We start from the raw sequence: 446,853 nt of genomic DNA on the forward strand, positions 1-446,853 counted from the left end.
GGCCATACCGAGTTTCTGGCCGAGTTGTGCGCCAATGGCGGCACGGTGCCACTGCCGGTGATGATGCTGGCGCATGGTGGGCTGCGGGCGGTGCCGGTGACCATCCATGTGCCGATCCGCGACGTGCCGGATCTGCTGACCAAGGAATTGATTGTGAATACCATTCGGGTTGTGGCCCATGACCTGCGGAACCGGTTTGGCATAGCCAATCCGCGTATCGGGGTGGCCGGTCTGAACCCGCATGCGGGCGAAGGCGGTGCTATCGGCCGAGAGGAACTGGAGATCGTCGGACCGGCCGTGGCGCAGTTGCAGTTCGAGGGGATCGGGGTCGAAGGCCCCCTGCCCGCGGATACTCTGTTTTATCCCTCACACTGGGCGCGCTACGACGCAGTGGTTGCGATGTATCACGATCAGGCGCTGATCCCGATCAAGACCGTGGCCTTCGAGGACGCGGTCAACGTGACGCTGGGCCTTCCCATCGTGCGGACGTCGCCCGACCATGGCACGGCTTTTGACCTGGCGGGAACGGGGCGCGCTTCACCCGCCAGCTTTTTGGCCGCGATCAGGATGGCGGATGCCATGACGGCCGCACAATGAGCCAGATCGATAATCTGCCACCGCTGCGCGAAGTCATCGCGGAACATGGGCTACGCGCCAAAAAGGAGCTCGGGCAAAACTTCCTGCTCGACCTTAACCTGACGTCGCGCATTGCGCGGGTTGCGGGGCCGCTGGAGGGCTATCGCGTCATTGAGGTTGGTCCTGGCCCCGGCGGGCTGACACGGGCGCTCCTGGCTGAGGGCGCACGTGAAGTGATCGCCATCGAACGCGATGCGCGTGCCCTGCCGGCGCTGGCGCAGATCGCCGAGGCCTATCCGGGTCGTCTGACGGTGATCAGCGGCGATGCGATGGAAATGGACTATCGCCTGCTGGCGGATGGTCCGACGCGCATCATTGCCAATCTGCCCTACAATATTGCGACGCCGTTGCTGACGGGCTGGCTGACCATGGACCCGTGGCCATCGTTCTTTGAGAGCCTGACGCTGATGTTCCAGCGCGAGGTTGCCGAGCGTATCTGTGCGCATGCCCATGACGATGCCTATGGACGGCTGGGCGTGCTGGCGGGCTGGCGCACCGATGCGCGGATTGCCTTCAATGTGGGTCGGCAGGCGTTTGTCCCACCACCGAACGTGACTTCGGCCGTGGTGCATCTCAAGCCAAAGGCGATCGGCGACGATGTGACGGTCAAGGATCTCGAACACATTACACGTGCGGCCTTTGGGCAGCGGCGCAAGATGGTTCGGCAGAGCCTCAAGGCGGCCGGTGTGCCGGTTGAGGGACTGCTGGCGGCTGCGGGGCTCAAGGGCGATGAGCGGGCTGAGGAACTGGATGTGGCGACGTTCCTCGCCATGGCGCGAGCTTTGCCGGCATTGAGGCGGGGGTAGAGCGTTCTTGCCGGTTTCTGTCGGGTGCGAGACGTCCCATTGCATCTCGCCCGGTAAAGGCCCCCTCACCCGGCGCTGCGCGCCGACCTCTCCCCCGAGGGGCGAGGTGAAGAAGGGTTAGACGCCGGCTGGCGGTACGGGTGTGCGCTCGGGGACTGGTAGAGGCGGCAAGAACATCAGGCGGATGGAGACGGCAAGTGCCAGTAGAACCGAGCCGCCGCTGACCAGCATGACGCCGGTCCAGCCCCAGACGACCCAGGCATAGCCACCGAGCGTGCCCAAGACCGACGCCCCCAGATAATAGGCGAAGAGATAGATGGCCGAGGCTTGCGCCCGGCCGACGAGTGCGCGGCGGGCGACCCAGGCGCTGGCAATGCCGTGGGCGGCGAAATAGCCGATAGTGGCGATGGCGAGGCCCGCGATGATAACCGGGGTGGACGGGATCAGGGTCAGGAAAACGCCCAACGTCATGATCGTGACCAGCACCCAATAGACTTTGCGACGGCCCAGGCGCTGGGCGAGATCGCCGGCCCAGATCGAACTGAAACGCCCCAGGAGATAGACCACGGAGATCGCGGCGATGGCGGCGTGGCTGAGGGCAAAGGGCGGGAGTGCCAGACGGAAACCGGCATAGTTGTAGAGGGTGACAAAGCTGCCCATGAGCAGGAATGCCGAAGCGAAGAGCCAGGGCAAGCCGCGATCGTTGAACTGCACGCGGACCAGTCGAACGAGATCGCCCATGCTGAGGCGGGTGCGGGCCGAATTGTGCGGGGTGGGCAGCAATAGGACCACGACCAGCGAGGCGATCGCGATGGCGACGCCGAGCACCAGCAGCGCTTCGCGCCAGCCGATGAAGTCCGCGAGCACACCCGAAACCAGACGCCCGGCCATGCCGCCAATAGCGGTGCCGCCGATATAGAGGCCCATCGAGAAACCGAGTGCGTCGGGGTCCATTTCTTCGGCGAGATAGACCATGGCGACGGCGGGCAGACCGGAAAGGGTCAGGCCCATCAGCGTGCGGATGGCAACCAGCGACCACCAGTTTGGCGCGAAGGGCAGCAACAGGCCGAGCGTTGCCGTCAGCAGGATGGCCCAGACCATCAGGGTTTTGCGGCCGATACGGTCGAAGACCCAACTGGCCAGCAGCAGGGCGACGGCGAGCGTGGCACTGGTGGAAGAAAGGGCCAGAGACGCTGTGCCTGCATCGAGATCGAACTCGGCGGCAAGGATCGGCAGCAGCGGTTGAACCGAATAGAGCGAGGCAAAGATCGCGAAAGCGGAGAGGAAGAAAGCCACGTTGGCGCGGCGATAGGCTGGCGTGCCGCGGCGGATGACCTGGGTGCCGGTCATAGAGGTCGCGCTTGACGGCGCAGGGGAAACTGGGGCGCCACGACCTCGTGGTTCGACGGGCTCACCATAAGGTCTTGTTCTGAAATGAGCTCATCCTCTCAAAGAGAGTCGATCTGACTCTGCAAGTCTTTGACGAAGCTGCTCAAATTGAGCTGGCGATCGCGTTCGAGGCGGGCGGAAACGAGGATCGAGCGGACGCGTTGGGTCGAGGCTTCGAGGTCTTCGTTGACGATGACGTAGTCGTATTCGTTGAAGTGCTCCATCTCACGGCGGGCGTTCTGGAGACGCTTTTCGATGGTGCCGACGCTGTCCTGAGCGCGGCGCTCGAGGCGGGCGCGGAGCTCCTTGATGGACGGTGGCAGGATGAACACCGTCACCATGTCCTTGCGGCTGTTGCGGTAGAGCTGCAGCGTGCCCTGATAGTCGATGTCGAACAGGATATCGTTGCCGGCAGCGAGCTGCTCTTCGACCTTGGCGCGCGGGGTGCCGTAGAAATTGCCGTGCACTTCGGCGGATTCCAGCAGTTCGCCATCGGCCTGCATGCGCTTGTAGGTGGCCACGTCGATGAAATGGTAATGCTTGCCATCGACCTCATCGGTGCGGCGCGCGCGCGTCGTGACCGAAACGGACAGCTTGATGTTGGGATCGGCACCAAACAGCGCACGGGAGATCGACGACTTGCCAGCGCCCGAGGGCGAAGCGATGACCAGCATGACGCCGCGGCGCTGAAATTCCATCAGCCAGATCCTATTCGATGTTCTGTACCTGCTCGCGTAGTTGATCTATCGCCGCCTTGAGGTCAAGGCCAATGGCGGTCAGCTCCACTGCATTGGATTTACTGCACAAGGTATTGGCTTCGCGGTTGAATTCCTGAGCCAGGAAATCAAGCCGACGACCGACAGCGCCGCCGCCACGGATGAGTTGGCGCGCGGAAGCGATGTGGGCGGTGAGGCGATCGAGCTCTTCGCGGATGTCGGCCTTGGTCGCCAGCAGCAGGGCTTCCTGCGCCAGACGGTCTTGCGGCACGCTGGCATCGGTCGACAGATCAGCAACCTGCTGCTGCAGGCGCGCCAGAATGGTGTCGCGGCTGCGGGAAGGATGGACTTCGGCGCGGGCGACCAGTGCTTCGATCTCGTCGAGACGGTCGAGCAGGACAGTGGCGATCTGGCCGCCTTCCTGGCGGCGCGACAGAACCAGATCGACCAGAGCCTGCGAGGCGCCATCGAGGATGGCAGCGCTCAAGCCATCTTCGGCGGTTGCCGACATCGGACGGTCGCGCTGTTCCAGCACGCCCTTGAGGCCGAGGATACCGTCCAGCGTTGGCGAGGCGGCGTCGATGCGGGTCTTGAGGATTTCGATGGCGGCGAGGACGGTGTCCAGTGCCTGCTGATTGATCAGCAGTTCGCCCCCTGCTCCGTCGCGCTCGATATTGAGGTTGAAGGTGACCGAGCCGCGCGACAGCGTCTTGGCGATCAGTTGGCGGATGTCGCTTTCGAGCGCATCCATGCCCGACGCCAGGCGCAGGCGCACGTCAAGGCCGCGCCCGTTGACCGATTTGACTTCACAGACGAAGGACGCGCCCGCGACCGCGCCGGAGGCGCGCGCGTAACCGGTCATGCTGGCGAGAGGCTGGCTCACGGTTGAGCAGGCTGTTCGGCGGCCTGTTCTGCCTCCAGCGCCTGACGCGCGGCTTCCGCTTCCGATTCAGCGGCGGCTGCGGCCTCGGCGGCTATGCGTCGGTATTGCGCCACGTTCTGCTGATGCTCGGCATAGGTCTCGGCGAAGACGTGGCCCTCGCGTGGCGTTGCGCCCTTGGCCACGAAGTAGATGTAGTCGTGGGTGTCCGGGTTGGCGACGGCCTTGAGCGCGTCAATGCCGGGATTGGCAATCGGCGTCGGTGGCAGGCCATTGATCTGATAGGTGTTGTAGGGCGTCTTGGCCTCGATTTCGGAGCGACGGATGCCGCGGCCGAGTGTCGTCTGACCCTTGGTGATGCCATAGATGATGGTCGGATCGGACTGCAGGCGCATGCCTACGCGGAGGCGATTGACGAACACTGCCGCGACCTGCGGACGCTCGGTGGCAACGCCGGTTTCCTTCTCGACGATGGAGGCCAGCACGACCAGCTCTTCTGGCGTCTTGATCGGCAGGTCAGCCTCGCGGCCAGCCCAGACGGCGGCCAGTTCGGTCGACATGGCGGTCTGCATCTTGTCGAGAACCGACTGACGCGTATCGCCCGGAATGTAGTCGTAGCTGCCCGGCAGGATCGAGCCTTCGGCGGGAAGCGCCGTGATTTCACCGACGAGATTGTTGTCGCCGTTGAGGCGCTGAATGGCTTCCCAGGAGGTCCAGCCTTCAGGGATCGTCACCGCATAGCGGATCGGATTGCCTTCAGTCAGTTCCTGCAGGATGTCGGACATACTGGCGCCGGCGGGGATGTTGAAATCGCCAGCCTTGATGATGGTGTTGCGCTCGACGCGGCTGCCGAACTGGCTGAAAATCAGCGCATTGCTGATCAGGCCCTGCTCCTCAAGCCGATTGGCCGTGGTGCTGAGCGAGCTGCCCGATTCGACGCGGAACGTCTTGGGTTCGGCGAACGGACCGTCGCCGTAATATTGCGAGGCGATGAAGAAGAAGCCACCGCCGACGACCACGAGACCGATGACCAAAAGGGTCAGGAACCCGTTCAGAATATCGACGAATCCGTTGCTTGAACGGCGGCGGCGCCGGGCTTTGCGATCATTCATCGTTCAGGATTACCCTCGAGCCCAATGGCATAAATGCGATGGGTCTTGTCATCGGTTTGAGTCAGCCTCATGGCAGCGCATTGTTCCCATGCAAGGCCATAAAAACAAGGGGCACATCGCGTGGTTGCGCGATGTGCCCCTTCACAATCGTGGAAAAGTCAGCTGACCTTGCGCATCACCAGGGTCGCATTGGTACCGCCAAAGCCGAAGCTGTTGGACAGTGCCACGTTGATTTCCTTCTTGAACGCCGTCTTGGGCACAAGATTGATCACCGTTTCGACCGATGGATTGTCGAGATTGAGCGTTGGCGGAGCCACGCTGTCCCGCATCGCCAGCAGACAGAAGATTGCTTCGACCGAACCGGCAGCACCCAGAAGGTGGCCGATGGCCGATTTTGTTGAGCTCATCACGGACTTTGAAGCCGATTCGCCCAGCACGCGGGTCACGGCGCCCAGCTCGATCTCATCACCCAGTGGCGTCGATGTGCCATGGGCGTTGATGTAATCGATGTCGGACGCGCTGATGCCAGCGCGCTTTACTGCCGCGCTCATGGCGCGGAAGCCACCATCGCCATCGGGCGACGGTGCGGTGATGTGATAGGCATCGCCGGAGAGGCCATAACCGATCACTTCGCCATAAATCTTGGCGCCACGGGCCTTGGCACGCTCGTAGTCCTCAAGAACCACGATGCCGGCGCCCTCACCCATCACGAAACCATCACGGTCCTTGTCGTAAGGACGCGAGGCCGCTTCTGGATTGTCGTTGAAGCCGGTGGATAGCGCGCGAGCAGCGGCAAACCCGGCCAGAGCCAGGCGGTTGACGCAGCTTTCCGCACCACCGGCGACCATGACATCAGCATCGCCAAAGGCAATCAGACGGGCCGCGTCGCCAATGGCGTGCGCACCTGTCGAACATGCGGTCACGACCGAATGGTTCGGGCCTTTAAGGCCAAAACGAATCGATACGTAACCCGAGGCGAGGTTGATCAGGCGGCCCGGAATGAAGAACGGGCTGATACGGCGCGGACCCTTTTCGTGCAGCGTAATGGAGGCATCGTAGATGCCGCCAATGCCGCCGATACCAGAGCCGATCAGAACGCCTGTGCGTTCCTGCTCTTCCTGGGTCTTGGGCTCAACACCCGCGTCCTGGATAGCTTGGGTTGCGGCTGCCATCGCGTAAACGATGAAGTCGTCAACCTTGCGCTGTTCCTTGGTGTCCATCCACTCATCGGGATTGTATTTGCCGTCGGCATAGTCGCCGAGCGGCAAGCGATGAGCAATTTGGCACGCAATATCATCGACCTGGAATTCGTTGATACGTCTAGCGCCACTCTTGCCGGCCAAAATATTGGCCCAAGTGGCTTCAACTCCGCAGCCGAGAGGGGTTACGAGGCCCAGCCCGGTGACGACAACGCGGCGTAATTCCATGGTCAATGATCTCTATCGGCGGTTAGCCGACAGCCTTGGTGAGGAAAGAAACGGCATCACCAAAAGTCTGGATCTGCTCGGCAGCGTCGTCAGGAATCTCAACCGAGAATTCTTCTTCGAATGCCATCACCAGCTCAACCTGGTCGAGGGAGTCTGCACCCAGATCGTCGATGAAGGATGCCTTTTCGACAACTTTCTCGGCGTCCACATTGAGGTGTTCCACAACGATTTTGCGGACCCGATCAGCGACATCGCTCATATTTGACTTCCCTTTTCGAAATCGAGGTTTCGTTTCGTTTCTTTATTGGCGCAGTGCCAAATCTTCAAGCACCCTGTTAGCTGACGGCGACCAATGTATGCGCGCTTCATAGCGGCTGCAAGGCGGTCCGCCCAAGGTGTCCGGCGGGGCGAGTAGCACACTTGCAACGCGACCGCCAGAAGCCAGTTCCCAGGTTTTCAACGGCTTTTGGCCGTATTAGATCATTGCCATGCCGCCATTGACGTTAATCGTCTGGCCCGTGATGTAGGCTGCGCCCTCGCTCGAAAGAAAAACGGCGCAGGCAGCAACTTCCTGTGCAGTACCAAGTCTATTGGCTGGAATCGACGACAAGATCGACTCGCGCTGCTTGTCATTGAGCTCATCGGTCATGGCCGAAGCAATGAAGCCGGGGGCGATGGAATTGACCGTAATATTGCGGCTGGCGACTTCGTGGGCCAGTGCCTTGTTCATGCCGATCAGGCCGGCCTTGGAGGCGGCGTAGTTGCCCTGCCCCGGATTGCCGGTGACGCCAACGACCGAGGAAATGCCGATGATGCGGCCATAGCGCTGCTTCATCATTCCACGCAGCACGGCGCGGTTGAGGTGGAAAGCGGCGGTCAGGTTGACCGCAATGACCTCGTCCCACTCTTCATCCTTCATGCGCATGAAGAGATTGTCGCGCGTCATGCCGGCATTGTTGACCAGAATGTCGAGGCCGCCGAGGGCGGCTTCTGCGGCAGGCACCAGCTTGTCGACGTCGTCGAGCTTAGAGAGGTTGCAGGGCAGAATCGGGCTGTCCTTGCCGATTTCCCTGGCGGTGTCTTCGAGCGCACCAACGCGGGTGCCGCTGAGTGCGACGGTGGCGCCGGCAGCTGCCAGTGCCTTGGCGATTTCGCGACCGATGCCGCCGCTGGCGCCAGTCACAAGCGCGCGTTTGCCAGTAAGATCAAACATTTAGTGTTCCCCCGTGGAGAGATTGATTCAAGCCGTTAACAGGCAGATTCAAGAGATTAAGCCGAGAGTTCCGCGGCGAAAGCGTCGATGTCGGCAGGCGAGGAAACGGCGGTTGCCACAGCTTCGCCGTTGATGCGCTTGGCAAGGCCAGTCAGGACCTTGCCGGTGCCGAGTTCGGCCAGATGGGTCACGCCACCTTCGCCGGTGAGCCAGGTGACGGTCTCGGTCCAGCGGACCACGCCAGTCACCTGTTCGACGAGGCGACGACGAATCTCGTCCGGGTCGGAAATTGGGGTCGCGAGCACGTTGGCCACCAGTGGCACGACGGGCGCGTTGACGGTGACTTCGGCCAGAGCAGCAGCCATGGCATCGGCAGCGGGCTGCATCAGCGAGCAATGGAAGGGTGCGCTGACGGGCAGCAGCAGAGCGCGCTTGGCGCCCTTGGTCTTGGCGATTTCAACAGCGCGTTCGATGGCAGCAATGGCGCCGGACACAACGACCTGACCGGGCGCGTTATCGTTGGCGACGTCGCAGACTTCGCCCTGTGCGGCTTCGGCAGCGACTTCGCGGGCGGTTTCGAGGTCGAGACCGAGCAGAGCTGCCATGGCGCCGTGACCAACCGGAACGGCCTTCTGCATGGCCTGACCACGCGTCTTGAGCAGACGGGCGGTATCGGCGAGCGAAAATGTACCAGCGGCGCAGAGGGCGGAATATTCGCCAAGCGAGTGGCCAGCCACATAGGCGGCGTGATCGGCAAGGCGAACGCCCTTTGATTCGAGCACGCGGATAACGGCGAGGCTGACGGCCATCAGTGCTGGCTGTGCGTTTTCAGTGAGGCGCAGGATATCGTCCGGGCCTTCGAACATGATTGCGGACAGGCGCTGTCCCAGGGCTTCATCGACTTCCTGGAAGACTGCGCGGGCTTCTGGATAGGTCGCGGCCAAATCCTTGCCCATGCCGACAGCCTGGCTGCCCTGCCCCGGAAACGTGAATGCGCGCTTGGTCATAACACTCTCTTGATTTATGCCACCGGTGAAAGTGGCCGGAAATTGGCCTTTGCCGAATGGATGGGGCCAAGTCAAGGCAAGCCTGTTTAGCATTCGGCAATCAGTTGCGCTGACCAGATGTTAATAAAAGCCTGAGACCTTTTATGAAAGCGAGGGATTTTCCATTGGGGGCGATACCAGCGTCATCAAGCAGGCACAGCCTGCAGCTCGTGCTATGGCACGCCGCCCTGGTCTTTGTACTGGTGCTGGTTTTGAGCGTCCTGTCGGTCGTGACCCGGCAGATTTTTTCGCTGTCCAGCCTGTGGCTGCCCAATGCCGCGCTACTGGCGCTGTTTGTGTTGCGCCCCGATTTCCGCACCATATTGAGCTGGCTGGCGGCAACTGCCGGCTATCTGCTGGGTGACCAGTTCGGCGGCACGCCATTCCTTGAAAGCCTGTTGCTGACCAGTGCGAACCTGCTCGGCGTTGCCATGGGTGGCACGGCGATCGTGCGGCTTGGTCTGGATAAGCGTGGGCTCAATCGCCCGATGGATGCGATGGCGTTGCTGGCGGCGCTGGTTGCCGCGGCAGCCGGGTCGGCCGCGGTTGGCACGATTGCGGGACCATTCCTATTTGACATGCATCCGCTGGCGGCGGCGTTCTTCTGGTTCAGCAGCGAACTGAGCTTTTATATCGCCATTGTCCCCACAATAATGACGCTGGTGCCCAATACCGAGTGGCGCCTGACCTCTGAGGCGCCGCATATCGGCAGCAATTCGGGTAAGATTTCGGCCTTTGTGGTGCTGTTTGCCTCGTTGGTGAGCATCCATCTGTGGGGTCACATGGGCGCCATGGTGTTCCCGGTGCCGGCGTTGATGTTGATTGCGGTACAGTTTGCGCCGCCGGTTGCGCTGTCCGTTTCCTCACTGGTCTGCGTCTGGATGCTGCTGGCCGTACCGATGGGCTTTATTCCATTGTCCGCACCGATCAGTGGCACCGATGCCACTGCGTCGTTCCGGCTGGGCATTGCCATGGTGGCCACGACGACCATTGTGGTGGCAGCGGTCAACGCCGCATGGGCGCGGGCGAATGCCCGGCTTGAGGTGCTGGCGACGCGCGACATGTTGAGCGGGCTGCTCAATCGTCGCACCTTCTTTGAACAGGCGCGCCAGCTCGTGCAGCGTGCTCGCAAGGAGCAGGACCTTGCGGTGCTGATGATCGACATCGATCACTTCAAGCGAGTCAACGACCTCAATGGCCACGCTGCCGGTGACAAGGTGATCGCCGAAACCGGCCGCATGCTGATATCCGCCCTACCCGCTAATGCGATTCTGGGGCGACTGGGCGGCGAGGAGTTTGCCGCGATCTTCCCGGTGCGTAGCAAGGACCAGAAATCGGCCCTGCATTTTGCCGACCATGTCTGCCAGCAGGCTCGACTTATGACCATCGCGACGGTGGACGGCAGGGTTATTCATGTGGCGGTGAGCGTTGGAGCTACGGTGCAGCCATTGGCGACAGCCATTGATGACGCACTGGCGACGGCCGATACCGCGCTTTATGCTGCAAAGCAGTCTGGCCGAGACCGCGTGGCCTTTGCCTAATTTGACCCACTGGGCCATTGCGATTCTGTGGTCCTGGTCACGAAGGCACGCACATAAACCTTGTGTTTGGACGACAATCCGCCTATTGCACCGCCAGCAATTCGTTTGGCCGGGGGCTGAACGGAGGGTTCGTCGTTTGAAAGAACGATGAATAGGGCTTCAGTCCGGCCTCCCGTGTTCCCGCTCTTTGCAAGACTGCTTTGATGCCCTTTCCGGCTTCAAGGAGGCTCCGCGCCAGATATTGCTGTGTGTTAAACCACGAAGGAAGGCGCATCTATGGCCCTCTACGAACATATCTACCTGGCTCGCCAGGACGTTTCCCAGCAGCAGGTTGAAGAACTCACCGCTGCGCTGACCGAAGTCCTCGCCCAGGGCGGCGGCAAGGTCACCAAGAACGAATACTGGGGCCTCAAGGGTCTCTCCTACCGCATCCGTAAGAACCGCAAGGCTCACTACACCCTGCTGAACCTTGAAGCATCGCCAGCGGCGGTTGCTGAAATGGAACGCCAGATGCGCATCAATGAAGACATCCTGCGCTTCATGACCGTGCGCGTTGACGAGCTCGAAGAAGGCCCGTCGGCAATGATGCAGAAGCGCGATCGTGACGATCGTGATGGCGGCGACCGCGGTGGCCGTCCTGGTGGTGGCTTCGGCGGCGAACGCCGTCCGCGCCGTTTCTAATTTAAGGACCGAAAAGCTATGGCAATCAAAGACCTTACAACCGCCCAGGCCCGTCGTCCCTTCCAGCGCCGTCGCAAGACCTGCCCGTTCTCGGGTGAAGGCGCGCCAAAGATCGACTACAAGGACGTCCGTCTGCTGTCCCGCTACGTTTCCGAGCGCGGCAAGATCGTCCCAAGCCGCATCACGGCCGTTTCGGCCAAGAAGCAGCGTGAACTGGCTCAGGCCATCAAGCGCGCCCGCTTCATCGGCATCATGCCCTACGCCGTTCAGTAAGATCGCTGGGCTGGCGCTTTCGTCAGCCCGCCGACTTTCTGCTTAGCCTCCCCTGCCCCAAAGGAATGCGGGAGGCAATCGCTGGGGCTCCGGATGGTCCGGGACTCCTAACCGTCGCATCGACGGGACAGCCATAAGGAATACCCCAATGAAAGTTATTCTGCTCGAGCGCGTTGGTCGCACCGGCTCCATCGGCGAAGAAGTCACCGTAAAGGACGGCTTTGCCCGTAACTTCCTGCTGCCACAGGGCAAGGCGCTCCGCGCTACTGCCGCTAACCGCCTGAAGTTCGAAGGCGAACGCGCCAACATCGAAAAGCGCAATGAAGACCGTCGCAACGCCGCTGCCGGCATTGCTGAAGGCCTCAATGGCAAGACCGTCGTCATCATCCGTCAGGCTGGTGAAACCGGTCAGCTGTACGGCTCGGTTGCATCGCGCGACATCGTGGAAGCCCTCGCCGCTGACGGTTTCACCGTCCAGCGCTCGCAGGTCGACCTTGCCGACCCAATCAAGTCGGTTGGCGTGCACACCGTGCCGCTGAACCTGCATGCTGAAGTCGCTGTCACCATCTCGGTCAACGTTGCCCGTTCGGAAGACGAAGCCACCCGCCAGTCGGCTGGTGAAGACGTCACCGTCACTGTTTACGAAGACGACGAAGAAGGCGATTTCGCTGCCGGCCAGAAGGACGCGCAGCAGGACGACCGTTTCGACGACGAGCTCTAAGAGCTTTTCACAAGCTTTCGGAAAGGCCGGGCCATGTGCCCGGCCTTTTTGTTTGTGGGTGGGTTGGTGCCTTGGGGACCCGACTCATGCCATTCTACTGCCTTGCTGGCATGCAACATCGGATCGTCACATTCCCCGTTGTCCACAGTGTTCACAGGAGCGGTGAACTCGCATTAACCTTCGCGGCGCTAGGTCGAGACTCTTGGCTGCGTCGCGTGGTTAAGAAAGGTTAACGGCTCCCCCTCAGAGGCACCATGGCAGAAGTAGCTCGGCTCCACCCGACTGAAGACAAGTCGTTTCGTCTGGCGCCCCACAACGTGGAGGCCGAACAGGCGCTGCTGGGCGCATTGCTGCTGAACAATGACGCGTTCTATCGCGTGTCGGACTTCCTTGAGCCGATCCACTTCTACGAGCCTATTCACCGCGATATCTACGAACTCGCTGGCAAGATCATCCGCGCCGGCAAGTCGGCTGATCCGACCACGATCAAGACCCACCTGCCCGACCAGCTGCTGCCTGACGTGACGATGGCGCAGTATCTGGCCAAGCTCGCTGCTGAAGCGACCACCGTGATCAACGCGGCCGACTATGGTCAGGCGATCTATGACACCGCGATTCGGCGGAACCTGATTCTCGTCGGCGAGGAGATGGTTTCGGTTGCCTATGACGGCGACGTCGAGATGACGCCGAACAAGCAGATCGAAAAGGTCGAAGGCGAGCTGTTCCAGCTGGCCGAAAAGGGGCGCTACGACGGCGGCTTCCAGAACTTTTCGAGCGCGCTGAGCGCCTCGATACAGATGGCCGGCGAAGCCTATCAGCGTGACGGTGGCCTTTCGGGCATTTCGACCGGGTTGGACGACATGGACCGCCAGATGGGCGGTTTGCAGCGTTCGGACTTGATCGTGCTGGCCGGACGCCCCGCCATGGGCAAGACCTCGCTGGTGACCAATATAGCCTTCAACATCGCCAAGGCCTATGCCAGCGAAGTGCAGGCCGACGGCAATCAGAAGACCACCAATGGCGGCATTGTCGGCTTTTTCAGCCTTGAAATGAGTTCGGAGCAGCTGGCCACGCGTATTCTGGCTGAACAAGCCGAAGTGTCATCGTCGGACATTCGCCGTGGCCGTATCCACGACACCCAGTTTTCCAAGCTCGTCGACGTTTCCAACATGATGAGCAAGTTGCCGCTCTATATCGACGATACCGGCGGCATCTCGGTGGCCCAGCTTGCTGCGCGCGCCCGCCGCCTCAAGCGCCAGAAGGGGCTCGACTGCGTTATCGTCGACTATTTGCAGCTGCTGACCGGCTCGTCGAAGGGGTCGAGCCAGAACCGCGTGCAGGAACTGACCGAAATTACGACGACGCTAAAGGCCCTCGCCAAGGAGCTGGAAGTTCCGGTTATCGCGCTCAGCCAGCTGTCGCGTCAGGTGGAATCGCGCGACGACAAGCATCCGCAACTGGCGGATTTGCGCGAATCGGGTTCTATCGAGCAAGACGCCGACGTGGTGCTGTTCGTTTATCGCGAAGAGTACTACCTCAAAAACAAAGAGCCCAAAGAGGGCACGCCAGAACACATGACCTGGCAAGGGGAAATGGAACAGGTGCACGGCAAAGCCGAAGTCATCATCGCCAAGCAGCGTCACGGCCCAACCGGCACCGTGCAGCTGAGCTTTGAGGCGCAGTTCACGCGCTTTGGCAACCTGGCGCGTGCCGATTACCTGCCCGAGCGCATGGAATAAGCATGGCGTTGACGTCTGGTCTCGGGGGGCAACTCAGCATCGATCTAGGGGCATTGGCCCGCAACTGGCGCGCACTGGACAAGGTGAGCGCCGGAGCGTTGACGGCTGCCGTGGTGAAAGCCGACGCCTATGGCACCGGCATCACGACCGCCAGCAAGGCCCTGCATGCCGCTGGCGCGCGCTTCTTTTTCGTGGCGACGCCCGATGAAGGCATCGCGGTGCGCGCGGCGGTACCCGATGCGCATATCTTTGTGCTGAACGGGCTCTATCCGGGCGCGGCCAATCTCTACATTCGGCAGAACCTGATGCCCGTTCTGGCGTCGATGCCGATGCTGGAAGAATGGCTGGCCAAATGCGTCGAGCGCAACGAGGCCTATCCGTCCGCCTTCCATTTCGACACCGGCATTAACCGGCTGGGCTTTCGGCTCAATGAAGCCAGCGTTGTGCGTGAGCGTATCCAGGCGCTGGGCTATGCGCCGCAGATGGTAATGAGCCATCTGGCCTGTGCCGACCAGCCGAACCACGAAAAGAACCGCACCCAGCTGGCGCTGTTTGGCTCGGTGATGAACCAGTTCCCCGGCATTCCGGCGTCGCTGTCGAACTCGGCGGGCCTGATGACCGGTCGCGACTATCATTTCCAGATGGTGCGCCCCGGCATTGCGCTCTATGGCGGTCGGGCGGTGAACGGCCGCAAGAACCCGATGGCACCCGTGGTGACGCTGCATGTGCCGATCCTGCAGGTGACCGAAGCGCGCACCGGCGAGACCGTGGGCTATGGCGGCACCTATTCGCTGTCGCGCAACAGCCGGCTGGCGATCATCAGCCACGGTTATGCCGATGGCTTTTTCCGCTCGCTGTCGGCCAGCAATGCGCGGCCGGGCGGCAAGGTGGCGATCCGCAACAAGATCTGCCCGGTGATCGGGCGCATTTCTATGGACCAGTCGGTGGTCGATATCACCGAACTCGGCTCCGACATTCCGAGCCCGGGCGAAGGCGCCGAAGTGCTGGGCGACATGATCGGGATCGACGATCAGGCCGATGCCGCCGGCACCATCGGCTATGAGGTACTGACCTCACTCAAAGGCCGCTACAGCCGCAACTATATCGGCGACGGCAACCTGCCCCAGGAATGATTGCCATCGCCGAAAAGCCTCAGCCCCAAAAGGCGTCTTCGGCGGCCTGATCTTCCGAGAAGAGCCAGACTTCAGCGATCTGACCATCGGCGACGCGCAGCAGATCGACGCCATTCATGGCCATGAATTTTGCGCCGCTTTCGGCTGCAAAGTGAATGCTGGCCGAAACCAGATCGCCATTGGCCATCAGCGTGCCGACGTGATCAATGCGGAAGGTGCCGGCGCTGCGTTCCATGAAGCTGCCAAGCAGGGCGAATACCGCCTGCTTGCCTGTATGCGTGCCCGACAGCGTGCCATTGCCTGGCTGATGCCAGACAAGATCGTCGGCCAAGAGACGCCCGACCGTTTCCAGATCGCCCTTGGCGACCGCATCGAAGTAACTGCCGATGATTGCGATGTTTTCTGTGCTCATACCCATTCTCCAGACTGTGTGCTGGCAAGCCTTTGCTTGCTTGGGGGCGAGCTAAGGCCTTATACAATGGTTGGCAAGTAAGCACCCAAAGCTTCTATAAGTACCCGAACGTGACTATTGAAATGAACCAACTGCCCCCATGGGACGTCTACAAGGTGACCTGCCCGACGCGACAGGTGCTGGCCTGCATCTCGGACAAATGGGCGGTGCTGGTGATCGGCCTGCTCAATGGTGGCACAATGCGCTTTGGCGAGATGCGCAAGACCATCGAGGGAGTGTCGCAAAAGATGCTGACGCAGACGCTGCGCTCGCTGGAGCGGGACGGTATTGTCAGCCGCAAGGTCTATGCCAGCGTGCCACCCAAGGTGGAGTATTCGCTGACGCCGCTAGGGGTGTCGCTGGCGGGGATCGTCGAGAATCTGCGGGTGTGGTCGGAGAGCAATATCGACATCGTGCTGGCCAGCCAGCAGGCCTATGACACGGCGCCAAAGGACGAATAGCGGCCATGGCAGTGTTCGTGGTGCTGCTGCGCGCAATCGGTCCGGTGACGCATAAGCTGATGTCGATGGCACAGTGGCGCGCTGCGGCGGAAGCTGATGGTTTTGGCAATCCGCAGACCTATGTCGCGACGGGCAATATGATCGTCGCGGCGGATGCCACAGCGGCCCAAGTGACCGCGCGGATGGATGCCATTGTGAGCAAGCTCGGCCTCGGACCGGGCAACAAGGCCGTAGTGCGCACCGCGACGCAATTGCAGGCGCTGGTGCGCGCCGCGCCGTTTCCCGAGGCGATTGGGCAGCGCCCGAGTGAGATCGGCGTCTATTTCTTCGTGGGTGAGCGGCCGGACTTTGGCTGGATCACGGGCTATGTCGGGCTAGAACGCATCCATATCGAGGGCGAGCATCTGATCGTCGACTATGCCGGACGCGGTTCGGCCTCGCGCCTGCCCGGCATTATCGAGAAAAAGTCGGGCGTGGTGACGGCGCGCAACTGGAACACGCTGCGCGGATTGGCGGAACGCGCGGGCGCACGTTAGTTCCGCATTTGTTCTTGCTTCGCTGAAATGGCTCGGCTACACAAACCGCTAGTCCCGAGCTGAGAGTGTGGCGTGGCAAAATCCCGATCTTCCTTCGTCTGTCAGGCCTGTGGCGCCGTTACGACCCAGTGGCAGGGGCGCTGTGACGCCTGCGGCGAATGGAACACTATCGTCGAAGAACTCAATGATTCTGGCGTTGGCGCCGGCCCCAAGTCGGCTAAGGCCGGCGGCCGTCCGACCAATCTGGTGCCGCTATCGGGCGAGACGGAAAGCGCCGCGCGCGTCGTCACCGGCATGGCAGAACTCGATCGCGTCACCGGCGGCGGCTTCGTCAAGGGCTCGGCGCTGCTGGTTGGTGGCGATCCGGGTATCGGCAAATCGACGCTGCTGCTGCAATCGGCAGCGGCTTTGGCCAATTTGGGCAAACGCGTTGTCTATGTATCGGGCGAAGAAGCGGTGGCGCAGGTGCGGTTGCGGGCGCAGCGGCTGGGGCTTGGCGAGGCCGAAGTGCTACTGGCGGCCGAGACCAATGTGGAGATCATTCTCGCCACGCTCGAAAACGGCCCTGCCCCGGATCTGGTAATCATCGATTCTATCCAGACGCTATGGACGGACCGCGTGGACAGCGCGCCCGGAACGGTGACGCAGGTGCGCACCTCGGCGCAGGCACTGACGCGTTTTGCCAAGAAGAGCGGCGCCGCGGTGGTGCTGGTCGGGCACGTGACCAAGGATGGCCAGATCGCCGGTCCGCGGGTGGTCGAGCACATGGTCGATGCCGTGCTCTATTTCGAAGGCGACAGCAGCCACACGTTCCGCATCCTGCGCGGCGTCAAGAATCGCTATGGCGCGACCGACGAGATCGGCGTTTTCGCAATGACCGAGCTGGGTCTGGAGCAGGTTGCCAACCCGTCGGCGCTGTTTCTGGATCAGCGCGACGAGGGCGCGGCTGGCTCGGCGGTGTTTGCGGGTATGGAAGGCACGCGACCGATTCTCATTGAAATCCAGGCGCTGGTGGCCCCCTCGCCGCTGGGCACGCCACGCCGCGCGGTTATCGGCTGGGACACGTCGCGGCTGTCGATGGTGCTGGCTGTACTCGAAACGCGCTGCGGGGTGCGGATCGGCGCAAACGACATTTATCTCAACGTCGCGGGTGGATTGAAGATTAATGAACCTGCGGCTGATCTCGCCGTTGCGGCGGCGCTGATCTCGTCACTGACAAGTTCGCCGCTACCGACGGATTCGGTCTATTTCGGCGAAATATCGCTGGCGGGCGGGGTGCGCCCGGTGGTGCATGGGGCGCTGCGGCTACGCGAGGCGCAAAAGCTTGGCTTCAAATCGGTGTCGACCGGCCGCCTTGGAACAGCCGACAAGAATTCGGGGATGATCGTATCCGAGTTCACGGCATTGTCGGAACTGGTGGGGCGTATCGCAGCCAATGGCAAGCCGCGCGAGCCGGCGCGAGACGAGTGGTAATGGTGCAAAGCTGATCGCTTTTCGGGGAGATCGTGCCTGCGGTGGCGTGCCACCCTTGGCATGGCGGCCCAAAGCGGCTAAACGAAGCCCAACAAGCCGGGGCGGCAACTGGAGCTTAGCGAAGACATATGCTGACAGCGTTTGACGTTGGTGTTGGTGTGCTGGTGCTGATTTCGGCAATTCTGGCGACTGCGCGCGGTTTGACTCGTGAAGTCCTGTCGCTTGCCACCTGGGCGGGCTCGGCAGCGATTGCCGTCTATATGTGGCAGTACCACCCCGAAATCGCCCGGCAGTATTTCGCGCCGGAAAACGGCCTGGTTGCCGACATTGCGACCGTCGTGGTCAGCTTCATTGTCGCGCTGATCGTCCTGCATCTGTTGACCATGCGCATCGCCGATTTCGTCGTGGATAGCCGCATTGGCCCGATCGATCGTACGCTGGGCTTCGTGTTCGGCGTGCTGCGCGGCCTGCTGATTGCCATCGTCATCACCATTTTCGGTACCTGGCTGCTACCAAACAACCTGCCAAGCTGGGCCGCTCAGGCGCAGACCCTGCCGCCACTGCGCGATATGGGCCAGACGCTGATCTCCATGCTGCCAGAAGGTCTGGAACAGGCGATCAACGACAAGCTGCGCGCCGGCACCGGCATTAGCGATGAAGATCCGGGCGCACCGACTGTTGCGCCAGAAGATGGCACCGACGCGAACGAAGACAGCACGCTGCCTCCGGCTGCAGTGCCATCCGTTTGAGCCTGATCACACTCTGGTGAGCGCGCCGCGCTCTCCACAACCCTGACAGCCGAAGCGGGCATTGGTCGGGAACAGCAAAATGGGTTATTGCGTGGGAAACCAGCATTTACCCGAACGCCGTTGGCGGCACGCAGTCCCTGCGTTAAAGGCAGCATTGGCATGGAGAGCACGGTGAACCATCCCAGCGATGACAATTTCAGTCTTGAAGGTGACACGCTGCATGAAGAGTGCGGCGTGTTTGGCATTTTGGGCCATACCGATGCCTCGACGCTGACAGCCCTTGGGTTGCACGCGTTGCAGCACCGCGGTCAGGAAGCCGCCGGCATCGTCAGTTTTGACGGGCGCCAGTTCTTCACCGAAAAGCGCATGGGACTGGTGGGCGACCACTATACGGACCCCGCGCTTCTGGCCAAGCTGCCGGGCTCGATGGCGATGGGCCACACGCGGTATTCAACGACCGGCGAAGTGGCGCTGCGCAATGTTCAGCCGCTTTTTGCGGAGCTGGAATCGGGTGGCATTGCCATCGCGCATAATGGCAACTTCACCAATGGCCTGACGCTGCGCCGCCAGATCATCGCGACCGGTGCCATCTGTCAGTCGACGTCTGATACCGAGGTGGTGCTGCACCTGATCGCGCGTTCGCGCCATTCATCGAGCACCGACCGCTTCATCGACGCCATCCGCCAGATGGAAGGCGGCTATGCCATGCTGGCAATGACGCGCACCAAGCTGATCGCCGCGCGCGACCCAATCGGTATTCGCCCGCTGGTGATGGGCGAACTCGACGGCAAGCCAATCTTCTGTTCGGAAACCTGCGCGCTCGACATCATCGGCGCCAAGTACATCCGCGACGTCGAGAACGGCGAAGTGGTGATCTGCGAATTGCAGGCGGATGGCTCGGTTACCATAGAAGCCCGCAAGGCAGCGCGCCCTGCCCCAGAGCGTCCATGCCTGTTTGAATATGTGTATTTCGCGCGTCCCGACTCGATCGTGGCCGGCCGCAGCGTCTATTCCGCGCGCAAGCGGATGGGCATGAACCTGGCCAAGGAAGCGCCGGTCGAGGCCGATGTGGTTGTGCCCGTTCCAGATGGCGGCACGCCGGCGGCAATCGGCTATGCGCAGCAGAGCGGGATTCCGTTCGAACTCGGCATCATCCGCAACCACTATGTGGGCCGCACCTTCATTGAGCCGACGCAGTCGATCCGTGCCTTTGGCGTCAAGCTCAAGCACTCGGCCAACCGGGCCGAGATTGCCGGCAAGCGCGTCGTGCTTATCGATGATTCCATCGTGCGCGGTACCACGTCGGTCAAAATCGTGCAGATGATGCGCGATGCGGGCGCGACGGAGGTTCATATCCGCGTTGCCAGCCCAATGATCTTTTATTCGGACTATTACGGCATCGACACGCCGGACCCGGAAAAGCTGCTGGCCAACCAGCACCCGGATCTCGAATCGATGTGCAAGTTCATCGGTGCGGACTCACTGGAATTCCTGTCGATCGACGGCCTCTATGAGGCGGTAGGCGGCGAGAAGCGCAATGCGGCAGCTCCGCAGTTTACCGACCACTATTTCACTGGCGACTATCCGACGCAGTTGACCGACCTGAACGGCCGCGCGAAGAACGAGCCGAAACAAATCTCCCTGCTCAAAGAGGCCGGTTAATGGCTGAAACTACTGATCAAGCCGGACAGGATCTGGCTGGCAAGGTCGTGCTCGTTACCGGCGCATCGCGCGGTATCGGCTATGCGGCAGCTATCGAAGCCGCGCGTCGCGGCGCCCATGTCGTGGCGGTTGCCCGCACCGTCGGCGGGCTCGAAGAACTCGATGACGAGATCCAGGATCTGGGTTCGTCGACGACGCTGGTGCCGCTCGATCTGCGCGATGGCGATGCCATCGACCGACTTGGCGCGGCGATCTTTGAGCGCTGGGGTGCGCTGGATGGCCTCGTGGCCAATGCCGGCCAGCTCGGCGTGCTCAGCCCCCTGCCCCATGTGAAGCCGGAAGACTTCGACAAGGTGATGGCCGTCAACGTGACCGCCAATTATCGCCTGCTGCGCTCGACCGACCTGTTGCTGCGCCAGTCGACCGCTGGCCGCGCTGTGTTTGTGTCGTCTTCTTCGGCGCGCTCGGCTAAACCGTTCTGGGGCCTCTATGCCGCCAGTAAGGCAGCCGTCGATGCGATGGCCAAGTCCTATGCGGGCGAAATCTCCCAGACCAAGGTCAAGGTCAATGTGTTCTATCCCGGCGCCGTGCGCACCGCGATGCGCGCCAAGGCCATGCCCGGGGAAGATCCGGATACGCTGCCAAAGCCATCCGACATCGCGCCCAAGCTGATCGACATGCTCAGCCCATCGCTGAAAGAAAACGGCCGCCTGTTCAACTTCGAAACCGGCACGTTCGAGGACATCTGAGCCATGGTTGAGATTCGCCCGTATCGCGCGGACGATCTCGATGCGCTCTATCAGATCTGCCTGCTGAGCGGCGACGCTGGCCGAGACGCCACGCCGCTCTACAATGATCCAAATTTACTGGGCGCGATCTATTCCGCGCCCTATGGCGTATTGGAGCCGCAACAGGTCTTCGTTGCGGACGACGAGCTTGGCGTCGCGGGCTATATCGTCGGCACCTTCGACAGCGACGCCTTTTCGACGAAGCTGGAACGCGATTGGTGGCCGCATTTGCGCGAGCAGTATGCGGCGTCAGATGATGCCGACCTCACCGCTGCCGATCAGCAGCGGCTGACGCAGATCCGCCAGCCGTCGAGCAATCCATCGGCGCTGGTCGCTGACTTCCCCGCCCATATCCATATGAACCTGCATGAGCGGCTGCGCGGACAGGGCGTGGGTACGCAATTGCTAAAGCGCTGGATCGCGGACGCCAAGGCCGCCAACGTGGCTGGCATTCACCTTGGCGCCAATTCTGGCAATACCGGCGGCGTGGCGTTCTGGACGCGGAGTGGCTTTGTGCCGCAAGTGACGATTGGCCGGACTGTGTGGTTCGGGATGACGCTTTAGGCGCCCTATTTCACGCCGAGCTTGCGCAGCCACCAGCGCTTCCAGCGGTGTCGGGCGAAGCGATAGAACAGTTCATTGGTCATGACGTGGCGGTAGATGCGCCCGAAGGCGACTGATTGCAGAATGCCCGACATGATGCCCCAGGGCTTGGTCTTGCCGGTATAGTGCAGGATGGCGGGGTTGAGGCCCTCGTGTGAGTGGCGCGCGTCGATGACGTTCCAGCGCGGATCGAGCGCCAGCCAGTTGTCCTTGAAGACAAGATTGAGCAGGTCCTGATCGTAGTAGATCCGGGCCATGACGCCGTCTTTGAAATACTGTTCCATGCGCCCGATGATGTCGGCGTCGCGCCATTTGGCGACATCGATCAGCACCATGCCTGCATTGAAATAGGGCGTGGCGATATCGAAGATGTCGCGATTGCCGACCAGATCGCGGCCACCGACGATGTAGGGCGCGAAGGTGTCGCGCACCGCAGCAATGGCAAAGCCTTCCATATCGATGCGGTAGAGCTTGTTGATATCTTCGCGGACCAGCATGTCGCAATCGAGATAGAGGATGCGCTCGACGGAGGGACCAACCAGACGGTCGATCATCAGGCGCGCATAGACGATATTGGACAGGCGTTTGTTGACCGGCATGCGGGTCGCGATGTCGACGAAGAGTTCGGACTTGTCGAGATCGTACCAGACCAGCTTGGCGCCAAACTCGGTTTCGATCTTGGCGAGGTCGGCGCGGTGCTCGTCGGTCAGCGTGCGATGGCAGAGGTGAAAGACCAGATCGGCCCGATGCGTGGTGAACAGGCAGACCGACCGCATGACGGCATAGGCCGGAGCCCAGAAATTGTCGTCGAAGGTCAGCGCGATATGAATGGGCATGGGGCTCTCGTCGGCAGCGGGTTCCGCGAACGCATCTAGACCAGTCGGCAGGTCAATGCCAGTCAAACGGGCCGGCATTGACGTTTATTCGTTGCGGGAGGTCTGCGGCTTAGACGGTGGCGGCCTTGCCATCGGCTGCCTGCTGCAGCCGTTCAGCGATACGCGGCAATATCCATTTGGCGCTGAGCGGGCTGAAATTGTCGGCGAAGGCGGAGGCGGTCAGCGTCTCGAGCGGCACATAGGCGTGACCGGCGACGGCCGGCAGGCGGCGGAACGGCTCGAAGCCTTCAAGGCGTGCTGTGCCCTCGGCATCGGTGGCGAAGGACACCAGAATGTCGGCCTGGGAGAGGATATCGACGTTCTCGATGGAGTATTCGCCCAGTCCGCCGACTGCGTCTGGCGCTGGAATGAAGGTGAGGCCCATTTCGGCCAGTTGCTGGGCGATGGCACCGTCGCCGATGACATAGAGCGTTTCGCCATACATCGAACCTATCATGATCTTCTTGCCCTCCAGACCGCCGAGGGTGTTGGCGGTATCGGCCAGCAGCGCTTCTGTTTCAAGGATGGCGGCTTCGGCGCGCTCGTTTTCAAACAGGGCGTTGCCGACGATGCGCAGGCCATCGCGCCATGGCATGCTCCAGTCGAGCGCGATGACCGGGGCCAGCCCCTGCAACTGCGACAGGATGGGCTCGATATACGTCTTCATGCCAATGATGAGGTCGGGCTCGAAATTGGCCACGACTTCGGGCGAGGCCTGCGTTTCGATCAGTGGCAATTGCGCCACCTGCGCGGCCGCCGTCTGCCACGGCAGACCACCGCGATCCCAAGAGCCGGTAAAGCCATAGGCGACGGGCGTGATGCCGAGGGCCAGGGTATATTCGAGATCGGTGAAATCGGAGAGGACCAGAACGCGCTGTGGCTTGGCGGGAATGGTCGCGGTGCCCAAAACATGTTCGACGGTGCGCGGCGCCTGCGCGCGGGCAGATTTGGGGGCAGCAAGAATTGCGGCTGTAGCGCCCAGCCCGAGCAGGACGTGGCGGCGGGTCAGCATAAGCTGACGGTGGGAAACTGTTGCTGACGGCATGGGACGCTCCAAAGCTGACTTTAGTAGTCATGTTATGGAGCGTCTTAGCCAGGGTGATGTGGAGCGTCAATCCAGCTTGGTCATCAAGACCTTATCGATACGGCGGCCATCAAGGTCGACGACCTCGAACTTCCAGCCATTGTATTCAAAGGTCTCGCCCACCGCTGGCAGGCGATTGATGATCGAAAGGACATAGCCGGCAACGGTCTCGAACTTGGCATCGCGCGGGATGGACAGCTTGAGCTTTTCGCCGAACTCGTCGACGGGCATCCAGCCGGCAACGAGGTAGGAACCGTCTTCGCGCTTGACCAAAGCCGGATCGTCGCCGGTTTCTTCCTGAAAGACGCCGGTGATGACTTCCAGAATATCGCCGGAGGTCACGATGCCCTCAAAGTGGCCGTATTCGTCGACGACCAGCGCCATATGAACGGTGGAATTGCGGATGGCACGAACAACGTCGAGCGCATCGGCATGATCCATCACCACGGGCACGGGCTGCACGAACTTGCGGATTTCGAGCGGTTGACCATTGGCGAAAACGCCGATGATATCCTTGATGGCCACCACGCCGATGATCGAATCGGCGTCGCCGTCCTGCACCAGCAGGCGCGAGCGGTGGGTGCCGAGGATGGTGCGACGGATTTCGTCGCCATCATCGGACAAGTCGACCACGTCCACATCGAGCCGCGGCGTCATCAGGCCACGGGCCGAGCGATCGGCCAGGCGCATGACACCCGAGATCATCGAGTGCTCATCGCTCTCGATAACACCGGCCGTGGTCGCTTCGGCAATGATGGTCTTGACCTCTTCTTCCGTCACCCGCTCGTCGGACTCGCCGCCCTGCCCCAGAAGGCGCAGTACCAGCTTGCCGGAAATATCGAGGAACCAGACAATCGGCGAGCCGATCAGCGCCACCATCTTCATCGGCCCGGCAACGCGGGCTGCGACGCCCTCGGCATCGCGCAAGGCGATCTGCTTGGGCACCAGTTCGCCCAGAATCAGCGAGATATAGGTGATGATGACAACGACACCGCCGACGCCAAGCACATTGGCGAGGCTCGCGCCGAGGCCGACTTCCATCAGCCATTCAGTCAGGCGCGTACCAAGGGTCGCGCCGGAGAAAGCACCCGAAAGGATGCCGACAAGAGTGATACCGATCTGGACAGAGGAGAGGAACTTACCGGGGTCCTCGGCAAGGGCGATGGCCGTGGCGGCGCCCTTGTTACCCTGATCTGCCATGCCCCGCAGACGAGCGGGACGAGCAGAGACGACTGCCAGTTCTGACATTGCCAACAAGCCGTTGACGATGGTCAGGACGACGACGATCAAAATTTCTACGAACAAGATATTTTCATGGGAATGCGGCCCCGCTCTCAGCATCGGGTCGCTTGTGCCGTTACAATATAGAGGCAAACCCGTTGGTTCCGCTATGGGGTTCGTTATTTTGTCACAGTCGGCGAGCGGAAGACTAAGTTGGAGGCTGTTTGCAACCAGTCGGGGCCTGATGCACTACAGTTGGTGACTGCCTCAGGAGCGCGCCATGCCACTCGTCGAAAAACTGCTGATCCTTGCCACGGCCGCACAGGTGCTGCTGACCATGGGCATTCTGGTTTGGATGGGCATGGAGCGTGTGCCAAGGGTAGCGCGCGGCGAGATCGCGGTCGCCGATATTGCCGTTAATCGCGACGCCTACCCGTTGCGCGCGCGGCTACTATCGAACAATTTTGACAACCAGTTTCAATTGCCGACGCTGTTCTATGTGGCCGTGCTTTTGGCGCTGTGGTTTGGCGGTGTTGGCTGGGTTGATGTCATCCTGGCCTGGGCGTTTGTGCTGCTGCGCTACATCCATGCGGGGGTGCATGTGACGAGCAATCAGATCTTCCAGCGCTTCGCGGCGTATTGCTCGGGCCTTGTAGTGCTGGCGCTTCTGTGGGTATGGCTCGTGCTTCGAATTGTTCTAGCCCCGAGTATCTAAATGCGCCTTCCCGGTCGTCTGTCTGCTGCCATCGCCGTGCTGACCGATGTGGAGACGCGCAAACGTCCCGTGTCGGAAGCGCTGAAGGCCTGGGGTCTGAACAATCGCTTTGCCGGTGCGGGCGACCGCGCTGCCATCGGCAATCTGGTCTATGACGCGCTGCGCCGCCGCTCATCCTATGCCGCGTTGATGGGTAGCGATGCGCCACGCGCGCTGATTTTGGCCGTGGCGGTGCGCGGCTGGGGCGAAGACCCGGCAGCGCTGAGTGACAGCTTTGCAGGCGACAGCCATGCGCCGGAGCCGTTCACGGAGGATGAGCTGGCTCGCGCAGTCGGGCAACTGCCCGACACGACCGACGGCTGGGTGCTGGCCGATGTTCCCGAATGGCTGGCGCCTTCGCTGGAACGAGCTTTTGACGACAACTGGATCGCCGAAGGTCAGGACATGGCTGGACGGCCATCGCTCGACCTGCGCGTCAACACGCTCAAATCCAGCCGCGAACGCGTGCTGAAGTCGCTGACACGCTTTGAGCCCTCTGAGACGGCCACCTCGCCAGTCGGGGTGACCATGCCGGCGGGTCCGCGCGATTCCCGGACGCCGAACGTCACGACGGACGAAGGCTATCTCAAGGGCTGGTTTGAGGTGCAGGATCAGGGCAGCCAGATCGTGGCGGCGCTGGCGGGCGCGCGTCCGGGCGAACAGGTCCTCGATCTCTGTGCAGGTGCAGGCGGCAAGACTTTGGCGCTGGCGGCGGCCATGAGCAACAAGGGCCAGATCTTTGCCTATGACAGCGACCGCAGCCGCCTTGCCCCGATTTATGATCGGCTGAAGCGCAATGGGGCGCGCAATGTGCAGGTGCGTGCGCCTGAACCGGGCGTGCTGGACGACCTCGAGGGCAAGATCGACCGCGTGGTGATCGACGCCCCCTGCACCGGCACGGGCACATGGCGGCGTCGCCCGGACACCAAGTGGAAGCTGAGCCCGGAGCTGCTCGCCCAGCGCGTGGCTGAGCAGGCAGCGATTCTGGCCGAGGCGCGGCGCTTCCTCAAGCCGAATGGCACGCTGATCTACATCACCTGCTCGATTCTTCCGGAAGAAAACGACGATCAGGTCGCGGCGTTTATCGCCGAAAACACCGACTTCGCATCGGTGCCGCCGCAGGAGCTTTGGCAGAGCGCATTTGGCGCGGAATTGCCCGAAAATCTCGAAACAAAACAGGCAGGCATCGCACTGACGCCACGTTTGACGGGTACGGATGGATTCTACATAAACGCTCTGAGACGGAACGCAAAATAAGTGATGCTTGAGGGTGAACCTTAAGCCGATCTTTGGCGTTTAACCTCGGATATTCTTCAGACCGAGCGCGACGCCATGACGATCCCATCCCTTGCCGATTACAAAACGCCCCGCCCGTGGCTGGTGCTTGGGATTTTTCTCGTTGTGGTGCTTGCCGTTGGCGCCATTCTCGGCACGCAGTCGGTGCCCGGCGTGTGGTATGAAAACCTGGCTAAGCCGCCGTTCAATCCACCCAATTGGGTATTTGGACCGGTTTGGTTCACGCTCTATGCGATGATTGCGGTTGCGGGCTGGCGCATCTGGATGATCGACGCGAATTCCGCTGCCATGAAAATCTGGTTTGCCCAGATGGGATTGAACTGGGTTTGGTCGCCGGTGTGGTTCATCGGGCAGATGCTGTGGCCTGCCTTTGGCATCATTATTGCGATCCTCGCGCTGATCGTGGCCTTCATCTTTACAGCGCGCCGGCTTGATCCGCCTGCTGCATGGCTGTTCGTGCCGTATCTGGCCTGGGTTGGCTTTGCGACGCTGCTGAACCTGTCGATTGCGCTGCTGAACTAGCCTCAAAGTCGCGGCGTGGACACAAATGTGCCGCGCCGCAAAGCTGTTCTGCAACCGATGTGCTTGCGGAATCCGCGCTACGGCGATAATGGCTCGCCATGCAAAGCCAAGACACCTCCGCTCGCCCGCAATCGATCCTCATCGTCGACTTCGGTTCGCAAGTCACTCAGTTGATTGCGCGCCGCATTCGCGAGACTGGGGTGTATTGCGAAATTCACCCCTTCCAGAACGCGGCAGTCGCCATGGTTGCCATGCAGCCAAGCGGCGTGGTGCTGTCGGGTGGCCCAGCGTCGACGCTGGATGAAAACGCCCCCACCATCGATCCAGCGATCTTTGCGGCCAATGTGCCGATCCTGGGCATCTGCTATGGCCAACAGGCCCTGTGCATGGCGCTCGGCGGCAAGGTCGAGGCCGGCCATCACCGCGAATTCGGCCGCGCCGAAGTGAAGGTCGAAAAGGCCTCAGCGCTTTATGATGGCGTCTGGGACCTCGGCACCGAGCATCAGGTGTGGATGAGCCACGGCGACCGTGTCGTTGCCCTGCCCGAAGGCTTTGAGGTTGTCGGCACCTCGGCCAACGCACCGTTCGCGATGATCGCCAACGAAGCGCGCCGCATCTGGGCCGTGCAGTTCCACCCCGAAGTGGTGCACACGCCAGATGGCGCCAAGCTCTATGCAAACTTCGTGCACAATATCTGTGGCATCCAGTCGACCTGGACCATGGCCGCCTACCGCCAGAAGATGATCGAAAAGATCCGTGCGCAGGTCGGCACCGAGAAGGTGATCTGCGGCCTGTCCGGCGGCGTCGATTCGTCGGTTGCGGCGGTGTTGATCCACGAAGCGATCGGCGATCAGCTGACCTGCATCTATGTCGATCACGGCCTGATGCGGCTCAATGAGAGCGAGCAGGTCGTCACCATGTTCCGCGACCAGTACAATATTCCGCTAGTGCATGTGGACGCGTCCAAGGTGTTCCTGCGTGAACTCGAGGGTCAGTCGGACCCCGAGACCAAGCGCAAGATTATTGGCCGACTGTTCATCGAAACATTCGAGGCGGAAGCAAAGAAGCTTGGCGGCGCACGGTTCCTGGCGCAGGGCACTCTTTACCCTGACGTCATCGAATCCGTGTCGTTCACTGGCGGCCCATCGGTCACCATCAAGAGCCACCACAATGTGGGCGGCCTGCCAGAGCGCATGAACATGCAGCTGGTCGAACCACTGCGTGAGCTGTTCAAGGACGAAGTGCGCGTGCTGGGCCGTGAACTTGGCCTGCCCGATAGCTTTATCGGTCGCCACCCCTTCCCCGGTCCAGGTCTCGCCATCCGTTGCCCGGGCGGCATTACGCCCGAAAAGCTGGATATCCTGCGAAAGGCCGACGCGATCTATCTCGACGAAATCCGCAAGTCGGGCCAGTACGACAAGATCTGGCAGGCTTTTGCCGTGCTACTCCCAGTCCAGACCGTTGGCGTCATGGGCGACGGTCGCACCTATGAGTTCGTCTGCGCCCTGCGCGCCGTTACCTCGGTCGATGGCATGACCGCGGACTTCTACCAGTTCGACATGAACTTCCTCGGCAAGACCGCAACGCGCATCATCAACGAAGTGCGCGGCATCAACCGCGTCGTTTATGACGTGACCAGCAAGCCACCGGGCACGATCGAGTGGGAATAAGTCTCGTCCAGGCGGAAACGCCAGACGACCAGATCAAACCGCCACGCAGCTTCGGCTCGTGGCGGTTTTTCTTTGCGGCTCGCCATGTTGTGGCTTGAACTGACGAAGCCGCTGCGGCTTGCTGGGAAGACTGCTTTCTCAGGATGCCGCCAATGCGCCCTCACATAGTCGCAGCTCTCGTCGCTACAAGCTGCGCCATCCCTGCCCTGGCGGAGGGCACTGCCGCTCTGCCCGGAGAGGTTCGGGCGTTCATCGAAAAGCGCGACATCTGCGATCACTTCCGCGGAGAGGAGGCCTATGACGCGGAGCGAGCCAAGCAGATCGACGAGGCTTTGGCGCTCAACTGCACCGGGACGGATGCCGAACTGGCGCGGTTGCGAAGCGAATTTGCGGGTGATGCGGCGATCATAGGCGCGTTGGCCGATTACGAGACGCGGATCGAATAGGCAGATGGCGAAATAATCTGCCGCGGGCTGTCTGAACCTTGCCGCCCGGCTCGTCGTTGAAGGGAAACCACAGGAGGATACTGTGAGAGACCTGATCTTGAAGATGAGCATTTCGCTCGATGGCTTTGTGAGCGACCTCGAAGGCTCGAACCGCTGGATGATCGGCACCGACCAGGAGGCCAAGGCCTGGAGCGTCGAGACGATCGGAACGGCGGGCCTCCACATCATGGGCAGCAAGAGCTTCAGCACCATGGCGAATTACTGGCAGACCAGCACCGACCAGTTCGCGCCGCCGATGAATCAGATTCCCAAGGCGGTGTTTTCACGACAGGGATCGGCAATCCTTGATGGTGTGAGCACAGACATCGCTCTGGAGGCGGCACGTTCCCGATTGGGAGCTGACGCAAAACTGCAGGTCGGCGCTGACAGCTGGGCCAATGCCTATGTTGCCGGCGGCGCTCTGGCCGATGAAATCGGGAAACTGAAGGCGCAAGACAGCAAGCCGATCATGGCGCATGGCGGCGCAAGCTTTGCACGCAGTCTGGTGGCGCAGGGGCTGGTCGATCAGTTCGTGCTGCTGGTCGCGCCAGTGGCGCTGGGCAAGGGCCAACCTCTGTTTTCCGAACTCGCCGCGCCGATGCGACTGAAGCTTGTGGACTCCAAGGCATTTCCAGGCGGCGCGGTGGCGCAGACATACCGGGCGGATTGAGCGCTTTGGCCGAGTGCCCGACCGAATTGGGCCGGGGATTCGCTGATCGGCAGAGCGCAGAACCGGAAAGGTCCCATTGTTCTTAGGGAACGCGGCCTTTCCAGCGTTCCCGCGCATTTGCTTTCCCGGGGAGCCATGCTAAACGTGCGCGCAATTCACGTTCCGACCTTTAGGCAGGCCATGTCCCAGGACAATATTTTCCGCGAAGTCGATGAAGAGCTGCGCAGCGACCGTATGCGCGCTTTTTGGCGGCGTTTTGCGCCTTATGTCATCGGCGCCGCTGTGGCTGTCGTGGCGCTCGTTGCGGTCAATGAGGGCTGGACGTGGTATCATTCTAATAACGCCGCTTCGTCCTCTGACGAGCTCTATGCGGCGTTCGATCTGATTGAGGGCGGCGATCTCGCCGCCGCTCAGACCCAGCTCGACAAGGTGATTGCCGACGGTTCGGGCAGCTATCCAGTGCTGGCGGAATTCCGCAAGGCGGGCGTGCTGGCCAAGGAAGGCCAGACCACCGAAGCCGTTGCCGCCTATGACGCATTGGCCAACAACCAGTCCAACGCGCATCTGCGTGAACTGGCTCTGGTGCTTGCCGGCAACCTGCTGATCGACAATGGCACCCTGTCTGACGTCGAATCGCGCGTTGGAAGCATTGCCGCCGAAGGCAGCCCGATGCGCAATGCAGCGCGCGAAGCGCTGGGCCTGGCACAATACAAGGCCGGCAATTTCGACGCGGCGCAGGCCAGCTTTGAAGCCGTGCTCAATGATGGCATGAGCCAGAGCACCGTGCGCAACCGCATGGGCTATTATCTGGCCCAACTGCTGTCGCAGGGCGCGATTGCCGAGAACACCACCGATGCCGAAGCTGCCGCTACGGCAATCGACGCCATCGTCAATGACAACATCCCGGCGCTCGACGACGTGGTCGCGCCAGTGATCAACGCACCTGCCGTGGAGGCCCCTGCCCCACAGGCTCCTGCTACCGAGACCCCTGCCGCGGCAACTCCTGCCGAAGTCGTCCCTGAAGCGGCTGCACCTGCGCCCGCTACGGACGCCCCTGCTGCACCAACTGAAGCTGAGCCGGCCGCGCAATAGCGGCCGCTTTCGCCTGACCCTGATCGGAACACCAAAAGAATGACCGTCACCGTTGCTATCGTCGGTCGTCCTAACGTCGGCAAATCCACACTGTTCAATCGCCTTGTCGGCCGCAAAATCGCCCTTGTCGATGACACGCCCGGCGTGACACGCGACCGCCGCGAAGCCGAAGGACGCATTGCCGACCTCAAATTCCGTATTCTCGATACGGCTGGTTATGAAGACGTGACCGACGGCAGCCTTGAAGACCGCATGCGCCAGCAGACCGAGCTGGCGATCAAGGAAGCCGACGTCATCCTGTTCATGATCGACGCCCGTGCCGGCGTCGTTCCGCTCGACCAGCGCTTTGCGCAGGTGCTGCGCAAGGCTGGCAAGGACGTGCATCTGGTTGGCAACAAGGCTGAAAGCGGCGCGGCGGAAGCCGGGCTGGTGGAAGCCTTCAAACTCGGCTTTGGCGAAGCGATCGCGCTGTCCGCCGAACACGGCCTGGGCCTCTCCGAGCTTTATTCGATCGTTTCGGCGACTATCGACCGCAAGGCAGCCGAATCCGCAGGCAGCGAGATCGCCGATCTCGACGTGATGCCCGAAGTCGACGTCGACATCACCGAGGACATGCTCGAGGGTGAAGGCGACGAGGCGACCCTGCGCTGGAACCCCAAGCGCTACCTCAACGTGGCCATTGTCGGCCGCCCAAACGCTGGCAAGTCGACGCTGATCAACCGCATGGTTGGTGAAGAGCGCGTGCTGGTTGGTCCCGAGGCCGGCATTACCCGCGACAGCATTCTGGTGCCGTGGGAATGGGAAGGCCGGGTGATCAACCTGGTCGATACCGCCGGTATCCGTCGCCGCGCCCGCGTTACCGAGAAGCTGGAAAAGCTGGCCGTGGGCGACAGCCTGCGCTCGATCCAGTATGCCGAAGTCGTCGTGCTGATGCTCGACGCAACGATCCCTTTTGAAAAGCAGGATCTGGCGCTGGCCGATCTGGTCGAACGCGAGGGCCGTGCCCTGGTGATCGCACTCAACAAGTGGGACCTGATCGAGAACAAGAACGAAGCACTCAAGGTGCTGCGTGAAGAATGCGAGCGCCTGCTGCCACAGCTGCGCGGCGTTCCGCTGGTGACCCTGTCGGGCCTTAACGGCAAGAATATCGACAAGCTGATGGACGCCATCTTCGCCATCGAGCGCAGCTGGAATTCGCACGTGTCGACCGCCAAGCTCAATCGCTGGCTGTCCGGCATGGTCGAGAGCCATCCGCCCCCGGCAGTGTCCGGCCGCCGTCTCAAGTTGCGCTACATGACGCAGGCCAAGACAAGGCCACCAAGCTTCATTCTCTTTGCATCGCGCCCCGAAGTTTTGCCGATGGCCTATCAGCGCTATCTGGTGAATGGGCTGCGTGAAGCCTTCGATATCAGGGGCACGCCGATCCGGCTCTGGGTGCGCGGGGGCAGCGAGAACCCCTATAATGACAAGGCCAAGCGCCGCTTGGGCTAAGCCTCAGAAATAGAAAAACCCGCGGAGCGATCCGCGGGTTTTTTGTTGGGTGGGGTTGAGGCTTGAAGAGTTCTTGTTTGGGATACCCCCACCTAGCCTCCCCTTGATAGGGGCAGGGACTTGGCCGGTGATTGGTCAAATATAGCGGCAAACCCGATGGAATTCCTTCCCCTATCAGGGGGAGGTTAGGTGGGGGCATCCCCTCAAAAACCCTACCTTGCGCTACGGTAATTCGGCGCTTCACGCGTGATGGTCACGTCGTGAACGTGGCTTTCGCTCAGGGCGGCGCCGGAGATCTTTACGAAGACTGAGTTGTCGCGGAAGTCCTGCAGGTTGTGGGCGCCGGTATAGCCCATGGAGGCGCGAAGGCCACCGGCGAGCTGGTGCAGCACGGCGCCGGCTGCGCCCTTGTAAGGCACCTGACCTTCGATGCCTTCGGGAACCAGCTTCATCTGGTCGCGGACGTCCTGCTGGAAGTAGCGGTCGGCGGAGCCGGAGCCCATGGCGCCGACGGAACCCATGCCGCGGTAGGATTTGTAGGAGCGGCCCTGGTAGAGATAAACCTCGCCGGGGCTTTCGTCGGTACCGGCCAAGAGCGAACCGACCATGACGCAAGAAGCGCCACCGGCCAATGCCTTAGCCATATCGCCTGAGAACTTGATTCCGCCGTCAGCGATGACAGGAACGCCGTGCTTGGCCCCCTCCTCGGCGCAGGCCATGACGGCTGCGAGCTGAGGAACGCCGACACCGGCGACGATGCGGGTGGTGCAGATCGAGCCTGGACCGATACCGACCTTGACCGAATCCGCGCCAGCTTCGATGAGCGCGCGGGTGGCTTCGGCGGTGGCGACGTTGCCGGCGACGATGCGTACGCCGTTGCTCTCGCGCTTGACGCGTTCGACGGCTTCAGCGACGCGCACGGAGTGGCCGTGCGCGGTGTCGATGACCAGAAGGTCGACGCCGGCGTCGATCAGCTGCAGCGAGCGCTCAAAGCCTGCATCGCCAACGGTAGAGGCGGCAGCAACGCGCAGGCGGCCCTGCGCGTCCTTGACAGCATTCGGATTGAGCTGGGCCTTTTCGATGTCCTTGACGGTGATGAGGCCGGTGCAGCGATAGTCGGCATCGACCACCAGCAGCTTTTCGATGCGGTGCTTGTGCAGCAGCACCTTGGCTTCATCCTTGGAGACGCCATCGCGCACGGTGATGAGCTTTTCATAGGTCATCAGTTCGCGGATCGGCTGGGCCGGATGGGACGCGAAGCGCACGTCGCGGTTGGTGAGAATGCCGACCAGCTTGCCGGTGGCGCGGCCACCCTTGCCGCCGTTCTCGACCACTGGAATGCCCGAGATGCGATTGGACTGCATCAGCGACAGGGCGTCGGCCAGCGTGGCGTCAGGACCGATGGTGATCGGATTGACCACCATGCCGGATTCGAAGCTCTTGACCTGGCGGACCTGCTCGGCCTGCTCTTCGGCAGTGAGGTTCTTGTGGATGACGCCGAGGCCACCAGCCTGGGCCATGGCAATCGCCATCGCGCTTTCGGTAACGGTATCCATGGCCGAGGAGATGATCGGCAGGTTGAGTGCTATGTCCTTGGTGACATAGGTGGAAATGTCAGTTTCCGTTGGAAGGATGTCGGAGCGCGCGGGCTGCAACAGCACGTCATCAAAGGTGAGCGCCGAGTCGCCGGTGATCGTGGTAATAATCTTTGCCAAGGCCAGACCTTTCCTGCCTTCTGATCAGATCAGAAATGTTGGAGTTTGAACCGGGCAGCTTCACGCTGGGTTCAGGTTGGCGAGGGTAAATAGCACCGGCATCAGGCGTTGCATAGGGGGCGAGGGCTCCCTTGGCGCATAGCAAGGATGACTCAGATGAATAGACGGATAATCGTGGCAGCCGCGCTCTGTCTGGCGCTGGCTCAGGGCGCAACAGCCGGTGAGCTCGACAGCTTCATCGCGCCGGTCGATGGTGCCAGCATTACCTGGTCGCGTAACTATGACGCAGCCCATCTTGCAGCGCACCCCGACCAGCTGGTGACGGCGATGCAGTTGGCGGTCAGCTACGAGATCTTCGACCCGGCCCTTGAGGGTCAGGTCAATTTCGAGCTGCAGGCGGCGCTGCGTGGCGGCAAACAGGGCGTCACCACCGGAACCTGCATGCCCTATGGCCAGAACATGTGGTGTGGCGTTGAATGCGACGGCGGCGGCATTCTGGTCAGCAAACGGCCGGGCGGCAGCGTGCTCGTCAATCTTGCCAATGTTGGCTACATCCGCATGTCGGAAGTGGGCTGTGGGGAAGACGAGAACAGCGAAGGTGGCAGTTTCGACCTGACATCGGGCAAGGACGACAAACTGTTTCTGCTCAACCGGCAGTAACGGACGCACAGTCTGGGTTTCGACTTTCCACGGCCAGCGTCGAGGTTCATAGAATAGTCAGCGCGTTTTCTGTCGCAGTCGATTCCCGGTCCAATGTCTTTCATTCGAGTCACTCCGCTCATATTGGCGGTCGCCCTGTTCATGGAGCAGATGGATTCGACCGTTATTGCCACCTCACTACCGGCAATTGCGGCCGCCATCGGCTCCGATCCCATCGCGCTGAAACTGGCGCTGACCGCCTATTTCGTGGCGTTGGCCATCTTCATTCCGATCAGCGGCTGGATGGCCGACCGCTTCGGCGCCAAGAATATTTTTCGGCTGGCGATCTTTGTGTTCATGCTCGGCTCGCTCGCGTGTTCGTTCTCGTTCTCGCTCGAATCGTTTGTGGCCTCACGCTTTTTCCAGGGCATCGGCAGCTCGATGATGACGCCGGTCGGCCGCCTGCTGCTGGTGCGGTCGACCCCGCGCAACGAACTGGTGTCGGCCATGGCGTGGCTGACAGTGCCTGCCCTGCTTGGCCCCGTCACCGGCCCGCTGATCGGCGGTTTTCTGACCACCTATCTGAGTTGGCACTGGATTTTCTGGATCAACATTCCCATCGGCATCGCTGGCATCATTCTGGCGGGCATCTACCTGCAGGTGCCAGATGAGCGGAACCCCCGCCCCATCGACGTCGTAGGCTTCATCCTTGCCGGCATAGCGTTTGCCGGCTGCGTGTTCGGCCTGTCGGTGGTCAGTCTGCCGGCGTTGCCGATTCTCTATGGCTATCTGACCATCGCCATCGGCGTAACCTCGGGCATTCTCTATCTGCTGCACGCCAAGCGCACCAAATATCCGCTGCTCGATCCTGCCCTGCTCCGTCATCGATTGTTCCGCGCCTCGATCATTGGCGGCTCGGTGTTCCGCATTGGGGTGGGTGCAGTGCCATTCCTGTTACCGTTGATGCTGCAGCTTGGCTTTGGGCTCAATCCGTTTCAGTCGGGCGCCATCACCTTCGTGTCGGCCATTGGCGCGATCATGAGCAAGTTCATTGCCGAGCGCGTCTATGCCCGCTTCGGCTTTCCGCGCATGCTGGGCTTCGCCTCGACCTTTGGTGGCCTGTTGATCTGCGTGAACGGCTTTTTCGACGCCGATACGTCCGTGCCAGTGATGATGACCGTACTGCTGATCGGCGGCATTTTGCGTTCGATCATGTTCACCGGCTCCAATGCACTTGGGTATGCCGACGTGAATGACGAAGAGGCCAGCCAGGCAACGGCAATCGTCGCCGTATGCCAGCAGTTGAGCATCGCATTTGGCGTAGGCATTGCTGGTGCGGTGCTGGAGCTGAGCACCCATCTGCGCGGCGGGGAACTGGCGCTGGTCGATTTCCAGGTCGCGTTCTTCGTGGTCGGCGGGCTGAGCGCGTTGGCCGGGCTGGTCTATCTCAGACTGCCCGCAAATGCCGGCTCCAATGTCTCGGGGCACGTGGCCTTCGTCAACAACAAGGAATGACCGGGGCAGAACCCCGGCCAAAAGCACTCGTTGGACCCCTCACGCGTCAGCGCGGCGGGCATATTCTTTGTTGAGGCGGGCAATGGCCGAGGTCAGCGCTGCTGCCTTCTGGCGGTTGCCACTATCGTTTGGTCCGGTATCGGACTGAGCGCCGCGCTGCGAACGGCGCTGACGCCGATCCAGTCCTTGAGCGCGATCACGACGCTCGCGCAAGCGGCGTGCTAGCGAGCGAAGGCCTTCAGAGTCCAATTCGGACAGATTGGGGTGACGGGTCTCGGCGACGAGTTCGCGCTCGTCCTTGTCGAGAATGCGGTCGTCGTTCTTACGGCTGCTGGCCATGTACACTCCTTTCGTTACAAACTTCGAATGCCTCAAGCGGCAAACCGTTCCGCGGCCTATTGGCGCGCTTACTCTTCGTCGTCGTCGTGTCTGGGCTCGCGTGCCACATCGCCTTTGAAGCCCTTGGCGATGAGGTAGGCCTCCGCCGAATCCTGACGGCTGGACGGAGGTTTAGCGTGAAAGGTGGTCTTGAAGTGGCGCTTGAGCATATGCAGCAATTCATGCTCGGTGCCGCCCTGGAACACCTTGGCGACGAACGTGCCGCCCGGCGCCAGCACGTCGATGGCAAAATCAGCGGCGATCTCGATGAGTTGCACGATGCGCAGGTGATCGGTCGGCCGGTGGCCCGTGGTCGGCCAGGCCATGTCGCTCATCACGATATCGGCCTTCTTGCCGCCCATGGCCGCAATCAGCTGGGCTGGCGCGTCATCTTCGGTGAAATCCTTTTGCAGCAGGATGACGCCGGCAATGGGGTCCATTTCGAGATAGTCGATGCCCACGATCAACGGATTTGCTTCGGTCGACCCGGTGGCCTTGGCGGCCACCTGGGCCCAGCCACCGGGCGCAGCGCCCAGATCGACAACGCGCATGCCCTTGCGGAACAGCTTGTGCTTTTCGTCCATTTCGCGAATCTTGAACGCCGCACGCGAGCGATAGCCCTCGGCGCGCGCCCGGGCGACATAGGGGTCGTTGAGCTGGCGTTCGAGCCATTTGGTCGAGGAGACCTTGCGCCCCTTCGCAGATTTGACGCGAATCTTGAGGTCCTTGTCGGACTTGCGCCCACCGGTGCCGAGAGCTTTATCCACCATTGCCATTCCTCCGCGGATAGCGCGACGCCCTGCTGTGGGCCCGGTCGGCGTCCATCAGGGAAATCAAAATACCTTCGCGCAGGCCGCGATCGGCCACACGCACTCGTTCCGTTGGCCATTCGCGGCGGATCGCCTCGAAAATGGCACAGCCGGGTAAAACCAGATCGGCGCGGTCGCGCCCGATGCAGGGATGGGCCACGCGGCGCTCAAAGGGCATGCCCAGCAGCACCTTCATGGTCTCATCGACCTCGTCGCGCTTCATCCACAATCCGTCGACCTTTTGCCGCTCATAGCGTTCAAGGCCGAGATGCAGCCCGGCCAGCGTCGTCACCGTGCCGGACGTGCCGATCAGATGCACCGGGTGGGTCGCGATCATCTGGCGCAGCTTTTCGCGGCCACGGAACTGTCGAAGATGTTCCGACACATGGGACACCATGGCTTCGAACACGTCATGCGTCACATCAATGCCGCCGAACTTTTCGGCAATCGACACCACGCCCACCGGCAGCGACTGCCAGGAGCGGATCGAGGCCGACATGCGGCCTTGCGACTTTGGCCGTCCGCCGCGGAAGTCGAGCCAGGCGAGTTCGGACGAGCCGCCGCCAATGTCAAACATCAGCGCGCCTTGCGCCGTTGCCTCGATCAGGTCGGCGCAGCCGGTAACGGCCAGTTCGGCCTCGGTGCGGCGATCAACGATCTCGAGTTCGATTCCCAGCTCCGCCTTCACGCGTTCCAGAAACTCTGCGCCATTCTCGGCGGCGCGGCAGGCTTCGGTGGCGATCAGCCGCATGCGTGCCGGCTGATGCTCGCGCAGCTTGTTGCGGCACTGGCGCAGCGCCTCCATGGTGCGCTCCATCGCCGCATCACCGAGACGCCCCTTTACGGAAACACCCTCGCCCAGCCGCACGATGCGGGTAAAGCCGTCGATGACGCGGAAGCCGTGGTCATGCGGCCGCGCAATCAGCAATCGACAATTGTTGGTACCGAGATCGAGAGCGGCATAGAGCGGACCGCGATGCCGTCGCGGATTTGTGGCGGCTGGTGTCCGCTTGTCCGCGGGAGGCCTGGGCGCGCCTGCCCCTGCCCTCCCCGCCAGCCCTGGACTGGACGGGGCACGGATCGCCGGCTCCTCGGTAAGCGAAGATACGGCGGCGGACCGATCGGAATCGGTCACAATAGTCTCCTGTCGTGCTCGGTCGACAATACCGGCCTTACCGGTCGCGCCCGAACGCACTGTTCATTACGTGTCATTTTGGACGGTAGTGCATGGGGGCGACGAGCGCAATGCCAGCGTCACCCACAACAGAGTCATCACAGGCGCTTGCAATCTCAATCGGCATTGTCTATGCAGACCCCGCGCCGCCGAACAACAGCCGCGCCACCGGCCTCCGGGCTCCCTTGCTGGGGAATAGTTCAACGGTAGAACAGCGGACTCTGACTCCGTCAATCTTGGTTCGAATCCAGGTTCCCCAGCCAAAAATTTCCCGATAAAAATCAAAACCTTAGCGCACATTCTCAGCGCAAGACGTCGCCTCTTATGTGCCATCTGTGTGCCGACGATTTCCTTGCATTTCCGGGGTTTTCCCGAGAGGTACGGCAGGTCCATGGCACATGAAACGGCACACGGCACATGCAAAAGCCCCGGCGATTCCACCGGGGCTTTCTATTGTGTCAGCTGATTATCAGGCCGCAGGCCGTACCGATTGTCCCAGCGCCATCTGGATGATTTCTGCTAATGGGCTTGAGGCGCAGCCGAAACTCGTCTCGTAGTGGATCAGCAGAAGGATGCGCCGCTCGTCGTGCTCTGCGTCATCGAAGCGGATCGCCCGGAGGCTATCCACGATGTCGCTGATGATGTTGCCGCACCAGTCTTCGCCAATCTGCACAATGAAGTCAGCTCCAGGCAGGTATTGCAGTTTGGCCTCGCTGTAAGCCCGAGGCTGGTTCTGCAGCCAGAGCGACGCCTCACTGACTTGCCTGATGCCGGCGAAGGCAAGTTCGTAATCGTCGATGGTCCACCCGACCATATTGAGGATTGGGAGGTTCATGCCGGGCCCTGCCCCTCTATCGGAATTTCCAGCGCATAAGCCTCGCGCCACACGTCGGCGTGGTATGCCTTCACTGTCCCATAGTTGGCATCGAAAATGTCGATGGACGGCACCCCCATTTCAACGGATGCCTGCTTGAGCAGGCGCCAGTTGAATGGCTGATCGTGATAGAGCGCCGACATACGCTTGACGGTTGCGTAGGACTGGGCGCGGTCAAGTTCAAGCTTTAGTGCATTGGCCTTTTTAGTCGCTTGGCTGGCGGTGTTCATGGCAGTTGCTTCGCGGCGACTGCCGATCTCCGCCTTGGTTCGATCTGCAATCTGGCGCGCTTCACGCTCATTTGCCCACGCACGAGCTGCCTGCACTGGGTCAGCAAAGTCAGGCAGAGCCAGGCCGGACGAAATTGAACGCTCCAACTCACGCATACGAGCCAGCACCTTCCTCCGCAACGGGGCGCTATAACCCAGCAGGAGGTTTTCGGTTAGGTCGCGATCCAGAATGTACTCGGTCTGCTCGCGGTTCATACTGTCGAGATAGATGCCCCCAAATTTGGGGATATCCTCGCCCAGGTCGGTAAGCATCTTTTCGATGTCGCGCTTTACGTGGTCGTGGCGCTTGCCCGTGAGTTCAGCAATCTCGCGGCTGGACATTGTGACAGGCGCGTTCGCGATATGTGCAGGTAGACGAGAGGGCTCCGAGGGAATATAGTTTTTCTCGTTCATATTCGTTTCCTTATCGGGGATCGTTGGAACCATGGCTCGGAGAGGTTGCCGCCTCTGCCGGGCTTTTTTCATTTTCGTGATTGGCTGCAAGCCCTCGCTCGATGAGCGTTCTTGCTGCGCCAGCCTTCGTTCCGATGCGATTGGCGAAGCGAAAATTCTGGATTGCCTGATCTTCGCTTTCAGTAAGCATCATCACGAAGCGACTTTGTCGCATCGCTTCCATTCCATTTACCCTTTTCCAAGTTTACCATGTTTACCAACATTGACATTCTTGCGCTGCATCGAACGCCATGTCAATTCGTGTTGGCAAAGTTGTGCAAGTTTTCCCACGAGGTCAACCGATGGCTGAAGAACTCAAGGACCACAGGGTAGTCACCATGATGACCCCGAGCGAACTGGAGGAGATCGACGATTGGATGTTTAAAAACCGCATCCGATCGCGAGGAGAGGCCATCCGCCGCCTGTGCCAGATGGGGATCATCTATGACCGCGAGGTGCGCCCGGTCGTTGAGCAAATTACAGAGCATATTCGCGCCAGCGTGGCCGGCGAGAAACCGAAATTGACCCAGGCCGAACACCAGAATCTTTTCGAGAATATGGCCATCTCGCTTTTCAATGCCGGCACTGTGTCCGCGAAACTGAAAGCGGAATCGACCGACGAAGCCATTAAGGCCCTTACGGACCTGTACGCCTACTATAAGAAAATGGGCGCTTAGTTGGACGCAAGGCGGCCAAGCGCGACACGAGATGAAATCGACGCGGATTCCGCTACGGGCCGGCTTCGATTGTATCTCGCCTATCTCATCCAAGAGCGAGATGCCGGTAGAGGCGAAGATGCGCGCAAGGCGCCAATAACGATGGACCTAGAACGGAAACCGGACGGTACCATTGGCCCAATCGATGACGACGAAAGTCGGGAATGAATTGAGATCGGCCTCACTCCTCACCCCATCTTTGCCGCTACGTGCACTAACTGGTCACGCAGCTCTCCAACGACACGCACCAGATCATCAGTAGCTTCGACCTGCTTTCGGTCCTCAAGCCTGTGGAAGTTACACTTTTACCGTTCCATTTATCGTGCCCTTTATCGCCGTGAGGTTGGTAGTCCACGGGGGCCTAGGAGCGATAAATATTATGACGAACTATACCCAAGTCAGGTTCGATCTTGAGGCAGCCCGTGAGGGCATCGGGACTGAAAATGCCGTTGACCAATGTCTCGGCCAGCTTCTTGATCACGTAATAGAAACCGTGCTGCGCATCGAGCATCTCACCGAAAACAAACGCAGTAATGTTCTGCAGTTCCCTGCCAAGTTTGGCAATTCGACAACCACCTCATGAAATGCTCAACTCCACCAATGGCAAGGATGAGTTCACTTGCCCAGGCGAGCGGGAGGTTATGATTTCTAAGCAAGTTTCTAAACTGCAGCGTTCACTCCGATGGGGCGCCACCTGCAACGGCTCAACCAACAATGACGGTGACGAGGTTTCCCGCGCCACAAGACCCTCTCCCGTTTGTGGCTGGTGAGCCGAGAAAGCGCACGTCTCTGCCGTCAGGCCTTTCTGTTGGAGCGATCCCGGCCAACAGTCGAATAGCAGTGTCTGGAAGTCTGCAAGCGCCAAGCAAATCCTACCGTGAGACATGGAACCAAGTTCCCCCCGGCGCGTTTCTTGTGGTTGATGCCCTCTGAAGGGTAATCCGGGGGGATAAATGATCAGTTCGGGCAACTTCGAGGCCTCCGGCAGTGCCGAGGGGCGCTACCAGCTGTTGGTCGAATCCATCAGCGATTACGCGGTATATATGCTCGATCCTCTGGGCACGGTGGTGAACTGGAACCTCGGCGCTGAGCGATTCAAAGGGTATAAAGCTCAGGAAATCATTGGTCAGAACTTTTCAACGTTTTACTCCGAAGAAGAAAGGCGGTCTGGGGCACCCAGCCGCAATCTGGCTAAAGCAGCCGCTGAGGGCCGCTTCGAAGAAGAAGGCTGGCGATACCGCAAGGATGGCACGCGCTTCTGGGCAAATGTTGTCATAGATCGCATCGTAGACCCTCTGGGCAGGATCGTTGGCTTTGCAAAGATCACGCGCGATCTCACAGAGCGCCGCGCCCGGGAAGAAGCCCTCCGTCAGAGCGAAGAACAGTTCCGCCTCCTTGTCAAAGGTGTGACGGACTATGCCCTCTACATGCTCGATCCAACAGGCAAAGTTGCTAGTTGGAACGCCGGTGCAGAACGCATCAAGGGATACGCTGAGGCGGAGATAGTGGGGCAACACTTCTCCCGTTTCTATACCGATTACGACCGCGACCAAGGCGAGCCCGAACGAAACCTAGAAATCGCGAAAACTGTGGGGAGCGTCGAGAGAGAGGGAACTCGCGTGCGCAGGGACGGCTCGACGTTCTACGCCCATGTGGTGATCGACGCGCTGTACAATGATCTCGGCGACCTCATAGGGTTCGCAAAAGTAACTCGCGATATCACGCAGCAACGGGAGACCCAAAAGGAACTGGAGCAGGCTCGTGAGGCATTGTTCCAGGCGCAGAAGATGGAGGCCATCGGTCAGTTGACCGGTGGTATTGCCCATGACTTTAACAATCTGCTCATGGCTATCTTGGGAAGTCTGGAAATTGCCCAGCGAAGGATGAAAGCTGACCCACGCATCTCACCCTTCCTAGACAACGCCGTAAAGGGTGCTCAACGTGGGGCGGCACTTACCCAGAGAATGTTGGCCTTCGCGCGACGCCAGGAGCTGGCCCTGGGTCCAGTGGACGTCATCGATAGCGTCCGGGGGATGAATGACATCCTTGAGCGGGCTCTCGGGCCGTCTATATTCGTAACCACCAACTTCCCGCTGTCGCTGCCACCCGTCCAAACGGATCGAACGCAGCTCGAGTCCGCGTTGCTCAACTTGGCGGTCAACGCGCGTGATGCAATGCCTTCCGGAGGTCCTATCGCAATTGCCGCGCAGCGCCGGACAGCGCGGGATGGTGGAAAACTGCGACCTGGCGAGTATGTCGTCCTTTCGGTCACCGATAGCGGGGAAGGGATGGATGAAGAAACTCTGGCCAAGGCGACCGAGCCATTCTTTACGACCAAAGGAGTTGGCAAGGGCACTGGACTGGGCCTCTCGATGGTTCATGGCCTTGCCGAACAATCTGGAGGCGCTTTTGTCCTAACGAGTCGGAGAGATCATGGCACTACTGCGGAGCTATGGCTCCCGTTGGCGTCGGGCTTAACACCAGAATTGTCGATTTCCGCAGCGATGACTACCTCTGCCGCGAGTACACCCAAACGAATTCTGGTGGTCGATGATGACTTCCTCGTCCTTTTGAACACGGTCACTATGGCCGAGGATCTTGGCCACGTGGTCTTCGAGGCATCGTCGGCCGAAGAAGCCTTGGCGCTGCTTAAGCGAGAAGACGTCGATCTTCTCATTACGGACTATGCCATGCCCAAAATGTCAGGCGGCCAGTTGGCCATGAGGGCGCGAGAGCGCAACCCCGACCTTAAGGTTCTAGTAGCCACGGGGTACGCTGAGATGCCCGGGGAATATAGGGGTAAGTTCGAGCGCCTCGGCAAACCATTCTCGGATAGCGAACTGCGCAGCGCTATCGAGAGAGCACTACTGGCAACTTCGTAGTGCTGTGGTTTACGCAGTCTGCTTCTAGCAGAGAGCTGTCGGGGACCGGTATAGTTTTGAGAACTGAAGAAGCGTTGGATGCAAGGATAGCTGCGCTACGGCCCGTGTCATGGTTGGGCGATCACCCATGCCTCATGCTTACAGCTGTCGTTAACTGGCACGTGCGCCCCGCCCGCACTCACCACGCCGCATCGCCTGCATGCCACAAGGTCGCTGCCGTGCTCGCGTGGATTAATCGCTGTAGGCGCCTCGATTTCCCAAGGGGGCACGATTGCCAATCCGGCTCTAGGGTCTTCCGATTTGAAGACCGTCAACACGCCGTCCGTCTCGATGTACGCATGCTCCACTTGCCCCAGTTGCTCAACTCCATGCTGTCGAAGTTGCTGAAACAGTTCGCGCTGGGTCAGCGCCGTGCCCGCCAAAACTGCCGGACAGATCACCCCGTGTTGGATTGCCTCCTGCGGCTTGCCGTCAATGGCATGTTCAACATGCCTGTTGCGGGCCAATAATAGGTCGAGCCCCTTGTTGGCTAGAACCACAAGCGTCACCACTACGAGTGCGTGCAGCAAGGGGACTTCTGGGTAGAACATTGCGTCGCCGACTGCCGACCCCAAGGCGATTACGAGCAAAAACTCGACCGTAGAAAGCTGGCCTATTGCGCGGCTTCCGAGCCAGCGCAGCAATAACAGTGTGTAGACATATACAACCGCCGTTCTGAAGATGATCTCCAACATAAACAGCGGCGGTGCATCGCCGATCAACATGCGCTGTACGTCAAATGCCGAAATGTACGGGTCCATGCCAGCTCTCCCAACGAAACAGGGAAACCAGCGGCGGCACACATTGTTCCGCTCAGCGCATATCGTAGGCGCAGGGCATCGCGGAGTTTAGGGCGCGGACTCCTATCGAACCATCGCAACCGATGCGCGGCCGAAACATTAAAGGTGATGCACTGAACCTGAGGAGAGACAAAATGCCTAACTCCAAACCAGATCGTTCGAAGGTCGCCGGCGGTCAGGAGCACGAAGTGCGCTACGAAGCACAGAAGACCGGCGCTACCAAGTCGGAGGTCAAGGCCGCGGTAAAGGAAGTTGGAAACAGCCGTGACAAGGTTGAAAACAGGCTGGCCAAGAAATGAGCCGCAACAAGGTAATAGTCGGTGAGAACAGCGCCGGGAAGTCCAAGGTTGCTGATCCTCATCCCGCGACGGAAGAGCACTACGACCGTATCCCGCATCCAGGCGGCGCTAACCCACCCAAGGCGCCAGACACCGGGCCCAACAGCTACGCGCATGATGGCGGTCCGCCACCCCGTCCGCACAACAAAGGGGCAGGATCAGCATGACTTCAGTAAGGTTGGATGAAGACCTATTAAACGGCATTGAGAACTTTATAGCCGACCGCAATGATCCACCCCTCGGCAAAATGTCGCTCGAGGATGCAGTCAATGTCATTCTCGGCGATTGGCTGATGGGGCAAGGATACGTACCGCTCCCAGACGACCCCGACGAAACGATCACTCCAGCGCTAGAAGCAGCCAGAATTCCGAAATAGTCATTCCTGATCGTTGTAACGCCCCTTGGTCTCTCCCACCATCTTAGCCAGTTCGGCGAACGGCGGAACATCCCGATCTCCCGCCATATTGTTTGCAATGCGCAGCAGGCGAACTGGAAAAAGGACCGCGTCCCGGTTTGCGGGTGCCATGTCTTCGGTCATTCTGTCATCGCCCATTGCCGTTTGCTCTGTCACAGCAAGCGTGTGATCAAGCTCTTCGGTCGTCAGCACTCCCTTCACCACTAACGCTTGATTGACGGCAGCGACGGCCATGAGCAGCCCTTCGAGTTGTAGGTTGGCGGTGTTCATCAGGGTCTCCTTTTCGATAGTAACGCGGTTCGACAAGAAGCGATGCGATCACTGGAAGCGATTGGCCGACACAGGCGCAACGCGCATTGACGGCAAACAAAGTGTTGGAACCCCCGCACCTACCTCGCGTTAGCGCCCCAACCAGTTGGTGGAGCGAGATCATGGACTTGGAGTTAGACCGCTTTCACTGCATCGGCGACGATGGGCAGTACTATGTTGTGGTAGTCACCATCGACCAAACGCAGAAGTCTACTGGCATCAAGAACGTCACTGTATTGGCTAGCGATCCCCGATTTCATCTAGTCGGCGGGGAGACTGTGACCTTGGCCAGCGAGAACGTTTACCGCATCGTCAACACTGGAGTCGTTCTTCGACAAATCTGACGGAAGACACCTGCTTGCTGCCGTAGCGTTCACCGCTATATTCCTCTGAACACGGTTCTGAATGCCGTTTGTCTCGCCGCAGGAGCGACCAATGTCTACAGCTTCGAGGTGGCTAAAATGATGACCCCCACGCGGTTCCGAGAGTGCCTAGTCATTCTTCGTTGGCCGACCAACGTGCTAGCTGAAATCGTAGGACTGCAACAAAAGCAGGTCCTCACTTGGTTCGTTGGAGATAAGCCGGTCCCGCCATCCGTGGCGGAGTGGCTGGAGCAACTTGTTGCATTTGTAACCGAGCTGCCGGTACCAAAGATCGATCCGGAGCAATAAGCGCCCATGACACCTGCCCTCAAACCCAAACCAGCCAGAGAACTCGCAGCACGAGCCCTATGCAGGTTTGACGGTCATCCAGAGGATATCAAGTTCGAGGGAAAGTTTATGTGGCAGAGCTATCTCCCGCAGGCGGATGCGGTGCTGGACGCGTTAGACGAACCATCCGTTTCAAGGCGAGCGCCATAATGTCACGGAACTTTGCTGTCAACTATTCATTGACTGTTCAGACTCACCTATCATATTGATAGGCGCATGAGTGAACAGGACCCGGCCAAGATTGTGCCGCTCGTGCCCCGCGCTTCAGATGTCCAGGCGATGGTCAACCGACTTGCGCAGGACTCCAAAAACGTGAGTTGGCGCGCGCAGACACACGAGACGCATGCTGAAGGCAGAATGGAACTTAGGGACATCACCGACAGGATGATGTTCGACGTTCTACGCTTGGGTTACGTGAAAGGACAGATCGAGCTCGGGAAGAACCCCGGTGAGATTAAAGTGAAAATGTGTAAGAAAATGAAAGGACTTCGCGACGTTGGGGTTGTGACGATTGTCATGAACTCAGAACGTTTGTTCATCAAGACCGTGGAGTGGGAAGACCCCAAATGACCAAACCCGATTTCTTTTTTCATGGCGACAGTGAGCCGGCCGAAAAGCCTTATCACTACAAGGAGTGCGGGCTTCCAAACATCTACTTGGCTAACGGCTATCAACTTGAGACAGTGGATGGCGACGAATACGTGACCATTCACAACGTGGATGGTCTTTGGCGCGCAATTGCGATGAACTTAGTGTCCTCGCAGAAGCTCCTTCCGCCAAGCGCTATTAGGTTTCTGCGCGGACAAATGGATTACACTCAAGCCGAAATTGCGGACCTGTTGGGTGTGGACGATCAAACGGTCGCGCGCTGGGAGAAAGCTCAAGCACGCCTTCCCGGCCCGGCAGATAGGGCTATTAGGGTGTTCTACCTTGCGTCGGAGGCATCCGGCGACGAGGGCAAAGAGATGTTAAAAAAGCTCGTCGAGATGGTGACAGATCTCGTGGAGAGGGACGCTCCGCTAGAAGATAGCGTCGTTTTCTCAACGCACAATTCTCATTGGGAACCCGAGCTGGCGACTTGCTAAAGCCAATGCTAGCTTAGTCACTGAAAGCCCGCCCTAACCGGCGGGCTTTTTGTTGGAACCGTCATGGCCATTGTGCATTAAAATCCTGACGCGGCCTATTCGCGTCCCATCATGCTTTGATCCACTGCCCCGCTCCGGCGGGGTTTTTTTGTTGAACCCGCCCCTGCCACATATAAAGTACGTGATTGCGAGAGTTGGATGACGTCCGCACTTTCGCCTGCAAGAAACTGCCCCGCCAGAGTGCGGGGCCTTTTTGTTAGGGCGCCTACTCAATTAGACGAATGCCGAATATCGTTTCGGCGGCCCACGACATTTTATCAGGCTGCGGCTCTTGCAGCTCGCAAAAGGGGCTTGAGCAGGTGTCCCAAGCCACCAGCTCGCCTCACCGATATGCGAACAGAAAAGCCGCCTGTCACGTGCTCTGTTGGCAGCATGAGGCGGCTTTGGGCGAGACCCAGCGCGGCTAAGATGATTGCGTCGACACCAAAATCGGCCGGGTCTCGCGCTAAGAATGCGGCCGCTCACCTTTGGTTCCGACAGCGCCTAAAGACTGATGGCGGATATTCCGCCAGCTTGAATTACATCCTAATGCCCATGGGCGGTCTCCCGCCGCTCACTTCACTTTTGCGGCCGCCCGAACGACCTCCGTGGTCAGATCATCGACCTTGCGCGCTAGCCCCTCGACCTTCTCGGTCAACCGGTCTGTCGCCACGGTATGAGCACGAGCCGTCACACTGGCCCCCGTTACCGCCACGGTAAGCCCGTCCACTGATCCTGCAGCCGAAAGCAACGCGGTTGGGTCGACGATGACAGCAGCCACCTGCGCGCCGCCGGATGCCGCCGGCGCGGTGTTTTGCCCCTGCCAAAGGCCAAGGTAGCGAACACCTATGATCAGCGCCAGCACCACGCCCAGGGTCACCAGCGCCAGCGGCTGGTCCGCAACCAAATCAAGCAGCTTTTCCATGCCGCGTTTCCCCTTGGTCGTGTGCAGCACGATGGATATTGACCAGCTCGCCTATGCCGAACAGTGGATAGATGGCGAGCCAGGTGCTGGCGACACCGGAGGACGCGAAACCATAAACGATGCCGAACCAGATTAGACAACCGACGCCGGCAGAGACTTGCCGGATCATCGGGGTGACGTGCCGTCGCGCGCCGTTGACGATGAGGCCGCCGATACGGGCAATCCCCAGTGCCATCATGATCCAGCCCAGCGCCGCGCCAGATGGAAACACGGCACGGAAGCCAGCCCAGGCGGGTTGGTCGAAAAGGTCGGGGCTGGCCAGCAGGACCAGCCCGAACATCAGCGTGTGGAAGGCCATGAACCATTCCATCATCCGAGGGCCGAACCTGTGCTGGATTTGTATCCAGAGGCCCGGCCCCGCGTGCGGGATCTTGTTCATTTGCCGGTGATCCGATCCCAGAGCGTGCGTGGCACCGGTGCGGCTTCTGCCAGTGCCTCGACCTTGCGGGTGGTGGAAACGCCCGTCCCTGACTTTGGCAGCGCGATCTTGGTGCCATCGGTGGTGACGACCTGCGGCTGGATTGTCGCCCGCAGCGATTTGACCTGGCTGTAGAGATAGACCGCCAAACCGAAGGCCGCTGTGATCGAAAGCCCGCCGCCACGACCCTGCAAGATTTCCTGCACTGCCGCCTGATTGGCCGGCGACATGTTGAGGTAGATGGGAACGAGCACGCCGCCAACGCCGGCAAGTTCCTGGCACCGGCGCCAGAGCCAGCCCGCGAGAGCACTTTGAAGAATGGATGCGAACATGAGGTCCTCCTAGAACCGGACAAAGAAAAGGCCCGCAACTGCGAGCCCGAGGGTGATGATGGTGATGATGCCCCAAGGCGGGGCCTTGCCCTTGGAGGGCTTGGGTAGCGGCGTGACGGGGATCGGCTTGGGCTTGGGCGCAGGCTCACCAGCGAGCCCGGCCTTGAGTGCCGCCTGATACAGCTCCGCATAGCCAGCGATCAGGTCGGCCTTGTCGGTGCCATTGATGACGCGACGGGCATTCTTCCAGTCGACCGCCGTGCTGGTGATATAGTCGCCCAGTTTCTTGCCGGTGAAGGTGCCGAGCATCGAGCCCTCAACGAGGATGCGGGAAGCTACTGGCAACTGCTCGGCCAGTTCAGGCTTGCCGACAATGTCGACTCCGAGGCGCTTGGCCCAATCGGTGTAGTTACGCCGGCCGGTGATATGCGCCAGCCCGCGCCCCATGAACCGCTTGCCGTCACCGGCCTGCGTGTTGCCGAGGCGGAAGGCGAGACTGTTATGGGGATCGTCCTTCGTCCACGGCTTACCAAAGTCGCGCTCATATCGGCGCTGTGCGTTAGTCAGGCCCCAGATCTCCTTGAGCCATTGGAACCTGCCGGTTTCGTGATGCGCCGTCGCCATGAGATAGGCCAGCTTATGGGTCTGGCCATCGCCGTAGCGATCCCAGGCAGATGCGATGGCGCTGAGCCCTTCGACCTGCGCCTGATTGAGCTTTCCGTCGAACAGCGATGCGCGCACCGCGTCGAAGAACGCAGCGTTTAGGACCATGATGGCCTCCTTTGATACTGAGAAAAATGCACGTGCGGTCGGCGGTTCTGGCTGCAACCGCCCGCCCCTCGCCTCTAGGACAAATGTCCTCTAGAGTTAGTTTTGTTAAATGCCCAACGCAGTGCGGTGTGCTATCGCGGTTTTGAAAGAGAGCTCCAATGTCTCTAAAATATCGAGTTATAGATCTCCGCTCGGGCCTCATCGATCCAAACGAAATCATTGTCGAGGGCTCACGATCACCGGAAGATGCCGCGCGGCACGTACTGGGATGCGATCTTGTGAGAAGCGGCCAAAAGCGGGATTTGGCTGCCCGCGTCTACTTCAACCTACCAGAGCAGCCAGTCAGTATGGTCCGGCTCTACACCAAGGTTGAGGACAGATGACCGCGGCTCCGACGAATGGGGACGCTGCCCCAAGCGTTATGATGGACGAACAAAACACCATCCATGAGGTCGAAATCACTTCGGATGGGAAGACGCACCTCGCCACGTATTACGTCGAGTCCGGTGTAGTCCACGCCATGATTGAGGGGCAGAAGTTTATTGCGCCTGTCCTTCACCACTCAGTGGACGAAATCGTCACAATGATGATGAAGGGGCACTATCGGAACAAGGCCGCTCAGGAGAGCAAGGAAGAGGCTTGGCAGCAGTGGACCAACCCGCAAGACACATCAAAGTAGGTCCCGACCCTGCGTTCCCCAGTCGGGTGCAAACTATTGTGGTCAAAAGATTTCTGATCGGAACCTATTCCGGCTCCGTTCATTCTTCATCGAGGTCGCAAGATTTCATTGGCCGAGGCGGGTCGACGCTACCGCTTCGGCCTTTTTTTGCGTCTGGCTCCACCTATCCAGATATAGCCATTCTGCTATCGTCCCCCAGCAGCCTGACGCCCCTGATCCCAAGTTTTAGCCCGCTTGGAGAGCCATAAGACAAAGCGTCGGGCTGCACCGGCTTTGTCAGTGCCAAAGAAGCGCGCATGAATTTCAAGGTCCGCTGGTATCGCTATTGTCCGAGACGAAAGCGTCTGGAATTCACTGCTAGCGGTGAGCGTAACGGCATATCGTTTACTGCGGTCACTGACGTCCATTGCTCAAAGGCGCCGGCCACGCCGGAGAACGTTCACTTGGTGGCGCTGCTGCGTTTGACGGAAATATTCAGAGGACCGAGCGCTTCGGGACGTTGAGGCGCGAGTCCCTGCCGTCGAGGCTATGATGGCCTCCTTTGATGTGGACAAAGAAAAACCCGCCGAAGCGGGAGCCAGAAGAATGCCGTGGGTGATCGACGCTCGATACGCCCGAGATCGCCAAAAGCCGCACCCTGTCTTTACTTGCACGCTGACTTATGGCTTAGGAGGAGGCCAATTGAGCGGGGGCATTCGTGAGTACGAAGTCTGAATATCGCGCAGATATCGACGGGCTGCGCGCTGTTGCGGTCATTGTAGTCATAATGAACCATGTTGGTCTCAGCATCTTTTCTGGTGGCTTTGTTGGGGTAGACGTATTTTTCGTCATATCGGGGTTCTTCATCACCCGGATCATCGTCAACGAAATCGAGGCGACTGGAGCTTTCAGCTTCGCGCGCTTCTACAGCCGCAGAGCAAGACGTCTATTTCCAGCAGCTCTCTCAACAATTCTGCTTTCGTTTGCCTTTGCGTATCTGCTGTTTCCGGCTGCACTGTTTAGTGATTTTCTCGGCTCATCGATCTACGCGCTGACAAGCATTTCAAATTTTTTCTTCTGGTGGACATCAGGTTATTTTGACGCAGAATCGGTCACCAAGCCGCTACTGCACACATGGTCGCTAGCGGTCGAAGAGCAATTCTATCTAATATGGCCAGTACTAGCGGTAGTGCTGCTTACGAAAGCACCACGCTTCTCCGCTGTTGCCTTTTTGGGCCTAATTGCGCTGGCCAGCCTTGCCATCGGCCAATACTGGCTAAGCAACGATATGGCCATGGCCGCCTATTATCTACTGCCTGGGCGCGCAATGGAGCTGGGCATCGGAGGTCTTATGGTGTGGATCGTTCGCCGCCAGCCTCCGGCGGCGCTTTCATTTATGAAAGAACCATTGCTTTTGGTTGGGCTGGCGCTGATTGCTTACACTGCGCTCACCTATGACGAAACCACACCATTTCCTGGAATCGCTGCCCTTTTGCCCTGCCTCGGTGCCGCGATCGTGATCTACGCTGGCGATACGCGTTGGCTTGGTATGCTTTTGCGCAATCCGATTGCAGTCTGGATCGGCAAAGCCAGCTATTCGATCTATCTGCTACATTGGCCGTTGATCGTTTTTACGACCTATTTTGTATATCAGCCTCTGTCCGCTGAGCAAAAATGGACGCTCGTTGCAGTTGCGATTGGTCTAGGCTTTGCACAATATTTTCTGATTGAAGAGCGATTTCGTCATGAGCAAAAAGCGCGAGTATCGCGTGCAGCATTTGGACTGATATGTGCATTTTTGACCTGCTTGGCCCTGGTTCCCACCGCATCGCTTTGGCAAGAGGGCGGGGCGACTTGGCGCGTCCCAGCAGACCGAGCGTTTCGGTCTGCTGCGCAGTGGTATACGCTGGGCAAAGAGCAGTACTGTAGCACACCCAACCCCGCATTTCCCGCCAACATCGTCACCTGCCAAAACTATGTTGGGTCAGAAAAGAGCCTTTTCGTCTGGGGTGACAGTCATGCTGAACATTTGGCTGCCGGCCTAGCCAACGCTTACCCGCACATCAACATCTACATTTTGTTTGGCGGCGATTGTCAGCCGCAAGTCGGGTTTCTCGGCTATATGCGCGCGGCTAGCGCATCATTTAATGAGCGATGCAGCCAGCGAAACGAAAAAGCACTTGAGTTTCTGAAGGTTCAGAATCCATCGAACATCATCCTCGCGTCTGCGAAGCGGTCAACCCCCAACCTCGTCGCCCCTCCGACGATTTGGCTGACAGAACAGTTGCAGGCAGAGGGCCACAACGTTCTCGTTCTTGGTGACTTTATTCGACCCGGTGTTGACTTGGCCGCTTGCTTTTCCGCTCCGGCGTATCTCCTGACCGACGACATTAACCGTCAGCGGTGTGCTGGTGTCGCTTCGATTCAGAACGCAGAACTAGAGTTTAACGACAAAATGGAAGCGCTAGTTCCTGGATTTCTCAACCCAAACTCTGCCCAATGTCCTGATGCAAAATGCGTCGTCGCGCGCGGCAATACACCTTTATTCAGAGACAGCCATCACCTGACAACTCAGGGTTCTCGCGCTTTCATAGCGCTGATCAAGAGTAGGTTGACCAAATTTATTAAGCAGATGGATGATCCGGCCTAGTCAGGCCGAACTTTTGTCTCCAGCGTGGACAGTCTTTGGTCGAGGTCCTTCCATGCCGCAACAAGGTGCGGAACTAGCTTTGAATAGTCCACCGACCAAGGTGCGAAGTCACTGTCACCGGGCTCACCATACCCGTTTGCCACTGCGGCCGGAAAGACCTCATAAAGCTCTTGCGCAATAGAGGCTCCTGTCGGTGCGCTATGACGTCACAACGTTCCGATGACCTCGGGCGATCCGCAGCAGTGCCGCGCGCTCATCGGCATTGAGCGCGCGACCAAAACCGAACGAGGAGAGGCCCCAATCATTGTAAGTGGCGGCATTTCTGCCCAGCCAGATTTGGTCGCTAATGGCGGTGGACGGGTTGGCGTCGGACGAGGCAATCAAGTCGTCGTTGTGATACAGCTCGACCCGAGTCGCAGAGACCCGCTGCAGGAGCCAGAACCCGGTACGCGCCAGCCCCGACCGGCTGCCGACAACCTGCGAGGTGCCGTTGATTCTGCCGATCGCATTGGAGCCGGAGCTACCGCCAAACCATGGAGCGAGTCGGAGGTTGGTCCCGCCAGAGTTTCCGAACAGGAAGGTGTCGGAATGAGTGTTTGCGGCTCCTGCATCCTCAAGCCACGCCCAAACGCAAGCACTGTTGAGGCTGTACTGACTTCGGATCGGCTGCGACCCGCCGTAGAGCGTCAGGAAGCTCGAATTTGCCGCGACTGTCTTTATACCATGATCATAGATCACGCCCCCGCCCGAAACCACGGCCGCAGCGGCGCCGCCAGGGACGAAGTCGATCAGCGAACCCGCCGTCGCCCCGGTTCGGAAGCACGCTAAATCGAGGGCACTGAAAAGACCAGCAGCACGAAGCTCCGCCCAGGTCCGGCTTATGCGAGTTGTTCGAAACGGCGCATCGGCGAAGCCAGAAAATGGGTAGCCGAGAGCGTTCAACAGTTGCCTGTGGTCGCCTTGTTCGGGTGGCGGGATCATCGGTCTGATGTTGGTCAGCGGATTGCCGATATTACCTGGTGCCGAGAATTTGCCGGGCAGGTCCTGAAATTTGTAAAGCACGGGAATCCCCTAGTTAAAACGTTGGCACTGCGAGTTGCTGGATGACACCCCAGTTGTAGAGCGGGAAATCATCGACCAGGCTGAGATCGGGCCGGCTATCGCGGACGTTGCCACGCTGGTCGGCTGCCGTAGTCTTGGGGCTGGTCTGAGGTGAGGCTGCATACTCTACGAACTCGCTGGTGCCGGAAGGTGTTGTGGCCAATTCCAGCACTATAGTGCCAACTCCTGTTCCCGTTCCGGTGTTGGTGATTGACGCAGACGTGATGCCGATCGCCCCGGTGCTGTCGCGATAGGTGAAGCCCTTAACGTCGCGTTCCGGGATAATCGTGGTGTCGAACACTAGCGGAGGCACAGGGACATCATAGGTCAGTGTCACTGTCGTCCCAGACCGGACGGCACCTTTCATCTGGACGACCTTCCGCGTCGGGCCGCGCCAGAACGCATCTCGCCACGCCAGTGCCATGTACTCGCCGAAGCGCTCCGAGCCAGGCCCACGGAAATGCTCATAGTCTGAGGAGACGTAGTGGTCGCGTGCCACATATGCAGCCGTCGCGATATGGAAGTATGGAAGGTTGTTTGCAGCGTCCAGCATCGGCTGCACCGAACTCGTGAGGGGCTGACTGGACGAGCGGCTGGCGCGCTGGACCATGAAAAAGTTGACCGGCATGTCCTGACCGGTGATGGCCTTGATGTCCTCGTCAACGTTGGCCTGCCATTCGAGCAAGATTGTGTAATAGGCAGGATCATCTAGCGCGCCATGGATATGCAAGCACCCATCGACAACCACCGTCCAGCCTTCAAGGGCAGCCAGATCGCGCAGCCTCTCAAGTGCCGTCAGCATATTGGTCCAGATGTACGTCCCCCGCTTCAGGGCTGCATAGGCCTGCCCGCCGCGCGCGGCGATGAAACCGCACATGCGGTGCTGGATGCCAAGCTGTCGCGCCTCATGGGCCAGACGCGTGGTGAAGCCTTCTAGCGGCGTTTCCCCGACAACCATGCTGCCAGGGAAGGACTTGGCGATCATGGGGGTGAAGCCGACAATAGCGTCCGGGTCGATCAACACACCATCGCCGGCCCCGGTTGGACTGACGCCAACCCAGACATTGGAGTTAGCCCCGATATCGGCCATCAGGGCATCTTCGGGATAGGGTTGCGTGGTAGTAACCAGCGTCGTTGCGGAACCATGACCCGACATCAACGACTGGCCGAGGCCGATGATGACGTGCAGGACATTTTTGGAGTCCGGCACCATGAGGCCGCTGCCAATTTCCCCGCGAACCGTGCGCGTGTCGTTAATCATTGGCCGATTGATGATGGCCCGCACAGCGTCGGCACCGAAGCTTTCAGCATGCAGGACCGTCAGGCCGCCAAGATCGGCAACCTTATCCTCGGGCGCCCCCAGGCCATGCAGTTCGTTGCCGGTCACGAAATACTCGGCAGCACTGCCCGACACTGCCGACGATGCGTCCGACTCCGGAATAACCAAATTGTTTTCGGTTACGCGCGAGGGTGCGCTGTCCGGATCGCTGCCTTCCCCAACATACCATCCGAGGCTGACCAGGTACTGATCCTCCGCCGCAGTGGTCAACGCCTGCACTTTGTCGGCATATGGCACAGCAGTAGCAGACTTCACAAAAGAGAGCGCCGTGGTGCCAACGGTGATGGTGCCGGTGTTGGTAAGCGCCCACGTCTCTCCAGCATGCGTGCCGGCGTCCACCGTAAAGTAAGCGCCCACCAGCTCGTCCCCCGTATCCATATCAGTAGCGCGGATAGCCGACCCTGCCGCCTGCACGATATGGACACCGTTTTGCGACGCCACAGTCTGTCCGGTCAGTGCCACCCGGTCTCCGACCACCAGGACGATGCCGTCGACCGTATCGCCAGCTTCTAGTGCATTGGCGATATTGACATTGACGGTGACCAGCAACCGGACTGAGGCCTTGGGTGACCTGACACCCGTCGCCGCCAAAGCTTCGACATCGTTAATGCGGATGCCGATCGCCGTTTCGGCCGCACGGGCGCGGTCGCTCTCGGCGGTCACGGCAACCGCAACGGAATCAGTGCCGCCCTGAATCCCTTTCAGCAGCGTGCGAATTTCGGACTTTTTTGGATTATGATTGCCGGAGGCAGGGACGCCAGCCACATCGTAATCTCGCCATACCTGATCGATCGTTTGGGGCACGACAGAACCCTTCCATAAAAGAAAAAGGCCGCCCGATGGGCAGCCGTTGAGTGTTGATTTTTAGGGTGCGGCTTCGCTATGTGACGGTGATCGCGCCTGTCGGCACGGGAGCTGCGGCAGTACCCGAGCCATTGATAGCGACGACAAAGCCGTAGAGAGTGCCGGCGCCTGCAGACACAGTGCGGTCGTCCACCACATTGGGCGGGCCGTACTCGACCGCCACCAGAGTTGCGCCGGTCATACTGTTGGTAGAATTCAGGTATAGGCGGGCGCCGACATAATTGGCGCTATTCGGCGCGGTCCAGTGGAACGTCACCTGCCCCGCTGCGCCAATCGCAGATACGCCGGTTACGACACCGGGCGGCACGGGATCAGCGGTAGCGGTCCGAATGATGTCTGGGGTTCTTTCCGAGGCGGTGCCGCTTGACCATGTGCGTGCGCTAAACCGATAGGCCACGCCATCGGCCAGATACATGCTTCGGACGGTGAGTTCCCCACCAACGCCGAGACGTGTTTGCACCTCACCGCCCGATACCTTCTGCCACTCCAGTTCGTACTGGAAGGTTTCATCCTGAAAGGCGAACGACGCCTCGGCAAAGGCCGCCGTTGATCCGCCGCCGACATCCTCTTGGCGAATGGTGACATCAAACCCATCTGGCGCCGGAACGTCTTCACGTTCCACCGGCAGCACGTTGGCACCAGGTGCGCCTTCTTCGGTCGCCGCATTGAACGCGTAGAGGTTCGCAGGCACGACGATACCTTCGAACTCGTAAGTCAGATTACGCAAGGAAAGCGTCGGCCGACCAATGATCTCGATGACGGTCTCCGTCAGCCGAGGTGGACAGTGGATACGCACAAACCGGCGATACGGGACATTTCGGGCTGGTTCATAGTGGGCAAGGATTCTAACCCTTGGCGCATTGGCTCGGATGTAGGCGAGCTTCTGCATGCGGGAGATGTGGTTGTGCCGCTGCACGGCCTGATTTTCGACGGTCTTGGTACGCTCATCATCGGTGGGATATGGCACACCGTAGATTGCTGCATCGGCGGTGTTAAAGCCCTTCTCAGGATCGGTGTAACGCCCACGCATAGCGAGCACGTTTGAAGCGCGCCGCTTGTTCGGATCGAAGCCTACCGAGATGAGATCGTTCGCAGTCAGGCGGATATCGGGCTCGACATATTCGCCAGCATGCACGCCGACTTTGCCATCGGCCCGCTCGTAGACCACCAGTTCGGCCGCCTGGTCCATCAGTCGGCCAACCTGCACCGGATCGTTATTCGCCCGGAACCAGAACCCCCCATGATAGCGGGGTTCGGGCTTGTCTTCGCGATTGAGCACGATCTGATCGGCGACTGCGGCTGCGCGAGCCCAGTCGGGATCATGCATGTCGCTGCGCTTGAGCTTCGCGCCAACCGGGTGCGTCATATGCCAGTATCGAAACACCGCGAGGTTTTCGCTATAGCCTGCTGCGCCGGTGCGCGGGTCAATCAGCCGGTCATGCCCCTCGCCAATCGCGGAATGCAGCGGCATGTGATTGGGAAACACCTTCTGAAGGTCTTCAGCCTTGACGCTTGCAACGCGCAGATAAACAGACGCCAGGCCATCCCCTCTGTGGTTCGCGGTCCAGATCGAAGGAAAGGCTGAAACGAGTGCCGCATAGGCTGTGCTGGCATTGTTGCCGAGGCGCGTATCAATGCGGACCTTGCTATTTTCGTTCAGCACAAAGTGCTTGGGGGTGGTCACAGAGGTCCCGGTTAGCGTCACCTTCTCATCGTGCAGATAGTGAGTGTTGAAGCCACGAATGTGGTGCGCCGCCCAGACGATAACGTGGTGAGCAGTTCCTTTTTTCTCCTCTAGAAAGGCGTAGTCGCCCGCCTTCTTGTTCCTGCCCAGAACGTAGGCCAGTGACGGCACCGACTGCTTGAGGTTGTATTTTCCATCCTCGGGCTTTGGCGCGGACGTGCTTGGAGCGAAGGCGGCCGACAGCAGGTACGCGCCACCAGCCAGCAGCAGGTAAGACGCGCCGAGCGCGATCGCCCCCACTGTAGCGCCGAACGCCAGCCCCGACAGTCCGAGACCGATCAGCGCGTTGGAAATCCACGGCACCAAGGCCGTCGCAAGAAGTTGTGGCATGTCGGTTTCCTAGATGCGCTAGACTCGCCACATCGCGATTGGCTTGGCCGCAAAGGGCACCCAGCCGTCGCCGCCACCCCACTTCACCAGCCAACGGAAGCCGTTCCAAATGGCGGACCATTGCCGCTTCTGGTCGTGCTGCGAGCCAATGACTGCGATACAGCCAAGCTCGGGCTCGTGGATCGGCTGGAGACCAGCATTGGCAGCACAGGCAGCGATATGGTTCGCAAGGCCACCACGGCGCTCTAGAAGGGCTGCGCAGCTATTCTCATCGTCATAGGTGCCGCGCCATTCAGCGCCCGGATCAGGATGGCCGTTGAGTGCCACCCAATCGGCAATCGACATGGAGCAGTCCGACTGCCCCCAAACATATGGTCGGCGCGTCAGAATGAAATCTTCCAGCCGGGAAAGACGTTCAATCAACCCGTCTTCGCCATGGTGGCTGCGGATCGCCCGAACCGACCACATCGACATGATGGGGCGTTCTTCCGCCGCCTCGATCAGGGCGCGGGTGTCGTGTCTTGTCCAGTTCATGGGTTACCCGCGACGCTCGATGCGGTCGGCAACGGAAACCAGCATCATGCAAACCACGACGTGCAAGGCCGTCATCCATATCGGATCGGCCGGCATGCGCAAAAACAGGGGCGCGAGGACCGCGACGAAAACGGCCCAGTTCAGAGTTTCGCGGTTCATCATTGCCTCAGGAGTATCGGGGCCAGACGATGGTCTTGTCGGCCAGGCCAGGGATGCGTTCGGCAAAGCGGTCCGATGGCGCGCCGGGGTTTAGCACGGCTGAGCGCGCCCGCTGATCGACATCGGACAACACCGCGCCGCTGGTCAGCGTGCGGAGGTCGAAGCGATTGCGGACTTCCAGCATGACAGTCGAGACGATCTGATCGCCAGACACGGTGTCGTCCATCGGCATGTTGTCGATCGCGCCGGTAAAGCGCACCTCTGCGGGGCCAACGGGCTGGTCCCACTGATCACACGGCTGGATCAAGATTTGCACCGGGCTGTCGATGACATTGCCCGCCTGCAGGTCGAAGTAAGCGAGGTCGGCAATCTCAGGCGCGATGCCCGACAGAGACAGTGTGAGCGTCGATGCCTCCGCGTTCAACGCGCTCTCGATCTGGTCCAGCCCGTCATTGAGCGTGGCGCCGGACCATATCTCACCATCAGCATCCATATACGGGCCAGAGCCGTCCCAAATCCTCATGGTCTTGGTCGGGAAGTCGAAGCGCACCAGCACGCGGATGGACTTGATGGTCATGCCACAAGCCCCAATGCCAGATCATTCCAGTAGTCGACGGCTTCGATGAAGGCGACGGAGGGGCGCGGCATACCAGCACCGGGGAACTCGATATCCATCTCCGTATCGCTCGCTAGGTGGCAAAGAATGGTCGGTCGGTCGGCCTCAAGCTGTGCGCTTGCGGGGATCGGCGCGCGAATGGCTGTCGAGATTTCCACCTGGAACACATCCCCCGCCGACTGCCCCAGTATCCGCCCGGTTTCATACATTGCGTGCTGGTAGCTGAAGCGAATACCCGATGCTGTTGGCGCATGATTAAGCCGCAGATGGATCACCGTGGAGCCCAGCGGCGCGAAGCTCGCCATCTCGATATCGATGTTGCCTTGCGAGTAGTGCGTACCATCTTCGAACGGCGTTCCGTCGTCGTGGAGCGTCAGCCTTGGAGCGAAGTCCTTAAATCCATCGGCAGCCCACACCCGCGATGCGCAGACCGGCACAGCAACCAGCCCGCTTGTTCCAGCCAGAGCGGTTCGGATCGCATTCCACGTCCTTGCTTGATCGAACTGCGTGGCCCTGCGGAACACAATGTTCTTCAGAGAGCCCTGCCAAAATCCGCGATCGCTGCGCGCTGATCGGCTGATTCCACCAAGAGAACGCCCGCCGGAGCGCGAGAACGGCCGAGGATCAAAGGGCGACGATTGCGGAGTCAGGAGACCAGCCGGCCAGTGGATAATGTCCGGCATTGTCACGTCCTGTAATCCCCACCACCACGCTGCTGCTGGTACTTGGCCAGAGCACTGGGGGCGGATTTGTTTGCCTGGTTCACCGAAGCTCCAACAATCGTTGGGGCTGCCGTCGCAACAACGCGGCCAGCCTCATCCCGCACAACAGCGGTGAGGAGTTCGTTGTCGAGCACGATATGAACGGCCATCTTCTGCTCTCCACCGCGCGCTTGCGGGATGGCGGGCATACGCAGATCAACTGGGATGCGCCGACCATCCGGCAACGGCACTGCTGCCTCTGGCCCTGCCTCACCAAAGATTGCCGCAGTGCGGGACACGCCGCCCTTGGCGAACTGCCGCAGCGGCTGCGGGCGGCCATTCGCGGCGATGCCGCCCTTGGAAAAACCGAACAGCTTCATGAAATTGAAGCCGCCAGTCTGCATGCCGCCACCGATCAAGTTCAACCCGATGTTGAGAAGGTTCTTTCCCAGATCCTTCAGCATCGAGTTGAAGATCTCGCCGGCGTCTTTTCCTTCGAGGAACCCGTCAATGATTGTATCCAGCATCTGCCTGCCAGCCTGTGCCAGTTCATCAGCCGACTTCTTGAGTAGACCTTGCGTTTCCGCCAGCCGCGCTGCTTCCGCAGTTGCGGTCGCATACCCGGCGGCCAGCTCAGCGATTTTCTCTCGCTGTTGCGGGCCAAGCTCTATGCCTGCCTTGGTGGCGGCGTTTTCCAGTTCCTGCTGGGCTGTAAGCTGTGCCTTAGCGAACCCGTAGTCGTTGAGCAGCGGGTTCAAAGCCGCCGTCAGCGCTGTTTCCTGCTTCAGCATTTCGATCTTGCGGGCGTAGCCATCGAGATCGTCTTGGAATCGTTGCGTGGGCGACCTGCTTGAGCTGCCGCTGCCGCTGCCGGTCGGCTTAATCGGGACAACAGGACGCCCGTCATCCGAAAGATCCACGCGTTTCCTGTTCGCAAGTTGCTCCGCGCGCTGATCGGCAATGTTAGTGGCCGAACTCCGACCTGCGACTGCGGCCAGAGATGCTGCAGACGCCGCTTCTTTCGCCGCGTCGCGGAGCTGTAGAAACCAGCTTACAAGGCCTTGCACTTCTCCTACTACAATATCGAATTTTGGGTCTGCATCACCCATGGCCTGGATTGCTTCGCGTGCGAGTATTGCGTTGCCATGGCTGTCCAGCAGTTGTGCGATCAGGTCCTGGAATGCGGCCTCGACCTCAGGAGAAAAGACCCCCTTGGAGCCCTCTGCAAATTCCCTGAGCCTTTGAGCGGCCGCGTCTAGCGAGCCATCAGTCTCGATTGCAGCAGCATTGACGCTCTTTAATGCTGGGACCAAATCCCCCAATGTGGTGTCAGTCTTCTTGTTCGAAATGTAGTCGATGATCTTGGCGATGTATTCGAGTTCGCGCGCCCCATCCTTGATGGTGCGTGCCAGCTCGTCACCGAGCCCCTTGAATACCTTTTCGAACCAGGCCTCGTCAGGAGCGTTCTTGATGGCGTCAGAGATCGATATCAGCGCTTCGGCAAGTGCCTGGCTTGATCCGACTGCCTTATCTGCCTTGCCGACAAAGGCGGTCACAGCGTCCTTTAGAAGTCCAAAACCGTCAGTGGCTGTAGCGGGCATTCTGCCCGCCTCATCCCGTAGAATTTCCATCTGGCTGGTGACGCCGAACATCACGTCGGTGGTGATCTTGCCCTGCTCACCTAGCTTACGAAGTTCATTGACCGACACACCCATGCTATCAGCTAGGGCCTTGGAAAGCCTGCCGCCAGACTGGATTACCGTGTTCAGGTTCTCGCCACGCAGCGAGCCCGAGGCCATGGCCTTGGACCAAGCATCCTGAACGGACTGTGCACGTTGCCCACGCACAGCGCCGACGACCAAGGCGTTGTTTAGCGTCTCTACGAGGTCCAACTGCTGCTGCGTGCTGTAGCCGAGCGCCGACAGAGCTTGCTGGTTTTGCAGGTATCCCTCTGCCGTCTGGGTCAGGCTGGAATAGGTACGGCGCGCCATCTCTGACAGGCGACCCATCACCGCGTTGCCGCGCTCTATTCCGCCAGCAGCGTTGCTGACGCGGCTATTAAGGTCGGTCCACGCTGAGGTCATTGCAATGATGGAAGTGGTAGTGAGCGCAATGCCCAGAACGCCGAATGCGCGCCCCACCGTTCCGAAAGAGCCGACCATACGGCTTTCCATGCCCTTCGCAGAAGCGCTCAGGCTGTTGAACTTGCCCTGCATGGCGCGAACGCGCTTGTCGGTCTCGCCATTGGCCTTGGCCAGAGCGCGCTCATACTTCGTCGTGCTCGCCTCGAGAGAGACGATCAGCCGCTCAATATCGGTTGCTATGATCGCCTCCTACGGGATCGTCACCAAGCCCTGTGGTACGAACCAGCCGTCCCAGAGATAGGTCTGCGTGCTGAGTGGACCGGAAGGCAACTCAAGCTCCTGCATTCGCGCCCAGATGGCGTCTTTCTCGCTATCGGAGAGTTTGCCGGGTTCTTTCGGCGTGTTGGCCTTCACGTAGCCGTTCCAAGACGCCCAGAACTTCCACATCGAGGTTCGGTCGACCTGCTCTGCGGTCCAACCCATGGCGGCGCCAGCGGCATAGATGCGCGACATGCGGAACTTGCCATTTGGCAGGTCGTCTAGTCGTTCACCGTCCCCTGCGCCGCTGGATGCTCCCCCGGCGGCGATCCCGGCTGTTCTTCAGGTGCGCCCATGATCGCGACCTCAAGAATGCCGCGCGCAAATGAGGCGTTTAGCATGAGGTCCTGCGGGCGCCCCTGAACGTAGGTCTTGACCAGGGTCTGTGCTTTGGTCGGCTCAACGCCAGCGCCGATTAGTCCGAGGCGGATCGTGCCCGCCACATCCTCTAGGCGCCCTTGGTTTGTGGCGAGACGCGCGAGGATGACAAATGGACCAGCATTGCAAAGGTCCTGCAGTTCCGTGAGTTCACCCCAGCGGAGGGCGAACTCGTATGTTCCATCCGCCCAGTCTAGTGGCGGGGTCTTGCCTGACCTCGACATCAGGGCGTCTTAATGACTGAACTGCGAACCATTTCGCCATCAGACTGAAGCGAAAAATTGCCCGTGACGCGACCGGTGTTGCTTGGAGCGCCGAGTTCGGCACTTTCAACGTGCATGAAGCCGAGCCAGATGATCGTTCGGAGTGTGAACTCCAATTCGACACGAACCGGCGTGGCGTCGGGGCTCTCTTGCGCGTCAAGCCAGGTATCGATGCTGGCCTCCGCGACGACGCCTTCACCGCCGATAGCCATACTCAGAGATGTAGCATCCCGGCCTACCCAGTCGACGGCCAATGGGTCATCGCAGTCCGGGATCATTATTTCCTCAAGCGCCTTGCTCAGCGTCAGCGTCTTAGAGCTGAGGCCGCACGGAGCGCCATAGACGATAGGATCGGAAGGGTTACTCGGGCGCTTGCCCAGCATGACGCGCAGCAGCCCGCCTTTGGTTGTTTCCGGCTTGGCCATGTGGGCCTCCATAAAAAAGACCGCCCAAGGCGGTCGGGTTAAACTCAGGGTGTTTCGACTACGGCTGAGAACTGGATCACGCCGTGAGTAATGGCGGGATTGGGGTCGCGGAGGACACGCGTGATCTCGTGCCGGAAAACAACCAGTGCATTGACCGGCAATGTCAGGTCGACATCGTGCAGGGCGCGCTTCATCGCGCCGGTTATCTTGCGGCACTCGACCGAACCGAAGGCCTCGCCCGCGCCGCTCGACCAGACGTCGAACTGGATGGTGATTTCCTCGCCGTCCATGCAATCGAAGTCATCGGGGATCGATGTGCTCGGCCCCATGGAAATGTAGGGGAACGCCACGTTCGGCGTGCCGTCTGTCTTCTCCGGCACCCGGTCGTAAATTCGCGTGCCCACCAAGCTCGTGACAGCCGGTGTCGCCCGCAGCCGGTTGATGGCCGCGAGGATCAGTTCATAGCTGGCGTCCATTTTCAGCCCCCGGCCGCTGCGCGCTTTGCAGATTTGGTGATGGCGCGCGTCACGCGGCCCTTTGCCCGCTTTCGGGTGGCTCGATACGAGGGATAAAAGAACGGCTGCGCGGAAGTGCCTGGATGGCTTGATCCGGCGAACTGGCCGCCGTTCACTCGGGGCGAAGTGCCAAATTCCACAAAGCGTGCATAGAACGCGTCCCCGCCGCCGGCATAGACTGTGATCTGAAGATAGCCCGCGCCGCGACCGCTCGATTTCACCTTGCCGAGAACCATGGCGCCCTTTGGCGCGCCACCCCATGTCCATCCGATCGAATTAATCAGATCACCACTGTCCTGCGGTGCCAGAGACTTCGCCATCGCGACGATCTCCTCGGCGCTCTGGATCATCGCCTTGGAGATTTCTTCTTCGGCCAACTTGGGTAGTGCGGCCAGCTTGCGCTTGAGGCGGTCGAGCCCGATCACTTTCGCCACTACGACACCTTGCCTTCAACCGCGATGAATTCGAGCCACTGGTTCTTCCCATCAGGGTCTGCCGGTGGCGAGGTGATAGCGAACACGCGATCGGCGTTTCGAGCATCGACCAATTGCCAGCCAGTCGTGATCTGGCGCGTCTGCGAAGTATTCCGCACAGTGACGATATAAGGCTGCTGACCGCTCAATCGGGCTGCAGTTACCTCCTCCCCACCAGTCCGAGGACGCATTCCAGCCGAAACCGGGAAAACGGTTTCGAAGTCGCCGTGCCCCGGCAGAGGATTGCCCCAGCCGTCGTCACCGGCAGATCTCTGCTGGCAGTGCAGGCGCTCGCGCAAAGCCCCTGCCCGGCGGAAGTTCTCGGCCATATCCTATAGCACTCCGAGCAGACGAAGCACGATCACCACCACGACCGTCCGAACAGCTGTGCGGGCCAGAATTCCGAACGTCTTGCCCACGAAGATCACCAAGTCGGGGCCACCGGCGCTTCGGTAAGCCGCATTAAAGCCTCCCGTCGGGCTCTCACGCGGCATTTGTGTCGGCCTTTTTCTGCGCGGTCACAAGTTCAGCAGCGCCTGCCTTTACGGCAGCATCGGCGCAGGCCTGAGTAACAGGACCCTCCCAGCCGGCCTTATAGGCAACGGTCGACTGGCTGGACGGCTTGAAATCGAAGTCCTTCTTGAACTTCAGGCGGGGAACGGTGCGTTCGGTCATGGTTGGGCTCCTATGCAAGGCTTGGATCACGCAGGCGCCAGAGGAGCGCCGCAATCGGGTTTTTCGGATCGACAGGGCTTGTGCCGGAAAGGCCGCTCAACATCGCCAGCCGCTCATCGGTATCGTCCAAGAGGCAGTTCACAGCGATGATAATGGCTGCCGATACCCGGCCCGGCACGTTATCGGGCGTCCATGCCGGATCGGGTTTGGGCTGAACGAAGTCGAGAACGATGTCCTCGGCCTGCTTAATCTTGAGGCTGATAGAAGCGCTCCGCTCGTCGTCGGTAAAACCCGGGGCGGAACCCTGCAGATCCAGATTGAGGGAACCGTTCACCTGTTCCAGTGTGACTAGCGCCATATCAGCCCACCTTGACCGGCTTGGGCGTCAGATCGCGCACCACACCGTCCTTGCCATCACGGCCGCGCTTGACCGACAACCGCCAGCCGTCGCCGCCATCAGGCTTGTCGCCGTTGCTATCCTTCTGCGAAATCCAGACCGACCCCGCCCAGGTGACGGCATCGCCCTTTGCATAGCCGCCGTCCCTGCCCTCGGTCCAAACGCCGCGGTCGATAACCACCGGCATCGAGAAGGCGAACTCTTTGACCTGCTCGCCGCGTGAGAAGCGCAGCACGATTCCGCGCTCGCCGTCGTATTCAGCGACCATATCCTCGAAGCCGAGGCCATCGGTGCCGTCTCTGCCATCAGCACCGTCGGAACCGTCAGCACCAATCACCCGGCCGATCTCCTTGACCGAGCCATTGGACATCGTGAACAGCAGAACGCCATCCTTGATGATTGGCTCGACAGCATCGAGGCCGTTGCGACCATCAACACCGTCTTTGCCGTCCAGCCCGTCGGCGCCATCCTTACCGTTTTCAGGCACGGGAATGGCAGCCACAGCCTTGGCGACCGCACCATCGATAAGCGGCGCGATGTCCTCGAGCGTCACCGACGCGCCGTCTGCCCCGTCTTTGGGCGCAGGTAGTGACTTCACAGCGACAGAAATGGCCGCAGAGACGAGTTCCTCGATCAGCGGGCGGACGTCTTCGATGGTGACGCTCTTGCCGTCCTGCGCCACCGGGAGTGCGCCGACGGCCTTAGCGACTTCTTCATTGACAAGTTGGGCCGTGACAGCAGGATCAGCGTCTTTGCCGTCAACGCCATCCTTACCATCAGAGCCGTCCAGCCCCTTGACCGGCTCACGCTTTTCAAGCGCATCGAGACGATCGAGCAGCGGCTTCACGGCGCGCTCGACATAGCCTTTGACGATGCCAACCATTTCCTTGCCGAAGGCGACCCCATCGAACATCAGGCAAGCCCCTTCATCATTTCAATGATCGCCTTGCTCGCCTCGGCATCGGCGTTGTCGTTTGCTGGAGGCACTGCCGGTGACGTTCCCGATGATGGCACTTTTTCAAAGGGATCGGCCAGAGCGTCACGCTTCGCCAAGGCTTCCAGCGAGAAATTCTGCTGCTGAAGCATGGGGCTATTTCCGCCCGCCACTGGCTTCAGACCGATCTTCTTGCGCTGCTCGTTCGGGGTCATCTTGCCACTGGACTTATCGAGCACCTCCATCATGGTGGCGCTGTCCATTTTAAGCAGTTGGTCGAGATCAAACTCGGTGCCGAGGGTTTCGCCAGTGCCCAGCCCCTCATCGAGGCAGAGCTCGATGCTTTCCATCAGGATCTGAAGGCACTGAGTGTAATACTGAGCGTTCAGCGCCTCGATATTGTTATAGGCCGGAGCCTGTCCTACCCCAGCCATGTAGCCAGGCACGTGATAGGTCGAGCACACAACCTCAGCGCTCCACTTAAGCTGTTCGATCATCTGGGATTCGGTGGCCTTGGCAGCCATGGCCTCGAACTTGAGGCCATCGCCCAAAACGGCGACCTTGCCACGGTTCTTGCCGGTGTAGTTGCTGTCCCAGTGGGCCTTGAGGCGGTCGGCGGTCGCTTGGTCAATGGCTCCGGGCGCGGTCAGAATGCCCCCCGGCTGCGAGCCGTTGGCAAAGAAACTGGCGGAATTGTTCTGGATCGACAGCCCCTGCATGGCGCTGAGGCCGTTCGCAAAGATCGGCGACAGACCGACCAATGGATGGAAGAAGCAGTTGAAGCGGTCGTGGATGATCTCGCGCGCAGGCACGATCACCCGCTCGGACAGACCGACGAGCCGGTCATCCAACAGCTCATAATAAACAGCGCCATCTTCGGCGACGAGCGGCTCGACCCGAGTTGGGTCGAGCACATAGAGACGGACAACAACGCCGCGCCCGTCGCGCTCCTTGAGGATATAGGCATTGCCGCGCTGCAACTTGGACAGCACCCAATTTTCAAAGAACTGAATGCGGGTCTGGAAGCGGTTCGGCTTGCGAAGAACCGGCGAATACGCTGGGTTCTTGGTTTCGGTCCAGATGCCGTTGGCATCCACCTCGACCAGCTTAACGCGGAGCTTGGCGATGTCAGACGCGATCAGGGTCTGACAGGCAAACGCAGCATGGAAGGACAGCACGCTCTCGTGCTTCACTTCCACATCCCGTTGCCAAGCCCCGATATAGCTCTCTTTGATGATTGGCCACCAACCGCCGCGATCATCGGGGCGCGCGAGATTGCCGGCCGCCTTTGTGCGGGTGATGTTGAGGCCAAGGATCTGCATTAGGCGGTCGCCTTCCGGCGTTCGATCTCAAGCTCGACAGCGGCGATGGCGTCATCCTTGGTCCGGATAGTCTCGGTACTCACGGAGGCGGCAAGTGACTTCAGCGCTGGCCATGCCAATGCGCGCCAGTCGTCAGGAATGGCCACTGGCGCCACTTCTACCTCGGCGTCTGCCGTTGCCGCGCGCGCCTTGCCTATAGCGACCAGAGCGCGGGCATCGCCAACCGAGCGTGCGGTAAAATAGTCGCCAGCCTGGAGGCGACGGTTCGCATAAGTAAACGAGCGGGTTGCAGTCAGTTCACGCATGACGTTCTCCTAGTCAGAAACGATGGGCAGCATCGCCGCCCATCGAGATTTTGTTGGGGAACGTTATTCGGTAATGGCGCCGTAATCGGCGTCGCCGATGTAAGCCACGGCCGAGGCGCGGCGCTTGGCGAAGTTCAGCGGGCGCACGACCTTGATGGCCACCGATTCCGTCTGGAACATCGAAACGACGCCGGTGTGGGACGTGGGGGTGTCCGATGCGCCATTGGGAGCATCGTCCATTTGGATCGCAGCCTCGGTCGAGAGCGAGACTTCAACACCACGATCGCCGATCTTGTAGATGTCCGAAGGCTTCAGCAGGATCAGGTCGCCAGTCCCGACATTGCCGCCAGCGACGAGCGTGTCGCCAAGTAGGTTGCCGCCCTTTGCGCCGAGCCCTGGGAATGCCCAGTTGCCCATCACGTTCTGGATCAGCCCAAGGGACTTGGACAGCGAGGTCGTGGTGATGAACTGAAGGCCATCTGCGTTGTGCGCGGCGATGAACGGAGCATAGAGCGCTTTGACGTCGGCAATGACGCCTGCAACGTCTGGGCCAGCGCTCGCCCCGGCGGTGAGGCCGTTCAGGATACCAGCTGGAGAAACACCGGCCACACCAGCCGAAGTGCTCAGGAACGTCTGGTCGACACGCTGGGCGGAGGCATTCACAAGGGCATCGCGCACCAGCTTTTCAGCCGACGGCGAGGAATCCCGCAGCAGCTCTTTCGAGACAACCGCCAATGCGCCCACTTTGAGCGGCTTCAGGTTCACATCAAAGAAGTCGGCAGTGGTGATCGGAATGGATTTCGATTCACCCACCCAGTAGCCAGTCGCAGCGCCGTCCTGGCCAGCAATATTGATGTTTGCAGGAACCTCGCGCAGCGGCAGGCGATCGAACACGGTCTGCGCATAGAGATAGTCGATGAAGTCGGCGGTATAGCGCTCGGTGTGAACCAGTTCGGCGCCCCACTCGCCTGCGCCAGTGCCGCCGCCAGCCACAGCCGCCTTGATCGATTCTACGAGCTGCGGATTATGCGCACCCCAGCGCTTTGCCGCGATGCCGATAGCCGAAACGTCATCAAGACGAGCCAGCGTTTTGGCGATCACCATCCGGGTGAAGCTCTGGCCTTCAAAGGCCTCGTCTTTTTCGCCCTTGATGACGATCGGCGCGGCGAGAGTACCACGCGCTTCCGAAGCGCCCTTGGCGGTCTGGCCGTCCACAGGGCGTGCCGTCGAGGCCTGGCTCTTTTCCATGGTGCGCAGGCGCTTGAGGTGATCATCGATTTCGACGATGTCAGCGTCGTTGCCGTCGAAGGTCTGCTTCTGGCTGGCGTCCAAGGTGGTGCCTTCTTCGGCTGCCTTGGTCATGATGGTTTCGTTGGCGGCGATGAGAGAAGCGCGCTTCTGCTCAAATGCCGTCATCTGTTCTGCAATCTTGCTCATGCTCAGGTCCTTTTGATCGAGCGAATAACGAAGGGTTTCACCCGGTCGCGGGCTGGTGCATCCAACTTGACAACACGCCCAGACTTGCCAATCGCGGCAGGGGCTTCGTTGGCTGGAATGACGATTGCGCCCGTCGCTGCTTGCAGCGCCTCGGCGTCATATTGTTTGATGGTCTGAATGGAAGCGTCGGCATTGGCCGGAATGGTCACGGCTGACAGTTCCAGCCATTCCCACTTCTCGAAAATCACGCCCCAAGAATTTGGGATGGGTTCGACTTCGATACCCTTGAAGCCGATCGACAGCCCGCGAACCAAGCCAGCCTTGATGTATTTCCAGGCTTTCTCGATGTCCTCGTGAACGTCCTTGGCGATCTCGGCGACGATCTCGATGCCCTTCTTTGTAACCTTGGCTTGGGTCACGAAGCCGATTGGCTGCCTACTGTCGTGCTGGTAGAGGAGCGGGATCGGCAAAGTGAATACGGCGCCTTCAGACATCACGATGTCCCCTGCCCGATCAGTCTTGGGCGTGGTAGCGATGCCCGTAATTCGGCGTGCGTCGTCATCCACCTCCTTGATCTCAAGGAGGCTGTAGGCTCGGTTCATGGTCATGGTGGTGTCCCGTCTGGGTTAGACGATAATCATTTGGTATTCGGCTGCCCGCTTCACGACGGGGTTCCGGCTCATCAGGGTCACCGCATTGAACATCGCCATTGCCGGGTCGATCTTCGCGTCGCCGGCCGTTTGCTTAGTGGCTCGAATGCCAGTTGCGGTTGGCTCGATCTTCAGATTTGGCACACACCAGTTCATCAGCGGGCCGCCGGAGTGTTTCAGCAGACCGGAGGCTAGCCGACGCTCGGCGCCCTTGATGCTGCTCATCATCCAGCCACCTTGCGGCGCCGCGACGAGCAGGCCGGCCTCCTGCGTCACCCCGATTTCATCAAGGGCATCTTCCATTTCGCCGAGACCGGAGGCGTCAACCGCCACGCCGCCCAACAAGCCCATGTTCTGGATGCGGCTGATGTGCTCGATGATCGTGGCGACGTCGCCGAGTGGATCATCCAAGATGGTCAGTTCTCCCGCCACCTGGATGCGCTGCAGGGTCGTCGCGATCTTCGCTCGACGTGTCAGCACACCCTTGTGGCACCATGCATGGGACCACGAGAGCCAGCGCTTCATCTTTCGAGTAACGGGCACGCCGTCGATCTCGACCCGAACCTCGATTTCGCCCGGCTCACGGCCGAGAATGTTGAGGCCGAACAAATCGTCCAAGCCGCCGCCGTCGATACCCACCACCACCACTTCACTGCGCTCAATCAGTCGATCAAGGGCCTCGTAGTGAGACAGGCTGGCAAGCTCAGCATCTTCGGCGTCTGTCCAGTGATCAGCGCCCGCCCAGCGGTTGGACCGCAGGTTCATGCCGATCTCGACATTTAGATGTTTAGCCAGGAAGGTTGCGAGCGTTGTCTTGTCGCCCGACAACTCCTTAATCATTTCGTCCTCTAGCCACTCCTGGCTGACCGAGCGCCCGAGGTTGGGGTTGGTCACATAGAAGTTGGCAGGGTCCTCATAGGCCTTGCTCTCGATCATCTTGTCCGGGAACTCATAGAGCACCGGCAGGAATTTCTTGTTCGACACCTGACCGTCGCGGATCTGGCGCGCATAATCCAGCCGCGCCTTGAACACGCCCGCCGGCGGCTCGTCGCTCTGCGTCGAAAGGTAGATCACGAACCCTTCCGGCCGCGACACCAGCCCGCCCGTCGCCTCACGCAACATGGCATCGGCATTGGGCCGCTTGCCGAACACCCAAAGCTCATCAATCAGGATACGACCGGCCTTTTTGCCGGACACCGTGTCAGTATCGGCGGCTACCACCTTGAGCACGGCATCGGTGCGGAGGTGCTTGATGGTTCGAATATGGTCTTGGACCATGAGGAAGCCGCCCTCACCCGCACTTGCGTCCAGTTCGGGATCGGCCCTAACCATCGCAGCAGCAGGCTTGTAGCTGTTCTGAGCCACCTCAATGGTTGGCGCCAATATCAGTAGTTCTTCGTTGTGTCGCCAATTGATGATCAACGCCGTGAGCATGATCGCTGCGGCGATTGTGGACTTGGTGTTCTTCTTGCTGATGAGCAAAAAGAACTCGCGGATCAGCTGAATGCCGGTCTCAGCGTCATAGGCGCCGAAGATGGCAGACACGAAATCGAACACCCATTGGTCGCTGACCTCACCGAATGTCGGCTGGCCGGGAAGGTCGACAACTTTGAGCGCCTTGAAGACGCTAAGGGCATAGTCGGCCTCGCTCTGGAACAACGGCTTGAACGGGATCAGCGAGCGCTGCGCAACAATTCGCCTCTCCCAATCTGGGCACGCGGTCGACCACTCGGGCGTCACTTATTGCTCACAACCGATAGATGCGGCGGGCCGGGTCGCGGCGCGAACTTGCCGCCCGGTGCAGTCGATGCCTCGGCCGCACTCTTGCGCTGCGCCTTCTTGCCTTCCGGCGCCGCCGTCTCGCTCATCGTCTTGAGCGCCAGCGCCAGCGTCTGGAGCGTCTTGGCCCTCACCGGCAGCGAGACCGCCTGGCGCAACGCCTGCAGTCGAGCAGGGTCGGTTTCACTCTCCTGGATGATGACTTCCATTTCGCCCCGGTGGAGCGTTTCGGCGTCCAGCTCATCCATGAGCCGATCAATCAGATTGCGGCCACGGCCAATGACTTCATCGAGCTTGGGCGGCTCCTTCGGGCCTTCGATGACCGGCAGGTTCGCAGGGGGCGGCAAGTGCGAACCTTGCGAACCTTTGGTGCGAACCCAGCCCTCGGCTTTGGCACGCTTGCGAATGGCCGTGTCCGAAATCTGAAACCAGCCCGCAATCTCCCGGATACTGCGGGTTGTAGAGGTATAGTCGCGCTCAATTCCGGCCCAGTCGACGGGCTGCTTTTCGTCGGTCATGGGTTGAATTCAGCCTTGGTTCGCACTCCCAAATTCTCAGGGAGGAAAAAATCTCTGCGTGGGGGCGTCGTGGGTCCGGGAGGCGAGGCCATTCCAGACTTTCAGATACCCCCCCGGTGGGGCTGATGATGAGGTGGGCGAGACGACCCTTCGGTGAGATTCGAACCCACGGACACCGGCGTATCAATGCAGACTATGCGCCAATGCTCTTGCTCTGCTTCACCCTTGGTCCTGTAGGCGCCGCCTAACCCTTGCGGGTATCTAGCGCTTGTCTCAGGCACGAAGGATCGTCTCGTTCTCGTTGTACGATGGATGACCAGGCCTGTCACCGGTTGCGGCGCCTAGGCTTGGTGCTGCATCTCCATCTTGCGCTTGTCGCTGTCGTGGTAGGCCTTGCTCACTGCCTGAAGGTTGGACACATCCCAGAACAGCTGCTCGCTACCCTTATGTGGCACCACGTGGTCCACGACCGGGCTGTTGGGCGCCGGGTGCTTGCCGATCAGCAGCACGCCTGTCTGCTGGCATGTGTAGAGATCGCGGGCCAACACCTCTAAGCGGAGCGCCTGCCACCTTGCCGACTTGTACCAGCTGCGCACCTGGGCATCTGGACTGTAGCGTGTGTCGCGTATCGCTCTCGCTGTAGAGAGGCGCGGCGCCAGCTTGCTCAACCTGGGCTTGAGGGTGGTAAGCTTGGCCATCACGCAAATCCATTTCTTCCAGCCGGTGAAGGCTTGGCACTTGGCGATATGTTTGTTCTAACTTTCCCGCATCATCGTTCGGGAGCAAAAGTCCATGCGGTTTACAATTGCGGTTGCACTAACACTGATATCTGCGCTGCTGTTCTACACGGTCTATTCGCAACCCCAGTGGAACCCGATTTCCACGATGATCTTGGGGCTGCTTGGAGGTTTCGCAGGTTGGGGCGCTATCGAGTTCTACAAGCCCAAGGCCAATACCCCAACAAATGAGGAAAGTTAGTCTCTCCCCTGGCTGTTATGCCAAGGGCTGGGGAATGGGGTTAGGAGCGGCTGCGCTTGGCGTCTCGGCGGCGCGCATGGCGGTTGCCGCGCTCCTCTGCCGGGTTCTGCATACTGGGCACTTCGGGCATCACGCCCTGATGGGGCTGGGCGGCGAGGCAGCAAACCAACCCGAAGATCAAGAGCATACTGTCTCTCCAATGCAAAAGCCCCACCGGTTAGGGAGGGGCTGAAAGGGGGGGGGCGAAAAGCTGACTCAGCCGAATTTTCCGCTGTGTAATCAACACCTTGAGGTGGTGCTCAAACGGCTTTTCAGCCTCTCGACTCAGGAAGTTTCGAGCGAGCGATCATTGGCTACGGGACCGGGAATGGCCGACCACGTCTGGCGGTCGGCCCGGTGCTTAGTCGCGACACAAGGGGCGCATTTCCTCGATCAGTCTTTCGAGACCACGCTTGAGTTCCGCAACTTCCTTGATTGACGCCAGCGTCCGCTGATCCGTCCTATTGGAGGAACGCAGCGCAGACAGATCAGCATCGATCAAGTCTAAACTACATTCCATTTCAGCCAAGGTGAGGGCATCGCCGCTGCCCGAGGACTGAGCGTCCTCCACCTCGCGGCGGAACCGGGCTATGTCTGGCTTCCAAGTCTCGGTCACGTAGACCAGGGATGGGGGTAAAAGTTCCTGTGTTTCCATTTGCAATTTCCACCAAATCACAGCGCGCCGAAGCGCTAGGGTTTCAGTGTCGATTACGTCGACGGGAATGACATAGGAGCGACAAAAACGACTTCAAGGGGCCAAACAAGTCTGACTCTTCGAGCACGATCCTTAAGGAAACGACAGGCTAGGCGGGCTTCGATCCCGCGACCTCGTGGTTATGAGCCACGCGAGCTACCTGACTGCTCTACGCTGCGAAAATGGATTGCATGGCCATCATGGCCATACCTTGGAACCTACCTCCAAGGTTTGGATGATAGGTTCCAAGGTTGCCACAACTGAATTAGGCCGCCCAAGGCTATGATCGGCCAAGGGCAGCTCAGGGCGTCACCGTCTCCCGCTCTGGGTTCCGGGCGTCCTAGCCTTGAATGGAGGTGCGCCGCCGGCCGGTCGACGACTTCGCGGAAAGGCAGTTGTGACCGCCGCTAGCCGCGCGCTAGGCCAGTCGCATAGCAACCGGCAACTCTCCCGAAACCAGAATTCCCGTTTCGCTTTGTTTGCGAGCGAGGGGATCATTGGTTACGGCAAACCCGCTGCACGATCACATTTATTCCTAGTGACGCAACTTTTTCGAATGAGGTTCCGTTATCAGGCATCCCCTAAAACAGGGGATTTCACATGGAGATATGCAATGAAAGTCAGATCATTTCTGTCCGCAGCTGCCATTGTTTCCGCATTGGCGGTGCCGGGTCTCGTATACGCTCAAGATAGCCACATGATCGGTGGTAAAGCAGTTCCCACAGATCAGGTCGAAGCCGTCCAAGCAAAGTGTGACGCACTCCGTAAAGCCGAGTCCGACGCTGCTGCGGCAACCACGCCGGCTCCTGCAGCTGGTGCAGCCACAACTCCAACTCCTTCAGCTACCCCTGGATGGACAGCTGACGGTGGCATGATCGATGTCGAAAGCCTCACTGTCGCCCTTTGTGACGAAGGGCAGTTTGCCGCTCCGGCGATGTAACAACTGCGCCCTGTCCTACCAGACAGGGCGTATCTAGAGACCGGATATGATTTAGGAGCATGGCAATTTTATTGACTACGAGTTCGACCGAAAAGCTCGTGAGACGGCCTATTTCCTTTGGGAGCAAGCGGGGTGCCCTTGGGGCCGCGAGAAGGAGTTTTGGTTCATCTCCCTCGATCGATGCCTCCGCGAACGAGAAGCCGATGCCCTGTTGAGGGAGTCACTAGCCCTGCGAGCACAGTAGTGCCAATCGGCAAGATTTCCGCAAGAACGAAATAGCACTCCATCCGGTTAGCTTGGCCACAAGAGATTGCCCGCGCTAATCACTCGAGTGGATCGTAGTCCCTGTTACGTCAAAGCTGCTGGCTTGGGGTGCAGGTTGCTGGGGGCGTCAGCGGAGGGTCATTTTGACCCTAACTTTGAGCAACCTGCACTGCTGAATTGTATCAACCGGGCAATACATCTCAACGCCATCATAGGATGTAGTCGGGTCGGCACCGGGCAAGCACCGCGGCCTGTAGCGGGCGTCGCGCCTCTTTCCACAGGGCCATGCAACGTACCAAAAATTGTACCAATTAAGGTCACGCATGATTAGGCGCGTCGACCTATCTCAATACGAATGAAATCCTACATCGAACGCCGCAGCGACAAGCGCGAAAGAATATCGGTAAAAGCCACTGTCGTCGCCGAGGGTGGTGTCGTCAGACATGATGTCTTGATCATGAACATTTCGCGTTCGGGCGTTATGATCGAGATGTGTGAAACAGCAGAACTACCTGCCAAGTTTATCCTGCTTTACAGCAATAAGATCCAGCCTTGCACAACCGTGTGGAGAGACGGAAAGTTTGCCGGGGTGAGCTTTTTTGATCGTGTCCAAGTGTAAGAAACTGGAGGCCTCGCTTTGGACTTGAACCAAGGGTGTGTGGGGTTGCAAACCACCGCGTAACGCTCCGCCACGAGGCCATCTCGCCATCGTAGACCACTGGGGCATTAATGCCTCGTTTCGAAAACGAGCGATAATCCGTGAAGCTTTTGGGTGAAACTCTCTCGTGTCATTCACGTTTGCTCCTATGAGAGGAGCGACATATGCAGACGATCTCATACAAGCGACGCCGGGCCCATATGCTCAAATGGGCTGTCGCCTTGCTGCTTTTCGCAGTTGTGTTCACACCAAAGCTGGATGATCTCGTGTTTCCGGACGTCGGCTTTTCACTGATCACTCAAGCGATGGCAGCGGAATAGGCAACCCACGATCCTAATCGGCTGGCAATGCATCGATATGGTCGGCACATCGTTGTGGCACAAACAGGAGGTCACGATATGCCAGACCAAAAGTTCTTCAACGCTGCCGAAATAATCTCGGACTTTATAAACGTGCCAGCATCACTCTCGATAAACGGGCTGTCCCAACGGTTCCCAACTATAACGGACGCTTTGGCGCACCTACGTGAGCAGGGGATGGCAGGTGCCACGCTGATAGTTCATTCGCCTGAGGGTGAGCGAGCATTTTCAGAGACACAGTTGACGGCCATGGTCGACGCGTTGCCAAATCCTATGGATCGCGGAAACTAAAAAGGCCCGCCGAAGCGAGCCTTAACGTTGGCGCAACTGCGCCGAATAACCAGAATCTAGATTATTTACGCCACTTGGTCAAGCGCCGAGGGCGTTCGGGCTGTGGTTCCGTCGGACCACGCGGCCGACTCCCGACGACCATCAACAGTGGCGGCCATTTTCCAATGGTGGGCCAGGCGCAGCACGATAATCCGCAGTTCGTGTTTGTGCTTGGCGACTAGTCTGGCGTTGGGCTTTGCATTGCCAGTGCGCCATGCCGCATACTGCGTCGGCCCTTTTTCACCGATGGCCACCATCTCAAGGCGCTTCGTGTCATCTTTGCCGAGCAACGTGCTGACCGCCGAATACGCCTGGCGCGCGTCTGCACCGAATATCTGGCTTCCATCTTGCCGAACTCCGCCGCCGTCCACCGGCTCGACGGATGGATCACAGGCGCGAGCACCGCCGATCTGGGCGCCTTCAAAAATAGTCTTGAACCGTCGAACCGTCTCGTTCTGCAGCTCAGTACCAGCGAACTTGGCGAATCCGCCGAGTTGCGTCCGAAGATTGACGGGAACAATGATCTTTCCCGGCCGCTCAACGCCAGACTGCTCATCGTGCAGAGTTTGGGCGTAGCTGGCGTGAGGATTGTCGACTTCGGCAAAGCCAAGATCGACGCGTTTTGTAAGTGGCTTAGACATAGAACGACCTCTCGTGTGGGAGAGGTCGGGCAGGCTGGTGTGACGATTTACGTTGCAAGATTATCGAGAAGAAATCAAGCAGTAGAGCGTCGCTCCCCTACAAATCTACCTTCGCGTTGTCGCCCATTTCAGGCGCGCCGCCGGTGACCACCGCCATCAGCATCTTTGCGCCGGCGACAACTGCATTTGGGCTGTCCCATAGCTCACCATCTTCGGGCGTAACGGTCAGCAAGCGGATACTTGGGTCATTTGCATCTTCCCACCAAGCCTTGTCCCAATTGGACCAGAGGTCAGATATCTTGCCGCGATCATTGCTAACAGCAGCTTTTCCAGCAATGACCACATACTTGTGACCGCTGTTGTCGGCCCAGGCCAGCGAGACAGTCGGAAACTTATCGACCTGCTCGTTCTTATGGCCTTCCTCATCTACCAAAAAGTAGATTGCGTGCTCTTGGCGGCTGACACGTGCTGAAAGTGGCCGGCTGCGCTGTTGGTCACCGTCCCATGTTGTGAACATGCAAATATCGATCTTTTCAGCAAGCTCCCAAATGCGCTCTGTCACCTGCTCTGGTGTGCTTGGATTGTCGTCCGATCGCTCTTTCATCGCAGGATACCTTCTAGGTGACGGGCCCGAATAACGGGACCGCATCTCGAAAGGTTCCCGGCCGCTCAAACGACCTTCCGCTTCTTCCTGCACTTCTTGAACCACACACTGGCAAACGCCTTCACCTTCGGCAAGCGGTGCGTGGCAGCAAATGCGCCTGCCTCGGTATCGAGCCCCAGCGCATTGCCTCGAATGGCGTCGGTGATAGCCTCGGGCTCGACGTCGTTGCAGAACTCGGGGTCGAGCATCAGCAGTTCGGCCGCCTTGATCTGGAGGGCGGTTACCGGGCGCAGATCAGCTTTGGCAACAACTTCGAGAACTTGCCGGGCCCGCATGGCACCGCGCTTGTCGATCAGTGACCGTAACGCCGCAATGGCGACGGTCTCGCTGCCCGAGTATTTCCCGTTGCTGCCGGGATAGCGCATCAGCTTCAGGCCTGCCCGCTCGCAGACCTGCTTGACGGTTTCCGCCTCGGGATCACCAGACGCCAGTTGCGCCCAGTACATTTCGAGCGGCGAAACATTTTTGCGAGCACCGTTCACATTGACGAAGGTTTCAGCCTCTGCGGCCGTGCCCGTCGCGGTGATGATGATGGCCGGCACGACCGAGACTTTCGGATGGCGCTTCGCCGCCTCAAGCCGGTGCTGACCGTCAATTGCGTGGAAGCGCCCATCGGCGGCCGGCGCAACGACAATGGCGCCGAAGCTGTCCCATGCGAACCAATCGACTATCTTCTGCACCCTGCCCTCATCAAGGCCGCGCTGATAGGTGCTATCGATGTCGATCAGCGTCTTGTCCAGCCAGTCGAGGGCCGGGACTTCGCCGGGATCGCGGAATGTGATTTCGGTCATGCTTGGCCCCTTAGCTTTGCCTGCAGCGTGTCGTTCCAGTCGGTGTTTGGTTCGGGCGCGATCATCACCTGGGCGATGAACTTCTGGTTGAGCCGCTTGCCCAGCGCGAACGCAGCCGCCTGCCCCACGTTGTTCAGATCGTTGTCGCCAAAAATCACAATTTCGGTGACGCCCTCCGGCGGTTCCCAAGTCTCTAGCCGCCCTGCGTTTAACGCCGACCAACATGGGATGCCAAACAGGGCCGTGGCGGCCAGTGCAGTTTCGACGCCCTCGGCGATGCCCAAGGCTTTTTCGTGCCTCGCTAGACGAACCGCGCCACCCGCCGGCAGAAGCCCCATCGTGAGCCGCGGCGCGCTTCCGGGCACCTTGTCCCCATATTGGGTGAGATAGGTCCGCTGCAGGCCCGCCAAGTCCCCGTGGATGTCCACAAAGGCTGAGATGAGGGCGGCACAAGGCTCGCCATTGCGGTTCAGTGCCGGGTGAAAGCGCAGAGCTCGGCTTGGCGCATAGGACCCCAGTCGTTTCGAGAGGTATCGATCCGCTAAGTCACCCGCTACGATCTTTTTGCCCGACTTCCAAACCGCGCGAACGGCTGCATAGGTTTCGGCCTGATCATGGCGAGGATCGATTTGCGGCGTGCTGTCGATTGGCGCGCTGTCGACCCCAATGACACTTTCGACGAGACGTGCCGCGTCGGCAAAATCGCTACCCTTCATGTCCATGATCAGACGGAAGCCATTGCCGGCGCTACCACTGGCGTTGTCGGATTCCGTGCCGTGTTGCTGAGCGCAAAACCACGTTCCCTTGCCGCCCTTGTCGTCGAACCGAAAGCGGTCTTTGCCGCCGCAAACTGGACAGGCGCCGTGCTTTCCGGTGAGCATCGCACCGGCGACGCCCAGCGATGGCAAAATCTCTTTCCAACGCCCCTGCGCACGGTCTCCAATCTTACGCTGCATTTGGTGCGCCTCCCGACTTCTGGGCCTTGTCCTTGGCCTTCGCGTATCTGATTTGCGAAGACCTCACGTAGTTTCGGCAGTGGATATCTGGCTGCGCCGCCTGTCCTTGCAGCCCCCGCGGCCAGACCCCAAAGCGTTCCTTGAACTTGTGGCTAGCCCATCCCTCGGAGTAGCCGCGCTGATCGCAGTACCAGAGTAGGCCCGACCAAAAGCGCTGCTTGGTCTGCAGGTCGTCCTTCCCCTTCCCGCCCTTGACCTGGAACAGTTCACCGTCCGCCGTGGCGATATCTTCACGGCGCTCGGGCGCGAAGCCGCACTCGGGGCACGTGTGAACGCCCGCGGGCTTGAGGAAGTGGCACGAGGTGCATTCTTTCGGCACCTTGATCGGCTGCGGCTTTCGATCAGCCTTGGCAGCAGTTGCCATCCGGCCCGCGTCCAATTTCTCGTGCTTGATGTCCGTCACGTAGCCCAGCGTTTGGGTCGTGTCGGAATGGTCGAGAATGATGCAATCGGACTTACCCTCGGCCGTCCGCAATCCTCGCCCGATGATCTGGGTGTAGAGAATTTCGCTTTTGGTCGGCCGCGCCAGGACAATGCACCGGACGTCCCAGTCAATGCCGGTGGTCAGAACCCCAACATTGACCACGACCTTTGCCAAGCCAGCCGCGAATGCTTCGCCGATCTTGGTTCGGTCGTCCCGCTCAGTGTTCGCGTCGATGTAGGCGGTCGACACGCCAGCCGCGCGAAACTCATCCTCGAGCTTTCGGGCATGGGCGCGGTTGACGGCGAAGCACAGCGTTGGCCGGTTCTCGCCGGACTTGAGCCAGGTGCTGACGATATCCGCGGTGAGCTGCGGCTTGTCCATCGCTTCAGCCAGTTGGCCTTCGTCGAAGTCGCCTGCAACGGTGCGCACACCGCTCAGATCAGGATGCGATGGCGCGAATGCCCGGAACGGCGCGAGGAACCTACGCTCGATCAGATCGCTGGTGGTGGCTGCAATGATTAGGTCATCGTAGTGCTTGCCCAGCCCCTTCGTCCAAGGCGTCGCCGACAGCCCGACAAATGGGAGTTTCGTTTTGTCGGCCATCCAGCGGAAGATAATCTTGAATGCCTGGTGCGCTTCGTCGACCAGGACCAGATCCGTATCTGGCAAAGCCCTGCGCGACAGGGTTTGAACGCTGGCCACCTGAACCCGCGCCATCCAGTCTGTCCAAGGATGATCGGCTTGTATGACGCCGATGTCGTTGATGCCCTCAGCACGAAATTCCTCGTAGGTCTGGTCGATCAGCGAGATAGCCGGGACGGTGAAGCAAACCCGCTTGCCCTTATCCAAGGCCATCTGGACGATTGCAGCGGCCGTCAGCGTCTTTCCGAAGCCGGTGGGCGCCTGCAGCATCGGGCGCTTGTGACCGGACGCCAATGACTGGCGCAGCATACGAACCGCTTCGGTCTGGTGATCGTAAAGGGCTCGCATCAGCGTGTTCCCCCTACTGTGTTTACTGATAGATCCTGCCTCTCATGGCTGAGTACTTTCTTAGGCTCCGGTTCCTGCTCCTGCTCCGGTTCCTGATTAGCGATAGGAAGGCGTCTTACTTCCGGCAAGGCTTCATCAAAGGCTTTCAGGAAGCCTTTCGACATGCCTTTTGCAGTCGCCAGAGCCCCTTGCAAAACAAGGGTTTTCAGCGTGCACTCGGGCAGCAAATCCACTGCGTTACGCCATGCCCGAACCACGTTCGGGGACTCTGGCTTGTTGTAGCCGAGGAAGTTCGGCAACCACACGAAACAGGCCGTTGTGTCATGCTCGGCCATACCCTGCTCACATACTTCGCCGAAGGCTTTCCGAAAGGCTTCGGCGTTCCAACCGAGCTCAGCAGCAAGGCCGGGCATGGTGGCGCGCATAGCCCCCAACGCCGTCATCGTGGGGTGGGTGAGGAGCATGAAGAACACCAGCTTGCCCTCATCGCTGAGGGCGTTGAATTTGGCGTCGTTCCAGATGCGTGGATCTATCTTGCGATATCGGCTCATACTTGGCCGATCCCCATGACCGCGGCGAATTTGTTCCAGGCACCCACCAGCGCCGCCGCATGTTTAAGATTGGGGTCGGCTGCGTTGGCATGAAAAGCCACGCGGTAAGCATTGAAGGCAGCGCGCTGCGGCTCTTGCTGGAGATCGATAACCATTGACGTGCCAACCAAATGCGTAACGTCATTGCCCTCGACTTCGGACATGGCTTCGCTATCCACGATCAAGTCGTGCTTCATTTCCAGTTCCTTGGATTGGTGTCGGTGGCGAGCGTCACACCAGCCTGCCCGACCGAGATTATTGGGGAGTTAGCCGCGGAGAGACGCCGGGCCCTCACGTGCATGCGTGTGAGGGTTCATTCGCTCGCCACTTCCGGCATCGCGAAGAAATACCGATCATCCCACTCGATTTCTCGTTTAAAGGCCTCCTCTCGGATGAGCCTCATATCGTCGAGACTGGGCGAGCATTCGCCGTTTTCCCAACGAGAGACTGAAGCCTGACCTACGCGCGCTATGGCAGCGAACTCGGTCTGCTTGACCTTGAAGACAGCTTTGCGGATATGAAGCAGTGGGTTCATTTGCATACTATCCGCGAACGGATAGTCATTGTCAATTAACGTTATCCGCAAACGGAACTACTAAATTATCCGGTTGCGGATATAATGGGCGCATGAACATTTTTGACAAACTGGATCGACTGCTCGCCGAACCGAACTTCAACCAGCTTGCGCTGTCGGCAAAGCTGCGCGTTGCTCAATCGTCGATCAACCGATGGAGCCAGCGCCAATCGGAGCCGCGTGGTCAGAACCGTGACGCGATCGATGCGCTGTATCGGGAGCATTTCCTTGGCGGCGCCACCGCGCCAGAGGCCATTGTTGTGCCCGTGTTAACATGGGTTTCGGCCGGCGCGATGACACGGGACGATCTGAGCCAAGAAGCGATAGGAACCATTACAGTTGCCGATTTGCCAGGCGGTGATTGGTTTGCGCTTCAGGTGGTCGGCGACTCGATGGACCGCATTTCGCCGCCCGAGAGCACCATCTTTGTAAACCGAGCCGACAAGCAGCTCATATCCCATGCGTGCTATGTCATTGACGACGGCGAGGGCAACGCCACCTACAAGCGATACCGCACGAACCCGCCCAGGTTTGAGCCGTTCTCGACAAATCCGAGCCATGAACCACTCTACCCTGATAACGACCCGACTGTGGTTGGAAGGGTTGGAATGTCACAAATCAGGATGTAGCGCGCTACGCATGAAGCGCGCGTGCCATATCCGTATGTGGGCGTCAATATTAGATAATTATCCAAACACGGATAGTTAACGCTTTTCTTCATTCCGCAAACGGATAATCTGCTTTCAACGAAACACGTTGGAGGCCGATATGCCGTCACCCACCCTCACCCGCCGCGCATTGATTGCTGGAGCCGGTACCGCCGTCGTTAGCGCTGCGCTTGCCGCGCCCTATGTGAACGCTGTTCGCGGCGATGAAGTGTGCAGCATAGGGGCCGATCCCCGCGAGCGCATGATTGTCGCGGTGGCTGAACTGCGTGCAGCCATGACGGAATACTATGGCCGCCCGGTTCAGGTCCGCACTGACCTTATGACTAAGGGAGGCGTGGCAGTGTTCGGCTGCCTGCTGGACCCCCGAGACTACATCAATTGGTATGTAGACGAGCACGATACGCCGGCAGATCACCCGCTGCGGTTGAGCCACCGCGCAGCGAAGCGGGCGAGCTACGGCGTCCCGGCCGCGCCCTTTGCGCATCGAAACAGCCCGTTACTGACCGCATAAAAAACGGCTCGGGCAGCGCTTGCAACACTCCCCGAGCCTCCCATGAAATCACTTGGAGGTTCAATCAATGGATATCCCTAGCACTACACCGGATTTCTCGCCGGATAAATATGCCGCCATGAACGTTTACGACCTCTATCAGGTCATGACGACAACCATTGCTGTGATGCAATTCTACAACCTCTCATGCTGCGCGCAGAAGTCAGGCGATACAGCTGTCTTCGAGTGGGCCGAAGCGCGCGAAGAAGCCGTCAGCGCCGAGCTGTCGGCCATGGCCAAGAACCTGGCCGCACGCTTGGGGCTTGGTGCTGACGACGAAGATGTTCGCGACATGGCCTTCGCTCGGATCGATGGATACGTGCCTTCTGGGATGTGGAGCGACGGTAGATTGCTACGCATGAAGTCGGCCGCCGAACTTTGCAAGGCTGGTGCGTGATGAGCAACACAAAGCGCGATACCCCGGTTGAAGCGATCGACCAGTTCGACATTGCCTATAGCATCCTGCACGTCGTTCTCATGGCGCTTGAGGCAGATGATGTGGGCCACGAGCTGGCACTGCTTCAGATGCGAGAAACCCTCAGCGCTGCAATCGAAATGTTGGTGCCAGTCCGCACGGCGATCAACACGGCCGGCTCAATGCCAATACAGGCGGTGGCGTAATGGCGAAGCGCACACCCTCCCCCGCCGACATTACCCAGGTAGAAAGCGACTTGTGGAACACGATCAGAGCCCTCGAAGCAATCGGCCGCTCAGCGGCAGATATCGCGACGGCCACGAACGGCAATATCAATGCGCATGCCGAGGGCATTGCGGGCATCGCCGCAGTCACCGTGGCTCAAATTCGCAGCATCCAGATCGTTCTCGGTGGCGAAGAATGATGACAATCTTTCATCCAACCGTGCCAGGCCTTCATGACGCGATCATGGAACTGGTAGAGGCCATTCGCGCCGAAACCCACGCCTTCCGAACAACACCCGACGACGAAGCCGGTGAGGCGGTGACGGGCGCAGCAGTTGACCGCAAACTGGCCGCTGAACAGGCGCTACTGACCTACGACAAATCGGCGATCCTTGCGGACATGGACCAGACCGGGGACATGGCATTGGTTCACGCCCTTGCTCTCTCCCGTCGCCACTACCTTGTTATGGAAGCGGGCTACCAAAGCGAAGGCTCCAGCGACGAATGTCTGCTCGTTGACCTGCTCCTGCATGGCGCCGAGCCCTTCGACAGCGTTCCATTGCTTTGGCATATCTCTGGGAAATCCCGCGACGAGCGGCCCTCGGACGCTGAACTGCAGGCTGGGTGGAACAAATGAAGCACTCCGACCTCCGCCAGCGCGCCGCCGCTATGATCGAAGAACTTATCGACTTGCTCGATGCCCTCGACGGCGATCCAGACTTCGAGATCGGTCATGACGCCGAACTCGAAACCGACCTGAACATTTCCCCGATCAGCTTGCAGTCCGTGAACCTCGTCGCGGCCAAGCGCATCAGCGTGCGGAGGGTAGCATGAAGGGCCAAGACAATCACGAGCCCCTGGACCTCGTCTGGGGCGCCGAGGGAATTGCCAAGGTGATCGGGCAAACGACACGCGCGACCTATCATATGCTTGAGGCTGGCGAGTTACCCGCTCGGCAGGTTGGGCGGCGCTGGGTGGTAAGTCGCGAGGCCCTGCAAGCCTTCTTCCTCGAGCAGGCCAGTTAATCTATCAGGAAACACCCAATTGCTGCGGATTCGAGCTAGGTGCTACGGTGCAGAAAACTGGGGTGAGTTTGATCAATGAGCGTCCGAAAACGCAAGTGGACTACCGCCAAAAGTGAGGTCAAGGAGGCGTGGCAGGCCGACTATGTCGACGGTCAGGGTAACCGCCAGCGACAATCATTCGCCAAAAAGAAAGACGCCGACGCGTTCCTGCTCAAGGCTATGGGCGAGGTTCGCGACGGTGTTCACGTCCCTGATAGCGAGACCATCACGGTTTCCGCGGCAGGTGCGCTCTGGCTCAAGAGTGGCGCCGCCGATGGATTGGAACGCACCACGCTCGACCAGCGCCGCCAGCATCGTGATCTTCACATCGTGCCGTTTATCGGGAACACGAAGCTCAACAAGCTCACGGTGCCCAGCATCAGGGCATTTCAGGATACCCTGCGCGAGAACGGCCGCAGCGCGGCGATGATCAAGCGGGTAACCGTCTCGCTGGGATCGATCCTTGCCGATGCTCAGTTGCGCGGTCACGCGATACGGAACCCCGTCCACGAAATGTCACGAGCAAAGTCGAGCCGCACGAAGTTGGAGAAGCGCCAGCAAAGGCGCCTTGAGGTCGGAATCGACATTCCGACCACCGCGGAGGTAAAGGCGCTGATCGGTGCAGCCACTGGCCGATGGCGCCCACTGATCATCACTGCTGTGTTCACCGGCTTGCGCGCGTCCGAGTTGCGCGGCCTGCGCTGGGCAGACGTGGACTTCAGTGGAGCCATGCTGCATGTCCGACAGCGCGCCGATCGCTACCACGCCATTGGCATGCCTAAGACAGACGCCGGCCAGCGTAAGGTGCCTCTGACGCCGATGACGGTGAACGTCCTGAAGGAATGGAAACTGGCCTGCCCAAAGGGCGAGATGGATTTGGTATTCCCCACCGGCGCCGGCAAGGTCGAGGGGCACAGCAACTTGGTCAACCGGGGGCTAATCCCCACAATGATATCGGCGGGCGTGACCACCGTCACCGGCCGCGACGAAGGGGGGCATCCGATCACCGTGGCGAAGTATTCCGGCCTGCATGCCTTACGCCACTGGTTTGCGTCATGGTGTATCAACCGCCGCGCCGACGGCGGCCTGGAGTTGACGCCGAAGGCTGTGCAGGAACGCATGGGCCATTCCAATATCGCCGTGACGCTCGACACCTATTCGCACCTGTTTCCGGTGCAAGACGAGCAAGCCGCCCTTGCTGCCGCCGAGCGCAGCATTTTCAGTCTTTGACCGCCATTGTAAAGACAGCCTTCAGCGTATGCCTAAGCCGAGAGCGATATGGCTCGAAAAAACTCGCATCATTCAGTTAAATTACAAGAATATTTTGAAGCGAACACGCAAGCTGACTCCCTTCTTTGCACAGGATGCAATTGATCTTGCAGCCCAACGCCAGTTGCACGCCTATGTGCAATATCGGGCCAGGTTTTCCAGTGTGGATGCGAGACCCGCCAGGTGATCTGCCTCGCCGATGCCTGACGGCACGTTGGTGCATGCGATGGTGACTTCCGTTCCGCCCGTTCCTAATGAAAGAGAGGTCGTCACCGTCATGATGCCGGCGAAGGCGGGATTCCTGGAGTCGAACGCCACCTCCTCGACCACACTTTCGTTCGGAATCAGTTTGACGAAGCGGCTTTCGAAAATGTCCCTGTTGTCACCAGATTTCCCGTGCTGGGCCGGATCGTCATAGTCCAACGCCATGCGCAGGCGACCGCCGGGGGTGGGATCGAAATCGAGAACCTTTCCGGTCATACCCGCAGGTGGCCGCCAAATCGCCATGGCATCGGGATCGACCAGTGCCGCATAGATAGTTTCGGGCGTGGCCTCGATGGTGTAGGTGACGCTATCGGTTCTGCTCATCGGTCAAGCCCGTAGCGCAAGATGACGCCGCCGGTCTTTAATGGCCGGGCCTGAAGTAGTTTCATCGTCCTATTCTTGCTGCCGGGTTTGAACAGGAACCTGCCCGAACCGCGCAGCACGGGCGCAAGACAGATCCGGTATTCGTCGACGAGGTCGTTCGCAAGCAGGGTTTCGAGCAGATCGGCGCTGCCGAAGACATAGATGTTCCTGCCTTCCTGCTGTTTGAACGCCCGAACTGCCTCGATCACATCCCCTTCAATCAAGCGGCTATTCTTCCAATCGAGTTTGGCCAGCGTCCGTGAGGCGACGCGTTTGTCCACCGCGTTCATGAAATCAGCGATCTCGCCCGTCTGGCCGGACCAATGCGCCGCCATGCCTTCGTAGGTTCGGCGGCCAAACAGCAGGATGTCCATGTCGTCGCCCTGATCGAGGGAAAAGCGTTCAAGCTCCTCCCCCCAGACCGTCTCGTGGAAATCGAGCTGCCATGGAGCATCACCATCGAAATACCCATCAAGGGTCATCACATTCCAGGCGATCAGCTTGCGCATGATCCATCTCCGTAACTTGAATTCTAGCTCATTCAACCATCGAGCAATTGGTTCATCCGAGAAAGCCTCGCCTCCCCCTCGCATAGATGGGGGGCCCAATTCGCCGCGTTCAATCGTTGATGTGACTGTGGTAGCAGTCGGCGCAACGCAATAACCACACCTATTTTGCAACCAGTTTTGGACAAGCCTATGAGAGCAAGACGCTCCGGATGCCCAATAAATCTGACGCTTGAAACCTTCGGTGATCGGTGGAGCCTGATCGTCCTGCGTGACACCATGTTTGGTGGGCGCCGCCGGAGCTTCCGATCATTGCTCACTGAAAGCATGGAAGGCATAGCCTCCAACATTCTGTCCGACCGCTTGAAGCGTTTGACCGCAAATGGGCTGCTTACACGCTCCGCCGATCCTGGTCACAAACAGAGAATTGTTTACAGCCTGACCGAAAGAGCTATCGAGCTGGTTCCCCTGATGGCCTTCATGGGAAGCTGGGGGATGCGACACGCACTCCCCTCTATCGAGCTGTCAGCACGCGCGCAGGTTCTCGAACATGGCGGCCCGCAACTATGGGCTGAATTCATGAATGAGCTGCGGCATATCCACTTAGATTCACCCGCCCCTTCGGTCTCCGCGTTGGCAAAAATGCAACTGGCCTACGAAGCGTCATTTTCCGCCTAGTCTACGGCTGCCCCTACCATGCGAACGTCCGGTTGGGAGTGTTAATTGGGGTCGTCAGAGTGTCCAATACGGGGTCGAAAGCTGCCGCGCGCTTCTCTGCCAGCAAAGTCCAACTGGCACACAGTTGGCACACAGCCCGCATAACATGAGGATTTCCGGGCACCAACAGCGGACTCTGACTCCGTCAATCTTGGTTCGAATCCAGGTTCCCCAGCCAATCCTCCCTAAGTCATTGATATCGCAATAACTCCTTGGTTTCCGGGGGTCTTAGAGCTTGTCACTGGCACACTTTGGTGATCCACCGCCCGGCCAAATATGCGTCGGCGGATCGGCTCTCGCTATAAAGAAGGGGAAGGAGATTGACCGCATGCCGACTGGCTCCAACCTCAAGATTCGTGGCTCCGTTTATTACGTTCGGCTCAAGGTTCCGCTTGAGCTAAAACACCTGATGGGGACGGTTGAACTTTCTCGTTCGCTTGAGACAAAAGACCGGCGCACGGCAAACGTTCGCAAGCTGTCTGTGCTGTCCGAGTGGCATCAGAAGTTCGATGAGCTTCGCCGTCGCCGTGACATTACGGAAGCCGATTTCGCAAACGCGACTTGGGAACACTACGCAGATGAGCTGCGCACCGATGAGCTGGCCCGCACCCTCCCCGATCTGGCTAACGCCACCCGGCACCTTGGCAGTCGCGAGCATCACCTGCGCGCCCTGCGTGAACATTTGGGGCGCGGCGAGACTGCATTGATCGAATGGGCGGCTGAGGGGTTCATAGAGAAACACAAACTGCTGACCGTGCGCGGCAGTGCGCGGTATCGCGAACTTTGCTTTCGCCTGATGCGCGCGCAGATCGAAGTCCTTATGCGTGCCGGTGAGCGCGATCTGGGCAACTATGCGGGCGTGCCTGCCGATCCGGTCGTCACGCGGCCAGCAGCTACCGCAGAGGTTGCTAAGCCCGGCGAGCGGCTGATGGACTTGTTTGAGCGCTATGTGAAGGAAAACCCCAAGCGGATCAAAGACGCTGCCTTGATGCAGGCACGGCGCGACATTGGCACTTTCATCGAACTGGTCGGCGCAGACTTCCCTGTCACGCAGCTCGACAAGAAGGCCGCGCGCGAGTGGAAAGCGCTGCTCATGGAATATCCGGTGAAGGCCGCTGAGACTGGTATCTTCAAGGGTATGGGCATCAAGGAAATTGTCGCGGCCAATGGAATGGCAAAGGCTCCCAAACCGGTGATCTCGCCCAAAACCGTCAATCGCTACATCGCTGCCTTTAGCGCTTACTGCAATTGGCTGGTGGCGCACGACTACCTCACGGCCAATCCATTCCTCGACATGTATCTGTCAGTGGACAAGACCAAAACCAACGTCCGGCCCTTCACCGACGAAGAGCGCAAGGTGCTGTTTGCATCTCCCCTCTTCCACGGCTGCAAGAGCGATGCGAAATGGCATGAGGTCGGCGGGCACAAGATCAGGGATCACCGCTATTGGCTCCCGCACGTAATGATGTATTCGGGTGCGCGGCCCGGTGAGATTGCCCAGCTCTTGGTTGCTGACGTGCGGCAGATGCACGGCGTTTGGGTGATGCACTTCACCGACGAAGGCGATGAGGAAAAGAGCCTCAAGACCAAGGGATCGTTCCGGGTCGTGCCGGTGCATTCCAAGCTGATCGAAATGGGTTTTATCGAGCATGTCGAACGCCAGCGGGCGGCGGGAGAACGTCGCGTGTTCCCAGAAGCCGAACGCAATGCGCGAGGCCATATCGCCAACAAGTTTGAAAAGAAGTTCGGCACCTATCTGATCAAGCTGGGGTTGAAAGAAGGGCGTGGTTTGACCCTCTATAGCTTCCGGCACGGCTTCTCAGATGCGATGCGCACTGCTGGCTTCATGGATGAGGAATTTGGCTTCCTCATGGGCCACAGCAAATTCAGCATGACCGCGCGTTATGGCGCGATGCCGCAAGGCACGTTGCAGAAGCGTGTCGATCTGATCGAAGCGGCCGAATACGGCACTGACACCGCACTGTAGAATGATTTTTCCACTTTTGTAATGGCGGAGACGATCAAAGCCGATCGCCCTTACAAGAGTCCAGCGCTTTTAACGGTCTCGCTGTATAGGTCGAAAGAGGCTTGTGAGAACTCACTAAGTTTTTTGGATATGTCGCCCATACTGGAGGAATCATTTGCAATAAGGCTCTGCAACTCTGCTAAACTCTTTTGAACGGATATACCGGAATCGAGATTACTAGGTAGCGATATATTTAGTTGAACTAACCTATAGTGCAGATTCAGAATAGACTGAACGGAACCTTCAACGTCTGTTATCTTTCCACCGCGAATTTGCGCGTTAATCTGACTAATTAGTGCGATGGTGTCCGTGCTTAGAGCATCCAGACTACTCACTAGAAAATCTCGTCTAAGATTTTCCCGTTGTATATTCGCGTTTATGATCGGAGCCAGCCAGTAAGTTCCGCCTACCGTCAGCATCAGTGTCACCCATAGAGGCACACTGGATTGAGTGAGCAAACCTAATAGCCAGCGAAATGGCTTAGTCACCCATCTCCAAATCTCTTTACCTACATGGCTCATTCATCGACCATCTGGACGCGACTTTTGAAACCGATTTCTTCAGCAGCTTTCTCAGCGTCCCCTTTGATTTCTTCTAGTTCCGCCACGGTGAGTGACCGCAAGAAAATGTTCATCGAGTCCTCGATTTTCTGAGGCTCTTCTTGTGAGGCGGACGCGCTGTTTGTCACTGTAACACCGGCCTGTAGCGCACCAACAGGGACATTGCTTGTGAGGATAGCCACTCCAAGTGCAACAAACGCGCCGAGCGTTACAGTTCCACCGATTATTCGCCAATGTCCCGGCGAAGAAAAGTCCACGACGATATTCTCAACGCCCGACGCTGCAAAATACTGCTGTCTAAAGGCCTTTATATCGTCAATTCGATGGATGTCAGGTTGATTGGCATACGCATACGCGGCAGCGAGAATTTCAATAAGTCTGCTTGAATCATTTAGTAGACCAAATTTCTCACCGGTATATCTTGATGCCTCAATCAGGCTGGATGAGCCGTTTTCGTAGATGTAGTTCGAATAAGTGAAGTCCAGAAGCTGCTCGGTTTCTTCCGTTATTTCTATTTGGCGCACCGCAGGAGGGCGGCCAATTCTCAACTCTAACTGTGGCGGTAGCTCCCGCCTAGGGATCTTGTTTAGCCACTTCACCTTGCGGAATGGAACTCTGTCTGATGAAGCGGTAGGGCCATTGAACACATCGGCAGTAGAAAACGCGGATGCAATCTCACCAAAATTTACAATTGGTCGTCGGTATTTCCCGACTTGCTCAAAACCCGGCGTGATTACGATGTCGCCAGGCTTCATTCGAGAATAGAGCCCATGGATGCTGGCAACAGTTCTGGTCAGGCTCCCATCTTCCAACACGTCGCCGGAATATGCATTAAGCTCGCTGGTTGGCCTTTGCCCTACAGGATTGATCCCATACGCCTCACGCGCCATCTGCCTGCGCATTGCACGTCGCAGCAACGGTCGAGACCGAGCTATTTCAGGCGTCAGATCAAAATTCGGTATTTCGAGAAAAGCGATAGATTCTTCGATGAAGTGGCCGTGATTTCGGCGTTCCCGCCCTGCATGAACAACAAACGCACGCTGAGTGCTTGAAACGATTTTGGTCGCAATATCGAATGTAGTCATCGCCCCCTCGACGGAATCTTGTAGCGACAACCTGTATTCGTTGTCGCAAAGAGTCCACCGTTCGATGCTGATTTGTTGCAGTTAAGTTAAGTGCGACAAATATTGCCCTTTGAGTGCCGTGAAACCATATGGGTCGACAGCTCGGGTTTAGGACCGCTGACAACTGCGGCGAGAGATCGGGACAATTCGAAATCACTGCGCCCGCCGTGCTGAGCAAGGCATCTAAATCGCGCTAACGGCACGTTCTGCGTCAAGAAGTGAACGCCACTTCGCGGGCCAGATATTCAGGTCGCCGCCAAGCCGATCCACCACCATATATTCCTCCACCTTCCCGGTGAATGGGCAGAGCTTCACGCCTAGCTTGAGGCGCAACGCGTCATCATTCGCGACCTGCCAAAGAAGCTCAGCCCACGTCATGGTTCGCAGGAAGGCCGGTGTGTCGTCGTGCATAATGTCTCCCCAAAGTGATGGGCGAAGACTCGCACAATCGCCGAATCTCGGTCAAGCACAAAATTCAGCTAAGTCATTGAATTTAAACGACAAAAGTAAGTAAACATCTACTTACCCAATAATGGGGCCCGCACGATTTGGAGAACGTGCGGGCCTGTCGGCTTTCCCAGGCAGGGTGAAGCGCCCCACCTAATCCCTTTATAGCGGGAATTTTACGGGGTGCAGACGAAAGTCAAAGAGTGTCACCATCGCCGCTGCTTAATGCCGTTTCATCCAGTGCAGCACGCACCTTAGCCCTCCGCCTCGTTTCCTTTTTGTGAGCGGCCTCGGCGTCTTTTGTGGTCTGCGATTTGCCAGCGGTGCGGTTGCGCTCACGCTGATTTTTGGCCTGCCGTTTTTCCTCAGGCGTTGTGACTTCCCGCAGGTATTCTTTGGCCTCTAGCTCAGCAATGTCTACGCCGCGCCTAAGGCGAGCATATTCCCTGCCGTAGCGGCGCTTGTATTCAGCCTCGGTTTCGTAACCATGGTGGTGCCGTGGAGCTATCCCGGTGAAATTGTAGTCGCGAGGTTCACCCCGACCTTCAGCGACTTTGACGATGCGATAGCGCGTCCGCTCCTCGATGGCCGAGGGCGTCACAGATTTGGCGCGAGCCTTGTCAGCTCTCCGCTTCTTCAAGCCAGCCACAACGGCGCGCAGTGCCGGGCTGGTCCCGATCAATCCCGCTTTTAAACCATCATCGTCATCGGACAGATCAAGGTCTTCGAGCATGTCCATCGCCAGTGCCTCATCGGCGGGCTCTACTAGATTGTTCTCTTTATCTGGACAATCGTCTGAGTTTGTCATATTAATTAGGTGTCACTCCGTCGATCTCAAGCCCTTGCCGGTCACTACCCGGCGAGGGCTTTTACTTTGCAGCACCGTCGATGAGCCAAGCCAGTTCGCGTGCAACGGACGGCGCCAGTGTGCGCTTAACGCCATTGTCGCCAACTACCTTGATCGAAGTGCCCTGACGCGACAGGCCAACCACATCGGCCCCACTCAGGGCCTCAAGGATATGGGAGAAGGCGGTGTCTTTCGGGCGGGCGAAATAGCGCAACGCGGTGGAAAAGGCCTTCGCCAGCTCCACTGTGAAGGTGCGCTTGAACGCCCCAAAATCGATTTCGACCGCATCACCATCGCGCCGGATTTCGATGCCGGGGATACCGGCCTTTACCTTGCCCTGCTCTACGGCCCAGCCGATGAGCAACCCCACGGCTTCGGACACAGAGACGTTGTGCGCGTCGGCAATCTGCTTCAGCTTGGCTTCGCGCTCATCAGGAATAACCACGTGCTTCGACATTGAGTTTCCATACTTGTTAATTCGATGAACATTAACGTATTAACAAGTATTTGGCAAGGTAGTTCCATGCCGGATCGCATGGTTTCGACGCGCATTTTGTCCGTGCCGGAATGTCGAAAGTCTGTCTATGTATCTAAGTAGTTTAAGAAAGAAAGATATAGAGACAGACTTTCGACATTCCGGCACGGACACTCTCATCTCGGCGCGGAAAGCTCAAACCCGTTTAGAGACTCATAGGCGAGAAAACCGCTTCCGGTGCAGCAACGCCCTATCCGGCACGCCTTCCCGCCGCCCAGAGTCACCGCTACGCGTTTGCGGCGCTATCTGCTGCGGGTATTGAGCGTGTTTCCGACCTTCATCTGCCGTCCCAGCTCAGAGGCAACCACGCCGCGCATCGTCGCCTCAAGCTGCTTGCTCATCTGCTTTGCCAAGTCCGCGTTCTGCTCGGGCGTCCCTGACGAACCGTTGACGGTGATCGGCGCGCTAATCGTAAAGACCGGTGCGGCGTTGTCATTGGCAGCATGACGATTGTCGTTTGCCGCCCGAACGGCAGGCCCACCACCCACAAGTCCACCGCTAGCGAACGCGGCGACGGTGCCGGAATTGATGGCGCGCAACAGGTCCATGTTCCGGCTCGTCGCTGCCGCGTTGACGACAAACTCTCCATCGCTCAGCCGGGCCGGAATACTATCGCTGGTGCCGGTGCCTGGGCCACGAATAAGCCCGCCCGTTGCCGCCTCGACCACGCCGCCCTTTGAGAAGCCAAGGAAGCTCAGGAAACCGCCGCCTGCTCCACCCACGATGTTCTTGAAGAATGCATCAATCGCCGCATCAAGAGCCATATCCAGCAGCCTATCGCCCAGCCGCCCGAACGCATTGGCAAGCGCAGTTGCACCATCGACACCGTTGCGCAGGTCGCCCAGAAGTCCGCCAAGGAAGTCTTTCGCCATACCCTTGGCGCTTTCCATGGCGGCTTCCAGCTGGTCGAGCGCACCGCGTTCGGTTTCGATAGCGGTCACCAGATCGCGGATACTCGCCTTCTGCGCATCGGTCGCGCTCGCACCGGCCCGACGCAGCTCGGCATCGATCCGTTTTTCGGTTTCGCCCAGCCCCAACAGGCGAAGCTCATTTTCCAGTTCGACAATCAGTTCCTTGGCCGCATCAACCTCGGCACGCTTCGAGCCTGCCGACCCACCGCTACCCGATGAGCTTCCCGGCTTGATTGGATAGTCAGCCAACGTCACCGGCTTGACTGGCGTGGGCGGCACGAAAGCCGTCGAGAACTCGCCCCAAGTGGGCGCAGCACCAACACCGTCGCTGTTTGCAGCGGCAGCATGGGCAGCGCGCGCAGCGTCACGCAGAGCGATAAAGTTGCCGATGACCTCGGCAATTTTGCTCTGCAAGCTGCTGAAATTGGGGTTTGCCTGACCAAGCTCTGTGATGGCGTCGGCTGCCGTCTCGGCCGTGCCCCTACCCTCAAGCAGCTGCTGCACCAAGTCCTGAAACGCGGCATCAACCTCACCAAACTGGCCCTTTGTGTTCTGGGCAAGGTTGGCGACGGCCTGCTCTGCCTGCGCAAGCTCAAGCTCGGCATCGCTGACAGACGCGCCGAAGCGGTCGAACTTCCCGGCCAAGGTCTCGACCAGCTCGATAATCTTCTGGATATCGCGCAAGTCGTTGGCGAAGGTCTTTGAGATAACGTCGCCAAGATCATTCAGGGCGCTATCGAAGCTCGGTGAATTGACCAGATCGGTAATTTTAGTGCCCAGCGTATCGAGGAAGCTGGCGAAGCGCTGCCCGGCGCTAGAGGTCTCGTTGAACTTGCCAGCGGCGTCGGTGAGCACGTTCTGCAACCGGACGAACGAACTTGAGACAGTGACTTCCGCCCCGGCAACCTTATCCCTGAGCGTGACTGAACCGGCCTGAAACGCGTCAAAGAACGCCTGCGACGAAATCTTGCCGTCCACCACCAACTGGCGAAGTTTCGAGACAGAACCGCCCGCCTCATCAAGCCCAGCAGCAGCCGCCTGCGCAATTGGCCGGGCCCCTTCAAGAATGCTGTTGAACTCTTCGGCCCGAACGATTCCAGAGCCCATCGCCTGACTGAGCTGGAGCAGCGCGCCACTCGACGACTGCGCATCAGTTCCAGCAACCCGCAAAGCAGTGGCGACGTTATCGGTGAAGCTCAGCATGTCTTCGGTTGACGCGCCAAGCTCGTTTTGCGCCAGCGAAACGCGTGAGTAGAGCTGCGCAAGGGATTCTAGCGGTGCGGCATTGCGCTGCGCAGACGAAAACAGGCTTTTATAGACCTTCTGCAAATCCTCACCGGCCAGCCCCGCGACCTTGAGTGCGTTGCCAATGCGGATGCTGCTATCGATAAGCTGCTGCGATGCGCGCAGCGAGACAGCGCTTGCGAGGCCAGCAGCAATTCCCCGACCAACACCGGAGAAGTGCCGTTCGATGGCAGATGACGCCTGTTTGCTGCGCTTCTCGATGCGACCAAAATTGCGCTCAGCAATAAGCCCCGCGTTCTTCATCTGGCGTTCGAAAGTGTTCAGGCGCGCCTCGATTAAGACGGCCAAATCTGGGGTGGTCATGCGGCAATTCCATAGAGCTTGAGAAATTCGGGGTCGCTGTAGGGCGAAGCGGTGTTGTCGTTGGCGCAGGCGCGCGCGACTGCCATCCATGTCGCAACAGCGCCGTCGATGCGCTTGACGCTCTTGCCCTTGTGCATGGTGCGGTTGCCCGCGCTATCAGTGTGGATGGCGACATTGGCGAAACACCAGCGCAGTAGCGGGTGCCCACCATGGCGAAACTGTCCACCGATAATGACGCGTTCCAGCTCATTGAGGGCTGGCGACTGTGTCACCCACCCCTGCCGCATGGTCAGCACCGGCAAGCCATCGTCCATCAGCGGCGCCATGACGGGCTGGGCATATGCAGGATCGAAGTTGATTTCTTGCACGTCGAAGCGGGCGCAAAGTTCGCGGATATATTCGGTGACAGCGCGGTAATCGATCACGTTGCCGGGCGTTGCGGTGAGATAGCCCAGCTCTGCCCACTCGGGATAAGGCACGCCATCCCGGTCGGCATGATCGCTCAGGTTGTCGGCTGGCAGAAAGAAGTGCGGCAGCACTGACACTGTGCCGTCCTCATCGCGGAAGGCGGCGACAACGGCGGTCAGGTCGGTCGTGGTCGACATGTCCACGCCGATCCAGCACGGCGCATTGTCCATCGGCTCAACGTCGCCAGCACCTGCGTCATAGACTTCCATGTCAACGAACGGGTCGCTCGACGCGTCCAGCCAGATATTGAGCTTAAGCTGCTTGAAGCTCTGCCGCTCACCCATGCTGCGCTCAGCGCGCGCCGCTGCCCGGTGGAAACGGTCAAGGCTAGGGTAGCCATGTGCAAGGCCGGGATTAGTCGCGTGCCAGACGGCGGGGTCACGCCAGTCCGCGTTCCGGTCAGCCTCGAACAGGATCGGCAGTATGGAAGCGTCAACGGCGTCACCGCGCGCGATCTTGCGGGCATCCTCGATCACTTCCCAAGCCACACTGTCCTGCCCACGCCCCGCAGTCGTGGCGATCACCAGCAGCGGATTGTCGGATTTATCCAAGCCGGTCGTGAGGGCTTCCCAGAGATACCGGTTCGGCCAGATGTGCAGTTCATCAGCCAGGACAAAATTGGGCGTCCTGCCGTGCTGGGTGCCAGCATCACCAGAGATGACCTCAAGAGTGACGCGGTGCTTGGCATAGAAGATTTTCTTGGCGCTGTTGTGAGCGTCATAGACCTTCACGGCACCAGCAATGCGGGCATCAGCCTGCACCATGCCCAACGCTTCCTTGAAAGCGATGCTGGCCTGCTTGCGGTCGGCGGCGGCAAAGATCGCCTCGCCATGTGCAACGCGCTCGGGTCCAACGGTGTGCAACAGGGCCAGTGCAGCGGCGATAGTCGTCTTGCGATTGCCACGCGGCAGCAACAGCACAACCGTCTGCACGATGCGCGAACCATCAGCAGTGCGCGGCCCATAGATGCGCCGAATGATACGCTCCAACCAAAGGTCGAGCTGAAACGCCTTGCCGGGCAGCTTGCTTTTGGGATGCTTGAGCGAGCGCAGAAACGCAACGGCACGCTCGCCATCCCCGAACGTATCTTCGATGGGCGAACCGTCATAAATCCATGCGGTGCTGCTAGATATCGAAAGGGTTGTCATTACCCTCATCGTCATTGCGCACGGCGGGCCGGGAGCGGCTGACAGGTGTCAGGCCAAGCTCAGCGGCAAGCTGGCGGGCAACCTGCATGCTCTGCAACTGCATGCGGTGCTTCTTGGGATCCACCTCACCGGCAGCGGCAATCTCCTGCTCGATGAGCCGAATGCGCCCGATGGCGAGGCAGTAGTTTTCGACGCTGCCCATGTCGGCTTCGGTAAGAATACGGCGCTCGACCAAAGGCGGCATGATGCGCCGCCATTCCAGCTTGGCGAACGCACCGAACCATTTGGGTGCCATGGGCGTCTTAGTGATCGGTGACGGGTCAGGAACGATGGTCGGCTTGACGCCACGCAGATGGGTCACGACACGGCCTCGCAATGGATTTCGAGGCCACGGCGCTGCTCGATCTCGATAACCTTGGTGATGTTGAACGGCTTGCCACCATAGGTGAGGCGGTCGGCAGTGGTCATGCCGGGCCGGAAGTGGGTGCGGAACACCAGCGCGAGAATTTCGCGCTTGCCGTTATCGGCGCTGGCCTCAGTCATTTCGCTGCTGATCAACGCTGCCCGAAACCGGAAAATGTCGGACCAGTCAGTCATGACCTTGCCACCCGCGCCGGTCGTTTCGGCGGGGTGCTGGACGATGATGGAATGCCGGAAGCTACCAGTGAGCATTACAACGTCTCCGTCATCATGGCTTCAACCGACACAATGACGTGCCCGAAGTCTTTCGGGTCGCGAACAGCGCGGGAACCCGTAACCCAAAAGTTACCCCAAAGGTCATAGCCGGGCGCGTCCAGCGGTTCGGTGAGCGCCCGACGCACCTCATCGGCAACGGCGCGGGCGTCCATCATGCCGGCCTTTTCCGTCCAGCAGTGCAGGTCGATAAAAACCCGCACAGAACGGCTGCGCGCAGTCGTGCCGACAAGCACGGTCTGGGCATCGGCAAGGCGAATGCAGGGGAAGCCATCAGGCCGTGTGCCGCCATCCTTGATGCTTGCGGCAGGCACCAGCGCAGTAAGCGCCGGACTACCAATCAGCCGGTCATGGATAGCGATCTGTATGGCGATGTCGGGTGCCATCACTTGCTCCCCATCGCGCGGATTGCCTTGCGGATATCGCGCCCGGTGCGGCGCTTGATCTTGTCGCGCAACATGCGAAAGGCAGGCCAAAAGAAAGGCTTGGCATCGTTTTCATCGGTGCCGTGCTCGACAAGGTGCGGGTAACGCACGGCATGATTGCCTGCTGTCACCATGACAGCATTCTCGGGCACAACGGTGCTGCCGCCCGGCTGACTGAACGGCGGGGTGTTCATGTTGCCGGGCGTCACTTCGATGCTATCGATCAGCGCGCCGGTATCGCGGCTGGTCTCTGCGAGGCTGCGCATCAGGTCGGCCAGCTCATCGCCAGACTTGCGCAAGGAAGCCTGCGCAGCCTCGCGGGCAGCAATCGGAACCGCATTAAAACGGGCCTTTAAGCGTGCAATCTGCGCGTTTCCGGCCATTTAGCAGACCTGCCGAACGTAGGGCGCGATCATGTCGTCGTAGCCCATGGCGAGCGTGACCATGCTGTGATCCACCAGCACCGGGTTGCGGTTCCAGAAGAGATGAGCGGCTTTCATGAGAAACGCTTGCTGCAACGCGGGCGGCAAATCTTCATATTCTGCGGGCGCCTGCGCGCCGATATCATTAGCGAGGATGGCGAGCGCGTTGACGGCCAGCCGGGAAAGCTGCGCGTCGTCGGCATCGTCCAAAATCTCAAGATGCTGTTTCAGGTCGGAAAGTGCGGTCACTGTAAAAACTCTATTTCGGAAATATCTTGCGCGAGGCTCCCCCCGCCGGTCCCCTCAAGAGGCGGTAAGTTCTCAACCACCCCCGGTGCCTTGCCGGTGAGTGCGTTCGCTATCGGCCATCCGCGTTTCAACCGGCAATTGATGGTGGTGACGGACGAGCGGCACACGATGCTCCACTCACGCACCGTGAGTGCACGGCCATCGTGTTCGAACCTTCTAGCGTTTGATCCTGCCCTCACGCGTCTTGGAGCTATCGTAAGTCCCCGCATGTGCTGGGCATCCAGACGCTGGCGTGGTGCCGCAACCATGGGTGCGGTGATGGCGCGGGAGGCGGTCCAGCCACGCGCCAGCCGGTCGGTGATGACAGCGGGATAGATGCCATAGTCCAAGGCCCATTCGGTGATCGGCTGGGTGATACCGTCATGGGTGAGCATGGTGTCGGTCATGCCTGCACCTGCCGCTCAAGGCGCTGCTTGGTGCTGTTGTGACAATGGCTGCAAAGTGCCTGCCAGTTGTGCTGGTCCCAAAACAGGCGGTCATCGCCACGGTGCGGAATGATGTGATCGACCACGGTCGCGGGTGCGCCGCACTGGCAAACCGGATGGGTGATGAGAAAGATGGCGCGAGCCTTGCGCCAATCATGGTTGTAGCCACGTGCTGCCGCTGTTGGGCGGTTGCGGTCATGGCGAGCCTTGCGGGCGCGGTCGACCTTTATCTGGCAAGCGCAGCGCTGGCCTGATGGGACTATGTTTCCGCAACTACAAAGGCGGGGTGGAGCGCTGGGCATCAGAGCTTTGCTTTCAATGCAGCCAGCCCATCGCGATCAAAAGCCGGGTCAAGGCCACCCTCTTCGATCTCTTTGAGCTGCTCGGCGGTGTAAATGTCGGGTTCCTTCGCGCCCTCGACGGGCACCAGAACGCCGGTCATCTTCAGATAAGCGACGTGCCCATTCTGGGCGGCGATGATCTCGGCGGGTGTTGCGTTCCATGCTTCCGCTGCCGTCCAGCCAAGCCAGCCGGTTGCGATCTCGAAAAGCTGGGTGTGGTATTCGGTCGGGGTGATTGGCTTCCCGGCTACTGGCTTGATCGGCGTGGTGTCGTCGGGATCGATGCCCGCGATTGCCAGGGCGAACTCTGCCAGCGGTCCGGTGAGCCGATTGCGGACTTTGCCAAGGCCAACCGTGGCTATCTCTGCCAGCAACAGCGCTGGCTTGATCCCGGCTTCTCTCAGCATGTCCATGATGATGGTGATGTTGAACCCCTCAACGGCGGCAATCAGTCCGAAGAGCTGGTGCCGCCGAAGAAGGCGCATGGTGGCGCGGAGGGACGGGCGAAGCTCATAAGCCTCGCCTGCCAACTCGACAAAGATGCCGTCCGCGCCAAGCATGGTTAGACAGCGACCTTGAGCTTCACGAAGCGGTCGGGGTGGGTGATGTCGGCACCTACGCGCTTCCAAGCATGGAAACGGGTCTGTCCCTTGAGCTTGATGGTGTAGGGATCGCGCAGGGTTTCGAGGCCAGCACGGTCAACGATGCGATAACCGGAAAGATCACCGAACAGAATCGGGAACTTACCAGCGCCAATATCGTCCATATCCGGGACTTCCACGATGGGACGGCCCAGCAGCGTCGAAGCGCCACCCACGGTAATCGGGTCCAGCACCAGATAGCGCCCGGTGCCATCCTTCCACTGCCGGATTGTGCCCAGCGTCTTGCGGTTCATGATCCAGACGCCGCTATGCGCATGGGTCGTGGCAATGGCGTGATACATGCCAATGATAACGTCTGCCGGGTTCGCAGCGGGGAAGTCGGCGGCAACGCCGGTTTTCACTTCCTTGATGCCGCTGGCGACAAGCAGACCCTTGGGCTGGCCCACGCCGGTGCCCTTCACGAAAGCAGCGCCTTCGGTGATCCCGAACGACTCGGCATAGTCAGACAGCAGCTCGCCTTCGAGGCCATAGGCGTTGTCCGCCAAGAGCTGGTTAGAAATGTCGGTGAACGTCGCCAGCTCAAACGGGGTGAGCGTGACCTGCTCAAAAGTCATGCCGCTTTCGGTGCGGTCGGCAATTTCCGAAACCCACGTCGCAGCAGTGCCGGTGAGGCGGCGCGGATACTTGATCTCGGGGGCCGAAATGTTGACCACGCGGGCATACTGCCGGATGGGCGAATATTCGTTCAGCAGCTTGATAAGTTCATTGCCGAACTCTTCCGGTGCCAGATAACCGCCATTGGCGTCAGTGCTGACGGTGAGCGCCTTCACCTCTTCGGCGCTGGCGCGCTCGACACCATGGCGCAAATAGGCCGCGAATGCCTTGCGCTCATGGCTAGGCTCATCAGCATTGTCATTGGCAGCGATAGGGCGATTGGCCTTAGCTTCAACCTTGTCGAGGCGGGCGGTGAGTTTGGCGATATTATCGTTTGCGGCTTTCACAAACTCACCATTGGTAAGGGCAGCATTTTCGTCGGTAGCGGGGTCCATACGGGGTTCCTGATTGATGGATTTAACAGAGGTGATCCGCGCGCCGGGATGGACCGGGCGGCGACAAAGGGAGATTTCGGTAATGGTAAGGGCGTTGAACTTGCGCCCGCCGGTAGGCAGAGAGTCGAAGCCATCGGCTTTGAAGCCAATGGACAATCCGGTAATCCTGCCGTTACGCATAAGCTGACGGGCGTCACGCGCAGGGCCGATGCCTTCCACGAACAAACGGCCTTTTACCTCAAGGCCGGTCTCCGTTTCGGAGTAGCTTTCCCAAACCCCGACAACCTGTTTCTGGTCATGTTCCATGACGATGGGCAGCGCGGGCGGCAGGGAAAAAGCGCCCTTCTCGATTACGTCGCCAACCTGATCGGGCGAGCCGAAAGGCCATGCCAAACCGGTGATAGTGCCAGCGTCATCGATGCTGACTTCTGCCTTGATTTCGAGCCTAGAAGTCATCGTCATCATCCTGCGCGAGGTTGATGGCAGCGGACATTTCGCCAGTCGCGGTAGCCTCATTAACGTGCTGCTGTTCCGGTCCAACCCAAAGGTCTGTCAGGATATCGATGGCGAGGATATTGGCCTCGCCAAGCGGGCGGGCCGGAACGTAAGTCGATACCAGCGCGGCAGCTTCCTCGGGCTGGGCACCAGCACCGACAAGGCCAAGCCGAATGGTTTCGGTAATCTCGGCATAGGAGAGGCGGCGCAGGCCGTCGATGATCGCGCCGATGCCCTTGCCGGTCGTGCGTTCAAGCTCATTCAGAATCGTTTTGGACGTGAGCGAAAATTCGCGCTCACGGTCGCCAAAAAAGGCGGTGTGCATTAGGCGGCGTCTTTCTCGGGGATGGGCGGGGTGTCGTCGTTCGCCGCGTCGGGTGCGGCGCTGGTCGTGGTGTAGGGGTTCTGCAAAACGTCACCGCCCGGCATGGCTGGCATATTCAGGCCAGCCCGAACATCATTTGGAGTCATGGCACGCATAGCGACCAGCTTGCCGTAAATGTCGGTGCGGACGGTCGGGTTGACGGTCAACAGGTCATCGGTGATGAAGCCGATGAAACGGCTGGTGCGCTCTTCAGGGGTGAGCAGAACGCGAGCATAGGCCCAAGCCCAAGCGTCCAACCAAGGGCGCAAGGTCTGCTCAAGAAAGCCCTGCCGCATCTCTTCGGTGTTGGACCAAGTGCCGCGCGTGAGGTCGAAAAGCATGGTGGGCGGCACGCGGAACGTGCGGGCAATCTCTTCGACCTGATAGCGGCGGTTTTCCAAAAACTGCGCATCGGTGGACGTGAGCGCGGTCTGCTCCCACTTCACCCCATTAGTGAGCAACGCGGGCTTTCCGCTGTTAGCAGAACCGCTGTGCGTAGCTTCCCACATAGCGATGAGATTTGCGGCCTCGTCCGGCTTCATGGCCTTTTCGGTAGCCAGCGCCCCACTAGGATGCGCACCGCTGCTGAACAGCCGCGAAGCGTGTTCCTCAAGCGTCATGGCAAGGGCGATGGCGTTGCGCGCGCGGGTGATGGGTGCCTTGCCCCCGAACGCCTGAATATGGAGCATGTCCCGATATTCATAGCGGACATTCTTCCGCCCTTCCCGGACGAGGTAGAACGGCTCGCGGGTCGCAGGATCGGTTTTGATTTCGACGGCGAGCGGGTCCAACTGGTGGAACTCGACTACGTTGCCACTGCCGCCGCGCACGGCGACTGCAAAGCCGCCCTTGTCGTGCAACAGCGCATCATGGGTGAGCTGGGTGCGAAGCTCGGCGGCGCTGGTCCAGTCATTGGCCTCATCATGCACAAGGCGAAAGGCAGGGTGTGCCGGGTCGGCTTCCTTGCCTTCTGCATTACGCACGAACAGTTTGGCAGGCAGCGTGCCCACGGCTTCCGCGATCAGCTCCACTGCCGACGATACGGCTGGCACCTGCATGGCCGACTTCGGCGTCACCGCTACATTGGAATGGGTCGGCATTGCACCGAACAGCCATGAGGCCAGCGGGTCGGTGAGCGTCACCGGCTCGGGTGCTGGCTCAGGATCGGCCTTGCGAAAGAGGCCGGGAAGGAAGTCGGTCAATGCCAAGAGGTCTGCTCACGGCGGATCGTGACCAGACAATATTCCTAAATAGGAATATTTTCAAGGCAATTCAATTTCCTGGAGCGCTGCCGCGAGCGCGTCTGGCCACAATTGATCTTTCTCGCCGATATACTCGACTAGGATGTTGAGATTTGAGCTGTATCCGCCCCAGCCGAAATAAGTGAGTTTGTCTTGCATTTGGGCAGTAGCGCTATCGGCTAGACTATCGATTTTCGACGCCAGATTAATCAAGTCGGCTATAAGCGTTGGCGAGATTTCCACATTTTGCGGGAGATCACCATAGTATTCTTGATATCTGTGTATCTCTGGCTGAATTGCGGCGGACATAGACTGAGCAATTTGGAACGGGTCTGACCCAGGGGCTTCAAAGCGCATACTTTGCTTCCCGGAACTAAATTGAGACTTTACAGCTTCTTTGGTTGACATGATTCTGGCATTTGCGATCTGGCCTATCTTTTGAACCAGCATCTTCGCCAAGCCTTCAATTCGGTCGTCCGTGGCCTCAGCACTTTCTTGCGCGCGGTTCGCCATCAAGATGGCGGTCTGCTGCTCGACAAAAAGAACCTGCTGTTCCATCGCTAGCCTTTGAGCCTCAACCTCGGATCGCGTCAGCGAGTATTCCTTCCGAGTTAGCTGAAGTTCCTCTCGCTGCGCTCGCAGTTCGCCACTTTGCATCAGAACGGCAGCCACCAGCCACACGAACGCCACAGGCGAGAACAATCCGGCCAAAAGATCGCCGATTTCGTTCGAAGTTCGACACTCAAGAAATCCGGCAAGTTGGCCTTCGACCTTACAAGGGCTGGACGCCTGAAGCATGAGATACGCGCCCATCGCCCAAGCAGCGGTCAATAGCAGAGCTAGGCAAATTACCCAGTTACGCTGAATCCAATTAGGACCAGTTAATGCGTTCGTGTCGGCCATTGTATTGAATCCCCGACAAGGACAATCTCTTCCCACAGGGTTCTCGTCAATGGATACTGAGCCAAGTTGAAAAAGGGCCCAAAGGGGTGATCCACTTTGGCCCACTTTTTTGACCGACGATCTTGCTAAACCATTGAAATCGCTATACGTATCGTTCCAATGGGAGGGTCCAGGTTCCCCAGCCAAAATCTTCCAAAAAAAGATCGATTCTTTGCGCCACGGTCGTGAGTCCGTGGTGACTCGACGCGTGGATGATCTGCGGGCCTGCTATTCTGGATGCGCGGGCACCGGGCCAGTACTTTCCCTCATGATGATTCTTGCAGGCAATTCTAAATGAATAACCTCGTGCGCCATAACGCTGAGGTGGCAATTGCGGCTTAGCCAGTCGCCAACAAAGCTGACCTTGCCGTCGTGACTACGGCATTTGTCAGGTCCGGGAACTGACTGGCCGCCAAGCGGCTGACTTGCCAGTAGAGGGGGATGTCGAGGGTGGCACCGGGCACGAGTTCGATCAGGCGACCGGAGGCCAGATGATCGGCCACCAGCTGCGATGGGTTGAGGCTCCAGCCCATCCCCAAGAGCGATGCATCGACGAAGGCGTGCGTGGACGGCAGCCAGTGGGTGGGGACCGTGTCCGTGATACCGAAGTTGGCGTGGAGCCAGTCCTGTTGCAGCCGGTCTTTCTGGTTGAAGGTCAGGGCCGGAGCCTGCGCCAATGCGGCAGCGCTGATGCCATTGGGCAGGTAGCGTTTGACGAAATCAGGGCTGGCCGTAGCGTGGTAGCGCAGCTTTCCCAATGGGGTGACACGGCATCCTGCCACGGGCTTGGCGAGAGAGGTGACGGCGGCGAGCACTCGACCGCGACGCAGCCAATCGGCCGTGTGGTCCTGATCGTCAACGGCGATATTGAGAAGGATGTTCGATGAGCGGGTGACGGCTGCGGCGGCGGGCAGGAACCATGTGCCCAGACTGTCGGCGTTGACTGCGATGTCGAGTGTGACAGGGCCGCTGGGGTGGTCACCCAATGCCGGTAGTTGCTGCATCAGATTGTTCTCGAGAGCACCAACCAGCTCCACGTGTCGGCAGATCCACGCGCCCTTCTCGGTCGCGGTACATGGCGTACCGCGTTCGATTAGCGCTACGCCGAGCCGTTCCTCCAACTGTTTGACACGCTGAGACACTGCCGATGCCGTGATGTGCAGAGCCTTTGCAGCCTTTTCGAAACTACCGGTGCGCACAATGGTGGCGACTGCGAGGGCGGCAGGATAGTCGATCATGCATTAGCTCCACTAATCCATCATCAGTAGGATTAACTGGTCTAAACCTCATTCGACCATTAGCGCAATGGCACAACAGGGTGCGCAGACCGATGAGTTTTTCCGTTTTCTTTACTGGGCTTGGGATGGGGCTGAGCCTCATTGTGGCCATCGGCGCGCAAAACGCCTTCGTACTCCGGCAGGGCCTCAAGGGTGAGCATGTCTTTGCCGTCAGCCTCGCCTGCGCGCTGTCGGATGCCATTCTGATCGTTGTTGGCGTCACCAGTTTTGCGCGAGTGGCGACCTGGTTGCCATGGATCGACCCCGTCATGCGGTATGGCGGCGCAGCGTTTCTGATCTGGTATGGGGCCAGGAGCATGCTCGCGGCCATGCGCGCAGATGAGGCTCTATCCGTCAGCGAGACCGGGGCCGCCAGAACGCTTTCAGCGACTTTGCTGACGTGCCTTGCGTTCACGTGGCTCAACCCGCACGTCTATCTCGACACCGTTGTGCTACTCGGCACCATATCGACACAGTTTCCCGGACAGCAGGCTTCATTCATTGCCGGTGCGGTGACCGCGTCCTTCGCGTTCTTTTTTGCTTTGGGCTACGGCGCCGCGCTGTTGCGCCCAGTCTTTGCCAAGCCTGTCGCCTGGCGCATTCTTGAGGTGGTCATCGCGTTGGTGATGTGGGGCATCGCGCTGAAGCTTATCCTGGCTGCATGATACCCTCCATCGGCGCCTAGAGATCAGCGGTGCTGCTCGCCCCAAGGTCGGCCAGACCTGTGTGATCGACAAAGCCGAGATTTGGCAAACCACCATTGGCGAGCCGGGCGATCAACGCGGCTGCATAGCGGGATGAGAGTTTCGCCAAAGCATTCCCCTCCCCCTTGGCGGGGCTCGCCTTCACGCATCTATAAAGCGATTTCTCGACCGCTCGCCCGTCGGGCGCCGTCCCTTTGGCGGTTATGTAGATGATCACCACATCATCACTGATGCGCGTGAGGCTGGTGCCGAGCATTGATCGCAACAGGTCACGCCGATTGCGCAGGTTCAGGTCGTGCAGCAGGAACTGCATGTAGTCGAGGTGGCCCGGATAGCGCAGCGTTTTGAACGTAAAGTTCTTGATGCCCTGCCGCTGAAATGCGGTCAGGTCGCCAACCCCGCCCGAGGTCGTGAAGGCCTCGAGCGACATACCATCCAGCGTCAACGTCTCGTGCTGTTCCATAGGCGCGATCTGGACCACATTCCCGTCGCGGATTGCGGCCGCGGGATAGGCGTATTCATCGATCGCACTATCAAGATTCCAGCTGACACCATAGCCGAGGCGATCGACGCGAAAGCGCGGCAGGACGCCGACGCGAATGGTGAGGTCGGAGGCCATTCGCGTTTCGGCCAGCAGGCTTAGCGCCAGATTTTCGACCAAACCGGGGGAAAGGCCACAGCCGAGCATGACGCATCGCTCGGCTGCCAGCGCTTCGAGATTGCGACGGATATCTTCGTTGGGCTTGGAGAAGTCCAGAAAATGCACCTTTGCCCGGGTGGCCGCGTCGGCAACGCGCCCAGTCGAGCGATTTGGGACCGCCGAGACGCAAAGGTCCTGCCCATCGAGCAAGGCGAACAGTTCCTCGGCGTGCGAATAGCTGGCGAGCTGTATGCCTGTGCCTTCGGAATGAGCCTTTTCGAGCGCCTCTTCTGAAAGGTCGACCAAGGTGACCCGATAGGCAGGTGACGCGGCAAGTTCGCGAGCGAGCATGCTCCCGATCAGGCCAGCGCCGACAATGGTCACCTTAAAGACGGTCATGTGGTCTAGTTCCTGATCCGGGAGACAAAGTTGCGCAGACGTTCGTCCGACGGATTGTGGATGATGTCGGACGGGCTGCCCTCAGCCGCGATGCGTCCCTTGTCGAGGAACAGCACTCGGCTTGCCACATCGGCGGCAAAGGCCATTTCGTGGGTGACGATGGCCATGGTTATCCCCTCATCGGCCAGGGTCCGAATGACGTCGAGAACTTCGCCCACCAGTTCGGGATCGAGGGCGCTGGTGACCTCATCGAGAAGCAGCACGCCCGGCTGCATGGCGAGCGCCCGAGCGATTGCGACGCGCTGTTTTTGACCGCCAGATAGCTTGCTTGGGTAGCTGACATGTTTTTCAGCCAGCCCGACTAGGCCCAGAAAGTGCATGGCCAGATCCTTGGCTTCCGCCTTGGGCACGCGTTTTACGCTGACCGGGCCCTCGCACACATTCTGGAGGACGGTCATGTGCGGGAACAGATTGAAGTGCTGAAACACCATGCCGACATTGCGGCGCAGCGTGCCGATGCCGATCTGGTCGCCCCGATCGCGGAAGTTCGGCGTGACGGCGGCGCCCTGATACAGCACCTGGCCGCTGGTGGGTGTTTCCATCATGTTGAGGCAGCGCAGGAAGGTCGATTTTCCCGAACCCGAAGGCCCGATCATGGCGACGACCTCGCCGCGCTGAAGGTCGAGACTGAGGTTCTCGAAGACCTGCAGTTTGTGGAAATTCTTCGACAGCTTGACCGCCTGCAGCACAGGCACCGAGGAGGACTTTTCTGTGGCAATGGAGAGATCAGTCACTGTTGCGCATCCTCTTTTCGAGCAGGTCGGCCAGCTGAGTAACAGGCACCAGGATCGCCAGATAAAGCAGCGCCATGACAGTGTAGGACTCGAGCGGACGATAGGTCTGGCCGTTCACAACCGCCGCCATATAGGCAAGATCGGCGACTGACAGGACCGAGATAAGGGAGGTGTTCTTGAACTGGATAACCGACTGGTTGATGAACGACGGCAGCATGCGCTTGATGGCTTGAGGCGCAATTATGCGCCAGGTGGCCTGCATCGGGCTCATGCCAATGGCCGCCGCAGCTTCATGCTGTCCCTTGTCGATCGAGACGATGCCACCGCGGAAAATCTCAGCGTAGAATGCGCCGACGTAAAGCGACAGCGTCAGCATTGCCGCGAAGTGGTTATCGACATTGACGCCGATCAGCAGCGGAAACGCGTAGTAAAACCACAGCAACTGCACCAGCAAAGGCGTGCAGCGGAACAGTTCCTGATAGAGACGGGCGAAATAGCCAAGAAACCGCCACCGCGACAGGCGCGCGGCGCATGTGGCTATGCCAATGAGTACACCGAAGACAATCGAGCCGACTGTGTAGAGGACGGTGACCTGAAGGCCGAACCAAAAGAGGTCGATATTTTGCCAGATTGAGTGGAAATCCCAATTGTATGTCACTGCTTGGGTCCCTCCTTTTCTTGTTCTGCGCCAGTGGCTCGCATTGTGCCGCGAAGATCGCCCCGACTCCGCCCGAACGCCACAAAACCGCGGTCGGTGCTAGTGATTGTCAGGCAGACGATCAATGGGAACAATGCAAACCAACAGGCGCCGCTTAGCGAATTTCTTGAAAGCTGGCTTGGAAGCGACCGAGGGTCTGCACCAGTGCGGAACGGTTGGCATCGGACATCGCCACCATGGGAAGACGCATGTCAGGCGACGAAAAACCGGCATGGGCCAGCGCGGCTTTGACCGGACCTGGGTTCGCCTCAATGAACATTGCCGCAGTCAGCTCGGACAGCTGTTCGTGCAGCACCAGGGCGCGCGCGGTGTCGCCAGCTTGCCAGGCACGAACCAGATCGACCATGGCCTGGGGAGCATAGTTGGCAACGACGCTGGTCACTCCGACCGCGCCTGCAGACAGGAACGGCACCGTCAGAGCATCGTCGCCGGAGTGAATGACGAGCCGGTCGCCGCAGGCCAGACGCAGCTTGGTCACGCGATCCACCGAACCGCCCGCTTCCTTGATCGCCACAACGTTGGGACAGGTATCGAGAATTGCCTTGCAGGTCTCAGGAGCAATTTCGACGCCGCAACGACCGGGCACCGAGTAAAGCACAATCGGCAAGGACGTCGCCGCTGCAATAGCCTGGTAGTGAGCGATCAGGCCCGCTTGGCTGGGCTTGTTATAGTAGGGCGTGACCACGAGCAGCATATCGGCGCCAGCAGCCTCGGCCCGGATGGCTTTGGCAACGGCGGTGCGGGTGTCGTTGGCGCCGGCGCCGGCCATCACGACGCAACGCCCGGCGGCGAGCTTTACAGTCCGAGCGATAACTTCAGCGGCTTCGTCATCGCTCAATGTGGCTGCCTCGCCAGTGGTGCCGACGGGAACCAGACCGGCAATTCCGGCCGCCAACTGGCGTTCTACCAGAGCGTCAAAAGCCTCGTAGTCAACGGCGTCGCCTTTAAAGGGCGTCACGAGGGCGGTGAATACGCCCGTGAGTTGGGCTCTGTAATCGGTCATGATTTTACTCCTGTTTGAGTGAGTGTATCGGCAAGGTCGAACCGCCCATGAGTAGCGCCGGATTCGACAAGCCAGCGGGCAGCGGCAAGCGCACCCTCGGCGTAGGCAGCAAGTGTCTGAACCGAGCAGCGGAAGCTGATTTCGCCAGCGCTCATATCGAACCGGACGACTGTGTCGCCGACGACATTTGCCTCGCGTTGAACGACGATCTGCGGCAGGTCGACGGTAACGGTCGAAGCGGCCTGGCGGACGTCCTGCAGCAGCGTCGCCAATTGCTGGGAGGTGCCGGACGGCTCGGCCTTTTTGTTGATGTGATAGGTTTCGATGATGGTCGGATCGGCACTGGGTGTCTGGCGGGCGAATTGCAGAACGGCCAGCTTGAACGCCTCAAAACCGAAGGCGAAGTTCGGGCTCAGCAACAGCGCTCGGTGACGGGCATAGCTGGTGAACTTTGCGTGCTGGGTTGGCGGGAAGCCGGTGGTGCCGATCACCATTGGCAGCGCCTTACGGGCGGAGATTTCCTGGAGCCACAAGCTTGCTGCGGGAGTAGAAAAATCAACGATCACGTCGCAATAGCTGCGAAAATCCGCATCGGGTGTGCGGTACTCGATGCTGCCATTGGCGACCGGCGTGCCCAGCAAGCGTGACCCGGGGGAAACGAACGCTGCTGCCAGTTCCAAGCCCGGATCAGCCAAGACGGCCTCTACCAGTTTGAAGCCGACGCGCCCCGAGGCGCCCATAATTCCAACTCTCACTGTGTATCCCCCGATTGGTGCGTGGTGACGCCGACGGCTCAGTCGATGACCACTTTGGTTTCGGACATCTCGCGGATGGTGATGCGCACGCCCTCGCGGCCCAGGCCACTGCCCTTGGGGCCGCCAAATGGAACATGCTCGGCACGGAAATCTGGCCCTTCATTGATCATCACGCCGCCGACGATGAGATCGCGCGAGAAGGTCTTGATCAGTTCATGATCGTTGGTGAAAACCCCGGCCTGCAGGCCATAGACACCAGCATTGACCTCGGCGATGGCGGTTGCAGCATCGGTAAAGCTGCGCGCGGCAATAATGGGGCCGAAAGTCTCCTCTGCTATAACGGGCGCGTCGATGGCGACGTCGGCGAGGATCGTCGGCTGAAACAGAGTGTCATCATGCTGCCCGCCCACCAGAAGGCGCGCGCCAAGCGTGATCGATGCATCGACGCGGGCTTGCACCTGCTGCGCGGCAGCGAGGTCGATAACGGTGCCCATGTCCGTCGTGTCGGACGCTGGATCGCCGTAGGTCACGGCATTGACGGCAGCGACAAGCTTGTCGAGGAAAACCGCCTCGATGCTGTCGTGTAGATAGAGCTTCTTAGCTGCAGCGCAGCTCTGGCCGGCAATCTCGAAGCGATGGCCGATGACGGTCTGAACAGCCTTGTCCAGATCGGCATCGGGGAAGACGAATAGCGGATCGTTACCGCCCAACTCCATCAGGCACCGCACCAGACCTGTGGCATTCTTCAGCGCCAGACCAGCTGCCGTACCGCCAGTAAACGACAACAGATTGATTGGCGACCGGGCCAAAGCGAGGGCAATGTCCGCGCCGCCATGCACCATCTGGAACAGGCCTTCGGGGAACCCCGCCTTGGCCGCGAGTTCGACGAGCCGGGCCGCGGCCAATGGAGCCTTGGGCGACGGCTTGGCGACCACCGCATTGCCGGCGGCGATAGCGGGACCAAGCTTGTGGCAGAGAAGGTTCAGCGGATAGTTGAACGGGGTGATCGCACCGATAACGCCAACAGGCTCGTAGGTAATCGTTGCGATCTTGTCCGCGCCGCCTTCGACGATGGCGCATTGAACGGCCTGCCCCTCAAGAAAGGTCGCCGCATCGCCCGACAGTTTGAGCGTGTTCTGGGCGCGCCGCACTTCGTTTCGGGCTTCGCGGATCGTCTTGCCCATTTCGCTCGAAATGATCAGCGCCAGATTGTCCTGATCGAGGGCAATCTGCTCGGCCAGCGCATTCAGCAGCGCGCGTCTCACGGCCGGTGTGGAACGCCGGAAGTCGCGCTGGGCGATGGTGGCGCGGGCCACGGCAGCATTCACTTCGGAAGTGCTCGATAGTGCTAGCTGGCCGACGAGCTGACCGCTGAATGGGTTGATGACATCAAAGCTGGTGCGGGCGGACAGGGACGCGTGGTGGACGTGGTTCATTGTTCTCTCGCAGGTGGTTCGTGAGGCGCGGACTCGTCATCGAGCAGCGCAGAGATGGGCAACGGGCGCACAGGCCAGCGGCTACCGGTGAGATCGGATGCGGCGATGGATTTCTCCGCGCCGTAAATTTCGGATGCGATGCGGGCGGTGTTGTCCGCGCAGAAACGCCCCTGGCAGGCCCCCATGGTGAACCGGCCATTGTGTTTGATTTCGCGGCCAGACAGCGGAGACGCCGCCTCCAGCAAAAGCTTCAGATCCTGCATTTTGCGCCGCTCGCATCGACACACGACGGTGTCATCAGGCAGGTCAGCCAATCGGATATTGCGCGCTGTTGGGGCGAAGAGTGTGCTCAGCACCGCCTGCGCCTGCCGTTGCCGGGCGATCGCCGCCAAATCAGCGGCGGTGTCCCCGGCGGTCTGGGTCAGATAGGCCGCGACATCGGCTGCAGCCCGAGCGCCATCGAGTTCAGAGGCCACGGCGCCGAGGGCCTCGCGGCAGTCCCCTGCCCGGGTGATGAACGGCATTTCTGCTGTACCGACTGTGTCTGCTGGTAGACCGAAATTGTTGGAGCGAATGCCGTCGTGAAGTGCGATCTGATCGACAACGAGGGTTTCCCGCGCGCCGTTGGCGTGACGCAGTTCGGCAGACAGCCGGGCACCCGTACGGGCAATGGCGACAAGCTCGGTGCTGCGCCGCCAATCGATCCCATGACGGACGATGCCGGACAGATAGCCAGCCGCTTCGCTGAGGAGCCCGAGATGCGCCAACAGGCCCAGGCCATTGCCGTTGATGGCCAAAGGATTGCCGCCTTCGACAATAGCCAGAGGGGCATTGCCCATTGCAGCCATCTGTGCGGCAACAGCAATCAACAGCGGGCCGCTGCCTGCCAGCAACACCGTGCCTCGGGGCGCACGGCCGGTTTCCTTCATCATCACCTGCATGCCGCCGGCGGTGAAAACGCCCGGCAGGTCCCAGCCGGGACGCGGTGTGACTTTTTCCACCGCGCCGACGGCAATCACCACGGCGCAGGCGCGCAGTGACACCAACTTCCCGAGGCCGCGGTCATCGATCAGGACATTGCCGTCGCCATCGACCCCGGCGAAAACGCTGGAGAACCGGCAGTTGAGTTTAACCTGCTGGCTTGACGCATACAGCCGCTGCCAGCGCCGTTTGGCCGCCCCGCTTTGCTTGACTGGCGGAACACCCTCGATTGGCTGGCGATAAATCGCACCGCCCAGTTGGGTGCGTTGATCGACCAGTTCAACGTCGTAGCCAAGCCTGGTGAGTGACACGGCAGCCGCGATGCCCGCCGGACCACCGCCGATGACGATCACATCACGGTCAAACATGGGAGCCTCCGGCAGATGTGATCGTCAGGCCGGCACGAGCAGGTGCCAGGCACGATTCCCGCACGCGGCCATCAACCCGCACCAGACACCCCTGGCAGGCGCCGATGCCGCAGAAAAAACGGCCGGATTGACCGAGCAGATCGGGGCCGAAATCCTGCACGTCGGCTGCGCTGAGCGCCGCGGCGATGGTTTCGCCGGTGCGGAACGCGATCTGGCGACCGTTCCAGGTAAAGCTGTTGGAACTCATGCCGGCACTCCGACCTGAGTAAAGCGCGCGGGGCTAAAAGGCGTCAGATCGAGATCGACATGACGGTCGAGAATCAGCTGGCTGATTGCCTGACCCGTGACCGGGCCCAAGCAAATGCCGTCGCCCTCAAAGCCGGTGGCGACATAGACATTGTCCGTGCCGGGCACGCGTCCAATTAATGGCTTGCTGTCGACCACTGCGGTGCGAATACCGGCAAAGGCGCGTAGCAATCGGACTGAGGCGAGCCCGGGCACCATGGCAACGGCTCGGCGCAACACTTCGGCAACGGCCTCAACGTCGTTGGTGTGTTTTTCGGCCGAGCTTTCGCGCGTGCCGCCAATGAGAAACTGGCCCGTCGCGAGTGGATCAACAACCGTGCCGTAGCCACGATCGTCGGCCTTTGCGGCACCAACCTGCATGCCTTTGCTCATCAGATAGCGGCCGGACATGATCGCACCGGGCATGGCCGCGTTGAGCGCTGGCGCCCGCTCGGTGACCAATAACTGGCCCTTGCGCGGAATGAGAACGTCGGGAATGCCCAGCAGATCGGCCGATCCATTGCCGGATGCCACCACCACCGCATCAGACCGGATCGGGCCTTGGTTGGTGGTCACGCCGACAACCGTGCCTTTTTCGTCCCGAAGGAAGCTTTCGACGCGACAATTGCGCCGGACTTTGGCAGCGGACGCGGTCAGCAGGCGATGCACGACCTGGTAGCCGATCGCGTGCCCTTCATCGAACACTTCTAGTCCCAGGCTCAGGTCCGACGAAAGTGGAGCGAAACGGCCGCGCAGGTCTGCACGCGACAGAGTATCGACCCGCAGCCCGACACCTCGCAAAGCTGCGGCATGGGCGTCGAGCACGTCGCATTCAATTTGAGACGAGGCCAATACGAAGGTCGACCGCGACTTGAATGCCCCGGCCAGCAAGCCTTGCTGGCTCAATTCGCGGTAGAGCGAAATGCCGGCCAGTGCTGCATTCATCACCGGTCCGGGACGCTTGCTGGCGACGGATACCGCCCCATCGGCAGACCCGGTTGCCTGTGCCGCGGGCTCAATCGCATCAAGGATTTCGACCTTCACACCTTCCTTGGCGAGAAAGTACGCAGCCGAAGCACCAACGATGCCGCAACCGACGATGACGACAGACATGGAGGACGCACAAACCATTACACGGACCAGCGGGTGCTGAAATAAGCTGCCGAAATACTGGCCCGTGCCCGTCAGTCGCGTCGATGCAATATCCCTGACCTTGGTAATGACGAAATTTGTATCGAGCGTGGGCGGCGGCGGAAACTAAGGTGCGTGCGAGGAACTCGCTTTCCACCGCCAATCACAGGGACTGCAGCGTGGCCGGCCGGATGACCCATTGTCCAGCAACCCGTTGTGGTGCGCCGCCGCATATGGAAAACAGGGCAAATGTCCAAAATCAATCTGACGTTGATCCAGACCTTCTACGAGGTTGCCCGCCATGGCTCCTTCTCGGGGGCCGCGCGCGAACTTAACCTCTCCTACCAGTCTGCATCGAACCATGTTCGGCGGCTCGAACAGCTGCTCAAGGGCCAGCTCATAGAATCCGAGCAAGGCGCCAAAAGAATTGCTCTCACCCCTTACGGCCGTGCGCTCTACAACCAGCTCAACCCCGAGCTCTCCATCATGCTGGAGCGGTTGACCAAGCTGGTCGAAAGCCAGCGATCGTCCTTGCGCGTGGGCATGCCGCAGGCGATTTTCTTTTATCTGTTCCCGAGTGTGCTCGCGAGCTTCCGGGAGAATTTCCCCGAGCTGGAAGTGGCCGCCTACGAGCGCGATACCGTGCTTGCCGAGATGGTCAAGAATGGCAGCCTCGATGTGTGCATTTCCGAGCGCTATTTCGGCGACCCCGTGGTGCCACAAAGGCTGTTGGGCAGCTATCACCTGAGCCTAGTCTACCCCCGCGAGTGGGGCCCTGCTCCGGCGCAGGACGACATTCCGGGTTGGGCGGTCGGACGTCCCTTCATCACATTCGAACCCGGACAGACACTGCGCAACCTGGCCATCGACTTTCTGGCGCGCGACGGCGCGGTCGTTCAGCCGGCAATCTCAACCTCAGGCAGTTCGAGCGTCAAAAGATGCGTCGAAAAGGGGTTGGGATTTTCGATCATCCCCTCATGGTGCATGCAGCCTGATGACGAAACCATCGCCAGCGTGCGCCTGTCCAAATTGCCTGAGGTGAGGGTTTATTTCGGCAGCGCCAGCTTTCTGCAGAACCATCCCAGCGTCAGCGCCCTGTTCCAAACCTGCCAGACTGAACTTGCCGGGCCGGTTCTTGATCCGCCGCAGGCAGACGGCTCGCCCTATGTCGCCCTGTAAGGCGCGTCCTACAAAAAACGGGCTAAGGCTACAGCTTTCTCTAGCATTGTCCGACGCAGCCCAACCGCTAGCCTTCCGTCAGGTTTGGTCAGAGGGTCTTGACCAAACATCAACAAGCACATGTCGGAGGGACTATGCTTAAGAATTTGATCAAAGTGCTCGGGTTGGCAGCAATTGCCGCCCCACTGTTTGCCGCGCCTGCAGCCGCCGATACGATTGACGATATCCGCACGCGTGGGGCGTTGCGCATTCCGGCCATCGTCAACGAAGCGCCCTATTTCAGCAAAGATCCGCGAACCAATGAGTGGTCGGGCCTCGTGATCGATATGGCGACCGATATTGCCAAGGCGCTCAGCGTCGAGCTCGAAATCGTGGAATCCACCTGGGGCAACTCGATCCTCGACGTGCAGAGCGGCAAGGTCGATATGGCCTTCGCCGCAACGGCTACCGCCGAGCGTTCGCTGGCCGTGACCTTCTCGGACCCCACCTACTACAACAGCTTCGTCATCATTTCTGCGAGCGAGAAGGTCGACGGCAAGAGCTGGGCCGAACTCAATTCGCCCGACTATACCTTCGCCGTTGATATTGGCTCGTCGCAGGACCTGATCACCTACAAGTTTCTGCCCAATGCCAACATCCTGCGCTTCCAGACACGCGATGAAGCAATTGTGGCGGCAACCACCGGCAAGGCAGATGGCCTCGTCAACACGCTGTTCAACGGCCTGGTGATGTCGAAGCGCACGCCCGCTTTGGGCAAAGTGAACGTTCCAACACCAACCCTTTCCACTCCATCAAGCATCGCGCTCAACTACAGCACCGATGAGCGTTGGAAGACCTTTGTGTCGACTTGGGCAAACTACAACCGCCGCATCGGCAACGTGCAGACCATGTTCCTTGAGAACCTGGCGCCATTCGGCATCACTGCAGCCGACCTGCCATCCGGCTACAGCTTCTCCGAGTAAGCTTGCGCTAGACGCACATTCGGCCGCTGCCATCCCCTCAAAGGTGGCGGCGGCTTTTCTTTGGCTGGTTCATTGACTGGAATTGCGCATGAACACCCCCGCTGGCGCCCATCCTGCGGAAGCCCCGTTCATCGGCGTGCTGATGCTGGATACAAAATTTCATCGCTATCCTGGTGATATCGGCAATCCCGAGAGCTGGTCCACCCCAGTGCGCTTCAAGATCGTACACGGCGCGCGACCCGCGCAGGTGGTTTTTGGCGACCCTTCCGAACTTCTTGAGCCATTCATCGCCGCTGGCCTCGAACTGGTGGCGGAAGGTGCCCGTGCCATAACCACAAGCTGCGGGTTTCTGGCGGTGTTTCAGCGAGAACTGGCTGAAGCCCTTCCCGTGCCCGTGTTTACCAGCAGCCTGCTGCAAATCCCGATGATCGAGATCGGCCTCCCTAAAGGCACGCGTGCAGGCATCCTGACATTTTCGGCGGAATCGCTAGGCTTCCGACACCTTAAAGCCGTTGGCGCGCCGCTCGACACCCCGATTCAAGGCCTGCCCAAGGGCAGCCTGTTCGCCCAGTATTACGGCGACCAGCCTTGCCTCGGCGACCTGTCCGTTTTCGATGAAGAGGTGGTCGCAGCGGCCAAAACACTGGTTGCCCGCCACCCCGAAGTCGGCGCAATCCTCTGCGAATGCACCAACCTGCCAAGGCACTCCAAGACGGTTTCCTCAGCGACTGGACTACCGGTGTTCGACGTCATGACAATGCTGAACTGGCTCGGGGATGCGCTGGGGCCGAACGCGTATTAGGCGTGAGCCTCCAAACGCATCCGAGCCCGTTGCGGTCATCCGCGTCCGTAGAGCGGCATTGTAGTGGCCATGACGGTTACGAACGGAATATTGGCTTCAATGGGTAGGCTGGCCATGTGAACGATGGTCGAGCCGACATGGTCGGACGAGATACGCTGCTCTGGCATGACGCTGCCATTGGCCTGAGTGGCGCCGGCCTGCATGTATGCTGACATCTCGGTCGCTGCGTTGCCGATGTCGATCTGGCCGCAGGCAATGTTGAAGGCCCGACCATCGAGGGCGATGGACTTCGTCAGACCAGTGATGGCGTGTTTGCTGGCCGTGTAGGCAACCTGATTTGGACGCGGGGCGTAGGCGGAAATCGAGCCGTTGTTGATGATGCGCCCGCCTTGCGGCGTTTGGGCTTTCATCACCCGCATGGCAGCCCGGGCGCAGAGCACCGACCCAAGCACGTTGATGTCGAAAACGCTTCTGAGTTCGGCGGCGGTCAAAAGATCCAACGGCTTTGCCGGCGCATTGACGCCTGCATTGTTGAACAGAAGGTCTACTCTGCCAAATCGTTGTATAGTCTGATCAAACAGTTGGTCGACCGACTCGCCATCAGTCACATCGGCGACAATGCCGACAATGTCCCCTGTGGCAGCGGCCGCTGCGGTTTGTTCGAGCGCGTCAAGACGACGTCCGGCGACGACAACCTGCCAGCCCGCGTTTGCGAGCGACAAAGCAACCGCCCGCCCAATGCCGCTGCCGCCCCCAGTCACGATGGCGCACTTCTTGGTATCGGTCATGCAGATAGTCCTTTCCGAATAGTTAGACAGCGCCCGCGATGTGATCGGCATTGCGAAATGCCAATGCCATCACCGTGAGCACGGGATTGAAGCCCCCATTGGTGGGGTGCAAAGCGGCGTCGGATACGAACAGGTTGTCATGGCCCCAGACACGTCCATATCCGTCGGTTACGGAATTGCGCGGATCATCGCCCATTCGACAGGTTCCAGCTTGATGCTGTCCCCCTGACAGGCGCGGAACGGCGGGTGCGCCCCAGACCTGCTCGGCTCCAGCCGCGTGTAGCCAATCCTTTGCCCGATCCAGCATGAAGTTTGCCGAGCGGACTGTCGCTTGATGGGCCTGCCCTTCCAGCCGCACCACGGGAAGCCCGAACCTATCGCGCACAACCGGATCGATGGAAACCTTACAGGTCGGGCTCGGGATTTCATGAACCGGGCCCTTGACCTGAACCACACGCTGATAGGCGTGCCGCATGAAGTCCTTGGCACCCTGCCCCCAATTGCGCATGCCGGGTGGCATGGCCGAATTCCAGAAGATGGCGGGGAGCATCACAAAGTCATCTGCGAGCATGCCACCGCCAATGATGCCGGGGTTGCCGTGGTTATAGTCGCAGGTGGCTGTCGTCACGCCCGGCCCCGACCATCCGATACGATGTCGTCGAAGAGGCCAAAGGCGGTCGGATAATAGTGGCCTTGCAGACTAAGCCCCACTTGGCCGTGGTCATTGCCTATGCCTTGTGGGTGGTGCCGTGACTTGGAGTTCAGCAGGAGGCGCGCCGTTTCAATCGCACCAGCGCACAGGATAACCTGATCAGCGGTGGCGACGTGACGCTCGGGACCCGTGGTGTCATCTACGAGGTAACTTATCCCGACAATGTTCCCGCGCGCGTCACAGTCGATCTGCTCCACGACGGCGCCGGTGACAAGTTCACAATTTCCCGTGACGAGCGCCCGCGGCAGCATGGTGTTTTGCGTGCCGTTTTTGCCGTCGCTCGGGCACGGGAAACCGACACATGAGCCGCACTCAATGCAGGCTGCGCGGCCGTCGCGTGGAACACTGTTGACGAGCAATGGTGGTGCAAAAACATTAAGTCCTAGCGCAGCGGCGCCTTGTCGTAACCTGGCAGATCCGGGGTTACTCGGCATTGGCGGCATAGGATATCGGTCTGCGCGCGCGGGTTGCTGGACTGGTCCTGCCGCATCGCCGCTGACACCGACTTCCCATTCCGCGCGCTGGTAGTAAGGCGCCAGGTCCTCATACGAGATTGGCCAATCGACAAGGCTGGACCCTTCCGGCACGCCATAGCGTGTCGCCATCCGAAAATCGTCTGGCAGGAACCGCCATGCAAGGCCGCCATAGACCAGCGTGCCACCACCGACTACGGCGGCATTGTTGTGATAACCAGGCTGGTGCGGCGCCAATATCTGCTCTCGGCCATCTGGTGTCACCAGAACACGCGGGTTGCCTACCACGTCGGGACCGGCATTGTGGCCATAGGGCGAGAAGCGTTGGTTGCGCAGATGGTCGCGATGACCCGACGTTGCATAGTCAGCCATGGGGCCGCGCTCGACGAGCAGAACGCGCCGTCCCGCCTCGGCCAAAACCGCGGCCACGATGTTGCCGGATGCGCCGGCGCCGACAATGATTGCATCGTAATGTGAGCTCATTTGGCGCCCTTGCTTCTCGGCGGACCGCTTGGTCCTTCAGGTAGACCATGGCGATAGCCCATCATGGTCCATGACCCTGCCCCGGCATTGCCGCCATTGTCAGGGTCCGCGTAAAATCCCTCTGAAGTGATTGTTACCAGCCGCTGGAACCAAGGCGTCGCCTCCAGCGCCTGCAGCATTTGGTCTTGTCTGTCGGACGTCAGCTGACAAAAGTCCGGGCAGGCCCCCGCCAAGTCCGAGAACCCTGCCCAAATGGGCAGAGCGTCGGCAGGATTGGCTACCAAAAACCCTTCAACATAGCGATCCGTCCCAAGGGCCTTGGCACCCGGATCACGGTCGCCCGGGATAATCCGGTCAACCACGGCTGCAAGCAATTGGGACTTTTCGACCATGACTGGGTGCTTTCCGGTTCGCCTTAAACGAAGCGCACGCAGATTGGTGTGCCAGCCTCAACCGGTTCACCACCCGGGGTGAGTTTGCCTGTTGCCGGGTCGAGGCGGAATGGCACGAGATTGTCGCTGTCCTGATTGGCGGCGATGAGGAATTGCCCGTTCGAGCTGACCTCAAAATTCCGAGGGATTTCGCCCCGGGTGCTTTCGTGGCCGATCGCGGTCAATCTGCCGGTCTCGGCATCGACGGCGTAGATGGCCAGCGAGTTGTGGCCCCGGTTCGACCCATAGAGGAACTTGCCGTCCGGCGTGATCTGGACCTCAGCGCAGGAGGTTTTGCCCGTATAGCCTTCGGGCAATGTCGAAAGTGTCTGGAGTTCGATAAGTCCGCCTGTCGCCTTGTCATAGGCATAGGCCGTCATGGTCGAGTTGAGTTCGTTGATCAGATAGGCGAACCGCCCCTTGGGATGCATGACCAATTGGCGCGGACCGGCGCCTGGCTTGACGCTGACGAAGGGCTGTTGGGCGGGTTTGACCGAACCGTTTGACGTATCAAGTTCATAGACCATGACCTTGTCCATGCCGAGGTCGGGCACATAGACAAAGCGCCCCTGGCCATCGAACTCAACAGCGTGTGCGTGTGGGCCTATCTGGCGGACTGGATCAATGCTGGTGCCCGCATGCTGAACGAAAGCGCATTCGTCGCCAAGCGAGCCATCGGCCTCGATATTGTAGCCAATGAAGCTCCCGCTGGCGAAGTTGGCGACGAATACAAACTTGCCGGTCTTGTCGAGAATGATGTGGCAAGGGTCCGTGCCCATGGACGGCTTGTCGTTGAGGAAGGTGAGTTCGCCGGTCTCCTGGTCGATGCGATAGGCGCTCAGCCCGCCGCCGAACTGGCCTTTCCATTCCTTCATTTCGTTGACGCAGTAGAGAAACTCGCGCTTGGCATCGAAGCACAAATAGGACGCGTTCCGGACGCCCTCGGTAATTCCGGCAAGGGTGAGGCTGGCGGTCGCAGGATCGAAGCGAAAACGGTAGATGCCCTTCCCCTTGCCATCAAGAAGCTGGCCAGTACCAAAGCGGATCTGCTCGCTATAGGTGCCCACATAGACAAGGTTTTCGATCGACATAATTCAGGCTCTCTCAGTTAGAATACTGGAATTTCGGGTGAATATTGCAGGGTTGAATCGCCCAAGACGACGGCCTTGACGAAGCCGCGGGGCTTGCTGGCAAGAGCTGCAAAAGCGTCGTCTACCTGGCTCAGCGAAAAGGTGTGGCTAGCCATGCCATGCAGGTCGAGTTTGCCGCGCGCCATCAAATCGAGGGCACGGCGCATGCAGTCCATTCGGTAGTCGACCCGGCGCTCATGGCCGTTGACCACTTCGAGGGCCTTGTAGTTCCACATCTGCATATCGACAGAGCGGTCACCGCCCTGGTGGTAGCCCAGGATGGTCAGGCGGCCGTGCTCGCGGGTGAGTTCCCCGGCCGAACGCAATCCTTCGGGCGTGCCGGTCCCCTCGACGACCAGATCGAATTTGTCCAATCCGCGTTGTGTCACTTCCGCTGGCGAAAGGCTCAGGCCACAGCCGGCGCTCAGTCCTGCGGCACGGGCATCCTCGCGAATGTCGATCCCGACAATCTCGGCGGCGCCCCTAAGGGCGAGCAGCTTGGTCATCAGCTGACCCATAAAGCCCATGCCGACAACAGCGATCCGGTCGCCTAGCTCGACCGTGGTTCGGCGGGCGGCGCTCATCGCGCAGGCCAGTGGCTCACCAAAAGCGAGATCCATCTCGACCGCGTCGGGAATGCGGAGCACCCGTTCCGCAGGCGCGACCGCAAAGTCGGAAAAGCCGGCCTCAAACAAACCGGTCACGCGATCGCCGACCGAGAATGCGGCAACGGCCGAACCGACGGCCACCACGTTCCCGGCGACTTCGTGTCCGAGAACAAGCGGCCTGTTGGCGCCATGCTCCCAGGTGTGAAGCTCTGATGCACAGATGCCAGACATCTGAACGCGGACCAGAACGTCGTTTTCGCCAAGAGCGGGCAGAGGCACATTGTCGACGCGTGACTGGCGCGGTCCGATCAGCGATGCTCGTTTCATTCCTGCTCTCCGACAAACAAAAAAACTGGCCCCGCTATGGGAGGATAGCGAGGCCAGGCGCGTCAGACGTCACTCGACGGTGATGCCGACCTGCTTGCAGATGTCCTTGAGGTAATTGGCGCCAGCAACCGTCTCAGCGACAAACTCGTCGGTGGCGGTGATGTTGCGATAAACGCCTGGCGAGTCGCTGTTTGGACCGCGCGAAACGCCAGGTACGTCTTCGAGCTCCATCGAAATGGTGCCGTCATAGCCGACGTCCTTGAGCGCCTGGAACATAGCCAGCCAATCGATCTTGCCTTCACCTGGGCGCCAGTGAACGTTGGTCACGCCATCGTTGTCGGAGACGTGCAGGTGCTTGATGTGCTTGCCGAGACGATAGACCGCAATGTCAGGGAAATCGCCGACCGGGAACGTGTGACTTGGGTCGAAGTTGATGCCCATCGCCGACGAACCGACATGCTCAAGCAGACGCAGCGCGCCGTCGGTGTTCGCCAGATAGCGAGCAGGATGTGGTTCAATTGTCAGGGTTACGCCAGCGTCGGCGCAATGCTGCGCACACTTCTTCAGGGACTCGACATAGTCGTTGTAGTTCTTGTCCCAGTCGACATTACGCGGCACGCCCCGGGTGGCGAACGTCTGCACCAGTGGCTTTGTGGTGATGCGTGGAATTTCCACCGCGTCCTTCATGGCGAAGGGGTGGCAGGAGACCATGTTGATCAGCTCCGAACCAAGTTCAGCGCCAACTTCAACGGTACGCTTCCAATGCTCAACGGCCGCGGCGCGCTTGCCGGCGTCGGCGCTGGAGAGATCGTGTGGCGTCGAGACGAACTGCGAGATGGCAATGCCTTCGCTCTGCAGGCAGGCCTTGAGTTCCTTGATCTTGGTCGGCGTGTAGTATTCCGTAAGATAGGTCTTGTTCCAGCCGATCAGCTCGATCGACTTAAAGCCAAGGCCCGCTACGCGCCTGATGCAGTCCTCGTACGGTGGATCCCACTGGAACGGCCAGGACGAAGCGCCAAATTTCATTTTAGTTTCTCCATAGATTGACAGTCAGCCGCATTCGACAGGTGGTCGCCTGCGGATCAGGTGGCGAAGGTCAGCCTTTGACGGCGCCTCCGAGCAGCCCCTGCACGATGAAGCGCTGCATGAAGAGGAAGAAGATCAGGACGGGCAGCGACACGATCGAACCGCCGGCCATCATCAAGTCCCACCGCAGCGTGAACTCTTCCTGGAAACTGGCCAGACCGAGCGGCAGCGTGCGAAGCGATTGGGACTGCAAGAACACCAGGGCGAACAGGAACTCGTTCCAAGCCTGGATGAAGGTGTACATTGCCACGGCTGCGATGCCCGGCCCGACGAGGGGCAAGATCACCTTGTGCAGCGTCGACATCAGGGACGCCCCATCGACGGCAGCCGCGTCTTCGAGCTCAGTCGGAATGGCCGCAAAAAAGCTGCGCAGCATCCAGATCGAGAAGGGCAAGGAGAACGCGGTGTAGGCGATGATGAGGGCAATGTGCGTGTTGAATAGGCCCAGCGCCTTGATGATCGCAAACAGCGGCAGCACCAGCATGATGTGCGGGAACATCTGGGTAATCAGCAGCATCAGGCCGAAAGCCTTGCGGCCTTTGAACTCAAGCCGGGCGATGGCGTAGGCGGCGTAGATCGCGACAAAGACCGTAAAAAGCGTCGTCAATCCGGCGATATAGAAGCTGTTCCAGAAGTAGAGCGGAAACGGCGTATTGAACCAGACGTTGACGTAGTTTTCCCAGGTCCAGACATTGGGCAAGAGCGTCATGTCGCGGGCAAACAGCTCACTCTGTCCCTTGAACGAGGACAGGAACATCCACAGCAAGGGAAAGAGGATCACCACCATGGCGAATAGCAGCGCCACATAGGCCAGCAGCAGGCCGACGACTTTGCGATTGAACCAGCCAGAGCGGGTTGGGGTGACGTCACCCATGTTCGTCATGACAACGTCAGCCATTTTTACCAGCCCTCTTTAAGAAAAACACTTCGAGCGCCTGTTGAGCCAGACCCAGAGAGACCAGCAGCACCATCATCAGGACGCCGATGGCAGAGGCGTAGCCGAGCTGCGTGGCCCAGAATGCCTTGGTGTAGACCATGATAGCCAAGGTCTGCGTGGCGCCGCCCGGTCCACCGCCGGTCAGCAGATAGACGATGTCAAAGCTCTGGAAGGTCCAGATGGCGCTGATCAGAACGATGATCATGCTTTGGGGGCGGATGAAGTTGAACGTCACATAGAAGAAGCGCTGGATGGGGTTCGCGCCGTCGACGCGGGACGCTTCGAGCACCTCTTTGGGCACGTTTTGCAGGGCGGCCAGAAGCACCACCGTCATCAGTGGATAGAGTTTCCAGACCTGCACCGCGATAACCGATGGCATTGCGGCCTCAGGCGTCGAGAGCCACTGAATGGGTTCGCTGATGATGCCCAACTTCATGAGCACGAAGTTCGCCACGCCAAACTGACCGTTGTAGAACCACTTCCACAGCAGCGCCGTCACCACGTTGGGGACCACCCATGGAATCAGGAACATCGCACGCAGGAACGCACGTCCCCGAATTTCCATGTTCAGAAGCAGCGCCAGGCCGAGCGAAATTATGTAGGCGATGACGACCGAGCCAATGGTCCACTGGAAGGTGTGGATCGTTGAGCTCCAGAATTCTGGATCGCTGGTCAGCGCCCTGAGGTAGTGGCGAGCACCGACGAATGCTGTTGGGTTTGGTCTGATCAGGTTCTGGCTTTGGACACTCAGGATCAGCGCCTGAATGAGGGGCACTACGTTGAGTAGCGTCACCAGCAGCAAGGCAGGCAGAACCAAAAGATAGCCAAAACGGGCGCGCTGCTTCTGAAGCACAGGGCCGCCTCCGGTTTAAATTGGAGTAAGTTGACTGGCGCCCAAGGGCGCCAGTCGGGATGCCGTGGCAGCCTATTCTTCCCAGAGGGCGGCCATTTTGGCCTGCGCGTCGTCGATAGCCTGGGCAGGTGTCTTCTGGCCGATGACCACTTCGTTGACGGGGGCGGCGAACATCTTCTCGCCGTCGATCACGCCCATTTCGGGAACACCTGTTCCTGGGTAGGCGAAGTCGGTGGTGTAGGGGATAACCTTGGCCAGCATTTCCTGCATCAGCGGCTGTGACCGCGTCAGTTCCGAGTCGAACTCCGACTTGAAGATCGGCCACAGCCCACCTGGGTTGGCGGCATAGAGTGGCTCGAGACGACCTGGCTGGGTGAACCAGTCAACAAAGGTCATCGCCGCTTCCTTGGCCGGGCTATAGTTCCACACGAACATCGGGTTGAAGAAGCCAGCGGTCAGCTTGGCTGCAGGGCCCTGCAAGGTTTCCAGAATACCGATTTTGTCGATCAGATCCGGGTTGCCGCGCTGGATTTCGCCGATCAGGACGCCAGTGCCCATGCCGAATGCTGCCCGCCCCTGCTGGAAGAACGTGTGCGCATCTGGGGTATCCCAGGAGCCGATGCCCTCGGGCGTCACTTTGTGCTTCGTGGCGAAGTCGGTGAGATATGTCAGAGCGCGGATATTGGCGTCGCGTGCCGTGGTGCCGAACACCAGGTTGCCATCCTTGTCGAGAATGGAACCACCGGCCTGGAACATGAAGCCCATAAAGAAGTGCTGGGTAATGTGGAAGTTGCCGGCCGGGAACGACAGACCATAGACGCCGTTTGCCGGATCATTGAGCGCAATGGCCGCTGCCTGGAATTCGTCCCAGTTGGTTGGCGGCTTGATGCCCTTGGCTTCAAGCAGATCCTTGCGGTAGTAAATCGCGCGTGGATCGAGATTGTAGGGCACGCCCCAATAGTGGTCGTTCCAGAAGAATTTCTTGTAGGCGAATTCGTTGACGACGTCTTTAAGGCGACCGCTGGTCTCCCAAGACTTGATCAGGTCATCCATCTCGGCCATCTGGCCCAGAGCCGCGAACTGCAGCGGATGATAGGAGTATGCCTCGGCCACGTCGGGCATCAACTGCCCCTGCACCGCGGTGAGGAACTTGGGGTAGACCAAGTTGCCAGAAACCGGCTCGTTCACAACCTTGATGCCAGGATGTTCAGCCTCGAACTGCGCAAGAATTGGCAACAGCGCGGCCTGCAATTCCGGCGTATTCAACCGCACTGACCAGAACGTCAGAGTGGTTGCATCCTGCGAAAATGCGCCGCGGGTCCCCAGTGCAAAAAGCGCACCAGCGCCTAGCACAAGACTCTGACGCCTTGTTAATTTCAGGTCAGACATAGCTCCTCCGAGACTTCGTGTCCTCCGGCAACAGCTGATCTGCCGCCTCACGAAATGCATTAGTATGGCCTTCTTTTATGCAATTTTTGCAATGATCGTGATAAAAATCGCATAGCGGACCTGCTACAAATGCATGACAAATGCCTTCCCCATTCGGAGAGCGAAGGAACGGAACGGCATGGAACTCAAGCAATTGCGGGCTTTTGTAGAGGTGGCTGAACAGTTGCATTTCGGCTTGGCTGCCGAACACCTGCATCTGACCCAGTCACAGGTGAGCCGGCGCATTTCGCAGCTGGAAGAAAGCCTTGATTTGCAACTTTTGGAACGCTCAAGCCGCGTCGTGAAGTTGACTGACGTCGGTCAGGCATTTTTGTCCGAAGCGGTGTCGGTGCTCGCGGCGGCAGAGAATGCAAAGCAGCGCGCTTTCTCCCGTGCGAGGGGCCGAAGAGGCACACTCAGAATTAGCGCCAACGACGCTGCAATGATCGGCAACCTGAACCCCGTGTTGCGGGCATTCTATCGGAAATATCCCGACGTCCATTTCGCGTTTCAGGCCGGTGTCGACGACAGTTTGGGCAGGATAGAACTGCTCACCAATGACCTGGTTGATGTCGTATTCTGTCACCCGCCCGCAGCCCGCTACATTGCCAACCTTGAGCGAATTGACATCGTTCGCGACCCGTTGATCGCCGTACTGCCTGGCCACCACCGACTGGCCAATGTCGGAACGATCGATCTGGCGGAACTGGCCAACGAGCCGTGGGTCATGTTCCCTCGTGAAGGCGACCCCCCGATTTACGACCGCATCATGGCCCTGTGCGAGCGGTCCGGCTTCACGCCAAAAGTGGTGCTTGAAACCGGCCGCATGCTCGCCCGCCTTGGCATTGTCGCTGGTGGTATCGGCGTCAATCTCGTGCACTCCGCGTGGCGCAACATGCCCTATCCAGGCGTTGCCTATGTTTCCGTCGAGCCGACGGACGATGTTGTCGTTTCGTGCTTCTGGCGTCGGGGAGACAACAATTCGCTGCTACGAAATCTCGTTGAAATCGTTCGCATGCACGCCGTGTAACGTCGAACTGGAACGCTCAGCCGATGGCAAAATTCTCTGCAAATCTTGGTTTCTTGTGGCCAGAACTGCCCTTGCCGCAGCGTATCGACGCTGCGGCGCGTGCTGGGTTTTCTGCTGTCGAGTTGCACTCTCCCTACGACTACGAGCCTGAGGTCATCGGCCAGCGGTGCCGCGATGCCGGGGTGAAGTTGCTTGGGATCAACACGCAAATTGGTGCAATCGATCGGGGCTGCGCCGCTGTTCCGGGTCGTGGGGAAGAGGCGCGCGCGCAGTTCGACCAGGCGCTCGACTTTGTCACCAAAGCAGGCGGCACTGCTGTCCACTTCCTGGCCGGTTTTGTGCCTCCGGATCAGCATAGCGCAGGCAAGGCGCAATTCGCTCAGTCACTGGGCTACGCAGCACCGCTAGCGCGAGCCCAAGGCATAACCATCCTGCTTGAGACGATGAACAAGCGCGACATGCCTGACTATTTCTACGACAGCATCGAGGAAACGCGCGAATGCGCCGATACCGCCGGGGGCGACGTCGTGAAGCTGATGTTCGATTGCTACCACATCGGCATTCTGCAAGGCGATGTCACAACCCGACTGCGAAACCTCATGCCGGCCATCGGGCACGTCCAGATTGCCGCTGTCCCCTCCCGTGCCGAACCGGACGAAGGGGAGCTCAACTATTCCCACATCCTCAATGAGCTCGACGCCCTGGGTTACGGCGGCTGGGTCGGATGTGAATACAGACCACGAACCACAACAGATGCGGGCCTTACATGGCTCAAGAATCTGGGCGTTCAACTCACCACACAAACCTCAACACACTAGCGAAGCGACCAGGACGCGCATCATGCAACATTTCGATGTCATCATCATTGGCAGTGGTCCGACGGGCAGCGCCTATGCGCGCACAATTCTGGACAGCGCTCCGACGACGCGCGTGCTGATGGTGGAGTCCGGTCCCATCGTGACCAACCCGCCGGGCTATCACTTCTCCAACATTACGGACGATCTGGAGCGCACGTCGGCACAGCTTGGATCGCAGGGGCCGAACCGCGGCAAGGCCTATCCACCCATGAGTGAGGACGAACGCGCGGCACGTCTCCGAGGTGAGCCGGATGTCACGATGCTTCGACGCCCGGGCCTGTTCGTCGTCGATAGCGAGTTCCAGGGCAAGACCTTCCCGGCAGGACATGCCGCGAGCAATGTGGGCGGCATGGGAGCCCAGTGGTTTGGCGCCTGCCCTGCCCCATCGGCCGACGAACGCATCGGGATTATCGCGCCTGCCGAACTGGACCGATTGCTCGACAAGTCCCGACGCCTGTTGCGCGTGTCGAATACCCAGTTTCCTGACTCGCCCATCGCAAAACCCCTTGAGAGCATTTTGAACGGGCTGTTTTCAGCGGGGCGGTCAGACGATCGCAAGGCGCAGCCAATGCCAATGGCTCTGGTTCGCGAGGGAGCCCGGATCCAGCGCACCGGCACCGATGTGATCCTCGGCACGCTCGGGACTGCTGCGCCAGAGAATTTTGAACTTCGACCCGAAACGACATGCCTGCAGATCCTGATGGAAAACGGCCGCGCGACGGGCGTGGAATTGGTCGGCGAGGATAGGAAGCCCTATCGCGTCACCGGCGACTATGTCGTCGCGGCCGCAGATTCCCTTCACACGCCCCAGTTGCTGTTTGCCTCGGGTATCCGTCCAGCCTCTTTGGGTCATTACCTCAACGAGCATCCACAAGTGTCGGCTCTGGCGATTTTCGACAGACTTGGCCACGTCGGCGCTGGCGCCAGCACGCCCGACCGCGCAGGCGGCATTCTGGCTGATCGGTCGGTCACATCGCTGATGACCAGCGGCGTGACGTGGCTGCCCTACAATGGCGAGCAATTCCCTTTCCACGTCCAGATCACGCAGGCCGATCCGGAGTCGCTCAGCCCAGAAGATCGGGCGGAGGCGGGTGACAAACCCGTGCTGTCGATCTCGTTCTTCCTCGCCTCGGACATCATCTTCAACAACGCCATTCACTTTAGCGAAAGCGCCAAGGACTGGCTCGGTCGTCCAAAGATGACCATCCAGTACGATTTCACCGCACGTGACCTCGAGCGGATCGAACTGGCAAAAATGACGTGGCAGCAAATCGCCCAAGCTGTCGGACGCCCCCTGCCTGGCCACGCGCCGCGCATGCCGCCCAATGGCAGCTCTCTGCACTACCAAGGCACGATGCGGATGGGTGCTGCCAATGACGGTGGATCGGTATGCGACACCCATTGTCGCGTCTGGGACACCGACAATCTTTACATCGCAGGCAATGGCCTCATCCCCACGGAAACCGCCGGTAACCCGACGATGATTTCAGTCGCTCTCGCTATTCGCGGTGCCGAGAGCATCGTCGATCAAATCGCCGCTGCTCATACAGCACAGTCCCGCGCTGCAGCGCGCTGAACCAACAATAATCAAGATAGGGAGCCGTCATGGGCAGGGTACAATTACACAACGTTCGGAAGTCTTTTGGGGCCGTGCCGGTCATTCACGGCATCGATCTTGATATCGCGGAAGGCGAGTTCGTTGCGCTGGTCGGGCCTTCGGGTTGCGGAAAATCGACCTTGCTCCGCATCATCGCCGGGCTGGAGGAAATGACGGCGGGTGATGTGTCCATCGGCGGACGCGTGGTCAACGATCTCAGCCCGCGCGATCGGAACATCGCGATGGTGTTTCAATCCTATGCGCTTTACCCGCACATGACGGTGGCCGAGAATATGGCGTTCAACCTGAAGCTATCCGGCATGAGCAAAGCCGAGCAGAAGCCCCGGATCGACGAAGCTGCCCGTATGCTCGATTTGTCCGCCCTGCTCGACAGGCGGCCGGCCGAACTCTCCGGCGGGCAGCGCCAACGCGTTGCCATGGGCCGCGCAATCGTGCGTGATCCGGCAGTGTTCCTGTTCGATGAGCCGCTTTCAAACCTTGATGCCAAGCTGCGCGTGCAGATGCGCGCCGAGATCAAGCTGCTGCACCAAAAGGTCAAACGCACATCGATCTATGTGACACATGACCAGATCGAGGCCATGACGCTCGCCGACCGTGTTGTCGTTCTGAATGGTGGCAAGATCGCACAGCAAGGCTCCCCGATGGAGCTCTATATGTCGCCGGCCAATCTGTTCGTGGCAGGATTTATCGGCTCACCATCGATGAACTTCATTGAAGGCGTGGCGAGCGTTCGCGGCGGTCAGGCGAGAGCAACGGTCTCCGGCGGCATCGAGCTGGAGCTGCCCAATGGGCTGCAGTTGGCGGACGGGCAGAAGGTAACTCTGGGACTACGCCCTGAGAACATCACGAGCGGATCGTCCGATGACAGCAACCTGCTTTCCGGCCCGATCCAGCTGGTGGAGCCGACCGGCGCCCAGACCTATGTCGTGTTCAACTGCGGTGATCGCCAGATCACCACGGTGGTCAATAGCGCCGATTTCACCGAGCATTCGGAGCGCTTCGAGGGCCACATTGCGGCTAACTATATCCACGTGTTCGACACGGAAACCGGCAATCGAATCCAGAGCGCCTAAGCCGGTTCAAGAGCGTTTATCGGCGGCCACGGTCTGACTTCGGTCAGGTGGCCGCCGATTTTTATGCGGCGTGGATTTTTGCCGAAGCGGAGGCTTTCCGCTTCGGCCACCGTCACCTGCCCTATTTGCGCTTAAGCGCCGTCACTTCGAGTTCCATCTTCATCTCTTCCATGGCGAAGCCGCAGATGATGGTGGTGTTGGTGGGGCGTGGGTCGGAGAAGGTTTCGCCGAGGACGGTGGAGACCGTCATGACGTCCTTGCGGTCGGCGATGTAGACGCGGACGCGGACGATGTCGGCGAGGCTGGCGCCGGCCTGCTCAAGGGCGTGTGCGATGGTCTTGAGCGACTGGCGGGTCTGCTCGGCGGCGTCGTCGGAAATCGAGCCATCCTCGAAGTTGTACCCGGCCGTTCCCGACACGAAGACCCATTCACCGTCGACCACGGCGCGGGAGTAGCCCGCCATCTTCTCGAACTTCGATCCCGAAGAAATGGTCCAGCGCGCGTCCGACATTATTTTACTCCTAAAGCATCTTGATTTGATCACATGATCACGAATATGCTCCGTTTTCAATCAGGTTGAGAGGGGCGCTGGAAAAATATGCAGAATAACACGCCAGCAACAGGCGCTGCGAAAGCCCAGGCAAGGGGCGCGCTGCACATCAAGGATGCAGTGAAAAGTTTTGGAGCGAACCGGGCTGTCGACGGCGTCAGCTTTGTCGCCGAGGCAGGCAAGATTACCGGGCTGATCGGCCCCAATGGCGCGGGCAAGACCACGCTGTTCAACGCGATTGCGGGTGAAGGCCCGATCAATAGCGGTTCGATCACGCTGGATGGCACACGCATCGACGGGCTCAAGCCCCACCGCGTGTTCTCCGCAGGCCTGGCCCGCACGTTCCAGATCCCTCGCCCCTTTGGGAAAATGAGCGTTCTGGAAAACGTCATGCTGGTGCCCGAAAAGCAGGCTGGCGAAAAGTTCTGGAACACCTGGATCCGCCCCGGCCTCGTTGCCCGGCAGGAAAAGGCAAACCTCGAAAAGGCTCGCGCCATCATCGAGTTCTGCGGTTTGACTCCGGTGGAACGGCAACTGGCTGGCGCTATTTCCGGCGGTCAGCAGAAGTTGGTGGAACTGGCCCGCGCGCTGATGGCCGATCCCAAGATCATCCTGCTCGATGAGCCCGGCGCCGGCGTGAACCCTGCCCTGCTCGACACCATCGTCGACCGGATCGTTGCGCTGAATAAGCAGGGCATCACCTTCCTGATCATCGAGCACAACATGGATCTGGTGATGTCGCTTTGCGACAGCATCGTGGTCATGGCCACAGGCCAGGTCATCGCCGAGGGCGATGCCGAAACCATCATTTCCGACACGCGCGTCGTCGACGCCTATCTGGGAGGAGCTCACGCATGAGCGGCCATCTGTTTCAGGCCAGCAATGTGGTTGCCGGATATCGTCCTGACCTGCCGATCATCCATGGGGTGAGCATGCATGTCGACAAGGCCGAGATGGTCACCATCATAGGGCCAAACGGCGCCGGCAAGTCGACCATGATCAAGGCAATTGCCGGTGTGCTGCCGATTTCGTCGGGCAGCGTGACGCTGGCGGGCAAGGATATTACCAGCCTGCCGACACACGGCATGGCGGCAGCGTCGATTGCCTATGTGCCACAGACCGACAACGTTTTTACGACGCTGACGATCAACGAGAACCTGCTGCTGGGCGCATCGTCGCTGCCCAAGGCCAAGGCACTCGAACAGGTCGCCAAGGCCTATGACAAGTTCCCCGCGCTCAAGGACTATCGCGACAAGAAGGCCAAGGTGCTGTCGGGTGGCCAGCGCCAGATGCTCGCCGTAGCGCGTGCGCTGCTTACCGATCCACACCTCATCATGCTCGACGAGCCAAGCGCAGGTCTGTCGCCGCTGATGGTCTCGGAAGTGTTCGCGCGGTTGCGTGAGCTGGTCGAGAGCGGCGTGTCGGTGCTGATGGTCGAGCAGAATGCCAAGGCGGCCATGGCCGTCTCGCACCGAACCTATGTGCTGGCCGAAGGCCGCAACCGTGTCGAAGGCGCATCCGCCGCCTTGGCCGTAGATCCCGAAGTCATTGCAATCTATCTCGGCGCTGGGGGGCGCAAACGCTGATGTTACAGGCGCTCGCAGACGGCATCCTGACTGGCTCGATCATTGCGCTGGGCGCAATCGGGCTCACCCTGACCATGGGCATTCTTCGCTTCGCGAACTTCGCCCATGCCGAAATGATTACCTGGGGCGCCTACATGGCGCTAGGCGCGATGGCGCTGATGGGACCATTCATGGCCCCGCTCGGTTCATTGTCCTTCGGCATTCCCCTCATCATCGCAATGGTCATCGCCGCTGGCCTGACCTCGCTGCTGGCGTTGATGATCGACTATCTGGTGTTCCGCCCGCTGCATGGTCGGCCCAATGACATGACCATCGTGTTCAGCTCGTTCGGCGTTTCGCTGCTGGTGCGCATGGTTGTGCTGCTGATTTTCGGCGGTAGCGCTCAGTATTATTCCAATACGCTGCAGATCGCGGTTCCGGTTGCACCGGGCCTGCGCATCCTGCCCGACCAATTGTTCGTGCTCGGCGTCACCATTGTGGCGGTGATCAGCCTGCACTTCTTCCTGCAGCGCACCCGGCTTGGCCTTGCCATGCGGGCCCTTGCAGAGAACCCAACACTGGCGCGCGTCAACGGCATCGACACCCGTGTCGTGATCCGCTGGACCTGGGTCATCGGTGCGTCGCTGGCATCGGTCGCAGGCGTGCTTTACGGCCTGACCGTCCAGCTGCGTCCCGAAATCGGCTTCCACCTGCTGCTGCCGCTGTTTGCGGCCGTGATCATCGGTGGCGTGGGCAATGTGTTCGGCGCCGTGGTCGGCGGTTTGATCGTGGGGCTGGCAGAGTCGTTGTCGGTCTTCATCATTCCGCCCAGCTACAAGCTGGCCGTTCCCTTCATCATCCTTCTCATCGTCCTCTATGTGCGCCCGACAGGCATCTTCGGCAGCGCCCACAATGCGGGTGCCAAATGACCGGTTTTGCTGCTTATCTGGTTTTCTTCCTCATCATCGCGCTGACCTATTCGATCGTCGTGATGGGCCTGAATCTGCAATGGGGCTTCACCGGCCTGTTCAATGCCGGTGTGGTGGGTTTCTTCGCCGTTGGCGCTTATGGCACCGCCGTTCTGATCGGCCCGGAACGGGCTGGCGCGATTGGCGGGTTCGGCCTGCCCTTCCCGATCGGGGTGCTGGGAGGTGCGGCGCTCGCCGCACTGGCGGCATTGATCGTCGGCTTGGCAACGCTGCGGTTACGCGAGGAATATCTGGCGATCGCCACGTTCGGCATCGCCATCAGCATCCAGTTGGTCGCCCTCAACTTTGAAGCGCTGACCGGTGGCGCCATGGGCCTTATCAGCCTGCCGCGCCCGATGCTCGACGTGTTCAACTCGCCAGCGCAGTACAACCTGTTCTATCTGGGCGTCATCGCTATCCTGGCACTGGTTGTCTATCTGGCGCTGGAACGGGCCGTCACCTCACCATGGGGCCGCGTGCTCAAGGCCGTTCGTGAAGACGAAACCGCTGCCCGCTCGCTCGGCAAGAACCCAGTACTGATCCGCCTGCAGTCCTTTGTGCTGGGTTGCACTCTGATCGGTCTGGCTGGTGGTCTCTATGTGGGCTTTATCGGTTATGTCAGCCCGCTCGACTTCCTGCCGATCCTGACCTTCCAGATCTGGGCCATGCTGATCGTTGGCGGCTCGGGCAATAACCGTGGTGCCATCGCTGGAGCCATCGGCGTCTGGGGTCTGTGGACCATGAGTGGCCTGCTAATCAGCCGCGTGCTGCCCGTGCAGTTCCAGTCGCAGGGCGGCGCCATTCAGGTGATCCTGATTGGTCTGCTGATCGTGCTGACCCTGCTGTTCCGGCCACGCGGCCTGATCGGCGAGCGCGAGACGGTCTCCAAACATGCCGGTTCGCGCTGATGCGATTGGCCAGTGCCTTTCACAGTCCATTCCACCTTTTCGCGTGGGCAACTCCCTCGGTCGTTCTGGCTGAGGGGATGCCCGCCGACAGGAAAACGGCCGTCTGACGCAGCGCCGTGACAACACACATGCGTCAAAGGGAACGAAAACCATGAATTTCAAGCTCATTGTGCTAGGGGGCGCTATGGTCGCCGGCCTTCAGGTTGGGACGGCCACGACTGCCAGCGCCCAGGACTGTCAGGTCTCGATCGGCGCGGTTTTGTCCATTACCGGCTCGATGGCCGCTATCGGTTCGGCGATTGGGGACGCCGGGCAGTTGGCAGTCGATCAGTTTAACGAAGCGGGTGGCGTCAATGGCTGCCAGATCCGCTACGTGCTGCGTGACGATCAGGGCTCGCCAAACGTTGGGGTAGACGCGGCCAAGACGCTCGTTGAAATCGAGCAGGTGCCTGTGGTGCTCGGCGCCATCCAGTCGGGTGTATCGCTGCCTGTGCTGACTTCGGTCACCGTACCGGCCAAGGTCACCCAGATTTCGTGCTGCTCGAGCGCACCATCGTTCACCGAGTTGGCCGCAAGCGGCGGCACCGATGGCTACTGGTTCCGCACCCTGCCGACCGACCGTCCGCAGGCCGTGGTCATGGCCAACATCGCCCGCGAAAAGGGCTACAAGAAAATCGCCGTCATCTATGTGAACTCGGACTATGGCGTGAGCCTGTCGCGCCAGTTCAAGGCTGCGACCGAAGCCCTCGGTGGCACTGTCGCCAGCATGACCGCCTACAATCAGGAGCAGGCCTCCTACCGCGCTGAAGTTAACTCAGCGCTGCAGGGCGAACCCGACGCGCTGTTCCTGATCGCCTTCCCTGCCGATGGCGCAACTGCCGCTCGCGAGTGGATCTCCTTTGGCGGCACGCAGAACATGCTGCTGAGCAACGCCCTGCGCGCCGACGAATTCGTTGACGCTGTTGGCGCCCAGTACCTGACCAACGCTGTCGGCATCGACAATGCGCAAGTTGAAGGCCCATCGGTTGACGCTTTCAACACCGCATGGACGGCAAAGTTCGGCAGCGCGCCAAACGGCCCTGGCCTGCACACCATGTATGACGCGGCCACCGTGGCCCTGCTCGCCATGGAAAACGGCGGCGAAGCCAATGGCACCGTGGTGCGTGACAATATCCGTCTCGTCACCGGTGGCGACGGCGAAGTGATCAATCCAGGCGTCGAAGGCTTCAAGCGCGCCAAGGAACTGATCGCCGAAGGCAAGTCCGTTCGCTATGTCGGCGCAACCGGCCCGATAACCTTCGACGCCAATGGCGACGTCACCGGCCCCTACCTGATCTGGGGCGTAAAGGACGACGCGCTCACCACCCTCGATAGCTGGGACAATGCGCGCGTCTCTGCTGCGATTGCGGAAATCGACGGCTAATCAGCCAGCAAGCCCATTTGGCGGCGGACAGCTTTATTGAGGTCCGCCGCCGGATCTGCCAGCCCATCAAGGACAATCGTAATATGATCCTGGCCCGCAACGATCATTGGCTCGACGCCGCACTGGCGCGCGAAGTCGGTCGTCTGCTGCTGGAAAACCTCGGTCTCATCGCCGCCAACCGTAACGATCAGCGGCGCGGTGATGGCGAGCGTACGATTGGCCGGGCTGAAGCGCGCGACCTCGTCGGTCGTCAGCGACAGGCTGTCGTTCTGGAAAGAACGGCTAACCGGCTCAAGATCAAAGATACCGCTCAGCGCCGCGCCGCCCTTGATGGTCGTGCCAGCGCCATCGAGCAATTCGGCTACCAGATGGCCGCCGGCGGAATTGCCGGAGATAAAGATTCGATCCGGATCGCCGCCGTAGCGCGCGATGTTGGACTCGACCCACTGCACCGCCAGCTTGGCTGCGCCGACGACGTCAGCCATGCGCGCGGTCGGCATCAGAGGATAGTCGATCACCACCAGCGTGCCGCCAAATGGCACAAAGCCGGGCGCCAGAAAGCTGAACAGATCAGCATCAAGCGAGCGCCAGAAGCCACCATGGATAAAGATCTGCACAGGGCCGGGACTGTCGGTGTTTTGCGCCGGGAAGATATTGAGTCGGTGGCCGGCATGCGGCCCATACGGAATACCGCTCACATAATCAAAGCCTTCGCGGCCCTGTCGCGCGGCCTCGGCGCGGCGGGCAAACACCTGCTCAATGTCGGTGATGCGGTCCAGCGAGAACTGTTCGTCCAGCCAGACCCGGTCGGTGCTCATGCTCATGTGTGATCCCTTCCTGCACAAGTTCGGTGCCTGCACTCCATATCCGGTTCAATACCTCAACTTGCCATTTGATCAAATGCTCACATTGACTTAGAGCGTATGAAGTTGGTTTTTTGCGCCCTGCCCTTTCAACGATCAAAAAGCGATCGGCAGGCCACCCAAACGAAAAGAGAAAAAGCATGTCACGCTTCGCCAGACGCATCACCCAGACTTCGGAAAAGAGCTACGGCATGTTCCAGAAGGCTGCTGCCAAGGCGGCCACCGGTGCCGACCTGATCCACCTTGAATTGGGGCGTCCGTGCCATGACACGCCGGATCACATCAAGCAGGCGACCATCAAGGCGCTGCTCGATGGCAAGGTGCATTACAGCGACCTGCAGGGCGAATTGACGCTGCGCAATGCGCTGCAGAAGAAGCTGGCCGAGTACAACAATATCGACGTCACTGCTGGCGAGATCCTCGTCACCAATGGCCTGACCCAGGCATCCTATGCCGCCTTCATGGCGCTGCTGGATGAGGGCGACGAGGCCATCCTGCTTGAGCCGTTCTACCCACAGCACGTCAACAAGATCGAGATGACCGGTGCAAAGGTTGTGCTGGCGCCGCTCGACGCTGCAGCTGGTTTCCGCATCAATGCAGATCTGATCGAAGCCAAGATCACCAAGCGCACGCGCATGATCGTGCTGGTCAATCCATGCAACCCAACCGGCCGCGTCTACTCCCGCGAGGAATTGCAGGCCTTGGCGGATCTCGCCATCAAGCACGACCTGATCATTGTGTCGGACGAAGTCTACGAGCAGATCCTGTTCGAAGGCGCCGAGCACATCAGCATTGCCTCCCTGCCCGGCATGAAAGAGCGCACCATCACCATGTTCGCCTTCACCAAGGCTTACGCCATGGACGGCTGGCGCCTGGGTTATCTCTCAGCTGACGCATCGCTGATGCCCGGCCTGATGAAAATCACCATGAACGAAGTGACCCACGTCAACACGTTCATTCAGGACGGCGCACTGGCCGCCGTCACCGGCCCGGCTTCGGTGCTGCAGGATATGGTCGATGACGACCAGAAGAAGCGCAACCTTGTCGTGCAGCGCCTCAACCAGATGCCCGGCGTCACCTGCGCCATGCCTGAAGGCACCATCTATGCATTTCCAGACATCAGTGCGACCGGCATGACCTCGCAGCAAGCAGCCGACGCTCTGCTCGAGAAGGCCAATGTGGTCGTTGAATCCGGTGGTTTTTATGGCGCACTGGGTGACAAGCACGTTCGCGTCTGCTTCGGATCGCAAAGCTATGAGCGCATCGAAGAGGCCATGGATCGCATGGCCGGATTCTTCAACTCGCTCTAAAAAGCATTGGGTCTTCTGCAATGGCAGAATACAAGGCAACTCAAAATCAGGCGGCCCCATTCCGGTGGGGCTGTCTTTGAAGGAGTTGCGCGCATGTCCATGGCTGGTGAATTAGCCCCGGTATCCTCGCGGATGACCATCGCCGATGGGGTCTACCAGCAATTGCGCGATGCGCTGATGGTCGGGCGATTCGATCCCGGCCAGACCCTCACCATTTCCGCCCTCGCGACTACATTCGGCACCAGTCACATGCCCGTCCGCGAGGCCCTGCGGCGTCTGGCGGCGGAAAATGCGCTTGAGGTGTCCTCCGGCGGCTCCGCGCGCGTACCCGCCGTGTCGGTGGATCGCCTAGACGATCTCTGCCGCGCCCGCGTCGTCATCGAAGGACTGGCCACCGAGCTAGCCGCGTCGCGCACCACGCCCGCTGTATTGATCGAACTGCGCACCATCGTCGCCGAACACGAGGCGCTCAGCGACGAGAAGCACGTCTACGACATGCTCGACCGCAACCGCGCCTTCCATTTCGCCGTCTATCGCCAGTCTGGCTCGGAAGTGCTGTTGCAGATCATCGACAGCCTGTGGCTGCGCTACGGGCCGTATATGCGCATGTTGTCCACCCACATCGCTCCCCTGCTCAGCACCGGCCTGCATGAGCCCTTCACCATGCATCACCACGAAATCATCAAGGCTATGGAACGTGGCGATGGCGCTGCCGCCAAGGCGGCAATGGTGGCCGACATCACCGATACGTTGGTGCTGCTGCGCCAGCTTTGCGAGCGCCACGTCCGCCGCTAACCGTCCCTGACGCGACCCGACCGCCTGAGCAAACACTTTAGGTCTTGACTATTTTGGTCGGGGATTTAGTTTATATCTAAACTAATGCCGCAACTTCAAAGGATCACGGTTCATGCGTATCGTCTGCATTGGCGGCGGCCCCGCAGGGCTCTATTTCGCTCTCTTGATGAAGAAGAACCACCCAGAGCACAGCCTGGTGGTTGTGGAACGCAACAAGCCTTACGACACGTTCGGCTGGGGTGTCGTGTTCTCGGATGCCACCATGGCCGCCATGGTCGAGTGGGACCCGGAAAGCGCCGCGGAAATCCAGGACGCGTTCAATCACTGGGATGACATCGAGATCCTGTTCAAGGGCACGCGCCAGCGCACGTCGGGCCACGGCTTTGTCGGCATTGGCCGCAAGAAGCTGCTCAACATCCTGCAGCGCCGCTGCGAGGCGCTTGGCGTCGAACTGGTGTTCGAAACCGATGCGACCGGCGACCTGGACTTCCCCGATGCCGACCTGATCATTGCGTCGGACGGTTTCAACTCCAAGATCCGCAACGCCTATCAGGACGTGTTCCTGCCCGATCTGGCCGTGCGCCCCAACCGCTATATCTGGCTGGGCACCAACAAGCTGTTTGACGCCTTCACCTTCGATTTCCGCAAGACGGATCACGGCTGGTTCCAGGCTCACATCTACAAGTTCGACGACACCACCTCGACCTGCATCGTCGAAACCACCGAAGAGGCCTATCTGGCCCACGGCCTCGACAAGATGGAGCAGCAGGGCTCGATCGACTTCTGCCAGGATCTGTTCAGCGAAGTGCTCGAAGGCCAGCCGCTGATGACCAATGCGCGCCATATGCGCGGTTCGGCATGGCTGAACTTCAACCGCCTGATCTGCGGCAAGTGGAGCCATTTCAACGGCAATTCCCACGTCGTGCTGATGGGCGACGCTGCCCACACCGCTCACTTCGCCATCGGTTCGGGCACCAAGCTTGCCATCGAAGACGCGATCGAGCTGACCCGCCAGTTCAACATTCACGGTCACGACAAGGCGGCCATTCCGGCCGTGTTGCACGACTATGAAGAGATCCGCCGCGTCGACGTCGCCCGCATTCAGAATGCGGCGCGCAACGCCATGGAGTGGTTCGAAGTCGTCGGTCGTCGTTACGCCGACCAGCTTGAGCCAGAGCAGTTCATGTATTCCATGCTGACCCGCTCGCAGCGTATCAGCCACGAAAACCTGCGCCTGCGCGATGCCAAGTGGCTTGAAGGCTACGAGCGCTGGTTTGCCGCCGATGCCGGCCTCAATGTCGAGCCCGACAAGCGCAGCCTGCCCCCGATGCTGACCCCGTTCACCGTGCGCGGCGTGACGCTGCAGAACCGCATCGTGGTGTCGCCAATGGCGATGTATTCGGCGGCCGATGGCCTGATCGACGACTTCCACATGGTTCACCTCGGGTCACGCGCCATGGGTGGCGCGGCGCTGGTCTTTGCTGAAATGACCTGCGTATCGCCCGATGGTCGCATCACCCCCGGCTGCCTTGGCCTGTGGAACGAACAGCAGGCTGTTGGTTGGAAGCGTCTTGCCGATTTCGTGCACACCAATAGCGGCGCTAAGCTGGGCATCCAGCTCGGCCATGCCGGTCGCAAGGGTTCGACCAAGCTCGCCTGGGACGGCATCGACCAGCCACTCGAAACCGGCGCGTGGCCGCTGCTCTCGGCTTCGGCCCTGCCCTATCTGCCACATGGCCAGGTGCCAAAGGCGATGGACCGCGCCGATATGGACCGGGTGCGGGACGATCACGTTGCGGCGGCCCGTCGTGCGGCAGCCGTCGGTGTCGATTGGCTCGAACTACACTGTGCCCACGGCTATCTGCTGTCGAGCTTCCTCAGCCCGCTGACCAATCAGCGGAATGACGAATATGGTGGCAGCCACGAAAACCGTGCCCGCTTCCCGCTCGAAGTGTTCGAGGCCGTGCGTGCGGCCTGGCCACAGGACAAGCCGATCTCGGTTCGTCTGTCGTGCAATGACTGGTTCGAAGGCGGCAACACGCCTGACGACGCGGCGATTTTTGCCCAGATGTTCAAGGATGCCGGTGCCGACGTGATCGATTGCTCGTCGGGTCAGGTCTGGAAGGACGAAAAGCCGGTTTATGGCCGCCTGTTCCAGACGCCGTTCTCGGACAAGATCCGCAACGAAGTGGGCATCCCCACGATCGCTGTCGGTGCCATTTCCGAGGCCGACCACGCCAATTCGATCATTGCCGCCGGTCGTGCAGATCTCTGCGCCGTGGCCCGTCCACATCTGGCCGATCCAAGCTGGCTGTTGCACGAGACCGCAAAGATCGGCATCAAGTCGGTTGCCTGGCCAAAGCAGTACTATTCCGCCAAGGCGCAGTACGAAAACAATCTGGCGCGGGCAGGTAAATGAGCCAAGACAACAAGCTGACCGGTCGCCACGCTTTGGTGACCGGCGCTTCGGGCGGGATCGGACAGGCTGTTGTTCGCAAGCTGATCGGCGAAGGCGCGTCGGTGACCCTTGCCGGTCGCCAGCGCGAGCGCCTCGAGACTTTCGCGGCCACCCTGCCTGCCGCGCAGGTCAAGATCGTCGATGGTTTTGACGTCACCGACTTCGACAAGATCGCGGCAGGTGTGGCAGCAACCCGTCAGGGCTTTGGCCCGGTCGATATCCTGATCAACAATGCCGGCGAGGCGCCCAGCGCCCCGTTCGACAAGATGACCCCAGACTTCTGGAACAAGGTCATCGCCACCGATCTTACCAGCGTTTTCCTCGTCACCCAGGCCGTTCTGGGGGACATCAAGGCCTATGGCGCGGGCGGCCGCATCATCAATATCGCCTCGACGGCGGGGCTGATCGGCTATCGCTATGTCAGCGCCTATGCGGCGGCAAAGCATGGTGTGGTGGGTCTCACCCGCTCGCTGGCCCTTGAACTGGCCCGCACCGGTATTACCGTCAACGCGGTGTGCCCGGGCTTTACCGATACGCCGCTGATCGCGCGGGCCGTTGAAGCCATTGTTGGCAAGACAGGGCGCAGCGACAGCGAAACGCGGGCCGAGTTGGCCAAGGCCAATCCTCAGGGGCGTCTCGTTGACCCCGATGAAGTGGCCGACACCGTGCTCTGGCTGGCTTTGCCCAGCGCATCCGCAATCACCGGCCAGGCCATCGCGGTCGCCGGTGGCGAAGTTATGACCGGCTGAACAGCGGAGTTTTCATGCCCTATACCCATTCCAAGCCCCTGCGTTTCGGCGACTGCGACCTGACCGGCATCGCCTACCATCCGGCCTATTTCTCCATGCTGGTCGACGTCAACGAGGCCATGTTCGCCTCGTTCGGCGTCACCTGGAAAGAGCTGATGTATGAGCGCAAGATGGGCCTGCCCACCGTGACCATGAATGTCGAGTTCAAGCGCCCGTCCACTTATGGTGACGTGCTCGATTTCGCCGTTCATGTCCGCAATATCGGTCGCGCATCGCTGGACCTTGAAACCGTCGTCACCGTGCGTGACGAGGTCATCTGGACCATCAAGCAGCGGATCGTCGCGACCTCAACCGTCGACCACAAATCACACCCCTGGCCGGATGATGTCCGCGCCGGACTTACGCGTTATCTGGAGCCAGTAGCATGACCCATCAGACCATCCAGCCCGAAGGCTGGGCAAAGCCCATCGGCTATTCCAACGGTATTTCGGCACGTGGCCGCATCGTGCAGGTCGGCGGTCAGGTTGGCTGGGACGAAAACTGCGAGTTCCAGTCCGACGACTTCGTAGATCAGGTACGCCAGACGCTCAAGAACGTTGTCGACGTGCTGACGGCGGCCGATGCCAAGCCCGAGCATATCATCCAGATGACGTGGTATTTCACCGATCGTCACGCCTACAAATCCCGTATGAAGGAAGTGGGCGCCGCCTATCGCGACACCATCGGCCGTCACTTCCCGCCAATGGCTGCCGTTCAGGTCGTTGCGCTGATGGAAGACCGCGCCAAGATCGAAATCCAGGTGCTCGCCGTCGTTCCTGAATAACTAATCCAGCGACCGGCGGACGGACGTCTTGAGCTTTTGCAAAAGAGCTTGAAGTGAACGGATGTCCGCCGGTGCGAGATCCTTGGTCAGATCGCGAATCCAGGCCTCATTGGCCTCTGCCATCTGGGCAAACTTGGTGCGCCCCTCTGCCGTCATCTGCACGATGTTTTCGCGGCGGTCATCGGGGTTCTGATTGCGCACGATCAGCCCATCTTCGATCAGACGCTTGATCACCGACGTGATGTTGCCCGGCGAAACCATCAGCCGCTGCGACAATTCCCCTAGAATGAGCCCGTCCGGCACGCGATAGAGCTGGGACAAGATATCGAAGCGCGGAAACGTCACGTCGAACTGGTTCTGCAGTTTGCTGCGGACGTCGTTTTCGATCAGTCGCGTCACGCTGAACAGGCGCAGCCATAGCCGCAATTCATCATGATGGTCGTCTGGCGCGTCGGTAATCTTGGTTTCGGCGTCGATCCAGATCCGGGATTGTTCGCTCACGGCTTTGGCCCCCTATTTGCCCACTGTGTTATGCTAGCCGGGGCCCTGTCGCAAGGACGCCGACCACCTCAGATTACTTGACACCTAAACTAAAACAACCGATACCAGAGGGGTGGCGGGAGCGAGCTCGCCGAGCAAATTGGAGGATGCATCATGGCCGATCAGGTCAAAGCTGTTGTGACGCGCAAGGGGCATGAACATACCGGGACGGCACAGTCCGGCGGGTGCATTCGCGTCACCGGTGTTGGTTCGAGCCACACCCCTGCCACCAAGATCTGGTTCGGCAAGGTGAGCAACGATCCGGGCTACCGTTCCCTGCCCCACCACCACGGCGAAGCTGAAACCGGCGGCTATGTCCTCAAGGGCAAGGCACGCATCTATTTCGGCGAAAACTACAGCGAATATCTCGATATGGAAGAAGGCGACTTCGTCTTCGTGCCACCACACTGGCCACATGTGGAAGTGAACATGTCGACCACCGAAGACCTGGTCTGGCTCACCACCCGCACACCCGACAATATCGTCGTCAACCTGCCAGACGTCGACGACTCGACCCTGGTCGGCTTTGCGCGTGCATAGACTATGAAACTGCTGCGATACGGCCCCAAGGGCTCTGAAAAGCCGGCTCTGCTCGATGCTGGCGGCGTAATCCGCGATCTGAGCGGCACTGTCGATGATATTGCCGGCGCCGTGCTGTCGCCCGAGGGTCTGGCGCGGGTTGCCGCGCTCGATCCCGCGACGCTCCCCACCCTCCCCGAGGGCCGTATCGGCGCCTGCGTGGGTCGTGTCGGCAAGTTCATCTGCGTCGGTCTCAATTATGCCGACCACGCCAAGGAAACCGGCAAGGCGCCACCTGAAGAGCCCATCCTCTTCATGAAGGCGACCACCGCCATCAATGGCCCCAATGACGACGTGGAAATTCCACGCGGCTCCAAAAAGGCCGATTGGGAAGTCGAACTCGGCGTCGTCATCGGCAGCCGCGCCAAATATGTCAGCGAAGCTGATGCCCTCGCCCATGTTGCAGGCTATTGCCTGATCAACGACGTGTCCGAACGCGCCTTCCAGTCCGAGCGCGGCGGTCAGTGGACCAAGGGCAAGAGCCACGACACCTTTGGGCCAATCGGCCCATGGCTGGTGACGCGCGACGAGGTCGCCGATCCGCAAAATCTCGGCCTGTGGCTCGATGTCGATGGCGTTCGTCGCCAGACCGGCAACACCAACACCATGATTTTCACCGTGGCGCATCTGGTCAGCTACATCAGCCAGTTCATGACCCTTGAGCCCGGCGACGTAATCGCCACCGGCACCCCACCGGGCGTAGGCATGGGCATCAAGCCAGAGCCGATCTTCCTGCGCGAAGGTCAGGTTATCACGCTGGGTATCGACGGTCTGGGCAGCCAGCGTCAGCTCACCATTGCGGCAGGAGCATAGAATATGACGAAGCTCGAAGGTAAACTTGCGATTGTTACTGGCGGCGCACGCGGTCAGGGCGAGGCGGAAGCCCGACTGCTCGCGCGGAATGGCGCTGCCGTCATCATCGCCGACGTGCTCGATGCCGAAGGCGTTGCGCTGGCGCAGGCGCTGACCGATGAAGGTCTTGCGGCGAAATTCATCCATCTCGATGTAACCAGCGAACAGAGCTGGGCCGACACGGTGGCGCTGGCGCGGGACTGGCAGGGCCGTGTCGATATCCTCGTCAACAATGCCGGTATCATCAATCGCACCACGGTTGAGAGCACCGCGCTCGACGCCTGGGAACGCGTACTCAAGGTCAACCTGACCGGCGCCTTCCTCGGCATCCAGGCTGTGAGCCCGCTGATGGCGGAAAAGGGTGGCGGCGCCATCGTCAACATCTCGTCCAATAGCGGCTTTTCGGGCCATTACGACCCAGCCTACACCGCCAGCAAGTGGGGCCTGCGCGGCCTGACCCGCAGCGCGGCGATGGAATATGTCGGCAAGGGTATCCGCGTCAACGCGATCTGCCCCGGTCTCGTGGTCACCGGCCTCAATGCCAGTAGCCCACACCTGGCGCCCATGATCGGCATCACGCCGATGAAGCGCAGCGGCAAGCCGGAAGAAATCGCCGAACTGGTGCTGTTCCTCGTCTCCGACACGTCCAGCTTCATCACAGGCGAAGACTTCGTCATCGATGGCGGCTTCACCGCCGGTGCCGCCTATCGGCACGTGGCGAGCGAAACCGGCATCTATAAAGACTAAGCGACTTTCGGTGCGGCGGCGTGATCGATCACGCCGCCAACCAGCCTGTCCCGACCACGGGCAGCGGAATGGCGTCGATCAGGGCACGCGTATAGGCGTGCTGCGGCGCTGCGAACACGGTCTCGCACGGCCCCTCCTCGACCACCACACCACCATTGAGCACATAGACCCGGTTGCACAGCGCGCGGATGACCGAGAGGTCATGGCTGATGAAGGCCAGCGCCATGCCGATCTCGGCGCACAGCTCCTTGAGCAGCACCAGCACGCGCGCCTGCGTGGACACGTCCTGCCCCGAAACGATCTCGTCAGCCAGTACGAATTTGGGCTTGAGCATCACCGCGCGGGCAATGCCGACGCGCTGGCGCTGGCCGCCCGACAATTCATGCGGATAGCGCGCCAGCACAGCCAGAGGCAAACCCACTCGATCCAGCACCGCTGCAACAGCCGCATCGGCCGCCGTCTGGCTGCTTGCAACGCCATGCAGCATCATTGGGCGCGTCAGGATGGTGCGGATGGTGTGGCGCGGATTGAGCGAACTCATCGGGTCCTGAAAGATCATCTGCATCTGCCGCCGCAGCGACAGCGCCCCCGCAGGCTGCGCATCGAGCGGATGACCCGCATAGAGCACTTCGCCTTCGGTTGCCGGCACCAGTCCGAGCAAAGCCCGGCCAAGCGTCGACTTACCTGACCCGGACTCCCCGACAATGCCGACGATTTCGCCGGCGTTGATATGAATATCGACGCCGCGCAGCACGCGGGTCGCGCCATTGGTCGGGCCCCAGAGCGAGCGCCGCGCGGCATAGTCCACCACGAGGCCGCGTGTTTCCACCAAGGTCTCAGCCATGACGGGCTCCATCAAATTGGGTGATCTCGGCACGACAAGCGGCAATCACCGCATCATCGATTGGCTTGAGCCCCGCGGCCGGATCGTCATAGCGCGGGCTCGCGGCCAGTAGCGCGCGGGTGTAGGCGTGGTGCGGGTTGTTAAAGATCGCCTCGGCCGTCCCCTGCTCCATGACTTTGCCCTGAAACAGCAGCGTGACCTCGTCGCAGATCTGCGCCACGACGCCGAGGTCGTGCGTCACGAACACCACCGCCGTACCATGCTCGGCCTGCAGGCGCTTGAGCAGCTGCAGCACCTGCTTTTGCACCGTCGCGTCGAGCGCCGTCGTCGGCTCGTCAGCGATCAGCAGTTTGGGTTCGATGGCAAAGGCCGCCGCGATCAGCACGCGCTGGCGCATGCCGCCCGACAGATGATGCGGAAACAGACCCATGACCCGCTCAGGATCGCGGATAGCGACATGGTCGAGCAGTTCGAGCCCACGCGCCCAGGCGGCCTTGGAACTCATGCCCTTCCACATGCGCAAGCTATCGGTCAGCTGATCGCCGATGCGCCGCCCAGGATTGAGCGCCGTTAACGGGTCCTGCGGTATCAGCGCCAGTTGCGAGCCGATCAGAATGCGCTTTTCGCGCTCGGGCATGCGCACCAGATCGTTGGCGCCGAGCATGACGCTGCCGCCCGTCACCACCACGCCACCCGAGACGATGCCGAGGATGATCTTGCTGATGGTGGACTTGCCGGCGCCACTTTCGCCGACCAGTCCGTGGATGGTGCCGCTTTCGACGCGGAGCGATACGTCACGCAGGATAGGCTTGCCGTCGCGTCGGGAGACGGCACTGAGATTGTCCATGGAAAGAAGGGGCTGGCTCATCGCTGCATCACCGGATCAAGGCTGCGGCGCAAGCCGGCACCCAGTTGATTGAAGGCCAACACCGTGGCCAGCAGACCCGTCAGTGGCAGCGCAAACACCCACCACGCCTGATAGATAATGCCACGCCCCTGCGCTATCATCCCGCCCCAAGTGGGGGTATCGGACGACACTGAGAGCCCCACGAAAGACAGGATCGCCTCGATGACGACGGCGAGACCCAGTTCCAGCGTAAACAGCCCCAGCACAACCCAGAGCACGTTGGGCAGGATTTCACCGGCCAAAATCCCAATGCGGGAAAAGCCCAGCACCTGGCTGGCGGTCACATAATCCGCCTGCCGTTGCGCCATGGTTTCGGCGCGCACGACGCGGGCAAAGCGCGTCCAGTCGATGATCGCGATAGCAAAGATCACCGAATGGATGCCCGACCCCAGAATGGCGACGATCAGGATCGAGAGCAGGACAGCGGGGAACGCCATCCAGATTTCGATCAGTCGCGAAATGACGGCATCGACCCAGCCACCGAAATAGCCAGCCAGCAGGCCGACAAATGTGCCGACTACCGCCGCAATGGTCGCGGCGATAAAGGCCACGGTCAGCGCCGTGCGCGTGCCGTGGATGAAGCGCGATAGGACATCGCGACCCAGATCATCGGTGCCCAGCCAATAGCCGGGCTCGGTGCCAGCCATGCCCGCTGGAGGCAATGAACCCAGCATCAAATCCTGCGCCAGCGGATCATGCGGCGCGATAATGTCGGCGCCGAGCGCAAGCACGATGAGGAACAGGATGAAGCCACCGCCGACGATGACCTTGGGGTCACTGAGGGCCGCGCGAAGCGCGGGTTGCCAGCTGCGCCGTGGTGCCGTTGCGAGGGAGGTGTCAACCATGGCGGAGCCGGGGATTGAAGGCGACAACGGCAAAATCCACGATGAGATTGATGAGAATGAAGATCACGCCGAACATCAGCACGAGACCTTGAATGAGGGGGAAATCGCGGTTGATCACGGCGTCGATCGCCATGTTGCCAAGCCCCGGATAGGAGAAGATCTTTTCGACGATCACCGTGCCGCCGATCAGGAAGGTGAATTGCACCCCTGTCAGTGCCAGCGTCGGGCCGATGGCATTGCGCATGGCTTCCGACAGGATCAGGCGCAATTCGCTCATGCCCTTGACCCGGGCAAGCGTCACATAATCCTGCATCATGGCTTCGCTCAGCGCCTCGCGCAACACGCGGGCAATGATGCCGGCCAACGGCAGCGCGAGCGCCAGTACCGGCATCGCCATGTGCCGCATGAGGTCGAGCGCCAGGTCAAAGCGCAACGTCACAAGCGACTCCAGCAGGCTGAACCCAGTCTTGAAGTCGGTCGGCAGCGACGGATTGATCCGCCCTGACAGCGGCAACACCGGCAGTGCGACGCCCAGCACCAGCACCAGTGCCAAAGCCCAGACAAATTCGGGAATGGCCAACAGCAGGCCATTGACCCCATCGACCGCGCCTACCGCCCAATGGCGGCGCCACAGCGTGCCGATGATGGCGATGAAGCCACCGAGCGCCATCGCCACCACAAGGGCGGCCAGCGCCAGTTCGATGGTTGCCGGCAGGCGTTCGAGCAGCAGTTGCCCAACACCAATACGGCGCGAAATGGATGTGCCGAAGTCGCCCTGCAAAAGGCTACCGAGCCAGATCCAGAACTGGTTGAACAGCGACTGGTCCAGCCCATAGCTGGCGCGCAGGCGCACAATGTCTTCGGCCGTCGCGCCGGGGCCAATCATCATGGCGATGGGATCGCCCGGCGCCACCCGCAACAGCACGAAAACGACCACTGCCACGCCAAACAGCGTGATAGCGGCCATCCCTGCCCGTTTCGCAATCAGCCCGATCATAAAAATTCCTCCGGCACTGTGGGGCGCAGCCGGTGGCCGCGCCCCACAGCCAAGATCATGCCTTGGAGATCAAGGACGGCTGCACGGCACCCGATGTATTGGGCGTAACCTTGAGCGTCGACTTGAACAGGACCGGCTGCACGTATTGCAGCAGCGGGATCACATAGCCTTCTTCGGCGATGTACTTGTCGACGGCCTTCCAGCCGGCAACGCGAGCGCCCTCGTCCTTCTCGGTCCACAGCGGCGCGATGAGCGCGTCGAGGTCTTCGGTGTCCCACACGGAGTGCGGCGAAGATCCGAACATGGCAAAGCCGGTCGAAGCCGATGCGTCGCCGATGGCGTCTCCCCAGTTGTAGAATGCGGCCGGCGCGAGTTGATCGGCAGCGCGCAGTTCGTAATGCTTCGCGATTTCGTAGACTTCGATCTCGGCCTCGATACCCACCTTGCGCCACATGCCGACGATCGCCTGGATCATCTCATAGTCTTTTGGCTTCAGGCCACGCGTGGTCTGGATCGGGAACTTGACCGGATTGGAGGTCGAGAAACCGCTGGCCGCCAGCAGCTCGATGGCCTTGGCCTCGTCATATCCAACCTTGATGGTCGGATCAAAGGCTTCGTATTCCGGCGCCTGCAGCGTATCGATGGCAACACCATAGCCACGCAGCAGGCGGTCGATGATGGCCTGCTTGTTGATGGCGTGGTGCGCAGCCAGACGGACATTCTTGTCCAGCATCGGGCCGATATTGTTGAGGAAGATCATGCCGATATCGGAGATCGGCACGGCAACGCCGGACAGGCCTTCTGCGTCCTTGAGGCGGTCATAGTCTTCGTAGGACACTTCGAGCGTCACGTCCGACGCGCCGCTTTCGATTTCGGCGGAACGGCTGGTCGCGTCGGTGACGAACTTGAAAATCACCGTCTCGAACGTCGGCTTGGTGCCCCAGTAATCGGGGTTTGCCTTTAAGCGGAGGAAGGCGTTGCTCTCGAACGCGTCGACCTTATAGGGGCCGGTGCCAATTGGCGCCTGGTTGAACGCCTCGGCGCCGACCTTTTCATAATAGGCCTTGGGCAGCACGTAACCGGTGAGGAATGCCATCCACTTAAAGACGGTCGGATCGAAAGCAATGACGTCACCGTCAATGCGGTTGCCGTCGATGGTGAAATTGCCGATCGAGGCCCAGACGTTGGACACTGGATTGCCATTGGCAGGATCGCCTGCCCGCACCAGCGACCACACGACGTCTTCCGGGGTCAGTGGCGTGCCATCATGCCAGACCACGCCCTCGCGGACGGTCATCGACACCTTGGTCTTGTCGTCGTTAAAGCCCCATTCGGTCAGAATGCCGGGCTCGAAGGCAAGATCAGGCGCCTGGCCGACATACTGGTCGAACACCGTGCGATAGATCGCCTGGATGGTCGGATTGACCGCGGACGCGCCGGTCGTCGGATCAAAGCTGGGCAGGTTGACGTTAAAGGCGATGGTCAGCGTGTCGGCACCCTGGCCGAACGCTGGAAGCGTGCCCGCCAAGGCGGCGGCAACGATACCGGCCGAGCCGGTGGCAAGAAATGTGCGTCTTGTAAGCATGATTGCTCGGTCCCTCTCTGCGTTCCCATCGACGCCTCCGCGATCCACTCCCGCGTAGTTGAGGCGTCAATAGTTGATACCTAAACATATTGTATAGCATGTATCTAGAGGGATTATTTCGCGCTCCTTTTACATGCGCGATGCTTAAACAATAAGCAGCGAGATCATGGGCTTGGCAGAGCGTCGCGCCGACGTTTCATGTCGACATTCCATATAACCTGCGCATCCACGACAAAGATGCGATCCGCCTTTTGTCTAGATTTGACAGCGCCTAGCTTTTGGATAAATATGCAAATGCATATATATTGCCGACAGGTTGAGTCAGGTTATCCTGAGTTGTCGAAAAGGTTGGGAGAGACATATGGCAGAACGTTCGTTTGCCCGGGAAGTGGAAGATCTCAAACTGGGAGAGGGCGAGGTCTTCCGGGGCGAGGGTATCCTGGCCATCACCAAGGCCCTGCTGCAGTCCGGCGTCGCCTATGTCGGCGGCTATCAGGGCTCGCCGATCTCCCACCTGATGGACGTGCTCGCCGACGCCAAGCCGGTGCTCGACGATCTGGGTGTTCACTTTGAATCCTCAGCCTCGGAAGCGACGGCTGCCGCCATGCTGGCCGCCTCGGTCAATTATCCGCTGCGCGGCGCCGTTACCTGGAAGTCCACCGCTGGCACCAACGTTGCCTCCGATGCCTTGACCAATTTGGCGTCGAGCGGCGTCAAGGGTGGCGCGCTGATCATTCTCGGCGAAGACTACGGCGAAGGCTCGTCGATCCCGCAGGAGCGCAGCCACGCGTTTGCGATGAAGTCGCAGATGTGGTTGCTTGATCCGCGTCCAAATCTGGAATCGATCGTCAAATCGGTGGAAGACGGCTTTGCCCTGTCGGAGGCGTCCAACACGCCCGTCATGCTGACGGTGCGCATCCGCGCCTGCCACGTCCACGGCCAGTTCATCGCCAAGGACAACAAGCGCCCCGCCTATTCGATGAAAGAAGCGCTGGAGAACCCGGTGCGCGATCTCAGCCGTATCGTGCTGCCGCCCGTCTCGATCACGGTTCACGACAAGGAAAAGCTGGCCAAGCGCTGGCCCGCCGCTGTGGATTTCATCCGTGACAGCAAGCTCAACGAGTTCTTCGGCCCCGAAGAAGGTCCGGTCGGCATCGTGCTGCAGGGCGGCATGTATAATTCGGTGATCCGTGGATTGCAGCTGCTTGGCCTCGCCGACAGCTATGGCAACACCTCCATTCCGCTCTATGTGCTCAACGTCACCTACCCGCTGGTCGATGACGAGTTGGCCAAGTTCTGCCAGAGCAAGAGCGCCATCCTGATGGTCGAAGAAGGCCATCCCGATTACATCGAGCAGGCCGTCAACACGGCCCTCCGCCGTCGTGACATTCAGACCCGCGTCGCCGGCAAGGATCGCCTTCCAATGGGTGGCGATTACACCGCAGCCGTGATGATGAACGGCATCCAGTCGTTCCTCGCCGAGTTCGCCCCACCGTTGCTGGGCAACCAGCCGCCCGTACCGAGCGCCGATGGCGTGCTGGCCAGCGACGAGGTCAAGGCGCTGGGCGACGTGGTCCCTGCTCGCCCCGCCGGCTTCTGCACCGGCTGCCCCGAGCGTCCGATCTTTGCCGCCATGAAGCTGGTCGAAAAGGAACTGGGCACGCATCACATCTCGGCCGATATCGGCTGTCACCTGTTCTCCATTCTGCCGCCGTTCAATATCGGTGGAAGCACGATGGGCTATGGCCTCGGCCCCGCCTCCGCTTCGGCATTCAACGTCGATGCCGACAAGCGCCCGATCTCGGTCATGGGTGACGGTGGTTTCTGGCACAACGGCCTGTCGTCCAGCGTCGGCAATGCTGTCTATAACAAGCATCCCGGCGTCATCATGATCGTCGACAACCACTATGCGGCAGCAACAGGTGGTCAGGACATCCTGTCCTCGCGCGCCAACAATCCGTTGCGCTCGACCAACAACTCCATCACCAAGGCGGTGAAGGGCATCGGTGCCAAGTGGGTTCGCCAGATCGACCGCACCTATGATGTCGGCAAGATGCGTGACACGCTCAAGGCCGCGCTGACCTCGACCGAAGAAGGCCCCAAGGTCATCGTCGCCTCGTCAGAATGCATGCTCAACAAGCAGCGCCGCGAAAAGCCGCTATTCTCCAAGTCGGTCAAGGACGGCAAGCGCATGGTGCGCGAGCGGTTCGGCGTCGATGAGGACACCTGCACTGGCGACCACGCGTGCATCCGCCTGTCGGGCTGCCCATCGCTGTCGCTCAAGCACCTCGATGATCCGCTGCGTGACGATCCCGTGGCGGCAATCGACAACACCTGCGTCGGTTGCGGCAACTGTGGTGAAGTCTCGGAAGCAGCCGTGCTGTGCCCGTCCTTCTATCGCGCCGACATCATCTACAATCCATCGCGCACCGACCTTTTCATGGCCCGCGTCCGCACCGCCGTCATTGGCTTCTTCCAGAAGCGGCGCCATGCGCGTCGCGTGAGCTTTGTCTGATCTCGCCATGAACACTTATGAACGTCCTATCACGCTGGCAATTCTGGCCATGGGCGGCCAAGGCGGCGGCGTCCTGGCCGACTGGGTTGTCTCCATGGCCGAAGCGCAGGGCTGGGTTGCCCAGTCCACGTCCGTTCCGGGCGTCGCACAGCGCACCGGCGCCACCATCTATTACGTCGAAATGCTGAAGCCGAGCGGCGGGCGGTCACCTGTCCTCTCGCTGATGCCGACCCCCGGCGACGTCGATATCGTCCTCGCCGCCGAATTCATGGAGGCCGGCCGCTCGATGCTGCGTGGCCTCGTGACGCCTGACCGGACCACCCTCATCGCCTCCACCCACCGCGCCTATGCGGTGGGCGAAAAAGAAGTGCCGGGCGACGGCATTGGCGACCCACAGGTCGTGGTCGCGGCAGCGGGCATCGCCGCCAAGCACACCATCGCCTTCGACATGCAAAAGCTTGCCGAAAAGAACGGCAGCGTCATTTCCTCGGCGCTGTTTGGTGCTCTGGCCGGCGCCAAGGTTCTGCCCTTCGAGCGCGAGACGTTCGAAGATGCGGTCCGTGCCGGTGGCAAGGGCGTCGAAGCCAGCCTTCGTGCCTTTGGCGCCGCCTATGAGCGTGCCCAGACCGGCAAGACCGAGCCCGTCGCGCGCCGCATCGACAACACGGCAGAGATGCCACCCGTGTCGGTCGGCCAGCGCCAGCTCGATGCGCTGCTGACGCGTCTCCACACCAATCTGCCCGAAGCGGTCCGCCCAATGGCCTATGCTGGCCTCAGCAAGGTCGTCGATTGGCAGGACACGCGTTATGGCGATGAATATCTCGACCGGCTTGAGGCGCTCTATCTGCTCGACCAGGAAGCAGGTGGCGCGGCGCATGGCTTTGCCTTCACCGATACCGCCGCCAAGTACCTGGCCAATGCCATGGCCTATGACGACGTTGTGCGTGTTGCCGATCTCAAGACCCGCGCCAGCCGCTTCGAGCGCGTCCGCAAGGAAGTCGGCGCCCGCGACGAACAGCTGGTCTACACCACCGAATACATGCATCCGCGCATGGAAGAAGTGGTGGGCAGCATGCCCGCCGGCATGGGCAAATGGCTGATCGGCAATAAACGCCTCTATGACGGGCTCGACCGTTTCGTCAACAAGGGTCGGCGCGTCCGCACCGGCACGGTGTTCTGGTTCATGGGGCTCTATGTAGTCTCGGCTCTCAAGCCAATGCGCCGCGGCATGCTGCGTCATGGCATCGAGATGGAGCACATTGCGCATTGGCTCGATGTGGCCAAGGGCCAGCTGCCGTCCAACTATGCCTTGGCAACGCAGGTGCTGGCGACCCGTCGTCTGGTCAAGGGCTATTCGGACACCCATAGCCGTGGCGAAGCCAAGTTCGACCGCGTGCTGTCGGCTGTGCCGATGCTGGCAGATCGCGCCGATGGCGCCGAGTGGCTGGGTCGTCTTGTGCAGGCCGCACTGGCCGATGAAGAAGGCAAATCGCTCGAAGGCGCTCTCGGCACCGTCCGGAGCCTGGCCGATTAAGGCTGGGCCTCGCCCGGCTCTTCCACTGCCGCTTCGCCCTCGATACGGCGGTGCATATTGCGCAGCACCTTGTGCAGCGTATCAATGAAACGATCATATTCGTCGGCCTCAACGCCGGCGAATAGATCGGCATAAAGCCCATAAAGCAGCGGCCATGACTCAGCGAAAGCCGTGCGGCCCTGTTCGGTGATGTAGAGCTCACGCACCCGCATGTCGTCGCTGCGCGACTGGCGACGCACGAAGCCCTGCCCTTCCAGCGCATCGAGCGTGCGGCTCATGGTGGATTGCTCGACAACCGCGAGATACGCCAGTTCGTTGACGGTCAGCCCCGGCGAAATAGTCAGGATCGACAGCGCCCGCATCTTGGCGGTCGTCATGCCGTTGTCCTTGAGAACGTCCTGCAGATGGGCGTTGTAGCTCGCAGACAGGCGATTGATGAGATAGGGCGCGAACTGGTTGAGCCCGATTTCTCCCAGGCTGGGCAACCGCCCTTCGCCTGTCTGACGCAACGAGCCGATAAAGTACTTCGCCAACGGCAAGCCCTTCGTGAAAACTGTTGTTACGGCGTCTAGCGCAGCGCCTTGCCGATCAGGAACCCAGACCCGCCGCCCAGGCCGGGACCGGGATGGCTGGCCGCACCGATATGGTAGAGGCCGGGGACATGGGTAGTGTGATTGACCGAGGTCTTCAAGGGACGCCAGACGAAGAACTGGTCGATGCCGCAATAGCCACCATAGGGGTCGCCACCAACGAGATTGACGTTCATGCGCTCCAGATCGGCCGGCGAATAGCTCGCCCGCTTGATTACTGCCGTGTCGAAATTGGAAATGTGCTGGCGCAGGATGGCGTCAATCCGGTCGGCATAGGCCTCGCGGATTGCGTCAGTCCAGCGCCCATCGGCACCGATCTCGATCTTTCCGGCAGCATCGCCCTTGATGTGGCGCGGCGCTTCAGGCAGTTGCAGCCACAAGATCGCCTGCCCTTCGGGCGCGCGGCTTGGATCGAGTGCGGTCGGCTGGCCGACACAGATGGTGGGCACGGCTGGCAGCAGGCCACGCTCGGCTTCGTTCGAGGCGCGTGACACGCCATCCAGCCCCGGCGTCAGGTGGATCAGTGCCACCTTTTCGAGGCCATCGGCGATCCACTTTGGCGGCTCGCGCAACGCGTAGTGGATCTGCATGTCGCCCTTGCCATAACGGAAGTTGGCGACACCTTCTGTGACTTCGGGCGGCTTGGGCTGACCGGCCAGGAACCGATCGTAAAGCTGGCTCGGCGCGACCGAGGCGATGACGCCCTTGGTGGCGCGGATCACCGTCCCATCGGCCAGCGTCACGCCGGAAGCGGCGCCCTTGTCGTTTAGCGTGATCGAGGCGACATCGGCATTAGTGCGGATTTCGCCGCCCTGCTCGGCGATCAGCCCGGCAAAGGCGTTGACTGCATTGACTGCGCCGCCCTTGACGATAGGGGCACCAGCCGCTTCGAGCGCAAAGCCGATGACCTTGAGCATCTGGCCAGAATAGGTGCTGTCGGGGTTAAGCCCGCAATGGAGCACCCATGGTGCGAACAGCGCCTGCACGGCATCCGAGCGGTAGCGGGTTTCAAGATAGGCGCGCGCCGGGATCAGCGCTTCGCCGACAAAGGTGGCAAGCCCGCGCGCGCCGCGTTTCCAGAGTTCCTTGGCCGCCATGCGCAGCGTATCGAGCGACCACAGCCGTCCGCCCAGAAGGCCGAACACAAAGCCCATATCGCCGCCAAAGCGGTCCATCTCACGCTGGAAGCTCGGACCGTCGGCAGCATCAACTGCCGAGAACGCCGCCAGATTGCGGGCGCGGTCGGTGGTCAGCACAAGGCTTGAATTGTCGGGTCGCACGACAGCGGTCGGCGCGTCGGTATGGCAGAATTCGAGGCCATGCCGCCCGAGGTCAGGCGCCAGCGCCGCATAGGCGGGCGAGGTGATGAACAATACGAATGTCGTCGCCATGATGTCATGGCGAAAACCGGGTTCGGTGATCTCCTCGGTGCGCAGGCAACCGCCTGCGACGGCCTCGCGCTCGAGTACCAAAACCCGGTTGTTCTTTTTGCCCAGCATGGCGGCCGCGACCAGAGCGTTGATGCCACTTCCAACGATGATGTAGTCAACGTCCGCCATAGCTGGTTCTCGTTTTAGCCGCGTGGAACGATTGCGAAGGCGCGGACCGGGCTGCCCGTGCCGCCGACGATCTTGAGCGGCGCGACAACAAGCATTGCGCCGGTTGCTGGCAGCTTGTCCAGATTGGTCAGGCTGGCCAGACCATAACGGCCGACGCCGAGCAGCAGATTGTGCGCAGGGAATGGCGGATCGAACGTGGCTGCAGCGCCCGCATCGGTGCCAACACATTCACTGCCGAAGCCAAGCGCGCCCTTCTCGACCAGATACTGGACCGCATCGACGCTTGGGCCGGGAGTGTGCGGGCCATTTTCATCGGCGTTGAGGAAAGTCTCGGTGCTACCATTGCGGTGATACCAGTCGGACCGCAGGACGACCCAGCTACCGGCCTTGATCTCGCCGTGCTCGGCTTCCCATGCCTTGATGCGCTCGGCGGTCAGCAGGAAGTCGGCATTCTTGGCGACATCGGCGGCGCAGTCGATCACGGCGACGGGCGCCACGAAGCTACCGACGGGCACTGTGTCGGTGGTGTTTTCAGCAAGATCCTTGCCCGAAACCCAGTGCGACGGCGCGTCAAAATGGGTGCCGGTATGCTCACCGAGTTCCATCCAGCCCCAGGCCCACCAAGGACCGTTTTTGTCGTAGGCGGAAATCTCATGCATCTTGAACTTTGGCGTGTTTTTCGCAAAGTCGGGCGGCAGATAGAGGACCGGGGTATCGGGGCCAAGTGGGGCGGTAAGGTCAACGACCTCGATGCTGCCATCGGCCAAGGCAAGGGCCAGGTTGGCCAGTGTTTGTTGCGCGCTCATGATCGTCTCCTACACACGTTTTTCTCTGCGGCGTTGGCTCGCCGGCATCTCACTCACGGCCAAAGGTTACGGCAACTGCATGGACATGCAAGAGCCAAAATCCCCTATTTTGCACAGTTAGAAAGATATTTTAGGTTCAAAATATTGGCAGCTGCATATTCTTGGTGAGTATGGCTGGTGCATTTTGGGGGGAGCGGACATGTCCGAGTATGATGCGATTGTGGTGGGTGCGGGCGTCAATGGATTGGCCGCTGCCGTCCACCTCAGCCAGCGCGGCTGGAAGGTGCTGGTTCTGGAGCGCGCTGCCAAGGCCGGCGGCGCCGTCCGCACCGAGGAAATCACCCTCCCCGGCTATCGGCACGACCTTTATGCGATGAACCTGTCGATGTTCGCTGGCTCGGCATTCTATGCCGAACACAAGGCGGCGCTCGACGCGCAAGGCCTGGCCTTCGTTCCCGCCACCGACAGTTTTGCCAGCCCCTTCCCCGATGGCTCATGGCTCGGGGTCAGCACCGACCTCGACACCACCGCCGCACGTATCGCCGCCATCTCGCCCGCCGACGCCGCAACCTGGCGACAGATGGCCGCCGACTTCGCCTCCGAAGCCCCGTTCATCGGCGGCATTATGGGCCAACCCATGCCGTCGCTTGGCGCGGTGCGCCTGCTGGTCAAGGCTTGGCGTGAGAAGGGCCTCAACTGGGTGCGGGAGATGGTGAAGCTGCTGCTGGCCTCACCACGCAACTATCTCGACCCACGCTTTGAAAGCCCCGAGGTTCGTGCCCTGATGGCCGCGTGGGGCCTGCATCTCGATTTTGGCCCGGACGTCGCTGGTGGGGCGGTGTTCCCTTATCTGGAATCCATGGCCAACCAGAATTTCGGCATGGTGATTGGCCAGAGCGGCGCAGACACCATCATCAAGGCAATGGTCGGCGTTATCGAAGCGGCAGGCGGTGCGGTGCGGTGCAATGCCGAGGTTGCACAGATCGTTCAAACCAACGGGCGGGCCTCCGGCGTGACACTCACCGATGGCACGACGCTGACTGCCAAACGCGCCGTTATCGCCAACACACATCCGTCGCTTCTCGCCGACAAGCTCGTCCCGGGCATCGATCAGAAATTTGCCAAATCTGCCCAGAAATTCCGCGCCGGCCCCGGCGCCATGATGATCCATCTGGCGCTCGATAGCCTGCCGGACTGGACCGCCAGCGCCGAGCTCAAGCGCTTCGCCTATGTGCATCTGGCGCCCAGCTATAACGTGATGAGCGCCGTCTACCACGAAGCGATGTCCGGCTTGCTGCCGCGCGAACCTGTGCTGGTCGTTGGCCAGCCGACAGCGCTCGACCCAAGCCGCGCGCCCGATGGCAAGCATGTGTTGTGGGTGCAGGTGCGCGTCGTGCCCTATGAGATCAAGGGCGATGCGTCGGGCACCATTGCGGCGCGAAACTGGGATGAGGCCAAGGGTCCCTATAGCGAGCGCGTGCTCGATTTGATCGAGCGCTATGCGCCGGGTCTGCGTGGCAAAATCTTGGGCAGTTCGGTGATTTCGCCGCTCGATCTGGAGCGGGCCAATCCCAATCTGGTTCGTGGTGACTCCCTGTCGGGCAGCCACCACCTTGACCAGAATTTCCTGTTCAGACCGGCGGGCGGATGGTCGCGGTATCGCACGCCGGTCAAGGACCTTTACATGGTCGGCGCCAGCACGTGGCCCGGCGCCGGCACAGGTGTCGGCTCGGGCTATATGCTGGGCAAGATGCTCGCCCGTTAGCCTTCGCGCAGGATCGCACCCAGCGACTGATCGAGCCGGGCGATTTCCTCGAGCGTATTGTAATGCGCCAGAGAAATCCGCACGGCGCCGCTCGCCATGGTCAGGCCAAGACGAGCCATCAGGCGCGGCGCGAACATGTGGCCATCGCGGACGCCGATGTCGCGATCGGCCAGCTTCTGCGCCAGCTGCGCTGGTGGCACTTTGGCAAAGTTGAAGCTGATGGTGGGCACCCTGCCCTCGGCGCTATCGGTGATGCCATAGACAGTCGCGCCATGGCGATGCAGCACATCGAGCACAGCCTGCGACAGGATCATCTCGTAGCTCTGGATCGCAGCCATCGCCGAGGCAATGGCCTCGCGGCGGGTCAGCTTGGCGCCGCCCGACATGTCATGGCCGAGTTGTTCGAGATAGCGCACCGCGCCATCCATGCCCGCGACGTTCTCATAAACGAAGGTGCCGACTTCGATCTTGTGCGGCGGCTCATTGGGGATGAAGTCTTCCCGGAAGGTCGGCAGCGCGCGCAGCAAGTCCAGGCGACCCCAGAGGAAGCCCATATGCGGCGAGAAGGTCTTGTAGCCCGAGCAGACGAGATAGTCGCAATCCCAGTCCTGCACGTCGACCAGCGCGTGCGGCGTGTAATGCACACAATCGACGAAGATCTCGGCGCCAGCTTCGTGCGCCAGCTTGCCGACGGCCTTCACATCGACCAGCGTACCCAGAGCGTGGGACGCGGCGGCGCAGGCAACGAGGCGGGTGCGCTCGTTGAGCAGCGGCACCAGATCTTCGACATGCAGCGTGCCATCGTCGCGCATCTTCCAGAACACGCATTTCGCGCCCATTGGCTCAAGCGCCAGCCAGGTCGAAACGTTCGCATCGTGATCGAGGTCGGTGACGATGATTTCGTTGCGCGCGCCCAGCGTCTGTCCAATGCCAAGGCTCACCAGACGAATGAACGATGTCGCGTTCATACCAAAGGAAATTTCGGCCGGATCATAAGCATTGACCAGCAGCGCTACGCTCTGCCGCGCCGCCGCGATCCCGGCATCCACCGAACGGCTCAGGCCATATTTGGCCCCGCGCTGCACGTTGTGGGTCAGCAGATGCTCATGCACCGCGGTCAGCGCCAGGTCAGGCAGCTGCGCGCCCGCGGCGTTGTCGAAATATAGGTGGTTGGCGTTGTGCGCGAGCGCAGGAAAGCGCGACCGAACGGCCGTGATGGGAAATTGCAGGTCTGACACGATGGTTTCGTCCTAGTGGATAAGCTGACTAAGAAAGACGCGCGCGCGCTCGTTCTTGGGGGCCTTGAAGAATTCTTCCGGCGGTGCGGTTTCGACGATCTCGCCGCGATCCATGAAGATGACGCGGTCGGCGACCTTGCGAGCAAAACCCATTTCGTGGGTCACCACGACCATGGTCATGCCGTCGCTGGCGAGCGACACCATGGTCTCGAGCACTTCGTGCACCATTTCGGGGTCAAGCGCCGACGTCGGCTCATCAAACAGCATCAGCGTTGGCTGCATGCAGAGCGAGCGGGCAATCGCCACACGCTGCTGCTGGCCGCCGGAAAGCTGGCTGGGGAACTTGCGCGCCTGCTCAGCGATATGGATGCGGGCGAGATAGCTCATCGCCATTTCCTCGGCATCCTTGCGGGAAATCTTGCGCACGGTCATCGGCGCGATGACGCAGTTTTCCAGCACCGTCAGATGCGGAAACAGATTGAAGTGCTGGAACACCATGCCGACGTCCTGGCGGACGAGGTTGAGCTGCTTGATGTCACCAGTCAGCGTCACGCCATTGACGGCGATGATGCCGTTATCGTGCTTTTCGAGCTGATTGATGCAGCGGATCATGGTGGATTTGCCCGAGCCAGAAGGTCCGCACACCACGATGCGTTCGCCGCGCGCCACATCGAGGTCGATCGAGCGGAGCGCGTGATACTCGTTGTACCATTTATTGACGCCGATCATTTGCGCGGCGAGCGGAGCCTGTGGCGTTGCCATGATGATAAGCCTTGTTAGCGGGACGTGGCGCGCTGGTTGCGCGCTTCGAGATAGCCAACCAGGCGCACCAGTGGCCAAAGGATGACCAGATAGATCAGTGCAGCGCCGATCAGCGGGGTCGGATTGGCCATCATGGCCTGGGCGTCATTGGCCTGCTTCAGCAGGTCAGGCATGGCAACGACGGATGCCAGCGCCGTGTCCTTGAACACCGAGATCGAGTTGCTTGTCAGCGGCGGAATGATGACGCGCACGGCCTGCGGCAGGATGATCTTGCGCATCGACTGCCAGAACGGCATGCCCAGGCTTGCCGCGGCCTCGAACTGCCCCTTGGGCACGTTCTGGATGCCGGCGCGGCAGACTTCGGCGGTGAACGCCGCCAGCACCATGGACAGCGCCATCGTGGCCGAGGTGAATGAATCGAGGCGCACGCCGACAAACGGCAGCGCGTAATAGACGAGGATCAGCAGCACCAAAATGGGCAGCGCGCGGAACACGTCGATATAGACGATGGCCAGCAGCTGGATCGGACGGATCGCATAGAGCCGCACCAGACACAGCAGCAGCCCGGCGAACGTGCCGATGATGATGGTGACGATGCCAAGCATCAGAGTGTTGCCAAGCCCGCGCAGCAGGATCGGGAACGCGCGTACCAGCACTTCCCAATTGAAAAATGTGTTTATCAGATCCATGTCACCGACCCGGCCAGTGCGTGCCCAATGGCGACACACTCAGTGTGGGAGAAAAGGTCCGGCGGTGACGCCCGCCGGACCGTCGAAAAGCTCTTACTGAGCGGTAGGAATTGGCATCACGGTGACCGTGCTGGTGCCCGCGTCTGGCGCAACGCCGAACCACTTTTCGTGGATCGCGGCCAGCGTACCGTCTTCCTTCATGGCCGAGATCGCGTCGTTGATTTCGGGCAGGATCGGCAGATCCTTCTTGGCCATCATGGCGAAGCGTTCGCCAGTCGGGATGCGGACCAGGATTGCCAGTGCGGGGATCTTGCTGATGGCATACTGGAAGCCGGCCAGTTCGCCAGCACCGCCTTCGATACGGCCGTTCTGCACGTCTAGCAGCAGGTCCTGCTGAGCGGCATAGCTGCGCACTTCGGCAATGCCGAGCTTTTCAGCATTTTCATTGGCCCAGGCTTCGCCGGTGGTCGCTGCCACAACGCCGATCACCTTGCCCTTGAGGTCTTCCAGCGTCTTCACCGACGAGGATGCCAGACCAACGATGGTGCCATCGCTGTCATAGTAAGGCTGTGTGAAAGACTGGCTCTGCAGGCGGTCATTGTTGATCGAGATCGAGGAAATGGCGAAGTCGATACGGCCCGAGCTGGTGGCTGCGAAGAGTGCCTGGAAACCCAGTTCCTGGAATTCGACTTCCTTGCCGACGCGCTTGGCGGCTTCGGTCGCGACGTCGACTTCAAAGCCCTCGAAGACGCCGGAGTCGTTCTTGAATTCCCATGGTGGGTTGGCTGCATAAGCGCCGACGACGATCTTGTCCTGCGCGAAGGCTGGGTTGGCGAATGCCGCGACTGCGGCAAGCGTCAGCATTGCAATGTGCTTTTTCACGTCTGTTCTCCTTGTCATGCCTCGGCATGTTCCCTGTCGGCACGTCTCGCCCGCTAAGGGCTTGGCACTCCGGCCTCAGGCCGGAATTAGTTCACCCAGTGCAGCGCACAGGGCGGCAATATCTTCGCTTTGGCTCACAACGCCGGGCGACAAGCGCAGCGTTGAGCCGCGCGCATCGCAGTAAAGCCTGCGCGCCCGCAACTGGCCAACCAGTTCGGACGGCGTCACGGTTTCGGGCAGGCGCAGCATGATGCTGCCGCCACGTTGTGCCGCCGTTTCAGGCGACGCGAGGCGCAGCCCCCTGCCCTTGGCCCAGTCGATAATCTGCTCGCCCAGCGCGCGGTTATGCGCGGCGACGACGTTGATGCCGGTTTCTTCAACCCAGAGCAGCCCCGGCAGCGAGGCGACGCTGGCCAGAATGGCGGGCGTGCCATGGTCAAAGCGGCGGGCATCGTCCGCATAGGCAAAGGCATTGAGGTCCCAAGAGAACGGATTGGGCTGGCTGAACCAGCCGCGCAGTTCGGGCTCGCATTGGCTCAGCAGGCTTGGCTTCACATAGAGGATGCCGGCGCCCGACGTGCCGCACAGCCACTTCAGCGAAGTGGACACCACGAAGTCGGGATCAAGCGAGGACACAGTGAACGGCGCAACGCCAACACCTTGGGTAATATCGACACCGACCAGCGACCCCACGCTGCGGCCATGCGCAACCAGAGCCTCAAGATCACAGCGGTAGGAGGCCGTCGAAGTGACCTGCGTCAGCAGCGCCAGCGCCACATCGGACTGCCAGCGCGCGATCACGTCCTCGTCGCGCACCCAGGTTTCCCCAGCCCGCAGCGGCACCGTATCGAGCGTGAAGTTGAAGCGCTTCGCCAGACCCGCCAGCAGGAAGTGGAGGCTCGGGAAGCAGTCGCCGGCAACCAGCACGCGGCGACCCGCCAGCGTTCCAGCAGGCAGCGCGCCAATCAGGTTATAGAGCCCGGAGGTGACGTTTTCGGTTGAGGTCAGTGTGCCGGGTACTGCCTCGATCAGGCGCTCCCAGGCCGAGATAAAAGTCTGGCGGGTCTGCAGGGCGGCGGGCCATTGTCCGTCATCTTCGGCCGACCAGACCTCGGCAAATGTGCTTAGCGCTGAGGCGACCGCCTTGGCTTTGCCGGGAAACGTGCCGATCGAATGGTACAGAAAATAGCCGCTCATGAGCCCCACTCAGCGCCTCATTAGGCACTGTTAGATATTTTGATCAAAATATACTTTAGACTTAAAAGGAGTTCTGACAAGTGAGATTTTTGGGGCGCACAAAGTTGTGCCCACAAGCTTCAAAAGTGGTCCAGAGATGTCCACATTTTGTGGGGCACCAAAAGGCCGCCGCGCACTATCACATGAGAATCCGTCGTCGCCCGTAACTACCTAAAAAGCTTCAATAAAAAAGGAGCAGCGCCCGCACCGTTTAGTGTGCGCGGGCGCTGCCCTTATGGCTCTGTCTGTTACTGGCAGGAGCGAGCCTGCGCAACCTCTTAAGTCAGCACAACGTGGCGGGTCAGCTCGTCGATCGTCGTGTCGGCTTTCGCCACATCGAACACCTTGGTGCCATGACTCATGATCACGAAGCGGTCGCAGACCTGGTAGGCATGATACAGATTATGCGTCACCAGCACGCTCGACACGCCCTCAGCCTTGAGCTTGAGCACCTGATTGAGCAGCGCCTCGGTTTCACGCACCGACAGGGCCGAGGTCGGCTCGTCGAGCAGCAGCACACGGCGCTTGAAGAACACCGCCCGCGCAATTGCCACCGCCTGCTTCTGTCCGCCCGAGAGATCGCCCACCAGCTTGTCGGGCGAGTCGATGCCCGAAATATGCACCGCGCTTTCCAGCACCTGCATGGCGATGGTGCGCATGCCCTTGAGATCGAGAAAACCAAAACGGTCGGTCATCTCACGCCCAAGGAAGATGTTGCGCGAGATCGAGAGGCAATCGACCAGAGCCGTGTTCTGGTAGATCGTCTCGATGCCCGCCTCGGCGGAGTCACGACGGCAGGTGAAGTCCTTCTTTTCGCCGTCGATCGAGATATAGCCGGACCCCGGCTGATGGATGCCCGAGATCAGATTGACGGTGGTCGACTTGCCGGCGCCATTGTCGCCGAGCAGCCCGACCACTTCGCTATGGCCCACTTCAAAACTCAGGTCGGTCAGTGCCTTCAGCGGACCGAAGGACTTGTTGATGTTGTGCAGCGCGAGCAAGCTCATGACGATGCCCCCCGGCGATCAAGGCCGTGATTGAAGATGGACGCCGCTACGATCAGCGTGGCGATGAACATGTCGAGATAAAAGCCCGGCGCACGGAGCAGCAGCAGCACATCGGTGATGGTGAAAATCAGCATGACGCCGAGAAACACGCCAAGGATTGAGCCCCGCCCGCCGCGCAGCGATAGTCCGCCGATGACGCAGGCGGCGATGGCCTGCAGTTCGAGCCCCGCGCCCTGCCCGGGCTGAACGCTGCCGACGCGAGTGGTGGCCAGGATGCCAGCAAAGGCCGCCATGAAACCGGCAATGGCGAAGGCCGCCAGCTTGATGCGCGCCGTGTCGATACCGATGGCCGTTGCCGCCGAGCGATTGCCGCCGGTGGCAAAGACGTGGTTGCCGAATTTGTGGCGATGCAGCAGCGCCCAGAAAATCAGGCATAGGCCGATGAACCAGATGAAGGCGGCGTTGATACCAAAGATCGTGCCCGAAAACGCGGCGCTAAAGGCAGGGTTCGGATCGAACCGCACCTGCACCGCGCCATTGATCAGCAGCACGGCACCGCGCCAGAACAGCAGCCCGCCCAGCGTCACAATGAATGACGGTAGATTAAACCTCAGCGTCAGCAGCCCATTGAGCGAGCCGATGGCCGCGCCGACCAGCAGCCCGATGGGCGCAGCGAGAAACGCATCGACGCCATTACCGACCAGCATGGCCATGACGACGGCGGTAAAGGTGTAGACCGAGCCGATGGAGAGATCGAACTCACCGGCGATCATCAAAATGCCGGCGCCGAGCGCCAGGCAGCCCAATACGGGAACCGAGCGCATCAGGATCCCCATATTCTGGGGCGAGAGATAGCGGAAGTCGTCGGGGAACAGCAGGCCAGCGATGATGCACACGGCTTGCACCACCAAGAAGACCAGAAGAATGGCGCCCGCCGGCATGGTCAGAAGGCCGTTGAGCCAGTCTGCTGCCGTTCGTCTGGGCGTGGCGGCGCGATCATCGATCATGTCGGTCACGGTCATATCCTAGTTGATAGGGTTGCCCCGGCCCGCAGGCCGGGGCCGTTCATTTTAGCGATAGGTGCCGATGAATGGCTTCACGACGCCGATGCGGTCCTGGTCGAGGAATGCACCCTGGCCGGTGTCGACATCGGTTGGCGTCAGGCCGTAGCGCTTGGCCATGGCGATCTGGGCGATCGGGTAGTAGCCCTGCAGGTAGGGCTGCTGGTCCATGGTCGCAAACATTGCTCCGGATTCCACCGCATTGACGATTTCCACGGCAAGGTCGAACCCGCCGAATGGAATGTCGACGCCAGCGTCCTTGATGGCCCCGGCACCCACAGTGGAAGTCACCGAACCGGTCCCGAACAGCGCCTTGATGTTGGGATTGGCGATCAGCACCTGCGCCATGATGTTCTGCGCTTCGGCTGGATCGAGACCGGCGCGAACCGTCTCGACCTTGATGCCATGCTCGTCCATTGCCTTTTCGATGCCGCCACCACGTGCGACGGCGAAGCTGGCCTCTGGGATTTCGCGTGGATTAAAGACGGTGTCGCCTTCCTTGAGGCCGAAGGCTTCGATCATGCGGTTGCCAAGCTCATAGCCCGAGGCGAACTCGTCCATGCCGACATAGGCATGGCGGCAATTGCCCTTGGCGCCTTCAAGATCGTCGTTGTTGAAGCCGATAACGATCAAACCCGCATCCACTGCAGCGCAGATGCTGGTGTCGAATGCATCCGAGCTCGAAATGGCGACGGCGATGCCATCAACACCGGCAGCGACGGCGCTTTCGATCAGGTCGTTCTGGCGAACCGGATCATTGTTGGCATATTGCACGTCCAGATCAACGCCGAATGCCTCGGCCGCGTCCTGCGCGCCCTTAACCACCGGGTTGAAGAACTGAACGCTTGGATCGAGGTAGATGATCATGGTGGCCGAGACGCGGTCGGCGTCCTGTGCCATTGCGATCCCGCTGCACGAACCGAGCAAACAGGCTGCCAGCAGACTGGCCTTAGTCTTGGTCAACTTCATTGGTTTTTCCTCCCTTGGATAGTCGCGGGTTCCTCCTCGGTACCCGTTATTTAAGCGGCGCCTCCGACCAGATGGCGCCGCCGAACTAGTGCTCGAACCAGGGCTGTCCCCGGCCGAGCGTCATATGCAGACCCTTGAACTGGGAATATTCGTCGAACCCGTAGCGGCCGAGCTCGCGGCCTGTGCCGCTTTTTTTGTAGCCGCCAATGGGCATTTCCGGCGTGCCGTCGATCACCGAATTGATCCAGCAGCGCCCGGCCCGCAGGCGCCGGGTGGTCTGGATTGCGGTTTCGAGATCACGCGACCAGACGCTGGCGGAGAGCCCGAACGGCGTGCCATTGGCGAGAGTGACAGCTTCCTCGGGCGTGTCGAAGCCAATCGTCGCCAGCACCGGCCCGAAGATTTCCTCCTGGGCAATCGCCATGTCCGGGCGCACCTTGTCGAAGACGGTCGGGGCAAAGAAATTGCCTGAGGTCGCTGCCACCATGTCGCCGCCCAGCAGCAGTTCCGCGCCTTCCGACAGACCCGACGCGACGTAACTGGCAACCTTTTCAGTATGTTGCTCGGAAATCATCGCGCCAAACCGGCTGGTTTCTCCGAGTGGATCGCCAAATGGCAGGCGGCGCGAAATATCGAGCAGACGCTCCAGCAAAGCTGGGCGAATGGCGTTAGCGACGATCAAGCGGCTGCCGGAAATGCAGCACTGACCAGCGTTGTGATAGACGCCATATGCAATGCCATCGGCTGCGGCCTCAAGATCGGCATCGGCGAAAACGATCTGCGGACCCTTGCCGCCCAATTCCAGCCCGACGCGCTTCACACCTGCCGCCGCAATGGCCGCCAGATGGGTGCCGACGCGAACCGAACCCGTGAACGCCAACACGTTGACCCGCGGATCTTCGGCCAGCGCCTGCCCGACCGCGGGACCAGTGCCAGTGAGCACGTTGAACGCGCCTGGCGGCATGCCGGCTTCAAGGGCAAGTTCGGCCAGTCGGATCGTTGTGCCCGAGGTAAACTCGCTTGGCTTGACCACGACGGTGCAGCCAGCGCCCAGCGCCCATGGCACACGCTCGGAAACGATGATGAACGGGAAATTCCACGGCGTGATGATGCCGACCACGCCAGCCGGTTCACGCAAAACCAGCCCCAGTCGGTTTTCGCCGATGGCGTTGTGGGTGTCGCCCTCAAGTCCACGCGACTGCCCGGCGGCATAGGTCCACATATCGGCGCAATAGGCGATCTCGCCACGCGCCTGGGAGATCGGCTTGCCGGTTTCGAGGCACTCGATCAGCGCCAACTCATCGAGATGAGCAAGGATTTGTGCCGCAACCGCATGGAGGATGGTCGAGCGTTCGGCGCCGCTCATGCGGGGCCAAGCGCCGTCATCAAAGGCGCGGCGGGCAGCGCCGATGGCCAGATCGGCATCTGCCGTCGCCCCGGCTGGCCAGACGCTGACCACCTTGCCGCGATGGCCCGGGCTCTGGCGTTCGATGGTCTCGCCGGATAACGCGTCACGCGATTTGCCGTCGATCAGCATGCGATAGTTTCGTTTACTCGCAAGCCGCGGATCATTAAGATCGGGGACGACGAAATTGTCCTGAAAGCGCCGCTGAATGGTCATTGCTATGGTGGGTTGTGGCCCACCCTCCCCTCGTCATCGGAACGCTTGAACGCGTCCTGTATGGAATTGTATGGTACCGTATGGCACATTGACTTAACCTGTCAATGGCGTGGGTGAGATGTAAGATGACTTTGGAAATGCAGACGGTTGATAGTGGCGAAAGCGCTGCGGCAGCTATCGAAAAGGACCTGCGCCGGTCCATTGTCGAGCTGGAATTGCTGCCCGGCTCGCGGCTGTCCGAACAGGATATTGCAACCCGACTCGGGGTTTCCCGCCAGCCGGTGCGCGAAGCACTGATCCGGCTCGCCAATTCGCGACTGATCGAGATTCGGCCCTATCGCGGCACCGTAGTGGCGCGCATTTCGGCCAAGGAAATGACAGAGGCGCTGTTCGTGCGGCAGTCGGTCGAGATCGCCGTCGTCGGCAAGGCTGCTCAATCCTTCGATAGCTGGCAGCGCAAGCGCATCGATAGCCTGCTCATCAAGCAGGAAGAGGCATCGGCCAATCTCGATCACGCCGCCTTCCGCGAGCATGACGAGGCGTTCCACATCGCCGTGGCCAATGGCGCGGGCGTCGGCATTGCCTGGATCGCCATTGCCGATATGAAGACGCATATGGACCGGGTCTGCAACATGACCCTGCAAAGCGCCGCCGATATGCAGCGCCGGGTGCGCGAGCACCGCGCCATCATGGCCGCGATCGATGCCCGCGACGTTCCAGCGGCGCAGGCGGCCATGGCCGAGCATCTGGGTAGCATTCTCGACGCCCTGCCCGATCTTGAGACCAAGCACAGCGCACTCTTTCTATAGAGCGCTGGTCCGACTCGGCCTTGTCAGGCGCAGCGGCGACTGCCCGACAGTTGGTTTGCTGGCTTTCCTGAATAGTCGACGGCCAAATCAGGCCGAAAGACTTTCCGCGCCGAAGCTGATGCAAGCACAGCGTTGCTCCATTCTGCCAATACTATGGAATGGACAAGATCAGCGTTTTTGCGGACATTTAGAGGGTCAAGGAATCCAGTAAATGGCCGCACAAGCACAGATTATCGACCTCAATGCCTATCGCCAGAGCAAGGCGCCCAGCCCTGCCGTGACGACAAGCACTTTGCCGTTTGTCTACGTGGCCTGGTGGACTTTCGTCCCTGTGGTGTTCGTACCTGGCCACGCCTGATGGTGGCTAGCGTCGTCGAATTGTCTGACCACCACGACGTAGGTCGAGAACTTTCCCACATTGTCGGCGCCAATCTGCGGCGCCTTCGCACAAGACAGGGCCATTCGCTGGAACGGCTGGCCCAGGTATCCGGCGTCAGTCGCGCCATGCTCAGCCAGATCGAAAATGGCAAAAGCGCCCCCACCATTGCCCTACTCTGGAAAGTCGCCACCGCGCTCGGCGTGCCGTTCGCGACATTGATCGCGACTGGCCAGCCTGATGGCTCGGTCGTTTTGCGGCGAGACGATGCCAAGATTTTGGCGTCGAGCGATGGGCGCTTCACCTCACGGGCGCTGTTTCCCTATGACAGTGAGCGGCGCGTCGAGTTCTATGAGCTGCGCCTCGCGGCCAATCACACCGAACTAGCCGAACCCCATGCGCCCGGCACGACGGAAAACCTGATCGTTACGCAAGGAGCGGTCGAGGTTCTGGTTGGCCGCGAAACGCCAAAGCTGCTTGGCGAGGGCGACGCAATCCTCTTTCAAGCCGACGTTGCGCACCGCTATCGCAATATGCGCTCGGTCGAGGCGGTGCTCTATCTGGTGATGACTTACGTCAATCCGGTGACCGGATAAAAAGAATGGCCGCCGAAACCGGCGGCCATGGACTTGCTGGCGATGCGAGAGCGATCAAGCGCTCATTGGCATCGAGCACATCATCATCATGCCACCGCAGTTCATCATCATTGGCATGCCGGCTTCCATCATCGACATCATGCGCTTGCAGGCTTCGGTGAACATGGCCATGTCCATGCCGGCCGCTGGCTTCATTTCGCACATCATGCCATTGGCGGTCATGGTGCAGGTCATTTCGCACATCATCATCGGCATTGGCATCATGCCCATCTGAGGCATCATCCCCATCATGTTCATGCCCATCTGGGGCATCATGCCCATCTGGTTCATGCCCATCTGGTTCATGCCCATCTGGTTCATGCCCATTTGCGGCATCATGTTCATCATGCCCATCTGTGGCATCATGTTCATCATCTGGGGCATCATTGGCATCTGCATGGCGGGGTTCATGGTCGTCTCCAAGGTCTGAGAGACCACGTCGGCCTCGTTGACTTCGGGAGTACGCCCCGACCATGCGCCGGACAATTGCTCATTGAAGTGGGCAGAACGTTTCCTCCAATGGCTTGGAGGCTATCCGCCAGAACAGACGGCATCGACCAATATCACGAATACCCGCTCGCTATAACGAACGCCGCCCAGCACCCAATTGCTCAAATCCCAGCTCCAGACGCAAAACCGTACTCATCGCGCTACGATTCCGGCAACTTTTGCGCCGAAGCGTCGTTTTCAGACCCAGAGTTCGTCTGATGCTCTGCTGACATGATCCGACTGTGACCAGGGCCAGAACGGTTGCGTGTTCTTGGAGACGAGCAGCCATGCTGCCGCTGCATTTGACTTTGTTCGTGTGCTTATTATATGCCCTCTTATTATAAGTGTCCTTATGGAATTTTGAGATGGACGACGAGATCAGAAACGAGCGGCCGATTGGCTATCTGGTCCACGATGTGGCGCGGTTGTTCCGGCGCCGGTTCGAGGTGGAAGCACGCCATCATGGACTGACCCTGGCGCAGTGGCGCACGCTGGTTGAAATCTACAAGCAGGACGCCATCACTCAGGTCGCCCTCGCCGCAAGCATCGACGCTGACCCGATGACGATGAGTGGCATTCTGGACCGACTGGAAAAGCGCGGCCTGCTCGAACGCTACACGCATCCTGACGATAGCCGCGCCAAGTTCGCCCGCCTCACCGAGGCTGGCGACGCGGTGGTGAAAATGGCCAAAGACGTTGGTCGCGAACTTTATGCCAATGCCATCACCGGTTTAAGCGAAGCCGAAAAAGAGGGGGTGGTGAACGCCCTCACCCTGATCCGAAACAACCTAAACAATCTCGACCAAGTGGCCGACACAGAGAAGGAAGCCAGCTAAATGACCGCCCGCGTTACTGATCCGAAGCCCGGTGAAGCTAGCGTCGTTCCACTCCCGCTCGCCGACAAGGCGACGCCGAAGGCCGAAACGCCACAAGCCCCGTTGCTGCATTCTGTCACCAACGAAGAAGCGCCTGCCGAACACAAGAGCAATGCGCGCCGCAACATTTTGATGGTGAGCGTTCCGCTGATCATCGTCGCAGCCGGTGCCTGGTTCTATTTGACCGGCGGTCGCTACGAAGAAACCGATAATGCTTATGTGCAGCAGCCCAAAGTCTCGCTCAGCGCGGACGTGGCTGGTCGCGTTTCGCAGGTCAATGTGGTCGAGAACCAGCATGTTCAGGCCGGCGATGTCCTGTTCATGCTTGATCCCCAGCCCTACCGCATCGCGGTGAGCCAGGCCAATGCGGCGCTGGCAACGGCGCGGGTCAATGTCGAGGAGCTCAAGGTCAGCTACGGCACGGCTCAGGCGCAACTCGCTTCGGCGCAGCAGACCGTCGAAATCCGCCAGGCCGCCTTTGATCGGCAGACCTCGTTGGTCAGCCAGGGCGTCAACGCAAACTCGACCCTCGACGACTCCAAGCTGGCGCTGCAGCAGGCTCAGGCAGCCGTTGCCCTCGCCGACCAGCAGGTTGCTGGCGCTGCGGCAGCGCTTGGTGGTGATCCCAATATCGTCACCGATCAGCACCCTGCAGTTCTGCAGGCCATGGCGGCTCTTGAGCAGGCCCAGCGCAACCTCGACAAATCCACCGTCGAAGCCCCTGCCAGCGGTATCGTCGCCAACGTTTCGAGCCTCAATGTCGGCCAGTTCATTGCTGCCGGCACCACCATCGCGTCGCTGGTTCAGACCGACGACACCTGGATTCAGGCCAACTTCAAAGAAACGCAGCTGGGCGACCTCGTCGTCGGGCAGCCGGTCGAAATCAAGGTCGATGCCTATCCAACTGTGCTGCATGGCACGGTTCAGAGCCTTGGCGCCGCAACGGGTTCGGAATTCTCCCTGATCCCCGCCCAGAACGCCACCGGCAACTGGGTCAAGGTCGTGCAGCGCCTGCCGGTCCACGTCACCATCGACGCTGCTTCGGATCTGGCCCTGCTCAAGACCGGCATGAGCGCCACGGTGACCGTCGATACCGGCCGCAGCACGCTCGACAAGCTGATGGGCAAGTAAGGCCCTCCTGGCGCGGCCAGCCCGCGCCAGGCTTTGCATGCCCTGGAGGCCAATATGGCCAAAGCTCCGACGCAGATCATTTCCGCACCAACCATCATCGTCAAGAACAAGGGGCTGCTCACCGCCGCCCTGATGCTTGGCACTGTCATGCAGGTGCTCGATACTACCATTGCCAACGTTGCCCTGCCCCACATGGCGGCCTCGCTTGGCGCCGCGCAGAACGAAATCACCTGGGTTCTCACCTCCTATATCGTGGCCGCCGCCATCGCGACGCCGCTCACGGGCTGGGTCAGTGACCGCATCGGGCAAAAACGGCTGTTCCTCATCGCCGTCATCGGCTTCACCGTCGCTTCGGCTCTGTGTGGCATCGCCACCAGCCTGCCGGAAATGGTGATGTTCCGTATCATGCAAGGCATGTTTGGTGCGGTGATCGCGCCGCTGGCCCAGACCATGATGCTCAATATCAATCCACGCGAGCGGCTGGGCCAGGCCATGGCCATTTATGGCATGGGCATCATGGTCGCGCCCATTGTCGGCCCCACTTTGGGCGGCTGGCTGACCGAGAGCTTTGACTGGCGCTGGGTGTTCCTTATCAACCTGCCGGTTGGTGTCATCACCGTCGTCATGTTGTGGCTCTACATGCCCGACACCGACATCAAACGTCGCCGTTTCGACTTCTTCGGCTTCGGCATGCTGGCTCTGGGCGTTGGCGCGCTACAGCTGATGTTGGATCGTGGTGCGGACAATTCATGGTTCCAGTCGACTGAAACCTGGATTGAACTTGGACTGGTTCTGACCGGGCTTTGGGTCTTCGTCGTCCATTGCCTCACCGCCAAGGAACCCTTCATCGACGTGCGCATGTTCAGGGACCTGAACTTCTCGCTCGCCTCGATCCTGATGTTTATCGTCGGCATCACGCTGTTCTCGGGCCTGGCCTTGCTGCCTCCCCTGCTGCAGAACCTGATGGGTTATCCCGTCGTGCTGACCGGCCTGATCATGGCGCCACGCGGCGTTGCCACGATGCTCTCCATGGTGGTGGTCGGCAGACTAAGCGGCAAGGTCGATCCGCGTATCATGATGCTGGTCGGCACCGCCTGCATGGCCTACTCGCTCTGGGGCATGACCAGCTTTGACCTCGAGATGGATTACTGGCCGGTGATCATCACCGGCTGCATCCAGGGCTTTGGTATGGGCTTCCTGTTCGTGCCACTCTCCACCATGGCTTTTGCCACGATTGCTCCAAAGTACCGTGCCGACGCGACCTCAATGTTCGCGTTGGTTCGTAACATGGGCAACGGCGTCGGCATCTCGCTGGTGACGGCTGTGCTGTCCAACATGATGCAGGTCAATCACGCCGAACTGGCCGAACGCCTGACGGCAACGTCGCAGAGCGTCATGAACCAGATGCCGGGCCTTTTGACCGGCAATCCGCAGACTGTTTCGATCATCAACAGCATGGTGACACAGCAGGCGGCCATCCTGGCCTATATCGACGACTTCTGGATGATGCTGCTGCTGAGCCTCGTTGCCATCCCGCTGATCTTGATGCTGCGCGGCCCCAAAAAGACCGGCAAGCCCAAGACGGAAGAAGAAAAGGCGCTCGAGCGCGCCCACTCGATGGCGGAGTAATTCTCCGCCATCGACCGGCTCTCAAAAGGGGCGGCAATGTTTTCCGTATGTTGCCGCTCTTGTTGGCGACGTGAGCTGTTCCCTCGATCTGTGAGCAGAACATTTTACAGCCCGCGCCAACTAGGCAATTAAACTCTACCTAGCGAATAGACTTAAAACGGCACTCCCGTACCATCAGCGTTGTGAGTGGGTTTGGGCGGCGGCGATCGAGCTGTCGGCCCCCGCGACCGGGGCTCATCCCTGCACCTGGTTGTATTGATGGAGACGACAATGACACAGATTTCCCGGGGCCGTTCCGGCACCTCGACTGGCTTCTGGCGTGCGACAGCTGCGGCTGTGCTGGCTCTCACCGTCGCTGCTGCACCAGTGGCCAGCCATGCCGGCGAAGACCTCGACGCCATCGTCGCACGCGGCGTGATCAAGGTTGGCGTGGGCAGCCAGCCAGGCTTTTTCGCACCAGACGCCAATGGCGAATGGAAGGGCTTCTTCATCGACTTCGGTCGCGCTCTGGCCGTGACCGTGTTCAATGACCCAACCAAGGTCGAGTTCACCTCCTCCTCGCCACAGCAGCGCCTGCCAGCCCTACAGGCCGGCGAATTCGACATCCTGCTTTCAGGCGTGACGCAGACCATTTCTCGCTCGTTCCAGCTCGGCTTCCACTTCGGCCCAACCGTGTTCTACGATGGTCAGGGCCTCCTGGTCCGCAAAGACCTCGGCGTGACCTCCGGTGCCGATCTTGATGGCGCCACCATCGGCGTTCAGTCGGGCACCACGGGCGAGCTCAACATCGCCGACTTCTTCCGCAAGAACGGCAAGACCTTCACCCCGGTCACCATCGAAGACACCAACGAATTCCTCGCCGCACTGGAATCGGGCCGTGTGGACGCCATCACCCAGGACGCCTCTGATCTGGGCATCAAGCAGACCCAGCTCAAGAACCCCGAAGACTTCATCCTGCTGCCAGAGCGCCTATCCAAGGAGCCTCTCGCACCGGCGATCCGCCACGGCGATGACCGTTGGCTCGAGATCGTCAACTGGACGGTCTGGGCCACCATTCAGGCAGAAGAACTGGGCATCACTCAGGCCAATGTCGACGATTTCCTGAAGTCGGAAGACCCACTGGTCCAGCGCTTCCTCGGCACCGATCCAGCTCTGGGCGAAGCCATCGGCCTTGATCCAAAGTTCGCCTACAACATCATCAAGGCCGTGGGTAACTATGGCGAGATCTTCGAGCGCAACATCGGCAAGGACAGCATCTTCAAGTGGGAACGTGGCTATAACAGCCTGTGGACCGATGGCGGCCTGCTCTACGCACCAGCCTGGCGCTAACACTGACCGGGTCTGACCTCGATGACCATCACTGCCGAGCCGGGTCTTCCAAGACCCGGCTTACTCGCGAAAATTCAGACCTGGTGGGGCCCGCGCCCATTGGCGCAGGCTCTGCTCGTCTTTGGCGCAATCCTGTTGTTCTGGTGGTTTGGCTCAAACACGCTTGAGACCATGGCCAAGGCCGGGATCGTGCCGGGCTTCGGCTTTCTGAGCCGTTCGGCCAATTTCGAAATCGGCGAAGCGATGATCCCCTATTCATCGGCTGATACCTATTCACGCGCCATTCTCGTCGGCCTGCTGAACACCATAAAGGTCGCGATCCTTGGCTGCGTCTTTGCAACAATCCTCGGCGTCACCCTCGGCGTCGCGCGCCTCTCCGGTAACCTGCTGCTGGCTGGCATCGTCCGCTGGTATGTCGAAATCATCCGCAACACGCCGTTGCTGCTGCAGCTATTCTTCTGGAGCGCGCTGACCAAGGCGCTGCCGGCGCCGCGTCAGGCCATTTCGGTCGGGGATGGCGCATTCCTCTCCAATCGCGGCATCTTCGTGCCGGGCTTAATCGTGGAAAACGTCTCGGGCCTCGGCTGGCTGGCTATCCTCGCCTCCATCGTCGCCGGCATTGTCGCCATCGTCCTGCTGAAGCGCCGCGACAAACTCTTGCTGAAGACCGTCCTGTTCATTCTGCTCGGTGTCGTCGCGGTCTCCGGCCTTGCTCTGGCTTTGACCGGCACGACAACGCGCTTTGAAGTCCCAGCCCTCGCCGGCTTCAACATTCGTGGCGGCTACAATCTCAGCCCTGAATTTGCAGCGCTTTTGACCGGTCTGATCGTCAAATTCTCCGCAGCCATTTCCGAGATCGTCCGCGCTGGCATCGAATCCGTTGATCGCGGCCAGTGGGAAGCGGCGCGGGCGCTGGGTCTGCACAATGGCACCATCATGCGGCTCGTCGTGCTGCCACAGGCGCTCCGCGTCATCACCCCGTTGATCACCTCCAGCTATCTCGACCTCACCAAGGATTCGAGCTTGGCCGTCGCTATCGGCTATCCGGACCTCGTCAACGTCATCAACACCACCGCCAACACCACCGGCCAGGCGCTCGAAGCCCTGGCCATCCTGATCGGCGTCTACCTGACGCTCAACCTCTCCGTCTCGGCGCTGATGAACCAGTATAACCGCCGCGTCGCCATGCGCGGGATGGGGATGCGATGACCATTCCGGCCCTTCCTCTACCGCCCAGCCGTGGGCAGGACTGGCGCAAGTGGCGGCAGGGCCTGTTCGGCACGCCGCTCAACACCGTCATCACCCTGCTTACCCTCGGCTTCCTCGCCCTCGTCATCCCGCCCTTCATCAGATGGGCGCTGATCGACGCGACTTGGGTTGGTACCTCCGATGACTGCAAGGCTGGCACCGGCGCCTGCTGGGCCTTCGTCACCACCAAGATCAACTTCATCCTCTACGCCTTCTATCCACCGGCGCTGCACTGGCGGCCGATGGTTGTGGCTGTCTTGCTGCTCGGCCTTTTGGCCTTCACGGCCCTGCCCCGTAGCTGGCATCCGGCGACAATACTGTTGTGGATCGCCGTGCCGGTCATCTGCTGGATTTTGCTGGCCGGCACCGCCATCGGCCCCACCGTTCCGTCCAACCAATGGGGCGGCCTGCCGATCACCCTTCTGGTCGCCATGGTGTGCTTTGCCGTCGCCATTCCGCTGGCCATCGGGCTTGCACTAGCGCGGCAGTCCAATATGGGCGGTCTGCGGACGCTGGCGATCATCTTCATCGAGGTGATGCGCGGCACGCCGATGGTGGCCATCCTTTATGTCGCCATGCTGATCCTGCCGATGATGATCCCCAACGGCCAGCTGATCGACAAGATCGGCCGCGCGATGATCCTGATCGCCCTGTTCTGGTCGGCCTATGTCGCCGAAGTCGTGCGCGCCGGGCTGCAGGCCATTCCCAATGGCCAGTACGAGGCGGCAAAGGCGCTGGGCCTTGGTTATTGGCGCATTGTCGGGCTGGTGATCCTGCCGCAGGCCATGCGCATGGTTATCCCGGCCATGGTCAACCTTGCCATCGGGTTTCTGCTCGCGACTTCGCTGCTGGCCGTCATCGGCGTGTTCGACCTGCTCAACGCCGCCAAGAACTCGACCATCGATCCAAACTGGCTGGGCTTTTACGACGAGGCCTATTTCGTCGCCGCCACCATCTACTTCGTCATCTGCATTATCGGGTCGCGCTACAGCCTGTGGCTGGAGCAATACCTTCGTCGTCCTGCCTGAGGGATTTCCAATGTCACAACTGCCGGTTCTCGATTTCACCCAATTTGCCAAGCCCGAAACCCGGGAGCAGTTTCTGTCGGACCTGCGCCACGCCGCTCGCGACTATGGCTTTTTCTACCTCAAGGGCCACGGCGTATCGCCCACGCTGCAAGCCCGCCTGATCGACGTATCGCAGCAGTTCTTCGCGCTGCCAGAAGCCGACAAGCTGGCCATCGAAATGGTCAACTCGCCCCATTTCCGTGGCTATACCCGCGCCGGTCAGGAGATTACGCGCGGCCAGCAGGATTGGCGCGAGCAGATCGACATCGGCTCCGAGCTCCCCGTCAGCCCGGTCCCCGCCGACCAGCCCTGGCTGCGCCTGCAGGGCCCAAATCTTTGGCCCGCCGCTCTGCCCGAATTCCGTAAGACCCTGCTCGAATGGCAGTCCGAACTCACCCGCGTTTCCATCGACCTGCTGCGTGCCTTCGCACTGGCGCTGGGGCAGGACGAGGATGTTTTCGCCCAGATCTATCGCGGCATCCCCAGCGAACACCTCAAGGTCGTCCGCTACCCCGCCCAGACCGGCGATCGCTCCAGTCAGGGCGTCGGCGCACACAAGGATAGCGGCTTCCTGACCTTGCTGTTGCAGGACGATGTCGGTGGCCTCCAGGTCGAGGCTTCCGATGGCAGCTGGATTGATGCTGTGCCAATCGATGGCACCTTCATCATCAATATCGGCGAAATCCTCGAACTCGCCTCGAACGGCTATCTGCGCGCCACCGTCCACCGCGTCGTCTCGCCGTCCGCCGGTCGCGATCGCCTGTCGATCCCCTATTTCTTCGGCGCTGATCTCAACGCCACCGTCCCGCTGCTCAATCTCTCCGAGCATCTCGCCAGGGAAGCTACCGGCCCCGCCAGCGATCCGCTCAATCCGCTGTTCCGCGATGTCGGCCGCAACTACCTCAAGGGGCGCCTCCGCTCGCATCCTGATGTGGCTGCCCGGCACTATGCGGACCTCCTCGCCAAGGTCGGCTAGACCACGCTTGCGGTTCAGACGCGCGGCAGATGCAAATTTGTCTCGCTGCCGCAATGCTACGAAAATTCATCTCTCGCGCCGCCCGGATATTGCGCAGAATATGACCAGATAATTCAGCGGGCGCCTAACCCGCTCAGACGAAACGGAGTTTTCCCAAGATGACAAGTTTCCTGCTTTCGCGCCGTACCCTGTTGCAGGGCGCCAGCGTGCTGCTGGCGTCGACCGCACTGCCGCGTTTCGCCTATGCGCAGCAGGCCGGCGGGCGTCTTGTCGTCGCGGCCGACTCCGAGCCGAAAAACCTCAATCCGGCCGTCGTCGCGTCCAATGGCGTGTTTTTCGTTGCCAGCAAGGTGATCGAGCCGCTGGCCGAAGCCTCGTTTGATGGTGTTGACGGGTTGGCCCCACGCCTCGCCACCAGCTGGGAAGGCTCCGAGGATGGCCTCAGCGCCACCTTCAAGCTGCGTGAGGGCGTCACCTGGCACGATGGCAAGCCGTTCACCTCGGCCGACGTCGCCTTCTCGGCGCTTCAGGTATGGAAGCCGCTGCAGAACCTTGGCCGTCTGGTCTTCGCCAACCTTGAAGCCGTCGATACGCCCGACGATCTGACGGCCGTGTTCCGCTTCTCGCAGCCAACGCCGTTCCAGCTGATCCGCAACGCCCTGCCCGCCGTGACCAGCGTCATCGCCAAGCATCTGTTTGACGGCACCGACATCGCCACCAATCCGGCCAATAACCAGCTTGTCGGTACTGGCCCGTTCAAGTTCGCCGAATACAAGCCCGGCGAATATTACCGCCTCGAACGCAACGAAAACTATTGGGGCGAGAACGAGCCGCTGCTCGACGAGATCATCTATCGCGTCCTGCCGGACCGCGCCGCTGCCGCCAGTGCGCTCGAAGCCGAGGAAATCCAGCTCGCCGCCTTCTCGGCCGTCCCACTGGCCGACCTGGCCCGCATTGCGCAGGTGCCGGGCATTGAGGTCATTTCCAAGGGCTATGAAGGCCTCACCTATCAGCTGGTCGTCGAGATCAACCACCGCCGCGAAGAACTCGCAAATCTCAAGGTGCGGCAGGCCATCGCCCACGCCATCGACAAGCAGTTCGTCGTCGACACCATCTTCCTCGGCTATGCCGCGACCTCGACCGGCCCCGTGCCCAAGAACGCGCCCGAATTCTACGACGCCGATGTGCCGACTTACGACTTCGACGTCGCCAAGGCCAATGCGCTGCTCGACGAGGCCGGCTATCCACGCGGCGCCGACGGCACCCGCTTTGCGCTCAAGCTATTGCCCGCGCCATACTTCAACGAAACCAAGCAGTTCGGCGACTATCTGCGTCAGGCACTGGCAGACGTCGGCATCAATGCCGAGATCGTCAACAATGACTCTGCCGCCCACCAGAAGGCCGTCTACACCGACCACGCCTTCGATCTGGCGGTCGCTCCGCCCGTGTTCCGCGGCGATCCGGCTGTGTCCACCACCATCCTCGTCAAGAGCGGCACCGCCGATGGCGTGCCCTTCTCCAACCAGGGCGGCTATGTGAACCCAACCCTGGATGCCCTGATCGACAAGGCCAACGTCACTGTCGACACCAAGGCCCGCACCGAACTGTTCAACGAGTTCCAGAAGCTGGTCGTCGAAGACCTTCCGCTGATCAACGTCGCCGAATGGGGTTTCATCACCGTCGCCAGCACGAAGGTGCTCAACGTATCCAACAACCCACGCTGGGCCGTCTCCAACTGGGCCGATACAGCGCTAGAGCAGTAAGCAAAAAAACTCGGTGTCATCCCGGCCTTGAGCCGGGATCCATCCTGAGATGGCGGGGCATTTGATTGTTGGCTGCGTGGCCATGACTGCATAACTCCTGCCTGCCCAACCACCGCGTCATTCCCGCGCAAGCGGGGACCTCCTTCGGACATGCACCGAAACCGTGAGATTCCCGCTTTCGCGGGCATGACGTAGTGCTTCGCAATCCCCCAACGGGATAGACAATTCCAGCAAACACCCATCAACTCACAGCCCACCCCATCCCGAGGTTCAGCACCGTCGTGAGACGCGCCTTTCGCCTATTGCTCCAACGCACGATCAGCAGCATTCCGGTGCTCCTGATCGTTGTCATTGGCACGTTCTTCCTGCTCGAAGCCGCGTCCGGCGATGCCGTTGACGCCTATCTCGCCTCCATCGGCGGCGGCGATGCGGCGTTGATCGCGGGCCTGCGCGCCAGCTATGGCCTCGATCAATCCGTCTGGTCGCGCCTCTGGCTCTATATCAGCTCCCTTGCGCGCTTCGAGCTCGGCTGGTCTGTTACCTTTGGCCGCCCGATCGGTCAGGTCGTGCTCGAACGCCTGCCCAATACGCTGTGGCTGATGGGCAGTGCCACCGCCCTCTCCTTCGGCGTTGGCTCGCTCCTCGGCGTCGTGGCGGGCGCCAAACCCGGCAGCCTACGTGATCGCGCCCTCTCCACCGCATCACTGGCGCTCTATGCCATTCCCAGTTTCTGGCTCGGGCTGGTGCTCAGCGTCGTGTTCGGCGTGCAGTTGCGCTGGTTCCCCACATCGGGCGTCGAAACCATCGCCTCGGGCAAGGAAGGGCTGGACCGCGCGCTGGACATCGCCCGCCATCTGGTGCTGCCCGTCAGCGCCCTCGGCATGATCTATCTGGCGCTGTTCCTGCGCACCATGCGCGCCGCCATGGCCGAGGTGTGGCGGCAGGATTTTGCCCTCGCGGCCAGCGCCAAGGGGCTGAGCCGTACCCGCATTGTCTGGCGCCACATCGCCCGCAATGCGCTGCTGCCGCTGCTCACCATGCTTGGCGTGCAGGTCGCGGGCATGCTGGGCGGCAGCGTCGTCATCGAAAGCGTCTTCGCCATTCCGGGCTTTGGACGACTGGCACAAGAAGCCGTCGCCGGCCGTGATGCGCCGCTTCTCATGGGCATCATCGTCGTCAGCGCCATTCTCGTCATCGTCGTCAATCTGCTCGTCGATATCGCCTATGCCCTGCTCGATCCGCGCGTCGGCGCCAGCGAGGCCAGCGCATGACCCTGCTCACGCGATTGATCCGATCTCCCGAAGGCCTCGCCGGGTTGATTATCCTCGTCATTCTGGCGCTGACCGCCCTCCTCGCGCCGCTGTTCTTCCCGCGCGATCCTCTCGCCATCGTCGGCCAGCCATTGCTCACCCCCTTCACCGATCTGGCGCTGCCGCTCGGCACCGACCGCCTTGGCCGCAACGTTCTCGCCGGCCTGATGCACGGGGCCCGCGCATCGCTGGCTGTCGGCATTGCCGCCGCCATCGTCGCCGTGCTGGTCGGCACCGTCATCGGCACGCTGGCCGGGTTTGCCGGCGGGCTAATCGACGAGGCCCTGATGCGCGTGGTCGACGCCTTCCAGATTGTGCCGGGATTCCTTTTGGCGCTGGCTTTCGTCAGCGTCGTCGGCGCGTCGCTGCCGGTGGTCATCCTTGCCATCGCGCTGGGCGCCTGGACCGCTCCCGCACGACTGGCACGGGCGGAGGTGTTGTCGATCCGCGAGCGCGACTATGTCGCTGCGTCGCGCGTCATCGGCATGCATCCGCTCGAAATCGCCCTCAAGGAAGTCCTGCCCAATGCCCTACCCCCGGTTTTGGCGCTCAGCGCCGTCATCGTCGCGGGCGCGGTGCTGACCGAGGCGGCCTTGTCCTTTCTCGGGCTCGGCGATCCCAATATCGTCACCTGGGGTTCGATGATCGCCGAAGGTCGCACCGTCCTGCGCTCGTCGCCCTATCTGTCGATCATCCCCGGCCTCGCGCTGGTCGTCACCGTGCTCGGCGTCTACCTATTCGGCGAAGGCTTGTCCGAAGCTTTGGCCCGTCGCAGGAGCCGCGCATGACCGCTCCTCTGGTCAATATCAGCAACCTCAGCGTTACCTATCGCGGTTCCGAGCAGGCCGCGCTCGACGCCATCAATCTGAGCATGGGCTTCGGCGAACGCCTCGCCATCATCGGAGAAAGCGGCTCGGGCAAGAGCACGCTTGGTCTGGCTTTGGCCGGCCTCCTCCCCACCGACGCCCGCATCTCAGGCAGTCTGGTCTGGCCCGACCTCGCGCAACCCCAGCCGGGCCGCGATATCGGCATGGTGTTTCAGGATCCTGGCAACAGCCTTAACCCGGTGCTGCGCATTGGCGAGCAGATCGCCGAAGTCGCCCAGCGTCACCTCGGGATGAACTGGCGGCAGGCCCGCGAACGGGCGCTGGAACTGCTGGGCCGTGTCCGCATCCCGCAGCCCGAACGCGCCATCGACGCCTATCCGCATCAACTGTCCGGCGGGCAGCGCCAGCGCGTCGCCATCGCCTCGGCCATCGCGGCCAAACCAAAGCTGCTGATCGCCGACGAACCGACCAGCGCGCTCGACATGGTGGTGCAGTCCGAGATCGTGGCCCTGCTGGATGAACTCGTCCGCGCCGACGGCATGACGCTGCTGTTCATCACCCACGACATGGCACTGGCCTCCGGCTTTGCCGACCGCATCGCCGTGTTTCGCAATGGCGCTCTGGTTGAAACCGGCCCCGCCCAAAGCGTGCTCGGCAATCCGCAGACTGACTACACCGCGACACTCATCGCCAGCCATATCGACCTCACCAGTCCGCCGCTGATCGGGGTGGCGTCATGACCAAATTGTTGTCGACATCTGGCCTCTCCAAAACCTTCTCCAGCGGCGGACGACGTGTTGTCGCGCTGGACGACGTTTCGCTGACCCTCAATCGTAGCGAAACACTGGGATTGGTGGGTCCATCGGGTAGCGGGAAGTCAACACTTTCGAGGGTTCTGCTACGACTCGTTAACGCGGATTCGGGCCGTGTCACCTTCGATGGGCAGGACTTTCTGGCCCTGCAAGGCGCCGCTCTGCGAGCCCAACGCAAGCGCATCCAGATGGTATTTCAGGACCCGTTGGCGGCGTTCAATCCGCGCGCCACAGTCTCCCAAGCCCTTGATGATCCTCTCAGAATTCACGCCATAGCCAATCGCCGCGAGCGTCCTGCCGCCATCGCCAATCTGCTGGATCGCGTCGGTCTGCCGTCAACCCTCGCCCAGCGCGCCATCCACGAAATCTCGGGCGGTCAGCGCCAGCGCGTCGCCATCGCCCGCGCCATCTCCACCAAGCCAGACCTCGTCGTTCTCGACGAAGCCGTCTCGGCGCTCGATGTATCGGTTCGCGGCAAGATATTGGAATTGCTGGTATCTTTGCAGCGCGAGGATGGCCTCGCCTACATTTTCGTGTCGCACGATATTGCTGTGGTCCGCGCGATTTCCCACCGCATCGCCATCATGGATGCCGGCCGGATCGTTGAAACCGGCCCCACACAAGCCATTGTTGCGGCCCCACAATCCGCGACAGGACGCGCACTGGTCGACGCCGTGCCGCACCTGATCGTTAATCGCTAAGGAAAAGCAATGACTTCGCTTACCTGGAACCCGCTGCTCGACATCCCGCCATTCCCCGTCTACGGCTATGCCAAGCTCGCTGACCGCATCGGCGCGCTGCTCGGCACGCGGCATGATGTCTTGCTGGTACAGGGCGAAGCTATCATCGCGCTTGAAGCCGTGGCGACCAGCCTCGCGCGGCCCGGTCTTCAGGCTCTCAACGTCGTCACCAGCCCCTATGGCGGGCTGTTTGGCGACTGGCTTTCCCGAGGCGGCGCAGCGGTTTCCAACGTTATTGCCGCGCCCGGCCTGCCCATCACCATCGCGACCTTCACAGCCGCTCTGGACGCCATGCCGGGCGTCGGCGTCGTGGCACTTGTCCACGCCGAGTCAGCGTCTGGTATTCTCAACCCGCTTGAAGACATTGCCACCCTCGCCAAAGCGCGCGGTGCGGTGGTCGTCGTCGATGCCGTCGCCTCGGTCGGCGGCCATGAGTTAAATACCGACGCGCTAGGCCTCGATATAGTGGTCATTGGCGCGCAAAAATCTCTGGGCGGATCGGCAGGACTATCGGCCTTGTCGGTCAGCCCAACAGCCTGGGGACTGATTGCCCAACCCGGCGGTGTCGAACAATCGACGCTGTCTTTGCTCGATCTCAAGCATAACTGGCTTGATCGGGGGCGTCTCGCCTTGCCCGGCATGCCGTCGGCGCTGGAATTTCATGCGCTCGCGGGGGCGCTGGATCGGTTCGAGGCAGAGGGTTTGGACAACGCCATTGCCCGCCACGCGCGCGCAGCAGCCGCGACCCGCGACGGCGTGGAAGCTCTGGGCCTACCGCTTTGGGTCGAGGCGTCCGGCGCGTCCAATCTGATGACTGGGGTACAAATTCCCCAGTCCATTGAAATCAATAGCCTTTTACGAGAATTGGCACCATTCGATACCTGCATTGGCCCCGGCGTCGGGCTGATCGCCGACCGCTTGGTGCGGCTCAACCATACCGGCAACCGCGCCCGCCTGGACGCCGTTCTCGCCAATGTTCTGGCGCTGGGACAAGCCTTGCAGCAACTCGGTCATCCGACCGATCTCGGCGCGGCAAGCGCTGCCGTACTGCGCCATTACGGTCGCCCTGCATGACCAGAGCCGTCCTATTCGACCTCGATGACACGCTGATCTTCGCCTACGCCAACCCGGCCCCCGCCTGGCACGCTGTCGTGTCGGAGTTCGCTGATCGGCTGGGCAACGCACCCATGGACTCCGTCGCAAAGGCGGTTGCCGACAGCACGGCGACCTTCCTCAGCGACGACGACAACCGCCGCCTATGGCGGTTGCAGGCCGTTGCGACGCGGCGCGCCGTCGTCCAAGATGCCCTGAAATCCTCAGGTTTTGCGGGGTTGGATGACGTTGCAGGCGAGATCGCCGACCGCTATGCCGACTATCGGGAAGAGAATATGTATCTCTACCCAGACGCCCTTCAGGTCGTCGACGCTTACCGGGCGCAGGGCATGAAGCTGGGCCTTGTGACCAATGGTGCGACCGAAGTGCAGCACGCCAAGGTCGACCGCTTCGGCCTGCGCGAACGCTTCGATCATATCCAGGTTGAAGAAGAAGCCGGGTTCGGCAAGCCTGACGGTCGCGCCTATGTGCATACGCTGGCCGCGCTCGACGTTGCCCCCGAGGACACCATCATGATCGGCGACGACATGGTGTGGGACGTGCTGGCGCCGCAGCGCCTGGGCATAATGGGCATCTGGTACGACCGCTTCGAGATCGGCTTGCAGCCCAATGTGGCGGTAAAGCCGGACCGGATCATTCACCGGCTCGCAGAGCTGCTCGACTAGCTGGCGAAGCGCTCCAACAGGATCGAGGCGTGATCCTTGTACGTGGTCTGAGCAAACTCGCGATAGCCCAGCTTGGCGGCGAGGCTGAGTGACGCCAGATTGGCCGGATCGATCAGGCAGACCGTGCGCGGCATGGCTCTGTCGGCCCAAGCGAGGATTGCCGCAAGCGCTTCATGGGCAAGTCCGAGACCCTGAAATTGTGGCAGCATCGCCCAGCCCGCTTCCGGCGTATCGCCCAGCGATGGCGTCATATCGCGATGAAAGTCAGCAAGGCCGAATTCGCCGACAAGAGCCCCGGTCTGCCGGTCGATGGCTAGGAAATATCCGTACCCCATAAGCTGCCAGTGCCCGGCATAGGCGAGGATACGGCGCCAGACTTCTTCTGGCGTATTGGGCCGTCCGCCGATGAACCGCGTCACTTCCGGGTCGGACCAGAGAGTGCAGCAGGCGGCGAAATCATCCGGCGTGTGGGCGCGCAGGATGAGGCGGGGTGTGGTGAGGATTGGCGCGGCAGGCTGAGACATCGGAGTACCCCCACCTCGCTCCCCTGATAGGGGAGGAACAGATCCAGTTTGCGGCACGATACAACTCCTCCCCCTTTTCAGGGGGAGGTTGGGTGGGGGTATTCTTTAGCCCCCGACGACGGCAGTGCGCGGCATGTCCGAGAGGATTTCGGCGACACCATTGCGGATGATGACGATCTCTTCGAGGCGCAGGCCGAACTGGCCCTGCAGATAGATGCCAGGCTCGATCGAGAACACCATGCCCTCTTCGAGGATCGTTTCGGAAGTCGCTGTAATATATGGCGTTTCGTGAATGTCGATACCCAGGCCGTGGCCGGTGCGGTGCAGGAAGTTGGGGCCGTAACCGGCGGCGGTGATCACATCGCGGGCGGCCTTGTCGACGGCGCTGGCAGGTACGCCCGGCTTGGCAGCGGCGATGGCGGCGTCCACGGCGCGATCAAGGATGGAGTGGACCTGGCCAAACCCACCTGGCGCCGTATCGAGGAAGCCGACGCGGGTCATGTCGGATGGATAGCCATAGATGCGCGCGCCGGTATCGATCAGCACGGCATCGCCGCTCTTGAGCTGCGTATCGCCGGTGTGGTGGTGCGGAAAGGCGCCGTTGGGGCCAAAGCACACGCTGCAGAATTCAGTGGTGGCGCCATTGGCCTTGTAGAAGTCGCGGATGACGGTGGCCACTTCGCGCTCGGTGATGCCGGGGCGCAGGGCAGCAAAGCCGGCGGCCATGGCGGCATCGTTGAGCACCGCGCTTTTCTTGAGCGCGTCATACTCGGCGGCATCTTTGCGCGAGCGCAGGTAGCCGACCGTATCATTGGTGAAGCGGCGGGTTGCGCCGGGCAGCGCGTCGATTACCAGCAGCGCGAAGTCGGCGCGCATGGTTTCGTCCAGAACCACGGATGGCGCGGTGCGGTCGATACCGGTCGCGACGAGCAGCTGTTCTAGCGCAGCTGCCGGGCCCTCGGCGTCGGTCCAGGGGAAGAATGGCAGGTCGGTATGCTGGCGGGCGCTATCGACGTTAAGCGCGGGCATCAGTACGCCAGCAAAGGACTGGCTGACCATCAGAAGCACCGGGCGCTCGTCGCCGTGTGGGGCGAGGTCGGCGAGATACAGCATGTGACTGGACGGACCGATGACGACAAGGTCGGTATTTGTCGCTGCCATGCGAGCGCGAAGGGCGGACATGCGATTGGTCAGTGTGGCGTTCATCGAGAGCTCTTGGGTTGATGTGGGGATACCCCCACCCAGCCTCCCCTTATTTGAGGAAGCTGCGTGGGGGTATGAAAAAATGAGGAGCCAGGCCGGAGGAGATGGCCCGGCTCCTCGTGCGGCGCTGACTTGGGGCTCAGCGCCGCGACGGGTGTCGGCTAACTACTGCTTGGTGACCAGGCGGTAGTAGACGAAGTCGGAGGTTGCACCGTTGACGTAGCCATCGACATTGGAAGCCATCGCGATGGTCAGCGCGGCCTGGAACATGATGACGATCGGCGAGTTTTCCTGAACTTGCTTCTGCAGCTCGATATAGTCGGCATTGCGCTTTGCCTGATCTGGTTCGGCAAGCGCGGCGTTGACTTCGTCGTTCAGCTCGGCCGGGACAGCCCAGGCGTTCCGCCATGTGGTGGTGGCCGTGTAGTTGTCGTCGGCGTTGTTGGAGTTGTAGGCGAAAGCCTTGGCGTTGGAATGTGGGTCCATGAAGTCTGGGCCCCAATACAGCAGCATCGCCTGGTGGGTACGCTCACGGTACTTGGTGATGACCTGAGCGCCGGTGCCGGGCAGGATTTCGAAGTTGATGCCAGCTTCCGAGAAACCGGCCTGCAGCGACTGAGCGATGTCGGTGAACGGGGTCGAGTTGATTACGTCCAGCGTCACATTGATTGGTGTCTTGACGCCGGCGTCAGCCAGGATCTGCTTGGCCTTCTCAACGTCGTAGGTATACGGCGTTTCGTCGTAGGAGCCGGGGAAGCCCTTTGGCCAGAAGGCCTGGTGCTTTTCCATCTGACCCTTGAGGAAGGACTGGGTCATCCCGTCATAGTCGACGAGGTAACGGGCAGCTTCCCAAACGGCTGGTGGCGTCAGCGATTCCGTCTTCTGGTTGAACGACAGGAAATGGACGGCGGCCTGCGGATAGGTCTCGACCTTGACCGCATCGGCTGACAGACCCGAAATCTGGTCAGGGGTGAGGTTCTTGGCGATATCGACGTCACCCGAGGTCAGCAGCAGCTGCTGGGTCGCGGCTTCGGCAACATGGCGGATGATGATGGTTTTCATCGCCGGTGCGCCACCGAAATAGGTTTCGTTGGCGGTGAGGCGAACGATTTCAGCCGGACGGTAATCGGACAGCACATATGGGCCCGAACCAGCCGAATGGGTGTTCAGCCAGGCATTGCCGAAGTCGCCGTCGACTTCATTGGCCTTGACCAGAACTTCGTCAACGATGGCGCCCGGACGAGCGGCCAGCACGTTCAGCACGAAAGCCGATGCGAAGTTGCCTTCCCACTTCAGCGTAACGGTGTTGCCGTCAGCGGTGACCATCTGGTCGATGTTTTCCGGGGTCCAGCCGAGCTGGGTCAGGATGAAGGCTGGAGTCTTGTTCAGCACGACAACGCGCTTGAACGAGAACACCACGTCTTCGCCGCGCACCGGGTTGCCCGATGCGAAGGCCGCGCCATCACGCAGGGTGAAGGTCAGCGTCTTGGCGGCTTCATCAGCAGTCCACGATGCTGCAAGGCCGGGTGCCAGAACGGTGGTGTCGGCCGCGTCATACTGGACGAGCTTGTCGTAGAGGTTGGCGTTGATCTCGCCAGCGCTGAATTCATAGGCCTGCGCTGGATCGAGCGCGACGATATCGTCGATATTCTGCGCGATGACCAGGGCATCTGCTGGGGTGGCGGCGTATACAGCGCCTGCCGCAAGCGGCAGAGTCAGCGCTGTCGCCAACAAGGCGGCGCGAAGCATCTTCATGAACGTTTCTCCGTAGGTTTGACTATTTTCTTGTTTTTCACCGGCTTGAGGCCGGGTTTCGCCACCGCCAACAGCTGCCGCGAGGGCTTGGCCGATGAGCGGAAGAGGGTGAGCGTGCCCGTCCAGAGCAGGCGCGCAGGCTGGTCGGTGTGATTGGACCAGGAATGGGGGCGGTTGCCGCGAAAATGCAGGCTATCACCCGCACTCATGATCATTTCCTCGCTGTCGAGACGCTGGGTGATCGACCCTTCGAGCACAAAGAGGATCTCCTCGCCTTCGTGCGCCACAGTTTCCGACCGATATCCCGGTGGCACCGTCATGACGAAGCTCGACAGCATGTTGCCGGGGAAGTCGGTGCCCAGTCGCTCATAGATGATGGACGAACCATCGACCGAAAAACGGTTGCGCTGACCGGCGCGGGTCAGGGCTGACTGTGCAGTAGGGGCCGATACGAAATAGTCGATGCCGACGCCGAGCGCCCGAGCGATTTGGGCCAGAGTGCCAAGCGATGGCGTGGCGTGATCGCGTTCGACCTGACTGAGATAGCCGACCGAAACATCGGCCGATTTCCCGAGTGCTTCGAGCGTCATATGCTGCTGACGACGGCGGGCGCGAATGAGGGCACCCACCTTGGGATGACCATCCGCTTCCGTCTGTGCCAGTGCTGTTTCCGCCATGCGCTCCACCAAAATTTTTTTGATATAAGCAAAGTTTTCTGTATGGTGAAAGCGAAATATGAAGCCCTTCACAGTCTGCGAGAGAGTCATTTCGCGGTCGCAAAGCCCTGTTTTCACTAAAGGATTTGCCGTTGAGTCTGGACCCGCAATTAGCCCTGTCACCTGCCCCCATTTCGTCACAAAGGCGTAAGTGGGGACGCGGTGTATCGGCCGTACTGGGGTTCGCGGCCACAGTTTTCCTCACTTTTCTTGGGCTGCTGGCGATCACGTTCTTTATCGGACGGGTGATCCCGATCGATCCGGTGCTGGCTGTGGTCGGCGATCGGGCCAGCAATGCGATCTATGAAGCGACCCGCATACAGATGGGGCTGGACCAGCCGCTGCCGATCCAGTTCATCCAATATGTCGGCAAGGTTCTGACCGGCGACTTTGGCATGTCGGTGTCGACCGGGCGGCCAGTACTGACAGATATCGGCCGGTTCTTCCCGGCAACGCTCGAAATGGCGACGCTCGGCATCATTATCGGGGTGGTCATCGGCGTTCCGCTGGGCGTGATCGCCGCCAGCCGGCAGGGTTCGATCGTCGACCAGATCATCCGTGTGGTGGGGCTGCTCGGCTACTCAATGCCTGCGTTCTGGCTGGGTCTCGTCGGGTTGGCGCTATTCTACGCGCGGTGGCGGCTGGTTGGTGGTCCGGGACGGCTCGACATTTTCTACGACGGGCTGGTGCCGCCGGTAACGGGTCTGTTGCTGATCGATACCCTGATCGCTGGCGACTTTACGATCTTCTGGAATGCGGTGACGCATCTGATCCTGCCGGCATCGGTGCTCGGCTTTTTCAGCCTTGCCTATATCGCTCGCATGACACGCAGCTTCATGCTCGATCAGTTGAGCCAGGAGTTTGTGACAACGGCACGCGTCAAGGGCGTGCCGGAGCGGATCGTCATCTGGCGCCATGCCTTCAATCCGATCCGGGTGCCGCTCATCACGGTCATCGGGCTGAGCTATGCAGGCCTGCTTGAAGGGTCGGTGATGATCGAGACTGTTTTCTCTTGGCCCGGCATCGGCAATTACCTGACCACCGCGCTGCTCAACGCCGACATGAATGCCGTGCTCGGTTCGACGCTGGTCATCGGCGCCGTCTTCATTTTCATAAACAAGATTTCAGACGTGCTGTATCGCGTTCTGGACCCGAGGGCACGGTGATGACCACACGCGACTGGCTGCTCGAAGACTCCCCCACATCCCGCTGGCAGGCCAATGCGGGCCGGGCCTATCGAGTATTCACCGCCCTGCTGCGCAATCCGCTATCGGTGGTGGGCGGGCTCATCATTCTACTGCTGATCTTTACGGCGATCTTTGCGCCGTGGCTGGCCCCCTACTCCGCCACCGGACAGGATTTGGCCAATCGTCTCGCCCCCCCATCAGGCACGCATTGGATGGGCACCGACGAGCTCGGCCGCGATATCTTTTCGCGCGTCATCTGGGGCAGCCAGATCACGCTCACCATCGTCGGCTTGGTGGCCCTGATCTCGGCGCCGGTGGGCCTGTTGATCGGCGCCATCGCAGGCTATTTCGGCGGCTGGGTCGACCGCATCCTGATGGGCTTTACCGACATTTTCCTGTCCATGCCCAAACTGATCCTGGCGCTGGCCTTCGTGGCGGCGCTCGGACCGGGAATCAACAACGCCATTATCGCCATCGCGATTACCTCGTGGCCTGCCTATGCACGTATCGCGCGCGCCGAGACGATGACCATCCGGCGTTCGGAGTTCATCGCGGCTGTGCAGTTGCAGGGCGCAGGGCCGATCCGCATCATCGTCCAGCACATCCTGCCGCTCTGCACATCCTCGATGATCATTCGCGTGACGCTCGATATGGCTGGTGTGATCCTGACCGCTGCGGGCCTGGGCTTTATCGGCCTTGGCGCACAGCCGCCGCTGCCGGAATGGGGCGCGATGATTTCGCGTGGCCGCACGTTCATTCTCGACCAGTGGTGGGTGGCGACCATGCCGGGCTTTGCCATCATTATCGTCAGCCTCGGCTTCTGCTTCCTCGGCGATGGTCTGCGCGACGTGCTCGATCCCAAGAACGAGGGCAAGTGATGGCGCCACTGCTGGAAGTCAAAAACCTGCGCGTCAGCTTCCCGACTAATCGCGGTCGTGTCGAGGTCGTCAAAGGCATTTCATTCGATCTTGGCCGCGAGCGGCTGGGCATTGTGGGTGAAAGCGGGTCGGGCAAGTCGATGACGGGCCGGGCCATCCTCAAGCTGATCCGCAAGCCGGGTCTGGTGACAGCCGACAAGCTGGCATTCGAGGGAGTCGATCTCCTCAGCCAGAGCGAAAAGCAGATGCGCTCCATTCGGGGCGCGCGCATTTCGATGGTGATGCAGGACCCAAAGTTCTCGCTCAACCCGGTGATGACCGTGGGGCAGCAAATTGCTGAAGCTCTGGTAACGCACGAAAAGCTGCCGCGCCGCGAAGTGAATGAGCGGATTTTGGCAATGCTGGATGCGGTGCGGATCAATGATCCAAAGCGCGTGGCCGGGCTTTATCCGCACGAGGTTTCGGGCGGCATGGGACAGCGCGTCATGATCGCCATGATGCTGATCCCCGAGCCGGAACTGCTGATAGCCGACGAGCCCACCTCGGCGCTCGACGTTAGCGTTCAGGCGCAGGTTCTCGACATCATCGACGATCTGGTCACCCGCAAGGGCATGGGGCTGATCCTGATCAGCCACGACCTCAACCTCGTCAGCCGCTATTGCGACCGCATTCTGGTGATGAACTCGGGGACCGTGGTCGAGGAATGCGCCTCCGGCCAGCTTGAGCTGGCGAAACATCCTTACACCCGCGGGCTGCTGGCCGCGATGCCGACGATCAATGAAAGCCGGGACGAATTGCCAGTGCTGGACCGAACACAATGGGCGGGCACATGAACGCGATCAGCCTTTCCAACCTCGATATTTCCTATGGCGACACCAAGGTCGTGCATGGGGTGAACCTTGAGATCGCCGAGGGCGAGAGCTTTGCGCTGGTCGGCGAAAGTGGCTCGGGTAAGTCGACGATCCTGCGGGCGATCGCGGGGCTGGCGCCGGACTGGACGGGTGCAATCTCCGTCCTTGGAAAGCCACGCAGCCATGGCGTGGACCGCAAGTTCGTCACCCAATGCCAGATGGTGTTTCAGGACCCCTATGGCTCGCTGCATCCGCGCAAGACCATCGATGCGGTGCTGAGCGAACCTCTGATCATCCATGGTCTTGGCAATCGCGGCGAACGGGTCGAAGCCATGCTCAAGGCCGTTGGGCTCGACCAACGGTTCCGCTTCCGGTTTCCACACCAGTTGTCGGGCGGGCAGCGCCAGCGCGTGGCGATTGCACGGGCGCTGATGCTGGAGCCAAAAGTGCTGTTGCTGGACGAGCCTACCTCGGCGCTGGACGTGTCGGTTCAGGCGGAAATTCTCAACCTGCTCAAGCGCCTGCGCCGGGAACAGGGCCTGACCTATCTGGTCGTAACGCACAACCTGCCAGTGGTGAGCTTCCTCTGCGACCGGCTGGCCGTGATGCGGCACGGGCAGATTGTCGAGGTCGCCGATGTAGACCAGCTAAAGCAGGGACGGCTGACTCAGCCCTACTCACAAGAATTGCTGGCGGCCACGGAAGGCCATGCCGGCGTGACGGCCTAAGGACGGAACTATGACTGAATATTCTGACGCGATTGCTCAGTTCGACGCGGCAATCGCGGTGGCAAAGGGCGACGAGGCCTATGCAGCGCTGCAGGCGCTGGTACAGGCGACGGTGGGCGCAAAGCTGTTCACCGTAATGATCGTGGACATGGACAAGGAACTGTCGAGCCGGGCCTATACGAGCCACCCGGTGGACTATCCGACCTCAGGCACCAAGCCGCTCAACTACGGCCCCTGGTTCGATATCGTGCACAAGCAGCGCGCCTATTTCGTCGCCAATACGATAGAGGACATCGCCAAGGTGCTGTTCGATCACGAGCTGATCAATGCACTGGGTTGCCAGTCGATCGTCAACATGCCGGTGATCATCGGCGACCAGTTTATCGGCACGGTGAACATGCTTGATGTCGAAGGGCACTTCACGCCGGAGCGAGTGCAGATGATCCGCGATGTGATCTCGGTACCGGCCAAGCTTGCGATGTTGGCTGCGCAGCGCGGCTGAGTGCTGGCGTATCGCTCAAATGGAAACACCCTCGGGCGATGCTCGAGGGTGTTTTTCTGTTGGGATACCCCCTCCTAGCCTCCCCCCTGATAGGAGGAGGAACAGATCTAGCGCTTGGCAACCTCTCGTCAAATCCACCGGACGAGTTCCTCCCCCTTTTCAGGGGGAGGTTAGGTGGGGGTACTCGTCTCTCCCTACCCCGCCTGCGCCATCAAGCTAGCATTGCCACCGGCCGCCGTCGTGTCGATGCACACATGCCGCTCCAACAGCAGGCGACCGCCCTCCTCCGCCGAGGTCAGCAGCGGCAGGATGGCGCCATCGCGGGCGCTGAGCGCAATGCGGATGGCACGGAGATTGGCGTCATCGGCAAAGTATGCCACCGCGTCGAAGGTCTTGGCATGTGACAGGGCATCGAGATCGAGCTCAGCCAGCATGGCCGTGTTGCCAAGCGTGGCGACCATTGCCGCTTGCGCCTGCTGATCGGCAGCCGTCGGGCCGAGGCACAGTACCGCGCCGCGCGGGCCGACATGCATGACATTGCTTTCGCCGGTTGGGCCGGGCAGCGACAACGGCTTGGTATCGACTGCGCCGTGACCCTTGGTGAAGCGCGGCAGATAGTGTGGACCACCGGCCTTGGGGCCCGTACCGGACAGGCCTTCGCCGCCGAAGGGCTGTGAGCCCACCACCGCGCCGATCTGGTTGCGGTTGATATAGATATTGCCAGCGCGAACGGTGTTCGACACCTGACGGACGCGAGACGAGATGCGGGTGTGGAGGCCGAAGGTCAGTCCGTAGCCGGATGCATTGATGGCAGCGATGACGGCGTCAAGTTCATCGGCCTTGAAGGTCGCGACATGCAGGACCGGGCCGAAGATTTCTTCAGGGATATCGCCGATGCCTTTGACGCGGAGAACCGTCGGGGCAATGAAGGTGCCGTGTTCTGGCGTCTTCAAGCGATGAATCAGATTCCCCGAACGCTCGTAACTATCGATATGGGCTTGGATTTTTGATCGCGCCGCCTCGTCGATGACGGGGCCAATGTCGGTGGCCAGGTCCCAGGTATTGCCGAGCGTCAGCTCGTCCATGGCGCCCTTGAGCATCTCGATGGTCCGCTCGGCAGCATCTTCCTGGAGGTAGAGTACGCGCAATGCCGAGCAGCGCTGACCGGCCGACTGGAACGACGATGCGAGGATATCGCGCACGGCCTGTTCGGGCAGCGCTGTGGAATCCACAATCATGGCGTTGAGACCACCGGTTTCGGCGATCAGCGGCGCGGTTGCGGCGAGATTGGCGGCCATGGCGCGGTCGATGCGTCGAGCTGTGGGCAACGAGCCGGTGAAGACGACACCGGCAATGGCTGGGTTGGAGGTGAGCGCGGTGCCCACTTCGCCAGCGCCGGGGAGTAGCTGGACGGCGTCAGCAGGGATCCCGGCCTGATGCATCATCTGCACCGCCCGGAAGGCGATCAGCGGCGTCTGTGGCGCGGGCTTGGCAAGCACCGGATTGCCAGCGACGAGGGCTGCCGCAATCTGGCCAGTGAAGATGGCCAGCGGGAAGTTCCACGGCGAGATGGCGGCGATTGGGCCAAGCGGTGCCGCGAGGGGCTGCGCTTCGGCCTGTTCGGCGTAGTAGCGGAGGAAGTCTACGGCTTCGCGAACTTCGGCGACCGCATCGGCCCATGACTTTCCAGCCTCGCGGGTGAGAAGGGCAAAGAGTTCGGGACGGTTGTCCTCGTAGAGGTCAGCCGTGACACGGAGCAGGTTGGCCCGCGTTTGCACTGGGGTCTGAGCCCATGTGGCGGCATTGGCTGCAGTGATGGCGGTTGCGACCTCAGCCAGTGTGGCATCGGTTACGGTGCCTATCACATCGGAATGATCCGCCGGGTTCCTCAGTTCGACAGCAGAGCCCGTCGCCGCATTTTCTTCGGCCAGCATTGGCGTCGCGTGCCATTGCGTCGTCTGGAAAACCGAACGAGCTGTCTCCATTTCGGGGAAAACCACGGGGTCGGTAAGGTCGAGACCAGCCGAATTCCGACGATCACCGAAAATGGCGACTGGTGCGGGAATTGCCGTGTTGGGGATCGCGTCACCCAAAGCCAGCACCTTGGTGATGGGGTCTTCGGCCACGACCGAGGCCGGGATGTCCTCGTCGGCGATCTGGTAGACGAAAGAGCCGTTGGCGCCATTTTCGAGCAGGCGGCGGACCAAATAGGCCAGCAGGTCCTTGTGCGCGCCGACGGGGGCGTAGATGCGGGTGCGGGTGCCGTGATTGGTTCGCAGTACTTCGTGCAGGCGTTCGCCCATGCCGTGCAGGCGCTGGAACTCGTAGGTGTCGTTGTAACGTCCAGCCTCGGCCGCCAGATGCAGCACGGCGCTTGCCGTGTGAGCATTGTGGCTGGCAAATTGCGGGTAGATGTTGGACGAGGCGAACAGCTTGCGCGCCGCAGCGATATAGCTGATGTCGGTCGACGACTTGCGGGTGAAGACCGGATAGCCGTCCAACCCCATGACCTGAGCGCGCTTCACCTCGGCGTCCCAATAGGCGCCCTTGACGAGGCGAACCATGATGCGGCGATCAAGCGACTTGGCGGTCGCGTCGAGCCAATCGATCAGCGGCAGCACGCGCTTGCCATAGGCCTGCACCACCACGCCGAAGCCATCCCAGCCCGCCAGTTCTGGCGTGGCGAGAACGTCATGGATGATATCGAGCGACAGGTCGAGCCGGTCGGCTTCTTCGGCGTCGATGTTGAAGCCCATGTTCGCATTTTTGGCGGCGATGGCGAGTTTGCGAGTCGCATCAACGAGTTCGACCATGACGCGTTCGCGCTGCGCGAACTCGTAGCGCGGGTGCAGCGCCGAGAGCTTAACTGAAATGCCGGGATTATCGCGCACCGATGGCGCGGCGCAATGAGGTGCCAGGCTGGCAATGGCGCGGCTGTATGCGTCGAAATAGCGCACGGCGTCGGTGCTGGTACGGGCGGCCTCGCCCAGCATGTCATAAGAATAGCGATAGCCGAGCGCTTCGGGCTTTTTCGCATTGGCGATGGCTTCATCGATTGTGCGGCCGAATACGAACTGGCTGCCCAGCAGGCGCATGGCCTGACCGACGGCGGTGCGGATCACGGGTTCGCCCAGACGGGCGATAGCACGATGCAGTGCGTTCTTGGGGCCAACTTCTGGATCGCCGAGAACGTCAGCAGTGAGGCTCAGGGCCCAGCTGGAAAAATTGACGAGCTGGTTGGAGGAACCGCCGAAATGGCTGGCCCAGTTGGAGCCGCCCACCTTGTCGTGGATCAGCGCATCGACAGTTTCGGCGTCAGGCACGCGCAGCAGTGCTTCGGCCAGCGACATCAGCGCCACGCCTTCGTCGGTCGCCAGACCATACTCGGCGAGGAACGACTCCATCAGGCCAAGCCGGTTGCCCTTTCGCACCGTGGCGACGAGGTTTTCGGCGTGGGTGGATATGGCCTTGCGGTCGGCCTCGGTGAGGCCAGTATCGGCGATGAGCTGGCGGACGAGCTTGGTTTCGTCGGCGAGGTTGTGGTCGCGGAGAGACTGGCGGGCGGCGGTGATGTCGGTCATGGCGCTCTGAGCTTTGTGAACCCTCATCCTGTGCAGGAGGGCTGCTGATTGCGCAGCACATTGCCAGATGTTTGACAGGCGTTTCGCCTGATTTTGTGGCACCTACGCGCGTTCAGCGGTATGTTGAGCGTCCAGACCGAGACAAACCACCATGAAAACCGTCACCTACGAGACATTAGACCAGATTGATCGGCATATCCTCGATGAATTGGCCAAGGATGGACGGATCAGCGTGGCCGAGCTTAGCCGAAGGGTAAACCTGTCCAAGACGCCATGTCAGGCACGGATCGCGCGGCTGGAGAAGTCTGGCTATATCCTGGGCTATCGCGCGGTGATCGATCCCAAGCGCCTGGGGCTGCCGCATGTGGCTTTTGTCGAGGTGAAGCTGAGCGATACTCGTAAGGCGGCGCTTGCGGCTTTCAACAAGGCTGTGCGGGCGATCCCTGAGGTGGAGCAGGCGCATATGATCGCATCGAGCTTTGACTATCTGCTCAAGGTGCGGACCAAGGATATCGCAGACTATCGGGAAGTGCTGGGCGAACGGATCAGCGCCCTGCCCCATGTGGCGCATACGAGCACCCATGTGTCGATGGAGGCGGTGAAGGGAGACGAGGAGTAGACGGCGAAGGGGGCCTCTGTGGGATACCCCTTCCTGGCCTTCCCCTGATAGGGGGAGGAACTCGCTTAGCACTCGACCATCCACCGTGCCCCGGCGCGGGTACTCAGATACCTCAGAACGCAAAAGGCCTCTCCCTTACCAAGGGAGAGGCCTAAAGCTCGTGCTAGTTCAGATTACTCAGCGATCGACGCGTCGCGGAAGTAGGGCACGTTCAAGGTCGAACGCCAGAAGCCGGTCACCTTGGGGCTCATCATCATGTAGTTGTAGCGGTGGTACTGCGGCAGGATGACGTGATCGTTCATCAGGATTGCCTCAGCCTTGCGCATTTCTGCCAGGGACTCTGCCTCGTCGCCAGTCGACTTGGACGCTTCGATAGCTGCGTCGTAGTCGGCGTTGGACCAGTTGGCGAGGTTGTTCGGGCTACCGGTCACGAAGTTTTCGAGGAAAGTCATCGGGTGCGGATAGTCAGCGCCCCAACCCATCTGCGCGATCTGGTACTCGACCTTCTGCACTTCTGGATAGAACACCTGCCACTCGGACGCTTGGATCTTCACGTCGATATTGAGGTTCTGCTTCAACATCTGCTGGATGGCTTCGAGAAGCTTTTCGATCGGAGGCGACGAGTAGGTCACGAACAGCGTGTCCGGGAAGCCTTCGCCATTCGGATAGCCAGCTTCGGCCAAAGCGGCCTTGGCCGCGTCCACTTCAGCAGTTGGCGCGAGGCCAAAGCTGTCGCGACCATCAGTGAAATCTTCGCCATTGATCATCATGCCGGGAGGCACGAGGCCCATGGCAGGAATGTCGGCGGACTGCAGCACGAACTCGACGATTTCTTCGCGGTCGATTGCCATCGAGAGGGCTTCACGGACCTTGAGGTTATCGAGCGGTGCCTGATGCGGGTTGAAGAACGCATAGGTGGTGCCGAGAGCTGGCACGATCATGAAGGCGTCGGATTCAACCGAAAGGCGTGGAATTTCTGGCGCAGGGACGGACTCGATACCGTCGACGTCACCGGCTTCCATAGCGGCGAGAGCCGTTGCTGGATCGGGGATCAGGCGGAAGGTGAGCTTGTCGAGCGAGACAGCGTCTGCATCGTAATATTCTGGGTTCTTCTCGAAGACGACCGATTCACCGGAATTGAACTGGGTGACGCGGAATGGGCCGGTGCCGATGAAGGTGGCCGGGTTGCGGGTCCAGCCTTCTGGGTCTGCGGTCACGATGTCTTCGCGGACCGGGAAGAAGGTCGTGTAGGTCAGCAACTGCAGCATGTAGGGAACGCGGGCCTTGAGCGTGAAGGTCAGCGTCTTGTCATCTGGAGCGGCGATGGCGATGCCAGCGACTTCGGTCGGAGCATTGAAGGCTTCTTCAGCGCCGACGATTGAGAACAGCATCGCCGAGTTCATCGCGCCAGTTGCCGGGTTCAGAACGCGCTTCCAGGCATATTCGAAATCGCCAGCGACGACCGGCTTGCCGTCCGACCACTTCGCGTCGCGCAGGTGGAAGGTGTAGTTCAGGCCATCTTCGGAGACGTCCCAGGACTCAGCCAGCGCAGGCACGATTTCGCCATTGGCGTCGAAGCGCACGAGGCCTTCGAAGGTGTTGCCGATGATCGGCGCGGCAAAGGTTTCGGCGGTGGTGCCGGGATCGTATTTGGCGGACTCGTTATTGACCACATAGGTCAGTTCGCCCGCGGCGAAGGACCCGACTGTGGATGCGAGGAAGGCCGCGGTGAGCAGCGGCAGAAAATGCTTGTTCATGCTTTCTCTCCTTTTCGGGCAGGTATCTTCCTGCCTTTCGTTCTGTTTGCCGCCAGCGCCTTGGGACGCCGGCGGTATTCTTGCAGACAGCTTACGCCGCGCGTTGCGGCACCGCGTCACCGGCATAGTGGCAGGCAGCAAGGTGCCCACCACCGATGTCGCGGAGTTCGGGTTCGGTATTGGCACAGAGTTCAGTCGCCATCGGGCAGCGGGTGCGGAAGCGGCAGCCGGTGGGAATATGCATCGGGCTCGGGATTTCGCCGCGCATGGGTTCGTCCGGGCGCACAGCGGTTGGATCGGGCACCGGAATCGAAGCGAGCAGCGCCTGCGTATAGGGGTGCGATGGCCGCCGATAGAGATCGGTGTTGGAGGCCAGCTCGACGATCTTGCCGAGATACATGACGCCGATACGGTCGGAGATATGACGCACCATCGACAGGTCATGGGTGATGAAGAGATAGGTCAGGCCCAGTTGATCCTGCAGGTCCTCAAGCATGTTGACCACCTGCGCCTGCACCGAGACATCGAGCGCCGAAATGGGCTCGTCGCAGATCACCAGATCGGGCTCCAGCGCGATGGCGCGGGCGATGCCGATGCGTTGGCGCTGGCCACCGGAGAATTCGTGGGCAAAGCGGTTGGCGTGGTCTCGGTGCAGGCCGACGCGGTCGAGCAGCTCGTGCACCTTTGCCGTGCGTGAGGTAGGCGTGCCGATGCGCGCGATTTCGAGCGGTTCGGCGATCAGATCATGGACGGTCATGCGGCCATTGAGGCTGGCATAAGGGTCTTGGAAGATCATCTGCACGCGACGGCGGAATGGGGTGAGGTTGCGCTCGCTGGCTTTGGCGACGTCGAGGCCATCGAAGTCGATGGAGCCAGATGTTGGCTGATAGAGGCGGATCAGCGTCCGCGCGAGCGTTGACTTGCCGCAACCCGACTCCCCGACAAGGCCAAGAGTTTCGCCACGCTTGATTTCGAGGTCGACGCCATCGACGGCACGCAAGGTTGGCTTAGGGCCGAATAGGGAACGACCGACAGTGAAGTGCTTGTGCAGGTCTCTGATGGAGACGAGGGGCTTGGCTTCAGTGGTCATGCTGCCACCTCGGTCTTAGGTGCGTCGGGGTGGTGCAGCCAGCACCGCGCGCCCTGCTCGTCACCGAAGATGGGGGGCAAGGCTGCCTGGCACTGGCGCATGGCGTGCGGACAACGCGGCGTGAAGGGACAGCCGGTGGGCGGATGAGCCATGTCGGGAGGCGAACCAGGAATGGGCGTCAGTCGTTTGTGGGTGTCGTCGCGCAGATCGGGAACCGAGGCGAGCAGTCCCTGGGTATAAGGATGCATTGGGCGCGCAAAGAGATCGCGGACTGGACCGGTCTCCATGACGAGGCCGCCATACATCACCACAATGCGGTCGGTGACTTCAGCGATGACACCTAGATCGTGGGTGATGAGGATGACAGCCATGCCGAGGCGCGTCTGCAAATCCTTGAGTAGGCCGAGGATCTGGCGCTGGATGGTGACGTCGAGTGCAGTGGTTGGCTCGTCTGCAATCAGCAGTTTTGGGTCGCAGGCCAGGGCTATCGCAATCATGACGCGCTGGCGCATGCCGCCGGAAAATTCGTGGGGGTACGACTTGAGACGTTCGGCGGCCGATGGGATGCGGACCAGTTCGAACAGTTCAATGGCGCGGGCACGGGCCTCGGCGCGCGTTGCTTTGCGGTGGCGCAGGATAGTTTCGATGACCTGCTCGCCCACGGTGAGCGTGGGATTGAGGCTGGTCATCGGGTCCTGAAAAATCATGCCGATCTTGTTGCCGCGAATGTCGCGTAGATCAACCTGATCGAGCGCCATCAAGTCCTGCCCCTCAAAGCTCACCGAGCCGGACTTGACGCGGCCAGTCGCCTTGAGAAGGCGCAGAATGGACATGCAGGTGATGGATTTTCCTGAGCCGGATTCCCCGACAATGCCAAGAATTTCGCCGGGATAGACGTCGAAGCTGACGCCCCGTACCGCCTGAACTTCGCCGCGCTGTGAGAAGAAAGACGTGGTCAGGTCCCGGACGGACAATACGGGTTCGGACATTTGTGGGGCGGTCATTTCCGGAACCTCGGATCGAGCGCATCGCGCAGGCCATCGCCCAGGAAGTTGAAGGCAAACATCGTCAGAGAAATTGCGGCGGCCGGAAAGAACAGCTGGTGTGGATAGGCGCGCATCGTTTCGACCGCGTCGGAGGTTAGCGTGCCCCAGCTGGCCAGCGGCGGCGTGACGCCGAGGCCGATGAAGCTCATGAAGCTCTCGATGAAAATGGCCGATGGGATCAGCATGGTCAGCGTGACAATGATCGGCCCGATGGAATTGGGCAGCAGGTGTTTGGTCAGGATACGTGGTGTCGAAGCGCCCATGGTGCGGGCGGCGGCGACGTAATCCTGCTGTTTGAGCGACAGGATCTGGCCGCGCACGATGCGGGCCATGTCGACCCAGAACACTGAGCCAATCGCGATGATGATGGAATAAAGCCCGCTGTCGAACACCACCATGAGCAGGACCACGTAGAGGGTCAGCGGGATGGTGGAGATGATCTCGACGATGCGCATCATGATGGCATCGGTCTTGCCGCCCATATAGCCGGCGATGCCGCCATAGAAGATGCCGATGAAGAAGTTCACCAGCGTCGCGACGAAGGCGACAGTGAGCGAGATGCGGGCGCCATAGAGCTGGCGGACCAGCACGTCGCGACCGAGCTGGTCCGTGCCGAAGACGTAGGTCATGTTCCATGACCAGCCATTGGGATTGATCGTCGTGCCGTCGGCGGTGACGAGCTTGGCTGGCAGGCTCGAATAGTCCAGCGTGACGGTCGCGTCGCCGAACTTAAAGTCCTGCGACTTCTTGATCATGTCCTTGCGCTCGCCACGCAGCAGGCCAAGCACATGGCCTTCGCCATCAACCTCATAGAGATTGAAATTGGATGCGTTGAGGAAGAAGCGCGTTGAGGCGCCCTGCCCGTCGGTGACCGTATAGGTGTCGAAGGCCGGAGGGATATTTGCGAGTTTAAGGTTCTGCTCGAAATAACTGAACGGGCTGAACAGCGGACCGAAAATGGCGGCAAAGATCAGCGCGACGATGAAGGCAATCGAAATGACCGCAGGCTTGTTAGCCCAGAGCCGACGGCGCGCATCCTGCCAATAAGTCAGGCTCGGGGCAGAAACCACAGCAGCTCCATCGCCGGGCGGCAGCTTTTCCCACATGTCCGGGGTGATGACGCTCATGCTGCTGCGCTCGTGAGTTTGATGCGGGGATCGAGCACGGCGTAAAGCAGGTCGACGATGAGGATCATCACCATGAGGGCGGCGGCATAGAAAATGGTGATCCCCATGATGGCGGTATAGTCGCGATTGGTAATCGACAGCACGAACTGGCGGCCGATGCCGGGCAGCGCGAAGATCTGCTCGATGACGAAGCTGCCGGTGATGAGATTGGCGACGACCGGACCGAGCACGGTCACGACCGGCACCAGAGAATTGCGCAGGCCATGCTTGAACAACACCTGGCTGGGGCGCAGGCCCTTGGCGCGGGCGGTGGTCATATAGTCCTGTTCGAAGGTTTCGAGCAGCGATGAGCGCGTCAGGCGCGCCACGAAGCTGACCCAGAAACCCGAGAGCGCAAAGACCGGCAGGATATAGCCGCGCCAGTCGTTGAGGCCAAAAGTGGGCACCCAACCCAGGCGCAGCGCGAAAATGTAGAGCGTGACAGTGGCGATGACATAGCTGGGGATGGCGACGCCAATGGTAGCGATCAGCATCACAGTGGTGTCGGGCCACTTGTTGCGATTAAGCGCGGCGATGATGCCCAAGGGCACGCCGAGTGCGACCACGGCGATGACCGCGAGCAGACCTGTGCGCAGGGTGACCGGCAGGCCATCGGCGATCATGGTGTTCACCGAAACGCCCGGATACTTGAACGAAGGCCCGAGATCGAAGGTCACGACCCCACGGAGATAGCTGAGATATTGCTGCCACACTGGCTGATCGAGCCCGTATTTGGCATTGAGCGCTGCCTGAATTTCGGGCGCGAACATTTTCTCGGACACGAAGGGGCCGCCGGGGACCGCATGCATCAGAAAGAAGGTCAGCGTGACGATGGCCCAGAGGGTCAACAGCATCATGCCGAGGCGCTGAAGGATATAGATGGGCATGCTATCGCGCCCCGGGCGGGGCGGAAATGGCAGGGTATGGGCAGCCGCAGAGGTCCAACATAAAATCTAATCCAGCACTAAAAATTTTTTACTTCAAGACAGCTATTGCTGGAATGTGGAAGTCGTTCTTCAATGTCGCTTGCCCCACAGACGGCCCGAAAACGCCCACCGCCTCAGGCGGCGAGCGCCGTCCTCTGGACGGACCAGTGGGTATCGATTAGCTTGGGCCGAGTGCTTCCACCAAGCGCAGGCACGTTACATGGGGGTAACGTGCCCGTCTGAGCTTAGAGCTCGAAGTGATTGCGCAGGATAAGAAAAACGGCGACGGCCGGCACGATGAGGTTCGCGGCCTGCTCGATGGCGGCGTCCGGATAGCTGCCTTCTGCATCGAGAATATTGATGGTGCCGAGCAGGTCATTGCCGGCCATGATCGGCACGCTGATCGAGGCGTTGCAGCCCAGCGTGCGGATCAGTGCGAGATCGGGGAAATTGCCTTCCATGCCGGCCGCCGTGTTGATCGCCGTGATCCGACGCTCGGTCTGCATGGCGCGGAACCAGTCATCAATGACGATCAGCTTGGTGCCGAGCAGCGGGTAAACATCGGGGTGGCTGGAATAAACTCGGCGCACGTGACCGGCGGCCATATTGATCGCGGTCAACGTGAAGAGGTGCGCCGGCAAGATGGTCGCGGCCAGTTCGTGCAACGCCGCGCCAGTTTCGGCGGGGTCACGAAAGCGGGCGAGTTTTTCTTCAAAGGTGCGGAAGGCAGCGGCGTGGGCGGTCATGCGGAAAGTCGATTCTTTTCGAGAGTGTAGTCAGCGGACTGAGACCTCGTCGAAAAATCGCCACCCACCACACAATCGCGGCCATTCGCCTTGGCTTGGTAGAGGCGCGTATCGGCAAGCTGCATCAATTCGCCCGCGGGCTCATAGCCGGTGCCAACCGACAAGCCAATACTGATCGTGACGCCAAGCCTCTCACCCAGATCGGAGAAGTCCCGGGCCGCCACGGCGGTCCGAAGCCCTTCGCAAGCCGCAAAGGCTGCGACCGCCGAAGCATTCGGCAACACCAGTGCGAACTCTTCGCCGCCCAACCGGGCGACGTGGCCGCTTTCGCCAATCGCGTCGGCCATCAAACGGGCGACGCGCTGCAGAACCACATCGCCCACAATGTGCGAGTGGCGGTCATTGATGGTTTTGAAGTGGTCGAGATCGACGATCGCCACCGAAAACGGCGTACCAGCGAGACGCTCAAGGTTTTGATCGAAGCTGCGGCGGTTGGCGATGCCGGTCAAGGGATCGGCCATGGCCTGATCGGCAAGGAAGGCCGCGTGGCTGCGCAAACGCTCGGTTTCGACGCGAATTTCCTCGATGCGCGCGAGACGACCAGCGTTTTCGCCAGTCTGGCGAACATAGAGCGCGTGGAAACGCTTATGCATTGCCAGCGCCTCATGCACCTTGCCATTGACCTCAAGGATTTCGGCAAGCTTGCAGGCGGCATTTACCTGGTGATCGAGCTGGCTGGCGGCGTCAGCCAGCGTCAGGGCCTGCCGCACCATGTCCTCAGCCTCCGAGGCCCTGCCCAACCGCATGAGCACGTCACCCTGCACATACTGGCGCACAATGGTGAGGCTTGGGCCGGGATCACCTGGCAGAAGCAAGCAACGATCAAGGCACGCCAACGCCGCATCGAACTGCCCCTCAAGGGCCAGAAACTCGGCGCTGTTGCAGAGGGCAACGCGCATGGTCCAGAAATCGCCGCTCAGTTCGGCTTTCTCGACAGCGCGCGCACTGAACGCAATGGCGGCGTTGCGTTCGATACTCGCGCGGTCCCGCTCGCCCAGCGCGTCGGCAGCTTCGGCCTGCTTGGCAGAGGCAAAGCCCAGATTGAGTACGTAGTATGCCTCGGCAGCAACATTGCCACTGGTGCTGGCCATGGCGACGGAGCGCTCGATCAGTTCGATACCCAGAACCTCCTCGCGGCACAGAACCAGCACAACGCCTTTGATGTTGAGTGCGAAGGCCAGGACGGCGGCGTCCTCCGCTGTCTCGGCGATGGTCAAGGCACGGGTCGCGGTCTCGAAAGCTTCGTCGCTAAAGCCGAAATCGAGCAGCAGGATGGCTTCGACCGCCAGCCCGCGCGCCAGTTCGGCCTGGTTGCCAATGCGCTCCCACAGCCATTTGGCGCCCATGGCGCATTCAAGACCCTGCTCGGGCCGCCCCAAACGAAAGCAGGCCCAAGACATTTCGCAGAGGCACGTCGCCATCAGTTCGGGATGGCCAGACTCTTCAGCCAAAGCATAGACGGCGCGGAATTCGAGCAGCGCGTCTTCGCACTGTCCGGCTCGCAGCAGCCTCGTACCGCGCAAAAAACGATCTGCAATAGTCGTGTCGAGATCGCCCATCAGTGAACCGTCGTGACCTTGGGTGAGTACCTAAGGAACGATCCTAGGACAATTTTGCTAACAAGCTGATTGCTTTTTAGCTGTCAGCTCGGAAACAGTGTCCAGCGGCGAGGACGAAACGCAATGCGGGTCTTGTCGCCAGCCGGGTGATCGAAGGGCAGATCGACTTCGACCCTGTGGCCATCCCCGCCGATTTCGACCTCGACTCGGCGAGTGCCGCCAACGCGGCGCGATGCGGTGACAACGCCGGCCAGCGCGGCATCGCCTTCGACCACTTCGACGTCGTGCGGGCGGAAGAACAGGCGCGCCTGACCACTCGGCGTATCCCCAGCCGGCACGCCAATGGCTCGACCACCGATCCAGAGTTCGTTGTTTTCGACGGTAACGGGGAGTTCGCTCGACTCACCGATGAAGCCGAAAACGAAGGGCGACGTGGGTTCGTCATAGACAGTATCGGGGGTGCCGACCTGTTCGATCTTACCTTGGCTCATCACGCAGAGACGGTCGGAGAGTTCAAGGGCCTCTTCCTGATCGTGGGTGACGAAAACGGTGGTGTGGCCGGTGCGGTCATGGATTTCGCGCAGCCACTTGCGCAGCTCGCGGCGCACCTGCGCATCGAGCGCGCCGAATGGCTCATCAAGCAGCAGAACAGCCGGTTCGATGGCAAGGGCGCGGGCCAGAGCAACGCGCTGACGCTGGCCGCCGGAAAGCTGGTTTGGATAGCGTTTTTCGAGGCCAGAGAGTTGGACCAGATCAAGCAGCTCCATGGCGCGACGGCGGATTTCACCGGCCGGTGGGCGGCTGGAGCGCGGACGGACCTTTAGGCCAAATGAGATGTTTTCGAGGATCGTCATGTGGCGGAACAGGGCATAGTGCTGGAACACGAAGCCGATATTGCGCTCCTGCACGGACTTTTCGGAGGCGTCGGTGTCTCCGAAGTAAATCTTGCCGGCTGTGGGCATTTCGAGGCCAGCGATGAGGCGCAACAAGGTAGTCTTGCCCGAGCCGGACGGCCCCAGCAGCGCAATCAGTTCGCCCGAACGAATATCGAGCGACACATCGTGCAGCGCCGGGAACCGGTCGAATTCCTTGCGCACGTTTTGAACGCGAACTTCCATAAACCCCAAACCCTATTCAGTGACCGCTAGCGGCGATTTCTTCGTTGAAACGCCATTCCAGTGCAGACTTCAATATCAGCGTGACCAAAGCGAGCAAGGCCAGCAGCGATGCCAGGGCGAAGGCCGCCGCGGCGTTGTATTCGTTGTAGAGCATTTCCACCTGCAACGGCATGGTGGTGGTCTGGCCGCGGATCTTGCCCGAGACCACGGCGACAGCACCAAATTCGCCCATGGCGCGGGCATTGCATAGCAGCACGCCGTAGAGCAGGCCCCATTTGATATTGGGCAACGTGACGCGCCAGAAGGTTTGCCAGCCGTTTGCGCCGAGTGATAGAGCCGCCTCTTCGTCGCCAGTGCCCTGATCCTGCATCAGCGGGATCAACTCGCGGGCGACGAAGGGGAAGGTGACGAAAATCGTCGCCAACACGATGCCGGGCAGCGCGAACAGGACCTCGATGCCGTAGCTCTTGAGGAAGGGGCCGAGAAAGCTCCCTGCCCCGAACAGCAGCACGTAGACGAGGCCCGAGATAACCGGCGACACCGAGAACGGCAGGTCGATCAAGGTGATAAGAAATGCCTTACCCTTGAACTCGAACTTGGCAATGGCCCATGAGGCGGAGATGCCAAACACGACGTTGAGCGGCACGGCGATGGCGGCCACCAGTAGCGTCAAGCGAATGGCGGCCTGCGCGTCCTTTTCAACGAGCGCGGCGAAATAGGCGCCGATGCCTTTGCTGAAGGCTTCGTGGAACACCGCATAGAGCGGCAGGACCAGAACGATGGCCATGAACAGCAAGGCAATACCGATCAGCACCCACTGTACGAAGCGGCTTTCACTGGTTGGCGAGATGCGGCGTTTGGTGCGGGCGCGGAGCTTAGTTGCCATAGCCATACCTCTTGCGGCTCCAGGCCTGGATCAGGTTGATAAACAGCAGCATGGCAAAGGAAATCAGCAGCATGACCATAGCGATGGCCGTGGCGCCGCCATAGTTGAATTCCTGCAGGCGGATATAGATCAGCAGCGGCGCGATTTCCGACACGAACGGGATATTGCCCGCGATGAAGATGATCGAGCCGTATTCACCCACCGCACGGGCGAAAGCCAGCGCGAAGCCTGTCAGGATAGCGGGCATCAGGCTGGGCAGGATGACATGGAAGATGGTCTGGAAGCGGTTGGCGCCGAGGGTGGCACTGGCTTCTTCAACCTCGTGGCTGACCTCTTCAAGGATCGGCTGAATGGTGCGGACGACGAAGGGCAGGCCGATAAAGATCATGGCGATAACGATGCCGGCTGGGGTGTAGGCAATGCGCCAGCCGAGTGGGGCAAAGATGGAGCCGACTGTGCCGTTTGGCGCGTAAATCGCCGTCAACGCGATACCGGCCACGGCAGTTGGCAGCGCGAAAGGCAAATCAATGATGGCATCGAAAATGCGGCGACCGGGGAAGCGGTAGCGGACCAGGACCCAGGCGATCAGCGTGCCGAACACCACATTGACGCCAGCGGCGATCAGCGCGGTGACGAAGCTGACGCGCAGCGAGCCAAGTACGCGGGCGTCGGTGGCGGCGGCCCAGAAGCCAGCGGGACCCAGCCCAGCGGCGCGGACGGCCAGAGCGGCCAGCGGAATCAGGATGATCAGCGAGAAATACGTGAGGGTGAAACCCAGGGTCAGTCCAAAGCCGGGGATGACGCTATGCTGGCGAAAACTCCAGGCGCGGCGCGGCGCAGTCGAAATGGCGGCGCTCAAGCGGCAGGCCCATAAGCAGTTTTGGCAGCGTGGTGCATGTCGACCTCTCAACCCGGTTCGGCAGAGGCAAACCTAGAGGATTGGGCCGATTTATCAAAGGTGACGCGTGGCGTTTGCAGAAAGCCGGAGGGAAAAATATTCTGCGGGGGCGAAGGGTGGGAGATTCCGGCGAGAAATTGCACTTAGATTTAGGGCCCTAGGAGCAATTTGTGTCGTTACTCCTTCGGCGGCGCCCACACTGGCGTCTCTCGGTCCAGCGGGCCCATGCGGCTGATGTCTTCGCCGCGGCGCATCGCGATGTTCATGCGGAAGCTGTTGCCGATACGTTCGGACCGTTCGATGAAGAGCACTGCGATGTCAGGTGGGCAGAGGACTTCGGCGGTGCGGCGGAACAGAGCGAGCCAGCGCATGAAGTGGGCGTCGGAGAGTTCGGGGATGGCCATGTGCTTGGGCATGGGGCGACCGGCATAGCGGCCGGTGCCGAGCAGCATGGAGCTCCAGAAATCGGTGATGGTATCTATGTGACGAGGCCAGGCTTCGGGCGCGATGACGCGATTGAACACCGGGCCGATGACCGGATCGCGGCGCGCATCGGCGTAAAACTGTTCGACCACAGCGCGGACCATCGCTTCGTCGAGGCCGGCTGGCGTTTCCCAGCCGACACGCTCATGGCGCGTGCCTACGGGTGGACGCGAATTGTCGTCGGTCATCCGTCGATCTCCCGAATGGCGTAACTGCAGCGGCGGCCCCCGGCGACGATATGTTCGTCGCGAACGACACTGACCTCGGGACCGAGGACGGCACGGAAGACGTCGAGCTCGGCACGACAAAAGCCTTGGCAAGCGGTTGCGGCGGCGCAGATCGGGCAGTGATTTTCGATCAGGGTCAGCGAGCCGTCAGCCTCCTCGCGCCAGTCGGCCATGTAGCCTTCGGCGCTGCGCAGATCGGCAAGTGCGGCGACCTTTTCATTCAGGCTCATCTGGTCGGCGATGACGGCTTCATAAGCCGCGCGGGTTTCGGCTTCGCGGGCAGAAATCAGGGTATCGAGGGCTACGTCGCCCAGTGAGGCTTTGACGATACCCAGCAATTGTACGGTGAGCGCCGCGTGGGTGTCGGGAAAGCGTGCTTGAGCGGCGGGCGTCAGGCTCCAGCTTTGCGTCGGGCGCCCTACCCCCTTGGCTTCGCTGGTGGCTACGACCAAACCTTCGTCGGCCAGTCGCGCCAATTGCTGACGGGCAGCTTCACCGGTGGTGCCAAGCTGCTTGCCCAATACGGCCGAGGATAGCGCGCCGTGCATTTTGAGCGCCATCAGCACGCGCTCGGCCGGGCTGCGCGGCGACCACGCCACGTTTGGGGCGACGCTGTCGGTACGCACAGTATTTTCCAAGTTCTGGCTTGACATATTCTCGTCAGAGGTTTTCAAAGTCATCACTTGGAAATTAAATTGTACGGCTCAAAATTGCAAGGGCCGCGCACAAACCTCCTGAGGAGACTGCAAAAATGGCATTCGAACTTCCCGCCCTGCCTTACGCCCATTCAGCGCTGGCCGAACGCGGCATGAGCCAGGAAACCCTGGAACTGCATCACGACAAGCATCACCAAGCCTATGTTACCGCACTCAATGGCTTCGTTGATAAGAACGTCGATCTTGCTGACAAGTCGCTGGAAGAGATCATCGCATTTGCCAATGGCAAGGCGGACCTCGCGCCTGTGTTCAACAATGCCGGTCAGCACTGGAACCACATCCATTTCTGGAACGCCCTATCGCCGAACGGCGGCAAGCTGGGTGGCAAGCTGGAAGCCAAGATCGTCAGCGACCTGGGCAGCGTCGATGCCTTCAAGGAGCAGTTCAAGACTGCAGCGACGACGCAGTTTGGCTCGGGTTGGGCATGGCTGGTGCTGGGCACAGAAGGCAAGCTCAAGGTCACCAAGACGCCAAATGGCTCGAACCCACTGGCGACCGGCGAAGGCAAGCCGCTGCTGGGTCTCGATGTGTGGGAGCACAGCTATTACGTCGACTTCCGCAATCGCCGTCCAGACTACGTGACCAACTTCCTCGACAAGCTTGCGAACTATGAGTTTGCGGAAGCCAATCTGGGCTGAGCGCAATAGCTCCACCGCGCTCTGCCACAGGGCGCGGTGGTTTTCGGGCTCAACTTGGTTGGCAGCTCTAGAAGAGACTTTTCGATGACCTATGTCGTTACTGAAGACTGCATTGCCTGCAAGCATATGGATTGCGTGGAGGTTTGCCCCGTGGATTGCTTCTACGAAGGCGAGAACATGCTGGTCATCAATCCGGACGAGTGCATAGATTGTGGTGTGTGTGAACCTGAGTGTCCGATTGACGCCATCAAGCCGGATATGGAACGGGGCATTGAGCCTTGGATTGAGCTGAACCGCAAATATGCGCGGCGCTGGCCGAATATCGTTGAAAAGGGAGCGCCGCCGGCCGATGCAAAGGCTATGGAAGGCGTGCCCAACAAGCTCCGCGACCTGTTTTCAGAACAGCCCGGAGAAGGATCGTGAATAAGCTGATGGTCGACTTTGAACTGCCTGACACCCTGAAATTGCGCCCTGCGCGGCGCCCATTGGTAGGCAATGCCGAATTCCGCGCGGCCATGTCGGCTATGGCATCGACTGTCAGTGTTGTAACCGCCAGACGCGGCGACGAGCGGATCGGGCGGACGGTCACCTCGATGCTGTCGCTATCGATGAACCCGCCGACGATTTTGATTTCGATCGACATCATGAGCCGGCTGGCCGATCTGATCGCCAAGACGGGTGGATTTTCGTTTGCTGTGCTGGCTGACGACCAGTCCCCAGTGGCCGATGCTTTTGCCGGCCGCGTCGAGGCGCCGGAGCGGTTCAACACCGGCAGTTGGGCCGAATGGCCGTCGGGACATCCGATGCTGCAGGGCGCGGTGACGACACTCGATTGCGACGTGATCGGCTCCATCGAAACGGGCACGCATGTGCTATTTGCCGGGGCTATCATTGAGGTGGAAACAACGACAAGCCGCACCCCACTGGTGTGGCAGCGCCATCAATATCACGGCATCGGCGGGCTCGACTGACAGACGGGAAACTGCCAAGCTGCCGCAGGTGACTAGCCCTGCCTTGCAAGCCTCGGGCGGGGTTCGGCATTTTCCCGTTGAGGGAGGCACGATTGCCCAAGTTCTACTTTCATTATCGTACCGATGACGAGCTGATTCCGGACGTGAACGGCAGCGATCTGCCGGACTTGGAAGCGGCCGAACACAATGCCGCTGCGCTCGCGAAGGCCATCGTCGAACAAGCCGCCAATACGGGCGGCGATACGCGCGTACCGCGCTCCATTGAAATCACCGACGCGGCGGGCGAAGAGCTGCTCTATCTCGTGTTCTGGGCTGGGCCGAAGCTGGACGATGGTCCGGCAACAGTGCTGGAGCCGACGACAGTTCACTAGGCTGCGACTGGCACGCCCTCGTGGTTTGAGGCTCGTGAAGAACTCGCACCTCGCCATGAGGGCTAATGGGGCGTCACAGGAGAACACAGCAAAACGCCGACCCGAAGGCCGGCGTTTTTATCGTCTGGGAGGACGAAACTGTTAGCCGGGAGTGCCGGTGTAAATCTGGTCGAACACGCCGCCGTCACCGAAGAAGTGTGGCTGCGCTTCGCGCCAGCCGCCGAAGTCCTCGATGGTCACGAGATTGACCTTGCCGAAGCGGGCAATGTCTTCAGGATTGGCAGCAGCCGGGTTGGTTGGGCGGTAGTAGTGCTTGGCAGCGATAGCCTGCCCCTCATCGGAATAGAGATATTCAAGATAGGCCTCGGCCAGATCGCGGGTGCCCTTCTTGTCGACATTGCCGTCGACGATGGCGACTGGAGGCTCGGCCAGGATCGAGATCGATGGGGTGACGATATCGAAGGCGTCTGGACCGAGTTCTTCAAGGGCCAAGTAAGCTTCGTTTTCCCAAGCGAGCAGGACGTCGCCAATGCCGCGCTGCACGAATGTTGTGGTCGAGCCACGCGCGCCGGTATCGAGCACGGGTACGTGCTTGTAGAGATCGGTGACGAAAGCCTGCGCTGTTTCATCGGAGCCGCCGGGCTGTGCCTTTGCCCAGGCCCAGGCTGCCAGAAGGTTCCAGCGTGCGCCGCCGGAGGTCTTTGGATTTGGCGTGATCACTTCGACGCCGTCATGGACCAGATCACCCCAATCGGCGATTGCCTTTGGGTTGCCCTTGCGGACCAGGAAAACGATGGTCGAGGTATAGGGGGCGTTGTTGTTGGCAAAGGTGCCGCGCCAGTCGGGACGGATCAGCTTATTGTCCGCATCGGAAATGGCGTTGATGTCGCTTTCGAGCGCCAGCGTCACGACGTCTGCTTCGAGTCCGTCGATGACAGTGCGGGCCTGAGCGCCGGAACCACCATGGGTCACCTGAACGTCCACAGTTTCTTTTGTGGCATCCAGCCAGTGCTTGATGAAGGCGGCGTCAAAATCACGGTAGAGTTCGCGTGTCGGATCGTAGCTGACATTGATCAGCGTACGCTCCTGTGCGTGGGTGGTTACTGCAAAGCCGAGCGACAAGGACGCGGCAAGGGCAGTATAGGCCAGGAATTTGGTTGCGTTCTTCATCTCTGTCTCCCGCTGAGATCGAATGATTAAAGACTACCAGAACGCTAGTGTATCTCAAGGCTTGGGCCTAGCGTCCGAAGGCTGTGCCGAGAAAACAGTTTGCTTGAATTTGAGCAAGGCGGGCAAAAAGATCGCTTCACATCGTCGTGGGCGGCGGCAAACGCAAATCCATTCCTAATCATTACCCGGTCAACAATGCCTCAAAGCCGTCACCAAGATAGAGCTTTAGGGTGATATCCCTGTTTGAGGGACGACACAGGCGATTTGCCTGCCTAGACTGGCTGAAGCGTTAGGAGACTTTGAATGAACCAGGCATCATCGAACCGCCCATCCCTGCTGGGACGGGTTACCGAACTCGCGACGAGCGATGCGGGGTTTAGCTGGTTCCTGAAGGCTGCGGTGATGGCAACCGATCCCGAGGATCTGGCGCGTCAGGACCCGGCGGCGTTCGAAGCGATTCTGCGGCAATCATACGATCACCTGCTTGCCTACTCGGGCGACAGCAGCAGACTGACGACCATTGAGCCTGCGCAGTCAGGCGATCCGCTGGTGATCGATATCATCTCGCCGGACATGCCGTTCATCGTCGATAGCGCACTGGCGGCAGTGCGCGCGGGGGGCGGTTCGGTGCGCCTGTTCAGCCATCCGGTGGTGCGGGTCGACAATGGTGCTGTAAGCCCGACCAGCGGACGTGCGCTGAGCATCCTGCATATTCACAGCGATCCTGTGGCGGACACTGAGGCGCTGGCGACCGAGCTCAAGGCGACGATGGCGGAAGTGACGGCGGCGGTGCGCGACTGGCAGCCGATGCTGGAACGGCTGCGGCGGTCGCTGGCGGCGCTCGAATCAAGCGAACTGGCCCAGCGTGACGAGCCGCTGAAGTTTCTCGACTGGCTGATCGAGCACAATTTCACCTTCCTGGGGCTGCGCGAATACCACGTTGCTGGCGATGGTCTGGTGCCCGTCGATGGGAGCGGGCTCGGCATCATGCGCGACCCCGATTTCAAGGTGCTGCGCAGCGGCCCGAGCTTTGTGGAATCGACGCCACAGCATGCCGACTTCATGGCCTCGAACGAACCGCTGCTGGTGACCAAGGCCAATGTGCGCAGCCGTGTGCATCGCCGCACCCACATGGATTATGTGGGCATCAAGACCTATGGCAGCGACGGTCAGGCCACGGGCGAACTGCGCATTGTCGGCCTCTTCACGGCGCAGGCCATGGCGACGCCCCATACCGATGTGCCGATTATCCGGCGCAAGATTGCGGCCGTAATGCGCAAGTCAGGCGTAGATCCGCTGGGCCATGACGGCCGGGCACTGCTGAGCGCTCTCGACAGCTATCCGCGCGACGAACTTTTCCAGATCGAAGTCGAGCAGCTGTTCGAATTCGCGACCGCGATTGCAGGGCTTTATGACCGGCCACGCGTGCGGGTTCTGCCGCGCATCGACCGGTTCGACAATTTCGTCTCTATTCTCGTCTACGTGCCGCGCGATCGCTATGACGGTGAAGCGCGGGCGCGCATCACGCGCTATCTAGCGCAAGCCTATGACGGACGCGTTTCGGCGTTTTATCCGCACTTCCCGGAAGGGGAACTGGTGCGGCTGCATGTGATTATCGGCCGCGTGGCGGGGCCAACCCCGCAGCCAAGCCGCGCAGAACTAGAAGCACGCGTAGATGCGCTTACCTCCAATTTTGGCGATACGCTTTGGGCCACGGCCGAAGACCCAGCAGCGATCAGCGATTATCGCGGCGCGTTTTCGCCGGCCTATCAGTCGCGCAATACGGCGGCTGATGCGCATCTCGATATTGCGGCGCTGCGGCAGTTGGGCGACAGCGGCGAGATTGCCATTCGCCTGCGCGAGCGGACTGGGACAGACGGCGCGCTGGGGCTCAAATTCTACCACCGCGAAAGCGCTATTCCGCTGAGCGACCGCGTCCCAATGCTCGAAGCATTCGGCTTTCGAGTGATCGACGAGCGGACCTATACGATTGTGCCGCGCGACGGCGTCGAGCGCTATTTGCACGACATGGTGCTGGAGCCGGCTGACGGCAGCAGTATCGACCTCGGCGCGCGCGGCGCGGCTATCGAAGCCGGGCTGCTGGCAGTCTGGAACCGCTTCGCCGAAAGCGATCAGCTCAATACGCTGGTGACGACCACGGCGCTCAACTGGAACGATGCGGCGCTGCTGCGGGCCCTGTCGCGCTATCTGCGGCAGATCGGAACGTCTTACTCGCAGCGCTATGTTGCGGCCGTACTGGTCAAACAGGCGGAGGCGGCATCGGCGCTGGTGGCGCTGTTTGATGCGCTGCATAACCCCAACGAGACCGAACCGGTTTCCCGTGCGGAAGCTGCGCGCGAACGGATCATGGTGGCGCTCGACGGCATGGCGTCGCTGGACGAAGACAAAATCGTTCGCCGCTTCCTCAATCTCATCGAAGCATCGGTGCGGACCAATGCGTTCCAGCGCGATGACGCTGGCAATCGCATGCCGGCGCTGGCCATCAAGTTCAACAGCCATCTGGTCGATGGCATGGCCGAGCCCCGCCCCTATCGCGAGATTTCGGTCTATTCGCCTCGCGTCGAAGGCGTGCATCTGCGCTTTGGCGCGATTGCGCGCGGCGGTTTGCGCTGGTCGGATCGACCTGAGGATTTCCGAACCGAGGTATTGGGGCTGGTCAAGGCTCAGCAGGTCAAGAATGCGGTGATCGTCCCGGTGGGCGCCAAGGGCGGCTTTGTGCCCAAATATCTGACGCCGGGGATGCCACGCGAAGCGATTCAAGCAGAGGGCGTCGCGGCCTACAAGATCTTCATCGGCTCGCTGCTCGATGTGACCGACAATCTGGTCGAGGGTGCCGTCGTGCCACCGCGCAATGTAGTGCGTCGTGATGGTGACGATCCTTACCTCGTGGTCGCGGCCGACAAGGGCACAGCAAGCTTTTCAGACACCGCCAATGGCATCGCCATTTCGCGTGGCTTCTGGCTGGGCGACGCATTCGCCTCTGGCGGTTCGGCCGGTTATGACCACAAGGGCATGGGCATCACCGCGCGGGGCGGCTGGGAATCGGTCAAGCGCCACTTCCGCGAGATGGACCGCGACATTCAGAACGAGCCATTCACTGTGGCAGGCGTTGGCGACATGAGCGGCGACGTGTTCGGCAATGGCATGTTGCTGAGCCCGGAAATCCGGCTGGTGGCGGCATTCGACCACCGCGATATTTTCATCGATCCAAACCCGGACACCGTCACGGGCCTTGCCGAGCGGCAGCGGCTATTCGCCCTGCCCCGCTCCAGCTGGCAGGACTATGACAAGTCGTTGATTTCGACCGGCGGCGGCGTGTTCTCGCGCAGCCTTAAGTCCATTCCGCTAAGCAGCGAAATACGGGCGGCACTGGGCATTACCGCCACTCACGCGACACCGACTGAGGTGATGACGGCCATCTTGAAGGCCGAAGTCGACCTGCTGTGGTTTGGCGGCATCGGGACCTATATCCGCTCGAGTCTTGAAACGGACGCCGATGTTGGCGACCGCGCCAATGACGTGATCCGCATCGTCGGAGGCGACGTGCGGGCCAAGGTTGTGGGCGAAGGCGCCAATCTGGGCGTAACGCAACGCGGGCGCATCGAATACGCGCTCAAAGGCGGCCGCATCAATACCGACGCCATCGACAACTCGGCCGGCGTGAATTCGAGCGATCTCGAGGTCAACATCAAGATCGCGCTGGCGCCATTGCTGGCCGACGGGTCGCTGACGCTGGAAGCACGCAACGCGTTCCTGGTAACGATGACCGATGAGGTCGCGGCACTGTGCCTGCGCAACAACTATCTACAGGGTCTGGCGATCTCGGTGGCGCAGCGGGCCGGGCTTGGCGCTCTCCCTGACCACCGCGAACTGATCGAGCAGCTGGAACGCCGCGGCCTGCTGGACCGGCTGGTGGAATTCCTGCCCACCGATGTGGCGATGGATGTGCGCAGTGCTGGTGGCACCGCTTTGACCAGGCCCGAACTGGCCGTGATCCTCGCATACGCCAAGCTGACCCTTTACGCCGATCTGCTGGAGGGACCATCGATTGACGACGGTTATCTGGCCGGCGAGCTGTTCCGCTACTTCCCCGAAACGCTGCACACGACGTATCCCGATGCAGTCACCCATCACCGGCTGAAGCGTGAAGTGATCGCTACGGTGCTGGCAAACGCGCTGATCAACCGCGGTGGTCCGGCCTTTGTGACCGAACTGATGGCCGCAACCAGCGCCAGCCCAGGCGAGATTGCCCTGGCCTATTCGGCTACCCGCGACGTTTATGGCTTCACCGCGCTCAATGCGGCTATCGACGCGCTAGATGGTAAGGTGGCCGGCGAGGTGCAGCTTTCGCTCTATGCCGAAACGTCAGACCTTTTGCGCCGGGAAACGCTGTGGTTCCTGCGCAATGCCGACGTGACCGAGGGGCTGGCAAGCCTTGTCGAGCGCCACGCGGCGGGCGTCGCCACGCTCAAGACATTGCTGCCGGGGGTCTTGCCTCCAGCGGCGCAGGACGAAATCGGCCAGCGCGTGACAGCGCTTGTCGAACAGGGTGTGCCCGAAGAGACCGCACGAGCCATCGCCGAACTCAAGGTGCTGAGCTATGCCAGCGACATCGTGCTGGTCAGTGAGCGGCGCGGCGTTTCGGTGGCGGATGGCGCAGCGGCGTTCTTTGGCGTGTTCGCGGCGTTCACCCTGCTGCCAGTGATGGATCAGGGTCGTGCGATCCAGCCCACCGACCGGTTTGACAGGATGGCTTTGGACCGCGCATTGGCCAACGTGATGCGTGCCCAGCGCGATCTGACAGCGGATGCCCTCAAGTCCGGTGACGGCCCGGTTGCCGAGCGGCTGGACGCCTGGGCCGGCGCACAGAAGGCCGGGATCGAGCGGACGGCGGCGGCGGTAGTTGAGCTGACGCAGGGCACACTGACCGTATCTCGTCTGTCGGTCGCGGCAGGTCTTTTGGCCGATCTGGCACGCGAGGTCTGATTGGCGGCGAAGCACATCGAAAGTCGACCTTGAATGCGGGCTCAGGATGGTGAGACTAGGAGCACCCCTCCTCCTCACCAGAGTACCTGATGACCACCACCCTTGCCGAATGGCTCGCCGCCCAGCCTGTCGACCAGAAGCTCGCGCGCGCAGTCGCCACCATGGCGGCTGCCAGTGCGGAAATCGCGGCAGTGCTGCGCATTGCGCCAATCGAGGGCGAAACGGGGCTGGCCGGGCATACCAATGTGCAGGGCGAAGCGCAGAAGTTGCTCGACGTGATCTCAAACGACATTGTTTTGAATCACATAGGCCAGAATTCCGACATTTCGATTCTGGTGTCGGAAGAACTGGATGAGGCCGTTCACTTCGACAATGGCGGCGCATTACTCGTGGCGACCGATCCGCTGGATGGATCTTCAAACCTCGACGTAAACGTTACTGTCGGCACGATCTTTTCCATTCTCGATGCGAGCAAGGGCCTGCTGCAGAAGGGCTCTGCCCAGCTGGCGGCCGGCTATGCCGCCTACGGTCCGTCGACCAGCTTCGTTCTGACCTTTGGCACTTCGGTTGCGGTCTTCACGCTCGACCAAAGCGACACCTTCGTTTTGACCAAGGACAAGGTGGCTGTGTCTCCTGCCTCTGGGGAATACGCCATCAACACGGCGCGCGAGCGGTTCTGGGACGCGGCGACTAAGGGTTATGTCGACGAGAACGTGGCGGGCGAAACCGGTCTGGCCGGCAAACGCTACAATATGCGCTGGGTTGGCTCGATGGTGGCCGATATTCACCGCATCCTGATGCGCGGCGGTATTTTCCTTTATCCGCTCGATAGCGAGACGCTGGAAAAAGGCGGCCGCTTGCGCCTGCTCTATGAAGGCAATCCAATGGCGCTGATCGTTACGGCAGCCGGTGGCAAGGCGACGACCGGGCGTAAGAATATTCTCGATATCCAGCCGACCGATATCCACCAACGCGTGCCGGTGGTGCTTGGATCATCCGAGGAAGTGACCCGCGTGGAAGCGTGGTACAAAAAGGCGTAACTGTCTGACTGCACTGCTGCCAACCGCGCAATATTGCAACGTTTCTACAGTCTAGATATAGCTCGTTATAGATGTTGAGCTGGCGCATCTGCTTCGCCGGCCGGGAGCTATCATGACCGAGGTCAGCCTGCCCAAGACTAATTCGAGCCCATGGCCGAGCCGTCCATTCCACCGACAGTATCTGATGCGGCAGGCGAACAATTTGTTCGACTTTTACCAGGCTCCGTCGATCAATCCCAAGGGCGGGTTTTTCGAGCTGGATGATGATGGCAAGCCGCTCGACGCGGATAACTCCACGCGCCAGATCCACATCACGGCGCGCATGATCCATTGCTTTGCCATCGGCAGCCTGATCGGGCGGCCGGGATCTGACGAAATCGTCGATCACGGCATGCAGTATTTGTGGAACCACCACCGTGATCAAAAGCATGGCGGTTACGTGTGGTCGCTAGACGACAATGGCCCCAAGGACGACACCAAGCAGGCCTATGGGCATGCTTTCGTCATGCTGGCAGCTTCGAGCGCCAAGCTGATCGGTCATCCCCTCGCCGACCAGATGCTGGCTGACATCACGCAGGTGATCAACCAGCGCCTCTGGGACGACAAGGTTGGCGCAGTGCGCGAAGAGTTCGCCAATGACTGGTCGCCGATCACCAAGTATCGTGGCCAGAATTCCAACATGCACCTCACCGAAGCGCTGATGGGCGCTTTCGAGGCAACTGGTGACTGGCATTATCTCGAAAAAGCAGAGCGCATCGCCGAGCTGATCATCAACAAGAACGCGGTGCCGCTGGGCTACCGGGTGGCCGAGCATTTCGACGAGAACTGGGTGCTCGACAAGGACTATCTCGGCTCTGAGATGTTCCGCCCATCTGGCGCGACGCCCGGTCATTGGCTGGAATGGTCGCGACTGCTCTATCAGCTGTGGATTTTGGGTGAGAAGCGCCTAAGCTGGATGACCGGTGCGGCGCGCGAGCTGTTCCGGCAGGCGGTTGCGCTGGGGTGGGACCAGAACTATGGCGGGTTCTTCTATACGCTCGACTGGGACAACAAGCCCATGATGCGCGAAAAGCTGTGGTGGCCAGTGAGCGAAGCGATTGGCGCGTCGGCCTATATCGCGGCTTTTGACAATGATGACTATTTCCAGAGCTGGTATCGCAAGCTGTGGGACTTTGCCGAGAACCACATCATCGACCACAAGCGTGGTGGATGGTTGAGCGAGCTCAAGGAAGACCTGACGCCAACGGGTCGCCTGTTTGTCGGCAAGCCGGACATTTATCATGCTCTCCAGGCTTGTCTAATCCCGCTTTATCCATCGACCGGGAGCCTGACCAAGGCGATCATCGAGGCGGACCACACCATTAAGCAGCACCATTAGGGTGCTGCGCGGCTGGCGGTTGCCAGCATGGTCGGGGGCGCGTACATCAGCGCCACGTTTGAGAGGCCCCTCCGATGTCGTTTGCTGATCGCCTGCCCGCCCAATTGCCGCGCGTTTTGATCGACCGTGCCGTTTCGGCGGCGCTGGAGGAAGATCTGGGGCTGGCCGGCGACCTCACCAGTCAGGCCACGCTGCACCCCAATGCAAGGGCGACAGCATCGCTGTCGGCAAGGGAGCCGGGTGTGATTGCCGGGCTGGAACTGGCTGCGGCGGCATTTCGACTGGTTGGCGACGGTGTGACGTTTGAGCCAAAGGTTGCCGATGGTGACCGGGTCGAAGCTGGTGGCGTCGTGGCGACGGTCAGCGGCCCTGCCCGGCTGGTGATGTCGGGAGAGCGGGTCGCGCTTAACTTCCTCAATCATTTGAGCGGCATCGCGACACTGACGCGCGAATATGCCGATGCGGTAGCCGGAACCGGCGCGCAAATCTGCGACACCCGCAAGACGACACCGGGCCTTCGCGCCTTCCAGAAATACGCGGTGCGCTGCGGCGGCGGGGCCAATCACCGCTATTCGCTCGACGACGCCATCCTGATCAAGGACAACCACATCGCTGTCTCGGGCAGCGTCACGGCCGCCTACAAGGCCGCCGAAGCCTTTGCCGGCCATCTGGTGGCCATCGAGATCGAAGTGCAGACGCTGGCCGAGCTCGAAGAAGCGCTGGCTGCGGGTGCTCGCGTGATCCTGCTCGACAATATGGACAATGATCTGCTGCGGCGAGCGGTTGAGATCAATGCCGGCCGGGCCAAGTTGGAAGCATCGGGCGGGGTAAAGCTCGAACGGGTTCGCTCTATCGGTGAAACGGGCGTCGACTATATTTCGACGAGCCAGATCACCATGGCGGCCAAGCCACTCGATCTGGGGCTCGATGTGGTGGTGGAACAGTGAACCAGGCGCCAACCGATCAGGCTTTGACCAAGCTGGTGCTGGACGCATCCATTGCGGCAGCGCGTGTCATTCTCGATGTCTATTCCCGGCCGATTGCTGCTGTTGAGAAGGCGGACGGCTCGCCGGTGACGGAAGCGGATGCGGCGGCTGAAGCCGTGATCCTTGATTGGTTGAGGCCAACCGGTATTCCGGTGCTCGGTGAGGAAAGCGTTGCGGCCAGCATCATTCCGGAGCTTGGCGACCGCTATTTTGTCGTCGATCCGCTGGATGGCACCAAAGAATTCATCAAGCGCAATGGCGAGTTCACCGTCAATATCGCCCTGGTCGAACACGGCGTACCGGTGCTGGGCGTCGTGCTTGCACCGGTGACGGGCGAGACCTTTATCGGTGACGCAACGGGCGCATGGTTCTGCAACACGCTCGATGGGATCGGTTCGGATCGGCGGTCGATTTCGGTGGCTTCGGCAATACGACTGCGGATCGTTGCCAGCCGCTCACATGGGCATGTCGCGCTGGCTTCGTTGTGCGAAACTTTGAATGTCGAAGCCGACGTTTCGGTCGGTTCGTCACTGAAATTCTGCCTGTTGGCCCGCGGCGATGCGCAGCTTTACCCGCGATTTACCCCGACCAGCGAATGGGACACTGCAGCGGGTCAAGCGGTGCTAGAAGCCGCCGGCGGGGCAGTCGTGACGCTTGATGGCGCACGGATGACCTATGGCAAGCATGACCTTGGATTTCTCAATCCGTACTTCGTTGCCGCGTCCAGCATGGAGCTGGCGCAGCGGGCGGCGGGCGAAATGGTCAAGTTGCTCGACTAAACAGGTAGCCATGCAACCTGATCTTAACTGATCTACCCGAAGAGCTGCTTCGTACAACTTGCGCAAATCTTGTCGGGCATATACAGAACCGGCATATATCAGCCCAGCATATGCTCGGGCGGAGCCAGCGCATGAACGTCCGGACACTCTGCCTATCGATCCTTTATGAATGTGACGCGACCGGATACGAAATCCGGCGGCTTTGCGTTGAGGGCGAGTGCGCCTATTTCATCGAGGCCAGTTTTGGTTCGATCTACCCTGCCCTCGCCAAGCTTGAGGATGAAGGGCTACTGAAGAGCCGCACCGAACAGCAAAGCGGCAAGCCGTCCAAGAAGGTCTATTCGATCACCGACGCAGGCCGCGCTGCTTTTATTGAGGAACTATCGGCTCCGCTTGGCGAAGATGTGTTCCGGAGCCCGTTCCTGCTCTTTGCTCGCTTCGCCAATATTTTGCCACGCGATATCGTGGAAATGCGGGCGAATGAACATCTCGAAAGTACTATCGCTTCCCATAAGAAACTGGAAGAAGCGTTTCAACAACGTAGCAGCAATGCTGCTGACACATGGGTCATCAATTACGGTCGTGCTATGATGGAGCTTGCCGAGAGGCATATGCGCTCCCATATGCACGAACTGATCACAATGGCGCGAGCCGAGCCGTCAAAAGACGCGGCTGAGTAAAGGGGCTACTTCTATATGCGTGCACTGTTTTCTTACGGCGTCGCCTTGTTGATCCTGCTTGGTGCAGGCGCATGGCTGGCAACCGGTTCGCTGGTTGTCGGCGGCAATGGCCCCGGCAATGGCGAACGCCCGATCATTTCGGTGATCGAAGGCAAGGATCACGGCCCGATTGCCACCCAGTTGGCAGCAGCCGGTGTTCTGGCTGAGACCCCACATCCTGAAACCGATCCAGCTTTGACCATTGCGCAGCGCAATGAGACCGCAAATGGCGCCGGCGCTGCGCTGCCATCGGTTCGCACCGAGACCTACACGGCACAACCGCTGCAGATCGACGTACCGCTGCGCGGTCGCACCCAGGCCAAGGCTTCGGTTTCGGCAATCGCTGAAACAGCAGGCATCGTCGACGTGGTGCATGTGACCAAGGGCCAGCAGGTTGCCGTGGGCGATGCCCTCTGCACGCTGGACAAGGGCACGCGCGCTGCCGCCCTGGCACAGGCCAAGGCTGGTCTCGAACAGGCCAATGCAGGTCTGGTTCAGGCACAGCTCGACTACGATACCAATACCGAACTGCGTAACAAGGGCCTTGCCGCCTCCAATACCGGTCGTACCGTTGAAGTTGCGCTGAGCGGCGCCAAGGCTTCGGTCTCGTCGGCTCAGGCAGGCCTCGACAACGCGCAGGCCGAACTCGACCGCACTGAAATCAAGGCAAAGGTTGCCGGTTCTGTTCAGGACCCGATCGCAGTGACCGGCTCGCTGCTCGGCCAGGGCCAGCCTTGCGCCACCATCGTTCAGCTGAACCCAATGGTGTTTATTGGCCAGGTGCCAGAGTCGCGCATCGCGTTGGCGCATACCGGTCTTGATGCTGCCATCACCACGGTGACGGGCACCAAGGTTGCCGGCAAGGTCACATTCATCTCGGCTGTCGCCGACAATGCAACGCGTTCCTTCCCGGTCGAAATCGAATTTGCCAATAACGACCTTTCGGTTCGCGATGGCGTGAGCGCACAGGCTGTGGTTACGCTAGGCAATACGCTCGGCCATCTGCTGCCACAGTCGGTGCTGACGCTCGACGAAAAGGGCACGCTGGGCGTACGCACTGTCGAAGACGGCAAGGTTGCCTTCCACGCCATCACCATCGTCAGCGATACGCGCGACGGCGTCTGGGTGACTGGCCTGCCGACCACCAGCGAAGTCATAACCGTTGGCCAAGAGAACGTGAGTGCCGGACAGGCCGTCAACGCCAGCCCTGCCGAGACTGCCACCCCCGTTAGCGCAGAAAGCGTCTAAACATGCTCGACTTCATCGTCAGAATACTGAGGATGCCGCGTGTCGTGCTCACCGTTATGGTGATCATGCTGGGCGCGGGTATCTCGGCCTATGTGTCGCTGCCTAAGGAAAGCTTCCCGGCCATCGACGTGCCGTATCTTTACGTCTCGATCAGCCAGAATGGCGTGTCGCCACGTGACGCGGAAAATCTGCTGGCCAAGCCGGCCGAAGAAGAACTGGCAACCTTGCCAGGTCTGCAGAATATCAGCTCGACGTCGACCACCGGCCACGCGTCGGTGTTCCTCGAGTTCGACATCAATACCAACAAGGACCAGGCGATCTCCGATACGCGCGCGCGCATCGACGCCATCAAGTCCAAGTTGCCAAGCGAAGCGGACGACCCGATCGTCAGCGAAATCGATCTGGTCGGCACCCCGATCATTTCGGTCGCGCTTTATGGCAGCGCGCCGGAACGCGAGCTGATCCAGCGCGCCGATGACCTGAAGGAAGCCCTCGAAGGCATCGCCGAAGTCCGTGAAGCCAAGCTTTCGGGCGGCCGTGACGAAATCCTTGAAGTGCGCATCGACCTGCTGCGACTTGAATCCTATGGCCTGACCTCGGCTCAGCTGTTTGACGCACTGGCCCGCAACAACATGGTTGTGCCCGGTGGCACCATCAACAGCGGTCAGGGCGCGTTCAATATCGAAGTCCCCGGCCTGATCACTCGGCCAGCCGATCTCTATAGCCTGCCACTCAAGACCGACGGCAATAGTGTTGTGACCTTTGGCGACGTCGCCACGATCACCCGCACGCTTGCCGATGCCACTGACTACACTACGGTCAACGGCTCCCCTGCCCTGATCCTGGGCGTGTCCAAGAAGCTGGGCACCAACATCATCGACGTGTCCGAAAAGGTCCGTGCGACGACTGCTGAACTTGCCAAGAGCTGGCCATCCGGCGTTGGCTACAGCTTCTTCCTCGATCAGGCCGAAACCACTACCTCCATGTTCCGTTCGCTGGAAGCCGCCGTGCTGACAGCTGTGGCACTGGTGCTGATCACCTGCGTGGCGACCCTTGGTATTCGCCCCGCAATCATGATCGGCATGTCCATCCCGCTATCGTTCATGATGGCGTTCCTCGTGGCGCAGACGCTGGGCATGACCATCAACATGATGGTGATGTTCGGGCTGGTTATCGCGGTGGGTGTGCTCGTCGACGATCCGGTGGTGGTCGTGGAATATGCCGAGCGAAAACTGCAGGAAGGCGTCTCCAAGAAAGAGGCGTTCATCCTCGCGGTTCGCAAGATGTTCATTCCGGTGGTGGGCGCAACTGCGACCACGCTTGGCGCCTTCATTCCACTGCTGTTCTGGCCGGGCATTATCGGCAAGTTCATGAGCTACCTGCCGATGATCGTGATCATCGTCATGATCGCTTCGCTGATTTCGGCCCTTATCTTCATGCCCGTTATCGGCGCGGTGATCGCTTCGACCCATGTCGATCCGAAGGCCAAGGAAGCCGCCGACATCGTCATGTATGCCGACAAGTTCGACGCCAAGAAGGTCAAGGGTATTACCGGCATCTATGTACGGACCATGGAGCATCTGCTGCATTGGCCGTTGCCGACACTTGCGGTGGGCTTTGCCATCATCATCGGCATTTTCATAACCTACGCCACCCATCCGACCGGCAGCGAGGCCTTCCCGGCTTCCGAGCCCGAGTTCGCGACGGTGGCAGTGGTTGGCCGAGGCAACTACTCGCCCGAAGAAGTTCGGGACATGATGTCCAATATCGGCGCTGAAATCATGCAGGTGCAGGGTATTCAGGACGTGATCATGCAGTTCGGCTCGACTGGAGCCTTCGGCACGACCCCGCCTGACACTATCGGCAACTTCCAGCTGCAGCTGGTCGATTGGGCCGAGCGCGTGCCGGCTGCCGAAATCTTTGGCAAAATTCGCGAGCGCATGACCCAGTTTGCGGGTCTCGATATCCAAGTGCTGGCGGCCGAAAACGGTCCACCAGCAGGTAAGGACATCAACCTGCGCGTCGAGAGCAAGAACTACGACGACCTGCTCCCTGTCGTGACGGCGATCAGAAACCACATCGAAACCATGCCGAACACGGTGGACATCGAAGATGGTCGCCCCTCCCCCGGCATCGACTGGCAGATCACCATCGACCGCAACGAGGCCGGCAATTACGGTATCGGTGTGCGTGAACTGGCGCCCTATGTTCAGCTCGTTACGTCTGGCGTGAAGCTGGGCACCTATCGCGACGCCGACACGGGCAAGGAACTGGATATCCGCGTTCGCCTGCCTGAGAACGAACGTACGTTCGACGCTCTGGACTCCATGCGCATCGCCACGGCGCAGGGCATGGTTCCGGTGAGCAACTTCATCGACCGTACTGCCGTGCCAAAGGTAGCCAATATCCAGCGGCGGAACCAGTTGTACCAGATGCCGGTGGCAGCTGGCCTGGCAAACCTGCCCGAGGGCGTCTATGCGGCCGACCGCGTGGCAGAACTGCAGACCTGGATTGGTCAGCAGGATTTCCCGAGCTCGGTATCGGTGCAGTTCGGCGGCGCTGAAGAACAGATGGGCGATGCAAACGCCTTTATCGTCCAGGCCTTCGGCATGGCGATGTTCCTGATCTTCTTCATCCTGCTGCTGGAGTACAACAGCTTCTACCAGGTGATGGTGACCCTCTCGACGGTCATCATGTCGGTGGCGGGCGTGTTACTTGGCATGCTGGCGACGGGGATGAGCTTCTCGGCCATCATGACGGGGCTCGGTATCGTGGCCTTGGCGGGTATCGTGGTGAAAAACGGTATCGTGCTGATCGACACGTACAATGACTACAACCGCCATCAGGGTGTGGAGCCGGTCAAGGCCATGCTGCTCACCACCGCACAGCGTGTGCGGCCGGTGTTGCTGACGGCGTTCCTGACGGCGCTGGGCGTTATCCCGATGTGGGCCAACGTCGAGTTCGACTTCATCCGTCGTGAAGTGGTTGTCGGTGGCCTTGCCGGGTCGTGGTTTATCCACCTGTCGGCAGCTCTGGTCTCGGGCCTGTTCTTCTCGACAGCACTGACGCTGGTCATGGTGCCTGTGATGATCACTGCACCAAGCGTGATGTGGGGCCAGATCAAGTGGGTCATGCACCATTCCGGTCGCCTACGTGACTTCGTGACCGGCCGGGGCCGCCAGCCAGCAATGGCAGTGCCCGCAGGGTTTGATGGCATGGCCGTTGAAATCCCGGCCGATGCCGATGGCAGCAAGCGCTACATCGTCAGCCAGGAAGTCGGCGCAGTCGAACCCGAGCAGGCTACCAACCAGGATAGCGGGCTGGTGAAAAAGGAAGAGAATGGCGTGACGATAGTCAGCCGTCCCGACCGCCCGGAAGCCGCTGAGTAATCAGCCGCGATGCACTAAAAAGGCCCGCAGCGATGCGGGCCTTTTTGTTTGGGTGGAAATAGGAGGTTCAGCTAACATCGTTTCCAGTGAGTTTGCACCGGCAACCTAGGAACAAACCCATGGCAGTTGTGACCGCAACCGAGGCTAGGCGCAGGTTTGGACAGATGTTGGTGGTGCTAAAGGCGGAGCCTGTACATATACAGAACGGGCGAAACGTTGCTGTCGTGCTCTCGCCGCTCTAGTGGAGAACCGCGACGACACCAAAGGTCAGCCAGTTGTTGAGCGCTTGATGGCTCGGAGCATAAAGAGGCGTCAGTCCCTATGTCGGGCACTGACGAAGTAGCTTGAGTGACTGGTGCAGCCTAGCGATCCAGAACAGTTGGTCGGCCCAAGCGCGGGCTTGCGTCGAGCATCCTCCTCTTCCTCCAAAGAAAAAGCCCCGTTCGAGAACATCGAAACGGGGCTTCAGATTTGTGTAGTCCTGTAAGCGCCCTACTCCGCGGCGGGGATGCCGCGCTTGACGAAGCCGTCGGGGTCGTTGGCGGTTTCGAGGAGCTTTTCTTCGGCCTCGGTCGCCTCGCGCTGGCGGTTCCACATCTGGGCGTAGAGGCCGTCCTGAGCCAAGAGCGCGATGTGGTTGCCACGCTCGGCGACGACGCCATCGCGCAGGACCAGGATTTCGTCGGCGTTGACGACGGTCGAGAGACGGTGGGCTATGACCACGGTGGTGCGGTTCTTGGAGACCACATCGAGTGCCGACTGGATATCGCGTTCGGTTTTGGTGTCGAGTGCCGAGGTCGCCTCGTCGAGGATAAGTATGGACGGAGCTTTGAGGATGGTGCGGGCAATCGCAACGCGCTGCTTTTCGCCACCCGAAAGTTTCAGACCACGCTCGCCGACCGGGGTTTCATAGCCCTTGGGCAGCGTTTCGATGAAGGGGCCGACCTGTGCCATAGCGGCAGCAGCGCGGACTTCTTCGGCGGTTGCGCCGGGGCGACCATATTCGATGTTGTAGCCGATGGTGTCGTTGAACAGCACGGTATCCTGCGGAACCATACCGATAGCCGAGCGCAGGCTTTTCTGCGTGATGTCGCGCAGGTCTTGCCCATCGATGGTGATGGCGCCGCCAGTCACGTCATAGAAGCGATAGAGCAGACGCGAAATCGTTGACTTGCCAGCGCCAGTGGGACCAACGATGGCGACAGTCTTGCCGGCCGGCACTTCGAAGCTGACGCCCTTGAGGATAGGACGGTCTGGATCGTAGTGGAAAGTCACGTTGTCAAAACGGATCACCGGACCGCTGATTTCCAGTGGCTTGGCGTCGGGCTTGTCTTCGATCTCGGGGTCCTGATCGAGCAGCTTGAACATCTCTTCGATGTCGGTAAGTCCCTGGCGGAGTTCGCGATAGACGAAGCCGATAAAGTTGAGTGGCCGATAGATCTGCATGAGGAAGGTGTTGAGAAGAACGAAGTCGCCCAGCGTCAGCGTGCGGTTCATCACGCCGACGACGGCCATGATCGAGATGATCAGGAAACCGGCATAGAAGATGATCGCCTGGCCAAAGTTGAGGAAGCCGAGCGAGGTCCAGATACGGATAGCCGAACGTTCATAGCCGGCCATGGACTCGTCGTAACGATCGGCCTCCATCTGCTCATTGGCGAAGTATTTTACCGTCTCATAGTTCAGCAGGCTGTCGATAGCCTTGCCGTTCGCATCGGTGTCGGAATTGTTCATGTCGCGACGGATCGCGATACGCCAGTTGGACGCCTTGATGGTGAAATAGAGATAGCCCCAGATCATCACCACCAGCACGCCAAGATAGCTGACACCGAACATCCAGACGAAGATTATCGCAGTGACGATGAACTCGACAATGGTGGGGGCAATGTTGAGCATGGCGAAACGCACAATGGTTTCGATGCCCTTGGTGCCGCGCTCGATGACTCGGCTCAGCCCACCGGTGCGGCGCGCCAGATGAAAGCGCAGCGAGAGGCGGTGAAGATGGTGGAAGGTCTGGAGCGCCAGCTTGCGCACGGCGTGCTGGCCAACGCTGGCGAACAGGACGTCGCGCAATTGCTGGAAGCCGGCGTCGATGACGTTGCCGAGCGCATAGGCGATGACCAGCACAATGGGGATAGCTAGCCCGAGGACGAGCGTGCTGTCCGGCGCGCTGCCGTCGAGGCTATCGATGATGCCCTTATAGGCGAAGGGCACCAGCGTGGTCGCGACCTTGCTGAGCAGCAATGCGCCGATGGCAAGGATAACCCGCAGGCGCAGGTCCGGCCGATCGTCTGGCCACATATAGGACCAGAGGTTCTTGACGGTAGAAAATACAGAGCCCTCGTCCGCGCTAACGGACGGCTTCTTCTCAGCGTTGTCAGACGACATCAGGCGGGTTCCGATTCCAGTTTGGACGGTGCGGGGCTAAAGCCCGCGATCATGCCGGAATAAGCGTCGCCGAGGGCGGACAACCGGTCATGCTGGACGATGTAGCAATTGCGCGTGCCGCGAGGCTTGCGCTCGATCAGGCCTGCGTCGAGCAGCACCTTGATGTGCTGGGAGACAGTCGACTGAGCCAGCGTCAATTCATCGGTGACGTCGGCGCAGCAGCACTCTCCGCGCTCCTGCTTGGCGAGGATGCGCAGAATGTTGAGGCGCACAGGATGACCCATCGCGCGCATGATGGTGGCAATATCGTCGTCGTGCATGGTTTTGCTGGGGTGTATCGTCATTTGACGATAAAATGGGGTCTAGCGGCTAAATAATCAATGGCCCGCCGAGCGGCGGGCCATTTTGTACGCATTTACTTTGGCAGATCGAAGACCTGGCCGGGATAAATCCGGTCTGGGTCACGGATCTGGCCGGTATTGGCTTCGTAGATGGTCGTGTATTTGATGCCTTCGCCATAAACGCGGCGGGCGATCGACCATAGATTGTCACCACGACGGATGATGGCCTTGCCGGCTGCGAAGCGCTGCGCGTCGTCGTCGCCGACCGCAACACCCGCCAGAGTTGGAACAATAGCATCCTCAGTCTGTGCGGGGACAACTTCGGCAACGGCAGGCGCAGTGGGCGTAGGCTCGACTGCAGGAGGTGTTTCGACCTGAGCGGGAGGCGTTGCAGCGGCGGTTTCTGGCGCGGCGGGCTCCGGGCGAGTGGCCGGAGTTGGTGCAGTCGTCGACGCTTGCGCAGCAGCCACAGGCGCTGGTGGCGTGACGGCGGGGGCTGCGGCGACGGCCGTGGCGGGGATATCGAGCGTGAAGTTGACCTCGGCGCGCGAGGCGACGGTGGTCTTGTCTGGCTGCAGCAGGTCGATACGGACGCGCTGCTGTGCCTTGGTCAGCACATTGCCGGCTTCGATCAGCCAGCGACCACCGGAAATGATGGCGTCGGCGATGAAGCTGTCATCGACATAGAGGCGAACCGTTGCGCCTTCGGTGCCGCCACCGGCGAAGAAAGTGCGACCGCCTTCGATTTCGATGGCGTCAATGGTGGGCGCCACGGAGACGACAGCAGGCTTGGTTGCCGGTGTCGGTGCGGCCGTGTTGGCTGCGGCCACAGCCGTATCGGTGCCGGCAGCGGCTGGTGGCGCTGCGATAGGCTCTACAGCCGCTGGTGCGGCCACTGGCTCGGTCGGGCCATCGTTCTGCGCGACGGGTGCTGGCTCTGGCGCCACAACGGCCACCGGTGGCGGTGCAACGGCCGGTGTTGGTTCGGGTGTCCGCGCGGCCTGAACAGGCTCCGGCGCGGCTGGCGGGACAATTGCGGGCGCAGGCTCGGTTGCGGCGACGGGCGCGGGCGCTTCGGTGGGTGGGACAGGCGCCGGAGTTGGCTCGACGGCGACAGGCGGGGCCGGTGGCGTCACCGGATCGGCTGCCGCGACCTGGGTCGGCGGGGTGATTGCGGGGCGCTCAAGGCCCTGCAAAACCTGGCTTGCGGCGCCCGGCGTGCTGGCGACAACGAGCGGCTGGGTGGTCTTGTCGTCGTCGATGACGACGACGAACGACTTGTCGGCCGTGCCGGTCTTGCCAGCTTCCGCCAGCGTGATTTCGGTGCCACCGGGGGCGATTGGGGCGTCGGGCACGAGCACCCAGTCGCCGCTCGATTCAACCGTGGTTTTACCGAGCAAATCGCCGTTGGAATAGACTTCAACTTCGGTGCCGGGCGTGCCGCTACCGGCGATGACCACCGAGCCATCGGGCTCGGCGCGCAGCAGGCCGAAGGTTGCGGCGATCAGGTTTTGCGGGACTGGATCGGCCGCTGGCGGCGTCACATCAAGCGCGGGTTCGCCGACGGCAGCTGCCGGTTCAGGCGAAACCACGGCAGCGGTTTCCACTGCTGCCGGCGTTTCGGTTTCGGCAACGGCCGGCGCAGGCAGGATGCCGCTTTCGACCATCTTGCCGCGCAGGCAATAGCCCATGCCGTCGCTGGAGTTAAAACAGGAAACAACGCTGGGTCCGGCGAGGACACCAACAATGACTGCGACAGTAACCGCAGCCGCCCCGATAGTGAGCGCTAGAGGTTTATTCGGAGCGGTATCGGCCAGTTTGTCCTCCCGGACCGTTACGGCAATCCTGCCTTTGGGGCAGACTACCCGGTTAAGCCACCTTCTCTGTCGCGGCCTGAGAAGCCTCAGTCTTCAACAGTTTATATGTGATCGATTCATATAGGGCTTCAAAGGACGCATCAATGATGTTGGGCGACACTCCGATGGTGTACCACCGCTCGCCCGTGCCATCACGGCTCTCTACCAATACACGGGTGACCGCGCCCGTGCCGCCGTCCAGAATACGGACTTTGAAGTCAACCAGTTCCAGGTCTTCGATCCGTGACGAATACTTGCCAAGGTCTTTGCGCATTGCCAGATCGAGCGCATTGACCGGGCCGTTACCTTCAGCGACCGACATCAGCAGCTCATCCTCGATGCGAATTTTGACCACCGCTTCGGTGACGGTGATCTCTTCGCCCTGGGCGTTGTGGCGCCGTTCGACGCTGGCCCGGTAGTTTTCGACGGTGAAATAAGTCGGCAGCGTGCCAAGCACTTCGTGGGCCAGAACGGCAAACGAGGCGTCGGCGCCGTCATAGGAATAGCCGCGCGATTCGCGTTCCTTGACCGTGGCGAGGAGCTTTTCGAGGCGGCGATCGTCCTTGGAGAGTTCGATACCGTGGCGGGCCAAAGCCGTCAGCAGGTTGGACTTGCCAGCCTGCTGGCTGACCATGATGGAGCGTTCATTGCCAACGCTTTCGGGCGGTACGTGCTCGTAGCTCGAAAAGTCCTTCAGCAAGGCGGAGGCATGGATGCCGGCCTTGGTGGCGAAGGCCGACCCGCCGACATAGGGCGCCTGTTTGCTCGGCGCGCGATTGAGCCGATCATCGAAGGCGCGCGAGATTTGCGTCAGGCGCTGCAGGCGTGATTCATCGAACCCCGTCTCGAACCGTTCCGCATAATACGGCTTCAAAGCGAGGGTGGGGATAAGTGTGACGAGGTTGGCGTTGCCGCAGCGTTCGCCGATGCCGTTAAGGGTACCCTGGATCTGGCGAACCCCAGCTTCTACGGCCGCCAGCGTGTTGGCAACGGCCTGTCCGGTGTCGTCATGCGCGTGAATTCCGAGGTGCGAACCGGGCGCTATTGCTAACACATTGTTAACGATGAGCGTCACCTCAGAGGGCATTGTGCCACCATTGGTGTCGCAAAGGACCACCCAACGGGCACCGGCATCCAATGCGGTTTTGACGCAGGACAGTGCATAGTCGGGATTGGCCTTGTAGCCATCAAAAAAGTGTTCGCAGTCGATCAGCGCTTCCTTGCCGGAGGCAACAGCGGCGGCGACGGTCTCGCGCAAGTTTTCGAGGTTTTCCTCAAGCGTGATTTCGAGCGCGACCTTGACCTGCTTGTCCCAGGTCTTGGCGACAAAGCAGGTCGCGTCGGCCTTGGAGTTGAGCAGCGCCTGAACGCCGGGATCATTGGCGGCAGAGCGCCCTGCCCGCTTGGTCATGCCGAAAGCGGTGAACTTGGCGTGCCTGGTGCGCTTGTTCTCGAAGAACTCAGTATCGACCGGATTTGCGCCGGGGTAACCGCCCTCAATATAGTCGACGCCCAGTTCTTCAAGCAGGCGGGCAATAGAAATCTTGTCCTCAAGCGAGAACTCAATGCCGGCTGTCTGTGCGCCATCGCGCAGGGTGGTGTCGAAGATATAGAGACGGTCTTTGGACATGAAACTACTTTTCGGTCTTGCTCTGGTCTAGGCCAACCGCGTTTTCGGTCTTGCTCTGGCCTACTCCAAGCGCGGAATCAGGCCAGCGATCTGTATCGCGGTCGGGGTGTTGGTGGTTGGTGGATTTGATGGCGTCGGCCCAGGCTTCCTGGCCATTTTCGGTCGCGCCGCCATCGGCGATGCTGGTTAGGGTGGTGAACCAGGGCACCTGTCCTTCCTGACCGGTATTGGCACTGGGCGGGAAGAATTCGGGGTGATCGAGGGAGCCGATGGTGAGGTTGATGCGGTCACCTTCGGTATTGTCGTAAAACAGTGGCGTGCCGCAATCGCGGCAGAAGCCGCGCTCGACATGTTCGGAACTGGCAAAGCGTGACGGCGCGCCACGCGTCCAGACGAGGGTGTCGCGCGGAGCGGCGACAAGCGCCGCAAAGATATTGCCCACGGCCTTCTGGCACATGCGGCAATGGCAGATGTGGGCGTTATCGAGCATATGCGTCGTGTGATAGCGCACGGCGCCACACTGGCATCCGCCGCTGACCTCCATGGCGTAGCGTTCCATCAGATGAACTCTTTCGGCGGCCAGTCCTCGGTATCGTGGTCCGGGTGCTGGTTGGAATGGATGCCGGCGAGGAAATCGCGCCATTCGTCGCTCGAGTGACTGACTTCGGGCAGCGTGGTCAGCGTATCGAAGAACGGCTGCTTGTCGGCCAGATTGACCTGCACTTCGGGCGCGGCGACGGTTGGATCATCGAAGGTGCCGATGGCGAGTTCGAGGCCGAAGCGGGTTTCATAGGCCAGCGGCGTGCCGCAATCGCCGCAAAAGGCGCGGCGGGCAGCGTTTGACGACTGGAACCATTTGGGTTCGCCACGTGTCCAGGTTGCGTTGTGGGCCGTGACCAAGGGGCCGAAAAAGCCGCCGAAGGCTTTCTGGCACATGCGGCAATGGCAGATGGACGGTCGGCCCAGACGCGTGACGCGAAACCGGACGGCGCCGCATTGGCAGCCGCCGGTATGGGCCTCTGGCTTAGGCTGGGCCATGGCAGACAGCTTCGATATTGTGGCCATCGGGATCGAACACGAAGGCCGCGTAGTAGTTGGGGTGGTACTGCGACCGGATGCCCGGCGCGCCATTGTCACGGCCGCCAGCGGCGAGCGCTGCGGCAAAGAAGGCATCGACGTCGGGGCGGGATTTGGCCGCAAAGGCGATGTGGACGTGATCGCGCAGCGCTGTGCCCGAGTTCAGCCAGAAGTCGGGCCGCTCGACGCCGTAGCCGACGACGCGGCCGCCCGGATGTTCGAAATCGACAAGCCGGGTGGCGCCCAGCGCCGCAAAGATCGCGTCATAGAAGGCGGACGATGTGTCGAAGTCGCCGACGGAGTAGCCGAGATGATCAAAAATGCTCAATGGGTATCTCCTTGGATTGCGTGCCAGACGGCGTCGAGCACGGTATCGGGGGCGGAAAGGATGTCGGAATTCCAGATGCGGAGAAGGCGGAAGCCACGACCGGTCAATTCCGCATCACGGGTTTCATCGCGCGTGTTTTCGGCATGCTGACTGCCGTCCGCTTCGACAATCAGCTTTGAGGCGTAGCAGACAAAGTCTGCGATGTAGGAGCCGATAGGCACCTGACGTCGGAACTTGTGGTTGGCAAATCGACGGTTGCGGAGGAGCAGCCAGAGTTTTTGTTCAGCCTCGGTCGGTTGGTGCCGCATGTCTCGGGCAAACTTCTGCAGTCGGGGACTCGGGCGCTCCTTGGCCCCCTCATCCGCCCTTCGGGCACCTTCTCCCACGGGGGGAGAAGGGGGGCTCAGAGTTGGGGAAGCCACCGGACCACCCTTCTCCCCTTGTGGGAGAAGGTGGCGCGGAGCGCCGGATGAGGGGGTCTCTGCCATCACGCCTTCATTTCCCATTTGGTCTGGCGGTCGCCGTTTTCGTCTTTGTAGTCCATCAGGGCGATGCCCTGTTCGGAGAGGTCGTTGCGGATGGAGTCGGCTTTGGCGAAATCTTTGGCGTTGAGGGCCGCGAGGCGGTCAGCGATGGCCGTGGCGATGTGGGCGGGTTCTTCCCAGCCGTCGTTGGACGTCAGCAGCGAGGTGAGGCTGAAGCCGAGGAACCGGAGCGTAGCGGCGAGGCAGTGTTTGGCATTGCCTTCTTCGCGATTGGCCTTCTTGGCGATGAAATCGAGCGCGACGCTGGCGCGATGGAAGTTGAGATCGTCGGCCAGTTCAGTGACGACGCTGGCGTCGGGCGCATCGCATTCGGCGACGTCGGCGCCACGGGCAGCGCGCTGCCAGTCGCGGAGCTTGGACTCGGCCTCCTCCAGTCGGTTGACCGAGAAGTCGATGGGCTCGCGGTAGTGCGTCATCAGCATGGCGAGGCGCAGCACGTCGCCGATCCAGGCGCGGCCGCCCATGGCGCCGGTTTCCAGCAGATCGTTGATGGTGACGAAATTGCCCAGGCTCTTGCTCATCTTCTGGCCTTCGACCTGAAGGAAGCCATTGTGCATCCAGACATTGGCCATGGCGTGGGTGCCGTGGGCGCAACGGGACTGGGCGATTTCGTTTTCGTGGTGCGGGAAGATCAGGTCCAGCCCGCCGCCATGAATGTCGAAGGTCTGGCCGAGATAGCGCTCGCTCATGGCGGAGCATTCGATGTGCCAGCCGGGGCGGCCCCTGCCCCATGGGCTATCCCAACCGGGTTCATGGTCGGACGACTGCTTCCACAGCACGAAATCGGCGGGGTTCTTTTTATGAACGTCGACAGCAATGCGGGCGCCAGCGAGGTTGTCTTCGAGATTGCGGCCCGAGAGCTGGCCGTAATCGTCCATCGACTTGACGTCGAACAGCACTTCGCCAGCCGCCTGATAGGCGTGGCTATTGCTCAGCAGAGACGAGATCAGCGTCTGCATCTCATTGATATTGTCGGTGGCGCGCGGCTGGATGGTGGGCTCGAGAGCCCCAAGCGCTGCTGCGTCGGACATGAACTGGGTTTCGGTCTTTTCCGTTACGCGGCGGATGGCCTCGTTGAGCGGCAGATCGGGGAAATCGCGCAGGGCGCGGGCGTTGATCTTGTCGTCGACGTCCGTGATGTTGCGCACGTAAGTGACGTGATCGGCGCCGTAGGTGTAGCGCAGGACACGGAACAGCACGTCGAAGACGATGACCGGGCGGGCATTGCCGATATGGGCGAAGTCATAGACCGTGGGGCCGCACACATACATGCGCACATTGTTGGCGTCCAAGGGGGTGAAAGCCTGCTTGGTGCGCGTGAGCGTATTGTAGAGCGTGATCTGCGGCGTGGTCATATGGTCCGTCCCTGGCCATGCGGAATTGCGCGGGCAGACGGCTCTTCTGGTATCAGATTATTTGGATGAAGAAGACCGCGCCGCCAACGAGTAGTTAGCAGGTAATAATGCAGCGGTTAATCAGAATGATCTGGGTCTTCATGGCGCGGACTTTGACCGCACAGCGCACGGAAAGCAAGCCGAAAAGAAAAAGGGGCGACCCGAAGGCCGCCCAATCGCTTTGGAGGCGATATTTTTGGTCGCTTCTGGATAGAAGCAGAAATTCGTTACGAAATGCACCCACGACAGCTATTTCGCGTGGCCTGAGAGTTACACGATCGACCGTCATACCCAACCGCTACACGGGATCGTGACCGAAATTTCTCAGCCCCTTCAGGCGAGCGCAACACGCTGGTTGATGTCACCGAAAGTGGAAACGCCATCGGCTGACATGGCGCCGATCCGCACGGTGTCGCCGGGCTTGAGGAAGGGCGTGCGGGCGCGGCCATATTTGAGTTTTTCGACGGTGCGCGCCTCGGCAATGCAGGCAAATCCGATGCCATCGCGCTTGATCGGCAGCGTTTCGTCGTGGCGATTGGAGACAGTGCCGCCGCCAATGATGGTGCCCGCCGCCAGATCGCGGGTGCGCGCGGCTTCGACGATCAGGTCGGCGAAATCGAAATGCATGTCGGTGCCCGCATTGGGCTGGCCAAACAGGGTGCCATTGACCTCGATGCGGATGGGCAGATGCAGGCGATTGTCGCGCCATGCGGTGCCAAGGCTATCGGGCGTTGCGACGATGGGGGCGAAGCTGGTGGAGGGCTTGGCGTGGAAAAAGCCGAAGCCGTTCTGCAGGTCATCGACGACGAGGCGGCGCAGCGAGACGTCATTGCAGACGGTGACGAGGCGAATGGCGGCGGCTGCCTGCGCGTAGGTGGCGCCCATGCGAACCGGGCCGGTGATGACAGCGACTTCGGCTTCAAAATCGATGGCGAGATCAGGATCGGTGACGCGGATCGCGTCGGTGGGAGCGGAAAGCGAATCGGAACCGCCCTGATAAAGCAGTGGGCGGCTCGATTGCAGTTCCTCGTCCTTGCTGCCCTTGAGGGTGCGGACGCGTTCGAGATGACTGAGGTAGCCCGAGCCGTCGATCCACTGATAGGCGCGCGGCAAAGGCGCCAGAACCTGGGCGGGATCGAATACCTGACCGGCAATAGCGCGGGCATCGAGCTGGGCTGCAAGGGCTGCAAGCGCCGGAGCGTGGGCGTTCCAGTCATCGAGCGCGGCCTGGAGGGTGGGCGCGATGCGGCCGGCTGCGACGTAGCGCGACGAATCGGCTGACAGCACGATGAGCTGGCCATCGGGACGACCGTTTCGGAGTGTGGCTAGTTTCATCTTGTCGCAATCTCGAACTTGTGTGGCCTTGCAGCGCTACCATGGCACTGATGTGGCCACTATAGTGTTGCCAACGGTCCTAGCGTTGTCTTAAGGCCGGATTAAAGAGCGCGCGGCGCGCTCTGGACAGGGATTCGAGGACAGGCTTGGGCAGGAACGGCGCGCGCGCCCTTATTCTGATGGTGCTGGCGGCTTTCTGCCTGATCCTGGACGTCAATACGGCTTATGCCCAGGCAGCGCAGTGCTCGCGGCTGGAAAACGCCTTGCGGCAGTTTGATCGCAATGCCGACTTCCAGCGTCAGGGCGGCAATTCGCAGGCGGCCCGCCAGGCGTCGCGCGATGTGCAGCAGATGGAAAGCCGTTATGTCCGCGATGGCTGTAACGACGCGGCCAAGGCCGGGCGGACGCTGACAGAACAGTGCCGGCAGATCGGGCGCGAAGTGCTGCGGCTGCGCGAAGTGGCGTCGGAAGTGTCGCGTCAGGTCGATACGGCCAATGCGATTTCGGGTCAGCGCGAAGCGATCCTGCAAGAACTGGCCCGTTTTGGTTGCGGCACCAACCGCTCCAGCGCCACCGTGACCAATGACCGCCAGTCTGTGTTCGACCGTGTTTTCGGCACGACGACGCAGGGCGACTTCACCAATGGCCAGATGGTCGATGGCGGCGGCGCCTGGGGCAATAACAGCTATCGCACAGTGCGGACTGTCTGCGTGCGGCTGAGCGACGGCTATTTCTGGCCGATCAGCTACGCGACGATTCTCGATTATGTGCCCAATGACGCCCAGCAATGTCAGGCGAGTTGTCCGACGACGCCGGTGGAGCTGTATTATTACGACAATCCGGGGCAAGAGCCCGAGCAGATGCGCAATGACTTCGGCAATCCGTATACGGCGCTGCCGACGGCGTTCCGTTACCGCACCGAGCTCGACACCAGCCCAAGCGCCAGCTGCAAGGTGGCGCCGCAGTCCGATGGCACGATGATCGAGGCGACCCATGATGATGGCTCGACCCGGGCGATGATCGATGTGGCTGGGGCGACATTCCCGCTGCCACTGCGCGACCCGCGGGGCGTAGCCCCGATTGCGCCGGTGATTGCGCCGCTGCAGACGGCAAACCTCGTCAGCATTCCCCTGCCCCGCCCGCGTCCGGCCGGCCCCGGCGAAACGCCGGTGACCCGCCCTATTCAGGCAACGGCTGAAAGCCAGCTACGGCTGGTTCAGTTCGGCGACAAGGTGGTCAGGGTAGTCGGTCCAGACACGCCGTACGCCCAACCAACGGGAGCAGGGACTTAAGCTCTGGCCCGTCGTGACGCCCGGTCAATGCCAGGCGGAGCGGCAGGAACAAAGCCTTGCCCTTGCGGCCGGTCGAGGTCTTGAGGGCGTCGGTCCAATGCGACCACGTGGCCAGATCCCACGGCTCGGCTGGCAGGATGGCCTTGGCCAGCGCGAGGAAGTCGCGATCCTCATCGGCAACGACGGGCACGACCGGGCCGGTGACGAGCTTGGATAGCTCGACGATGTCGCTGAACTTGGTCAGGTTATCGCGCAGCAGCAGCCAGATGGCTTCGCCTTCAAGGCCAAGCGCCGACAGACGCGATTGCACCGCCTCGTAGGGCATGGCGTGCAGAAGGCGGGCGTTGAGATTGTCCAGTTCCACCGGATCAAAGCGCGCCGAGCCGTGCGAAATCATCGAGAAATCGAGCCGGTTGGCGATTTCGTCGAGCGTTTCGTAGGTTTCAATGGGCAGGCTCGTGCCAGTAAGGCTGGCCATGATGGCGATAGCGATAGGCTCGTAGCCTTCGGCGCGGAAATCGGCGATCGACTGGCTACCGAGGCGCTTGGAAAAGCCCTGCCCGGCTACGTCGGTCAGGAGGTTATGGTGGCCGAACGCGGGGACGGTGCCGCCGAGAGCTTCGAAAATCTCGATCTGGGTGCCGGTATTGGAGACGTGGTCTTCGCCGCGGATGACGTGGGTGATGGCAAGGTCGATGTCATCGACCACCGAGGGCAGCGTATAGAGATAGCTGCCGTCTTCGCGGACCAGAACCGGATCGGACATCGAGGCCGTGTTGACGGTCTGCGGGCCTTTGATGATGTCGGTGAACTGCACCGGACGGCCATCGAGCTTGAAGCGCCAATGGGGCTTGCGGCCTTCCGCTTCCAGGCGGGCGCGGTCTTCATCGGTCAGCTTGAGCGCGGCACGATCATAGATCGGGGGCTTGTTGAGCGCGCGGGCGCGGGCCCGGCGGCGGCTCAGCTCGTCCTCGGTTTCGTAGCATGGGTAGAGGCGACCAGCGGCAATCAGGCTGTCGCGGGCGGCATCATAGAGCGCAGTGCGATCGGACTGGCGGACCAGAAGGTCCGGGGTGACGCCGAGCCAGGCCAGATCGACCTCGATGCCATCAGCATAGTCGCGGGTCGAACGGGCATTGTCGGTGTCGTCCATGCGCAGGATGTATTTGCCGCCATTGCGACGGGCAAAGTACCAGTTGAGAAGCGCGGGACGGGCATTGCCGAGGTGGATGCGACCGGTCGGGGATGGTGCCCAGCGGACGATGGTATCTGGGGTGGTCATCCGAGGGTGCGATCCTTGTAGCCATTGGTGATGGGGTAGCGGCGGCCGAGGCCAAATGCCTTGACGGTGAGTTTCGGGCCTGGCGCGGACTGGCGGCGCTTGTATTCGGCGATATTGAGCAGGCGTTCGATGCGCTCGACCAGCGCCCGATCATGGCCACGGGCCATGATCTGTTCGAGGGAGAGCTCGTCCTCGACGATAGAAGTGAGGATTTCATCGAGCACCGGATAGGGCGGCAGGCTGTCCTGATCGGTCTGGTCGGGGCGCAGTTCGGCCGATGGTGCCTTGTCGATGATCGCCTGCGGAATGACTTCGCCGGATGGGCCTTTGCAATCGCCGGGGACATGGCTGTTGCGCCATGCGGCGAGGCGATAGACCTCCATCTTGAACATGTCCTTGAGCGGGTTGTACCCGCCGTTCATGTCGCCATAGATGGTGGCGTAGCCGACGCCCATTTCGGACTTGTTGCCGGTGGTCAAAAGCATCGAGCCAAGCTTGTTGGACACAGCCATCAGCACGACGCCGCGCATGCGCGACTGAATGTTTTCTTCGGCCAGATCGGCCGGGCGGTCGCCAAAGACCGGGGCAAGTTGGGCCAGCGCGCCATCGACTGGATCACCAATCGAAACGATGTCGTAGCGCACGCCGAGACGTTCGGCGCAGTCCTTGGCGTCCTTGAGGCTGGCCTCGGAGGTGTAGCGATAAGGCAGCATGATGCAGTGGACGTTTTCGGCGCCAAAGGCATCGACGGCCATGGCGGCGACCACGGCGCTGTCAATGCCGCCGGAGAGGCCGAGCACGACCTGCTTGAACCCGTTCTTGCGGACGTAGTCGCGCAGCCCCAGCACGCAGGCGAGCCATGGGGCCTCGTCGGTAGTGGTCAGTTTGGTGACTTCGCCCTGCGCGCAGGTCCAGCCATCTTCGCCGCGCACCCAGTCCGAGACAATGAAATCAGTCTCGAAGGACTTGCCCTGGAACACCAGCTTGTTACCCGGCTCCATGCCAAAGGAAGCGCCGTCGAAGACCAGTTCGTCCTGGCCGCCCACCTGATTGAGATAGAGCATGGGCACATCGTCTTCGGCGACGCGGGCACGCACCAGTTCCTTGCGGACATGCTGCTTATCGGTCCAATAGGGCGAACCATTGGGGCAGAGCATGATTTCTGCGCCGCGCATGGCGAGGTGCTCGCAGACATTGGTGTGCCAGATGTCTTCGCAGATCGGGATGCCGACCGGGACGCCCTTGATGACCACAGGGTCAGCCAGCGGACCGGCTGTGAAGTAGCGCTTCTCGTAGAAGACGTCGGAATTTGGCAGTTCGCGCTTGAGGCGCGTAGCGATGATTTTGCCGTTTTCGGCGACAACGACCGCGTTGTGCAGGCCGGTCTTTTCGCGCCAGATGGTGGGCAGGATCAAAACGACATCGGTGCCGGCGGTATCAGCCACCAAATCGCGCGCCGCCTGAATGGCGTCGGCCTCGAACTTGGGCTTGAACAGCAGATCGTCGGGGAAATAGCCGGTAAGAAACAGCTCGGAGAGCAGCAGAATGTCGGCTTTGGCAGCCTGCGCATCGGCGAGCGCGGTGCGCGCCAGCGCCAGATTGCCGACAAGATCGCCCACCTTTGGATTGAGCTGTGCGAGCGCAATTCTGAGGCGGTCTGTCACGATGGTGCTGCCCGTTGGCTAAGAAAATAGGAGCGCCGCGCCTGGGCGCGACGCGCAAAAAGACTTATCCGCTCACCCCGGCAAGGGCAAGCGGACAAAGCCAGTTTGGTGATGCAGCTTAGAAGCGGCCGGAGACTTCGACCAGCGCACCGTAGCGGAACATCGAGAACGGGTTGTTGTTGATGATGTAGTTCTGCTTGGTCAGACCCGGGGCGGAAAAGTCGCCACCCGGAGTGGTCTGCACAGGGGGCGTAATGCGCGCGGTGTCGTAGGTGGCGTCGTACTGGCCCGTCAGATAGGAGGCCCGACCGCCAACGCGGATGGTGAAGTTGTCGGTCGGGTGGAAGCCGACCATGAGCTTGCCCGAGGCGCCGTAGCCGAAACCATTGATGGTGGCAGCCGAGGCCTGGCGGAAGGTTGCCGTCTGGCCTGGCAGCGAGAAGCTACCGGCAGTACCGCTGACCCATGCATAGGGAGTGGCGGCGGCTTCGCCCGTCACGTCAAATCCGCCAGCATCAAAACGTCCGGCCAGGCCGAGCTTGAGCGCGTGGATGTTGAAATCGTTGACCTTGCTGTCGCCGCCAACGGACCAGACGCCGGTCTTGTCCGACCATGCGATGTCATTGGCAGTCTGGGCCGTCGTGAAATTGGCGCGGCCCGTGTCTGGGGAGTCATTGGTGTACTGATAGCCAGCGACAAAGCCGAGACCGCCCTGCTCGGTGGCCAGTGGCAACCAGCCGAAATCGGCGCCGACATAGCCCAGACGCGCCGCTGGCAGATCTAGGTCCATGCCGCCATTGGTGCTGTAGGTGCCTTCATGAGCAATGCCATAGCCGCCAGTGGCCTCAACATAGGTGGAGGTCGAGAAGTCATCGATGCGCACGAAGGCTTCACCGGACGACGTCTTGGTTTCCATCTTCTGGGTATAGCTGCCGATGGAGTGTTCCTGCTCGCCAACGGAGTACCAGTAGCGAATGCCGGACTCGATGCGGAGCGGGTTTTCGGTGCCGCTCGACCAGTTGTTGGGGTAAGCGGGACGCAGATCGGCGTAGTCAGCCGCGAGTGCCGGCACGGCGGCGCAGACTGCCAAAATCGCCGCGGCGCTATAGAGAGAGCGCTTCATCCAATCCTCCAGGATCAATTACCCATGCTGGGTGGTCATGGAAAAAATTTATGCGGCATTAGGGTTAAGTTTCCACTAAATGCGAAATCGTAGGTCTACGGGAGATTTAGTAACCTGTGGGGCGCAGAGTTGATCGCATTGACTTGATTATGCGCCAAGGCGAAGCAACCCAGTCCGGTTTTGGGAGTTGCTCTCAAGCCTAAGGACTAAGTTGACGACGAGTTAGTGTGATGACCCGCAAAATACTGGTGGTCGAGGACGAGATTTTCGTCGCCACCGAGATAGAGCACGTAGTTGAAGAGATGGGGTTTACCTCCATCGGGATCGCCCCGGACGAGCGTTCGGCACTGGCGCTCGCGTCGCAGGCCGACGTCGCATTGGTCGATCTCAATCTCAATGACGGCCCTACAGGCATTCGCATTGGCGAAATTCTGGCGCAGACGCATGGCGTGACCGTGCTGTTCATGACCGCCAATCCATCGCAGCTCGGCAGCGGCGTGCCCGGTACTGTGGGCGTGCTGCCCAAGCCGGTGACCGATCAGGATTTGCGCGCGGCAGTCGCCTATGTGGTGGCGCGGCGCGATGCGGACGAAGCGACGCCACCGCAGCGCCTGCAGCTGTTTAACTGGGCGACACCGATCGTTTCAGCGACCTGATTTCAGGTCTTGAGGCGCGCCGTACGGCGTAGCGCTTCCTGCGGCAATTGCACGACCACCTGCAGGCCATCTGGCTCCCACTTGGTTTCGATCTGGCCATTGAGCTGTCCTTCGACGCTCAGGCGGATGAGACGCGAGCCGAAGCCGTTAAGTTGGGGCACTTCCGAAATTGGCGGACCGCCCTGCTCTTTCCAGGTGAGGTGATAGCTATCGCCCACTGTGGCGCCGGTAATGTGCACCCTGCCCCCGGCCAGCGATAGTGAGCCATATTTTGCGGCATTGGTCCCGAGTTCGTGAAACAGCAGCGCCAGTGGTGTTGCCGCGCCATCGTCGATTTCGGCATCCTCGCCAGTGTAGTCGACCCGGTCCTGCTCGTTTTCGCGATAGGGCTGCATCAAGCGACTGACGAGGGCACGCAGGGATCGCTGCTGTCCGGGTTCGTCGGTGTTCTGCGGGCGAACGAAGTCATGGGCTTCGCCGAGGGCGTAGACGCGCTGGCGCAGTTCGTCGGCGAAATCCTTGACCTCGGGACGACCGCGGGCCGAGAGGCTGATAATGCCGGTGAGGACGGCAAAAATGTTCTTGATGCGGTGGCTGAGTTCCTGGGTGACGATTTCGCGTTCTTCGGTTGCGAGCCGCGTTTCGTGAATGTCGGTGCAGGTGCCGATCCAGCGGATGATCTGGCCAGATGCGTCGCGAATGGGGAGCGCAAGGCCAAGGGTCCAGCGGTAGAGGCCGGAGTGGTGCCGCAGGCGATATTCCATCTGATAGGGCGCGCCGGTGGCCAGCGCGTGGAACCAGACAGGCTGGGCGCATTCCACATCGTCGGGGTGGATCAAGTCTTTCCAGATCTCGCTATCGGTCGAACCGGCAGGCACGCCGGTGAACTCGTACCAGCGGGCGTTGTAATAGTCGTGGACGCCATCCGGCAGGGTCGACCAGACCATTTGCGGCATGGTGTCGGCCAGGGTGCGGAAGCGCAGTTCGCTTTCGACCAGCGCATCGGATGTGAGGCGCTGGTCGGTGACGTCAACCACGACGCCCGGCAGGCGCTGGGTGGTGCCATCGGCGCCCCGGCGCGGACGGCCGGAGGCTATGACCCAGCGAACGGAGCCATCGGGGGCAACGAGGCGATATTCGCTCTGGAAAGGGGAGCCATCGGCGAGGCTCGCCTCGATTGTAACGGTGACACGTTCGACGTCATCGGGGTGGATAGCGCCCATGAAATCTTCGAGCGGGGCACCGAGGCCAGCGTGCAGCGGATCGAGATTGTAGAGTTTGGCGAACTTGTCGTCGGCAGTGACGATGTTTTTGGTGACATCCCAATCCCAGGTGCCGATCAGGCTGGCGCCGCTCAGCGCCAGCGACATGCGCTCCTCACTGCGGGCCAAGGCCTTTTCGGCCACGACCCGGTCGGTGGTTTCGTGGACGATGCAGAGTGTGCCGAGCGGGACGCCATCGTCGTTGAGCAATGGGCTGTAGTGAAGGTCCATCCAGCCCGATTCCAGCTGGCCGTAGCGATTGAGCACAAGCTCCTGATCGCGGAGGATGAGCGAGTGGCCGCGGAGGCCGAGCTTGATCTTGTGGCGATTGAACTCGGCGATTTCTGGCCAGGCCTCAAGCGCCGGCATGCCGAAGATTTCGGGGTGCCGGTCGGCGGCAAAGCCGGCATAGGCATTGTTGTAGATGAGGATGCCGGTCGCGCCGATCATCATGACCATTGGCGTCGAGGCTGCCATCATGACGCGGACGGCGCCGCGCAGGCTTTCGGGCCAGGTGGGAATGGGACCCAACGGATTGGACGACCAGTCATAGTCGTTGATCAGCTTGAGGGTTGGGTCTTGCTCAAGGCGGGCTCGCGTTTCAGTGCTGGCGGATGGAAATAGTGACTTGGGCATTCGCGGCTTTCATAACCAACCGACAGTGAAGCAAGGCACCATAACAAATTGGGCCGCGCGTTGATGGTCAAACGCACGGCCCACAAACTTGTTCAACCCAAGGCGAATTATTCGCCAGCGGCGAGGCGCTGACGCGGAGGCTTCTGGGTGTGGACTTCCTCGGCGACGAGGAAGGCCAACTCAAGCGCCTGGCTCGCGTTGAGGCGTGGGTCGCAATAGGTGTTGTAGCGGTCAGCCAGCGTGGCTTCGGTGACAGCCGAGACGCCGCCGACGCATTCGGTGACGTCGTCGCCGGTCATTTCGATATGTACGCCGCCGGCATAGGTGCCCATTTCGCGGTGGATTTCAAAGAACGACTTCACTTCCGAAAGGACGCGGTCGAATGGACGGGTCTTAAAGCCCGTCGAGGCCTTGATGGTGTTGCCGTGCATTGGATCGGAGCACCAGACGACGGTGCGGCCGGCCTTCTGCACCGTCTCGATGAGCCGTGGCAGGTGGTCGTGGATCTTGTCGGAACCAAAGCGGGAGATCAGCGTGATGCGACCGGCTTCATCGGTTGGGTTTAGACGGTCGAGCAGGCGCAGCAGGTCTTCGCTGGTCAGCGAGGGGCCGCACTTGATGCCGATGGGGTTCTTGATGCCGGCGAAATATTCGACATGGGCGGCATCGGGCTGACGGGTACGGTCGCCGATCCACAGCATGTGGCCCGAGGTGGCGTACCAGTCATTGGTGATGGAGTCGCGACGCGTCAGGGCTTCTTCATAGCCCAGCAGGAGGGCTTCGTGGCTGGTGTAGAAGCTGGTCTGGCGCAGGGCTGGGGTGTTTTCTGGATTGAGACCGAGAGCGCCCATGAAGGTGATGGCATCATCAATCTTGCGCGCAACTTCTTCGTAGCGCGGATACCAGTTGGAGCCCTTCATGAAGCCCACCGTCCAATCATGGATGCGGGTCAGTTCGGCATAGCCGCCGGTCGAGAAGGCGCGCAGCAGATTGAGCGTCGCGGCGGACTGGCGATAGGCCTGCAGCATGCGGTCGGGATCTGGCACGCGCGACTTTTCGTTAAAGCCGATGTCGTTGATGATGTCACCGCGATAGCTTGGAAGCTCGGTGCCATCGATGATTTCGGTATCGGACGAGCGCGGCTTGGCGAACTGGCCAGCAACGCGGCCGACCTTGACCACGGGCTTGGATGCGCCGTGGGTCAGCACCACCGCCATCTGGAGGAACACACGGAAAAAATCGCGGATGTGATCGGCGCCGTGCTCGGCAAAGCTCTCGGCGCAATCGCCGCCCTGCAGCAGGAAGGCTTCGCCGCGTGCAACAGCCGCGAGCTTGGATTTGAGGTCGCGGGCTTCTCCCGCAAAGACCAGTGGCGGGAAGGTCGCGAGCTGGCGCTCGGCTTCGGCCAGTGCGGCTGGGTCGGGATAGGCAGGCACCTGGGAAATCGGCTTGGCGCGCCAGCTGTCGGGGGTCCAGGTGCTCATATCAAATCTCGTTCGCGCAGGGGTTGCGGATGGTTGGGGGCGGAATACCAAGGCTGGGCTTGGGGGACAAGGGTAATCGGGAACGGCTGGGAGAGTCTTTGTGCGGATACCCCCACCTCGCCTCCCCCTGATAGGGGGAGGAATTCGGCTGGTGGGTGAGGTGAAATCTCAATTCAAATGGATCAGATCTGGGGCACGCCCTCGTGGTTCGAGGGTCGCTGCGCTCCCACCTCACCATGAGGGCTACTCCTGGCACGGTGTTTTAGTAGCCCTCATGGTGAGGTGCGAGTTCTTACGAGCCTCGAACCACGAGGGCGTGGTATTTGCCGCTAGCCGCCGACCTTTTCGCCATTCCGATACGTGTAGCTGGGCGCTTTAAACGTCACCAATTCCTCGGCGGCACTTGGATGGAGCGCCATGGCGCGGTCGAAGTCGGCTTTGGAGGCGCCCATGCCCATGGGGATGGCGACGAGCTGGATCATTTCGCCGGCGCCGGGGCCCAGGATGTGGCAGCCCAGAACCTTGCCGCCGTCCTTTTCGGTGATCAGCTTGAGCACCATCCGCTCGGTGCGGGTGGAGAGCGTGTTGATCATCGGGCGGAAGCGGGCAAGGTAGACGTCGATATCGCCATGGGTGGCGGCTTCGAGCTCGTTGAGGCCGATGACGCCCAGTTCTGGCTCGGAGAATACCGCTGTCGGGATCAGCGAGTGATCGACGGCCATTGGCTTGTTGTTGAACACGGTTTCGGCGAAATACCAGCCTTCGCGGATGGCGACCGGGGTGAGCGCGGAGCGGCCGGTGACGTCGCCAACGGCGTAGATCGAGGGCACCGAGGACTGCGAATAGGCGTCGACGGCGATGGCCTGGGTCGGGGTCAGTTTGACGCCCAGCTCTTCGAGACCAAGACCATGTGAATTTGGCGCGCGGCCAGTGGCGAACATCACAGCACCATAGGGCGCAGTGACGCCATCGCTGAAGGTGGCGGCGATATCATCCCCGTCCTTGTGGAGCGACTTGATGGTGGTCTGATAGATGAGCTTGATGCCACGCTCGGTGAGCCCAGCCTCCAAGCCACGACGCAAGTCTTCGTCAAAGCCACGCAGCAGGCAATCGCCGCGATAGATGATGGTGGTGTGAACGCCCAGACCGGCAAAAATGGTGGCGAACTCCACGGCGATATAGCCGCCGCCTTCGATCAGGATAGAATGCGGCAGAGCCGGCAGGTCGAAGGCCTCGTTGGAGGTGATGGCGAGGTCAGCGCCAGGGATCTTGGGAATGAACGGCGTGCCGCCCGTCGCGATCAGGATGTATTTGGCCGTCAGGTCACGCCCCTGCCCGTGCAGGTGAACGGTGTTTGGGCCGGTGACGACCGCACGATCCTTGATGACTTCAACGCCCGGCTTTTCGAGGTTGGACGTATAGGCGTGCTCGAGGCGGGTGATTTCCTTTTCCTTGTTGGCCACCAGAGTTGGCCAATCAAAGCTAGCATCGACCTGCCAGCCGAAGCTGGAGGCCACGTCGAACAGCTCGCTGAAGCGGCTGGCATAGACATAGAGCTTTTTGGGAACGCAGCCGCGAATGACGCAGGTGCCGCCGACGCGGTACTCTTCGACGATGGCAACTTTGGCGCCGTAGGTCGCGGCCATGCGCGCCGCGCGAACACCGCCGGAGCCAGCACCAATGACAACAAGATCATAGCTATCAGTCACGGGTGGCTCCTTGGATGATCGTCAACTTACGATGGATATGGGCAGGCGCTTCGCATAAAAAAAGACCCCGCACAAGGCGGGGTCCGATCTTGAGCACGTCGAACTGATGTTAGACGTCAAAGCCCTGCGAGCGCAATTCGGCGCGCACCTTGGCGAAAAATTCGCTGCGGGCGTTATTGGTGAAGACCTGCATGACGCGCTGCAGATCAGCGTTCACTTCGGTATTGGCCTGAGCCAGCTTCTGGCCGGTCGGCGATTCATAGAAGGTGACGATCTGCTGCAGCTCTTCCATCGAGAAGCGCACGGCATAGACGCGTGCAAACTGGTCGAGCAGTTCGCCCTTGCGGCCCTTGTATTCTTCGAGAACCTTGCTGATTGCAGCATTGGTCTGTTCGATCAGCTCGGGGTTCTGCGTCACGATCTGGCGCATTGAGCCAATGCCGATTTCAACGAGGGTGACCTCGTAAACGGCAGCGCGGTCGGTCAGGTCGATATATTTGCGAGCGAGAGCAAGCTGCTCAGGCGGCACTTCCTGCGCCATGGCAGGCAGCGAAACAGCAAGAACCACAGCGCTCAGCGCCACAGCAAGCAGCGCCTTGGCGCGCGACATAACACCGGTCATTGTCGAAATACCCATCTTGTCTCGATCCATCAATTCGTGTCGACCGACAGCGCTTTTACGCCATCCGCGGTCGCCACATAAGCCTTCTTGCACATTTTTAGGAACAGGCCGTGCTGAACCACCCCGGCAATGTCGAGCAAGTCGCGTGATAGCGCTTCTGGATCCGAAATGCGGCCAAAAAATGCATCAAGGATCAGGTGCCCGCCATCCGTCATGAAGGGCGAACCGGCCGTTGCTTCGCGCAGGCGCAGGTCGCCTTCGGCGCCATGAGCGGCAATGACTTCGGCAACGACGCGGCGCGTGGCGCCCAGGCCAAAACGGTTGACCTCGATTGGCAGCGGGAAGCGACCCAGTGTTTCAACCAGCTTGGAGCCATCGGCGATGACGACCATCAGGTCGGAGGCGCTGGCGACGATCTTTTCGCGCAGCAGCGCACCGCCGCCGCCCTTGATCAGGTTGAGATTGGCGTCGAGTTCGTCGGCGCCATCGATGGTCATGTCGAGCCGATCAAGCGTGTCGAGATCGGACAGTGGAATATTGAGCGACAGGGCTTGGCGGGCGGTCACTTCGGAGGTGGGCACGCAGATGCAGTCAAAACCGGCGGCGACTTTTTCGCCCAGCAGTTCGACGAAATGCTTGGCGGTCGAGCCAGTGCCGAGGCCCAGACGCATACCGGGACGCACATCGGCCAGCGCCATGGCGGCTGCTTGACGCTTCAGATCTTCGCTCATCGCCATCCCCTTAGGTGTCTGGCGAGCCAAATGAAGCGGTAAGGGGCGAGTGTCAATGCCGCCGAAAGGCTAAAATCACGGCTTAGTGAACGGCCACTGTAACTTGCTGGCAACACAATTTTGCGAACGTGGCACGAGTGTGGCGATTTCGTGGCGACGACTCCTTCTCGGTGTTTCGCAAACAGCGTAATGAACCACAATTGTCAGGGGCACCGAATCCATCGTGCCGTCAGCCCAGAGGCCAAGTCGTCAGATGTTCAAGTTCAAGTCTGCGGCAGCGATTATGCTGTCCATTCTCTTGTCGGTAACAAGCGTCATGCCGACGATGGCAGCGCGCGTTTACAACCCCGACAGTAATGCCTGGGAAGAAGCTGCGGTCGCCCAGACGCGCAATCGTGGCGGCAGCCCTGTCCGCAAGGAAATCGTTGCATACTCGACCAACTACAAGCCCGGCACGATTGTAATCGAAACCGGTGAGCGCCGCCTCTATCTGGTGCTCGAAGACGGCAAGGCGATGAAGTATGGCGTCGGCGTTGGCCGCGACGGCTTCACATGGTCGGGTTCGCACACCATTACCCGCAAGGCCGAGTGGCCAGGCTGGACCCCACCGCCAGCCATGCGCAAGCGCGTGCCTGATCTGCCAGCCTATATGCCTGGCGGCCCAGAGAACCCACTGGGCGCCCGCGCACTCTATATCGGTTCGACGCTCTACCGCGTGCACGGCACCTCCGAGCCATGGTCGATCGGCCAGGCCGTTTCCTCGGGCTGCATCCGCCTCACCAACGAAGACATCACCGACCTTTATGAGCGCGTAAAAGTCGGCGCCCGGATCGTCGTCAACCACTAAGCTGGTGACGTCGCGCCAAGTGAATTTTGAGGCCGCCCTTCGGGGCGGTCTTTTTGTTGCGAGCGGCTTTGAAAGCTGTGCGGCACACTATAGATTTAAGCCATGACCGCGCCCACCTCCCCTGCCCGCCCGCTGATCGACCGCTATGGGCGGCATGTATCCTATCTGCGCATTTCGGTGACGGACCGCTGCGATTTCCGCTGCGTCTATTGCATGGCCGAGGACATGACTTTCCTGCCCAAAAAGGAAGTTCTTAGCTTTGAGGAAATCGAGACCATCGCCTCGGCGTTTATCGCCCGGGGGGTGACGCGGTTGCGGCTGACCGGCGGGGAACCTTTGGTGCGGCGCGATATCATGGCGTTGGTGGCAACACTTGGCGCGCGGATCGGGCACGGGCTGGATGAGCTGACACTGACGACCAATGGCAGCCAGCTGGCCAAGCATGCGCAGGGACTGGCGGATGCCGGGGTAAAGCGGATCAATGTGTCGCTCGATACGCTGGATGCCGAGCGGTTCCGGGTGATCACGCGGCGAGGACGGATTGCCGACGTGATGGCGGGCATAGATGCGGCGCAGGCCGTGGGGCTCGATATCAAGATCAACATGGTCGCGATGCGCGGCGTCAATGACGACGAAATCGAGCCGATGATGGCCTGGGCGCATGGACGCGGCATGGGGCTGACGCTGATCGAAGGCATGCCGCTCGGCGAAGTGGGCATTGACCGGGTCGATAGCTATCTGCCGCTACGCGAACTGCATGACCGGCTGGCGCGGCGCTATACGCTGAGCAAGCTGGACAAGCGCACGGGCGGACCGGCGCGCTATGTGCATGTGGCGGAAACCGGCGGCGTGCTGGGCTTTATCACCCCGATGAGCCACAATTTCTGCGAGAGCTGCAACCGAGTGCGCCTGACGGCGACGGGGCAGCTTTATCTGTGCCTGGGGCAGGACGATCAGGTGAATTTGAGGGATGCGCTGCGCGATGGTGGACTGCCCGCGCTCGATGCGGCGCTGGACCATGCCATGCTGATCAAGCCCAAGGGGCATGATTTCGTGCTGGATCGGAGCCGGACAGAACCGGCCGTGACGCGGCATATGAGCGTGACGGGCGGGTGAGAGAGTCTTGGTCGGATACCATTACCGATCCTCTTAGGCTCGTCTGCTGCCCATCACCGTGCTGCCCTCGGGCGTGACCCGAGGGCCTGTGCGAGAGGCGCAATGCGGAGTGCCGGGGTAATGGCCCTCGGATCAAGTCCGAGGGCAGCACCGTGTTATTGAAAATATCTCAGCAGATAGTTTGAGCCCAAAGCCTACTTGTCGTCGTCGACCACGATGGCGAAGTCGAGTGGCAGGGCGGTGGTGTATTTGATTTGGCCCATTGCGAAGGCCGAACTTACATCAGTCAGGTTTATCTTGCTGATGAGCTTCTTGTAGAAGGAGTCGTAAGCATGAATGTCGGGCACGACAACGCGCATCAGGTAATCGACATCGCCGCTCATGCGGTAGAACTCGACGACTTCTGGAAACTCGTCGATGACGCCGGCAAATTTGCGCATCCAACCGTCATTGTGCTCGTTGGTTTTGACCGAGACGAAGACGGTGACGCCGACATTGACCTTTGAGGGGTCGAGCACGGCGACGCGGCGCTGAATGACGCCATCTTCTTCCATCTTCTGGATACGGCGCCAGCACGGGGTGGTGGACAGGCCAACTTTCCTGCCGATTTCGGCCACCGGCATGGTGGCGTCCTTCTGCAGAAGGGTCAGAATTTTACGGTCGATCTTGTCCAGTGCCATTACGCCCCCGCGAAATCAGATTTCATATTTCGGGTATATACACCCTTATTCGACTAACTAACTGCCACATTCAGCCGAGGTTAGCAATATTGTTCCTGAATGCGGGTTATGCGCTGTATGGTAGTGTTGCGTTAACCCCACGGCATGCCGAGGGTGGATAACCAGCCGCGGAAGCCCTGAGGGCGCGGGAGATCCTTGCGCCAATCGCGGGGGCTATCGAAGCCGCCTGCCCAGATGCCGAGGGCACCATTGCGGGCCGTGGTTTCCTCAGAGAAATAGCGGCCGGAGGCGACCGCCAGCCCCTCGCGGACCATCTGTGCGCCGACATCGCTGCCGCCGACCGTGCAGACGGCAAGGAGGCGATCATATTGATCGCGACCTTCCGGTTTGCAGTCGAGGGGGCCGGCAGCGAGCAAAGTCACCATGCGATCCCGAGCGGCGCGGCCGCATTGCCAGCTTTCGCCGGTTGCGGAGTTGCAGGTTTGCGCCAGTTCGGGGGCGTCCATGCCCAGCAGGCGGATGCGATCTTCACCCAGTCGTAGGCTATCGCCATCGCTGGCGCGGCCCTGCCCGGAGACAGGCGGCGGCGGCACGTCGAGCGCGGCGGCGACGAGCGCTGTACCGGCCAGAACGACAATGGCGATCACTGCACCGCGCGGACCGCGAAAGATCGACTGACGGGGATATCTGCGACGCCGGATTTCACCACCTATTAACTACGCGCTCGCTACTGTTGGAGACATTGTAGCGAACGCGTTCTTTGTTCGCAGTATTTAGTAACGAGTAATGAGTGCCATGACGTCCCAGCCGGCTGTCATCGAGGACGTCCGCTCTCAAATGGGGCGTGACGGCAAACGCACGGCACAGAAGACTGTGCTTGATGCCCGCCAACGTCTGACCTCCAGTTCAGGCACCCGCGCCGACTTCGATTTCGAGCTGATGCATGAATATGCGCAGTCGCGGCTGAACGCAGCGCTGCCGCTGGCGGCAATCGTCACCATTTTGTCGATCGTGGCCAGCTTCTGGGTGCCGGTGGTGTTCACCTCGCTGTGGGCGGCGATGGTGATCCTGAGCCTTTTGGTCGTCGTGCTGATGGCGCAGCGCTTCAAGAACAGCGATCCATCCAAATTCAATGCTGGGAACTGGACCACCAGCTTCGTGGCGGCCGAAACGCTTTACGGGGTGTCGTGGTCGACCATTGCGCTGTTTACGCTGGTGGCGAACCCCGATGCATTGACGCCGGTGATGTTTGCCATGGTGCTGATCAGCATTGCGGCAAACTCGGTGGCCAGTCACTCGCTGCCACATGCCACGCTGATGAGCACCCTGCCCGTCACCGTGACCGTTGCGATCAATCTGATCGCCTTTGGCGGCACGCTGAACTACACGCTGGCCGCCGTGGTGGTGTGTGGCGAGGCGTTCTTTGTCTATCTGGCGCGCCAGATGCATGCGAGCGAACTCGAAACCATCACGCACCAGTTTGAAAAAGATGCGCTGATCAGCGAACTTGAAGAAGCGCGGCAGATGTCGGACGAAGCGCGCCGCCACGCCGAGCAGGCCAATATTGCCAAGTCGCAATTTCTGGCCACGATGAGCCATGAGCTGCGCACCCCGCTCAACGCCATTATCGGGTTTTCCGAAGTGTTGAAGTCGGAACTGCTGGGACCGCATCAGGTGCCGCAGTACAAGGAATATGCGGGCGACATTCACTCCAGCGGACAGCATTTGCTGAACCTGATCAACGAGCTGCTCGATCTCAGCCGCATCGAGGCGGGCAAGTATGAGCTGAACGAAGAAGTGGTGTCGCTGGTCGATATCGCCGAAGACTGCCGCCGCATGATGGAACTGCGCGCCAAGTCCAAGGGCATTGAGCTGGTCTATAATGTCGGCAACAACCTGCCGCGCCTTTGGGGCGACGAACGCGCCATCCGCCAGGTGGTGCTGAACCTTTTGAGCAATGCCATCAAGTTTACCCCCCAGCATGGCAAGGTCGTGCTGGTGGTGACGCGCAGCGGCGATGGCGGGCAGATGGTGTCGGTCAAGGATAATGGCCCCGGCATTCCCGAAGACGAAATCGCGACCGTATTGTCCTCGTTCGGTCAGGGCTCGCTGGCGCAAAAGACCGCCGAACAGGGCGCCGGACTTGGACTTCCGATCGTGCAGAAGATCATGGAACTGCATCAGGGGCGCTTCGACTTGTTCAGCAAGCTTCGCTTTGGCACCGAAGTGATTGCCACTTTCCCACGCGCCCGCGTGATGGATGCTATGGCGCCGATTGTCGAGAAGAAGAACCGCCTCGAAATATATTCGCAGGTCGGCTAGTTCTGTTGAAGATAAAGTAATTGTCGATTGCTAGATTTGTGAGCAGGAGACATATTACTGGCATGTGGCGACGCGGAACAGCCTTACTGATTACCGACGATCATCGGTCCAGGCATGGACAGATGGTGGCCAAGGATCTTGGCATTCCCGTCGTTGATGTGGACGCGTTCGGCCAAACTGAACTTGCCGAAGACCCCAGCCTGATCTTTGACGTCGACCTGCGCTCGCTGGACACTGTTCGGCGGCTCAAGCCGCTGCTGGCCAATCGTGGCACGGGATGCCGGGTGTTCTTTATCGACCCCGATGTGCGGGTGACCGGCGTGCATGCGCAGGTGCTTGGCGCCGACGTGACGCTGCCCAAGGCCGGCACGGCCAATGACGTGCAGCGCGCCGTGCGCAAGCATTTCGGTATTCCGGCCCGCTCGCGGACCGATGTCGCCAAGTCCATCCAAAACGGGATGATTGCGCTCGACCAGACGTTCCATTCGCTGAATGCGCGGACACAACTCGACACCGACAGTGTGATGGCGGCCGGCGCGCAGATCGCAGACGCCATTCGTGGCGCCGGGGCGGATGCGTGGCTGGCTGCGGTCAAGGGCTATCATGAGGGTACGTTTCACCACTGCATGCTGGTGACCGGCGTGTCGGCGAGCTTTGGCGCACGGACGGGCATGGCGCGCGACGACATTATCAAGCTGACCACCGCCGGGCTGCTACATGACATCGGCAAGGCGGCGGTGCCGGTGGAAATTCTGGACAAGCCAGGCGCGCTGACGGCGGGCGAGACGGCAATCCTGCGCGAACACCCGGTTTTTGGCGCGGATTATCTGGCGGCCCACAGCACGATCGACGCTTCGATCCAGAACGCGGTGCGGCACCATCACGAATTTCTGGATGGCACCGGCTATCCCGATGGATTGCGGGCAGATCAGATCGACGACCTGACCCGCATCCTCACTATCTGCGATATCTACGCGGCATTGATCGAGCGGCGCAGCTACAAGCCAGCCAATACGCCCGAGCAGGCAATTCATGTACTCGAAGCCATGGGCGCCGCCGGCAAGGTCGAGACCAGCCTGGTGCGGGCGCTCCGAGGCATCATGCTGCCGAAGTTGCGCTAGGCGTCCTTGCCGCTGACGGCAGCGCTTTCAAAGGTCGCCATATTGTTGTGAAGGTGCAGCGCCGTCTTGGCCAGCACCGCAGCAAGCGCTGCGCCGCTGCCTTCGCCCAAGCGCATACCCAGATCAAGCAGACTCTTTTGGCCCATGGCTGCCAGCGCACGCGCATGGCCGTGTTCGGCCGAGACATGGCCAAAGAGGCAATGGTCGATGGCGGCTGGATTGACGGCGTGCGCAATGGCGGCGGCCGCTGTGGCGACGAAGCCGTCGACGATGACCGGAACCTTCTGGTGGCGGGCAGCAATCAGCGCGCCGAGCATGGCGGCGATTTCGCGGCCACCGACGCGGGCGAGAATGGCCAGCGGGTGATCGAGTTCGCCGGCGTGATGGGCGAGTGCGCGATCCACTGCGTCGGCTTTGCGCGCAAGGCCCGCATCATCGACACCGGTGCCGCGACCGACCCAATCGGCGCCAGTGCCACCATAGAGCGCGGCATAGATGGCGGCAGCGACGGTGGTGTTGCCGATGCCCATTTCGCCGAGGCAAATCAGGTCGGGCTTACCGGCAATGGCTTCCATGCCATAGGCGATGGTGGCGGCGCACATCTTGTCGTCGAGAGCGGGTTCGATGGTGATGTCGCCGGTCGGGAGTTCCAGTGCCAGTTCAAACACGCGCAGGTTGATTTCGTGCAGCGCACAAATCTGGGAAATGGCGGCGCCGCCATTGGTGAAATTGGCGACCATCTGCGCGGTGACTTCGCGCGGGAAGGCCGAAACGCCCTGATCGGTGACGCCGTGATTGGCGGCGAAAATCGTGACCATCGGATTGTCGAGGCGCGGATGGGCCCTGCCCTGCCAGCGCGCGAGGAACTCCACCATGCCCTCAAGCGCGCCGAGCGAGCCCGCAGGCTTGGTCAATTGCGCTTCGCGGGCGCGGACAGCTTCGACAGCGGCTTCGTCGCCATCGGGGGCAATCGTCAACAGTTCGATGACGTCGGCATAGGCGGGGCTCAGAGTGGGCATGGCGAGTCACGGTGGTTTTGGTTAGGAAGGTGCGGACTTGTTGCCGATTGCAGGATGAAAAGCAATTGAACGCCGATGAGCCTTCTGTCGAACCGAGAGACCCTAGCGTGGCGCAGGCGCCTGCGGGGGGCCTTGGCCTGCGCGACGACTTCATCATGGCGCTGCGGTTTTTTTCGCGGCTGCCGACGGGGGACTCGCCACATCAGAAGCCTGATCTGAGGCGGATCGCCATGGCGCTGCCCCTGGCCAGCGTTGCCATCGGCATTGGGCCGGTGCTGCTGCTGATCGGCGCGTCGCTGATCGGCCTGCCGAGCTATTTTGCGGCGGCGCTGGCGGTTGGCGCGATGATCGTTTCCAGCGGGGCGATGGCCGAGGATGCGTTGGCGGACGCGGCGGACGGGCTGTTTGGCGGCCACACCACCGAACGCCGCCTTGAGATCATGAAGGACAGCCGGCACGGCACCTATGGCGTCGCGGCATTGTGCATTTTCGTGGCGCTGCGGGTGACGGCTCTGGGGGCCGTGGCAGCGGTCAATCCGCTGGCGGCGGGGGCGATCTGGCTGGCTGCGACGATTGTCGGGCGGTCGGGCTCGCTGTGGGTGGCGGTGGCGTTGCCGTCCGCGCGGGTGGATGGCGCATCGGCGACGGCGGGGCGGTTGCCCAAGCGCGGCTTTGCGGTTGGTGCGGTGTTCGCGCTGGTGTTGTTGTTCTTGCTGGGCGGGCCGGCGTCGAGCCTATTGGGACTTGGTGCGGCCGTGCTGCTAGCCATGGCCGTCATTGCGGGCTGGACGGCGTTGTGCCGGCGGCTGGTTGGCGGGCAGACGGGCGACCTGATCGGGACGCTGGGGGCGCTGGTGGAAATCGCGGTGCTGATCGGCCTGCTGCCGTTTGTTTAAGCTTTAGCCTTGAAAATGCCTCGGACCGTGCCTTTATCGTCTTGATGACACACCATAAACCGCCGGAGGCGCAGGCATGATCTTTATCGGCATTGCGCTTATTGTAGCGGTCGGGTTGGCACTTCTGATCAGCGCCGACGCGGGCAGCATGGTGGGCCTGTCGCAAGGGCAGACGGCACAGCTTGTTCCGCTGCTGGTGATCCTGATCGTTTTTGCCGGTGGCTTGTTCACGCGGCGGCGCAAGGCATCCGAACTGGTCGGCAGCGTGCTGCTGTGGATCGGCATTTTTGGCATTGCCGCCGTCACCTATACCTATCGCGATGAGCTGACGGGGATTGCCTCGCGCGTGGCCGGTGAGTTTCAGCCGGGCGTGGCGATGGTGGACGCGCAGCAGGGCACGGCAACGTTCCGGCGCGGCATTGGCGGGCATTTTGAGCTACAGGCCACCATCAATGGCCACACGACGCCGATGATTTTCGACACGGGCGCGAGCGCTGTGGTGCTGACCATTGCCGACGCGGAAGCGGCAGGGATCGATACGGACCGGCTGAGTTTTACCATGCCGGTTTCGACGGCAAACGGCACCGGGCGCGCGGCGCGGGTGCGGCTCGATCAGATCGAGGTGGGCGGGATCGTGCGGAAGCGAGTGTTGGCGTTTGTGACGGAAGCCGGGGCGCTGGAACAGAGCTTGTTGGGCATGACGTTTCTGGAGACGCTGGCGCGGTATAGCGTGACGCAGAATTCGCTGGAGCTGGTGGACTGAGGGGGGCCGGTGGCTGGCCCTCGTGGTTCGAGGCTCGTAAGAACTCGCACCTCACCATGAGGTCTACTTTTAGCTCAATGGTCCAGTAGCCCTCATGGTGAGGTGGGAGCGGAGCGACCCTCGAACCATTAGGGCGTGGCGCTAAACGGCCTCAGCCACCAGCACAGGGTTTACGGCTTCAAGGGCGCGGTACATCACGCTTGAATCGGCGCCGGGCTTGCAGGCGTCGACGCTGAGGATCTGACGGAACTGGCGGGCGCCGGGGAGGCCGTTGGCGAGGCCGAGCATGTGGCGGGCGATGTTGTTGATGCGGGTGCCGTTGGCCAATTCGCGGTCGGCATATTCGGCCATGGCCTGCATCACAGTGGCCAGCGCGATGGGCTCGCGGGCGACGCCGAAAAAGCGTTGGTCGACTTCGGCGAGCAGCATCGGATTGTGATAGGCGGCGCGGCCGAGCATGACGCCATCCATGTAAGCCATTTCGGCTTCGGCCGCTTCAAGCGTATCGAGACCGCCATTGATCATCATCGGCAGCGGCGACAGGCGGGCGCGCAGGCGATGGACCCGATCATAGTCGAGCGGCGGAATGGTGCGGTTTTCCTTGGGGCTGAGGCCCTTGAGCCAGGCCTTGCGGGCGTGGACATAGAGCGCATCAACGCCCGCTTCGACCATGATGTCGGCGAAACGATCGAGGCTTTCCTCGGTGTCCTGATCGTCAATACCGATGCGGCATTTGACGGTGACGGCACGGTCGGTGGCATCGCGCATGGCGCGGACGCATTCGGCAACCAGTTCGGGCTCGGCCATGAGGCAGGCGCCAAAGCGGCCTGACTGCACGCGATCAGACGGGCAGCCGACATTGAGATTGAATTCGGCATAGCCGGTATCGTGGGCGAGGCGCGTGGCCTTGGCCAGTTCGACCGGATCGGATCCGCCAAGCTGGAGCGCAACCGGATGTTCAATGGCGTCAAAACGCAGATGGCGTTCGGCATCGCCATGCACGATGGCGGCGCTGGTGACCATTTCGGTAAACAGCAAAGCTTCATGCGTGAGCAGGCGATGGAGGAAACGGCAATGCCGATCCGTCCAGTCCATCATGGGTGCAACGGAAAAACGCCGGGCGCGCTTGACCGTTTTTGCATCATTTCGAGTGCTCTGTTGCATAGCGCTTCCATAATCGGGAAATGCGCGCGGGGCAATGCTTCGGCGCGGCGTGCAGGTCACCAATGCGTTGGCGGCGAGCCTAACATGTTAGCGGTGGCGCGGCGCCGGGATTTCCAGTATTGCGGCTTGCGAGATAGGCCACAGAGTGCTGCTGCATGTCCCTGCCCCGCCAGATCGCCGTTATCGACATCGGCAAGACCAATGCCAAGGTGGTGCTGATCGACTCCAGGACGCAGCATCAACTGGCGACGCGCAGCACGCCCAACACAGTGCGGCGCGACGGGATTTATCCCCATGCAGACGTCGAGATGCTGTGGGGCTTTATAATCGATAGTCTTAAGGCGTTTCAGGCCGGGCATGGCGTCGATGGGATTTCGATCACCACGCATGGCGCAACCGGCGCGCTGATCGCGGGCGATAAGCTGGCGATGCCTGTGCTGGACTATGAGTTTGATGGGCCGGAGACGACCGCGGCCGCCTATGGCAATGTGCGGCCGGACTTTGCAGAGTCCCTGTCGCCGCGCCTGCCGAATGGGTTGAACCTTGGCGCGCAGGTTTATTGGCAGTCGCAGGCTTTTGCCGAAGACTTTTCGCGGGTTACGGCGATTTTGACCTATCCCCAATATTGGGCGCTGCGGCTGACCGGGGTGCTAGCGAGCGAGACGACATCGCTCGGCTGCCACACCGACTTTTGGGCGCCGACCCATTCGAGTTTTTCCAGCATGGTGCGGCGGCTGGGTTGGGAAAAGCTGTTTCCCGATGTGCGGCCTGCGGCGTCGGTGCTTGGGGCTGTTTTGCCAGAGGTGGCGGCAGCGACGGGGCTGGCGGCGGATACGCCGGTGACCTGCGGCATCCATGACTCCAATGCGTCACTGGTGCCGCATCTTGGGGCGCACAAGGTGCCGTTCACGATCCTCTCGACGGGAACATGGGCGATTGCGATGACGGTGGGTGGCGATACGAGCCATCTCGATCAGTCGCGCGATAGCCTCGCCAATGTGGATGCGCTTGGTTCGCCCGTGCCGACGGCGCGGTTCATGGGCGGGCGGGAGTTCGACCAACTGGTCGGCGAGATCAGCACGCCGAGCGGCGACGACATTCGCCGCGTGATTGAGCAGGACATACGCGTGCAGCCGACCTTTACGCCGGGTGTGGGCCCCTTCCCGCATGCCAGCGGTTTGTGGACCAAGGCGCGTGAGGACCTGTCGGCGGCGGAGCGGACGGCGGCGGCATCGCTTTATCTGGCCCTGATGACGCAAGCCTGCCTTGAGCTATGCGGGCTGGGTCGCGAGATCATCATCGAAGGGCCGCTGGCGCGCAATGCACTGTTTGCGCAGGCACTGGCTGCGTTGACTGGTGTTCCGGTCAGTACGTCAGGCGACGCGACGGGTACCAGCCTTGGGGCCAGCATGCTGTTTGGTGGCGGGCTGCATCACGGTTTGGCTGGTGTTGCTGTGACGCCGCTCGATGTGGCGGGTTTTGCAGACTATGCGCAGCGTTGGCGGGCTGCCATCGGCTAACTTCTGGTAGCAGCCTTGCACCTTGGGGCGTTGCAGGCCAGTCTCCCCGCGCCCAGATAGGGTGCAAAAGGAGATTGGCATGGCCGAGCACAAGCATCGCGTGGTGATCGTTGGCAGCGGCTTTGGCGGCCTGTCTGCGGCGAAAGATCTGGCGGGTGCGGGTGTCGAGGTGACGCTGATCGACCGGCGCAATCACCACCTGTTCCAGCCCCTGCTCTATCAGGTGGCAACTGCATCGCTGAGCACATCAGAGATCGCCTGGCCGATCCGCCACATCCTGCGCAACCGCGCCGATGTGAAGACGCTGCTGGCGACGGTGACGGGGATCGATACGGCCAGAAAAGCTGTGCTGCTCGAAGATGGATCGCGTGTTTCCTATGACAGCCTGGTCATCGCGACGGGCGCGCGGCATGCCTATTTTGGCAATGACGATTGGGAGCAGTTTGCGCCGGGGCTCAAGACACTGGAAGACGCGACGACCATTCGGCGCAAGCTGTTGCTGGCCTTTGAGGCGGCGGAGCGCGAGAGCGATCCCGACAAGCGGCGGGCGCTGCTGACCTTCGTGATCATTGGCGCGGGGCCGACTGGCGTGGAGCTGGCGGGGGCCATCGTGGAACTGGCGCGAGAGACGCTGAAGGGCGAGTTTCGCGTCTCGGACCCGGCCAGCGCGCGGGTGGTGCTGATCGAAGCGGCCGACAAGGTGCTGGGCAACTTCCGGCCGGAACTGTCTGAATATACTCTGAAATCGCTGCGCCATCTGGGCGTCGAGGTGATCCTTGGCGAGGCGGTGACCAGCATTGATGCCGATGGGCTGGTCTATGGCGGCAAACGGCTGGATGCCGAGTGCATCATCTGGGCGGCGGGCGTGCAGGCGTCGCCGGCTGCCAAGTGGCTGGGTGTGGAGCCGGACAAGGCTGGGCGGGTGAAGGTGGAGCCGGACCTCAGCGTGCCGGGGCATCCAGAGATATTCGTCGTGGGTGATACGGCGACGATCAGCAAGCCGGATGGCAAGCCAGTGCCCGGCGTGGGCGATGCGGCCAAGCAAGGCGGGCGGCATGCGGCGCAGGTGATCCGGAGCAGGCTGGCGGGCGAGCAAGGCACCCTGCCGTTTGTTTACAAGCATGCCGGTGATCTGGCGACGATTGGCAAGCGAGCGGCGGTGCTGGACTTTGGCTGGCTGCAGCTCAGGGGATGGATCGCCTGGTGGGTGTGGGGCATTGCCCACATTTACTTCCTGCTCGATATCAAGGGACGGCTGGCCGTGGCGACCAGCTGGCTGTGGATTTACCTGACGGGGCAACGCAGCGCACGGCTCATCACCCAAGGCGATGCCGAGGCCAAGGCGCCGATCAAGGAAGTGACCGAACCGCCTGAGCTGGACGAGAAGGTTTGAGGCGGGTTGCCGGTAGACCTCATGGCGAGCTTCTCGAACTATGGGGGTGTGGCGCTGCGGGCTCCACTCGCTCGACCTCGTCCTTCGCCCTTCGACGGGCTCAGGAGGCTCAGGATGAGGTCTTCGCAGCGTCTTAGCGCGGTTCGGCGATGGGGGTGACGGGCTTGGCCAGTTTGCGCTCGCGTAGCCAGATATAGAGGCCGCTGGCGATGACGATGGGCGCGCCGACATAGAGCCAGACATCTGGTGGCTGGTGGAAGACGAGCCAGCTCGACCCGGCCATGAAAATGATCTGGAAATATGAAAACGGCGCGATGACCGAGGCCGGGGCAAAGCCGTGGGCGACGGTGATCAACTGGTGCCCGACAAAGCCGAAAATGCCGACGGTGAAGAAGGCAACCCAGGTGGCTGGATCGGATGGCCAGACCCAGAAGGCCAGGGCGAAGGGCGACAGGATGACCGTGGCGAAGAGGCCGACATAGAACTGCTGGGTGGCGGCGCTATCGCGCCCGGCCATGCGGCGGGTGAGCAGGAAATAAAAGGCAGAGAAGACCGCTGCGGCAAGGCACAGCAAGGCGGCGGGGTGGAAGGCTTCGGTGCCGGGGCGGACGATGACCAGCACGCCGACAAAGCCGACCGCAATGGCGGTCCAGCGCCGCCAGCCGATCGTCTCGCCGAGGATTGGCACGGACAGGGCGCAGAGGAACAGCGGCATAGTGAAGGCGATGGCGCCGGTGACGGTCAGCGGCAGATAGCGGACGGCGATGAAATTGCCGATGGTGGCGCCGAGCAGCATGGCGGCGCGCAGGGCCTGGATCTTGATGCTGGCGGTGCGAATGAGAGTGAAGCCATTGCGCGGCACATTGATGCCCAGCACCAGCGCAAGATGGATGGCATAACGCAGGAAGGCGATCTGGAGCACGGGGATGCCCGCAAGGCCCAGCCATTTTGCCGAGCTATCGATGCCGGTGAACATGAAATAGGCGATGACGGCGAGGCCGATGCCGAGGAGCCGGCGCTCTGCGGGCGCGATATAGGGAGACATGGCAATTCCGATGCGACGCAGAGAGGCTGCGCCCAAACTTGGATTTGGACTTTGCCACGAGACGGACGCGACGGATAGAACTTGAATGGAAGATTTTCGGCGGCGTGCGCGCGTTAGGGCGCGGGCGCTGGCTTTGCGGCTTCCCTCTGCCTCAGTTCGGCGAGGTAGTCGCGGAGCATGGTGGCGCGACGGGGGCGGAAACTGGTCGTGGTGGTTTGCAGATCCTTGATGCGTTCGAGACGGAACATGCGGAAGGCCTCGCGCAGGCAGCACCATGCGAGCACGGTCAGCACCCGGTCGGTATAGACCAAAGCCAGTGGCAGAATGGTGCGCTCGGTGACCGACTGGTCCTTGTCGGCATAGCGGATGACGAGCGCCTGCTCTCGCCAGCAGGCAGTGCGAATGGTGTCGGTATAGGGGCCGGAGATGTGGCGGGCGCCGGGGCGATAGACCTGCGAGATGGCGTGAAACAGATGTTGTTCGCCCTCGTCTGGCAGCGTGGCGGCGACTTTGGCGAGAACGGAAATGGCAGCTTTGGCCAGCGCCGGATCGCCCATGGCTTTGACTTCGGCAAGGCCCAGCGCAATGGCCTCGATCTCGGTGCGGTCGAAGGTTTGCGGCGGCAAGGAATAGTCTTCGATCAGCCGATAGCCATAGCCGCGCTCGCCTTCGATGCGGGCACCAGCGGCGCGCAGGCTGTCGATATCGCGATAGAGCGAGCGCAGCGATACGTCCATTTCTTCGGCCAGGCGGGCAGCCGTGATCGGCGCGGGCATGACGCGCATGGCCTGCAACAAGCGAAAGAGTCTGTCGGGTCTGGCCATTGTCCAACTGCCGGAAACTGTCAGTTGGGACGGGTTATATCTGCTGCATCAGAATGATCCAAGCAGGAGCCGACATGACGATCAAAACCGCAACGCACCTCAATTTCCGTGGCGACGCCCGCGCCGCGCTGGACTTCTACCAGTCCGTGTTTGGCGGCGATAAGGTTGTGGTGACCTACAAGGATGCGGGCGCGGTGCAGAACCCCACCGAGGCCGACCAGGTGATGTGGGGTCAGGTGGCGAGCGCCGATGGCTTCCTCGTCATGGCCTATGACGTGCCGTCGAGCCTTGAATGGAACCCTGGCCAGATTCCGTTTTTTGTTTCGGTGCGCGGCGCTTCGGCTGAGGAAATCACCGGCTATTGGGAAAAGCTGTCGGAAGGCGCAACGATCAAGCAGCCGCTGGCGCCGGCTGGCTGGGCACCTCTCTATGGCATGCTGCAGGACCGCTTTGGCGTGACCTGGGTGCTGGACGTGGAGGCGCCTTACGCCGGGTAGCGTTCGGGTGTGAAGATGGGGGCGGCGCGCAGATCGAGGTCTGCGCGCCGCCCTTTTCGTTTCAGAACGTCTCGGACAGGTTTCGGACCTTGAGCGAGCTTGCAAGGTCTGCCGAAGTGGCTGCCGCTCCGTGACGCGGGGTGAACGTGAGGCTGGTCTTGCAGCTCGGCAGGAGGGTGACGGCGTTGTCGGAGAAATAGCCCGGCAGATCGACCGTGGCGGTGACAAAGAGCGCCGGCAGGTCGGTTTCGAGCGTCAGGACGGCTTTGCCACCCACATCGGACCAGCTGGAGGTGATGGTCGGCTGGGGCAGTTCGTAGGCTTTGTAGGGCATCGGGAAATAGTCATTTTCGCCGAGCAGATTGCCCTTGGCATCGCGCCACGAGAAGAACAGGAATTCATCGGCGGCGAGAGCGGACACGCTGGCCAGTTCGATGGCGGCATCGGGGCCGATGGCGGCGTTGCCGGAGAAGACGACACGATCCCCACCACCGACCTTTGCGGCGCGCACTTCGAGCGCAACGCTGACCGGACGACCGGTGTCGTTGATGCCCTTGAGGCTGATGCGGGTTGGCGGGGTGTTTTCAAAGGCCACGCCACGCGTGTTGGTCGGGACGTTTTCGTGGATCGGCACGGCGACGACGTTGACCGGCAGGAAGAAGCGCTTGGCCATATATTGCAGCAGCTTCCACTGGCCACCGTAATCGAGGCTGGACCATGAGGCGACCGGCCAGATGTCGTTGATCTGCCAGAACAGCGTGCCCATGCAGCGCGGCTTGGTGGAGCGCCAGTATTCGATGGCGGTCTTGATGGCGAGGCCCTGCTGGATCTGGGAGAGGAACACCATCTGGTCGAAATCGCGCGGGAAGCGGAAGTAGCGCGTCATGGTTTCGAGGATGCGCGCATTGCCGCCGGCATTGCGCTGGTGGTTTTCCATGACCGGGGAAGACGGGTTGCGGTCCTTCGGCTCGGCAAAGGTTTCGATGACATTCATCGAGGTGAAGGACTGGAACCCGAACTCGGAGGCAAAGCGCGGATTGACCGAGCGATAGGCCTCAAAGGATTTCGCCGAATGCCAGACGTCCCAATAGTGGGTGTCACCGCGCGTGTCGGACTGCCAGCCGTCGGAGAAATCGAGATAGCCCTGCGAGGGCGAGGACGGCCAGAAGCGGCGGGCCGGGTCTTCGTCCTCGACGATATTGCCAAGCATGGAATTGAGGCGGTCGTAATTGGCGACGTAGCGCTCGGGGGCGGAGCGGGTTTCGGGATACCAGTGCAGCGAGCCGATGACTTCGTTGTCGCCGCACCAAAGGGCAATCGAGGCGTGGTGACTGAGGCGGCGGACCTGCTGGGTGATTTCGGTGCGGACGTTGTCGAGGAACGGCCGGTCCGACGGGTAGCTCATGCAGGCGAACATGAAATCGTGCCAGATGAGAATGCCGAGCTCGTCGCAGAGATCGTAGAAATAGTCGGGCTCATACTGACCACCGCCCCAGATGCGGAGCATGTTCATATTGGCGGCCTTGGCGCTTTCGAGCAGATCGCGGATGACGGCGGGGGTGATGCGCGAGGGGATGGCGTCGGCCGGAATCCAGTTAGCGCCGAGCATGGAAATGTCGCGGCCGTTGATGCGGCACCTGAAGGAGTGGTCGATCTCGTCCTTTTCGACGATCCATTCGAGCTGGCGCAGGCCGATCTGGCGGGTGGTCTTTTCGCCTTCGAGATCGGTGGTGAGTTCATAGAGCGGCTGTTCGCCCTGCCCCGCTGGCCACCACAGCTTTGGATTGTGGATGGTGACGTTGTGAGTGAAGACGTTTTCGCCCGGCTGGACGATGACCTTATCGGTGACGACCTGCCCGTCGATGATGTGCTCGAGTTCGACCGATCCGTGAGCGAAGGCGAAAAGGCGAGTCTTTATCGACAATTCGACCGATGTGCTGCCATGGACCTGATCGACCTGCACGCTGTCCTGCCGGGCCAAGCGCGACTTACGCAGGCTCATGGTGCCATAGACGCCTATGGGCATGACGCAGATGCCCCAATCCCATCCCGCATGGCACGCAGCCTTGCGGATGAAATTCATGTGGATGCCCTTGAGGCCGTTGGTCTGGTAGTTTTGCGTGAACGGAATGGGGAACGGATGGGCCGCGGCGCGGGCCTTGGCAACGTCGGGGGCGATATCAAAGAGGATGCGCAGCGTGTTCTCGCCTTCGCGGACCTTGCCGGTCACGTCGATGTCGTTGCGGACGAAGCTGTTCTGGGTTTTCGCGACGATCTCGCCGTTGAGCAGGATGGTGGCGATGCAGTCCACCTCGGCGAGTGTCAGGGTGAGATAGCCGTCAATGCCGGCGGCGCTCGCGGTGAAGATGCGCTCGACTGACCATGCTGTTTCATTGACCCACATCACGGTCTTTTCGTTTTCGCCGAAATAGGGATCAGGGATGTGGTTGGCGGCCAGCAAGGCGGTATGGACATCGCCCGGCAGGTTTATCGGGGCGACTATGCCCAACGTTGGCGATGACAACGAAAACGCGCCGCAGAGATCGAGCGCGGAATAGGTGACTGGTACTGACATTTCTCGTCTCCCCGAAGCAGCGCCAGAGCCGCTGCAAACGATATAACCAACCTTTAAACGGTCTAAATCGGTGTTCCAATGGGGGTATCGACGGGAGAGAATATAATTTGTATCGTTCCCACCGACGCAACGGGACAAATCCTCTGGCTGCGCCGCTTATTACGGTTGTGTTAGGATTTGGACTTGTAACGTCGAATAGTGCGAGGGGGCTCGTCCAATATGTCGACTATAACAAGGCTTGTGCGGCTTTTTGCCGTTCCGGATGACCCTGAGCTGGTCAAAGCACAAGCGCATGCCTTTAGCCGACAAGTCCCACTGCTGTACGTTTTATTGCTGGCAAACACATTTTTGCTAGCCATTAACTTTGTTCACTCCGCGCCTCCACTGCTGTCGGCATACATTCCAGCAGGGCTGAGTCTCATCTGCATTGTCTGGCTGATGTTCTGGTGGATCAGTCGCGACAAGATGACGGACTACACCGTCGCAAGAGCCATATTGACCTCGATGACCTGGCTGGCGACGGCCATGGCGGTCGGGTTCGGGTTCTGGGCAATCAGCCTGTTCACCTATGGCGACCTGCTGCAGCGCACCCATGTCGCCGTCTATATGGGACTGACGACGATTGGCTGCATGCTATGTCTGGCCCACCTCAAGGGCGCGTCCCTGTCGGTGGGCATATGCGTCATGGTGCCGTTCACCCTCTTCTTTGCCACCATCGACCAGCGCATGTTTGCGCCAATCGGCGTCACCATTGGCCTGGCCGTGGCTGTGCTGGTGTTCGTCATGCTGAGCAATTATCGCGATTTCCGCGAACTGGTCGCGTCGCGCAGCCAGATGATAACCAAGCATATGGCGATGGAGCAGCTGTCGGACGAGAACGATCGGCTGGCCAATATCGATAGCCTGACCGGGCTGCTCAATCGCCGCTCGTTCGACCAGCAGCTGGCAGCCGCGCTGGCCCAGGCCAATGCCGAGGGCAAGCGGATTGCCGTAGCGCGCATGGATCTCGACAGCTTTAAATCGGTCAATGACATCTTCGGCCAGATGACAGGCGACCGAGTGCTGCAGGAAGTTGCCAAGCGAATCAACTCGTTGCGCCGTCCATCGACGCGGGTGGCGCGGCTGGGTGCCGACAATTATGCGATGATCGTGCAGGAGCCGACCGACGAGGCGACGTTGCAGGCCTGCGGGGACCTCTTGACCCGCACCATGCGCTCGGCCTTCGTTTTCAAACAGGGCACCGTGCATCTGTCGGCGTCAGCCGGTGTTGCAGCGTCCAAGCCGGGCGATACGGCCGAGACGCTTTATGATCGGGCCGACTACGTGACGGGCGTCGCCAAGCGGACGTCGCGCGGCAATGCGATCATCTTTTCCGAAAGCCATGCCCATGAGCTGAGCCGCGTGCGGCGCATGGAGAATGCCCTGCTGAACGCTGACCTGGATGCGGAAATCTACATTCTGTTCCAGCCGCAATTCGATATCGGGCTCAACCGCACCACCGGCTATGAGGTTCTGGCGCGCTGGCGCAGTCCTGTGCTGGGTGAGGTTTCGCCCGTCGAGTTCATTTCGATGGCCGAGCGGATGGGCACAATTTCCAAGATCACCCAGACCGTGGTGGCCAAGGCGCTCCGCGTTGCTGCTAAGCTGCCCAAGCCGTTGCGGCTGTCGGTGAATCTGTCGGCGCATGATCTTGGCTCGACCACCGCCATTGAGGCGATTGCTGCGCAGATCGAAAAGATCGGCAAGCCGTGCCGCGTGGACTTCGAGATCACCGAAACCGCCGTGATGCGCGACATGAACCAGGCCAATGACGGGCTATTGGCGCTGCTGGCGTTGGGCTCGCGCATTGCGCTGGACGATTTCGGGACGGGCCATTCGAGCCTGACGCATGTGCAGAAGCTGCCGCTGGACCGCATTAAAGTTGATCGCAGCTTTGTGGCGGAAGTGACCAGCGACCCGACCAGCCGTGCGATCATCAAGACGACCGTAGACCTCTGCCGGAACCTCGGAATCTCGTGCGTTTTTGAGGGGATAGAGACAACGGAGCAGCTTGAAGCCTTGCTGGGGCTCGGCGGAACGGTGATGCAGGGCTATCTGTTTGGCCGCCCGATGAGCGAGGAACTGATGTTTGAGCATCAAGCGAAGGAAAAGGCTGGTACTAGAAAGTTTGGCACCGCAAGCTAGACGTCGGCGATGCCAAGCAATGTTTACTGCGCCGCTTCGTCTGACTCATCGGCGTCGATGAAACCACCGGACTGGCGGCTCCACAGATTGGCGTAAATGCCACCGGTCTGCAGCAGTTCGGCGTGGGTGCCCTGCTCCACGATGCGGCCCTTATCGAGCACCACCAGCCGATCCATCATCGCGATGGTCGAGAGACGGTGGGCAATGGCGATGACGGTCTTGCCCTGCATCAGCATCTGCAACTGGCCCTGAATGGCGGCTTCGACCTCGGAATCGAGGGCGGAGGTAGCTTCGTCGAGCACAAGAATGGGCGCGTTTTTCAGCAGGACGCGGGCGATGGCAATGCGCTGGCGCTGACCACCGGACAGCTTGACGCCGCGTTCGCCGACATGGGCGTCAAAACCGCCCCTGCCCTGCAAATCGGACAGGCCATCGATGAAGGCCGAGGCTTCGGCGGTTTCGGCGGCTTCGAGCATCATCTGTTCGGTCGCGTCGGGGCGGCCATAGACGATGTTGTCGCGGACCGAACGGTGCAGCAGGGAGGTGTCCTGCGTCACGACGCCGATGCTGGCGCGCAGGCTATCCTGCGTGACCTTGGCGATGTCGTGCCCGTCGATCAGGATACGGCCGTCAGCGCGGTCGTAAAAGCGTAGCAGCAGGTTGACCAGCGTCGACTTGCCCGCGCCGGAACGACCGACGAGGCCGATCTTTTCACCGGCCTGAATGTGAAGGTTCAGGCCTTCGATGACACCCGATGTCTTGCCATAGTGGAAGCCGACATTTTCGAACTTGATGTAGCCCTGAACCGGCGGCAGCGCCTTGGCTTCGGGTTCGTCTGACACGACGCGGGAAACCGAAAGCGAAGCGATACCGTCGCGAACGGTGCCGATGTTTTCAAACAGCGACGACATTTCCCACATGACCCACTGGCTCATGCCCTGGAAGCGCATGACGAGGCCCAGCGAGACGGCGAGCGAACCGGGGGACATCAGGCCACCCAGCCACAGCCAGATGCCCGTGGCAGCCACCGCAAACAGCAGCAGGGCATTGGACCACAGCACCAGGAAATTGAGCACGCTGAACAGGCGCATCTGCCGGTAGACCGTGTCGAGGAACAGGTCCATCGCTTCCTTGGCGTATTTCTCCTCACGGTTGGAGTGGGAGAACAGCTTCACCGTTGCGATATTGGTGTAGCTGTCCACGATGCGGCCGGTCATCAGCGAACGGGCATCGGCCTGTGCTTCGGAAATCTTGCCAAGGCGCGGGATGAAATAGATCATCATCGCGACATAGGCGACGAGCCAGAGCAGGAACGGAATGGCCAGCCGCCAATCGGCCGACGCGGCCAGGATAAGCGCGCCGGTGAAATAGACGACGACATAAACCAGCATGTCGAGCAGCTTCATGACCACTTCGCGCACGGCGAGAGAGGTCTGCATCAGCTTGGCGCCGATGCGGCCGGCGAACTCGTCCTGGAAATAGCTCATCGACTGACGGATCAGATAGCGATGGCTCATCCAGCGAATGCGCTGTGGGAAATTGCCCAGCAGCGTCTGGTTCATGGTGAGGGTAGAGATCAGCGCGAAGGCGGGCAGGATCAGCACCACCATCAGGGCCATCAGCCAAAGCTTCCAGCCATCGGTCTGCATGAAGGTAGCGGGATCGGCATCGGCTAGCCAGTTGACCACATCACCGATGAAGCCAAAGACGATGATTTCGCCAATGGCGACTGCCGCCGCGGCAAAGGCCATCAGCGCGAGCCATTTTTTGGCGCCGTGCGAATAGTGCAGGCAAAAGGCCAGCAGGCCTTTCGGCGGTTCCACCGGATCGCCGGGTGGATAGGGATTGAGGCGTTGTTCAAACCAGCGCAGCATAAAAGAATACCATTGATGTAGGTCGACGCGTGCTTGGCGCTTGTGGCACGGGCCCGGCGACAGAAACTGTCAGCAGGACGAGGGCCAGAAACGGTGCAGACCTGAATTTCGGATACCGCGCTCGATACGCCCACAATTGGCGCAGAGGAGCAGCGTGGAGCGACCGCACAAACGCCCCCTCCCCAACGCCATCGAAATTGGCGTAAAAGAGTGAACCCAAGCGGTCGCTGGCCGGTTAGGATACACGAAAGAACCGAGTCTGGTGTAGCGGCTCCGCCACATATATTTCCAGACCGACGATCAGACGGATATGTAAATGCGCACCGAGACCGAGCACACCATCTACCTCAAGGATTACGCCCCGAGCCCGTACAGGATCGTGTCTGTTGATCTCGATTTCAAGATCCAGGCCGACAATACGCGTGTGCGTGCACTGCTGACGGTGGAGCCGCGCGAGACTACCGCGCCGGGCACGCCGCTGGTGCTGGATGGCGATGAACTGCATCTGTCGTCGGTGGCCATCGATGGCGCGCCGCTAGCGCTGGCCGCCTATGCGGCCGATGCCAATGGGCTGACCATTGTCGAGCCACCGCTGCGCCGCTTCGTGCTGGAAACCGAAGTGCTGCTGCAGCCTGAGGGCAATACCAAGCTGATGGGGCTTTATCGCTCGAGCGGCACCTGGTGCACGCAGTGCGAGCCGGAAGGCTTCCGCCGCATTACCTATTATCTCGACCGTCCAGACAATCTGGCGGTGTTCAAGGTGCGGATGACAGCGCCGCTCGATCTGGCGCCAGTGCTGCTGGCCAATGGCAATCTGATCGACAAGGGCGATGCCGGCGACGGCATGCATTATGCCGTGTGGGAGGACCCCTTCCCCAAGCCGGCCTATCTGTTTGCGCTGGTGGCGGGTGATCTCGGCTCGATCACTGACAATTTCACCACCGCTTCGGGCCGCAAGGTGGACCTCGCGATCTATTGCACCCACGGCAAGGAAAGCCAGTGCCTGTGGGCGATGGACAGCCTCAAGCGCTCGATGGCGTGGGACGAGCGGCGCTTTGGCCGCGAGTATGACCTCGACATTTTCAACATCGTCGCCGTCTCCGATTTCAACTTCGGCGCGATGGAAAATAAGGGCCTTAACATCTTCAACGACCGGCTGGTGTTTGCCGAGCCTGAGACGGCCACCGATGGGAATTATGACGGCATCGAGCGCGTTATTGCGCATGAGTACTTCCACAATTGGACAGGTAACAGAGTCACTTGCCGTGACTGGTTCCAGCTGTGCCTCAAGGAAGGGCTGACGGTTTATCGCGATCAGGAGTTCACGTCGGACGAGCGAAGCCGCGCGGTGAAGCGCATTTCGGACGTGGTGACTTTGCGCTCGGCGCAGTTCCCCGAGGATGGCGGGCCACTGGCCCATCCGCCGCGCCCCGACCAGTATCGCGAGATCAACAACTTCTACACGACCACGGTCTACGAGAAGGGCGCCGAGATCGTGCGCATGCTGGCGACGCTGCTCGGTACGGATGGTTTCCGCAAGGGCACGGACCTCTATTTCGAGCGCCACGACGGGCAGGCAACGACCATCGAGGCGTTCCTCGCGGCATTCTCTGATGCTAATGACGTCAATCTGGACCAGTTCAAGGCCTGGTATCTGCAGGCCGGCACGCCGCATCTGAGCGTTGACCAGCATTACGACGCCGACAAGCAGACCTATACGCTCAAGCTCAAGCAGCAGACGCTGCCGACGCCCGGCCAGCCGACCAAGCAGGATCTGGTGCTGCCGATCAAGTTTGGCCTGATCGGGCCCAATGGCAGCCCGATGAGCTGGAGCGGCGTCAGCGGGGCCCAGGTGCGCGACGATCTGATCGTGTTCAATGGCGCCGAGGCGGAAGTGACCTTTACCGGTATTCCGAGCCGTCCGGTGCCGTCGCTGCTGCGCGAGTTTTCGGCGCCGGTGGTCCTTGAGACCGGGCTGAGCCAGGAAGACCAGTTGTTCCTCGCGCGACATGACAGCGATCCGTTCAACCGGTGGCAGGCATTGCAGGATGTTGGCATGGCACTGGCGGTGGATGCCATTGGCGGCAAGCCATGGCGCGACGAGGCCGTCGCGGCGCTCAGCCAGGCGATGAGCGATACGCTGGGCAATAGCGAACTCGACGATGCCTACAAGGCGCTGGCGGTGACGCTGCCCGATGAGCAGATGATCGGGCGGGCGATCGGCAGCAACATCGACCCGCAGAAGATTCACGAAGGGCGCCGCGACCTGCTCAAGGCCGTATTTGCGCCGCTGGCCGAGCAGTTGCGCAAGACCTATGAGGGCCTGACCAGCACGGTTCCCTACTCGCCCGACGCGGCAAGCACAGGGCGTCGTGCCCTGCGCAACCGGGCTCTGGGCCTCTTGGTCGGTAGCGGTGTGGCGGGGGCGTCGGAACTTGCGGCGCAGCAATACTCCACCGCCAGCAACATGACGGACCGTTTGGCGGCCCTATCGGTGCTGGCCACATACGGCACGGTGGAGGCACCGGCGCTGCTGGCTGATTTCCGCACGCGCTTTGGCGGCGATCCACTGGTGCTCGACAAGTGGCTCTCCGTGACCGCAAGCGTTCCGCGCGACGGGGTGATCGAGGATATGAAGGCCATTCTGGCCGATCCGAGCTTCCCCAAGACCAACCCCAATCGGCTACGCTCGCTGGTCGGCACTTTCGCCATGGGCAACCCGACTCAGTTCATGCGCGCCGATGGTGCGGGGTTCCGTTTCGTCGCCGAATTCGTGACCGAAGTGGACAAGATCAACCCGCAGGTTGCCGCCCGCGTACTGACCGGATTCCGCATCTGGCCGATGCTCGAAAGCGGCCGCCGGGACGCGGCAAAGGCCGTGCTGGCGGGGCTTCAGGCGGGTGGAACGCTCAGCCGGAACACCGCTGACATTTTGACCCGCATGCTCGCGAGCTAACACTTTTGCGCGGCGATTAGCTCAAAAGAGCTAGTCGCCGCGCAATGGCCGCCCAACGTTCAGAGAAGAAATTTTCTTCTGGCCCTAAGTGACTCTGTCGACTCGCGTTTTCCGAACCGACCGCGGGACGGCCCTTTCGGGCTACTAGACATCAGAGTCGCCCTGATTCATTGTTTGTTAAGGGCAAATCGGGTCGGGGCAAAACCCAGTCATGTTGGAGATTTTTATGCGGTCGGCGGAGACATCCGGCGCCAGCGCTACCGGATTCGGCGCGGGTAAAGGCAAGACAGTTTCAGGCCGCAAACCCAGCTCGGGCAGCACCCCAGCCGTCAAACGCCGCATTCAGCTTTCGCCGATCACCATGACGGTCGCGCTGACCGCGGTGCTGGCAGCCACGCTCTTTATGATCTACGACACCCTGCGCACCTTCGACGACGTGCGGCGCGATCTTGAGATCGTCGGCCATGCCGTTGTTTCGGAGATTTCTGGCCTTGAGCCTGAGGCCGCCGTGCTCGCCATCAATTCTACCAGCAGCCGCTTCGCTAATGTCGCCAGAGCAAGCTTGGTCGCAGAGGGCGCTGAGCCTGCTACGCCGACAATGGCCAGCCAGATGGTGCCAGCCGGATCGCACGGTTTTCTGTCGCTCGAAACCGAGCAGGGGCAGAGCTGGGCCGGTATCATGCAGCGCGGCGGAGTCGCCTTTGCGCTGGCCGGCCTATTGACGCTGGCGACGGCACGACGCCGCGAGAACATGCCCGACATGGCGCAGCGCCACAGCTATCAAACGCTGGCATCGGCCATTCCGATGGGCGTTGCCTGCTGGACCAAGGCGGGCGACCTGATCGTCTGCAACGACCAATATCGCCAGCGCCTGCACCTTGTCGGCAGCAACGTGACCTATCACGAGGCCGTCAAGCGACTGATCGTGGGCGGTTATATGAAGCTGCTGCGCGAAGACGATCGCAGTCGCCTGCTGGAACTGCACCGCGAAGACGGTTCATGCCTGCTGATCGACGAGCGGCCGCTGAGCGAAGGCGCTTTCATGACGCTGGTCAGCGACGTGACCGAGAGCAAAAAGACCGACCGCCTGCTCAACGCCATCCGTGAAGAACAGCGCCTGCTGGCCCGGCGCTACCACGAAGAAAAGATCAAGGCGGAAGCCGCCAGCCGTTCCAAGACCAATTTCCTCGCCCATCTCAGCCACGATATTCGCACCCCGCTCAACCACATTATCGGCTTTGCCGAACTGATGCGGCACGAGGCCTATGGCCCGCTGGGCGATGAGCGCTATGCCGAATATGTGCAGTCGATAAAGACATCGGGTGAGCATCTGCTGGCGTCGTTCGCCACCATTTTGGACCTCGCCGAACTCGAAGGCGGCCAGAAAGCGCTGCGCAGCGACCCTGTTCCGGTCGATAGCCTGCTCGATAGCGTGGTGCAGCGCTTCCGGGCGCAGGCGGCACGCGCCGGGGTAACCTTCATGCTGGGCGAGCCGAGTGGCGCGGTGCTGTGCGGCGATCAGTTAGGCCTGTCGCGGATGGTGGCCAATATCGTTGAAAACTCGATGCGGTTTACGCCGGCCGGTGGGCGGGTGACGCTGGCAGCGTTTGCTGCGACCGATGGCGTGGTGATCGAGATCACCGATACCGGGCTCGGCATGACCGAGGAACGGCTGGCGAGCCTGTCGCAACCGTTCGCGCTGGGTGATGCGACCTTCACCAAGGAAGGTGTTGGACCGGGGCTGGGTATCTCGATTTCGCGGGCAATCGCCGAGCTGAGTGGCGGGCGGATGGCTATCGATTCCAGCCCATCGCTGGGCACAACCGTGGCGATTTCGCTGCCGCTGTCCAAAGAGAGCAATCTGGTGGCGGCGGAATGATCAACCGGGCATGGCATGAGGCGCATCGACTGCCGACCAATGCCAAGCTCGACGAGCGGATCGCGTGGCATCTGGAGCATGCGCGGGAATGCGGATGCCGCGAAATGCCCGAGGGCGTGAAGCAGGCGCTGCTGCAGCGCGGCATAGAGATTCCGGCGCGGCGGGAGCATTAGGGCACGCCCCCTTCGACAAGCTCAGGGTGGTTCGAGGGTCGCTACGCTCCCACCTCACCATGAGGGCTACTCTTGGTGCGGTATATCATCAGCCCTCATGGTGAGGTGCGAGTTCTTCGCGAGCCTCGAACCACGAGGGCGTGGCACCTAGAGTGTTCGCGCTTTCTCATACCAGGCCGCTGCAGCGGCACTCACTTCGGCGCGCATGGATTTGAGGTCCAGATACAACAGTTCAAAGCTTGGATAATGGGTCAGGCCCGCCAGCAATTCCTTGAAGGCGCCGGGCCAGGCGTCGTCCTTGAAGGGGCTGATCAGAGCCGAACTCATCACTTGCAGCACTGTCGAATAGGTATGGTGGATTTCGGCCAGCCGCACGCCTTCGGGCACGAGGCCGGTTTCGCCAAGGCGGGCGAGCACGCTTGAGGTCAGGCCCTGTGGCAGCGCGACCTGTGCACCTGCGACCAGTTGGGCGGATTGGGCGATGAATTCGAGGTCGACCAGACCACCTTCGGCCAATTTCAGATCGAAGGGGTGGCGTGCGGGGCGCTCCTTGGCCATCAGGGCGCGCATGGTGAGGACGTCCTCGATGACCTTGGCGGGGTCGCGGACGCGGGACATGACCTCGGCGATTGCGGTATCTATCTCGATGCCAAAGGGATTGTCGGCGGAGATCACGCGGGCGCGGCTGAGGGCGAGGTGTTCCCAGGTCCAGGCATTGTCGCGGTGATAGCTGCGGAAACCGGCGAGGCTCGTCGCCAGCGGGCCGGCATTGCCCGAGGGGCGCAGGCGCATGTCGGCCTCGTAGAGCACGCCTTCGGCGGTCGGCGAGGATACTGCGGCGACCAGACGCTGGGTGAGGCGCGCGTAATAGTGGCTGGTGCTGAGGGACTTGTCGCCGTCTGACTCGGCTTCGGGCGCGTCGTAGAGCAGAATGAAATCGAGGTCAGAGGTGACCGTCATCTCCCGGCTGGCCATCTTGCCGAAAGCGAGAAGCGCGACGCGGCCGCCGGCGATGCGGCCATGGCGGCGCTCGAACTCGACGCGGACACTGCCGAACAGCCGGTTGACCAGCGTTTCGGCCAGAGCGGTGAATTGCTCCCCTGCCCCCGTGGCGCTGACCGTGCCGGACAGGAGCCCTGCGGCGATGAGGAATTTCTGCTCCTGACCGATGATGCGAGCGCGGTCGATGATTTCTTCGTAGGAGCGCGCTTCGGCAAGGAAGGCATCGACCTTTGCAACCAGCACGTCGCGATGGGTGACTTCATTGGCGAAGGCCGGGTCGATCAACCCGTCCATGACGTGGGTGCGGTGAATGACGGCTTCCGACATGCGGGGCGCCGAGGCCATGAGCTGGACCAGCAGCGTGCGCAGATTGGCATGGGCGCGCAGCAGCGCGAACAGCTGTACGCCGGTCGGCAGGCGCGACAGGAAGCTGTCGAACTTGGCGATCGCCTCGTCGGCATTGCCGGCGCTGCCAAGGGTTTTGAGCAAGGCTGGTAGCAGTTCGGTCAAATGGGCGCGGGCGGCGGCCGCGCGGGTGGCCGGATAGCTGCCATAATGCCAGCGACGGACGGTTTCGATCACCTTGGAGGCATCGGCGAAACCCATGCTGTTGAGGGTTTCGAGTGTTTCCGGATCGTCATCGCTGCCTGTAAACACCAGATTGCCCTCTCCGCTGCCAAGGCTTTCGCCTTCGGTGAACAGCTCGGAATAGTAGCCCACGACGCGTTCGAGCGCGGCGCGGTAGTCCATTTCGAACTGGCGCAAGTCCGGCTCGCCCATCAGCGTGCCGATGATGGCAACCTCGGCGGGTGATGCGGGCATGACGTGGGTCTGTTCGTCGCGCAGCATTTGCAGGCGGTTTTCGACGGCGCGCAGATACCAATAGGTCTGGGTGAGTTCGGTGGCCGCCTTGGGCGTGATCCAGTTGGCATCGGCGAGCGCTGCCAGCGCATGGGCAGTCGGCTTGACGCGCAGGGATTTGTCGCGGCCGCCGGCGATCAACTGCTGCGTCTGGGTGAAAAACTCGATCTCGCGGATACCGCCGCGACCGAGTTTGACATTGTGACCTTCGACGCGGATATCGCCGACCTTTTTGGCGATATTGATCTGGCGCTTCATGGCCTGAATATCGGCAATGGTCGCGAAATCGAGGTGCTTGCGCCAGACATATGGCGCCAGTTCGCGCAGGAAGGCTTCGCCGACCTGTCGGTCACCGGCGCAGGCGCGGGCCTTGATCCAGGCGGCGCGTTCCCAGTTCTGGCCGCGACTTTCGTAGTAGGCGAGCGCGGCTTCAAACGAGATGGCGACCGGGGTCGAGCCCGGATCGGGGCGCAGGCGCAGATCGGTGCGGAACACGTAGCCGTGGGCGCGGCGCTCTTCCATCAGGCCGACGAGTTTCTGCACCATGCGGGAATAAAATCTGGTGGCTTCGCTCGGATCGGCCAACACGCCTTTTTCAAGGTCGTAGAAGGCGACGATGTCGATGTCGGAGGAATAGTTGAGTTCCTGCCCGCCATGCTTGCCGAGTGCAAAAATGGCGAGGCCCGAATTGGTGGCGGTCGCTTCGGAGGCGGGGATGGTGAGGAGGCCCTTTTCGGCGGCCTGCCGCATCAGGAGATTGAGCGCGGCATTCAGCGCTGCGTCGGCTAGGTCGGATAGGGCAGCAGTGGACTGCGCCGTGGTCCAGACTCCGCCGGTCTCAGCTATGGCGGCCAGCAAGGCGGTGCGGCCCTTGGCGATGCGGAGAACCGGCGCCAGCGCGTCTTCATTGGATGCGCTGCGGCCGAGGGTTTCGACGACATCGATTATGTCGACAAAGGCACCATCGGCGCTGTCTGCGAGGGTCGTGACCAGCCAGTCGGCGTTTTCCTGCGCCAGCCCAAGCAGGTAGGGCGCGGTTTCAAGCAATGGCCCGAGCGTTGATCTGGCAGCGCCAATTGCGGCGCGCTGATCGGAGGGTAATTGCGCGTACCATGCATCAAAGCGTGGCGTATCAACTTGCGGCAGAGCTTGGAGCTTTATGACCATAGTGCATGGGATAGCTTGGCGGCGGCTGGCGGGCAAGCGGGGTCGTTGGTCGGTGGCACGCCCTCGTGGTTCGACGAACTCACCATGAGCGCTGTGGATGTATCGGTGTGCCAGTGGCTCGTAGAGGGCGTGACGCTTGAACGCTCACCGGACGGCCCCCTCGCCCCTTAGGGGAGAGGTGAAAGAAGGGCTACGCGCCGGGGAGGTCGATCACGGCCCTTACACCGGGTTCGTTGTCTTCGATGCGGAAGGTGCCGCCGTGGAGACGGGTTACAGCGTCGACAAGGGAAAGGCCCAGGCCGGAGCCGGTTTCTGAGCGGCTTTTTTCGAGGCGGACGAAGCGGTCGAGGACGCGCTTGCGATCTTCGACGGGGATGCCGGGGCCGTTGTCGGCGACTTCGATCAGTACGCGGCCATCGGCTTGGCGCAGGCCGACGGTGATACGGCCCTGCCCCTCGCCATCGGGCTTGGCGTACTTGACGGCGTTTTCGAGCAGATTGACCATGGCCTGACCGATCAGCTCGCGATTAGCGCGCAGGTGGACGCTTTCGACGATGCTGGTTTCGACGATAATGCCTTCGTCCTCGGCGACGGGGCCATAAAGCTCTGCCACATCGGCGACGACGGCGCTGACATCGACGTCACTGAAGGCGCCGGACGGGGCGCCGGCTTCGGCGCGGGCGATCATCAGCAACGCGTTGAAAGTCTGGATCAGGCGGTCGCTCTCGGCGATGGTGGTTTCGAGCGCCTGCTGGCGGGTCTGGTCACTGGCGCCGTCGCGCAGCGCGGTTTCGGCTTGGTTGCGCAGACGGGTGAGCGGCGTCTTGAGGTCGTGGGCAACGTTGTCGGTGACCTCCTTGAGACCCTGCAACAGCTGTTCGATGCGGTCGAGCATGGCGTTGAGGTTGGTCGCCAGACCGTCGAATTCGTCGTTGCGCTTGGTGACGGGCACGCGTTCGGACAGGTTGCCCAGCATGATCTTGGTCGAGGTATCGCGAATGGTATCGATGCGGCGCAGCACGCGGCGGGCGGTGACGCCCCCGGCGATCAGCGAGAACAGGATGATGCCGAGCACGCCGAACAGGAAGCTCTGGACGATGATGGCCGAATAGCCCCGGCGTTCCACGACGTCGCGGCCGACGACGAGGCGCATGCCGTTGCTGAGTTCGATGGAACGGGCCAGCGCGACGCCGGTCTTGGGCGGACGCGCGCCGGGCGGTGGCGCGGGGCCATCGGCGGGCGGGTCAATGAACGGGTTGGCGCGCTCATAGTCAAAACTATAGGTGCCGGGCTCGATCAGCACGTCCGGGGGCACGTCGGTGACGTTGCCGAGCAGGTATTGGCCGCTGGCGTCGCCCAGATAATAGACACCCGGCCCGGGCGAGCGCGCGACGCGATCGACGGCAAAGGCCAGCGCGCGAATACCCTGATTGGCATCAATGCGCTGGAAGACGGCGACTTCGCGGTCGATGTCATTGGCCTGCTGGCGCTGGATGGTGACGCTGGACTGCCAAGTGATGAAGGCGAGCAGCAGGATGGCGAACAGCGAAAAGATCAGGATGAACGTTGCCGTCAGCCTGACCGTGGAGGTGCGCCAGAGTTGCCAGAAACGGTTCAAAGCCTACTCGCGGATCATGTAGCCGGCGCCGCGCACGGTGTGGAGCAGCGGGCTGGCGTGGCCCTTGTCGATCTTGGAGCGCAGACGCGACATGTGAACGTCGATGACGTTTGTCTGGGGATCGAAGTGATAGTCCCAGACATTTTCGAGCAGCATGGTGCGGGTCACCACCTTGCCGGCGTTTTTCATCAGATATTCGAGCAGACGAAACTCGCGGGGCTGCAGCAGGATGGTTTCGCCGTCGCGCTCGACCTTGCGGGACAGGCGATCCAAGGCAAGGCCCCCCACTTCGTAGCTGGTGGCGGCTTCCGATGGGCTGGAGCGGCGGGCCAGGACTTCCACGCGGGCGAGCAATTCGGTGAAGGCGTAGGGCTTGGTGAGGTAGTCATCGCCGCCGGCGCGCAGGCCCGTCACGCGGTCATCCACTTCGCCCAAGGCGGAAAGGATCAGCACGGGGGTCTTGTCGTCTTCGGCGCGGAGAGATTCGACAATCGAGAGGCCATCGCGGCGGGGCAGCATGCGGTCGACGATGAGCACGTCATAGTCCATGCCCGAGGCCATTGCGTAGCCCGTTTCGCCGTCGGCAGCGTGGTGGGTGATATGGCCGGCCTCGTCGAGGGCCTGAATGAGGTAGCTTGCGGCCTCCCGATCATCTTCGATCAGTAAAATCTTCACCGCATCGCTCCCTAACAGATGAAAATGCGGCCCCGGGAAAGCTCCCGGGACCGCGCTTTGGATTATTCGCCCAGCGGCAAGCCGATGAAGCGATCATTGCCATCGCGGCTGGCCTTGATCAGAGCCGTATTGCGACCCTGAGCCTTGACCGCGTCAAGTGCCGACTCGAACTGTTCGAGCGAGGTCACTGGCGTGTTGTTCACTTCAAGGATGGCGTCGCCGACGGCAAGGCCCTTCTTGGCAGCAGGCGATTCAGGGTTGATGTTCTGGATCAACAGGCCGCCCGAGCCGTCAGAGTTTGGCACGAGTGTCAGGCCGACACTGGATTCAACCGGCACGGGTGCTGGTGGCACTGGGGCGGCTGGGCCTTCGTCGTTCTGGGCCACCTGTGCCTCGCTCAGCGTGCCGAGCTTGACCGAAAGCTTGGTCTCGGCGCCATCGCGCCAGACAGTCAGCTCAACGGTGGAGTCAGGGGACTTGCCAGCAATGGTGCGGCTCAGGTCGAGTGCGTCATCGATCGGGTCGCCATCAACGGCGGTCACGATGTCACCAGACTTGATGCCGGCTGGGCCAGCAGGACCATCGGGAGCAATGTTGCTGACGATGGCGCCCTTGGGCTGCGACAGGCCAACGCCATCGGCGATGTCACGCGTCACGTCCTGGATGCCAACACCGAGATAGCCACGGGTGACGGTGCCGGTCTTGATGAGCTGGTCAACGATGCCCTTGACGGTTGCTGCTGGGATCGCGAAGGCGATGCCGACATTGCCGCCGTTTGGCGAGTAGATGGCGGTGTTGACGCCGACGACTTCGCCCTTGGTGTTGAAGGCTGGGCCACCCGAGTTGCCGGTGTTCACGGCAGCGTCGATCTGGAGGAAATCACCGTAGTTGGAGCCGCCGATATTGCGGCCCGAACCGGAGATGACGCCGACAGTCACGGTGCCGCCGAGGCCGAATGGGTTACCGACAGCCACGACCCAGTCACCAATGCGGCTCTGCTGGGTTTCAAAGTTCACGAATGGCAGGTCGGTGCCTTCGATCTTGAGCACGGCCAGATCGGTGCGCTCGTCGGTGCCGACGATCTTGGCGACCTGTTCGGTGCCATCGTCAAAGACGACGGTTACCTTGGTAGCATCAGCTACGACGTGGTTGTTGGTGACGACATAGCCGTCAGCCGAGACAATAAAGCCCGAGCCGGCTGCCAGGAACTGGCGTGGCGCGGGGGCACGATTGCCGGGTCCGCCCTGCTGACCCTGGCCCTGCTGGCCGAACTGGTCAAAGAAATTGCGGAAGGGGTGGCCTTCTGGAAGATCTGGGAAGTTGAAGTTGAACTGTCCGCCATTGCCGCCGCCGCGCTGTACGGCACGAGGGCTTTCCTGGGCTTCGACCAGGATGGAGACGACTGCCGGCTTGACCGCTGCAACGAGGTCAGCGAACCCGGCCTGCGGCTGCGCCGACGGAGGAACGATGATCTGGGCCGCGTGCTGCACCTGTGCATTGGCAGCCTGACCTGTCATCACGAATGCAGTTGAAACACCGCCGATACCGACCAGCAGCGCCAGGGCTGATGCCCCAAGCCAGCGGCTGGTACGCTTCATAATGGTCGAGCGCATTTAGACATTCTCCTTCGCAAACCCTCACAGCTTGTGGGGTCTACATATGGAACGCCGTATCTTTCTACGAGGTTGCGCCAACATTAAACCTTGGCAATGTTGGCGGCGGGATTGCGGCGACGATTGTGGCAAGGTCGCGACGAGGATGTGGGGGATTTGATCCTGGCGCCGGAGGGTATGGCTAGCAATCCTGCAAGGACGGCTGGCTATTTCAGCTCGTCCAGCGCGGCTTGTTCGTCGGCGGTGAGGCCCGGCTCAAGCACGCGCTTGCGGCGGCCCAGGACAAATAGCGTACCGAGCCCGGCAACCAAAAGGACTGGCGCGGCAACCCAGAGCAGGACGGTATGGTTGTTGAAGCGCGGATTGAGCAGCACGTATTCGCCGTAACGATCCACCAGATATTGCCGCACGGCGTCGTCGGTATCGCCGACAACGAGGCGTTCGCGGACGAGAATGCGCAGGTCGCGCGCGAGGTCGGCGTCGCTGTCGTCGATGGACTGATTCTGGCAGACGAGGCACCGCAGGCCCGCCGAGATATCGCGGGCGCGGTGTTCGAGAACCGGGTCAGGAAGCACTTCGTCAGGGCTGAGGGCCATGACGGGTGTGGCGAGGCACAACGCCAGCAGCAATGCGCGAAGCCAGATCATTCTGCAGGCTCCGGCATGGCCTTGGGTGCGCGGCGCGGGGCGCCAACGCGCATCTTGCGGTCGGTCAGCGACCAGATGCCAGCCAGCGCCATCAGAATGGCTCCGAACCAGATCAGCGTAATGTATGGCTTGTGCCAGATGCGCACGACGTGGGTATCGGTGAGCGGTTCGCCGAGCTGCAGATAGAGCTGGGAGAAGCCGTAGGTCTCGATAGCCGCTTCGGTGGTGGGCGTGCCGCTCGCCACATAGGTGCGGCGGTCGGCCATCATGGCGCGCGTGCCGCCACTGGCGTCGGTGATGGTGAAGTGGCCTTCGTCCGACAGATAGTTTGGACCGGGCACCTGCTCAAAACTGTCGAAGGCGATTGTATAGCCAGCCAATTCGGCCTTTTCGCCAGGGTTCAGCGTCGTCACTAGCTCGGTTTCCCAGGCAGTGGTGGCGACAATGCCGAGCACCGTGACGCCGACGCCGAAGTGGGCGATGGCGGTGGACCAGGCGGACCGTGGCAGACCAACCAGACGGCGGCCGCTTTCCCGTAGCGGAATCTTGCCGAGCTTGCTGCGGTCAACCAGTTCGGCAATGGCGCCAAAGGCGACCCAGAAGCCGAGCAACAGGCCGAGCGGGGCGAGCGATATGGATACGCCGCCAAGCGCCGAAATCAGAATGGTGGCAAAGATGGCCAGAGCCGCCGCGCCCATGAGCCGCTGGGCGGCACCAAGCACGTCAGCGCGCTTCCATGCCAGTAGCGGGCCAAATGGCAGCACCAGCAACAGCGGAGCCATCAGCGCACCGAAGGTCAGGTCAAAGAACGGCGCGCCGACCGAAATCGTCGTGCCGGTGAGCGCATCGAGCGCCAGTGGATAGAGCGTGCCGACCAGCACCGCGCCGACGGCAGTGGCGAGGAACAGGTTGTTGAGGATCAGCGCGCCTTCGCGGCTGACCGGCGCAAATAGGCCGCCCTGCCGCAGCGTGGCCGCACGCATGGCAAAGAGGAAGAACGCCCCGCCGATGACCAGCGCCAGCAGCGTCAGAATCACCAGACCACGGGTGGGGTCGCTGGCGAATGTGTGGACCGACGTCAGGATGCCCGAGCGCACAAGGAACGTGCCCAGCAGCGACAGGCTGAAAGTAATGATGGACAAAAAGATCGTCCAGATTTTCAGCGCATTGCGCTTTTCCATCACCAGCGCCGAGTGCAGCAGCGCGGTGCCGGCAAGCCATGGCATGAAGCTGGCGTTTTCTACCGGGTCCCAGAACCACCAACCGCCCCAGCCGAGCTCGTAATAGGCCCAGTAGGAACCCATGGCGATGCCAAGCGTCAGGAACACCCAGCTCAGCATGGTCCACGGCCGGACCCAGCGCGCCCAGGCCTGATCGATGCGGCCCGAAATCAGCGCGGCGATGGCAAAGGAGAAACAGATCGAGAAGCCGACATAGCCCGCGTAAAGCAGCGGCGGGTGAATGGCGAGACCGATGTCCTGCAGGATCGGATTGAGATCATTGCCCTGCAGCGGTGGCGGGAAAATGCGCTCAAACGGATTGGACGTGAACAGCGTGAAACCCGCAAACGCAGCCGTCAGCAGGCTTTGCGTTGCCAAAACCAGCGCCAGCAGATCGCTCGGCAGGCGTCGGCCAAAGGCCGCAACCATGGCGCCGAATGCCACAAGGATCAGGATCCACAGGACCATCGAGCCCTCGTGATTGCCCCAGACGCCCGAGATTTTATAGATCAGGGGTTTCAGCGAATGTGAGTTGTTGACCGCGAGCAACAGGCTGAAATCGGACGTGACGAATGCCTGGATGAGCGCGGCAAAAGCCACCGCGACCAGAACAAATTGCAGCACCGCGCCCTGGCTCAGCACCAGCGCGATGCGCGTGCCGGAGCGCCAGTACATGTAGCCGCCAACCGTCGAGGCGGTGGCGATGACGAAGGCGAGAATGAGGGCGAAGTGACCGAGTTCTATGCTCACTGTGCACCCATCTCCGGCCGCCATTCGCCACTGGCCTTCAGGGCGTCGACAACCTCTTTGGGAATGTAGTTCTCATCGTGCTTGGCCAGCACGTTGGTGGCGGTGAACTTGCCGTCGGAGCCCATGCTGCCTTCGGCCACAACGCCCTGCCCTTCGCGGAACAGGTCTGGCAGGATGCCGGAATAATGGGCGGCAATGTCCTGCGCGCCATCGGTGACAACGAAGTCGTTCTCTTGCCCAGTGCGAACCCAGGAGCCTTCCTTGACCAGACCGCCGAGGCGGATCGGATGGCCGGCTTCGACTTCGCGGCTGATGACATCGGACGGGGAATAGAAAAACACGATCTGATCGCGTAACGCCACCAGCACCAGCGTGGTTGCGATGGCCAGAACCACCGCAAAACCAGCGAGAATCGCCAGCCGCTTCTGCTTGCGGGACCAGCCCTTCTTGCGGACGGCGGCGGGCATGGTCATGGCGTGGCTCCGTTCAGTGTTAGTCCAGCGCCGAGCGCGACGCCGTCGAGATCACCGCGATCAAAGGCCAGCGGATAGGCGGCGACCGCATCATCATAAGCCGCCTGGGCGCTATCGGCATCCCCCAGCACCAGATAGGCGCGGACGAGTTGTGTCCACTCTTCAATGGTACCGCCCTGCCCGTTCAGGCGTTCGGCAAGGCCGGACACCATCTGGCCGATCATTTCGGCTTCCTGCGCATTGGTAGGCGAAACGCCGTCGTTCTGAGCGACGGCAAGACCTTCGCGCGCGGCCTGCAGCCAGGGCTCGTCGCCTGTCGACAGGGCAATGGCTTCCTGCCATGCGGTGATCGCGGCGGGATAGTCGCCGGTGCGGGTCAGGTCGGCCGCGAGGTAAAGCCGGGACATGACGTGTTTGGGGTCGGCCGCCGCGGCGGAGCGCAGCAATTGCATGGCTTCGGGCGAACCCTGATCGCCAGCGGCAAACATCAGCGCTTCGGCAAGGCTGGTCTGCAGGTTTGGCGTCGGACCGCTCAGCTCGATGATGCGGCGATAGGCATTGGCTGCGTCCTGGTAGCGGCGCAGCTCAAGATAGGCCGGTGCGATAACAATCCAGCCGCGCACATCATCGGGCGTGGCGACCAGCTGGGTTTCGATGCGCGCGATGGCCGACTCAAGGTCGATGGACTGGGCTTGGGTTTCAGGGCGATCAGCCAGCGGCTGGCTGGGCATATTGGGGCTGCCGAGCACGCCATAAAGGCCGAGCGATGTAGCGGCGATCAGCGCCAGACCAGCCAGCAGCGGCACTTGGCCAAAACTCGATGTGGTGATCTTTCCGCGCCCGGACACGGCCTTGTCGCGCAGGATTTCGCGGGCCAGCTCGCCCTTGGCAGCGGTCGCTTCGGCCTCGCCGAGCTTGCCGGCGGCCAAATCGGCATCAATGCCAGCCAGCACAAGGCGAAAATGGCTGTTTGCGTCCTCCATTTCGGGGACAGTTACGTTGACCGCACGGGTGCCCGCCGCGTAAAAAAGCGCAGCGCAGGCAATGGCGGTAACGGCTATGGCGATAAACCAGAAAAGCATGGGCCCTGAATGCTTGACGCCGACGCGCGGCAAGAGGAGGTCATCTATAAGCCCAATGCGGCGGAAAACCACCAAAACACACATTGGTGAGGCGGACGCATTGCCACAGGCGCGCTTGGCCGCATGACAGATACCCGCATTGACTTCGCCGTTGTCGGCTCGACCACCCTGGCGCGGCTGGTTGCGGGATTGCTGGCCAATGTGCATGGCCGGTCGGTGATTTTTGCCGGGGAAAGCCAGTCTGGCTACCGGTTACCGCGCTGCGCGGACCTGTCGATTGCCCCGATTACGCGGCCCGAAACCTGGGCGCTGCTGCAAACAACGGCGCCAGAGACGAGCAAGCTCATCGCCAAGATCGGCGGGCGGCGGGCGTTGTCGCGGGTTGATCCGGTGCTGTTTGCCGAAAGTGCCGCCGGAAAAGAGGCGCTGTCGCACATCCGGCACATGGCGCTGCCCTACCGGCTGGCCGCAGAGCCGGTGCCGCCGAACACGATTGGTGACGGCCGGGACGGATTGCTGTTTCGGGACGCCCTGGTTTTGCATCGGGCGGTTCTGGAGCCTCGGCTCGATACCTGGCTGACGCAGAACAATGTGCGCCGCATGGCCGAGAGCGAAAGCCTCATCGTGCTGCATGATGGTAGCGCGCGGCTCAAAACCAATGACAGCACGCTGGAGATCGGGCAGACGATTCTCGCCGATGACGCGGCGATCATCGAGCATCTGCCGCACGACCAATGGCCGGCGAATCTGTTGCGCAAGACCGGCAGCACGATCACGACCGAGCCGACCAAACCCATTGCCGCTGCAGTGATGCATCATCTCGATGATGGGCTGACCCTGACGCAGCAGCGCCAGCGCGGCATCACCGCCATCGGACACGGCGCGCTCGACCCGTTCTCGGCGGCACTTGAGGTTTTGCTGGGGCATGGCCGCGCCTTTCGGCAAGCCGGGCAATCGAGCTACGACATCGTCACGACCAGTGATGGCGCGCCCGCCGTCGGGCGCGTGCAAGGGATTGGCGCGGATGTATTGGCAGGCTTCGGGCCGACGGGCGCATTTCTTGCACCAGCCATCGCGCGCTGGCTGAGCGGACGGCCGACGCGCGGCGAAACGCAGTGGTTTGGTGATCGGTTGGTCGACCGCGCCCAATCTGCGGTTGCCGAATGGGGCGCCCGCTCATGAAGGGTCAACCGCACCGCCTGGGCACAGAGACCGGCCATTTACTGCAAGGCAGCGCTATCCAGCGCGACAAAGCTTTGCACTTTACGTTGGATGGTCGCGCGTTCGAGGGCTTTGAAGGCGACACCGTGCTGAGCGCGATACTGGCTTCGGGAGTTGATACGGCGGGCAAGCGCGGCGGTTTTCCACTGGCGCTGACTTCCAGACACGCACCCTCTATCGCTCCCGTGACAGATACCCTCGGCGCGCTGCCGATGGATCGCACACCGGCAACCGACGGCGCGGACTATGTGACCATCGGGCCCAAACACGCTCATGGCCCTAAGACGCTGTTCCGCGTGCCCAAGCGCTCGCTCGGAATGGACCTGGACAAGCCAGACGCCCTCCCCCGTCCCTGGCTAGGCCAGCAGGGCATTCCCGGACCGGAAGCCGATCTCGTTGTGGTTGGCGGCGGGGTTGCTGGCATGTCGGCGGCCATCGCCGCAGCGGAGCGCGGCTTGCGCGTTGTCCTCGCCGAGGCGACGCCGCAACTGGGCGGCACGGCGAGGCTGTTTGGCACGCGTGATGGCGAAGAGTTGCCCGAGCAGGCGATCGACCGATTGCGTGCGGCGATTGGCACGAGCAGCACCATCACGGTGCTCGCCGCTACCGAGGTTTTTGCCCTGCGCCCCGGCTATGTCCGGATGCACCGCGTTCGTGTCGACAATGGCGTGCTGGTTGGCGAAGTCCTCAACGTCAAGGCGCGCCACATTGTGCTGGCGACCGGGGCCATCGAACGCCTGCCGATCTATCCCGGCAACCGGCTGCCCGGCACCGTCGGCGCGATGGAGGCGTTCCAACTCGCGCAGCTTTATGGCGTGTGGGGCGGCGGCAATGCGCTGTTCGCGACCAGTGGAAACGCGCCCTATCGGCTGGCGACCATGGCGAAGGACGCCGGGATCGACGTGTTGCGCGTGATGGATTCTCGCGCCGAGCCCCAATCGCGGTTCATCGACTTTTCCAAGGCCTATGGCATCACCTTCGCGCCCGGCACCGTGGTGGGTTCAGCGTCAATCGCCGCGAAAGGTGGGGGCCTCAGCGTCACCCCGCATTTGGGCGTCGAGGGCGTTGAACACGCGGCCACGCCTCTGGCCGCCGACAGATTGGTCGTCAGCGGCGGCTGGCAGCCAGACCTGTCGCTTTGGCATATGGCAGGCGGCAGCAGTCGCTGGAGCGCCGCACACGCACGCATCGAGCCGACTGCTGGTCCAAGCGGCATCGTTCTTGCTGGCAGCGCGGCTGGCTGGATCAGCCGTCGCGCCTGTCTGGCCAGCGGACAGGACATCGTTGCCGAACTGATCGGGCACAACCGCTCTCCCATCGCGGAATGGCTGCTCGACCCGATTTACGAAACCCCGGACGGCCCTGCCCCGATTGGCAATGCGCCCGACGGCGAAAGCGCGCCCACCTATTTCGGTGATGGCTATCGCTACATTGAGCGCCCGCGGAGTGTGGCGAGCCGCTGGCCGGGCTGGATACCATTTGCCCCAAAACCCGCCGGCTGGTCGCTGGCCGACATGCCGCAACCGCTCGACATTGCCGATGTCGCCGCTGGCGTCCAACTCGGAGCCATCTCTCAAGCCAGCGCAGGCATTGTGGCGCAAGAGCGCGTGGCCATGGTGACGATTGAGGGCGAAGCTCCAGTCGCGCCAAACACTTCCGACGAAACGCCGCTGCTGCCGCCGTACCTGGCCGGTCGCTATCCGCTGGCCAAGCTTTGGGTGGTGGCGCCGGAGGAGAAACGTGCGCTGCAAATAGGCACGCTGATCTATCGCAGCGTTGACCAGACCGATCCGCTGAAGGCGGTCGGCGTGGTGCTGCGTGCCTTTGGCGATGTCACCGTCGCCTTGGTCGACGGCTCGGCTAACCAGCGCTTCACCGTACGCGAACCCGGCAAGGCCGTGACGATCAAGATCGTTGAACCCTATGCGGATGAGACGGCGCTAGGCGCGCCGCTCGGCAGCGGCGCGGGCCCGCCTTAGTGTATCGGCATATTCGGGATTGAAGCGGATTTCGGCCATCTTGATGCCCGCGTCGAGACGGGCGCCAATGATGGCGTCACCGGGATGCTGCCGCACCAGATCGAGATTGCGCTGCAAATGCAGTTCAAGCGCCTGACCCGACTGGCTCCAGGCCTGATCGAACATGGCGTTCAGCGCCAGCGAGTCGCGGCATTCGCGGATCGTGGCCATCAGGTAGACGCCGTTGACCGCTGCCAAAATGCGATCATTGTCGAGCCGATCACTGCCCTCGCGACCCCGGCGCATGGCCTGATTGATATCGGGCACTACATCGCGCAAGCGTGGTTCGATCCGGTCTGACACCTGCTTGGTCGCGCCAGCCAGAATGGTGGCCCAGCGGCTGCCACGGGCAAATTCGATATAGCCGGAAAGCGCACGCACCAGTCGGTGGAACCGGTCGAGGCAACGGCAGATCAGGTCGATATCGGCGAAGGGTCCGGTGGGCTGCAGCACGTGCAACTGGTTCTGGGCGTGCGCCAGCATGGCTTCAACGACCGGAGAAAATCCCATGCGCTGCACGGCGGCTTCGCTCGAATTGCCGGACAGTTTGACGATGGCTGCAACGATCCGCGTCGGATTGGCCACATAGCCTATCGCCGCCTGAAACAGCAGCGAGGCCAGCGCCTGATCCTTGAGCGGCATGGACTGCAGGGCCGTGGCCAGCGCGGCATCATCGGCAGTGGTGTTCAGCGCTTTGCCAAAGGCCTGCGCCTTGCCCAACAGGGCCCGACTTCGCAGCGCCATGATGATGACGGGGATGGCGTCGCGCGCTTCGCTGCTGCCGAGGGCAGCGCGCAGGCGGCGATTGTTTTCCTGATCCTTGGCAGCAGAGTCGAGGCTGGCATTCATGCGCGACAAAATCTGCGGCATGATCTGCTCGAGCTCGGCGGCGGTCACTTTGCCGCCGGCGGCGGTTTCCGGATCGATGAGATCGGGGCACAGGTCGCGATAGACCCAGATCCAGCCGTGCTCGGCATTATCATGCGAGATCGAGCCCGCCAGTTGAAACGGCGTAGCATCGCGAACGGTAACGGCATCAATCAAACCGGCGAATGGCTTGAGGTTGACACGTCCCGTCCGTCGGGCTGCGGTAGAGACCGGCAGGTCAGATTTATTGGCGACTTGGGACATCAACGCTGAAGGTTTGGAATGCGGTGATTCCAAACCTATAGGTCGTTGGTAAACAATCCTTATCCGGGTTTAGACGGATTCGATTAAGCGGCGCCCTGCACCACGGCCCAGTTGCCGTTCTGCTCGCGGCAGGCAGTGCCCTTCTTGACGAAGTCCTGGCCCTTGGCCTTCACCGTATGCGTGAAGTCGCGGCAATCGAGATTGTTGACGCGCACATAAGGGCCAACGGCAACCGAACCAGTCGTGCCGGCATCGCCAGTCCACTGGCGCGGTGCGCCCGGGCGGCCAAACTGCAGAGCGTAGTACTGGGCGCTATTGGCTTCAGCCGAATCCTTGGCGGACATGGCGTTGAGCGCCGCCGCATCGACAAAGCCATTCGACACATTGGTGGTCAGCATGGCCGTCTGGGTGGTCTGGGCGGGCGTCGGCACCATTGGCTGGGCAAACACAGGCGTCGCCGTCACTACCGGGGCCTGCACAACCTGGGTCGTACCGGTGCTGGAACATGCAGCCAGTGTCAGGGCAATAAGCGGGGTAGCAAGAAGGGCGATGCGATTCATGTGGTGCGTTCTCGTGGTCGTTACAAAAGGCTCTTGTTGTCGTAATGCGGCGAAAGTGCGTCAGGTTGCATTTGGTCGCGCCATACTGCCCAATCGGGCGGTCGGAAGCCGCAATTCCACCGAAAGTCCGCCCAAAGCAGATCGTTTCAGCGCCAGACTACCCCCGTACACATCTACCAGTTCCTTGACGATATCGAGCCCCAACCCGGTTCCGGGCGTTTTCTCATCGAGTCTGACACCGCGACGCAACACTTTCTGGGCGTCATCCTCGCTCAGGCCAGGTCCATTGTCGTCAATCCGGATCAGCAGCATGTTGCCGCTCTCGATGCGCTCGCTGGACAGCCGCACCCCCACCTGCCCCTTGGACCACTTGCAGGCATTGTCGAGCAGATTGCCCGCCATTTCCTCGAAATCCGCCTCATCCCCCCGGAACCAAGGCAGCGATGCGTCGGGGCGTTGGAAGGCGATGGTGACGTCCGGGTGGATCTTGCGCATGACCCGCGTCAGCCGCAGCATGATCATGGTCGGATCGGCCTTTTTGCCGACCACCGAGGTTCGGGCCGCAAGCCGCGCACGCTCGAGATAGGTGGAAACCATCGTGCTCATCTTCTCGCTTTCGGCGAGAACAACATCGGCCAGCGCGCCCTTCTTGGAGGCGGCCTCGTTGCGCAGCACGGCGATGGGCGTCTTGAGCCCATGCGCCAGATTGCCCACCTGGTTGCGCGCTCGCTCGATGATCTGGGCATTGGAGCGCAGCAGCTCGTTGACCTCCTCGGCCAAGGGCGCAATTTCTCTGGGATAAGTGCCTGTAATCGAAACGCTTTCGCCCTCGCGCACACTTTCGATGGCGGCACTCAGCCGATCAATCGGCCGCATGGCAAAGCGCGCGACGATGGCGCTCATGATGGCCAACATGACGCCCACCGCGCCAAGCACGATGAAGGTTTGCCCACGGAAATCCTGCACCAGTTCGAGGATTTCGCTGAGATTGCCGGTGACGATGATCTGATAGGTGGTCGGCGCCACGGTCACGGTGCGTTCGACGACCCTCATTTCAGTGCCGAAGGTGTCGTGCATCACGGCGGTCCGGCGACCCTGCGCGTCAGCTGTGCCGGTCAGCGATGGCAGATCGATGCCCACCACCGAGGTCGAGAGGTTGTAGAGCGTGCCATTGGCATCGCGGATCGCCCAATACCAACCCGAGCGGGGCCGGTCAAAGCGCGGATCGGTCAGCGAAATCTCGTCGCTCTGCGGCTCACCCGCCTCCAGCAATGCGCCGGTCAGGCTTTCGACGTGGAAATTGAGGGTTTCGGTCAGCGACGTGTCGAGCGCCCGCGAATAGAGATCGGTCAGCAAAAAGCCCGTCGCGACCAGCGCAACGATCAGCCAGCCGGCCGATAACCAAAACAGCGATGCGGCGATTGAGCCTTTTCTCATTCTTCACCTCTCCCTTGGGGGGAGAGGTCGGCGCATAGCGCCCGGTGAGGGGGACTTTTCTTGATGCTGCGCGTGGGGAAGGTCCCCTCACCCAAGCAAAGACGGTCGACCTCTCCCCCGAAGGGGGAGGTGCTCAGGCTCCAACAGTCGGAATGCATGCCCGTCATCGGGCGCTTAATCCTCGGCGATCTGGTAGCCCAGTCCACGCACGGTCTGGATGCAGTCATCCGGCAGCTTCTTGCGCAGGCGGCCAACAAACACTTCGATCGTGTTGCTGTCGCGGTCGAAATCCTGATCGTAGAGATGCTCGGTCAGTTCCGTGCGGGAAATGACCTTGCCCTTGTGGTGCATCAGATAGCTCAGCAGTCGCAATTCGTGGCTGGTCAGCTTCACCGACTGGCCATCGACAGTCACTTTGCCGGAGCGCGAATCCAGCCGCACCGAACCCGAGACGATTTCGTTGGACGCCAGGCCAGCGGCGCGGCGCACCAGCGCACGGATGCGGGCCAGCACCTCTTCCATGTGAAATGGCTTGGCGACATAGTCGTCGGCGCCGGCGTCGATGCCCTGCACCTTGTCGCTCCAGCGGTCACGGGCTGTCAGTAGCAGCACCGGCGTGGTCTTGCCGGCGCGGCGCCATTCTTCGAGCACCGACAGGCCGTCCATGCGTGGCAGGCCGATATCGAGCACGACGGCATCATAGGGTTCGGTATCGCCGAGGAAGTGTCCCTCCTCGCCGTCAAAGGCCACGTCCACCGCATATCCGGCTTCCGTCAGCGCTTCCTTGAGCTGCCGGTTAAGATTGGTATCGTCTTCGACAACAAGAATGCGCATATCCGGACCCCCGCCGATTCGCCTTCACGCTATTGTGCGCTGACCGTCAGGTTTTGCGCAGTGCCATCCGAACTCAATACACCGACGATCCAGACGTAGCGACCATTTTGCTCGCACAGGCGATAGTTCAAAACCTGATCGACACTATAGCCTGCGGCCGCCACGGCGTCATACTGGCTCATGATCTGGCCCTGATTGATCAGCGCCTGAATTTCCGCAGAGCTGTCGATGCACGCCTGCGCACTGGCAGAACCGGTGGCGGCCGTGCCAATCGCAAAAGCGACAGCGATCGGGAGAAGAAATTTCATGGTCAAGGTTTTCATGAGAGCAACTTAGGGCAGCGTTGCTGAATGGGACATGAATAAGGCAAAGATGTCAAAATCCCTTTGCCCAAAGCTCATGCACGACCGATATCCCCCTTGAGCCCCTTACGCAAGAACAGCACGGCAAGTGCCTCCATAATCAGGTGCCCGGCCGAGCTGCCATCGAGTGCCGGAAGGTCGATCCCCAGCAGCTGCGCTACGCCCGCCAGTAGCATCAGGGCGGCGACGATATAGGTTTTGTATCCGCTCAATAGGGCCATGATCATGCTCCTTGTGGTGAATGAGGTTGAAGGCGAGGCAGTCGTACCGGCCACAGAAAGCGCGACCCGGCGAATGGCGGACACGCGCGACGTCCAGCCTTTACCGAAGGTGGTAAAGGTCGATAGACGCTTGAGAAAACTCATCCGGCGGTCACACAGTGCGACGATCAATGCGCCGAGCCCCTTCCTACCTGCATAGGTTTTTATGGCATCCAGCGTCAGCGGGCCCACCTGGCCGTCGGCCACGACGCCAAGCTCGGCCTGCAGCGCGCGGATAGCGCGGTCCGGCCCGGAATTTACGGCGAAATCGAACAGCGCCAGATCGAGCCCTGCGGGCATTTGTCCCGCCTTGCTGCGCTCCCAATAGCTCGCCCGATAGATCCTGGCGGCTTCCGCCCGTTGCAGGGCGCGCACCGCGTCCTTGGACAGTTTCCACCACGGCGACACATTGCGCCACCGGGCCAGCGTCTTGTGGGTGATGCCCATGTTGGTGGCGCCGCCGGGATCGCTTGGATGATCGACATAGCCGCCCTCGTGCCGCAGCACTGCGTCGAGGCAGAGCTCAAATCGCGTCTTAGCCATGGAAGTCTCCCTGTCCAGCATGCCCCGCCCCGAGGACGGTGCTGATCTGCGCGACGGTGAAAGTGAAAGCGCCCGGTGAGACGCCGAAGTCGGCCACCTGCTGCGCCGCCGAATAGACGGCAGTCGCCGCCCCGACCTCAAAGCTGCGCACCGCCGTGGCACCGTTGAACACCCGCACCCGATAGCGCTCGGGCACATGCTCTAGCGGGCTCTCTGTCGCGCCCCAGCCATCGCCGTCGGCGCGGCTGCACCGGACCCAGCTCAACGCGATATCGCTGCCGGTTCGAGTTGCCCGCAAATGCACCGGTGCCAGCGGCAAGGCCGGATCGGTGGTCGTGGAAACCGTCAGCGTCGTTCCCACCAGGTCCGACGCCCCGGCGTAGATCCGAAACCCGCGTTCTTCCCCGAGGTGATGGGTCTCGACGGGCAAGGCAGCGCTTCTCTGGTCGAGCACCATCACCCGCCTGCCAACCGACGCCGTTCCGATGGCCGCCCGAGTTCCGCTCAGGCCGCGCAGCAAGCCACTCAACCGATAGCGCCCGCTCGACACCAGATCGGCCCGCGCAAAGCCAACGACCTCCCAGCCCCCACTGTCCGTCTCGACGGCCAGTCGATTGCTCCCCGCCAATGCTGCCAGTGGCTCCACCGAGGCCAGATGCCCGGCCAAAAGCTTCACATCCAGCACATTACCATTGTCCCAGACTGCAACCGGTCCAGCGCGAAACACCGCCGCAACCGTCCCCAACAGCCCACGCCGCGAGACATCGGCCACGCGCGCGCCGGTAGCGTCATCGACCACCTGCAGCGCACCCGGCCACGGCTGCGCATATCCGCTCACCACCAGCCGAGACCGTGTCGGCTCAGCTGGCAATGGCGGCAGATGCGCCACGGCCATGACCGGCACCGAGCGCACCGTCGCCCCATTGGCCTTGGTCAGCGGCCGATCAATATCGGTCGCCACCGCCATATTGGCCGGCAGCGTCCGCGCCGTTATCTTCCGTGCTAAACCATCGCGGATTTCCGTGATTTCGAATGGGCCCTCGGTCAACCCGCCAATATCCACCACATCGCCCGGCTCAAGTGCGAGATCGGACGGTGGCAGCGTAAAGTCGAGCGTCTCGCGCTCTGGCGCCGCCGCATCCAGCATCCGCTCCGCCGCCAGACGTGCCCCCGCTCCATCCAGCACCAGCGCCGTCGTCTGCCCCGTCAAAGCACCATCGCCGCGCAAAGCCGTTACGGTCGCGGCCAGATAATCCCGCTCCCGATCCAGAAAACTCAGCGCCAACCGCCCCGGCGCTTCCGCCGGATCAACGCGGCGACGGGACAGGATCGCCCCCTCACCCACCGCCAGCCTGTTTTGATCCAGCGTAACCGCCGCCTCGCGCCGTGCAATTGCTAGTTGCAATCCATCGACTCGATTGCGCAGGCCAAGCCCGGTGGCCGCCATGATCGGCTCAATGGCTTCGCGTGCCGTCGTCGCATTGGCCAGCACATAGCCGCCAATCTGCGGCGCCGCCGCCTCGGCCTTGATCGCAACGCCATGGTCAGCTGCGATCGCACTGATGATCTCTTCGCTCGTCGCGCCGCCCAGTCGCCCGGTCAGCCAGTGTCCGTTGCGATGGTTGGGGCCATCGGCCCACACCTCGGTTAGCGCCGGAAAGGCCGGGTAGGGCCGCGCGTCCCAGGTCCAGTGATAGATCCGCTCCACATCGACCATGCCGACCGGATTGTTCGCCGCCTTGCGCCACCACGCCTGATGCGCCCGCAACACCTGACGCTGGATCAGCGCATCGGGCGTTCCCGTCGAAAAATACGGCAGGCCGCCCTCGGCGCTTTTGGGGTCGCCAAAAATGTTGGGCTGGTTGGCACCCTTGTCGACCGCACCACAGCCCAGCTCGGTGAAATAGATCGGCTTGCTGCCCGGCACCCAGGCAGTCGGGCTGGCACTCCGCACCCCGCCCGGCCGGTTGTGATGCGGCTGGCTCCACCAGTTGCGGATGTCCTTGTAACGCCATACCCACGGCTCGTTATGCGTGCCATCGCTGATCGGCGTCCGCACCTGCCCGCGGCGATGCGCATCACTGGCATAGTACCAGTCATAGCCCTCCCCGCCTGCGACATTGCCCGCCAGGTAATCGAGGTCATAGCCCGTCGCCGACAGCGCCGCATCGCTATGCCCCTGCCCATCGCGCCAGTCGGCCAGCGGCATGTAATTGTCGATGCCGACCGCGTCGATATGAGGCGAGGCCCAGAGCGGATCGAGATGGAAAAACTTCTCGCCGTCCGGCTGATAGCCCGAATACTCACTCCAGTCCGCCGCATAGGTCAGCTTGGTCGCAGACCCGACCACCGCCCGCACATCCGCCGCCAGCGACACCAGTGCCGACACGAACGGAAAACTGTTGCCCGCGCCGCGCACTGTCGTCAGTCCGCGCATTTCCGAGCCGATGATCAGCGTATCAACGCCACCCGCCGCCGCTGCCAGTCCGGCATAATGCAGCATCATCTGCCGATGCCCGGCCGCAAAAGCCGCCACCTGCGTCGCAGCCGCCGCGCTTTTGTCCGGCGCCCCCGGCCGTCCCGGCGCCGGATGGCAGGTAATTCGTCCGCGCCAGGGATAGGCTCCCTGTTCCGAGGCGCCATAAGGATCGGCCAGTCCGTTGCCGGACGGCACATCCATCATGATTATGGGATAAATCGTAACCTTAAGCCCGCGCGCCTTGAGATCGGCAATTGCCGCCAGCACCGAAGCGTCCGACGGCGTGCCGCCATAGGCCGCACCGCCGCCATGCATGGACACGACGGGCACACTGCCGCGCCCGAGCCCCATCACACTCCACTCGGCACCCGACACCGAGCGATCCGCCGCCTCGACACGCGGCCCCACCATACAAGACCCACAGCGCAGATCATTGCCAAACCAGGCAATCACCAGCGCCACATGCTTGAGATTGGGGCAAAGCGCCGTCAGCTCGTCGATCGACAGCGTCCAGTCGCTCACATTGGCGCTGACATGGGTATTCTCGCCCGCAGTCTGCCCCGGCCCGACCATCCGCATACGCGGTGCCGGATCATAGCCAAACTCGGTCGCCCCCGGGATCACCGTCACCGCCCGAATATCGCGCTCCAGGTCGCCGACCACGCGGCACAACTCAACGGACAGTTGCGGAATGCGATTGCCGAATTTTTCCAGCGGCAGTTGCTCGACCACGAGGTAACAAATCCCGCGATAGGCCGGCGCCGTCCCTTGCGTCGCCTCAATCAACCCATCCGGCAGCTGGCTTTGCGTGCCGCGATAAAACCGCAGCGTCAGCCCTTCGGTGTCGAGCAATTGCCCATCGGCCCAGATGCGCCCCAGCCGATGCACCTCGCCCTCGCAGAAGGCTACGGCAAAGCTCGCGCCCACCACATCCTCGCGGTCGCCCGCGCCCTTGGCCCCGGTATTTTCGGCCGCCAGCAGCTCCAGCTCGCGCGCCCAGATGATGTTGCCCGACAGCCGGCTCCAACCATAGAGCCGGGGCACAGCGATGCCCTCGCTTGACCCCTGAAGCCGAATATCGCTGCCACCGGCCTCGCGCTTTTCACCAAACAGCATGCCATCGACCGCGCTTCCCGCCAGCGCCCCCAGCGCCCGCCCAACCGTCGCGCCAATAGGCCCGCCGACCAGTCCACCCACGAACTGCCCAGCCAGCGAAAGTGCCAAAGTGGCCATGTTTACTTCCTTTCTCACCTCTCCCTTCGGGGGAGAAGGGGAAAACCGAGGGCTGGCAGTCATCACCCTTCTCCCCTCGCGGGAGAAGGTGCCCGAAGGGCGGATGAGGGGGCCTCGCCTCAGTCCGGAAACCGAAACCGCCCACTCACCCGCCGTGCCCAGGCTTCGGTCAAATTTGACTCGACCACGCCCAGCCGTTCCTGCGCATGGATGAACCGCTCGGCACTCACCAAAATCCCGCAATGCTTGGGTTCGGCCATGCCGCCCAGCCGAAACAACACCACCTGCCCACCAGCTAGCCCACCAGTCTCCGCCACCAGCAGCGTCTCCGCCGCCTGTCGCAGCGCCCCAGCATTGAGCGGATCGCGCATATCGGCCCGATAGGGCGGCATCGCCACAGGCTCCGCACCATAAAGCGCCCGCCACACGCCCCGCAGCAGTCCAAGGCAATCGCACCCTGCCCCCACCAATGACGCCTGATGCCGATAGGGCGTGCCCAAAAACTCCCGCGCCGCCGCAATCACCGCATCCGACGTCACGGCACCACCGCCCGACCATCCAGCGCATCGCCATTGCGCGGATGGCGCAGCACATAGTCATTGCCCGGAATATGCGGAAAACCGCGAAAATTGACCGCATTGGCGAACTTGGCCTTGCAGGTGGCAAAGCGCCGATCGCACCCAGCCGTCACGCTCAGCGTATCGCCCACCGCGATCCAGTCGCCCACCCGCACCCCAAAACCCAGCACATCGCGATTGCCGCTACGCTGGTGGCTCACCACCCCATCGCGCAGCCCGATGCGCTTGCCATCCGTCCAGCTGGCCGCGCCAAAGCCGAACCAGCCAGCGGCAAATCCGGCCAACCCAGTCAGCACAAGCCGATAGGGATCATCGATCGCCGTCACCGTCGCCTGTCCGGTAAACGCCGGATTGCTGAGGTCCACCCGGCAGCGCGCATCGCCCACCGCGGCGTCGCATAGCCCCTGATAAATCCGCCCATGCGTTACGTTCAGGTCCTGCTGCGCCGACCGCAGCTCTGCCCGAAATACGCCATCCTCGCGCACGATTTCGCCAATCGCATCGCGCCGCAGCAGCACGCGCTGGCTGATATCGGCCCAATTCACCCGCCAGGTTTCCACCACCGCGCCGTCGTAGCGCCCGAGCAGAATATCGTCCTCGATGATTGCCTCGGCATGCAGAACGCCCAGCACTTCGCTGGTTTCCACCTGCGCACCCAGCTTTGCCGGCACCTCGCTGCCGTCCAGTCCATGTGCCGGCACAAAATCCACGCCGCCAAACCGCAATGTCCGGTCATGATCGGTAAAACCCAGCACCACGCCATCCGTGCGCGTCAATTTCCAGCACTGCGCCAGCGTCGTCTCGCCCTTCGCCACATGCGCGGCGAGCCCCACATTGAGCGTCCTCATGGCAAAATCTCCACCAGCGGAATGCTCGGGGCCTCAGCGCCATCAAAGCTGGTCAGTTCCACATCGAGCCGGTCGGTATCGAACCGCACCGGCACATCGAACAGAAACCCCGCCGTCACCACGGCGCCATTCGCTGGCGCCACGGAAAAACCGACGACGCCCGTCGCCACATCCACAGTCCAGCCGCTCATCACCTCCACGCCCGCCACCGCCACCCGCACAGAGCCGGCGACCGGTTTAGTGATCGACCGCAAATACGGATCAAACGCCGCGCCATATTTCTTGCTGAGGGCAAAGCTGGTCCGGCTGCCGTTTCCGGTGCCAATCGCCTGGTCCAGTGCCGTCGGCACAGCGCCATTGCTCGAAAAATCCAGCCCATCGCGCCACAAAAACCCATGCAGCCGCCCGCGTCTTTCCTCGAAAAACGCCAGCACCGCCGCCATATCCGCCCGCGATTTGACGCCATAGCCAGCATTGTAGCGCCGCCGCGAATGCAGCCACCGCCCATTCCGCTGCTCGCCCCCACCCGCCAGCGTCACCACATCCGTCCGCCGCTCCGGCCCACCCCGAGCCCCCAGCGCCACATCAAGCGGAAACCGCACTGCATGAAATGCCATTTGATCGACTCCGAAATCATCAGTCATCCCCTCTCCCCTGAGGGGAGAGGGTCGGGGTGAGGGGTTCAGAGGTTGTGGGGCCAAACAGCACCGCCACCACCACTGAACCCCTCACCCGCCGCTGCGCGGCGACCTCTCCCCTCAGGGGCGAGGTGGGAAAGAGCCTAACTCCCCCGCGAACCCCTCTTCACCGCCCGCAACAGCATCGCACTGATCTCCGCCTCGCTCGCTGCAAAGCTGCGCGCATCACTCGCCGTCACGTTGAACGTCACATTCACCGCCCCGCCACCGCCACCCGCCACACCCAACCGACCATCCGGCCCACGCGACAGCGGCATGATGGCCTCAGCTCCCGCCTCACCCATCAGCCCCAGTCCGCCATGCATCGGGAAATAGCTCGGCGTCGCGATCACCCCGCCCTTGGCGAACGGGGTCACATTGCCCAGCGCCGGATTGGTCGCGGCGAACAGGTTTTCCACCAGCCCGCCGACCAGCGTGCCCAGCGGCTTGATCGCCGCCTTGAGCGCGATGTCGGCAAAGCTGCGTGAAATATCGCCCAGCAGCGACTTGAACGATTTGCCATCGACCAGCGCCCCGCGAAACGCCGTATTGATCGACCGCGCCACGCCATCTGCCAGGTCGCCAATGCGCCCCAGTTCGAGAGACACATCGCCCAGTTCGTCGCGAAAACTGTCGGGAAAAAAATCATCGGCCATCGGGAAAACGCTCCATCAATCCAGCAAGGTCATCGCGGCCTAGTGCCCCCCCCCGGTCACCCACCACCGCGCCCCAGGCCGAGGCCAGTTCGCGTGGCGTCATGCGCCAGAATTCGCGCGGCGGCAGGCGCAGCACGCCCAGCCCGAACCGCATCGCCGCATCCCACGGAAACGGCGTCATGCCGCCTCTCCAAACGTCGCCCTCAACAGCCGCGCCGCAATATCGGCCGCGCCCTTGAGCCCGCCCTCGATTGCCATGCGCGCCAGGTCGTCATCGCTGACCGCATTGCCACCGCCGCGCAGCCCCGCCCCCAGGATCGCCGTCAAATCTCGCGCCGAAACCCGGCCACTGGAAAACCGCTCGGCCAGTCCGACGAGATCCCCCGCCTGCAACCGCGCCTCCAGCTCCGCCAACGCCCCAAGCGTCAGGCACAACACCTTCGTCTCGCCGCCAATGACAGCATCAATCTCCCCGCGCTGTGGAATGGCCATGTGTGTTTCCCTTATTGGTTGTTCGACGCACCCTCGCCCCATGGTCATCACCCGGCTAGTCCGGGTGATCCATCGCGCCACACGTGAGGAGGCATGGATTGCCCGGACAAGCCGGGCAATGACGGCGACTAAGGCGCAGTTGCAGAAATCAAATCGCCGTAAAAATCACTTCCCCGGCGCTTTCCAGCGCCAGATCAAACGTCACCTCCCCGGCGTGATCGGCCGAAAACTCCAGCGCCACGATCTGAAACAGCCCCTGCACTGTCCCGAAATCGGGGATGATCAGCTGCCAGTTCCGGATCGTGCCGCCAAAAAACAACGCCCGCACCTGCGCATCGGATTCCGTGTCCTTGAACACCCCTGCGCCCGAAACCGAAGCCCGCTTCACCCCACCACCCGCCAGCAATTCCCGCCAACGCCCGGCGCTTTCCTGGTCTGTCGTGTCCACGCTCGAGGCATTGAACGCCAGCGCCCGCGTCCGCAGCCCCGCCACCGTCAAAAAACTGCCTGCCCCCGTCTGATCGAGCTTGAGCAGCATGTTCTTCCCGATCTGTGCGGCCATGTTTTTCGCCTTTCAAGAAATTGTCGCCACGCCCGGAGCGCGGACTCTCACGTCGAATGTTTCAGTCGACACCCTCCCCCTTGCGGGGAGGGATCAAGGGTGGGGGTACTGCGCACACCCATGCCAGACGACCGGACGAGGCCCCCTCATCCGCCGCTGCGCGGCACCTTCTCCCACGAGGGGAGAAGGAAAGAGCTCAACTCTCACTCAAAAACCGCAGCGTCACCGCCGCCTTGGCATGTCCCGTGTCCCGGTCGATCACCGTATCCGTCCGCACATGCTCGCAATGGGTGACGACAATCCCGCCAGCCGAAAGCCCCAGCGCCACCGCCACCACCCGTACCGCCATATCCAGCGCCCGCTTGCGACTGGGCTGATCGCCCCGGCAATGGATCAGCACCCGGTGCTCCTGCCCCGGCGCTTCATCGCCATCGCGCTGCAACACGTCGTGCCGGGCGATCACCACATAAGGCGCCACCGCTCCGCGCGGCGGGGCGTCGAAGACGCCATCGCCGACGATGGCAGCCAGCGACACATCGCCCTTGAGCGCCGCCACCAGCGCGCCTTGCAACAGGCTGATCGGATGCATCGCCCTACCCCGTAAAACTAGTTTCGCTACAGGCGCAGCTCAGATACGCCCGCCTTCCATTGAGGTCGGCAGCGCTCACCACATCGAGGCTCCGCCCACGATAGATGATCCGGTCACCCGGCTTCACGTCGTTACGAAAACGCACAACCACCGCGTGGGAGATCTCCACCGACCGCCCATCGGCGCTGGTGCCCTGTCGCCCGGTCAGCGAGCGGACCCGCGCCCAAAGGCTCGTCACCGACACAAACAGCGCCACATGTCCGCCCTCGGCCTCGCCCGTCGTCTCGCGCCGCTTGAACTGCACCCGGTCGGTCAGCGTGCCGATGGGCGGGATCCGCTCGCTCACAGCCGCACCCGTTTATAGCCGGCGACCATGCGGTCGAACCCCGAAGGCACGACCGCCCCGGACCCGGCCACGATCACCGCGTCGCGATGCTCGAACCAATAGGCCACCAGCGCCAGCAGCGCCTGGCGGATGTCGGCCGGTACATCCTCCGGCCCGGTGCCAAACCCGGCCTCATAATCAATCTCGATGCCCTGCTGCGCCCTTAGCAGGGGCGTGCCTACCACCGTTCGGGGCAAGAGCAGCCGATCCGGCTCGCTCAAAAACTGCGCCAGCGGCACGTCATGGCTGGCCCCGGCCTCGTCATAGGCCGCAATGGCCGTCACGCTGATAAATGGCATCACCGGCAGCTTGACCACCCGGCTTTCCGGCCAGCAATCGAGCACCACGCGCCAGCTCTGCGCCAGCAGCGCCCTGCCCGTGACGCCCTCGATATGCAGCCGCGCTGCTCCGATCAGCGTCATGATCAGCCCGTCCTCGGCTTCATCGTCCACTTTGAGAAACGCCTTGGCCTCGGCAAGCGAAACCGGCTCCTCTGCGGGCCCCGCCAGAAGGTATGAAGTCATTGTTTTGCCTTTTGGTTTTTGGGGATACCCCCACCTAACCTCCCCTGATAGGGGGAGGGACAGATCCAGTTCGGGACACAATCTCGCCAAACCCACCGCCCGGATTCCTCCCCCTTTTCAGGGGGAGGCGAGGTGGGGGTATTCTTGCTTACTCAGCTCGCCGCAAACTTCAGCAGCTTGATCGCGTCATAATCCGCGATCCCACCACCTACGCGCTTGGTCGTATAAAACAGCACATACGGCTTGCTCGAGAACGGATCGCGCAGCACGCTCACGCCCTGACGATCCACGATCAGATAGCCGCGACGGAAGTCACCAAAGGCGATGGACAGCGAACCCGCCCCAGCGTTCGGCATGTCCTCGGCTTCGACCAGGTCAAAGCCCATGAAGCGCGCCTTGCCGTCTGCTGCGGCCGCTGGCTGCCACAGGTAATTGCCGTCGGCGTCCTTGAGTTTGCGCAACGTGCCCTGCACCTTGCGGTTCATCACCCAGCTGGCATTCTGGCGGTAGCCGGCCTTGAGCGAATAGACGAGGTCGATCAGCACATCGCTGGCATTGCTGGTCGGCAATGCGCCCGCAGCGCCGGTTGCCACATAGCCTAGATTGCCCCAGCTCCAGCTGCTTTCGGCCACCGCGGTTGCGGTGAGGAACCCCTTGGGCTTGTTGACGCCATCACCACTGACGAAAGCCGTGGTTTCCTGCGCCGCAAAGGCCGCGTTGACCTCGTCGGCAATCCACTGGCCGACATCCACCGCCGCGTCATCAAGAAACGCCGAGGTCGCCGCCGGCATGGCATAGAGTTCCATGGTCGGATAGCTGAGTTCAGCCAGCGTCTGGCTGGTGGTCGTGGGGCGCGATGCGGTTTCACCCACCCAACCCACGGCCGGGCCGGTCACCGAAATCGGGCGCTTATAGACAGAACCCGACACCTGCCGCACGCCGGCAATGGCGCGGATCGGCGAGACTGCCGTCATCAGGCGCGCGATTTCCGTCTCGGTTTCGGCCGGCACCACATAGCCGCCATCGGCATTGACGCCGACCGACAGTGCCTTTTCCTCGCCGCGCTTCACGTAGCAGGAGAACGCCTCCTTGTACTCGCCGCCGAGCTGAGCCGCCTTGCCATCGAGCTGCGGACGCGCCCGCTCGACCAGCGCGCGATCCATCGCCGCCTTCTGCTCGTCAAGCACCGCGTTCAGCCGGTCCAACTTGCCTTCGAGCAGGCCATCGGGCGTGCCGCGCTTCTCGATCTCGCCGAGGCGCTGGTCGTTGGTGCGTTTGAATTCCTCAAACGCGGTCGAAAATTCGGCGAAGAGCGCGGCAATGTCGCTCCCCGCGCCGGCCTTGGTTTCAAGGCCGTCACTGGTCATATCCATGCAGATGTCCTTATCGGTTGCGGATGGTTTTTGTGGCGGCCGCAATGGCGGCGCCGGTCGATGTGCCGAAGGGCGCAATCCGCGCGTCCTCCATCATCGGAAAAGTCACGATCGAAATCTCGAACAGGTCGATCGCCCAGAGCTTGCGATGGCCGCCCTCGTGGGTCGCCTTCACCGTGCGAAAGCCGATGGACAGCCCATCGAGCGCCCGGTTCTCGATCAGGCGTTTCAGCGCATCGGCGCGCGGCACGCCCGGCACCAGCCGCCCGGCCACGAACAATCCATGATGGTCCTCGCCAATGGCGTCCCAGGTGCCGACGGGCTCTTTCGGATCGTGCTGAAACAGCAGCCGGATGCGGTCGCCGCGCTTGGCGATGCTCTTGGCAAACGCCCCCGGCATGACGATATCGCCGCCCGCATCCACCCGCCCGAATACGCTTACATAGCCAGAAAACCGCCCTTCGCCATCAATCGGAATGGATGCCATCAGCGCTTGCCCGTTGGCTTGCTGGCGGTCTTGCCGCCCGTTTTCGGGCCTGCCAACGTGCCTGCAAGGTTCCAGGCAAACTGCCGGAAGGTCTGCTGCGCATTCTCGCGATTGTGCTTGTTTGCCATGGCCTTACTCATCCTTCCTGAAAAGCCGATTCAAAGTCGCGATCTCCTGCACGAAGTCGTTGAAGTGTTGATTCACCTTCGCCATCTCCCGCAGGCTCCAAACCAGCAGCGCACTGGCGCCGGTGGCCCAGAGAAACAGCGCCAGATGCGCCAGATCACCGCGCTCCACGACGGTTTTGGTCAGCTCGTCCATGATGAATCTCCTTGGGGAAGGCCCCCTCACCCGGCGCTACGCGCAGACCTCTCCCCCAAGGGGCGAGGTAGGGAAGGCCACCACTTCACCTCTCCCTTGGGGGAGAGGTCGGCCCTCTTGGGCCGGGTGAGGGGGCCTTCACTTCGACCCTTTGTCCCCAGACAAATGCGCGTCGCACAACGCACCACGTCATCCCCGCGAAAGCGGGGATCTTCCTTCAACACCGCGTCAAGGTAGATTCCCGCGTTCGCGGGAATGACGTCGTGTTGGGAAAACACCCCTAAATCCCCAACATCGCCCGCTTCTCGGCGTCGCTTAAAAACTCCGCGCCGCCAACCCGCGCCCACAGCGCCGCCCGGTCCTCCGCCAGCGCTTCGACGCCATCGAAATCGGGCTCCACCGTCGCCCCGCCAAAAGCTGGCGACAGCCAGTTGCTCAGTTCATCGGCCACCCGCACGACCAGCGGGATCAGCGTCTGTCGCCACAGCGCCCGATTGGCTTCGGCCAGGTTCGCATAGGTATTGTCGCCCGGTATGCCGAGCAACATGGGCGGCACGCCGAAGGCCAGCGCGATGTCGCGCGCGGCGGCATGTTTGGCCTCGATGAAATCCATGTCGCGTGGGCTGAGCGCGATGGTCTTCCAATCGAGCCCGCCCTCCAGCAACATTGGCCGCCCGGCATTGGCCGCGCCCGAGAAGTTCTGTTCCAGCTCGCCCTTGAGCCGCTCGAATTGTTCCTCGGTCAGGTTCTGCCCCGCCACCGAATAGACCAGCGCCCCGCTCGGCCGCGCCGCATTGTCGAGCAGGGCCTTGTTCCATTGCCCGGCGGCATTGTGAATATCGAGGCTGGTCTGCGCTGCCTCCAGCGGCGCCATGCCGTAGTGGTCATCCATAGGATGAAACAGCGCCATGTGCAGCACAGCCGGCACCGGCGTTTCGTCCTGGCGCAGCCGTGTCGCCCGGCCCCCGGCCGTGTAATCATAGGCCACCGGCCAGCCGTCCGCTCCGGCCACCACCGCCATACGGTCGGGTCGCAGACAAAACAGCCCTTTGACCTCGCCATCGACGATGCCCGCCTGCAGATAGGCATTCCCCGCCGTCTGCAGATAAGCGTAAACCGCCTCCAGCATTTCCCCGCCCGACTGCCGCCCATTGGGCCGCGCCAGCAGCGTCGCCAGCGGATGTTCATCCACCTTGCGCCCATCCTCATGCACCACCAGCGGCACGCGGTTTGCGGCTTCCGCAATCAACCGCACGCACCGATAAACCACCGGATTGCGTGCAAAGCCCTGATTACAGAGGCTGGCAAAGCCCCGATTGCTCCAACTCGCCGCGCCCAGCTGGCTGAGACTCAGCAGGGTCTGCCCGGCATAAGTCTTGGTTTCGACAGGCGTGTTTATCTGCCCACCCAAAAGGCGGCTGATCCAGTTCGGCATTGTTCTTGATCCTTAAATTACCGCCCCAACGGCTACATCGTCCCCTCGCCCCTCAGGGGAGAGGGCAGCGGCGCCGGGAGCGAAGCGACCTGGCAAAGCTAGGGTGAGGGGTGCGATGCTCGAAGTGGGTGAAATCTTCCAACTTCGCCCCTCATCCACCCTTGGGGCACCTTCTCCCACAAGGGGAGAAGGAAAAGCCCTCAAAGCCCCCGCACCCGCGGATGCATCTCGTTCAACATCAATTCCGTCACCGCCCAGACCAGCGCATCGACGCGATCGGGCGAGTGACCCTCACTCTTTCCATCCGACCCAAAGGCACACATCTCGTCCTCCAGCGCCGTCAGCCCCTCGACATGGCTCACCAGCCCGCGCCCATATAGCGCCGCGACCGGTTCCGCCCGCAGCCACTTGCCGCGATTGGCCCGCACCGCGCGCACCGGCACCGTTGCGTCCACCTGCGTAATCACCTGCTGCACCAGATCGCCGCCCTGGTTGACCTCCACCACGATGGCATCGGCCCCATGCGCCTGATACGCCGCCACCGCACGATAGGCCCAGGTCAGCGGCGCCGCCGGCTTGATCGTGCGATCCTCCAGCACCACCACGCCATCTCCCACCCGCCCGGCCACCACAATGCCACACGCGTCTGACTTCGCCGTGCCCGTCACCGGAGGATCGACCGCGACAATGATCCGGTCGATCTCACCGCCCTCGAACCGACGGAACATGCTGCGTTGCCACAGCGCATCGGGCATGTCCTCGATCAGTTCGCCATCCAGTTCTTGCCGCCCCAGCACCGATCCGCGATAGCGCGCCACCACGGCTTCAAGAAATCCCGGCGCCAATTGCGCTCGATTTTCGTCGGTGCGGATATGGGTCACTGCCGTTTGCGGATCGCTCAGCAGCCGCTTGATCAACCGAGACGGCCGGGGCGTTGTCGTCGCCAATTGCTGTGGCCGATCACCCAGCCGCAGGCCAAACTGCAGCATGTCCCACGCCTCTTCGCCGTGCGGCCATTTCGCCACCTCGTCACACCAGGCGGCAGCAAACTGTGGCCCGCGAAACCGCTCGGGATCGGACGCGGACATGATCGCCGCTTCGACACCATTGGGCCAGATCAGCCGATTGCCTTTGAGCACCGGGCGATCCACGTCGGGGTGAACGCTCAATATTCCGCTTTCGCCCCGCACCATGATCGAGATGGCCTCGGTCATGGTCTCGCCGACCAGCGCGATCGGCCCGATCCGCCGGGCCGCCAGCGTGCGCACCCATTCGGCCCCGGCCCTGGTCTTGCCCGAGCCGCGCCCGCCCAGCAAAAGCCAGGTGGTCCAGTCCGAGACCGGCGGCAATTGCTTGGGAAAGGCCCATCGGTTCCAGTCGTAATATTCGGCCTCGACCTCGTCATTGGATTTGGCCGCGACCTCGGCCCGCGTCTCAGCGGTTCTTGAACTGGTCAATGCGCTTGGCCAGCTTGTCTCGGAGGTCGCTCATGTCCTTCTTGCTGGCCGGCTCCACATTGGGCTGGCTCGCGCCCAGCTCGATAAGCTTGTCGAGCGTCTTGACGTGAATGCCCAACACATTGGCCTGTTTGTCGATCGGTTCGGTCACCGCCATCTCCAGTCGTCTTACCTGCTTGTCCAAAACCTTCATCATGCGCGCCACCAGTTCGTCCTGGCGCACGACGCGCGCCCGGGCGCTCAGCCAGCCCTCGCTTTCCCTGCGATAGCGCAGTTGGGCAGTCGAAATGCCGTAGCGCTTGCAGATGACCGCAGGCAGAAACTGGCGGCTTTCATATTCCTGGCGCACGGCATCCCAGCGGATCGTCCGGTCATCGGGCGCCCCAGTTAGATCAACCATGTCAATGTTTCCACTATCGCGTGGGGGCCGTCCGCCTCACCCACTTTTCCGACCATGCCTGAACTATAGCCCAGCACCGTGACGCGGGGAGAAGATGGATAACTTGAGGTCGTCGCTACGCGCAAAATCGCTCCAGTGGAGCGATTTTAGACCTCAAGGCCATGAGAGCTACGCTCGAATGGCAAGAAGTGGCCCACGCACTGTCCCCTACCGTGTCACGCCCTCACCCAAACTTGCGCTTGGCATCCATGGCCAGCCCCAGACCCACGCTGCCGAGCACGTCGGTGCGCACCAGGTCCGCGTCCGGAAACAGCGCACGCAGCCGCCCGGCAATCGCTGGCACCTGGGTCGAACCGCCCGTCAGGATCAAGCTGTCGATGTCGCCGGCCCCGATCCCGGCCCGCTTCAGCGTTTCGGCGATGGTGTCCTCGATGCGGCTGACCGAGCTGTGTAGCGCCGCCGTCAGGTGCTCGATGGTCAGTTCGGTTTCGATCTGCTGATCGCGCACTGGAAAAACGAAGTTGGTGGTGTCGGCATCCGACAGCGCAATTTTGGCCGTTTCCACCGCGCCCACCAGTCGATGCCCCAGCCGATCCTCGATCAGCTCGATCATCATATCCACCCGCTCAGGCGCCTGCGCCTCGCGGCTGGTGCCGCGCAGGTCGCGCAAAGTCTGCGCATTATAGAGCCGGTTGATGCGGTGCCAGGTCGAGAGATCATAGTATGGCGCCACCGGCAGGTGCCGCTTGCCGTCGCGCGTCTTGGTGCCCAGCCCCAGTTCGGGCATCACCCGCGTCATCGAGAGCAGCCGGTCAAAGTCCGTGCCGCCGACATGCACACCGGCCGTCGCCAGAATGTCGCCGCCCCGGTCCATCGATTTGGCCCGCTCGGGCGATACGCGCACCACCGAAAAGTCCGAAGTACCGCCGCCAAGGTCGACGATCAGCGCCAGCCGCTCGGCCGTCACCTGGCGCTCATAGTCGAGCGCCGCCGCAATCGGCTCAAACTGGAAATCGACATGACGGAAGCCCTGCCCGCGCACAGCGCTTTCAAGCTGATCCTGCGCCGCCCGGTCGGCCACCGGGTCCTCATCGACAAAGTGCACCGGACGGCCGCAGACCACGCTATCGACCTGCCCGTCGAGTTCGCTTTCAGCGCGCCGCTTCAGTTCGCCGATGAAAATGCCAAGAATGTCGAGAAAGCCATAGCTGCGCGCCTTGACCCGCGTGCTGTCGCCGATCAGCGCCGTGCCCAGCACGCTCTTGAGCGAGCGCATCAGGCGGCCATCGGCGCCGGTCACATATTCAGCCACAGCCTTGCGGCCAAAGTGGATGGTGTCATCCTCGAAGCCGAAAAAGATCACGCTGGGAATGGTTTGCCGCCCATCCTCCAGCTTGAGCAGCTGGGGAACGCCGTTGGTATCGAGCCGGGCAATGGTTGAATTGGACGTGCCAAAGTCGAGGCCGCAGACGAGAGACATTGAGGGGAGCATCCGTGAGACAGGCGCGACATGGCGCGCGAAGGGACGGCTCTCTTAATGTCTCAATGGGCGGCTGGCAACCTCAAGCCGCCTTGCGCTTGCGCTCCACGGCGGGGCGGAGATCCTTGGTCTCGATCCGGCAAAAGCCCTTGCGCTGGGCCTTTCTGAGCACGGCAGCACCGGCCTCGAAGAACTTCTTGTCAACCGAACCATGCGGATTTGTCACGGCCAGCCCAACGCTGATCGTCACGATCCCGGCGTGGCTTTCCTTGTGGGCGAGGCCGAGATCCTTGATGGCTTCCACCATCTTGCTGGCCAGCGCCCGCGCCATCAGGCCCGGCATGTCGGCCAGAACCACCACAAAAGTCGAACGCCCCAGCCGCAGGCAAACGTCGCCGTCGCGCGGCAAAGTGTCGGCAATGGTCTGCATCACATCGGCCAAGCAGTGGTCGGTGGAGGTCTTGCCATAGGCCGTAAAATAATCTGAAAAACGGTCCATCTCGATCACGAGAAGGCTCAGCGACACATGGCGCGCCGCCGCATTGGCCCAGCCGGTCGCCAGTTCTTCTTCGATGCGCGCGCCGAGGCGCGGCTTCATGCCGATTGATCGCGCAATTGCGGCCTGCCCATAGGCCGGCTCCCGCTCCTGCCGCACAGGTCGCATCGCGCCCAGCGCAGTCCGAACGCGCAGCCAGAAAGACTCGTCGGACGCTTTTACAGTTGCGGTATCAGTCATGGATGGTGCCTATCCTGGGCTCGCAGTCCCTTAATCTGGCCCCGCCATGGTTAATACCGTGTAAATACTTAAAGCTTCTCAGGCGGTTCCCACTCCGGCCAGTCGACCGCGTGTTCTTCCCATTCGTCTGGGGCGACGTCCTGTTCAGCAAAAGTGCGGCCGCGGGCCGAGACGCCGACATCGACGACGGTCTGCGGATCGCCTGAAATCAGCGGGTGCCACCAGGCCAGGCCTTTGCCTTCGGCGATGCGACGATAGGCGCAGGTGGTGGGGATCCACTTGATCTCGCGCACATTCTGCGGCGTCAGCTTGATGCAGTCGGGCACCTTGGCTTGCCGCCCCGGATAGTCAGTGCAGGCGCAGGTATCGCCGTCCAGCAGCTGGCAGCGCACATCCGAAGTGATCAGGATGCCGGTATCTTCGTCCTCGAGCTTGATCAGGCAACAGCGCCCGCAGCCATCACAGAGGGCTTCCCACTCCGTGCTGGTCATTTCTTCGAGAGTTTTTTCTTCCCAGAAGGCCATCTTAACTCGTTACTGCTATCCGTCTTGTCGGTTTGCTCTTGTCCGTCACAGAGCGCAATCATATTCCAGCGATCATGTTGCGTTGGGGAACGCGAGCGGACAAAAGTTCGTGACACCAAGCCGGGGACCGTGGTGCAGGATCCGTTCTATACCAAAGAAAAACGCAAGACGAACTCCAGCATGTTGGCGGCAGACGCCTGGCTGGATTCTTCGCTTTACGAATTCTGGCAGTGGCTCGGGCGCGGCTATACGCGCTTTCAGGACTTCATGTCCATTTTCCACGTCGCCGGCTTCAAGCGCTTCTTCGTTGAAATCCTGAGCGACGGCTTTTCGTTTTTCGCCATTGGCTGCGTGCTGATGGTGGCGCTGGCTATGCCAGCCTTTGATGCCACGGCGTCGGGCGAGTTTAACAAGGCGGAGAATTACTCCGTCGTGTTCCTTGATCGTTACGGCACCGAAATCGGGCGTCGCGGCATTCGCTCGGACGATTCCGTCGCCCTTGCCGACATGCCCGACTATCTGATCAAGGCGACGCTTGCGACCGAAGACCGCCGCTTTTACGAGCATTTTGGCATCGACGTGGTTGGCACACTGCGCGCTATCGTGACCAATGCCTCGGGCGATCGCAGCACCCAGGGCGGCTCCTCGATCACCCAGCAGCTGGCCAAAAACCTGTTCCTCAGTTCCGAGCGCACCATCGAGCGCAAGGTCATCGAGGCCTTCCTCGCCGTCTGGCTGGAATGGCACTATTCCAAGGACGAAATCCTCAAGCTCTATTTTGACCGCGCCTACATGGGCGGCGGCAATTTCGGCGTCGTGGCTGCCGCCGACTACTATTTCGGCAAGAAGGTGCAGGATATTTCCCTCGCCGAGGCCGCGATGATGGCCGGCCTCTTCAAGGCGCCCAGCAATTACGCACCCCATGTCGATCTGGCCGCCGCGCGTGGCCGCGCCAATCTGGTGCTGTCCAACATGGTCGCGTCGGGTTTCCTCACCGAAGGCCAGGTCACCGCTGCCCGCCGCCACCCCGCCTCGGCCATCGACCGGGTGCAGGATACCAATTCGCCCAACTATTTCCTCGACTGGGCCTTCGAGCAGTCCAAGCGCATCATCGAAACCACGCAGCACGCCTCGAACAATTTCGTGGTGCGTACCACTGTCGACACGACCCTGCAAAAGTACGCCGAAGAAGCCGTGGTCTCGACCGTGCGCGAAAACAGCGCGCAATATGATGTCGAGCAGGCCGCCATGGTCGTCACCGACACGCAGGGCGCCATCCGCGCCATGGTCGGCGGCATGGACTATGCCAAAAGCCAGTTCAACCGCGCCATCGTCTCCACGCGCCAGCCGGGTTCGGCCTACAAGATCTTCGTTTATTCAGAAGCCTTCGAGCAGCTTGGCCTCAAGCCCACCGACATGATCACCGACCGCCCGGTCTGCATCGGCGACTGGTGCCCGCAGAATTACGGCCGCAGCTACAAGGGCTCGGTGACGCTGGCCAGCGCCTTTGCGCAGTCGCTCAATACCGTTCCAGTCACGCTGTCGATCAAGACCGGCCGCGACACCATTGCCGAACTCAGCCACCGCATGGGCCTGACCGCTGACTATCCGGTCACCCGTTCGCTGGCGCTGGGCGTGGCGTCCGTCTCGGTCATCGACATGACCTCGTCCTATGCAGTGCTGGCCAATCACGGCCTCAAGACCCCGGCCTATGGCATTACGCGCATGACGACGCTCAATGGCGAGCAGGTGTTCGAGGTCGATCCAGACGCGCCGCGCGAACGCGTGCTCAGCGAAACCACCGTCGCCAACATGAACTCCATGCTGCGCGGTGTGGTCACCGGCGGCACCGGTCGGCGCGCCGATATTCCGGGGGTGCCATCGGTCGGCAAATCGGGCACCACATCGTCCTATCGTGACGCGTGGTATTGCGGTTTCACCGGCAATTATGTGGCCGCCGTCTGGTTCGGCAATGACGACTACCACCCGACCAAGAACCTGACGGGCGGCACCCTGCCGGCCATCGCCTGGCAGAAATTCATGGCCTATGCCCACACCAATGTCGAAATCAAACCGGTGTTCGGCGTCGACTTCGTGCCCAAGCAGACCATCATCGCCGCTGCCGATCCAGCACAGGTCGAAGAGGTCGTGCAGCGTCCACCAAGTCTGACGGCTGGCGCCGCGCGCAAGCTGGTCGATCTGGCCGACCGCATCCAGGCAACCATGGATGGCATCTCCCCGCCGATCAACCAGGCCAGCGTTCCGATGGCCAGTGACACGCAGGGTCTATGACCGCGCGACGCTCCCGCCTCTTCATGAGGGCTACCGGGCGTTCGGCATCCAAACCAACCCTCATGGTGAGGTGCGAGGCACATGCCGCGTCTCGAACCACGATGGCGTGCCCCAACACGCGCCACTTCGCCCTTCCGAACACCGCCCCCCCTTGCTATAGCCTTAGCCAGCCACTCCGCGCGCAGGTTTCGCCGTCCATGCCACTCACTGCATCCATGAGCCGCTGACCGTGCGCTTCGTTTTCTACCTGCTGATGATGATCGCCGTGGCGCTGAGCGTGGGCATGGGCCTGAGCTATTATGCGCTCACAGATGGCCGGCTGTTCGGCGTGGCCCAGGTCGGGCCATGGCAGGCCTGGACCGGCGCCGGCTCATCCGCCCCCGATCCCTATACCCGCGGCCACCTTGCCCGCATGGCATCGCTCGAACTCGGTCAGTCCGAGGGCCTCAAGTTTGTGGCGACTGTCGATAGCGACGGCGAGCCCCTGACGCGCCGCTGCACCTACAATGTGCATGGCAAGACGCCACTCGCCACGTTCTGGACGCTGGTCGCCACCGATAGCGATGGCGTCAATCTCGCCGTTCCGGGCGGTGATCTCGCCATGCGCAGCAGCTCCATCGTGCGCACCGAGGATGGTTCCATCTCCATCAATGTCGGCACGCGCCTGCAGCCCGGCAACTGGATGGAGCTGGCCGGCAGCGGTCCGTTCCAACTGGTGCTCAACCTTTACGACACCGCCGTTTTCTCGGGCTTTTCGAGCGATGAATCCATGCCCGCCATCATCCGAGGGCGCTGCGCATGACCCGCTTCCTGCTCTGGCTGCTGAGTGGTCTGGTGCTGGGTGGCATCATCCACATCATCGTCATCCTCACCCTGCCCGCCCTTGCCGATCAGTCGGTGTGGAACCGCGTCGCCGAATACGAGGCCGATAACCGCATGGTGGTCTTGCCGCCCGTCGTGGCCGGAGAGCCCAACCCCTTGGCCCTCGATCCAGAGTTGACCTACGGTCTCTGCCGCGTCGATCTTTCGCAGGGCCCCGCCTATCTCAGCGGCACCCTGCCCGATGCGTTCTGGTCGGTGGCGCTGTTTAACGAAACCGGCATCATCAATTACTCAACCACCAATCGCGACGGCATTGGCCAGACCGTCGAACTCGGCATTTTCAACGCCGCCCAGACGCGCCTGCTCGCCCAGCAGCAGCTCGATATCGCCGAGGGCCTGCTGGTCGTTGAATCCCCCACCGACAAACTGCTGATCCTGATCCGCCTCGCTCCGCCGCATCAGGCCATGCGCGCCCGCTTCGAAAACGCCCTCAAATCCATCCGCTGCGGCACTCGCAGCTAACAACCGACTAACGCGCCATTCTCCGCCCACGCACCGTCACGCTTGACAAACCTAATGGCATTAGGCAATAAGCTACTATCTTTATGTTATTGGCTTATGAACGATGGTACGCGCAGGACTGACAGTGGACCGGCTGGTGGAAGCTGGCGCGAACTTGGCTGACGAAGCCGGGTTCGATGCAGTAACGCCGTCGGCCCTCGCCAAGATTTTTGACGTACAGGTCGCGAGCCTTTATTCGCATGTGAAAAATGCGCATGAGCTCAAGACGCTGATCGCCCTCTTTGCGCTCAACCAGTTGGCCGATCAGGCGGCGGAGGCCGTGGCGGGTCGCTCCGGCAAGGACGCGCTGATCGCTTTGGCCAATGTCCATCGCGACTTTGCCAGAACCCATCCGGGCCTCTTCGCGGCGACGCGATTTCCGCTCGATGGCCCAACCGCGGCCAAAAGCGGCGGCGTGCGGCTGGCGCAGATGATGCGGGCCGTTTTGCGCGGCTATGCCCTGTCGGACGCCGACCAGACCCACGCCGTGCGCCTGCTCGGCAGCGTCTTTTTGGGCTTCACCATGCTCGAACTGGGGGGCGGCTTCAGCCACAGCGCCCCTGACTCCGAACACTCCTGGCTACGCACGCTGGACGCAATGGATGCCGTCCTCCGCAGCTGGCCGCAAACCACATAATCGACGGAACACTTCATGACCAACTGGATCGCCACGCCGATCACCCAAGCGCTATTGCGCGGCGTGATCGACCTCGAACACACGCCAACCGGCCTCGTGCCCCACCGCCTGCCCGCCTGGGCACGCGCGCAGTGGCCTGATCCGCAATTGCTGATGGCCGAGGGCCAGCCCTCCGGCATTCGCCTCGCCTTCCCCACCGACGCGACCGCAATCGAGCTCGACACCATCCCGACCAAGCGCGTTTATACCGGCTTGCCGCCCCGCCCCGATGGCATTTACGATCTGCTGATCGACGGCCAGCTGACCCAGCAAGCCAGCGTTGCCGGCGGCAAGGTCATGGAAATCAACATGACCAATGGCTCGGTCACGGTGAACTCCGGCCCTCCCGGCACGCTGAAGTTCAACGACCTGCCGCAAGGCCCAAAGGACGTCGAAATCTGGCTGCCGCACAACGAGACCACCGAACTGGTCGCGCTGCGCACCAATGCGCCGATCACCCCAGCTCCCTATACGGACCGCCGCGTCTGGCTCCATCACGGCAGCTCGATCAGCCACGGCTCCAATGCTGAGCACCCGACCGGCATCTGGCCCGCTATCGCAGCACGTGCATCCGGCGTCGATCTGGTCAGCTTGGGCTTTGGCGGCAGCGCGGTCGTCGATCCGTTCACGGCGCGCACCATCCGCGATGCGTCGGCCGATCTCATCAGCCTCAAGCTGGGCATCAATGTCGTCAACACCGACGCCATGCGGCTGCGCGCCTTCGGCCCTGCCGTGCACGGTTTCCTAGACACGATCCGCGAAGGCCACAAGACGACGCCGATCCTGGTCTTGTCGCCGATCCTCTGCCCCATTCACGAGGACACGCCCGGCCCCAGCGCGCCGGACTTTTCGACCGGTCAGATGCAGTTCCGCGCCACCGGCAATCCAGCCGAAGTCGCGGCCGGCAAACTGACGCTCAACGTCATCCGCACCACACTGGAGCGGACCGTCGAGCAACGCCGGGCCAGCGATCCCAACATCCACTATCTCGATGGTCGCGCACTCTATGGCGAGGCCGACGCGGCCACCCTGCCGCTGCCCGACGGCCTCCACCCCGATGCCGCCACCCATCGCCTGATGGGAGAACGCTTCGCGGAACTGGCTTTCGGGTCAGGTTGGAGCGCCTAGCCCTCACCGGGCACAAACAGCTTGTCGCGATAGGCCGCAAGGTCAGGATTTGTGCCCATCGCGGCAAGCGCCACGTCCAGCATTGCCGCATCGGGGCTCTGCTCACGCGACAGAATATCCACGCCTGCCTCGGTAAACAGCGTCCGCTCGAACTTGATGGCGGCCCAGCCCGCCGCCGCGTCTGCGGTCACAAACGACCAGCGGCTGCGGGCGATCAGCGTCAGGGGCTCAACGCCCCGCCATTCCCAGCCGCCTTCCGGCAAGGCCCGGTCAATGCCCACCACCATGCCCGGGCCGTTCTTGCCCTGCCAGGTCACTACGTCGGCCACCTCGCCGGTCGGCAGCGGCAAATAGTTCAGCGCCGCCGCCCGCCGCTTGCGCCACAGGCCCAACGTCGTCCGCACAATGTGCCATGTTCCCACGATCAACTCCCGATCCTGCACAACTTTCGCCCTTCCATCGTCTAAGCGCAGGATGGTCACCCGCGAAAATAAGTCGGCTCGTGTGTCGAGGTTGGGCCCGCTGGCGCGTTATGTCTATGCCAACCGACACGGAGGATGTGATGAGCACACAGACAATGATCATTCAGGGCCTTTACGCCTCGGCGATTGTGGCCGATTTCGACACAGCGATTGAATGGTATTCCAAGCTGCTGGGCCGCGCCGTCGATGACAAGCCGATCCCCGGCATGGCGCAGTGGCGCGATCTCGGTGGCGCGGGACTGCAGATCTGGCACGATGCTGACCGCGCCGGCAAAGGCATCATTACCATCGTCGTGCCCGACCTCTCCAAGGAACAGGCAAGGCTGGCGGGCCTCGGCCTCAACACCGGGGAAGTTTCACGGGGCGCGTTCGGCGCGGTGACGCATATCCTTGATCCAGAAGGCAACCGGATCAATCTTGCCGAACCGCCCGCCGGGTTTTTCGACGCGCGCTAAAAAACGAGGCCGATGACCACTCCGGCAACAGCAAGGCTCGCCACCACGATCCATGGTGGCAGCTTGAGCACGACCAGTGCCCCAAAGCCGAGCAGCGCCAGCGCCAAGTCCAACGGACCCAGAATGGTGCTTGTCCAGACCGGGTCACAAAGCGCCGCCGCCAGGATGCCGACTACCGCCGCATTGGCGCCGCGCATCGCCGCCTGCGCCAATGGCCGCCCCCGAATGGCGTCCCAAAACGGCAGCACGCCAAGCAGCAGTAAAAATCCGGGCAGGAAGATCGCGACCAGCGCAATCGCCGCCCCGAGCACCCCATTGGGCGGCGTGCTGACCACGGCGCCCAGATAGGCGGCGAAGGTAAACAATGGTCCGGGAACAGCCTGCGCCGCGCCATATCCGGCCAGAAAGCTGTCCTTGCTGATCCAGCCCGACGCCACCGTCTCCGCATCGAGCAGCGGCAGGACCACATGGCCGCCGCCAAATACCAGCGCCCCTGCCCGATAGAATGCGTCGAACAGGTCGAGGCCTTGCGCGTTGGCGAGCGAGGCCAGCACGGGCAAGCCGAACAGCAACACGGCAAAAATCGTCAGGCACAGCAGCCCCACAGCGGGGCTGACCGGGAAGCGCATGGTTACGGCAGGAACGCTTGCACCGCTCCGGCACAGCACCAGCCCCGCCAATCCGCCCAGTACAATGGAGATCACCTGCCCGAACGAACCCGCCAGCATCAGCGCGATCACGACCGCCCCTACGCCAATCGCCAGCCGCTGCCAATCTGGCGTCAGCGTTCGCGCCATGCCCCAGACCGCCTGCGCCACCACGGCGACTGCAACGATCTTGAGGCCATGCAACAAACCCTGCGCCACCGGACCATCGAGGGCGACAGCGCCAAAGGCAAACAGCACGAGCACTATTGCCGATGGCAGGGTGAATGCGGCCCAGGCGGCCAAGGCGCCCAGCGGCCCCGCACGCCACAGGCCCAGCGCGAAGCCGACCTGGCTCGATGCAGGCCCCGGCAAAAACTGGCATAGCGCCACCAGCTCGGCATAGGCCGCCTCGCCCAGCCAGCGGCGGCGAACCACGATCTCGTCGCGGAAATAGCCGAGATGGGCAATGGGACCACCAAACGAGGTCAGCCCAAGCTTGAGAAATGTCCGAAAGACCTCGCCGACGGTTCCGCGTGTCGTCGTCTCGCTGTCCATTCGGCTCCCCAAGGCGGCGCGCTACTTTTGCAGCACGATTTCCTGGTCGGCCGTATGTTGGTAGCGTGACGGTATGACGACAGTGCCGCCAGCGGTCGTGGTGCCGCGTCCGCCGCAGAAATCGTAGCGATTGGCGCGCGGCACAAACGCCGCCATCCGGCGCAGCGCTTCGTCCACGGCCAGCGATTGCTCATGTGGGGTTTCGACCAGCAGGCTATCGAGCGCATAGTCATAGCTGCTGTAGCGATAGTTCAGCGCCCGCACGAACCAGGCGATGAATGCATCGTTCTCGGCCTTGCGTGCCGCCACTTCCTGCGCAAAGCGCGGCGGCAGCCCGCCCGCCAATCCGCGATAGGCCTCCGCCCGCTGCCGATCGATCTCGATGACGGTGCAGATGGACACAAATGTCGTGGGCAGCGTGTCGATATCGGCCGTGATGTGCCGACCGACAGTCGCGTAACGCGTGCGCGACGAATTATAAGGTGTGCTCTGCAGCCAGGCATAATAGCGCTCGACCGTGAACTGGCGGTCTTCGGGCGGCACGATCCGGGTGCGCTGCAATTCCACGGACTGGTCGAACTGCCAGTCTTTGGCATGCGCGGCAACGAGGAAACGCCACACACGGTCGTGCATGGTGTCTTCCTGATCGGTCTTGTTGAAGCTCGAAACTGGTTCGCCACGATTTTCGGCGAGCTTGCCGCCGACAAAGGGCATGGCAACGTCATGGGTGAAGCTTGGATCGGCGCGGCCAAAGTCGCCGACGGGACGCGCAGCCGAACAGGCCGTCAACAGCGCCGCCAGTGCCAGCGCGCCGGTCAGCCTAAACAATTTATCCACGCTTACGCTTCGGCCTCGTAGGATCAAGGCTCGCATTTGGCGGCTGCAACGTCCCGCGTTCATAACGCACCCCGGTAAAAATCAGTATCTGGGCGTTGCCGGGCAAAGGTGCCCCGCGTGTAGCGGTCTTTAACCGCGCATCGAATTTGACGAGCTTTCCCAAGCTGCCCTCCATTACGGCTCGCTCCCCCTTTCCTATGGAGGCCGCGGTTCGCATTGCACATCGGTTAGCGCGACGCCCCTCGCGCTGTTCCTTTGCCGCATTAAGAGATCGTCAAGGTTAACAGTCTGCTAACGAATTCGCTGCAAGAGTGAATGTGCATCAAATGTGATGCGATTCCGAATAGACGGTCCCCGAAACATGCTTGGTTTTCAGCCCTACGAGACATTCCAACTGCTCATCGAGACGGGCGGCGTGGACCGGACGAATACCTTGCTGATCGCTGCCTGCGATGCTTATGCCCGTCGCGGCAAGCCGACCGCTCCCGAAATGGAACAGTTTGAGGCGCTCGCCTCGCGCCTGTTCCCTATCGCCGGTCCACAGGCTCGCGCCAAGGGCGCAGCCATCCTGGGTCGTGCAGATACGCTGTCCGAAACCCTGGAGCAGTTGGTCGTGGAAAATATCGGCGAAGACCTGATTACCTTCCTGTCCGGCGCGGCCACGCTGTCCGACCAGACCATGCTCGACATCATCGCCCGCTACGATGTCCCCGCTGCTGCAACCATCGCGGCACGCGCCGACCTCTCCAATGTCGTGCTGGCCAAGCTGTTCCAGATGAACTCGCGCAAGGTCTATCGCTCCCTGGCCGCCAACGTCGCCATCGTGCCACGCGGCGCCTATCTCAGCGCTCTGGCGCGTTCGGCGCAGATGGATCACATGGTCGCCGAGTCCCTCGCCAAGCGCACCGACTTCGACGCGGCGCTGCTGGCGCCTGCCTTTTTTGACCTGTCCGACGATGACCGCCTCAAGGTTATCCACGCTTTCGCCCATCGCGAAACGCCACCGGCGCCGATCCGCAAGACGGTCGAGCAGCTCACCGTCGCCAATCAGGAACTCACCCGCGCCCTGATGAAACTGTTCTCGGAAAACCGTCGCCCCGAAGTTACGCGTCTGCTGAGCCAGATCACCGGGCTTGATGAAGTGCGCTGCGGCCAAATCGCCCACGACGTTTCGGGCGCTGCCCTGTTCGTCATCCTGCGCGCCTTTGGCTGCTCCGCCTATGATGGCCTCAAGGTGCTTATCCACGCCACCTCACACGACAGCGACCGCTCGCGGGCCCTGGCAGACTTCGCCACCCTGTTCGGCAACGTCACGCCGGAATCGATGGCCTATCTGATGAGCGCATGGCGCGGCGAAGTGAACCTGCTCGATCTCAACAAGGCCGAGTACAAGCCGTTCATCGAGCGCCGTCGCCCAGCCGCCGGCAACCTGGCTCCAGCGCATAATCCTGTTGTAGATCAAGCCATTGAGGCCTTGGCCCGCATCGGCGTCAAGCGCGCCAGCTAGACGACCTCGATACCCACATCATCGCTGCGCAGATCGACACTCAGCACCCAAAGATCGGGGTCAAAGTCGATCTCGCGCGCAATCCGCTCGCTGACTTTTGCCGCTTCGACCCGGCTGAAACGACGCTGAAAGATCAGGCTCGCGTCATCTCTGAGGCTGGCCATCGGCGCCGGGGTGTAGAGTGATCGCGTGCCATCGAGATGGTCGACTTCGATGAAGACCTGACCGGCAATCGGGTCGCCGCGGCGGACCACAACGCACATATTGCCCAGATCATTGTGGCGCCGCACGAAGACGCCACACCATATATCGCTGCGAAGCGCGCCCACCTAAACGTTCGCGCCGGCCTGCTTGAGCAGGCCAACCAGATCGGGGTTGATCTGCCCGGTCACGCGATAGCTATGGAAATTCTCGAACTCACGGATCGCCCGCGCGGTGCCGTCGCCGGGATGCCCGTCGATTGAGCCCATGTAAAAGCCCAGGCTCGCAAGGCCACGCTGGATCTGGCTGACCAGTTGCGTGTCGTTGGCTGGCGTCAGGACTGGCGCAGGAGCCGCTGCTGCCATCATCTGTTCGGGCACAGGCGCGGCCTGCACGGCCGTGACCGGCTGCGGCGGCGCAACGGCCGCAGGCAGCGGCTGCGCGGTGCTGGCCATCATCGGCATGGCTGGAATTGGGTTTGCGGCTGGCTGCGACCGGCTGCCATCAACGGCGGCGACAATCGAATCGAGCGTCTGTGCTGCGGCGTTGCCGACCGTATCGACAGCCTGATCAACCGGCGACAGCGTCGGCAATTGCGCAACGACGCGATCGGGCTGCGGCGCTGGCTGAACCGGCGCGACCTGAATCGGCGCGGGTGCTGGCTGCACGACGGCAACCGGACGCGACGGCGCCCTGCCCGCTCCGTCGGAGCGCAGGATGGCGTCGATGACGGTGCGGCTCAGCGCGCCCGTCGGGTTCATGTTGTTCCGCTGCTCGAACAGTCGAATGGCATTGGCGGTCATCGGGCCATAGAAGCCATCGACCGTGCCGTTGAACAGGCCAAGTTCGGAAAGCTTCTTCTGCACGGCGAACGCGTCGGCATTGCCAACGGGCTGCTCTGGAATCGCCCGCGAGGCGGTCGGCACGCTGCCGGTGGTATCCTGCAGCATTGGTACGGCGACAGCCTGCTCGCGCGTCATGGCGGGCATGGGCTCAGGCACCTGCGCTGGCAGACCGACGCCGACCGGCACATCACGCGCCGGCGTAAAGAACGGCGCCGGGTGGCGCGTGGTCTGGAAATACAGCGCATTGCTGGCGGCCAGCGCCGTCAGCGTCACCATGGCCATCAGCGCCGTCGAGGCCAAGGGCGCGCGCATGTAGCGTTCGAATGTCCAGTGACCGGCACGACCGAGTGTGGTCGCAACGGCACTGCCCGCCATCAAGGGCAGGCGCGTGAAGGTTGTTGCCGTCATTGCGCTTTTCTTTTTTCGTCTTGCCATGGATGGTTCGGTGCGGCGGCTGGTTCTTTGCGGAAGGGTGTTATGGACGCAGTCTCTTCGTTCTTTATTGCTGGACCGTTTATGGGAAGCAAAACAGTGACGGTTGTCCCCGCTCCGATTTCCGACATAGCCCGCAAAGTCCCATTATGGAGGTCTACGAGGCCCTTCACAATCGAGAGACCAAGTCCGGTTCCCTCGTAACGACGCGCCAGACCGTCCTGCACCTGGAAGAAGGCCTCGCCGATTCGGCTGAGCGATTCGGGCGCCATGCCGACGCCGTTGTCGCTGACCGAGAGATTGAGGCACTGGCCCTGACGTTTCAGGCTGACAGTGACCCGACCACCGGGATGGCTGAACTTGATGGCGTTCGACAACAGGTTCAGCAGGATCTGACGGAAGGCGCGCTCATCGGCGACCAGCATTGGCAGGTTTGGCGCAATGTCGGTCGCCAGCCTCACGTCCTGCTTCTGCGCCATGGCCTCGACCATTTTGTAGCAGGGCTGGATGGCGTCTTCGGCCACGAAGGGCTCGGTCTGGACTTCAAACTTGCCCGCTTCAATGCGCGACATATCGAGCAGCATGCGCACCACTTCGAGCAGGTGCTTGCCGCTCTGGTGGATGAGGCCCGCATATTCGCGATGGGTTGGCGACAGGTCACCGCCGATATTGCTGGTCATCATTTCGGAGAACCCGACCACCGCGTTGAGCGGGGTGCGCAGTTCATGACCGATCGTGGCGAGGAAGCGCGACTTGGCCGACGACGCGTCTTCAGCCGAGCGACGGGCCTCGAGCATGGCCAGCTCATTGTCCTTGCGGCTGGTGACGTCGCGGAACAGCGCTACAACTTCGTGGCGGGTCGCGGCGGCGTCGAGACCGACAACGGGCGACAGGCTGATTTCAACCCAGATGAACTTCGGCACGGCGCTGGAAGCGCGGGGATCGTCTTGACGCATGCGCACTTCGATGACGCGCGCCTTGCCGCCCTGGTTCGCATCGGCGAAGGCCGTCAGATAAACCGGACGATCGAGCACGTGCAGCCGCTCGCCGAGGTTTGCACCCGAGAGTTCGAAGCGGCGGCAGCCAAACAGCTGCTCGGACGAGCGCGAGGCCAAAAGGATTTCGCCATCGGCGGAGAAGCGGACAACGCCGTCCTGCACATGCTCAATCAGGTGCCGGTACATGGTTAGCTGGGCCTTGTCGTAAACTTCATAGGCCGTGTTCATGCGGTTGGAGCTGTGCGCAATCAGAGCAACGCCAGCCAGGAACGCGCCAGCGGCCGTCAGCATCAGCGTCGTGCCATCGACGGGGAAGACGGAGGTCGCAAAGGCGGCGCTCACGCCGGCTAGGCCAATCACGCCAGCCAGCATGATCCAGCTTTGGCGACGCAACGTGCCGTGGCCGAGCAGCGAGGCAAGGATTGGCGCCATGGTCGCAACGGCCAGGCCCGCGTCGGCGAACTGGGCATCGGCCAGCGTCAGAATGCAGCCCATGGCCAGCAGCAGGTAGACCTGCCCGGCGGCGGATTCGTCAAACAGATTGCGCTGGTGCAGCGTCAGGGTGGTCATGCCGCCAGCCAGGGCCATGGCGGCAATCGCGAAGGGAACGGCACTGCCGACGATCAGGCCATAGATGGCGAACGGCATCGCGAGCGAGCTGAGCAGAATAAGAATGCGCGAATTGTTAGCAAGCGTCTTGCGGCGCAGCATTTCCGGCCGATGGCCGCTGCCGGCCACGGTCAGGGGCATCTCTTTGCTTGCGCCAAAAGAGAACACGCTACGCATACACAATACTCACTATCACGACGCCAACAGTCATGGGCCCTGGGCTCCACACTTGCGACGACGTAGCCGCAAACTGCCTGAATGGGATCAGGTCTTGTTGCCCCTACACTGATGCCCAAGACCTGAAGGCGAGCTTAAATCCAGCGCCCCCTGCCAGCCCCAAAATGGGCAAACGGGGTCCTTTCTCGGGTTAGCGTAAACAAGGTGTTTCCCTCGCCAACAACACCGATCGCATTTGCATAAAATTTTATCGAAATGTCCCAGCGCAGTTTAACGAGCTGTCTCTAGTGTCGTTCATGCAGGCCCACTCAGTGCCGGCTTTAGATCTGGATGAGACCGATGTTTTTCGTAGCGCGTTCCGTATTTTGGCTGACCGTCGCCTATATGGTGATCCGGCCCGGCGTCGACTTTGTCGATGCGCAAGCGCTGTCGAACCAGGCCATGGCTGCAGGCAGCCAGATGGTCGCCGAGCAGATCCAGAATATCGAATGTGACAGTTTCCAGTGCATCGGCGGCAAGGCCGTTATCGCTGCTGCGCTGCAGTCTTCCCCGTCCGCCGATGCGACCATGCATGTCGCGCCGGTGATCGATCCAATGCCACTTCCACGACCACGGCCGGATCGGGCGGGCTAGCGGGCGCTTCTCCTCCAAAGCACCCAAATCAGACCCCAGGGTTTGCGTCCCTTGCCCAGGTGATGCACTCCAAAACCCTGGCCCCTGGCCGCAAGCACACTGCCCTGTGCTTGCGGCCTTTTTCTTGCGCAATGACCGGTTATGGAAACAAAAAAGCCGCCGTGTCGGGGCGGCTTTGCATATTCATTTGGTCGGCTGATCGAGGGGCTTGCCTGACGGATCATTCACCGGCCTGCCAAGATCGTCGATATTGTCGTCCTGCTGCTGTCCGGGCTTGGCCTCGGTAGGCCCACCCTTTTGCGGCTTTGGTTTTTGCGTAGGGCTTTTCACATCAAGCTCCTGTTGCAGAAAAAGGCCCGGCGCAAGGCCGGGCCGGGTCAGCCTAGTGATGATGCTCTGGCATCTTTTCGAGCTGATCTTTCGTCCATGTCGTTACGGCGTGAACGTCGCCCTTGTCGTCGCGCATGAACTCGAGGTCGCGGATCGGCACGGCCACTGGCTTGGCGCCGAGACCAAGGAAACCGCCGACATCGACGATCACCTGAGCAGTCGCGCCGAAACCGTGCAGATGGGATACCTTGCCGACCTTGTGGTCATCCGCGCCATAAATGGTGGCGCCTTCGAGAACTTCGCTGTTGAGTTCGGCGTCGTTCAGGCGGGTGTGGAGCGAGTGGTCCATATCAAAGCATCCTCGTGTTTCTTGGACTGACACAATCGCTGGGACGCCAATGCGTTCCCATTTGGCGACCGGTTTTTGGCCACTGCCCCCACTCACTTTGTCGTTAGCGTCCGCGTTGCTGGCTCTGGTAAAGCCGGCGCACTTTGACTAGATAGTGCCGCATGACCGAGCCCCAAGCCTTCCAGGATATCGCCGAAAACCTGTCTTTTCTCGACGACTGGGAAGACCGGCTGAATTACGTGATCGAGCTCGGACAGGCGCTGCCGCCGATGGACGACGCGGACAAGACCGACGAGAACAAGGTCAAGGGCTGCGTCTCCAATGTATGGCTGGTGTCCAGCGTCGACCGCTCCAGCGACCAGCCTGTCATGAGCTTTCGCGGCCAGTCCGACGCCATCATCACCAAAGGCCTGGTTGCCGTTCTGTTGGCCCTCTATTCGGGTCGGCCCGCCGCTGAGATCGCCGAAACCGACGCCATCGCCTGGTTCAACAAGGTCGGTCTCAGCGAACATCTGGGCATGCAGCGCTCCAACGGCCTCGTCGCCATGGTCAATCGCATGCGGTCCGAAGGCAAAGCGCTGAGCTGATCTCCTGGCACGCGCTACCGGCTAGGTTCGCGCAATCAGTGGTAGTCGCGCTTCCAGCCAGTTTTGCGCCGTCGCTCCATGAGCACCTGTCGCCTGCGATGTCAGGCCAAAATTCTGCGCCAGTTGTTCGAGTGCAATGCGCAGCACCAGCTTGGCGCTGCGGCGTGGCCAGCGGCGTTCCAGTTCAATCATCTGCAGGCCCTTGCCCAGCCCACAATGATCAAACACCACCCCCCAGCAATCCACCGGTAGAATAGCCGCCAGTTTGTTGAGCCGCTGACGCGCCTCGGCCGCGCTTTCCGTGGCGATTTCGACGCCATTGCCAGCCTCTCCGCCGACTGCCGCCGGATTGTAGGACATGGTCACGCGCTGGGCGATTTGGGCGCGCTGCACCAGCCGCTCGAACCGTTCGGCCGCCGCCACGTGATGTGGCGCTAGAAACGCGGCCTTGTCTGCCGGCTGCTTCTTAAGCGGCATCGCTGAGGCTCCCATAAGCGGCGACCAATCCGGCTTCGAGTTGGCGTTCGAGTTCGCAGACCTCTTCGTCAAAGCGGAGGTCATCACGCATGTCTTCAACCAAGGCGCAGGCATAGGACACCGTCGTCCGGTCCCTGCCGAAGGCTTCGCCGACTTCCTTGAGGCTGCGGCCGAGCACGACGTGGGAGAGATACATTGCCAACTGGCGGGCGCGGGCCGTGGGCAATCGGCTGCGGGATTTGTGCATTAATAGGCGGATCGGCACTTTCCTATGCCGCGCCACCAAAGCGATGGCATCGTCGCAAGTACTGCGCCGCGCACTGCGCTGAACTGTGTCAGCATACCGCTCGGGACTGGAAAGTGAGTCGTACATAGGAGTGCCTCAACGCGTATAAGGAATTTATTCCTATATACTGCGTGAGGCAATGGGAGACGGGGATAAGTGTCGTCAAATATTCAAACGGCCGCCCACGAGGGACGGCCGTTTGAAGCTTCTTTACCGCCGGGGCCCAGATCGGGCGCGACGTCTCGTGGCGTAGAGTTGGCGTTAGGCTGCCTTGCGACCCAGACCGTTGTCCTTGGCCAATTTCGAGCGGGTTGCAGAGTAGTTTGGAGCAACCATCGGGTAATCAGCAGGCAGGCCCCACTTCTCGCGGTATTCTTCTGGCGAGAGATTGTAATGGGTACGCAGGTGACGCTTCAAAGATTTGAACTTCTTACCGTCTTCAAGGCAGATAATGAAGTCAGCAGCAACGGACTTACGGACCGGAACAGCAGGCTTTAGTTCTTCAACAGGAACCTGGACTTCGTTGGTCTGCAAGGCGCGCAGCGCACCATGAACCTCGGCGATCAGCTTGGGCAGATCGGTCGTGCTCACAGAGTTGTGGCTGACATAGGCTGAGACGATCTCGGTGCTGAGCTCGATTAGTTCGTGCTCATAACCTGTCGCCGCGCCGGCGGTGTCATTCATAATTCAACCTTTCATTATTCTTATTGGGTGGCGACAAAATCAGCCGCTTCCATAGTACATTACTAGGACTCTTTACTGGTACCCGCAAGCGGAAGGCACCAATTTACATGTTACCAATAGGACTAATGATGGCCATCTTTAGGCGAGGCTTTAGACTGTAGATCGTCGATAACTAGGTTTTTAGAAGAATAATCAATGTTTCGATAACTTACACGCGCCAGGAGGTGCGCGGAGACAGGCGTGGTGATTAATAGGAATAGGAACCCCATCACCGCTCTGAATGTAACACTGAGGTCAAGACTCACCAGTGCAATGGCGATGAAAATGAGACCGCCACCAACCGCGCCAGCTTTGGAAGCCGCGTGCATTCTAGTGTAGAGGTCGGGCAGTCTGAGGATGCCTATTGCGGCCGACAGGCTGAAGGCTGCACCCAGCAGCAACACTATACAGCCAGCATAGATGGCGATGGCGCTGATCATTGTGCATCCCCCACGGCAAGTCTTTGCCGAGACAGCAGATAGCGGGCCAGCGCAATCGTCGCGAGAAACCCGAGCAGTGCAAGGGCGATGGCCAAATCCAGATACAGCGTTAGACCGGTGCGAATGGCGATGGCGCCAATAAAGCCCATGGCCGTCACTGCCATCAGGTCCAGCGCCAGTATTCGGTCGGACAGCGTTGGCCCCACAATAATGCGAACAACCGAAATCAGCAGCGCCAGGCCAAGCATGCACAGTGCAATGGTCGTCGTGAGCGCAATGGCGTCTGCAGGTGTCATGAGTATATCTCCTTCACCGTCGCCTCGAAGCCTTGCGCGATCTCGGCGATCAGTGCCTCGCGCGATGTCAGATTGAGCGTGTGGATATAGAGCACACTGCGGTCGTCGCTGACGTCGATGCTGAGGGTACCCGGCGTCAGCGTGATCAGATTGGCCAGCAGGGTAATTTCGCGGTCCGAGGTGACGGTGAGGGGATAGGCGATGATCGCCGGGCGAATCGCAGCGCTTAGTCTGGGCGTCCACACCACGATGGCGACGCGGACGGCGCTGGCCATCAGCTCATAGAGAAACAGTAGGCAGAGCGAAGCGATCCGGCGCAGCCGCAACAGGCTGCGCGATGACTTGAAGACGTCGCGGAGGATAACCGCCGTTACCAGGGCAATGGCGAGCCCCAGCAGCAGGTTTGCCCCCGAGAAATTGCCGGTAATGGCCGCCCACAGGACCGATAGAGCGATGACGATGGCTGCTAGGCTCATGGCGTCTCTCCGGCGAGCCCAACAGCGGCGACGTAGCGCGCCGGGTTCAGCAGATCAGGCGCGCCAAGCCGAACCGCCTCAAACAACGGATTGGGCCACAGCCCTGCGACCACGATCAGCGCGACCAGCCCACCGGCCGCACCATAGGCGACACGTTTGCCGGCACGCGGGGCCGTTGCTCCAGTCTCCGGCGCAGGACGCCAGAATATATGGGCCCATAGCCGCGATCCGGCGATCAGCGTCAACACAGCGTTGACCAACAGCGCAACCGCGATCACCCCGCCAGACCAGCCGCCCTCGCCCACCGCCGCCTGCACCAGCAGCAGCTTTGGCCAGAACCCCAGCAGTGGCGGCACACCGGCCGTGGCCAGCACAAGTATGAAGAACAGAACCGAGAGTGGCGTGTTGTCGGCATAGATGCCGCCCATGCGCCGCGTGTCGGTCTCGCCGGTCCACCGCTCGATCAGCCCGGCAACGAGATAGATCGCCGTCATGCTGATGATGGCGTGGACGATATAGAGCCCTGCCCCGCTCACCCCGGCCAACGTTGGAATGGCGATACCTGCCAGCACTGCGCCGACGCCGCCGATGACCAGAAAGCCGATGGCGCGGCGTAGGTTGGTTTCGGCAATCGCTCCGAGCGGTGCCACCAGCAGCGTGCCGACAGCAATTGCCACGAGCACCGGCTCCAGCAGATCGCGGCTTGCTGGCAGGATCACCACCAGAGATTTGAACAGCGCGTAGATGCCAACCTTGGTCAATAGCCCCGCGAACAGCGCCGACACGACGACCGAAGGCGCATGATAGGACGCTGGCAACCAGGCATTGAGCGGGAATGCGGCAGCTTTGATACCAAACGCCAGCAACAGCAACGCCGCAATACCCGCCATTGCGGCAGGGTTGGCTGATGGCGCCACGCGCATGATGTCGGCCATGTTGAGCGTGCCGAGCAGGCCATAGGTCAGCCCCAGCGACAGCAGGAAGAACGTCGTCGCGAGGAAATTGAGGAAGCCGTATTTGACGGCCGCATCGAGCTGGATCGGTCGGCCGCCGAGCACGATCAGCCCGAACGAGGCAATCAGCGTCACTTCAAACCACACATAGAGGTTGAACATGTCGCCGGTCAGGAACGAGCCCGTGACGCCTGCCAGCAAGAGCAGAACCAGTGACGGGAAATTGTCGCGCTCGGCCTCGGGGTCGCGCTCGCTTTCGGCATAGACCAGCACCACGAGCGTCACGACCGCTGATGTCAGCGCGAAGGCCGCGCCGAATATATCGGCGGCAAAACTAATACCGAAGGGCGGCAGCCAGCGACCCATGGTCATGCTCAGCGGCCCGCCATCGAGCACGCGCAGCAGCAGACTGATATCGCAGGCAATGACGCCGCACAGCACGATCACCGACAGCACGAAGGACAGGCCACCGGACTTGCGCAGCATGAGCAACAGCGCGGCGCCCATCAGCGACAGCACCAGCGGCAGCACCAGCACCCAGTCTGCAGCGGCAGTCGCGGTTTCGATCATGGCGGGCGGGAGGGCGAGATCTTCCATGCTAGTAGCTCAACGGTGGGTTGGGCTCATCGACCGGTTCGGTCAGCCGCATGGTGTCGGTATTGTCGGCATCGAGGCTTTGATAGGCACGGAAGGCCAGCACCAGCAAGAAGCTGAACATGGCAAAGCCAATGACGATGGCTGTCAGGATCAGCGCCTGCGGCAGCGGATTGGCGATGGGGCCATCGGGCTGCGCCAATCCGGGCGGAATGATCGGAGCAATGTCGCGGGTCAGGCGACCGGCAGTGAAGATTAGCAGGTTCACGCCATTGCCGAAGATGACCATGCCCAACAGCATGCGGATCACCGAGCGCGACAGGAGCAGGTAGATACCGAGGGCGATAAAGCAGCCGACCAGCGCAGCGAGCACATAATCCATCAGCTTTCCTCCCCGCCATCGCCTTCGAGCCCCAGAGCGATTGCCGCAATGGTGCCGAAGACGACGAGATAGACCCCGAGGTCAAAGACCAGCGGGGTTGAGAGCGGCACCACATCGTCGCCCAGTGGCAGGTAAAGCCAGATGCTGGTCATGAAGGGCGCTTCGATGAACAGCGACATCAAGCCGGACAGACCAGCGATGAAAACGCCGAAACCGGCAATGGCCAATGGGTCGACCCGCAGCGCTCGGCGCGCCTCACCGGCACCGCTCGACATGCCGAGCACGGCGATGGCTGCTGCGCCAATAAGCCCCCCGATGAAACCGCCGCCGGGCTCGTTGTGGCCGCGCAGGCAGATGTAGAGCGAAAACACCAGCATGATGCCGACGATCAGCGGCGCAAGTGTGCGGAAGATGATGGTGTTCATGCCGCCACCTTCTTGCGCCGACGCGACGTTGGCTTGGGTGGCGTCGCGGTTGGCTGCTTCCTGCGGCGCAGCAGCGCCATTATGGCGATGCCTGCGCCCATCACTACGGAGATTTCGCCCAGCGTATCAAAGCCGCGATAGTCGACGAGGATGACGTTGACGATGTTGGAACCATGCGCGATCGGCACGCTGGTGGCGGTGAAGAAATCCGACAGACGCGTATTAAGCGTCCCGGACAGCACGACCATCAGGAACAAGCTCACGCCCGCCCCGCAGACCACGGCAATCGTGCCGTCGCGCGCCCAGTCCTCGAACGGGCGGGGGTCGCGTTCGTCGAGCCGCAATCGGGTCATCACCAGAGCGAGGATCACCACCGACAGGATTTCGACCATCAACTGGGTAAAAGCCAAATCAGGCGCGGCGTACAGCAGGAAGATCAGCGCCACCGCCATGCCCTGAATGCCCAGCGCGATGATGGCAAACAACCGGGTCGGCGCAGCCAGCACCGCGCCAAGTCCGATCAGCGCCAACAGCACGACGCCCCATTCATAGAGATTGAGGTCGGGCCAACGCAGCCATGCAGACCAGTCGCCGAAATCGGCAGTCGGCAGCAGCACATTGTAGCCGCCGAGCAGCAGGAGCGGTGCAATCAGGGCGACAGCCAGTCCGATGAAGACAGCAACAAGATAAAGCTCCAGCCGTCCGTGATGCAGCAACCGCGTTATCGCGCCCGAAAAGCGGATCAGCCCGAACATCACGACGTCGAACAAGCTATCGGCGCTCCAACCGAGCCCGGACTCCAGTCGCCGCAGCAGTGTGCGCAGCACAGCGGCCTGCCGATAGACCAGCCAGCCCAGAACCCAGGTTGCGACCGACAGCCACAGCAGCGGGCTCATTGGATTGAGCGCCAGTGTCAGATGGCTTTCGACGGGTTGGCGCAGCACAGCCGATGCGCCCGGCACCAGTACCGTATGACCCAGCCAGTCGGTCATTACCGCAGCGGCGATTGCGCCGGCACCAAGCAGGACGGGCCCGGCGAGCATGGCCAGCGGCGCTTCGTGCGCGGACTTCGGTGTCGGCAGAACCGGCCCGAGGAAGGGCTTGACGAGGATCAGCATCGCCACCCCAGCCAGCAGCGCATTGCCGGCAACCAGAACCAGCAGCACGGCCATATCAGGCCAGTGCCAGCTCAGCAGGCCCAGATACATTTCTTCCTTGGCGAAATAACCCAGCGTCAGCGGCAGGCCGATCATGGCCAGACACGCCATGGCTGCGCCGATAAAGGTCACGGGCATCTTGTCGGCCAGTCCGCCCAATACGGTGATGTCGCGCGTGCCCGCCTCGTGATCGATGGCGCCGACGGCCATAAACAGGCCAGCTTTGTAGGCTGCGTGGGCGACGAAATAGATGATGAATGCCGAGATCGCGGCAGGTGTGCCCAGCCCGATCAGCAGTACCGAAAGGCCGAGCGAGGCAATCGTGGTCTGCGCCAGCATCTGCTTGAGATCGATCTGGCGCAGCGCACCGAGCGCCCCCCACAGCAGGGTCGCGCCCCCGAAGCAGACCAGAATGGCAGTCCACACTTCAGTTCCGCCAAGCCAAGGCGTCGTGCGCGCCAGCAGATAAACGCCGGCCTGCACCATTGTGGCGGAGTGGAGGAATGCCGAAACCGGCGTTGGCGCCTCCATGGCATTGGGCAGCCAGAAGTGAAACGGCACCTGCGCCGATTTGGTGAAAGCCGCTGCGATGAACAACAGCAGTACCAGCCCATAGAGCCCGCTGCCGCGCACCTCGTCGCCCAGCGCGCTCATGTCCCACTGTCCTGTCAGCTGATGCACCAGCACCGCGCCAGCCAGCAGCGCCATGCCACCGATATTGGTGATGACCAGCGCCTGGATTGCGCCACGGCGGGATGCCTGCCGCGTATGGTCAAAGCCGATCAGCAGGAATGAAGTGACCGAGGTCAGCTCCCAGAAGATGAACAGCGCCAGCAGATTATCGGCCAGCACCAGCCCCAGCATGGCACCCATGAAGGCGAGCAAAAACGCCAGGAACCGCCCTAGATGGGGATGACCTTTAAGATAGGCGCCGGAATAGAGCACGATCAGCGCGCCGATGGCCGAGACAGTCAGCGCGAAAGTCAGGCTGAGCCCATCGATGTAAAATGAGAGAACGAGATCAAACGCGGGCACCCATTCAATGCGCGCGGCCACACTCCCGTTCGCAATAACGGGGTCGATCAACGTCAGTAAAAAGGCAAAAATCCCAGCCGGAACCAGCGCCAGTATCCAGCCGGCAAAGGGCTTGGCGATGTGCTGCAGCAATGGCGCCAACAGGGCGGCAATGAATGGCGCGATGGCCACCAGCGCGATGTTTGCGTCCGTCCCGAATGCCAACCGCCGATTCCCCTCTTGGCTGATTGTCTGGTCGTTTCGGGCGGGACCTTAACGGATGAGACCTGTGTCACAAGCCTAATCGGAGCGCCCGCCGACTTTTCCAAAGATTGTCGCCCCCTTTCTTTGCTGGCGCGAGAGTCCTATGTCTGTGCTCCCGCCTATCGGAAGCTCTCATGACCAAAATCACTCCGCCTGTCGCTGCCCGGAAGCCTCACGCCGCCACGTTCCACAATGTGACGCGACAAGACCCCTATCACTGGCTGCGCGCGGACAATTGGCAGGAGGTGATGCAAAAGCCCGAGACGCTGGACCCGGAGATCCGTGCCTATCTCGAAGCCGAAAACGCCTTTTTCGATGAGGAGTTCGGCGCGCCGACCGAGGCGCTGCAGGACACGATCTACAAGGAAATTCGCGGTCGCATCAAAGAAGACGATAGCGGCATCGCCTCGCCGGACGGCCCATTCGCCTATAATTCGCGCATGCTTGAGGGCAAGCAGTATCCCCAGATCGTGCGCACCGCGCGCGATGGCGGTCCCGAGACCGTTTTGCTCGATTGCAATATCGAAGCGGGCGACGAGTATTTCGGCTTCGCCGGCGCCGAGCACGATCGCTCGCACCGCTATCTCGCTTGGGCCGCCGACCGCGCGGGCTCGGAATACTATGACATCGTGATCCGCGATCTCGACACCGGCACGGACAGCGCCGAAGTCATCAAGGACACGGCAGGCTCCTATGTCTGGACCAACGATTCCAGCGCAATCTATTACACCGAATACGACGACAACCACCGCCCCTATCGGGTCAAGCTGCACACCATCGGCACCGATCAGACCAATGATCCGATCATCTTCGAGGAAAAGGACCCCGGCTTCTTCGTCGGCGTCGGCCGCACTCTGAGCGACAAGTTCATCGTCATCGACGCGCATGATCACCAGACGTCCGAATGCTGGCTGATCGACGCGGAAAAGGGCGGCGAGCCGCGCCTTGTCGCGCCGCGCGTCACCGACCGCGAATACGACATTGAAGAGCGCAATGACGTGCTGTTTATCCGCACCAATGCCGATGGCGCCGAGGACTTCAAAGTCGTCACTGCGCCGGTGAGCGATCCGGCCGCCGACAACTGGACCGACCTCATCCCGCACCAGCAGGGCGTGCTGATCCTCGACACCATCGTGATCAAGAACCACCTGCTTCGCCTTGAGCGCCATGAAGGCCTGCCGCGCATCATCGTGCGCGACCTGCGCACCGACAAGGAAGAGACCGTCAACTTCGCTGAGGAAGCCTATTCGCTTGGTATGTCGGTCGGTTACGAGTTCGACACGTCGGTGTTCCGCCTGACCTATTCGTCGCCAACGACGCCTTCGCGCACCTATGACGTCGATCTCGACACCGGCACGCGTACCCTGCTCAAGGAGCAGGAAGTTCCGTCCGGCCACAATCCGGACGACTATGAAACGCGCCGCCTGTTCGCGACCGCGTCGGATGGCGAGCTCGTCCCGGTCACGGTGCTCTATCGCAAGGGCCTCAAGCTCGACGGCACCGCGCCAACCCTGCTCTACGGCTATGGCGCCTATGGCATGTCGATGCCGGCCGCCTTTTCTATCTCGGCGCTGTCGCTGGTCGACCGTGGCTTTGTACATGCCACCGCCCACATTCGGGGAGGCATGGAAAAGGGCTATCGCTGGTATGTCGGCGGTCGTCGCGAGAACAAGACCAACACTTTTAGCGATTTCATCGCCTCGGCCGAAATGCTGATCGAGCAGGGTTACACCTCCAGCGGTCGCATCGTGGCGCAGGGCGGTTCGGCCGGCGGCATGTTGATGGGCGCTATCGCCAATCTGCGGCCAGATCTGTGGGGCGGCATTCTCGCACAGGTGCCGTTCGTCGATGTGCTCAACACCATGCTCGACGAAACCCTGCCGCTCACCCCACCCGAATGGCCCGAATGGGGCAATCCACTAGCCTCGGCCGAAGACTATGCGCGTATCGCCGCTTACGCGCCCTATGAACAGGTCGCGGCCATCGACTATCCGCCGATCTTCGCGCTGGCAGGCCTCACCGATCCGCGCGTGACTTATTGGGAGCCCGCCAAGTGGGTGGCCAAGCTGCGCGCCACCAAGACTGGCACTGCACCGCTCTATCTCAAGACCAATATGGGCGCTGGCCATGGCGGCGCTTCGGGGCGGTTCGACCGGCTCAAGGAGACGGCGCAGTGCTACGCCTTCGCACTGCAGGTATGCGGCGTGACCGCCTGATCCATCTTGCCCGGCGGACGAATGGTCATTAGATTATCCTGATGACCAACAATTCGTCCGCCGCTCATTTGCCCGCTGGCGCATCCCAGGATGCGCTGAGCGAGGTCCTGCAGGATTTCCGGCTGAGCGGCGTCAATTATGGCCGCCTCGAGCTGCACCATCCGTGGAGCATCGCGTTCCCGGAACAGCCGCTGCTCCGCTTCCATTTTGTCAGCCAGGGCCCATGCTGGGTTCATACCGAAGCCGAAGGCTGGCAGGAACTGCAGGAGGGCGATCTCGTGCTCCTGCCACAGGGTGTCGAACATCGCCTGTCGAGCGCGCCTGAACTGACCTGCAATTCCATCCCCAGCTGCCAGATCAAGAAGCTGGGCGGCAATGTGTGCGAAGTGATCCAACAGGGCGATGGCGCGGCCAGCATGTTGTTTTCCGGCTCGATGGCGCTCGGCGCCTATGCGCTGCACCCGCTGATCAGCCTGATGCCAGCCATCATCAAAGGCTGCGATGTCGCGACCCATGACCCAATGGTCAATCCGCTGATCGAAGCGATGGCCGTCGAAGCCTCTGAACCCCGGATGGGCAGCGCGACCATCCTCTCGCGCATGGCCGACCTGCTCACAGCCCGCTTGATCCGCTGCTGGGTGAAAAGCCATGATAGTGCGACGACCGGTTGGCTTGCGGCGATCCGCGATCCCCATATCGGTCGCGCCCTCGTTGCCATGCATCGCGAGCCCGGCAAGAGCTGGAATCTCGAGACGCTGGCCGGTTTGGCCGGACAATCGCGGTCGGTGTTTGCCGAGCGATTCAGTGCCGTTCTCGGCGAAGGGGCTGCGCGCTATCTCGCCCGGTTGCGGATGCAACTGGCGCAGGAATTGCTGGCGCAGAATGGCATGGCGACCGCGGAAGTGGCTTCGCGGCTGGGCTATGAGTCCGAGGCGAGCTTTGCCCGGGCCTTCAAGCGCATCACCAATGCCTCGCCCGGCGCGGTACGGAGGGCCACCTCCGGACGAATGGACATGGAATTCGGATTATAAGACACAGATCGTCCGCCTGAACAGGACTATCAAGCTCCTCCAGATTTTGGAGTTAGCTTCGTGACCGATACCCCCCTCCCCCTCGATGGCGCCGCCATCAACTTTGGTGCCTCGACATCCTCACGGGAGTCGTGGAGTGCCAAGACATGGCTTGCCATGCTCGCCATGTTGGCGACCAGCTTCGCGCTGGTCTCAGCCGAATTCCTGCCCGCAGGCCTTCTCACCCCCATGGCCGCCGACCTTGGCATCAGCGAAGGCACGGCCGGTCAGGTGGTTACCGCCACCGCACTGGTCGGCGCCGTCACCGCGCTGTTGAGCAATGTGCTGATCGGCACGCTCAATCGCAAGTTGGTGCTGCTGGGATTGAGCGCCCTGGCCATCGTCTCCAACCTGCTCTCCGCCTATGCGACCGAGTTCTGGCTGCTGCTGCTTGGTCGTGCCGGGCTGGGCATTGCGCTCAGTGCCTTCTGGGCATTGTCGATGGCCGTGGTCGTTCGCCTCGTCGGCACGAAGTCCATGGGCCGCGGCGTCGCCATGGTCAGCCTTGGCGTGTCGCTGGCCACCATTGCGGCGCCATCGATGGGCGCATTGATCAGCGATTGGATCGGCTGGCGTCATGCTACCGCCATCACCGCCGGTCTGGCAGGATTTGCCCTTCTGCTGCAGTTGATCAGCCTGCCAAGCCTGCCCGCTTCGGCTGGCAATAGCCTTGGCGATGTGCTTGGCCTGATGCGTCGTCGCGGCGTTCAGCTCGGCATGCTGGCCATTCTCATGCTGATGGCGGGCCACATGACCGGTTCGGTCTATGTGCGTCCGTTCCTCGAACAGGTCACATCCCTGTCGACTGGCATGATCGCGCTGGTTCTGGGTGGCTTCGGCATTGCGGCAGTCGTCGGCACTGTTCTCGCCGGCCGTCTGGCCGATATCGACGCCCGCAAGACGCTGGCACTGACTGGCGGCATCATGGCGCTGGCCGCTCTTGCCCTCGTGCTGTGGGGCGCAAGCCTTGCCGCAGCCTTCGTTTTCGTCGCGCTTTGGGGTCTGGCTTTCGGCATGGCGCCGGTTGCGCTGCAGGCCAACCTGTCCCGTTCGGCACCGGATGCGCTTGAAAGCGCCGGCAGCCTGATGGTTGTGTCCTTCCAGGTCGCCATTACGCTGGGCGCACTGGTCGGTGGCTATATCGTCGACACCTATTCGGCCACCGCAAACATGACGCTCACGGCCATTTTGGCGGCCCTGACGCTGCTTCTTGCCCTGTCGCAGCGCAAGGCCTGATCGCCATCCATGCAGTCGTGCCAATACATTTCGTTAGGCACGACTGCTTTGGAAGGAACATTCAAGCCCAACTGATTGTTGTATCGGGATAATCGGCCTATAGCTTTGGTCGGATTTTTTCCTCAGCGTTACACAAAATGGAGGCTACTCATGTCCACCAAGTTCACTCTGCCACCCCTGCCCTACGCCTACGATGCTCTGGGCCCCTACATGTCGGCGGAGACGCTTGAGTATCACCACGACAAGCACCATCAGGCTTATGTCACCAATGGTGAAAAGCTTCTGGAAGGCTCGGGCCTTGAGATTCTGGCCCTCGAAGACATCGTCAAGGAAGCCTATGGCAAGAATGCCGGCCTCTTCAACAATGCCGGCCAGCACTACAACCACGTGCACTTCTGGAACTGGATGAAGCCAAACGGCGGCGGCAACAAGCTGCCCGGCGCTCTGGCCAAGAAGATCGACGAAGACCTCGGCGGCTTCGACAAGTTCCGCTCTGACTTCATCGCAGCCGGCACCACGCAGTTCGGTTCGGGCTGGGCCTGGCTGTCGCTCAAGGACGGCAAGCTGGAGGTCTCCAAGACCGCCAATGGCGAGTCGCCACTGATCCACAACGCGCATCCACTGCTCGGCGTCGACGTCTGGGAACATTCCTATTACATCGACTACCGCAATGCCCGTCCGAAGTACCTCGAAGCCTGGTTCGACAACCTGGTGAACTGGGAACACGTTGAGCTGCTGTACGAAGAAGCCAAGTAAGTCTTCTTACTCGACCGGAAAGCCCGCCGCGCCTCGCGCCGGCGGGCTTTTCTTTGCGCAGTAGGACGTCAGACTGACGTCCCAAGCAGCCTTTCCCCAGCAATTAGCTATTTCTGGAACGCGACACTTCTACCATTCGTTAACCCGTGGTAACGATCTATTTACTATTAGGGGAAATGCGTGTCCGAGCCTGCCAAGGTCGTTGCCATCATTGCGGCGAATCCTGCCCTGTCGTCCCTCTTGGCGATGGTGGTAGCAGGCGACTCACATCTCAAGGTCCGCCAGTTCGAGAGCGAGATCGAGCTCATCGCCTATATGCGGATCGCGCCCGTCGACATGCTGGTCTGCGATTTCGACCGCGAAGGTCGCCCCGCCTATGAAATGGTCGAGGGCATTCGCCTCAATGGCGATCTGATCAGCCAGGACGTGCCGGTGATCGCGTTGACGCGCACCATCACCCCGCCAATGCGGCATCAGGCGATCAGCGCCGGGATCGATGAAGTCATCATCAAGCCGATGTCGCCGCGCCATTTGCTGCAGCGTATTCAGGCCCGCCTGCGCGGTCGCAGCGTTGTAGGTGTGTTAGGCGGCTACCGCGGCCCGGACCGTCGCAACCGCGTTGCCGTGCCACCACCGCAGCCATTTCCATCGCGCCGTTTCAGCGACAATGTCGTCCAGTTGTTCCCCGACCGGCGCAAGCCGCGCCATCCGGGTCTTGAAGGCTAGGTCGTCCGCCAGGCATAGCCGGTTCGCGGCCCCAGCTGGGCCCGCACATACGACGCCATAAACACTCTCGTCGCTTCGATGGTCACCGCCTGCAACTGCACGTCGGTTGGCAGTGCCGCATTGCCCAGCAGCATGACCCGGTTGACCGGTTCCGCCATCACCAGCCAGTTGAACGTTGTCGCCGCAACGACGGGATCATCGCAGGCCAGCAGCCCCTGCTCCGTCAAACGCCCAAAAGCCTCGGCCAGCACATTGATGGCGCGCTGCGGTCCCCGCTCGTGCAGCACGCGCGCCAGATCGGGGAAGCGGGGGACCTCGCCGATCACCAGCCGCCGCAACTGCATCAACTCGGGCGTCATCGCCACCTTGAGCTGGCGGTAGCCATAGTCGAGCAGGTAGCGCTGCAACTCTTCGCGCGTCTTGGGGTCGGGCGGCGCGGTATGCACCAGACTGTCGGTAGCGCCCATCATGGCGCTGACGATCTCGATGAACAGCGCTTCCTTGCTGCCGAAATGCTTGTAGACCGTCTGCTTGGACACACTCGACCGCGCTGCGATCTCGTCCATATTGGTGCCGAGAAAGCCGGTACGCAGAAACATCTCGGTGGCGGCCTCAAGGATGGCGGCCCGCTTGCGCGCCGAACGCCCCGGAGTCTCGTCACCGTCTGTCTCGATCACCACTGCCATCACGCGCCCCAGATTGCATTGCTTGACAATCATACTGACCAGTCTAGTTTAAATCAAATCTGGACTGAGTAGTCCAGTTTGACAACGCGGGTCTTGGTGCGTCCGCGCACGTGCACCGAACAGGAGGTTGAACATGGCCAAGAAGGATGACGGCGAAAAGTACGTGATGGAGAATGTCGTCTCGCCCGGTCACACGACGCGGGTCGACGCCGCCAAGTTCATGGCGATGAAGGCCGCTGTGCTGGCGGTACTACCCAGTGAAGCGCCCGGCATCACGCCTGCCGAATTGCGCGAACGCATCACGCCGATCCTGTCGCAGGAGCATTTCCCCGGAGGCGAAAAAGCCGGATGGTGGATGAAGGGCGTCCAGCTCGACCTTGAGGCCAAGGGTACAATCGCCCGTGGCAGCCCTAAACCGGTCAAGCTCTACAAGCTCTAGCGCGCTTCGCTGACCAGTCGGCTCAACCGCGCCCACAGATCTTCTATCGTGTCGGCGAACTGCACGACCCGATCGTAACCCGCAAGGCCGGGCGACAGCACGTCGGCTGCATAGCCGCGCACCACTTCATAGGCCCGATGGCGGTTGAGCATGACGACTGGTGGCTTGCGGCCCTGTGCCTTGGCCAAGGTCCAGGTGCCAAACAGCGCCGTGGTCGATGCCAGCGAGCCCGGCAGCGCGACATAGGCTTCGGCAAGTTCAGCGATACGCGCCATCCGCTCGTCGCGAGTTTCGAGCACTTCGGTATTGATCCCGGCGAGTGCTGGCGGAAGAGCGAGGCTATTGTCGGCGATGATCTGCACCGTGCCACCAGCCGCGCGGGCCGCGGTGATCAGTGGCGTCGGGATCAGGCCGCGCTCGGCGAGACACACGATACGCCCACCACGCTTGGCGATATAGGTGCCGGCCTGGCTCATCAGCGAAGCGCGTTCCGGATCGCCCGGACCGCGATCCGAGGCAAAGATGGCGATGACCGGCGCTGGGTTCAGATGATCGACCATGCTCAACGACCGCGCTTCAGGCCGCCGAGGATACCGCGCACCAGCGCGTTCCCTAGACGATTGGCGACGGTGCGGGCCAGCGAGTTCATCGCAGCTTCCGCTGGAGTCTGGCGCGTCGACGCACGGGGCGCGCTTGGGGCGCGCGTCGTGGTCGGGGCACTGCGCTCCTGCTTGGCGCGTTCGTCGTCAATGCGCTTCTGCTCGGCGGCGTCCTGCTGTGTCTTGGCCTTGCGGGCCAGCACTTCAAAAGCCGAGTCGCGGTCGATCATGGTGTCGTAGAGCCCAGCCACTGGCGAATTGGCCATGATGGCGCGGCGTTCTTCCGGTAGTAGCGGCCCCACCTGTGCGGAGGGCGGACGGATCAGTGTGCGGCCAACCATGGACGGAATGCCCTTGGCTTCGAGCACCGAGACCAGCGCCTCGCCGATCCCCAACTGGGTGATGACTTCGGCGGTTGAGAAATCTGGATTGGGGCGGAACGTGTCGGCGGCGACCTTCACTGCCTTCTGCTCGCGCGGCGTATAGGCGCGCAGCGCGTGCTGCACCCGGTTGGACAGCTGCGCTAGCACGGCCTCTGGAATATCAACCGGGTTCTGCGTCACGAAATAGACGCCGACGCCCTTGGAGCGCACCAGCTTGACCACCTGCTCGACCTTGTCGATCAGCACCTTTGGCGCGCCGTCAAACAGCAGGTGCGCTTCGTCAAAGAAGAACACCAGCTTTGGCTTGTCCGGGTCGCCGACTTCCGGCAGCGCCTCGAATAGCTCACTCAGCATCCAGAGCAGGAAGGTCGCGTAGAGACGCGGCGCGCGCATCAACTCGTCGGCTGCGAGAATCGAAATGAATCCGCGACCATCGCGATCGGTGCGCATCAGGTCGGCAATTTCGAGCGCCCGCTCGCCAAAGAAGTTCTCGGCGCCCTGCTGTTCCAGCACGAGCAATGCGCGCTGCACGGCGCCAATCGAAGCGGTGGTGACATTGCCGTACTTGACCGAAATGTCCTTGGCTCGCTGCTGAATGTCGATCAGCAGCGCCCGCAGATCCTTCATGTCGAGCAGCAGCAGACCTTCGTCATCGGCTACCTTGAAGGCGATGTTGAGCACGCCTTCCTGTGTATCGTTGAGTTCGAGCATCCGGCTCAGCAGCAGCGCGCCCATCTCGGAAATGGTCGCACGGATCGGATGGCCCTGACGGCCGAACAGGTCCCAGAAGATCACCGGGAACACGTCGTCCTTGTAATCGTCGAAGCCGATTTCCTTGGCGCGCTCGGTCTGCCAGCCTTGCGCCTTGCCCATTTTGGCAACGCCGGACAGGTCACCCTTGATGTCGGCGGCAAACACCGGAACGCCCGCAGCGGAAAAGCCCTCGGCCAACACCTGAAGCGTCACCGTCTTGCCGGTACCCGTCGCGCCCGTCACCAGGCCATGCCGGTTGCCGTATTTCAGCGCCAGATATTCGGGATGCGTGCTGTTTCCGAGGTAGATCTTGTCGTCAGCGAGCATTGGGGCACCCATCATTCGTGTTGCGTTCTTATAGACGTCCCCACTGCATTGGGACAACTCGTAACTCTGTTTTCCATTGTTGATAGCGAGTGCGTCGCTGCCAAGGCATGATACGGCATGACCCAGACGATGCTCTCAAATCGCCGTCGCGTCCTCGCTGGAATTGCGACTTTCGCCCTTGTGACCCCGGTCGCCGCGCAATCGGTGCTCGACGCCACGACTGTTGGCCTCGTCGGCAATAGCGATGCGGACCAGAGTCCAGCGTTGCAACGCGCGCTGGATACGGCGGCGGCAGCGGGCCAGACCTTGCGCCTGCCCGGAGGCAGGATCGTCGCCGGCAATATCCAGTTTCCAAGCAATCTCATTGTCGAAGGCGTCCCCGGCAGCACACAACTGGTGTCAGCCTTTGGCAATCCCGTCGGCGGAATCACCGGCCGCACCGCCGTCATCCTGCGCGACATTGCCTTCGTCGCCGCGCCAGCCGGCAACAAGGAAGCCCCTGCTCTGTTCGGCATTGAGGCCAGCGAGGCCATCACGCTCGAGCGCTGTAGCTTCAGCGGCGCATCGACCGGGCTGATGATCACCGACGCCGCCGTCACCATCCGCGATTGCCGGTTCACCGATCTTGGCGACGCGGCCATTCATTCAATGAACAGCCGCGGTCTGCTGATCGCCGGCAATCGCATCACAGGCTGCGGCAATGCCGGCATCCGCATCTGGCGCTCGGACAATGGCTCTGACGGCTCGATCGTCACCGACAACCACATCGCCAAGATCGGCTGGGTCGGCGGCGGCAATGGTCAGAACGGCAATGGCATCAACGTGTTCAAGGCCGACGAGGTCATCGTCGCCAACAATCACATCGCCGATTGCGCCTTCACTGCCGTGCGCCTCAATTCGACGAACAACACCCAGATCAGCGGCAATACCTGCCTGCGCTCGGGGGAAGTCGCGATCTTTTCCGAGTTCGCCTTTTCCGGCTCTGTCATCGCCAACAATATCGTCGATGGCGCTGCAAGCGGCATTTCGATGACCAATCTCGACAGCAATGGCCAGTTGGCCGTCTGTACCGGCAATATCGTGCGCAACATCACGCCGCTGTCACTGGTCAATCCCGACACGACCCCAATCGGCATTTTCGCCGAGGCCGATGCCGCCATAACCGGCAACACGGTTCAGAAAGTGCCGGGCGTAGGCATCGTCGCCGGGTTCGGTCCGTTCCTGCGCAATGTGATGATCTCGGGCAATGTCGTCACCGCCAGCAATATCGGCATCGGCGTCAGCGTCGTCGACGGCGCCGGCAAGGTCAAAATCGCCGGCAACCTCGTCGACGCCCGCGACCATGCCGTGGTCGGGCTGGCCTGGGACCAGATCATGGAACCGGACCTGCTTAGCAACGCCAGCCGCTATGGCAACGTCACGGTCAGCCCGTAGCGAACAAGTCGGTCACGCAACCGCCGAACGGAGTTCACCCACCTCGGCGCCGCGTACGCTCTTGATGGTCTGGTGGGCCAGGCTTTCCAGCACGGCGCGCTGCTCGTCGTTAGGGTCGGCCAGCTTGAGCAGCATGCCCGCGAGCATTGCCTGCGACGCGGCGATATTGCCATCGTCGCATTTAAGGGCATAGCCCCAGCCCTTGTCGCGAATGGCGCCGCATTGCACGCCTTCCGCGCCGACCTTTTGCATCAGGCGGCCGCCAAACACGTCCATCAGCCGCGTGTCGGCATGGCCGGTTCCAGCAACAAGATGGGGATGGCTGGTGGCGGCATCGAACAGGCGTGTGGCCGCTGTCGCCAGTTCTGGCGAAATACCCTTGCCTGTGGCCATGCGGGCAAAGCCAAAAGCAAAGGCGCGCAGCGGCGCGGCGAACGTTGGGATGGAGCAGCCATCGGTGCCGCATTTGCCTTCGGTCAGTTGCTCGCCGATCACTGCTTCGACGGCAGCGCGGACTGCCTTTTGCACCTCGTGTTCGCGCCCGACATAACCTGCCGTTGGTACGCCCATCGCCAGCGCAACGCTCAGCATGCCCGAATGCTTGCCGGAGCAGTTGTTGTGCAACGGGCTCGCTTCAAGGCCGCTGGCGCGCAACGCATCGCGCGCCGCTGCGTTGGTCGGCGCGTGGGCACCACATTCAAGATCGGCTGCCGACAGGCCGATGCGGGTCAGCAGCCCATTGGCCGTGGCCACGTGGTCGGCCTCGCCGTGATGGGAGGCGCAGGCCAGCGCGAGTTCTTCGGAGGTGTGGTGGAACTGGTCTTCAGCATGCCGGGCAAAAATCGGCAGAGCCTGCATGGACTTGATGGCGGAGCGCGGAAAAATCGCGCGGTCGATGTCACCGGCGGACGCGATGATCGTGCCATCGGCATCGACCACGACATAGGCGCCGCGATGGCGGTTCTCGATCCAGTTGCCGCGAATGGTTTCGGCAAGAATGGGATTGGCATCCATCAAAAAAACTCCGGTCCAGACTGTCTTGAGAACAGTGCAGGACCGGAAAAGTCAACATGCATGGTCAGGAGGCAGGCACGGCGTTCAGAAAGGGAGAGGAATTCGCAGAGCGCAGCGGCGGCGCTAAACTCAGTTGGATACCGCGCTCAGATAGCGCGAGTTGACCCAGCCCTGGGTGTATTTGGTGTGGACCAGGCACCAGTCGGCGCCGGTATTGGCTTCAATGCAGCGCTCGACCCAGACCTGGCTGCCGGTATTCAGAGCGCCGACCTGCTGCGAATAGGCGGCTGGCCATTTGCGCACGTTGAGCTTGTCCCAGTGCGCGACGCCGGTCACCTGGGCGACCTGGGCCACATTGTATCCGGCGGCCATGGCTGGCTGCACGGCAAATGCGCCGGCGGCGACCATCACCATGCCGCACAAAGCGGCGACCAAAACTTTTTCCTGTTGCTTGTTCATTGTGTCTCTCCCTCAAGAGCATCTGTCATTTCTTGATTGTGAGCTTGCCACCAAAGCCTTGAACCCATCCTGAGGCTGGCGTTCAGAATCGGTTCATCTTGGAGGTAAAGCCCGTGGCGTGCGGTCATCGCATGTCGCGCTGGTGGACATAGAGGATGATGGTGCCGCCGCTGCCGAAGCGGACCGAGACAACATCATGCTGGTCATAGTTCTGGGACCGCAGCGCGCCGATCAGGCCGGGATTGCGGGCGATGGGATTGCGCAGCAGTTCGGCATTGCCGTTGACGAACAGGGAGCCATAGTCGTTCTTGCGAGCAACAGTGCGATCTTCGCAAACGGGAATGATGGCAATCCGCTGCGCTACGAGGCCGAGAATTTCTGCGGCCTTGGGCGTGCGCATGAAGCCCATCAGTTCGCTACAGTCGGGATCGCTGCTGGGTGATTCAGGCCGTTGATCATCGCGCGGGCCGTTCCAGACGGAGGCATGGCTGGCGGTGCTGGCGAAGGCCGTAACGAGGCCGAGGATGACTGCGACAGTGGTCAGCTTGTACATTTCAACTCTCCAGTAATTCGGTTCACCGGAGCGGCCCTGCGCCGTTCCTGACGCCATAAGGCGCCGGGCCGCTTGAACTGGCCGTGATGGCCGCGTTCATCTGGCATTTACCGTGGTGGGGAGTTGGCGAGCCGCGGCCCGGTCAATCAAATGGCCGAGCAGGTGGTCCCCGCCCGGCCATTTGCCGAAGGTCAGTTGAAGCTGGCAGACGGGCCGTCAGTCGACGGCGATGTGGCCGATGCCTTTCTTTTCGATTTCGTCAAAGCTGGCTTGATAGCCCGCATCGGCGTAGCGCATCACGCCCAGTGCCGTGTCATTGGTCAGCGCATGGTCGAGCCGTTCGTCGCCCTCAGGCGTGCCGTCGGCCACCACGGTCACGCCTGCCGAGGTCATGTACCCCGCATAGCCGCCGCCACCGGAATGCACCACCACCAGATCAGCCATCGATGAGCACAGCAGCATGGCATCGAGCAGTGGCCAGTCAGCGATGGCGTCCGAGCCATCCTTCATGTTCTCGGTCATGATGTTGGGATGAGCCATGGCACCGGCATCTAGGTGGTCGCGGCTGAAAGCGACCGGCCCCTTGAGCGTGCCATCGGCAACCATGGCATTGACCGCGCGGGCAAGCGCCGTGCGCTCGCCATGGCCGAGCCAGGCGATACGCGCCGGCAGGCCCTCAAACGGCACATGTTTCCGCGCCAACGCGATCCAGTTGGTGACGATGTAGTTGTCCGGAAACATTTCGAGCAGCTTGTCGTCGATCTTGGCGATATCGGACGGATCGCCCGACAGCGCCATCCAGCGGAACGGCCCGATGGCCCGCGCAAATAGCGGCCGCAGATAGGCTTCGGTAAAAATCTTGATGTCGAAGGCGTTCTCCACGCCGCCAGCCTTGGCGTGGGTGCGGATCAGATTGCCATTGTCGAACACTTCCGAGCCCGCCGCCTGAAAGGCCAGCATGGCGCGGACATGGTCGACAATCGAGGCGCGGCTTGCTGCCATCAGCTGGCCGGGGCCTTCGACGCGCAAGCGTTTGACCTCGTCCAGCGACATGCCCTTGGGCACGTAGCCATAGACCAGATCATGCGCCGAGGTCTGGTCGGTGACGATGTCGGGCATGATGCCGCGACGGGCGATCTCGGGGTAGATTTCGGCCGCATTGCCGACCAGACCAATTGAGGTGGCGCGCTTTTCAGCGACCGCCTTGTCGATCATCGCCAGCGCCGTATCGAGGTCGGGCGCGATCTCTTCGAGATAGCCGATCTCCTTGCGCTTGCGGGCGCGCTCGGCGTCGATATCGACGCATAGGATCGCGGCCCCCGCCATGCGACCGGCCAGTGGCTGCGCCCCGCCCATGCCGCCAAGCCCCGCCGTCAGAATGAACCGCCCGGCCAGCGAACCACCGAAACGGTTCTCGGCAATACGCATGAAAATCTCGTAGGTGCCCTGAATGACGCCCTGGCTGCCGATATATTGCCAGGCCCCTGCCGTCAGCCCGCCCCAGCAGATCAGGCCCTTCTTTTCGAGCTCATAGAACACCTCGGCCTTGGCCCACTGCCCGACAATGTTGCAATTGGCCATGATGACCAGCGGCGCCTTGGAGTGGGTCTTGAGCAGACCAATCGGCTTGCCGGACTGGATGATGAGCGTCTGATCCTCGTCCATCTTGAGCAGGGTTTCGACAATCGCCTTGTGGCTCGCCCAATTGCGCGCTGCCTTGCCGAGCGCGGCATAGACGATCAGCTCGTCGGGGTTCTCGCCGACGCTGAGCACGTTTTCCAGCAGGCGCAGCAGCGCCTCCTGCCGCCACCCCTTGGCGCGCAGTTCCGGGCCGCCCGGAATGGGGAAATTGGGATGGCGTGGATTGGGTGTGGGCATAAAAACCTCGTTCTTTCTTCACCTCTCCCTCCGGGGGAGAGGTCGACCGCCTTCGGTCGGGTGAGGGGGCCTTTTCTTGGTGCGGTGCGAGGGATAGGCCCCCTCACCCGGCGCTTCGCGCCGACCTCTCCCCCAAGGGGAGAGGTGAAGTCGTGCTAGGTGTCGCTTCTCCGCCGCCCCTGATCCAGCGCATATTTCGCCAGTTCGATCCCCATGCGGTCCTCCACAAATGGATAAACCGCCGGATCGAGCACGCTGGAACTCAAGGGAATAATCGCTTTGGGCACATGCAGCACGAAGACATACATGCCGCGCCCCAGCTGCCCCACCGATAGCGCCTGCCCGGCAGCGTCGAGCGTCGTCAGCACATCGGGGAAGGTCGCGAGGCGATTGCCGCCCGCATCATCCACCGCCATATATTCGTTCATCACATGCAGTGTCGTGGCCTTGTCCCCCTCACCCACCGTGATGCGGCCGATGTCGAAGGCTTCCTTGGTGTAGACCACGTTTATATCGGTGATGTAGCCCTTGGTCAGGATCACCCCGCCCGTCGTATCGACGATGGCGTCGATCATCTTGCCCGGGCCCTTACCCTCAGCTGCGATCATCGCCTCGCCCAGCTTGAGCGCCAGCGAAATGCCGCCAAGCGCCGCGTGCTTTTGCACATAGCTTGCACGCAACGGGTTGCGGCACGAGGCGATGAAACCGCCCGACATATCTGCCGCCGTGCGCAGGATCGGCGAGACTTTCGCCGTCGCGCCGCGCGTTACCAGCTCGATATAGCGGTTCTCATCGCGATTGCCGCCGACTGCTGTCTGGATCATCTGTTCGGGCGAGCCAGCCATGCCGATGGAGCCCATATCGCCGGTCGGATGGGCGCGGATATCGCCCACCGCATCGACCACCTTGGTACCCAGAATGGCCGATGGCAGCCAACCGTTCAGCGTCGATGATTTGCCGTTCTGGCCAACCATCAGGCCAGTCAGCTTGTCGCCCAGTGCGTCCTGCAGCAATTGCACGGCTTTGACATAGTCCACGCCCTGCATTTCCCAGGGCGTCGTCGAGGCCGGCGCGCCGATGGCGGCGGCTGTCGCCACCCAATCGTTGGCGTCCAGTTCTTCGATACTGACCAGTTCAGGCTTACCGATGCTGACGGCGGCCTTACCGAGCATACGGCCATGATCGGCCCATCCGCCACCGCCCGCCGCATAGACGGAGCCGCCACGCACGGCGGCCTCGACGTCCTTTTCGGTGAGAATTCGGCCCATCAGTTCGTCTCCTGCAATTTGGTGTCGAGCGCGAGCACAGCGTCCAACAGGACCGCCGCGCCCAGCGCAATATCTTCAGTGGTGGCGAATTCATCCGGCGTGTGGCTACGGCCATCGACGCAAGGCACAAAGATCATCGCCGCCTTGGTAATCCGCGCCATCCAGGCCGTGTCGTGCCCTGCACCCGACGCCATGCGCCGATGCCGCGCGCCGACGGTGTCGCAAGCCGCATCGAGCACATCCAACAGGTCCGCATGGCCCGGCGTTGGCTGATTGTCCGAGACGATGCGCGGTTCGCTCACTGTGACGCCGGTCTTTTCCGCAATGGCGGCAACGCCCTTGCCCAATTCTTCGATAAACCGCTCCATGTCGGCGCGTAGCTCAGCGCGGGCGTCTATGAGCATACGGACGCGGGCGGGCACTACGTTTGCGGCGTTCGGGGTCATCTCGAACTCACCGACGGTCGCGGCGAAATGTTCTTCGCCACTGGCCAGCGCCTTGCCCAGTTCCTCGACGCCCAGCGTGATCCAGGCCGCGGTGGTCAACGCGTCCTTACGCGCGCCCATCGGGGTCGTGCCGGCGTGATCGGCGCGGCCATCGACGATGATCTCGATGCGGGTAATGCCGGCAATTGCCGTCACAACGCCGATATCGAGCTGCTCATTTTGCAGCACCGGGCCCTGTTCGATATGCAGTTCGAGGAAAGCCTTGATGTCGTCGCGCGGCGTGGTCTCGAACGGATCGCCGCCAACCGCGGCAATGGCGCGTTCGAGCGTGACATCATCGTTAGTGCGCTTGAGCCATTCGGCCGGACGGGTGCCGCTCATGCCGCGGCTGCCGATACAGGACACGCCGAAAATGGACACTTCCTCGGCGAGGAAATCGACCACTTCGAGCGTATGGTCCAGCGTCAGGCCCTGATCCTTTAGCGCCCGCGCCACTTCGAGCCCTGCGACCACGCCCGCAATGCCGTCAAATCGGCCTCCGTCCGGCACAGTGTCGGAGTGCGAGCCGAGCATGATGGTGCCCAGTTCGGGCCGCCTGCCAGCAATGGTGCCGATCAGGTTACCGGCTGCGTCAATGCGCGTTTCAGCGCCAAGCTGCTGGAGCGCTTGCTCCAGCCATTTGCGACCTTCGAGGAATTTGGGCGTGAAGGCGCGACGGGTCCAGGGACGACCAGGTTCGGTGATGGCCGCAAGGGCGTCGATATCGGCAGCGATCCGGTCGGCGCGGATGGGGGAATTTGGGATCATTGGAACACGTCTTTCGGGGTATCCGCCAAAAACCTCACGCCCGAACCTCCGGCCGAACGAACCGTCCTACCCCAGGCTCAGCAACTTTGACCCCATCAAACACCTGCTTGCCCCGCAGATAGGTCAGGCCCACCGTCCATGGCAGTTTGATGCCATTATACGGCGACCAACCCACCACATTGTGGCCGCTGGCGGCAGCGTCATAGACCTGCGGGCGCGGGAAAAGCACCGTAATATCGGCGTCCTTGCCCGAGGTTAGCGCGCCCTTCGTATGGTCGATGCGGAAATGCTTGGCCGGGTTCTGCGCCATCAGTTTTGCCGCCCAGCTCAGCGGAACATCGCGCTCCACCGCGCCCTTGATAAACAGCGGCACCATGACTTCGAGCCCCGGCACGCCAGACGAATTGGCCAGCATGTTTGGGTTGGTCTTGCGGTTTTCCGACCAGCTGACGTGGTCGGTCGAGACCATGGTCACATTGCCCTTGCGCACATGCTCCCAGAGCTTTTCGACTTCTGCGCGTGGGCGGATCGGTGGGTTGATCTTGGCCTTGCCGCCAAGCCGGGCCACGTCGTGTTCTTCATCCAGCGTCAGATAGTGGATGCAGCACTCTATGGTCGCGTCAAAACCCTGATCGCGATAGCTGCGGGCGATGTCATAGCCACGGCCGAGCGAGCAGTGAACGACATGGGCGCGGCACCCAGTTTCGGCGCCGGTTTCGTAAATCTGCAGCGACGCCAGCAGCTCGGTCAGCGGCGGACGGCTGAGGCCATGGGCGCGGCAATCGGTGATGCCGGCTGCCTCGACCTTGGCCATGGCCGCGCGGACCATTTCGTCGTCTTCGTTGTGGACGCCTGCGGCCAGACCGGTCTTGGCGACTTCGGCAAAGCACTCTTCGAGCAGCGCCGGGGGAATGCGCGGGAAGCGGATTGGGTCGGTGCCGAAGGTCGAGAACTTGAACGCTGCAACGCCGGCTTCGGCCTGCTCAGCGATGCGGCTAGCGCGTTCCTCGGGATTGATCGTGCCATAAAGCGCAAAATCGACCCGCGCCTGCGGTTGCGCATGGGCGACCTTGATGCGGACGGCTTCAGCCGAGCACACCAGATTGCCCTCGTCATAAGGCATATCGACGATGGTCGTGACGCCACCAGCGGCGGCAGAGCGGGTCGACCAGATGAAATCTTCCTGGTTCTTCTGGCTCAGCGAATGGGTCTGCGCATCGATGGCGCCGGGCAGGATAAGCACGTTGCCAAGTTCATGCCGCTCATGGGCATGGGGGGCAACGCCTTCGCCGACATGCACGACCTTACCATCGCGCACGGCAACATAGCCGTTTTCGACGATGAGATCGGGCAGCACGACCGTGCCGGACAGAACGAGATCAAAATCGGACATCTAGTGCTTCCACAAACTCGGACCGGGCTTCCCTCCCCCTTGTGGGGAGGGAGTGAGGGTGGGGGTAAAGACTGGGTGCCGAGCATGTGGCTCACCCCCACCCTTGATCCCTCCCCACAAGGGGGAGGGAGACGAAAGAGCCGATGGCTTCATCACGCCGCAGCCCTCCCCAATTGCCCGGTGCGCGCCATCAAAAACCGCTCCAGCGCCGAAAGCGCGTCATAGATCAGCACGGCCAGCACGCCGACGATGAGGCCACCTTGCAGCACGAAGGCCGTGTTGCTCGACAGCAGCCCCGCGATGATGACTTCGCCCAGCGTGCGGGCGGCGACGGTCGAGCCAATGGTGGCGGTGGCCAGCGAAATGACGACAGATAGACGAATACCGGCCAGGATCACCGGCAGCGCTAGCGGCAGTTCCACCTTGATCAGACGCTGCCAGCCAGTCATGCCGACGCCTTTGGCGGCATCGGTGACGGCGGGCGGCAAGTTGGTCAACCCCGTCAGTGTGTTCTCAAAAATCGGCAGCAGACCGTAGAGAAACAGCGCCACCAGCGTTGGGGCCGTACCGAAGCCCAGCATGGGAACAGCCAGCGCCAGCACAGCCACCGGTGGAAAGGTCTGGCCGATATTGGCGAGCGACCGCGACAGCGGCAGGAATTCGGCGCCGAACGGGCGGGTGACGATAATCGCCAGACCGACCGCGATAATGGTCGAGGCGACCGCCGCCGCCAGCACGATACCCAGATGGTTGAGCGTGATATCGAGCAGGCTGCCCTGATTGTAGATGGCGGGCTGGTTGTTCTTGGTGAACAGGCCGAAGAACCCGCTGAACAGGTCGGGGTTCACCAGAAACAGGATGAGCAGCGCAAAGACCGCGATGCGGATCAGATTGCCGATCTTCATTGCGGCCTCGCGGCGAGGCGGGCGAGTGCGCCCAGCGTCACCTGCCCCACGATCTGCCCATCGCGGCGCACCGGCAATGCCGGGCGCCCCGACCACAGCAGTTCGGCATAGGCATCGCGCAGCGAGGCGCTGGCCTCGATGGGCTCACCGCTGACCTCACCGGCCTCGATATGATCGGAGACCTTGGCCAGCGACAGCAGGCGGAATGGCCGCTCGCTGGTGCCGATCAGTTCGGCGACGAATGGCGTGGCTGGATTGGCGATGATCTCGGCGGGCTTGGCGCATTGCAGCAGCTTGCCCTTGTCCATCACGGCAATGGTATCGCCGAGATGGATGGCCTCTTCCATGTCATGGGTCACCAGCACGACGGTGGTGCCGAACTTGCGCTGGATGGCGAGCAGGTCTTCCTGTGCCTTGGCGCGGATGACCGGATCGAGCGCGCCATAAGGCTCGTCCATCAGCAGGATATTGGGGGACGCAGCGAGCGCCCGCGCCACACCGACACGTTGCTGCTGGCCGCCGGACAGTTCATGCGGCAGGCGGTTTTTGAACTGGGCTGGATCGAGCTGGAACAGGCTCAGCAGTTCATCGACGCGGGCCGAAATCTTGGCCTTGTCCCAGCCAAGCAGCTTGGGCACGGTCGCCACGTTCTGGCCCACCGTGCGATGCGGAAAAAGACCGTGGCCCTGAATGGCGTAGCCAATGCGGCGGCGCAGCTCATACGCCGGAATGCCGGAAATATCCTCACCATCGATGCGGATATGGCCCGAGGTGGGCGTCACCAGCTTGTTGATCATGCGCATCAGCGTGGTCTTGCCCGAGCCGGACGTGCCCACGATGACGCAGATGCTGCGTGGCTGAATGGTCAGGGTCACATGATCGACAACCGTGGTCTGGTCGTAGGTCTTGGTGATGTCGTCGATTTCGATCATGGACGGCGTCCCCCGCGTGAAGTCATTTCAACAATTGCGTCGAGCACCACGGCGGCAGCGAAGGCCAGCGCCACGGTCGGCACGGCGCCAAGCAGCACCAGATCCATCGCCGTCTGGCCGATGCCCTGAAACACGAAAACGCCAAAGCCGCCGCCCCCGATCAGCGCAGCGATGGTGGCAAGGCCGATGTTCTGCACCAAGACGATGCGCAGGCCAGTGAGGATCACTGGAAATGCCAATGGCAGTTCAATGGCCGACAGGCGCTGTGCGCCGGTCATGCCCATGCCCTTGGCCGCATCGATGGCGGCAGGTGACACGCTTTGCAGGCCAACGACCGTATTGGAAACGATGGGCAGCAGCGAATAGGCAAACAGCGCGACCAAAGCGGGGGCTGCGCCGATGCCGGAAATGCCGATGGCCGATGCGCCGGGAATGTTGGCAGCGACCCATGCCAGCGGCGCGATGAGCAGGCCGAACAGAGCAATGGACGGAATGGTCTGAACGATGTTGAGGACGTTCAGCACGCCCGCGCGCAGTGGACGGACCTTGTAGCAGAGGATGCCAATGGGCACGCCAACTACGGTGGCAATCGCCACCGAGCCAAAGGCCAGCGCCAGATGGGTGCGCGCTTCAGCCCAGAAGGCAGGGGCGCGGGTACTGTATTCCTTGAGGATCGACAGCGAATTCCAGCTACCGCTCCACAGCAGCAGGCCGATGGCGGCGGAAACGGCTACGAGAATGGCTATGCGTACCCACGGGCCGAAACGCAGCCGGGTGAGGGCATCAGTCACCAGCAGCGCGAAGGCGAAAACCAGCAGCCAGAACCCGGCGCCGGGTGAGACGCGAGCAAAGGTGTCGCCCTCTGGGGTGAGATAGGTGGCCGAGATGCCGATCATCACAAACAGCGCTGCCAGGGCAACAAAGCCAGCGACGAGTTTGGCCGTGATCGGAAAGCGCAGCAGCGCGATGATGTAGGCGACGAGCAGTATGGCGATCAGGACGACCATCGGCAGCGTCGGCAATGCCTCGAGGATCGACCGAGATTCGCCCGGCACGATGCGGTTGGCGCGGAACAGCGCGAAGGGCAGCAGCGCCCCCGCGATGGCGATCAATGCAATCAACACGCCGAGCTTGTCGAAGGCGAGCCAGTTGGGTCGGGATGGGGCATGCGATATTTCTGCGATGCTCATGCTGGCTCAGTGCTCCGTCAATGGCGTCGCGGCGGGAGGCTTTCCCGGATCAGTCCCCTCTCCCCTGAGGGGAGAGGGTTAGGGTGAGGGTTCAGCCTCCCGGCATGGCCGAGATCGTGCCCTCTCCCGGTCGAGCTACTTCAGAAAACCACCCTTGGTCAGGTAGTCGGTAGCGACGGTTGCGGCAGCTTCGCCACCGACCTGCACGCGACCATTGAGATCCTGCAGCACTTCGAGCGTCAGGCCTTCGAAGACGGGCTTGAGCAGCTCTTCGATCTGGGGATACTTGGTCAGCACAACTTCGCGGATGATTGGCGCTGGCTGGTAAACGGGCTGCACGCCCTTGTCGTCCTGCAGAACCTTGAGACCCGATGGAGCGATGCCGCCGTCGGTGCCGTAAACCATGGCGGCGTTGACGCCGTTGGTCTGCTGCGCAGCTGCCGCGATGGTTGCGGCGGTGTCGCCACCCGAAAGCGTCACCAGCTGATCCGGCGTCAGCTTGAAGCCATAGACTTCTTCAAACTTTGGCAGCGCGGCAGGCGAGTTCACGAACTCGGCAGACGCAGCCAGCTTGACCTCGCCACCACCGGCAACCCAGGCACCAAATTCGGAGAATGTGTTGAGATTGTTGGCTTCGGCAACATCGTTGCGGATGGCGACGGCCCAGGTGTTGTTGGCTGGCGATGGGGTCAGCCAGACGATCTTGTTGGCGTCGAAATCGAGCTTTGCGGCTTCGGCATAAGCGGAAGCTGCGTCATTCCAGATCGGATCATCTGCCTTGTCGAAGAAGAAGGCGGCGTTGCCGGTATATTCTGGATAGATGTCGATTTCGCCCGCCGTGATGGCTTCGCGCACGATGGGCGTGCCGCCCAGCTGAATACGGTCGGTGACGGGAATGTCGTTGGACTCGAGCACCTGCTTGATGATGTTACCCAAAACGCCACCCTCGGTGTCGATCTTGGACGACACGACGACCTGGGCATTGGCAGCGGTCACCGAAATGGCGAGCGCGGCGACGGCGCTAAGAAGCGTGGATTTGAGGCGCATTGGTTTCTCCGTTTTCTCCGAACCCCGTGGGTCCGGCTGTCCCTAAACTAACCTGTTATCGGAATAGGGCGAGGACGCTGATGCTAACCAACGGGGCCCAGAGCGAAAAACTCGTCCAACTCCATAATCGTTGAGTGAGAAATTAGTTCGTTCATCAGTTCGTCAGAGGCCAAAGCCTGTTCTATGGCCTCCACCTCGGCCGATAGGGGGCGGTCCTGCCAATAGGTGTCAGCATGCTTGCGCACGAGGGCATAAATGATGCCCGGAACGTTGCCGGGACGGTCGCCGGAAATGTCCATCGCCTGCGCGGCCAGCATAGCTTCCAGAGCCGCGAGACGACGCAGTGCCAGCACCTGGCGCTCGAAACGCTCGACCACCAGCGGCAGGAAGGTTGCTTCGTCCTCAATGCCGCCTGCCACGACCATGGAATTGGCTGAAATCGGATTGGTCATGGTCAGCACGCGGGCAAACAGTTCGCCGGCCAGCTTGATGATCGGGCCAAAGCCGGTGGCGATGGCGCCAGGCTGCACCAGATTGACCGGCAGGCCACGCCGATTGCCGTTGCCGAGCAGCACGCAGCGATTGAACGAATTGCGCGCGATATGGGCGAGACCGAGCTGCGCGGTCTGCAGGAACACCGTGACATCGAGCGGCAACGAACCACCCGAGGTCAGCACCTGCCCGCCCGCGACCACCGGATTATCATCGGTGCGGCCGGTTGCGGCCAGGAGGGTCTTGCCAGCGGCGACGAGCGTTTCAAAGCCGGTGGCAAACACCTGGCTCATCATGCGAAGCGATAGCGGGTCCTGAATGTGGGTGGCGTCGGGCCAGTCCCAGCCCTTGGCGTTGAAATAGAGCCAGGCGCCAACGCCCGCTTCGCGCTCGGTGCCGACATGGGCCACGGCTTTCCACGGGTCGCGCGAGGCGCCGAGGGCACCGGCTGTGGTGAGACCGGTAGCCAGCATGACGCGAACGGTGCCCGCGGCTTCGCGAATGGCGGTCGCGGCGGCGGCGTAACCGACGGCATTGGTTGAAATTGAGGCGAGGCTATCGCGCGGCGCCAACCGGAATGGTTTGAGCCCCGCTGCGCTCAGCGCTTCGCTGGCGGGTTGCCGATGGCCATCGAACACCGCTTCGCCCGAGCCGGTGAGCACGGCGCCGATCTGGCCCATCAAGCCAATGTCGGCACACCCGATCGAGCCGGTGCGGCGGACGACCGGCACCACATCAGCCGACAGCAGTGCCAGATAGGCATTGACCAGATCGGTGGTGCAGCCGACGCGGCCGGTGAGCGCCATGTTGACCCGGATCGCCATGGCGGTGCGGACAATATCGCCGGAAAACGCCTCGCCGGTCCCGAAGTGGTGGGCGCGGACCAGACCCATGTTGAAATCATCGAGCTGGTCGGGCGTCCACTCGACATCCTTCATCGCGCCAACGCCGGTGGTCGATCCGTATACCGGCTGGCCATTGGCGATGGCCTGTTCGACCACGATGCGGGCCTGGGCGACGCGCTGCATGGCGGCATCGTCGGCCACCAGATGCGCCCGGCGGGCACCAATGCGGGCAATGTCGGAAAAGCTCAGCGGCTTACCGCTGAGGGTGATCGAACCGCCTTGGACCATTCTTGCCAGCTCATTCATAGGGACACGCTATTGGATAGTTCGGAAACATGGGATATCCCAAATATTGAACAGGCTATGCGGTTTCTGTGTGCAGAGACCACCCCTGCATCAATGGTGAGCAAATGGACACATTTACCCTCATTGCCACGGAGAGCGTTTTGCGGCTCGGCAGCATTCGCGCGGCCGCCCGCGAACTGGCCCGCCCCGCCTCGACCATTGCCGCATCCATATCCCGCTTCGAGGCGGAAATCTCGGTTCGTCTGGTGGAGCGGGCGGGCTCGGGACTGGTGACAACACTGGAGGCCGTACGCCTCGAGGCCGAGATTTCCGCCGCCTCCGACATGGCCCGCGCCATCACACCGACGCACACGATCAAGCTGGAAGCGCTGGACCGATTTGTGCAGGTGACCAGTCAGGGCAGCATCCGCAAAGCGGCGCGCGGCATGGGTCTGGGACAACCGCAATTGACCCGCCAGATCGCTCAACTTGAAACCATTGTCGGCTCGCCTCTGCTGGAGCGCGGCGCCGACGGCTCGACCGTGACGCCTGCAGGAGCACGGCTGGTGACCATCTGCGAGCGACTGCTGGCCGCGTGGCAGAAACTCTCCCGCGCATCGGACGAACGCTTCCGCAAAACCGCAACGACCTCGCGCCTCGGATCGGTGATCCCGCTCGGCTACGAGAGCGAAATCGCGCGCATGCTGGCCAACCTTGCGGCGCGGTGGCTGGCAGCCCGCCCCCGCGCCCCACTATTCGTCAGCTCCACAACCGCCGACGATCTGCTGGCAGGGCTAAAATCGGGCCTGTTCGACGTGGCCTTCCTCGATACAGAACGCCTGCCTGCCGAGTTTGATGGCCAGGTGGTGGCGCAGACCTCGCTCGCCGTGGTCGGCGTGCCCGATGGCTGCGCCAACATCGCCGATGCCCTGCTCTCAGCGCCGCTGGCCGTGCCCAGCGCCCGCAGCGGCCTGCGTCAGCGGATCAATCGCATCCTCGATCACCACCTCACCGATATCGAGCGCAATGCCGTCCGGCTGATCGAGATCGACTCCATTCCGGTCATTCTCAATCTGGTGCTGCACCACGGCTTTGTCTCGGTCCTGCCCAAGGCCTCGGTCACCCGCATCCGCAGCGATCTCCGGCAATTGCCGCTCGGACCACAATACGACATGAGCTTCTGGCTGTGCTGGCCACACGGCAATGCCACCATCGCTCGCGCGATCATTGAACTACTCGACGAAAGTAGCGCGCCTTAACGTCTCATTGCCAAATCTGCGCGCCGCGCGCCTCAATGGCATAATGGGCTCATGGAGGGCTCTCATCCTTGATCAATACTATGCCCGCAGACCATCCCTATCGCGCCGCCGTCATGGCGGAGGTACACGCACGTCCGGTCGAAATCATTCCAGATGTATGCCGCCTGCGTCGGCTGGTCTTTGTCATGCCCGCCCGTCCCGGCGCGATGATGGATGTGTTTCGCCGCTTTGAAACCATCTGCACCGACCGTGGCGTTGCGCCCCCTTCCCCGACCAGCCGCCAGCACAGCTTTGACAGCGGCTCACGCCACGTCACCTGGGAATTTCACACCGAGTTCGTCACCGTCACCTGGCGCACAGATCTGGGCGACAAGAAAAACTGGCCGGACGATCTGGGACTTGAGGCGCTTGGCGACGGCCTGCTGATCGGCGCCATGCGCATCGACATCATCGCCGACAGCACCATTCCCGACCGGCTGGTGCCGGGCTTTAATCTGGCCAGCCTGTGCCTCGCCGACATCGAAAACGGCAAAGGCCAGGTCGCGACCGACTTTGTGCCCGACGCCGACAAGTTCACCCGCTTCGAACTGGCCGCCGGCAACCTCTCCGGCCTGCGCCGCTCGATCATTGCCCGGCGCCTGCTGGAAGTCGAAACCTACCGCACCATGGCCCTGCTCGGCCTGCCTTTGGCGCGTGAGGCGTCGCCCGAACTGCGCGTCATCGAGAACGAACTGACTGAACTGCTTGAGGGCCTGTCGGAAGCCGTAACGCTATCGGCCGTGCAGGAGGCGCTGACGGCGCTGCACACCCTTTCCGTGCGCTCCGGCCAGCTCGCCGAACGGCTCGACTATCGTTTCGCCGCCGGCCACGCCTATGGCGACATTCTGCGGACCCGCCTCGGCGGCCTGCGTGAAAGCGGCACCACGCGCGGCTCGACGTTGACGCACTACATCGGCAATCGCGTCGATCCGGGTCTTGCCACCTGCCGCGCCATGGAAAAGCGCATCAACGTGCTCGCCGGCAAGACCGAGCGCGCCATCAGCCTGCTCAATGTCCGCATCGGCGTTGATATGCAGGTCCAGAACTCTGCCGTACTCGACCGCATCGCTGCCACCGCCCGCAGCCAGTTCCTGCTGCAGCGCACCGTCGAGGGCCTCTCGACCATCGCCATCAGCTACTACCTGCTCGGCATCCTCAGCTACGCCTTCGCCGGCCCGCTCGAAGAACTGCACTGGCCCAAGACCATGACGCTGTCGATCGCCGCGCCATTCGTGGTGCTGGCCGTGTGGTTGATGGCAAGGGCGGTGCGGAAAGCGCACGAGCCGAAGGACTGAGATCTTGCCACGCCCTCGTGGTTCGAGGGTCGCTGCGCTCCCACCTCACCATGAGGTCTACTGAAATACTGACCCCAAAGTAGTCCTCGTGGTGAGGTGCTTTGCTCTCGCAAAGCCTCGAACCACGAGGGCGTGTCCCGGGGCTATCGCGCCCCCTTACTTCATCCAAAACATCGGCACCAAATCCACCGACACCGGCTCGTTCTTCTCATTGGTCGCCATCACATCGGCCATGTGCGCCCACCACCGCTGCATCACCGCGGTCGCGGGCAGCCCAGCCATGGTATGATCGCGCCGCCGCCACAGCACGCCAAACAAGACGCCAGTCTCTTCGTCCAGATGGATCGAATAGTCCCTCACCCCCGCCTCATGCAGCAGGTCGACAAGCTCCGGAAAAATCTCGTCATGGCGCTTCTTGTACTCAGCCGCCATCCCCGGATTAAGCAGCATCTTGAATGCGTGCTTCTCGTAATCCCCATCCTCAATCACGCCCGCTGCCTCCACATCTTGAAGAGGATTGGTGGATGCACAGCGCCGGTCATCACGCGACCGTTGCCTGACGCTCGCTGAAGGCACTTGTCTCCGCTACGATGAGCCGCACGCCTACTGTTTCCAGCATTTGGCGGTCTTCGTCGCGGATACCGCTGTCGGTGATGACAGCGGAAATTCGGTCGAGCCCGCACAGGATGAGGCTCGATCTCCCCGAAAACTTTGATGAGTCAGCCAGAACGATCAGCTCGTCGGCCTGCCCGATCAAGCCCAGCTCGGACTGGACGATCATGGGGTCGGCCTCCATCAGTCCGTGCTCGCCGATGCCCTGGCAGCCGATGAACATGCGCTTGGCATAAAAGTGGCTCGCGACCACGCCGCCGAACGGCGACAGGATGACGTTTTGCTCGCGATAGATCGTGCCGCCCGGAATGACGACTGAGTTGCGCGAGTTGTGGATGAGGAATTCGGCGATGGCGAAGCTATTGGTGAACACGCTCAGCCGGCGCCCGGTCAGGTGGTGCACCATCTGATAGGTGGTGGTGCCGCCATTGATGATGATCGGCTCGCCATCGCGGCACAGTTCGGCCGCCGTGCGGGCAATCGCGCGCTTCTGAGCGATGTTGATTGTTTCGTTGACGGAAAATGGCCGCCCCATGAGTGCGGCCTGTTCGGGCGGATTGACCGCCTCGGCCCCACCACGCACCCGGCGCAGTTCGCCCCGCACATGCAGGGCCGCAATGTCCCGGCGAATGGTGGCTTCTGACGAACCCGTCATATCGCAAAGCTCGGCAACGGTCACCACTGGCCGGGTCTGTACGGCGGCGACGATCACTCTTTGGCGTTCAGTTTCGTGCAAGGCAGCTATCTCCGTGGCGCAATGCTTCACAGCAAATTCAATCACTGTCAATCACACATCAGTCACATTCGACAACCGATGACGATATATGCGTGGTCGTGATTGTTTGTGATTGACAGTGATGGATGGCCGTGGCCATCTCCCATCAATCATCCAATCTCACTACCTCCGGGAGGAGTCTATATGTCGACCACCGCGCCCAAGCGCCTCGCGAACCTCTGGGACGACGCCAAGGCCGCCGCCATGAGCGAGCCGGAACGCCTCGTCTATCGGTCAAATCTGCTTGGCTCGGACAAGCGCGTGACCAATTATGGTGGCGGCAATACATCCTCCAAAATCATCCAGAAGGACCCGCTGACCGGTCAGGATGTTGAAGTCCTCTGGGTAAAGGGTTCGGGCGGTGACAGCGCATCAATCAAGCTCGATGGTTTCGCCACCCTCTATATGGACAAGCTGCGAGCGCTCAAGGGCCTCTATCGCGGCCTCGAATTTGAAGATGAAATGGTGGGCTACCTTCCCCATGCGACCTTCAACCTGAACCCGCGCGCCGCTTCGATCGACACCCCGCTCCATGCCTATGTGAACCACGCCTTTGTCGATCACATGCACCCCGACGCGATCATCGCGATCGCCGCGTCGAAGAACTCCAAGGAACTCACAAGCCAAATCTTCGGCGACACCATCGGCTGGCTGCCCTGGAAAAAGCCGGGCTTTGAACTGGGCCTGTGGCTGGGCAAATATTGCGAGGAGAACCCCAATTCCAAGGGCCTGATCCTTGAAAGCCACGGCCTCTTCACCTGGGGTGATACGCCGAAGGACTGCTACGAAACCACCATCGGCATCATCAATCAGGCCATCGAGTGGTTTGAGGGTCAGACCGAAGGCAAGACCATTTTTGGTGGGGCAGCGGTGCAGTCGCTGCCCGCCGAGCAGCGCCGCGCCATTGCGGCCAAGCTGATGCCAAAAATCCGAGGCCTGATCTCGGAAGACAGCCATAAGCCGGGCCATTTCGACGACAGCGAGGCCGTGCTGGAATTCGTCAATTCCAAGGACTTGCGGCCGCTGGCGGCGCTGGGCACCTCCTGCCCCGACCATTTCCTGCGCACCAAGATCCGCCCGCTGGTGATCGAATTCGATCCGGCAAATCCCGATGTGGATGCGGTGGTCGCAAAGATCCCCGCGGATATCGCTGCCTATCGGGTCGACTACCAAGCTTATTACGACCGCTGCAAACACGACAATTCGCCCGCCGTTCGCGATCCGAATGCCGTCGTGTATCTGATGCCGGGCGTCGGCATGTTTACCTTCGCCAAGGACAAGGCTACCGCCCGCATTTCCGGCGAGTTCTATGTCAATGCCATCAACGTGATGCGTGGCGCCTCGACGGTCTCGACTTATGTCGGCCTGCCCGAGCAGGAAGCCTTCGACATCGAGTATTGGTTGCTTGAAGAGGCCAAGCTGGCCCGCATGCCCAAGCCAAAATCGCTTGCTGGCAAGATCGCACTCGTCACCGGGGGCGCTGGCGGCATTGGCAAGGCCACCGCCGTGCGCCTCCTGCGTGAAGGCGCCTGCGTCGTCCTCGCCGATATCGATGATAGCGCGCTGGCCAATGCCAATGAGGAACTCTCCAAGGCCTTCGGCGCCGACTTCGTCCGCCCAATTAAGATCAACGTGACGCAGGAAGAGCAGGTTATCGCGGGCTTTGCCCATGCGGTGGTCGAATTCGGCGGCATCGACATTCTGGTTTCCAATGCCGGCCTCGCCTCCTCGGCGCCGATCGAAGAAACGACGCTCGAACTGTGGAACAAGAATATGGACATCCTGTCCACGGGCTATTTCCTCGTCTCCCGCGAGGCCTTCCGCCTGTTCCGCGCGCAAAAGATCGGCGGCAATGTCGTCTTCGTTGCCTCCAAGAATGGCCTTGCCGCTTCGCCAAACGCTTCGGCCTATTGCACCGCCAAGGCCGCCGAAATCCACCTCGCCCGCTGTCTGGCCCTTGAAGGCGCCAGCGAGCAAATCCGCGTCAACACCGTCAATCCAGACGCCGTGCTGCGTGGCTCCAAGATCTGGGCCGGCGAATGGCTTGAGCAGCGCGCCTCGACCTACAAGACCGACAAGGATGGCCTTGAGGAAATGTATCGCGAACGCTCGATGCTCAAGCGATCGGTGTTCCCCGAAGACATCGCCGAAGCGATCTATTTCTTCGCCTCGGACGCTTCAGCGAAATCCACCGGCAACATCATCAACGTAGACGCGGGCAACGCCCAGTCGTTCACGCGGTAGTCAGCATCGGGGAGGTTCTCTCGCCGAAAAAAATAACAAGGCCCCTCACCGCCGCTATGCGGCGACCTCTCCCCCAAAGGGAGAGGTGGGCATCGAGCGCCTCTTCACCTCTCCCTTTGGGGGAGAGGTCGGCCCTCTTGGGCCGGTGAGGGGGCCTTTTCGGTGGAGAGGCCATTCGGGAGGAGCCCCAACATGACCGACAAAATCATCGATCCAGCTGTCGTCGAAGCCGAAAACGCCAAGCATCTGGCGGACCTGAATGTCGACTATGATACCCTCGGCGAGCGCCTGGACCGGCGCGGCATTTCGATTGACGCCATCAAGGCCAAGGTCGCTGCGTTCAACATCGCCGTCCCCTCCTGGGGCGTCGGCACCGGCGGCACACGCTTTGCCCGTTTTCCAGGCAAGGGCGAACCGCGCGACATCTTCGACAAGATCGAAGACTGCGCCGTCATCGCTCAGCTCACCCAGGCCACCAACACCGTTTCCATGCACATCCCATGGGACAAGGCCGACCCCAATCGTCTCCAGCAGGCAGCATCGCGCTTCGGCCTTGGCTTTGACGCGATGAATTCCAACACTTTCTCGGACGCCAAGGGGCAGCTTCAGTCCTACAAGTTCGGCTCGCTTTCGGCGGCCGACGCGGCGACCCGCCAGCAGGCCATCGAGCACAATCTGGAATGCATCGAGATCGGCAAGACCCTCGGCTCCAAGGCCCTGACGATCTGGCTTGGCGACGGCTCCAATTTCCCCGGTCAGGTCAATTTCGCCAACCAGTTCGAGCACTATCTGGACTCAGCCAAGGAAATTTACGCCGCCCTGCCCGATGACTGGCGCGTCTATACCGAACACAAGATGTACGAACCGGCCTTTTACTCCACGGTCGTGCAGGACTGGGGCACCAATTACATCATCGCCAAGGAACTGGGCGACAAGGCCTATTGCCTCGTCGATCTCGGCCACCATGCGCCCAACGTCAATATCGAGATGATCGTCTCCCGCCTGGCCCAGTTCGGCAAGCTTGGCGGTTTTCATTTCAACGACAGCAAATATGGCGACGACGACCTCGACGCTGGCGCCATCGACCCCTACCGCCTGTTCCTCGTCTTCAATGAACTGGTCGATATCGAGACCAATGATGCCGACTTCCATCCGGCCCATATGCTGGACCAATCCCACAACGTCACCGACCCCATCGAGTCGCTGATGCTGTCGGCCAGCGACGTGCAGCGGGCCTATGCGCAGGCTTTGCTGGTAGATCGCGAAGCCCTCAAAGCGGCGCAGGAAAGCAACGACGCATTGGCCGCAACCCAGGCTCTTCGCGTCGCCTACCGCACCGATGTCGAACCAATCCTGGCCATGTCGCGCCTCGACAAAGGCGGCGCCATCGACCTGCTCGGCACCTACCGCGCCGCCGGCTACCGCGCCAAGGTCGCAGATATCCGCCCGGCCGTAGAAGGCGGTTCGGGCGGGATTATCTGAGGACATCTCTTTCTCACCTCTCCCTCCAGGGGGAGAGGTAGACTGTCTTCAGTCGGGTGAGGGGGTCTTCGTCTCGCACCCAGCCCAGAAAAGGCCCCCTCACCCGTCGCTACGCGCCGACCTCTCCCCCAAGGGGAGAGGTGAAGGCCGCTCTACTTCATCGTCGGCATCTGAAACTCGGCCCCGTCCTTGATCCCGCTCGGCCAGCGCGCGGTGACCGTCTTGGTCTTGGTCCAGAACTTGATCCCGTCCGTGCCGTGCTGGTTCAGATCGCCGAACGAGCTCGCCTTCCAGCCGCCGAAGCTGTGATAGGCCAGTGGCACCGGCACCGGCACGTTGATGCCGACCATGCCAACATTGACCCGCGCCGCAAAGTCGCGCGCCGCGTCGCCGTCGCGGGTGAAGATGGCCGTGCCATTGCCATAGGGGTTATCCATGGTCAGCTTCAGCGCCTCCTCATAGGTGGTGGTCCGCACCACGCTGAGCACCGGCCCGAAGATTTCTTCCTGATAGATGTCCATGTCGGCGGTGACATGGTCGAACAGCGTCGGCCCGACGAAATAGCCATTTTCATAGCCCTGCAGGCTAAAGCCGCGCCCATCGACGGCAAGCGTTGCGCCCTGCTCCACGCCCTTTTCGACCAACGCATTGATCCGCTCCTTGGCCGCCTTGGTTATCACAGGACCCATTTCGCTGGCCTTGTCACTCGCTGGACCAACCTTGAGCGCGTCGATACGGGGCTTGAGCGCAGCAACGATCCGATCAGCCGTTTCCGCGCCCACCGGCACAGCCACCGAAACCGCCATGCAGCGCTCGCCAGCCGAGCCGAAGCCTGCGCCCATCAAGGCGTCGGCAGCCTTGTCCATGTCTGCGTCGGGCATGATGATCATGTGGTTCTTGGCGCCGCCAAAGGCCTGCACGCGCTTGCCCTCGCCTGCCGCCGTTGCATAGACGTAGCGGGCAATCGGGGTCGAGCCGACAAAGCTGATCGCCTCGATCTTAGGGTGATGCAGAATGCCATCCACCACCGACTTGCCGCCATGCACGACGTTGAGGATGCCCTTGGGCAGTCCCGCCTCAATAGCCAGCTGCGCCAGCTTGACCGGCACGGATGGGTCGCGTTCGGATGGCTTGAGGATAAACGCATTGCCCGCCGCAATCGCCGGCGACAGCATCCACAGCGGGATCATGGCCGGGAAGTTGAACGGGGTAATCCCCGCGCCGATACCGACCGGTTGGCGCATGGAATACATGTCGATCCCCGGCCCTGCCCCGTCGGTGAATTCGCCCTTGAGCAGATGCGGCGCACCAGCAACAAATTCGGCCACTTCCAGCCCGCGCAGAATGTCGCCCTTGGAGTCTTCCACCGTCTTGCCGTGCTCGGCGCTGAGCAGTTCGGCGAGTTGCTGCATGTCGCGATTGATCAGCGCCACGAAGTTGAAGAACACCCGCGCCCGACGCTGTGGGTTGGTCGCGGCCCAGCCGGGCTGTGCTGCGGCGGCAGAATCCACGGCGGCATCGAGATCGGCCTCGGTCGCCAGCGCCACCCGCGCCTGCACTTCGCCGGTCGCCGGATTGAACACGTCTTGAAACGCGGCGCTATTGCCCGATGTTTCGACGCCGTCGATGAAATGTCCAATGGTGCGCATGGTTCTCTCTCCTTGTTTGACGGCATCATGCGCGCTACGAAGGATGACGTTCAACGCGATAGATTTTGCATCTGTTGTGCGTAGATTATAGTGCGAAGGGTACTCCGATGCCTCAGAGGACCACACATGAACTGGGACGACGCCCGCATTTTCCTCGCCGTAGCCCGTAGCGGCCAGATTCTCGGCGCGGCCAAAACGCTTAATCTCAACCACGCCACCGTCGCCCGCCGCCTCACCGCACTGGAAGTCGCACTCGGCAGCAAGCTGTTCACCCGCAAAACCAACGGCTCCGAACTCTCTGGCGAGGGCGAGCGCTTCCTCGTCCATGCCGAACGCATGGAAAGCGCCATGCTGGCCGCAAGTGAATCTGCCGGCGCCGATAGCGCCATTGAAGGCACCGTGCGCGTCGGCGCGCCGGACGGGTTCGGCGTTGCCTTCCTCGCCCCGCGACTGGGTGAACTCACCGAGCGCCACAAGGGCCTCCGCGTTGAACTGGTCCCGGTTCCCCGCGCCTTTTCGCTATCGCGCCGGGAGGCCGACATCGCCGTCACGTTGGAGCGACCGCGCGAAGGGCGACTGGTCGCCCGCAAGCTGACCGACTACCGGCTGGGCCTCTACGCCGCGCAAAGCTATCTCGACCGCAAGGGCGTCCCTGCCTCGGCCAGCGATCTCGCGCATCATAGCCTCGTCGGCTATGTCGAAGACCTGCTCTATACCGCCTCGCTCGATTACACCGCCGAATTCCTCAAGGGCTGGCGCTCCACCCTAGCCGTGTCCTCGGCCATGGGGCAGACCGAGGCGGTGCGGGCCGGTGCGGGCATCGGCATCCTCCATGCCTTCATGGCTAGCCGCGACGCCGGGCTGGTGCCGATTTTGCCCCAGCACATTGTCACCCGCAGCTATTGGACCGTCGTGCATGAAGACCTGCGCTCCATTCGCCGCGTGGCGCTGGTGGCGGAGTTTCTTGCCGAAATCGTCGGCCGCGACCGCACGATCTTCTAGCTCTCGCCGCGCAGGGGCTTGGTCGCCTCGAGCATCCAGTCGCGAAAGCGCTTGATCTTGGGCGCATTGCGGCGGCTTTCGGGATAGACGAGATAATAGCCCCAGCCCGCCGACGCCAGCAGTGGAAACGGCTGGATCAGTCGCCCCGAGGCAATCTCGTCGCGGAAGAAGGCCGGCGTCAGCATGGCCACGCCACGGCCCGCCATGGCCGCCGCACCCAACAGGCTTTGCAGTCCCAGCATGCTCAATGGCCGTCCCTCGGTCGTGTAGCCCGGCACGCCCGCCGTCGCGAACCACAGATCGAGCCACTCATCCTCCGGATCGAGAACGGGCAGTTTCAGCAAGTCCTCGGGCTTTTTGACGCCCCCGATCGTCTCGGCCAGTTTTGGGCTGAGCAGCGGCGAAAAATCGGCTTTCAGTAGTAAATGCGAGACAATGCCCACCGATTGCGGCGAGGGCAGCGTGCGGATACCGATGTCAAATTGGTCATGCACCAGGTCCACCAGGCCGCTGGAGCTATCCAGCCGCACGGCAATATCGGGATGGGCGATCTGGAACAGGCCAAGGTTCTGCGCCAACCACTGACTGGCAAAGGTCGGCACGGACGTGATGGACAGCAGATTGCTCACCTCGCCGCGCGTGTCGGCGAAAGCGGTGCGCATCAGCTCGAACGCCTGTTCCACCTGCGGCGCCAGTTTGGCTCCGACCTCGCTCAACGCAATCTGGCGAGGCTTGCGCAGGAATAGCGGCGTGCCGACGCGCTCCTCCAAAATCTTGATCTGATAGCTGACCGCTGCCTGGCTCATGCCCAGTTCCTCGGCCGCCCTGGTAAAGCTCAGATGCCGCGCAACGGCCTCGAAGGCCCGCACGGCCGTCAGAGGCGGGAGAGCGCTCATGCATCAAACCTCCTTATGCGTACCCACTGAGCATTAGTTGGATATGGCGCGTAATTCCAGTCATTTTGGCCGCACGAACAATGATGCAGGAGCCATCCTCTATAAGGGTGGTCATAGCCATGACAGCCCTCACCAAGTCCCTCACCACGCCATTTCGCCTCCCGGTGCTGCACTGGCCACGCTTTAACAATTCCGAGCGCAAGCGCCGGCAAACCACGATTGACCTGATCCATTCCTCGCCGCATCTGCTGCGCGATATCGGGGCGACCGAAGGGCGCATGGTGCAGCGGGGGCGGTAGTGCAACGCGCGGCGTCTGGCTGGATTATCGCTTCCACCGTAAGGACGCTGTGCTAGGATTTGTCCTCACGTCCTAAGCATTGTTCAGACCATTCCATGTCCAAAACCACGCCCGCCACTCTCGCCCTCACCAAGGCCGGTGTCGCCTTCGCAACCGCCACCTATGACTACGACCCGGACGCGGACCGCGTTGGGCTGCAGGCGGCTGACGCCATGGGCGTGTCGCCCTCGATCGTCCTCAAGACCTTGATGGCCGAAGTCGATGGCAGGCCGGTTTGCGTCGTCGTGCCGTCGGACGAGGAAGTGAACATGAAAAAGCTGGCGGCCGCGTTCGGCGGCAAGTCGGCCCATATGATGAAGCCGGCCGATGCGGAACGACTGACGGGCTACAAGGTGGGCGGGATCAGCCCGTTTGGGCAGAAGAAGCCGGTGCCTACGGCCGTCGAAGAACTGGCAACGCTGGAGGAGGAGGTCTTCCTCAATGGCGGCCAGCGTGGATTGCAGATCCGGATGAAGCCGGACGATCTGGTAGCGGTGCTTGGTGGGCTGGCGGCGGACTTGATCCGGTAGCGCTTCACCTCTCCCTTGGGGGAGAGGTCGACCCTCTTTGGGGTCGGGTGAGGGGGCCTTTACTGGGTGAGGCGCATGCCAAAGGCCCCCTCACCCGGCGCTACGCGCCGACCTCTCCCCCGAAGGGAGAGGTGAAGAATACCCTCAACAAAAACAGACCCCAGAAAAGACAAAAGGCGCCCAAGTGGACGCCTTCATCTCAAGTCTGATACGGCAGGCTAGTTTCAGTTAGTATAGGTGCCGCGAGCGATGTTCTTGATGTCGCCCTTGGTGATGCCGAGATCATTGAGCTGACGAGCGTCGAGAGCGTTAAGCTCGCGGATCGTGCGCTGATACTGAGCAAACTGTGCGATTTTCTGGCGGATGTTCATTTCGGTTCCCCTTCGTTTGATGACCTCTATGTAGACCCGGCCCGTCGTGATTAGAAGGTGGACTCTGTGCACATCCGTTATGCACTACGTGCAAACAAAAGAGGCAGACCGTTCATATTCGCTTCATGTGACGGGTAATGCCGGGTGCACAATTGGCAGGCATGACCCGGCTCAAGCCATTGCACTTAAAAGAGAAAACGGGCGCCGATTGCTCGGCACCCGCGTTAATCAATTCTTGACCATCTGGTAAAGAGCCATGCGCTAGCGCTGGGTCGGTTCGCGCCCTTCTTCATGCGCGATTCGCCGATCCTCGCGCATTTCAAACCACATGGCGTTCAGAATGGCGAAGCTGCAGGCCAGGCCAACGCCCAAAATCCAGGAAAAATACCACATGAGCGTCTCCTAATAAGCGTTGGGGTTCTTTTCGAGCGACTGCGTCGTCACCGGGCCACGCATCACGCGGAACACCCAGGCGGTGTAGGCGATGATGATGGGTAGGAAGAAGCAGGTCACCAGAAGCATGATGAACAGCGTGAGGTGGCTCGACGAGGCATCCCACAGCGTCAGGCTCGATACTGGCACCGTCGACGACGGCAGCAAAAATGGGAACAACGACAGGCCCGCCGTCGAGACAATGCCGAAGATGGCAGTGCTCGATGCCAGCAGGGTCATCAGGCGCCACCGGGCCTGGAAGCCAATCACCGCCACGAGCAGTCCGACAAAGCCGATTACCGGTGCCGCGATCATCCAGGGATAGATGCCGTAATTGGCCATCCAACCGCCACGCGTCAGTTCCACCGTCTTGGCCAGCGGGTTGATCGCCGCATTGCCGTCGACGACGCTGGTGATGGTGTAGCCATCAATGCCCAGCGCGATCCAAACGCCCGCCAGTGCGAACAGCACGATGGTCGAGATGCCCGCTATGATGCCGTATTGGCGACCGCGAACTGCGAGATCACCCACGGCCCGGCCGGCGATGACGGCAGCACCCTGTGTCACGATCATGCCAAGGCTCACCAGTCCGCACAGCAAGGCGAATGGCGTCAGCAGACCGAAGAAGTTGCCGACATAGAAGGCACGCATGGTGTTATCGAGATGGAATGGTGCACCGAGCAGCACGTTACCGACCGCCACGCCAAAGATCAGCGCCGGCACGAAGCCGCCGACGAACAGGGCCCAGTCCCACACGGCGCGCCAGCGATCATCCTTGATCTTGCCGCGGAACTTGAAGCCGACAGGCCGCAGGATCAGCGCCAGCAGGATCACGATCATCGCCAGATAAAAGCCGGAGAAGCTGACGGCATAGAGTGGCGGGAAGGCCGCAAAGATGGCGCCGCCGCCCAGGATCAGCCACACCTGATTGCCTTCCCAGGTCGGTCCGACCATGTTGAGCAGCACGCGGCGTTCTTCATCGGTGCGGGCGGCGAAAGGCAGCAGCGCGCCGACGCCCATATCGCGGCCACCCATGATGGCAAAGCCGATCAGCAGAACGCCGAGCAGAAGCCACCAGATCAGGCGCAGGGTTTCGTAGTCGAGTGGAATAGTGTTCACGATCCGAGCTCCTTGTTGGCGGGTGTGGCGGGAAGGGCCGCGACGACAAAGTCTTCGTCATCGCCTTCATCGGCAGCGGTAAACAGCTTGTCCTGTGGCCCCGCCTTGATGATCTTGACCATCAGCATGATCATGATGATCAGCAGCACGGAATAGAGCGCCACAAAGAAGCTCAGCGAGATCACGAGGTCCCAGAAATGGAGACCCGACGCGGCATAGAAGGTCGGCAACACGCCCTCTACCACCCAAGGCTGTCGCCCGTATTCGGCGATGAACCAGCCGGATTCGATGGCCACCCATGGCAGCGGCAGCGTCGCAAAGCCGATCCACAGCATGGTCCGGTTGGTGTCCAGCCAGCCGCGTGTGGCGCGGTAGAACCAGACGATGAAGAAGGCGATGAAGAAGAAGCCTAGCCCCATCATGATGCGGAAGGTCCAGAACAGCGGCCATACGTCTGGCACGGTGTCGGCTGCCGCCATCGCGATCTGTTCGTCGGTCGCGTTGCCGACGTCTTCACGATACATCTTGAGCAGCAGGCCATAGCCAAGGTCCGCCCAATGCTCGTCGAACACCTGGCGCGCGGCGGCATTGCTGCCATCGGCCCGGATTTCCTGCAGCGCGTCATAGGCAACCATGCCGGAGCGGATGCGGGTCTGGGCGTGTTCGACGAGTTCGTCGATGCCGGGCAATTGCTGGTCGAGCGAACGCGTGGTGATCAGGCCACCAACCCACGGGATCTGGATCGACCAGGTCGGGGCGCCGCCATCAGGTCCGGGCAGTGCGAAAATGGTCCACGGCGCCGGAGCCGGCTCGGTGTGATAGCTGGCCTCCATGGCCGCGATCTTCATCTTCTGGTGTTCAGTCGCGACATAGCCGCTTTCGTCACCCAGCACGACAACGGACAGCGCCGAAGCCAGACCAAAGCTGGCCGCAACCACCATCGAGCGCTTGGCCAGTTCGACATGCTTGCCGCGCAGCAGGAAGAAGCACGAAACCGCAAAAACGAATACCGCGCCGCAGACATAGCCGGCGCTGACGGTGTGCACGAACTTGGCCTGCGCCACCTGATTGAAGATCACCGCGATAAAGTCGGTCACTTCCATGCGCATGGTGTCGGGGTTGAACTTGGCGCCGACCGGGTTCTGCATCCAGCCATTGGCCACCAGAATCCATAGTGCCGAAAAGTTCGCACCCAGCGCCATCAGCCAAGTCACGACCAGGTGGCCCACCTTGCTCAGGCGTTCCCAGCCAAAGAAAAACAGGCCGATAAAGGTCGCTTCCATGAAGAAGGCCATCAGCCCTTCAATGGCCAGCGGCGCGCCGAACACGTCGCCCACATAATGGCTGTAATAGCTCCAGTTCATGCCGAACTGGAATTCCATCACGATGCCGGTGGCCACGCCCATGGCGAAATTGACGCCGAACAGCGTGCCCCAGAACAGGGTCGCCTTGCGCCAGACCTCACGGCCCGTCATCACATAAACGCTCTCCATGATGGCGATCATCACGGACAGGCCGATAGTCAGCGGTACGAAAATAAAATGATACATGGCGGTGGCGGCGAATTGCCACCGCGAGAGTTCGACAACGGTCATGTCGATCATGGCGCTACTGCCCCTATGGTTGGCAGCGCCCGAGTCGGCGCCGTCACTGGCTACCCTATGCTCTTTGAGCTTCGATCATGCCTTGATTCAGATCAAGGGCATGTCGAGTACGGTGAGATAAAGAACGCGTATGTGCATTTCAGTTGTCGCCGCATACGCCCACCGGCTCCCTTCCCCCTGCGGGGAGGGTACAGTCCGGCACATGCGGAACCCATCATGACCACCACCGACCGCCAGAACGGCAAGACCCTCAGCGGCCTGAGCCGACGCGCCGGACCGTGGCTCCCCTTGGCCATCGGCGCGCCGCTGCTCGGCGGCGCCCTGCTCATCTGGCAAGCCTGGACCCTCGCCGACGTGCTGGGCCGCGCCATCGAATCCGGGGCAGCGCTCGACACGCTGACGCCCGCAATCCTCCTTATTCTCGGCCTGCTGATCACCCGCGCCGCCCTCGCCGCCATCGGTGATCGCGCCGGCACCGCCGCAGCCGAAACCATCAAGCAAAGCGTCCGCGCCGCCTTGTTTGCCAATCTGCTCGCCCGCTCGCCCCGCACCGCCGAGCAACCGCAATCGGGCGCGGCATCGTCCGCCCTCATCGATCAGGTCGAAGCGCTGGATGGATTCTTCGCGCGTTATCTGCCGGCGATGATCCAGGCCACCTTCCTGCCCATCGCCTTTGGAGTGGTCATCTTCCCGGTCGATTGGGTCGCGGGGATCCTGTTCCTCGTCACCGCGCCGCTCATTCCGGTGTTCATGGCGCTGGCCGGTTGGGGCGCACAAATCGCCACCCGCAAGCAGGCCCGTGCTTTGTCGCTGCTCACCGGCCGCTTTGCTGATCGGCTGCGCGGCCTAACCACGCTAAAACTGTTCGGACGTGCCGAGGCAGAAACGGCGGGCATTGTCGCCGCCAGCGACGAGCTGCGCCGCCGCACCCTGCGCGTGTTGCGGATCGCTTTCCTCTCTTCCGCCGTGCTGGAATTCTTCGCGGCGCTCGGCGTCGCCGGGATCGCGCTTTATGTCGGCCTGACCTTCATCGAGTTCCTGCATCTGCGCTCAACGCCGCTGACGCTGGAACTGGGCCTGTTCCTGCTGTTGATGGCGCCCGAGGTCTATAGTCCCCTGCGCCTGCTCGCCTCCCACTATCACGACCGCGCCTCGGCCAAAGCCGCCATCGGCGAAATCGAAGCCCAGCTTGGCCCGCTGTCTTCACCTCTCCCTTTGGGGGAGAGGTCGACCCTCTTGGGTCGGGTGAGGGGGCCTTCCCCAGCATCTAACCAGGAAAAGGCCCCTCTATCTCTCCCCCAAGGACGACGTGAAGCAAACGACGCGTTGGCGGTCACGCTCACCAACCTGACCCTGCGTACGCCCGATCATGCCCGCGTCATTCTAGCCAACACCGCCCTCACCGTCGCTCCCGGCGAGCACATCGCCATTCTCGGCCCCAGCGGCATTGGCAAATCGACCCTGCTCGAAGCCATTGCCCGCCTGCGCGATCATGGCGGCGACATTACCCTTGGCAATCGTCCGCTCGCGGATTTTCCGGAGGCGGAGCTGCGCAACAGCGTCACCATGCTCGGCCAGAAACCGCGCATTTTCGCGGGGTCGCTGGCCTACAATATCGGCCTCGCCCGCCCCGGTGCGTCGACCGAGGACATCCGCCGCGCCGCCGAGCATGCCCATGTCGCAAACTTTGCCGACGCCCTGCCCGACGGGCTCGACACAATGCTGGGCGAAGGTGGCCTCGGCCTTTCCGGCGGTCAGGCGCAGCGCATTGCGCTGGCTCGCATCTACCTGCGCGATCCGGGGCTGATCCTCCTCGATGAACCAACCGCCCATCTCGATGCCGAACTGGAGCAGGATGTGCTCGACGAGCTCAAGCAGTTCGCGCGCGGCCGCACCCTGATCATCGTCACCCATTCGCTCGCCGTCGCGGCGCGGATGGACAAGGCCTGGCGCATTGCTGGCGAGGCGCTGCTGCCCACGCCCCTGCCCGCCCGCAAACGGAGTAACGTCGGATGAAGTCCCTACTGACCTTCCGCGCCCTGTTTGCCAGCCAGTCCAAGGGCTTCCTGCTGGCTTTGCTGCTGTCGCTGATCACGCTCGCGGCAGGCGTCGCGCTGCTCGGCACCTCTGGCTGGTTCATCACCTCCGCCGCGCTCACCACTGCAGGCCTCGCCTTCAATCTCTTCGTGCCTTCGTCGCTGGTGCGCGCTTTCTCGTTCATCCGCATTCTTGCGCGCTATGGCGAACGCCTCGTCGGTCATGACGCCACGTTGCGCCTATTGGCCGATCTGCGCGGCTGGCTGTTTGCCCGCCTGTTCCCGCGCTTGCCCCTCTCCGACCGCAGCCTGCGCCACGGCGATCTCGTCAGCCGCCTCACCGCCGATGTCGATGCGCTCGACACCGCCTTCCTCGTCGCTATAGGCCCCGTCGCCGCTGCCGTCCTGATCGGCGGCTCGCTGACCGGCGTCCTTGCCTGGCTCCTGCCCAGCGCCGCCCTGCTTTATGGCCTCTGCTTTGCTGCCGCTGTCTTGATGGTCCCCGCCGGGCTGGTCCTGATCAGCCGCCGCGCCGGTCGCGATGTTGTTACCCGCGCCGCCGATGCCCGCGCCAGCGTGCTCGACGGTATCGAGGGCCATGCCGATCTCACGGTGTTCGGCGTGCTCGGCTTAGCGCAGGCCGGTTTCGTCGACACTTCCAAGCGTCTCAGCCAAGCCAAGGGCCGCCTCGCCACCCTCACCGGCATCGCCGCCTTCGGCGTGCAGGCTCTAGCCGCCATCGCCCTGGCCGGCTCCATCTATCTTGGCCTCGCGGCCTTCTCTGCCGGTAGTGTCGATGGCCCCGTCCTGGCCGGCCTCCTGCTCGCCATCATGGGCAGCTTCGAGGCCAGCAACGCCATCGTCCGCAGCGTCGGCAAGCTCACGACCTCAATGGCCGCCGCCGAGCGCCTCACCGATATCGCCGAAAGCCCGCTGCGCGTGGTCGATCCGGCCATGCCCGCCGAGTTGCCCGCCGATACCACCATCACTCTGACCGATGTGACCTTCGGCTATGGTGGCCCGCCGGTGCTGAGTAATCTGGACCTGACGGTCAAACCGGGCGAACATGTCGCCATCATCGGCCCCAGCGGTATCGGCAAGTCGAGCCTGCTCACACTGCTCCTGCGGCTGGCCGATCCGCAATTGGGCACGATTTCGCTCGGCGGCGCGCCGCTGGCGACGCTGCAGCAGTCCGATATTCACGCCAGCATGGCGCTCCTCAGCCAGGACAGCCCCCTGTTCAACGACACCATCCGCGCCAATCTGCTGATCGCGCGCGAGGACGCCGATGACGACGCCCTCTGGTCGGCTCTCACTGCCGCTGGCATTGCCGACTTCGTCCGCGCCCTGCCCGGCGGCCTCGATACGCTCATCGGCGAAGGTGGCCGCACGGTCTCAACCGGCCAGGCCCGTCGTCTCTGCCTCGCGCGGGTGTTGCTATCGAACGCAAGCATCCTGCTGCTCGACGAGCCCACAACCGGGCTCGACCGCACCGCCGAACTGGCCTTTTTCGAAACGCTGCGCGTAGCCGCGCGTGGGCGGACGGTAATCGTCGTTACCCACGCCGCGATCCCTGAGGGCACCATGGATCGGGTACTGACAATGCGGAACGGGATGTTGGGGTAGTGCCACGCCCTCGGGGTTCGAGGCTCGTAAGAACTCGCACCTCACCATGAGGGCTACTTTTAGCTCAAGGTTTCAACAGCCCTCATGGTGAGGTGCTTTGCCCTTCGCAAAGCCTCGAACCACGAGGGCGTGGCACAAAGCCTACCCGCAGCGCACCCTCAACCGCGCCACATCCGGCACGGACACATGCCGGTAATTCTCGATCTCGATCACCCCATCCGCCTTGAGCTTGCTCATCTGGCGGCTGACGGTTTCGATGGTCAGGCCAAGGAAGTCGCCGATATCGGCGCGGCTAAGCGGCAGGTCGAAGGTGGTGACTTCCTCCTGCGTCGGATCGATGTGGCTGGCGATGAGATAGAGAAAGCTTGCGACCTTTTCGGCAGCGGTCTTGCGGCCCAGCGTCACCATCCAGTCGCGGGCTTCGTCGAGTTCGCGCAGGGTCTGCAGCATCACGCGATGCTCCAGCGCCGGGTTCTCGCGCACCAACGCTTCCATGGCCGATTTCGGCACCATGCAGAGATCGACGTCGGAGGCCGCTTCGGCCGTCACCCGGCTTTCATTGGCAAACAGCCGCCCCAGCAGATCAGGCGCAAACTGCAGCCCCACCACCTGCTGGCGGCCGTCTTCGAGCACTTTTGACAGCTTGACCACGCCGCGCAGCACATTGCCGTAGCTGGTGATCGGCTCGGCATCGGCGAGCAGTTCGTCGCCTGCTTCATGATGGGTTCGGCGGGTGTGGCGCGACAGCGCGAGCAATTGCTCGGGGGTCAACGCGCCGCAAATCCCCTGATGACGGGACTCGCAACTCTGGCAGAGCACGGGAAGTTCGGAATTGTGAATGTCGTTGCGGACGGGCTGCATGGCAATCGCCTCCTGACGCCCCCGATATAGGCCCGTCCGACCAACAGTTTAACCTGCAGAACTGTCGCAGTGCCATCCTGCCGCACTTGCGACCGGCGCCCGCGCGAAATCGCTCCAGTGAAGCGATTTCAGGTCGCAGGGCCATGAGGGCTAGGCCCGAATGGCCCAGACGCCCAGCAAACTCGATCCGCCTGCCATGCCCTCCTTCGACGAGCCTCGAACCGTCCTGAGTCCGTCGAAGGAGGGCGCGTCGCAAATCCCTCAGTCGTCCACCCTCCCCCTTGAGGGGAGGGAAGCGAGATAGGACTTAGCGTTTGCTAAGTCAGTCAATCGAGCAGGAAGGGGGGTGTCCCTCCGAGAGTGCGGTGCCCGTGACTCACCCCCTCCCTTGATCCCTCCCCTCAAGGGGGAGGGTGTCGACTACGCTTTCTGAACCAAAGCCGCGGTGAGACGATTTCTCGAAATCCCCCCTTGACCTTCCCATCATGGGAACCCTTATATGCTTGAGGACGAGGTAAAACCCATGAACGAACACGTCCATAACAAGCCGATTTCCATCGATATCGAAGGCATGACCTGCGCATCCTGCGTGGCGCGTGTCGAGAAGTCCTTGCTCAAGGTGCCGGGGGTGACGTCGGCTTCGGTCAATCTGGCCACCGAGCGCGCCACCGTGCAACTGAGCGACGCGACCGATACCGACGCGCTGCTCAAGGCCATCGACAAGGCCGGCTATAAGGGCACCGAACGCTCCGACGAGCACCAGCATCACCATGCTGGTCACACCCATCACGATGAAGACGCTGCCGTTCTGCGGCGCGACGTCGCCATCGCGGCGGCCTTTACCCTGCCGGTTTTCGTGCTCGAGATGGGCAGCCATCTCTATATGCCGATGCATCACTGGCTGCTCGGCATGGTGCCCCAGCAGGCGCTCTATATTTTTTACTTCGTGCTGACCAGCATCGTGCTGTTCGTGCCCGGCTGGCGCTTCTTCAAGATCGGCTTCCCCGCCTTGTTCCGCGGTGCGCCGGAAATGAATTCGCTGGTGGCGCTCGGCGCCGGGGCGGCCTGGGCCTATTCCACGGTCGTGACCTTTGCGCCGCAACTGGTGCCGTCCGAAACGCAATTTGTCTATTTCGAAGCCGCCGCCGTCATCGTCACGCTGATACTGGTAGGCCGCTGGCTTGAGGCCCTGTCCAAGGGCCGCACCGGCGAAGCCATTCAGCGACTGGTGCGCGAACAGGCCAAGACGGCCCGCGTCGAGCGCGATGGCAAGCTGATCGAGCTGCCCATCGAGCAGGTCGTGGTCGGCGACGTGATTGCCGTGCGTCCCGGCGAGAAGGTCGCGGTCGATGGCGAAATCACGGATGGTTCCAGCCATGTCGATGAATCCATGATCTCAGGCGAGCCCCTGCCCGTCTCCAAGACCATTGGCTCCAGCGTCGTCGGCGGCACGCTCAACACGTCGGGCAGCTTCAGCTTCCGCGCCACCAAGGTGGGCGGCGACACCATGCTGGCGCAGATCATCCGCATGGTCGAAGAAGCCCAGGGCGGCAAGCTGCCGATCCAGCAGGTGGTCGATCAGATCACCATGTGGTTCGTGCCTGCCGTTATCGGGCTGGCCATCATCACCGCCATCGTCTGGGCCATTTTCGGGCCAGAGCCAGCCTATGTGTTTGGTCTGGTCAACGCCGTCGCCGTGCTGATCATCGCCTGCCCATGTGCCATGGGTCTGGCCACGCCAACCTCGATCATGGTCGGCACCGGCCGCGCGGCCGAGCTGGGTGTGCTGTTCCGCAAGAGCGAGTCCCTGCAGCAGCTGCGTGATGTCGCCGTGGTCGCCTTCGACAAGACCGGCACGCTGACGCAAGGCAAGCCAGCCCTCACCGATCTCATCCTCGATGATGATTTCACCCACGACGAGGTGCTGGCGCTGGTTGCCGCTGTCGAAGCCAAGTCTGAACACCCCATCGCCACGGCCATTGTCGCGGCGGCGGAAAAGGCCGGACTTGCTCTGGGCAAGGTCACCGACTTTGCCTCCCATGCCGGCAATGGCGTCACCGCCCGCGTCGATGGGCGGCTGGTGTCCATCGGCTCGCAGCGCCATCTCAAGCACCTCGATTTCTCGGACTTCAACGCGGCAATCGACAAGCTGGCCAATGAGGGCAAGACGCCCGTGTTTGCCGCCATCGACGACAAGCTGGCCGCCGCCATCGTCGTGGCCGACAGCATCAAGCCATCCAGCAAGGCCGTTATCGCCGCGCTGCACGCAATGGGGCTCAAGACCGCGATGATCTCGGGCGACAATCGTCGCACCGCCGAAGCCATTGCCCGCCAGTTGGGCATCGACGAGGTGCGCGCCGAAGTGCTGCCCGCAGACAAGGTGGCCGCCATCAAGTCGCTGCGTGGCCTGGGCAAGGTCGCCTATGTCGGCGATGGCATCAACGACGCCCCTGCCCTTGCCGAAGCCGATGTCGGCATCGCCGTCGGTACAGGCACCGATGCAGCCATCGAAAGCGCCGACGTGGTGCTGCTCGGTGGCGATCTCAAGGGCGTGCTCAATGCCCTCACCATCAGCCGCGCTACGATGAAAAACATCTGGGAAAACTTGTTCTGGGCGTTCGGCTACAACGTGCTGCTGATCCCGGTTGCTGCCGGCGTCCTCTATCCCGCCTTCGGCATCCTGCTCAATCCAATGATCGGCGCCGGCGCCATGGCGCTCAGCTCGGTCTTTGTGGTGGGCAATGCACAACGCCTGCGGGCGGTGAAAGGAGTGACCCTATGAATATCGGCGAAGCGTCAAACGCCTCGGGCGTCTCGGCCAAGATGATCCGCTATTACGAATCCATCGGCCTTATCCAGGCGCCTCTCCGCACCGGCAGCAACTACCGGGTTTATGGCGCCGACGAGGTGCACGTCCTGCGCTTTGTCAAACGCGCCCGGACCCTGGGCTTTTCGGTGGAAGAAACCTCAACCCTTCTCGGGCTCTGGCAGGACAAGACCCGCGCCAGCGCCGAAGTGAAGGACATTGCAACCGGCCATATCCAGGCGCTCGAAACCAAGATCGACGAACTGCAGGGCATGGTCAAAACCCTCAAGCACCTCGCCCATTGCTGCGGCGGCGACAACCGACCCGACTGCCCGATCCTTGATGATCTGGCCGGCGAATTCCCAATTTCGAAAGGACACTGAAATGAGCGACCAAACCGTTTTCACCGTCAACGACATGACCTGCGGCCACTGCGTCGGCACCGTGCGCAAGGCGCTCGAAGAAGCGCTGCCCGGCGCCGAGATTTCGGTCAACCTGGCAACGCACAAGGTGAGCTTCACCGGCGATCGGGCGGTTGGTGAAGAGGCGATCAAGGAAGCTGGGTATACCCCGGAAGCGGCCTAAGAACAGGATACCCCCACCCCACCTCCCCCTGAAAAGGGGGAGGAGTTCGCCAAGTGGATGAACTAGATCCAGCCACACACCGGCCGGATTCCTCCCCCTTTTCAGGGGGAGGCTAGGTGGGGGTATTCTATTCTTCTTCCCCCATCCCCCTCACACGTCCAACAACGGCACAAACCCACCAAACACCCGCCGCTTCTCATCGCCCGGTGAATTGTCTTCCATCATGCGCGGGTCGTTCATCAGCTTCTCCCAGGCCGCGTCGCGCACCGTCTTGGATGGCCATTCCAGAAACGAGAACACCACCGTTTCGTCGGCCGCCGCGTTCACCGCCTTTTTGAAATCGGTCAGCTTGCCATCGGGCACCATGTCGCCCCACGCATCGACAAACCGGGTCGCGCCCAGCTCGTCAAAGATTGCCGCCTGTCGTTTCAACTGCGCCAGATAGTCGGCCTTGCGCGCGGTTTTCACCGGCAGCAGCGATCCATCGAAATAGCCGGCCTTGCCGCCCGTACCATGGTCGTACAGCGCGTCGAAACTGCCATAGATCATCCGCGCACCGTCAAACGGCATCTTGGCGCCCATGTCCTTCATGCGCGGATCGGCGTTCATCTTGGTATTGGCCGCGTCGGCGGCCGCCTTGTCGGTAAATTCCTGCCAGGAAAAGACGATCTTCTCATCCGGCTTGGCCTGCACGGCGCGGCGGAAATCGGTCACCGTGCCGCTATTGACATCATCTTCCCAGGTATCCACCAACCGGGTGGCGCCGTATGACTTGAACATCTCCACCGAGTCGTCGGCGAAGCCTTTGTAGGCCTGCTTGTTGGCGGCCGGAACCGCCGATACGAAACCAGCAAAATAGGTCATGACAGTCTCCCTTGGCTCCTCCGCCGCCGGACCAGTCCAGCACCAGAAAAGCTCCGCTGGCACTCTGACAGCTAAACGCGTCAGCCCAATGGCAGCGGGATAAAAAGGGAGATTGGTGAGCCTCAACGGCACCAATAGTCCGGCGTCATCAAAGGCTCAGATCGGAAATGCGAGCGATGGCAATTGGTTCCGCGGATTTTTGTCGGCAAGCCCCCCCAAAAAAACAAAGGGCGCCTCGCGGCGCCCTTTGCATAGTCAGCTATTCAGAACAGATCAGAATGGGCTGTCTGGGAAGTAGAACTGGGCAGCGTTTTCCTGGGTGATCAGTGGCGAACCCAGGATATAGGTGCCGCCGACCGGGCCATTGGAGGTGAAGTGCGCCACGGTCACGTCCATTGCGGTCGCGATCTGTGCAGGTGGATACAGCACGTCGACTGGAACCAGCGCATTGCCGTCCATCACGCCCTTGACGATTTCCTTCATGCCGGCGCCGCCAACCACGAACATTTCGCTTTCGCGACCTGCCTGCTTGATGGCTTCGACAACGCCGAGGGTGATGTCGTCGTCCTGTGCCCATACGCCCTTGATGTCGGGGAAGCGCGACAGGAAGTCCTGCATCACTTCAAAGCCGTCATCGCGGTTCCAGTTGGCGAACTTGTTGTCCAGCACGTTGATGCCGGTGCCTTCGATGGCGCCCATGAAGGCGTCGAAGCGTTCGGTGTCGAGCACAGTCGGAATGCCGCGCAGGATGACGATGTTGTCGCCGTCGCCGAGACGGGTCTTCATGTACTCAGCCGAGTTCACGCCCATTTCGGTGTTGTTGCCCGAAACATAGACGTCCTGGATGGTTTCGTCGGTCAGGCCGCGGTCAACCACGGTGATGAACGCGCCGGTCTGCTTGACGGCACGGACTGGCTCGGTCAGTGGCTCGGATTCAAATGGCAGCACGACGAGTGCCTGGATCTGGTGCACCGAAACGAGGTCTTCCAGATCGCTGGCCTGATCGGCTGGGCCGTCGGCGGTCACGATGATGATGTCGATATTTGGATGGGCAGCTTCCAGGCGCTTTTCAGCTTCAGCGGCATGCCAGTTCAGGCCACCCATGAAGCCGTGCGTAGCCGCAGGAATGGAAACGCCAATCTTGATCTTGTCCTGCGCAACGGCTGCGCCGGCTAGAGCGCTCGTGACCAACAGGCCCAGTGCAATTGCCTTCAAAGACATATTTAGTCCTCCCTACCAATGTTTGGCGTCTGACGCGACGCCGGTGATCCCGCCCCTTTCGAGGGACGTGGAATTTCTGTGTTTGATTAGTCAGCCTTCTTGCGACGGCCGCGGAGCGAACCGCGCTGCAGGTAGACTGCTGCGATGATGATCACGCCCTGCACTGCCCCGTTGAGGTAGTTCGAGATGATCTCGGTCAGGTTCAGAATATTGCCGATCGAGGTGAGGATCAGGGCGCCAATCACCGTGCCGCCGATGCGACCGAAGCCGCCCTTGAGCATGGTGCCGCCGATGATCACGGCCGCAATGGCTTCGAGTTCCCACAGCACGCCGGTGGCCGACGAGGCCGAACCCAGACGCGGCACATAGATGATGGTGGCCAGCGATACGCACAGACCCTGCAGAATGTAGGTGGCGGTGCGGACGCGGTCGACCTTGATCGCCGAATAGCGGGCCACGTGTTCGTTGGAGCCGATGGCCATACAGTAGCGGCCGAAGGCGGTGCGGTTCATCAGCACCCAGCCAAGGATGGCGACGAAAATGAACACCCAGACCGGGAACGGAATGCGCAGGAAGCTGTCGTAATAGACCGGGCGATAGATTTCGCGGGCGGCGTTGTTGAGCGACAGCGTGCCGCCATCGGCAAAGTAGGTCACGAGCGAGCGATAAATGCCCATGGTGCCCAGCGTCACGATGAAGGCTTCGATCTTGGCCTTGGTGGTGAGGAACCCGTTGATGAAACCGGCACCAATGCCCAGGATCAGCGAACAGCCGATGCCCAGCAGCACCGTCCACACAGAGGCGCCCATCGCCCCGACAGCGCCGTTCATGATGATGATCATCACGCCGGCGATGAAGGCTGCCATCGAGCCAACCGACAGATCGATGCCGCCGGCGGTGATGACGAAGGTGGCGCCCACCGCGATGATGCCGATAAAGGCCGAGCGGGTCAGGATGTTGGTGATATTGCCTTCATTGAGGAAGGCGGGATTGAGCGAATAGCCCAGAACCACCAGCAAGATCAGAGCGAGCAGCGGGCCCGCAGTCTTGAGGTCGATCCGAAACCCCTTGGAAGGCTTTGCAGCCTCATGCGCTGATACGCTCATTGTCCCCACCCTGCTTGATGCCTGCGGCGTACCGCATAATTTCTGATTCAGTGATTTCGGCGCCTTCGAGCTTTCCAGCCAGGCGTCCGTTGCGCATCACCAGCACGCGATGGCTCAGCCCGATCACTTCCTGCATCTCCGATGAGATCAGAATGATCGACTTACCCTCGGCGGCCAGCGCCGCGATGATGTGATAAATCTGCTGCTTGGTGCCGACATCGATGCCGCGCGTCGGCTCATCCATGATGATGATGTCCGGTTCGGCTTCCATGGTCTTGCCCAGCATCAGCTTTTGCTGATTGCCGCCTGACAGTTGGCCAACGCGCACCGAGGTGTCGCGGGCCCGAATGTCGAAGCGGCGCGTCGCGCGCTCCATCGCATCGGCTTCGCTCTTGCTGTCGAGGAAAATGCCGCGCAGATGCTTCTTGATGGTCAACAGAGTGAGGTTTGGCTGCAGGCCAATATTGAGCAGCAGCCCCCGGCCCTTGCGGTCCTTGGTCATATAGGCCAGGCCCGCATCGACCGACTTGCCGACATCGGTGAAGTTGACCGGCTTGCCCTCGACTTCGATATCGCCTTCGGTCTTGAGGTTCAGCCCGACAATGGCCTCGGCCACCGCCGTCCGGCCCGAACCGATCAGACCGGCAAAACCCAGGATTTCGCCCCGGCGCAGGTCAAACGACATGTCCTGCACGCCCGGCGCCTTGAGGCCACGCACCGACAGCACCACTGGCGCGTCGACATCGGGTTCATGCTTGGGCGGATAGAGATTGGAGAGTTCGCGGCCCACCATCATCTGCGCGATGGAGTCGGGCGTCAGTGCTTCTGTGCTGACCGTGGCGATCAGCTGGCCGTCGCGCAGTACGGTGACGCGCTGGGCCAGTTCCATGATTTCATCGAGCTTGTGGCTGATGAAGATCACTGCCACCCCACGCGCGGTGAGGCGGCGGATTTGCTCGAACAGGGTCGCCGTTTCGCCGACAGACAAGACCGCAGTCGGCTCGTCCATGATCAGCACGCGCGCATCGCGGCTGATGGCCTTGGCGATTTCCACCATCTGCTTGTCGGCGACCGACAGCGTATTGATGCGTGCCTCCGGATCGACATGCACATGCAGCGTTTCCATCACATCGACGGCGCGCTTGCGCATTTCCTTGAGGTCGAGAAAGCCATATTTCTTGATCTCGCGACCAAGGAAGATCGAGTCCGCCACGGTCAGGTGCTCGGCCAGGTTCAGTTCCTGATGAATAAGCACAATGCCCATAGCCTCGGCTTCGCCATTGGGCGGCAGCACGACATTTTGGCCATCATAGGTGATCGTCCCGGAGGTCGGCTGTTCGATGCCGGAGAGGATCTTGATCAGGGTGGATTTGCCGGCACCGTTTTCACCGATGATGGCATGAACTTCGCCGGGCTTGATGTCGAAGTCGACACTGAAAAGAACCGGAATCTCGCCGAAAGATTTGGAAATCCTGTTTGCAGACAGGATGGACGGCGCAGGCGTGCCTTCGGCACTGGTCATCTTTGAAGCCCCTCCCCAAGACGCGGCCAGTTCCCCTGGCTCTGCGTCCGTTGATCCACGATGTAAAGGTTTTCATGATTGATGTAAAGGTTTACACAAACGGAAAAGGGTATAAGCCTATCGAGGGGGTCTGGCGCGGTTTGCGGCATCTGCTACAGGCAGGGACGCGGGCGCCAGAGGGCGTGCGGAGCTTAGGTTGCACCACCAGAAACTGGCCACTATTGAGGACGTCGCGGCGATTGCCGGCGTGTCGATTGCTACGGTCAGCCGGGCGATCAACGAGCCGACCAAGGTCGCCGATGAAACACGTCGGCGCGTCACCCAGGCCATAGCGCAGACCGGTTACACGACCAATGCGATGGCGCGTTCGCTGCGCATGCGCCGCTCCAATATGATTCTCATTCTGGCGCCGGATGTGGGCGACCCGAACTTCTCCAACATCCTTGTCGGGCTTGAAACCGAAGCCAGCAAACGCGGCTATGGCGTGCTGATCGGTAATACGCAGAACGATGCGACGCGCGAGACCGACTATCTGCGCTTCATCAGTTCCAACCAGGCCGATGGGCTGATCCTGTTCACTGGCCACCTGCCCTTTGGCTATGGCAGCGAAGGCGGCGAGTCCCGTCTGCCGCCCATGGTGGCGGTCAACGAGCCGGTCTCCAATAGCGACGTGCCGTTTGTCGGCGTCGACAATTTCGAGGGCGCGCGTGTTGCCACCGAGCACCTGATCTCGCAGGGCCACCGCCGCATCGCCTTTATCGGCCATTCGACCAGCAAGGCCGTCAATATCCTGCGCGAAAAGGGCTATCGCGCCGCGCTCGACGGCCACGGCATGCCGGTCGATCCGCGCCTCATTCTCGATGGCGACGGCACCACCGAAAGCGGCCGCGCCGCTGCCGAGCATATGTTCGTGCGCGACGTGCTGCCGACCGCCTTCTTCTGCGTCAACGACGCCACCGCGCTTGGCGTCATCATCGCCCTCACCGCCCGTCGCTACGACCTGCCGCGCGAGTTTTCGGTGATGGGCTTTGACGATATCTCCTTCGCCAGCTTCGTCAGCCCCTCGCTCACCACCATGAAGCAGCCTCGCCTCAAAATCGGCGAAGAGGCCATGGACCTGCTCCTGGCATTGCTGGAAGGAAAACCGCCCAAGCAAAACGAAGTCCTGCTGCGGGCGGAGCTGATCGTGCGCAATTCGGTGGGCCGATCAGGCCGGGATTAGAGGCCGGCTGTCTGCTTCGATCTCTCAGTCGTCCACCCTCCCCCTTGAGGGGAGGGAAGCGAGATAGGAGTTAGCTTGCTAACTCCGTGATCGAGCAGGAAGGGGGTATCGCCCCGAGAGTGCGGTGCCAGCCGCACCCCCACCCTTGATCCCTCTCCACAAGGGGGAGCGTGTCGACTTCGAGCACAGGTTAGACCTCATGGTGAGGTGCGAGCCCTTCGCGAGCCTCGAACCACGAGGTCGGGCACTGAACTGCGCTTAATACCCCTTCTTCGCCAACCAAGCCTTCATCCAAGCGATCTCGCCCTCCTGCGCCGCGATCACCTCTTCGGCGAGCTTCTTGACCTCCGGGTCGCTGCCATATTCCAGCAGGATCCGCGCCATGGCCACCGCGCCCTCGTGATGGGGGATCATGCCCCGCAGAAAATCCACGTCGGCGTCGCCGGTATAGTCCACCGCCATATCCGCATGCATTGCTGCATTGGCTTCTTCATAGGCTGCCGTCGCGCCATCAGCAGCGGGTGCGGCCATGCCGTGACCAGAATGGTCCTGCGCCAGAACGGGCGCAGACAGAGCAAGTGCAAAGACGGCGGCGAGCAATAGGGTTTTCATGGACGAACTCCTGATGGATTTGCCCCACCCTGCCGGCCTCCCCTATGGGAAGGTCAAGCGCGTTGACGGTGTTTGGTGCAGATTGTTACTTGGGCCCATGCTTTATCGGACGCCCGATCTCGACCTGCCGCATATGGCTCAGTGATCGCCGCATCAAATTCTTTCCGAGGACGAGACGTGACTAACAAGACTGTCAAAGCGGGCGATATCACCATCAACTACACCGAGCTTGGCGACGGCCCGCCGCTCCTACTGCTGCACGGCGGCCTCGCCACGGCCGAGACGAGTTGGGACAGTCGCTACCCCCAGCTCACCGAGCATTTTCACGTCTATGCGCCCGACACGCGCGGGCACGGCCTCACCGACAATCCGAGCGGTCGGCTCGGCTATGACCAGTTCGCCGACGACGCCGTGGCGTTCTGCCGGGCGCTTGGCATCGAGCAGCCGCTGATTGTCGGCTATAGCGATGGCGGTCAGGCTTGCATCGAACTCGGCCTGCGCCATCCCGGCTTTGCCCGCGCCATGGCGGTGGGCGGCACGATCAGCTATCTCAGCCAGAAATACGAGGACGATATGCGGTCCTTCGGTTTTACCGCGCCCGGCGAGGCCGACCACGACAAGATCCGCAGCGGCTGGGGCGACTTTTTCGACACTATCGAGCTCACCCATCGCGGCGACGGCGCACCGGGCTATCTGCACCGCCTGCTGGCCCAGGTTTCAACGCTGTGGCTGACGGTGCCGCACTACACTGTCGAACAGCTGCAGAGCATCCCCACACCAACGCTGATCATCAACGGCGACCGAGACCACATGGCGGGTCTCGATCAGGCGCAGCGGCTCTACGAAAACATCCCCAACAGCGAACTCGCCATCGTCCCCAACGCCACCCACGGCGCGGTCGATCTCGACCTGTTCTGGGTCTTGGTGCTGGACTTTTTGAAGCGCCAGGTGGCTGGAAGGCCCCCCACCTAACCTCCCCTGAAAAGGGGAGGAACAGATCACGCTTGAGGCACCATCCGTTCACAACCACGGAGAGAATTCCTCCCACTATCAGGGGGAGGTTAGGTGGGGGTATCCCCTTACTCATAAGCTGGTGGGTTGTATCCCTACCCCCCAAGCCGCTCCAAAATCTCATCCACCTTGGCCATAGACGCATTGGCGCCGTCTTCCATGCCCCAATCCATCACATCCTGCCGCTGCTGCAGGCTTTCGAGCTTGCTGACCGAGCGATAGAACGTCTTGCCGTCGCGCTGCTCGAATGTGTGTTCCTCGTAAAAGCGGTCGTCCTCGGGATACATGCCCTCCACCACAAAGGTGTTGCGGATCAGCGTCTTGGGCTGCACCTCGAGATAGGTGCCGAAGAACACCACTTCCTCGCCGTCCTCCATCGTCGAGACGATCCGCCACTTGCCACCCTTGCGCACGTCATACTCGACGATCCTGTTGTCCTCGCGCGGCCCCCACCAATAGGCGACGTGTTCGGCCTGTGTCCAAACCGTCCACACCAGATCGAGCGGCGCATCGAATGTGCGCGTCATGATGATCAGCGGTTCGTCGGCGGGCAGTTCGGTCTTGAACAGGTTTTGCGGCATAGAAACTCTCCTCAGTTCTTGCTGTCGTTTTCGGGGGTCTGGATTTTGGTGAGATAGGCGTCGAGCTGATCAAGGTTTTGCTCCCAGAAGGCCCGATAGGTATCGAGCAGCGCCGCGACGTCGCGCATCGGCCCCGCTTCAAGCTTGCAGGGCCGCCATTGCGCCTGCTTGCCGCGACTGATCAGCCCGGCATTTTCCAGCACTTTGATGTGCTTGCTGACCGCGGCCAGCGTCATGTCGAAGGGCTCGGCCAGTTCATTGACGCTCGCCTGTCCCGTCGCCAGCCGGGCCAAAATGGCGCGGCGGGTCGGGTCGGCCAGAGCGGCCAGCGTCGTGCTCAAAGCGTCGGCCATATTATTCAACCATTTTGTATATTACTAATAAGTTGAATATTGAAATCGCGCCGCCTTGTCAACGTCCTTGCCCTGAGGCAAGGAAGGCCGATGAAAACCATTCTCATCGTGGGCATCGGCACCGGCAATCCCGAGCACCTGACCGTGCAGGCCATCAACGCGCTCAACCGCGCCGATGTGCTGTTCATCCCCGACAAGGGCGCGGCCAAGTCCGATCTGGCCGACCTGCGCCGCGAGATTGTGGCGCGCTACGTTACCAATCCGGCCAGCGTCACGGTCGACTACGCTGTGCCCAAGCGCGATGCCGCCAACCCCGATTACGGCGCCGGCGTCGATGACTGGCATGCGGCATTGGCGGAGATTTTCGCCGGTCTTTTGGAAAAAGTCCCCGAAAACGGCGCCGCCGCCTTCCTCGTCTGGGGCGATCCCGGCCTTTACGACTCCACCATCCGCATCATCGACCGCCTGCGCGACCGTTTCGCCGTCGAAATCATCCCCGGCATCACTTCAATCCAGGCCCTCACCGCCGCCCATGGCATAGCGCTCAACCGCATCGGCGAGCCCGTCCACATCACCACCGGCCGCCGCCTCGGCGTAGTGGCCGACGACACCATCGTCATGCTGGACGGCCAGACGGCGTTCATGGACGCCGATCCGGAGCTGGAGATTTTCTGGGGCGCGTATCTGGGCACGCCGGATGAAATCCGCATCTCGGGCCGGTTGGGCGATGTGCGCGACCAAATCGTCGAAACCCGCAAGGCCGCCCGCGAACGGCACGGCTGGATCATGGATACGTACCTGCTGCGCAAGCGGGATTAACACCTGGAACCATCAGTCGCCCGATCTCCCCTGAGTGTACAAAGTGTTCCAATCATCCAGGTCGCTTCCCTCGGGCTTGACCCGAGTTTTGGCAATAGTCCGATGTAAGCTTTGCCCCCCACAGCCCCTTCTCCCAACAACGGAGAAGGAAGAAACGTGACCCAGCCTTTTCCATCCGCTAAAACCCGTCCATGCCCCTCGCCCTCGCCATCGCAACCCACCGTCGCGGCGCTTGTCCGTCGCTCGATAGCCCGATGCAGACCGGTGACGGTTTTCTGGCGCGCCTGCGCATTGCTGGGGGCCGAATTACCCCGCCGCAGCTTGCCGCCATTGCCCGCCTCGCCGCCCAGCATGGCAATGGCCTCATCGAGATCACCAACCGAGGCAATCTGCAGGTCCGTGGCCTGACGCCCGCATCGTCTGCACCCTTCGCCCGCGCCGTCCAAGCCCTCGTCACAATCGAGCGCGGCCTGGTTGTCGAAACGCCGCCGCTCGCCGGTGACGATCCCACCGAAATCGCCGATCCGCGCCCCCTCGCCGCCTCCATCCGCGCCGCGTCAATCCTATTGGCGAACCGACTCGGCCCCAAGGTCACCGTCGTCGTTGACGGCAATGGGCGGCTGAACCTTTCACGGCTCAAGGCCGACATTCGCCTGACCGCCATCGGCTCGGACCAATGGGCGTGCTCCGTTGGCGCACGCAGCGACCGCATCCTGCGCACCGAAGCGCTGATGATCACCCTGCGTATCCTGCGGCAGATCGCCGATCTGGGCCCCGAAGCGCGCGCCACGGACCTTGCCGGGCCCGACACCAATGCGCGGCGCAGCAAAGCCACCTCGCCCATCGGGGCCCTCACCCTACGCACCACCACGGCCACCGGTATTGCCCTGCCCTTTGGCAGCAGCGATCATGCGGCTCTCGTCGCGCTGGCCGATGCCGCCACACGTCACGGCGTGACCGAACTCCGCCTCGCCCCACATCACGCCCTGCTGGCCATCGGGGCTTCGGCCGCCTTCCTCGCCGACGCAGCCGCTCTGGGCTTCATCACCTCGCCCGATGATCCCCGCACCCGCATCAGCGCCTGCATCGGCAGCGACGGCTGCGCCTCGGGCGAAATCCCGGCCCGCGCCGATGCGGCCCGTCTGGCGTCCTATCTGCCTGAAAACCGAACCCTTCACGTTTCCGGTTGCACCAAGGGCTGTGCCCATCCGCGCCCGGCCGATATCACGCTCGTTGGGCAAGCTGGCCTCTATGGTCTTGTCATCGGCGGCCGGGCGGGCGATACGCCACAGGCGCTGCTGCGCGCGGACCAGCTCGGCGCCGCGCTTGCCGGCGGCCAGGGATAAGCATGACGCAATACGACTACATCAAGGATGGCGACGCGATCTACGCCAAGTCCTTCGCCATCATCCGCGCCGAGGCCAACCTCGCCCGGTTCTCAGCTGACGAGGCCGAACTCGCCATCCGCATGATCCACGCTGCCGGCTCGGTGGAAGCGGCCGAACACTTTGAATATGGCCCCGGTTTCGTCACCGCCGCCCGCACGGCGCTCGCCGCTGGCGCGCCAATTTTCTGCGATGCCGAAATGGTCGCCCGTGGCGTCACCGCCGCGCGCCTTCCTGCCAATAATGAGGTCATCTGCACCCTACGCGACCCGGCGACCCCAGCGCTGGCCGCCGAACTCGGCAATACACGTTCCGCCGCCGCGCTGCGCCTATGGCTGCCGCGTCTTGCCGGATCAGTCGTCGCCATCGGTAATGCACCGACGGCCCTGTTTTTCCTGCTCGAACTGCTGCGCGACGGCGCGCCCAAGCCCGCCGCCATCATCGGCATGCCGGTCGGCTTTGTCGGCGCCGCTGAATCCAAGGATGCGCTGGCCGAAAACTCCTATGGCGTGCCCTATGCCATCGTGCGCGGGCGCCTCGGCGGTTCAGCCATGACGGCAGCGGCGCTCAATGCACTCGCGAGGCCCGGCATATGAGTGGCAAACTGATAGGCGTCGGCACCGGCCCCGGCGATCCGGAACTGCTGACAATCAAGGCCGTGCGCGCCATCGAGCGGGCCGACGTGGTTGCCTATTTCGCCAAGCAGGGCAATTCCAGCAATGCCCGCCGCATCGTCGCCGATCTGATCACCACCCAGATCGAAGAACGGCTCGGCTATCCGGTCACCACCGAAATCCATCGCCACCACGACGACTACAAGTCCGCCACCAGCGACTTTTACGCCGAAGCCGCCGCCCGCGTTGCCGCCCATCTTGATGCCGGCCGCACAGTGGCTGTGCTCAGCGAGGGCGATCCGTTGTTTTACGGCAGCTACATGCATCTCCATGTCCGCCTCGCCACGCGCTACGACACCGAGGTCATCCCCGGCATCACCGCCATGTCCGGCTGCTGGTCGCAGGCAGGCCTGCCGCTGGTGCAGGGCGACGATATCCTGTCGGTCCTTCCCGGCACGCTTGATGAAGACGCGCTCACGGCCCGCCTCGACAATACCGATGGCGCCGTCATCATGAAGGTCGGCCGCAACCTGCCCAAGATCCGCCGCGCCATCGCCGCCGCCGGACGCCTCGACAGCGCCGTCTATGTCGAACGCGGTACCATGGAAAACGGCTTCTCCATCGCCCTGGCCGACAAGCCAGACGACGTCGCACCCTATTTCGCGCTGGTCCTCGTCCCCGGCTGGAGCACACGGCCATGAATTTGTGCGTTCAATCTCAGCACTCTCGCCACCCACGATCGCTTCCCTCGGGCTTGACCCGAGGGCCACTCCCAACACGGCAGGCGCGGCGAATGACCCTCGGGTCAAGCCCGAGGGCAGCACGGTGGGTGTGGCGTGCAAACGCTCAACTCACCGGGAGTATGGCGCCATGACCGGCAAGCTCATCGTCGTCGGCACGGGCCCCGGCAATCCAAACCAGACCACGCCCGAAGCGCAGGCCGCTATAGAAGCCAGCCACGTGTTTTTCGGCTACGGGCCTTATCTCGATCGCCTTGCCCTGCGTCCCGACCAACGCCGCGTCGCCTCCGATAACCGCGAAGAACTGGCCCGCGCCAAGGATGCGCTGCACACCGCCGCCTCCGGCGAAAAGGTCTGCGTCGTCTCCGGCGGCGATCCGGGCGTTTTCGCCATGGCCGCAGCCATCCTTGAAGCGCTCGAAGCCGGTCCGCCCGCCTGGCGCGCTGTCGATCTGGTCATCGTGCCCGGCGTTACCGCCATGCTGGCCGTTGCGGCCCGCGCCGGTGCGCCACTCGGTCACGATTTCTGCGCCATCTCGCTGTCGGATAATCTCAAGCCCTGGACGGTCATCGAAGCCCGCCTGCGCGCCGTCGCCACGGCCGGCCTCGTCATCGCGCTCTATAATCCCATCAGCAAGGCCCGCCCCTGGCAGCTCGGCACCGCCTTTGCGATCCTCCGCGAAGTGCTGCCATGGTCGACACCGGTCATCTTCGGCCGCGCCGCTGGCCGCCCCGATGAAGCCATCACAATCATGACCCTTGGCGATGCCGATCCGGCCCGCGCCGATATGGCAACCTGCGTCATCATCGGCTCGCCCGAAACCCGCATCATCGAGCGCGAGGGCCTGCCCACGCTGGTCTATTCGCCCCGCTCGACGGGCGGCCCGTCATGACCTGGCTGACCATTGTTGGCATCGGCGAAGAGGGCCTCCCCGGCATTGGTGACGCCGCCGAGGCAGCCATTGCCGAGGCCGAATTCGTCTTCGGCGGCGCGCGCCATCTCGAACTCGCAGCATCCGCAATCATCGGCGAACCACGCCCTTGGCTGTCCCCCTTCTCGGACTCCGTCGCCGCCATTATCGCCCTGCGTGGCCGCAAGGTCTGCGTGCTGGCCTCGGGCGATCCGTTCCACTACGGCGTCGGCGCCACCCTCAGCCGCCACATCGACGCCAGCCAGATGGTGGTCCACCCCCATCCATCCTCCTTCAGCCTCGCCGCCGCCCGCCTCGGCTGGCCGCTGCAGGATGTGCAGACCCTGTCGCTGCATGGCCGCCCGCTCGATCTGATCCGTCCGCACCTCCACCCCGGCGCACGCATTCTCGCGCTGACCTCGGATGAGCACGGCCCCGCCCAGCTGGCCAAACTGCTCACCGATGCCGGTTTCGGCATCTCCATCATCGCCGTGCTCGAAGCCCTCGGCGGCCCGTCCGAAACCGTGCGCTCGCACGTCGCCATGAGCTTTGCCCTCACCGACATCGATCCGCTCAACATCTGCGCCATCAGCGTCGTCGCCCTGCCCGGCGCGCGCATCCTGCCGCTGACACCCGGCCTCGAAGACGCCCTTTACGAACACGACGGCCAGATCACCAAGCGCGACGTCCGCGCGCTGACCCTCTCCGCCCTCGCCCCAAGGCGTGGCGAAACGCTGTGGGATATCGGCGCCGGTTCTGGCTCGATTGCCATCGAATGGATGCTGGCCGATCCCAGCCTGCGCGCCGTGGCCGTCGAAATGCACCCCGACCGCGCCGCCCGCATCGCCCGCAATGCCATGACTTTCGGCGTACCCGATCTCAAGATCATCACCGGCACCGCCCCCGAAGCGCTATCGGGCCTCGACGCCCCCCATGCCGTGTTCATCGGCGGCGGTGGGTCCGATCCCGGCCTGCTGGACGCCGCCGTCTCGGCCCTCCGCCCCGGCGGTCGGCTCGTCGCCAATGCGGTGACCCTCGAATTTGAAGCGGCGCTCCTCGCCAAACACGCTGAGATCGGCGGCACTCTCACCCGCATCGCCGTCTCCCGCGCCGACGCAGTGGGCACCATGACCGCCTGGCGCCCCGCCATGCCGATCACGCAATGGGTTTGGAGCAAGGCATGACGGCAGCGCTCTTTCTCACCTCTCCCTTCGGGGGAGAGGTCTGCGCGCAGCGACGGGTGAGGGGGCCTTCCCCACGCCCCTCCCCCCGTAAAGCCCCCCTCACCCGACCCAAAAGGGTCGACCTCTCCCCCAAAGGGAGAGGTGAAGAAGCATCCGGGTACTCGCAATGACCATCCATTTCATCGGCGCCGGGCCCGGCGCGGCGGATTTGATCACCGTGCGCGGCATGAAGCTGCTGGGCGCCTGCCCCGTCTGCCTCTATGCCGGGTCCATCGTGCCGCCCGAAATGCTGGCCTGGTGCGCGCCCGGCACGCGCCTCGTCGACACCGCGCCATTGTCGCTCGACGAAATCGAAGTTGAATATGTCCGCGCCCACGCTGCGAGTCAGGATGTCGCCCGCCTCCACTCCGGCGACCTCTCCGTCTGGAGTGCCGTCGCCGAACAGATGCGGCGGCTCGATCGGCTCGACATCCCCTATACGCTGACGCCCGGCGTGCCCGCATTTGCCGCAGCCGCCGCAGCATTGGGCCGCGAGCTGACCATCCCCGCCCAGGCACAAAGCCTTGTGCTGACCCGCGTCTCCGGCCGCGCCTCGCCCATGCCCGAGGGTGAAAACCTTGCCGCTTTCGGCGCGACAGGCGCGACTCTCGCCATCCATCTGGCCATCCATGCGCTGGATCGGGTGGTCGCCGAACTCACGCCGCTCTATGGCGCCGATTGCCCCGTCGCCATCGTCTTTCACGCCTCCTGGCCCGACCAGAAGATCGTGCGTGGCACCCTCGCTGACATCGCAGCAAAATTCGCCGCCGATCCGGTCGAACGCACCGCGATCATCTTCGTCGGCAAAGGCCTGGGCGCGGAGGACTTCCGCGAGAGTTCGCTCTACGATCCGGACTATCAGCGCCGCTTCCGCGACCGCACCTAGCGCTTAATGGGATGCTGGTCCGATCAGGCGCGAGCGGATGGCATTGGAGATATTGTCGAACAGGAACACAACCAACAGCACCAGCAGCACCATATAGGCGACCTTGTCCCAGTCCGAATTGGTGCCCATGGCTTCGAGCAGCTTGAGCCCGATCCCCCCTGCCCCGACCGCGCCGATAACGGTGGCCGAGCGGGTGTTGCTCTCCCAGAAGTAGAGCGATTGCGACACGAACACCGGCAGCACCTGGGGCACCACGCCATAGCGGTTGACCGAGGCGGGGCTGGCGCCGACCGACTGCATGCCTTCGCGCTGCTTGTCGTCGACGTTCTCCAGCGCCTCCGCATAGACCTTGCCCAGCGCGCCGGTGTCGGTGAAGAAAATCGCCGCAATGCCGGGGATCGGGCCGGGGCCAAAGCCGCGTGTGAAGAACAGCGCCCAGATCAGCATATCGACCGAGCGGAGGAAGTCGAAGAACCGCTTCATCACGATATTGGCGGGACGGTTCTGGGTGATGTTACGGGCGGCAATGAAAGCCAGCGGGAAGGCAAACAGCGTTGCCAGCAGCGTTCCGACAAAGGCCATCACCAGCGTCTGCATCAGCTTGGTCAGGATATCGCCATGCTGCCAGGCCTGATTGCCAAGCCATTCCTTGAGCACGAGCTGACCATTGGTCATCGCCGGATCGACGCGATCACCCGAGAAGATCAGACCGATGGTCGAGAACAAGTCATTGCCCCAGAGTTTGGATTTGGGGTCGTAGAGGAAGTTGGCCCAGCCAAAGAAGCGGCGCTGCACGGCAACCTGATTGTTGCGGATTTCCGCCTGCCCGGCAAAGCCGAAGTCAACCAGCACCTTCTGGCGGTCCTGCACGATATTGGCGGGCACATCGGCTGGCGCAAACGCGCCGTCGGCGGTGATCGTCACCGGATAGCCCACGCCATCGACGAAGACATTAACCTCGGTGGTGGTGATGTCGAGGCGGTCGTCGTCATTGCCGAATTTTGCGGTCATGCTGCCGTCGGCGTGTGGCGTCAGCCAGTCGATGGTGGCGTCCTTGGCATATTGGCCACGGCTCGACCATTGCGGCACCACCGCGTCGCCATCAAAGCGCAGGCGCGGCTGGGCGCGCCAGGAATACCAATCCTGCACATAGATCGACGCACGGTCCCATTTGCCGTTCTGCAGGGCCGGACCGACATTGAAGAAGAACCAGCAGAAAATCAGGTACAGCACGGCGGCGGCGATGCCGAGCGGCAGGCCATAGCGCTTGAAGAAGTGCTGCTTGAAAACTTCGGGAAACTTCTTTTCGAGCCGAGCGCGCTCGGCGACGCTGAACGCGGTCATTAGACGCTTCCCTTGGCGATATTGAAGCCCTGATTGCCGACGAGGCGTCGGCGCAGCCAGCTGGAAAACTGGTCGATGGCGATGATGGTGATCAGCAGCAGGATGATGATGGCATAGGTCTGCGCGGCGTAGTCGCGGCCAATCGACAGGCGGAACACCTCGCCGATACCACCGCCGCCAACCGCACCGATAATGGTCGAGGCGCGGACGTTGATCTCAAGCCGCAGCAGCGTGTAGCTGACGAAATTGGGCATGACCTGGGGCACGATGGCGTAGCGGACGCGGTCGAGCCACGACGCGCCGACCGATTTCAGCCCCTCATCGGGCTTCATGTCGGCGTTTTCGACGACCTCGAAGAACAGCTTGCCCAGCGCACCGATGGTGTGGATCGACACCGCCGCGATGGCGGCGATGGGGCCGATAGAGAGCACGGCCGTCAACAGGCCTGCCACCACGATTTCGGGGAAGGCGCGCAGCACTTCCATGATGCGTCGCACGAACCACCGCACGGCCCCCGCGCCGACCAGATTGGTGGCTGCGAAAAAGCACAGGCAGAAGGCCAGCGTGCCGCCAATGATCGTCGAGACGATGGCGATATTGACCGTGACGATCAGCTGATAAACGAAGTTGGGAATATAGAGGCTGTCGGTCAGATAGACCCGGCTCGAGGTGTAGTCATATTTGGCTGAGCCATCGAAATAGGGTGACTCGAGGCCAAACATGGCGCGGAAGATCTCAAAGGGATCGCGCGGCACGAAATTCTTGATGAAGTCGAACATATAGGGCAGCCGGTCGAAGAACTTCCCGGAATTTGCGGCATTGGCATAGTTCATCGCCATCACCAGCGCGACCAGCACACCCAGCCCGATCAGCAGGCTGTAAATCCGCCGCGTCATCACCTGGCTGCGATAGTGGCGCAGCAAGCTCTCATTGGCGGGCGAAAGCCCGTTGGGGCTATTGGCGATGTCGGCCATGGGCGGGGTCTTTCCTTCGTCGACAGCTGAAGTGGCAGTCGGCACCCTCCCCCTTGAGGGGAGGGTCAGGGAGGGGGTGACTGGCCCCCATATCGGGGCTCTCGCACCCCCTCCCAACCTCCCCCATCAAGGGGGAGGTGCCGTGCCGTGGATGCGGGACGTCTTAGCCGCCGATAACCGACTTACGAGCGTCGATGATGGTCTGGTAGAGTGGCTGACCGGCGTCGACGAAGTTGGTGTAACCACCGGCGGTGAAGGCGTCGAAGCACTCGAAGTCAGCTTCTGGCAGGCCCTTGAAGAAGGCGGTGACCTTGGCCTTGAGATCGGCTGGCAGCTTGTTGGAGACCATCAGCGGACCGTTCGGGATGATTGGCGACTGCCAGACTTCAACCAGATCGTCCATGTCGAGCAGGCCCTTGTCGACCATGATGCGCAGGTTGCCGGAGGTGTAGCCTTCCGACCATTCGCCCTGGCCCGAACCGAAGGTGGTGCCAACATCCCAGGTGCCGTCGAGAACGCCGAGAACGAGGTTTTCGTGACCGCCGCCGAAGCCGGTTTCGCCATAGAATTCAGCGATTGGCGCGCCGATGTCGCCTGGCAGGGCAACGTTGGGGATCAGGAATCCGGAGGTCGAATCTGGATCGGCAAAGCCGAGCTTCTTGCCCTTGGTCGAGGCCAGATCGGTGATGCCGGAATCCTTACGGGCGACCATGATCGTGTGGTAGCCGGTCGAACCGTCAGCCTGCTGGGTGGTCAGCACAGGATCAACGGCTTCTGGGTCGGCAATGTAGATCTTGGCATAGGACGACGCGCCCATGATGGCGATGTCGATGGTGCCGCCGAGCAGGCCCTGGATGATGCCGTTATAGTCTGGCGATGGGAAGAACTGGACTTCGGAAACGCCGGTTGCGGCCTTCAGTGGCTCGGCAACGCATTCCGAACGACGCAGCTGGTCGGCTTCGTTTTCGCCGCCATCAAGGCCGATGCGCAGAACGGAAACGTCCTGGGCGAAGGCTGCGGTGGACATGGAGAGGGCCACGGAGGCCAGCAGGATCTTGCGGATCGCGGTCATGGAGTTTTCCTTTGGTGACGCGGGTTTGTCGGCGAGCCCATGGCGGGCCGCGGAACTTCGTTTAAGAGGCCGAACTGGTGTCGGCGGTCTTGATGGCGAGGGGCGCGAGCGAGGTGGACGTCATCGCCTCGGAAAAGGCTTCCTTGAGCCCGTCTGCGCCATAAAGGGTGCGGGCCACATCGGTGGTCAGCTCGTCCGGCGTGCCGTCGAACACAACCTTGCCGGCCGCCATGCCGATAATGCGCTCGCAATAGGCGCGCGCCGTATCGAGGGTGTGCAGGTTGGTGATGACGGTGATGCCTTCGGCATTGATGTCGCGCAGGCTGTCCATCACGATCTGCGCATTGCGCGGGTCGAGCGAGGCGATCGGCTCATCGGCCAGGATCATTTTGGGGTTCTGCATCAGCGCCCGGGCAATCGCCACACGCTGCTGCTGGCCACCTGACAGGGTCTGCGCCCACTGCATCGAGGTCTGGGCGATGTCGAGGCGCTCCAGCGCCTTGAGCGCTGCGAGCTGTTCGTCGGGAGAAAACATCTGCATCAGGTTCAGCACCGGATTGCGACCGTTCAGCCGACCCAGCATCACATTGGTGATCACATCCAGGCGCGGCACCAGATTGAACTGCTGGAAAATCATGGCACAGTCGCGCTGCCAGTTGCGCAGGTGCTGGCCGCGCAGTTCGGAGACCTTGACCCCGTCATATTCGATATAGCCAGACGATACGTCGTTGAGCCGGTTGATCATGCGCAGCAGCGTCGATTTGCCGGCGCCCGATCGGCCGATGATACCGACCATCTGGCCTTGCGGGATTTCGAGGTTCACGTCGCTGACGGCAAGCTTGTCGCCGAAGCGTCGCGAAACATTGGAAATCTTGAGCATTGAGCGCCCCTGCCCGTTGAACTGCGGCAGACCTAGGGCGGGGACATAACGTCAGCGTGTAAGTTCAGTGACGGTTGCATGACTGTGCACTGGATAGGTGTGGTGGGTTGTCGCGGGATCAGGACACGCCCTCGTGGTTCGAGGGTCGCTGCGCTCCCACCTCACCATGAGGGCTACTGTTACACAGCACCAAGAACAGCCCTCATGGTGAGGTGCGAGCCCTTCGCGAGCCTCGAACCACGAGGGCGTGGCAGGGTTTACCCCTCATACTTCTCCAAAAACGCCTCAATCCCCAGCTTCCGGAAATCCGGCAGCGCCTGATGCAGCTTGTCATGGCTCCAGTCCCACCACGCCATCGCATCGAGCCGCCCCGCCACATCGTCGCTGAACCGCTGCTTGATCGTCCGCGCCGGCACCCCAACCGCAATGGCGAAGTCCGCCACATCCTTGGTCACCACCGCATTGGAGCCGATGATCGCGCCATTGCCGATCTTGACCCCCGGCATTACCACCGCGCCGTGCCCGATCCAGGTGTCATGGCCAATAGTGATCCCCTGGCTGGCCCGCCAGTCGAAAAACTCCTGGTCATCGGTTTCGCCATCGAAATACCAGGCCGAGCGATAGGTGAAGTGATGCAGCGACGCCCGCTCCATCGGATGCATGCTGGCATAAATCCGCGCATGGCTCGCGATATTGGCGAACTTGCCGATCTGGGCATAGGCGATCTGGGTGTTTTCGACGCAATAGGAATAGTCGCCGATGGTCGAGCGCGACACGGTGCTGCCCGCGCCGATTTCGGTGTAGCGGCCCAGCATCGAGCCGACGACATTGGCCGTGGGATGCACGGATGGTTTTTCGCTCAAACGGGTCATGCTGCAATCCTTGGCGCAAAAGCGGTCACATCGACAATTCGGTCGGCCACGACGTTGCGCACGTCCTCATCGTGGAAAATCCCCAGCAGGCCGACACCGGCTAGCTTCTTTTCGGCAATCATCGCCACCGCCACCGCGCGATTGGTGGCATCGAGCGATGCGGTCGGCTCGTCCAGCAGCAACACCGGATGGTCAGTGATAAAGCCGCGGGCAATGTTCACACGCTGCTGCTCGCCGCCCGAAAACGTCGCCGGCGGCAGGCTCCACAGCCGCTCCGGCAGGTTCAGCCGCGCCAAAAGGTCCCGTGCGCGCTGCTGCGCCTCGGTCTTTTCCGCGCCCCGGATCACCAGCGGCTCAGCCACAACATCGAGCGCCGAAACACGCGGCACCGTGCGCAGGAACTGACTGACATAGCCGATAGAGTCACGCCGCAGCGTCAGCACCGTACGCGGATCGGCCGTCGCCAGATCCACCGCCTCGCCATGATGCTGGATGATGATGGCCCCGGCATCGACGCCATAATTTCCATATACCATCTTGAGGATCGAACTCTTGCCCGCCCCCGATGGCCCGCCCAGCACGACACATTCGCCGGGCTCGACATCGAAATTGACATTGTTGACCACCGGCAAGATCACCCCATCGCGCAGATGCATGGTGAAGGTCTTGGCGAGGTTTTTGACGGAAAGGGCGGTCATTGGAAAACTCCTGAAAATGGCAATGCCCCCTCATCCGCCCTTCGGGCACCTTCTCCCACCAGGGGAGAAGGGGAAAAGCCGAGAGTTGGCAGTCGATACCCTTCTCCCCTCGTGGGAGAAGGTGGCGCGCAGCGCCGGATGAGGGGGAGCTGAACCACCATCACACCTGCAAAATCGAAGACACAAGCAACTGCGTATAAGGCTCGCGCGGATCGTCCAGCACGCGGTCGGTCAGCCCCGCCTCGATCACCCGCCCATCCTTCATCACCATCATGCGATGGCTCAGCAGCCGCGCCACGGCGAGATCATGGGTCACGACAATCGCCGCCAGACCCAGCTCTCCCACCAGACCACGCAGCAGATCGAGCAGGCGCGCCTGCACCGAAACATCCAGCCCACCGGTCGGCTCATCCATGAAGACCAGCCGTGGCCCGGTCACGAGGTTGCGCGCAATCTGCAGTCGCTGCCGCATGCCGCCCGAGAACGAGCGCGGCTGATCGTCGATCCGGTCCGCCGCAATCTCCACCCGTCCGAGCCAGTCGAGCGCGGTCTCGCGGATATGGCCATAGTGCCGGTCACCGACCGCCATCAGCCGCTCGCCCACATTGGCGCCCGCCGATACCGTCATGCGCAGCCCGTCAGCCGGGTTCTGATGCACAAAGCCCCAGTCCGTCCGCACCAAAAACCGCCGCTCGGCTTCGCTCAGCTCATAAATATTGCGCCACTGCTCGTCGCGCATCCGATACATGGTCCGCCCCGAACTCGGCTCCAGCGTGGCCGAAAGCGAGTTCAGCAATGTCGTCTTGCCGGAACCGGATTCCCCGACAATGGCCAGCACCTCGCCGGGCCAAAGCTCGAAATTCACATCGGCACAACCAAGGCGGCTGCCGTAATATTTGGTCAGGTTCTCAACGCGGAGAAGGGGTTCAGTGGACATTGCAGACACCTCCGATTGTTTCCACCCACAGTGTCATTCCCGCGAAAGCGGGAACCTCCGTTTCGGACTGGAAACCAGTCACGCCGTCATTGCCGGGCTTGTCCCGGCAATCCACTCGATATCCCGGCATCCCGTGGACCACCGGGACAAGCCCGGTGGTGACGAAAGAACGGAATGCATTGTGTGTTTGAAAACGGCTCATCACTCCGCCGCCTCCTGCATCCCCATCACCCCGACATGCCCGGCCTCGCGCCGTTCTTCGCAATTGTCGGTGTCGGAACACACATACATATGCCCGCCCCGGTCATCCAAAATGACCTCGTCGAGATAGACCTGTTCCGCGCCACACAGCGCGCAGGGCTCCTCAAAATGCTGGATCGCAAAGGGATGATCCTCAAAGTCCAGGCTCACCACTTCGGTATGCGGCGGCACCGCATAAATCCGGTGCTCGCGCCCTGCCCCGAACAGCTGCAGCGCTTCGCTCATATGCATTTTGGGGTTGTCGAATTTGGGTGTCGGGCTCGGGTCCATCACATAGCGACCCTCGACCTTGACCGGATAGGCATAGGTCGTGGCGATGCGGCCGTGGCGCGCAATGTCCTCATAAAGCTTGACGTGCATCAGCCCATATTCCTCAAGCGCATGCATCTTGCGCGTCTCGGTTTCGCGCGGTTCGAGGAAGCGCAGCGGCTCGGGGATCGGCACCTGATAGACAAGGATCTGCCCGGGCCCGAGCGGCTTTTCAGGAATACGGTGCCGCGTCTGGATGATCGTCGCGTCGGCGGTGTGCGTGGTGGTTTCCACATGCGCCACCTTGGCAAAGAACGCCCGGATGCTGACCGCATTGGTCGTGTCGTCCGCGCCCTGGTCGATCACCTTGAGCACGTCATCCGGCCCGATGATCGACGCCGTCACCTGTACCCCACCCGTGCCCCAGCCATACGGCATCGGCATTTCGCGGGAGCTGAACGGCACCTGATAACCAGGAATGGCGATGGCCTTGAGAATAGCCCGCCGGATCATCCGCTTGGTCTGTTCGTCGAGATAGGCGAAATTGTATTGAGCGGTGGTGGTCATGATGCGTACTCCATGCCGTCTTCACCTCTCCCTCTGGGGGAGAGGTCGACCGTCTTCGGTCGGGTGAGGGGGCCTTTTCCATATGCTGCGTGAGGGGAAGGTCCCCTCACCCGCCCCTGCAGGGCGACCTCTCTCCCAAAGGGAGAGGTGAGAAAGATGCACATCACTCCGCCGCCTCCTTCATGCCCTCATGCTCCGCCCGCATCCGCCGGATCAGGTCCAGTTCGGCCTGGAAGTCCACGTAGTGCGGCAGCTTGAGATGCTCGACGAAGCCCGTCGCCTGCACGTTGTCCGAGTGCGAAATGACGAACTCCTCGTCCTGCGCCGGCGCGGTGATGTCCTCACCGAATTCCTTGGCCCGCAGCGCCCGGTCGACCAGCGACATGGCCATCGCCTTGCGTTCGGCCTGCCCGAACACCAGTCCGTAGCCGCGGGTGAACTGCGGCGGCACCTTGGCCGAACCCTTGAACTGGTTGACCATCTGGCACTCGGTGACCTTGACGCAGCCCAGGCTCACGGCAAAGCCAAGCTCGGGCACGTCGAACTCCACCTCGACTTCACCGATGCGGATTTCGCCCACGAAGGGATGGCTGCGGCCATAGCCGCGCTGGGTCGAATAGCCGAGAGCCAGCAGGAACCCCTCATCGCCGCGGGCCAGCGCCTGCAGCCGCAGATCGCGGTCCAGCGGAAAACCCAGCGGCTCGCGCGTCAGGTCGCCCACTTCATGGTCTGGCCCCGTTTCGCCATCGGGCTCGATCAGCCCTTCATGCGCCAGAAGGTCCGTCACGCGCGGCGCCTGCGCTTCGTCGACCTCGCGCAGCACCGGCTCGGCCACATCGCCGCCCACAATGGCGGGGTCGAGCAGGCGGTGGGTATAGTCAAAGGTCGGCCCCAGCATCTGCCCACCGGGCAGGTCCTTGAAGGTCGCCGAAATGCGGCGTTCTATCTTCATCTCGGCCGTGTCGACCGGCTGCGAATAACCAAAGCGCGGCAGCGTGGTGCGATAGGCGCGCACGAGGAAAATCGCCTCGATCAGATCGCCCCGCGCCTGCAACAGCGCGAGCGCCGCCAGTTCCTTGTCGTAAAGCGAGCCCTCGCCCATGGCGCGGTCGACGGCGAGCCCGAGCTGCTCGACGATCTGGTCGATGCGCAAGGCCGGCACCGAGCGGTCGCCCCGGCGGCGGTCGGCCAGTAGCGCATGGGCATTGGCAATGGCGGCTTCCCCGCCTTTGACGGCTACATACATCTCAATGTCCTTGTGAAATGCGCGTCGAGCGCGGCAGGCCCATCACCTGCCCATCGGCCACCAGCAACAGGTCGATCCCGCGCGGGAACAGCTCGCGGTTGGCCGCCCACTGCGCCACGAAATCCCCCGGCAGGCCGACCGGGTTAAAATGGCCATGGTCCTTGATTCCGGGTCCGCGCATGATCAGATCCGGCCCGCCGCTCAGCGCCGGCACAGCCAGCACGATAGTGGTCGACCGGTCGGGATATTCCTGCGTGCCGAGATTGAATTGATCGAGCACCGGCAGCTCGTCGACACTGCCCACCAGCGCGAAAACCGCCCGGCCTGGCTCACTGACAATCGGCGCGCCAGCATGGAACGCTGTGAACGCGGAAACCGCCTCGCTGCGCAGCGAAGGTGATAACCAAACCGGGGTGTCCTGGTCGCTCAAGGTTAGCAATGTGCTAGCCAACTCGCCCGGCAGCGGCCCTTGTGTTAACGCGGTTTGCGGCAGTTTGCGCAGTGTGCCGGGATTGGCCAATGCATCCATGATGGCGCGGAACGCAGTCTGTGAATCGAGCACCGGATCGGCGAAACCGCCTTCGAGAACAGAATCCATCTCAGTTATCCCCGCGAACCATGGTGAAGAAATCGACCTTGGTGGCTGCCGTTTCGCCGCGCTTTTTCTGCTCGGCTTGCGCCGCAAGTGCCTGCAAGGGAGTGACAATCTGAGCTTCGACCGCTTCGCCCTCGCGCTGCCACAGCGCGTCGATGACCGCGATCACTTCCGCCTTGGCGAGATCGCGGCCCAGGCAATACCCGTGCCCCACTTCGCCCGTTACAATGCGCACGCTGGCGCGGCTGACGGTGGCTTCACCCAGATTGAACGGCGCCCCGCCGCCCCCGGCCCGGCCACGCACCATGACCAATCCGGTCTCGGGGCCGCGCACTTTGGTGAAAGCCGGCTTGTCGGCCCAGCCGTCCCACAAAGCCGCCAGACTGGCGGAGGGAGCGTGGGCCAGAATGTCGAGAACGCGCTTTCTTGCGCTCGTATCACTGGAAGATGCCGTCTGCATGCTTGCCTCTATTTGTCTAATACACTAGACAACTACTGTCCTAAATCCCGTCCTACGCTTCTCATGTGAAAATGCAATGACACTTTCAAAAGACGTTTCCGGCGGTGTTGCCCTGTGGCGGCGGATCGCCGATGCCATCCGCCTCGACATCGTCGGCGGCAAGCTCGCCAGTGGTGACCGCCTCCCCACCGAAGCCATTCTGGCAGAACGATTTTCCGCCAATCGCCACACGGTGCGGCGGGCTTTGGCGGTGCTGGCCGATGAGGGTGTGGTCGGGGCCGAACAGGGTCGCGGCACCTTCGTGCGCAGTGCGAGACGACTCAGCTACCCCATCGGCAAGCGCACCCGTTTCCGCGAGGGGCTCAAGGGTCAGGCGTCCAATCTCAGCTCGCGCAGTCTCAGCGATAAACTGGAAAACGCCACGGCCGCCGTGGCCGCCGCCCTTGGCCTCAAACCCGGCGCCAAGGTCGTGCGCACCGAAGGATTGTCGATTGCCGATGGTCGCCCGATCTCGCGCGCCACCACATGGCTGCCCTATCGGCGCTTTCCCGATTTCGGCGAACGCATCGCCCGGCTTGGTTCCAGCACCGAAGTCTTTTTCAGCTACGGCATCGCCGACTACGCCCGCGCCTCCACCCGCATCTCCGCCCGCCATGCCGACGTGGAAGAAACCAAGCTGCTCGACCTGGCGCCGGGGGCAATCTTGCTGGTGTCGGAAGCGGTCGATGTGGACCCCGATGGGGTGCCGATTTCCTACGCGCTCAGCCGGTTTCCGGCGGAACGGATGGAGCTGGTGGTGTGAGGGGGCACGCCCTCGTGGTTCGAGGCTCGTAAGCACTCGCACCTCACCATGAGGGCTACTGATAAACCGCACCAAGAGTAGCCCTCATGGTGAGGTGCTTTGCCCTTGCAAAGCCTCGAACCACGAGGGCGTATCACAGAAAAATCGAGTTTAGGGCCAGGTTTCGACAGGCGTTAAACCCGCTCAACCAGCCCAGCCACATCCTGCAACAGCCGCACAAACTCTGCCCCGGCCACCTCAAGCGCACCGGAATTATCAATCCGCACCGCATTGTCGGGCAACCAGCACTCAACGCTTCGAGCCAGCCGCTGAGCGATGGATTCAGCACTCTCCCGACCCCGCCCCGCCAGTCGCTGCGCGATGATTTCGCGGTCGGCGATGATCGAAACAACCATGGTCTGCGGATAGCGCTTCAGCAGTGCCGGGATAACGCCGCGTGACAGGTTGGCGACCACGGCCTTGCCCGCCGCCAGATCGTCTTCGAGCCCAATCGGCAGGCCATAGCGCAGGCCATGCGCGTCCCAGTTCAGCGCAAAGGCGCCATCGGCCTCGGCCGCCGCGAACGCAGCAACATCCATGCTGTCATGGTCTTCGCTGCCGCCATCGGCCGGCCGTGTCACGACGCGGCGCACGAAGGCGACGCGGCCGGTGGGCTCCAGCCGCCGGCGCGCGAAATCGATCAGGCTGTCCTTGCCGACCCCACTGGGGCCAACAACGGCAACGAAAACTCCGCTCATATCACCCGACGTCCCTGCCGCCACACGGTCAACACGATGGGTATGCCCTCCTCGACGCGCAAATGCACGAAGTCCGCCCGCTTGCCCACGGCTATCTCGCCCCGGTCATGGAAACCACCCGCTTCCGCCGGTCGCTTGGTGACCAGCTGCACGGCCTTGGCGAGGCTGAACCCTTCCACATTGTCGGCCAGCGAGAAGGCCGATTGCAACATGGAGAAAGGGATATAGTCCGAAGAGAGGATATCGAGCAGATCGGCCTCGGCCAGCACGCGTGCCGAGACGTTCCCCGAATGCGAGCCGCCGCGCACGACGTTCGGTCCGCCCATCAGGATCGACATGCCCGCCTGCCGCGAGGCCTTGGCGGCTTCGATGGTGGTGGGGAATTCGGCGACTTCGGTGCCCAGCGCCACAGCTTCTTCGACGTGATCGCGCGTCGCGTCGTCATGGCTGGCCAACACGATGCCCAGTTCCTGGCAGGCAGCGGCAATCGCGCGGCGGTGTGGCCCAGCATAGGCCACAGATTCGGCGTTGCGCCGCTCGGTGAACTCTTCAAGGGCGGCATCGCTCATCTTGAGCTTGCCTTGATAGTAGGTCTTGTAGGCATCCATGCTGGCGAACTGACGCTGGCCCGGCGCGTGGTCCATCAGCGACACCAGCCGCACCTGCGGATCGTCCTTGATGGCCATGAAGGATTCAAGGCAATCAGGCGCCGAAACTTCGCAGCGCAGGTGGATGTGGTGCTCGGCGCGCAGGCGCCCGGCCTTGGTGCCGGCATGGATCGCATCGGCCAGGATGCGCATTTCCGTTGGGCCCATATCGGCGTGCTCATCGAGCCCGACGCGAATGGCGTCGAGCACGGTGGTGATCCCCGATGCCGCGATCTGCGCATCATGCGCCTGCACGGCGGCGACGGGGTTCCACCGCACTTTGGGGCGTGGCGCATAATGGGTTTCGAGATGGTCGGTATGAAGTTCGACCAGGCCCGGAATGAGGTAATCGCCATCGAGATCGACCCCGGTTCGGCTCGGCGCACCGATATCGGTGATGATGCCACCATCGACCCGGACGGAGCCCTCCAGAACCTCGTTGGCGAGGACGATACGGGCATTGGTGAGAACGAGTTCTCCGAGGGCGACGGTGTTCATAGGCGAGCCAATCTTGCGGTTACGTGCGGACGAAGGCTCCGCTAACCCAGTTGCATGACGTTTCAACGACTAAGCCAGTCGCTTCCCACTCGTCTTGTTGAATGGATGCAATGCCGCAACCGGCACGGCGAAATTGATCGGCATGGTTTCGGCCAGTTCGGACCGGCCGTGCGCCACCAGCACCATGATCTGCTCGAGCCCCGCAACGCGCACATAGAGATGGCTTTCCCCACCGACCGGTTCGATCAGCTCGACCGTGCCCGTCAAAGAAATATCCCCCGCCGCCCCTGCCCCGATTACAATGGCGTCGGGACGAATGCCGACAATGTCGGTGCCGTTCGGCAGACTGTCCGGCAAAGTCACACCGGGCAATGCGCGCAGCTTTTCGATGTCGAGCAGGTTCATCGGCGGCGAACCGATGAAACCGGCGACAAACAGCGATGCGGGACGATCATAGAGTTCGGTCGGCTTGCCGACCTGTTCGATATGGCCGCCATTCATCACCACCAGCCGGTCGGCCAGCGTCATGGCCTCAAGCTGATCGTGGGTGACGTAAACGCTGGTCGTGCCCAGCTCGCGCTGCAGGCGGCGGATTTCGATCCGCATCTGGCCGCGCAGCTTGGCGTCGAGGTTGGACAATGGCTCGTCGAACAGGAAGGCCTTGGGCTGGCGCACGATGGCCCGCCCCATGGCAACGCGCTGGCGCTGACCGCCAGAAAGCTGGCGTGGCCTGCGATCCAGAAAGTCGTGTATTTCCAGTGTCTTGGCTGCAGCATTGACCCGACGATCAATCTCGGCGCGCGGCGTACCACGGTTTTTCAGGCCATATTCAAGATTTCCGCGAACCGTCATATGCGGATAAAGCGCATAATTCTGGAACACCATGGCAATGTCGCGCTCGGCAGGCTCGCGCTTGTTGACCACCGTACCGCCGACGGAAATCGTGCCATCGCTGATGGTTTCGAGCCCGGCAATCATCCGCAGCAGGGTCGATTTCCCGCAGCCTGAGGGGCCCACCAGCACGACCATTTCGCCATCTTCGATAGCCAGATCGATGCCGTGGATCACCTGAGCCCCACCGGGATAAGTCTTTTTGACGCCGGTCAGATCAATGGCGGCCATGTTATTTCTCCGTTTCGACCAGGCCCTTGACGAACAGGCGCTGCATAAAGATGACGACGAGAACCGGGGGCAACATGGCCAGCACAACGGCGGCCATGACGAGGTTCCATTGCGGATCGGCGTCGGCATAGGCGGCCATGCGCTTGATACCCATGACGACCGTGTAAAACTTGCTGTCGGTGGTCACGAGCAAGGGCCACAAATACTGCATCCAGCCATAGATGAAGAGAATGACGAACAGCGCTGCCATGTTGGTTCGGCTCAGGGGCAACAGGATATCGCGGAAGAATTTGAGCGGCCCCGCCCCGTCGACGCGTGCGGCTTCCATCAGTTCATCCGGCACCGTCAAAAAGAACTGCCGGAACAAGAAAGTAGCTGTTGCCGAAGCGATCAGCGGGATGGTCAAACCGGCATAGGAATTGAGCATGCCGAGGTCGGCGACCACCTTGAAGGTCGGGATAATGCGCACTTCGACCGGCAGCATCAGCGTGATGAAAATCACCCAAAAAGCAGCCGTCCGCAGCGGAAAGCGGAAGTAGACGATCGCATAGGCCGAGGTGATCGAGATGGCGATCTTGGCCACGGCGATGACTACCGCCATGATCAGGGAATTGACCAGCATCAGGGTCAGCGGCGGCGCGCCGGAGGTCGACATGCCTTGGCTCAGCATCTGCCCATAGTTATCGAGCAGATGGGGGCCGGGCAGCAGCGGCACGACACCGCGCAGGAAGTCGCCGGGACCGTGGGTCGAGGCGATGACGGCGAGATAGACCGGGAAGGCCATCACGATGACGCCGATGATCAAAACGGCGTGGGTCAGGATGTTCAGCCAGGGACGATTTTCGACCATTTCGCGGCTCCTAGTATTGCACGCGCCGCTCGATGAAGCGGAACTGGACGATGGTGAGGACGATGACGATCAGCATCAGCAGCACAGATTGGGCGGCGGACGAACCGATATTGAGGCCGAGGAAACCGTCGGCATAAACCTTGTAAACCAAGATGTTAGTCGACTGCGCTGGCCCGCCGCCTGTGGTGCCGTCGATGACGCCGAAGGTATCGAACATGGCGTAGTTGATGTTGACGATCAGCAGGAAGAACGTCGTCGGCGACAGCAGCGGCACGACGATGGTCCAGAACCGCTTGAACGGCCCCGCCCCGTCAATGGCGGCAGCTTCCGACAGCGATGCTGGTACCGATTGCAGCCCGGCGACGAAGAACAGGAAATTGTAGGATATCTGCTTCCAGCTGGCGGCCAGCACAACCAGGATCATGGCCTGGTCCTGATTGACCCGATGGTTCCAGTCGACACCTAGCTGACCAAGCACGTAGCTCAGGATACCGATGGAGGGGTTGAACATGAACCACCACAGGATTCCCGCAACGACCGGCGCGACGGCATAAGGCCAGACCAGCAGCGTGGTATAGATGCGGCCCGAGCGCAGCAGGCGGTTGGTCGCGACGGCCAGCACCAGCGACACGCTCATGGCGATCACGGTGACCAGCACCGAAAAAATCAGCGTCCGCCACAGCGAGTTGAGATACATCGGGTCGGCCAGCAGCTTGGCGTAATTGTCGAACCAGATGAACGTCGTCTTGAACCCGAACGGGTCTTCACGCTCGAAGGATGATTTGGCGGCCTGCAGCGCCGGCCAGATGAAAAACACCAGCGTAATGGCCAGTTGCGGAGCCAGCAGCGCAAACGGCAGCCACCGGTTCGGAAAGATCGTACGTTTGGTCTGCATTGAGCATCCTTGGCGCGCTATGGCAGCGCGCGGACGAGACAAGGCCCGGAACGATGTTCCGGGCCTTGCAGTCTTGGCTTACTGATTGGCGGCTTCGAATTCGCGCAGGATGACATTGCCGCGCTGGACGGCTTCGTCGAGGGCCTGCTGGCCGGTCTTGGAACCGCCCAGAACTGCTTCGAATTCCTGGTCGATGACGTCACGCACCTGGGTCAGGTTACCAAAGCGGATGCCCTTGGAATTTTCCGAAGGCGTGCCGCGGGTGATCTGCTTGATGGCGATGTCGGAACCAGGATGCTCGGCATAGTAGCCCTGCTCTTCACCCAGCTCGAAAGCAGCATTGGTGATTGGCAGGTAGCCGGTGAACTGGTGCCAATCGGCCTGAACTTCAGGCTGGCTCAGGTAGGTGAAGAACTGGGCAGCGCCGGCATAGACGTCGTCCGACTTGCCGTTCAGCACCCACAGCGTTGCGCCGCCGATGATCGAGTTCTTTGGCTCGGCGATCACGTCTTCATAGTAAGGGAGCGGGGCAAAGCCGACTTCGAAGTCCTTGGAATTGGCGACAACGCCAGCGCGCGAGGCCGAGGAGTTCATGTAGATGGCGCATTCGCCCGAGTAGAACAGCGGAGGCGCGTCGTTGCCGCCCACTGGGCCGCCATACTTGAAGACGCCTTCCTTGCTCCACTTGGCCAGGTTGTCCCAATGACGGGCCTGGGTTTCGCCGTTGAAGGTGAATTCGGTGCCGAGGCCACCAAAGCCGTTCTGCAGCGTGCCATAAGGCAGGTCGTGGATGGCCGAGAGGTTTTCGGTCTGGATCCAGCTCACCCAACCGGTGGTGAAACCGCAGGTGGCAGCGCCCGATGCGACAATCTTCTTCGAGAACTCTTCGACTTCAGCCCAGGTCTTTGGCGCGACGTCGCGGTCGAGACCGGCTTTTTCGAAGGCGTCCTTGTTGTAGTACATGATTGGGGTGGACGAGTTGAATGGCAGCGACAGGATGTTACCTTCAGGGTCCGAATAGTAGCCGGTCACTGGCGCGAGGAAGCCGGCGGTGTCCCATGGCTGGTTGTTGTCTTCCATCAGCTTGTAGACGGGATAGACGGCGCCCTTTGCGGCCATCATGGTGCCGGTGCCGACTTCGAAAACCTGAACGATTGCAGGCTGTTCGTTAGCGCGGAAGGCAGCGATTGCGGCGGTCAGCGTCTCGGCATAGCTGCCCTTGTAGACCGGGGTCACGACATAGTCGGACTGGCTGGCGTTGAAATTGGCAGCAACTTCTTCGAGCTTGGTGCCCAGTTCGCCGCCCATGGCATGCCACCAGGTGACTTCGGTCTGGGCAAGGGCGACGCTCGAGGTCAGTGCGACGGTCAGGACGGCAAGTCCGGCGGCGAGTGGGTAGCGAACCATGGGTTCTCTCCTGCGTAACTGGAAGTATCGGCAGGAAGCCCCCTACCGGCCCACATCTTGCGAGCCCGGCGTGCCTAACAATGGCGATTAACAGTTGGGTGACAGCAAAACGATGGTTTGGTGACACTCCACAGGCCCGAGGCCGCGCGGGTTTGCCGCGACAGTCATGCAGCCGTCGCATGAAAATGGCTAAGGCAGGCGATCAAAATTTTGACCACCGCGCGCCAAGGGGACAGCATGGGAAATATCATCGGAACAGGGTTTAGCGTCGGCTCCGACGACGGCGAACTGTTTGGTCTGGAAGCAGAATTGCGGCAGATGGCCGAGCTTGGTGTCGACACGGTCGAACTGGGTCTGACCAGCATTGACCTGATCGCTGGCGGCCGGATTGTCGCTGAACGCCTCCAGCGGCTTGAGGCCATCACGCGGCAATTTGATTTCCGCTACACCGTTCATGGTCTAGTCTCGTCAAACTTCATGGACCCCGACACCGTCGCGTATCAGCTACAGGTCTCCAAGGCGCTGGCAGAGGTCAGCGACCGCCTTGGAGCACGCATTCTGGTTCAGCATGGCGGCCATCTGCGCGCCGATCAATGGCATCACCGCGCCGGTGCGGATGCGCTCGAACGCGAAAGCCTTACCGAACTGGCTGAATTTTGCCGCCCCTACGGCATCCGCGTGGCGCTCGAAAACATCTTCAGCACGGAAGCCGGGCAATATCGCCAGACGCCGGCTGAAGTCGCCGCAACCGTGTTGGCAGTCAACCATCCCAATCTGGTGGCACTGATCGATTTCAGCCACGCCTATATCGAATGCACGTATCGCGGGCTCGACTTCCGCCAGGAGATCGCGGCGATGGCGCCCGTCACCGGGCACCTGCATGTCCACGATAGTTTCGGGCGGCCGCAGGCGCACTACATCGCCTATCACCAGGCCGAAAACGTCGCGATGGGGATTGGCGATCTGCACCTGCCGCTGGGCTGGGGCGATATCGACTGGGACTGGATTTTTTCGGAACTGACATTCCTGCCCGACACAGTGCTGATGATGGAGATCAGCCAGCGTTATAGCAGCGAACAGCCGGGCTGCCTCAGCCGGGCGCGGCAATTGGCAGGGCTCTAAAGCCCTGCCACCTGGTCTTGTTTAGCTGGCCAGATAGCCGAACTGGGCCTTGTGCAGCACCGAATAGGCGCCGTCGCGGGCCAGTAGCACGTCATGTGTGCCCTCTTCGACAATACCGGTCTCGTCGATCACGACGATGCGGTCGGCATGCTGGATAGTGGCCAGACGGTGCGCGATCACCAGCGTGGTGCGGCCTTGCGAAAGCTCGGCCAGCGAGCGCTGGATGGCGACTTCAGTGGCCGTATCGAGCGCCGAGGTCGCCTCATCGAGAATGAGGATCGGCGGATTCTTGAGGAAGATACGGGCAATCGCCACGCGCTGCTTCTGGCCACCGGACAGCTTCACGCCGCGCTCGCCGACCATAGTGTCTAGGCCCTGCGGCAGGCGCTTGATCACCGTGTCGAACCGCGCGCGCTTGGCCGCATCCCAGATGGCTTCATCGCTAGCGCCCAACAAGCCATAGGCAATGTTCTCGCGAATGGTGCCGCCAAACAGGAACACGTCCTGCTGGACAATGCCGATCTGGTTGCGCAACGAGGCCTGCGTCATGTCGCGAATGTCGATGCCGTCGATGCTGATCGACCCGCTGTCGAGCTCATAAAAGCGCGGCAGCAGCGAGCACAGCGTGGTCTTGCCGGCGCCCGATGGCCCGACGATGGCCAGCGTTTCGCCCGCCGAAACGGTCAGGTTCAGCCCATTGAGCACCCGGCGTCCGCTTTCATAGGAGAAGGCAGCGTCCTTGAAGATGATGTCGCCACGCAGCTTGCCAACGACCTGAGCATTGGGGCGGTCGGCAATGTCGGGCTCGGTGTCGATCAGGTTGGTGAAGCGACGGAAGCCGGCAATACCCTTGGGATAGCTTTCCAGAACGCCAGTGATCTTGTCGATCGGGCGCAGGAAAACCTCGACCAGCAGCAGGAAGCTGACAAAGCCGCCATAGGTCATTTCGCCCTTGATGACGAACCAGGAGCCCGCCAGCATGACCATCAGCTGCACCATGCGGGTGCTGAGATAGGTGATGGTGATGCTCGCCGTCATCATGGCGTAGGCTTGGATCTTGGTCTTGCGATAGGCCTTGTTATTGCCCTCGAACAGGCCCGCTTCGTGGTTCTCGTTGGCGAACGCCTTGACCACGCGGATGCCGCCGATGGAGTCCTCGATGCGGGTGTTGAACTCGCCGACGCGGCCGAACAGTTCCTGCCAGTTCAGCGTCAGGCGCGAACCGTATTTGCTGACCAGCCAGGTCACGACGGGCACGATCACCACGGTCATCGACGCCAGATGCCAATTGGTGACGAACATCAGGATGAACGCGCCGACAAAGGTCATGATGGCGAGGAAAATGTCCTCTGGGCCGTGGTGGGCCACTTCGCCAACGTCTTCCAGATCCTTGGTGACGTGGGTCATCAAGTGACCGGTCTTGTTGTTGTCAAAGAAGCGGAAGCTCAGCTTTTGCAGGTGATCAAACACCTGACGGCGCATGTCGGTTTCGATCGAAACGCCCAGCACGTGGCCGAAATAGTTGACCACCGCCTGCAGCACGGCATTGACCGCATAGATCGCCAGCAGCACGGCGCCGGCAATGATGATGAAGCCGAATTCGGAGCGCGGCAGCAGGGAATCGATGAAATAGGCAACAGCCAGCGGGAACACAAGTTCCAGCAAGCCGGCAACAATGGCACAGCCGAAATCGAGGAAGAACAGCCCCTTGTAGGGGGCGTAATAGGAGAAGAAACGCTTGATCATGAGAGGCACTAACTAAGGTTTGGGTCGAGTATCAGCCGTGGCCGACCGGCAGCATGGAGCGCAGGTCAAACAGTGTGGCGTCCTCGTCTTTGACGGCATTTGCCGCGATTGACTGCTCAAGCGCAACTATGTCGAGAAGTTCATTGGGCTGCCATCCGCATGGGCAGCCCTGTGGGTCTATATGGGCGTCGGCCACTTCACGATAGATGGTTCCGAGCGCCGCCGCCATGCACTCGAGCGCTTCCAGGGGCGAGAGGCGCGACGTTGCCAGCGCGCCCGCATAGGAAGCCATCAAAGCCGCGCGCATAGCGGCAAAAGTGGCATCGGAATCGGTCGGCGACATCGTTCTCTCCTGAGCAGGGCGGGACAATGCGGGCCAGTTTATCCTGCGCCGCAATAAAAGCGGAGTAACACAGTCATGTTAATAAGCAAGAGTTTGGGCCAGCTTTTGCTGTGCGCGGGAGTGACTTCGGGTGGGCTAGTGCCCCTCGCCTGCGCTAGAACCGCGATATCGACAAAACGCGTCATGTCCACCAAGCTTTGCGGGCCGCGAAGCGTCCTACGGGCAAACAGTGACACCGAGGAGAAGCTCCCCATGCGCCTGAGCGCTATTGCCACCGTCCTGCTGCTTTCGACCAGTGGGGCCGCCTTTGCCCAAAATCTGGACGCTCTGACGCAAGCCCTCGACCATTTGCCCGAGTTCATCCTCACCAATCCGGACGACCCGATCCAGGCCAGGTTCGTCGACGTTTCGGCGCTGTTTGCTTTGCCGGGTCTCGCCGGAGAGGAAGCAAAACGCGAGAACCTGCTTCGACTGCAGGTGGGGAGCGGGCTCTATCCTGTCGACGCCCTTTTCAGAAACGAGCTCGCCGACTGGCAGGAGCGAGCTGGCATCTCGCTAAGCGAGGTTCAGTACTTCGTTGGTTTGGCCAGCCCACCAAACGTCATCGCGCTTTGGGGCATGGAAACTGACGCAGATGCGGCCACCTTTTTCGATACGCTCAAGCAGCATGACTTCGTCCCCTTCGGCGGCGACGACGGCGTGCTCGGCAATGGCGAGCCCATGAAAATCGACTTCGACAAGCGTGACCCGGCCAATCCGTGGCGCAGCAGCATGGGCGCCGCGACCTTTGTGGCAACCAAGGGCAATGCGATCGTGCAGGCCTCATCGCCAGCGGCGGTACCAGTGCTACTCAACGACGGCCCCTCGGTCGCTGACAATCCAATTGTCGCCACGGCGCTCAAGGGCCTCGATCAATCGGTCGGCGATGGCTGGATTGTTCAGGCAATGCTGATCTCGCCGGCTTTTGGCATGGGTGGCTTTGATCTGGCGGACCTCGTCAGCCTTCAGCCGGGCAATCTCGATGAGCTTCGCAGCAAGCTCGAATCCCAGATCGCCGGCCTGTCCGAAGGCATCCCGCCCTATTTCGGCGGCATCATCGCTGATGTGCAGCTGGAAAATCCGGCCGTTGCGATTGCACTGACCTACGCCGACTGCGACACGGCCGAGGCTGCAGCCCGGCAGATCGGGGGACGCTGGAAAGCCAGCATGCCTGAAACAGCGCAAGGCACCATCACTACAACCCATGGCGAAGGCGTCGACGGCTTATGCGCCGCCCTGTTCACCGTCGTTGGCGACACCGAAGACCCCACCACAAACCCGATTTTTGGCCGGTTCTTCGAGCAGTATATGCGCCGCGATTTCACCGTTCTGCAGGTCGGCAATGCCTAGTAACAGCTTCTAGCTCGCCATCAATTGCGGCTGTCGGCGCGCTTCCAGCGGCGACAGCCCAAAACGGCGTTTGAAGCAGGTGGCGAAATACTGGCTGGACGAGAATCCGCAGTCATACGCCACCGAGGTGACCGGCAGCGCGGGCTTGGTCATCAGCAACTTATGAGCCGCATCGAGCCTCAGCATCTGGAGGTAGCGCACCGGCGTCGTGTTTGTCAGCGCAAGGCAATGCTGGGTGAATTGAGTGCGCGACAGATTGCACTCAGCCGCCATATTATCCAGCGTCCAGTCTTCATCCAGCGCATGGGTGAGGCGTTCGAGGAAGATACGCACGGTGCGCTTGGATTGCGCCAGCGCCTGATCGAGCGACGGCCCCTGCGCCTCGATCTGCTGCATGAAATGCATCAGCATCATCGAAATGGTCAACCGCAGCCGGATTTCGCCGCCCTCGATATCATTGGTCGCAACCACATCGGCTATCTGCTGGAAGTCGTGCGCAACATCGCGCGACGCCTGATAGTAGGGCTGCTCGTTTTTGGAGAGGAACTCCGTCAGACGTTGCTGATCGCGCTCGGGCCAGGCCAGCCAGTCGGGCCACTGCCACTGCTCGTGTGGCCGCCGCGTGCCCATGTCGAACAGCACCCAGACAACCTGACTAGCGACCACATTGGGATCGCCGAAGGCGTGCAACTGCCATGGCCGAACGACAAACATCTGACCTTCGCGCAGCTCGTATTTCTGGCCATCAAGCGTCAGCGTCAGGCTGCCGCGTGCCACATAGGCGATCTTGACGCCTTCATTGCAGTGAACCTTGAGACCCCAATCCTGCGGATAGGTCGCGTCCCAGCCGCCGACCGAGCAGACCTGCGGCAGCGCATTGCCTAAGTCGCGCCCCGGATAGCCCCGCCTTGTCCAGGCGCTCAGGGTCACCTTGCCGGCGATGGATGCGTCGAGCAAATCCTTGCAATTGCCCGCATAGAGCAATGCACCCGGCTCGCGGAACACGGCGGGGCGATTGGCGCCCAAGGCGGGGTGCAGACTGTCCACGGCTCGCTCCTCAAATGTTCAAAATTTACCGGTGCGGTATTTCGAACGCGTGCCGGTCGAATCTCGGGGATAGTTCTGGACGACTTCAGCACGGCCAATCCTAGGGAGGGGCGACGAACAAAGTCAAGGTTTGTAGGCGACAGGCGATGAGTGACGGGCTTTACAATCCGGCCACAGTATCAAATGCGTCAACAATGCTGACGTTCGAAAACGCTCACTCGACGATTTTCGCCTGACGAAGAAAGAACAAGAACCGCTTTGCGCGGCAAGAGGCATCTCAGCATACTGGGGGCCTAACAAAGGGTCCAAAAGGGCGAGTGGGGGGATCATGCAGGTCGGCATTAATTTGCTATGCCTTAGCGGCTTCATCGAGGAACAGCATCTGGGTCAGCTGCGGCAGCTCAAGGACCTCGGCTATGATGGCGTCGAAGTGCCCGTCCTGCGCGGCGCGCCCGAGCATTATGCATGGCTGGGCGGCCAGCTCGATGCCATCGGACTCCGCCGCACCACGACCTCGGTGATCCCATCCGCCGACGCTAATCCTGTCAGTTCGGACCCCACCATTCGCCACGCTGGCCAGCAGCATCTCGACTGGGCGCTCGACTGCGCGATAGCCCTCGGCGCCGAGAGCATTGGCGGACCGTTCCATGCGCCCATCGGCCAGTTTACCGGTGCCGGGCCGACCGAAGACGAGTTGAAATATGGAGCGGAAACGCACCATGCGATGGCCGATCGGGCCAGTGCGAACGGGATCTATCTCAGCCTCGAACACCTCAATCGCTTCGAGACCTACTTCCTCAACACGATGGAACAGGCACGGGCATATGTGGACCGGGTGGACCATCCCGCCTTTCGGATTATGTACGACACGTTCCACGCCAATATCGAAGAAAAGAGCCAGCCTCGCGCCATTAGAACCCTCGGCGACGGAATGGGCGTCCTGCACATTTCCGAAAATGATCGCGGCATTCCGGGGCGCGGCCACATCAATTTCGCCGAGGTGTTTTCGGCTGTTCGGGCCACTGGCTACGACGGTTGGGTCACTCTAGAAGCGTTCGGCGCAGGCCTGCCCGAACTGGCCGCCGCCACCCGCGTCTGGCGACCGCTCTTCCCCGATTTTGATACCCTCTTTTCAGAGTCCATAACCTTCATCCGCAACGGCTGGGCGGAGGCGGCGTGATGAGCAAGTCCCCTGTCATCGCGATGGCCAATATCTCGAAAAGCTTCCCGGGGGTGCGGGCGCTCAATGACGTGAGCTTTGCCTGCTATCCCGGCGAAGTGCATGCGCTGGTGGGCGAAAACGGCGCCGGCAAGTCGACGCTGATCAAGATCTTGTCCGGCGTTTACACACCCGACGCGGGCAGCGTGCTGGTCAATGACCGTCAGATTGCCTTCAAGCACCCGGTGGATTCACTGCGCGCCGGGATTTCGGTGATCTATCAGGAATTCTCTCTGCTGCCCGAGCGCACCGTGGCGCAGAACATCTTTCTCGGTCGCGAGCTGACCAAGGGCGGTGTGCTCGATATGGCAGCGATGCGCGCCGAAACGCGACGGGTGCTCGACCTGTTTGCCGCTGGTGCCCGCGTGTCGCCCGATACCTTTGTCAGCGACCTGCCGGTGGCCACCCAGCAGATGGTGGAAATCGCCAAGGCCATATCGCTCGACGCCCGTGTCGTCGTGATGGATGAGCCCACCGCTGCGCTCAACGAGGCTGAGTGCGAAGTGCTGTTCCAGACCATCGACCAGTTGCGCGAGCGCGGCACGGCGGTGATCTACATCACCCACCGCATGCGCGAAGTGACGCGCCTGGCCGACCGGGTGACGGTGCTCAAGGACGGCGAAGTGGCCGCGAGTTTTGACACGCCCCCTGCCCCCGAAACCATCGTGCATGCCATGGTCGGCCGCGACATAGGAGATTTCTATGCGCCGCCCGCCGCGCCAACTGAAATTGGCGACGTCGTGCTGTCCATCGACAATGCGACCAACGCCGTGCTGCGCAATATCAGCCTGCAATTGCGCGCCGGTGAGATCGTCGGCTTTGCCGGCATCCAGGGTGCCGGTCGCGTAGCGCTCGCCATGGCGATCTTTGGGCAGATGCCGTTCACCACTGGCACGGTGACGCTCAATGGCGCCAATGCCGCTTTCGCCAATCCGCGCGATGCCATCCGGGCCGGGATTGGCCTGTTGCCCGGCGACCGCAAGGCCGAAGGGCTGGTGCTGATGCAGTCGGTGCGCGACAACGGCATGCTTACCGCCCGCGCCTTCGGCAATCTGTTAGGGACGCACAAATCCAATAGCCATGCGAGCCTCACCAGCATGGACGGACTACTCGACGGCATGGAGGTCAAAGCGGCCTCCTATGAGCAAGACATCAAGCTTCTTTCCGGTGGTAATCAACAGAAGGCCATCGTCGCCCGCTGGCTGGCGCTCAAGCCGAAACTCCTGATCTTCATCGAGCCGACACGCGGCATCGACGTCAACGCCAAGGCTGGCATCTACCACCTGATGCGCGATCTGGCCCGACAGGGCACGGCGATCATGATGATTTCATCGGACCTGCCTGAAGTGATCGGCGCCGCTGACCGCATTCTGGTGATGCGGGCCGGGACCATTGTTGGCGAATTCTCGCATAACCCCGCCGAGACCGACATAATGCTCGCCGCAACCGGCGAGAGCGAGGTGGCCGCATGAGCGATATTTCGGCCCATCGCCCGCCCCGCTTCACCTTCCGCTTCGAGCGCTGGGCCCCGGCCCTGCTCTTGCTTATTGCGCTGCTCGTCTATGTCGGCATCGCCGTCGGCACCGGCCAGACGCAATATTTGACCTTCGACAACCTGATCTCAATCCTCGGCCGCTCCATCGCGCTCGGCATCACCGCCGTCGGGCAGACTTTTGCCATTCTGGTGGCATCGATCGACCTCTCCGTGGCGAGCCTAATCTCCGCGACGGCCGTCGTCACCTCTGTGGTGATGGATGGCAATCCCGCCATGATCGCACCGGCCATAGCCGCCGCTCTGGCGCTAGGCTTATTGGTCGGCTTCATCAATGGCGTGCTGATCGCGCGCTTTGAAATCAACCCACTGATCGCGACGCTCGGCATGAGCCTGATCATTCAGGGGTGCCTGTCGGCCTTCTTCTCGAACTTTGCCGGATCGGTGCCAAGCGAGTTCCAGATCTTCGCCTATGGCACGCTGGGCAATATTCCATTCAGCCTGCTGTTCCTGTTGGCACTGGCCGTGGCCGCCTGGTTCGTGCTGCGCTTCACACGCTTCGGCTCCGACATCTATTCGGTGGGCGGCAATATCGATGCGGCGCGGGTCGCCGGTATCAAGACCAACCGCGTCATCATCGGCGCCCATGTGGTGTGCAGTCTCTGCGCCGCCATTGCCGGACTCTATCTCGCCAGCCGTCTGCGCTCGGGCGCGCCTTGGATTGGCAGCGACGGTGTCTATGATCTGGAATCTATTGCTGTTGTCGTCATCGGCGGCACCATTCTGGCCGGTGGCCGTGGCGGCATCTGGGGCACGATGGCGGGCGTGATGATCTTTTCGCTGATCGACTCCATCTTCAACCTGGCCGGGGTCGATGCCTTCGCCAAACAGGTGCTGCGCGGCGTCATCATCGTGGCAGCCGTCGCCTTCTACACCGTCCGTTCCAAGAGGCTGGCGGCATGACCGACAACGCTATCGTCACCCGCAAGCGCCAGCTGCCGCAGATCAATCCGGTCTATTTCATTCTGGCCGCGCTGATAGTTGCGATCATCCTGCAGAACCCGGCTTTCGTGGAGCCGACCGGTTACATGAATTTCCTCAAGCGCGCCGCACCATTGGCGATCCTTGCGGCCGGACAGGTCTATGTCATCGTCTCGGGCGGGTTCGATCTGTCAGTCGGCTCGCTGATCACGCTGGTGGTCGTCGGCTCGTCGATGCTGCTCAACAACGACCCCAATTCGACCTGGTGGGTAATCGCCGTCATGTTCGGCATCGGCGTGGGCGTCGGGCTGATCAATGGGCTGGTGGTCTGTTACCTCAAAGTGCCGTCGCTGATCGCCACTTTGGGCATGATGATCACGCTCAATGGCCTCGCCTTCATGTGGTCGGGCGGCGCACCGCGCGGGTATCTGACAGACAGCTACCGCTTCTTTGGGCGCTACAACTTCACCGATCTGCCGCTGATCCGCATTCTGCCCGTCGCCATTATCGTGCTGCTGGTGATCGGTTTTCTGCTGTATTGGCTGATGCATCGCACCAATCTTGGCCGCATGATCCATGCCATCGGCGACAATCCACGCGCGGCAAACCTTGCCGGTGTGCCGGTCAACCGGGTCCGTATCATCGCCTTTATCGTGTCTTCGCTGAGCGCAGTCGCGACCGGCATCCTGCTGGGCGGCTTTGCAGGTGTCTCGACCGATGTGGGCTCGGGCTATGAGCTACAGGCAATTACCGCCGCTGTGCTGGGCGGGGCTTTGTTGCTCGGCGGCCGCGGTTCGGTGCCTGCCACCATTGCTGGAGCGCTGACTCTCTCGGCTATCTTTACGCTGCTCAATTTCTTGGGTCTGCCACAGCCGGTTCGCCAGGTTGTGCAGGGCCTGATCCTGATCGCCGCCGTCGCGGTGGCGGTCTATCGCCGCAAACATACGGGGCGCTGAAGCCTCAAAACCAATTCTCACGGATCGGAAGACCGAGCGTGTGAACCGACGCAGAAACACCAAGGGAGGACGACTATGAAGAACATTTTGGCCATGGCGGTCGTCGCCGGGCTCGCACTCACCGGGGGCACTTTCGCTCAGGCCCCAAACTTTGACGATCCGGCAGAATTCGCCCGTCAGAAGGAATTCCTCGCGGCAACGCCAATGGGGCCGGAAGGCAAGCCATGGGAGCAGTACCTTGTCGACACGATGAAGGACACGACTGGCTTCAAGAAGGACGCGCCCTATACCGTCTGCTTCTCCAATGCCGGCGTGAACAATCCATGGCGTGTCGTGGGCTGGACCAACATGCAGGAAGAAGCCAAACTTCATCCTGAAATCAGCCAGATCATCCATGTCGACGCCGAAGGTTCCGACGACAAGCAGATCGCCGACATCGACGACCTGCTGGCCGGTGGCAAATGCTCGATCCTGATCGTTTCGCCAAACACCACTGCGGCGCTGACCCCAGCCGTCGAAAAAGCCTGCGCCGTGCTGCCGGTCATCGTGTTTGACCGTGGCGTCAACACTGACTGCCCCGTCACCTTCATCCACCCCGTCGGTGGCTATGGCTTTGGTATTCAGGGCGCAGAATTCATCGCCGAGAACGTCAAGCCCGGTGGCAATGTGCTGATGCTGCGCATCCTGCCCGGCGTCGACGTGCTCGAAACCCGTTATTCGGGCGGCAAGCGCGTGTTGGAAGAAGCCGGTCTCAACATCGTCGGCGCCGAATTCACCGACGGTGACAACGCCAAGACCAAGTCGATCGTCGAAGACTATCTGCAGCGCGGCAAGATCGACGCCGTGTGGATGGATGCCGGCGCGACCGCCGTTGCGGCCGTGGAAGCCTTTGAAGACGGCGGCTACGACATGCCGGTCTTTGTTGGCGAAGACCAACAGGATTTCCTCCAGAAGTGGAAGGAACTCGGCCTGACCGCGATTGCGCCAGCCTATCCATCCTACCAGTGGCGCACCCCGATCATCGCCGCTATCCACACCCTCAAGGGCGAAGCCGTGCCAAGCCCAGAATGGATCCTGCCGCAGCCAGCCATCACCCAGGCAACGCTCGACAGCTACATCAACACCGCCATGCCCCCACTGCACTACGCGCTCTGCGGCTGCGAAGGCATGCCAAACTACCCAGCCGCCTGGGGCGGCAAGTAAGCCTCAGCCGACCACCCAACGGTCAAACTGGGCGCCCCACCGGGCGCCCTTTCTTTTAGGAAGCGCTGCGACGGCGGGGCTTTTCCGCGTCGATCAGGAAGCGGTCTTCCAGTTTGGCCTGCAGGTCCAGCATATGCTGTTCGGCTTCGGCCATGTGGAGGGAGAGGATGTTCGCCGCAGCGTCGGTGTCCCGAGCACGCATGGCGGCGATGAGGTCGCGTTGGTGCTGGATGCCGGTTTCGCGGCGGACGGGTTCGGGCTGGACGTAAATGTCCTGCGCGATCGTCAGGTCCTTGAGCAGACGCTGTAGGAAGCGGCAGGTGAAGGCCAGAATGGCGTTGTCGGAATACTCGGCGACAACGCCGTGAAAATCGAGCTCGGCCATACGCTGGGTCCAGCGCTCCTGCGCGTCGGCGGGCTCATGATCGTAAACCGAAATCAACGCTTCGAGGCGCTTGAGCCCGGCCTCGTCGATATGGGGCGTGGCGCTGGCGGCCAGCAGCGGTTCCAGTGATTTGCGCATCTGGTAGATGTTGGCGATGGAAATATTCTTGGCGTAGAGGAAGTTGGACAGCAGGCTCATCGCCCGCCCTTCCGACATGCGCTCGATAAAGGCGCCGCCGCCCGGACCGGTGCGGACGCCGATCAGGCCTTGCACCTCGAGCGATTTCAGCGCCTCGCGCACGGTGCCTTTGCTGGCGGCAAACTGGGCCATCAGGTCGCGTTCCTGCGGCAGGCGATCGCCGGGGCCGAGGCCGTGCTCAACGATCATGCGCTTGATGGCATCGACGATCTCATCGGTCCGCTTGCGGCGCGGCACGCCGGCCTTGGCCGGCACGTGATCGAACTGGTCGGCATCACTCATCAAACAGGATCCGATTGGCCAAGACGCGGCGCGCTGGCGATCAGCGTCCTCGTATAGTCGTGCTGCGGGGCGGCGAACAGCTGGGCTGCGGGGCCCGTCTCCACCACTTCCCCCAGATACATGACAGCGACCCGATCGGAAATGGATTCCACCACAGCCAGATCGTGGCTGATGAAAAGGTAGGATAGACCCAGCCGATCCTTGAGGTCTTCGAGCAGCAACAGAACCTGCGCCTGCACGGAAACGTCGAGCGCGCTGACCGGTTCATCGAGCACAAGAATACGGGCTTCGGCAGCCAGGGCACGGGCGATGGCGATGCGCTGCGCCTGCCCACCGGAGAACTCGTGCGGAAAGCGAGAGAGCGTATCGAGTGGCATTTGCACAGCGTCGATCAGTTCGCGCTTGCGCTGCTCACGCCGGGCGGCATCGTGACCACAGAGCAGGCGCAGCGGCACGTCGAGGATTTCCCCGATGGTCTTGCGCGGATTGAGCGAGGCGACTGGGTCCTGAAACACATATTGGATGGTGCGACCGAAGGCGCGAGGACCGGACGCGGCAAGGTTCTGCCAGGTCTTGCCGTCGATAACCATGGTGCCGTCGCTGGGGTGTTCGAGGCCGACCAGCATGCGGGCGAGCGTTGACTTGCCGGAGCCGCTTTCGCCGACAATTCCCAAGGTTTCGCCGCGCTTGAGGTTGAGCGTGATGCCGCGCACAGCCTGGACGCTGCTGGCCTCTTTGCCGAAAATGTTGCGACCACCGCCAAAGGTTTTGACAAGGCCGCCGATTTCGATGGCGTTCTCGCTCATGAACGGGCCTCCGCAAAGAGTGGGCGCACCCTGTCAAGAAAGCTGGCGCCTTCGCCCAATTTGGGCACGCAGGCGATCAGGCGCTTGGTGTAGTCGTGCTGGGGCGCCCGCAGGATGTCGCCGGTATCGCCTTGCTCGACGATCACGCCATCCTTCATCACCGCAACCCGGTCGCAGACCTGGGCGACGACGCCGAAGTCGTGGGTGATGAGCAGGAGAGCCAACCCGCGCTCACGCCGCAAATCCTGCAACAGATCGAGGATGCGCTTTTGCACGGTGACGTCTAGGGCGGTCGTCGGTTCGTCGGCGACGATCACATCGGGGTCGTTGGCCAGGGCCATGGCAATGCCGATGCGCTGGCGCTGGCCGCCGGACAGTTCGTGCGGATAGGCACGGGAGCGTTCGGCGGCGTCGCGAATGCCGACGGTTTCCATCAGCTCCACGGCGCGGGCCATGGCGGCGCGCTTGCCCAAAGGTTTGTGGGCGGTGACAGCCTCGGCGATCTGTTCGCCGACGCGGTAGAGTGGGTGCAAGGTGGTCAGCGGGTCCTGGAAGACATAGGACACGCGGGCGCCGCGCAGCGCGGTCAATTGCTGCTCGCGCAGGGACAGCACGTCGCGACCATCGAGATAAACGGCACCACCGGTGATGACACCGGGCGGCGAGGCGACCAGACCCATCAGCGACAGCGCCGTCACCGACTTGCCGGAGCCGCTTTCGCCGATCAGGCCGAGGCATTCGCCCTTGTCGAGCTGAAAGCTGATGGCTTTGACGGCAGGGGTGATGTGATCCGTATCCGCAAAACCGGTCGAGAGATTGTCGACCACCAGCACCGGCGCATCGGCTTTGGTTTCGGCGGGCTTGGTGGCCCGCTTGATGCGCGTGACGGGCATCGGACGGTTGAGCGCGCCTGAACGCAGGCGGGGATCGAGCACGTCGCGGACGCCATCCCCGAGGAGATTGATGCTCATCACAAGAATGAAGATCATGACGCCGGGAATGATCGAGGCGTGCGGGGCAGTAAACAATTGGGCGCGCGCCTGACCGAGCATGGAGCCCAGATCGGAGGTTGGCGGCTGGGCGCCTAGTCCGAGGAAGGACAGGCCCGCCGTTTCCAGGATCATCCAGCCCACGGTGGTGGACATGGTGATGACGATGACCGGCAGCACATTTGGCAGAACCTCAGTGAAGAGGATCTCTGCATCGCTTTTGCCCGAAAGGCGCGCTGCATCGACAAATTCGCGATTGCGGATCGAGACCGTAACGCCACGAATATTGCGGGCAAAGAACGGGATATTGACGATGGCGATGGCGTAGAGCGCGTTGAGCAGCCCCGGCCCGAGCGCTGCCACGATAGCAATGGCGAGCAGGATATAGGGGAAAGCCATCAGCATATCGACAAAGCGCATGAGGATGGAGTCCGTAGCGCCACGCGCGTAGCCGGCGACCAGCCCGATCAGCGAACCGACCAGCGCCGAGAGCGCGGTAGCGCAAATGCCGACGACCAGCGAAATCTGCGTGCCCCAGATCAGCCGGGACAGGATATCGCGGCCTAGGTGATCGGTGCCTAGCAGATGCCCGGCGCTGAGCGGCGGCAACAAGCGATTGGGCTGGTCGGTAATGTCGGGGTTTGGCAGGGGCAGGATTGGCGCCAGGATTGCCAGCACTACGATAAAGCCGAAGATGAACAGGCCGGCTGCGGCAAGGCGATTGGCCATCAGCAACTGCCAGTTGCTACGGCGTTTGCGGGCGGGCGTGGTTGTGGTGATGGTCAAATCGGTCATCCCTTGAGCCTCGGATCAAGCGTGGCTTGCGCCACATCGGCCAGAAGATTGACCAGCACATAGACGGTGGCCGCGACGAGAACCCCACCCTGTACCAGCAACAGATCCCGGGTGGAGACGGCCTTGACCAGCATCTGGCCGAGACCCGGCCACTGGAACACGGTTTCGATATAGACGGCGCCGCCGAGCACAAAACCCGCCTGAATGCCGAGCACCGGAATGACCGATACAAGGGCGGCCCGAAAGGCATGGCGCCAAATGACGGCGCCTTCGCCAAGACCCTTGGCGCGCGCCGTGCGGACGAAATCCTGACGCAGCACTTCGAGCATGGCCGCGCGGGTCAGGCGCGCCACGACCCCGGTCGCGACGATGGCCAAGGTGCCGGCTGGCAGGATGAGGTGGCGCAGCAAATCTGGCAGATCGCCGCCGCCATAGACGGCATACATGCCTGAGGCCGGAAGCAGGCGCCATTGCACGGCAAAGAACAGAATAAAGATCAGCCCGAGGAAGAAGGCGGGCATGGAGATGCCGATCAGCACGAAAAAGGTGACGATGCGGTCGGTCCAGCCAAACTGGCGGACGGCCGACACAGTGCCCGCCAGAATACCCAGCACCGAACAGATCAACAGCGATGCACCGGCAAGGATCAGCGTAGCGCTGAAGCGCTCAAGCACTTCATCAAGAACTGGGCGATTGAGGATATAGGAGCGACCAAAATCGCCCTGCAGCAGATTGCCGACCCATATAAAATACTGCTCGGGCCATGAGCGGTCGAGGCCGAGCGCTCGGTTGATACGCGCCACATTGTCTGGCGTGGCATAGGAACCGAGCAGCGCCTGTGCCGGATCGCCGGGAATGAGCTTCATCACCAGAAACACGATGATGGACAGGCCGATGATCACCGGGATCGCCGCCAGAAGTCGCTTTGCGATGTAACTGCCCATGGGCGCCTCCCGCGAAAGGGACCGGTCCCGTGGGACCGGCCCGGTAAAATTACTGCTTGGTCACGTCCCGCAGCACGAGGCTGAAATCGGGCTGCAGCTCGAAGTCACCGACAGCCGAGGTCACCACCGCATTCTGCTTCCAGTTGGCAACGAACAACCATGGCGCATCTTCGTGGGTGATCGCCTGCACCTGCTTGTAGAGGTCGCCGCGCACGCTCTGATCGGTCGCGACGCGGGCCTCGTCGAGCAGCTTGTCGACTTCAGGGTTCGAGTAATAGCTCGAGTTGAACCCGCCTTCGGCCGGGAAGGCCGCTGTACGCAGGGTGAGGAAGGGGAGCGTATCGGGATCGCTGGTCATCCAGGCCATTTCGGCCATGTCAGCCTTGCCTTCGAGACCGGGATTCACTTCCGACAGGAAGGTGTTCCACTCATAGGTCTTGATCTCGACCTTGAGACCTACGGCTGCCAGATCGGCCTGAATGGCGGTGCCCATTGGCACAGGATCAAGCATGCCCGAGCCGCCTTCGGTGACGAGGAAGGTGAGCGTTGCGCCCTCGGCGTCAGCTTCGGCCAACAATGCCTTGGCCTTTTCCGGATCGTATGGATAGGGCTGCACGTCTTCGTTGTACGCCCAGTTGAAGGCAGGCGGGATTGGGCCAGCCGAAACGCCAGCGGTGCCCTGCAATACGTTGTCGACGAGGCTCTGCTTGTTGACGGCGTAGTTCACGGCCTGCCGGACTCGCTTGTCGGCAAAGGGGCCGTCCTTGGCGTTGAGCATGACGTACCAGACATGCGGACCAACGACTTCCTTGACCTGATAATTCGCATCATTGCTGAACTGCGCGATATTGTCAGGTGGCGTTTCGAGCAGCACGTCGATACCACCCGAGAGCATTTCAGCGACGCGGGTATTGGCATCGGTGATCGGGCGGAAAATCACGGCTTCGAGCGTCGGCGCGCCATCCCAATAGGCATCATTGCGCGAGGCGACGACGCTGGTATTGGACTGCCACTGCTCGAACTTGAACGGGCCGGTACCAACCGGATGACGACCGTAATCGGCCCCATACTGCTCGACGGCGGCGGGCGAAACGATCAGTCCGGTGGGCGAGGCAAGGTTGGACATGAACGGCGCGAAGGGCTCGTTCAGCGTGAACTTGACGGTCAGGTCGTCGACAGCCTCGACCTTGTCCACCGAGGAGAAAAAGAAGGCCAGCGGAAATGGGCCGGTCGATGCGAAGGGGTGGTTTTCATCCAGCATGCGGTCGAAGTTAAACTTGACGGCTTCTGCATTGAACGGCGTGCCGTCGTGAAAGGTGACGCCTTCACGCAGGTTGAAGGTGTATTCGAGGCCATCGTCGGAAATGGTCCACGCCGTTGCTAGCGCAGGCTCGATCTCGAGCGTGCCGGGCTTGTTGCGCACCAGACCGTCATAAAGATTGACGGCGATACGGAAATCGTTGGCGGCCGTCGACACATGCGGGTCAAGCGATGCTGGCTCAGCGATCTGGCCAATGACAAGTACATTCGGCGGCGTCTGGGCAGCAACCGGGCCAACCAGCGCGAGCGCGGTTGCCATCATTAACGGTGCCAAGCCTGTCCATTTAGGGATCATGCGTTCCTCCTGGTGTTCCGGCCCCGTTGCGCGGCAGCAGCAATAGTGGGACAAGGGCCTGAAAAGAATTTATCAGCATAAATTCATCGTGCAATCCATTTATCATGATAAATTATTCGCCTCAGGATTTCCGCCCATGACCTATTCCATTGTCGCCCGTGACCCTAAAACCGGTGCGCTTGGCGTTGCCACCGCCACGGCAGGTCCTGCTGTTGGCGCGCTGGTGCCCCATGTTCGTGCCGGAATCGGTGCGGTCGCGACGCAGGCGATGACCAATCCCTATCTGGCGTTTGATGGGCTAGAGAAACTGGGAAGCATGGCCGCGAAGAGCGCAATGGCGGCAGCTTTGGCGGTCGATGCCGAGCATGATCGGCGTCAGGTCATCATGATCGATCGTTATGGCGAAACGGCCGCCTGGACAGGATCGTTATGCGACGGCTTTGCGGGGCACCTACAAGGCGTCGACGTCGCCGTGGCGGGCAATCTGCTGACTGGGCCAACCGTGCTCCAAGCGATGATGGAAGCGTTCCGTGGGGAAGATCTTGGCGAACGACTGTTGGCCGCGCTTGTCGCAGGTGAAGCGGCCGGCGGAGACCGTCGCGGCACCAGTTCGGCCGCGCTCAAGGTCTATTCCAACCAGCAGTTCGCTGATGTCGATCTGAGAGTCGATTGGTCCGCTAGGCCATTGCCGGCGCTGGCTGAGTTGATGGAAAAGACGCTTTCAGGCGGCTATGCAGATTTTTTCGCGGACGTCACGCGACGGTAGGAAGCTCGCCATTGCCCTGGCAGCACCAGATGTCCCAAGTGCCGCCCCTGCCCCGTTTTGTCTTCCCTTATCCTCCCAAACCTTTCACAGCGCCCAGTTAATTTTATGGATTGGCGATAGGCGCTTGCCTCTGGCTGCCCCTCGACGCATCCTGTGGCAGTTGATCTGCTATTTCTGGTGTTTCATTTTCCGAGGGGAATAAATTGAACAAGCTCATTTTTGCGGCAGCGGTTTGCCTGCTGCCATTTACACCCGCCTTGGCGCAAGAGGCGCCCAAACCAGCCGAGCCGTTTGTGGCAGGCAAGCCGCTCGGCGTGACGGGTCGCGAAGACGGCGTTTACACGCCGATGTCTGACAATGTGAAAGTCTACGGTGCCGTGGTCAGCGCCGAGAGCTGCTCGTATGATGCCGAACGCGGACTGATCCTGTCGATCAATCGCGGCGTTGGGCAGATGTTCCAGGAAAATGATGGCTTCGTCTCGCTGATCAATCACGACGGCTCCGTGCACACCGCCAAGTGGATCGGCGTCAACCGCAATGGCCTGGTGCTGAACGAGCCCTTTGGCAGCCACATTCGCGATGGCGTTCTCTATGTCGCCGACCGCGATGGTGGCACGGCAGACGGCGCACCAAGCGTGGCTGTGATCCGCAAGTTCGACCTCGCCACTGGCGCACCGGCGGGCGAAATTTCGGTACCTGAATCAACCTGGTTCAACGATATTGAAGTTGCCGCCGACGGCACGATCTATGCGACCCAGACTGGTGGTGGCCGTGACGAACTGCCGATGCGCCTGTTCAAGATCACCCCAGATGGTGAGGCCAGCATCCTGATCGATGGAGCGCCGCTGCTGTCGCCAAACGGCGTCGCGATCGACAATGACGGCAATATCGTCGTGCTGAATATGGGCGACACGTCCATCCTCACCCTTTCGCCTGAGGGCGAACTGCTCAAGACCGAGCATGCGGCGCAGGCCGGTAGCGACGGCATCGCCATCATGGAAGATGGCACCAAATATGTGTCCAGCGTGATGCTGGGTGGTGTCTCCAAGATCCCGCCGGGCGGCGAAGCAGAGCTGATCGCCACCGGCATCCCAAGCGCGGCCTCGCTGTGCTACGACAGCGGCGCAGATCAGCTGGTTATTCCGCTCAATGCCAATAACGGCCTGGCCTTCGTGCCGCTCGACTAAGGTCTAGACCGCGAAAGCCTAAGACATTGCAGGGGATGCAACGTCGCCTTGGCGAGTTGTGTCCCCTGGTTCTTTGATGCGAACCGCTGACGAAACGCTCTTTACGGCACGCCTGCATTGGTCAACTGCCCTGTGGCGAAGGCCATGGTGGCGGCGGCGCTTAGGGAGTCGCTGCGGGCCTGGGCGCGGGCGTATTGGGCTTTGAGCAGGCCGGTCTGGGCGATGCTGATATCGGCCAAGGTGCCGAGGCCGTTTTTGTAATAGTCGAGCGCCGCATCGTAGTTGGTCTGGGCGGCGTTGACGAGCGCAGTAGCGGCGGCATAGCCCGAGAGGCTGGTGCGCAATACGTCGTAACCGACCACAATTTCGCGCGCCGCCAGATTTTGCAGCTGTGCGAATTCCTGTTCAGATGCGGCAGACTGGGCAACTGCGGCCTGCATACGGGCATCGCGCAGGCCACCATCAAACAGCGGCAGGCTGAGGCCAACCAGAACGGCGGCATTAGGCTGGTTTACATCGACGCTGGCCAAGGTGCCGAAGCTGCTGTCGTCGACCGAGTAATGGCCGATGGTCTGATTGACCGTGCCAGTCAGCGCGACCTTAGGCATAAATTCGGCACGTGCGGCGGCAATGCCTTCCTTGTTGGCTTTGACGCGGGCGAAGGCCGCCTGCACATCGGGACGACGCTGCAGCGAGGCGACAATAAGGTTGTCGAGATCGGTGGGGACGACGCGTGGCAGAGCACGGCCAGAAATATCCTGCACATTGATCTTGGTGGTGGGCGAAATTCCCATCGATTCAAGCAAGTAGTGATAGGTGTTGCGTTCGCGGCCAGTGGCCTGGGTCAGGTCGAACTCGGCCTGGGCTACCTGTTGCTTGGCTTGCGCCACTTCCATCGTGGTGGCGATACCCTGCCCCAGACGCGCTTCGGCGGCGCTCAGCACGACCTTGGCGTTATCGAGGGATTCGCGATTGATACGAGTCTGCGAGCGGGCCGCGCTAAACTGGAAGAAGGCGTTGCTGACGTCGAAGATGAGCTTTTGATGGGCTGCATTGAAGGTGACGTCGGCAGCAAACGAGAGCTGCTGGGCGCTAGCGCGGGCAGCGTCGCGGCCGCCGAAATCAAACAGCAGCCATTTGACGGCCAGCGCAGGCGACACCTGCATACCCGAGGTCGTGACCGTTCCCGAATTGACCGTCACCAGTGGCGTATTGATGCCCGGGACGGTGTTTGAGGTCACAGCGTAACCGGCCAACACATCGGCAGTGAGAATGGGCAGATAGGTGGCTTCGACAGCGCCAGCGGCGGCGGCAGCTTCTCGGGCCCGCTGCCAGGCGGCGCGCGTCACCGGATTGGACAGTTGTGCGATGTCGATCAGCTCGGGCAGGCTATAGGTGTGGCTGCTGCTCAGCTTGGGCGCAGCGATGACGATGGGCATGCTGAGATCGGGCGCAACGCCGAAATCTGCGCCACCGCCATTGATAGCGGGCTGCCCGGCAGTGCCCTGGTAGGGCGTGGTCGGGCTGGCAGAGGCAAGCTTGAGCGCGGACGACGAACAGGCGGCGAGGCTGATGGCCGCGAGGCCCGCAACCAGCAGAGCAAGGACGCGGCGCGACATTAAAAGACGTGCCCGGTGGCGCTGGAAAGCTCGGTCTGCAATTGGCGATAGAGCATCATCGTTTTGTCCAGATCCCGTTTCCACCACGAGCGCGCGCCGCCCTGTCGTGCCGCCATAATATCGAGCCGTTGGAGCGCTGCGGCGCTGTGGTCGAGCTGTTGCGTCAGCTCTGTTCGCGTTTGAGGCCCCGAGACGACCATAGCCGAAGCCGCGCGGTCGAGGAACTGAGCGGCAGACGCTTCATAGGCCAGCGTTGCCGCTTTCACACAGCGCGGTGCACCAAACAGATAGCGTGGCGCGCTGCGAGTGGCTTCAAGACGCAGCAAAGTTTGGGTAGCAGCATCGACGGCGTCGGCAATGGTGGTGCCATGCGGCAGCACCGGCGAGCGGATGCGCAGGCGATTGGCTTCGAAAATCGATAGGCCGCCCAAGCGCTTGGCCTCGGCCAGCAGCGGCCAGACATTGGCAAGGCGTGTCGGCTGGCGACGCAAGGTGCGGGTCAATGGCGCGACGGCATTTTGCAAAGCCAGCCCAAAACTGCCGGTGACGCTGATCGGCCAGATGCCGAGGAAAATCAGCGCTACCACCACATTGCCGATGAGAATGCCGATGATGCGATTGGTGGCCACGGCAATATCAAGGCTTGGGCTGAAGCCCTGCAGCACGCAAAGGAAAAAGGCCAGCGCCATTTGCCAGCCCATATATTGAATGCGGCCGCTGCCATTGGACACCCAGGCGGCGATGAAGGCGCCGACGCCGACCAGGATCAGCAGGTGACCTATATCGGTCATGTGCGGCATGAAAAAGTAGATTGCGCCAATGCCCATGGCGGCGCCGATAATGCAGCCGGCGATGCGCAAAGCGGACTTGTGCAGAGTTTCACCGGCGCTGCCGAGCGCGACGTAAAAGCAGGTGATCATGGCGGTGTGGACTTCGAACCAGTCCCAGGCGGTATAGATCATGTAGGTGATGACAACCGCCAGCAACGCCTTGAGCGCGAACTGGATATAGACGGGGTTGGTGAAGGCGTCTGGCGCCAGAAGTGCGGCCTTGGGTTCGGCGGAGTCAGCGATTTCGCTCAGCGTGCCGTTCCAAACGCCTACGAGATTTGCGGTCGCCCTAGACACGGCTCCCTGCGCGACCGGCGAATGGAAATACGCAAGCGGCGCGCCCAGCTCCACGGCGTCGACAAGGGCGACAAGCGTGCGGCGTTGGTCGACCGTGTCGCCGCGGGGCAGCGCCAGAGCCAGGGCTAGCAGGCGTTGGCTTTCGGGGCCCATGGCGACGAGGCGGCGGCCTTCATCTTTGGAGAAATATCCGAACAGGCCACCCATGCGCGACACGGTGCTGAGTTCGCTCAGTCCCTCGGAGAGCAGCGCTTCGGCAGGTTCACGGGCGCTAACATCGCCTGCCAGCAGGCGTTCGGCCATGCGCAAACGTTCGGCCACGGCGCGGCGGGCCAGCTTGGCTGGATTGGGGCCGAACAGCACGTTGACGAGGATCAGCGTGGCCATGGGAAAAAACACCACAACCCACATCCAGCTCAGTCCCCGCGACAGCAATTCCGGGATCGGCACGATGTCATAGAGCGTCATGACAAAGGCGAGCACGAAGCCAATGGTGGCGGCGATGGCGCCGATGCGGCTGGCTTGTGAGAAGAACATGCCGGCGAACGTGAAGACCACCAGCAGCGACAGCCGCAGCATGGGTTCGTCAGCGGCCAGCTGCAGGAAGACCAGCCCAAACAGGATGCCGACCGAGGCGGCAATGATCAGCCCGGCGGCGATCAGAATGCCGGAGCCGGCATTGTTGCGCGATGCAAAAAAGATCAGGTAGCAGGATAGCGCCGCCTCGGGCACCTGCTGGCTCATGGCCACCAGTACAACGATGACGCAGGCCAGCGCCATGCGCAGCGAGCGGCCCAGCCGCCCGTCATAGGGCTTCAGTTCCTCGCGCAGAAAATCGAGAAGGCTGGCCCTAGTGTTTGGCGCTGCCATCGCCCGTCTCGCCCTGGGATTCGGAAATGACGACGACGGCCGATGCCCCCACCCGCATCAGCCCATCAGGCGGCTCATGCAGGTGAATATAGACCGGAAAGCGCTTGGCGACCTTGACCCAGTTGAGCGAGTTGGAGACCAGCGGCAGGCCCAGAATGGTGGCGGAATCCTCGGAGCGCACGCCCCAGCCAATGGCCGAAACGGTGCCTTGTATCGGATTTTTGGCATCGGCCATGACGAAGACCTGCGCCTCGTCGCCAATGGTGATGGAAGCTAGTTCGGTTTCACGGAAGAAGGCGACCGCCTCCCAGCCCGAGGTATCGATCAGCGAAAACACCGTCTGGCCGGTGATGACATACTCACCTGGTGGCATGACAAGACCGACGATGCGGCCGTCGAAGGGCGCTCGGATGATGGTGTTGTCGAGGTCGCGCTGAGTGAGTGCCACGGTGGCGCGGGCTGTATCGACCTGCGCCTTACGGGTATCGAGTGTACCGATGATCTGCGTAGCGCCCTGCGACTGTTGCAGCGCCTGCTCGAGGCTGACCAGGGAGTCGTTGAGCGTGGTGCGCGCCTGATCGACCTGCTGAGCCGTGACGAAGCCGCGTTCGAGCAATGGCTCAAGGCGGTCGAGCGTCTGCTGAGCCAGATCAGCGTTGAACTGGGCGCGCTCGATCTGCTTTTGCGCGACATCGGCATTGCTTTGCTCGGTGGCGATATTGCGCTCGCCCTGCGCGACTTCGGACTCGGCGGCGCGCAGTTCGGCCTGCGCCTGATCGAGCCGTAACTGATAGGGCTCCGGATCGATGCGGAACAAGATATCGCCCTTGCTGACCCGGGC

Annotated in this window: 451 protein-coding genes, 1 tRNA gene and 1 pseudogene (2 of these 453 cut by a window edge); 176 read left to right on the plus strand and 277 right to left on the minus strand. The window is 61.4% G+C overall.

The window, feature by feature from the left end; genetic code table 11:
- A protein-coding gene (pdxA, locus tag ABIE28_RS09870) for a 4-hydroxythreonine-4-phosphate dehydrogenase PdxA (protein ID WP_354062443.1) crosses the window boundary here: on the plus strand, positions 1–597 show its 3' portion. It extends 402 nt beyond the left edge of the window; only the last 597 of its 999 coding nucleotides appear in the window; the start codon falls outside the window, past its left edge; its stop codon occupies positions 595–597.
- Complete coding sequence (rsmA, locus tag ABIE28_RS09875; RefSeq protein WP_354062445.1) at positions 594–1,442, plus strand: 16S rRNA (adenine(1518)-N(6)/adenine(1519)-N(6))-dimethyltransferase RsmA; 849 nt, start codon at positions 594–596, stop codon at positions 1,440–1,442. The genes pdxA and rsmA overlap by 4 nt, the downstream gene beginning before the upstream one ends.
- Positions 1,443–1,559: 117 nt before the next feature.
- On the opposite strand, the gene ABIE28_RS09880 is transcribed toward rsmA, so the two are convergent.
- From ABIE28_RS09880 to fabD, 8 genes are all read right to left on the minus strand, one after another.
- Positions 1,560–2,792 carry an MFS transporter gene (locus ABIE28_RS09880; RefSeq protein WP_354062447.1) on the minus strand — a complete coding sequence of 411 codons (1,233 nt, stop codon included), beginning with the start codon at positions 2,790–2,792 and terminating at the stop codon, positions 1,560–1,562.
- A gap of 98 nt (positions 2,793–2,890) precedes the next feature.
- Positions 2,891–3,529, minus strand: coding sequence for a guanylate kinase (gene gmk / locus ABIE28_RS09885; RefSeq protein WP_354062449.1), 639 nt, complete (start codon positions 3,527–3,529; stop codon positions 2,891–2,893).
- 10 nt (positions 3,530–3,539) lie between these two features.
- Positions 3,540–4,430 carry a YicC/YloC family endoribonuclease gene (locus tag ABIE28_RS09890; RefSeq protein ID WP_354062451.1) on the minus strand — a complete coding sequence of 297 codons (891 nt, stop codon included), beginning with the start codon at positions 4,428–4,430 and terminating at the stop codon, positions 3,540–3,542.
- Complete coding sequence (mltG, locus tag ABIE28_RS09895; RefSeq protein WP_354062453.1) at positions 4,427–5,539, minus strand: endolytic transglycosylase MltG; 1,113 nt, start codon at positions 5,537–5,539, stop codon at positions 4,427–4,429. The genes ABIE28_RS09890 and mltG overlap by 4 nt, the downstream gene beginning before the upstream one ends.
- Positions 5,540–5,697: 158 nt before the next feature.
- Positions 5,698–6,966 (minus strand): beta-ketoacyl-ACP synthase II, encoded by a 1,269-nt coding sequence (gene fabF, locus ABIE28_RS09900; protein WP_354062455.1) that lies wholly within the window; start codon positions 6,964–6,966, stop codon positions 5,698–5,700.
- Positions 6,967–6,988: 22 nt separating this feature from the next.
- Entirely contained in the window at positions 6,989–7,225 is a 237-nt protein-coding gene (locus ABIE28_RS09905) for an acyl carrier protein (RefSeq protein ID WP_108397792.1), read from the minus strand.
- Between the two features lie 216 nt (positions 7,226–7,441).
- Positions 7,442–8,179: a 3-oxoacyl-[acyl-carrier-protein] reductase gene (fabG, locus tag ABIE28_RS09910; protein WP_354062458.1), complete on the minus strand. Its 738-nt coding sequence runs from the start codon at positions 8,177–8,179 to the stop codon at positions 7,442–7,444.
- Between the two features lie 56 nt (positions 8,180–8,235).
- Complete coding sequence (gene fabD / locus ABIE28_RS09915; protein ID WP_354062460.1) at positions 8,236–9,186, minus strand: ACP S-malonyltransferase; 951 nt, start codon at positions 9,184–9,186, stop codon at positions 8,236–8,238.
- Between the two features lie 251 nt (positions 9,187–9,437).
- On the opposite strand from fabD, the gene ABIE28_RS09920 reads away from it, so the two are divergent.
- The 6 genes from ABIE28_RS09920 to alr all read left to right on the plus strand — a co-directional run bounded on the left by ABIE28_RS09920 (position 9,438) and on the right by alr (position 15,313).
- Positions 9,438–10,766: a sensor domain-containing diguanylate cyclase gene (locus tag ABIE28_RS09920; protein ID WP_354062462.1), complete on the plus strand. Its 1,329-nt coding sequence runs from the start codon at positions 9,438–9,440 to the stop codon at positions 10,764–10,766.
- 276 nt (positions 10,767–11,042) lie between these two features.
- Positions 11,043–11,447, plus strand: coding sequence for a 30S ribosomal protein S6 (gene rpsF, locus ABIE28_RS09925; protein WP_354062464.1), 405 nt, complete (start codon positions 11,043–11,045; stop codon positions 11,445–11,447).
- An 18-nt stretch (positions 11,448–11,465) separates the two neighbouring features.
- Positions 11,466–11,720, plus strand: a complete 255-nt coding sequence (rpsR, locus tag ABIE28_RS09930; RefSeq protein WP_046169334.1) for a 30S ribosomal protein S18 — start codon at positions 11,466–11,468, stop codon at positions 11,718–11,720.
- A gap of 148 nt (positions 11,721–11,868) precedes the next feature.
- Positions 11,869–12,441, plus strand: coding sequence for a 50S ribosomal protein L9 (rplI, locus tag ABIE28_RS09935; RefSeq protein ID WP_354062466.1), 573 nt, complete (start codon positions 11,869–11,871; stop codon positions 12,439–12,441).
- Positions 12,442–12,695: 254 nt separating this feature from the next.
- A complete protein-coding gene (locus tag ABIE28_RS09940; RefSeq protein WP_354062468.1) occupies positions 12,696–14,180 on the plus strand; it encodes a replicative DNA helicase in 1,485 nt (494 codons plus the stop codon).
- A 2-nt stretch (positions 14,181–14,182) separates the two neighbouring features.
- A complete protein-coding gene (alr, locus tag ABIE28_RS09945; RefSeq protein WP_354062470.1) occupies positions 14,183–15,313 on the plus strand; it encodes an alanine racemase in 1,131 nt (376 codons plus the stop codon).
- A gap of 19 nt (positions 15,314–15,332) precedes the next feature.
- On the opposite strand, the gene ABIE28_RS09950 is transcribed toward alr, so the two are convergent.
- Entirely contained in the window at positions 15,333–15,725 is a 393-nt protein-coding gene (locus ABIE28_RS09950; RefSeq protein WP_354062472.1) for a nuclear transport factor 2 family protein, read from the minus strand.
- A gap of 122 nt (positions 15,726–15,847) precedes the next feature.
- On the opposite strand from ABIE28_RS09950, the gene ABIE28_RS09955 reads away from it, so the two are divergent.
- The 7 genes from ABIE28_RS09955 (at position 15,848) to ABIE28_RS09985 (ending at position 21,997) form a co-directional block, all read left to right on the plus strand.
- Entirely contained in the window at positions 15,848–16,225 is a 378-nt protein-coding gene (locus ABIE28_RS09955) for a winged helix-turn-helix transcriptional regulator (protein ID WP_354062474.1), read from the plus strand.
- A gap of 5 nt (positions 16,226–16,230) precedes the next feature.
- The gene (locus tag ABIE28_RS09960) at positions 16,231–16,761 is read left to right on the plus strand and encodes a DUF1697 domain-containing protein (protein WP_354062476.1); all 531 of its coding nucleotides are present in this window, start codon (positions 16,231–16,233) and stop codon (positions 16,759–16,761) included.
- A 72-nt stretch (positions 16,762–16,833) separates the two neighbouring features.
- On the plus strand, positions 16,834–18,234 hold the full coding sequence (gene radA / locus ABIE28_RS09965) for a DNA repair protein RadA (RefSeq protein WP_354062478.1): 1,401 nt from the start codon (positions 16,834–16,836) through the stop codon (positions 18,232–18,234).
- A gap of 128 nt (positions 18,235–18,362) precedes the next feature.
- Complete coding sequence (locus ABIE28_RS09970; protein WP_354062480.1) at positions 18,363–18,983, plus strand: CvpA family protein; 621 nt, start codon at positions 18,363–18,365, stop codon at positions 18,981–18,983.
- A 159-nt stretch (positions 18,984–19,142) separates the two neighbouring features.
- On the plus strand, positions 19,143–20,645 hold the full coding sequence (gene purF / locus ABIE28_RS09975) for an amidophosphoribosyltransferase (protein WP_502913379.1): 1,503 nt from the start codon (positions 19,143–19,145) through the stop codon (positions 20,643–20,645).
- Positions 20,645–21,394: an SDR family NAD(P)-dependent oxidoreductase gene (locus ABIE28_RS09980; protein WP_354062484.1), complete on the plus strand. Its 750-nt coding sequence runs from the start codon at positions 20,645–20,647 to the stop codon at positions 21,392–21,394. Before purF ends, ABIE28_RS09980 begins: the two co-directional genes overlap by 1 nt.
- Before the next feature lie 3 nt (positions 21,395–21,397).
- A complete protein-coding gene (locus tag ABIE28_RS09985) occupies positions 21,398–21,997 on the plus strand; it encodes a GNAT family N-acetyltransferase (RefSeq protein ID WP_354062485.1) in 600 nt (199 codons plus the stop codon).
- A gap of 5 nt (positions 21,998–22,002) precedes the next feature.
- Here the strand turns inward: ABIE28_RS09985 and ABIE28_RS09990 are convergent, their stop codons facing one another.
- The 3 genes from ABIE28_RS09990 to ABIE28_RS10000 form a co-directional block, all read right to left on the minus strand.
- Positions 22,003–22,872 (minus strand): glycosyltransferase family 8 protein, encoded by an 870-nt coding sequence (locus ABIE28_RS09990; protein WP_354062487.1) that lies wholly within the window; start codon positions 22,870–22,872, stop codon positions 22,003–22,005.
- A gap of 109 nt (positions 22,873–22,981) precedes the next feature.
- A complete protein-coding gene (locus ABIE28_RS09995; RefSeq protein WP_354062489.1) occupies positions 22,982–23,956 on the minus strand; it encodes an ABC transporter substrate-binding protein in 975 nt (324 codons plus the stop codon).
- A 66-nt stretch (positions 23,957–24,022) separates the two neighbouring features.
- Entirely contained in the window at positions 24,023–25,285 is a 1,263-nt protein-coding gene (locus ABIE28_RS10000; protein WP_354066429.1) for a hemolysin family protein, read from the minus strand.
- A 211-nt stretch (positions 25,286–25,496) separates the two neighbouring features.
- Here ABIE28_RS10000 and ABIE28_RS10005 point away from each other — a divergent pair, with 211 nt between their 5' ends.
- The 8 genes from ABIE28_RS10005 to der all read left to right on the plus strand — a co-directional run bounded on the left by ABIE28_RS10005 (position 25,497) and on the right by der (position 33,196).
- Entirely contained in the window at positions 25,497–25,931 is a 435-nt protein-coding gene (locus ABIE28_RS10005) for an MAPEG family protein (protein ID WP_354062491.1), read from the plus strand.
- Entirely contained in the window at positions 25,932–27,227 is a 1,296-nt protein-coding gene (locus ABIE28_RS10010) for an RsmB/NOP family class I SAM-dependent RNA methyltransferase (protein ID WP_354062493.1), read from the plus strand.
- 75 nt (positions 27,228–27,302) lie between these two features.
- Positions 27,303–27,788, plus strand: a complete 486-nt coding sequence (locus tag ABIE28_RS10015; protein ID WP_354062495.1) for a TspO/MBR family protein — start codon at positions 27,303–27,305, stop codon at positions 27,786–27,788.
- A 98-nt stretch (positions 27,789–27,886) separates the two neighbouring features.
- On the plus strand, positions 27,887–29,458 hold the full coding sequence (guaA, locus tag ABIE28_RS10020) for a glutamine-hydrolyzing GMP synthase (protein WP_354062497.1): 1,572 nt from the start codon (positions 27,887–27,889) through the stop codon (positions 29,456–29,458).
- A 152-nt stretch (positions 29,459–29,610) separates the two neighbouring features.
- Positions 29,611–29,904, plus strand: coding sequence for a hypothetical protein (locus ABIE28_RS10025; protein WP_354062499.1), 294 nt, complete (start codon positions 29,611–29,613; stop codon positions 29,902–29,904).
- An 82-nt stretch (positions 29,905–29,986) separates the two neighbouring features.
- On the plus strand, positions 29,987–30,613 hold the full coding sequence (locus ABIE28_RS10030) for a dihydrofolate reductase family protein (protein WP_354062501.1): 627 nt from the start codon (positions 29,987–29,989) through the stop codon (positions 30,611–30,613).
- A gap of 180 nt (positions 30,614–30,793) precedes the next feature.
- Entirely contained in the window at positions 30,794–31,705 is a 912-nt protein-coding gene (locus ABIE28_RS10035; RefSeq protein WP_354062503.1) for a tetratricopeptide repeat protein, read from the plus strand.
- A gap of 39 nt (positions 31,706–31,744) precedes the next feature.
- The gene (der, locus tag ABIE28_RS10040) at positions 31,745–33,196 is read left to right on the plus strand and encodes a ribosome biogenesis GTPase Der (protein WP_354062505.1); all 1,452 of its coding nucleotides are present in this window, start codon (positions 31,745–31,747) and stop codon (positions 33,194–33,196) included.
- 212 nt (positions 33,197–33,408) lie between these two features.
- Here der and guaB read toward each other — a convergent pair whose 3' ends face one another.
- Complete coding sequence (gene guaB / locus ABIE28_RS10045; RefSeq protein ID WP_354062507.1) at positions 33,409–34,911, minus strand: IMP dehydrogenase; 1,503 nt, start codon at positions 34,909–34,911, stop codon at positions 33,409–33,411.
- 156 nt (positions 34,912–35,067) lie between these two features.
- Between guaB and ABIE28_RS10050 the strand changes: the two genes are divergently transcribed.
- Together ABIE28_RS10050 and ABIE28_RS10055 are read left to right on the plus strand one after the other, a co-directional pair.
- Positions 35,068–35,571: a hypothetical protein gene (locus tag ABIE28_RS10050; protein WP_354062509.1), complete on the plus strand. Its 504-nt coding sequence runs from the start codon at positions 35,068–35,070 to the stop codon at positions 35,569–35,571.
- Positions 35,572–35,664: 93 nt separating this feature from the next.
- Entirely contained in the window at positions 35,665–37,065 is a 1,401-nt protein-coding gene (locus ABIE28_RS10055) for an MFS transporter (RefSeq protein ID WP_354062511.1), read from the plus strand.
- A gap of 39 nt (positions 37,066–37,104) precedes the next feature.
- On the opposite strand, the gene ABIE28_RS10060 is transcribed toward ABIE28_RS10055, so the two are convergent.
- The 3 genes from ABIE28_RS10060 to ABIE28_RS10070 all read right to left on the minus strand — a co-directional run bounded on the left by ABIE28_RS10060 (position 37,105) and on the right by ABIE28_RS10070 (position 39,387).
- A complete protein-coding gene (locus tag ABIE28_RS10060) occupies positions 37,105–37,404 on the minus strand; it encodes a hypothetical protein (protein ID WP_354062513.1) in 300 nt (99 codons plus the stop codon).
- A 68-nt stretch (positions 37,405–37,472) separates the two neighbouring features.
- Positions 37,473–38,213 (minus strand): RlmE family RNA methyltransferase, encoded by a 741-nt coding sequence (locus tag ABIE28_RS10065; protein WP_354062515.1) that lies wholly within the window; start codon positions 38,211–38,213, stop codon positions 37,473–37,475.
- On the minus strand, positions 38,203–39,387 hold the full coding sequence (locus tag ABIE28_RS10070) for a Ppx/GppA phosphatase family protein (protein ID WP_354062517.1): 1,185 nt from the start codon (positions 39,385–39,387) through the stop codon (positions 38,203–38,205). The genes ABIE28_RS10065 and ABIE28_RS10070 overlap by 11 nt, the downstream gene beginning before the upstream one ends.
- A gap of 228 nt (positions 39,388–39,615) precedes the next feature.
- Here ABIE28_RS10070 and ABIE28_RS10075 point away from each other — a divergent pair.
- Positions 39,616–39,689, plus strand: a tRNA-Gln gene (locus ABIE28_RS10075).
- A 206-nt stretch (positions 39,690–39,895) separates the two neighbouring features.
- Here the strand turns inward: ABIE28_RS10075 and ABIE28_RS10080 are convergent.
- Genes ABIE28_RS10080 through ABIE28_RS10090 form a run of 3 tightly spaced genes read right to left on the minus strand, consistent with a single transcriptional unit; the run spans position 39,896 to position 41,206 of the window.
- A complete protein-coding gene (locus ABIE28_RS10080) occupies positions 39,896–40,261 on the minus strand; it encodes a hypothetical protein (RefSeq protein WP_354062519.1) in 366 nt (121 codons plus the stop codon).
- The gene (locus tag ABIE28_RS10085) at positions 40,258–40,983 is read right to left on the minus strand and encodes a Rha family transcriptional regulator (RefSeq protein WP_354062521.1); all 726 of its coding nucleotides are present in this window, start codon (positions 40,981–40,983) and stop codon (positions 40,258–40,260) included. The genes ABIE28_RS10080 and ABIE28_RS10085 overlap by 4 nt, the downstream gene beginning before the upstream one ends.
- Before the next feature lie 10 nt (positions 40,984–40,993).
- Positions 40,994–41,206 carry a hypothetical protein gene (locus ABIE28_RS10090; RefSeq protein ID WP_354062523.1) on the minus strand — a complete coding sequence of 71 codons (213 nt, stop codon included), beginning with the start codon at positions 41,204–41,206 and terminating at the stop codon, positions 40,994–40,996.
- A gap of 118 nt (positions 41,207–41,324) precedes the next feature.
- Here ABIE28_RS10090 and ABIE28_RS10095 point away from each other — a divergent pair, with 118 nt between their 5' ends.
- The 3 genes from ABIE28_RS10095 to ABIE28_RS10105 all read left to right on the plus strand — a co-directional run bounded on the left by ABIE28_RS10095 (position 41,325) and on the right by ABIE28_RS10105 (position 44,620).
- Complete coding sequence (locus tag ABIE28_RS10095) at positions 41,325–41,699, plus strand: hypothetical protein (protein ID WP_354062525.1); 375 nt, start codon at positions 41,325–41,327, stop codon at positions 41,697–41,699.
- 418 nt (positions 41,700–42,117) lie between these two features.
- Positions 42,118–42,321 carry a hypothetical protein gene (locus ABIE28_RS10100; RefSeq protein WP_354062527.1) on the plus strand — a complete coding sequence of 68 codons (204 nt, stop codon included), beginning with the start codon at positions 42,118–42,120 and terminating at the stop codon, positions 42,319–42,321.
- A gap of 370 nt (positions 42,322–42,691) precedes the next feature.
- A complete protein-coding gene (locus tag ABIE28_RS10105; protein WP_354062529.1) occupies positions 42,692–44,620 on the plus strand; it encodes a hybrid sensor histidine kinase/response regulator in 1,929 nt (642 codons plus the stop codon).
- A 107-nt stretch (positions 44,621–44,727) separates the two neighbouring features.
- Here the strand turns inward: ABIE28_RS10105 and ABIE28_RS10110 are convergent, their stop codons facing one another.
- Positions 44,728–45,420 (minus strand): DUF421 domain-containing protein, encoded by a 693-nt coding sequence (locus ABIE28_RS10110; RefSeq protein WP_354062531.1) that lies wholly within the window; start codon positions 45,418–45,420, stop codon positions 44,728–44,730.
- Positions 45,421–45,593: 173 nt separating this feature from the next.
- Here ABIE28_RS10110 and ABIE28_RS10115 point away from each other — a divergent pair, with 173 nt between their 5' ends.
- Positions 45,594–45,758, plus strand: a complete 165-nt coding sequence (locus ABIE28_RS10115) for a DUF3606 domain-containing protein (RefSeq protein WP_354062533.1) — start codon at positions 45,594–45,596, stop codon at positions 45,756–45,758.
- 202 nt (positions 45,759–45,960) lie between these two features.
- Positions 45,961–46,173 (plus strand): hypothetical protein, encoded by a 213-nt coding sequence (locus ABIE28_RS10120; protein WP_354062535.1) that lies wholly within the window; start codon positions 45,961–45,963, stop codon positions 46,171–46,173.
- Here the strand turns inward: ABIE28_RS10120 and ABIE28_RS10125 are convergent, their stop codons facing one another.
- A complete protein-coding gene (locus ABIE28_RS10125) occupies positions 46,174–46,482 on the minus strand; it encodes a hypothetical protein (protein ID WP_354062536.1) in 309 nt (102 codons plus the stop codon).
- Positions 46,483–46,643: 161 nt separating this feature from the next.
- On the opposite strand from ABIE28_RS10125, the gene ABIE28_RS10130 reads away from it, so the two are divergent.
- From ABIE28_RS10130 to ABIE28_RS10140, 3 genes are all read left to right on the plus strand, one after another.
- The gene (locus ABIE28_RS10130) at positions 46,644–46,865 is read left to right on the plus strand and encodes a hypothetical protein (protein ID WP_354062538.1); all 222 of its coding nucleotides are present in this window, start codon (positions 46,644–46,646) and stop codon (positions 46,863–46,865) included.
- A gap of 582 nt (positions 46,866–47,447) precedes the next feature.
- Positions 47,448–47,801, plus strand: a complete 354-nt coding sequence (locus ABIE28_RS10135; protein ID WP_354062540.1) for a hypothetical protein — start codon at positions 47,448–47,450, stop codon at positions 47,799–47,801.
- Complete coding sequence (locus ABIE28_RS10140; RefSeq protein ID WP_354062542.1) at positions 47,798–48,316, plus strand: helix-turn-helix domain-containing protein; 519 nt, start codon at positions 47,798–47,800, stop codon at positions 48,314–48,316. The genes ABIE28_RS10135 and ABIE28_RS10140 overlap by 4 nt, the downstream gene beginning before the upstream one ends.
- A 613-nt stretch (positions 48,317–48,929) precedes the next feature.
- Here ABIE28_RS10140 and ABIE28_RS10145 read toward each other — a convergent pair.
- The 4 genes from ABIE28_RS10145 to ABIE28_RS10160 are packed head-to-tail and all read right to left on the minus strand — an operon-like array spanning position 48,930 to position 50,861.
- Positions 48,930–49,280 carry a hypothetical protein gene (locus ABIE28_RS10145; RefSeq protein ID WP_354062544.1) on the minus strand — a complete coding sequence of 117 codons (351 nt, stop codon included), beginning with the start codon at positions 49,278–49,280 and terminating at the stop codon, positions 48,930–48,932.
- The gene (locus ABIE28_RS10150) at positions 49,264–49,719 is read right to left on the minus strand and encodes a hypothetical protein (protein WP_354062546.1); all 456 of its coding nucleotides are present in this window, start codon (positions 49,717–49,719) and stop codon (positions 49,264–49,266) included. Before ABIE28_RS10150 ends, ABIE28_RS10145 begins: the two co-directional genes overlap by 17 nt.
- Positions 49,716–50,090, minus strand: coding sequence for a hypothetical protein (locus tag ABIE28_RS10155; RefSeq protein WP_354062548.1), 375 nt, complete (start codon positions 50,088–50,090; stop codon positions 49,716–49,718). Before ABIE28_RS10155 ends, ABIE28_RS10150 begins: the two co-directional genes overlap by 4 nt.
- Positions 50,091–50,099: 9 nt before the next feature.
- Positions 50,100–50,861 carry a hypothetical protein gene (locus tag ABIE28_RS10160; RefSeq protein ID WP_354062550.1) on the minus strand — a complete coding sequence of 254 codons (762 nt, stop codon included), beginning with the start codon at positions 50,859–50,861 and terminating at the stop codon, positions 50,100–50,102.
- A 379-nt stretch (positions 50,862–51,240) separates the two neighbouring features.
- Between ABIE28_RS10160 and ABIE28_RS10165 the strand changes: the two genes are divergently transcribed.
- Together ABIE28_RS10165 and ABIE28_RS10170 are read left to right on the plus strand one after the other, a co-directional pair.
- The gene (locus ABIE28_RS10165) at positions 51,241–51,540 is read left to right on the plus strand and encodes a hypothetical protein (protein WP_354062552.1); all 300 of its coding nucleotides are present in this window, start codon (positions 51,241–51,243) and stop codon (positions 51,538–51,540) included.
- Between the two features lie 697 nt (positions 51,541–52,237).
- Complete coding sequence (locus ABIE28_RS10170) at positions 52,238–54,169, plus strand: acyltransferase family protein (protein WP_354062554.1); 1,932 nt, start codon at positions 52,238–52,240, stop codon at positions 54,167–54,169.
- Positions 54,170–54,367: 198 nt separating this feature from the next.
- Here ABIE28_RS10170 and ABIE28_RS10175 read toward each other — a convergent pair whose 3' ends face one another.
- From ABIE28_RS10175 to ABIE28_RS10290, 24 genes and pseudogenes are all read right to left on the minus strand, one after another.
- The gene (locus ABIE28_RS10175; protein WP_354062556.1) at positions 54,368–55,231 is read right to left on the minus strand and encodes a hypothetical protein; all 864 of its coding nucleotides are present in this window, start codon (positions 55,229–55,231) and stop codon (positions 54,368–54,370) included.
- 13 nt (positions 55,232–55,244) lie between these two features.
- Complete coding sequence (locus tag ABIE28_RS10180) at positions 55,245–57,413, minus strand: hypothetical protein (protein ID WP_354062558.1); 2,169 nt, start codon at positions 57,411–57,413, stop codon at positions 55,245–55,247.
- A gap of 76 nt (positions 57,414–57,489) precedes the next feature.
- The gene (locus ABIE28_RS10185; protein ID WP_354062560.1) at positions 57,490–59,547 is read right to left on the minus strand and encodes a hypothetical protein; all 2,058 of its coding nucleotides are present in this window, start codon (positions 59,545–59,547) and stop codon (positions 57,490–57,492) included.
- Between the two features lie 18 nt (positions 59,548–59,565).
- Positions 59,566–60,081 carry a DUF6950 family protein gene (locus ABIE28_RS10190; RefSeq protein WP_354062561.1) on the minus strand — a complete coding sequence of 172 codons (516 nt, stop codon included), beginning with the start codon at positions 60,079–60,081 and terminating at the stop codon, positions 59,566–59,568.
- Between the two features lie 3 nt (positions 60,082–60,084).
- Positions 60,085–60,240 (minus strand): hypothetical protein, encoded by a 156-nt coding sequence (locus ABIE28_RS10195; RefSeq protein ID WP_354062563.1) that lies wholly within the window; start codon positions 60,238–60,240, stop codon positions 60,085–60,087.
- Positions 60,241–60,247: 7 nt separating this feature from the next.
- Positions 60,248–60,817, minus strand: coding sequence for a hypothetical protein (locus ABIE28_RS10200; RefSeq protein WP_354062565.1), 570 nt, complete (start codon positions 60,815–60,817; stop codon positions 60,248–60,250).
- Entirely contained in the window at positions 60,814–61,380 is a 567-nt protein-coding gene (locus ABIE28_RS10205; protein WP_354062567.1) for a hypothetical protein, read from the minus strand. Before ABIE28_RS10205 ends, ABIE28_RS10200 begins: the two co-directional genes overlap by 4 nt.
- Positions 61,381–63,095: 1,715 nt before the next feature.
- Positions 63,096–63,773, minus strand: a pseudogene (locus ABIE28_RS21145) (tape measure protein); the annotation flags it as partial.
- A 117-nt stretch (positions 63,774–63,890) separates the two neighbouring features.
- On the minus strand, positions 63,891–64,154 hold the full coding sequence (locus ABIE28_RS10215) for a hypothetical protein (RefSeq protein ID WP_354062571.1): 264 nt from the start codon (positions 64,152–64,154) through the stop codon (positions 63,891–63,893).
- A 26-nt stretch (positions 64,155–64,180) separates the two neighbouring features.
- Positions 64,181–64,561 carry a gene transfer agent family protein gene (locus ABIE28_RS10220; protein WP_354062573.1) on the minus strand — a complete coding sequence of 127 codons (381 nt, stop codon included), beginning with the start codon at positions 64,559–64,561 and terminating at the stop codon, positions 64,181–64,183.
- Positions 64,561–65,025: a phage tail tube protein gene (locus tag ABIE28_RS10225; RefSeq protein ID WP_354062575.1), complete on the minus strand. Its 465-nt coding sequence runs from the start codon at positions 65,023–65,025 to the stop codon at positions 64,561–64,563. Before ABIE28_RS10225 ends, ABIE28_RS10220 begins: the two co-directional genes overlap by 1 nt.
- Before the next feature lie 44 nt (positions 65,026–65,069).
- On the minus strand, positions 65,070–65,501 hold the full coding sequence (locus tag ABIE28_RS10230; protein WP_354062577.1) for a DUF3168 domain-containing protein: 432 nt from the start codon (positions 65,499–65,501) through the stop codon (positions 65,070–65,072).
- A 2-nt stretch (positions 65,502–65,503) separates the two neighbouring features.
- Complete coding sequence (locus ABIE28_RS10235; RefSeq protein ID WP_354062579.1) at positions 65,504–65,974, minus strand: HK97-gp10 family putative phage morphogenesis protein; 471 nt, start codon at positions 65,972–65,974, stop codon at positions 65,504–65,506.
- A complete protein-coding gene (locus tag ABIE28_RS10240) occupies positions 65,974–66,342 on the minus strand; it encodes a head-tail adaptor protein (RefSeq protein WP_354062581.1) in 369 nt (122 codons plus the stop codon). The genes ABIE28_RS10235 and ABIE28_RS10240 overlap by 1 nt, the downstream gene beginning before the upstream one ends.
- A gap of 154 nt (positions 66,343–66,496) precedes the next feature.
- Entirely contained in the window at positions 66,497–66,688 is a 192-nt protein-coding gene (locus tag ABIE28_RS10245; protein WP_354062583.1) for a hypothetical protein, read from the minus strand.
- A gap of 10 nt (positions 66,689–66,698) precedes the next feature.
- Entirely contained in the window at positions 66,699–67,046 is a 348-nt protein-coding gene (locus ABIE28_RS10250) for a hypothetical protein (protein ID WP_354062585.1), read from the minus strand.
- A 1-nt stretch (position 67,047) separates the two neighbouring features.
- On the minus strand, positions 67,048–67,998 hold the full coding sequence (locus ABIE28_RS10255; protein WP_354062587.1) for a collagen-like domain-containing protein: 951 nt from the start codon (positions 67,996–67,998) through the stop codon (positions 67,048–67,050).
- Positions 67,998–69,341 carry a phage portal protein gene (locus ABIE28_RS10260; RefSeq protein ID WP_354062589.1) on the minus strand — a complete coding sequence of 448 codons (1,344 nt, stop codon included), beginning with the start codon at positions 69,339–69,341 and terminating at the stop codon, positions 67,998–68,000. Before ABIE28_RS10260 ends, ABIE28_RS10255 begins: the two co-directional genes overlap by 1 nt.
- The gene (locus ABIE28_RS10265; RefSeq protein WP_354062591.1) at positions 69,341–69,646 is read right to left on the minus strand and encodes a hypothetical protein; all 306 of its coding nucleotides are present in this window, start codon (positions 69,644–69,646) and stop codon (positions 69,341–69,343) included. The genes ABIE28_RS10260 and ABIE28_RS10265 overlap by 1 nt, the downstream gene beginning before the upstream one ends.
- Before the next feature lie 63 nt (positions 69,647–69,709).
- Positions 69,710–71,083, minus strand: coding sequence for a phage major capsid protein (locus ABIE28_RS10270; protein WP_354062593.1), 1,374 nt, complete (start codon positions 71,081–71,083; stop codon positions 69,710–69,712).
- A gap of 2 nt (positions 71,084–71,085) precedes the next feature.
- Positions 71,086–71,691, minus strand: a complete 606-nt coding sequence (locus ABIE28_RS10275) for an HK97 family phage prohead protease (RefSeq protein WP_354062595.1) — start codon at positions 71,689–71,691, stop codon at positions 71,086–71,088.
- A gap of 18 nt (positions 71,692–71,709) precedes the next feature.
- Positions 71,710–73,473: a terminase large subunit gene (locus tag ABIE28_RS10280; protein WP_354062596.1), complete on the minus strand. Its 1,764-nt coding sequence runs from the start codon at positions 73,471–73,473 to the stop codon at positions 71,710–71,712.
- Positions 73,470–74,030 (minus strand): hypothetical protein, encoded by a 561-nt coding sequence (locus ABIE28_RS10285; protein ID WP_354062598.1) that lies wholly within the window; start codon positions 74,028–74,030, stop codon positions 73,470–73,472. The genes ABIE28_RS10280 and ABIE28_RS10285 overlap by 4 nt, the downstream gene beginning before the upstream one ends.
- A gap of 341 nt (positions 74,031–74,371) precedes the next feature.
- Positions 74,372–74,728 (minus strand): HNH endonuclease, encoded by a 357-nt coding sequence (locus ABIE28_RS10290; protein ID WP_354062600.1) that lies wholly within the window; start codon positions 74,726–74,728, stop codon positions 74,372–74,374.
- 94 nt (positions 74,729–74,822) lie between these two features.
- Between ABIE28_RS10290 and ABIE28_RS10295 the strand changes: the two genes are divergently transcribed.
- Complete coding sequence (locus tag ABIE28_RS10295; protein WP_354062602.1) at positions 74,823–75,008, plus strand: hypothetical protein; 186 nt, start codon at positions 74,823–74,825, stop codon at positions 75,006–75,008.
- A 40-nt stretch (positions 75,009–75,048) separates the two neighbouring features.
- Here the strand turns inward: ABIE28_RS10295 and ABIE28_RS10300 are convergent, their stop codons facing one another.
- The gene (locus tag ABIE28_RS10300) at positions 75,049–75,195 is read right to left on the minus strand and encodes a hypothetical protein (protein ID WP_354062604.1); all 147 of its coding nucleotides are present in this window, start codon (positions 75,193–75,195) and stop codon (positions 75,049–75,051) included.
- Between the two features lie 213 nt (positions 75,196–75,408).
- Positions 75,409–75,702 carry a hypothetical protein gene (locus tag ABIE28_RS10305; protein ID WP_354062606.1) on the minus strand — a complete coding sequence of 98 codons (294 nt, stop codon included), beginning with the start codon at positions 75,700–75,702 and terminating at the stop codon, positions 75,409–75,411.
- Between the two features lie 652 nt (positions 75,703–76,354).
- On the opposite strand from ABIE28_RS10305, the gene ABIE28_RS10310 reads away from it, so the two are divergent.
- The 4 genes from ABIE28_RS10310 to ABIE28_RS10325 all read left to right on the plus strand — a co-directional run bounded on the left by ABIE28_RS10310 (position 76,355) and on the right by ABIE28_RS10325 (position 77,923).
- Positions 76,355–76,681, plus strand: a complete 327-nt coding sequence (locus ABIE28_RS10310) for a hypothetical protein (protein ID WP_354062608.1) — start codon at positions 76,355–76,357, stop codon at positions 76,679–76,681.
- A gap of 70 nt (positions 76,682–76,751) precedes the next feature.
- Entirely contained in the window at positions 76,752–76,925 is a 174-nt protein-coding gene (locus ABIE28_RS10315; protein WP_354066430.1) for a DUF2934 domain-containing protein, read from the plus strand.
- Positions 76,926–77,300: 375 nt separating this feature from the next.
- The gene (locus ABIE28_RS10320) at positions 77,301–77,564 is read left to right on the plus strand and encodes a hypothetical protein (RefSeq protein WP_354062610.1); all 264 of its coding nucleotides are present in this window, start codon (positions 77,301–77,303) and stop codon (positions 77,562–77,564) included.
- A gap of 203 nt (positions 77,565–77,767) precedes the next feature.
- Positions 77,768–77,923 carry a hypothetical protein gene (locus ABIE28_RS10325; RefSeq protein WP_354062612.1) on the plus strand — a complete coding sequence of 52 codons (156 nt, stop codon included), beginning with the start codon at positions 77,768–77,770 and terminating at the stop codon, positions 77,921–77,923.
- 395 nt (positions 77,924–78,318) lie between these two features.
- Here ABIE28_RS10325 and ABIE28_RS10330 read toward each other — a convergent pair whose 3' ends face one another.
- The 8 genes from ABIE28_RS10330 to ABIE28_RS10365 all read right to left on the minus strand — a co-directional run bounded on the left by ABIE28_RS10330 (position 78,319) and on the right by ABIE28_RS10365 (position 83,943).
- Entirely contained in the window at positions 78,319–78,933 is a 615-nt protein-coding gene (locus ABIE28_RS10330; protein ID WP_354062614.1) for a hypothetical protein, read from the minus strand.
- 97 nt (positions 78,934–79,030) lie between these two features.
- Positions 79,031–79,537: a pyridoxamine 5'-phosphate oxidase family protein gene (locus ABIE28_RS10335; protein ID WP_354062616.1), complete on the minus strand. Its 507-nt coding sequence runs from the start codon at positions 79,535–79,537 to the stop codon at positions 79,031–79,033.
- A 65-nt stretch (positions 79,538–79,602) separates the two neighbouring features.
- Positions 79,603–80,388: a DUF6551 family protein gene (locus tag ABIE28_RS10340; RefSeq protein ID WP_354062618.1), complete on the minus strand. Its 786-nt coding sequence runs from the start codon at positions 80,386–80,388 to the stop codon at positions 79,603–79,605.
- Positions 80,385–81,344 (minus strand): toprim domain-containing protein, encoded by a 960-nt coding sequence (locus tag ABIE28_RS10345; protein ID WP_354062620.1) that lies wholly within the window; start codon positions 81,342–81,344, stop codon positions 80,385–80,387. The genes ABIE28_RS10340 and ABIE28_RS10345 overlap by 4 nt, the downstream gene beginning before the upstream one ends.
- Positions 81,334–82,818 (minus strand): DEAD/DEAH box helicase family protein, encoded by a 1,485-nt coding sequence (locus tag ABIE28_RS10350; RefSeq protein WP_354062622.1) that lies wholly within the window; start codon positions 82,816–82,818, stop codon positions 81,334–81,336. Before ABIE28_RS10350 ends, ABIE28_RS10345 begins: the two co-directional genes overlap by 11 nt.
- Positions 82,818–83,369: a hypothetical protein gene (locus ABIE28_RS10355; protein ID WP_354062624.1), complete on the minus strand. Its 552-nt coding sequence runs from the start codon at positions 83,367–83,369 to the stop codon at positions 82,818–82,820. The genes ABIE28_RS10350 and ABIE28_RS10355 overlap by 1 nt, the downstream gene beginning before the upstream one ends.
- The gene (locus ABIE28_RS10360; RefSeq protein WP_354062626.1) at positions 83,366–83,605 is read right to left on the minus strand and encodes a hypothetical protein; all 240 of its coding nucleotides are present in this window, start codon (positions 83,603–83,605) and stop codon (positions 83,366–83,368) included. The genes ABIE28_RS10355 and ABIE28_RS10360 overlap by 4 nt, the downstream gene beginning before the upstream one ends.
- A gap of 116 nt (positions 83,606–83,721) precedes the next feature.
- Positions 83,722–83,943: a helix-turn-helix domain-containing protein gene (locus tag ABIE28_RS10365; protein ID WP_354062628.1), complete on the minus strand. Its 222-nt coding sequence runs from the start codon at positions 83,941–83,943 to the stop codon at positions 83,722–83,724.
- Positions 83,944–84,035: 92 nt separating this feature from the next.
- Between ABIE28_RS10365 and ABIE28_RS10370 the strand changes: the two genes are divergently transcribed.
- The 9 genes from ABIE28_RS10370 to ABIE28_RS10410 all read left to right on the plus strand — a co-directional run bounded on the left by ABIE28_RS10370 (position 84,036) and on the right by ABIE28_RS10410 (position 88,133).
- Complete coding sequence (locus ABIE28_RS10370; protein ID WP_354062630.1) at positions 84,036–84,611, plus strand: S24 family peptidase; 576 nt, start codon at positions 84,036–84,038, stop codon at positions 84,609–84,611.
- Positions 84,612–84,750: 139 nt separating this feature from the next.
- Positions 84,751–85,161 carry a hypothetical protein gene (locus ABIE28_RS10375; RefSeq protein ID WP_354062631.1) on the plus strand — a complete coding sequence of 137 codons (411 nt, stop codon included), beginning with the start codon at positions 84,751–84,753 and terminating at the stop codon, positions 85,159–85,161.
- A 67-nt stretch (positions 85,162–85,228) separates the two neighbouring features.
- Positions 85,229–85,597 carry a hypothetical protein gene (locus ABIE28_RS10380; protein WP_354062633.1) on the plus strand — a complete coding sequence of 123 codons (369 nt, stop codon included), beginning with the start codon at positions 85,229–85,231 and terminating at the stop codon, positions 85,595–85,597.
- Entirely contained in the window at positions 85,597–85,821 is a 225-nt protein-coding gene (locus ABIE28_RS10385) for a hypothetical protein (RefSeq protein ID WP_354062635.1), read from the plus strand. Before ABIE28_RS10380 ends, ABIE28_RS10385 begins: the two co-directional genes overlap by 1 nt.
- Complete coding sequence (locus ABIE28_RS10390; protein WP_354062637.1) at positions 85,821–86,039, plus strand: hypothetical protein; 219 nt, start codon at positions 85,821–85,823, stop codon at positions 86,037–86,039. Before ABIE28_RS10385 ends, ABIE28_RS10390 begins: the two co-directional genes overlap by 1 nt.
- Positions 86,036–86,476 (plus strand): hypothetical protein, encoded by a 441-nt coding sequence (locus ABIE28_RS10395; protein WP_354062639.1) that lies wholly within the window; start codon positions 86,036–86,038, stop codon positions 86,474–86,476. Before ABIE28_RS10390 ends, ABIE28_RS10395 begins: the two co-directional genes overlap by 4 nt.
- Positions 86,473–86,673 (plus strand): hypothetical protein, encoded by a 201-nt coding sequence (locus ABIE28_RS10400; RefSeq protein ID WP_354062640.1) that lies wholly within the window; start codon positions 86,473–86,475, stop codon positions 86,671–86,673. Before ABIE28_RS10395 ends, ABIE28_RS10400 begins: the two co-directional genes overlap by 4 nt.
- A complete protein-coding gene (locus ABIE28_RS10405; protein WP_354062642.1) occupies positions 86,670–86,864 on the plus strand; it encodes a helix-turn-helix domain-containing protein in 195 nt (64 codons plus the stop codon). Before ABIE28_RS10400 ends, ABIE28_RS10405 begins: the two co-directional genes overlap by 4 nt.
- A gap of 75 nt (positions 86,865–86,939) precedes the next feature.
- On the plus strand, positions 86,940–88,133 hold the full coding sequence (locus ABIE28_RS10410) for a tyrosine-type recombinase/integrase (RefSeq protein WP_354062644.1): 1,194 nt from the start codon (positions 86,940–86,942) through the stop codon (positions 88,131–88,133).
- Positions 88,134–88,304: 171 nt separating this feature from the next.
- Here the strand turns inward: ABIE28_RS10410 and ABIE28_RS10415 are convergent, their stop codons facing one another.
- Together ABIE28_RS10415 and ABIE28_RS10420 are read right to left on the minus strand one after the other, a co-directional pair.
- Positions 88,305–88,760, minus strand: a complete 456-nt coding sequence (locus ABIE28_RS10415) for an SRPBCC domain-containing protein (protein ID WP_354062646.1) — start codon at positions 88,758–88,760, stop codon at positions 88,305–88,307.
- Positions 88,757–89,308: a dihydrofolate reductase family protein gene (locus ABIE28_RS10420; protein WP_354062648.1), complete on the minus strand. Its 552-nt coding sequence runs from the start codon at positions 89,306–89,308 to the stop codon at positions 88,757–88,759. The genes ABIE28_RS10415 and ABIE28_RS10420 overlap by 4 nt, the downstream gene beginning before the upstream one ends.
- 189 nt (positions 89,309–89,497) lie before the next feature.
- Between ABIE28_RS10420 and ABIE28_RS10425 the strand changes: the two genes are divergently transcribed.
- Both ABIE28_RS10425 and ABIE28_RS10430 read left to right on the plus strand, forming a co-directional pair.
- Positions 89,498–89,983 (plus strand): winged helix-turn-helix transcriptional regulator, encoded by a 486-nt coding sequence (locus ABIE28_RS10425; RefSeq protein ID WP_354062650.1) that lies wholly within the window; start codon positions 89,498–89,500, stop codon positions 89,981–89,983.
- A gap of 367 nt (positions 89,984–90,350) precedes the next feature.
- The gene (locus ABIE28_RS10430; protein WP_354062652.1) at positions 90,351–92,009 is read left to right on the plus strand and encodes a DUF6538 domain-containing protein; all 1,659 of its coding nucleotides are present in this window, start codon (positions 90,351–90,353) and stop codon (positions 92,007–92,009) included.
- Positions 92,010–92,565: 556 nt separating this feature from the next.
- Here ABIE28_RS10430 and ABIE28_RS10435 read toward each other — a convergent pair.
- The 19 genes from ABIE28_RS10435 to ABIE28_RS10530 form a co-directional block, all read right to left on the minus strand.
- Positions 92,566–93,693, minus strand: coding sequence for a hypothetical protein (locus ABIE28_RS10435; RefSeq protein ID WP_354062654.1), 1,128 nt, complete (start codon positions 93,691–93,693; stop codon positions 92,566–92,568).
- A gap of 222 nt (positions 93,694–93,915) precedes the next feature.
- A complete protein-coding gene (locus ABIE28_RS10440; protein WP_354062655.1) occupies positions 93,916–94,143 on the minus strand; it encodes a hypothetical protein in 228 nt (75 codons plus the stop codon).
- 232 nt (positions 94,144–94,375) lie between these two features.
- Positions 94,376–94,987, minus strand: a complete 612-nt coding sequence (locus tag ABIE28_RS10445; RefSeq protein WP_354062657.1) for a hypothetical protein — start codon at positions 94,985–94,987, stop codon at positions 94,376–94,378.
- 61 nt (positions 94,988–95,048) lie between these two features.
- On the minus strand, positions 95,049–95,483 hold the full coding sequence (locus ABIE28_RS10450) for a hypothetical protein (RefSeq protein ID WP_354062659.1): 435 nt from the start codon (positions 95,481–95,483) through the stop codon (positions 95,049–95,051).
- A gap of 320 nt (positions 95,484–95,803) precedes the next feature.
- The gene (locus ABIE28_RS10455) at positions 95,804–98,080 is read right to left on the minus strand and encodes a tape measure protein (RefSeq protein WP_354062661.1); all 2,277 of its coding nucleotides are present in this window, start codon (positions 98,078–98,080) and stop codon (positions 95,804–95,806) included.
- Entirely contained in the window at positions 98,077–99,696 is a 1,620-nt protein-coding gene (locus ABIE28_RS10460; protein ID WP_354062663.1) for a terminase large subunit, read from the minus strand. The genes ABIE28_RS10455 and ABIE28_RS10460 overlap by 4 nt, the downstream gene beginning before the upstream one ends.
- Entirely contained in the window at positions 99,674–100,057 is a 384-nt protein-coding gene (locus tag ABIE28_RS10465) for a phage terminase small subunit P27 family (protein WP_354062665.1), read from the minus strand. The genes ABIE28_RS10460 and ABIE28_RS10465 overlap by 23 nt, the downstream gene beginning before the upstream one ends.
- On the minus strand, positions 100,054–100,368 hold the full coding sequence (locus tag ABIE28_RS10470; RefSeq protein WP_354062667.1) for a head-tail adaptor protein: 315 nt from the start codon (positions 100,366–100,368) through the stop codon (positions 100,054–100,056). The genes ABIE28_RS10465 and ABIE28_RS10470 overlap by 4 nt, the downstream gene beginning before the upstream one ends.
- Positions 100,368–100,775 carry a DUF3168 domain-containing protein gene (locus tag ABIE28_RS10475; RefSeq protein ID WP_354062669.1) on the minus strand — a complete coding sequence of 136 codons (408 nt, stop codon included), beginning with the start codon at positions 100,773–100,775 and terminating at the stop codon, positions 100,368–100,370. The genes ABIE28_RS10470 and ABIE28_RS10475 overlap by 1 nt, the downstream gene beginning before the upstream one ends.
- Positions 100,775–101,197 carry an HK97 gp10 family phage protein gene (locus ABIE28_RS10480; protein ID WP_354062670.1) on the minus strand — a complete coding sequence of 141 codons (423 nt, stop codon included), beginning with the start codon at positions 101,195–101,197 and terminating at the stop codon, positions 100,775–100,777. Before ABIE28_RS10480 ends, ABIE28_RS10475 begins: the two co-directional genes overlap by 1 nt.
- Positions 101,198–101,485 (minus strand): head-tail connector protein, encoded by a 288-nt coding sequence (locus ABIE28_RS10485; protein ID WP_354062671.1) that lies wholly within the window; start codon positions 101,483–101,485, stop codon positions 101,198–101,200.
- Positions 101,482–101,931 (minus strand): hypothetical protein, encoded by a 450-nt coding sequence (locus ABIE28_RS10490; protein ID WP_354062672.1) that lies wholly within the window; start codon positions 101,929–101,931, stop codon positions 101,482–101,484. Before ABIE28_RS10490 ends, ABIE28_RS10485 begins: the two co-directional genes overlap by 4 nt.
- Complete coding sequence (locus tag ABIE28_RS21150) at positions 101,928–102,272, minus strand: HNH endonuclease (RefSeq protein WP_502913380.1); 345 nt, start codon at positions 102,270–102,272, stop codon at positions 101,928–101,930. The genes ABIE28_RS10490 and ABIE28_RS21150 overlap by 4 nt, the downstream gene beginning before the upstream one ends.
- The gene (locus ABIE28_RS10505; protein ID WP_354062673.1) at positions 102,272–102,871 is read right to left on the minus strand and encodes a hypothetical protein; all 600 of its coding nucleotides are present in this window, start codon (positions 102,869–102,871) and stop codon (positions 102,272–102,274) included. Before ABIE28_RS10505 ends, ABIE28_RS21150 begins: the two co-directional genes overlap by 1 nt.
- A 2-nt stretch (positions 102,872–102,873) precedes the next feature.
- The gene (locus ABIE28_RS10510; protein ID WP_354062675.1) at positions 102,874–104,418 is read right to left on the minus strand and encodes a phage major capsid protein; all 1,545 of its coding nucleotides are present in this window, start codon (positions 104,416–104,418) and stop codon (positions 102,874–102,876) included.
- Entirely contained in the window at positions 104,408–104,782 is a 375-nt protein-coding gene (locus tag ABIE28_RS10515; RefSeq protein WP_354062677.1) for a gene transfer agent family protein, read from the minus strand. The genes ABIE28_RS10510 and ABIE28_RS10515 overlap by 11 nt, the downstream gene beginning before the upstream one ends.
- Positions 104,782–106,023, minus strand: coding sequence for a phage portal protein (locus ABIE28_RS10520; protein WP_354062678.1), 1,242 nt, complete (start codon positions 106,021–106,023; stop codon positions 104,782–104,784). Before ABIE28_RS10520 ends, ABIE28_RS10515 begins: the two co-directional genes overlap by 1 nt.
- Positions 106,024–106,083: 60 nt before the next feature.
- On the minus strand, positions 106,084–106,965 hold the full coding sequence (locus ABIE28_RS10525; protein ID WP_354062680.1) for a hypothetical protein: 882 nt from the start codon (positions 106,963–106,965) through the stop codon (positions 106,084–106,086).
- Between the two features lie 377 nt (positions 106,966–107,342).
- Entirely contained in the window at positions 107,343–108,242 is a 900-nt protein-coding gene (locus ABIE28_RS10530; protein ID WP_354062682.1) for a LysR family transcriptional regulator ArgP, read from the minus strand.
- Positions 108,243–108,334: 92 nt separating this feature from the next.
- Here ABIE28_RS10530 and ABIE28_RS10535 point away from each other — a divergent pair, with 92 nt between their 5' ends.
- Positions 108,335–108,946, plus strand: a complete 612-nt coding sequence (locus tag ABIE28_RS10535) for a LysE/ArgO family amino acid transporter (protein WP_354062684.1) — start codon at positions 108,335–108,337, stop codon at positions 108,944–108,946.
- Between the two features lie 16 nt (positions 108,947–108,962).
- On the opposite strand, the gene ABIE28_RS10540 is transcribed toward ABIE28_RS10535, so the two are convergent.
- The 9 genes from ABIE28_RS10540 to ABIE28_RS10580 all read right to left on the minus strand — a co-directional run bounded on the left by ABIE28_RS10540 (position 108,963) and on the right by ABIE28_RS10580 (position 117,477).
- On the minus strand, positions 108,963–110,024 hold the full coding sequence (locus ABIE28_RS10540; RefSeq protein WP_354062686.1) for a saccharopine dehydrogenase family protein: 1,062 nt from the start codon (positions 110,022–110,024) through the stop codon (positions 108,963–108,965).
- Positions 110,025–110,029: 5 nt separating this feature from the next.
- The gene (locus tag ABIE28_RS10545; RefSeq protein WP_354062687.1) at positions 110,030–110,818 is read right to left on the minus strand and encodes an amino acid ABC transporter ATP-binding protein; all 789 of its coding nucleotides are present in this window, start codon (positions 110,816–110,818) and stop codon (positions 110,030–110,032) included.
- A complete protein-coding gene (locus tag ABIE28_RS10550; protein ID WP_354062689.1) occupies positions 110,811–111,476 on the minus strand; it encodes an amino acid ABC transporter permease in 666 nt (221 codons plus the stop codon). Before ABIE28_RS10550 ends, ABIE28_RS10545 begins: the two co-directional genes overlap by 8 nt.
- A gap of 154 nt (positions 111,477–111,630) precedes the next feature.
- A complete protein-coding gene (gene dapA, locus ABIE28_RS10555; RefSeq protein WP_354062691.1) occupies positions 111,631–112,539 on the minus strand; it encodes a 4-hydroxy-tetrahydrodipicolinate synthase in 909 nt (302 codons plus the stop codon).
- Positions 112,536–113,294: a dihydrodipicolinate reductase C-terminal domain-containing protein gene (locus tag ABIE28_RS10560; RefSeq protein WP_354062693.1), complete on the minus strand. Its 759-nt coding sequence runs from the start codon at positions 113,292–113,294 to the stop codon at positions 112,536–112,538. Before ABIE28_RS10560 ends, dapA begins: the two co-directional genes overlap by 4 nt.
- Before the next feature lie 38 nt (positions 113,295–113,332).
- Positions 113,333–114,730, minus strand: coding sequence for an aldehyde dehydrogenase family protein (locus ABIE28_RS10565; protein ID WP_354062695.1), 1,398 nt, complete (start codon positions 114,728–114,730; stop codon positions 113,333–113,335).
- On the minus strand, positions 114,727–116,079 hold the full coding sequence (locus tag ABIE28_RS10570) for an FAD-dependent oxidoreductase (protein ID WP_354062697.1): 1,353 nt from the start codon (positions 116,077–116,079) through the stop codon (positions 114,727–114,729). Before ABIE28_RS10570 ends, ABIE28_RS10565 begins: the two co-directional genes overlap by 4 nt.
- On the minus strand, positions 116,072–116,326 hold the full coding sequence (locus tag ABIE28_RS10575) for a 2Fe-2S iron-sulfur cluster-binding protein (RefSeq protein WP_354062699.1): 255 nt from the start codon (positions 116,324–116,326) through the stop codon (positions 116,072–116,074). Before ABIE28_RS10575 ends, ABIE28_RS10570 begins: the two co-directional genes overlap by 8 nt.
- Positions 116,323–117,477 carry an NAD(P)/FAD-dependent oxidoreductase gene (locus ABIE28_RS10580; protein WP_354062701.1) on the minus strand — a complete coding sequence of 385 codons (1,155 nt, stop codon included), beginning with the start codon at positions 117,475–117,477 and terminating at the stop codon, positions 116,323–116,325. The genes ABIE28_RS10575 and ABIE28_RS10580 overlap by 4 nt, the downstream gene beginning before the upstream one ends.
- A 267-nt stretch (positions 117,478–117,744) precedes the next feature.
- On the opposite strand from ABIE28_RS10580, the gene ABIE28_RS10585 reads away from it, so the two are divergent.
- From ABIE28_RS10585 to ABIE28_RS10595, 3 genes are all read left to right on the plus strand, one after another.
- Positions 117,745–118,674, plus strand: a complete 930-nt coding sequence (locus ABIE28_RS10585; RefSeq protein WP_354062703.1) for a LysR family transcriptional regulator — start codon at positions 117,745–117,747, stop codon at positions 118,672–118,674.
- Positions 118,675–118,808: 134 nt separating this feature from the next.
- A complete protein-coding gene (locus ABIE28_RS10590) occupies positions 118,809–119,636 on the plus strand; it encodes a transporter substrate-binding domain-containing protein (protein WP_354062705.1) in 828 nt (275 codons plus the stop codon).
- Positions 119,637–119,724: 88 nt separating this feature from the next.
- Positions 119,725–120,438, plus strand: a complete 714-nt coding sequence (locus tag ABIE28_RS10595) for an aspartate/glutamate racemase family protein (RefSeq protein WP_354062707.1) — start codon at positions 119,725–119,727, stop codon at positions 120,436–120,438.
- Positions 120,439–120,473: 35 nt separating this feature from the next.
- Here the strand turns inward: ABIE28_RS10595 and ABIE28_RS10600 are convergent, their stop codons facing one another.
- From ABIE28_RS10600 to ABIE28_RS10645, 10 genes are all read right to left on the minus strand, one after another.
- On the minus strand, positions 120,474–121,226 hold the full coding sequence (locus tag ABIE28_RS10600) for an SDR family oxidoreductase (RefSeq protein WP_354062709.1): 753 nt from the start codon (positions 121,224–121,226) through the stop codon (positions 120,474–120,476).
- 22 nt (positions 121,227–121,248) lie between these two features.
- Positions 121,249–121,854, minus strand: a complete 606-nt coding sequence (locus tag ABIE28_RS10605; protein WP_354062711.1) for a GMC oxidoreductase — start codon at positions 121,852–121,854, stop codon at positions 121,249–121,251.
- On the minus strand, positions 121,851–122,894 hold the full coding sequence (locus tag ABIE28_RS10610; RefSeq protein WP_354062713.1) for a GMC family oxidoreductase N-terminal domain-containing protein: 1,044 nt from the start codon (positions 122,892–122,894) through the stop codon (positions 121,851–121,853). Before ABIE28_RS10610 ends, ABIE28_RS10605 begins: the two co-directional genes overlap by 4 nt.
- A complete protein-coding gene (locus ABIE28_RS10615) occupies positions 122,891–123,286 on the minus strand; it encodes a gluconate 2-dehydrogenase subunit 3 family protein (RefSeq protein WP_354062715.1) in 396 nt (131 codons plus the stop codon). The genes ABIE28_RS10610 and ABIE28_RS10615 overlap by 4 nt, the downstream gene beginning before the upstream one ends.
- Before the next feature lie 23 nt (positions 123,287–123,309).
- Positions 123,310–124,416: a lactonase family protein gene (locus tag ABIE28_RS10620; RefSeq protein ID WP_354062717.1), complete on the minus strand. Its 1,107-nt coding sequence runs from the start codon at positions 124,414–124,416 to the stop codon at positions 123,310–123,312.
- Between the two features lie 17 nt (positions 124,417–124,433).
- Complete coding sequence (locus tag ABIE28_RS10625) at positions 124,434–125,390, minus strand: alcohol dehydrogenase catalytic domain-containing protein (protein WP_354062719.1); 957 nt, start codon at positions 125,388–125,390, stop codon at positions 124,434–124,436.
- A gap of 69 nt (positions 125,391–125,459) precedes the next feature.
- The gene (locus ABIE28_RS10630; protein WP_354062721.1) at positions 125,460–126,416 is read right to left on the minus strand and encodes a sugar phosphate isomerase/epimerase family protein; all 957 of its coding nucleotides are present in this window, start codon (positions 126,414–126,416) and stop codon (positions 125,460–125,462) included.
- 70 nt (positions 126,417–126,486) lie between these two features.
- Entirely contained in the window at positions 126,487–127,374 is an 888-nt protein-coding gene (locus ABIE28_RS10635; protein ID WP_354062723.1) for a carbohydrate ABC transporter permease, read from the minus strand.
- Positions 127,367–128,266 carry a carbohydrate ABC transporter permease gene (locus tag ABIE28_RS10640; protein ID WP_354062724.1) on the minus strand — a complete coding sequence of 300 codons (900 nt, stop codon included), beginning with the start codon at positions 128,264–128,266 and terminating at the stop codon, positions 127,367–127,369. Before ABIE28_RS10640 ends, ABIE28_RS10635 begins: the two co-directional genes overlap by 8 nt.
- Before the next feature lie 72 nt (positions 128,267–128,338).
- Complete coding sequence (locus ABIE28_RS10645) at positions 128,339–129,655, minus strand: ABC transporter substrate-binding protein (RefSeq protein WP_354062726.1); 1,317 nt, start codon at positions 129,653–129,655, stop codon at positions 128,339–128,341.
- A 178-nt stretch (positions 129,656–129,833) separates the two neighbouring features.
- On the opposite strand from ABIE28_RS10645, the gene ABIE28_RS10650 reads away from it, so the two are divergent.
- The 4 genes from ABIE28_RS10650 to ABIE28_RS10665 are packed head-to-tail and all read left to right on the plus strand — an operon-like array spanning position 129,834 to position 134,272.
- A complete protein-coding gene (locus ABIE28_RS10650; protein ID WP_354062728.1) occupies positions 129,834–130,724 on the plus strand; it encodes a LysR family transcriptional regulator in 891 nt (296 codons plus the stop codon).
- A 23-nt stretch (positions 130,725–130,747) separates the two neighbouring features.
- On the plus strand, positions 130,748–131,542 hold the full coding sequence (locus ABIE28_RS10655) for a hydroxypyruvate isomerase family protein (RefSeq protein WP_354062730.1): 795 nt from the start codon (positions 130,748–130,750) through the stop codon (positions 131,540–131,542).
- Between the two features lie 22 nt (positions 131,543–131,564).
- The gene (locus ABIE28_RS10660; protein WP_354062734.1) at positions 131,565–133,157 is read left to right on the plus strand and encodes a GMC oxidoreductase; all 1,593 of its coding nucleotides are present in this window, start codon (positions 131,565–131,567) and stop codon (positions 133,155–133,157) included.
- 29 nt (positions 133,158–133,186) lie between these two features.
- Positions 133,187–134,272 (plus strand): ABC transporter ATP-binding protein, encoded by a 1,086-nt coding sequence (locus ABIE28_RS10665; RefSeq protein WP_354062735.1) that lies wholly within the window; start codon positions 133,187–133,189, stop codon positions 134,270–134,272.
- Between the two features lie 121 nt (positions 134,273–134,393).
- On the opposite strand, the gene ABIE28_RS10670 is transcribed toward ABIE28_RS10665, so the two are convergent.
- Positions 134,394–134,783, minus strand: a complete 390-nt coding sequence (locus ABIE28_RS10670) for a RidA family protein (protein WP_354062737.1) — start codon at positions 134,781–134,783, stop codon at positions 134,394–134,396.
- An 87-nt stretch (positions 134,784–134,870) separates the two neighbouring features.
- Here ABIE28_RS10670 and ABIE28_RS10675 point away from each other — a divergent pair, with 87 nt between their 5' ends.
- From ABIE28_RS10675 to ABIE28_RS10695, 5 genes are all read left to right on the plus strand, one after another.
- Entirely contained in the window at positions 134,871–135,680 is an 810-nt protein-coding gene (locus ABIE28_RS10675; protein WP_354062739.1) for an ABC transporter ATP-binding protein, read from the plus strand.
- Complete coding sequence (locus ABIE28_RS10680) at positions 135,677–136,408, plus strand: ABC transporter ATP-binding protein (RefSeq protein ID WP_354062741.1); 732 nt, start codon at positions 135,677–135,679, stop codon at positions 136,406–136,408. The genes ABIE28_RS10675 and ABIE28_RS10680 overlap by 4 nt, the downstream gene beginning before the upstream one ends.
- Positions 136,408–137,316 carry a branched-chain amino acid ABC transporter permease gene (locus tag ABIE28_RS10685; protein WP_354062743.1) on the plus strand — a complete coding sequence of 303 codons (909 nt, stop codon included), beginning with the start codon at positions 136,408–136,410 and terminating at the stop codon, positions 137,314–137,316. Before ABIE28_RS10680 ends, ABIE28_RS10685 begins: the two co-directional genes overlap by 1 nt.
- Positions 137,313–138,263 carry a branched-chain amino acid ABC transporter permease gene (locus ABIE28_RS10690; RefSeq protein WP_354062745.1) on the plus strand — a complete coding sequence of 317 codons (951 nt, stop codon included), beginning with the start codon at positions 137,313–137,315 and terminating at the stop codon, positions 138,261–138,263. The genes ABIE28_RS10685 and ABIE28_RS10690 overlap by 4 nt, the downstream gene beginning before the upstream one ends.
- A 151-nt stretch (positions 138,264–138,414) precedes the next feature.
- Positions 138,415–139,686: an ABC transporter substrate-binding protein gene (locus ABIE28_RS10695; RefSeq protein WP_354062747.1), complete on the plus strand. Its 1,272-nt coding sequence runs from the start codon at positions 138,415–138,417 to the stop codon at positions 139,684–139,686.
- Here the strand turns inward: ABIE28_RS10695 and ABIE28_RS10700 are convergent.
- The gene (locus tag ABIE28_RS10700) at positions 139,683–140,510 is read right to left on the minus strand and encodes an alpha/beta hydrolase (RefSeq protein WP_354062749.1); all 828 of its coding nucleotides are present in this window, start codon (positions 140,508–140,510) and stop codon (positions 139,683–139,685) included. The genes ABIE28_RS10695 and ABIE28_RS10700 overlap by 4 nt on opposite strands.
- Positions 140,511–140,689: 179 nt before the next feature.
- Here ABIE28_RS10700 and ABIE28_RS10705 point away from each other — a divergent pair, with 179 nt between their 5' ends.
- The 6 genes from ABIE28_RS10705 to ABIE28_RS10730 all read left to right on the plus strand — a co-directional run bounded on the left by ABIE28_RS10705 (position 140,690) and on the right by ABIE28_RS10730 (position 146,684).
- Positions 140,690–141,859: a pyridoxal phosphate-dependent aminotransferase gene (locus ABIE28_RS10705; protein WP_354062750.1), complete on the plus strand. Its 1,170-nt coding sequence runs from the start codon at positions 140,690–140,692 to the stop codon at positions 141,857–141,859.
- Positions 141,860–141,952: 93 nt separating this feature from the next.
- The gene (locus ABIE28_RS10710; protein WP_354062752.1) at positions 141,953–142,654 is read left to right on the plus strand and encodes a GntR family transcriptional regulator; all 702 of its coding nucleotides are present in this window, start codon (positions 141,953–141,955) and stop codon (positions 142,652–142,654) included.
- Between the two features lie 112 nt (positions 142,655–142,766).
- The gene (locus ABIE28_RS10715) at positions 142,767–145,073 is read left to right on the plus strand and encodes a bifunctional salicylyl-CoA 5-hydroxylase/oxidoreductase (RefSeq protein WP_354062754.1); all 2,307 of its coding nucleotides are present in this window, start codon (positions 142,767–142,769) and stop codon (positions 145,071–145,073) included.
- The gene (locus ABIE28_RS10720) at positions 145,070–145,861 is read left to right on the plus strand and encodes an SDR family NAD(P)-dependent oxidoreductase (protein ID WP_354062756.1); all 792 of its coding nucleotides are present in this window, start codon (positions 145,070–145,072) and stop codon (positions 145,859–145,861) included. Before ABIE28_RS10715 ends, ABIE28_RS10720 begins: the two co-directional genes overlap by 4 nt.
- Positions 145,862–145,875: 14 nt before the next feature.
- A complete protein-coding gene (locus ABIE28_RS10725) occupies positions 145,876–146,289 on the plus strand; it encodes an acyl-CoA thioesterase (protein WP_354062758.1) in 414 nt (137 codons plus the stop codon).
- Positions 146,286–146,684 carry a RidA family protein gene (locus tag ABIE28_RS10730; RefSeq protein ID WP_354062759.1) on the plus strand — a complete coding sequence of 133 codons (399 nt, stop codon included), beginning with the start codon at positions 146,286–146,288 and terminating at the stop codon, positions 146,682–146,684. Before ABIE28_RS10725 ends, ABIE28_RS10730 begins: the two co-directional genes overlap by 4 nt.
- Here ABIE28_RS10730 and ABIE28_RS10735 read toward each other — a convergent pair whose 3' ends face one another.
- Positions 146,685–147,185 (minus strand): MarR family winged helix-turn-helix transcriptional regulator, encoded by a 501-nt coding sequence (locus ABIE28_RS10735; RefSeq protein ID WP_354062761.1) that lies wholly within the window; start codon positions 147,183–147,185, stop codon positions 146,685–146,687. It abuts the gene before it with no gap.
- 153 nt (positions 147,186–147,338) lie between these two features.
- Between ABIE28_RS10735 and ABIE28_RS10740 the strand changes: the two genes are divergently transcribed.
- From ABIE28_RS10740 to ABIE28_RS10750, 3 genes are read left to right on the plus strand one after another with little or no spacing between them, the layout of a single operon-like run.
- A complete protein-coding gene (locus tag ABIE28_RS10740) occupies positions 147,339–147,764 on the plus strand; it encodes a cupin domain-containing protein (protein ID WP_354062763.1) in 426 nt (141 codons plus the stop codon).
- Between the two features lie 3 nt (positions 147,765–147,767).
- Positions 147,768–148,616, plus strand: a complete 849-nt coding sequence (locus ABIE28_RS10745; RefSeq protein ID WP_354062765.1) for a fumarylacetoacetate hydrolase family protein — start codon at positions 147,768–147,770, stop codon at positions 148,614–148,616.
- 3 nt (positions 148,617–148,619) lie between these two features.
- Positions 148,620–149,402, plus strand: a complete 783-nt coding sequence (locus ABIE28_RS10750; RefSeq protein ID WP_354062767.1) for an SDR family NAD(P)-dependent oxidoreductase — start codon at positions 148,620–148,622, stop codon at positions 149,400–149,402.
- 28 nt (positions 149,403–149,430) lie between these two features.
- Here ABIE28_RS10750 and ABIE28_RS10755 read toward each other — a convergent pair whose 3' ends face one another.
- Genes ABIE28_RS10755 through ABIE28_RS10775 form a run of 5 tightly spaced genes read right to left on the minus strand, consistent with a single transcriptional unit; the run spans position 149,431 to position 154,580 of the window.
- Positions 149,431–150,246, minus strand: a complete 816-nt coding sequence (locus ABIE28_RS10755) for an ATP-binding cassette domain-containing protein (protein WP_354062769.1) — start codon at positions 150,244–150,246, stop codon at positions 149,431–149,433.
- On the minus strand, positions 150,239–151,114 hold the full coding sequence (locus ABIE28_RS10760; RefSeq protein ID WP_354062771.1) for an ABC transporter ATP-binding protein: 876 nt from the start codon (positions 151,112–151,114) through the stop codon (positions 150,239–150,241). The genes ABIE28_RS10755 and ABIE28_RS10760 overlap by 8 nt, the downstream gene beginning before the upstream one ends.
- Positions 151,111–151,998, minus strand: a complete 888-nt coding sequence (locus tag ABIE28_RS10765; protein ID WP_354062773.1) for an ABC transporter permease — start codon at positions 151,996–151,998, stop codon at positions 151,111–151,113. Before ABIE28_RS10765 ends, ABIE28_RS10760 begins: the two co-directional genes overlap by 4 nt.
- The gene (locus ABIE28_RS10770) at positions 151,991–152,995 is read right to left on the minus strand and encodes an ABC transporter permease (protein WP_354062775.1); all 1,005 of its coding nucleotides are present in this window, start codon (positions 152,993–152,995) and stop codon (positions 151,991–151,993) included. Before ABIE28_RS10770 ends, ABIE28_RS10765 begins: the two co-directional genes overlap by 8 nt.
- Positions 152,996–153,050: 55 nt before the next feature.
- Positions 153,051–154,580: an ABC transporter substrate-binding protein gene (locus tag ABIE28_RS10775; protein ID WP_354062777.1), complete on the minus strand. Its 1,530-nt coding sequence runs from the start codon at positions 154,578–154,580 to the stop codon at positions 153,051–153,053.
- Between the two features lie 361 nt (positions 154,581–154,941).
- Between ABIE28_RS10775 and ABIE28_RS10780 the strand changes: the two genes are divergently transcribed.
- Both ABIE28_RS10780 and ABIE28_RS10785 read left to right on the plus strand, forming a co-directional pair.
- The gene (locus ABIE28_RS10780) at positions 154,942–157,095 is read left to right on the plus strand and encodes a thiamine pyrophosphate-dependent enzyme (protein ID WP_354062779.1); all 2,154 of its coding nucleotides are present in this window, start codon (positions 154,942–154,944) and stop codon (positions 157,093–157,095) included.
- Between the two features lie 7 nt (positions 157,096–157,102).
- The gene (locus ABIE28_RS10785; protein WP_354062781.1) at positions 157,103–158,629 is read left to right on the plus strand and encodes an indolepyruvate oxidoreductase subunit beta family protein; all 1,527 of its coding nucleotides are present in this window, start codon (positions 157,103–157,105) and stop codon (positions 158,627–158,629) included.
- Here ABIE28_RS10785 and ABIE28_RS10790 read toward each other — a convergent pair.
- Genes ABIE28_RS10790 through ABIE28_RS10800 form a run of 3 tightly spaced genes read right to left on the minus strand, consistent with a single transcriptional unit; the run spans position 158,626 to position 161,584 of the window.
- A complete protein-coding gene (locus tag ABIE28_RS10790; protein WP_354062783.1) occupies positions 158,626–159,162 on the minus strand; it encodes a MarR family winged helix-turn-helix transcriptional regulator in 537 nt (178 codons plus the stop codon). The genes ABIE28_RS10785 and ABIE28_RS10790 overlap by 4 nt on opposite strands.
- Positions 159,163–159,197: 35 nt before the next feature.
- The gene (locus tag ABIE28_RS10795; protein ID WP_354062785.1) at positions 159,198–160,778 is read right to left on the minus strand and encodes a phytoene desaturase family protein; all 1,581 of its coding nucleotides are present in this window, start codon (positions 160,776–160,778) and stop codon (positions 159,198–159,200) included.
- A 14-nt stretch (positions 160,779–160,792) separates the two neighbouring features.
- Positions 160,793–161,584 (minus strand): cyclase family protein, encoded by a 792-nt coding sequence (locus ABIE28_RS10800; protein WP_354062787.1) that lies wholly within the window; start codon positions 161,582–161,584, stop codon positions 160,793–160,795.
- Positions 161,585–161,783: 199 nt separating this feature from the next.
- On the opposite strand from ABIE28_RS10800, the gene ABIE28_RS10805 reads away from it, so the two are divergent.
- Positions 161,784–163,349 (plus strand): phytoene desaturase family protein, encoded by a 1,566-nt coding sequence (locus ABIE28_RS10805; protein ID WP_354062789.1) that lies wholly within the window; start codon positions 161,784–161,786, stop codon positions 163,347–163,349.
- On the opposite strand, the gene ABIE28_RS10810 is transcribed toward ABIE28_RS10805, so the two are convergent.
- From ABIE28_RS10810 to ABIE28_RS10850, 9 genes are all read right to left on the minus strand, one after another.
- Positions 163,346–164,587 carry a cysteine desulfurase-like protein gene (locus ABIE28_RS10810; protein ID WP_354062791.1) on the minus strand — a complete coding sequence of 414 codons (1,242 nt, stop codon included), beginning with the start codon at positions 164,585–164,587 and terminating at the stop codon, positions 163,346–163,348. The genes ABIE28_RS10805 and ABIE28_RS10810 overlap by 4 nt on opposite strands.
- A 12-nt stretch (positions 164,588–164,599) precedes the next feature.
- A complete protein-coding gene (locus tag ABIE28_RS10815; protein ID WP_354062793.1) occupies positions 164,600–165,349 on the minus strand; it encodes an amino acid ABC transporter ATP-binding protein in 750 nt (249 codons plus the stop codon).
- Positions 165,350–165,363: 14 nt separating this feature from the next.
- Entirely contained in the window at positions 165,364–166,038 is a 675-nt protein-coding gene (locus tag ABIE28_RS10820) for an amino acid ABC transporter permease (RefSeq protein WP_354062794.1), read from the minus strand.
- 93 nt (positions 166,039–166,131) lie between these two features.
- Complete coding sequence (locus ABIE28_RS10825; protein WP_502913381.1) at positions 166,132–166,938, minus strand: ABC transporter substrate-binding protein; 807 nt, start codon at positions 166,936–166,938, stop codon at positions 166,132–166,134.
- Positions 166,939–166,995: 57 nt separating this feature from the next.
- Entirely contained in the window at positions 166,996–168,117 is a 1,122-nt protein-coding gene (locus ABIE28_RS10830) for an aminotransferase class V-fold PLP-dependent enzyme (RefSeq protein WP_354062796.1), read from the minus strand.
- A 317-nt stretch (positions 168,118–168,434) separates the two neighbouring features.
- Positions 168,435–169,163, minus strand: a complete 729-nt coding sequence (locus ABIE28_RS10835) for an ATP-binding cassette domain-containing protein (protein ID WP_354062798.1) — start codon at positions 169,161–169,163, stop codon at positions 168,435–168,437.
- Positions 169,160–170,104, minus strand: a complete 945-nt coding sequence (locus ABIE28_RS10840; protein WP_502913432.1) for an ABC transporter permease — start codon at positions 170,102–170,104, stop codon at positions 169,160–169,162. Before ABIE28_RS10840 ends, ABIE28_RS10835 begins: the two co-directional genes overlap by 4 nt.
- A 129-nt stretch (positions 170,105–170,233) precedes the next feature.
- Complete coding sequence (locus tag ABIE28_RS10845) at positions 170,234–171,193, minus strand: sugar ABC transporter substrate-binding protein (protein WP_354062800.1); 960 nt, start codon at positions 171,191–171,193, stop codon at positions 170,234–170,236.
- Positions 171,194–171,278: 85 nt separating this feature from the next.
- Positions 171,279–172,730, minus strand: a complete 1,452-nt coding sequence (locus tag ABIE28_RS10850) for an aldehyde dehydrogenase family protein (RefSeq protein WP_354066434.1) — start codon at positions 172,728–172,730, stop codon at positions 171,279–171,281.
- Positions 172,731–172,939: 209 nt separating this feature from the next.
- Between ABIE28_RS10850 and ABIE28_RS10855 the strand changes: the two genes are divergently transcribed.
- The 3 genes from ABIE28_RS10855 to ABIE28_RS10865 all read left to right on the plus strand — a co-directional run bounded on the left by ABIE28_RS10855 (position 172,940) and on the right by ABIE28_RS10865 (position 174,595).
- Positions 172,940–173,623, plus strand: coding sequence for a GntR family transcriptional regulator (locus tag ABIE28_RS10855; protein ID WP_354062802.1), 684 nt, complete (start codon positions 172,940–172,942; stop codon positions 173,621–173,623).
- 211 nt (positions 173,624–173,834) lie between these two features.
- Positions 173,835–173,981: a hypothetical protein gene (locus ABIE28_RS10860; RefSeq protein WP_354062804.1), complete on the plus strand. Its 147-nt coding sequence runs from the start codon at positions 173,835–173,837 to the stop codon at positions 173,979–173,981.
- Positions 173,981–174,595 (plus strand): helix-turn-helix domain-containing protein, encoded by a 615-nt coding sequence (locus ABIE28_RS10865; RefSeq protein ID WP_354062806.1) that lies wholly within the window; start codon positions 173,981–173,983, stop codon positions 174,593–174,595. The genes ABIE28_RS10860 and ABIE28_RS10865 overlap by 1 nt, the downstream gene beginning before the upstream one ends.
- A 54-nt stretch (positions 174,596–174,649) precedes the next feature.
- Here the strand turns inward: ABIE28_RS10865 and ABIE28_RS10870 are convergent, their stop codons facing one another.
- Positions 174,650–175,045 (minus strand): hypothetical protein, encoded by a 396-nt coding sequence (locus ABIE28_RS10870; protein WP_354062808.1) that lies wholly within the window; start codon positions 175,043–175,045, stop codon positions 174,650–174,652.
- Between the two features lie 443 nt (positions 175,046–175,488).
- Here ABIE28_RS10870 and ABIE28_RS10875 point away from each other — a divergent pair, with 443 nt between their 5' ends.
- The 14 genes from ABIE28_RS10875 to ABIE28_RS10940 all read left to right on the plus strand — a co-directional run bounded on the left by ABIE28_RS10875 (position 175,489) and on the right by ABIE28_RS10940 (position 190,608).
- Entirely contained in the window at positions 175,489–175,959 is a 471-nt protein-coding gene (locus tag ABIE28_RS10875) for a MarR family winged helix-turn-helix transcriptional regulator (RefSeq protein ID WP_354062810.1), read from the plus strand.
- A complete protein-coding gene (locus tag ABIE28_RS10880) occupies positions 175,960–177,129 on the plus strand; it encodes an HlyD family secretion protein (RefSeq protein ID WP_354062812.1) in 1,170 nt (389 codons plus the stop codon).
- 54 nt (positions 177,130–177,183) lie between these two features.
- Positions 177,184–178,758: a DHA2 family efflux MFS transporter permease subunit gene (locus ABIE28_RS10885; RefSeq protein ID WP_354062814.1), complete on the plus strand. Its 1,575-nt coding sequence runs from the start codon at positions 177,184–177,186 to the stop codon at positions 178,756–178,758.
- A gap of 270 nt (positions 178,759–179,028) precedes the next feature.
- On the plus strand, positions 179,029–180,087 hold the full coding sequence (locus ABIE28_RS10890) for an amino acid ABC transporter substrate-binding protein (protein ID WP_354062816.1): 1,059 nt from the start codon (positions 179,029–179,031) through the stop codon (positions 180,085–180,087).
- A 21-nt stretch (positions 180,088–180,108) separates the two neighbouring features.
- Complete coding sequence (locus tag ABIE28_RS10895) at positions 180,109–181,296, plus strand: amino acid ABC transporter permease (RefSeq protein ID WP_354062818.1); 1,188 nt, start codon at positions 180,109–180,111, stop codon at positions 181,294–181,296.
- The gene (locus ABIE28_RS10900; RefSeq protein WP_354062820.1) at positions 181,293–182,363 is read left to right on the plus strand and encodes an amino acid ABC transporter permease; all 1,071 of its coding nucleotides are present in this window, start codon (positions 181,293–181,295) and stop codon (positions 182,361–182,363) included. Before ABIE28_RS10895 ends, ABIE28_RS10900 begins: the two co-directional genes overlap by 4 nt.
- A gap of 10 nt (positions 182,364–182,373) precedes the next feature.
- On the plus strand, positions 182,374–183,378 hold the full coding sequence (locus tag ABIE28_RS10905) for an isopenicillin N synthase family dioxygenase (protein ID WP_354062822.1): 1,005 nt from the start codon (positions 182,374–182,376) through the stop codon (positions 183,376–183,378).
- A 158-nt stretch (positions 183,379–183,536) separates the two neighbouring features.
- Complete coding sequence (locus ABIE28_RS10910; RefSeq protein WP_354062824.1) at positions 183,537–185,141, plus strand: ABC transporter substrate-binding protein; 1,605 nt, start codon at positions 183,537–183,539, stop codon at positions 185,139–185,141.
- A 281-nt stretch (positions 185,142–185,422) separates the two neighbouring features.
- Positions 185,423–186,412, plus strand: coding sequence for an ABC transporter permease (locus ABIE28_RS10915; RefSeq protein ID WP_354062826.1), 990 nt, complete (start codon positions 185,423–185,425; stop codon positions 186,410–186,412).
- Entirely contained in the window at positions 186,409–187,239 is an 831-nt protein-coding gene (locus ABIE28_RS10920; protein ID WP_354062828.1) for an ABC transporter permease, read from the plus strand. Before ABIE28_RS10915 ends, ABIE28_RS10920 begins: the two co-directional genes overlap by 4 nt.
- Entirely contained in the window at positions 187,236–188,018 is a 783-nt protein-coding gene (locus ABIE28_RS10925) for an ATP-binding cassette domain-containing protein (protein ID WP_354062830.1), read from the plus strand. The genes ABIE28_RS10920 and ABIE28_RS10925 overlap by 4 nt, the downstream gene beginning before the upstream one ends.
- Complete coding sequence (locus ABIE28_RS10930; protein ID WP_354062832.1) at positions 188,015–188,791, plus strand: ATP-binding cassette domain-containing protein; 777 nt, start codon at positions 188,015–188,017, stop codon at positions 188,789–188,791. Before ABIE28_RS10925 ends, ABIE28_RS10930 begins: the two co-directional genes overlap by 4 nt.
- A gap of 9 nt (positions 188,792–188,800) precedes the next feature.
- Entirely contained in the window at positions 188,801–189,904 is a 1,104-nt protein-coding gene (locus tag ABIE28_RS10935; protein ID WP_354062834.1) for an aminotransferase class V-fold PLP-dependent enzyme, read from the plus strand.
- Positions 189,901–190,608 (plus strand): HAD family hydrolase, encoded by a 708-nt coding sequence (locus ABIE28_RS10940; protein ID WP_354062836.1) that lies wholly within the window; start codon positions 189,901–189,903, stop codon positions 190,606–190,608. The genes ABIE28_RS10935 and ABIE28_RS10940 overlap by 4 nt, the downstream gene beginning before the upstream one ends.
- On the opposite strand, the gene ABIE28_RS10945 is transcribed toward ABIE28_RS10940, so the two are convergent.
- The 4 genes from ABIE28_RS10945 to ABIE28_RS10960 form a co-directional block, all read right to left on the minus strand.
- Positions 190,605–191,132, minus strand: a complete 528-nt coding sequence (locus ABIE28_RS10945; RefSeq protein WP_354062838.1) for a GNAT family N-acetyltransferase — start codon at positions 191,130–191,132, stop codon at positions 190,605–190,607. The genes ABIE28_RS10940 and ABIE28_RS10945 overlap by 4 nt on opposite strands.
- Positions 191,133–191,237: 105 nt before the next feature.
- Entirely contained in the window at positions 191,238–192,338 is a 1,101-nt protein-coding gene (locus tag ABIE28_RS10950) for a M24 family metallopeptidase (protein WP_354062840.1), read from the minus strand.
- 162 nt (positions 192,339–192,500) lie between these two features.
- On the minus strand, positions 192,501–194,090 hold the full coding sequence (locus ABIE28_RS10955; RefSeq protein WP_354062841.1) for an ABC transporter substrate-binding protein: 1,590 nt from the start codon (positions 194,088–194,090) through the stop codon (positions 192,501–192,503).
- Positions 194,087–194,767: a helix-turn-helix domain-containing protein gene (locus ABIE28_RS10960; protein ID WP_354062843.1), complete on the minus strand. Its 681-nt coding sequence runs from the start codon at positions 194,765–194,767 to the stop codon at positions 194,087–194,089. Before ABIE28_RS10960 ends, ABIE28_RS10955 begins: the two co-directional genes overlap by 4 nt.
- 215 nt (positions 194,768–194,982) lie before the next feature.
- On the opposite strand from ABIE28_RS10960, the gene ABIE28_RS10965 reads away from it, so the two are divergent.
- From ABIE28_RS10965 to ABIE28_RS10985, 5 genes are read left to right on the plus strand one after another with little or no spacing between them, the layout of a single operon-like run.
- Positions 194,983–195,972, plus strand: a complete 990-nt coding sequence (locus ABIE28_RS10965) for an ABC transporter permease (RefSeq protein WP_354066435.1) — start codon at positions 194,983–194,985, stop codon at positions 195,970–195,972.
- Positions 195,972–196,871, plus strand: a complete 900-nt coding sequence (locus ABIE28_RS10970; RefSeq protein WP_354062845.1) for an ABC transporter permease — start codon at positions 195,972–195,974, stop codon at positions 196,869–196,871. Before ABIE28_RS10965 ends, ABIE28_RS10970 begins: the two co-directional genes overlap by 1 nt.
- Entirely contained in the window at positions 196,871–197,704 is an 834-nt protein-coding gene (locus ABIE28_RS10975) for an ABC transporter ATP-binding protein (protein ID WP_354062847.1), read from the plus strand. The genes ABIE28_RS10970 and ABIE28_RS10975 overlap by 1 nt, the downstream gene beginning before the upstream one ends.
- Positions 197,701–198,450 carry an ABC transporter ATP-binding protein gene (locus ABIE28_RS10980; protein ID WP_354062849.1) on the plus strand — a complete coding sequence of 250 codons (750 nt, stop codon included), beginning with the start codon at positions 197,701–197,703 and terminating at the stop codon, positions 198,448–198,450. Before ABIE28_RS10975 ends, ABIE28_RS10980 begins: the two co-directional genes overlap by 4 nt.
- A 10-nt stretch (positions 198,451–198,460) precedes the next feature.
- On the plus strand, positions 198,461–198,952 hold the full coding sequence (locus ABIE28_RS10985; RefSeq protein ID WP_354062851.1) for a GAF domain-containing protein: 492 nt from the start codon (positions 198,461–198,463) through the stop codon (positions 198,950–198,952).
- 194 nt (positions 198,953–199,146) lie between these two features.
- On the opposite strand, the gene putA is transcribed toward ABIE28_RS10985, so the two are convergent.
- A complete protein-coding gene (putA, locus tag ABIE28_RS10990; protein ID WP_354062853.1) occupies positions 199,147–202,533 on the minus strand; it encodes a bifunctional proline dehydrogenase/L-glutamate gamma-semialdehyde dehydrogenase PutA in 3,387 nt (1,128 codons plus the stop codon).
- A gap of 151 nt (positions 202,534–202,684) precedes the next feature.
- Between putA and ABIE28_RS10995 the strand changes: the two genes are divergently transcribed.
- On the plus strand, positions 202,685–203,152 hold the full coding sequence (locus ABIE28_RS10995) for an Lrp/AsnC family transcriptional regulator (protein ID WP_354062855.1): 468 nt from the start codon (positions 202,685–202,687) through the stop codon (positions 203,150–203,152).
- Positions 203,153–203,325: 173 nt separating this feature from the next.
- On the opposite strand, the gene ABIE28_RS11000 is transcribed toward ABIE28_RS10995, so the two are convergent.
- From ABIE28_RS11000 to ABIE28_RS11055, 12 genes are all read right to left on the minus strand, one after another.
- Positions 203,326–204,909: a peptide ABC transporter substrate-binding protein gene (locus ABIE28_RS11000; RefSeq protein WP_354062857.1), complete on the minus strand. Its 1,584-nt coding sequence runs from the start codon at positions 204,907–204,909 to the stop codon at positions 203,326–203,328.
- A 91-nt stretch (positions 204,910–205,000) separates the two neighbouring features.
- Positions 205,001–205,999 (minus strand): ABC transporter ATP-binding protein, encoded by a 999-nt coding sequence (locus ABIE28_RS11005; protein WP_354062859.1) that lies wholly within the window; start codon positions 205,997–205,999, stop codon positions 205,001–205,003.
- Positions 205,996–207,003, minus strand: coding sequence for an ABC transporter ATP-binding protein (locus ABIE28_RS11010; protein WP_354062861.1), 1,008 nt, complete (start codon positions 207,001–207,003; stop codon positions 205,996–205,998). The genes ABIE28_RS11005 and ABIE28_RS11010 overlap by 4 nt, the downstream gene beginning before the upstream one ends.
- Positions 207,000–208,172 (minus strand): ABC transporter permease, encoded by a 1,173-nt coding sequence (locus ABIE28_RS11015; protein ID WP_354062863.1) that lies wholly within the window; start codon positions 208,170–208,172, stop codon positions 207,000–207,002. Before ABIE28_RS11015 ends, ABIE28_RS11010 begins: the two co-directional genes overlap by 4 nt.
- Positions 208,169–209,098 carry an ABC transporter permease gene (locus ABIE28_RS11020; RefSeq protein ID WP_354062865.1) on the minus strand — a complete coding sequence of 310 codons (930 nt, stop codon included), beginning with the start codon at positions 209,096–209,098 and terminating at the stop codon, positions 208,169–208,171. The genes ABIE28_RS11015 and ABIE28_RS11020 overlap by 4 nt, the downstream gene beginning before the upstream one ends.
- Positions 209,099–209,382: 284 nt before the next feature.
- Positions 209,383–209,883 carry a GAF domain-containing protein gene (locus ABIE28_RS11025; protein WP_354062867.1) on the minus strand — a complete coding sequence of 167 codons (501 nt, stop codon included), beginning with the start codon at positions 209,881–209,883 and terminating at the stop codon, positions 209,383–209,385.
- A complete protein-coding gene (locus ABIE28_RS11030; protein ID WP_354062869.1) occupies positions 209,880–211,502 on the minus strand; it encodes a diguanylate cyclase in 1,623 nt (540 codons plus the stop codon). Before ABIE28_RS11030 ends, ABIE28_RS11025 begins: the two co-directional genes overlap by 4 nt.
- 83 nt (positions 211,503–211,585) lie before the next feature.
- The gene (locus ABIE28_RS11035) at positions 211,586–212,620 is read right to left on the minus strand and encodes a sulfate/molybdate ABC transporter ATP-binding protein (protein WP_354062871.1); all 1,035 of its coding nucleotides are present in this window, start codon (positions 212,618–212,620) and stop codon (positions 211,586–211,588) included.
- Positions 212,621–212,636: 16 nt separating this feature from the next.
- A complete protein-coding gene (gene cysW, locus ABIE28_RS11040) occupies positions 212,637–213,506 on the minus strand; it encodes a sulfate ABC transporter permease subunit CysW (RefSeq protein WP_502913382.1) in 870 nt (289 codons plus the stop codon).
- The gene (gene cysT, locus ABIE28_RS11045; RefSeq protein WP_354066436.1) at positions 213,496–214,353 is read right to left on the minus strand and encodes a sulfate ABC transporter permease subunit CysT; all 858 of its coding nucleotides are present in this window, start codon (positions 214,351–214,353) and stop codon (positions 213,496–213,498) included. The genes cysW and cysT overlap by 11 nt, the downstream gene beginning before the upstream one ends.
- A 227-nt stretch (positions 214,354–214,580) precedes the next feature.
- Positions 214,581–215,075, minus strand: a complete 495-nt coding sequence (locus ABIE28_RS11050; protein WP_354062875.1) for a group III truncated hemoglobin — start codon at positions 215,073–215,075, stop codon at positions 214,581–214,583.
- Positions 215,072–215,674, minus strand: coding sequence for a helix-turn-helix transcriptional regulator (locus ABIE28_RS11055; protein ID WP_354066437.1), 603 nt, complete (start codon positions 215,672–215,674; stop codon positions 215,072–215,074). The genes ABIE28_RS11050 and ABIE28_RS11055 overlap by 4 nt, the downstream gene beginning before the upstream one ends.
- Before the next feature lie 191 nt (positions 215,675–215,865).
- Here ABIE28_RS11055 and ABIE28_RS11060 point away from each other — a divergent pair, with 191 nt between their 5' ends.
- The 4 genes from ABIE28_RS11060 to ABIE28_RS11075 all read left to right on the plus strand — a co-directional run bounded on the left by ABIE28_RS11060 (position 215,866) and on the right by ABIE28_RS11075 (position 217,810).
- Positions 215,866–216,468: a superoxide dismutase gene (locus ABIE28_RS11060; protein WP_354062877.1), complete on the plus strand. Its 603-nt coding sequence runs from the start codon at positions 215,866–215,868 to the stop codon at positions 216,466–216,468.
- 84 nt (positions 216,469–216,552) lie between these two features.
- Positions 216,553–216,891 carry a ferredoxin FdxA gene (fdxA, locus tag ABIE28_RS11065; RefSeq protein WP_354062879.1) on the plus strand — a complete coding sequence of 113 codons (339 nt, stop codon included), beginning with the start codon at positions 216,553–216,555 and terminating at the stop codon, positions 216,889–216,891.
- Positions 216,888–217,439, plus strand: a complete 552-nt coding sequence (locus ABIE28_RS11070) for a flavin reductase family protein (protein WP_354062881.1) — start codon at positions 216,888–216,890, stop codon at positions 217,437–217,439. Before fdxA ends, ABIE28_RS11070 begins: the two co-directional genes overlap by 4 nt.
- A 92-nt stretch (positions 217,440–217,531) precedes the next feature.
- Positions 217,532–217,810 carry a DUF6894 family protein gene (locus ABIE28_RS11075; RefSeq protein WP_354062883.1) on the plus strand — a complete coding sequence of 93 codons (279 nt, stop codon included), beginning with the start codon at positions 217,532–217,534 and terminating at the stop codon, positions 217,808–217,810.
- A gap of 141 nt (positions 217,811–217,951) precedes the next feature.
- Here the strand turns inward: ABIE28_RS11075 and ABIE28_RS11080 are convergent, their stop codons facing one another.
- Positions 217,952–218,980 (minus strand): sulfate ABC transporter substrate-binding protein, encoded by a 1,029-nt coding sequence (locus ABIE28_RS11080; protein ID WP_354062885.1) that lies wholly within the window; start codon positions 218,978–218,980, stop codon positions 217,952–217,954.
- A gap of 303 nt (positions 218,981–219,283) precedes the next feature.
- Between ABIE28_RS11080 and ABIE28_RS11085 the strand changes: the two genes are divergently transcribed.
- The 8 genes from ABIE28_RS11085 (at position 219,284) to ABIE28_RS11120 (ending at position 233,526) form a co-directional block, all read left to right on the plus strand.
- The gene (locus ABIE28_RS11085; RefSeq protein WP_354062887.1) at positions 219,284–223,987 is read left to right on the plus strand and encodes an NAD-glutamate dehydrogenase; all 4,704 of its coding nucleotides are present in this window, start codon (positions 219,284–219,286) and stop codon (positions 223,985–223,987) included.
- An 89-nt stretch (positions 223,988–224,076) separates the two neighbouring features.
- Positions 224,077–225,027, plus strand: a complete 951-nt coding sequence (locus ABIE28_RS11090; RefSeq protein ID WP_354062889.1) for a class 1 fructose-bisphosphatase — start codon at positions 224,077–224,079, stop codon at positions 225,025–225,027.
- Between the two features lie 112 nt (positions 225,028–225,139).
- The gene (locus ABIE28_RS11095; RefSeq protein WP_354062891.1) at positions 225,140–226,405 is read left to right on the plus strand and encodes an AGE family epimerase/isomerase; all 1,266 of its coding nucleotides are present in this window, start codon (positions 225,140–225,142) and stop codon (positions 226,403–226,405) included.
- Between the two features lie 74 nt (positions 226,406–226,479).
- On the plus strand, positions 226,480–227,352 hold the full coding sequence (gene nadC / locus ABIE28_RS11100; RefSeq protein ID WP_354062893.1) for a carboxylating nicotinate-nucleotide diphosphorylase: 873 nt from the start codon (positions 226,480–226,482) through the stop codon (positions 227,350–227,352).
- Positions 227,349–228,170 (plus strand): 3'(2'),5'-bisphosphate nucleotidase CysQ, encoded by an 822-nt coding sequence (gene cysQ / locus ABIE28_RS11105; protein WP_354062895.1) that lies wholly within the window; start codon positions 227,349–227,351, stop codon positions 228,168–228,170. The genes nadC and cysQ overlap by 4 nt, the downstream gene beginning before the upstream one ends.
- Before the next feature lie 131 nt (positions 228,171–228,301).
- Positions 228,302–228,850, plus strand: a complete 549-nt coding sequence (locus ABIE28_RS11110) for a PadR family transcriptional regulator (RefSeq protein ID WP_354062897.1) — start codon at positions 228,302–228,304, stop codon at positions 228,848–228,850.
- Between the two features lie 15 nt (positions 228,851–228,865).
- The gene (locus tag ABIE28_RS11115) at positions 228,866–230,137 is read left to right on the plus strand and encodes an efflux RND transporter periplasmic adaptor subunit (RefSeq protein ID WP_354062899.1); all 1,272 of its coding nucleotides are present in this window, start codon (positions 228,866–228,868) and stop codon (positions 230,135–230,137) included.
- Between the two features lie 2 nt (positions 230,138–230,139).
- Positions 230,140–233,526, plus strand: a complete 3,387-nt coding sequence (locus ABIE28_RS11120) for an efflux RND transporter permease subunit (protein ID WP_354062901.1) — start codon at positions 230,140–230,142, stop codon at positions 233,524–233,526.
- 492 nt (positions 233,527–234,018) lie between these two features.
- On the opposite strand, the gene ABIE28_RS11125 is transcribed toward ABIE28_RS11120, so the two are convergent.
- The 10 genes from ABIE28_RS11125 to ABIE28_RS11170 form a co-directional block, all read right to left on the minus strand.
- A complete protein-coding gene (locus ABIE28_RS11125; protein ID WP_354062903.1) occupies positions 234,019–235,914 on the minus strand; it encodes an ABCB family ABC transporter ATP-binding protein/permease in 1,896 nt (631 codons plus the stop codon).
- Positions 235,914–236,234: an ArsR/SmtB family transcription factor gene (locus ABIE28_RS11130; protein WP_354062905.1), complete on the minus strand. Its 321-nt coding sequence runs from the start codon at positions 236,232–236,234 to the stop codon at positions 235,914–235,916. The genes ABIE28_RS11125 and ABIE28_RS11130 overlap by 1 nt, the downstream gene beginning before the upstream one ends.
- Before the next feature lie 95 nt (positions 236,235–236,329).
- On the minus strand, positions 236,330–237,946 hold the full coding sequence (locus ABIE28_RS11135; protein WP_354062907.1) for a LysM peptidoglycan-binding domain-containing protein: 1,617 nt from the start codon (positions 237,944–237,946) through the stop codon (positions 236,330–236,332).
- Between the two features lie 178 nt (positions 237,947–238,124).
- Entirely contained in the window at positions 238,125–239,741 is a 1,617-nt protein-coding gene (gene cimA, locus ABIE28_RS11140) for a citramalate synthase (RefSeq protein WP_354062909.1), read from the minus strand.
- 4 nt (positions 239,742–239,745) lie between these two features.
- Positions 239,746–240,300, minus strand: a complete 555-nt coding sequence (locus ABIE28_RS11145; RefSeq protein ID WP_354062911.1) for a GFA family protein — start codon at positions 240,298–240,300, stop codon at positions 239,746–239,748.
- Positions 240,300–240,779: a GFA family protein gene (locus tag ABIE28_RS11150; RefSeq protein ID WP_354062912.1), complete on the minus strand. Its 480-nt coding sequence runs from the start codon at positions 240,777–240,779 to the stop codon at positions 240,300–240,302. The genes ABIE28_RS11145 and ABIE28_RS11150 overlap by 1 nt, the downstream gene beginning before the upstream one ends.
- Positions 240,766–241,140: a VOC family protein gene (locus ABIE28_RS11155; RefSeq protein WP_354066438.1), complete on the minus strand. Its 375-nt coding sequence runs from the start codon at positions 241,138–241,140 to the stop codon at positions 240,766–240,768. Before ABIE28_RS11155 ends, ABIE28_RS11150 begins: the two co-directional genes overlap by 14 nt.
- 2 nt (positions 241,141–241,142) lie before the next feature.
- Positions 241,143–241,532, minus strand: coding sequence for an endonuclease domain-containing protein (locus ABIE28_RS11160; RefSeq protein ID WP_354066439.1), 390 nt, complete (start codon positions 241,530–241,532; stop codon positions 241,143–241,145).
- 101 nt (positions 241,533–241,633) lie between these two features.
- On the minus strand, positions 241,634–243,046 hold the full coding sequence (gene cysS / locus ABIE28_RS11165; protein ID WP_354062914.1) for a cysteine--tRNA ligase: 1,413 nt from the start codon (positions 243,044–243,046) through the stop codon (positions 241,634–241,636).
- A gap of 372 nt (positions 243,047–243,418) precedes the next feature.
- On the minus strand, positions 243,419–244,420 hold the full coding sequence (locus tag ABIE28_RS11170) for a fumarylacetoacetate hydrolase family protein (protein WP_354062915.1): 1,002 nt from the start codon (positions 244,418–244,420) through the stop codon (positions 243,419–243,421).
- 146 nt (positions 244,421–244,566) lie between these two features.
- Here ABIE28_RS11170 and ABIE28_RS11175 point away from each other — a divergent pair, with 146 nt between their 5' ends.
- Entirely contained in the window at positions 244,567–245,712 is a 1,146-nt protein-coding gene (locus tag ABIE28_RS11175) for a DUF2865 domain-containing protein (protein ID WP_354062917.1), read from the plus strand.
- Here the strand turns inward: ABIE28_RS11175 and gltX are convergent.
- The 3 genes from gltX to ABIE28_RS11190 form a co-directional block, all read right to left on the minus strand.
- Positions 245,657–246,994 carry a glutamate--tRNA ligase gene (gene gltX, locus ABIE28_RS11180; protein WP_354062919.1) on the minus strand — a complete coding sequence of 446 codons (1,338 nt, stop codon included), beginning with the start codon at positions 246,992–246,994 and terminating at the stop codon, positions 245,657–245,659. The genes ABIE28_RS11175 and gltX overlap by 56 nt on opposite strands.
- Entirely contained in the window at positions 246,991–248,658 is a 1,668-nt protein-coding gene (locus tag ABIE28_RS11185; protein ID WP_354062920.1) for an NAD+ synthase, read from the minus strand. The genes gltX and ABIE28_RS11185 overlap by 4 nt, the downstream gene beginning before the upstream one ends.
- A gap of 118 nt (positions 248,659–248,776) precedes the next feature.
- Entirely contained in the window at positions 248,777–249,781 is a 1,005-nt protein-coding gene (locus ABIE28_RS11190; RefSeq protein WP_354062922.1) for a hypothetical protein, read from the minus strand.
- 230 nt (positions 249,782–250,011) lie between these two features.
- On the opposite strand from ABIE28_RS11190, the gene ABIE28_RS11195 reads away from it, so the two are divergent.
- The gene (locus ABIE28_RS11195) at positions 250,012–250,437 is read left to right on the plus strand and encodes a response regulator (protein ID WP_354062924.1); all 426 of its coding nucleotides are present in this window, start codon (positions 250,012–250,014) and stop codon (positions 250,435–250,437) included.
- Between the two features lie 2 nt (positions 250,438–250,439).
- Here ABIE28_RS11195 and ABIE28_RS11200 read toward each other — a convergent pair whose 3' ends face one another.
- From ABIE28_RS11200 to rpiA, 5 genes are all read right to left on the minus strand, one after another.
- Entirely contained in the window at positions 250,440–252,335 is a 1,896-nt protein-coding gene (locus ABIE28_RS11200) for a PAS domain-containing HWE histidine kinase family protein (RefSeq protein ID WP_354062926.1), read from the minus strand.
- Positions 252,336–252,442: 107 nt separating this feature from the next.
- Positions 252,443–253,819 carry a class II 3-deoxy-7-phosphoheptulonate synthase gene (locus tag ABIE28_RS11205; RefSeq protein ID WP_354062928.1) on the minus strand — a complete coding sequence of 459 codons (1,377 nt, stop codon included), beginning with the start codon at positions 253,817–253,819 and terminating at the stop codon, positions 252,443–252,445.
- Positions 253,820–254,148: 329 nt separating this feature from the next.
- Positions 254,149–255,528 (minus strand): glutathione-disulfide reductase, encoded by a 1,380-nt coding sequence (gorA, locus tag ABIE28_RS11210; protein WP_354062930.1) that lies wholly within the window; start codon positions 255,526–255,528, stop codon positions 254,149–254,151.
- A 109-nt stretch (positions 255,529–255,637) separates the two neighbouring features.
- On the minus strand, positions 255,638–256,165 hold the full coding sequence (locus ABIE28_RS11215) for a DUF2059 domain-containing protein (RefSeq protein WP_354062932.1): 528 nt from the start codon (positions 256,163–256,165) through the stop codon (positions 255,638–255,640).
- A gap of 14 nt (positions 256,166–256,179) precedes the next feature.
- Positions 256,180–256,881: a ribose-5-phosphate isomerase RpiA gene (gene rpiA / locus ABIE28_RS11220; RefSeq protein ID WP_502913383.1), complete on the minus strand. Its 702-nt coding sequence runs from the start codon at positions 256,879–256,881 to the stop codon at positions 256,180–256,182.
- Between the two features lie 253 nt (positions 256,882–257,134).
- Here rpiA and ABIE28_RS11225 point away from each other — a divergent pair, with 253 nt between their 5' ends.
- Complete coding sequence (locus ABIE28_RS11225; RefSeq protein WP_354062936.1) at positions 257,135–257,728, plus strand: L,D-transpeptidase; 594 nt, start codon at positions 257,135–257,137, stop codon at positions 257,726–257,728.
- A gap of 102 nt (positions 257,729–257,830) precedes the next feature.
- Positions 257,831–258,844, plus strand: coding sequence for a GTP 3',8-cyclase MoaA (moaA, locus tag ABIE28_RS11230; RefSeq protein ID WP_354062938.1), 1,014 nt, complete (start codon positions 257,831–257,833; stop codon positions 258,842–258,844).
- A gap of 194 nt (positions 258,845–259,038) precedes the next feature.
- Here the strand turns inward: moaA and ABIE28_RS11235 are convergent, their stop codons facing one another.
- Positions 259,039–259,518: an Lrp/AsnC family transcriptional regulator gene (locus ABIE28_RS11235; RefSeq protein ID WP_354066440.1), complete on the minus strand. Its 480-nt coding sequence runs from the start codon at positions 259,516–259,518 to the stop codon at positions 259,039–259,041.
- A 137-nt stretch (positions 259,519–259,655) separates the two neighbouring features.
- The gene (locus ABIE28_RS11240; protein ID WP_354062940.1) at positions 259,656–260,171 is read right to left on the minus strand and encodes a thermonuclease family protein; all 516 of its coding nucleotides are present in this window, start codon (positions 260,169–260,171) and stop codon (positions 259,656–259,658) included.
- A gap of 148 nt (positions 260,172–260,319) precedes the next feature.
- Between ABIE28_RS11240 and ABIE28_RS11245 the strand changes: the two genes are divergently transcribed.
- Together ABIE28_RS11245 and ABIE28_RS11250 are read left to right on the plus strand one after the other, a co-directional pair.
- On the plus strand, positions 260,320–261,846 hold the full coding sequence (locus ABIE28_RS11245; RefSeq protein ID WP_354062941.1) for a sensor histidine kinase: 1,527 nt from the start codon (positions 260,320–260,322) through the stop codon (positions 261,844–261,846).
- A gap of 125 nt (positions 261,847–261,971) precedes the next feature.
- Positions 261,972–262,967 (plus strand): HD-GYP domain-containing protein, encoded by a 996-nt coding sequence (locus tag ABIE28_RS11250; protein WP_354062942.1) that lies wholly within the window; start codon positions 261,972–261,974, stop codon positions 262,965–262,967.
- On the opposite strand, the gene cobT is transcribed toward ABIE28_RS11250, so the two are convergent.
- Positions 262,964–263,986 (minus strand): nicotinate-nucleotide--dimethylbenzimidazole phosphoribosyltransferase, encoded by a 1,023-nt coding sequence (gene cobT / locus ABIE28_RS11255; RefSeq protein ID WP_354062943.1) that lies wholly within the window; start codon positions 263,984–263,986, stop codon positions 262,964–262,966. The genes ABIE28_RS11250 and cobT overlap by 4 nt on opposite strands.
- A gap of 107 nt (positions 263,987–264,093) precedes the next feature.
- On the opposite strand from cobT, the gene ABIE28_RS11260 reads away from it, so the two are divergent.
- Positions 264,094–264,882: an adenosylcobinamide-GDP ribazoletransferase gene (locus ABIE28_RS11260; RefSeq protein ID WP_354062945.1), complete on the plus strand. Its 789-nt coding sequence runs from the start codon at positions 264,094–264,096 to the stop codon at positions 264,880–264,882.
- A gap of 76 nt (positions 264,883–264,958) precedes the next feature.
- A complete protein-coding gene (locus ABIE28_RS11265) occupies positions 264,959–265,645 on the plus strand; it encodes a retropepsin-like aspartic protease family protein (protein ID WP_354062947.1) in 687 nt (228 codons plus the stop codon).
- 141 nt (positions 265,646–265,786) lie between these two features.
- On the opposite strand, the gene dusA is transcribed toward ABIE28_RS11265, so the two are convergent.
- Entirely contained in the window at positions 265,787–266,809 is a 1,023-nt protein-coding gene (gene dusA, locus ABIE28_RS11270) for a tRNA dihydrouridine(20/20a) synthase DusA (protein ID WP_354062949.1), read from the minus strand.
- A gap of 155 nt (positions 266,810–266,964) precedes the next feature.
- Here dusA and ABIE28_RS11275 point away from each other — a divergent pair, with 155 nt between their 5' ends.
- Complete coding sequence (locus tag ABIE28_RS11275; RefSeq protein WP_354062951.1) at positions 266,965–268,329, plus strand: FGGY-family carbohydrate kinase; 1,365 nt, start codon at positions 266,965–266,967, stop codon at positions 268,327–268,329.
- Positions 268,330–268,408: 79 nt separating this feature from the next.
- Entirely contained in the window at positions 268,409–269,722 is a 1,314-nt protein-coding gene (locus ABIE28_RS11280) for an NAD(P)/FAD-dependent oxidoreductase (RefSeq protein WP_354062953.1), read from the plus strand.
- A 133-nt stretch (positions 269,723–269,855) separates the two neighbouring features.
- On the opposite strand, the gene ABIE28_RS11285 is transcribed toward ABIE28_RS11280, so the two are convergent.
- Positions 269,856–270,767 (minus strand): DMT family transporter, encoded by a 912-nt coding sequence (locus ABIE28_RS11285; protein WP_354062955.1) that lies wholly within the window; start codon positions 270,765–270,767, stop codon positions 269,856–269,858.
- 113 nt (positions 270,768–270,880) lie between these two features.
- A complete protein-coding gene (locus ABIE28_RS11290; RefSeq protein WP_354062957.1) occupies positions 270,881–271,591 on the minus strand; it encodes a helix-turn-helix transcriptional regulator in 711 nt (236 codons plus the stop codon).
- A 74-nt stretch (positions 271,592–271,665) separates the two neighbouring features.
- Here ABIE28_RS11290 and ABIE28_RS11295 point away from each other — a divergent pair, with 74 nt between their 5' ends.
- Positions 271,666–272,088 (plus strand): VOC family protein, encoded by a 423-nt coding sequence (locus tag ABIE28_RS11295; protein WP_354062959.1) that lies wholly within the window; start codon positions 271,666–271,668, stop codon positions 272,086–272,088.
- A 61-nt stretch (positions 272,089–272,149) separates the two neighbouring features.
- Here the strand turns inward: ABIE28_RS11295 and ABIE28_RS11300 are convergent, their stop codons facing one another.
- Positions 272,150–274,663 (minus strand): beta-mannosidase, encoded by a 2,514-nt coding sequence (locus ABIE28_RS11300; protein WP_354062961.1) that lies wholly within the window; start codon positions 274,661–274,663, stop codon positions 272,150–272,152.
- A 465-nt stretch (positions 274,664–275,128) separates the two neighbouring features.
- Between ABIE28_RS11300 and ABIE28_RS11305 the strand changes: the two genes are divergently transcribed.
- Complete coding sequence (locus tag ABIE28_RS11305) at positions 275,129–276,847, plus strand: putative bifunctional diguanylate cyclase/phosphodiesterase (RefSeq protein ID WP_354062963.1); 1,719 nt, start codon at positions 275,129–275,131, stop codon at positions 276,845–276,847.
- A gap of 23 nt (positions 276,848–276,870) precedes the next feature.
- Here the strand turns inward: ABIE28_RS11305 and ABIE28_RS11310 are convergent, their stop codons facing one another.
- Positions 276,871–278,721: an ABC transporter ATP-binding protein gene (locus ABIE28_RS11310; protein WP_354062965.1), complete on the minus strand. Its 1,851-nt coding sequence runs from the start codon at positions 278,719–278,721 to the stop codon at positions 276,871–276,873.
- 316 nt (positions 278,722–279,037) lie between these two features.
- Between ABIE28_RS11310 and pepN the strand changes: the two genes are divergently transcribed.
- The 3 genes from pepN (at position 279,038) to ABIE28_RS11325 (ending at position 283,729) form a co-directional block, all read left to right on the plus strand.
- The gene (gene pepN / locus ABIE28_RS11315) at positions 279,038–281,677 is read left to right on the plus strand and encodes an aminopeptidase N (protein ID WP_354062967.1); all 2,640 of its coding nucleotides are present in this window, start codon (positions 279,038–279,040) and stop codon (positions 281,675–281,677) included.
- Between the two features lie 226 nt (positions 281,678–281,903).
- The gene (locus tag ABIE28_RS11320; protein WP_354062969.1) at positions 281,904–283,556 is read left to right on the plus strand and encodes a sensor histidine kinase; all 1,653 of its coding nucleotides are present in this window, start codon (positions 281,904–281,906) and stop codon (positions 283,554–283,556) included.
- The gene (locus tag ABIE28_RS11325; protein WP_354062970.1) at positions 283,553–283,729 is read left to right on the plus strand and encodes a hypothetical protein; all 177 of its coding nucleotides are present in this window, start codon (positions 283,553–283,555) and stop codon (positions 283,727–283,729) included. The genes ABIE28_RS11320 and ABIE28_RS11325 overlap by 4 nt, the downstream gene beginning before the upstream one ends.
- Positions 283,730–283,876: 147 nt before the next feature.
- On the opposite strand, the gene ABIE28_RS11330 is transcribed toward ABIE28_RS11325, so the two are convergent.
- The 8 genes from ABIE28_RS11330 to ccmI all read right to left on the minus strand — a co-directional run bounded on the left by ABIE28_RS11330 (position 283,877) and on the right by ccmI (position 294,837).
- Positions 283,877–286,759 carry a bifunctional [glutamine synthetase] adenylyltransferase/[glutamine synthetase]-adenylyl-L-tyrosine phosphorylase gene (locus ABIE28_RS11330; RefSeq protein ID WP_354062971.1) on the minus strand — a complete coding sequence of 961 codons (2,883 nt, stop codon included), beginning with the start codon at positions 286,757–286,759 and terminating at the stop codon, positions 283,877–283,879.
- 190 nt (positions 286,760–286,949) lie between these two features.
- On the minus strand, positions 286,950–288,377 hold the full coding sequence (locus ABIE28_RS11335) for a sensor histidine kinase (protein ID WP_354062972.1): 1,428 nt from the start codon (positions 288,375–288,377) through the stop codon (positions 286,950–286,952).
- 3 nt (positions 288,378–288,380) lie between these two features.
- On the minus strand, positions 288,381–289,052 hold the full coding sequence (locus ABIE28_RS11340) for a response regulator transcription factor (RefSeq protein ID WP_354062974.1): 672 nt from the start codon (positions 289,050–289,052) through the stop codon (positions 288,381–288,383).
- A gap of 62 nt (positions 289,053–289,114) precedes the next feature.
- Positions 289,115–290,665: a Do family serine endopeptidase gene (locus tag ABIE28_RS11345; RefSeq protein WP_354062976.1), complete on the minus strand. Its 1,551-nt coding sequence runs from the start codon at positions 290,663–290,665 to the stop codon at positions 289,115–289,117.
- 206 nt (positions 290,666–290,871) lie between these two features.
- Complete coding sequence (locus tag ABIE28_RS11350; protein ID WP_354062978.1) at positions 290,872–291,312, minus strand: cytochrome c-type biogenesis protein; 441 nt, start codon at positions 291,310–291,312, stop codon at positions 290,872–290,874.
- The gene (locus tag ABIE28_RS11355) at positions 291,309–293,282 is read right to left on the minus strand and encodes a heme lyase CcmF/NrfE family subunit (RefSeq protein WP_354062980.1); all 1,974 of its coding nucleotides are present in this window, start codon (positions 293,280–293,282) and stop codon (positions 291,309–291,311) included. Before ABIE28_RS11355 ends, ABIE28_RS11350 begins: the two co-directional genes overlap by 4 nt.
- A complete protein-coding gene (gene ccmE / locus ABIE28_RS11360) occupies positions 293,279–293,755 on the minus strand; it encodes a cytochrome c maturation protein CcmE (RefSeq protein ID WP_354062982.1) in 477 nt (158 codons plus the stop codon). The genes ABIE28_RS11355 and ccmE overlap by 4 nt, the downstream gene beginning before the upstream one ends.
- Complete coding sequence (ccmI, locus tag ABIE28_RS11365) at positions 293,752–294,837, minus strand: c-type cytochrome biogenesis protein CcmI (protein WP_354062984.1); 1,086 nt, start codon at positions 294,835–294,837, stop codon at positions 293,752–293,754. The genes ccmE and ccmI overlap by 4 nt, the downstream gene beginning before the upstream one ends.
- Positions 294,838–294,960: 123 nt before the next feature.
- Between ccmI and ABIE28_RS11370 the strand changes: the two genes are divergently transcribed.
- The gene (locus ABIE28_RS11370) at positions 294,961–296,019 is read left to right on the plus strand and encodes a hypothetical protein (RefSeq protein ID WP_354062985.1); all 1,059 of its coding nucleotides are present in this window, start codon (positions 294,961–294,963) and stop codon (positions 296,017–296,019) included.
- Positions 296,016–298,037 (plus strand): FAD-dependent oxidoreductase, encoded by a 2,022-nt coding sequence (locus tag ABIE28_RS11375; protein WP_354062986.1) that lies wholly within the window; start codon positions 296,016–296,018, stop codon positions 298,035–298,037. The genes ABIE28_RS11370 and ABIE28_RS11375 overlap by 4 nt, the downstream gene beginning before the upstream one ends.
- On the opposite strand, the gene ABIE28_RS11380 is transcribed toward ABIE28_RS11375, so the two are convergent.
- The 27 genes from ABIE28_RS11380 to ABIE28_RS11510 all read right to left on the minus strand — a co-directional run bounded on the left by ABIE28_RS11380 (position 297,999) and on the right by ABIE28_RS11510 (position 320,439).
- Entirely contained in the window at positions 297,999–299,207 is a 1,209-nt protein-coding gene (locus ABIE28_RS11380) for a hypothetical protein (RefSeq protein ID WP_354062987.1), read from the minus strand. The genes ABIE28_RS11375 and ABIE28_RS11380 overlap by 39 nt on opposite strands.
- Positions 299,208–299,290: 83 nt before the next feature.
- Positions 299,291–299,767 (minus strand): hypothetical protein, encoded by a 477-nt coding sequence (locus tag ABIE28_RS11385; RefSeq protein ID WP_354062989.1) that lies wholly within the window; start codon positions 299,765–299,767, stop codon positions 299,291–299,293.
- Between the two features lie 60 nt (positions 299,768–299,827).
- On the minus strand, positions 299,828–301,204 hold the full coding sequence (locus ABIE28_RS11390; RefSeq protein WP_354062990.1) for a sensor histidine kinase: 1,377 nt from the start codon (positions 301,202–301,204) through the stop codon (positions 299,828–299,830).
- Positions 301,205–301,378: 174 nt separating this feature from the next.
- Positions 301,379–302,038 (minus strand): response regulator transcription factor, encoded by a 660-nt coding sequence (locus tag ABIE28_RS11395; RefSeq protein WP_354062991.1) that lies wholly within the window; start codon positions 302,036–302,038, stop codon positions 301,379–301,381.
- A gap of 29 nt (positions 302,039–302,067) precedes the next feature.
- On the minus strand, positions 302,068–302,346 hold the full coding sequence (locus tag ABIE28_RS11400) for a hypothetical protein (protein WP_354062992.1): 279 nt from the start codon (positions 302,344–302,346) through the stop codon (positions 302,068–302,070).
- An 89-nt stretch (positions 302,347–302,435) separates the two neighbouring features.
- Entirely contained in the window at positions 302,436–303,203 is a 768-nt protein-coding gene (locus ABIE28_RS11405; RefSeq protein ID WP_354062994.1) for a glycoside hydrolase family 108 protein, read from the minus strand.
- Positions 303,196–306,915, minus strand: coding sequence for a baseplate multidomain protein megatron (locus tag ABIE28_RS11410; protein ID WP_354062996.1), 3,720 nt, complete (start codon positions 306,913–306,915; stop codon positions 303,196–303,198). The genes ABIE28_RS11405 and ABIE28_RS11410 overlap by 8 nt, the downstream gene beginning before the upstream one ends.
- A gap of 119 nt (positions 306,916–307,034) precedes the next feature.
- A complete protein-coding gene (locus tag ABIE28_RS11415) occupies positions 307,035–307,454 on the minus strand; it encodes an NlpC/P60 family protein (RefSeq protein ID WP_354062998.1) in 420 nt (139 codons plus the stop codon).
- Entirely contained in the window at positions 307,451–308,341 is an 891-nt protein-coding gene (locus ABIE28_RS11420) for a phage/gene transfer agent baseplate hub protein (protein WP_354062999.1), read from the minus strand. The genes ABIE28_RS11415 and ABIE28_RS11420 overlap by 4 nt, the downstream gene beginning before the upstream one ends.
- Positions 308,338–308,958, minus strand: coding sequence for a phage distal tail protein, Rcc01695 family (locus ABIE28_RS11425; protein WP_354063001.1), 621 nt, complete (start codon positions 308,956–308,958; stop codon positions 308,338–308,340). Before ABIE28_RS11425 ends, ABIE28_RS11420 begins: the two co-directional genes overlap by 4 nt.
- A 164-nt stretch (positions 308,959–309,122) precedes the next feature.
- A complete protein-coding gene (locus ABIE28_RS11430; protein WP_354063002.1) occupies positions 309,123–309,674 on the minus strand; it encodes a phage tail tape measure protein in 552 nt (183 codons plus the stop codon).
- Entirely contained in the window at positions 309,664–309,855 is a 192-nt protein-coding gene (locus ABIE28_RS11435; RefSeq protein WP_354063004.1) for a rcc01693 family protein, read from the minus strand. The genes ABIE28_RS11430 and ABIE28_RS11435 overlap by 11 nt, the downstream gene beginning before the upstream one ends.
- Positions 309,852–310,166, minus strand: a complete 315-nt coding sequence (locus tag ABIE28_RS11440; protein ID WP_354063006.1) for a gene transfer agent family protein — start codon at positions 310,164–310,166, stop codon at positions 309,852–309,854. The genes ABIE28_RS11435 and ABIE28_RS11440 overlap by 4 nt, the downstream gene beginning before the upstream one ends.
- A 148-nt stretch (positions 310,167–310,314) precedes the next feature.
- The gene (locus ABIE28_RS11445) at positions 310,315–310,728 is read right to left on the minus strand and encodes a phage major tail protein, TP901-1 family (RefSeq protein ID WP_354063008.1); all 414 of its coding nucleotides are present in this window, start codon (positions 310,726–310,728) and stop codon (positions 310,315–310,317) included.
- A gap of 196 nt (positions 310,729–310,924) precedes the next feature.
- The gene (locus tag ABIE28_RS11450) at positions 310,925–311,317 is read right to left on the minus strand and encodes a DUF3168 domain-containing protein (protein WP_354063010.1); all 393 of its coding nucleotides are present in this window, start codon (positions 311,315–311,317) and stop codon (positions 310,925–310,927) included.
- A gap of 4 nt (positions 311,318–311,321) precedes the next feature.
- The gene (locus tag ABIE28_RS11455; protein ID WP_354063012.1) at positions 311,322–311,663 is read right to left on the minus strand and encodes a phage head closure protein; all 342 of its coding nucleotides are present in this window, start codon (positions 311,661–311,663) and stop codon (positions 311,322–311,324) included.
- On the minus strand, positions 311,660–312,226 hold the full coding sequence (locus ABIE28_RS11460; protein WP_354063014.1) for a head-tail connector protein: 567 nt from the start codon (positions 312,224–312,226) through the stop codon (positions 311,660–311,662). The genes ABIE28_RS11455 and ABIE28_RS11460 overlap by 4 nt, the downstream gene beginning before the upstream one ends.
- Before the next feature lie 152 nt (positions 312,227–312,378).
- The gene (locus ABIE28_RS11465) at positions 312,379–313,599 is read right to left on the minus strand and encodes a phage major capsid protein (protein WP_354063015.1); all 1,221 of its coding nucleotides are present in this window, start codon (positions 313,597–313,599) and stop codon (positions 312,379–312,381) included.
- Between the two features lie 10 nt (positions 313,600–313,609).
- Positions 313,610–314,086, minus strand: coding sequence for an HK97 family phage prohead protease (locus ABIE28_RS11470; RefSeq protein WP_354063017.1), 477 nt, complete (start codon positions 314,084–314,086; stop codon positions 313,610–313,612).
- A complete protein-coding gene (locus ABIE28_RS11475) occupies positions 314,086–314,214 on the minus strand; it encodes a hypothetical protein (protein WP_354063019.1) in 129 nt (42 codons plus the stop codon). Before ABIE28_RS11475 ends, ABIE28_RS11470 begins: the two co-directional genes overlap by 1 nt.
- A 4-nt stretch (positions 314,215–314,218) precedes the next feature.
- Positions 314,219–314,407: a hypothetical protein gene (locus ABIE28_RS11480; RefSeq protein WP_354063021.1), complete on the minus strand. Its 189-nt coding sequence runs from the start codon at positions 314,405–314,407 to the stop codon at positions 314,219–314,221.
- 280 nt (positions 314,408–314,687) lie between these two features.
- Positions 314,688–315,842, minus strand: coding sequence for a phage portal protein (locus ABIE28_RS11485; protein WP_354063023.1), 1,155 nt, complete (start codon positions 315,840–315,842; stop codon positions 314,688–314,690).
- 200 nt (positions 315,843–316,042) lie between these two features.
- Positions 316,043–317,299: a DNA-packaging protein gene (locus tag ABIE28_RS11490; protein ID WP_354063025.1), complete on the minus strand. Its 1,257-nt coding sequence runs from the start codon at positions 317,297–317,299 to the stop codon at positions 316,043–316,045.
- Positions 317,277–317,699: a hypothetical protein gene (locus tag ABIE28_RS11495; protein WP_354063027.1), complete on the minus strand. Its 423-nt coding sequence runs from the start codon at positions 317,697–317,699 to the stop codon at positions 317,277–317,279. Before ABIE28_RS11495 ends, ABIE28_RS11490 begins: the two co-directional genes overlap by 23 nt.
- A 223-nt stretch (positions 317,700–317,922) precedes the next feature.
- Positions 317,923–319,179 (minus strand): Hsp70 family protein, encoded by a 1,257-nt coding sequence (locus ABIE28_RS11500; protein WP_354063029.1) that lies wholly within the window; start codon positions 319,177–319,179, stop codon positions 317,923–317,925.
- An 82-nt stretch (positions 319,180–319,261) separates the two neighbouring features.
- Entirely contained in the window at positions 319,262–319,915 is a 654-nt protein-coding gene (locus tag ABIE28_RS11505) for a diguanylate cyclase domain-containing protein (RefSeq protein WP_354063031.1), read from the minus strand.
- A gap of 68 nt (positions 319,916–319,983) precedes the next feature.
- Positions 319,984–320,439: a YcgN family cysteine cluster protein gene (locus ABIE28_RS11510; protein ID WP_354063033.1), complete on the minus strand. Its 456-nt coding sequence runs from the start codon at positions 320,437–320,439 to the stop codon at positions 319,984–319,986.
- Between the two features lie 180 nt (positions 320,440–320,619).
- Here ABIE28_RS11510 and ABIE28_RS11515 point away from each other — a divergent pair, with 180 nt between their 5' ends.
- The 5 genes from ABIE28_RS11515 to ABIE28_RS11535 all read left to right on the plus strand — a co-directional run bounded on the left by ABIE28_RS11515 (position 320,620) and on the right by ABIE28_RS11535 (position 325,918).
- A complete protein-coding gene (locus tag ABIE28_RS11515) occupies positions 320,620–322,731 on the plus strand; it encodes a transglycosylase domain-containing protein (protein WP_354063035.1) in 2,112 nt (703 codons plus the stop codon).
- Positions 322,732–322,960: 229 nt separating this feature from the next.
- Positions 322,961–323,533 carry a DUF1214 domain-containing protein gene (locus ABIE28_RS11520; RefSeq protein WP_354063037.1) on the plus strand — a complete coding sequence of 191 codons (573 nt, stop codon included), beginning with the start codon at positions 322,961–322,963 and terminating at the stop codon, positions 323,531–323,533.
- The gene (locus tag ABIE28_RS11525; protein ID WP_354063039.1) at positions 323,530–324,075 is read left to right on the plus strand and encodes a DUF1254 domain-containing protein; all 546 of its coding nucleotides are present in this window, start codon (positions 323,530–323,532) and stop codon (positions 324,073–324,075) included. The genes ABIE28_RS11520 and ABIE28_RS11525 overlap by 4 nt, the downstream gene beginning before the upstream one ends.
- A 103-nt stretch (positions 324,076–324,178) precedes the next feature.
- A complete protein-coding gene (locus ABIE28_RS11530; protein ID WP_354063041.1) occupies positions 324,179–324,751 on the plus strand; it encodes a TetR/AcrR family transcriptional regulator in 573 nt (190 codons plus the stop codon).
- 15 nt (positions 324,752–324,766) lie between these two features.
- Positions 324,767–325,918: a GDSL-type esterase/lipase family protein gene (locus tag ABIE28_RS11535; RefSeq protein WP_354063043.1), complete on the plus strand. Its 1,152-nt coding sequence runs from the start codon at positions 324,767–324,769 to the stop codon at positions 325,916–325,918.
- Here ABIE28_RS11535 and ABIE28_RS11540 read toward each other — a convergent pair.
- Complete coding sequence (locus ABIE28_RS11540) at positions 325,915–326,340, minus strand: hypothetical protein (protein ID WP_354063045.1); 426 nt, start codon at positions 326,338–326,340, stop codon at positions 325,915–325,917. The two genes, ABIE28_RS11535 and ABIE28_RS11540, sit on opposite strands and share 4 nt — an antisense overlap.
- A 140-nt stretch (positions 326,341–326,480) precedes the next feature.
- Here ABIE28_RS11540 and ABIE28_RS11545 point away from each other — a divergent pair, with 140 nt between their 5' ends.
- On the plus strand, positions 326,481–326,855 hold the full coding sequence (locus ABIE28_RS11545) for a VOC family protein (protein WP_354063047.1): 375 nt from the start codon (positions 326,481–326,483) through the stop codon (positions 326,853–326,855).
- Here the strand turns inward: ABIE28_RS11545 and chrA are convergent.
- Positions 326,852–328,057, minus strand: coding sequence for a chromate efflux transporter (gene chrA, locus ABIE28_RS11550; protein WP_354063049.1), 1,206 nt, complete (start codon positions 328,055–328,057; stop codon positions 326,852–326,854). The two genes, ABIE28_RS11545 and chrA, sit on opposite strands and share 4 nt — an antisense overlap.
- A gap of 21 nt (positions 328,058–328,078) precedes the next feature.
- The gene (locus ABIE28_RS11555; protein WP_354063051.1) at positions 328,079–328,894 is read right to left on the minus strand and encodes a hypothetical protein; all 816 of its coding nucleotides are present in this window, start codon (positions 328,892–328,894) and stop codon (positions 328,079–328,081) included.
- Positions 328,895–329,309: 415 nt separating this feature from the next.
- On the opposite strand from ABIE28_RS11555, the gene ABIE28_RS11560 reads away from it, so the two are divergent.
- On the plus strand, positions 329,310–330,401 hold the full coding sequence (locus ABIE28_RS11560) for a DUF2336 domain-containing protein (protein WP_354063052.1): 1,092 nt from the start codon (positions 329,310–329,312) through the stop codon (positions 330,399–330,401).
- On the opposite strand, the gene ABIE28_RS11565 is transcribed toward ABIE28_RS11560, so the two are convergent.
- The 3 genes from ABIE28_RS11565 to ABIE28_RS11575 are packed head-to-tail and all read right to left on the minus strand — an operon-like array spanning position 330,398 to position 333,627.
- Entirely contained in the window at positions 330,398–330,730 is a 333-nt protein-coding gene (locus ABIE28_RS11565; RefSeq protein WP_354063054.1) for a DUF1491 family protein, read from the minus strand. The two genes, ABIE28_RS11560 and ABIE28_RS11565, sit on opposite strands and share 4 nt — an antisense overlap.
- On the minus strand, positions 330,731–331,855 hold the full coding sequence (locus tag ABIE28_RS11570) for a peptidoglycan-binding domain-containing protein (RefSeq protein ID WP_354063056.1): 1,125 nt from the start codon (positions 331,853–331,855) through the stop codon (positions 330,731–330,733).
- The gene (locus ABIE28_RS11575) at positions 331,852–333,627 is read right to left on the minus strand and encodes a PAS domain-containing sensor histidine kinase (protein ID WP_354063058.1); all 1,776 of its coding nucleotides are present in this window, start codon (positions 333,625–333,627) and stop codon (positions 331,852–331,854) included. Before ABIE28_RS11575 ends, ABIE28_RS11570 begins: the two co-directional genes overlap by 4 nt.
- A gap of 375 nt (positions 333,628–334,002) precedes the next feature.
- Here ABIE28_RS11575 and ABIE28_RS11580 point away from each other — a divergent pair, with 375 nt between their 5' ends.
- Positions 334,003–334,296: a hypothetical protein gene (locus ABIE28_RS11580; RefSeq protein WP_354063060.1), complete on the plus strand. Its 294-nt coding sequence runs from the start codon at positions 334,003–334,005 to the stop codon at positions 334,294–334,296.
- A 183-nt stretch (positions 334,297–334,479) separates the two neighbouring features.
- On the opposite strand, the gene ABIE28_RS11585 is transcribed toward ABIE28_RS11580, so the two are convergent.
- Both ABIE28_RS11585 and ABIE28_RS11590 read right to left on the minus strand, forming a co-directional pair.
- Positions 334,480–334,626: a hypothetical protein gene (locus tag ABIE28_RS11585; RefSeq protein ID WP_354063062.1), complete on the minus strand. Its 147-nt coding sequence runs from the start codon at positions 334,624–334,626 to the stop codon at positions 334,480–334,482.
- Positions 334,627–334,678: 52 nt separating this feature from the next.
- The gene (locus ABIE28_RS11590) at positions 334,679–334,975 is read right to left on the minus strand and encodes a PRC-barrel domain-containing protein (RefSeq protein WP_354063063.1); all 297 of its coding nucleotides are present in this window, start codon (positions 334,973–334,975) and stop codon (positions 334,679–334,681) included.
- 161 nt (positions 334,976–335,136) lie between these two features.
- Between ABIE28_RS11590 and ABIE28_RS11595 the strand changes: the two genes are divergently transcribed.
- Complete coding sequence (locus ABIE28_RS11595; RefSeq protein WP_354063065.1) at positions 335,137–335,562, plus strand: SufE family protein; 426 nt, start codon at positions 335,137–335,139, stop codon at positions 335,560–335,562.
- 21 nt (positions 335,563–335,583) lie between these two features.
- Here the strand turns inward: ABIE28_RS11595 and ABIE28_RS11600 are convergent, their stop codons facing one another.
- The 10 genes from ABIE28_RS11600 to mbhE form a co-directional block, all read right to left on the minus strand.
- Positions 335,584–336,039, minus strand: coding sequence for a DUF6456 domain-containing protein (locus ABIE28_RS11600; RefSeq protein ID WP_354063067.1), 456 nt, complete (start codon positions 336,037–336,039; stop codon positions 335,584–335,586).
- Positions 336,029–336,412 carry a helix-turn-helix domain-containing protein gene (locus ABIE28_RS11605; protein ID WP_354063069.1) on the minus strand — a complete coding sequence of 128 codons (384 nt, stop codon included), beginning with the start codon at positions 336,410–336,412 and terminating at the stop codon, positions 336,029–336,031. Before ABIE28_RS11605 ends, ABIE28_RS11600 begins: the two co-directional genes overlap by 11 nt.
- Before the next feature lie 174 nt (positions 336,413–336,586).
- Entirely contained in the window at positions 336,587–337,009 is a 423-nt protein-coding gene (locus ABIE28_RS11610; RefSeq protein WP_354063071.1) for a Ros/MucR family transcriptional regulator, read from the minus strand.
- A gap of 122 nt (positions 337,010–337,131) precedes the next feature.
- Positions 337,132–337,488: a monovalent cation/H(+) antiporter subunit G gene (gene mnhG / locus ABIE28_RS11615; protein ID WP_354063073.1), complete on the minus strand. Its 357-nt coding sequence runs from the start codon at positions 337,486–337,488 to the stop codon at positions 337,132–337,134.
- Entirely contained in the window at positions 337,485–337,784 is a 300-nt protein-coding gene (locus ABIE28_RS11620; protein WP_354063075.1) for a monovalent cation/H+ antiporter complex subunit F, read from the minus strand. The genes mnhG and ABIE28_RS11620 overlap by 4 nt, the downstream gene beginning before the upstream one ends.
- Positions 337,781–338,260 carry a Na+/H+ antiporter subunit E gene (locus ABIE28_RS11625; RefSeq protein ID WP_354063077.1) on the minus strand — a complete coding sequence of 160 codons (480 nt, stop codon included), beginning with the start codon at positions 338,258–338,260 and terminating at the stop codon, positions 337,781–337,783. Before ABIE28_RS11625 ends, ABIE28_RS11620 begins: the two co-directional genes overlap by 4 nt.
- Positions 338,257–339,810 (minus strand): proton-conducting transporter transmembrane domain-containing protein, encoded by a 1,554-nt coding sequence (locus tag ABIE28_RS11630; RefSeq protein WP_354063079.1) that lies wholly within the window; start codon positions 339,808–339,810, stop codon positions 338,257–338,259. Before ABIE28_RS11630 ends, ABIE28_RS11625 begins: the two co-directional genes overlap by 4 nt.
- 1 nt (position 339,811) lies before the next feature.
- Positions 339,812–340,189, minus strand: coding sequence for a Na+/H+ antiporter subunit C (locus ABIE28_RS11635; protein WP_354063081.1), 378 nt, complete (start codon positions 340,187–340,189; stop codon positions 339,812–339,814).
- The gene (locus tag ABIE28_RS11640) at positions 340,189–340,614 is read right to left on the minus strand and encodes an MnhB domain-containing protein (RefSeq protein WP_354063083.1); all 426 of its coding nucleotides are present in this window, start codon (positions 340,612–340,614) and stop codon (positions 340,189–340,191) included. Before ABIE28_RS11640 ends, ABIE28_RS11635 begins: the two co-directional genes overlap by 1 nt.
- Complete coding sequence (mbhE, locus tag ABIE28_RS11645; RefSeq protein WP_354063085.1) at positions 340,611–343,010, minus strand: hydrogen gas-evolving membrane-bound hydrogenase subunit E; 2,400 nt, start codon at positions 343,008–343,010, stop codon at positions 340,611–340,613. Before mbhE ends, ABIE28_RS11640 begins: the two co-directional genes overlap by 4 nt.
- A 173-nt stretch (positions 343,011–343,183) precedes the next feature.
- On the opposite strand from mbhE, the gene ABIE28_RS11650 reads away from it, so the two are divergent.
- The 5 genes from ABIE28_RS11650 (at position 343,184) to ABIE28_RS11670 (ending at position 349,053) form a co-directional block, all read left to right on the plus strand.
- Positions 343,184–345,265 (plus strand): S9 family peptidase, encoded by a 2,082-nt coding sequence (locus tag ABIE28_RS11650; RefSeq protein ID WP_354063087.1) that lies wholly within the window; start codon positions 343,184–343,186, stop codon positions 345,263–345,265.
- A gap of 41 nt (positions 345,266–345,306) precedes the next feature.
- The gene (locus ABIE28_RS11655; RefSeq protein WP_354063089.1) at positions 345,307–346,296 is read left to right on the plus strand and encodes an AraC family transcriptional regulator; all 990 of its coding nucleotides are present in this window, start codon (positions 345,307–345,309) and stop codon (positions 346,294–346,296) included.
- 60 nt (positions 346,297–346,356) lie between these two features.
- Positions 346,357–347,571, plus strand: a complete 1,215-nt coding sequence (locus ABIE28_RS11660; protein WP_354063091.1) for an MFS transporter — start codon at positions 346,357–346,359, stop codon at positions 347,569–347,571.
- Between the two features lie 150 nt (positions 347,572–347,721).
- Positions 347,722–348,327, plus strand: coding sequence for a superoxide dismutase (locus tag ABIE28_RS11665; RefSeq protein ID WP_354063093.1), 606 nt, complete (start codon positions 347,722–347,724; stop codon positions 348,325–348,327).
- A gap of 180 nt (positions 348,328–348,507) precedes the next feature.
- Positions 348,508–349,053, plus strand: coding sequence for a response regulator (locus tag ABIE28_RS11670; RefSeq protein WP_354063094.1), 546 nt, complete (start codon positions 348,508–348,510; stop codon positions 349,051–349,053).
- Here the strand turns inward: ABIE28_RS11670 and ABIE28_RS11675 are convergent.
- Positions 349,050–349,739, minus strand: coding sequence for a TetR/AcrR family transcriptional regulator (locus ABIE28_RS11675; protein WP_502913433.1), 690 nt, complete (start codon positions 349,737–349,739; stop codon positions 349,050–349,052). The two genes, ABIE28_RS11670 and ABIE28_RS11675, sit on opposite strands and share 4 nt — an antisense overlap.
- Positions 349,740–349,872: 133 nt before the next feature.
- On the opposite strand from ABIE28_RS11675, the gene ABIE28_RS11680 reads away from it, so the two are divergent.
- On the plus strand, positions 349,873–350,178 hold the full coding sequence (locus ABIE28_RS11680) for a DUF6958 family protein (RefSeq protein WP_354063097.1): 306 nt from the start codon (positions 349,873–349,875) through the stop codon (positions 350,176–350,178).
- On the opposite strand, the gene ABIE28_RS11685 is transcribed toward ABIE28_RS11680, so the two are convergent.
- Together ABIE28_RS11685 and ABIE28_RS11690 are read right to left on the minus strand one after the other, a co-directional pair.
- Positions 350,175–350,738: an LOG family protein gene (locus ABIE28_RS11685; RefSeq protein WP_354063099.1), complete on the minus strand. Its 564-nt coding sequence runs from the start codon at positions 350,736–350,738 to the stop codon at positions 350,175–350,177. The two genes, ABIE28_RS11680 and ABIE28_RS11685, sit on opposite strands and share 4 nt — an antisense overlap.
- A 2-nt stretch (positions 350,739–350,740) precedes the next feature.
- A complete protein-coding gene (locus ABIE28_RS11690) occupies positions 350,741–352,240 on the minus strand; it encodes a helicase HerA-like C-terminal domain-containing protein (RefSeq protein WP_354063101.1) in 1,500 nt (499 codons plus the stop codon).
- A 117-nt stretch (positions 352,241–352,357) separates the two neighbouring features.
- On the opposite strand from ABIE28_RS11690, the gene ABIE28_RS11695 reads away from it, so the two are divergent.
- Positions 352,358–353,674, plus strand: coding sequence for a TIGR03808 family TAT-translocated repetitive protein (locus ABIE28_RS11695; protein WP_354063103.1), 1,317 nt, complete (start codon positions 352,358–352,360; stop codon positions 353,672–353,674).
- 12 nt (positions 353,675–353,686) lie between these two features.
- On the opposite strand, the gene ABIE28_RS11700 is transcribed toward ABIE28_RS11695, so the two are convergent.
- The 12 genes from ABIE28_RS11700 to ABIE28_RS11755 form a co-directional block, all read right to left on the minus strand.
- Positions 353,687–354,688 (minus strand): asparaginase, encoded by a 1,002-nt coding sequence (locus ABIE28_RS11700; RefSeq protein ID WP_354063105.1) that lies wholly within the window; start codon positions 354,686–354,688, stop codon positions 353,687–353,689.
- Between the two features lie 129 nt (positions 354,689–354,817).
- Positions 354,818–355,147, minus strand: a complete 330-nt coding sequence (locus ABIE28_RS11705; protein ID WP_354063107.1) for an SH3 domain-containing protein — start codon at positions 355,145–355,147, stop codon at positions 354,818–354,820.
- 124 nt (positions 355,148–355,271) lie between these two features.
- On the minus strand, positions 355,272–355,700 hold the full coding sequence (locus ABIE28_RS11710) for a hypothetical protein (RefSeq protein ID WP_354063109.1): 429 nt from the start codon (positions 355,698–355,700) through the stop codon (positions 355,272–355,274).
- 216 nt (positions 355,701–355,916) lie between these two features.
- Positions 355,917–357,578: a thiourocanate hydratase gene (gene ertB, locus ABIE28_RS11715; protein WP_354063111.1), complete on the minus strand. Its 1,662-nt coding sequence runs from the start codon at positions 357,576–357,578 to the stop codon at positions 355,917–355,919.
- Between the two features lie 155 nt (positions 357,579–357,733).
- On the minus strand, positions 357,734–358,846 hold the full coding sequence (gene ertC, locus ABIE28_RS11720) for a thiohydantoin desulfurase (protein ID WP_354063113.1): 1,113 nt from the start codon (positions 358,844–358,846) through the stop codon (positions 357,734–357,736).
- Complete coding sequence (locus ABIE28_RS11725; protein WP_354063115.1) at positions 358,846–360,099, minus strand: Zn-dependent hydrolase; 1,254 nt, start codon at positions 360,097–360,099, stop codon at positions 358,846–358,848. Before ABIE28_RS11725 ends, ertC begins: the two co-directional genes overlap by 1 nt.
- Before the next feature lie 34 nt (positions 360,100–360,133).
- On the minus strand, positions 360,134–361,492 hold the full coding sequence (ertD, locus tag ABIE28_RS11730) for a hydantoin-5-propionate amidohydrolase (protein ID WP_354063117.1): 1,359 nt from the start codon (positions 361,490–361,492) through the stop codon (positions 360,134–360,136).
- Between the two features lie 152 nt (positions 361,493–361,644).
- On the minus strand, positions 361,645–362,397 hold the full coding sequence (locus ABIE28_RS11735) for an ABC transporter permease (RefSeq protein ID WP_354063119.1): 753 nt from the start codon (positions 362,395–362,397) through the stop codon (positions 361,645–361,647).
- On the minus strand, positions 362,394–363,329 hold the full coding sequence (locus ABIE28_RS11740) for an ABC transporter ATP-binding protein (protein WP_354063121.1): 936 nt from the start codon (positions 363,327–363,329) through the stop codon (positions 362,394–362,396). The genes ABIE28_RS11735 and ABIE28_RS11740 overlap by 4 nt, the downstream gene beginning before the upstream one ends.
- Positions 363,326–364,519, minus strand: a complete 1,194-nt coding sequence (locus ABIE28_RS11745; protein ID WP_354063123.1) for an ABC transporter permease — start codon at positions 364,517–364,519, stop codon at positions 363,326–363,328. Before ABIE28_RS11745 ends, ABIE28_RS11740 begins: the two co-directional genes overlap by 4 nt.
- Positions 364,520–364,654: 135 nt before the next feature.
- Entirely contained in the window at positions 364,655–365,566 is a 912-nt protein-coding gene (gene osmF / locus ABIE28_RS11750; RefSeq protein ID WP_354063125.1) for a glycine betaine ABC transporter substrate-binding protein OsmF, read from the minus strand.
- Positions 365,567–365,649: 83 nt separating this feature from the next.
- Positions 365,650–367,191: an aromatic amino acid lyase gene (locus tag ABIE28_RS11755; protein ID WP_354063127.1), complete on the minus strand. Its 1,542-nt coding sequence runs from the start codon at positions 367,189–367,191 to the stop codon at positions 365,650–365,652.
- Positions 367,192–367,313: 122 nt separating this feature from the next.
- Here ABIE28_RS11755 and ABIE28_RS11760 point away from each other — a divergent pair, with 122 nt between their 5' ends.
- Positions 367,314–368,447, plus strand: coding sequence for a LysR family transcriptional regulator (locus tag ABIE28_RS11760; RefSeq protein ID WP_354063129.1), 1,134 nt, complete (start codon positions 367,314–367,316; stop codon positions 368,445–368,447).
- Between the two features lie 68 nt (positions 368,448–368,515).
- Positions 368,516–369,781 (plus strand): DUF3422 family protein, encoded by a 1,266-nt coding sequence (locus tag ABIE28_RS11765; RefSeq protein ID WP_354063131.1) that lies wholly within the window; start codon positions 368,516–368,518, stop codon positions 369,779–369,781.
- Between the two features lie 156 nt (positions 369,782–369,937).
- Here the strand turns inward: ABIE28_RS11765 and rhaM are convergent, their stop codons facing one another.
- Positions 369,938–370,267 carry an L-rhamnose mutarotase gene (gene rhaM, locus ABIE28_RS11770; RefSeq protein WP_354066441.1) on the minus strand — a complete coding sequence of 110 codons (330 nt, stop codon included), beginning with the start codon at positions 370,265–370,267 and terminating at the stop codon, positions 369,938–369,940.
- Between the two features lie 55 nt (positions 370,268–370,322).
- Positions 370,323–371,129 (minus strand): DeoR/GlpR family DNA-binding transcription regulator, encoded by an 807-nt coding sequence (locus ABIE28_RS11775; protein WP_354063133.1) that lies wholly within the window; start codon positions 371,127–371,129, stop codon positions 370,323–370,325.
- Between the two features lie 183 nt (positions 371,130–371,312).
- Between ABIE28_RS11775 and ABIE28_RS11780 the strand changes: the two genes are divergently transcribed.
- On the plus strand, positions 371,313–373,412 hold the full coding sequence (locus ABIE28_RS11780) for a bifunctional rhamnulose-1-phosphate aldolase/short-chain dehydrogenase (protein WP_354063135.1): 2,100 nt from the start codon (positions 371,313–371,315) through the stop codon (positions 373,410–373,412).
- Positions 373,413–373,604: 192 nt separating this feature from the next.
- The gene (rhaI, locus tag ABIE28_RS11785; RefSeq protein WP_354063137.1) at positions 373,605–374,894 is read left to right on the plus strand and encodes an L-rhamnose catabolism isomerase; all 1,290 of its coding nucleotides are present in this window, start codon (positions 373,605–373,607) and stop codon (positions 374,892–374,894) included.
- Between the two features lie 152 nt (positions 374,895–375,046).
- Here the strand turns inward: rhaI and ABIE28_RS11790 are convergent, their stop codons facing one another.
- Positions 375,047–376,543: a CoA-acylating methylmalonate-semialdehyde dehydrogenase gene (locus ABIE28_RS11790; RefSeq protein ID WP_354063139.1), complete on the minus strand. Its 1,497-nt coding sequence runs from the start codon at positions 376,541–376,543 to the stop codon at positions 375,047–375,049.
- A 126-nt stretch (positions 376,544–376,669) separates the two neighbouring features.
- Between ABIE28_RS11790 and ABIE28_RS11795 the strand changes: the two genes are divergently transcribed.
- The gene (locus ABIE28_RS11795) at positions 376,670–377,545 is read left to right on the plus strand and encodes a LysR family transcriptional regulator (RefSeq protein WP_354063141.1); all 876 of its coding nucleotides are present in this window, start codon (positions 376,670–376,672) and stop codon (positions 377,543–377,545) included.
- Here the strand turns inward: ABIE28_RS11795 and ABIE28_RS11800 are convergent.
- Positions 377,542–378,441 carry a LysR substrate-binding domain-containing protein gene (locus tag ABIE28_RS11800; RefSeq protein WP_354063143.1) on the minus strand — a complete coding sequence of 300 codons (900 nt, stop codon included), beginning with the start codon at positions 378,439–378,441 and terminating at the stop codon, positions 377,542–377,544. The two genes, ABIE28_RS11795 and ABIE28_RS11800, sit on opposite strands and share 4 nt — an antisense overlap.
- A gap of 119 nt (positions 378,442–378,560) precedes the next feature.
- Here ABIE28_RS11800 and ABIE28_RS11805 point away from each other — a divergent pair, with 119 nt between their 5' ends.
- The gene (locus ABIE28_RS11805) at positions 378,561–378,740 is read left to right on the plus strand and encodes a hypothetical protein (RefSeq protein WP_354063145.1); all 180 of its coding nucleotides are present in this window, start codon (positions 378,561–378,563) and stop codon (positions 378,738–378,740) included.
- 95 nt (positions 378,741–378,835) lie between these two features.
- Positions 378,836–379,309: a Cys-tRNA(Pro) deacylase gene (gene ybaK / locus ABIE28_RS11810; protein WP_354063147.1), complete on the plus strand. Its 474-nt coding sequence runs from the start codon at positions 378,836–378,838 to the stop codon at positions 379,307–379,309.
- Positions 379,310–379,533: 224 nt separating this feature from the next.
- On the opposite strand, the gene ABIE28_RS11815 is transcribed toward ybaK, so the two are convergent.
- The 4 genes from ABIE28_RS11815 to ABIE28_RS11830 form a co-directional block, all read right to left on the minus strand.
- Positions 379,534–379,680: a DUF1127 domain-containing protein gene (locus tag ABIE28_RS11815; protein ID WP_354063149.1), complete on the minus strand. Its 147-nt coding sequence runs from the start codon at positions 379,678–379,680 to the stop codon at positions 379,534–379,536.
- 261 nt (positions 379,681–379,941) lie between these two features.
- Positions 379,942–380,073, minus strand: coding sequence for a cytochrome bd-I oxidase subunit CydX (gene cydX, locus ABIE28_RS11820; RefSeq protein WP_354063151.1), 132 nt, complete (start codon positions 380,071–380,073; stop codon positions 379,942–379,944).
- A 9-nt stretch (positions 380,074–380,082) separates the two neighbouring features.
- Positions 380,083–381,231, minus strand: a complete 1,149-nt coding sequence (cydB, locus tag ABIE28_RS11825) for a cytochrome d ubiquinol oxidase subunit II (RefSeq protein ID WP_502913384.1) — start codon at positions 381,229–381,231, stop codon at positions 380,083–380,085.
- A complete protein-coding gene (locus ABIE28_RS11830) occupies positions 381,228–382,832 on the minus strand; it encodes a cytochrome ubiquinol oxidase subunit I (RefSeq protein WP_354066443.1) in 1,605 nt (534 codons plus the stop codon). Before ABIE28_RS11830 ends, cydB begins: the two co-directional genes overlap by 4 nt.
- A 219-nt stretch (positions 382,833–383,051) precedes the next feature.
- Between ABIE28_RS11830 and cydD the strand changes: the two genes are divergently transcribed.
- Positions 383,052–384,851 carry a thiol reductant ABC exporter subunit CydD gene (gene cydD / locus ABIE28_RS11835; RefSeq protein WP_354063153.1) on the plus strand — a complete coding sequence of 600 codons (1,800 nt, stop codon included), beginning with the start codon at positions 383,052–383,054 and terminating at the stop codon, positions 384,849–384,851.
- Positions 384,848–386,497, plus strand: a complete 1,650-nt coding sequence (cydC, locus tag ABIE28_RS11840) for a thiol reductant ABC exporter subunit CydC (RefSeq protein WP_354063155.1) — start codon at positions 384,848–384,850, stop codon at positions 386,495–386,497. Before cydD ends, cydC begins: the two co-directional genes overlap by 4 nt.
- A gap of 141 nt (positions 386,498–386,638) precedes the next feature.
- Here the strand turns inward: cydC and ABIE28_RS11845 are convergent, their stop codons facing one another.
- The gene (locus tag ABIE28_RS11845; RefSeq protein ID WP_354063157.1) at positions 386,639–387,358 is read right to left on the minus strand and encodes a Crp/Fnr family transcriptional regulator; all 720 of its coding nucleotides are present in this window, start codon (positions 387,356–387,358) and stop codon (positions 386,639–386,641) included.
- 523 nt (positions 387,359–387,881) lie between these two features.
- Here ABIE28_RS11845 and ABIE28_RS11850 point away from each other — a divergent pair.
- Genes ABIE28_RS11850 through ABIE28_RS11860 form a run of 3 tightly spaced genes read left to right on the plus strand, consistent with a single transcriptional unit; the run spans position 387,882 to position 390,749 of the window.
- Positions 387,882–390,140, plus strand: coding sequence for a heavy metal translocating P-type ATPase (locus tag ABIE28_RS11850; protein WP_354063159.1), 2,259 nt, complete (start codon positions 387,882–387,884; stop codon positions 390,138–390,140).
- A complete protein-coding gene (gene cueR, locus ABIE28_RS11855; protein ID WP_354063161.1) occupies positions 390,137–390,547 on the plus strand; it encodes a Cu(I)-responsive transcriptional regulator in 411 nt (136 codons plus the stop codon). Before ABIE28_RS11850 ends, cueR begins: the two co-directional genes overlap by 4 nt.
- A 1-nt stretch (position 390,548) precedes the next feature.
- Positions 390,549–390,749: a heavy-metal-associated domain-containing protein gene (locus tag ABIE28_RS11860; protein ID WP_354063163.1), complete on the plus strand. Its 201-nt coding sequence runs from the start codon at positions 390,549–390,551 to the stop codon at positions 390,747–390,749.
- Between the two features lie 150 nt (positions 390,750–390,899).
- Here the strand turns inward: ABIE28_RS11860 and ABIE28_RS11865 are convergent, their stop codons facing one another.
- From ABIE28_RS11865 to ABIE28_RS11880, 4 genes are all read right to left on the minus strand, one after another.
- On the minus strand, positions 390,900–391,613 hold the full coding sequence (locus tag ABIE28_RS11865) for a DUF1428 domain-containing protein (protein ID WP_354063164.1): 714 nt from the start codon (positions 391,611–391,613) through the stop codon (positions 390,900–390,902).
- Positions 391,614–391,886: 273 nt separating this feature from the next.
- Positions 391,887–392,834 carry a substrate-binding domain-containing protein gene (locus tag ABIE28_RS11870; RefSeq protein ID WP_354063166.1) on the minus strand — a complete coding sequence of 316 codons (948 nt, stop codon included), beginning with the start codon at positions 392,832–392,834 and terminating at the stop codon, positions 391,887–391,889.
- 86 nt (positions 392,835–392,920) lie between these two features.
- Positions 392,921–393,940: an ABC transporter permease gene (locus tag ABIE28_RS11875; protein ID WP_354063168.1), complete on the minus strand. Its 1,020-nt coding sequence runs from the start codon at positions 393,938–393,940 to the stop codon at positions 392,921–392,923.
- Complete coding sequence (locus tag ABIE28_RS11880; protein WP_354063170.1) at positions 393,921–395,462, minus strand: sugar ABC transporter ATP-binding protein; 1,542 nt, start codon at positions 395,460–395,462, stop codon at positions 393,921–393,923. Before ABIE28_RS11880 ends, ABIE28_RS11875 begins: the two co-directional genes overlap by 20 nt.
- 196 nt (positions 395,463–395,658) lie before the next feature.
- On the opposite strand from ABIE28_RS11880, the gene ABIE28_RS11885 reads away from it, so the two are divergent.
- Positions 395,659–396,684, plus strand: coding sequence for a LacI family DNA-binding transcriptional regulator (locus ABIE28_RS11885; protein WP_354063172.1), 1,026 nt, complete (start codon positions 395,659–395,661; stop codon positions 396,682–396,684).
- Between the two features lie 258 nt (positions 396,685–396,942).
- Here ABIE28_RS11885 and copM read toward each other — a convergent pair whose 3' ends face one another.
- Complete coding sequence (gene copM, locus ABIE28_RS11890) at positions 396,943–397,296, minus strand: CopM family metallochaperone (RefSeq protein ID WP_354063174.1); 354 nt, start codon at positions 397,294–397,296, stop codon at positions 396,943–396,945.
- 177 nt (positions 397,297–397,473) lie between these two features.
- Between copM and ABIE28_RS11895 the strand changes: the two genes are divergently transcribed.
- A complete protein-coding gene (locus ABIE28_RS11895; RefSeq protein ID WP_354063176.1) occupies positions 397,474–398,268 on the plus strand; it encodes an alpha/beta fold hydrolase in 795 nt (264 codons plus the stop codon).
- A 134-nt stretch (positions 398,269–398,402) separates the two neighbouring features.
- On the opposite strand, the gene ABIE28_RS11900 is transcribed toward ABIE28_RS11895, so the two are convergent.
- Complete coding sequence (locus ABIE28_RS11900) at positions 398,403–398,888, minus strand: SRPBCC domain-containing protein (protein WP_354063178.1); 486 nt, start codon at positions 398,886–398,888, stop codon at positions 398,403–398,405.
- Positions 398,889–398,899: 11 nt separating this feature from the next.
- Positions 398,900–399,241 carry an ArsR/SmtB family transcription factor gene (locus tag ABIE28_RS11905; protein WP_354063180.1) on the minus strand — a complete coding sequence of 114 codons (342 nt, stop codon included), beginning with the start codon at positions 399,239–399,241 and terminating at the stop codon, positions 398,900–398,902.
- A gap of 90 nt (positions 399,242–399,331) precedes the next feature.
- Here ABIE28_RS11905 and cobF point away from each other — a divergent pair, with 90 nt between their 5' ends.
- The 7 genes from cobF (at position 399,332) to cobM (ending at position 405,818) form a co-directional block, all read left to right on the plus strand.
- Positions 399,332–400,060 carry a precorrin-6A synthase (deacetylating) gene (cobF, locus tag ABIE28_RS11910; RefSeq protein ID WP_354063182.1) on the plus strand — a complete coding sequence of 243 codons (729 nt, stop codon included), beginning with the start codon at positions 399,332–399,334 and terminating at the stop codon, positions 400,058–400,060.
- A gap of 191 nt (positions 400,061–400,251) precedes the next feature.
- Positions 400,252–401,406 carry a precorrin-3B synthase gene (cobG, locus tag ABIE28_RS11915; RefSeq protein ID WP_354063184.1) on the plus strand — a complete coding sequence of 385 codons (1,155 nt, stop codon included), beginning with the start codon at positions 400,252–400,254 and terminating at the stop codon, positions 401,404–401,406.
- A gap of 2 nt (positions 401,407–401,408) precedes the next feature.
- The gene (locus ABIE28_RS11920) at positions 401,409–402,041 is read left to right on the plus strand and encodes a precorrin-8X methylmutase (protein ID WP_354063186.1); all 633 of its coding nucleotides are present in this window, start codon (positions 401,409–401,411) and stop codon (positions 402,039–402,041) included.
- A complete protein-coding gene (locus ABIE28_RS11925; protein WP_354063188.1) occupies positions 402,038–402,760 on the plus strand; it encodes a precorrin-2 C(20)-methyltransferase in 723 nt (240 codons plus the stop codon). Before ABIE28_RS11920 ends, ABIE28_RS11925 begins: the two co-directional genes overlap by 4 nt.
- A 169-nt stretch (positions 402,761–402,929) precedes the next feature.
- Positions 402,930–403,691 (plus strand): precorrin-3B C(17)-methyltransferase, encoded by a 762-nt coding sequence (locus tag ABIE28_RS11930; RefSeq protein WP_354063190.1) that lies wholly within the window; start codon positions 402,930–402,932, stop codon positions 403,689–403,691.
- Positions 403,688–404,893, plus strand: a complete 1,206-nt coding sequence (cbiE, locus tag ABIE28_RS11935) for a precorrin-6y C5,15-methyltransferase (decarboxylating) subunit CbiE (protein ID WP_354063192.1) — start codon at positions 403,688–403,690, stop codon at positions 404,891–404,893. Before ABIE28_RS11930 ends, cbiE begins: the two co-directional genes overlap by 4 nt.
- 166 nt (positions 404,894–405,059) lie before the next feature.
- Positions 405,060–405,818, plus strand: coding sequence for a precorrin-4 C(11)-methyltransferase (gene cobM, locus ABIE28_RS11940; RefSeq protein ID WP_354063194.1), 759 nt, complete (start codon positions 405,060–405,062; stop codon positions 405,816–405,818).
- Positions 405,819–405,821: 3 nt separating this feature from the next.
- Here cobM and phnE (ABIE28_RS11945) read toward each other — a convergent pair whose 3' ends face one another.
- The 12 genes from phnE (ABIE28_RS11945) to phnG form a co-directional block, all read right to left on the minus strand.
- A complete protein-coding gene (gene phnE, locus ABIE28_RS11945; protein ID WP_354063196.1) occupies positions 405,822–407,162 on the minus strand; it encodes a phosphonate ABC transporter, permease protein PhnE in 1,341 nt (446 codons plus the stop codon).
- Positions 407,162–408,136, minus strand: coding sequence for a phosphonate ABC transporter, permease protein PhnE (phnE, locus tag ABIE28_RS11950; RefSeq protein WP_354063198.1), 975 nt, complete (start codon positions 408,134–408,136; stop codon positions 407,162–407,164). Before phnE (ABIE28_RS11950) ends, phnE (ABIE28_RS11945) begins: the two co-directional genes overlap by 1 nt.
- Before the next feature lie 163 nt (positions 408,137–408,299).
- The gene (gene phnD, locus ABIE28_RS11955) at positions 408,300–409,208 is read right to left on the minus strand and encodes a phosphonate ABC transporter substrate-binding protein (RefSeq protein WP_354063200.1); all 909 of its coding nucleotides are present in this window, start codon (positions 409,206–409,208) and stop codon (positions 408,300–408,302) included.
- A 61-nt stretch (positions 409,209–409,269) separates the two neighbouring features.
- Positions 409,270–410,088 (minus strand): phosphonate ABC transporter ATP-binding protein, encoded by an 819-nt coding sequence (gene phnC / locus ABIE28_RS11960; protein WP_354063202.1) that lies wholly within the window; start codon positions 410,086–410,088, stop codon positions 409,270–409,272.
- A gap of 257 nt (positions 410,089–410,345) precedes the next feature.
- Positions 410,346–410,960 (minus strand): DapH/DapD/GlmU-related protein, encoded by a 615-nt coding sequence (locus ABIE28_RS11965; RefSeq protein WP_354063204.1) that lies wholly within the window; start codon positions 410,958–410,960, stop codon positions 410,346–410,348.
- Positions 410,957–411,658 carry a phosphonate C-P lyase system protein PhnL gene (phnL, locus tag ABIE28_RS11970; RefSeq protein WP_354063206.1) on the minus strand — a complete coding sequence of 234 codons (702 nt, stop codon included), beginning with the start codon at positions 411,656–411,658 and terminating at the stop codon, positions 410,957–410,959. Before phnL ends, ABIE28_RS11965 begins: the two co-directional genes overlap by 4 nt.
- 160 nt (positions 411,659–411,818) lie before the next feature.
- Positions 411,819–412,595: a phosphonate C-P lyase system protein PhnK gene (gene phnK / locus ABIE28_RS11975; protein WP_354063208.1), complete on the minus strand. Its 777-nt coding sequence runs from the start codon at positions 412,593–412,595 to the stop codon at positions 411,819–411,821.
- Positions 412,585–412,797: a hypothetical protein gene (locus tag ABIE28_RS11980; protein ID WP_354063210.1), complete on the minus strand. Its 213-nt coding sequence runs from the start codon at positions 412,795–412,797 to the stop codon at positions 412,585–412,587. The genes phnK and ABIE28_RS11980 overlap by 11 nt, the downstream gene beginning before the upstream one ends.
- A complete protein-coding gene (locus tag ABIE28_RS11985; RefSeq protein ID WP_354063212.1) occupies positions 412,797–413,672 on the minus strand; it encodes an alpha-D-ribose 1-methylphosphonate 5-phosphate C-P-lyase PhnJ in 876 nt (291 codons plus the stop codon). The genes ABIE28_RS11980 and ABIE28_RS11985 overlap by 1 nt, the downstream gene beginning before the upstream one ends.
- A 163-nt stretch (positions 413,673–413,835) precedes the next feature.
- Positions 413,836–414,918, minus strand: a complete 1,083-nt coding sequence (locus ABIE28_RS11990; RefSeq protein WP_354063214.1) for a carbon-phosphorus lyase complex subunit — start codon at positions 414,916–414,918, stop codon at positions 413,836–413,838.
- A gap of 1 nt (position 414,919) precedes the next feature.
- The gene (phnH, locus tag ABIE28_RS11995; RefSeq protein ID WP_354063216.1) at positions 414,920–415,516 is read right to left on the minus strand and encodes a phosphonate C-P lyase system protein PhnH; all 597 of its coding nucleotides are present in this window, start codon (positions 415,514–415,516) and stop codon (positions 414,920–414,922) included.
- Between the two features lies 1 nt (position 415,517).
- Positions 415,518–415,973, minus strand: a complete 456-nt coding sequence (gene phnG / locus ABIE28_RS12000; protein WP_354063218.1) for a phosphonate C-P lyase system protein PhnG — start codon at positions 415,971–415,973, stop codon at positions 415,518–415,520.
- Between the two features lie 76 nt (positions 415,974–416,049).
- On the opposite strand from phnG, the gene phnF reads away from it, so the two are divergent.
- Positions 416,050–416,775, plus strand: a complete 726-nt coding sequence (gene phnF / locus ABIE28_RS12005; RefSeq protein ID WP_354063220.1) for a phosphonate metabolism transcriptional regulator PhnF — start codon at positions 416,050–416,052, stop codon at positions 416,773–416,775.
- A 173-nt stretch (positions 416,776–416,948) separates the two neighbouring features.
- Here the strand turns inward: phnF and phnN are convergent, their stop codons facing one another.
- The 6 genes from phnN to ugpB form a co-directional block, all read right to left on the minus strand.
- Positions 416,949–417,512 (minus strand): phosphonate metabolism protein/1,5-bisphosphokinase (PRPP-forming) PhnN, encoded by a 564-nt coding sequence (gene phnN / locus ABIE28_RS12010; protein WP_354063222.1) that lies wholly within the window; start codon positions 417,510–417,512, stop codon positions 416,949–416,951.
- Positions 417,509–418,657, minus strand: a complete 1,149-nt coding sequence (locus tag ABIE28_RS12015; protein ID WP_354063224.1) for an alpha-D-ribose 1-methylphosphonate 5-triphosphate diphosphatase — start codon at positions 418,655–418,657, stop codon at positions 417,509–417,511. Before ABIE28_RS12015 ends, phnN begins: the two co-directional genes overlap by 4 nt.
- 69 nt (positions 418,658–418,726) lie before the next feature.
- Positions 418,727–419,779, minus strand: coding sequence for a sn-glycerol-3-phosphate import ATP-binding protein UgpC (locus tag ABIE28_RS12020; protein ID WP_354063226.1), 1,053 nt, complete (start codon positions 419,777–419,779; stop codon positions 418,727–418,729).
- A 1-nt stretch (position 419,780) separates the two neighbouring features.
- Positions 419,781–420,629 (minus strand): sn-glycerol-3-phosphate ABC transporter permease UgpE, encoded by an 849-nt coding sequence (gene ugpE, locus ABIE28_RS12025; protein WP_354063227.1) that lies wholly within the window; start codon positions 420,627–420,629, stop codon positions 419,781–419,783.
- A gap of 10 nt (positions 420,630–420,639) precedes the next feature.
- Positions 420,640–421,524, minus strand: a complete 885-nt coding sequence (gene ugpA, locus ABIE28_RS12030) for a sn-glycerol-3-phosphate ABC transporter permease UgpA (RefSeq protein WP_354063228.1) — start codon at positions 421,522–421,524, stop codon at positions 420,640–420,642.
- A gap of 78 nt (positions 421,525–421,602) precedes the next feature.
- Positions 421,603–422,931, minus strand: a complete 1,329-nt coding sequence (gene ugpB / locus ABIE28_RS12035; RefSeq protein WP_354063229.1) for a sn-glycerol-3-phosphate ABC transporter substrate-binding protein UgpB — start codon at positions 422,929–422,931, stop codon at positions 421,603–421,605.
- Positions 422,932–423,168: 237 nt separating this feature from the next.
- On the opposite strand from ugpB, the gene ABIE28_RS12040 reads away from it, so the two are divergent.
- On the plus strand, positions 423,169–424,053 hold the full coding sequence (locus ABIE28_RS12040) for a TIM barrel protein (protein WP_354063230.1): 885 nt from the start codon (positions 423,169–423,171) through the stop codon (positions 424,051–424,053).
- Between the two features lie 21 nt (positions 424,054–424,074).
- Here ABIE28_RS12040 and ABIE28_RS12045 read toward each other — a convergent pair whose 3' ends face one another.
- Together ABIE28_RS12045 and ABIE28_RS12050 are read right to left on the minus strand one after the other, a co-directional pair.
- On the minus strand, positions 424,075–425,799 hold the full coding sequence (locus tag ABIE28_RS12045; RefSeq protein ID WP_354063231.1) for an ABC transporter ATP-binding protein: 1,725 nt from the start codon (positions 425,797–425,799) through the stop codon (positions 424,075–424,077).
- 31 nt (positions 425,800–425,830) lie between these two features.
- Positions 425,831–426,142, minus strand: coding sequence for a hypothetical protein (locus ABIE28_RS12050; RefSeq protein ID WP_354063233.1), 312 nt, complete (start codon positions 426,140–426,142; stop codon positions 425,831–425,833).
- A gap of 252 nt (positions 426,143–426,394) precedes the next feature.
- Between ABIE28_RS12050 and ABIE28_RS12055 the strand changes: the two genes are divergently transcribed.
- Positions 426,395–427,531 (plus strand): hypothetical protein, encoded by a 1,137-nt coding sequence (locus tag ABIE28_RS12055; RefSeq protein WP_354063234.1) that lies wholly within the window; start codon positions 426,395–426,397, stop codon positions 427,529–427,531.
- Positions 427,532–427,540: 9 nt separating this feature from the next.
- On the opposite strand, the gene ABIE28_RS12060 is transcribed toward ABIE28_RS12055, so the two are convergent.
- Positions 427,541–428,578 carry a helix-turn-helix domain-containing protein gene (locus ABIE28_RS12060; protein WP_354063236.1) on the minus strand — a complete coding sequence of 346 codons (1,038 nt, stop codon included), beginning with the start codon at positions 428,576–428,578 and terminating at the stop codon, positions 427,541–427,543.
- A gap of 328 nt (positions 428,579–428,906) precedes the next feature.
- On the opposite strand from ABIE28_RS12060, the gene ABIE28_RS12065 reads away from it, so the two are divergent.
- The 5 genes from ABIE28_RS12065 (at position 428,907) to ABIE28_RS12085 (ending at position 434,429) form a co-directional block, all read left to right on the plus strand.
- The gene (locus ABIE28_RS12065; RefSeq protein WP_354063237.1) at positions 428,907–429,758 is read left to right on the plus strand and encodes a sugar phosphate isomerase/epimerase family protein; all 852 of its coding nucleotides are present in this window, start codon (positions 428,907–428,909) and stop codon (positions 429,756–429,758) included.
- On the plus strand, positions 429,758–431,269 hold the full coding sequence (locus ABIE28_RS12070) for a sugar ABC transporter ATP-binding protein (RefSeq protein ID WP_354063239.1): 1,512 nt from the start codon (positions 429,758–429,760) through the stop codon (positions 431,267–431,269). Before ABIE28_RS12065 ends, ABIE28_RS12070 begins: the two co-directional genes overlap by 1 nt.
- Complete coding sequence (locus tag ABIE28_RS12075; RefSeq protein ID WP_354063241.1) at positions 431,266–432,252, plus strand: ABC transporter permease; 987 nt, start codon at positions 431,266–431,268, stop codon at positions 432,250–432,252. The genes ABIE28_RS12070 and ABIE28_RS12075 overlap by 4 nt, the downstream gene beginning before the upstream one ends.
- The gene (locus tag ABIE28_RS12080; RefSeq protein ID WP_354063243.1) at positions 432,249–433,226 is read left to right on the plus strand and encodes an ABC transporter permease; all 978 of its coding nucleotides are present in this window, start codon (positions 432,249–432,251) and stop codon (positions 433,224–433,226) included. The genes ABIE28_RS12075 and ABIE28_RS12080 overlap by 4 nt, the downstream gene beginning before the upstream one ends.
- A 75-nt stretch (positions 433,227–433,301) precedes the next feature.
- Positions 433,302–434,429, plus strand: coding sequence for a substrate-binding domain-containing protein (locus ABIE28_RS12085; RefSeq protein WP_354063245.1), 1,128 nt, complete (start codon positions 433,302–433,304; stop codon positions 434,427–434,429).
- 55 nt (positions 434,430–434,484) lie between these two features.
- Here ABIE28_RS12085 and ABIE28_RS12090 read toward each other — a convergent pair whose 3' ends face one another.
- The 5 genes from ABIE28_RS12090 to ABIE28_RS12110 are packed head-to-tail and all read right to left on the minus strand — an operon-like array spanning position 434,485 to position 440,443.
- Entirely contained in the window at positions 434,485–435,294 is an 810-nt protein-coding gene (locus ABIE28_RS12090) for a FadR/GntR family transcriptional regulator (protein WP_354063247.1), read from the minus strand.
- Positions 435,294–436,100: an ATP-binding cassette domain-containing protein gene (locus ABIE28_RS12095; protein ID WP_354063249.1), complete on the minus strand. Its 807-nt coding sequence runs from the start codon at positions 436,098–436,100 to the stop codon at positions 435,294–435,296. The genes ABIE28_RS12090 and ABIE28_RS12095 overlap by 1 nt, the downstream gene beginning before the upstream one ends.
- On the minus strand, positions 436,097–437,884 hold the full coding sequence (locus ABIE28_RS12100) for a dipeptide/oligopeptide/nickel ABC transporter permease/ATP-binding protein (protein ID WP_354063251.1): 1,788 nt from the start codon (positions 437,882–437,884) through the stop codon (positions 436,097–436,099). The genes ABIE28_RS12095 and ABIE28_RS12100 overlap by 4 nt, the downstream gene beginning before the upstream one ends.
- A complete protein-coding gene (locus tag ABIE28_RS12105) occupies positions 437,881–438,828 on the minus strand; it encodes an ABC transporter permease (protein ID WP_354063253.1) in 948 nt (315 codons plus the stop codon). The genes ABIE28_RS12100 and ABIE28_RS12105 overlap by 4 nt, the downstream gene beginning before the upstream one ends.
- Positions 438,829–438,877: 49 nt before the next feature.
- Complete coding sequence (locus tag ABIE28_RS12110; RefSeq protein WP_502913385.1) at positions 438,878–440,443, minus strand: ABC transporter substrate-binding protein; 1,566 nt, start codon at positions 440,441–440,443, stop codon at positions 438,878–438,880.
- 136 nt (positions 440,444–440,579) lie between these two features.
- Between ABIE28_RS12110 and ABIE28_RS12115 the strand changes: the two genes are divergently transcribed.
- Positions 440,580–441,209, plus strand: coding sequence for a DUF1028 domain-containing protein (locus tag ABIE28_RS12115; RefSeq protein WP_354063255.1), 630 nt, complete (start codon positions 440,580–440,582; stop codon positions 441,207–441,209).
- A gap of 203 nt (positions 441,210–441,412) precedes the next feature.
- Positions 441,413–442,396, plus strand: coding sequence for an SMP-30/gluconolactonase/LRE family protein (locus tag ABIE28_RS12120; RefSeq protein ID WP_354063257.1), 984 nt, complete (start codon positions 441,413–441,415; stop codon positions 442,394–442,396).
- Between the two features lie 101 nt (positions 442,397–442,497).
- Here the strand turns inward: ABIE28_RS12120 and ABIE28_RS12125 are convergent, their stop codons facing one another.
- The 3 genes in view from ABIE28_RS12125 to mdtN are tightly spaced (each overlapping or abutting the next) and all read right to left on the minus strand, a layout consistent with a single transcriptional unit that may run on beyond the window.
- Positions 442,498–444,015, minus strand: a complete 1,518-nt coding sequence (locus ABIE28_RS12125) for a TolC family protein (RefSeq protein ID WP_354063259.1) — start codon at positions 444,013–444,015, stop codon at positions 442,498–442,500.
- Entirely contained in the window at positions 444,015–446,012 is a 1,998-nt protein-coding gene (locus ABIE28_RS12130; RefSeq protein WP_354063261.1) for an FUSC family protein, read from the minus strand. Before ABIE28_RS12130 ends, ABIE28_RS12125 begins: the two co-directional genes overlap by 1 nt.
- A protein-coding gene (mdtN, locus tag ABIE28_RS12135; RefSeq protein ID WP_354063263.1) for a multidrug transporter subunit MdtN crosses the window boundary here: on the minus strand, positions 445,993–446,853 show its 3' portion. Its footprint extends 186 nt past the window's final position; only the last 861 of its 1,047 coding nucleotides appear in the window; its start codon lies beyond the right edge, outside the window; it ends in the stop codon at positions 445,993–445,995. The genes ABIE28_RS12130 and mdtN overlap by 20 nt, the downstream gene beginning before the upstream one ends.

It is taken from the genome of Devosia sp. 2618 (assembly GCF_040546815.1).
In the GTDB taxonomy this organism is placed as follows: Bacteria; Pseudomonadota; Alphaproteobacteria; order Rhizobiales; family Devosiaceae; genus Devosia.

What these genes read in the sequence shown, in the direction of transcription:
- rsmA (WP_354062445.1), top strand. Translation starts at nt 594, where the DNA reads ATGAGCCAGATCGATAATCTGCCACCGCTGCGCGAAGTCATCGCGGAA.
- ABIE28_RS09880 (WP_354062447.1), bottom strand. Translation starts at nt 2,792, where the DNA reads ATGACCGGCACCCAGGTCATCCGCCGCGGCACGCCAGCCTATCGCCGC.
- gmk (WP_354062449.1), bottom strand. Translation starts at nt 3,529, where the DNA reads ATGGAATTTCAGCGCCGCGGCGTCATGCTGGTCATCGCTTCGCCCTCG.
- mltG (WP_354062453.1), bottom strand. Translation starts at nt 5,539, where the DNA reads ATGAATGATCGCAAAGCCCGGCGCCGCCGCCGTTCAAGCAACGGATTC.
- fabF (WP_354062455.1), bottom strand. Translation starts at nt 6,966, where the DNA reads ATGGAATTACGCCGCGTTGTCGTCACCGGGCTGGGCCTCGTAACCCCT.
- ABIE28_RS09905 (WP_108397792.1), bottom strand. Translation starts at nt 7,225, where the DNA reads ATGAGCGATGTCGCTGATCGGGTCCGCAAAATCGTTGTGGAACACCTC.
- fabG (WP_354062458.1), bottom strand. Translation starts at nt 8,179, where the DNA reads ATGTTTGATCTTACTGGCAAACGCGCGCTTGTGACTGGCGCCAGCGGC.
- fabD (WP_354062460.1), bottom strand. Translation starts at nt 9,186, where the DNA reads ATGACCAAGCGCGCATTCACGTTTCCGGGGCAGGGCAGCCAGGCTGTC.
- rpsF (WP_354062464.1), top strand. Translation starts at nt 11,043, where the DNA reads ATGGCCCTCTACGAACATATCTACCTGGCTCGCCAGGACGTTTCCCAG.
- rpsR (WP_046169334.1), top strand. Translation starts at nt 11,466, where the DNA reads ATGGCAATCAAAGACCTTACAACCGCCCAGGCCCGTCGTCCCTTCCAG.
- rplI (WP_354062466.1), top strand. Translation starts at nt 11,869, where the DNA reads ATGAAAGTTATTCTGCTCGAGCGCGTTGGTCGCACCGGCTCCATCGGC.
- ABIE28_RS09940 (WP_354062468.1), top strand. Translation starts at nt 12,696, where the DNA reads ATGGCAGAAGTAGCTCGGCTCCACCCGACTGAAGACAAGTCGTTTCGT.
- alr (WP_354062470.1), top strand. Translation starts at nt 14,183, where the DNA reads ATGGCGTTGACGTCTGGTCTCGGGGGGCAACTCAGCATCGATCTAGGG.
- ABIE28_RS09950 (WP_354062472.1), bottom strand. Translation starts at nt 15,725, where the DNA reads ATGAGCACAGAAAACATCGCAATCATCGGCAGTTACTTCGATGCGGTC.
- ABIE28_RS09955 (WP_354062474.1), top strand. Translation starts at nt 15,848, where the DNA reads ATGAACCAACTGCCCCCATGGGACGTCTACAAGGTGACCTGCCCGACG.
- ABIE28_RS09960 (WP_354062476.1), top strand. Translation starts at nt 16,231, where the DNA reads ATGGCAGTGTTCGTGGTGCTGCTGCGCGCAATCGGTCCGGTGACGCAT.
- ABIE28_RS09970 (WP_354062480.1), top strand. Translation starts at nt 18,363, where the DNA reads ATGCTGACAGCGTTTGACGTTGGTGTTGGTGTGCTGGTGCTGATTTCG.
- purF (WP_502913379.1), top strand. Translation starts at nt 19,143, where the DNA reads ATGGAGAGCACGGTGAACCATCCCAGCGATGACAATTTCAGTCTTGAA.
- ABIE28_RS09980 (WP_354062484.1), top strand. Translation starts at nt 20,645, where the DNA reads ATGGCTGAAACTACTGATCAAGCCGGACAGGATCTGGCTGGCAAGGTC.
- ABIE28_RS09985 (WP_354062485.1), top strand. Translation starts at nt 21,398, where the DNA reads ATGGTTGAGATTCGCCCGTATCGCGCGGACGATCTCGATGCGCTCTAT.
- ABIE28_RS09990 (WP_354062487.1), bottom strand. Translation starts at nt 22,872, where the DNA reads ATGCCCATTCATATCGCGCTGACCTTCGACGACAATTTCTGGGCTCCG.
- ABIE28_RS09995 (WP_354062489.1), bottom strand. Translation starts at nt 23,956, where the DNA reads ATGCCGTCAGCAACAGTTTCCCACCGTCAGCTTATGCTGACCCGCCGC.
- ABIE28_RS10005 (WP_354062491.1), top strand. Translation starts at nt 25,497, where the DNA reads ATGCCACTCGTCGAAAAACTGCTGATCCTTGCCACGGCCGCACAGGTG.
- ABIE28_RS10010 (WP_354062493.1), top strand. Translation starts at nt 25,932, where the DNA reads ATGCGCCTTCCCGGTCGTCTGTCTGCTGCCATCGCCGTGCTGACCGAT.
- ABIE28_RS10015 (WP_354062495.1), top strand. Translation starts at nt 27,303, where the DNA reads ATGACGATCCCATCCCTTGCCGATTACAAAACGCCCCGCCCGTGGCTG.
- guaA (WP_354062497.1), top strand. Translation starts at nt 27,887, where the DNA reads ATGCAAAGCCAAGACACCTCCGCTCGCCCGCAATCGATCCTCATCGTC.
- ABIE28_RS10025 (WP_354062499.1), top strand. Translation starts at nt 29,611, where the DNA reads ATGCGCCCTCACATAGTCGCAGCTCTCGTCGCTACAAGCTGCGCCATC.
- ABIE28_RS10035 (WP_354062503.1), top strand. Translation starts at nt 30,794, where the DNA reads ATGTCCCAGGACAATATTTTCCGCGAAGTCGATGAAGAGCTGCGCAGC.
- der (WP_354062505.1), top strand. Translation starts at nt 31,745, where the DNA reads ATGACCGTCACCGTTGCTATCGTCGGTCGTCCTAACGTCGGCAAATCC.
- ABIE28_RS10050 (WP_354062509.1), top strand. Translation starts at nt 35,068, where the DNA reads ATGAATAGACGGATAATCGTGGCAGCCGCGCTCTGTCTGGCGCTGGCT.
- ABIE28_RS10055 (WP_354062511.1), top strand. Translation starts at nt 35,665, where the DNA reads ATGTCTTTCATTCGAGTCACTCCGCTCATATTGGCGGTCGCCCTGTTC.
- ABIE28_RS10060 (WP_354062513.1), bottom strand. Translation starts at nt 37,404, where the DNA reads ATGGCCAGCAGCCGTAAGAACGACGACCGCATTCTCGACAAGGACGAG.
- ABIE28_RS10065 (WP_354062515.1), bottom strand. Translation starts at nt 38,213, where the DNA reads ATGGTGGATAAAGCTCTCGGCACCGGTGGGCGCAAGTCCGACAAGGAC.
- ABIE28_RS10080 (WP_354062519.1), bottom strand. Translation starts at nt 40,261, where the DNA reads ATGAACCTCCCAATCCTCAATATGGTCGGGTGGACCATCGACGATTAC.
- ABIE28_RS10085 (WP_354062521.1), bottom strand. Translation starts at nt 40,983, where the DNA reads ATGAACGAGAAAAACTATATTCCCTCGGAGCCCTCTCGTCTACCTGCA.
- ABIE28_RS10090 (WP_354062523.1), bottom strand. Translation starts at nt 41,206, where the DNA reads ATGGAAGCGATGCGACAAAGTCGCTTCGTGATGATGCTTACTGAAAGC.
- ABIE28_RS10095 (WP_354062525.1), top strand. Translation starts at nt 41,325, where the DNA reads ATGGCTGAAGAACTCAAGGACCACAGGGTAGTCACCATGATGACCCCG.
- ABIE28_RS10100 (WP_354062527.1), top strand. Translation starts at nt 42,118, where the DNA reads ATGACGAACTATACCCAAGTCAGGTTCGATCTTGAGGCAGCCCGTGAG.
- ABIE28_RS10105 (WP_354062529.1), top strand. Translation starts at nt 42,692, where the DNA reads ATGATCAGTTCGGGCAACTTCGAGGCCTCCGGCAGTGCCGAGGGGCGC.
- ABIE28_RS10110 (WP_354062531.1), bottom strand. Translation starts at nt 45,420, where the DNA reads ATGGACCCGTACATTTCGGCATTTGACGTACAGCGCATGTTGATCGGC.
- ABIE28_RS10115 (WP_354062533.1), top strand. Translation starts at nt 45,594, where the DNA reads ATGCCTAACTCCAAACCAGATCGTTCGAAGGTCGCCGGCGGTCAGGAG.
- ABIE28_RS10120 (WP_354062535.1), top strand. Translation starts at nt 45,961, where the DNA reads ATGACTTCAGTAAGGTTGGATGAAGACCTATTAAACGGCATTGAGAAC.
- ABIE28_RS10125 (WP_354062536.1), bottom strand. Translation starts at nt 46,482, where the DNA reads ATGAACACCGCCAACCTACAACTCGAAGGGCTGCTCATGGCCGTCGCT.
- ABIE28_RS10130 (WP_354062538.1), top strand. Translation starts at nt 46,644, where the DNA reads ATGGACTTGGAGTTAGACCGCTTTCACTGCATCGGCGACGATGGGCAG.
- ABIE28_RS10135 (WP_354062540.1), top strand. Translation starts at nt 47,448, where the DNA reads ATGAGTGAACAGGACCCGGCCAAGATTGTGCCGCTCGTGCCCCGCGCT.
- ABIE28_RS10140 (WP_354062542.1), top strand. Translation starts at nt 47,798, where the DNA reads ATGACCAAACCCGATTTCTTTTTTCATGGCGACAGTGAGCCGGCCGAA.
- ABIE28_RS10145 (WP_354062544.1), bottom strand. Translation starts at nt 49,280, where the DNA reads ATGGAAAAGCTGCTTGATTTGGTTGCGGACCAGCCGCTGGCGCTGGTG.
- ABIE28_RS10150 (WP_354062546.1), bottom strand. Translation starts at nt 49,719, where the DNA reads ATGAACAAGATCCCGCACGCGGGGCCGGGCCTCTGGATACAAATCCAG.
- ABIE28_RS10155 (WP_354062548.1), bottom strand. Translation starts at nt 50,090, where the DNA reads ATGTTCGCATCCATTCTTCAAAGTGCTCTCGCGGGCTGGCTCTGGCGC.
- ABIE28_RS10160 (WP_354062550.1), bottom strand. Translation starts at nt 50,861, where the DNA reads ATGGTCCTAAACGCTGCGTTCTTCGACGCGGTGCGCGCATCGCTGTTC.
- ABIE28_RS10165 (WP_354062552.1), top strand. Translation starts at nt 51,241, where the DNA reads ATGACCGCGGCTCCGACGAATGGGGACGCTGCCCCAAGCGTTATGATG.
- ABIE28_RS10185 (WP_354062560.1), bottom strand. Translation starts at nt 59,547, where the DNA reads ATGCCACAACTTCTTGCGACGGCCTTGGTGCCGTGGATTTCCAACGCG.
- ABIE28_RS10190 (WP_354062561.1), bottom strand. Translation starts at nt 60,081, where the DNA reads ATGAACTGGACAAGACACGACACCCGCGCCCTGATCGAGGCGGCGGAA.
- ABIE28_RS10195 (WP_354062563.1), bottom strand. Translation starts at nt 60,240, where the DNA reads ATGAACCGCGAAACTCTGAACTGGGCCGTTTTCGTCGCGGTCCTCGCG.
- ABIE28_RS10200 (WP_354062565.1), bottom strand. Translation starts at nt 60,817, where the DNA reads ATGACCATCAAGTCCATCCGCGTGCTGGTGCGCTTCGACTTCCCGACC.
- ABIE28_RS10215 (WP_354062571.1), bottom strand. Translation starts at nt 64,154, where the DNA reads ATGTCGCGCATCTATGCCGCTGGCGCCGCCATGGGTTGGACCGCAGAG.
- ABIE28_RS10220 (WP_354062573.1), bottom strand. Translation starts at nt 64,561, where the DNA reads ATGTCGAGGTCAGGCAAGACCCCGCCACTAGACTGGGCGGATGGAACA.
- ABIE28_RS10225 (WP_354062575.1), bottom strand. Translation starts at nt 65,025, where the DNA reads ATGGCCAAGCCGGAAACAACCAAAGGCGGGCTGCTGCGCGTCATGCTG.
- ABIE28_RS10230 (WP_354062577.1), bottom strand. Translation starts at nt 65,501, where the DNA reads ATGGACGCCAGCTATGAACTGATCCTCGCGGCCATCAACCGGCTGCGG.
- ABIE28_RS10240 (WP_354062581.1), bottom strand. Translation starts at nt 66,342, where the DNA reads ATGGCCGAGAACTTCCGCCGGGCAGGGGCTTTGCGCGAGCGCCTGCAC.
- ABIE28_RS10245 (WP_354062583.1), bottom strand. Translation starts at nt 66,688, where the DNA reads ATGACCGAACGCACCGTTCCCCGCCTGAAGTTCAAGAAGGACTTCGAT.
- ABIE28_RS10250 (WP_354062585.1), bottom strand. Translation starts at nt 67,046, where the DNA reads ATGGCGCTAGTCACACTGGAACAGGTGAACGGTTCCCTCAATCTGGAT.
- ABIE28_RS10255 (WP_354062587.1), bottom strand. Translation starts at nt 67,998, where the DNA reads ATGTTCGATGGGGTCGCCTTCGGCAAGGAAATGGTTGGCATCGTCAAA.
- ABIE28_RS10260 (WP_354062589.1), bottom strand. Translation starts at nt 69,341, where the DNA reads ATGCAGATCCTTGGCCTCAACATCACCCGCACAAAGGCGGCCGGCAAT.
- ABIE28_RS10265 (WP_354062591.1), bottom strand. Translation starts at nt 69,646, where the DNA reads ATGCGTGAACTGACTGCAACCCGCTCGTTTACTTATGCGAACCGTCGC.
- ABIE28_RS10270 (WP_354062593.1), bottom strand. Translation starts at nt 71,083, where the DNA reads ATGAGCAAGATTGCAGAACAGATGACGGCATTTGAGCAGAAGCGCGCT.
- ABIE28_RS10275 (WP_354062595.1), bottom strand. Translation starts at nt 71,691, where the DNA reads ATGACCATGAACCGAGCCTACAGCCTCCTTGAGATCAAGGAGGTGGAT.
- ABIE28_RS10285 (WP_354062598.1), bottom strand. Translation starts at nt 74,030, where the DNA reads ATGACCGACGAAAAGCAGCCCGTCGACTGGGCCGGAATTGAGCGCGAC.
- ABIE28_RS10290 (WP_354062600.1), bottom strand. Translation starts at nt 74,728, where the DNA reads ATGGCCAAGCTTACCACCCTCAAGCCCAGGTTGAGCAAGCTGGCGCCG.
- ABIE28_RS10295 (WP_354062602.1), top strand. Translation starts at nt 74,823, where the DNA reads ATGCGGTTTACAATTGCGGTTGCACTAACACTGATATCTGCGCTGCTG.
- ABIE28_RS10300 (WP_354062604.1), bottom strand. Translation starts at nt 75,195, where the DNA reads ATGCTCTTGATCTTCGGGTTGGTTTGCTGCCTCGCCGCCCAGCCCCAT.
- ABIE28_RS10305 (WP_354062606.1), bottom strand. Translation starts at nt 75,702, where the DNA reads ATGGAAACACAGGAACTTTTACCCCCATCCCTGGTCTACGTGACCGAG.
- ABIE28_RS10310 (WP_354062608.1), top strand. Translation starts at nt 76,355, where the DNA reads ATGAAAGTCAGATCATTTCTGTCCGCAGCTGCCATTGTTTCCGCATTG.
- ABIE28_RS10320 (WP_354062610.1), top strand. Translation starts at nt 77,301, where the DNA reads ATGAAATCCTACATCGAACGCCGCAGCGACAAGCGCGAAAGAATATCG.
- ABIE28_RS10325 (WP_354062612.1), top strand. Translation starts at nt 77,768, where the DNA reads ATGCAGACGATCTCATACAAGCGACGCCGGGCCCATATGCTCAAATGG.
- ABIE28_RS10330 (WP_354062614.1), bottom strand. Translation starts at nt 78,933, where the DNA reads ATGTCTAAGCCACTTACAAAACGCGTCGATCTTGGCTTTGCCGAAGTC.
- ABIE28_RS10335 (WP_354062616.1), bottom strand. Translation starts at nt 79,537, where the DNA reads ATGAAAGAGCGATCGGACGACAATCCAAGCACACCAGAGCAGGTGACA.
- ABIE28_RS10340 (WP_354062618.1), bottom strand. Translation starts at nt 80,388, where the DNA reads ATGACCGAAATCACATTCCGCGATCCCGGCGAAGTCCCGGCCCTCGAC.
- ABIE28_RS10345 (WP_354062620.1), bottom strand. Translation starts at nt 81,344, where the DNA reads ATGCAGCGTAAGATTGGAGACCGTGCGCAGGGGCGTTGGAAAGAGATT.
- ABIE28_RS10350 (WP_354062622.1), bottom strand. Translation starts at nt 82,818, where the DNA reads ATGCGAGCCCTTTACGATCACCAGACCGAAGCGGTTCGTATGCTGCGC.
- ABIE28_RS10355 (WP_354062624.1), bottom strand. Translation starts at nt 83,369, where the DNA reads ATGAGCCGATATCGCAAGATAGATCCACGCATCTGGAACGACGCCAAA.
- ABIE28_RS10360 (WP_354062626.1), bottom strand. Translation starts at nt 83,605, where the DNA reads ATGAAGCACGACTTGATCGTGGATAGCGAAGCCATGTCCGAAGTCGAG.
- ABIE28_RS10365 (WP_354062628.1), bottom strand. Translation starts at nt 83,943, where the DNA reads ATGAACCCACTGCTTCATATCCGCAAAGCTGTCTTCAAGGTCAAGCAG.
- ABIE28_RS10370 (WP_354062630.1), top strand. Translation starts at nt 84,036, where the DNA reads ATGAACATTTTTGACAAACTGGATCGACTGCTCGCCGAACCGAACTTC.
- ABIE28_RS10375 (WP_354062631.1), top strand. Translation starts at nt 84,751, where the DNA reads ATGCCGTCACCCACCCTCACCCGCCGCGCATTGATTGCTGGAGCCGGT.
- ABIE28_RS10380 (WP_354062633.1), top strand. Translation starts at nt 85,229, where the DNA reads ATGGATATCCCTAGCACTACACCGGATTTCTCGCCGGATAAATATGCC.
- ABIE28_RS10385 (WP_354062635.1), top strand. Translation starts at nt 85,597, where the DNA reads ATGAGCAACACAAAGCGCGATACCCCGGTTGAAGCGATCGACCAGTTC.
- ABIE28_RS10390 (WP_354062637.1), top strand. Translation starts at nt 85,821, where the DNA reads ATGGCGAAGCGCACACCCTCCCCCGCCGACATTACCCAGGTAGAAAGC.
- ABIE28_RS10395 (WP_354062639.1), top strand. Translation starts at nt 86,036, where the DNA reads ATGATGACAATCTTTCATCCAACCGTGCCAGGCCTTCATGACGCGATC.
- ABIE28_RS10400 (WP_354062640.1), top strand. Translation starts at nt 86,473, where the DNA reads ATGAAGCACTCCGACCTCCGCCAGCGCGCCGCCGCTATGATCGAAGAA.
- ABIE28_RS10405 (WP_354062642.1), top strand. Translation starts at nt 86,670, where the DNA reads ATGAAGGGCCAAGACAATCACGAGCCCCTGGACCTCGTCTGGGGCGCC.
- ABIE28_RS10410 (WP_354062644.1), top strand. Translation starts at nt 86,940, where the DNA reads ATGAGCGTCCGAAAACGCAAGTGGACTACCGCCAAAAGTGAGGTCAAG.
- ABIE28_RS10415 (WP_354062646.1), bottom strand. Translation starts at nt 88,760, where the DNA reads ATGAGCAGAACCGATAGCGTCACCTACACCATCGAGGCCACGCCCGAA.
- ABIE28_RS10420 (WP_354062648.1), bottom strand. Translation starts at nt 89,308, where the DNA reads ATGCGCAAGCTGATCGCCTGGAATGTGATGACCCTTGATGGGTATTTC.
- ABIE28_RS10425 (WP_354062650.1), top strand. Translation starts at nt 89,498, where the DNA reads ATGAGAGCAAGACGCTCCGGATGCCCAATAAATCTGACGCTTGAAACC.
- ABIE28_RS10430 (WP_354062652.1), top strand. Translation starts at nt 90,351, where the DNA reads ATGCCGACTGGCTCCAACCTCAAGATTCGTGGCTCCGTTTATTACGTT.
- ABIE28_RS10435 (WP_354062654.1), bottom strand. Translation starts at nt 93,693, where the DNA reads ATGACTACATTCGATATTGCGACCAAAATCGTTTCAAGCACTCAGCGT.
- ABIE28_RS10440 (WP_354062655.1), bottom strand. Translation starts at nt 94,143, where the DNA reads ATGCACGACGACACACCGGCCTTCCTGCGAACCATGACGTGGGCTGAG.
- ABIE28_RS10445 (WP_354062657.1), bottom strand. Translation starts at nt 94,987, where the DNA reads ATGACAAACTCAGACGATTGTCCAGATAAAGAGAACAATCTAGTAGAG.
- ABIE28_RS10450 (WP_354062659.1), bottom strand. Translation starts at nt 95,483, where the DNA reads ATGTCGAAGCACGTGGTTATTCCTGATGAGCGCGAAGCCAAGCTGAAG.
- ABIE28_RS10455 (WP_354062661.1), bottom strand. Translation starts at nt 98,080, where the DNA reads ATGACCACCCCAGATTTGGCCGTCTTAATCGAGGCGCGCCTGAACACT.
- ABIE28_RS10460 (WP_354062663.1), bottom strand. Translation starts at nt 99,696, where the DNA reads ATGACAACCCTTTCGATATCTAGCAGCACCGCATGGATTTATGACGGT.
- ABIE28_RS10470 (WP_354062667.1), bottom strand. Translation starts at nt 100,368, where the DNA reads ATGCTCACTGGTAGCTTCCGGCATTCCATCATCGTCCAGCACCCCGCC.
- ABIE28_RS10475 (WP_354062669.1), bottom strand. Translation starts at nt 100,775, where the DNA reads ATGGCACCCGACATCGCCATACAGATCGCTATCCATGACCGGCTGATT.
- ABIE28_RS10480 (WP_354062670.1), bottom strand. Translation starts at nt 101,197, where the DNA reads ATGGCCGGAAACGCGCAGATTGCACGCTTAAAGGCCCGTTTTAATGCG.
- ABIE28_RS10490 (WP_354062672.1), bottom strand. Translation starts at nt 101,931, where the DNA reads ATGACCGACACCATGCTCACCCATGACGGTATCACCCAGCCGATCACC.
- ABIE28_RS21150 (WP_502913380.1), bottom strand. Translation starts at nt 102,272, where the DNA reads ATGCCCAGCGCTCCACCCCGCCTTTGTAGTTGCGGAAACATAGTCCCA.
- ABIE28_RS10505 (WP_354062673.1), bottom strand. Translation starts at nt 102,871, where the DNA reads ATGCTTGGCGCGGACGGCATCTTTGTCGAGTTGGCAGGCGAGGCTTAT.
- ABIE28_RS10510 (WP_354062675.1), bottom strand. Translation starts at nt 104,418, where the DNA reads ATGACTTCTAGGCTCGAAATCAAGGCAGAAGTCAGCATCGATGACGCT.
- ABIE28_RS10515 (WP_354062677.1), bottom strand. Translation starts at nt 104,782, where the DNA reads ATGCACACCGCCTTTTTTGGCGACCGTGAGCGCGAATTTTCGCTCACG.
- ABIE28_RS10525 (WP_354062680.1), bottom strand. Translation starts at nt 106,965, where the DNA reads ATGGCCGACACGAACGCATTAACTGGTCCTAATTGGATTCAGCGTAAC.
- ABIE28_RS10530 (WP_354062682.1), bottom strand. Translation starts at nt 108,242, where the DNA reads ATGATCGACTATCCTGCCGCCCTCGCAGTCGCCACCATTGTGCGCACC.
- ABIE28_RS10535 (WP_354062684.1), top strand. Translation starts at nt 108,335, where the DNA reads ATGAGTTTTTCCGTTTTCTTTACTGGGCTTGGGATGGGGCTGAGCCTC.
- ABIE28_RS10540 (WP_354062686.1), bottom strand. Translation starts at nt 110,024, where the DNA reads ATGACCGTCTTTAAGGTGACCATTGTCGGCGCTGGCCTGATCGGGAGC.
- dapA (WP_354062691.1), bottom strand. Translation starts at nt 112,539, where the DNA reads ATGACCGATTACAGAGCCCAACTCACGGGCGTATTCACCGCCCTCGTG.
- ABIE28_RS10565 (WP_354062695.1), bottom strand. Translation starts at nt 114,730, where the DNA reads ATGAACCACGTCCACCACGCGTCCCTGTCCGCCCGCACCAGCTTTGAT.
- ABIE28_RS10570 (WP_354062697.1), bottom strand. Translation starts at nt 116,079, where the DNA reads ATGTTTGACCGTGATGTGATCGTCATCGGCGGTGGTCCGGCGGGCATC.
- ABIE28_RS10575 (WP_354062699.1), bottom strand. Translation starts at nt 116,326, where the DNA reads ATGAGTTCCAACAGCTTTACCTGGAACGGTCGCCAGATCGCGTTCCGC.
- ABIE28_RS10580 (WP_354062701.1), bottom strand. Translation starts at nt 117,477, where the DNA reads ATGTCTGTCGTCATCGTCGGTTGCGGCATCGTTGGTGCTTCGGCTGCG.
- ABIE28_RS10585 (WP_354062703.1), top strand. Translation starts at nt 117,745, where the DNA reads ATGTCCAAAATCAATCTGACGTTGATCCAGACCTTCTACGAGGTTGCC.
- ABIE28_RS10590 (WP_354062705.1), top strand. Translation starts at nt 118,809, where the DNA reads ATGCTTAAGAATTTGATCAAAGTGCTCGGGTTGGCAGCAATTGCCGCC.
- ABIE28_RS10595 (WP_354062707.1), top strand. Translation starts at nt 119,725, where the DNA reads ATGAACACCCCCGCTGGCGCCCATCCTGCGGAAGCCCCGTTCATCGGC.
- ABIE28_RS10600 (WP_354062709.1), bottom strand. Translation starts at nt 121,226, where the DNA reads ATGACCGATACCAAGAAGTGCGCCATCGTGACTGGGGGCGGCAGCGGC.
- ABIE28_RS10610 (WP_354062713.1), bottom strand. Translation starts at nt 122,894, where the DNA reads ATGAGCTCACATTACGATGCAATCATTGTCGGCGCCGGCGCATCCGGC.
- ABIE28_RS10615 (WP_354062715.1), bottom strand. Translation starts at nt 123,286, where the DNA reads ATGGTCGAAAAGTCCCAATTGCTTGCAGCCGTGGTTGACCGGATTATC.
- ABIE28_RS10620 (WP_354062717.1), bottom strand. Translation starts at nt 124,416, where the DNA reads ATGTCGATCGAAAACCTTGTCTATGTGGGCACCTATAGCGAGCAGATC.
- ABIE28_RS10625 (WP_354062719.1), bottom strand. Translation starts at nt 125,390, where the DNA reads ATGAAACGAGCATCGCTGATCGGACCGCGCCAGTCACGCGTCGACAAT.
- ABIE28_RS10630 (WP_354062721.1), bottom strand. Translation starts at nt 126,416, where the DNA reads ATGAAATTTGGCGCTTCGTCCTGGCCGTTCCAGTGGGATCCACCGTAC.
- ABIE28_RS10635 (WP_354062723.1), bottom strand. Translation starts at nt 127,374, where the DNA reads ATGGCTGACGTTGTCATGACGAACATGGGTGACGTCACCCCAACCCGC.
- ABIE28_RS10645 (WP_354062726.1), bottom strand. Translation starts at nt 129,655, where the DNA reads ATGTCTGACCTGAAATTAACAAGGCGTCAGAGTCTTGTGCTAGGCGCT.
- ABIE28_RS10650 (WP_354062728.1), top strand. Translation starts at nt 129,834, where the DNA reads ATGGAACTCAAGCAATTGCGGGCTTTTGTAGAGGTGGCTGAACAGTTG.
- ABIE28_RS10655 (WP_354062730.1), top strand. Translation starts at nt 130,748, where the DNA reads ATGGCAAAATTCTCTGCAAATCTTGGTTTCTTGTGGCCAGAACTGCCC.
- ABIE28_RS10660 (WP_354062734.1), top strand. Translation starts at nt 131,565, where the DNA reads ATGCAACATTTCGATGTCATCATCATTGGCAGTGGTCCGACGGGCAGC.
- ABIE28_RS10665 (WP_354062735.1), top strand. Translation starts at nt 133,187, where the DNA reads ATGGGCAGGGTACAATTACACAACGTTCGGAAGTCTTTTGGGGCCGTG.
- ABIE28_RS10670 (WP_354062737.1), bottom strand. Translation starts at nt 134,783, where the DNA reads ATGTCGGACGCGCGCTGGACCATTTCTTCGGGATCGAAGTTCGAGAAG.
- ABIE28_RS10675 (WP_354062739.1), top strand. Translation starts at nt 134,871, where the DNA reads ATGCAGAATAACACGCCAGCAACAGGCGCTGCGAAAGCCCAGGCAAGG.
- ABIE28_RS10680 (WP_354062741.1), top strand. Translation starts at nt 135,677, where the DNA reads ATGAGCGGCCATCTGTTTCAGGCCAGCAATGTGGTTGCCGGATATCGT.
- ABIE28_RS10685 (WP_354062743.1), top strand. Translation starts at nt 136,408, where the DNA reads ATGTTACAGGCGCTCGCAGACGGCATCCTGACTGGCTCGATCATTGCG.
- ABIE28_RS10690 (WP_354062745.1), top strand. Translation starts at nt 137,313, where the DNA reads ATGACCGGTTTTGCTGCTTATCTGGTTTTCTTCCTCATCATCGCGCTG.
- ABIE28_RS10695 (WP_354062747.1), top strand. Translation starts at nt 138,415, where the DNA reads ATGAATTTCAAGCTCATTGTGCTAGGGGGCGCTATGGTCGCCGGCCTT.
- ABIE28_RS10700 (WP_354062749.1), bottom strand. Translation starts at nt 140,510, where the DNA reads ATGAGCATGAGCACCGACCGGGTCTGGCTGGACGAACAGTTCTCGCTG.
- ABIE28_RS10705 (WP_354062750.1), top strand. Translation starts at nt 140,690, where the DNA reads ATGTCACGCTTCGCCAGACGCATCACCCAGACTTCGGAAAAGAGCTAC.
- ABIE28_RS10710 (WP_354062752.1), top strand. Translation starts at nt 141,953, where the DNA reads ATGTCCATGGCTGGTGAATTAGCCCCGGTATCCTCGCGGATGACCATC.
- ABIE28_RS10715 (WP_354062754.1), top strand. Translation starts at nt 142,767, where the DNA reads ATGCGTATCGTCTGCATTGGCGGCGGCCCCGCAGGGCTCTATTTCGCT.
- ABIE28_RS10720 (WP_354062756.1), top strand. Translation starts at nt 145,070, where the DNA reads ATGAGCCAAGACAACAAGCTGACCGGTCGCCACGCTTTGGTGACCGGC.
- ABIE28_RS10725 (WP_354062758.1), top strand. Translation starts at nt 145,876, where the DNA reads ATGCCCTATACCCATTCCAAGCCCCTGCGTTTCGGCGACTGCGACCTG.
- ABIE28_RS10730 (WP_354062759.1), top strand. Translation starts at nt 146,286, where the DNA reads ATGACCCATCAGACCATCCAGCCCGAAGGCTGGGCAAAGCCCATCGGC.
- ABIE28_RS10740 (WP_354062763.1), top strand. Translation starts at nt 147,339, where the DNA reads ATGGCCGATCAGGTCAAAGCTGTTGTGACGCGCAAGGGGCATGAACAT.
- ABIE28_RS10745 (WP_354062765.1), top strand. Translation starts at nt 147,768, where the DNA reads ATGAAACTGCTGCGATACGGCCCCAAGGGCTCTGAAAAGCCGGCTCTG.
- ABIE28_RS10750 (WP_354062767.1), top strand. Translation starts at nt 148,620, where the DNA reads ATGACGAAGCTCGAAGGTAAACTTGCGATTGTTACTGGCGGCGCACGC.
- ABIE28_RS10755 (WP_354062769.1), bottom strand. Translation starts at nt 150,246, where the DNA reads ATGGCTGAGACCTTGGTGGAAACACGCGGCCTCGTGGTGGACTATGCC.
- ABIE28_RS10760 (WP_354062771.1), bottom strand. Translation starts at nt 151,114, where the DNA reads ATGAGCCAGCCCCTTCTTTCCATGGACAATCTCAGTGCCGTCTCCCGA.
- ABIE28_RS10765 (WP_354062773.1), bottom strand. Translation starts at nt 151,998, where the DNA reads ATGGTTGACACCTCCCTCGCAACGGCACCACGGCGCAGCTGGCAACCC.
- ABIE28_RS10770 (WP_354062775.1), bottom strand. Translation starts at nt 152,995, where the DNA reads ATGATCGGGCTGATTGCGAAACGGGCAGGGATGGCCGCTATCACGCTG.
- ABIE28_RS10775 (WP_354062777.1), bottom strand. Translation starts at nt 154,580, where the DNA reads ATGCTTACAAGACGCACATTTCTTGCCACCGGCTCGGCCGGTATCGTT.
- ABIE28_RS10780 (WP_354062779.1), top strand. Translation starts at nt 154,942, where the DNA reads ATGGCAGAACGTTCGTTTGCCCGGGAAGTGGAAGATCTCAAACTGGGA.
- ABIE28_RS10785 (WP_354062781.1), top strand. Translation starts at nt 157,103, where the DNA reads ATGAACACTTATGAACGTCCTATCACGCTGGCAATTCTGGCCATGGGC.
- ABIE28_RS10795 (WP_354062785.1), bottom strand. Translation starts at nt 160,778, where the DNA reads ATGGCGGACGTTGACTACATCATCGTTGGAAGTGGCATCAACGCTCTG.
- ABIE28_RS10800 (WP_354062787.1), bottom strand. Translation starts at nt 161,584, where the DNA reads ATGAGCGCGCAACAAACACTGGCCAACCTGGCCCTTGCCTTGGCCGAT.
- ABIE28_RS10805 (WP_354062789.1), top strand. Translation starts at nt 161,784, where the DNA reads ATGTCCGAGTATGATGCGATTGTGGTGGGTGCGGGCGTCAATGGATTG.
- ABIE28_RS10815 (WP_354062793.1), bottom strand. Translation starts at nt 165,349, where the DNA reads ATGGCAACGCCACAGGCTCCGCTCGCCGCGCAAATGATCGGCGTCAAT.
- ABIE28_RS10820 (WP_354062794.1), bottom strand. Translation starts at nt 166,038, where the DNA reads ATGGATCTGATAAACACATTTTTCAATTGGGAAGTGCTGGTACGCGCG.
- ABIE28_RS10825 (WP_502913381.1), bottom strand. Translation starts at nt 166,938, where the DNA reads ATGACAAGGAGAACAGACGTGAAAAAGCACATTGCAATGCTGACGCTT.
- ABIE28_RS10830 (WP_354062796.1), bottom strand. Translation starts at nt 168,117, where the DNA reads ATGAGCGGCTATTTTCTGTACCATTCGATCGGCACGTTTCCCGGCAAA.
- ABIE28_RS10835 (WP_354062798.1), bottom strand. Translation starts at nt 169,163, where the DNA reads ATGAGCTTGCTCGCGCTGCACAACATCAACAAGTCCTTCGGTCCGCTG.
- ABIE28_RS10840 (WP_502913432.1), bottom strand. Translation starts at nt 170,104, where the DNA reads ATGCCGGCGGGCGCCATTCTTCTGGTCTTCTTGGTGGTGCAAGCCGTG.
- ABIE28_RS10845 (WP_354062800.1), bottom strand. Translation starts at nt 171,193, where the DNA reads ATGAAGTTGACCAAGACTAAGGCCAGTCTGCTGGCAGCCTGTTTGCTC.
- ABIE28_RS10850 (WP_354066434.1), bottom strand. Translation starts at nt 172,730, where the DNA reads ATGCTGATCGACGGCAAATCGCGTGACGCGTTATCCGGCGAGACCATC.
- ABIE28_RS10855 (WP_354062802.1), top strand. Translation starts at nt 172,940, where the DNA reads ATGACTTTGGAAATGCAGACGGTTGATAGTGGCGAAAGCGCTGCGGCA.
- ABIE28_RS10860 (WP_354062804.1), top strand. Translation starts at nt 173,835, where the DNA reads ATGGCCGCACAAGCACAGATTATCGACCTCAATGCCTATCGCCAGAGC.
- ABIE28_RS10865 (WP_354062806.1), top strand. Translation starts at nt 173,981, where the DNA reads ATGGTGGCTAGCGTCGTCGAATTGTCTGACCACCACGACGTAGGTCGA.
- ABIE28_RS10870 (WP_354062808.1), bottom strand. Translation starts at nt 175,045, where the DNA reads ATGAACCCCGCCATGCAGATGCCAATGATGCCCCAGATGATGAACATG.
- ABIE28_RS10875 (WP_354062810.1), top strand. Translation starts at nt 175,489, where the DNA reads ATGGACGACGAGATCAGAAACGAGCGGCCGATTGGCTATCTGGTCCAC.
- ABIE28_RS10880 (WP_354062812.1), top strand. Translation starts at nt 175,960, where the DNA reads ATGACCGCCCGCGTTACTGATCCGAAGCCCGGTGAAGCTAGCGTCGTT.
- ABIE28_RS10885 (WP_354062814.1), top strand. Translation starts at nt 177,184, where the DNA reads ATGGCCAAAGCTCCGACGCAGATCATTTCCGCACCAACCATCATCGTC.
- ABIE28_RS10890 (WP_354062816.1), top strand. Translation starts at nt 179,029, where the DNA reads ATGACACAGATTTCCCGGGGCCGTTCCGGCACCTCGACTGGCTTCTGG.
- ABIE28_RS10895 (WP_354062818.1), top strand. Translation starts at nt 180,109, where the DNA reads ATGACCATCACTGCCGAGCCGGGTCTTCCAAGACCCGGCTTACTCGCG.
- ABIE28_RS10900 (WP_354062820.1), top strand. Translation starts at nt 181,293, where the DNA reads ATGACCATTCCGGCCCTTCCTCTACCGCCCAGCCGTGGGCAGGACTGG.
- ABIE28_RS10905 (WP_354062822.1), top strand. Translation starts at nt 182,374, where the DNA reads ATGTCACAACTGCCGGTTCTCGATTTCACCCAATTTGCCAAGCCCGAA.
- ABIE28_RS10910 (WP_354062824.1), top strand. Translation starts at nt 183,537, where the DNA reads ATGACAAGTTTCCTGCTTTCGCGCCGTACCCTGTTGCAGGGCGCCAGC.
- ABIE28_RS10920 (WP_354062828.1), top strand. Translation starts at nt 186,409, where the DNA reads ATGACCCTGCTCACGCGATTGATCCGATCTCCCGAAGGCCTCGCCGGG.
- ABIE28_RS10925 (WP_354062830.1), top strand. Translation starts at nt 187,236, where the DNA reads ATGACCGCTCCTCTGGTCAATATCAGCAACCTCAGCGTTACCTATCGC.
- ABIE28_RS10930 (WP_354062832.1), top strand. Translation starts at nt 188,015, where the DNA reads ATGACCAAATTGTTGTCGACATCTGGCCTCTCCAAAACCTTCTCCAGC.
- ABIE28_RS10935 (WP_354062834.1), top strand. Translation starts at nt 188,801, where the DNA reads ATGACTTCGCTTACCTGGAACCCGCTGCTCGACATCCCGCCATTCCCC.
- ABIE28_RS10940 (WP_354062836.1), top strand. Translation starts at nt 189,901, where the DNA reads ATGACCAGAGCCGTCCTATTCGACCTCGATGACACGCTGATCTTCGCC.
- ABIE28_RS10945 (WP_354062838.1), bottom strand. Translation starts at nt 191,132, where the DNA reads ATGTCTCAGCCTGCCGCGCCAATCCTCACCACACCCCGCCTCATCCTG.
- ABIE28_RS10950 (WP_354062840.1), bottom strand. Translation starts at nt 192,338, where the DNA reads ATGAACGCCACACTGACCAATCGCATGTCCGCCCTTCGCGCTCGCATG.
- ABIE28_RS10955 (WP_354062841.1), bottom strand. Translation starts at nt 194,090, where the DNA reads ATGAAGATGCTTCGCGCCGCCTTGTTGGCGACAGCGCTGACTCTGCCG.
- ABIE28_RS10960 (WP_354062843.1), bottom strand. Translation starts at nt 194,767, where the DNA reads ATGGCGGAAACAGCACTGGCACAGACGGAAGCGGATGGTCATCCCAAG.
- ABIE28_RS10970 (WP_354062845.1), top strand. Translation starts at nt 195,972, where the DNA reads ATGACCACACGCGACTGGCTGCTCGAAGACTCCCCCACATCCCGCTGG.
- ABIE28_RS10975 (WP_354062847.1), top strand. Translation starts at nt 196,871, where the DNA reads ATGGCGCCACTGCTGGAAGTCAAAAACCTGCGCGTCAGCTTCCCGACT.
- ABIE28_RS10980 (WP_354062849.1), top strand. Translation starts at nt 197,701, where the DNA reads ATGAACGCGATCAGCCTTTCCAACCTCGATATTTCCTATGGCGACACC.
- ABIE28_RS10985 (WP_354062851.1), top strand. Translation starts at nt 198,461, where the DNA reads ATGACTGAATATTCTGACGCGATTGCTCAGTTCGACGCGGCAATCGCG.
- putA (WP_354062853.1), bottom strand. Translation starts at nt 202,533, where the DNA reads ATGACCGACATCACCGCCGCCCGCCAGTCTCTCCGCGACCACAACCTC.
- ABIE28_RS10995 (WP_354062855.1), top strand. Translation starts at nt 202,685, where the DNA reads ATGAAAACCGTCACCTACGAGACATTAGACCAGATTGATCGGCATATC.
- ABIE28_RS11000 (WP_354062857.1), bottom strand. Translation starts at nt 204,909, where the DNA reads ATGAACAAGCATTTTCTGCCGCTGCTCACCGCGGCCTTCCTCGCATCC.
- ABIE28_RS11005 (WP_354062859.1), bottom strand. Translation starts at nt 205,999, where the DNA reads ATGACCACTGAAGCCAAGCCCCTCGTCTCCATCAGAGACCTGCACAAG.
- ABIE28_RS11010 (WP_354062861.1), bottom strand. Translation starts at nt 207,003, where the DNA reads ATGACCGCCCCACAAATGTCCGAACCCGTATTGTCCGTCCGGGACCTG.
- ABIE28_RS11015 (WP_354062863.1), bottom strand. Translation starts at nt 208,172, where the DNA reads ATGAGCGTCATCACCCCGGACATGTGGGAAAAGCTGCCGCCCGGCGAT.
- ABIE28_RS11020 (WP_354062865.1), bottom strand. Translation starts at nt 209,098, where the DNA reads ATGCCCATCTATATCCTTCAGCGCCTCGGCATGATGCTGTTGACCCTC.
- ABIE28_RS11025 (WP_354062867.1), bottom strand. Translation starts at nt 209,883, where the DNA reads ATGACCGCCCACGCCGCTGCCTTCCGCACCTTTGAAGAAAAACTCGCC.
- ABIE28_RS11030 (WP_354062869.1), bottom strand. Translation starts at nt 211,502, where the DNA reads ATGGGCGATCTCGACACGACTATTGCAGATCGTTTTTTGCGCGGTACG.
- ABIE28_RS11035 (WP_354062871.1), bottom strand. Translation starts at nt 212,620, where the DNA reads ATGGAAGTTCGCGTTCAAAACGTGCGCAAGGAATTCGACCGGTTCCCG.
- cysW (WP_502913382.1), bottom strand. Translation starts at nt 213,506, where the DNA reads ATGGCAACTAAGCTCCGCGCCCGCACCAAACGCCGCATCTCGCCAACC.
- ABIE28_RS11050 (WP_354062875.1), bottom strand. Translation starts at nt 215,075, where the DNA reads ATGACCGACGACAATTCGCGTCCACCCGTAGGCACGCGCCATGAGCGT.
- ABIE28_RS11055 (WP_354066437.1), bottom strand. Translation starts at nt 215,674, where the DNA reads ATGGCGCTCAAAATGCACGGCGCGCTATCCTCGGCCGTATTGGGCAAG.
- ABIE28_RS11060 (WP_354062877.1), top strand. Translation starts at nt 215,866, where the DNA reads ATGGCATTCGAACTTCCCGCCCTGCCTTACGCCCATTCAGCGCTGGCC.
- fdxA (WP_354062879.1), top strand. Translation starts at nt 216,553, where the DNA reads ATGACCTATGTCGTTACTGAAGACTGCATTGCCTGCAAGCATATGGAT.
- ABIE28_RS11080 (WP_354062885.1), bottom strand. Translation starts at nt 218,980, where the DNA reads ATGAAGAACGCAACCAAATTCCTGGCCTATACTGCCCTTGCCGCGTCC.
- ABIE28_RS11085 (WP_354062887.1), top strand. Translation starts at nt 219,284, where the DNA reads ATGAACCAGGCATCATCGAACCGCCCATCCCTGCTGGGACGGGTTACC.
- ABIE28_RS11090 (WP_354062889.1), top strand. Translation starts at nt 224,077, where the DNA reads ATGACCACCACCCTTGCCGAATGGCTCGCCGCCCAGCCTGTCGACCAG.
- ABIE28_RS11095 (WP_354062891.1), top strand. Translation starts at nt 225,140, where the DNA reads ATGACCGAGGTCAGCCTGCCCAAGACTAATTCGAGCCCATGGCCGAGC.
- nadC (WP_354062893.1), top strand. Translation starts at nt 226,480, where the DNA reads ATGTCGTTTGCTGATCGCCTGCCCGCCCAATTGCCGCGCGTTTTGATC.
- ABIE28_RS11110 (WP_354062897.1), top strand. Translation starts at nt 228,302, where the DNA reads ATGAACGTCCGGACACTCTGCCTATCGATCCTTTATGAATGTGACGCG.
- ABIE28_RS11115 (WP_354062899.1), top strand. Translation starts at nt 228,866, where the DNA reads ATGCGTGCACTGTTTTCTTACGGCGTCGCCTTGTTGATCCTGCTTGGT.
- ABIE28_RS11120 (WP_354062901.1), top strand. Translation starts at nt 230,140, where the DNA reads ATGCTCGACTTCATCGTCAGAATACTGAGGATGCCGCGTGTCGTGCTC.
- ABIE28_RS11125 (WP_354062903.1), bottom strand. Translation starts at nt 235,914, where the DNA reads ATGTCGTCTGACAACGCTGAGAAGAAGCCGTCCGTTAGCGCGGACGAG.
- ABIE28_RS11130 (WP_354062905.1), bottom strand. Translation starts at nt 236,234, where the DNA reads ATGCACGACGACGATATTGCCACCATCATGCGCGCGATGGGTCATCCT.
- ABIE28_RS11135 (WP_354062907.1), bottom strand. Translation starts at nt 237,946, where the DNA reads ATGGGCTATTGCCTGCGCGGCAAGATGGTCGAAAGCGGCATCCTGCCT.
- cimA (WP_354062909.1), bottom strand. Translation starts at nt 239,741, where the DNA reads ATGTCCAAAGACCGTCTCTATATCTTCGACACCACCCTGCGCGATGGC.
- ABIE28_RS11145 (WP_354062911.1), bottom strand. Translation starts at nt 240,300, where the DNA reads ATGGAACGCTACGCCATGGAGGTCAGCGGCGGATGCCAGTGTGGCGCC.
- ABIE28_RS11150 (WP_354062912.1), bottom strand. Translation starts at nt 240,779, where the DNA reads ATGGCCCAGCCTAAGCCAGAGGCCCATACCGGCGGCTGCCAATGCGGC.
- cysS (WP_354062914.1), bottom strand. Translation starts at nt 243,046, where the DNA reads ATGACCACGCCGCAGATCACGCTCTACAATACGCTCACGCGCACCAAG.
- ABIE28_RS11170 (WP_354062915.1), bottom strand. Translation starts at nt 244,420, where the DNA reads ATGAAACTAGCCACACTCCGAAACGGTCGTCCCGATGGCCAGCTCATC.
- gltX (WP_354062919.1), bottom strand. Translation starts at nt 246,994, where the DNA reads ATGACCACCCCAGATACCATCGTCCGCTGGGCACCATCCCCGACCGGT.
- ABIE28_RS11190 (WP_354062922.1), bottom strand. Translation starts at nt 249,781, where the DNA reads ATGAAGCGCTCTCTCTATAGCGCCGCGGCGATTTTGGCAGTCTGCGCC.
- ABIE28_RS11195 (WP_354062924.1), top strand. Translation starts at nt 250,012, where the DNA reads ATGACCCGCAAAATACTGGTGGTCGAGGACGAGATTTTCGTCGCCACC.
- ABIE28_RS11200 (WP_354062926.1), bottom strand. Translation starts at nt 252,335, where the DNA reads ATGCCCAAGTCACTATTTCCATCCGCCAGCACTGAAACGCGAGCCCGC.
- ABIE28_RS11205 (WP_354062928.1), bottom strand. Translation starts at nt 253,819, where the DNA reads ATGAGCACCTGGACCCCCGACAGCTGGCGCGCCAAGCCGATTTCCCAG.
- ABIE28_RS11215 (WP_354062932.1), bottom strand. Translation starts at nt 256,165, where the DNA reads ATGGGTATTTCGACAATGACCGGTGTTATGTCGCGCGCCAAGGCGCTG.
- rpiA (WP_502913383.1), bottom strand. Translation starts at nt 256,881, where the DNA reads ATGAGCGAAGATCTGAAGCGTCAAGCAGCCGCCATGGCGCTGGCCGAT.
- ABIE28_RS11225 (WP_354062936.1), top strand. Translation starts at nt 257,135, where the DNA reads ATGTTCAAGTTCAAGTCTGCGGCAGCGATTATGCTGTCCATTCTCTTG.
- moaA (WP_354062938.1), top strand. Translation starts at nt 257,831, where the DNA reads ATGACCGCGCCCACCTCCCCTGCCCGCCCGCTGATCGACCGCTATGGG.
- ABIE28_RS11245 (WP_354062941.1), top strand. Translation starts at nt 260,320, where the DNA reads ATGACGTCCCAGCCGGCTGTCATCGAGGACGTCCGCTCTCAAATGGGG.
- cobT (WP_354062943.1), bottom strand. Translation starts at nt 263,986, where the DNA reads ATGCCCACTCTGAGCCCCGCCTATGCCGACGTCATCGAACTGTTGACG.
- ABIE28_RS11265 (WP_354062947.1), top strand. Translation starts at nt 264,959, where the DNA reads ATGATCTTTATCGGCATTGCGCTTATTGTAGCGGTCGGGTTGGCACTT.
- dusA (WP_354062949.1), bottom strand. Translation starts at nt 266,809, where the DNA reads ATGCAACAGAGCACTCGAAATGATGCAAAAACGGTCAAGCGCGCCCGG.
- ABIE28_RS11275 (WP_354062951.1), top strand. Translation starts at nt 266,965, where the DNA reads ATGTCCCTGCCCCGCCAGATCGCCGTTATCGACATCGGCAAGACCAAT.
- ABIE28_RS11280 (WP_354062953.1), top strand. Translation starts at nt 268,409, where the DNA reads ATGGCCGAGCACAAGCATCGCGTGGTGATCGTTGGCAGCGGCTTTGGC.
- ABIE28_RS11285 (WP_354062955.1), bottom strand. Translation starts at nt 270,767, where the DNA reads ATGTCTCCCTATATCGCGCCCGCAGAGCGCCGGCTCCTCGGCATCGGC.
- ABIE28_RS11290 (WP_354062957.1), bottom strand. Translation starts at nt 271,591, where the DNA reads ATGGCCAGACCCGACAGACTCTTTCGCTTGTTGCAGGCCATGCGCGTC.
- ABIE28_RS11295 (WP_354062959.1), top strand. Translation starts at nt 271,666, where the DNA reads ATGACGATCAAAACCGCAACGCACCTCAATTTCCGTGGCGACGCCCGC.
- ABIE28_RS11300 (WP_354062961.1), bottom strand. Translation starts at nt 274,663, where the DNA reads ATGTCAGTACCAGTCACCTATTCCGCGCTCGATCTCTGCGGCGCGTTT.
- ABIE28_RS11305 (WP_354062963.1), top strand. Translation starts at nt 275,129, where the DNA reads ATGACGGACTACACCGTCGCAAGAGCCATATTGACCTCGATGACCTGG.
- ABIE28_RS11310 (WP_354062965.1), bottom strand. Translation starts at nt 278,721, where the DNA reads ATGCTGCGCTGGTTTGAACAACGCCTCAATCCCTATCCACCCGGCGAT.
- pepN (WP_354062967.1), top strand. Translation starts at nt 279,038, where the DNA reads ATGCGCACCGAGACCGAGCACACCATCTACCTCAAGGATTACGCCCCG.
- ABIE28_RS11320 (WP_354062969.1), top strand. Translation starts at nt 281,904, where the DNA reads ATGCGGTCGGCGGAGACATCCGGCGCCAGCGCTACCGGATTCGGCGCG.
- ABIE28_RS11325 (WP_354062970.1), top strand. Translation starts at nt 283,553, where the DNA reads ATGATCAACCGGGCATGGCATGAGGCGCATCGACTGCCGACCAATGCC.
- ABIE28_RS11330 (WP_354062971.1), bottom strand. Translation starts at nt 286,759, where the DNA reads ATGGTCATAAAGCTCCAAGCTCTGCCGCAAGTTGATACGCCACGCTTT.
- ABIE28_RS11345 (WP_354062976.1), bottom strand. Translation starts at nt 290,665, where the DNA reads ATGCGCTCGACCATTATGAAGCGTACCAGCCGCTGGCTTGGGGCATCA.
- ABIE28_RS11350 (WP_354062978.1), bottom strand. Translation starts at nt 291,312, where the DNA reads ATGATCTGGCTTCGCGCATTGCTGCTGGCGTTGTGCCTCGCCACACCC.
- ccmE (WP_354062982.1), bottom strand. Translation starts at nt 293,755, where the DNA reads ATGACCATGCCCGCCGCCGTCCGCAAGAAGGGCTGGTCCCGCAAGCAG.
- ccmI (WP_354062984.1), bottom strand. Translation starts at nt 294,837, where the DNA reads ATGCTTTTCTGGTTTATCGCCATAGCCGTTACCGCCATTGCCTGCGCT.
- ABIE28_RS11370 (WP_354062985.1), top strand. Translation starts at nt 294,961, where the DNA reads ATGACAGATACCCGCATTGACTTCGCCGTTGTCGGCTCGACCACCCTG.
- ABIE28_RS11375 (WP_354062986.1), top strand. Translation starts at nt 296,016, where the DNA reads ATGAAGGGTCAACCGCACCGCCTGGGCACAGAGACCGGCCATTTACTG.
- ABIE28_RS11380 (WP_354062987.1), bottom strand. Translation starts at nt 299,207, where the DNA reads ATGTCCCAAGTCGCCAATAAATCTGACCTGCCGGTCTCTACCGCAGCC.
- ABIE28_RS11385 (WP_354062989.1), bottom strand. Translation starts at nt 299,767, where the DNA reads ATGAATCGCATCGCCCTTCTTGCTACCCCGCTTATTGCCCTGACACTG.
- ABIE28_RS11390 (WP_354062990.1), bottom strand. Translation starts at nt 301,204, where the DNA reads ATGAGAAAAGGCTCAATCGCCGCATCGCTGTTTTGGTTATCGGCCGGC.
- ABIE28_RS11395 (WP_354062991.1), bottom strand. Translation starts at nt 302,038, where the DNA reads ATGCGCATTCTTGTTGTCGAAGACGATACCAATCTTAACCGGCAGCTC.
- ABIE28_RS11400 (WP_354062992.1), bottom strand. Translation starts at nt 302,346, where the DNA reads ATGAAATTTCTTCTCCCGATCGCTGTCGCTTTTGCGATTGGCACGGCC.
- ABIE28_RS11405 (WP_354062994.1), bottom strand. Translation starts at nt 303,203, where the DNA reads ATGGCTAAGACGCGATTTGAGCTCTGCCTCGACGCAGTGCTGCGGCAC.
- ABIE28_RS11410 (WP_354062996.1), bottom strand. Translation starts at nt 306,915, where the DNA reads ATGGCCACTTTGGCACTTTCGCTGGCTGGGCAGTTCGTGGGTGGACTG.
- ABIE28_RS11420 (WP_354062999.1), bottom strand. Translation starts at nt 308,341, where the DNA reads ATGAGGACGCTCAATGTGGGGCTCGCCGCGCATGTGGCGAAGGGCGAG.
- ABIE28_RS11425 (WP_354063001.1), bottom strand. Translation starts at nt 308,958, where the DNA reads ATGGCATTTCATGCAGTGCGGTTTCCGCTTGATGTGGCGCTGGGGGCT.
- ABIE28_RS11430 (WP_354063002.1), bottom strand. Translation starts at nt 309,674, where the DNA reads ATGGCCGATGATTTTTTTCCCGACAGTTTTCGCGACGAACTGGGCGAT.
- ABIE28_RS11435 (WP_354063004.1), bottom strand. Translation starts at nt 309,855, where the DNA reads ATGACGCCGTTTCCGTGGGATGCGGCGATGCGGTTCGGGCTGGGCGTG.
- ABIE28_RS11440 (WP_354063006.1), bottom strand. Translation starts at nt 310,166, where the DNA reads ATGGCCATTCCACAGCGCGGGGAGATTGATGCTGTCATTGGCGGCGAG.
- ABIE28_RS11445 (WP_354063008.1), bottom strand. Translation starts at nt 310,728, where the DNA reads ATGGCCGCACAGATCGGGAAGAACATGCTGCTCAAGCTCGATCAGACG.
- ABIE28_RS11450 (WP_354063010.1), bottom strand. Translation starts at nt 311,317, where the DNA reads ATGCATCCGATCAGCCTGTTGCAAGGCGCGCTGGTGGCGGCGCTCAAG.
- ABIE28_RS11460 (WP_354063014.1), bottom strand. Translation starts at nt 312,226, where the DNA reads ATGACTTCATACCTTCTGGCGGGGCCCGCAGAGGAGCCGGTTTCGCTT.
- ABIE28_RS11465 (WP_354063015.1), bottom strand. Translation starts at nt 313,599, where the DNA reads ATGGATATGACCAGTGACGGCCTTGAAACCAAGGCCGGCGCGGGGAGC.
- ABIE28_RS11470 (WP_354063017.1), bottom strand. Translation starts at nt 314,086, where the DNA reads ATGGCATCCATTCCGATTGATGGCGAAGGGCGGTTTTCTGGCTATGTA.
- ABIE28_RS11475 (WP_354063019.1), bottom strand. Translation starts at nt 314,214, where the DNA reads ATGGCAAACAAGCACAATCGCGAGAATGCGCAGCAGACCTTCCGGCAG.
- ABIE28_RS11480 (WP_354063021.1), bottom strand. Translation starts at nt 314,407, where the DNA reads ATGGACGAGCTGACCAAAACCGTCGTGGAGCGCGGTGATCTGGCGCAT.
- ABIE28_RS11485 (WP_354063023.1), bottom strand. Translation starts at nt 315,842, where the DNA reads ATGCCGAACTGGATCAGCCGCCTTTTGGGTGGGCAGATAAACACGCCT.
- ABIE28_RS11495 (WP_354063027.1), bottom strand. Translation starts at nt 317,699, where the DNA reads ATGGTTGATCTAACTGGGGCGCCCGATGACCGGACGATCCGCTGGGAT.
- ABIE28_RS11500 (WP_354063029.1), bottom strand. Translation starts at nt 319,179, where the DNA reads ATGTCTCTCGTCTGCGGCCTCGACTTTGGCACGTCCAATTCAACCATT.
- ABIE28_RS11505 (WP_354063031.1), bottom strand. Translation starts at nt 319,915, where the DNA reads ATGACTGATACCGCAACTGTAAAAGCGTCCGACGAGTCTTTCTGGCTG.
- ABIE28_RS11510 (WP_354063033.1), bottom strand. Translation starts at nt 320,439, where the DNA reads ATGGCCTTCTGGGAAGAAAAAACTCTCGAAGAAATGACCAGCACGGAG.
- ABIE28_RS11515 (WP_354063035.1), top strand. Translation starts at nt 320,620, where the DNA reads ATGTTGGCGGCAGACGCCTGGCTGGATTCTTCGCTTTACGAATTCTGG.
- ABIE28_RS11525 (WP_354063039.1), top strand. Translation starts at nt 323,530, where the DNA reads ATGACCCGCTTCCTGCTCTGGCTGCTGAGTGGTCTGGTGCTGGGTGGC.
- ABIE28_RS11530 (WP_354063041.1), top strand. Translation starts at nt 324,179, where the DNA reads ATGGTACGCGCAGGACTGACAGTGGACCGGCTGGTGGAAGCTGGCGCG.
- ABIE28_RS11535 (WP_354063043.1), top strand. Translation starts at nt 324,767, where the DNA reads ATGACCAACTGGATCGCCACGCCGATCACCCAAGCGCTATTGCGCGGC.
- ABIE28_RS11545 (WP_354063047.1), top strand. Translation starts at nt 326,481, where the DNA reads ATGAGCACACAGACAATGATCATTCAGGGCCTTTACGCCTCGGCGATT.
- chrA (WP_354063049.1), bottom strand. Translation starts at nt 328,057, where the DNA reads ATGGACAGCGAGACGACGACACGCGGAACCGTCGGCGAGGTCTTTCGG.
- ABIE28_RS11570 (WP_354063056.1), bottom strand. Translation starts at nt 331,855, where the DNA reads ATGACGGCAACAACCTTCACGCGCCTGCCCTTGATGGCGGGCAGTGCC.
- ABIE28_RS11575 (WP_354063058.1), bottom strand. Translation starts at nt 333,627, where the DNA reads ATGCCCCTGACCGTGGCCGGCAGCGGCCATCGGCCGGAAATGCTGCGC.
- ABIE28_RS11580 (WP_354063060.1), top strand. Translation starts at nt 334,003, where the DNA reads ATGTTTTTCGTAGCGCGTTCCGTATTTTGGCTGACCGTCGCCTATATG.
- ABIE28_RS11590 (WP_354063063.1), bottom strand. Translation starts at nt 334,975, where the DNA reads ATGGACCACTCGCTCCACACCCGCCTGAACGACGCCGAACTCAACAGC.
- ABIE28_RS11595 (WP_354063065.1), top strand. Translation starts at nt 335,137, where the DNA reads ATGACCGAGCCCCAAGCCTTCCAGGATATCGCCGAAAACCTGTCTTTT.
- ABIE28_RS11600 (WP_354063067.1), bottom strand. Translation starts at nt 336,039, where the DNA reads ATGCCGCTTAAGAAGCAGCCGGCAGACAAGGCCGCGTTTCTAGCGCCA.
- ABIE28_RS11605 (WP_354063069.1), bottom strand. Translation starts at nt 336,412, where the DNA reads ATGTACGACTCACTTTCCAGTCCCGAGCGGTATGCTGACACAGTTCAG.
- ABIE28_RS11610 (WP_354063071.1), bottom strand. Translation starts at nt 337,009, where the DNA reads ATGAATGACACCGCCGGCGCGGCGACAGGTTATGAGCACGAACTAATC.
- mnhG (WP_354063073.1), bottom strand. Translation starts at nt 337,488, where the DNA reads ATGATCAGCGCCATCGCCATCTATGCTGGCTGTATAGTGTTGCTGCTG.
- ABIE28_RS11620 (WP_354063075.1), bottom strand. Translation starts at nt 337,784, where the DNA reads ATGACACCTGCAGACGCCATTGCGCTCACGACGACCATTGCACTGTGC.
- ABIE28_RS11625 (WP_354063077.1), bottom strand. Translation starts at nt 338,260, where the DNA reads ATGAGCCTAGCAGCCATCGTCATCGCTCTATCGGTCCTGTGGGCGGCC.
- ABIE28_RS11630 (WP_354063079.1), bottom strand. Translation starts at nt 339,810, where the DNA reads ATGGAAGATCTCGCCCTCCCGCCCGCCATGATCGAAACCGCGACTGCC.
- ABIE28_RS11635 (WP_354063081.1), bottom strand. Translation starts at nt 340,189, where the DNA reads ATGGATTATGTGCTCGCTGCGCTGGTCGGCTGCTTTATCGCCCTCGGT.
- ABIE28_RS11640 (WP_354063083.1), bottom strand. Translation starts at nt 340,614, where the DNA reads ATGAACACCATCATCTTCCGCACACTTGCGCCGCTGATCGTCGGCATC.
- ABIE28_RS11650 (WP_354063087.1), top strand. Translation starts at nt 343,184, where the DNA reads ATGACCAAAATCACTCCGCCTGTCGCTGCCCGGAAGCCTCACGCCGCC.
- ABIE28_RS11655 (WP_354063089.1), top strand. Translation starts at nt 345,307, where the DNA reads ATGACCAACAATTCGTCCGCCGCTCATTTGCCCGCTGGCGCATCCCAG.
- ABIE28_RS11665 (WP_354063093.1), top strand. Translation starts at nt 347,722, where the DNA reads ATGTCCACCAAGTTCACTCTGCCACCCCTGCCCTACGCCTACGATGCT.
- ABIE28_RS11675 (WP_502913433.1), bottom strand. Translation starts at nt 349,739, where the DNA reads ATGGCAGTGGTGATCGAGACAGACGGTGACGAGACTCCGGGGCGTTCG.
- ABIE28_RS11680 (WP_354063097.1), top strand. Translation starts at nt 349,873, where the DNA reads ATGGCCAAGAAGGATGACGGCGAAAAGTACGTGATGGAGAATGTCGTC.
- ABIE28_RS11685 (WP_354063099.1), bottom strand. Translation starts at nt 350,738, where the DNA reads ATGGTCGATCATCTGAACCCAGCGCCGGTCATCGCCATCTTTGCCTCG.
- ABIE28_RS11690 (WP_354063101.1), bottom strand. Translation starts at nt 352,240, where the DNA reads ATGCTCGCTGACGACAAGATCTACCTCGGAAACAGCACGCATCCCGAA.
- ABIE28_RS11695 (WP_354063103.1), top strand. Translation starts at nt 352,358, where the DNA reads ATGACCCAGACGATGCTCTCAAATCGCCGTCGCGTCCTCGCTGGAATT.
- ABIE28_RS11700 (WP_354063105.1), bottom strand. Translation starts at nt 354,688, where the DNA reads ATGGATGCCAATCCCATTCTTGCCGAAACCATTCGCGGCAACTGGATC.
- ABIE28_RS11705 (WP_354063107.1), bottom strand. Translation starts at nt 355,147, where the DNA reads ATGAACAAGCAACAGGAAAAAGTTTTGGTCGCCGCTTTGTGCGGCATG.
- ABIE28_RS11710 (WP_354063109.1), bottom strand. Translation starts at nt 355,700, where the DNA reads ATGTACAAGCTGACCACTGTCGCAGTCATCCTCGGCCTCGTTACGGCC.
- ertB (WP_354063111.1), bottom strand. Translation starts at nt 357,578, where the DNA reads ATGCCCACACCCAATCCACGCCATCCCAATTTCCCCATTCCGGGCGGC.
- ertC (WP_354063113.1), bottom strand. Translation starts at nt 358,846, where the DNA reads ATGGGCCGAATTCTCACCGAAAAGGACGTCGAGGCCGCCGTGCGTGGC.
- ABIE28_RS11725 (WP_354063115.1), bottom strand. Translation starts at nt 360,099, where the DNA reads ATGATCCCAAATTCCCCCATCCGCGCCGACCGGATCGCTGCCGATATC.
- ertD (WP_354063117.1), bottom strand. Translation starts at nt 361,492, where the DNA reads ATGTCCGATTTTGATCTCGTTCTGTCCGGCACGGTCGTGCTGCCCGAT.
- ABIE28_RS11735 (WP_354063119.1), bottom strand. Translation starts at nt 362,397, where the DNA reads ATGAAGATCGGCAATCTGATCCGCATCGCGGTCTTTGCGCTGCTCATC.
- ABIE28_RS11740 (WP_354063121.1), bottom strand. Translation starts at nt 363,329, where the DNA reads ATGATCGAAATCGACGACATCACCAAGACCTACGACCAGACCACGGTT.
- ABIE28_RS11745 (WP_354063123.1), bottom strand. Translation starts at nt 364,519, where the DNA reads ATGAGCATCGCAGAAATATCGCATGCCCCATCCCGACCCAACTGGCTC.
- osmF (WP_354063125.1), bottom strand. Translation starts at nt 365,566, where the DNA reads ATGCGCCTCAAATCCACGCTTCTTAGCGCCGTCGCCGCGCTCGCCATT.
- ABIE28_RS11755 (WP_354063127.1), bottom strand. Translation starts at nt 367,191, where the DNA reads ATGGTCCAAGGCGGTTCGATCACCCTCAGCGGTAAGCCGCTGAGCTTT.
- ABIE28_RS11760 (WP_354063129.1), top strand. Translation starts at nt 367,314, where the DNA reads ATGGACACATTTACCCTCATTGCCACGGAGAGCGTTTTGCGGCTCGGC.
- ABIE28_RS11780 (WP_354063135.1), top strand. Translation starts at nt 371,313, where the DNA reads ATGTCGACCACCGCGCCCAAGCGCCTCGCGAACCTCTGGGACGACGCC.
- rhaI (WP_354063137.1), top strand. Translation starts at nt 373,605, where the DNA reads ATGACCGACAAAATCATCGATCCAGCTGTCGTCGAAGCCGAAAACGCC.
- ABIE28_RS11790 (WP_354063139.1), bottom strand. Translation starts at nt 376,543, where the DNA reads ATGCGCACCATTGGACATTTCATCGACGGCGTCGAAACATCGGGCAAT.
- ABIE28_RS11795 (WP_354063141.1), top strand. Translation starts at nt 376,670, where the DNA reads ATGAACTGGGACGACGCCCGCATTTTCCTCGCCGTAGCCCGTAGCGGC.
- ABIE28_RS11800 (WP_354063143.1), bottom strand. Translation starts at nt 378,441, where the DNA reads ATGAGCGCTCTCCCGCCTCTGACGGCCGTGCGGGCCTTCGAGGCCGTT.
- ABIE28_RS11805 (WP_354063145.1), top strand. Translation starts at nt 378,561, where the DNA reads ATGACAGCCCTCACCAAGTCCCTCACCACGCCATTTCGCCTCCCGGTG.
- ybaK (WP_354063147.1), top strand. Translation starts at nt 378,836, where the DNA reads ATGTCCAAAACCACGCCCGCCACTCTCGCCCTCACCAAGGCCGGTGTC.
- ABIE28_RS11815 (WP_354063149.1), bottom strand. Translation starts at nt 379,680, where the DNA reads ATGAACATCCGCCAGAAAATCGCACAGTTTGCTCAGTATCAGCGCACG.
- cydX (WP_354063151.1), bottom strand. Translation starts at nt 380,073, where the DNA reads ATGTGGTATTTTTCCTGGATTTTGGGCGTTGGCCTGGCCTGCAGCTTC.
- cydD (WP_354063153.1), top strand. Translation starts at nt 383,052, where the DNA reads ATGACCACCACCGACCGCCAGAACGGCAAGACCCTCAGCGGCCTGAGC.
- cydC (WP_354063155.1), top strand. Translation starts at nt 384,848, where the DNA reads ATGAAGTCCCTACTGACCTTCCGCGCCCTGTTTGCCAGCCAGTCCAAG.
- ABIE28_RS11845 (WP_354063157.1), bottom strand. Translation starts at nt 387,358, where the DNA reads ATGCAGCCCGTCCGCAACGACATTCACAATTCCGAACTTCCCGTGCTC.
- ABIE28_RS11850 (WP_354063159.1), top strand. Translation starts at nt 387,882, where the DNA reads ATGAACGAACACGTCCATAACAAGCCGATTTCCATCGATATCGAAGGC.
- cueR (WP_354063161.1), top strand. Translation starts at nt 390,137, where the DNA reads ATGAATATCGGCGAAGCGTCAAACGCCTCGGGCGTCTCGGCCAAGATG.
- ABIE28_RS11860 (WP_354063163.1), top strand. Translation starts at nt 390,549, where the DNA reads ATGAGCGACCAAACCGTTTTCACCGTCAACGACATGACCTGCGGCCAC.
- ABIE28_RS11865 (WP_354063164.1), bottom strand. Translation starts at nt 391,613, where the DNA reads ATGACCTATTTTGCTGGTTTCGTATCGGCGGTTCCGGCCGCCAACAAG.
- ABIE28_RS11870 (WP_354063166.1), bottom strand. Translation starts at nt 392,834, where the DNA reads ATGTCTTTGAAGGCAATTGCACTGGGCCTGTTGGTCACGAGCGCTCTA.
- ABIE28_RS11875 (WP_354063168.1), bottom strand. Translation starts at nt 393,940, where the DNA reads ATGAGCGTATCAGCGCATGAGGCTGCAAAGCCTTCCAAGGGGTTTCGG.
- ABIE28_RS11880 (WP_354063170.1), bottom strand. Translation starts at nt 395,462, where the DNA reads ATGACCAGTGCCGAAGGCACGCCTGCGCCGTCCATCCTGTCTGCAAAC.
- copM (WP_354063174.1), bottom strand. Translation starts at nt 397,296, where the DNA reads ATGAAAACCCTATTGCTCGCCGCCGTCTTTGCACTTGCTCTGTCTGCG.
- ABIE28_RS11900 (WP_354063178.1), bottom strand. Translation starts at nt 398,888, where the DNA reads ATGCCGCAAAACCTGTTCAAGACCGAACTGCCCGCCGACGAACCGCTG.
- ABIE28_RS11905 (WP_354063180.1), bottom strand. Translation starts at nt 399,241, where the DNA reads ATGGCCGACGCTTTGAGCACGACGCTGGCCGCTCTGGCCGACCCGACC.
- cobF (WP_354063182.1), top strand. Translation starts at nt 399,332, where the DNA reads ATGAAAACCATTCTCATCGTGGGCATCGGCACCGGCAATCCCGAGCAC.
- cobG (WP_354063184.1), top strand. Translation starts at nt 400,252, where the DNA reads ATGCCCCTCGCCCTCGCCATCGCAACCCACCGTCGCGGCGCTTGTCCG.
- ABIE28_RS11920 (WP_354063186.1), top strand. Translation starts at nt 401,409, where the DNA reads ATGACGCAATACGACTACATCAAGGATGGCGACGCGATCTACGCCAAG.
- ABIE28_RS11925 (WP_354063188.1), top strand. Translation starts at nt 402,038, where the DNA reads ATGAGTGGCAAACTGATAGGCGTCGGCACCGGCCCCGGCGATCCGGAA.
- ABIE28_RS11930 (WP_354063190.1), top strand. Translation starts at nt 402,930, where the DNA reads ATGACCGGCAAGCTCATCGTCGTCGGCACGGGCCCCGGCAATCCAAAC.
- cbiE (WP_354063192.1), top strand. Translation starts at nt 403,688, where the DNA reads ATGACCTGGCTGACCATTGTTGGCATCGGCGAAGAGGGCCTCCCCGGC.
- cobM (WP_354063194.1), top strand. Translation starts at nt 405,060, where the DNA reads ATGACCATCCATTTCATCGGCGCCGGGCCCGGCGCGGCGGATTTGATC.
- phnE (WP_354063196.1), bottom strand. Translation starts at nt 407,162, where the DNA reads ATGACCGCGTTCAGCGTCGCCGAGCGCGCTCGGCTCGAAAAGAAGTTT.
- phnE (WP_354063198.1), bottom strand. Translation starts at nt 408,136, where the DNA reads ATGGCCGACATCGCCAATAGCCCCAACGGGCTTTCGCCCGCCAATGAG.
- phnD (WP_354063200.1), bottom strand. Translation starts at nt 409,208, where the DNA reads ATGACCGCGATCCGCAAGATCCTGCTGGCCTCCGTGGCCCTCTCCATG.
- phnC (WP_354063202.1), bottom strand. Translation starts at nt 410,088, where the DNA reads ATGCTCAAGATTTCCAATGTTTCGCGACGCTTCGGCGACAAGCTTGCC.
- ABIE28_RS11965 (WP_354063204.1), bottom strand. Translation starts at nt 410,960, where the DNA reads ATGACCCGTTTGAGCGAAAAACCATCCGTGCATCCCACGGCCAATGTC.
- phnL (WP_354063206.1), bottom strand. Translation starts at nt 411,658, where the DNA reads ATGACCGCCCTTTCCGTCAAAAACCTCGCCAAGACCTTCACCATGCAT.
- phnK (WP_354063208.1), bottom strand. Translation starts at nt 412,595, where the DNA reads ATGTCCACTGAACCCCTTCTCCGCGTTGAGAACCTGACCAAATATTAC.
- ABIE28_RS11980 (WP_354063210.1), bottom strand. Translation starts at nt 412,797, where the DNA reads ATGAGCCGTTTTCAAACACACAATGCATTCCGTTCTTTCGTCACCACC.
- ABIE28_RS11985 (WP_354063212.1), bottom strand. Translation starts at nt 413,672, where the DNA reads ATGACCACCACCGCTCAATACAATTTCGCCTATCTCGACGAACAGACC.
- ABIE28_RS11990 (WP_354063214.1), bottom strand. Translation starts at nt 414,918, where the DNA reads ATGTATGTAGCCGTCAAAGGCGGGGAAGCCGCCATTGCCAATGCCCAT.
- phnH (WP_354063216.1), bottom strand. Translation starts at nt 415,516, where the DNA reads ATGGATTCTGTTCTCGAAGGCGGTTTCGCCGATCCGGTGCTCGATTCA.
- phnG (WP_354063218.1), bottom strand. Translation starts at nt 415,973, where the DNA reads ATGCAGACGGCATCTTCCAGTGATACGAGCGCAAGAAAGCGCGTTCTC.
- phnF (WP_354063220.1), top strand. Translation starts at nt 416,050, where the DNA reads ATGACACTTTCAAAAGACGTTTCCGGCGGTGTTGCCCTGTGGCGGCGG.
- phnN (WP_354063222.1), bottom strand. Translation starts at nt 417,512, where the DNA reads ATGAGCGGAGTTTTCGTTGCCGTTGTTGGCCCCAGTGGGGTCGGCAAG.
- ABIE28_RS12015 (WP_354063224.1), bottom strand. Translation starts at nt 418,657, where the DNA reads ATGAACACCGTCGCCCTCGGAGAACTCGTTCTCACCAATGCCCGTATC.
- ABIE28_RS12020 (WP_354063226.1), bottom strand. Translation starts at nt 419,779, where the DNA reads ATGGCCGCCATTGATCTGACCGGCGTCAAAAAGACTTATCCCGGTGGG.
- ugpE (WP_354063227.1), bottom strand. Translation starts at nt 420,629, where the DNA reads ATGGTCGAAAATCGTCCCTGGCTGAACATCCTGACCCACGCCGTTTTG.
- ugpA (WP_354063228.1), bottom strand. Translation starts at nt 421,524, where the DNA reads ATGCAGACCAAACGTACGATCTTTCCGAACCGGTGGCTGCCGTTTGCG.
- ugpB (WP_354063229.1), bottom strand. Translation starts at nt 422,931, where the DNA reads ATGGTTCGCTACCCACTCGCCGCCGGACTTGCCGTCCTGACCGTCGCA.
- ABIE28_RS12040 (WP_354063230.1), top strand. Translation starts at nt 423,169, where the DNA reads ATGGGAAATATCATCGGAACAGGGTTTAGCGTCGGCTCCGACGACGGC.
- ABIE28_RS12045 (WP_354063231.1), bottom strand. Translation starts at nt 425,799, where the DNA reads ATGATCAAGCGTTTCTTCTCCTATTACGCCCCCTACAAGGGGCTGTTC.
- ABIE28_RS12050 (WP_354063233.1), bottom strand. Translation starts at nt 426,142, where the DNA reads ATGTCGCCGACCGATTCCGATGCCACTTTTGCCGCTATGCGCGCGGCT.
- ABIE28_RS12055 (WP_354063234.1), top strand. Translation starts at nt 426,395, where the DNA reads ATGCGCCTGAGCGCTATTGCCACCGTCCTGCTGCTTTCGACCAGTGGG.
- ABIE28_RS12065 (WP_354063237.1), top strand. Translation starts at nt 428,907, where the DNA reads ATGCAGGTCGGCATTAATTTGCTATGCCTTAGCGGCTTCATCGAGGAA.
- ABIE28_RS12070 (WP_354063239.1), top strand. Translation starts at nt 429,758, where the DNA reads ATGAGCAAGTCCCCTGTCATCGCGATGGCCAATATCTCGAAAAGCTTC.
- ABIE28_RS12075 (WP_354063241.1), top strand. Translation starts at nt 431,266, where the DNA reads ATGAGCGATATTTCGGCCCATCGCCCGCCCCGCTTCACCTTCCGCTTC.
- ABIE28_RS12080 (WP_354063243.1), top strand. Translation starts at nt 432,249, where the DNA reads ATGACCGACAACGCTATCGTCACCCGCAAGCGCCAGCTGCCGCAGATC.
- ABIE28_RS12085 (WP_354063245.1), top strand. Translation starts at nt 433,302, where the DNA reads ATGAAGAACATTTTGGCCATGGCGGTCGTCGCCGGGCTCGCACTCACC.
- ABIE28_RS12090 (WP_354063247.1), bottom strand. Translation starts at nt 435,294, where the DNA reads ATGAGTGATGCCGACCAGTTCGATCACGTGCCGGCCAAGGCCGGCGTG.
- ABIE28_RS12095 (WP_354063249.1), bottom strand. Translation starts at nt 436,100, where the DNA reads ATGAGCGAGAACGCCATCGAAATCGGCGGCCTTGTCAAAACCTTTGGC.
- ABIE28_RS12100 (WP_354063251.1), bottom strand. Translation starts at nt 437,884, where the DNA reads ATGACCGATTTGACCATCACCACAACCACGCCCGCCCGCAAACGCCGT.
- ABIE28_RS12105 (WP_354063253.1), bottom strand. Translation starts at nt 438,828, where the DNA reads ATGGGCAGTTACATCGCAAAGCGACTTCTGGCGGCGATCCCGGTGATC.
- ABIE28_RS12110 (WP_502913385.1), bottom strand. Translation starts at nt 440,443, where the DNA reads ATGATCCCTAAATGGACAGGCTTGGCACCGTTAATGATGGCAACCGCG.
- ABIE28_RS12115 (WP_354063255.1), top strand. Translation starts at nt 440,580, where the DNA reads ATGACCTATTCCATTGTCGCCCGTGACCCTAAAACCGGTGCGCTTGGC.
- ABIE28_RS12125 (WP_354063259.1), bottom strand. Translation starts at nt 444,015, where the DNA reads ATGTCGCGCCGCGTCCTTGCTCTGCTGGTTGCGGGCCTCGCGGCCATC.
- ABIE28_RS12130 (WP_354063261.1), bottom strand. Translation starts at nt 446,012, where the DNA reads ATGGCAGCGCCAAACACTAGGGCCAGCCTTCTCGATTTTCTGCGCGAG.